We start from the raw sequence: 366,367 nt of genomic DNA, 5'->3' as shown, positions 1-366,367 counted from the left end.
GGAACGCACGGTGCAGGATTTCACCCCTCTGACCTGCGATTTTGCACCTGACTGAAAAGCGGAAGGTCGCCGGTTCGATCCCGGCCCTGGCCACCTTCACTTGTTGGCGAGCCCTGTTCACGGAGAGCGTGAGCCGGGCTCGTTTCGTTATGTGCTCAATTCCTGTTCTACGGGTCTGCGTCGCCCGACTTTCTCGCTTGGTGGTTTCCTTCGTCCGCGCGGGCGGACGGCTGATCGTCGTCCGGTGTGGCGTTGCTCTCTGCTCGCTGACCGCTCGATTAGATCTGGCGAATCGAGCGGTCGCGCATCGGGGTTCGGGACTACGCGGTTGGTTGTAGGGCGCGGGTAGGCTGGCGCGGCCATGTGGATCCTTCTCCTCGCGCTCGCTGGGTTCGCCTTCCTCGACTCGCTCGACCTGCTACTGATCGGCGTCACCGCGGCGGTGGTCTACGACAGCAGATTGAGCCGTCGCTCGCCGCTGGTGAGCGGTTTGAGCTTGCTGGCGGGCGTCTTCGCCGTCACCACCGCCTTCGGCATCTGCACGATCCTGGGGATCGGTTTTCTGACCGATCTGTTCGACTTCGAGATCACGCCGACGGTGCGGTATTGGGGAGAACTCCTCGCGGGGGTGGTGCTGATCGCTCTCGCGTGTATTCGAATGGCCGGTACGGCGACCCCGGAACGGGCGAGCGCGCTACGACGGCAACCGTGGGTGCTCGCCGGCCTCGGCGTGGCGATCGGCATCGCACAGGCGCCGACCGCGGTTCCCTATCTGGCCGGACTCGCGATGATCTCCGCACGGAATCCGCTCCCGACGTTGTGGCCGCTGATCGTGGTCGCGTATTGCGCGTTGGCATTGCTGCCGCCGCTGGTGATACTCGGCCTGGCGATGCGGCGTACGACCGGCGCGCGGCGGATGTATCGGAAAATCGTTCGCATTATCAGCTCGTACGGACCTGCTTCGGTGCGCGTACTCTTCGCGATCTTCGGTGTGGTCGTCCTGTGCCACGCGCTCATCCATTACCGAAGCCTCTGGCCGTGAATTGCCGAGTCCGGGCAACGGATGGCGAACGGAAAAGCGATTGAGCGGTGGTGTTCGGTGGGATGCTGGAGGTATGGCTGAGCGCTGGTATTACTGCTTGAAGCACAATCGGGCCGAGCAAGGGCGGCAGTGCTGGTTCCGCGACCGGATGGGGCCGTACCCGGACAAAGCGACGGCCGAGCGCGCGCTGGAGATCGCGCACGCGCGCAACGAGCGGGAAGATGCCCGGGATCGGGCCTGGCGGGACGGGGAGTGACGCGCCCAGGGTGTTCCCCCGGGCGGTGAAGTTGATCTTGGGCCGCAGGTCGAGGGCTCGGACCGCGTCACACCGGGTGCGGCCGCTCAGGTCGCGATCAGGTGTATCGAGTACGGTTCTCCAGAACTCGACGAATGCTCGGAGGTCCTGGCGTGGGCTGCGAGCGGAAACCAGGATCAGCAGGGAGGGCGACCCTTGAGGGTTACCGTTGTTGTGCCGACCTACAACGAGCGGGAAAATCTGCCGGTTGCGGTGGAGCGGCTGACCGCGCTGCCGGTGCCCGACCTGCACGTACTCGTGGTGGACGACAGCTCGCCGGACGGCACCGGCGAGGTGGCCGACAAGCTCGCCGCCGAACTGCCGAACGTGGTCGGTGTGCTGCACCGTACCGAGAAGGACGGACTCGGCCGGGCATACGTCGCGGGCATCACTCGGGCGCTGGACGAGGGCGCGGACGTCGTGATCCAGATGGACGCCGACCTGTCGCACCCCGCCGAAGTCATCCCGGCCATGCTGGAGAAGCTCTCCGGCACGGACGCCGGCGTCGTGCTGGGTTCGCGTTACGTTCCCGGCGGCTCGACCGCCGCGGAATGGAAGTGGTACCGCAAGGCGCTCTCGGCCTGGGCCAATTTCTACGTGAACCTCATCCTGCGCTTGGGCGTCAAGGACGCCACCGCGGGCTTCAAGGCGTGGAAGGCCGACACCCTGCGCGCCATCGACGTGGCCTCCATCCGCAGCAACGGGTATTCGTTCCAGGTCGAGATGAACTACCGGACCATCAAGAAGGGGATCGCGATCGCCGAGGTCCCCATCCGATTCGAGGAGCGGACGCTCGGCGCGTCCAAGATGAGCCTGAAGGTGCAGCTCGAGTCGGCGCTCATGCCGTGGAAGCTGCTGTTCGGCCGCGCGGTCTGAGTTACGGCCAACCGGTCCGGTTCGTCGGCGGCTCAGGCGGTCAACGGCTGACCGAGCGGCTGTGCATCGCCTCCAGCCCAGTCACGAGCACCGACCGCACGGGCGAGGGGAGACGCACAGACCAGGTCGATGTCCGGCGTGATAGCCGCCGCAGGCTGCGTCGCACCGATCACCCGCGCCGCTCACAGCACGTCGGTCCGCAGCTAGGGACAGCATCGCGGCCGAAGCGGGGCGACAACACGACCGGCGGCCGTCGTGGCGCGACGCCGTGCCGATCAGTGCGGCCAATTCAGTAGCGTGTCTACGAACAGCTGGCGGACCCGGGCCACGTTGTCGTCCAAATCACCCGGCTCCCATGCGCTGACGTCGATGGGGTCGAGTATCGCCACGTCGACTGTTCCCGGCCGGGCGACCATCGCGTTGCGCCAGCAGATCTCGCCCGCGTTCCGGATGACGACCGGGATCACCGGCACGCCCGCCTGCATGGCGATGTGGAATGCGCCCTTCTTGAACGGCCCGACTTCGGGGGTGTAGGAACGGGTGCCTTCCGGAGCCACCGCGACCGACAAGCCACCGCGCAGGGTCTCCACCACCGGCCGCAGCGCCGCCTTGGCCTGAGCGGTATTCGCCCGGTCGATGAACGTCACGCCGACGAAGCGCATGAGCGGCCCGAAGACCGGATTCTTGGTCAGTTCCTTCTTGCCGATCGCGGTCACGCCGCCGCCGAGCACTTCGGGCACGATGATGATGTCGAACTGGCTCTGATGGTTGAACAGGAAGACCGCGGGCCGCGGCGATCTCGCGTGCTCGCGGCCGGTGACCCGCACGCGCACGCCCGCGATGCGCAGCGTGTTGCGCGCCGCGTGCGCCATCAGCGCGTCGGCCATCCGCTGCCGGTCCTGGGTGGGCGCTTTCGACGCGACGCCGAACAGCGCGCCCCCGAGCAGCCCGGCGAATCCCGCGGCGGTGCGTACGTAATCGCTCGCACGCGGCGCGCGGCGCGGCCGGAACGTCAACGTGGCCCAGTGTTGCCGGTCGGCGGCGCCGCTGAGCGCGTCGTCGGCGTTCACCGCCACCGGATGCCCTACCAGCGACAGCGTGGGCAGGTCGGCGATCGAGTCGGCGTAGGCGTAGCTGTGCTCGAGATCCACTCGGTGCGCGGCGGCGAAGGTAGCCACAGCCTCGGCTTTGCCGTTGTGCCACAGCGTCTTCCCATCGGGATAGCCGGTGAGCACACCGCCGCTGGTGGCCATCGGCGTGTACAGCACGTGCTCGATGCCCAATTGTGCCGCCGCCGGCGCCACCTGGAATCGGGTCAGTGAGCTGACCAGCACGATGGTGTGCCCGGCTGCTCGGTGGGTGCGGATCAGTTCCCAAGCTTCGGGATACAGGTACCCGTAGACGGTGCGCTGGAACAGGCGTCTGCCCACCTCGTCCAGCTCCTGTTCGGAGCGTCCGGCCAGCGCCTCGGACAACTCGCGCAGGAACCGGCTGTATTCGCCGTCGGTCATGTGATCGCGGATGCCGCCGAGCAGCACATCGGCGGGCTTGCGGCGCAGCCGGCGGGATTTCGGGGCGTCGATGACCGTACCGCCGAAATCGAAGATCGCGGCGACCGCGCTGCCTTGCGGACCGGAGCGGATGGCGGCGAGCGCGGCGTCGAGGTCGGCGCGCGCGTCGGTCACCGCGCCTCCCGATTGGATGGATCCAGCGTGGCGGCCTGCGCGATGCGGGCGCCGATGGTGCGCAGGCGCTCGGCGAATTCGTTCCTTCGCCCGACCAACTCGGCGCGGCGCTCCTCCGGCTCGTCGTCGGAGACCGTCTCCAGCAGGCCGTAGTTGTCGGCGAGCTTCAGCGCGCTGGTGAACAGCTCGGTCGAGACCGACTCCGGGCTGTGCAACCGCTGCTGCAGCATCATCTGCTTGCCGACCGCCACGCATTCGGTGATGAACTCCTTGCGGTCGATCTCGTCGCCCGCATCCCGGGCGGCCAGCCGTTCGGCCACCACCAACTGCGCGTCGACGAACGAGCGCAGCACGCGGTGGGCCATGGTGAACCCGGAGGCGGTGAGCTTCGCCAGGATGTCCGAGCTGAGGGTGTCGCTGCGGGTATGGCTGTACCAGTCCGGATCGACCAGCAGCATTTCCGCGACCATCTGATCGGCGAACTCGCCGCGATCGGGGAAGAAGAACTCGAACTTCAAGAGGTCGCGCAGCCGGAATGCCTCGTCCCACCCTGTCTTCAGGGCGTCGGCGTCACCGTTGTCGACCCCGGCCAGGATGGACAGCTCGAGGATGGCGCGGTTGACGAACCAGTGCACGGCGCTGTTGCGGTAGAAGGCGGCCTCGAGATGCGCGCCGGGCTCGATCGAGTACACCGGCTCGACCCCGCCGCGATACACCGTGACCACCTTGGCCAGCGAAAGCTGTTCCAGCACGACGGCCAGGCCCTGTGCGTCGCGCAGCGCGTCGAGTTCGCCGCCCGGCAGCTCACGCTTGTCGATATAGCCGAGCACCGGGTTGAGCACCGTGCGCACCTCGCCGAGGGTGAGGGCGCGCCCGTCCACGCCAAGCAGAGCCAGGGTGACCAGCGCGCTGACGGTGATCGGGGTGACCGCGTTGATGCCGACCGCGACTTCGAATGCCAACCGCTGCACGGCCTTTCGTTCCAGTTCGGCGATTTCCGGCGGCTCGCTGTCGACGACCCCGGCTTCCGTGCGCGGCGCCGGAATCGGCTCGGTATGGTGCAGGGGGATGGTCAGCGGCGGCGCGGTGAGCGGGTCGCCATGTGCGGCAAGACGATCGCGGGCCGACAGCGGCTCCCCGAAGCGGACGTACACGTGCCCGGCGGAGTGCTGCTGGCTGCGGATGTAGCGCGCCAGCCAGGTCAGGCCCTCCGGTTTCTTCTTGCCGCCCTCCTGCTCGGTGGCGATGGCGCCGAGCTCGTTGAGCCGCTCGTAGGTGATCGAGACCGGAACCAGCATGACGTCGTCGATGCGGTTGGAACGGACCGCCGCGGCGAGGTAGTTCAGCAAGCCGTAGCGCGGGGGCCGCAGCTTGCCGGTGCGGGTGCGGCCGCCCTCGAAGTACCACTCCAGGTTGAAGCGCTTGGCCAGCAGGTAGGCGAAGTACTCCTCGACGACGGCCTTGTAGACCTCGTCGTCGCCGAAACTGCGCCGGATGAACACCGTTCCGGTGCGCCGGGCGATCGGGCCCATCGGCCAGAAGCTGAGGTTCGCGCCGCCGATCACGTGGTTCGGTGGGAAGTCGTTGCGGGCCAGCACGTCTCCCAGTACGAACGCGTCGACGTACGAGCGGTGCGAAGGCAGGAACACCAGCGGAAAGCGGCGGTTCAGGTCGCGCAAGCCGGTCAGGCCGGACTCGTCGAAGTCCACATTCCAGGTCGAAGCGTGCACCGGGCGCATGGCCTGGGTGAACAGGTCGGAAACCAGCCTGCTCTGGGCGGCGACGAGTTCGTTGAGCGCTTTCTCCGCGCGCCGGTACACCTCGTGCGGGCTCGCCCCGATCTGGTCGGCGATGACTTCCAGCCTGCGCAGGAAGTCGGGTGAGTCGAGGATCTCCTCCGCGACCAGCTTGGGCACCTTGTACCGGTCGCCGATGATGGTGCGCTCGGCGCGTTCCAGCGCCACCACCGCCGCACGCACGATCGCGCGGGCGAACGGTTCGGCGGTGCCCTTGTCGTAGAGCGCCGAAGCCTCCGGATTGTTCACGCGCAACTCGCTGAGCCGGGCCGGCGCGCCGGTCAGCACGACGTGCCGGTCCGGTGACTTGGACACCAGCTTGCGCTGTGCCAGCCGATTGGGCTTGCGCGGGTTGGTCAGCAGGGCGAGATCGCCGAAGGTGACGCGGCGTACGCCGTCACGTTCCTGCGGCAGCCACAACACGCGGATCGGCACCACCAGCGGATCGTCGCGCCTGCCGACCAGCCGTGCGGCGACGGCGCCCGCGTCCAGGTCCAGCTGGGTGACCGGGGCGTCGGTACCGAACTCGGCGCTGATCCCGCCGTCCGCGAGCCACTTGCCGACTAGTTCGCGTTCCACCCCGGAGGCGGCGTCGATCAGGGCCACCACCGATCGCGGTGTGGTCCCGGGCCGGACTGTCGCGGGTGAATCGCCGCGGTGATCGATCATCGATGTTCTTCCCTCCGCAGGTGGCGCTTCCCACTATTCAATCTCGGCGGGTCTGTTCCGCGCAGGCAGTCGGCGCAGCGAGTTCGTGTGCAGGCGCCGACGACGTGAACGGCGCAAGCCCGGACGAAAGACTCGACAGGCGCGAACCATCCAGCTCGAAGCGATTTCTCGGCGGCCGCGTTGTGGCCGCGAGCACACCGGCACGATGAAGAGGTAATGCTAACCTTACCTCTACAAGTTAGGCCAGGGTTACCTTTGGAGGATCGTTGTCGACCACGGAACGCCTGCGGGTTGAGTATGTGACCGATCCGGCGGCAGCGATGTCCCGGCTGGCGGGGGCGGATCGGTTCGGCGAGTACGTGATGTACGAGCGTCCGGGGGAATGGGTGTTCGCCGCCGATCCGCTCGGCAGTGTCGAACTGGATGTGCGAGAGTTGCGCGTCACCTGGCAAGGGGCGGCCACGACCAGCCGGTGGGAAGGCAATCCGGCGGCGGTGATCGATCGCGCGCTCGGCGCGCTGCCCCTCGACGGGCGGAATGCCTACGGCTGGATCGGATTCGAGTTCTGCGCGTGGGCGCTCGACGCCACGGAGCACCTCGACCCGCGCACCGCATTGGCGCACCTGATGGTTCCCCGCATCGAGGTCAGGGTGGGCGAATTCGGCGTCCGGGTATCGGGTGCGACGCCGTCGGAGATCGCGGACATTCACGAGCTGATCGCGCGGTCGCAGAACACCGAACTGCCGCAGGCGCATCCGGCCGACATCCGCATCGACCCCACCGGCTACCGGGACCGGGTGGCCGAGGCGGTCGGCGAGATCCGGGCCGGGCGTTATCAGAAGGTCATCCTGTCCAGGAAAGTCGATCTGCCGTTCGCCGTGGATGTTCCGGCGACCTATCGGCTCGGGCGCGCGCACAACACTCCGGCACGGTCGTTCCTGCTGCGGCTCGGCGGCCTGGAAGCGGCGGGCTTCAGTCCGGAACTGGTCGCGTCGGTGGACGACGATCGGGTGGTGACGACCGAGCCGCTGGCGGGCACCCGCGCGTTCGGCCGCGGCGCCGCGGCCGATCTCGCCGCCAGGGCCGAACTCGTCACCGATCCGAAAGAGATCGTGGAACACGCCATTTCGGTGCAGACCTCGTTCGCGGAGATCACGGCGGTCGCCGATCCCGGCACCCCCGCGGTGTCGGACTTCATGGCCGTGCGTGAGCGTGGCAGCGTGCAGCATCTGGCGTCCACAGTGCGCGGGCGGCTGGCCGCGCACCGGTCCAGCTGGGACGCGCTCGAGGTGCTGTTCCCGTCGGTGACCGCCTCGGGAATCCCCAAGCGGGAGGGCGTCGACTCGGTGTTCCGGCTCGATCACGACCCGCGCGGGCTGTACTCCGGCGCGGTGGTGACCGTTGCGCCGACCGGTGCGCTGGAGGCGACCCTGGTGCTGCGCGCGGTGTACCAGAACGCGGAGGGAGCCTGGTTGCGCGCGGGCGCGGGCATCGTCGGTCAGTCCCGGCCGGACCGTGAGTTCGAGGAGACCTGCGAGAAGCTCGGCAGCATCGCGCCTTACGTCGTCAAGGCGTAAGGCGGTACGGACAGCGCGCCGGTGGGTGCGCTGCCCGTCGATCTAGGACTCGGCGCGCAGCGCCTTCTTGTCGATCTTGCCGACCGCGGTGATCGGCAGTTTGTCGCTGCGGCGCAGCACGTCCGGCAGCTTGTAGGTGGCCAGCCCGCGCGCGGTGAGGAAGGACTTGATCTCGGCCAGCGTGGGCATCTCACCATCCACGACCAAGACGGCGCAGACCTTTTCGCCCAGCACCGCGTCGGGCAGCCCGACGGCGGCGGCATGCCGGACCGCGGGATGGGCGAGCAGATGTTCCTCGAGTTCGTCGCAGGACACGTTCTCGCCGCCGCGATTGATCACGTCCTTGATCCGGCCGGACACCACCAGATGCCCGCTGGGCAGGCGGCGGACCAGATCTCCGCTGCGATAGAAGCCGTCCGGTGTGAACGCGCGTGCGTTGTGCTCGGCCGCTCGGTAGTAGCCGCGGATCGTGTACGGCCCCCTGGTCAGCAACTCGCCCTCCACGCCGGGCGCCACATCGTTGCCGTCGCCGTCCACCACGCGGATCTCGTCGGCGGGTGAGAGCGGACGACCCTGGGTGGTGTGCAGCAGTTCGGCCGGATCGTCCAGCCGGGTGTAGTTGATCAGGCCCTCGGCCATGCCGAACACCTGTTGCAGGGTCGCGCCGAGCGCCGGGGTCACTTCTTTGGCGTTGACCTCGGCCAGTCGTGCGCCCCCCACCTGGAGCAGGCGCAGCGAACTCAGGTCGGCCTCTTCCCATTCGGTGGCCGCGCACCAGAGTTGGGCCAGCGGCGGCACGACGGCGGTCACCGTGACCCGGTGCCGCTCGATCGCGGCGAACGCGCTTTCCGGACTGGGGTCGCCGACGAAGGCGACCGCGCCGCCCACCCCGACGGTGCCGAAGATGCCGGGGCAGGCCAGCGGAAAGTTGTGCGCGGCGGGCAGTGTCGCGAGATAGACGTCCTGCTCGGTCAACGCGCACACCTCGGCGCTCGTGGTGGCGTTGTAGACATAGTCGTCGTGCGTGCGTGCGATGAGCTTCGGCAGGCCGGTGGTTCCGCCGGAGACCAGCATCAGGGCGATATCGCCCGGATCGATCTCGGGCAGTTCGCCGCCGTCGCGCGGTACCGAGGTGAGGTCGGTGAACGGCCCCGGCTCGCCGAGCACCAGGACGTGGCGCAGTGACGGCACCGCGTCCCGCACGGTCGAGGCCAGTTCGCGATAGTCGAAATCGCCTGCCCGGTCGGCGACGATGTAGCCGACCGCGTCGGAAAGCCGCGCCAGATGCTCGATTTCGGCTCGACGATGCGCGGGCAGGCTCAAGACGGGGATGATTCCGGCGCGCAGCAGGCCGAACAACACGGTCATGAACTCGGGCACATTAGGTAGCTGGACGACCACGCGGTCGCCGGGAGCAATGCCGAGCGCGAGCAGCCCGTGGGCCATCCGGTCCGCGGCGGCGTCGATGTCGGCGTAACTGTGCGAGCCCTCCGCATCGAGGAGCGCGGGGCGCTGAGGATACCGGTGTGCGCTCGCGCGCAGCAGATCGCCGAGCGGGCGCCCGGCCCAGAAGCCCGCGGCTCGGTACTGCGCGGCCGCGTCGGCGGGGAAAGGTACGTAGCCGTCGCGATGCGCGGACCCGGTCGGTGTGGAAGTCACGTCTGCCTCACAAATCAAGCAAAGGTTTCCTTGTATAGGTTAGGCAACCCTACTTCACGTGGGTTTGTGCCGTCCCGATCACCGACTCCGGCCGGTGGCGGCACCGTCGCCGTGACGCTTCCGGCGTCGGGTGAATGCGGTCGCCCGGGCGTGTTCGAACCTGCCGCCGGGTGCCGCCGCGCACTAGACTTTCCGGCATGACCAGGTGGGACACCTCGAACATCCCCAGCCAGAGCGGCCGGAAGTTCATCGTGACAGGGGCCAACAGTGGCCTGGGGGCCGAGACGGCGCGCGCGCTGGCCGCGGCGGGCGGCGAGGTGGTGCTCGCCTGCCGGAACGTGGCCAAAGGCGAGCGGGTGGCCGCCGGACTCGGCGACCGGACGCAGGTTCGCGAACTCGATCTGGCTGATCTCGATTCGGTCCGCGCGTTTGCCCAGAGCGTCGACGGGGTCGATGTGCTCATCAACAACGCGGGCGTGATGGCTGTGCCCGAAGGTCGCACCGCCGACGGATTCGAGAAACAGGTCGGCACAAACCATCTCGGTCACTTCGCGCTCACCGGCCTGCTGCTGGACAAGATCTCCGACCGGATCGTCACCGTCTCCAGCGGTGCGCACCAGGTCGGCAAGATCGACTTGGACGATCTCAACTGGGAGCGGCGCAAGTATCAGCGGTGGGCCGCCTACGGGCAGGCCAAGCTGGCCAACCTGATGTTCGCTCGCGAGCTGCAGCGCAGGTTGACGGCGGCGGGCTCCACGAAACTCTCGGTCGCCGCGCATCCCGGCTATGCCTCCACCGAATTGCAGTCGCACACCGAGTCTTTCCTCGACCGGGTGATGTGGGTCGGCAACCGGTTGCTCGCGCAGAGCGCCGCGATGGGCGCGCTGCCGACGCTGTTCGCCGCGACCACCGACGTCCAGCCGGGCGGCTACTACGGACCGACCGGCCTGGGTGGCATGCGCGGGTACCCGGGGCCGTCCGGGTCGTCGAAAGCGTCCAGGGACGAGAAGGTCGCCGCCGACTTGTGGGAGTTGTCCGAGAAACTGACCGGGGTCACCTACGACTTCACGAAATGACCGCAGCTCTTCCCGCGGACGCGGTGTGACCTACGTCTCATAAGCTGTTGTCACACTCCGTCTTTCCGCGTCGTCCTCCTTGTGAACCCACAGGGAACGACAAAGGACGGACATCATGGAACAGCGCTTCGAACTCTTCGCCAACCCGGTCGGCGCCAGCTTCATCAAGCGGCTCACCATGGCCTCCAAGGTGATCGACGATTCCACCCTGGACGCCGCGACCTACGAGTTGGTGAAGATTCGCGCCAGCCAGATCAACGGCTGCGGTTACTGCACCGACATGCACACCAAGGACGCCGCGCACGCGGGCGAAACCTCCGTGCGGCTCAACCTGATCGCCGCCTGGCACGAGGCCACCGTCTTCACCGAGGCCGAGCGCGCCGCGCTGGCGCTGACCGAGGAGGCCACCCGGATCGGCGACGGACGCGTGGTCAGCGACGCGGTGTGGCAGGAGGTGCGCAAGCACTACGACGACGACCAGATCGCCGCCCTCATCGCCGCCATCGCGATGATCAACGCCTGGAACCGGATGAACGTCATCGCCCGCACCCCGGCCGGTGATTACGTGCCCGGGCAGTGGGGATGAGCCGGATCGTCCGGCATCGCCCGCGCCGTTCGGGGCCCCTTGTCACGTGGGGCCGCGAACGGCGCTTGTAGGTCCGCCTCCCCGTCGAAACACACCGTGGCAGATAACACAGTTCACCGATCGGATGTGGGCTGGTACTGTGCCTGACGTGCAGCGCGTGTATTTCTGGTTTAGCAAGCCGGCCCTGGGTGGGCTGGTCTGCGGCAACCGCGTGCGCTGACGAACTTCCACCCTGAGCCGGACGATGGACCGGCTCGACGGGATTCTCATCCGTGGGTCGGCCCCGAGAAAAGGAACCCACGACATGACAACCGCAGCCGACGTCGACGCACGGCATTCGGATCTGGACGATCAACGCACCCTCAACGTGAGCCCGCTGCGCTCGCCCGCGGAGGTGCGTCGGGTGCACCCGATCACCGATGCCCTCGCCGACACCGTCCGTGCGGGACGCAAAGCCACCGTCGACGTGCTGAACAGCGCGGATGATCGCTTGATGGTGATCGTCGGCCCGTGCTCCGTGCACGACCCCGCCGCCGCACTGGATTACGCGCGCCGTCTGGCGGCCAAGGCCGCGGAGCTGGACGATCGACTGCACGTGGTGATGCGGGTCTACTTCGAGAAGCCGCGCACCAGCTTGGGCTGGAAGGGCCTGATCAACGACCCGCACTTGGACGGATCGTTCGACGTGAACACCGGTTTGGGCTTCGGCCGCAAGCTGCTGGTCGACATCACCGCTCTCGGTCTTCCGGTGGCCTGTGAGTTCCTGGACCCGATCACGCCGCAGTACATCGCGGATCTGGTGTCCTACGGCGCGATCGGCGCGCGCACCGCGGCCAGTCAGGTGCACCGCCAGCTCAGCAGCGCGCTGTCGATGCCGGTCGGCATCAAGAACGGCACCGACGGCGACGTCCAGGTGGCGGTGGACGGCGTGCGCGCCGCGGCGGCCAGCCATGTGTTCCCCGGTACCGACCTCGACGGCCGCTCCGCGCTCATCCGCACCACCGGCAATCCGGACTGCCATGTGATCCTGCGCGGCGGCAGCGCCGGGCCGAACTACGACGCGGCTTCGGTCGCCGAGGCGTGCCTGCGGCTGGAGAAGGCGTCGCTACCGCAGCGGATCGTGGTGGACGCCAGCCACGGCAACAGCAACAAGGACCACAACAAGCAGGCCGACGTGGTCACCGACATCGCACGGCGGCTGGCGGCGGGCGAGTCGAGCGTGGTGGGCGTGATGCTGGAGAGCTTCCTGATCGCGGGCCGCCAGGACCTCACTCTCGGCCACGCCGATGAGCTCACCTACGGCCAGTCGATCACCGACGCCTGCTTGGACTGGGAGACCACCGCCGTGCAGCTGGACCGCCTCGCGAACGCGGTGCGGCAGCGCCGCGAGCGCTGACCAGCGCGTTTTCGGCGCGGCTCGTGCCCGAGTGGACGAAGCGCGAGTTTCGTCCGCTCGCGCACGAGCCGGGAAGCCGCCGACGCGCAAGTCAGCTGGGCCGGCCCGAACGCCGGGCCTGCTTCGGCTACGGCACCCCCGGCCCTTGCGTGCTCGGCGTCCGGGCGGAGATGAACTCGGCGGGCCAGTCGTCCGACGGTCCGGGCGGATCGGTGCGCAGCCGGGCGGCGAGCCAGTGATCGCGGCGTCGTCCGCGTTGGATGCTGCCGAGCCTCGACATGCCTTCGTACCGGAACCCGGCGCGCCGGACCACCGCCGCCGAGGCGTAGTTGCCCACGAACGCGCGCCAGGAGATCCGCTCCAGCGCCAGTCCGTCGGCGTGGAACCCGAATTCGCACACCAGCTCGACCGCCTGTGTCATCAGGCCGCGCGACCGTTGCGCCGGAGCGAGCCAGAAACCGATCTCGGCCGCGCTCTCGTCCTGTTCGCCCAAGCCGATCATGCCGACGACCGGTGCGCCCGCACGTGGCCGGATCGCCCAGGTCGGGCTGCGCGCCGCCCACCCTGGAACGACCATCTCCTCGAGGAAGGTCACGGCGCTGTCCCGGACGTACGGCACCGGGATGGTCACCCACTCCGCGATGGCCGGGTCCTGGCAGCACTCGGTGATGGCGTCGACATCGTCCGCCGTCGGAGCCGACAGCCAGATCGTTCCGTTCGACAGCACGCGGTGTTCCATCGCGCCATGCTGTCACGGAAGCGGCCGGTGGATCATCCGGTTTGTCCGGCGCAGGCCGCCGATGCCGGGATGATGCGAATCGGACCGTAGACTTCCCGTCGATGGTTGCCGCGCTGCTTTCCGACCTGTTCGAGTCACATCGAGCGCATCTGCTCTCGGTCGCCTATCGACTGACGGGCAGCGTCGGCGATGCCGAGGACGCGGTGCAGGAGAGCTGGTTGCGCTTGGCGGGCGCGCACCAGTCCGAGATCGATGATCTGCGAGCTTGGCTGACCACCGTGGTGAGCCGGATCTGCCTGGATCGTCTGCGGAGCGCCGCGGCGCGGCGGGAGAGTTATGTGGGCCAGTGGCTGCCGGAACCCGTGGTCACCGCTCGCACACCGTCGAGCGCTCCCGACCCGTTGGAAGCCGTGGTGCGCAAGCAGGAGTGCCGGTTCGCCGCGCTGATCGTGCTGGACACCCTGACGCCGCCGCAGCGGGTGGCCTTCGTGCTGCACGACGGGTTGTCGGTGCCGTTCGACGAGATCGCCGACATCCTCGGCATCTCCGCCGACGCGGCGCGGCAGCTGGCGGTGCGTGCCCGCAAGGCGGTGGCGCAGACGCCGCAACCGGTGCCCGACGCCGAGCACGAGGCCGCCGTGCAGCGTTTCCTCGTCGCGCTGAGCACGGGTGACGTGGCCGCCGTCGCCGCGGCGCTGCATCCGGACGCGATGATGATCGGCGATGCCAACGGCACCACCGCCACCGCGATCAACGTCCTGCACGGCGCGGATCGCATCGCCCGTTTCTATCTGGGCCTGGTGCGCAAGTACGGGCTCGAGGACGCCTCGCAGGTGTACGCGTTCGTCTCGGTGAACGGGCAATTGGGTATCAGCGTCGCGGCGCGTCCGGAGACCGAGGGCAGGGGCGGTTATCCCGCGCGAGTCGTCGGCTTCACGGTTCGGGACGGATTGGTCTGGGGCGCCTACGACGTGGCGAATCCGGCCAAGCTGGGTGGCGTCCGACTGGGTTGAGCCCGGTTGTGCGGTGGACCGCTGGACTAGTCTCCGGATATGCCCTCGCGACATCCGACCGTTGCCCGTCTGCGCCCTTTCGCGTCCACCATCTTCGCCGAGATGACCGAACTCGCCGTTCGGCACGACGCGGTCAACCTGGGCCAGGGGTTCCCGGACACCGACGGGCCCGCGAGCATGCTGGAAGCGGCGCGCCGCGCCATCGCCGACGGACTCAACCAGTACCCGCCGGGACGCGGTATGCCGGTGCTGCGCCGAGCCGTCGCCGACGACCGGGCCCGGCGCTACGGAACCTCCTACGATCCCGATTCGCAAGTGCTGGTGACCGTGGGTGCGACCGAGGCGATCAGCGCGGCGGTGCTCGGCTTGGTCGAGCCGGGCGAGGAGGTGGTGCTGATCGAGCCGTACTACGACTCGTACGCCGCGGCCGTGGCACTGGCCGGCGCCCGACGGCGCACGGCGCGTCTCGTGGCCGACGGAGATCGGTTCGTCCTGGACTTGGACAGTCTGCGCGCGGCCATCACCCCGGCCACCCGGATGCTCATCGTCAACTCGCCCCATAATCCGACCGGCACGGTCCTCGGACGCGCGGACCTGCTCGCCATCGCCGAGATCGCCTGCGAGCATGACATTCTGGTGCTCACCGACGAGGTCTACGAGCACCTGGTCTACGACGGCGCCGAGCACATCAGCCTGGCCACCTTGCCTGGCATGGCCGAGCGGACGGTCGTGGTTTCCAGCGCGGCGAAGACCTTCAGCGTCACCGGGTGGAAGACCGGGTGGGCGTGTGGGCCCGCCGACCTGATCGATGGGGTTCTCGCCGCCAAACAGTTCCTGACCTTCGTGGCGGGCGGGCCGTTCCAACCCGCCGTCGCGCACGCGATCAACCACGAGTTGGAATGGGTCGGCAAGCTGCGGGACTCGTTGTCGGAGAAACGGCTCCGCCTCTCCGCGGCGCTCGCCGATACCGGTCTGCGGGTGTACCCGAGCGCGGGCGGTTACTTCGTCGTCGCCGATATCACGCCGCTCGGCGCCGCCGACGGCCTGACCTTCTGCCGTGAGTTGCCCAAGCGGCTCGGCGTGGCGGCGGTGCCGGTCAGCGCGTTCGCCGACGACACGGCCGCCTGGAGTCATCTGGTGCGGTTCACCTTCTGCAAGCGCGACGAAACGCTCGACGAAGGGGTCCGCCGGTTGCGTCACGGTTGATCCCGAACCATGACGTGAACTGTCATGTTTCGCTGGCAACGTGCACGGCATGGCAACTCAGTACTACACGGCAACCAGTCTCGACGGATATCTCGCCGACACGGAGAACTCGCTCACCTGGCTTTTCGAGGTGGACGGAGCGGACGAGGCGCAGGCGGGCATGGCGGGCTTCCTCGCGCAGGTAGGCGCCATGTGCATGGGTGCGACCACCTACGAATGGGTCGTGGCGAACGAACCACCGGAGAACTGGAGTAAGTACTACGGTGACCTCCCGTGCTGGGTCTTCACCCACCGGGATCTTCCCGCGATACCGGACGCGAATCTGCGGTTCGTCGCAGGGTCGGTCGAGTCGGTGCACCGGGAGATGGCCGCGGCGGCCGGCGCCCGCAATATCTGGATCGTCGGAGGCGGGGACCTGGCCGGGCAATTCGCCGATGCCGGCCTGCTCGACGACGTCATGGTGAGCGTCGCTCCGGTGACGCTGGGCGCGGGGGCCCCGCTGCTGCCGCGGCGCATCCTTTCCAGCCGGATCCGGCTCACCGCGGTGCAGCAGGCCGGTCAGTTCGTGGAACTGCGCTACCGGTTGGCGAATCCGGCCGATCAGCGCTGAGTCGAGGCCGTTCGGCTCAGGCCGGGATGGGGCGGGCGCGGTCGGTGGCGAGCAAGGCGGCGATGGCGCCGAGCATCGTGCCGGTGAGGTATCGCTGGGTGCGCAGCCACAGGGGGCGGGCGGCGAGGAACGTCGCCAGACCGCCCGCCCCGAGGACGATCAAGCCGTTCACGGTGAGCGCCACCGCGATCTGCACCGTGCCAAGGCACAGGCTCTGCAACCACACTTTCCCGTGCTCCGGCGTGACGAACTGCGGGATCAGCGCCATGTACATGATCGCGATCTTCGGATTCAGCAGGTTGGTGACCAGCCCCATCGTGAACAACCGCCGGATGGGGTCCGCGGACAGCGCCGCGGGCGCGAAGACCGAGACGCCGCCCGGTCGCAGCGCCTGCCAGGCCAGCCAACCCAAGTACGCGGCTCCGGCCAGCTTCACCGCCAGGTACAGGCCGGGGACCACCGCGAACACCGCCGTGATCCCCACCGTCGCGGCCGCCAGATACACCCCGAACCCCGCCGCTACCCCCGCCAACGACACCAACCCGGCCCGTCGCCCCTGCGACACCGTCCGCGACACCAGATACATCATGTTCGGCCCCGGCGTGAGCACCATCCCCAACGCCGCCACCGCGACCCCGGCCACCGCCGCCATCTCGATCATGCCCCGATCCTCGCCCGCCCCACCGCTCCTTGTCGCGGTCCACTCGACACCTGCTGGACGTGAGCGAATGAGTCGGCTTACGCCGGTTGCAAATATCCGGCGCTTCCGGGTGATCGTGGTGGCACCGGCTCGAGGCGGGTGTCGGGGCGCAGCACGTCGCCACTGCCATATCGGTGGAAGTACTCCTTGCTCGTGTCCGTGCGGATCGACTGCAGTGGTCTGTCGCCGTCGAAGAAGACGTAGAACACGCGCGCGGGCCCGTCGCTGCCGACGGCGGTCGGGAGGTTCGGCCAACAGTAATCCTGGAGGCCGCTGGCTTGATTCATGCGCTCCCGGGTGATGCCGGCTTTGGCGACCACGACCCGGTCCCAGGTAGCCGACCAGCCCGCCGCCTGCGTCAGATCCGCTACGCTCACCTTCTCGGGCCTGCCGATAGCTTCGGAAACCGCACGGTCGAGAGCGTCTCTCGCGCCCAACGGCTCGTCCGTGGACAACATGTCGAATGACCCGGCGCAGGTGGCGCCGATTCCGTTGTCGTGTCCGCTATGCGATGAAGAACACGCCGTCATGGTCGCGACGACGATCCCAAGAGTTGTCAACGAAACAGCGCGCAAGGCTTTCATCATTTCGCTCCTGGAAGAGGAATATCCGAAGAGTGGGGCGAGACCGTGTCGCCGATCGGAACACGATTACTCCACTCGATCTGCTGCCGGTTGTCGATCACGATCGCCTGCCCGGCATCGATTCGCTGGCGGACCAGGCGTTGCAGTTCCTCGGGCGAAGCGTCGGGATGATCGACCGCGATTTTGCGGCCTTGCTCGTTGTTGTAGAGATCCATGGCCTCACGCGCTGGGGTGTTCGCACCCGTTCCCTCGTGGGCTGTGGCGAACGATGCGGTCCATTCTTCCCCGTACTTCTGGGTCATCAAGGCGTTCCAGTACATGTGCCGATAGGCATCGCCATGATCGTCTGCCCAGGCCGAGGGAATATCGGGGTATGCGGCTTTCGCCGCGTTCTCGGCCTGTGACTTGAGTTCGAAGAACGCGGCGACATCCGCCACGCCGGTGGGTTTCATGAGAAGCGTCGAGACGAGTGCCGCCTCTTCCGGTGTCATGAGTGTCGGCTGGAAGTCGGGGGAGAGCAGGCGGATTTCGGTCAGCAGCAGACCGGAGGGCCACAGACTGGCGCCCGACTTCGACGGTGCGGTCTGGTATTTGTTGAGAATCTTGGCCAGTTCGGGATCTTCTGGCATCGCCGTGGCGCCGCGTTTGACTTCGTCCGACAGCTCTTCCAGCCAGCGTCGCACCTGATCGGCGCCTTCCTTGTCCGCCTGCTGAACAGCTGTGAGCGCAGCCCTGATCTGGGCGGTGAGATACGCCTCGTAACCCTCTTTCTCGACCAGGCCGGAAGGGCCGAATTTCAAGAGGACTTCCCTGTTCGACATCCGGGAGTCGACCCCGCCGTCGTCTCTGACGAACAGATCGAATTCCGACTCTTCCGCCTCGGCCTTCTTTTCGCGGATGACATCGATGTAGTCGACGATCGACGCGATGTGCTTGTAGATTTGCTGTTGGATTCCGACGAGTACTTCTTTTGTGCGGCGGGCGTGCTCACGATCCTGATGTCCCCGGTCGCGCGCCGACTCACCTGACTTTCCTCGATAGTATGTATATGACATGTCTATCGACACTGCGGCTTTGTGGGTATGGTCGTCGAGTTGGGAGGCTTTCTCTTTGAACTTGTCCGCGATCGCGATCGCGGCACGTGGATCCCAGGACAGGACCAAAGGAACAGTGAGCGCGTCGACATAGTTTCCTCCGCTCACTTCTGTCCCGCCTGCTTCAGCCGGGACGCGAATTCGGCGTCCTGCGCGAGGAAGGCCTCGACCGCGGCGTCCGCGCTGTCGGCGAAACCGCGCAACTGACGCGTATGGTAGTCGATCACCTTCTCCAACGCTCCACTCAAAGAGTCGATCGTCGCCGCGATGTCCGAGTTCGGGAGCGTCGGCTCCGCGCGCAACCCTTGCGCCAGGGGTATCAACTGCGCGGTCGCGTCGGCATGGCCACGAACTACACGAGCGAGTTCGCGTGTTTGTTCCGGATCAAGGTCGAAATCGCCCATGACGCCCCCTCTTTCGGTCTGGCCTTCGCAGCCAGGAGCATACCCGCCGACGCTGCGCTGGTGCCGCCGCGACAGCGATCGAAAGAGCCGAAGATGCGGGCCGAGGCGCATGCCCGGCGGCGAGTCGGCGGGACTTGTCCGGCCGGACCGATGACAATGCTGCGCATGGCGGCCACGGTCAGCGGGTTGGGAAATCGGCGGGCGGAGCTGATCGACGGAGTGTCGCCGGGGGCGGCATTCCGGGGGGACATCGAAGGAATGCGGGCGGTCGCGGTACTGGCCGTAGTGCTTTTTCATGCCGGTGTGCCGGGAATCGGTGGGGGATTTGCCGGTGTGGACGTATTTTTCGTGATTTCCGGTTTTCTCATCACGGGAATGCTGTATCGGGAATCGGCGGCCGACGGCACTGTCGGGCTCGTCCGTTTCTATGGCGCGCGAGCGCGCAGGCTGCTGCCCGCCGCAGGGGTCGTGCTGGTCGCCACGGCGATCGGCGCGGCCGTGCTGCTGCCGCCGCTGCAGGGCCGCCGAGCGCTCGGCGACGGGATCGCGAGCGCGCTGTACGCCGGGAACTATCGCTTCGCCCTGCAGGGCACCGACTACCTCGCCGCGGACGCGCCGCCTTCACCGTTTCAGCACTTCTGGTCGCTCGGTGTGGAGGAGCAGTTCTACCTGATCTGGCCCGCGCTGGTGATCACGACGGCTCGGCTCGTGCGACGGCGCCGCGGTGGTTCGGCCACCGCGCTGCCGTACCTGATCGTTCTCGTCGTCGTCGCCGCGCTCTCTTTCGCGGTCGCGCTGACCTGGACGCGCACCATGCCACCGTGGGCGTTTTTCGCGCTGCCCACTCGGGCCTGGGAGTTGGCCGCGGGCGGCATGGTGGCGCTGTCGGCCGCGCTCTGGTCCCGGTTGCCGAAGTCGGTGGCCACCTGCGCGGGGTGGGCGGGAGCCGGTTTGATCGTCGTGGCCTGCGTTCGGCTCGACGAGAAGACCCCGTATCCGGGCATCGCGGCGCTGCTGCCCGTGCTCGGCGCGGTCCTGGTCATCGGGAGCGGCTGTGTCGCACCGCGATTCGGTGTCGGTCGCGTCCTGGCGGTACCCGAGATGCAGGCCGTCGGCAGGCTGTCCTACTCCTGGTATCTCTGGCACTGGCCGGTGCTGGTGCTGGCCCCGCATGCGCTCGGCGGCCCGCTCGGGCTGGTCGGCGCACTCGGCGCGGTCGCCATGGCCGGTGGGCTCGCCGTGCTCACTCAGCGGTTGATCGAGAACCCGGTCCGCTTCGCAGCCCGCCTGCGCGGTTCGGGCCGGCTCAGCCTCGCCTGCGGTGGTGTGAGCACCGTGCTGGCCATCGGTGTGGCGGCCGCGCTACTCGTGCTCGTACCCCCTCCGGTCGGACACGGCACGGCGGCGCGGAGTCTCACACTGACGACACCGGCCGCACCGGCCACTCCCACCGCCGACCCCTACGAAGCCGCGATCGAGCAGCTGACCGCGCAGACCCAAGCGGCGGTCGCCGCCTCGGCGGAGGTCCGCGACGTCCCGTCGAATCTCACGCCGGCACTGTCGAACGCGCGCGGCGACCGAGCGGAGGTGTTCGACAACGGTTGCTTCCGTTCCTGGACTGACGTGGGCCAAGGGGAGTGCGCCTCCGGCGATCCCGCCTCGTCCACCACGGTCGCGTTGGTCGGCGATTCCCACGCGGCGATGTGGCAACCGGCGTTCGAGAACATGTCGGTAGCGCACCATTGGCGGCTGGAGACCATGGCGAAGGTCACCTGCCCGCTGCTCGATCTGCCCATCACCAGCCCCTACCTGGGGCGGACGTATACCGAATGCGAACAGTGGCGCGGGCAGATCATGACCCGGTTGCGGCACGAACGGCCCCGGCTGATCGTGGTCGGCATGTCCCGCCGCTACGGCGGCGACTTCGGCTTCGTGACCTACGACCCGGCGTGGATCGACGGCGTGCGTCGCCTGGTCGCCCAGCTGCGCGAGTCGGGCGCGGCCGTCCTCGTGCTCGGCGGCATCCCCGATCCACACGCCACCGTGCCGGCGTGCGTGGCCGAGCACATCGACGACGCCTCCGCATGCGCCCCCGCCCGAGCGGTGGCGGTCGACGAGGCGGGCATCGCCGCCGAGCGCGCGGCCGCTACGGCGGGCGGCGGCCAGTACGCTGATCTGACCGCGCTGTTCTGCACCACCGCCCGCTGTCCCGTCATCGTCGGGAACACCCTCGTCTACCGTGACGACAATCACCTGACGAGCGGTTACGCCACGACGCTCGCCCCGGTCGTCGGCGCGCTCACCGAACGGGCGCTCGCGCGCGGCTGAGCCGTCCCGGTGCGGTCCGCGGGAAGACATCGCGCTCTTCCGGCGTTGCATCCGGTCGCTGCCGCACCCGCGCCCTGCGGGAAGGGCCGGTAACCTGCGGGTTGTCGGAGGGGTCGGGGAGAATGGCGGGGAATCTAGCTGAGGAGGGACTGTGAACGACGGTCCGCTGATCGTGCAGAGTGACAAAACGCTGCTGCTGGAGGTCGACCACGAGTTGGCCGATGCCGCGCGGCAGGCGATCGCGCCGTTCGCCGAGCTGGAGCGGGCGCCCGAGCACGTGCACACCTATCGGGTGACGCCGCTGGCGCTGTGGAACGCGCGCGCGGCCGGGCACGACGCCGAACAGGTGGTGGACGCGCTGGTCAGCTTCTCCCGGTACGCGGTGCCGCAGCCGTTGCTGGTCGACGTGGTGGACACCATGGCGCGCTACGGCAGGTTGCAGCTGGTGAAGCATCCAGCCCACGGGTTGACGCTGGTCAGCCTGGATCGCGCGGTGCTGGAGGAGGTGCTCAGGCACAAGAAGATCGCGCCCATGCTCGGCGCGCGCATCGATGACGACACGGTGGTGGTGCACCCGTCCGAGCGCGGCCGGATCAAGCAGACGCTGCTGAAGATCGGCTGGCCCGCCGAGGACCTCGCGGGTTACGTCGACGGCGAGGCGCACCCGATCGACCTCGACTACGCGACCGACGGCTGGCATCTGCGCGATTACCAGCAGATGGCCGCCGACTCGTTCTGGGCGGGCGGCTCCGGGGTGGTGGTGCTGCCCTGCGGCGCGGGCAAGACGATGGTCGGCGCTGCCGCGATGGCCAAGGCGAAGGCCACCACGCTGATCCTGGTCACCAACACGGTGGCGGGCAGGCAGTGGCGGCGTGAACTGCTCGCCCGCACCTCGCTCACCGAGGACGAGATCGGCGAGTACTCCGGGGAGCGCAAGGAGATCCGCCCGGTCACCATCGCCACGTACCAGGTGATCACTCGGCGCACCAAGGGCGAGTACAAGCACCTGGAACTGTTCGACAGCCGCGACTGGGGGCTGGTCATCTACGACGAGGTGCACCTGCTGCCCGCGCCGGTCTTCCGGATGACCGCGGATCTCCAGTCCCGCCGCAGGCTCGGCCTGACGGCCACCCTGGTGCGCGAGGACGGCCGCGAGGGCGACGTGTTCTCGCTGATCGGCCCGAAGCGTTACGACGCGCCGTGGAAGGACATCGAGGCCCAGGGCTGGATCGCTCCGGCCGACTGCATCGAGGTCAGGGTCACGCTGACCGACGCCGAGCGGATGGCCTACGCGACCGCCGAGCCGGAGGAGCGCTACAAGCTGTGCTCCACCGCACACACCAAGATCGCCGTGGTCGAGTCGATCCTGGCTCAGCACCAGGATGCGCCGAGCCTGGTCATCGGCGCGTACCTGGACCAACTGGACGAACTCGGGGTCGCGCTCGACGCACCCGTGATCCAGGGGTCGACGAAGACCAAGGAGCGGGAGGAACTCTTCGACGCGTTCCGGCGCGGCGAGATTCCGGTGCTCGTGGTGAGCAAAGTGGCGAACTTCTCCATCGATCTGCCGGAAGCGTCCGTGGCCGTCCAGGTTTCGGGTACCTTCGGCTCGCGACAGGAGGAGGCGCAACGTCTCGGGCGGCTCTTGCGTCCGAAACACGATGGCGGACAGGCGCATTTCTACTCGGTCGTCGCGCGCGACACCCTGGACGCCGAATACGCCGCGCATCGCCAGCGTTTTCTCGCCGAACAGGGGTACGCCTACCGCATCACGGATGCCGACGACTTGCTCGGACCCGCCATCGGATAAGCGGAGGCATCCCCTCCACAAACTGTGCTAGGAATAAGGGCGTGCGACACTTCGAATTCGCGGTGGACCGCAAGCACGCCCACGCGGTGAACGAAGTCTTCGCCGACCTTCGCCGCCTGCGACTGCTGGCGATCGCCGCCACGGTGGTCGCGGCGGCGGGCACGGCGTTGCTGATCTGGCTGGACCATCCGTGGGCGTATCTGCTCGCGGTCGCCTTCGCGCTCGGCACGGTGACGGCGCTGTGGGTGGCCTTGTGGACACCGTGGCATTCCAGCATCGACAAGCTCTACGCGGACGGTGAGCTGGTACCCGCGGTGGTTTCGGAGGCGCGCCCGTCGGGTGTCGTGCTGCTCGCTTTGGTCGATGTGTCCGCGCCGGATACGCGCGATCCGCGCTACGCCTTGGTGACCAGGAAGGTCCGCGACCTGCCCGGTCACCAGGCCAGGGCCGGGGAGCGCGTGCCGTCGGTCGCGGTGCGGACCGACCGCGCGCCGCGCCAGGTGGGTCAGCGCTGGCAGTCGGTGAGCGCCATGCCGATCGCTTGGGGCACGACCGACGACTCGGTCATCGCCCGCGCCCGCGCCGCGATCAGCGAGACCGAGTGGCGGCTGCTCACCGACAATCTCGCGCTCGCGGAGAAGGTGCGGCGCACCACCACGAAACGCCTGCTGCTCGATCCGCACCAGCTACCGGGCGAACTCGGCTCCTGAATCCGGCTGTGTCCGCGGGGTTTATCGGTTGCGCTGTCGCCTAGACTCGAAGGATGGTTCCAGCGTCCAATCTGCTGGCATTCGTCGCCGCCGCGGTCGTCATCATCGTCGTGCCCGGTCCCGGCGTACTCTTCACGGTCGGTCGCGCGCTCACGCTCGGCCGGCGCGCGGCCCTGCTGTCGGTGCTCGGGCACGCCATGGGCGTCTACGCGGCACTGGTCCTGGTCGCGATCGGGCTCGGCGCTTTACTGACCGCGTCGGCGTTGGCGCTCACCGTGGTCAAGTTCGCGGGTGCGCTGTATCTGATGTATCTCGGAATCCAAGCGATCCGTCAGCGTTCGGCGTTGCGCGAGGCGCTGGGCGCCGCGGTCGAACCGGCCCCGAACACGCGGGTGCTGCGGCAGAGCGCCGTCGTCGGGCTCACCAATCCCAAGGCGATCGTCTTCTTCTCCGCGGTGCTGCCGCACTTCGCCGACCCGGCCTCCGGGTCGCTGTCGTGGCAGTTCCTGCTGCTCGGCACGGTCTTCCTGGCCATCGCGCTGGTCTCCGACAGCGCGTGGGCACTGCTGGCCGCCTCGGCGAGGTCCTGGTTCGCCAAGTCGCCGCGCAGGCTGGAGGCGATCGGCGGCGCGGGCGGGGTGATGATCTTCGGTGTCGGCGCGTCGGTGGCGCTGACCGGAAGCGGTGACTGAAGCCGCTACCATCCAGCGAAGTCGGTGCGCCGGTACCGGCGGGAGGCGGGGTGGAAAGGGGTGGTTGTCCGTATGTGGTTGTCCGGCCGGATGTGCGCCGCGGTCGCGTGTGTGTTCGCCGCGGTGTCTCAGGTGCCCGCGCACGCGGAGCCGCCCCCGGACCCACTGGTCGGCGCGCCGGGTCTGGGCGATCCGTACTATCCGCTCGACGGCAACGGTGGCTACGACGTCCAGCACTACGACGTCGGCATCGACTACGACCCGCCCAGCCGGAAACTGGCAGGCACCACCACGATCACCGCGCACGCCACCCAGCCCCTGCGCGTGTTCAACCTCGATTACGCGGGGCCCGATGTGCGCGAGGTGGCGGTGAACGGGCTGCCCGCCGACTTCGACCGCAACGGCGAGCACGAGTTGACCGTCACGCCGACGTTGCCGCTGCTGCCGGGCCTGCCGTTCACCGTCACGGTGGACTACGCGGGCCCCGCGGTGAACGCCGAAGGGGAGGGGTGGACCTTCGCATCCAGCGGCGGCGCGTTCGTCGCCGGTGAGCCGCACTCGGCGACGACTTGGTACCCGCTCAACGACACCCCGCTGGACAAGGCCACGTTCAGCCTGAACGCCACCGTTCCCGCGGAGTGGGAGGTGATCTCCAACGGCGTACGCATCGAGGACGTGGTGCGCGGCGACAAGCGGACGGTCCGCTGGTTCAACGCCAAGCCGGTGGTCGGCTATCTGACCACGGTCGCGATCGACAAGTTCGACTACCTCGAGCAGCGCAGGGCTAACGGCATTCCGCTGATCAGCGCGTTCGCCCCGAATGTGGAGCAGGATCAGCGCGAGCTGGAACAGCGCCTGCCGGAGATCCTCGACTTCGCCGAAAAGATTTACGGCCCTTACCCGTTCGAGGCCGCAGGCGGCATCCACGTGGACGCGGGCATCACGTTCTCGCTGGAGACCCAGACCCGCCCGCTCTACGCGCCGTCGATCGATCTGCAGACTGTCGTGCACGAGATCGCGCACCAGTGGTGGGGCGACTGGGTGTCGATACGCCGGTGGTCGGACATCTGCCTGAACGAATGCTTCGCCAGCTATACCGCCGACTACCTGTGGCCGGAGCGGATGGACGGCAAGAACGTCGACGACCAGTACCGCGAGACCATCCGCAAATACCGCGACAGTGAGAAGTACTGGAACATCCCGTTGGAGGACCCCGGCGTGGGAAAGGAGTTCACCTCCGTCTACTACCGTGGCCCGCTGTTCCTGCACGCGCTGCGCAAGCAGATCGGCGACGAGGTGTTCTTCGCGGCTGTTCGGGACTTCCTCGCCGCGCATGCCTACGGCAATGCCTCGATGCCGGAATTCCGCGCTTTCGTGCAGTCCCGCTCACCCATGGACCTGACCGGGTTCTTCCACGCGTGGCTGAACACCACCGCGCCGCCGCCGGAGGAGTACCTGTTTCCGGGCGTCCTGCGCAGCTGACCCGTCAGTCGTCCCCGGCGCGCTGCCTGGCCTTCTCCAGCCTGCGTTCGGCTCGCTCCACCTGACGGCGCGCCGCGTGCAACTCGTCCTTCGCCGACCGCTCGGCCGACTTGCGGAACTGCCGCTGCTGTTCGGCGTGCTCGAGCTCGTCGCGCAGCGCGGCGACGCGTTCCTCGGCCGAGGACAGTTCTCCGGTCGCTTCTTCGAACGCGGCTCCGGCCGAATCCTCCTCGGCACGGGCGGTTTCGAGCGCGTCCTCGGCCTCCCGCAGTTCTCGGCGTGCGCTGTCGTCGGGCTGCCGCACGGCCGCTCGTCCGGGCCGCGTGGCCCGTTCGGGCACCGCGAGCAGACCCGGTCCACTCGGTCCGAAGCCTTCGTAGCTCGCGGCCGTAGCGAGTGTTCCGGCACGCAGCCGATCGGCTACGTCCCGATCGGCGAGTGCGGCGGTCAAGGTCTGGCCGATCTCCCGGACGACGTTCTCGCCGACCGGATGCCCGTATTCGGCGGCGAGCGCCCCCGCCTTCTTGGCGAGGGCGTTGACCAGTTGCTGGCGCTGCGCGGTCAGTTCGCGCAGCTGTTCGGCCGAGAGTTTTCGCTGCGCGGCGGCCAGCGCGGCGGCCAGCCGCAGCAGGGCGGCCACGTCCTCGGGCGCCGCCCTGGACAGCAGGTTCGCCGCCCACGCGGTCAGGGTGGGTTTACGCAGCTTGCCGATGGCGGCCGCCAGTTGCTTGTCACCCGACTGCTTCGCGGCGGCCGCCCGGTCGGCGCGCGCCGCGACGAAATCCGCGGGCGCCAACCCGTACAGGTCGCGTGCGACGTCCTCGACCGTCATACTGCCCAAGCGTAACGACTCGGTCTCGGGCGACGACACACTCCGCATACCGGACAAGAGTCCAGTTGCATGGAATACGCGAAAGGCGTTGCTAGTGAATTACTCTGCGTTCTTCTTGCTCGGCCGTCTGCTCCCCAGCATCCTCGGTTACGCGCTCATGGGGCTGTACGGCACGCACAGCATCTAGGCCGCCCCCGTGCCAGGTCGCCCGCGGGCTGATGCGGCCGCTCAGGTCGTGCGGGTATCCTCACCGCGTTCACGAGCACGTGAACGTTTCGGTGAGAGAGGTTTTCAGGTGAAGTTTCCAGGAGCGAGGTTGCTGGCACGGATCGTGCTCGCCCTCGTCGCGGTGGCCGCGGTGGTGGTCACGGTGGCCGGCTGTTCGTTGATCGAGGACGCGGGTAAGTCGGACACCGCCAAGGCCAAGGCCGGCGACTGCATCAACGTCATCGAGGGCTCGGCGGTCGACTCCAAGACCGAACCGGTCGACTGCTCGTCGGACAAAGCCGTGTACAAGGTCGCGCAGTCCTACGACAAGAAGACCGACTGCGCCGCCGACTACACCTCCTACGAGGAGACCCTGGCCGGCGGTACCACCGCCTTCCTGTGCCTGGCCCCGAACTTCAAGGAAGGCAGCTGCTACAACGAGAGCAGCACGACCGGATACAAGCACGTCGACTGCGCTGCCTCGGACGCCACCTTCAAGGTGCTGAAGCGGATCGACGGCAAGGCCGACGAATTGCTGTGCGACCAGGACGCCGACGGCTTCCGCCTCATCGAAACGGACCCGAAGGTCACCTTCTGCACCGCCAAGCCCAAGGGCTGATCATTCCAGCAGGGCAACCGACGCGATCCGGTGCAGCGTGAAGTGCCGGACCGCGCCGGTGACCGGGTCCAGCGCGTCCAGCTGCCCGTTGCCCACCTTCAACGGCTCCACCACCCGTTGGGAAGCGACGCCTTGGGCGTCGACGTAGCCGATGTTCACCGACCGTCGCACCCGCGCCGCGAGCTGCAACAGGGCGAGGGTGGCGGCGGTATTGGTCCGCGTGCCGTCCGTGCGTACCGCTTGACCGGACCGGGCACTGGCGGCGCGTTCGCCGGCGCGTAATTCCGTGACGAGCAGTTCGAGTTGTTCGGTGCTGGGCGGTGTCGGCCGATACGGCTGCCGTGCGACGGGCCGCACCGAGATCCGCGCGCCCCGCGGCCGCAGATCGACGATCGCGCCGCTCGAGTCCTCACCCGCGGGCGCGAAACCGGCCGCGCGCAGCTGCTCGAGCAGTTCGCCGAGCGGCGCTTGGGCGATGGCGACGGTCGGGGCGATGGATCGCAGCGCCAGCGCGCTCGCCACCGGCGCGGACAGTACTTGGGCCAGTAGCGCCGGGTCGTCACTGCGGATGAACGACTGGGCCATACCCGCGCGCAACTGGCCGTGACGCCGGGCCACGTCATCGATCAGATAGGTCAGTGCCTGCGGGATCGGCGTCCGGGAATGCGCGGCGAACAGCGCGTGCAGCTCCGCCGCCGTCAGCCCGGCGTCCAGCGCGCGCCGCACCGAGGACTCTCCGATCCGGTATACCGTTGCGGCGCCCGCGGATTCGACGTCGGCGACGAGGGCGACGCGACGCTGGAGATCGGTGGTCAACGGGCCGGGTGCGATCACCGTGAGATCGGCTTGCACCAGCACGTGGTCCACCGGCTCCGGCAGCGCCGCCTCCATCTCCGCCTCGGCGTCGGCCACGCTGGTCGGCGCCGCGTGCAGCAGCGCCCGCGCCGCCGAGCCGAGCGCGCCGCGGCCGATCAACCCGAGCGCCGCCGCCTCGGCCAGCGTCTGTTCGACCACCTCCGGCCGGAAATTCCTGCGCCTGCGCGGCTGCCGCCAGGCCAGTACCCGGCCGATTTCCGTTGGGGCCAGCGCGGTGCCGGACGGATATTCCGCCAGCAGGGCGAGGATCGCGTGCCGGTCGCGCGGCGCGGTCGGGGTGCGCAGTTCCAGCGACAGCGCGGCCAGCGGTTTGTCGTTGGCGTCGCGCATGCCGATCATCCACGGCATCCGATCCAATTCGAGCCAGGTCAGTCCGAGGGCGGCCCAGCGCCGGGCGGGCGGCGCTTCCAGCCAGGCGTCCACCAGTGGCGTCGGCGCCCAGAAGTCGTCGGTCGTCTCGAAGTCCGGTGGCGGGTCCGGCAAACCCTTCTCGATCAATTTCGCGGCCGCCAGCAGCTCGACCAGCAAACCCGCCCTCGGCTCGTCGACACCGACCTGCTTGGCGATGCGGCGCAGCTCGCGCACGCCCAGGCCGCCCGCGCGCAACGCGGGAGCCGGGGCATGGCCGAGCACCTCGAGCACGGCCGCGCAGTGCCGCAGCAGCTCGCCGACCTCGCCCGCCGCGACCGCGTTCACATCGGCGGGCGGGTATTTCGCCGGCTCCGGTCGCGGCGGCGTCAGGGCATGCGGGTGGGTGACCGGTTCCCCTCGCAGCACCTGGCCGACGGTGACCGGGAGTTCGACGGTCTCGTCATCGATCCGGTGCAGCAGCCTGCGCGCCAGCAGCCGCTGGATCGGCCGCTCGGCCGGAGTGCCCGGTGCGGCGTCCTTGGTGCGGCCACGAGGCCCTGTCGCGGCCAACTTGTCCAGCAGGGACCGTTCGGCGGGCGGCAGCTCGGGCAGCGCCGCGACCACCTCGGGTTCGGTGAGCGCGTCGGGGATCTCGGTCGCGGTGCCGATCGGCCACGGCAACGCCTCGGCGGCCGCCGGAATCAGGTGCAGTCCCTGCTCGGCGTCGATCCAGACCAGCGCGCGAGCGGTCAGCCGCTCCAGCGCCTCATCGATCGCGGCGGCCGGCACCCGTTCGCTCAATTGCACATGCAACTCGGCGCGGCGCAGCGTGCCGCCGTCGGTGCGCGTCACCCCGTGCATCGCAAGGGTTTCCACGATGGCGAATTCGAGGGTGTTCAAGTCCTCCGTGGCGCGCAGCACCGACGCGCGCTGTTCGACGCGGGCGGCGAGCACGGCCATGGCGGAGGGCAGCGGGACGGCCAGGTCGGGCCGAAGCTGCAGCAGCGTCACGAGCTGGGCATCACTGCGGGCACCGAGCCATCCGGCAAGGGAGTCGGTCACGGTCATCCGATCCAGCCTACGATGCTGGGCGATCGCCCGCCGACGTCCGGAGCTACGGGCTGCGGCGCATCCTGGTTGAGCGGCCGGGCTAGCATGGGGCCGTGGTGAACAAATCGAAGAAATCCTACGTCGACAACGGCTGGCCGAAGGTCGCCGACGGTGACCCCGCGGTCACCGAGCTCTCTTCGGCCCGATCCGGTGGTCTCTCGCCCTACGGCGAGGACACCGAGTTCCCGGTCCCGGCTGAGCAGTTGCCTTACATGCACCCGAACACGGTGATCAACCGCTGAGCGCGCGACCGGAACGTTCTCGGCTACGGAGAAGGGCCCCGCATCCACGTTGATGCGGGGCCCTTCTTGCGGAAGCCTTCGGGTCAGGAGGGGAGCAGACCCTTGTTCGCCTCGTAGAAGTTCACGATCGCGGGGTCGAGGGTGACTCCGCTGGACTTGGCGGCGTTGAAGAAGTCGAGAGCTTCTTTGGGCACCTGGACGCCCTGGCTCTGCACGACCTCGAGAGCGCGGTCGACGGCCGAGAAGATCTGCTGTGTGTCGGCAGGCGCGGCAGGCGCGGACTGAGCGAGCTGCGGCGCGGGGTTCCAGCGCGGGGTCTCGGCGGTGGCGGGCGCGGAGCGCGGGCTCGGCGCGCTGCTCAGGCCCAGCTTCGAGGAGCAGGAGGGCCAAGCGCCCCAACCCTGCGAGGCGAGCACCTTCTCGGCGACCGCGATCTGCTGTTCACGGCTGGCCTGGTTGGCGCTGGCGGCGTATTCCTGACCGCCGTGGGCGCGCCACGTGCTGGGCGAGAACTGCAGCCCGCCTTGGAAACCGTTGCCGGTGTTGATGCCCCAGTTGCCGCCGGCCTCGCACTGAGCGAGTCGATCCCAGTCGGAGTCGGGTGCCGCGCTGGCGTTGCCTGCGAAGGCCACACCGGCGGTGCCGATGATGGCTCCGGTCACGGCAACCTTGGCTACCGTGCGTCCGGTCGAGCTTGGCTTGCGATGGCGTCCACTCATATCGGGTTCGTCTTCCTCTCGACGCACCTGCGACATCTTCGGTTCTGGTTCGGACTGAGAGGTCGTCCGTTCCGCCCTCGCCCCTACGTTTCCGTCGGGGGATCCGGTACCCGCGGGGCGAGGCTCGGTGCGGCGGGCCGGTGGTCGCCGGGGGTGCCCCGGCTGGATAAGACCGTACGACGAACCGCGGGAAAAATCACTATTTGGTAACCGGCGTGTACCAACGGGTCTCGACGCGATATCGGACCGGGGAGGAGGCTTCATGCAGCTAGAGGCGCCGCGGCCGCACCCGCGGCCGGTCGTCACCGCTTCGTGATCTACTCGTAATGTGATGAGGATCACACACTGGAGTGGGTAACGATCGCATCGGGTAACCGGTTCGGTGTCGGATCGGAGATGATCACTCCGCTTCAGCGCGACCGGCGGCCCGAGCGCAGCGCGAAGACGAGCGCGAGCACGAACCCCAGCGGCGCGAGCATCGCCCCGAAGTAGAGCCACAGCCCCGGCTCGCCGTCGGTCAGCAAGGGGATCGCGAAAATCGCTACGATAGCCAGCAATCCCAGCGCGAACACGGAGAGCGCGAGTTGCAGCAACCAGTCGCCGCGCCGCCGTGGGGCGCCGCCGGGCGGGGTCGGAGCGGAAGGGTTCGTCACGGTTCGACGGTAAAACTGATGTGCTTGCGTTATTCGCACCGGGGTAGACTCGATAGCAATCGCGTCCTGCAATCCTGCTGGGCGCGTTCTTTTCGCACAGGAAAAGGGCCGGTCGCGCGACCGGCCCGGTAGACGGATGTGCTCGGGCCGTAGGGGTCCGAGTTTTCGATGATGAACGGGTGAGCGCAGTGCCGACCGGCAGGGTGAAGTGGTACGACGTCGAAAAGGGCTTCGGCTTCCTTTCCCAGGACGAGGGTGAGGACGTCTACGTGCGCTCGTCCGCGCTGCCCCAGGGCGTCGAGGGCCTCAAGCCCGGCCAGCGCGTCGAATTCGGCATGGCCGCAGGCCGTCGCGGCCCCCAGGCGCTGAGCCTCAAGCTGCTCGAGGCGCCGCCGTCGGTCCGGCAGGGCCAGGAACGCAACGCGCGCAAGGAGCCTGCCGCGCGCAGGCACACGCCGGACGAACTGCACGGCATGGTCGAGGACATGATCACCTTGCTCGAGGCGAAGGTGCAGCCGGACCTGCGTAAGGGCAAGTACCCGGATCGCAAGACGGCGCAGCGCATCTCGGAGGTCGTCCGCGCGGTGGCGCGCGAACTGGACCACTGATTCCGCTCGATCTCGCTTCATCCGGGCGGCCGTCGGGCCGAATTCACTCGAGGTAGGCGTTTGGGGCCGCGGAGGTCAAGGGAAGCCCGGTTGCCGGACTTCTGACGCCGATCGTTCGTGGCCGTCCATCGGTGGATTCATCCGACCCGCAGCGGGTTTCGGGCGAGTCCTGCCCGGCCACCGTGCAGGCGCCGTGCGCTCGGAACGCGCACCGGCGTCTGCGGAGTCGGCGAAAGACGTTGCGTCCGAGACTCGCTACGCCGTGCTGATCGACCAGGTGGCGTGCGGCACGTAGAACTCCCGGCCCGTTTCGTCGCGGGCGAGGATCGGCAGCTGGAACTCCACGCCGATGAGGCGCAGGTCCGGCTCCGGTTTGGAATCGATGGTGAGGGCGAAGGCCCGATCCGGGTAGTCGTTGCGGCTGATCACCTGGTCGACTTTCTCGCCGTTCGGCAAGAGGTAGACCAATTGTGCGAGCCAAGGCGCGTCGGCGACCTTCTTCGGAAGCGACAGCTGCAGTGGGTAACCGGCGGGCACTTCCAGGTCGACGGTGCGGCCACGGTGGCAATCCGGCGTGTCGGGCCCGCAATTCAGCGTCGTGAACACGGTGCCGGGGACATTGTCCTCGGGCAGGATGCTGCAGTCCTGCATGGTCACCGAGCAGTAGCTGAACGGCCGCACGGTGACCGTCTTGCCGTGTGCGTAGGCGGTGAGGGTGACGTCGGGCTTCTCGGCGTCGTGGACCAGCACCGCCAGCACGCCCACGAAGGCGACGGTGAGCACGAGCAGTGCGACCGCGGCCAGCGCGGCGATCGTGCGTGCGTTGAGCTTGCTCACCAGATCGGGTCTCCTTGCCCTCGTCGAAAGCGTTCGGCGTCACCGTCGCGCGGCGCCGGGTCCTCCGCCCGAGGCGCGCTCGCCGGATATCCGTGCGGCCGGGTCGTCGGCACCTCTTGCTCCGCGTGCTGGGGACGGTTGCCGCCGAGGCCGGGCAGTAGCGAGTGGCCTCGGAAGCTGAGGAAAGTCTGCACCAAGCCGAGGACGAGTATCACGGTGACCACCGCGAAGCCCTTCCAGTAGTCGGTCGGCAGCAGCACACCGGCCGCACCGCCGACGACCCAGCTCAGTTGCAGCACGGTCTCCGACCGCCCGAAGCCGGAGGCGATCGACTCCGGCGGCAGGTCGTCCTGGATCGAGGCGTCCAGCGACACCTTGGCCAGCGCGCTCGTCCCCGCCGCCACCAGGGCCGCGGTCGCCGCGCCGAGGAGGTTGTCGGCGAACGTCGCGAACAGCGCCACCAGCGCGCACGCCGCCGTGCAGCCGAGCACGACCAGCGAGGGCTTGCCGAGTTTCAGCCGGGCGCCCGTCGCATTGCCCGCGAAATTGCCGATGGCCGCGGCCGCGCCGACCGCACCGAGCATGAGGGCCTGCTGCGCGGGCCGGTGTTCTGTCGCCTTGGCGACGAACGCGACGTAGAAGGTGAGGAACCCGGTCAGGACACGAATGGCGCTGTTGCCCCAGAGCCCGGTCACCACGGCGCGGCCGAGCGGTTGCCTGCGCTTGCGCGGCGGGATCGACGACTCCGCGCCGGACGAGAGCACCTCGGTGCGCGCGTCGGCGCCGTGATAGCTCAACGTCGCCGGCACCTCGCCCTCGGTCACCTCCACCCAGGAGGGGATGCGCAGACTCAGATACGTCCCCCCGCAAGCGATCAGCGCCGCGAAGACCAGCGCGCCGTTGGAGCCCGCGATCGCCGCGGCCGAACCGGCCAGCGCTCCGGCGCCCATGGTGCCGCCGACCAGCCCGAACACCGTGAGGCGGGAGTTGGTGCGGACCAGATCTATGTCCGGCGGCAGCACCCGGGGCGTGACCGCGCTCTTGAGCACGGAGAACGATTTGCTGCCGATCATCATGCACAGCGCGAGCGGATACAGCGCCCAGGTGTCGAACTGGAAGACCAGCACCACCGCGACCACCGCGCGCACCGCGAACGACGTCGCCAGCGCGAGGCGGCGACCGCGCTGCAGGCGATCGAGCAGCGGTCCGATCAGCGGGGCGATCACCGCGAACGGCGCGATCGTGATCAGCAGGTACAGCGCGACTTTCGTCTTGCTCTCCGCGGTGGCGCTGGCGAAGAACAAGGTGTTGGCCAGTGCCACCGCGATGGCGGCGTCCAGGGCGAAGTTCGCCATGGTGGCGTAGGTGAGCGCCGTGAGGCCGGACTTGTCCGCGCCGTCGGCCTTGGCCGCGCGCTGGAAGGTCGCGATGCCTTTCTCGGTGAGTTCCCTGCCGCGCATGGCGGCCACGCGGGTGACCGTGAGTTTGCGTGGCATCCGCCGCGCGCCGGCGGCATCGGGGCTCTCGGGTTGCCGGCCCTGATCCTGCGCGGCGGTCTCGGGATGGCCGCCTTCGGCGGGGGCCGGTGTTTCGCTGTACCGGGGCGGCTCCGGACGGTGCGGGAAGACGTGCCGAGCCGCGCGGTCGGAGGCCTTCGGCTGCTCGGCGTCGGGCCCGACCGGGAGCGGCTTGGTGGGCGGAGGCTGCGCGGGCCGTGGCGGGTCGCGTCGCGGGCTCGGCGGCGGTCCCGGCTGGTCATGACGCTCGGCGGCGCGTCCGGATCCCGGTCCGAGCGGTGGTAGCGGCCTGCGGCGCCGCGGCCCGTTGGGTGGCGGATATCGGTCGAAACCGGGATGCCGATCGAACGGCGGGACCTCCTCGCCTTCCCGCCGATCACGGTCGGGACCGGAAGGTTCGCGGGGAGTAGTCACGACTCCAATTCTGGCGCACTCTCGGGCTGGGCGTTCACGCGCGCTCCGGGGTGGCGGCGGAAAGCGATCGTCGTCGCGACCCGCGATCGCGCTCAGGCGGGGGCGAAGCGGACCTCGAACATGGTCGGCCAGTTCTTGCCCGTGATCAGGAACCGGTCGGTGCCGGGCAGTTGGGCGATGCCGTTGAGGGCGTCGGCGCCTGCCCGTGCGGTCGCGGGGAGCAGACCGGCGGCGTCGGCGGTCGCCAGCACGGCGCCGGAGTCCGGGTCGATGCGCAGGATCGTGTCGGTGGGCCAGTCGTTGGCGTAGACCGACCCGTCCGCCGCGCATTCGAGCTCGTTGAGGCGTGCGCCGTGGTGACTGTCGAGCTCGACCGAGCCGGTAGGGGCGAAGGTGACCGGATCACGGAAGGTGAGGCGGTCGGTGCCGTCGCTCATCACCAGCCGTCCGTTTCCGGCACACAGACCCCAGCCCTCGCCGTCGTAGCTCACCCGGCCGCGTTCGGCGAGCGTCGCAGGGTCACGGGCGATGGCCACGCCGTCGTGCCAGGTCAGCTGCCAGAGCGTGGCGCCGGCGAGGGTGATGCCCTCGCCGAAGTACGGGGCGGGCAACTCGGTTCTGGCCAACTCCTCCCCGGTCGTGAGCCGGGACGCGCGCACGCCGGACGCGCCGACCAGCCCGGTGCCCTCGTAGAGCACGTCGCCGTCGACCTCCAGGCCTTGGGTGAACGCCTTCGTATCGTGCGGCCGGGTGGCGATCACCTCGATGTTCATGCTGGGTGCCTGGTCCGCTACGCCGCCGCATCCACCCACGATGAGCAGACCGACCAGCACACTGATGGCCAACGCACGCCGATTGCGTTCCATACGGCAAAATGTAGGCCGTGAGCGCAGTTTCTGTTTCGGAGTCCGGCGTGCGGCCGATTCTGGCCGATGCCGTCGATTTGGCCCGCCGTGCGCTCCTGGAGTTGGAACCGTCGGCCGTCGGCGCGCACCTCGGCGTGATCGCCGAGGACGAGAGTGCGGCGACCCACCGATTCGAGGCCACGCTCCCCGGTTACCGCGGGTGGCAGTGGGCGGTCGTGGTGGCCGCCCCGCCCGACGCCGACCACGCGACGGTCAGCGAGTCCGCGTTGCTGCCCGGGCCCGATGCCTTGGTCGCGCCCGAGTTCGTGCCCTGGGAGCAGCGCGTCCGCCCCGGGGATCTCGCGCCAGGGGACCTGCTCGCCCCGCCCGCCGACGACCCGCGCCTGGTGCCGGGCTACGTCGCGACCGGCGATCCAGTGGTGGACGAGGTGGCCTACGAGGTCGGTGTCGGCCGTACCAAGGTGATGAGCAGGGAAGGCCGCGAAGAGGCCGCCGAGCGGTGGTACACCGAACACGGACCGGACTCGGAGATGGCCAAGGCCGCGCCCGCCACCTGCGGGACCTGCGGCTTCTATCTGCCACTCGCCGGGTCGCTGCGCGCCGCGTTCGGTGTCTGCGGCAATGCCATGGGTGCGGACGGGCGCGTTGTCCACGTCGCCTACGGCTGCGGCGCGCACTCGGATACCGAGGTTCCAGCCGGTAACGGGTCGCCGCTGTTCGAGGCGTACGACGACGCGGCCATAGAGGTGATCTCGCTCGAAACCGCCGACTCTCGCGTGGCCCCGCAGGGCGCGGACGAAGCGCCGACAACCGAGGACATCGATCCGCACGGTGCGGCCGCCGAGAATGTCGCGGTGGCCGCCGACCCGGGAGTCGCCGAAGGCGCAGCCGTGGCCGAGGATGCCGCCGTGGCCGCTGCGCCTGCTGAAGACGTCTCGACCGGCGAGGGTGCCGCGGTCGTCGAGAAGGCTGTGGACGTGCGGGCTCCTGCGGTTTCCGGGGAAGCTGCCATCGCGCCGGAGGACCGGTCCGAGACCACCGCCACGACCGGCGATCCCGCGTTCCGCCAGGATGCCGCACTCGGTGAGCGCGCCGCGGTGGTCGAGGAAGCCGCGGCGATCGGGCACGAAGAGGTCGCCGAGAACGCTGCGGTGACCGAGAACCCAGTCGTCGCGCGAGATGCGGTCTTCGCCCAAGACGACGCCGCCGCGATCGCCGCCGGCGGCGAGCATTCCGGCATCGCGGAAGCACTCGCGGCTGTCGAAGGTGACGAGGCGACGGAGGACACCGCCGCCTCGGAGGAAAGCACCACCGTCGAGGGCTCGGGCGCGACCGCCCAGCCCGCGGGCAGCACGGCGGCTACGCACCGCGATGTGGTCGAGTTCGTCGAGGTCAGCGCCGCCGAGGTCGGCGAAATCGACGCCGCCGTCGCGTTCACCGAATCGAGCATCCCGCCCGCCGTGCGTGCGACGCCGAGCGTGGACGATGCCGCCGAAGCACCGACCGGCCACGAGCCCGCCTCTGCCGGGACGGTTGCCGGGACGGTCGCGGATGAGCCGAGCGTGGCGACGGACGACGCAGCCACCGGTCCGGCTCTCGGAACGGACGAAGCGGCGGACGCCGGTGAAAGCGGTTCGGATGTCACGCCGGCCGATACGGAAAACGCCGATGCCGCCACGCGTCCCGCGGTGGCGACCGATCGCGAGGCCGGTGCGGCGGAGTCCGAGTCGGGCACGCCGGGATCACGTGCACCCGGGGTAACGAGCGGTGATGCGTCGCCGGGTTCTGACGATCGATATGCCGTCGACGCGCGCGCGACCGAACCGGACGCTGTCGAGTCGAGCGAAGCAGCCGGATCGAGTGACGCGACGACGGAGGCCGTCGAGTCGACCCCGGTGCAATCCGTCGCAGCCGATCCGGATGTGGCCGAGGCTTCCGACGCCGTGTCGCAGGCGCACGAGCCCGCATCGTCGTCCCAGGCGGACACGCCTGGCGCACCGGAACCCACCACTACGCCGGTCGCCGATGACGCCGACGCGCGATCCGAGTCGGGTATCGCTGACGCTCCGGGTTCCGAGGCACGGCCGGAGTTCTGGTCATCGCCGCGGAACTGAGCGACGCCGCCGACCCGTTCGGCACTTCGGCGCTGCGAGCGGCGGTGCTCGCCGCATGGCGTGATTCGCCGACGCGGTTGCGTGAGGACGCCGCTACCGAGAACGACCTGGTGCGCGCGGGCTATCGGGACCGCTTGCTGACCGAGTTGGCGCAGAATGCCGCCGACGCCGCGCGCAAGGCGGGCGTGGACGGCGCCGTCGTGGTCTGGCTGGACGGTCGTGACCTGCACATCGGGAATACCGGTGCGCCGCTGGACGTCTCCGGTGTGCACGCGCTCACCGCATTGCGCGCGTCGGGGAAGTCCGACGGCGGGACCGTCGGTCGATTCGGTGTCGGTTTCACCGCGGTGCTCGCGGTGAGCGACGACATCGAGTTGCGGTCGGCCTCCGGGTCGCTGTGGTTCTCGCGTGCCGAGACCCGGAACGCTCTGGACCGCAACGAGATCCGTTTACCTGCGGTCGATGCGGGCGAATTCGCCGCACCGGTGCTGCGGTTGGCCTGGCCGACCGAGGCGCGACCGGCGGACGGTCTCGACACCGAGGTGGTGCTGCGGCTGCGCGCGGACGTGGACGCCGACGCACTGCTGGCCGCGATGCGCGCCGAAGCCGTCGATCTGCTGCTGGAACTGCCCGCCCTGCACCGCATCCGGATCGGCACGGACGAATTCGTCAGCAGTGCCGAGGACATGGGCGACGGTATGCACGAGGTCTATGTCGACGGCCCCGGCAGCGAACAGCGCACCTGGTGGCAGTACCGCGCGCCGCGCGCCCGCTGGTTGCTGCCGGTGCGTGACGGCAGGCCGGTGGCCGCCGCCCCCGATGTGCTGCGCGCGCCGACCAGATCGGACGAGGAACTGTCCCTGCCCGCCTTGCTCATCGCCGACATCCCGATGCAGCCGGATCGGCGCAGATTGCTGCCCGGCGCGCGGCTCGGCGAACTGGCCTGCGGCTACGCGGATTTCGCTCGTGCTCTCCCGCCACGCGACCGGCTCGTGCTGGTACCAACGCCCGGGTTCGCTCGCAGCGAGGCCGATGGCCTGCTGCGCGAAGCGCTGCTGCGCGAATTGCAGACGCGTTCTTGGCTGCCGGTAGTCGCCACCCGCCGGCCCGCCTACCCGGAAGGCCTAGGCGATCCCGAGCCCTTGACCGCGGACCACCTCGGGTCGGGCACTCCCGCCTTTCCCGGTGCGGACGACGAACTGCGGGGCCGAGAATCGGGTGCCGTCGCCGACGTCGAAGCGGGGAACATCGCCGTCCCCACCCGCGCGTACGTCTTGGCCGGTCTGACCGCGGAATTGGCCGACCTGCTCGATGAAGTGGTCGGTCCCCTGGTGATCCCGGACCTCTCCGGACGGGCGCACACCGAGGCCATGGGCGCGCTGGACGTGCACCGGCTCGGCTTGGCTCGGCTGGCGGAGTTGTCCGGGGGCTTGGAGCGGCCGCCGAGTTGGTGGCGATCGTTCTACGCGGCGCTCGAACCGTTCGTGGTGGATCCGCTCGCGGCGGAGGAGTTGGGCGCGCTGGCGGTGCCGTTGGCCGACGGCAGACTCGTCACGGGGCCGCGCACCGTGGTGCTGGACGATCAGCTCGAGGTCGCGATCCCGCTGCACTGGGCCAGGCTGGCGCATCCGGAGGCCGCGCATCCCCTGCTGGCTCGGCTCGGCGCGCGGTCGGCCACCGCCGAGGATCTCCTGACCGACCCGGGCTTGCGTGCCGATCTGGAGGACCATCCGGGCGACCCGGACACCGCTGATGCCATCCTGCGTCTAGCCGCGCATGCCGACCGGGAGGCCCTGTCTTCCTGGCTGGGGCTGCTCGAATTGCCCGACACCGAAGGTGACTCGCGGCCCGCCGACGAACTGCTGCTGCCCGGCGCGCCGCTGCGCGAGCTGCTGGTGCCCGATGCGCCGTTCGGCACCGTCGACCCAGAACTGGTCGAACGCTACGGCGCGGACGCGCTGCGCGCCGTCGGCGTCGGCTGGGATTTCGGTGTGATCGTCGAAGCCGATCCGACCGGTCCGGACCACGATCTGGACGACGAGGAGCACTGGTGGTCCACGCTTCCGGACGATCCGCCCGAGCTGGTCGCCGTCCGTGACCTGGACCTGATCGATGACGCCGCCTGGCCGGAAGCGTTGCGGCAGTTGGCCGGGTCGCCGCGCACCCGCCGCCTGCTCACCGACGCCGACGGTTACACCGCGTGGTGGTTGCGCCGATACGCGCGGGTCGACGGCACTCCGCTGGGACTTCTGCGCCATCCCGCCGACACCGACTTCGACGGTCTGTTACCGGCGTTCGCCGTCGCCGGCGTCGACCCGGACGCTTGTCGCGCGGTTCTCGCCGACCCCGCGACGATCACCGACGAGTTGGCCGCCGCTTTGTTGGAGGCGCTCGCCGACACGTCGAGAACTCCCTCGCCGGAGGTCGTCTCCCGCACTCATGCCCGCTTGGCCGCCGCTGTCGCCGCCGGCCTGCTCGACCTCGCCGACCTGCGGCCACCCGATCGCGTGCGCGCGCTCACCGGCGCCGTGGTCGATCCGGAAGACGCGTTCGTCCTCGATCGACCGTGGTTCGGCCTGGCGGTGCCGCCGGATAGATTGGTGGTCGGCGACGCCGGAACGGCCTCGTCTCTGGCCGCTCTGCTCGATCTGCGGCTGGTGTCGGAGGCCGTCACCGGCGAGGTGGTGAGCGTCGGCCGTCGCACGACCTGGGCAGCGGAGCCGCTGGGAGTCGTGCTGCGGCAGCTGTTCGCTTTGCCGCCGCAAGGGGGCGAGCTGGTCGTACACCACGACCTGACGGTGCGGTTGAGCGGCGCGATCGAGGCCACGGTCGCGGTGCCCTGGTGGCAGACCGGCTCGGCCGTGCACGTCCGCGCGCCGCGGCCGGGTGGCTGAGCTCGGCTACTGCGCCGCGTACCCCGTGAGCATCTCGCTCAGCAGATCGAGCTGTCCGCGCACGCTCTCGCTGTCGTTGTCCACCAGCCAGCGCAGCACCACACCGTCGATGACGTTGAGCGTGAACCGGCTCAGTGTCTGCACCGGGACCGACCAGGTGTTGCCGGTCGCGTCGCGCGCGTGCTCCAGGATGTCGGCGACCGTGGAGTCGTTGAAGTTGTACTGCTCGCGCGCGATCGCGAGTTTCGCCGGGGTTTGTTCGCCCTCGCGCAACGCGTAAGTGGTCGTTTCGTAAGTGAGCAGCTGTCGTTCCGGAGTGGCTTCAATGTTCAGCCACATCAGTTCCAGCCCCGCGCGGATCAATTTTTGAAGGGCTTCTTTTCCACTTCCGACGTCCTGCCAAACCGTTTCGTTCGCGTCGACGGAATCGCGCAATTCCATCGACAACGCTTTGACCAGCTCGGTCATCAGCGCGTCCTTGTTTTCGAAACAGTAATGCACCACACCGAGCGAGACGCCGGCCGCCTGAGCGACATCACGCGTGGTCACGCCCGCAACACCCTTTTTCTCGGCAAGGCCGATCGCGGCCTCGATAAGGTGGGCCCGTCGTTCTTCGACGCTCAATCGGGAGGACACCCAAGGGAGTTAAGCGCCCACGGCTCGTGCAGTCAATTCAAGGGTGGAAAAAATCTGGACTGGACGAGTGACCAGTTGTGTGGTTCGCTGCATCGGGACAGAAGGAGACGGGTATGCCGGTGTCACGCCGAACTGTTCTGACTCGGACGGCGATCGGGTCCGCCACGCTCGCGGCCGCGACGGTACCCGGGATGAGCGACGCACTCGGCGTTCCGGCGGCCGCCGCACCGGATTCCGGCGGTTACGAGATCGGTGTCGGACTCTCCGACATCACCGGCCCGGCCGCCGAATGCGGGATGATGGGCTACTCCCAGCTCGAGCAGCAGACCGCGGGCATCCACCTGCGCCCGCGGGCGCGGGCGTTCATCATCGGCGGCGCGGGGCGGCGGATCGTCTTCGTGGTCGCCGAGAACGGAATGATCTTCCAGTCCGTCCACCGCGGCGTGCTGACCGAACTGGCCCGGCGTTTCGGCGACCTGTACACCGAGCAGAACGTCCTGCTCACATCGACCCATTCGCATGCGACCTGCGGCGGCTCCAGCAACGACTACGCCTACAACCTGTCCATCCTCGGTTTCCAGCAGCAGGTGTACGACGCCGAGGTGAACGGGATCGTCGAGGCGATCGCCGCCGCGCACGCCGATCTCGGCCCCGGCTCGCTGTCCCTCGGCCGCGCCGAGCTGCACAACGCGAGTGTGAATCGGTCGCGCGTGGCTTGGGAGCTCAATCCGCCTGCGGACAAACAGCATTTCCCGGATGCCATAGACCCCGCGGTGACCACTCTCGTCTTGCGCAAGGGCGGGCGAACGGCGGGGACCATCACCTGGTTCGCCACGCACAACACGTCCATGACCAACACGAACCGATTGATCAGCTCGGACAACAAGGGCTACGCCGCGTTCTCCGCCGAGCACATCGAGCACGGCGTGCGTTACCTGGACGGCAAGCCCGCGTTCGTCGCTGCCTTCGCGCAGACCAACGCCGGTGACATGTCCCCGAACCTGAACCTGCGCCAAGGCTCCGGTCCCACCGAGGACGAGTTCGAGAACACCCGCATCCTCGGCGAGCGGCAGTACGCGGCGTCGAAAGAAGCGGTGGCCCAGGCCCGGTCGATCTCCGGCCCGGTCGACGGGACGCTCTGCTACATCGACCTGGCGGACATCGCGGTAGACGGCCGTTTCACGCCGGACGGCCTGCCGAGACGCACCGCACCGGCCGCGGCGGGAGTCTCGCTCATCGCGGGAAGCGTCGAGGACGGCCCGGGACTGCCCGGCGGCCCGATCCCGGAGGGCGTGCGCAACCCGTTTATCGAGTCGCTCGGCGATCCGGCCCAGCCCGCGCCGGTTTGGCTGGCGGACGCGCAGGCGCCGAAAGCGATCGCGGTGCCGTTGGGCCTGCTGCCTCCGGTGCCATGGGTGCCGAATGTGGTGCCGATTCAGCTCGTTCGCATCGGCGAGCTCTATTTGGCCGCCGCGGGCGGCGAGTTCACCATCACGTCGGGCCTGCGCATTCGCAAGGCTGTCGCCGCGGCGCTGAGCGTCCCGCTGGAGCAGGTGCTCATGCAGGGATACGCGAACGCCTACCACGAATACGTCACCACGCCAGAGGAATACGACTCCCAGCAGTACGAGGGCGCTTCGACGCTGTTCGGCCGCTACACGCTGTGCGCCTATCAGCAGGAGTTCACCCGTCTGGCTACGGCATTCGCCGCCCGTGGACCGGTGCCGCGCGGCCCGGCCCCGCGCGATGTGTCCCAGCTGCAACCGAACTTCCAGCCGGGCGCGGGTCCGGACGCGGCCGCGCCGGGTCGCGACTTCGGTGACGTGCTCGTGCAACCGCACCCGTCCTACGGTCCCGGAGACCAAGTGCTGGCCGAATTCGTCTCGGCCCACCCGAAACACGACAATCGGCGTAACGGGACGTTCCTGGAAGTGCAGCGCAGGAATGCTTGGGGCGAATGGGTGCGGGTGGCCAACGAGGGCGAGTGGGCGGTGAAATACCACTGGAGCAAGCGCGGGCTCGCCGAGTCGGTGGCCCGGTTCACCTGGGACATCCCTCTCGACGCCGAGCCGGGACGCTATCGCTTCCAGCACTACGCCACCCGTCTGGATCCCGGCGGCGCGCTCTACCCGCTCACCGGCACGACCGACGAATTCGAGCTGGTCCGAAGGTAACCAAGTCGGCTACAAGCCCGTCTGCGCGCCCTTGTCCCCGCGCCGCGCGCCGCGGCGCTGAACCAGATAGATGACCAGTCCGATCAGCCCCACCACCAGGCCCATCAGGCAGACCGGACGTGCCGACGCCCACCGGTCGCCGCCCGCCCACACCACCACGGTGGCGATCAGCCACAGCGCGCTGCCGACCGCGAGCACGGGGCGCGGGTCGGTCAGGCGCGGCGGAAGCTGCGGGACGTTCTGTGTCACGGGTCAAGCCTAATCGGCCCGGCTCGGAGGAGTCCGCCGCCCGCGCGAAGACGAGGTGGCCGCACCATGGCGGGAAGCCGCGACCGGCCGCCCTCGGTCCCGTATCGTTTGCCACTGTGACAACGCCATCGGATGTCAGAGCCCTTGCTGGTGAGCTCTCGCTGGCGGTCGTTCGACTGACGCGACACCTGCGCGGCCGTCGTGCCGACTCGCAGATTTCGCTGACTCAACTCTCCGCGCTCGCCACGCTGGCGCGCGAGGGCGCGATGACCCCGGGGGCACTCGCCGCCAAGGAACGCGTCCAGCCTCCGTCGATGACCCGCGTCATCGCCTCGCTCACCGACCTGGATCTGGTAGAGCGCAATCCGCATCCGACCGATGGCCGTCAGATCATCGTCTCGCTGTCCCCGGCGGGGCGCGCGCTCATCGCCGACGAAGCCAGCGCCCGCGAGGCATGGATGACCGAGCAGCTGTCGACGCTCACCGAGGACCAACTCGTCGTGCTCACCCGTGCCGTGGCGATCATGAAGCAGATCGTCGCGGAATCCGAGTAGCGCCACGGCCGCAACGGAGTTCGTCGCATACGCCGCCGAAGGCTCGGATCAACGCTTGGCCCGGATGATTCCGGCGCCCCACCACAGCAGGCCGCCCGCGATGGCCAGGCACAGGACGAAGGCCGGATAGACCAGAACTCCGTAGTCGTCGGCCCATCGGGGCAGGTGTGTGAGCTGGGTGGCCGCGCCGATCAGCAGCAGCACTCCCAAAGTCACCGCGATCGGCGCGAGTGGCGCGGTGTCCGAGTCGGCCCGGCGGGCGGTTCGGTCGGTCATGGTGGAGCCCTCCGTGCGGTCGGCTCGGCGCCCGCTCGGGACGCTATGGGCACTGGAAATAAATCAGTTACCTTCTAGCTAACCTTCGCACGGAGGTGTGATTTCGTTAACACACTGTGATGCGGATCACAGTGTCGTCGCGAGATGGCGCAGCTCTTCTTCCACGGCGTCGAGCGATGGAAACCCTGGTGGACCTGGTGCTATTGCGCGCCGAACGGCCGATCACTGTCCACGATCTCCCGCCCCAGGGGGAACAGCGAGATCGGTATGAACTTCAGGTTCGCCCAGCCGAACGGAATGCCGATGATCGACAGGAACAGCGGAATGCTGGTGAGCAGATGCCCGAGCGCGAGCCACCACCCCGCGACGATGAACCAGATGATGTTGCCGATCAGCGAGCCCGCGCCCGCGCCGGGCTTCTCCACGGTGGTCCGGCCGAACGGCCACAGCACGTAGGCGGCGATCCGGAACGACGCGATGCCGAAGGGAATCGTGATGATCAGGATGAAGCAGATGATCCCCGCCGCGATGTAGCCGAGCGCCAGCCAGAATCCAGCGAAGACGAGCCACAGGATGTTGAGGATCAGCTGAATCGGCTTCATGAGACCAGCATGCCAGCCCGCGGCCCGCCGCGCGTCGTCAGAAGAACCAACCGAGCATCGCGTCCCGCTCCGCGCGGAAGGCGTCGTCGAAGGTACGCAGCTGCGCGGCGTCTTTCGCCCGCAACCGGTTCGCCGCGGCGAACACGCGCGCGGGATACGCGCCGAGATACATGCTGCCGAGCACGTCGATGCCCAGCTCGATATCGGCCGCGCGATCGGTCGGCTCGCATTCGGCCTCTCCGTTCCGCACGCGCAGTGCGAACGTGCCGCCCGCGTTCCGGAAGGGATCGGTCACCTCTAGCGTCACGTCCAAGTCGCTCGCGTAAGCGCGTGCTGTCAGTGCCGCCGGGACGTCCATCAGTCGCAGCCACAGCCCGTCGTAGCGGGCGGTGGTGCGCACCAGGCGGGGATCGGTCAGCAGATAGGGCAGCGGGTCGTGGTCGGTGAGCACGGCATCCACCCGTCGCACCAGGTCGAGTCCGAGCAAGGCCCGCCACAGGGCCGCGTGTGCCTCGGTCGTGACCGTCCGCATCTCGGCGACTTCCACCGTCCGTGCCCTGCCGTCCGCGTGGTACCGATACAGCGCGTAGCCGTCGGCGTGCAGGAGTCCGAACAGGGTGGTGCCGCCCTCCCGGTAGCGTTGCGGATCATCGAACACGATGTCCCAGGCCGCCGCAGGACGTACCTGCGCGCCGGGCACCAGCCTGCGCCATCGGTCGTAGATCGCCTCCGCCGCCGCGCGCAGCTCGCTCGGCGGGCGCAGCGTCACACCGCCGGGATCGGGTGCCGAGGGGAGGAATTCGGCGAAGCGCCGTTCGATGGCCACCGCGTTCTCCCGTGTCGCGGGACCGTAACCGAATCGGCCGTAGATGCCGCCCTCGCTCGCGGTGAACATGGTCAGAGGCAAGCCGTCGGCCTCGACGCGCCGATGCTGTTCGGTGTACATGGCGCGGAGGATGCCGCGCCGCCGGTGCGTCGGTGCGACGCCGACGCCCGCGATGCCGCACACCCGCACGGTCCGCTCGCCGGGCACGGTCACCGTCATGGTGGTGGACTGCGTGTGCCCGACGACCTCTCCACCCTCGACCGCGACGATCGAGTTCTCCGGTGGGAACAGCAGTGGATTCGGGTCCACCTCGGCCGGGTCGTAGCGGGTGCCGAACGAGGTCTCCACCAGCGTCGTGATCGCGGCCGCGTCGTCCGCGGTGGCCGACCGAATGGTGATTCCCGGCAGGGTCATGCCTCGACCATCCCACGCCCGCGTACCTGCCCGCACCGCATTTTCGCCGTCCGCGACCGCGCGGCGAACACCGATTCGGACCCGGCCGCGGCGGCCCGGCAGGATGGAGCGGTGGCCGAAGTGATCGACATCGATGACCCCGCCGACCCACGGGTCGACGACTTCCGCGATCTCAAGTCGGCCGATCGCAGGCCCGATCTACCCGGGCGCAAAGGGCTGGTGATCGCCGAGGGCGTCGTGGTGGTCCAGCGCATGCTCGATTCGCGTTTCGCGCCGACCGCCCTGCTCGGAGTGGAGCGCAGGCGCGCCGAACTCGCCGACGACCTGGTGACCGTCGACGTGCCGTACTACCGCGCCACGGCCGAGGTGATGGCCGAGGTGGTCGGATTCCACCTCAATCGCGGCGTGCTTGCCGTCGCCCGCCGCCCCACCGATCTCGGCCTGGACGAGGTGACCGAGAAGGCGCGCACGGTCGCGGTGCTCGAAGGCGTCAACGACCACGAGAATCTCGGCGCCATGTTCCGCAACGCCGCCGGGCTCGGCGCCGACGCGATCCTGTTCGGCGACCGCTGCGCCGACCCGCTGTACCGCCGCGCCGTCCGGGTGTCGATGGGACATGTGCTGCGCGTGCCGTTCGCATCCGTGCCGGATTGGCCGGATGGTCTGGATATACTGCGGCGCAAGGGATTCCAGATCATCGCCCTTACGCCCGACCCGGCGGCGGCGAATTTGGCCGCGGCGATGACGGGGGAGCGGGTGGCGTTGTTGCTCGGAGCCGAGGGACCGGGACTGACCGAGGAGGCCATGCGGGCCACCGACGTCCGCGCGCGCATCCCCATGACGCCGGGCACCGATTCACTGAATGTGGCTACCGCGGCCGCGATGGCGTTCTACGAGCGGGTGAGGACGGCGTGACCGGACCGTACCGGCCGTATCCGTCCTACCAGGACCCGACACCGTGGGGCGCGGGCCTCACCGTGGCGTTCCTGGTGGCGCTGCTGTCGGCGGTCGCGGTCTATGCCTTCGGGGCCGCGCTGGCCGAAGTGCATCCGTTACTCGCGGTGGCGGTGAATCTGGTCGCGGCCGGCGGCGCCGCGCCCACCGCATGGCGTTGGCGTTTCGCACCGGTGACACGGTGGGTGATCGGAGGCGGCGCGGCGGGCGTGCTGCTCGGGTGGGTCATATTGCTGCTGGGCGGACTATTCGGTTGACACGGCCGGGGCCGCGGGGCGACGCGGCTAACCGACGGGGTCGTGTCCGCGCAGCCAGCCGAACAGGCCGCGCTTGCGCGAGGTCGTGTGCGCCCCGCCGTCGGCTGAGCCGCGCAGCCCCGAGGTGGGCAGCTTGCCCTTCGGGTGCAGTGCGAACTTGCAGATAGGTATGTCCCCGGGGCCGAGCGCGCCGGATGCGGCGGCCCCGCGGTAGTGGAAACCCAGCCATTCGTTGTTGGCCGCGTCGGCGAAGTCGGGCGGATCGAACGGCAGCGACTGAGGGTCGGGCAGTTCGCCCGCGCGCCAGCGCACCGGATGCTCGCCGGCCCAGTAGGACCGTTCCCATACCAGCGGAAGTCCCTCGTCCTCCAGGATGTACACCCGGGTCGAGCTGAACGACCTGCGGAACTCGCCGCGCTCCCAGTGCGCGAACGCGCCCCAGCCGTGCTCGACGTCGAACGACACCAGGTAGGTGTGCTCCGAGGCCAGCGGACGTACCAGCAACTCCGGGATCTCGGTCGGGTGGATGCGCGCGGCCTGGGCCGAGCACAGCACCGTCACGCCCGGAAAGCAGCCGATGCAGACCTCGTCGATCGCCGGGCCCGCGCAACCAGCCAGCGTGCCTGCCAGGATCGGCTGCACGTCGCGGTCCTGGTGCAGTTGCTTGGCCAGTGCCAGTGCGGCTTGGGGGTCCGGGTTGTGGTTCGCGCGCAGTACCGCCAGGGGGTCCGGTGCGTCGACGTACCAGAGCGACCAAGCCTTGGACAGCATTCCGGCACCTCCCGATAGTCGCACGAATCGAACTCAGCGAACTTCGAGCAACGCACGAAGGCGTAGGCCGCGGCATCGCTGCGGTCACCGTCGGCGCTCGTCGTCGACCACACCGAAATCTACTCGCACCGCACCGGCCTCGGTGCGGCTTCGCACCGCGAACGCCGGTTCGTGACCACTGATTTCGCGCGCTTACGCGTCCCGCGATGGGTACCTGGAACCGCGCTGACGTGACTGATCGGTACGACGAAGACCCGCGGTGGCGGGCGGCGCTCAGTGACCCGAGCTGCGTACCCCGAGCAGTACGTCCTCCCAGGACGGCATCGGGGCCTTGCCGCGCTTGCTGCGCGTCGGCTTCGCCGGAGCCTTGGCCGCGGGCTTCGCGGGCTCTTCGGGCGCGGCGGGCGTCGGCGCGGGGGTGTCCACGGTGGCGGCCGGTGGCGCGGCGGCACCGGCGGTAGGCGTCGCGTTGGCGGCGGCCGCGGGAGGCGCGGGAGGCGTAGCCGCGGCGGGCGCCGTGGCGTTGCCCGGCGGGATCGCGGCGGCGCTGCCACCGGCCGCGACGGCCCGCTGTTCGTAGTACTCGTCCAGCGTCGGCTGGCTCTGTCGGCTCGCGGTGCGCGAGGGCGGTGCGGCCGGGGCGGGACGCGGTTCGGCCACCGGCTCCGGCTGCGGCGGCGCGGGCTCGGGTTCCGGAGGCACGATCGTGGCCAGTCCGCGCAGCGCGCGTCCGAAATCCGGATCGATCAGATCGGAGGCCGGGTCGTCGAGCGGAGAAACCGAACCCCCGTGCGCGTCGGGCTGGTAGCGCCAGTGCGCGGCGATCTCGGATCGTCCGTTCTGCCACTGCAACTGGGCGACCCAGTAACCCTTCTCGTCCTTCCAGGCATCCCATTCGGCGCCCTCGATGTTGTGCCCGCGCGCGGTGAACGCGGCGGTGACCACATCGATGAGGATGTCGACGGCGGGACCGTCGGGACGGACCGGGTGGGCCTTCTGGGCGAGTTCGGCGGCGCGGGCTCGCTCCAACAGCACCGGATAGGCGAATCGCTCGACGCGACTGGCCGGCATTCCGGATTCTTCGGTGACCTGTTCCACTGAGGCCCCTGCTCGAATACGGGCCTGGATATCGCGGGGACGCATAGTTGCTTCCATTTCGATCTCGATCTGGCCGAATCGGGCAAGGTCTCCGCGCGCGGCGGCTCGCAGTTTGTCGTCGGCGGGCAGCCGGAACTTCTGACCGGACTCGGTGTCGATACACACGATGTGCGTGGAGTCGGGCGTCACCCCGATCACTCGAAGTTCACGCACCGTTACCTCCTTATCGCGTCGACTCGCGACACCGCCCACTTTCCGAAACAGTAGTGCACATCTGAGATTCATGGGGCAGGACACGCGGCACGGAAATCTCCTCGGAGACGTCCGTGCCCCGCTAATCTGCTCTGTTCGTTCCGCTATGGCTAATTCTGCGGCGTGTCGATCCCGGGCGTGTTGCGCACTCCGGACCGAAATAGGCGGCGCTCAGCCGAGATTCTGCACGACCCAGTCGATGGCGCGGGTCAGCTGGCTGACGTCGTCCGGATCGATCGCCGGGAACATGCCGATACGCAGCTGGTTGCGGCCCAGCTTGCGGTAGGGCTCGGTGTCCACGATGCCGTTGGCGCGCAGGATCTTCGCGACCGCGGCCGCGTCGACCGAGTCGGCGAAGTCGATGGTGCCGACCACCTGCGAGCGGTGCGCCGGGTCCGTGACGTACGGGGTGGCGTATTCGCTCGACTCCGCCCAGGAGTACAGGCGCGAGGAGGAGTCGAGCGTGCGCTTGACCGCCCAGTCCAGGCCGCCGTTGTTGTTGAGCCACTCGATCTGGTCGGCGAACAGCAGCAGGGTGCCCAAGGCGGGGGTGTTGTAGGTCTGATCCTTGGTGCTGTTGTCGATCGCGATCGGCAGCGACAGGAAATCGGGCGTCCAGCGGCCCGACGCCTTGATCTCCTCGACCCGCGCCAGCGCGGCGGGGCTCATCAGCGCGACCCACAGGCCACCGTCGGAGGCGAAGCACTTCTGCGGTGCGAAGTAGTAGACGTCGGCGTCGGTGATGGTCACCGGGAGGCCGCCCGCGCCGGAGGTGGCGTCGATGGCGATGAGCGCGTGGTCCGAGCCCGCGGGACGGCGCACCGGGATGGAGACGCCGGTGGAGGTCTCGTTGTGCGCCCAGCCGATCAGGTCCGCCGAAGGGTCCGACACCGGCTCCGGCGCGCTGCCCGGCTCCGCCGAGACCACGATCGGGTCACCGATGAACGGGTTGCCCTTGGTGACAGCGGCGAACTTCGAGCTGAACTCACCGTTGGTCAGGTGCAGCGAACGCTCCCGGACCAGGCCGAACGCCGCCGCGTCCCAGAAAGCGGTGGTGCCGCCGTTGCCGAGTACCACCTCGTAGCCGTCCGGCAGGCCGAACAGCTCGCGCAAGCCGGAGCGCACGCGCGCCACCACGTCCTTGACCGGCTTCTGCCGATGCGAGGTTCCGAACACCGAGGCGCCGACGTTCACCAGCGACTGCAGCTGCTCCGGGCGCACCTTGGAGGGGCCGCAGCCGAACCGTCCGTCGGCGGGCTTGAGGTCGTCGGGAATGGTCGGAAACGCAGAGGTCATGGCCAACAGGGTAGTCGGTGGTGTCGCTGTGGCGACGCCCACACTCCGGCTAACGTAAGCGCCCATGAGCATGCCGTCAGCTAACTCGGGGTGGCGCCTGCGCCGGCGGGCGCGGAATCTCCGCCTGCGCGGCGCGACGGTCTCGGACGCGATGCGGCGGGAGTTGTTGATCCGCGGGGAAGCGGGAACCGCGACGATCCTCGGCGTGCGTCCGCGCCGCACCGAACCGGGACACGTGTTCTGGGTCCGCGTGCAGCTGGCCGGCGAGTTCCCCTACGAGAGCCGGGTGCGGCAGCGAGTGCCGGACGCGGACCTGGAATGGATGCGGCCTGGTGACGTGGTGTGCTGCCGGGTGGACCCGCGCGACCGCGATCGCCTGGTCCTGTACGTGCCCGACCTCGAAGAAGCGGGCCGGGCGAGCATCGCGAAGATCCTCGCCGACGGCCGCCGCGCCGACGCCACCGTGCTCGCCGCCGCGCCGGTCGCGGCCGACTACTCCGGTCGTGACGACCCGGTGCTGCGGCTGGACCTCGAACTGCGCGCCTGGGACGAACCCAAGCCGTGGCGGGTACGGCTGGTCCAGCCGGTGCCGCTGCACGCCCTCCGGCTGGTCGACCTGGGCAGGCATCTGGAGGTCGCCTTCTTCGAAGTGGACCGCGGCGACACGGTCGCCGTCGACTGGGTCGCCTCGCTCGAGGAGTAAACCTCTGGCGAATACGGTCGAGCGGCTACAGGTGCACGAAGGTGAAACCCATGGCGCGAATCTTCGGCAGCGCCGCGATCATCCCCGCTCCGGTTCCGGAGCGCGGCCGATGCATATGGGCCAGTGAAATAGCGCCGGGCGCGGCCGCATTCATCGCCGATTGCACTTGGGTGGCCGACGCGGTCGCGCCGAAATCGGCGTTGATACTGAAACCGACCGGGGTTTCGCCCAATTCGTTGACGATGGACACCGCGACGTCGTCGTAATGCGCGGTGCCCGCGCGGAAGAAACGCGGCGGTTTGCCGGTGATCGTGGTGAGCAACTCGTGGTTGGCCCACACTTCGTCGGCCGCCTCCCGCGCCGAAGCGGTTCCCGCGATGCCATAGGCTTCGCGGCCGTTCACCGACAGCGGTTTGTGCGCCACACCATGATTGGCCAGTTCGAAGAGCGGATTCGCCGCCAACTGCGCGGTACGCGCGCGGTTGGCATCGATCCAGCGTTTGTTGAGGAACAACGTCGCCGGAATTCGCTCGCTGATCAGGAAGTTCACCAGCGACTCGTCGATGTCGTTGTTGCCGGTCCCGCCGCAGGCGTCGAAAGTGAGCGCCATCTGTTTGCCCGCGGCGGTGAAAGCACTTGTGATTCCCGCCATCTCGACGCCCCACCGCTTCGGCGAGATCCCGGCGTGCCTGGCGGCGACGGCGACCGGTGTGCCCGCGTCCAGGGACGCGGAGACCGGAGCGGCCCGCATCCCGGTGGTGGCGGCGGGCGCGACCGACGCGCGCGCCTGCGTGAGAGCCGTGTTCTGTGTGGTGCCGCACCCGGTGGCGGCGAATCCTGCGGCCAGAGCGGCGCCGACGCCGAGCATCCGCCGCCTCGATATTCCTTCGTCCAGCATCCCTCTAGTCCTCTAGCTTCCCCTCCCGGATGCTACGCGAGCCGGACGTGACGGCGGGACAACAGCTTCCGCCGTCACGTCCGGCTCGCGGTCGTGACGCTGTGGTCGCGCTACGTGTGCGCGATCGTGGCCCAGCCCGCTACGTCCTCGGGCCTGCGCGGGGAGGGGCCGGTGTAGATGGCCGCCGGGCGGACCAGCTTGCCCAGCTGCTTCTGCTCCAGGATGTGCGCGCACCAGCCAGCGGTGCGGCCGCAGGTGAACATGGCGGGCATCATGTGCGCGGGCACCTCGGCGAAGTCCAGGATCACCGCGGCCCAGAACTCCACGTTGGTCTCGATGGCGCGGTCCGGACGGCGTTCGCGCAGCTCCGCCAGGGCGGCCTGCTCCAGTGCGGCGGCGACTTCGTAGCGCGGCGCGGCCAGGCGCTTCGCGGTGGCGCGCAGCACGCGGGCGCGCGGGTCCTCGGCCCGGTAGACCCGGTGACCGAAGCCCATCAGCTTCTCCTTGCGGTCCAGGATGCCCTTGACCAGCGCACGCGCCTCGCCGGTGCGCTCGACCTCTTCGATCATCGGCAGCACGCGCGCGGGCGCGCCGCCGTGCAGCGGGCCGGACATGGCGCCGATCGCGCCGGACAGCGCCGCCGCGACGTCGGCCCCGGTAGAAGCGATCACCCGGGCGGTGAAGGTGGAGGCGTTCATGCCGTGCTCGGCGGCGGAGACCCAGTAGGCGTCGATGGCCTCGGTGTGGCGCGGGTCCGGGTCACCCTTCCAGCGGGTCATGAAGCGCTCGGTGACGGTGGTGCACTCGTCGATCTTCTTCTGCGGGACCGCGGGCTGGTAGATGCCGCGCGCCGACTGCGCGACGTAGGACAGGGCCATCACCGAGGCGCGGGCCAGGTTCTCGCGAGCGGTCTCGTCGTCGATGTCAAGCAGCGGCTGGTAGCCCCAGATCGGCGCGAGCATGGCCAGCCCGGCCTGCACGTCCACGCGCACGTCACCGGTGTGCACCGGGAGCGGGAACGGCTCGGCGGGCGGTAGACCGCGCCCGAACGATCCGTCGACAAGTAGCGCCCACACGTCACCGAAGGTCACCCGGCTCCCGACCAGGTTCTCGATGTCGACTCCGCGGTAGCGCAGCGCGCCGCCGTCTTTGTCCGGTTCGGCGATGTCGGTGGTGAAAGCCACCACGCCCTCGAGGCCACTGACGAAATCGCTGGGAACGGTGGCCTGCCCACCGGAAACCGCGGGGCTGGTAGTCATGTCGCGACTCTCCTTGCACTTGGGTCGCATGTTCTCGCCGATGGGAAGTTGTCGGATTTGACGAGCACATGCCGATCATCAAAACCTTAGCTCCCCGCTACCGAAGAGTAACGTCTGCCCCATGCGTGACCTGGACAATTCATCGGATCTCGCGGCCATGCGGGTCGACTACGGCGGCCTACCGCACGGCGGCAACGACGACGTCGACTTGGACGAGACCTGGCTCGCAGGCGGCTGGGAGCCGCTGCTGCGACATTGGATCGAACAGGCCACCGCGGTCGGCATCGCCGAACCCAACGCGATGGTGCTGGCCACGGTGTCGCTGGCCGACGGCACGCCGCGGCCGGTCGCGCGGACGGTGCTGTGCAAAGGGCTCTCTCCGGAGGGTGTGATCTTCTACACGAACTACGACTCGGCCAAGGGCGCTCAGTTGACCGCCCTCCCGTATGCCGCGGTCACCTTCGTCTGGCCCGCGCTGGGCAGGCAGGTGCACTTGCGCGGCGCGGTCGAGCGGGTTTCCGCCGAGACGACGGTGGCCTACTGGCGTTCCAGGCCGCGGGACTCGCAGCTGGGCGCATGGGCCTCGCGCCAGTCCCAGCCGATCGGCTCCCGGGCCGAACTGGATCGCACGCTGGCCGAGACGACCGCGCGATTCGCCGATACCGACGAGATCCCGGTGCCGCCGCACTGGGGCGGTTTCCTGGTCCGTCCCGACGAGGTCGAGTTCTGGCAGGGACGGCGCGGCCGGTTGCACAACCGCATCCGGGTGCGGATCCGGGACGCGGGGACCACGGTCGAGCGCTTGCAGCCCTGACGTATTCCCAGCGCCGGCGTGAGAATTCTCGCGTCGATCCGGAGGGGAGGACTGATTACGCTGCGGCGGTGAAACTGCTCGCCGACACCACTCCGCTGCGCAATCCGGACTTCCGACGCCTCTGGAGCTCGGGCATCGTCACCATGATCGGCGCGCAGTTGTCCGTGGTCGCGGTTCCGCAGCAGATCTTCCAGATCACCGGCAGTTCCGGTTACGTCGGCTTGGCCGGTCTGTTCGGCTTGGTGCCACTGATCGTGTTCGGCCTGTGGGGCGGCGCGCTCGCCGACGTGCTGGATCGGCGCAGGCTCCTGCTGATCACCAACTCGGGCACCGGCCTCACCGCCCTGGCCTTCTGGTTGCAAGCGGTGGCAGGGGCGGACAACGTGTGGCTCGTGCTCGGCCTGTTCGCCGTGCAGCAGGCGTTCTTCGCGGTGAACCAGCCCACCCGCAGCGCCACCATCCCCCGCCTGTTGCCGGAAGGCCAACTGGCCGCCGCGAATTCGCTGAACATGACGGTGATGCAATTCGGCGCCATCGCGGGTCCGGTGCTGGCGGGGGTGCTCATTCCCGTCGTCGGGCTCGCCACGCTCTACCTGATCGATGCGGTCGCGCTGCTGGCCACGTTGTGGGCGGTCTGGCGGCTGCCAGAGTTGCCGCCGACCGGAACGGTGCGCCGCGCCGGATTCCGCACCGTGCTGGACGGTTTCGGTTACCTCGCCACGCAACGGGTGCTGCTGGCGTCGTTCGCGGTGGACGTGATCGCCATGGTGTTCGGCATGCCGCGCGCGCTGTTCCCGCAGATCGCGCACGAGACCTTCGGCGACCCGGCGACCGGTGGCGTCGCGCTCGGCCTGCTGTTCGCCTCGATGTCGGCGGGCGCGGTGCTCGGCGGCGTGTTCTCCGGGTGGATTCCGCGCATCCGCAGGCAGGGCTTCGCGGTGCTGGTCTGCATCGCGCTGTGGGGGCTGGCCATGGTCGGCTTCGGCCTCGCCGTCGGGCTTACCGGCCACGGTCTCGGTCTCGGCGCCGGGCTGTGGATTGCGTTGGTGTGCTCGGCCTTCGGCGGCGCGGTGGACATGGTCTCGGCCGCGCTGCGGGTCACGATGCTGCAGACAGTGGCCACCGACGAGCTGCGCGGGCGGCTGCAAGGGGTGTTCACCGTGGTGGTCGCGGGCGGCCCGCGCATCGGTGATGTTGCCCACGGTTTCGCGGCAGCGAGCCTGGGTACCGCTGTAGCCGCGGCGGGCGGCGGTGCGCTCGTGGTGGTGGGTGTACTGATCGCGGCGGTCGCGTTTCCGGCCTTCACGCGTTACCGTGTCGGTCGCGCTCCTGCCGAAATCGCCGTGTGACGTGCAGTGCTAACGCTTGGCGACCGCGTTTCGCGGTAGCCACCGGACCTCACCGCGCCGGGACGTGTTTGTGAGCCGCCGCAGGACTACCCTCCGGTATTGTCCGCGTCGGCCAACGGCTAGCGTTGAGGCAAGCGCATCGTGCGCCACCGCGCCGGTGCCTGTGGTTCTAGCCTGAGAGGGATCCTTCCGTGCCCGCTGAGAACATCATCAACGTCGACGACGACGCCAAGCCGGTCCTTTCCTACCCCGGCGGCGAGTTCCCGATGACGGTCACCAGGGCCGCCGAGGGCAACGACGGGATCGAGCTGGGAAAGCTGCTGGCCAGCACCGGGTATGTGACGTACGACCCGGGCTTCATGAACACCGCCCCGACCAAGTCGGCGATCACCTACATCGACGGTGAGGCGGGCATCCTGCGCTACCGCGGCTACCCGATCGACCAGCTCGCGGCGGCCTCGACCTTCATCGAGGTCAGCTACCTGCTGATCTACGGCGAGCTGCCCACGCAGGCCCAGCTCGAGGACTTCACCGACCGCATCCGCAGGCACACCCTGCTGCACGAGGACCTGAAGCGGTTCTTCGACGGCTTCCCGCGCAACGCGCACCCCATGCCGGTGCTGTCCTCGGCGGTGAACGCCCTGTCGGCCTACTACCAGGACTCGCTGGACCCGCGCGACCCCGAACAGGTCGAGCTGTCCACCATCCGGCTGCTGGCCAAGCTGCCCACCATCGCGGCCTACTCGTACAAGAAGTCGGTCGGCCAGCCCTTCCTCTACCCGGACAACTCGCTGAGCCTGGTGGAGAACTTCCTGCGGATGACCTTCGGCTTCCCGGCCGAGCCCTACGAGGTGGACCCCGAGGTCGCCGCGGCGCTGGACATGCTGCTCATCCTGCACGCCGACCACGAGCAGAACTGCTCCACTTCGACCGTGCGCCTGGTCGGCTCGTCCGACGCCAACCTGTTCACCTCGGTGTCCGGCGGCATCAACGCGCTGTGGGGCCCGCTGCACGGCGGCGCGAACCAGGCCGTGCTGGAGATGCTCGACGGCATCAAGGCCAGCGGCAGCGACGTCAAGGAGTTCATCCGCAAGGTCAAGAACAAGGAAGACGGGGTGAAGCTCATGGGCTTCGGTCACCGCGTCTACCGCAACTACGACCCGCGCGCCTCGATCGCCAAGAAGCACGCCGACGCCATCCTGAGCAAGCTCGGCGGCCACGACGAGCTGTTCGACATCGCCCAGGCCCTGGAAGAGGCCGCGCTCACCGACGACTACTTCATCGAGCGCCGCCTGTACCCGAACGTCGATTTCTACACCGGCGTCATCTACAAGGCGATGGGCTTCCCGACCCGCATGTTCACCGTGCTGTTCGCGATGGGCCGGCTCCCCGGCTGGATCGCGCACTGGCGCGAAATGCACAGCGAGCCGCTGAAGATCGGCCGTCCCCGGCAGATCTACACCGGCTACGGCGCTCGCGATTACCGCGAGATCAACAATCGCTGACGAAATCCATCCACCATCTATCGAAGGGGATAGCCGAATGACCAAACCGGAGATCGAGTTCCAGGCAGGGCCCGCGCCCACCGAGCTGGTGATCAAGGACATCATCGAGGGCGAGGGCAAAGAAGCCGTGCCCGGCGGCACCGTGGAAGTGCACTACGTGGGCGTCGAATTCGAATCCGGCGAAGAGTTCGACTCGTCGTGGAACCGCGGCGAGTCCATCACCTTCCCGCTGCGCGGCCTGATCCAGGGCTGGCAGGACGGCATTCCCGGGATGAAGGTCGGCGGTCGTCGTCAGCTGACCATCCCGCCGGAGCTGGCCTACGGCGGGGCTGGCGGCGGTCACCCCCTGTCCGGCAAGACGCTGGTCTTCGTGATCGACCTGCTGAACGCCAACTAGTCTGGCGGCGCCGCGTGTTCGCGGCCCTCTTATGGCTCGCGTATGGCCCGTCTTCTTAGAAGAAGACGGGCCATCGTCGTATCTACTTCCTGACGATCTCGACCGGGTCGGTCAGGGCCGCTGCCAGCGCTGCTTGCTGGGTGCTGCTGCGTTGCGGCAGCGCGGCCACCGCCTTGTCGGTTTGCGTGCTCAGGTTGCGCACGATGTTCTGTAGCTGGCTCACACCGCCGGTGAGCTGGCCGATGGCGCCGACCAGTTGAGCGCCGCCCTGTTCGGCGAGCTGCGGCAAGCCCTCGGCGAGTTTCGCGCCTTCGGACAGTTGCGCGCTCGCGCTGGTCAGGCGGTCGACGACGGTGCGGAGCAGGGTGCCGAGATCGGTGTCGGGGTCGACCGCGCCGCCGACGAGCGAGCCGAGGCCGGTCAGCTGGGATCCCGCTTGCGCGGACACGCCGCGCAGCGCTTCCAGCTTCCCGATGATGTCGGCGAGTGCCGGGTCGCTCGCGAACGGCAGCGCGCGCAGCAGCGGCAGGATCTGGTCGAGTCCGCCGCTCACCGTGTTCGCCGTTCGTTCCACCTGCGCGATCGTGATTCCGGTCGAGTCGAGGGCCGCGGCGAGCCGGCCCGCTTGCGCGGCGGCGCCGTCGACGTTGGAGTTCAGCAACGCGATGGCCGAAGTGAGTTGCGCCGATCCGGATTTCGCGAACTCCAGGAAGCCGAGCAACTGATCGGCGCCGGAGCTGAACTGGTCGGCTCCCGCGGCGGCCGCCTCGACGCCCGCGTTGAGCAACTGTGCGCTGAACTGCACCTGCGACATCTGCGACCTGGCCTGTGCGACGGCGGTGAGCGCGGCGTCGACGCCTGCCGCGCCGATCCGGTGCGTCACCGCGGTCATCGCGCCGTGCACCAAGTCGGCGTCGGCGTGTTCGTTCGTGTCCACGGTGACCTTGGCCCGCTTCGGTTCGGGCCCGGCCAAAGTGCCCATAGACGCCGTGAGGTCGGCGGGCAGCGTGATCACCGCGGCGTAGTCGTCGGTGTTCGCCTCACCCGGCGCCGCGGCGGTCCATTCGTAGCCGCCCGCGTCCTGCAACGCCTTGACCACGCGCGCCCCTGTCGGCCCGGCATCGGCATTGACCAGCGCGATCCCCGTCGGCCCCCGATCCGTCCCGGTCCATGCGGTGAGCCCGGCGCCGAGCGCTCCAGCTGCGACGAGGGCGACGACGAGAAGGCCCCAGCGGGCGCGTTTTCCGATCACGCCGCAGACCCTAAACGCGAGTTATGGCGCCCCCCTTGGCGTTTCTCTGAGAGTTGTCTAAGTTGCCGACCGCTCTGGTAAGTCCAGGACCAAGCGGATGCCGCCGAGCGTACCCGCGTCGAAATAGGCCCGGCCGCCGTGGAGTTGGGCCTGCTGAGCGACCAGAGCGAGGCCGAGTCCGGACCCACCCTTGCTCGCCTGGCTGCCGCGGAAGAAGCGGTCGAAGACGGCCTCGCGCTCCTGCGGCGGGATGCCGCGCCCGTTGTCATCGATCGAGATCACGATGTGGCCGTCGGGCGCACGGTGCGCCGAGACCAGGGCCTCGGTCGCTCCGCCGTGTTTGACCGAGTTGGCCAGCGCGTTGTCCACCGCCAACCGCAGCCCGGCGGGCAGGCCGCGGGTGACCAGCTCGGCGTCGGAATCGATGCGCACGACCAGGCCGGGGAAGTGCCGCATGGCATCGTGCGCGGCTTGGTCGCACAGGTCGCCGACGTCGGTAGCGACGTGGTCGCGCTCATTGGTCAGGTCGCCGGTGGCCAGCCGCTCCAGCGCCGCGAGCGTGCTCTCCACCCGGCCCTGGCTGCGTTGCAGGTCGCCCAGGATCTCCGACCGCTGCGACTCGTCCAGGTCGAGTGTGCGCAGTACCTCGAGATCGGTGCGCATCGCGGTCAGCGGGGTGCGCAGTTCGTGGGCGGACACGGCGGCGAAGTCGCGGGCGGTCTCCAGTGCGGCGGCGGTCTGCGCCTGCGCCTGGTCCACCCGCTGCAACATGGTGTTCACCGCGTCGGCCAATTGCTCCGCCTCGTGCACGCCCGCACCCTCCACCGGCGCCTGCGGATTGCTCGGATCGGGAAACGCGCTGCGTGCGCCCACTTGCCGAGTGAGCCGGACGATCGGGCGCACCGCAGCGCCCGCGAGCAACCAGCCGAGCCCGGCGGCGGCGGCGATGGCCAGCAGCGCGCCGCCGAGCACCCATCGTTGCTGCTCGGCGGTGGCCTCGGCCGCGTCCGCGGCGGGTATGCCGATTGCGACCACGCGGCCCGCGGGCTGCTTCTCGGTGGTGGTCAGGATCCGGTAGGGGGTGCCGCCCACCGGCACGGTGCGGGAGCCGGTGGGCAACTCGGGTAGTTCCGTGGGCGTGCTCGCGACCACCTCGCCGTTGTCCCGGACGGTCACCGCCATGTTGTTGTTCAAGCCGGTCAGGCTGATGAACCGGACGGCGATCTGCGGCTCGATCAGCACGATTCGCGCCGCGACGTCGAGTTGCTGGTCGGATTGCCGCACGTTGTTGCGCTCGATGGCGCGGATGCTGATCAGGCTGATCAGCGTCACGATGATGATCGCGCCCGCGGCTGCCGCGCCCGCGACGCGGGTGCGCAGCGAAAACGATCGGCGCCGACGGGTTTTCGGCGGTGCGGCGGCGGGCACCGTCATTTCGGCGCTCGCAGCACGAACCCGACGCCGCGGATCGTGTGCAGCAACCGGGGAGTGCCGTCCACCTCGAGCTTGCGGCGCAGATAGCCGACGAAGACGTCCACCACATTGGTGTCGGCGGCGAAGTCGTAGCCCCACACCAGTTCCAGCAGACGTTCCCGGCTCAGCACCACTCCGACGTTCCTGGCCAGCGTCGACAGCAGTTCGAATTCCCGCTTGGTGAGTTCGATCTCGCGGCCGTGCAGCAGCGCGCGGTAGCCGGCGACGTCCACCTCGAGCGGGCCGATGGCGACCGCTCCCGGGGTCGCGGGGGCTGGTACGTCCGACCGCCTGCGCAGCAGCGCCCTGATCCGGACCACCAGTTCCTTCAGCACGAATGGTTTGACCAGGTAGTCGTCGGCGCCGGACTCCAGCCCAGCGATGCGGTCGTCCACCGACGCGCGGGCGCTGAGCACACAGATCGGCACCTCGTTGCCCATCGCGCGCAAGGCGGTCACCACGCCCGCGCCGTCGAGCACCGGCATGTTCATGTCCAGCACGATGGCGTCGGGCGCGTTCTCGTTCACACTGCGCAACGCCTGTGCGCCGTCCCTGGCCACCAGGACTTGGAAGCCGGACAAACGCAGCCCGCGCTCGACCGAGGCGAGCACGTCCTCGTCGTCGTCGACGACGAGAACCGTCGGGTTCGAGGTCGAGGTCACGTCGTCCATTCTGCTCCCCGCCTCCGTGAATCTTCGGTCGTGCGAGTCGGCGCGCGGACTCGCGTTCGGAACCAGGGGATGACCCGCCGGAATACGGAAATGCCCGGCGAGTCACCCATGTTTCCGCGGGATCAGTAGTTGTGGCAGGTCTCCGCCACGACGCGGATGGTGTCGCGCAACTGCGCGGTCCGCGGGTCGTTCTCCGCCTGGCGCGCCGCGTCCGGGTTCTCGTCGATGGCCCGCCGCAATTCGGCCCTGCGCTGCTCGACCGGCTGGTCGAACTTGCGTTGCAACTCGGCCTTCTGGTTCGGGTTCGCGTCGAGCATCGCGGCCAGCTGCGGCGCCTTGTCGTGCAGGGCCGCGTCGACCTGGGCGAACGAGCAGTCCGAGGTCAGCAGGGGCTCGGCGTATTCCATCGGGCCCGCGGCGGCGATAGCGGGGCTCAGTAGCAACGTGACCGTGGCGATTCCACCTGCTGCCGCGGCGGCGACGGCGGGGCGGCCTACGGAACGTTTCATGTCTCTGCCTCCAGATCATCGAGGGGTTTCGGGCGGTCTCGAGGCTATTTCGAACTGCTGGCACCGACATGAACATCCTCTGAGGAAACTCTGAGGACGTTAACGGCGGTGCGGAAACTCAGGACGGCGCAACCGGATCCACGTCCGGCGCCACTACGTCGTCGGTGTTCTCCGTGCTGTGCGCCGGGTCCCGCCATTCGGGACGCGCCGCGCGGATCTGCTGCTCCAGCGCCACCAGCACCGCCGGATCCTCGATGGTGGAAGGCACCTCGAAAGTCTCGCCGGAGGTGATCTGCCGGATGGTCTTGCGCAAGATCTTGCCGGACCTGGTCTTGGGCAGCGCGGTCACGACGATGGCGTCGTGCAGCGTGGCGATCGCGCCGACGTGGGTGCGCACTCGCTCGATCAGTTCGTCGCGCAGCCGGTCGGGATCGATGTCGACGCCGGACTTGAGCACCACGTACGCCAGCGGCCGGTGCCCCTTGAGTTCGTCGGGCAGCCCGATGACGGCGCATTCTGCGACGGCCTCGTGCCCCGCGATGGCCGCCTCGATACTGCCCGCCGAAAGCCGGTGCCCGGCCATGTTGATCACGTCGTCGCTGCGGCCGAGGACGTACAGGTAGCCGTCCTCGTCGAAGTAGCCGGAGTCGCCGGTGAGGTAGTGGCCGGGATACGCGGAGAGATAGGAGCGCTCGTACCGGGCCTCGTCCCGCCAGAGGCCGGTCAGCGTGCCGGGCGGCAGCGGCAGACCGATGACGATGTTGCCTTCGGTGTTCGGCGCCACCGCGTTGCCGGAGGAATCGAGCACGCGTAGTCGATAGCCGGGCACCGGTACCGAGGCCGAGCCCGGTTTGATCGGCAGCTGCTGCAGGCCGAGCGGGTTCGCGCAGACCGGCCAGCCGGTCTCGGTCTGCCACCAGTGATCCACGACGGGGCAGTCCGAGCGGCCCGCGAGCAGGGTTTCGTCGGCCCAGGCGTAGGTGGCCGGGTCTAGGCGTTCGCCCGCGCAGAACAGCGCGCGCAGGGAGGACAGGTCGTGGCGGTGGGCCAGCTCGGCCTCGGGGTCGGCCTTGCGGATGGCGCGTAGCGCGGTCGGGGCGGTGAACAGCACGTCGACCTTGTGCTTGTCCACCACCCGCCAGTACGCGCCCGCGTCCGGGGTGCCGACCGGCTTGCCTTCGTACAGCAGCGTGGTGGCTCCGACCAACAGCGGCGCGTAGACGATGTAGGAGTGCCCGACCACCCAGCCCACGTCGGAGGCGGCCCACATCACCTGGCCCGCGTCGACGTCGTAGATGTTGCGCATCGACCAGGCCAGGGCGACCGCGTGCCCGCCGTTGTCGCGGACCACGCCCTTCGGCTTCCCGGTGGTGCCGGAGGTGTAGAGGATGTAGAGCGGATCGGTCGCGGCGACCGACACCGGGTCGGCCCGCGGCGCGTCGCGGACGGCATCGTCCCAGTCGAGCCACTGCGCGGCCACGGTCTGCGCCGAACTCGGCAGGTACTCGGTGGCGGGCTGCGGCGCGGGAAAGTGGATCGTGTCGAACTGCGGCCGCTGCTTGACGATCACCGTGCGCGGCGCGGTCGTCTCGGCGAGATCCAGCGCGTGCAGCACGATGGGCGGGTATTCGATCTGCTTGCCCGGTTCCAGGCCACCGGACGCTGTGATGATCAACACCGGCTCGGCGTCATCGATGCGCGCGGCCAGCTCCGGGGCCGCGAAGCCGCCGAACACCACCGAGTGCACCGCGCCGATGCGGGCGCAGGCCAGCATCGCGATCACCGCTTCGGGGATCATCGGCAGGTAGATCACCACGCGATCGCCCGCGGCGACGCCCAGCCGCGCCATCGCCCCCGCGAACCGCGACACCTCGTCGAGCAGCTCGGCGTAGGTGTAGACAACGGTGGCGTCGGTCATAGCCGAGTCGTATATCAGTGCGGGCTGGTCGGCGCGGCTCGGCGAGTCGGGGGTGGTGGGGTGGACGTGGCGGTCGAGCGCGTTGAAGGAGGTGTTGAGCCGGGCGCCGGAGAACCACCTGGCTACCGGGCGGGCGCCGCTGTCGACGATCTGCGTCGGCGGCACGTCCCAGTCGATCGCTTCGGCCGCGCCGGCCCAGAACTCGGCTGGATCCACCAAGCTGGTCTGGTAGGCCGGTCGGTACTCGTGCCGCACGTTCAACCCCGTGACTCCCTAGCCTCGCCTCGATGCCCGCCTCGATAGATCTGGTTGATTGTGGCAGACTTCACGCGACGCCCGGGTGGGTGCCGCTACCTTTGGTTTTGCCTGGAACCGGCAGGTCAATGATCGCGACATCACGCCCCGTCACCCAAGAAGTTATTGATCCGTTAGAATCTGATGTCACTTATTTGGGCCGTCGTAGACGCAATTTCTCGGCCAGCCGCAGCTCTCGGCCAGCTCCACCTGTCGAGCCAAGCACGCGATTGTGGAGGTTCGGTTGATGGCGCGTGGTAGAGGCCAGTTTGGAAAGTGAGTGGGAGATGCGTGACGCCGCTAGCTCCGGCAGTAGCCGCTGGGCGCTGGGCAACTGGGACCTGCGCTGGAAGGTGACGGCGGTCCTCGCCGTGCCTCTCGCGGTCGCGGTCGGCCTCGGCGTATCCAGGATCTCGTCGGAGTTCGCGGACTCGAACCGGCTCGCCGACATCTCGGACAACGTCGCCGCCATCCCCTCGGTCACCGCGCTCAGCGCGCAGACCGCCACCACAGCGGGCTCGCAGATGATCTCGCTGGGGTCCAACCAGTCCGTGGTGACCGACCAGAACCTGGCGGACCTGGACAAGGCGATCGCCAACGCCGAGAAGGCGGTCGGCAAACTCGACGGCGTACCGGGCGCGCGCGCGGCCATCGACAGCATGCTCACCCAGGCCAAGGGGGTGCGCGCCCAGGGCAAGTCGGTCTCCACCGGACCGCCGTCGGACACCCTCGCGCTGATCGACCGGGTCCGCAGCGACAGCGTCCGGATCGTCGAGACGACGGTCGGCCAGGTCAGCGACACCGCGGTGGACGCGGCCAAACTGCGGCTGGTCGACTCGCTCAACACCCGTGCAACCCTGGTCAGTGAGCTCGCCGCCTTCCCCGAGGTGCTGCGCGCCCAGCAGTCCGGCGTCCAGAACTTCCTCATCGCCTCCAACACCGAGCGCGCGCTGCTCAACGTGCTCGCGCACCGCTTCGCCGACGGCGACACCTCGATCGCCGACCTGCGCGCGGGCATCGACACCAGGATCGCGCTGCTGACCAGCCCGCAGTCGCAGGCGGGCCAGCTTCCGGTCGGTGACCTGAAGAAGTCGCTGACCGACAGCCTCGCGGTGTACGAGCACGTCGTCGGCAAGGCGACCAAGGACATCGACTCCGCTATGGACTCGCTGGTGACCACCGCCCAGCGGGACGCGTGGACCTATACCGCGGTCGTCATCGCGACCATCCTCGCCGCGCTGCTGCTCGCGGTCTTCGTGGCCCGCTCGATGATCGTCCCGCTGCACCGGCTGCGGTTGGCCGCGCTGCGCGTGGCCGAGAGCGACCTGCCGCACGAGGTCGCCCAGCTCCGCACCGGCGCCTCGCCGGAAGAGGTGCCGCTGGAGCCGATGCCGGTGCGTAGCACCGAGGAGATCGGTCAGCTCGCCCGCGCGGTCGACGACATCCACGGCCAGGCGCTGCGCCTGGCGAGTGACCAGGCGAAGATGCGTTCTCAGGTCAACGACATGTTCGAGACCTTGGCGCGGCGGTCGAAGTCGCTCGTCGACCATCAGCTCACGCTCATCGAGGCGATGGAGTACGACGAGAAGGACCCGCGCCTGCTGGAGAACTTGTTCCGGCTGGACCATCTCGCCGCCCGTATGCGCCGTAACGGTGACAACCTGCTGATTCTCGCGGGCACCAGGCAGCGCCGCGCCAAGTCCGCCCCGGTCGAGATCGCCGACGTGCTCCGCGCCGCGATCTCCGAGGTGGAGGACTACGAGCGCGTGAAGCTCGGCGCCACGCCGCGCGGTTCGCTGAAGGAACCCGCCGCCTCCGACCTCGCGCATCTGTTCGCCGAGCTGCTCGACAACGCGCTGCGCGCCTCGCCGCCGGAGACCGACGTCAAGTTCACGTTCGCGCAGGCGCACGATCAGGGACTGCTCATCGAGGTGGCCGACCGCGGCATCGGTATGCCGCCCGCCGAGATGGCCGATATCAACCGCCGTCTGGAGCAGACCGCCGAGCCGGGGCCGGACACGGCCCGGCACATGGGTCTGTTCGTGGTCGGCAGGCTCGCCGAGCGGCACGGTCTCACCGTGCGGTTGCGGCCGACCTTCGACACCGCGCGCGATCCGGGCGTGACGGTGACCGTGCACGTGCCCGTCGGACTCATCGTCGCGGGCAAACCGAGCGCGGGGCAGCCCGTCACCCCGCAGCCTTCGCCGCAGGCCGCCGCTCCACAGCGTCCGTCGGCGCCGTCGTCCATGCAGATGCGGGCCGTCCAGCGGACTCCTGGGGGCAATGTCATGGTCACCGTCGATCCCGGGGTGAGCGGCCCGATTCCGGCCGTGAGCGCCAAGCCCACCGCTTCGTCCAGCGGACCGATCCCCACGGGACCGGGTGGACTGCCGCAGCGGCAGCCGGGTTCGGCGATGACGTCGTCCGGTATGCGCTCGGAGAACCAGCAGTCGGCTACGAGTCTGCGGCCCACGCCGGGGCAGCCCGCGCCGAGTGGTCCGCAGCGTGGCAAGCTCGCCGCGGCCAGCCTGCCCAAGCGCAACCTCAGCCCCGGCGGTCCGCCGCCGCGCCAGCCCGGTGGGCCCGCCGAGTCGTCCGGTACCGGCCTGCCGTCGCGTGAGCCGAACTCGGGCGAGCTACCGGTGCGTCAGCCGGGCGCCAACGGCGTGCCGCAGCCGAGCACCGGTCTGCCGCAGCGCCAGCCGGGCACCAACGGCGTGCCGCCGCGAGACGCTTCGAAGGGCATGCCGCAGCGGGAATCCGGTTTGGGCGGTCTACCCCAGCGTGAGTCCGCCTCCGGCGGTCTGCCGCAGCGGGAATCGGCCGCGGGTGGTTTGTCGCAGCGCGACTCCGGTTTGGGTGGCTTGTCGCAGCGCGACTCCGGTTTGGGCGGCTTGCCGCAGCGTGAGTCCGCATCTGGCGGCCTGCCGCAGCGTGAGTCGGCGGCGGGTGGTCTGCCGACGCGTGAGCCGGGTGTGACGCGTCTGCCGTCGCGTGAACCGGGCGCCACCGGCCTACCGCAGCGGCAGCCGGGTTCGAACGGTGTGCCGCAGCGTGAGTCGGCGGCGGGAGGTCTGCCGACGCGTGAGCCGGGTGTCACGGGTCTGCCGTCGCGTGAACCGGGCGCCACCGGCCTGCCGTCGCGTGAACCGTCCATCGGCCTGCCGCAGCGTGAGCCAGGTGCTACCGGCCTGCCGTCGCGTGAACCGTCCATCGGCCTGCCGCAGCGTGAGCCAGGTGCTACCGGTCTGCCGCAGCGTGAATCGGGCGCGACGGGTCTGCCGTCGCGTGAGCCGGGCGCTACCGGCCTGCCGCAGCGTGAATCGGGTGCTACCGGCCTGCCATCGCGGCAGCCCACGCCCAGCCTGCCGCAGCGCGATGCGGCGCCCACCGGTCTGCCGCAGCGTGAACCCGGCAACGGTCTGCCGCAGCGGGATGCCGGTGCTCACCGTCTGCCGCAGCGTGAGTCCGCCAACGGCTTGACGCAGCGGGAGCCGGGCTCCGGCGCGCTGCCTGCCGTCGGCAACGGTCTGCCGCAACGAGATGCGACGGCGAGCGGTCTGCCGCAGCGTCCGCCAGCGCCGTCGAGCCTTCCGCAGCGCGAGAGCGGGCTGACCGGTCTGCCGCAGCGGCAGCCGGGCGCTCAGACGCCGCAGCGCCAGCCCGTGCCGCCGGGTATCGCGCTCCCGCAGCGCGATCGCGGTGGCCAGCACGCCGCGAGCCCAGAGCAGCCTGCCGCCTCGCCGGGGCGCGATCCCGGCAAGCACAGCTTCCGGTCCAACCCGGCCAAGACGGCGTCGTTCTTCCAGACCAGGTTGCAGCCCGCGGACGAGTCGGGAGCGTCGATGGGCGGAACGCCGATCTTCGCCGAGATGATGTCGGCGTGGCTGTCGGATCCCAACACGGATAGGTCCCAGGTGGCTGCCTCCTTCGAATCGCCGGGTGACGAGGGTTGGCAAGCGGCTCGCCGGGCCAGCGAGGCGCAGCCGGAGACGAAAACGGCGGCGGGGTTGCCGCAACGCAATCCGGGCGGAAGGCTTGTCCCCGGCGGCGTCAGCGGTTCGGCGGATCGGGCGCCGCGCCGCGACCCAGAAACGATCAGGTCCAGCTTGAGTCGTCACCAGCAGGGCGTCCGGGATGGCCGCGCAATGAGAGCAATGAACCTAACCGGAGATAAAGGAGACCGATGAACCCCGATCTAGGTGGTACGAATCGTCAGCTGGATTGGCTGGTTTCGAACTTTGCCAACGAGGTTCCTGGCGTAGCCCATGCTGTCCTGGTCTCGGCTGACGGCCTACTCATGGCCGCGAGTGCCCAACTGCCCGTCGACCGCGCCGAACAGCTCTCGGCCGTCACGGCCGGTCTGGCCAGCCTGTCAGTCGGCGTCTCGAACCTGTTCGAGGGCGGTACCGTGCTGCAGTCCGTCGTCGAGATGGAGCACGGTTACCTGCTACTCATGGCTGTCGGCGACGGTTCCTATCTCGCTGTGCTGACCAACACTTCGTGTGACATCGGTCAGGTCGGCTACGAGATGGCTCTGTTGGTCGAGCGGGTTGGCCAGACTGTTCAGGCCACACCACGCGTCACGATGGGTTCCTGATGGTGGGATGGACATAGAAGATCACCGCGTGGGAAGCGTCGAGCCCAGCCTCGTACGGCCGTACTCGCTGACCGCAGGCCGCACCAGGCCCGCGGTCGAGTTGGCGTTGGAGGCTCTCGTCGCATCGCATCCGGTCGCCCTGGAGCGGCAGTTCGAACTGACCAACATCGAGACGTCAATCGTGGAGTTGTGCAGAGAATCGCCGTCCGTTGCCGAGGTAGCAGCCCGATTGGGTATCCCTATCGGGGTGGCCCGTGTGCTCGTGGCCGATTTGATCGAGGCCGGGCACGTGCGCGTTTCGGCGACTTTGAAAGACGATTCCAGCGACGATGAGCGTCGCGAGCTGATCGAAAGGGTTCTCAGTGGACTCCGGCGTATTTGATTCGACGGCGCAGGTCGACACTCGTACCAGTAAGCCAACATCGGCGAAGATCGTGGTCGCGGGTGGCTTCGGCGTCGGGAAGACCACGTTGGTCGGTGCTGTCTCGGAGATCGTTCCGCTGCGCACCGAGGCATTGGTGACCAATGCCAGCGCCGGGATCGACAATCTGACCGGCATCCCGATGAAATCGACCACCACCGTGGCGATGGACTTCGGCCGGATCAGTCTCGCCGACGATCTCGTGTTGTACCTGTTCGGCACGCCCGGCCAGTACCGATTCTGGTTCATGTGGGACGACCTGATCCGGGGCGCCATCGGCGCCGTCGTACTGGTCGACACCCGCAGGCTGGAGGACAGCTTCGCGGCCGTCGACTACTTCGAAGCGCGCGGCCTACCGTTCCTGGTGGCGCTCAACGAATTCGACGACGCGCCGCGTTACCCGATCGAGGACATCCGGCAGGCGCTCGCCGTGCCTGCCGATGTGCCGATCATGTCCATCGACGCCCGTCGCCGGGAGCCGGCCAAGCAGGCCCTGGTCGCGCTCACGGAGTACGCGCTGCGCAAGGTGATGCAGGGCTACTGAGTGCTCGCGCGGCTCGCCGGAGCATTGGGTAGGGCCGGATAGGCTCGCCCGGTGCGTACTTCGGCGCGAGAGTTACTCGAGCAACTGCTCGACAAGGACTCGTTCGTCAGCTGGGACCGGCCGCCGGTGACGGTGGCCGTTTCTCCGCGGTACCGCGATGCCTTGCGGAAGGCGGCCGTCGCGGCGGGCACCGACGAATCGGTGCTCACCGGCGAAGGGCTGCTGCGTGGTCGGCGCGTGGCCGTGATCGCCTGCGAGTTCGGATTTCTGGCCGGCTCGATCGGTGTCGCGGCGGCGGAGCGGATCGTCTCGGCGGTCGAGCGCTCCACCGAACTCGGGCTGCCGTTGGTCGCTTCGCCGACCTCCGGCGGGACCAGGATGCAGGAGGGCACCGTCGCCTTCGTGCAGATGGTGAAGATCGCCGGTGCGGTGGCGGCGCACAAGTCGGCGGGGTACCCCTACGTCGTCTACCTTCGCAACCCGACGATGGGCGGCGTTTTCGCGTCGTGGGGTTCGTTGGGGCACATCACTTTCGCCGAACCCGGGGCGCTCATCGGGTTTCTCGGCCCTCGGGTCTATCAGGCCCTGTACGGCAGACCTTTCCCGGAAGGCGTGCAGACCGCGGAGAACCTGTATCGGCGCGGCGTAATCGACGGCGTTTTGACGATTCCGGTCTTCCGCCGTATCGCCCATCGCGCGTTGAGTGTGTTCAGCGGCATCGAATTGCCGGATTCGGCTGCTGGACGGAGTTCCGAGCAGATCGCGGCATCGGAGCCGCACCGGCCGGTATCTGCTCCGCATTCGAACGACGTTGCGACAGAGTCGATTCAGTCCGATGTCGAATGTGATCGCGCCGCGGACGATCGGGTGTGGCGGTCGGTCCTCATCTCCCGCCGCCCGGAGCGTCCCGGCATTCGGGATCTCCTTCGTCATGTGACGCAACGAGTTCCGCTCAGCGGCACCGGTCAGGGCGAGTCCGATCGCACCGCCGTGCTCGCTCTCGGCCGTTTCCGTGGGCAGCCGTGTGTGGTGTTCGGGCACGATCGGCGAGGACAGCAGGGTGAGAACACCATGGGTCCGGCGGCGCTGCGCGAGGCGCGGCGCAGTATGGCGCTTGCTCAGGAGTTGCGGCTGCCTTTGGTTCTGGTCATCGACACCGTAGGCGCGGCGCTGTCGAAGGAGGCCGAGGAACGCGGGCTGGCGCCCGAGATCGCTCGCTGCATAGCCGATCTGGTGACGTTGGATACCCCGACCGTCTCGGTGCTGCTCGGCCAGGGCACCGGCGGCGGCGCGCTGGCGCTGCTGCCCGCCGACCGGGTGCTCGCCGCCACACATGCGTGGCTGGCCCCGCTGCCGCCGGAGGGAGCGAGCGCCATCGTCTTCCGTGACACCGATCATGCTGCGGAATTGGCTGCGGCGCAACGGATCAGCGCCCCTGACCTGCTGGCCGACGGCGTGGTCGACCGGATCGTGCCGGAATTGCCCGACGCGGCGGACGAGCCGGTGGACTTCGCCCGCCGGATGGTCGCCGCGATCGCGCACGAACTGGCGGCCTTGCGCGCCCGTCCGGAATCGGAGTTGCCGACGGCTCGGCAGACGCGGTACCGGCGGCTCGGGTTGCCCGGCTCGACGAGCTGACCGCGGTGAACGCGGAAAGTCCGCGGTCCGCAAGCCCCCGTTCCCAGCAAATTACAAGCCAACACACCCGAGTGCGTGATTGACGGTTCGCCGCCACACTTCTACCGTCGGAATGTGACCTTCAAAAGCGAGACCAGCACCGTTCCCTCGATCGTGCTGAACGACGGGAACGTGATCCCGCAGCTCGGCTTCGGCGTGTTCCAAGTGCCCTCCGAGGACGTCTTCTCGGCCGTCACCACTGCGCTCGAGGTCGGCTATCGCAGTATCGATACGGCCGCGATCTACGGAAACGAAGAGGGCACCGGCCGTGCGATCAGGGAATCCGGCCTGCCCAGGGATGAGATCTACGTCACGACCAAGCTGTGGAATGCCGAGCAGGGCTACGACTCCACGCTGCGCGCGTTCGACGCGAGCCTGCAACGGCTCGGCTTGGACTACCTCGACCTGTACCTCATCCACTGGCCGGTGGCCGAGGCCGACCGCTTCGTGGATACCTTCCGTGCCTTCCAGGCCCTGAAGTCGCATGGCCGGGTGCGGTCGATCGGCGTCTCGAACTTCACGGTCGCGAACATTCAACGGCTCATCGCCGAGACCGGTGAGATCCCGGTGGTGAACCAGGTCGAGCTGCACCCGAGGCTGGCACAACGCGAGCTGCGCGAGTACCACGCGGGCAACGCGATCGCCACCGAGGCGTGGAGCCCGCTCGGGCAGGGCACCTTGCTCGACGAGAGGACCATCTCGGCGGTGGCCGCCGAGGTCGGCCGCACCCCGGCGCAGGTGATCATCCGCTGGCACCTGCAATTGGGCAACATCGTCATTCCCAAGTCGGTCACACCGTCGCGGATCGCCGAGAACTTCGACGTATTCGGTTTCGAGCTGACGCCGGAGCAGATGGACGCGATCAACGGCCTGGATGCCGGTGCGCGCATCGGTCCGGACCCGGACCGGTTCACCTACGGCCTGATCGACTGATCGCGGGAATCGCCGGGGCCGGTCAGCGCAGTCCGAGGTATTCGGTGAGTTCGAGGGCCGCCGCGCGCCCCGCTCGATTGGCCCCGATCGTGCTGGCCGACGGTCCGTACCCGATCAGGTGGATGCGCGGATCGGCGGCCACACGGGTGGCCAGCCGTCCCGACATGGTGATGCCGCCGCCGGGACCGCGCAGCCGCAGCGACGCGAGGTGGTCCAGCGCGCTGCGGAAGCCGGTGGCCCAGAGGATCACATCCGCTCGCTGAAAGGTTCCGTCGGCCCACCGCACCCCGTCGGGCTCGATGCGTTCGAACATCGGCAGGCGGGTGAGCGCGCCGCGGGCCCGCGCCGCCCGTAGCCGGTCATCGAGCGGTAGCCCGGTGACCGAGACCACCGATCCCGGCGGCAGCCCACGCCGCACCCGGTCTTCGACCATTGCTACCGCGGCGCGGCCGGCCGCTTCGGTGAAGGCGTTCTCGCGGAAGCGCGGCGGTGTCCTCGTGACCCAGGTCGTCGTGGTGACACGGGAGATCTCGTCGAGCAGCTGGACCGCCGAGATGCCGCCGCCCACCACCACGACGTGCTCGCCCGCGAACTCCTCGGCAGTGCGGTAGTCGTGGGTGTGCAGCTGGCGTCCGGCGAAGGTCTGCGCCCCGGGGTAGTGCGGAACGAACGGACGCTCCCAGGTGCCGGTGCAGTTGATCAGGCCGCGTACCCGGATCGTGCCCGCCGTATCGGTCTCCGCGTTGAGCACCGCACCCCGCTCGGCGGGGGCGCCTTCCTCGGTCCGGTCGCAGACCACGGTGACCGATACCTGCCGGTGCACGCGCAGGTCGAATCGTTTCTCGTACAGCTCGTAGTAGTGCGGCACGGCGGTCGCGGCGGGCACGGACGACGAACCGGGCGGCAAGGTCTCGGCGAACGACATACCGGGCAGATCGTGCACACGGTTGACCGTGTCCAGGGTGAGGGAGGGCCAGCGGAACTGCCAAGCGCCGCCCGGGCCGGGCGACCGATCGACGAGCAGAAAGTGCCGCTCGGGACGCAGTCCGAGGCGCTGGAGGTGGTATCCGGCCGAGAGCCCCGCCTGACCAGCGCCGATCACCAGGATGTCGAAGTCGGTCGGCACAGCCGGTGATCGTATCGCCCGGCGTGGAACGGGTAGTCCGCTGTGGCAGAGTGAAGAGAACAGACGGACCGTTCAGTCGGGGAGGTCGCATGCTCGGGGTCAGCCGCGATGGTGACGTGGTCACCATCGAACTTCAGCGGGAGGAGCGCCGCAACGCGCTCAATCACGAACTCGTGACACTGCTGCGCGAGGCAGTGCTCGCCGCGGTCGCCGACCAGGCCCGGGCCATCGTGTTGACCGGGCGGGGCCCGGTGTTCAGCGCGGGCGCCGACTTGTCCGGGGTGTATTCGGACGATTTCCTGTCCGGATTGCTGGAAATGTTGCACGCTATCGAATCGGCCCCGGTCCCGGTGATTTCGGCGATCAACGGCGCCGCGATCGGCGCCGGTGTGCAGTTGGCGCTCGCTTCCGACCTGCGGGTGATCGCGCCGGAGGCGTACATCGCGGTCCCCGCGGCGAAACTGGGCATCACCGTCGATCGGTGGACCGTGCGCAGGCTTGCCGCTTTGATCGGCGGCGGTCCGGCGCGGACGGTGTTGCTGGGGGCCGAGCAGATATCGGCCGACGACGCCTACGCGTTCGGGTTCGCCAACCGGATCGGCACCGTGGCCGACGCGCAGGCTTGGGCCAAGCACATCGCGGCGCTGGCCCCGCTGTCCCTGCGGCACATGAAGCTGGTGCTCAATGACGACGGAACGCGCGATCCGGAAACCGCGCAGCAGCGCGCGGCACTGGAGGCCGCGTGGACGAGCGAGGATGCCAAGGAGGGTCGTTTGGCCAGGCAGGAAAAGCGCCCCGCGAAGTTTGTGGGGCGATGATGGACATCAGACGGATCGCGGGCGCCGCGGCAGGCGCGCTCGGCCTCACCTGGGTGGTGCGGGCGGTGTGGGACATCCCATCGGCGATGGGCGCTTCGATCTCGGCGATCCAGCCGTACGCGGTGGGTGCGACCACCTATCGCGATCGACAGTTCCACAACACCGAGCCCAGTAGCCAAGTGGTCGCCGGTTCGGCTCCCTCGCTGCTGGTCTCGGCGCTGACCCAGCGCAACGTGGGCCGGCCGCGGGGCAGCATCCCATTGCGGACGCCGCAGCAACCGGACACGGCGGCCGCTCTCGCCGTCACCTGGTACGGCCACGCCACGACGTTGATCGAGGTCGACGGGTACCGGATCCTCACCGATCCGGTGTGGAGCGAGCGCGTTTCGCCGTCGCCGCTGGTCGGCCCGGCGCGCATGCATCCCGTGCCGCAGCCGCTGGCCGACCTGCCGCCGATCGACGCGGTACTCATCTCCCACGACCACTACGACCACCTGGACAAGGAGACCGTCCGGGAGTTGGTGGCCCGCCAGAGCGCACCGTTTCTGGTGCCGATCGGTATCGGCGCGCACTTGCGACACTGGGGTGTCCCGGAGGATCGCATCGTCGAATTGGACTGGGGCGGTTCGGTGACGCTCGCCGAGCTCGGCCGGGACCGCGACGGCGTGGATCTGGCGATCACCTGCACGGAGGCACGGCATTTCTCCGGGCGCGGACTGCTGCGCAACACGACGTTGTGGGCCTCGTGGTCGATCGCAGGTCCGACCCGGCGGGCCTACTTCGGCGGCGACACCGGCTTCACCAAGGCGTTCGCCGAGGCGGGTGCGGCGCTCGGCCCGTTCGATCTGACGCTGCTGCCGATCGGCGCCTACGACGAGCGCTGGCCGGACGTGCACATGAATCCCGAGGAGGCGGTCCGGGCACACGCCGACCTGTGCGGCGGGAATCCCGGCCACGGATTGCTGGTGCCCATTCACTGGGCCACCTTCAATCTCGCCTTCCACGGCTGGTCCGAGCCGGTCGCGCGCATGGTGGCCGCGGCGCGGGCGGCGGGCACCGACGTCGCGGTGCCGATGCCGGGACAGCGTGTGGACCCGTCGAGCGCCCCACCCGCGGATACGTGGTGGGAGAATATCGGCTGAACGACTCCGGACAATCGGCGACAGGAAGGATCACGGCGATGAGTTTCGCGGATACGGTCAAGGGCCTGGTCGACAAGGGGAAGGACGCGGCGGCCAAGAACGCAGGCAAGATCAATCAAGCGGTCGACAAGGCCGGTGACTTCATCGATCAGAAGACGCACGGCAAGTACTCGGACCAGATCGCCAAGGGCAAAGAGGCCGCCAAGAAGGTGGTTCCGCCGGATCAGTCCGGACCGCACGCCTGAGCCCACGGCGGAGGCCGCACCGCGGCCTCCGCCGCTACACTTCGGATATGGCGGCCCGCCGCGAGTTCGGTGGTATCGAGGTTGACCTGAGCAACCTCGACAAGGTGCTGTACCCGGCCACCGGAACGACCAAAGGCGAAGTGATCGCCTATTATTCGGCGATCGCGCCCGCCATGCTGCCGCACATCGCCGGGCGGGCGGTCACCCGGAAGCGCTGGCCCAACGGGGTGGACGAACCCTCCTTCTTCGAGAAGAATCTCCCGTCGCACGCGCCCTCCTGGATCGAGCGGCGCACCCTGCGCCATTCCGATCGCAAGGTCGTCTATCCGCTGATCGATTCCGAAGCGGGGCTGGCCTGGCTGGCGCAACAGGCCGCGCTGGAAGTCCATGTGCCGCAGTGGCGTTTCGACGACGACAGCATGGGCCCGGCGACCAGGTTGGTGTTCGACCTGGACCCGGGCAAGGGCGTCGGGCTCGCCGAATGCGCCGAGGTGGCGCTCGCGGTGCGCGAGATGGTCGAGGGCATCGGGCTGCACGCGTTCCCGGTGACCAGCGGCAGCAAGGGAATTCACCTGTACGTGCCGTTGGATCGCGCGCTCAGTTCGGGCGGCGCGTCCACGGTGGCGAAACAGGTGGCCACGAATCTGCAACGGCTGCAACCGGACCTGGTCACGGCGACGATGGCGAAGGCGGCGCGCGGCGGCAAGGTCTTCCTGGACTGGAGCCAGAACAACCCGGCCAAGACCACCATCGCGCCCTATTCGATGCGGGGACGGACCGAGCCGAACGTCGCGGCGCCGCGCACGTGGAAGGAGATCGAGAACCGGAAGAAGCTGCGGCACTTGCGGTTCGACGAGGTACTGGCCAGGTACCGGTCCGACGGCGATCTGCTCGCCGAGCTGGATCCGCGGATCGCGCCGGACGCCTCGTCCTCGCCCGACGCGTTGACCAAGTATCGGTCGATGCGCGATCCGGCCCGCACGCCCGAACCGGTACCCGCCGAGTCGCCCGCGCCGGGGACGAACAACCGCTACGTCGTGCAGGAACATCATGCGCGACGCCTGCACTGGGACGTGCGGCTGGAGCGCGACGGGGTCCTGGTGTCCTGGGCGGTGCCGAAAGGGCCGCCGATCTCCACCGACCAGAACCGTCTGGCCGTGCACACCGAGGACCATCCGATGGAGTATCTCGACTTCCACGGCGCCATCCCGAAAGGCGAGTACGGCGCCGGGGAGATGACGATCTGGGACTCCGGCACCTACGAGACCGAGAAGTGGCGCGACGACGAGGTCATCGTGCGATTCCACGGCAAGCGGCTCAACGGCTGGTACGCGCTGATCCAGACCAACGGCAACCAGTGGCTGATGCATCTGATGCGCGCGCGGAACGGCGCCGAACCGCGGGAGGAGCCGGACGAGCCGCCGGGCCGGATCATCCGTCCGTCGAACGGGCCCGCGACGCTTCCGCGCGGTCTGGCGCCGATGCTCGCGACGCACGGCGAGGTCGCCGAGCTCGGCGCCGACGAGTGGTGCTTCGAGACGAAGTGGGACGGCTTCCGGCTGATCGCCGAGATCGACAACGACGCGCTGACTTTGCGCAGCCGGGCGGGGAACGTGGTGACCGATCGCTACCCCGGTATCGCGGCGTTGCGGCGGGAACTGTCCGCACACCAGGTGGTGCTGGACGGCGAGGCCGTCGTCTTCGACGATCACGGCGTCGCGAATCTCGGTCTGCTGCAAGCCGACGCGGCGCGTGCGGTGTTCGTCGCGTTCGACGTGTTGTACCTGGACGGTACGTCGCTGCTGCGCAAACGATATGCCGATCGCCGCAGGGTCTTGGAGGCGCTCGCGGCGAACGCGCCGTCGCTGGTGGTGCCGCCGCGACTGGACGGCTCGGGCGCCGATGCCCTGCGCTACAGCCAGGAGCACGGGCTGGAGGGCGTGGTCGCGAAACGCAAGGACTCGGTGTACCTACCTGGCAAACGCGGGCACGCCTGGGTGAAGCAGCGCAATTGGCGTACCCAGCGGGTGCTGATCGGCGGGTGGCGGCGCAGCGCGGCGCGGGAGTTCAAGTCGCTGCTGATCGGCATTCCCCACGACGGTCTGCTGTACTACGTCGGCCGGGTCGGAACCGGGTTCAGCGAGCCGGACATGCGGGAGCTGGCCGCGCGGCTGCGCAAGCTGGAACGCAAGACCTCGCCGTTCGACAACGAACTCACCGCCGAAGAACGCAAGGAAGCGGTGTGGGTGACGCCGAAACTCGGTGGCACCGTGCGGTTCATGAACTGGACCGAGATGGGTCGTTTGTGGCATCCCGCATGGCTCGGGCCCGCGCCCGGCGCTGGGTAGGGTTGAGGCGCGGTTGTTCCCAGCTCGAAACGAGGAGTGCACGGTGGACTTCAAGAACCTGGCGGGTAAGGCGATGGACCTGGCCCAGAAGAACGCGGACAAGCTGGACGCGGTCATCGACAAGGCGGGCGACCTCGTCGACGAGAAGACGGGCAACAAGTACTCCGGCCAGGTGGACGCCGCCCAGGACGCGGCCAAGAAAGCCCTGCGGGAGCAGTGATCTTCGAACGGGACCCGGCACCGGGGCCGGGTCCCGTTCGCGGCTCAGCCCGCGCCCGTGAGCAGCGGGGTGATGGTCGCGATATCGGTGACGAGCGCGTGGCCCTGGAACTCGAAATCGTCGTAAGCCCGCGCCATGGCTTCCTTGTCCCGGCCGCCGACCGCGTCGCTGATCACCACGGGCACGAATCCGAGATCGGTGGAATGCGTGACCGTGGGCGCGATGCCGATCTCCAGCGCGACGCCCGCGATCGCGTAGGCGCCGATGCGCAGGTCGCGCAGCATCGAGGCCAGCGGAGTGCCTTCGAAGGCCGACATCGACGTCTTGTCGAACACCACCTCGTCGGCGCGCGGCCGCAGTTCGGGCACGAGCTCGAAGGCGGGGGTGTCGCGCTGCAGGATGAAGCGCACCTTGTCCACCGAATCCACCTGCTGCCAGCTCATGGCCATCCGCAGCGCGAAGGTTCCGCTGAGCCGCTCGGGCAGGAAGAAATGGCGTAGGAACACCACCGGGTAGCCGCCGGAACGCGCCGCGTCGACCACCCCCACCACCCGCTCGATGATCTCCGGGCCGTCCGGCAACTGGCTGAGCACACCGACCTGCATGTCGTAGACGATCACGGCCATCCGGTCCGGGGCGCACACATCGGCGAGTCCTTCAGGGATGTCCAGTCCGTTGCCATGCCGCATGCTCGGCTACTCCTCTTCGTTGCGCTCGCGCTGCGGGCGGGGTCGCGCCGGACAGCTATTCGCTTGCGCTGGGGGTGTTTTGGCCAACACTGTAACCAGCCGCACGGACAGCGGCGGCGGTGGGTGTGACCTGCGATAGACCGTTGCCGGGTCGGTCGGCCCGGCAGTACCGTGGAAAGCCTGGAGGTCAGGTGAGCCGCCGCTGACCGCGCCGGGACATCTGCCGCCTCGCCGGAACTGGGGAGGCTCTGATGAAGGACGCCGATGCAGTGCCTGTCATCGCGCAGGCGCGCGACCGATCTGTGCGCACGACGATCCCGCGGGTTCTGCTGGCCGCCTTGCTCGTGCTGGCCGCCTGTCTGGCCGCCGCGCCTGCGGCACACGCCGAGCTACCGCCGCCGGATCGAGACCCGTTCTACGCCGCCCCCGCGGATCTCGCGCGCTACCACGACGGCGCCGTGCTGGATTCCCGGCCGATCGCGTTGTTCGGGTTGCCCCTGCCGATTTCGGCATGGCAGGTGAAATACCGCAGCACCGACTCGAGCGAAGATCCCGTCGCCGACGTGGCGACCGTGCTGGTCCCGATGCTGCCGTGGTTCGGGCCCGGCTCCCGGCCGCTGCTGTCGTACCAGGTGGCCGAGGACAGTCTCGGCACGCGCTGCGCGCCGTCGTTCGCGCTGCGCGGCGGCTGGGATTCCGGCGCGGTGAACACGCTGATCGACACGCCGTTCATGGCGGAGGCGCTACGCCGCGGGTGGGCGGTGGTGGTCAGCGACTACGAGGGGCCGCGGTCCCGCTTCCTGGATGGCGTTAACTCCGGACGCGGCGTGCTGGACGGCATCCGGGCGGCCCGTGATCTCCCGCAAGCCGGGCTCGGGCCCGCGACGCCCATCGGCACTTGGGGCTACTCCGGCGGAGCGTTCGCCACGCTGTGGGCCGCGCAGCTGCAGCCGTGGTACGCGCCGGACGTCCGGTTCGCGGGCATCACTTCCGGCGGGATCCCCGCGGATTGGCCCGCCATAGCCGCCGACGCGGACGGCACCATCCAGACCGGGCTCGCTTTGCTCATCCTGTTCGCGCTCGCCCGCAACGATCCTGCCGGGGGCGTGCTGGACTTGCTCAACGAGCAGGGGCTCGCGGCGCTGGTGGAGAACGGCGCGGCCTGCGGGTCCGATCTGGTGCCGATATACGCGGGTGCGCAGGTCGCCGACTTCGCCGCTGTGCCCGATGTGTTCTCGCACCCGGCATTTCGCGCCGCCACCGAAGTCGAGGAACTCGGCGGCAGCGCGCCGGAGGCGCCGATGTACCTGTACCACAGCCGCACCGACGACGTGATCCCCGTAGCGGGTTTCACCGACTTGGTCGGCCGGTACTGCGCCCTGGGCGCGACCGTCACCTCGGTGCACTCGATGCTGCCCACCCACAACCCGACGGCGATCGGTGAGGCGCCGGGCGCGATGAACTTCCTCGCCGACCGGTTCGCCGGTCTGCCGGCGGCTCCTGGATGCCATGAGCGGTAGGTGGACGACCGCCTCGAAGATCGACCGCGGTACTCCCGGCGATGGAGCCGGATGTGTGATCGCGAGTCGCGGCATCGCGTCCGGGCGGCACCGACTGGTGCGCACAGACGAGAGCGCACCGGATCCCGGCCGATTCGGTGCGCGTCGTGCTCGCTGGCGTCGGTCAGTTCTGCGAACGCCCGGTGGTGTCCATCCACTTGGTGGTGCCGGGCTGGGCGGCCAGCGTGCTGATCAGATCGATGCCCGCGATGATCAAGGCCGGACCGCCGACGACGATCGTGCCGATGATGCCGCCGATGCCCGCACCGGCGACCACGGTGCCGATTCCGATGGGACCGCCGATGAGGCCGGTCAATCCGACGAGCGCGCCGATGACCGTGCCGATGAACCCGCCGACCGCGGTGGCGATGCCGAATTGCGACAGGAAGGCATCCATCGCGCGCTGGTTCTCGAACGGCGACGCGACCGGCGTTGCCGCCGGGTGAGCCTGCACCGCGTCCTTGACGACGGTCAGTTCCAGTACGCGGCCCGCGTCCCGCACGAGGTGGGGCATGGGGTATTCGAGCCCGTCCTGGCGGAAGGCGAGCGGCAGCGTGACCGCGACATTGCCTGCGGTGTCTTTGATGTCCACGGCGTCGCCGCGCACGTCGAACGTGCCTGCGGTGAGTGTCGTGACGATCTTGTCGCCGACCAGCTGGGCTTGGTACCCGATATCCGGGACCGGTGCCGCAGCCGGTTCCGCGTGCGCGATGCCTGCCCCGACCGTGAGTGCGGCGACGAGTGGAGCGGCGGCGGCGGTGACTCTCCGGAGAATCATTCTCGGTATCCAATCTTCATCAGGTTACAAGCATTAGAGAACGCGACACACGCCGAAATTCCTTCCCCCGCCGACGTGTCCATCCGTGATGTGATCCAAAAGACAGTTACTTCCGAGTGATAACTGTACTGTGGCCCTTGGGGTTTGGGACACGATTTCAGAGGGTATTCTTTCGACTTTTGCCACCTGATGAGTTATAGCTATCGGCTATTCATTCGTGCGGGTCCGGGGTGCTCTGATCGCACCGGTCGGTTCCGCGCGGGTGGATGAAGGTGTAATGCGCCGAATCGGGGCATCGATTCCGAGCCTTTCACATCGCGTCGCCGATAGGTGTAAGCCGCAGTACCACAAGGGCTTTCGCTGGTGTCGCACTGGGGCGTGGCAGCACGTCCTGGTCGCGGGGGTGCGACTGCGAACCGGGTGACCCAGCCGGTGGTACTGATCGGTGCTCTGTGCGCCGTATCGGAACCGGCTGCTATGCGTTCGAGACGTATGCGTTGTGCGCGAGGCGCATCCGGGGTTCCCTGCGGGGTCTTTTCGAGAGGTACCAGTCGGTCTGCAAATGGTCAGCGAATTGACCCGCCGGAATTCCACCGACGGCCATCAGGGGCAGCAACCGACCAGGATCCCGTTCGACCCCGCATTTACGCCCACCTTTCACCGCGCTCACAGCACCACGTGCAGCGCGATGGAACCGAGGCAGACGCCGACTACCAGCACGAGCGCGACAGCGTCGCGCAGGCCGGGTGCGCTGGGACGGGCGGTGAGCTGCCCGGTGCCGCCGCGTGCGGTGATCGCCTCACCCAATTCACCGGCGCGGCGGGTGGATACCGCCATGGCGGCGGTGAGGATGTCGATGAGCGGGTTGTCGGCCGCGCGGGCGATCATGCCGTCCTTGGGGCGCAGCCTGCGAGCGGCACGTAGCACCCGGATCTCCTCCATGAGCAGCGGCAGACCGCGGAAGGTGAGCGCGACGACGACAGCCCATTCGTCCACCGGAATCCGGAGCCGGCGCAACGGCGCGCCCAGCTTGGCCAGGGCGGGCGCGATGTCGCCCATCGGCGTGGTCCACGCGATGAGGAACGAGGCCGCCACCAGGATCAGGCCGAAGGCCAGAACCTGGGCATAGCGCAGCACCGCCGTGCCGCCGACCGGCACGTTGATCAGGGCTCCCGCGCCGAGCAGCGCCCAGAACCACCACGGCAGCCGTGGCAGAGTGCCCAGCGGCAGCCGGGCAACCGCGCCCACGAAGACGAGGAACGCCGCCATCACACCGAGCACCGGCCAGGACGGCAGGAACATCAGCAGCAGGCTGATCAGGAACACCCCGATCATCTTGGTGCCCGCCCACAACCGGTGGACCGGACTGTCGACCGGGACCTGACGCAGCAGAACGGTGCTCATGATCGACCTCCGTGCTCGAGCCGCCACGCGGTCTCTCCGGGCGCGCGCACCGGGTTCCGTCCGGAATCGGCTCGCGTGGCGGAGTCACTCGGCACCGGCGCTGTCTGCCGCGCCGATTCCGCGCCCAGAATGCGTCCCGACTGCAATCGCACCGTCCGGTCGCACACCGCCGCCATGTCGGCCACGTCGTGCGAGATGACGATCAGCGTCAAGCCGGAATCCCGTAACCGCGCGAGCAGTTCCACGATGTCGGCCCGGCCCTCCGGGTCGAGACCGGCCAGCGGCTCGTCGAGCACGACCACTTGGGGATGGCTGGCCACGATCGCCGCGAGCACCACTCGCTTGGCCTGGCCGCCGCTGAGTTCCTCGACCGAGCGCGCGGCCAGCGAACGGTCCAGCCCGACCGCGTCCAGCGCGCGGCCGACCGCGCCCGAACCTGTGGCGCGACCGCCCCAGTCCGCGATCTCCGCGCCGACGGTCTGCTTCTGCAGTTGCAGCCGGGAGTGCTGGAACGCCAGCCCGACCCGGCCGATCTGCTTGCCGATCGGCTTTCCGCGCAGCTCGCACCGACCCGAACTCGGTTCGATCAGGCCCGCCATGATCCAGGCCAGGGTCGATTTGCCCGAGCCGTTCCCGCCGACGATCAGCAGGGCCTCGCCCTGGCACACGGACAGGTCGACGCCGTGCAGGGCGGGCGCCTCCCACGGTGTCGCGCGGTTGTAGGTGTGCCGGACGTCGCGCAGTTCGAGGACCGGCGCGCCCATCGGCCTGCGTCGCGTGTCCTGCGCCGGACGCGGCCACGCGGGCAGATGCGCCACGGTGCGTCCCCCGGCCAGGTGCACCACCCGGTCGGCGACCGCGGCGTCGGCCTCGTGGTGGGTCACCAGCACCACGGCCATCGAGTGTCGTTTCGGCAGCGAGGCAAGCAGCTCCACCAGTTCCCGCCGCCCGTCCGGATCGATCATCGAGGTCGCCTCGTCGGCGATCAGCAGCGCGGGCCGCCGGGCCAGCGCGGCGGCGACCGCCAACCGCTGTTGCTGTCCGCCCGAGAGCGTGGCGGTCTCCTTCGCCCCCATTCCGGCGAGCCCGACCTCGCCGAGCAGTGCGTCGACATCCACCGCGGCGGCGAGATCGGCGGGCAATCCCCACACGACGTCATCGGCGACGAGCACGCCCAAGGTCTGGCTCTCCGGCCGCTGCAACACCAGCGCCGTCCCGCCGAGTTTGCCGAGTCCGGCCGACCCGGGCCGCTGCGCCGACCCCGAGGTGGGCGGCAGCCCGGCCAGCAAGCGGGTCAGCGTGGACTTGCCCGAACCGTTGTGTCCGACCACGGCGACGAATTCGCCGACCCGAACGGTCAGATCGATACCGCTCAGCGCATCGCGCGCCGCTCCGGGATAGCGGAAACCCGCGTCGCGCAGCGTGACCGGAAGCGGATCGACGGGCCGGTCGTCTTGCGGCGCGTCGAGCCGGTCCCGGCCGGGCAGCCAGGCCAGCCGGTCCAGCACCGAGCCGAGTACGTACCAGGAGAAGACGCCGGTGGCCACCATGCCGAGCGCGACGCTGCCGCCGACCCACGCCCACCACCAGCGCAGCACCGAGTCGGTCAGGTCCGCGGCGAGCTGCCCGAGCGGGGCAAGCTGCTCTTGGCGCGCCGCGAGATCCTGGAAGCCGCGCGACGCGTTGCGGATGTTGTCGAACAGCAGTTCGCGGGTGGTCGACAGCAGGGCAAGCGATCCGACGGCGAACGCGGCCCAGGCCAGCCCGGCGAGCAAGGAGAGCCCGAACGCGGCGACGACACCGCCGCCACGCCGCTTCACGGCGCCGATGATCCCGCCCACGGTGGCCGAGGCGACCAGCGCCGTCGCGGACGCCATACCCGCGGCGACGAAGGTGACCAGCGTCGCCGCGATCGTCGCGGTGACCAGGGCGCGCAGCCGGAAACGATGCGCGATCAGCCCGATCGGGACCGCGCCGACCAGCTGGAGCGCGGCGGCGAACGGGATGACCGATCCGATGGTCACCAGCCCGACGGCGGCTCCGCCCAGCACGGCGCCGGTGGCCAACTCGATCGGACGCAGCGGGCCGCGCACATCCGATCCGCCCGGACGGGCCAGTTCATTCACAGCACAAGTCTGCCAGCCCGGCGGGCGGCGGCGGGTCGAGGCGAATCCGGGCGGGCCCGCTCGCCGAAGCGCGCTCCGTCACGCGACGGGGGTGAGGGTGTAGGCGCTGGGGTCGAAGCGGCGGGTGCGGCGACGATAGCTCGTCTGCGATCCCGGCCAGTTGTTGGTGATGCGGCCCGCGGAGTTGCGGTACCAGCTCGAGCAGAAGTTCCACGGAGTGCGGGCCAGACGCTGCTGGAGCGCGGTGTTGTAATCCTCTTCCAGGTCGGCGCGGACTTCGGCGCAATGGCCGGGGTGGTCGGCGAGCCATTGCACGGCCTGGCGGATGTAGCGGGCCTGCGATTCGATCATGTAGATGATCGAGCCGACGCCGAGATTGGTGTTCGGCCCGTAGACGAGGAAAAGATTCGGAAAGTCCGGCACCGTCATGCCGTAATACGCGTGCGCGCCGTCGGCCCATGCGTCGGCCAGCCTGCGCCCGCCACGACCCCAGATCTCCATGGGCCAGAGGAACTCCGTGCCCTTGAAGCCGGTGCCGTAGATGATCACGTCGGCTTCGTGCGTCGTCCCGTCGGCGGTGCGTACGCCTTGCGGGGTGATCTCGGTGATGGCGGTGGTCTCCACCCGCACGTTGGGCTGGGTGAGCGCGGGGTAGTAGTCGTTGGAGAACAGCGCGCGCTTGCACCCGATGGGGTAGTCCGGGGTGAGTTTGGCTCGCAGCTGCGGGTCCTCGACCTGTTCGGCCAGGTGCCGGGAGGCGATGCGGGCCACGAACCGGGCGATGGCGGGAACCTCGACCAGCCCGAGCGAGATGAACTCCGCGATCGACCACCACCCGAACCGCTCCACCAGCAGCGCGCCCGGCACCCGCGCGAACAGGTTGTGCTGGACCGGCGAGTAGTCGGTGTCGAACTTCGGGACCACCCAGGCCGGTGTGCGCTGGAACAGTGTCAACCGGTCGACTTCGGGCTGGATCTCCGGGATGTACTGAACGGCGCTCGCCCCGGTGCCGACGCAGGCGACGCGTTTGCCGTGGAGGTCGACCTCGTGGTCCCACTCGGCCGAATGGAACGACGGGCCCGCGAAGGTGTCGATGCCGGGTATGGCGGGCAGGGACGGACGCGACAGCTGGCCCACCGCCGAGATCAGCACGTCGACGATCCAGCTCTTGCCGTCGGTGGTGCGCACGGTCCACCGGCCGGTGGCGTCGTCGAATTCGGCGTCGCTGACGCTGGTGCCGAAGCGGATCGCCGAGAGCACGTCGTGACGTTCGGCGACCGCGCGCAGGTAGGCGTGGATGGCGGTCCGTCCCGAGTACCGCTGCGGCCAGTCCGGCTTGGGTTCGAACGAAAACGAGTACAGCGGTGAGGGGACGTCGCAGGCCGCGCCGGGGTAGGTGTTCTCCCGCCACACCCCGCCGATGTCGGCGGCCCGCTCCAGGATGGTGATGTCGTCGAAGCCGTTGCGGCGTAGCTCGATCGCCATGCCGATGCCGCCGAAGCCCGCGCCGATGATGAGTATCGATGGCCGATTGCGCGCTGTCATGTGAGACTCCTCACTACGACCGTAGATGACTCCACTGTAGGAGCCGCGGTGCCGCCGTATAGAGAATTTCGGCCATAATGTCCGCGTGGAGCGGATACAGGATCCGGATATCCGCGATTGGAACTTTCCGCGCGGCGTGGCCAGCGTGGCGCTGATGGTCGGATACGCGGCCGAACACGGCGTGTCCTCGGCGCGCATGCTGCACGGCACCGCGCTCGGCGAGCAGCAATTGCGCGATCCGGACGTCCAGATCGACGCGCACACCGAACTGACGGTCATCCGCAATCTCGTCCGCGAACTCGCCGACCGGCCCGCGCTGGGTGTGGAGGTCGGTCGCCGCTACCGGATCACCACCTTCGGCATCTTCGGCTTCGCCTGCGTCAGCAGCCCGACACTCGGGGAGGCGATCAGCTTCGCGCTGCGTTATCTGGACCTCAGCTTCACCTTCTGCATCCCGGTGGCCGAGTGGGGCGCCAGCGAGTTCGTCGCGGTGGTGCGCGACGAGGCGGTGCCGACGGACGTGCGGCAGTTCCTCGTCGAACGCGACGTCACCGCGATGCACCAGGTGATGAGCGATCTGCTCGGCACACGCCTGCCGCTGACCAGGGCGGAATTCCGTTTTCCCGATCCCGGCTACGCGGAGCGGATCGCCGAGGTGACTCTCGTGCCGCCGCGTTTCGGCATGCCGCACAACCTGTTCGCGATCGAACCGATGCTGCTGGAACAACCGTTGCCGCAGGCCAACGAGCAGACCTGGGCGATGTGCCTGGCGCAGTGCCGGGAACTGGTGCACCGCCGCAGGGCGCGCACCGGCATCGCGGCCGAGGTGCGCGAACGTCTTGTGCCGCGCGGCGGCGCGGACGGATTCGCCGCTCCGCCCGGCATCGACGCCGTGGCGAACGATCTCAACATGAGCACCCGCACGCTGCGGCGGCACCTGGACGCCGCGGGTACCAGCTATCGCGCGCTGCTGGACGAAGTGCGTCGTGCGCTGGCGGAGGAAATGCTCACCGCCACACCGCTATCGGTGAGCGACGTCGCCATCCGTCTCGGCTACGCCGAAGCGTCGACCTTCATCTTCGCCTTCAAACGCTGGACCGGTAACACCCCGGCGGCCTATCGCCGCGAACGCGCCGTCCGGCGTTAGCCCTCTTCGCCGCGGCCGCTCCTGCTGCCGATGTATGCCAACTCGCGAATCTTGCCGACAGCCTTGGGAAACAACTCCACCTCGGCCGGGTGATTGAGCATCGGATCGAAGTAATCCGTGCGGTACTCGGCGGAGTCGGCGGGACGCAGAGTGAGTTCCGCGACTCGCCAAGTCGGCCCGCCGAGGCGGCCCGCGGTGAGGGTGAAGCTGACCAGATCCTCGTCGAGGTGGGCTTGCATCGCCTCCAGCGACGCGGACGCGGGCTGCACGCTGTCCGGCTCGGCGAAGAACCAGGTGGGCGAGGAGTTGCTGATCCGATAGGGCATCAGGCAGCCGTACCGGGCGCTGGCCCAACCGCGCGCGGGGGTGATCACCAACCGGCCCAGCGGTCCCCGGCCGGTGGTGGCCAGCGCGAAATCCCAAGGCTGCTCGTCGCGATCGAGCACGCGGAACGCCAGACCGAGCACATCGGGCAGGCCGTTCGGCAACCCGATGCCCTTGGACACCCGTGCGATGACCGCGCGATCGCCGCTGCCGAACAGCGGCTCGAATTCGGGCTCCGCGTGCAGACGGCCGGCCAGGTGCAAGCCCGAGGGGTGGAATACCCGCGCGTGCCGGATCCGGGCTCCGGCCGCGAACGCGTTCTTCACCACTGCGGCTGGTAGATCGACCATGGCGGATCCTCCCGGTAGGCGTCGTGTGCCTCCCGATTGCCCCGGCACGTGCCGGGTAAACCGCTGTCAGACCGGTTGCACGCCGATCCGGCCGCCCATCGGAACCGCCCGGAAATGGCTGGTGAGGCGGTGGTCGTCACCGATGACGTGCAGCGCCACCGCCGGGTCAGGCGCGTAGTCCATGACGTGGTCGGGCAGGTCGAGTTCCCACTCGCCGCTGAGCACCGATGCGGTGCTGGGGGCCACCAGCAGCGGGCGTCCCCCGAAGGTGGTCGTCGCGGCGGAGTGCGCGTGCCCGGTGAGTACGCCGACGATCCGGTCGTCACCGGCCACGAGGTCGGCGAACCGTTGCGGATCGGCCAGGGAGATCACGTCGACGATCGGGCTGAACAGGTGCGCGGGCGGGTGGTGCAAGGCGAGCAGGATCGGCTTGCCCGCGGGCGCCGCGTCGAGGACGCCGCCGAGCCAGTCATAGGTCTCGTCCGCGAGCTGTCCGCCCGGCTGCCCCGGAACGCTCGAATCCAGCAGCGCGACGGTGAGATCGCCGATGCGATGCGCGTGGTTGATCGGGGCATCGGAGGCGGGCTCGCCGAGCAGGCTGGTGCGGAAGCCCGCGCGGTCGTCGTGATTGCCCGGGATCGCGTACACCGGGATCTCGCCGTCGAAAGCGGCCTTGGCCTCCGCGAACTGCTCCGGTTTGCCGGAATCGGTGACGTCGCCGGTCACCAGGATGGCGTCCGGCTTGCGGCGCAGCCCCGCGACGAAGTCCATCACCCGCCGCACACGCTGGGCGTTACGGGTGCCGAGATCGAAATGGGTGTCGCTGACCTGAGCAACCAGGATCATCGGCATTCGCTTTCGCTAGGGGTTCGCTGCATTGCGTCAGATTGCGCGCGCGTCGCGTCCGCGGCACCTCATAAGGCTAGTTGACCTGCGCATTACGCGTCGTCATGACGCTCGCCACCGTACGAGCGGTGCTCGTCGCATTGTGTGCTGGATCACATTGCGTTGACTCGTGGGGAGTCAAGTGGCGGGGCGGTCGGACACCGTGTCGGAGAGGGTCCGCAAAGCGCGCAGGAACGCGCTGCGATCCGGCGCGGGCAGCCGCTCGAGCAGTCGGTCCTCCCCGGCCTGGATGTCGCGCTGGGCGCGGTCGCGAAGGGTGCGGCCCGCGTCGGTGAGCGACAGCAGGTTCACCCGGCGGTCCGTGGGGTCCGGTTCGCGTGTGATCAGGCCGCGGCGCTGGAGTTCATCGAGGACGCCGATGATGCGGGTCTTGTCCGCGCCGATCGCCTTGGCCAGCGCCGCCTGGGTGTAGACGGGTTCGGCGTCGAGGCCGAGCAATACGGAGTAGCCCCACATGGACAGTTCGTGCCGCTCCAGGATGGGCAGTTCGAGGGCCATGAGCGCCCGCCCGAGCGGCACGATCATCGCGGCGAGATCGGGGCGGGCGTTGGACATGGATCGACGATACTGCTTGGCAAATTGTAAGCTTGCGCATATGATAAGCTCATGCTTACTGAATCTGCCGAAGGATTGCGCGACCGGCATGCCCGTTCTGTCCGACTGAGCGTGGACGTCGTCGACCGCGTCCGTCCCGATGCGCTGGACGCCGAGACACCCTGCGCGGGTTGGCGTCTTCGTGACCTGCTGGAACACATGATCACGCAGAACCACGGCTTCGCCGCCGCCGCGCGGGGCAGCGAGGATCTCGATGTCTGGACCGTGCGCGCGTCGGCCGATCCGGTCGCCGACTATCGCGCCTCCGCCGACGACGTCCTCGCCGCGTTCGCCGCCGAGGACGTGCTCGAGCGCTCGCTGCTGCTGCCGGAGATCTTGCCCGACCAGGGGATTCCCGCCGTTCGCGTGATCGGCTTCCACCTCGTTGACAGCGTCGTGCACGCCTGGGATGTCGCGCGCTCGATCGGCGAGACCATCACACCCGATCCCGACGTGGCCGAGGCGGCGCTGGCCATCGCCCTCGCCGTCCCCGATGGTCCGGAGCGCTCCGTCCCGGGCGCGGCTTTCGCACCGGCACTGTCCGTTCCGGAACACACTCCGACCCTCGACCGCATCCTTTTGCTCCTCGGCCGTGCGCCGAGCTGGCCGAACTGATCTGCTCGAGGGGCCCGATAGACCGTTTCCACCTGGTGCATCGGCTCTGTGCACACGGGCAGACCGCCTGGGGATGACTGTGGACGAACAGCGAGCCGGTATCTGCCGCCGAGCGAGCGCGACGGAGCGGCGACGGTTTGCGTGCTTCGCGATGGCGCCAGTGGTGAGCAGCGACCTCGAAGGCACTCGCGCTCTGTTTGCCGCTCTATGCGAGCGCGCCCCATAGGCGCTGGCTGGCTGTGGGGCCGATTCCCGTACGGCCCTGGCCGAGATTCGGCGCGGTTATCGTGCCGGGGCACAGTGTCGACGTTCTACGCAGCGGTCGACGCCCAGGCAACGGGCTGTGCGAAGACCGCATCGGGCGGCCCGGCTAGGCGAGAGTCCGCAACAGGTCGGTTGCGCGTTCCAAGGCCGCCGGGTCGGCGGATTCGTGCAGCGGGCCCCAGAAGCCCGCGTCGGGCTCGGCGGCCAAGACCAGTTCCGGCGGGGTGCGCCAGGAAGCGGTGAGGCCGAGACGCCAGGAATGCAGGTAGGTCCGCGAGGGGGCGCCGGAGCGGTCGAACAGGGGATCGCCGACTATCGGATGGCCGGTCCAGGCCAAATGGACGCGAATCTGGTGGCGACGGCCGGTCACCGGGCGCAGCGCGAGAACGGTATGCGCGGGACCCCGCAGCACCGTCGCGAACCGGGTGAGCGAGGGGTAGTTCTTGGCGGGCAGCAAGTCGGCGTCGTCCACGAACCAGCGGCCCGCCTCCTGGCGGATGCTTTCGCGCGGCGCCGCGATCCGCACCCGGTTCTTGCGCCCCACGCTGAGCGGCAGATCGAATACGCCGGTATCGGGCAGGCCGGTGGCCGCGACGACGGCCAGGTACGCCTTGTCCGCGGTCTGCTTGTTGAACTGCCTGGTCAGCTCGCCGTGGGCGGACAGCTCCTTCGCGAAGAGGATCAAGCCGGAGGTCACCTTGTCGATCCGGTGCACCGGATACAGCGTTTCTCCCTCGGCCGCCGCCAGCTCGACGAGATCGGTGTCGTGGCGCTCGCCCATGACGGAGATCCCGGCGGGTTTGTGCAGGGCGAGAATCGCCGCGTCCTCCTCGACGAGACAACGCGCGCGCAGCTGTGACCAGTCCTTGTCCACCGGACGAGCCTAGGGCGGCCGTCGGCGTCGGGCGGAGATCGGGGCTATCCGCCGTTCCTGCCGTTGTGGCGCAGCAGGTGCGGACGCAGGCGATTGAAGCCGCGCACTCGGACGCTGCGCAACTGCTTGATCGCGAATGCCGGGTCGCCGTTCAACTCCGTGGCGGCGTGGTCATCGATCAGGACCGTGCCCGGCCGCGCGACGCCGGTGAGCCGGGAGGCGATGTTCACCACCGAGCCGTACAGATCCCCGAACCGTTGCAATACCGGGCCGTAAGCGAGGGCGACGCGCAACTCCGGCGTGCCCCCGACCATCATGGTGGACTCCTGGATGGCCAGCGCTATGCGCGCGGCTTCGGCGGCGCTTTCCGTGGCGAACATGACTTCGTCGCCCACGTTCTTGATCACCCATCCGCCGTTCTCGGTGATGGCGGCGGTGGTGGTGGACTCGAACGCCTCGAGCAGCATGGACAGCTCGTCGGGATGCAGATGCCTGGTCAGCCTGGTGTAGCCGACCATGTCGGCGAAACCGACGGCCAGTTCGCGCACCGACTCGCCCGCGCTCGTCCCCGGGTCGAGCGACCGCGACAGCGACGCGGCCAGGTGCCGCCGCCAGGCATAGGTGTTCAGCTGCTCCAACGTGGCTATGGCGCCCTCGGTGGCGGTGCGCACCGTCTCTTCGGGGTCGGCGCCGGGATCGGCTCGGGCGATGCGCTCCTCGATCTCCGCGAGCACCAGGTCGACCTGCCACTCCGCCAGGCGCGCCATCCCTTGGCCGAGCGTGCGCGCGGTCGCCGACTGCTGCCGGGTGTCGGCCGAGGACAACACGGTCAGCTGCTCGAAGTTGCGCACCGCCGCGACGTCGGCGTCGGTGTAGTCCACCGCCTCGTCACCGATGCTCGACGGAAAACCGAGCGCCATCCACAATCGACGGGTGAGCGCCGTCGTCGTCCCCGACTGTTCGGCGACCTCGGTGCGGTTGTACCGGCGCGCACCGTCGAGCAGATAGGACTCGACGACCGATTGCACCGACTGGGACCTCTCGCTGGGCACCATGATCGGTACCTTACGGCCCGGATCCGACGAGGCGGCTTCCATTGGGCGAGTTCACATACCTCTCCTACGCCACGTCGATTCCGGTGCCGCGCCGATCACACGCACGCCCCCCGCGATCCAGCCGGTCTGCCGCCGCCGTAACGCGCGGGTTCGGTCCGTCCGGCCGCGTTCGCATCCCGGCGAAGGCCGTCCGCGCAGCGCGTGGCTGCTCACCCGGCAGTGGACGGGGTGCGGCCGCGGAAGGTGCGGCGCAGATCGTCGACCCACTGGGCCGGAATCTCCCACGGGATGAAGTGACCACCGTGGTCGTGGGCGGTGAGGTTGACGTGGTTGTACCAATCGCCGCGGTCGCTGTCGAGGAACGCTTGCACGCGCCGGTCGGTGTCGACGCCCGGCGGGTTCTCGTAGCCGACGAAGGTGATGCCGGTCGGAGCCTCGATGGGCGGCTGCCGGTCGTGCGACGGCGTCCAGGGATAGCGATTGTTGTTGGCATAGGTGCGGATGGACGTGCCGATGGAATTGGTGACCCAGAAGATCATCGCGTGGGTGAGCAGGTCGTCCTTGCCGAAGACCGACTCGATGTCGCCGCCGTTGTCGCTCCAGCTCACCCAGCGCTGCAAGATCCAGGCCAGCAACCCGGCGGGTGAGTCGGACAGCCCGTAGGCGAGAGTGCTCGGTTCGAGCACATGTGCGGTCAGGTGGACGGCGAAACGTCGTTCCAGTTCGAGGATCCGGTCGTGCACGGCGGCGGGCAGGCCCTCCGGGATGGGATTGCCGCCGGTGATGTCCCAGGCGCGGTCGCCGCTGAACAGGGTCAGCTTCTGACCGGAGCCGATATGGATGCCGTACAGCTCGTCGGCGTACTTGTGCCCGAGTTGCCCGGTGACCAGCGCGCCGACGTCGCAGCCCGCCGCGGCGTACTTCGCGTGCCCGAGGGTCTCGGTCATCAGGACGTGCCAGAGGTCGGCGACCTTCCAGAAGTTCATGTCCGGGTTCTTCGGCAGCGGTGCGGAGAATCCGAATCCGGGGAACGACGGGACGATCACATCGAAGGCGTCGGCGGGGTCGCCGCCGAACGCCGCCGGGTCGGCCAGCGGGTCGATCACCTTGGCCCAATGCCAGAAGGTCCATGGCCAACCATGGGTGAGGATCAACGGCGTCGGGTCGGGTCCGACGCCCGGCTTCCGCAGGAAATGCACCGGCACCCCGTCGATCTCGACGAAGTAGTGGTCATAGGCGTTGAGTGCGGCCTCGGCCGCACGCCAGTCGTAATCGGTGCGCCAGTACTCGACCAGCTCCTGCAAATAGTCGCGGGACACGCCGTAGGACCAGTCGTCGTTTTCCGCGTCGACCGGCCAGCGGGTCAGTTCCAATCGCCGCCGCAGGTCGGCGAGCACGTCGTCGGATACATGAATAGGCGTGGGATCCAGCGGGAACGGCCGCGTCTCGGCTCCACGCGAAGAGGGCTCCTGACTCACCGGGCCAGTATGCTCCGTGCGCTCTTCCGCGAGGCTGTGCAGAACATCACGGTGGGATTGACCACCGAGGTAATCGCGGCTCGCGGCAGGCTCCGCTAGCGTCGGGAAGACGGACGGAGATCTGAGCGGAGGGCGCTGTGGTCGGGACCGGGCGGGCCGCGCGGCCCGAGATCACCGAAGGCGTGCTCGAGCACGGCATGCCGTACTTCGCGATCGGTTCCGGTCGGCCGCTGGTCTTTCTCCGGTGGTTCAGTCCCGACCACGCGAATCCCCGCGGTCGGATGCTCGACTCCGAGGTGAGAGTTCTGCGGCCGCTGGCGCGGAGCTTCCGGGTCTACGCGGTGGGCCGCGCGCCCGGCATGGCCCAGGGCATCACGATGGCGGAGATCGCGGCCGAGCACGCCGACGCGCTGCGCGCCGAGTTCGGCGAGCCGGTCGACGTGCTCGGCATCTCCTCGGGCGGGTCGGTGGCGCTGCAACTCACCGCCGACCATCCCGAGGTCGTGCGCCGCCTCGTCGTCGCGTCGTCCGGATGCCGTTTGGATCCGGTCGCCAAGGAAGGCCAGATGCGTTACGCCGAAGCGGTTCTGCACGGGCGCCGCGCGATGCACCACCTGGCGTCGAGCAGCGTCTCCTCGCCCGCCGCCGCTCGTCTCGCGGCGGCCGCCATGTGGTTGCTGGACCCGTTGAGCCGCCCGCGCGACCCTGCCGACACGTACGCCTTTCTCCGCGCGGAGGACGAATTCGACATCACCGAGCGCCTCGGTGAGATCCAGGCCCCGACGCTCGTCATCGGAGGCGAACGAGACGCCGCCTACAGCCTCGCCACTTTCCGCCGCACCGCCGACGGCATCCCCGATTCCCACCTCGCCATCTATCCGGGCGCGGGGCACGTGAGCGCGCTCAGGCGCCCCCGCTTCGCCATCGACGTCGTCAACTTTCTCGACCAGCCCTGACTCGCCACCGCTGTGCGCCTGGATAGTCGTCGGCTGTTCCTCTCGGCTGGGTCGGGTGACGGCCCGCGGGACGCTGAAAGGGTTCGGCGCGTTCACGGTTCGGGGGTAGGAGTCCAGTAGCCGGCACGGTGGTGTACCGCGGCCGTGCGGATCGCCGCGCGGAGACGATCGGTCAACTGGGCGGGAGCGGACAGATCGCCCCAGGTCCAGCGCACGACCACCCAGCCGAGTGCGCGGAGCCGATCCGCGCGGACGTTCTCCGCCGTGACCACCCGAGCGGCGGGCGGCGCGGCTCGGCGGTGCTCGCTTCCGTCGAATTCGCCGATCACACCGAGATCGGGAAACAGGAAATCGACACGGCCGACACAGATCTCGTCATCGGAGAAGACCCGAGCCTGCACTTCGGGAGCCGGAAGACCCGCCCGGTGCAGCAGGATCCGGCTCAGGGACACGCCGACGTTCGCGCTGCGCCCGTCCAGGAAGTCCAGGACGAGAGCGGCACGGCGGCATCCGGGCCTGCGCCGGGCCCGGCGCAGGTGTTCCCGCAGTTCCGCCGTGGTGGTCAAGCCCTGGCGTAGCGCGGAATCCCCGAGAGCGACGGACTGTTCGAATCCTTCCGAGCGCGCGATGTCCAAGACCGTCCGCGCCGGGGTGGTCACCCGTATGTCGTCGACCAAGGTGATCTCGTCGGGCTCCATCCGAGCCGAATGGACTACCACCCGTCGGCTCAGCCGGCCGCCGTTGATCCGGTTCCTGGTCAGATGGACCCGGTCGAGCGGAATGCCCCAGGTCGTCATCCCGTGCAGCACCGCCGCCGAACAGTGGCTCGTGACGGCGGAGTCGGACGTGGACTCCGCAGTGGCCAGCGTCATCAGCAGATGCCTGCCGGTGGCGCCGAGACCGGAGCCCGGCGCGCTCAGATAGTGCCCGGCGCGCAGGCGCTGCCATTTCCCGGTTCTGCACAGCCGGTGCAATGTCTTGTCGGACAGACCGGATGCCAGCGCCTGCTGACGCGAGATCAGTTGCGGTGCTTCCATACCGACGATCGTGATCGACCGGCGATCCGGGAAACCCCCGCGCGGCGGCGCATGTGGACAACGCGCGGGCTGTGGACAACTCCGGGGAGTCAGCCCATCTGGGTCATTCCGGCCGCGACCACCTGGGCTACGTTCAGCACTTCGTCGGCGGTGGGCAGCGGCACGCCGTCGAGCGCGTGCAGCCGGTCGGTGCTGGCGATCGCGAACATCGCCGAGACCCAGGCCGCGGCGCACGCGCGCAGGGTTCCGGGACGGACCGGGCCGGGGGCGCTCGCCTGGAGCACCTTCGCGGTCACCTCCAGCATCTGGTCGCGCAGGCGGCGCAGTTGCCGCCGCACGTCGGGATGGGTGTCGGCCTCCCGCCAAAGGATCACCCGCAGTACCGACGAGTGGTGGTCGCGCAGGTTCAGCGCGGCGTCGAGGTTGACCAGGCTCGCCGCCGGATCTCCCGGCGTAACCACGGTGCCGATGTCGTCGATCGGCCGCGCGGGCACCCGCTCGGACATCAAGGCGGACAGGATCGAATCCTTGGTCGGGAAGTAGTAGAAGACGAGTCCTTTGGGGACGCAGGCCGCGGCGGCGATGGCCGCCGTCGCGGTGGCGTCGTATCCCTGTGCCGCGAAGAGGTCCTCCGCGGCGTCGAGGATCAACTGCCGAGCGTCGCCGTCGGCTTTCGCGCTGCGGCGGCGTCCGGCGCGCCGGGTTCCCGGTCGCTGCATCAGTGATGCGGAGCCATGTCGTGCAGACGCCCCGACACCGTCGGCAGCGCCGCGACCGCGACCACCGCCGTCACCACCCCGACTACCCATGCGGTCCAGGATGCGCTGCGGTACGCGGTGAAGTCCATGGCCCACGGCGAGATGAACAACAGCAGGCCGCACAGGCCCATCGCGTAGTCCGCCGACGCCATGTCGGGGCGGGCCATCTGCGCCAGACCGGTGAGCGCGATGAGCACGCCGAGCACGATCAGCGCCCACATGGCGTTGTTGTTGTGGTCGACCCACAGGGGTGACAGTGCGGCGAAGGCTCCGAGCACGACGGCCAGGAGATCCTGCGCGCGGCTCTCGGTGAACATGTGTACCTCCTCAGGCTGTGCGTATGTCCTGACCTCGGTCTAGTCCTGATTGACCGCCCGATCAACATCGGAACGGACACGGTTGTGCGACGGTTGACCGGCCGCTCCGCGTGACGGTCCTCACAGAGGAATGAACCAAGCAGAGGTTAGGGTGAGCTTCGTCGCACCGCCGGTTCCGCGGAATCGGCGGCCGGATTCCACTGAAGGGATGGCCGCATGACCGCGCCGATCGTGATCGTCGGAGCCGGCCTCGCCGGCCTGCGCACCGCGGAGGAATTGCGCCGCGCGGGCTATGCAGGCGACCTCGTGCTCGTCGGTGACGAGTCGCGGTTGCCCTACGACCGGCCGCCGCTGTCCAAGCAGTTCGTACGCGGCGAAACCGATGACACCACACTGCGTCCGAGCGAGTTCTACGCCGAGAAGCAGATCGATCTGCGCCTGAGCACCGAAGCCGTCGGGGTCGACACCGGTGCGCGCCGCGTTCGCCTCGCCGACGGCGCCACGCTGGACTATGACCAGCTGATCATCGCCACGGGGCTGCGCCCGCGCCGTCTGCCCGGCCTGCCCGAGTTGCGCGGCGTGCACGTGCTGCGCGGCCATTCCGACGCCGTCGCCCTGCGCGCCGATCTGAGCGGCGCGAGCACCGCGCTGGTCGTCGGCGCCGGCTTCATCGGCTGCGAACTCGCCGCGAGTTTCCGGGCGGCGGGAGTGGATGTCGTGCTGGTCGAACCGCAGGCGACGCCGCTGGCCTCGGTGCTCGGCGAAGCGGTGGGCGAACTGGTCGCGCGGATGCATCGCGCGGAAGGGGTGGATCTGCGCTGCGGCATCGGCGTGGACACCCTGTTCGGCGACGAGTCGGGGCGGGTGCGCGGTGCGCGGCTGTCCGACGGTACCGAGATCGCCGCCGACCTCGTCGTGATCGGCGTGGGTTCGCGGCCGGTGACCGAATGGCTGAGCGATTCCGGGATCGCGCTGGCCGAACCGTCGGCCGGTGGCGGCGTGCTCGCCGACGAGGTGGGACGGACCTCCGCCGACGGCGTCTGGGCGGTCGGCGACGTGGCGGCCTGGCTGCACGAGACCGGACTCCGCAAGCGTGTCGAACACTGGACCAACGCCGGTGAACAGGCCAAATTGGTCGCCTGCGCGCTGCTGGGCGCCGAACCGCCCACGGCGGCGCGCGTCCCGTACTTCTGGAGCGACCAGTACGACGTCAAGATCCAGGCCCTCGGCACTCCCGGCGCGACCGACGAGGTGCACATCGCCTCCGACGACGGCCGCAAATTCCTCGCCTACTACGCCCACGGCGGCAACCTCACCGGCGTCGTCGGCGCGGGCATGACGGCCCAGGTGATGAAGGCCCGCGCCAAGATCGCGTCCGGTGCGCCGGTGACCGAGTTGCTCGCACCCAGCTGAGGGCGCGCCCGGCGGGAGCCGCGGAACGGCTACGACATCGAGCAGGTGCGGGTACCGGTCGCCGAATCCTCCGCCACTATGGCCGCCGTGACCCGCGAGCGCGCGCCGGTTGCGGAGCGTGCGCCGGGGCGCGCACGGCGTGTGGGGGTGTCATGGGGCTGTAATACGGTGGTGCGGTGATCGTCGCGCTCATCGACTCGGGTCTGGGGTTGCTGCCCACTGCCGCTTGGTTGCGCAAGTTGCGGCCCGACGTGGATCTGCTGCTGCAGCTGGATCCGGACGGGGCGCCGTGGGGGCCGAAGCCGGAGGACTGGGTGGTCGAGCGGGTGGTGAACGCCGCGCGGACCTCGCTTCGTTCGGGCGCGGAGGTGATCGTGCTGCCGTGCAACACCGCCAGCGTGACGGCGCTGGAGCACGTGCGCGCGGAGGTCGGGCCCGACGTGCCGGTGATCGGCACCGTGCCCGCGATCAAGCCCGCGGCGGCCGTGTGCCGGTCGGTGGCGGTCTGGGCCACCGCGGCGACCACGGCGAGCCGGTACCAGGCCGATCTGATCGCGAAGTTCGGCGGCGACGCCGATGTGGTCGGGGTGGCGTGTCACGGGTTGGCGGACGCGATCGACCGTGGCGACCTGACCGCCGCCCACGAAGCGATCGGCAGCGCGGCGGAGCGGACGCCGCCCGGCGTGGAAGGCGTGGTGCTCGGCTGCACGCACTACCCGCTGGTGACCGACGCGATCGTGGCCGCGTTGCCAAACGGCGTCCGGCTCTTCGACAGCGCGCAAGCCGTTGCCGCGCAGACCATTCGGCGCATCGAGGCGCTGGGCCGCCCCACCACGGGTACCGGGGTGATCCGGGTGCTCAACAGCGGTCGGCCCGGTGCGCTGCCCACCAGCGCGGCCGCCTTCGAGTCCGGCCGCGTACTGGGCGCGCAAGGGTGAACCGCTGCCCGGCGCGGGCGCGTCCGCCACTTCTCGGAACAGGAGCATGGTTCGATGACCGACTCGGTGACCACGGCCGACGTGCGGGCGGCGTTGCGGGAACTGGCGAATCCGGCTGATGCGACGCAGCTACAGCGGTTCTTCAAGACCGGTCCCGGCGAATACGGCGAGGGTGACGTGTTCCTCGGCGTCCGGGTACCGGCGAGCCGCCGGGTCGCCAAGCGCTTCGCGACACTTCCGCTCGACGAGATCGACCGGCTGCTCGACAGCGACGTGCACGAAGACCGGTTCGCCGCGCTGGTGATCTTGAACGCGCGATTCGCCAAGGCGTCCCAGCCGCGCTCCTTCGACGACGCCGCCCGCGCCGCCATGGTGCGGTTGTATCTGGCGGCCGTGCGCCGCGGACGGGTGAACAACTGGGATCTGGTGGACGTGTCTGCGGAGAACATCGTCGGCCCGTGGCTGCTGGACAAACCGCGTGACCTGCTGTTCGAGCTGGCGGCCACCGAGTCGCTGTGGGAGCGGCGGGTGGCGTTGCTGTCCACGTTCGCGTTCATCAAGGCGGGTGATGCCTCGACCACCTTCGCGCTGTGTGAACTGCTGCTCGACGACCGGCGCGACCTGATCCAGAAGGCGCTGGGCTGGATGCTGCGCGAAGTCGGCAAGCGCATCGACCGCGGCCTGCTGACCGGATTCCTCGACCGGCACGCCCCGGCCATGGGACGCACCGCGTTGAGCTACGCGACCGAGCATCTGCCGCCCGGGGCTCGCGCGGAATACCGCGCGCGATAGGCGAAGCAAACGATCGGCGAATTATTTCAGGCGAGCGCGCTCAGAACTGGATCTTCAGGTGGTCGGTCACCGGGTGCGCCTGGCAGCCGAGGATGTAACCGTTCTCGATATCCTCCGGGTCGAGAATTTCGGCGTTGTCCATTTCGACCTTGCCCTCCAGCACCGTGCACGCGCACGAGCCGCACTCGCCTTCCTGGCAGGAGTAGGGCACGTCCAAGCCCTTGGCCAGCATGATATCCACCAGCGTCTGCTTGCGCGGCCACTTCAGTTCGTGCACTTCGCCGTCGAGTTCGACTTCAACGGTCGCCGCGTCGGCCGCCTCCTCGTCGGAGACCTCGACCGGCGCCTGATCGGCGAACGGATCGCCGGCCAGCGAGTTGAACACCTCGGCGTGCGTGCGCGTGCGCGGCACGCCCAGTTGCCCGAGCGCGTCGTGCACCCGGTCCATGAACGGCTTCGGCCCGCACATGTACGCGTCGTAGCCGCGATACGGGGCGACGAGGGTGGCCAGCGCGTCGGCCGTCGGCAGGCCCTGCAGGTATTCCAGCCAGTGGATCACGGTGAGCCGCTGCGGGTGCTTGTCCGCCAGATCGCGCAGCTCACCGGCGAAGATCACGGACTCGTGGTCGCGGTTGGCGTAGACCAGCACGATGCGGCCGTCTCCGCGGGCCAGGGCCGACTTGAGGATGGACATGACCGGCGTGATGCCGCTGCCCGCGCCGAACAGCAGCAGGTCGTCGTCGAGATCCTTCGGGGTGAAGACGCCGGAGGGCGGCAGCACCTCGATCTGGTCGCCCTCTTTCACGTTGTCGCACACCCAGTTCGACCCGTAGCCGCCCTCGGTCCGCTTGACGGTCACCTTCGGACGGTCGTCGGTGTAGGGCGAGCTGGCCAGGGAGTAGCACCGCGCCACCGAGCCGGTCCGGTCGCTGGGGATGCGCAGGGTGAGGAACTGTCCCGGCTGGTAACGGAACTTCTCGGCCAGCTCGTCGGGAACGTCGAAGACCAGCGAGCGGGTGTCGGCCGTCTCGGCGATGACCGCGGACACCCGCAGCACGACCGAGCGCGAGCCGTGGGGAACCTCGACAGTGGTCATGTCGTCCTCTCGAACCTGGCACGGGCAACCCGCGACGCAAAAACTAGAACGTGTTTCAGTTTCATCGTACGTCGGTCGTCGCCTGGCGGACAAGCTGGGCTTCCAGACCGGCGATCAGCACCTCCATGCCGAAGTCGTAGGAATAGCGTCCGCGCAGGTCACCGATGTACCGGGTGGCCCGATCGACAACCGGTGGCAGCGTGACATCGGCAGGCGCCGAGCGGTCGCGCGGGTTCACCCGGCTGCGGCCGAACAGGTAGGTGTGGATGGTGGCGTAGGCGGCGAGGATGTTGCGATCGCCGAACCCCGCGTCGTCGAGGATGTCCATGATCGCGGCGATCAGGTCCAGCTGTTTGCCCAGCATCTGCTCGATCAGGATGTCGCCGAGGCCGGGATGCTTGCGCAGCTTCTCGTCGATCTGGTCGACGAGATCGCGCAGCCGATGCTGCCACGTGCCGGATTCGGCCGGTGGCGTGCGCACTCCGGTGAGGGCCGCGCTGGCGACCAGATCCAGCAGCTCGCGCTTGTCGGCGACGTAGTAGTAGGGCGCCATCGGGGAGACGCCGAGTTCGCGGGAGAGTCGCCGCATCGACAGTTTCTCCACGCCGTCCTCGCGTACCACCCGCAGCGCGGCCTCGACGATCTCGGACTCCGACAGCGTGCTGCCGCCCCCGTTCGTCTGCATTCGTCCGACTCCCATGCCACCTCTACCACTGCGGGCGTGCTGCCCGTCACATTCTGTTCAGCTGCTTGCCACCCGCAGTCTAGAGCGCCGGGCATCGGTCCCGTCGCCGCCTGTTCCACTCGGCTCGCGGCGGAATCGGCTCCTCGCTCGGCGCGCGCGGCGGCCGAGGACCTCCCGGATCGCCGGATAAGTGAAACCTGTTGTTTTGTCAGTTTATGACGTTATTGTGTGAGCACGGACTGCACCGGGCAGTTCGCACACGGATCGTCCTCGCGGAGGTAGCCATGCCGGAATACGGGTCCACCGGACACGCAGACACCGACAACACCGGACGGATGGAGGCCGCCGCCGCGCGGTCGGCCGAAGAAGCGCCGCTGGTCGAGGAGAGCCTCATCGAAGAGGTGTCCATCGACGGCATGTGCGGCGTCTACTGACGGGCGGTCGATGACGATGCTCGATCTCGATACCCGCTGGCAGCTGCATCCGCGAGTGGCGCTGCGTCCGGAGCCGTTCGGCGCGCTGCTCTACCACTTCGGCACGCGCAAGCTCTCTTTCCTGAAGAATCCGCGGATCGTCGAGATCGTCCGGTCGCTGCCGGAGCACACGTCGGCGCGCACCGCCCTGCGCGCGGCGGGCGTGCCGGAGAAGAACGCCGCGGCTTACGTCAAAGCGCTGACACAGCTGGCCGAATCCGACATGATCATCGGTGCGCCGGCCGGCGCACCGACGGCGCCCTCCGTCGCGAGCGCGGCCACGGCGCCGCCGTCGACGGCGGGGGTGGTCCCGCCGTCGGACGCGGCGGTTCGCCTGGTGGACCGCTTCGAGTCCGGTCTCGCCGCGCCGATCTGTCTGACCTGGGAACTCACCTACGCCTGCAACCTGTCCTGCGTGCACTGCCTGTCGTCTTCGGGGCGCAGGGATCCGCGCGAGCTGAGCACCGAGCAGTGCAAGGCGCTGATCGACGAGTTCGAACGTATGCAGGTGTTCTACGTGAACATCGGCGGTGGCGAGCCCACCGTGCGCCCGGACTTCTGGGAACTGGTCGACTACGCGATCGCACACCATGTGGGCGTGAAGTTCTCCACCAACGGAGTGCGGATCACGCCCGAGGTCGCGGCCCGGCTGGCCGCCAGTGACTACGTCGACGTGCAGGTGTCGCTGGACGGCGCCGACGCCGAGGTCAACGACGCCGTGCGCGGGCCTGGCTCCTACGCCATGGCCATTCGCGCGCTGGAGAATCTCGCCGCGGCGGGTTTCCGGGACGCGAAGCTGTCGGTGGTGGCGACCAGGCACAACATCGCACAGCTCGACGAGTTCCGCGCCATCGCCGAAAAGTACGGCGCCACCTTGCGTTTGACCAGGTTGCGGCCGTCGGGCCGGGGTGCGGACGTGTGGGACGACTTGCATCCCACGCCCGATCAGCAGCGCGTCCTCTACGACTGGCTGCTGCGCAACGGGGAGGGCGTGCTCACCGGCGACTCGTTCTTCCACCTGTCGGCGTTCGGCGCGGCGCTGCCGGGGCTGAACATGTGCGGTGCGGGACGGGTGGTCTGTCTGGTCGACCCGGTGGGTGACGTCTATGCCTGCCCGTTCGCCATTCACGATCGGTTCCACGCCGGAAACGTCGTGGCCGACGGCGGTTTCGAGGCGGTATGGCGATCCTCGGAACTGTTCGGGGAGCTGCGCGAGCCCAGTGGCGGCGGCGCGTGCGCGTCGTGCAGCCATTACGACGCCTGCCGCGGCGGCTGCATGGCGGCGAAGTTCTTCACCGGGCTGCCGGCCGACGGGCCTGATCCGGAGTGCGTCCAGGGGTACGGCGAAGCGGCGCTGGCCGACACGGCGCGGATGATCCCGCGTTCGTCGGTCGACCATTCCCGCCGGGTCGCCCCGCGCGCGGGCGGGCGCAAGGGCGGACCGGTTCCGCTGACGCTGAGCGCGACGCGCCCGGCCGGATTCACGCCGGAACGCCGCCCGGCGCGGGCCTGCGACGAGAGCCCGCTGGCATGAAGCCATGAAGTTTGCCAAAAGTATGCTGAGAGCACGGGTGTGGCTATCGTCCGGTCGTCGACCGGGCGATAGCCGCTCCGTTGCCGGATGCTGGGAAACGGGTGCGAGCGAACACTCGGCATCGGGTACGGCGCGCGGCCGTTCCGGTGGCGGGCCGGTTTCGCCCGGAAATCTGCCGTTTTTTCCGGACTGTTGATGTCTACCCGCGAAACTCCGCCTAGCATGCCAGGAATGCGCCATGATCGCCTGCCCGATGGATTCGGGGTGCGGATCGATCCCCGGGTACGCGCATACTCCGGCGGGCGGGTTCTGATCGGCGGTTCGCCGGCCAGGTTGCTGCGACTTGCCCCGGAGGCCGCCGAGATGATCGGCGACGGGTACCTCGAGGTGACCGGCCCGAAGTCCGCCGTCGTTGCCAGACGGCTGCTCGACTCCGGAGTGGCCAACCCCCGCCCCCGGCTGCTGCCTTCGCCGGACGACGTCACCGTCATCGTGCCGCTGCACAACAACGCCGAGGGACTGGCGCGGCTGCTCGCGGCGTTGCGCGGGCACAACGTCATCGTGGTCGACGACGGGTCCGACCAGCCGGTGCGGATACCGCGCAACCGTGGCACCAGGTGCCGGGTGACCGTGCTGCGGCACGACCGCAAGCAGGGACCCGCGGCCGCGCGCAACGCCGGCTTGCGGGCGGCGACAACCGACTTCGTCGCATTCCTGGATTCCGACGTGGTGCCGCGCAGCGGGTGGCTGGAAGTGATGCTCGGCCATTTCAGCGACCCCGGGGTGGCGCTGGTCGCCCCCCGGATCGTCGCGCTGGACCCGGAGTCCAACGCGCTGGCGCGCTACGAGCACACCCGCTCCTCGCTCGACCTGGGCAGGCGCGAGGCTGCGGTGCACTCGCGCGGGCTGGTGTCCTACGTGCCGAGCGCGGCGCTGCTGGCGCGGCGCAGGGCGCTGCTGGAACAAGGCGGCTTCGACGAGTCGATGCACGTCGCCGAGGACGTCGACCTGTGCTGGCGGCTGGAGCGGGCGGGCTGGCGGCTGCGCTACGAGCCCGCGGCCCACGTGGCGCACGACCACCGGGTGTGCTTCCGCGCGTGGTTCGGCCGAAAGCTGTTCTACGGCACCGGCGCGGCGCCGCTGGGCGAGCGGCACGCGGGAACGGTGTCACCGCTGTCGGTGCCGTCCTGGACGCTGCTGGCCGCGTTCCTGTTCGCGACGCTCACCAAGTGGGGACTGTTCGGCGGCATCGTCACACTGATCACCGCGCTGGCCCGGTTGCGCCGCGTCTTCGCCGGGCTGGACAACTCCACCCGGATCGCCGCGATCTATCTGGCGCGCGGCTTCTTCGCCGGACTATGGCGTCTGGCCTCGGCGATGTGCAGGCATTACTGGCCGATCACGGTGCTGGCGATGTTCTTCTCCCGTCGGGTGCGGCGCATCGCGATCACCATGGCCGTCGCGGACGGATTGGCCGACTGGTTCACCCACCGCGACTCCGGCGGCCTCGATCCCGTCCGCTACACGGTCTACAAGCGCCTCGACGACATCGCCTACGGCACCGGCCTGTGGCTCGGCGCGTTCCGCGCGCGCAGCGTGGAAGCGCTGAAACCCACCACACCATCCCGTTGATCGACCCGAATCACCCGCGATGACCTGGATCTTGCCCGCACCCTCGCCGCGCCGCCGTCCGGCGACGCGGACCGCGCCGAGATACTGAACGGGAGTCCGAATGGCCGACACGCTCATCGTCGGGGGCGGTACCGCCGGGTGCGTCCTGGCGGAGCGGTTGAGCGCCGATCCGGCGCACACGGTGCGGCTGCTCGAAGCCGGTCGGATGTGGAGCAGTCGCGAGGCGATGCCCGCCGAATTGCTGGACGCCGCGTCGCTGCCGATCGGTCCGGAGGCCCCGTGGCTGTGGCGTTACGAGGTGGTCCTCGCCGACGACCCGCCGGTGCCGGCAACCATCGTGCGCGGCAAGGTGATCGGCGGCTCGGGGGCGGTCAACGGCGGATACTTCGTCCGTGCCACGGTGGCGGATTTCGACGCATGGAGCCGGGTGCTCGGCGACTCGGACAGCTGGTCGTTCGATTCCGTGCTTCCGCTCTACTGCCGGATCGAGCGTGACCTCGACTTCGGCGAACAGCCCTGGCACGGCGACCGCGGCCCGATTCCCGTGGTGCGCAGCTCGGATCCCTCGCCGGTCAGCGCGGCGTTCACGGAGGCCTGCCTCGCGTCCGGGTTCGCCGAGGTGCCCGATCTCAATGCCCCCGGCAGCGGGGCGGGGGTGGGCGCGGTGCCGTGCAATTGCGACCGAGGCAGGCGCATCGGCCCGTCGATCGGCTATCTGCTGCCCGCGCTGGCCCGCCCGAACCTGACCGTCGCCGGGGAAACGTCGGTCACGCGAATCCGCTTCGACGGAACCCGTGCGGTCGGCGTGGAGTACGTACGCGATGGCGAGAGCGGCATCGCGTGGGCCGACCGGATCGTGCTCTGCGCGGGCGCGATCGAGTCGGCCACGCTGCTGTTGCGCTCCGGCGTCGGCGACCCGGAACGGCTGCGCCCCCTCGGCATCCCGGTCGTGCACGCCGCCCCGGTGGGCTCCTGGCTCAGCGACCATCCGGAAGTGGGCATCTCCTATCTGCTGCACCTGGCCGAACCGCCGAGCGTCCCGCTGGAGACGGTGCTCGAGGTGGACGATGTCGAAATCCGGCCGTACGCCGTGTCGTTCACACCCGGGGTGCGCAGGCTCGGCGTCACACTGATGCGGCCGCGATCCTCCGGCGTGCTCCGCTTGCGGTCGGCCGACCCCGGCGCCGCGCCGCTGATCGACTACCGCTACCTGACCGCCGACCAGGATCGCGCCCGATTACGCGATGCGGTGGCGACCGCGGGCGGGCTGCTGCGACGAATGAACGCGCGGCCGGTCGATCCGATTCCGCGGCCCGCGGATCTCGATGCCTGGTTACGCGCGAATCTCGCCACTTCGCAACATTTGTCCGGAACCTGTCGAATGGGCCGGGAAAACGATGCGGCTGCCGTGGTGGACGAGCGCTGCCGGGTGCGCGGAGTTACCGGGTTGTCCGTGGTGGATCTCTCCGTGGTGCCGGTGCCGCTCGGTCGTGGACCGCAGGCCACGACCATGGTGATCGCGGAAAAGGCGGCCGCACACCTGTGTTCGTGAAGTGAAAGACGGTTCGGTCACAATTTGCCGGGATGCGCACCGGGTGTGACCTGGCGGACAAAGCCGAACATCGGTCGTTCCCGCCCTGAGTGCGCCGGTACAGTTTGGGGCGGAAAGAAAGGCAAATGGTCAGCAACATCGCAGGTGGGCGACCCCCACGGCCGGGCGTGGAGCCGGGCGCCCAACTCGGTGCGCTCGAAGTCTACGCCGCGCGGGCGCACGGATATCTCGGCGCGGGTGGCGATCAACTTGCCCGCCTCGCCGGTCTGCTGCGTCCCGCCGTGCTGGAGTCCTGGCTGCGCAGCTTGCGCGGCGGGGTCGATCCGATGGACGCGGTCGACGGCCGCGGTCTGCGCGGCGCCGATCTGCAGCGCTATCTCCAGGCACATCCGATTGCCGCGCTGATGCCGCTGATCGACAAATTGCTCGTACAGGACACGGCCAGAACAGGTTTGATCGTCGTGGTGGCCGATCAGTTCGGCCGGGTGCTCTCGGTGCACGGTGGTGACGAACAGGTCGCGGCCGCCGCGGAGATCGGCCTGCGCGCCGGTGACGACCTGAGCGAGCGCCGCATCGGGACGAACGCGGTCGGCCTGGTGGTGCGTACCGGGCGCGCCGCGTGGATCCACGGCCCGGAGCACTTCCTGCACCGGATGCACCAGATCACCGGAGCCGCCGCCCCGGTGCACGATCCGGACGGCAGGCTGGTGGGAGTGCTGATGATCGCGGGCGGCGTCCGGGTGGCCAAGCCGGAGATTCTCGCCCTGATCAAAGCCACCGCCACGGCCGCGGAGATGGACCTGCTGCTCACCGCGATACGGTCCGGCGAGCGTCGGAACGACGGTCGCGGCAGGCGTGACCCGGCGCAGCCGCACCCGGCGGGCAGGCTCGCGCTCGACGTGCTCGGCCTCGGTCAGCCGCAACTGAGCGTCGCGGATGATCGAGTGCCCCTGTCGCAGCGGCATGCCGAGATCCTGCTGCTGCTGGCCGAACATCCGGAGGGACTCGGCGCCGATCATCTCGCGCTGTTGCTCGATGACACCGATCTGGACAACGGCACCATCCGCGCGGCCGTGTCCCGCTTGCGTTCGGTGGTCGGTCCGACCGTGTTCGGTTCGCGGCCTTACCGTTTGCGCGTTCCGGTCGCAACCGATGTGGAGGCTTTGCGCGCGGCGCTCGACTCCGGTGATGTCGATTCCGCATTACGGCTCTATGCCGGGCCGGTGCTGCCGCGTTCGACCGCGCCGGGCATCATCGATATTCGCGACGAACTGCGGGTTCGATTGCGCACAGCGGTGCTGGCTTCGGGCGACCCGGCGGTGCTGCGCCGGTGGACCGCGTGTCCGGAGGGGCGCGACGACGCCGCGGCGTGGGCGGCCTACCGGGCCACGGTCGATCGTGACTCGCCGCTGTACGCGCAGATCGAGGCCAAGATCCGGGTACTGGATCGCCGCCTCGGCGCCGATGCAACGCGAATGCAACGTTTCGGCTCATAGTCTGCACAGCCATCGGCGTCGCCGCGGTCGAATGTGATCGCGCATTACGCTTTGCCCTGGACTTCCGGCCCTGGTAGCCGCGTTGGACAAGCGTCCAGAAGTTTTTAGTGCAAATTGTTCCCTTTTATTAACGAAGCGCCTAATGTTCGCAATGCACGGATCACGACCGTGTGACGTAGCTGACATAGCCGTGGCGCCCGCTCCACGGCGATGACGTTGGAGGATTGGCGGCTTTCCGCGCGAGCGTGCCCGAGCACCGCTCGCGCTCTCATCGAATCGCACGTGGTGGTCGACGCCATGCGCCCGGGCTGGGCAGCCGGGTGCAGCGGCTTGTTCGTGCTGCTCGAAAGCGTTCGGACAGCCGTTGTTCCGCCGAGTAGGAGGCTCTGGTGCACGATACGGAGTTGGGTGGGGCCAGCGCGTTGCCGCCGCGTTCCGTCGAGCCGGAGTCGTCCCGGATCGCACCCGAACCGTTCGCTCTGGCGCCCGCGCAGCTCGGCGTCTGGTACGCGCAGCTGCTCGACCCGGACGCGCCGATCAACGTCGCGCAGTACGTGGACGTGCACGGCGAGTTGGATGCCGTTCTGCTGCAAGAGGTCTCGGTGGAGGCGGCGCGCGAGTACGAGTCGGTGCTGGTGCGGCTGGGGGAATCCGGCGGCGTCCCGCACCAGTACGTCGACTTCGGCCTCTCGGTCGACATTCCGCTGATCGACCTGCGCGACCAGACCGACCCGGTGGCCGCGGCGCACGCCTGGATGCGCGCGGACGCGAGCGCGCCGGTCGACCTGCGCACCGACCGGCTGTTCGCGGGCGCCCTATTGCGCGTCGCCGAGCGGCGGTACTTCTGGTACCTGCGGGCTCATCACATCGTGCTGGACGGCTACGGCGCGCTCACCAACACCATGCGGGTGGCCGAGCGGTACACCGCGCGGATGCTCGGCACCGAACCCGAGGCCGTGCGGCCGGGGACGCTCGCCTCGTTGACGCAGGCCGAACTCGCCTACCGGAGCAGCCCCCGGTTCGAGTCCGATCGCGCGCACTGGGCCGGGCGGGTGGCCGGGCTGGACGGCGCGACCAGCCTCGCCGGTCGCTCCGCACCCCGTGGCGCGACCAACCTGATCGCCGGGCGAGCGCTCACGCCGGAACTCGTCGAACGGATGAACGCGCTTGCCGCGAGCCAGGATTCGACGCTCGCCGTGGTGCTGCTCGCGGCGTTCGCCGCCTACCTGGCACGACTGACCGACCGGGACGAGGCGGTGCTGAGCCTGCCGGTGACCGCGCGCACCACCGCGGCGCTGCGGCGCTCGGCCGGCATGCTGTCGAACATCGTGCCGCTGCGGTTGCCGGTCGACGGCAGCTGGGGCGCGTTGCTGCGCGCCACCCGCGTCGAGGTCGCGGGGGCGCTGCGCCACCAGCGCTACCGTCACGAGGACATCCAGCGCGACACCGAGCGCGCCGCCGGTCCGGCGCGCCGCGGGCTGTTCGGTCCGCTGGCCAACATCATGCTGTTCCGCAGCGATCTCACCCTCGGCGCCACCGTGGGGCGGTACCACGTGTTGTCCACCGGTCCGGTCGAGGACCTGAGTCTCAACGTCTACTACGGCGACCGGGACCGGGTGCACGTCGACTTCGAGGCCAATCCGCACCTGTACACCGCCGACGACGTCGCCAGGCAGCACGCCCGGTTCCTCCGCTATCTGGAGCGCCTGGTCGCCACCGAGCCGGACACCGCGCTCGCCGTCGTGGACGTCGCGACCGAGCTGGAACTCGAGGTCAGCACCCGGATCTGGAACGAGACGGGTTTCGACGTGGAAGCGCAGCTGCCGGGTCGCTCCGCGGCCTTCGCTCCCGTGGCGACGCTGGTGTCGATGTTCGAGGCGCAGGCGGCCCGCACGCCGAGCGAGGTGGCGCTGCGGGCCGCCGGTGCGCCGGACCTGACCTACCGGGACCTCGCCGCGCGCGCCAATCGGCTCGCCCGCACGCTGATCGCGCTCGGCGTCGGGCCCGAAACGCTGGTGGCGCTGCGCCTGCCGCGCTCGCCGGAGCTGGTCGTCGCGATGTACGCGGTGCTCGCCGCGGGCGGCGCCTATCTGCCGCTGGATCCGGATCACCCGCCCGAGCGCACCGCGCACATCCTGGCCACGGCCCGTCCGGCCTGCGTGCTGATCGTCGGGGACGAGCGGCCGCCGGAGCTGTCCGGTCTGCCGGTGGTGCGGGTGGACCGAGCCGACGAGACGGTCGGGGCGGGGCCGATCTGGGACCGGGAACGAGTCGCGGCCTTGCGACCGGAGCATCCGGCGTATGTGATCTTCACCTCCGGATCGACCGGTCTGCCCAAGGGCGTCGCCATCACCCACCGCGCGATCGTCAACCGGTTGGTGTGGATGCAGCAGACCTACCGACTATCGGCGCAAGACGTTGTGCTGCAGAAGACTCCGGCCACGTTCGACGTGTCGGTGTGGGAATTCTTCTGGCCGCTGCAGATCGGCGCGACGCTGGTGCTCGCCCAGCCGGACGGGCACCGCGATCCCGCTTATCTGCGTCGGGTCATCGACGAATACGGAGTCACCACAGCACATTTCGTGCCTTCGATGCTCGCGGCGTTCCTCACCGATCAGCATGTCGCGTTCCGCACGCCGCTGCGCACGGTGTTCGCCTCCGGGGAGGCGCTGCCCGCCGCGCTCGCCCAGCGGCTGCGCGCCATGACCGGCGTTCGCCTGCACAATCTGTATGGTCCGACGGAAGCAGCGGTCGACGTCACCTTTCACGAAGTCGCCGACACCGATACCCTCTCGGTGCCGATCGGCGCGCCGGTGTTCAACACCAGGCTTCATGTTCTCGACTCGCGGCTTCGGCCGGTGCCGGTCGGGGCGCCGGGTGAGCTGTATCTGTCGGGGGTACAGCTCGCCCGGGGCTATGTGGCTCGACCGGAACTGACCGCGGCGCGGTTCGTAGCCGATCCGTTCGGCGGGCCCGCACAGGCGGGGAACCGGATGTATCGCACCGGTGACCTGGTGCGATGGACCACGCACGGCGAGCTGGAGTATCTCGGCCGTACGGACTTCCAGGTGAAGCTGCGCGGTCTGCGCATCGAACTCGGCGAGATCGAGGCCGTGCTCGCCGGGGTGGACGAGGTGGCCCGCGCGGTGGTCGTGGTGCGCGACGACGCGGGGATCGGCGAGCAGTTGGTGGCCTACGTCGTGGCGGCGGTTCCCGGCGCGGTGCGTCCGGAGCGGCTGCGCGCCGTGGCGGCCGAGGCGCTGCCCGGGTACATGGTGCCCGCCGCCTACGTGGTGCTCGACACATTGCCGGTGAACGCGTCCGGAAAGTTGGATCGCGCCGCTCTACCTGCCCCGAGCAGAACTTCGACGGGCTACACCGCGCCCGCCACCCCTGTGGAACTGGCGGTCGCGCGGGTGTTCGCCGAAGTGCTCGGTAACGAGCTGGTCGGTCGCGACGACGACTTCTTCGCACTCGGCGGAAACAGTTTGGTGGCCACGCAGGTCGCCGCGCGGCTGTCCGCCGACCTGAACTGCCCGCTCGGAGTCCGCGACGTGTTCGCCGCCTGCACGGTGGCCGAACTCGCCGGGCTCGTCGAGCGGGCCGGTGGATCCGGCGGCGCGTCCTTGGTCGCGCAGCTGCGGGCACGGCCACGGCCGCCGCTGGTTCCGCTCTCTCCGGCGCAGCAGCGCATCTGGTTTCTCAACCGGTTCGAGCGCGCCGGCGCGAGCTACAACATGCCCTTCGTGGTGCGGCTGCGCGGGGCGGTGGACGTCACCGCGCTGCGGCAGGCGCTCGATGACCTGGTTCTCCGGCACGAAGTGCTGCGCACGATCTTCCCCGCGCTCCTGCCCGCCGACGGCGCGGGGCTCGCGGCACGGCAGGTCGTGTTGTCGGTGGCGCCGATCGCCGCCGCGCCGGAGGCGATCGGCGCCGCCGACCTCGACGAGCGGCTGAGCGCGTTCGCCGCCCGCGGCTTCGATCTGGAACGTGAGATCCCGATCCGGGCGCGGATCTTCGCGGTGGACGACGGCAGTCACGCCCTCGCGCTGGTCCTGCACCACGTCGCCGCCGACGGGCTGTCGCTGCGCGTGCTGGCCCGCGACGTGATGACCGCGTACGGGGCGCGCCGCGGCGGCAGCGCGCCCGCATGGGCCCCGCTGCCGATTCAGTACGCCGACTACAGCCTCTGGCAGCACGAGTTGCTGGGCTCCTCGGACGATTCGTTCGCGGCCGATCGGCTGTCGTTCTGGACCGACGCGCTGGCGGGCGCGCCCGACCAGCTCGACCTGCCCGCCGACCGGCCCCGCCCTGCGGTCGCCTCCGGCCGTGGCGCGGTGTTCGGTTTCGAATTCCCCGGCGAACTGGTCGCCCGGATGAACGAATTCGCCCGCGCGCACGGCGTTTCGACCTTCATGCTGACGCACGCCGCACTGGCCGCGCTGCTGGCGCGGCTGTCCGGCGCCGACGACATCGTGATCGGCACCCCGGTCGGAGGTCGGGGCGACCGCGCGCTCGACGACCTGATCGGCATGTTCGTCAACACCCTGGCACTGCGCACCCGGTTGGACGCCGCCGAGCCCTTCACCGCCTTGCTGGCGCGGGTCCGCGAGGACGACCTCGCCGCCTTCGGCCATGCCGAACTGCCGTTCGAGCGGGTGGTCGCGGCGCTGGATCCGCCGCGCTCGCAGGCGCGCCACCCGTTGTTCCAAGTGCTGCTCGCCTTCGACAACGCCGAGGCAATCGCTTTCGAACTGCCCGAACTGTCGGTCGCCACCAGTATCCTGGACACCGGAGTGACCAAGCTGGATCTCCAGCTCACGGTCACCGAGAACGCCGCCGGTGCCGGACTCGGGGAAGGTTCGGCACCGGCGGGGGTTCCCGCGGAATTCACCTACGCCACCGATCTCTTCGACGAAGCCACCATCGCGGGTTACGCGGGCAGGCTGATCGGCTTCTTGTGGGCGATCACCGCCGATCCCGCGATCGCGGTGCGCGACCTGCCTCTCCTGGACCGCGACGAGCAAGCGCGCGCACTCGCGGCGGGGCAGGCCGTCGCGGGCGCACAGGACCCGGCGGAGACGTTGCTCACCGCCTTCGAGGCACAGGCGCGGCGCACCCCCGACGCGGTCGCGGTGCTCGACGCCGAGCGGCGGCTGACCTACGCGGAGTTCGCGGGTGCGGTCAACCGGCTGGCGCGTCGGCTGATCGCCGCGGGGGTGGGGCCCGAGCGGTTGGTCGTGCTCGGCATGCCGCGTTCGGTCGATCTCGTGGTGGCCGCGTACGCGGTGCTGACCGCGGGCAGTGGGTACGTGCCGGTGGATCCGGACCAGCCGGCGGCCCGGATCGCGCAGGTGATCGCCGCGGCCCGCCCGGTGTGCGTCTTGACCCGATCCCGGGAGGAGGCGGGGGAATTCGCCGACCGATGCGCGCTCGCGGAGCTACCCGCGACACGGGTGCTCACGGCCGACGCCCCTGAGGTCGCCGAATACTCCGCCGCGCCGGTCGGCGACGCGCATCGTCTCGCCCCCTTGCGCGCTTCCGGTACCGCGTACGTCATCTTCACCTCCGGTTCGACCGGCCGTCCCAAAGGCGTGGCGGTGCACCATGACGCGGCGGTCAATCAGGTCAGGTGGATCGCGGACGAATACCGGATCGACGCGAACGACGTCGTGCTGTTCAAGACCCCCGCCACCTTCGACGTGTCGGTGTGGGAGCTGTTCGCGCCGCTCACCCGGGGCGCGCGGATCGTGGTCGCCGACCACGACGGGCACCGCGATCCCCGGTATCTCGCCGCGACCATCGCCGCGCACCGGGTGACGATGACCTCCTTCGTTCCGTCCATGCTCACGGTGTTCGCCGACGCCGGCGCGCCGGGTGCGATCGCGTCCCTGCGCACCGTGCTGGTCGCGGGGGAGGCGATGACCGGTGAGGCCGCCGCCGCGTTCGCCGCGGTGAGTCCCGCGCGGCTGCACAACCTGTACGGGCCCACCGAATTCACCGTGCACGCCACGTACGCCCCGGTCGACCCGGCCGCGAGCGGTCCGGCGGCGATCGGGCGTCCGGTGCCGGGCAGCCGTGCCATGGTCCTGGACGAACGGTTGCGACCGGTTCCGGACGCCGTGGTCGGCGAGTTGTACTTGTCCGGCGTGCAACTGGCGCGCGGCTACCTCGGCCGGGCCGACCTGACCGCGGAGCGTTTCGTCGCCGACCCGTACGGGCCTGCGGGCAGCCGGATGTACCGGACCGGGGATCTGGTGCGCCGCCGCCGCGACGGCGCGCTGGAGTACCTGGGCCGCGGCGACTTCCAGGTGAAGCTGCGTGGGCAGCGGATCGAGCTCGGCGAGATCGAGGCCGCCTTGCTCGCCATGGACGACGTGCGGGCGGCGGCGGTGCGGATCGTCGCGCAGCCCTCCGGCGAGACGCTGGCCGCCTACGTGGTCGGCGCGATCGCCCCCGATCGGCTCGCCGCGGAGCTGGAGCAGCGGCTGCGCCCGGTGCTGCCCTCGTACATGGTGCCCACCGCGTACGTCCCGCTGACCGCGATGCCGCTGACTCCGTCGGGCAAGCTGGACCGCAAGGCGCTGCCCGACCCGGTGCCGGTCACGAAGACTTTCCGCGCGCCCTGCACGCCGGTGGAGCGGACCGTCGCCGACGTGTTCGGGCAGGTGCTGGGGATTGATCCGGTCGGCTCGGAGGACGATTTCTTCGCGCTGGGCGGGAATTCGCTGGTCGCGACGCAGATCGCGGCCCGCCTGGCGGACGCGCTGGACATCGAGGTGCCGGTGCGGGCGCTGTTCGAGTTCCCGACCGTGTCGGCGCTGGCCGCGCACCTGTCCGGCGGCCGGGCGCGTAGACGGGCGCCGCTGGTCGCCGGGGCGCGCCCCACACTGATCCCGCTGTCCTACGCGCAGCAGCGCATGTGGTTCCTGAACCAGTTCGACGCGGCCTCGGTGGCGGACAATCTGGTCGCCGCCATCCGGTTGCGCGGCGCGCTCGATCAGACGGCGCTGGCGGACTCGGTGGTCGACGTGCTCGCCAGGCACGAGTCGCTGCGCACGGTCTACCCGGCGGCGGAGGGTATTCCGTATCAACTGGTGCTCCCGGTCGAGGAGGCGCGGGTCGAGCTGGTCGCGGAATCGGTCGACGAGCGGCGGCTGACGGAACGGATTCGCGAACTGGTGGCCACGCCCTTCTGGGTCGATCGCGAGCCGCCGGTGCGCCTCGCCCTGCTGCGCCTCGGCGCGGAGCAGCACGTGCTCGTCGTCGCTTTGCATCACATCAGCGCCGATGGTTGGTCGCTGGCACCGCTCACCCGTGATCTCATGCGCGCCTACGAGGCTCGCCGTGCGGGCGGCGCACCCGACTGGACGCCACTGGCCGTCCACTACGCCGACTACGCGTTGTGGCAGCGGGAGGTCCTCGGCTCCGAGGACGACCCGGACGCGATGCTGGCCGAGCAGATCCGGTTCTGGCGGGGCGAATTGGCCGGTCTGCCGGACGTGACGACGCTGCCCGCCGATAGGCCGCGCCCGGCCGTCGCGTCGGGTCGCGGCGCGCGCCACGTCTTCACCATCGATGCCGCTACGCGGCGCCGGTTGCGCGAGATCGCGGACAGCGCGAACGCCTCGCTGTTCATGGTGCTGCACGCGGCGTTCGCCACGCTGCTGGCCGGATTGACCGGGCAGCAGGACATCGTGGTCGGCACCCCGGTGGCCGGTCGCGGGGAGCGTGCGCTCGATGAGCTCGTCGGCATGTTCGTCAACACCGTCGTGCTGCGCGCCGACGTGCGGGCCGAGTTGGCGTTCACCGGCCTGGTCGCGGCGGTGCGCGAGCGCGACCTGGCCGCCTTCGCCCACGCCGACGCGCCGTTCGAGCGTTTGGTCGAAGTGCTCGCGCCGGAGCGGTCGGCGGCCAGGCATCCGCTGTTCCAGGTGATGCTGGACTTGCAGAACACCGCCCGCACCGAACTCGAGTTGCCCGGCCTGACCGTTTCCGGGCTCGATATCGACACGGCGACGGCGAAATTCGATCTGCACCTGTCGGTGACGGAGGCGGCGGACGGTTCCGGCCTCGCCGCGATCTTCGAATACGCGACCGATCTGTTCGATTCGGATACCGTCGCGTCGTTCGCCCTGCGTTTGCGCCGGGTGCTCGACGCGGTGGCCGCCGACCCGAGGGTGCCCGTCGGCGCGATCGACCTGCTCAGCCCAGGGGAACGTGCCCGCATCCTGGGCACCTGGAATGCCACCGGGCACCCGGTGGATCCGGCCGCGACGCTCGTGTCGCTGTTCGAGGCGCAGGCGGCGCGGACACCCGAGGCGCTCGCGGTGACCTTCGACGGTGCATCGCTCACCTACGCCGAGTTCGCGAGCCGGGTGCACCGGCTGGCCAGGCTGCTGGTGTCCGTCGGCGTGCGGCCGGAGCAGCCGGTGGCGGTGGGCATGCGGCGGTCGGTCGATCTCGTGGTGGCCCTGTACGCGGTGCTCGCGGCCGGGGGAGTCTACGTTCCGATCGATCCGGAGCATCCGGCCGGGCGGATCGCCGACATGCTGCGAACGGTGCGGCCGGTGTGCGTGCTGAGCCGCTCCGCGGACGGGCTCGACCTGTCCGGCCGGGCCGCCGGGATGTGGGCGGTGCTGGACGTCGACCTGTTCGATACCGGGGACTATTCCGGCGAACCGCTGACCGACGAGGATCGTCTCGGGACGCTCGCGCCGTCGAATGCGGCGTATGTGATCTTCACGTCCGGTTCGACGGGTCGTCCGAAGGGTGTGGCGGTTTCGCATGCCGCGATCGTCAACCGCCTGGTGTGGATGCAGACCGCGTACCAGTTGACCTCGGCTGATGTGGTGTTGCAGAAGACGCCTGCGACGTTCGATGTGTCGGTGTGGGAGTTCTTCTGGCCGTTGCAGATCGGCGCGCGTCTGGTGGTGGCGAAGCCGGACGGGCATCGCGACCCGGCCTATCTCGCCGAGATCATCAGCGCCGAGAAGGTGACGGTCACGCATTTCGTGCCGTCGATGCTGGCGGTGTTCGTGGCTGATGCGGCTGCCGCGCAGTGTGATTCGCTGCGCCTGGTGTTCGCTTCGGGTGAGGCGTTGCCGCCCAAGCCTGCGCATCGGTTGCGTGAGTTGACCGGCGCGTCCCTGCACAACTTGTACGGCCCGACGGAGGCGGCGGTCGACGTCACTTTCCACGAGGTCGTGGATGCCGATATCGAGTCGGTGCCGATTGGTGCGCCGGTGTTCAACACGCAGGTGTTCGTGTTGGATGCGCGGTTGCGTCCGGTGCCGGTGGGTGTCGCGGGTGAGCTTTATCTGGCGGGCGTTCAGCTCGCGCGGGGTTATGTCGCGCGTCCGGATCTGACCAGTGATCGGTTTGTCGCCAACCCGTATGGGGAGCCGGGTGCGCGGATGTATCGCACGGGTGACTTGGTGGCGTGGACCGAACACGGTGAACTCGAATACTTGGGCCGTACGGACTTCCAGGTGAAGTTGCGTGGTCTGCGTATCGAGCTGGGTGAGATCGAGTCGGCGCTAACGGGTCTGGAGGAAGTCGCTCAGGCGGTCGTGGTCCTGCGCGACGACACCGAGACCGGCGAGCGGCTCGTCGCCTACCTGGTCTCCGCGTCCGGCGCGGACCTCGACCCCGGTGCGCTCGAAGCGACGCTCACCCGGCGTCTCCCGGCGTATATGATCCCGTCGGCATACGTCGTGCTGCCCGAATTCCCGGTCAACGCCTCCGGCAAGCTGGACCGCCGAGCGCTACCGGCGCCCGCGATCGAGCCCGTGCGGTTCCGCGCGCCCGCGACGCCCGTGCAGAAACTCGTCGCCGCGGCGTTCGGCGAGCTGCTCGGCGTCGACCGGGTGGGCCTGGACGACGATTTCTTCGCCCTCGGCGGCAACTCGCTCACCGCCGCCAGGGTCGCGGCCCGGCTCGGCGCCGCGCTCGACACCCGGATTCCGGTGCGGGCGCTGTTCGACGCACCGACGGTCGCCGCGTTGGCGGCTCGCGCCGAAACGCATCGGGGCGACGGCGGTCGCGTCCCGCTGCGCCCCCGCCCGCGGCCGGAGCGCGTCCCGCTGTCCGCGGCCCAGCAGCGCGTCTGGTTCGTCAACCGCTTCCACGCCGACGAGCAGGCCGGGCCCGCCGTCGCGATCGACAACATCCCGGTCGCGCTGCGCCTCGCCGGTGAGCTCGACGTCGCGGCGATGACCACGGCGTTGGCCGACGTGGCGGCCCGGCACGAGATCCTGCGGACCGTCTACCCCGACGGCTCGGACGGGCCGGAACAACTGGTCCTGCCGCAGTCCGCGCCCGACCTCCCGGTCACGCGTGTGGCCGAAACCGCACTGGTGGAACAGCTTCGGGAGCTGGCGGCAGCGCCTTTCGATCTGACCACGGAAACACCGCTGCGGGCAGCGCTGTTCGCGATCGACGGTGCGCCACAAGCGGAATACGCGCTCGCCCTGGTGCTGCACCACATCGCCGCGGACGGTTTCTCGCTCGGTCCGCTGGCCGAGGATCTGATGACCGCCTACTCGGCCCGCCGGGCCGGGGCAGCGCCCGCGTGGGATCCGCTGCCGGTGCAGTACGCCGACTACACGCTCTGGCAGGCCGATCTCGCCGACGCCGAGCGGCAACTCGACTACTGGCGCGGCTCCCTGGACGGCCTGCCGGAGCAACTCGAACTGCCCACCGACCGTCCCCGTCCGGCGATCTCCTCCCATCGCGGTGCGACGCACCGCTTGCGGATCGATTCCGACCTGCACAGCGAGCTGGGCGAGCTGGCGCGCAAACGCGAGACCACGCTGTTCAGCACGGTGCACGCGGCCTTGGCGGTACTGCTGGCCCGGCTGTCGGGCGGCGCGGACATCGCGATCGGCACCCCGGTCGCCGGACGCGGTGACGCGGCGCTGGACCGGCTCGTCGGCATGTTCGTGAACACGCTGGTGCTGCGCACCGCCGTCGACTCCAGAGCCAGGTTCGAGACCGTGCTGGACGCGGTGCGCGACCAGGACCTCGACGCGCTCTCGCACGCCGACGCGCCGTTCGAGCGGCTCGTCGAGATGCTCGCTCCGACCCGCGCGCGCAACCGTCATCCGCTCTTCCAGGTGGCGCTGACCTTCCAGAACTTCGCCTTGCCCGAGCTCGAGCTGCCCGATCTACGGGTGCGCGCGCAGGAGTTCGACGCGCCGGTGGCCGAGTTCGACCTCCAGTTCACCGTGCTCGAATCGAACGACCCGGACGGGCGCGCCGACGGCATGCGGGTCGAAATCCGCTATGCCACCGATCTTTTCGACGCGCCGTCGGTCGCCGTTCTCGGCAGGCGGTTCACCCAGGTGCTCGCCGCCATCGCCGCCGATCCCACGGTGGTCGTGGGCGACATCCAGTTGCTCAGCGCCGAGGAGCAGCATCGCGCTTTGTACGAGTGGCCGGTCGGCGGCCCCGACGTCGCGGACGCCACCGGCAGTGTGGCCGAGCGTTTCGCGCGGGCCGCCGCGCTGGACCCGGCCGCCGTCGCGGTGCGCGACGGGGCACGGTCGCTGGCATATGCCGAACTCGACGACTGGTCCAACCGGCTGGCGCGGCGGCTGATCGCCGCGGGCGTCGGGCCGGAAACACTGGTGGCCGTCGCGCTGCCCCGCTCGGCGGAACTGGTGGTCGCCCTGCTCGCGGTGCTCAAAGCGGGCGGCGGATACCTGCCGATCGATCCGGCCTACCCGGACGACCGGATCGAATACGTCCTGGACGATGCCCGGCCGATCTGCGCGATCGCGGGGGCCGCCACCGAGTTGCCGCGCGGCTGGTTCGGCGGACCGGTGATCGACGTCGCCGCACCGAACCTCGTCGAGTTCGGCGGCGAGCCGGTCACCGATGTGGATCGGCGCGCCCCGCTGCGCTCCGGTCACGTTGCCTACGTCATCTACACCTCCGGTTCCACCGGCAGGCCCAAAGGCGTCGTGGTGCCGCATCGCAACGTGCTGCGGCTGCTGGACAACACGCGGCGGCGCTTCGGCTTCGGCTCGGCGGACGTGTGGACCCTGTTCCACTCCTACGCCTTCGACTTCTCGGTCTGGGAAATGTGGGGACCGCTGCTGTCCGGCGCGACGGTGGTGGTGGTCGACTACTACACCTCGCGCTCGCCGCGGCAGTTCCGTGAGCTGCTGATCGCCGAGCGGGTCACCGTGCTCAACCAGACCCCGTCGGCGTTCTATCAGCTCGTCGCCGCCGATCTGGCCGAGCCGGAACCCGCCGCGTTCGCGTTGCGGGTCGTCGTCTTCGGCGGCGAGGCGCTGGAGCCGCAGCGCCTCGGTGGTTGGTTCGCCCGCTACCCGGACGCGCCGCGCCTGGTGAACATGTACGGCATCACCGAGACCACGGTGCACGTGTCCTATCGGGAGATCGACGGGCACACCGGCTCGACCGGCGTGATCGGCGCGGGGTTGCCCGGACTGACCGTCCGCCTGCTCGACGACCGGTTGCGGCCGGTCCCGGTCGGCGTGCCCGGCGAGATCTACGTCTCCGGCGGCCAATTGGCGCGCGGCTACTTGCACCGTCCCGCCCTGACCGCGGGCCGCTTCGTCGCGGACCCGTACGCGGGCGACGGAGCGCTCACCTACCGCTCCGGCGATCTGGCCCGCTGGACCGCCGACGGCGAGCTGGAGTATCTCGGGCGCGCGGACCAGCAGGTGAACCTGCGCGGCTTCCGCGTCGAGCTCGGTGAGATCGAGGTCGCGCTGCTCGAGGCGTCCGAAGCGGTCCGGGAAGTGGCCGTGGTGGTGCGCACCGATCTGGTGGACGAACCGCGCATCGTCGCGTACGCGGTCGTCGCGGACGACTCGGTCGACACCGCCGCGCTGCGGCAAGCCCTGGTGTATCGCCTGCCCGAGCACATGGTGCCCGCTGCGATCGTCCCGCTGCCGCGCATCCCGTTGACGGTCAACGGCAAGCTGGACCGCGCCGCGCTGCCCGCGCCACGGTTCGAATCGACCACCTACCGGGCGCCGTCCACGCCGAGCGAACGGGTCGTGGCGGAGGTGTTCGCCGAAGTGCTGGGCGCGGAGCGCGCCGTCGGCGCCGACGACGATTTCTTCGCGCTCGGCGGCAGCTCCCTGTTGGCCGCGAAAGCGGTCAGCAGGATCGGCGCGGCGCTGGGCCGGACGGTCGGTGTGCGCGCGCTGTTCGAAGCTCCCAGGGTCGCGGACCTCGCGGCGGCGGCGAGCGCGGTGGCCATGGGAGGCGCCCTGCCCGCGCTGGTGGCGGCGCCGCGCCCGGAGCGGGTCCCGCTCTCGCCCGCGCAGCAGCGCATGTGGTTCCTCAATCGGTTCGACCGGTCCTCCACCGCCTACAACATCCCGGTGGCCCTGCGGCTGTCCGGTCGGCTGGACGTGCCCGCGTTGCGCGCCGCGCTCGGTGACGTGGTCGCCCGGCACGAGGCGCTGCGCACTCGCTATCCGGAGATCGACGGCGAACCGGTGCAACTCGTCGAACCCGCCACCGTTCCGGCGCTGCGGCCGATCGATGTCCCGGAAGACGAACTACCGCAGCGGGTCAGGGAACTGGCGGAGACGACCTTCGACGTCACCGCCGAGATTCCGGTGCGGATGCGATTGTTCCGCGTGGTCGGCACGGGCGCGCGGCCGGAGTTCGTGCTCGCCGCGGTGCTGCACCACATCGCCGCCGACGGCTCGTCCATCGCGCCGTTCGTGCGGGACCTGATGGTCGCCTACACCGCGCGCCGTGGTGGCGCCGCGCCGGACTGGACACCGCTGACCGTGCAGTACGCCGATTACGCACTGTGGCAACGCGATTTGCTCGGCGCCGAGGACGACGCCGAATCGGTGGCGGCCCGCGAGATCTGTTTCTGGACCCGGACACTCGCCGGACTGCCGGATCAGCTGGCGCTGCCGACCGACCGCCCCCGCCCCGCGAGGCAGACCCTGCGCGGGGACAAGGTTCCGCTCACGATCGGCGCGCGGCTGCACGCGGATCTGGCCGCCCTCGGCCGACGGCATGGCGCGACGCTGTTCATGGTGGTGCACACCGCGTTCGCCGTGCTGCTCGCGCGGTGGTCGGGCGCAGGAGACATCGCGATCGGCACGCCGGTGGCCGGACGCGGCGCCGCCGAACTGGACGACGTCATCGGGATGTTCGTCAACACTCTCGTCCTGCGCGTCGGTGTCGACGGCGGCGAATCGTTCGCCGGACTGCTGGCCCGGGCGCGGGCCGCCGACTTGGCGGCGCTGGAACACGCGACCGTGCCGTTCGAACGTCTGGTGGAAGTGCTCAACCCGGTGCGCTCCACCGCACGCCACCCGCTGTTCCAGGTCGGCTACTCGTTCCAGAACCATGAGCGCGGACAGCTGCGGCTGCCCGAACTCGAGATTCGCGAACTCGAGTTCGACAACGGCGTAGCGCAATTCGACCTGCACCTGTTCGCGGTGGACGCCTACGACGCCGAGGGCGCGCCCGACGGCATCGAGCTGTCCCTCGGCTACGCCACCGATCTGTTCGAGCGCGCGACCGCGTTCCGGTTCGCCGCCCAACTGCGCCGGGTGCTGGAAACGATCGCGGCGCGGCCGGATCTGCCGGTGGGTGACATCGAGCTGCTCGGGACCGACCGATCGCAGGTGCTCGCAGAATGGAACCGGACCCGGCGGCCGGTCCCGCGGGCCACGCTGGCGGATCTGATCGACGCGCAGACCGCGCGCAGCCCAGGCGCGGTCGCGCTGGTGGACGCGGCGACCGGCGAAGAGCTGCGCTACGCCGAGTTCGACGGGCGGGTGAACCGGTTGGCGCGCAGGCTCATCGCGTCCGGTGTCGGACCGGAGTCGACGGTCGTGCTGGCGATGCGCCGCTCGCTCGAACTGGTCGTCGCGATGTACGCCGTGGTGCGGGCGGGCGGCGCGTATGTGCCCATCGATCCGGACCATCCGGCCGAGCGGATCGCCCACATCGTGGCCACCGCGGCGCCGGCTGTGGTCCTGACCACCTCGCGCGACGGGTTCCCGTTCGAAACCGACTGCGCTGTCATGGAAATCGATCGGCTCGACGTCGCCGGGCCGGCCGCGACGCCGATCACCGACGCGGATCGGATTGGTCCGCTGCGTCCCGAGCATCCGGCGTACGTCGTCTTCACCTCCGGCTCCACGGGCGTGCCCAAAGGCGTGACGGTTCCGCACGCCGCGATCGTCAATCAACTCGTCTGGCTGGCGGACAGATACGGCCTCGGCGCGAACGATCGAGTGCTGCTGAAGACGCCCGCGACCTTCGATCTGTCGGTGTGGGAGTTCTGGTCCGCGCTGGTCACCGGCGGGTCGCTGATCGTCACCGCGCCCGGCGCCGAACGTGACCCGGACCTGCTGCGCGCGCTGCTGCGCCGCCACGGCGTCACCGTGCTGCACGCGGTGCCCGCCCTGATCGGCATGCTGCTGGCGGCCGAGCCGGGTGGCGCGCTGCCGGAAACGCTGCGCCACGTGCTGGCCATCGGCGAGGCGCTGCCGTCGGCCACGGCCGTGGACTTCCTGTGCCGCCATAGCGGCACGACCGCGCTGGACAACCTCTACGGCCCCACGGAGGCGGCGGTGTCGATCACCGCGTTCGCGCTCGACACTCAGCCGGAGCACACCGTCCCGATCGGGTCGCCCGCCTGGAACAGCCGGGTCTACGTCTTGGACGGGCGGTTGCGGCCCGCGCCGATCGGAGTGCCCGGCGAGCTGTACCTCGCGGGAGCGCAGCTGGCGCGCGGCTATCAGCGCCGTCCGGCGCTGACCGCCGACCGCTTCGTGGCCGATCCGTTCGCGGTGGAACTCGGTGCGGCGGCCGGCGAGCGGATGTACCGCACCGGCGACATCGTGCGCTGGCGTCCCGACGGCACCCTGGAATACCTCGAGCGCGCCGACTTCCAGGTGCAGATCGGCGGCTTCCGCATCGAGCTCGGCGAGGTGGAGGCCGCGCTGCTGCGGCAACCCGGGGTGGCCGCGGCCGTCGTGGTGGCGAAGGCCGACGACCGCGCGGGAACACGGCTCATCGCGTATGCCGCAGTGCCGGAGGCGGATCCGGTCGGGTACGCCGACCTGGCCGTGTCGCTGCGCGCCGTTGTGGCCGCGCGACTGCCCGGATACATGACGCCTGCCGCCGTCGTCGTGCTGGCGGCGCTGCCGCTCACGGCCAACGGCAAGATCGATCGTTCGGCGCTGCCCGAGCCGCCGTTCGCCGAGGCGGCCTTCCGCGCGCCGTCCGGTGCGTTGGAGCGCCTGGTCGCGGACGCGTTCGCAGAGGTCGTCGGCGTGGACGCGGTGAGCGTCGACGACGACTTCTTCGCCAGGGGCGGCAACTCCCTGATGGCCACCCGGCTCGCGGCCCGGCTCGGCGCGGCACTCGGCGGCCATGTCGCGGTGGCCGCGGTGTTCGAAGCCCCGACGCCCGCCGCACTCGCAGAACGCATCGCGGCCACCGAGCGCGGCGTGGCCCGGCCCGCTTTGGTCCGTCGCGCCGATGCCGGGCCGGTGCCGCTCGCGCCCGCGCAGCAGCGCATCTGGGTGCTCGACCGGCTCGCACCGGACTCGTCGGCCTATCACATTCCCACGGCGCTGCGGCTGCGCGGCCGGCTGGATGTGGCGGCGCTGGCGGCGGCGCTCGGCGATGTGCTCGACCGGCACGAGACGCTGCGCACCAGGTACCCGGACACCGAGGACGGACCGGTCCAGGAGGTGGTGCGCGCGTCGCCGGTCGATCTGACACCGATTCCGGTGGGCCGAGCGGAAATGGACAGGCGGATCGCGGAATTCGTAGCCCCCGCCTTCGATCTCGCTTCCGCGCCGCCGGTGCGCGCCGCCCTGTTCACCCCCGCCGCCGACGAACACGTCTTGGTGGTCGTGCTGCACCACATCGGTGCGGATGGATACTCGATCGCGCCGTTGACCGCCGATCTGGTGCGCGCCTACCTGGCCAGATCCACCGGACACGCGCCGGACTCGGCCCCGCCCGCGATCCGTTACCGCGACTACAGCGCCTGGCAGCACGAGCTGCTCGGCGACGGCGCGGACCCCGACAGCCTGCTGGCGCGCCAACTCGCCTTCTGGCGCACCGAATTGACCGGTGCGCCGGAACTGCTCGCCCTACCCACCGATCGACCGCGACCGGCCAGGCGAAGCATGCAGGGGGCAAGCGTTACCCGGGAGATCGACGCCGAGCGCACCGTACGCCTGGAGCGACTGGCCCGCGAACACGGCGGCACACTGTTCACCCTGGTGCACAGCGCGCTCGCGGTGCTGCTGGCGAAACTGTCCGGCGCGGCGGACGTCACGGTCGGCGTGCCGGTCGCCGGACGCGGTGTCCGCGAGCTGGATGAGCTGGTCGGCATGTTCGTCAACACCGTGGCGTTGCGCACCGAGGTCGATCCCCGTGCGAGTTTCGGCGAGCTGCTGCGCCAGGTCACCCGGCGGGATCTGGCGGCGTTCTCGCACGCCGACGTCCCGTTCGATCAGGTGGTCGAGGCGCTGGGCGTCACCCGTTCCGGCTCGTACGCACCGCTGTGCCAAGTACTGCTCACCTTCCAGAACCTGCCGCGGGCGGAGGTGGAACTGCCCGGCCTCGCGGTCGAGGCGATCGACCTGACGTCGGCGGAGGCGAAGTTCGACCTCCAGGTGACCGTGCTGGAGCAGTTCGCCGCCGACGGTGCGCGCGCCGGTATGGAGCTGCGCGTCGGCTACGCGACCGACCTGTTCGACGAACCGACGGCGCACGCGTTCGGTGACCGCTTGCTGCGGGTGCTGGAGGCGGTGGCCGCGGATCCGGCGGTAGCCCTTCGCGCGATCGACATCCGTTCCGCGGCCGAACGGCTGCCCCGGCCCACCGCGTCGGTGGCGGACCTGCCCGCGCTGATCGCCCGGGCGGCACGGGCCGTCCCCGCCGCCACCGCGTTCGAGCACGGCGATCGGCTGGTCTCCTTCGGCGAGCTCGACGCGAAGCTCGCGTCCGTCGCGAAGGCGATGGGCCCGGCGGCCAAACCCGAAGCCCTGATCCATGTCTCGCTCGCCGGGTTGGTTCCCGGCCTGCTCGCCGCACTCGGCGGCAGCGGTCTGGCGGCCTTGCTGCGGACCCTGCCCGCCACCGCCGAGGCGCTGCTCGCCGACTCGGCGGCGGCCCTCGATTCGGAAGGAAACCGCTGATGACCCACGCAGACGCCGTGCGCCGCGGCTACGGCATCGACGACCTGCCCGGTCTCATCGCGACTGTTGCCGGGCTGGACCCGCAGCGCGTGGCGTTGCGGCACGAAGAGCTCACCGTCACCTACGCGGCGCTGGCCGACGAACTCGCGGCCCTGTCCGAAGCCATGGGCGCGGGGGTGGGCGCGGAGGCGCTGGTTCCGGTGGTGGTCTCCGGTCGACTGCCCGCGCTGCTGGAATCAGGTGACGGCGCGCTCGGCGCGGTGCTGGACGCACTGCTCGACGACGCGCTCGCGGCCGCGCCGGATCTTCCGGCGACCACCACCGCGCCGGTCGAGACATTGGTGAGCCTGTTCGAGGAGCAGGTGCGGCGGACTCCGGACGCGATCGCCGTCGAATACGCGGGAATCACCCTCACCTACGCCGAATTCGACGGCCGGGTCAACGCGCTGGCCCACCACCTGGTCGAACTCGGCGTGCGGCGGGACTCGCTGGTGGGCTTGGCCGTGCGGCGCTCGATCGACCTGCTGGTCGGCATGTACGCGATCCTGCGGGCGGGCGGCGCGTACCTGCCGATCGACCCGGACCATCCGGCCGACCGCATCGGCTACGTGCTCGCGGTCGCCGAGCCGGTGCTCGTGCTGACCACCACGCGCGACGAGCCCGACTTCGGCGGTGCGGTCGCGACGCTGCGGATCGACGAATTCGCCGGCTCGCCCACGCCGGAAGCGCCCGCGGTCGCCCGGTCGGCCGACGACCTCGCCTACGTGATCTTCACGTCCGGCTCGACCGGCAGGCCGAAGGGCGTCGCCGTGTCGCACCGCGCGATCGTGGCGAATCTGCGGTGGCGGCAACGGTTGTACCGGCTGCGCGCCGACGACGTGGTGTTGCAGAAGACGCCGTTCACCTTCGACGTGTCGGTGTGGGAGTTCTTCTGGCCGTTGCAGGTCGGCGCCCGGCTGGTCGTCGCGGAGCCGGACGGTCATCGGGATCCGGCGTACTTGGCGCGTGTGATCGCCGAACGCGGAGTCACGGTGGCGCATTTCGTGCCGTCCATGCTCGCGGTCTTCGTCGCCGAGTCGGTCGCGGTGGACTCGCTGCGGCTGGTCTTCGCCTCGGGTGAGGCGCTTGCGGCCGCCACCGCCGCGGCCTTCCGCGACGTCTGCGGGGCGACGCTGCACAACCTGTACGGGCCCACCGAGGCGGCGGTCGACGTGACCGCGCACGAGGTGACCGGCGCGGACGTGGCGGGCGTGCCGATCGGCGTCGCCGCCGACGACACCGAGTTGCTGGTGCTCGACGACAGCCTGCGTCCGGTGGCGCGCGGCGTCGTCGGCGAGCTGTACCTGGCAGGCGTGCAATTGGCCCGCGGTTATGTCGCCCGGCCAGGGCTGACCGCCGAGCGATTCGTGGCGAACCCCGAGGGACCGGCCGGGGAGCGGATGTACCGCACCGGCGACCTGGTGCGCTGGGCGCCCGGGGTGGAGGGCGGGCCGGAGGAGCTGGAGTATCTGGGCCGCACGGACTTCCAGGTGAAGTTGCGGGGCCTGCGGATCGAACTCGGCGAAGTCGAGGCGGCGCTGCTGCGCCACCCGCGCGTCACCCAGGCCGCGGTGGTGCTGCACCGGCACACGAGCGGCGATCAACTGGTCGGCTACGTGGTCGGCGACGCTGTCGAGACCGCCGAGGTACTGGACTCCGTCCGCCGCGAGCTGCCCGAGTACATGGTGCCGACGCTGCTCGTCGCGCTGGCGGCGATGCCGTTGAACGCCAACGGCAAGCTGGACCGCAGAGCGCTTCCTGAGCCGAAATTCGATTCCGGGACAACGGCTTATCGGGCGCCGGAGACCGAGGCGGAGACGGCGGTCGCCGCGATTTTCGCCGAACTGCTGGACGTGCCGCGCGTGGGCGCGGACGACGACTTCTTCGCGCTGGGCGGCAATTCGCTGCTCGCCACCCGAGCCATCGCCCGGATCGGCGCGGCCATCGGCGCGACCGTGGACGTGCGCGATTTCTTCGATCGTCCCACCGTGGCCGCGGTGGTCGCGTCGGCGCATCCGGCCGCGGCGCGTCCGCCGCTGGTGGCCGGTCCGCGCCCGGAGCATGTTCCGCTCTCGCCCGCGCAGCGGCGCATGTGGTTCCTCAACCGGTTCGGCGCCGACGCCGATCAGGCCCGCGAGCTGGGCGCCGCCGCCGTGGACAACATCCCGGTGGCGCTGCGCCTGCGCGGCCCGCTGGACGTCGCCGCGCTGTCGGCGGCGATCACCGATCTGGTGGCCAGGCACGAAGTGCTGCGCACCGTGTATCCGCAGACCGCCGACGGGCCTGCGCAATCGGTGCGACGCGTACACGCGGTGTTCGACCTGACGCCCGCCGAAGTGCCGCGGGAGCGGTTGGCCGCGGCGATCCGCCGGGCGGCGAGCCAGGGCTTCGACGTGGCGGAGGAGATCCCGGTGCGGGTGCGCCTGCTGCGCTGCGAACCCGAGGACCACACGCTCGTGCTCGTCGTCCACCACATCGCGGCCGACGGCGTCTCGCTCGTGCCCCTGATGCGTGACCTGGCCACGGCCTATGCCGCGCGGCGCGACGGCCGCGGGCCGGAGTGGGCTCCGCTGGCCGTGCAGTACGCGGACTACGCGCTGTGGCAGCAACGGGTCCTCGGTGCGGATACCGACGCGGATTCCGTGGCGGCGCGCCAGCTCGCCTTCTGGCGCGCCGAATTGGCCGAGCTGCCCGCGCAATTGGATCTGCCCGCCGATCGGCCGCGTCCGGCCGCGCCCTCGTACCAGGGCGCCACCTACGAGTTCGCCGTCGACGCCGCGCTGCGCTCCGCCGTCGAGGCGATCGCCGCGCGCGTTCGCGCGACGCCGTTCATGGTGCTGCACGCGGCGCTGGCCGCCCTGCTGGCCCGGTTGTCCGGCACCGCGGACATCGCTATCGGCACACCGGTCGCGGGCCGGGGCGAGGCCGTACTCGACGACCTGGTCGGCATGTTCGTCAACACCCTCGTGCTGCGCACCGAAGTGGACGCCGCGCGCGGTTTCGCCGACTTGGTGGCGCACGCCGCCGACCGCGACCTGCGCGCCTTCGCGCACGCCGACATCCCGTTCGAGCAGTTGGTGGAGGCGCTGAACCCGCCGCGTTCGGCCGCCAGGCATCCGCTGTTCCAGGTCGCGCTGTTCATGCAGAACGTCGGGCCGATCGCGCTGACCATGCCCGGTCTCGACACCGAGCAGGTCGACTTCGACTCCGGTTTCGCGAAGTTCGACCTCCAGCTCACGGTGTCCGAAGCCGCCGACAGCTACCGCGCCGAATTCACCTACGCCACCGACCTGTTCGACGCCGCGACGGTGCGGAAGTTCGCCGCGAAGTTCGTCCGGCTGTTGCGTGCGGCGGTGGACGACCCGGACGCACCGGTCAGGGATCTCCCGCTGCTCGACGCGGGCGAGCTGGACTATGTCACCGCGAGCTGGAACGCCAGCGGGCACCGAGTGCCCGATCGGTTCCTGCACGAGGGTTTCGACGCGCAGGTGCGCCGTACCCCGGATGCCGTCGCGGTGGTCACCGACGGCGAGCGGCTGACCTACGCCGAGCTGTCCGACCGCGCCGATCGGCTGGCGAGGATGCTGATCGGGCTCGGCGTCGGTCCGGAAGCGCTGGTCGTGCTGGCCCTGCCGCGCTCGGTGGAACTGGTCGTCGCCATGTACGCGGTGGCGCGGGCGGGCGGCGCGTACGTCCCGGTGGACCCAGGACATCCCGCCGAACGCATCGGCCACATCCTCGACACCGCGCGTCCGCATGCCATCCTGACCACGAGCGATAGCGGTTTCGACGCGGCCGCGCAGGTTTCCGTTCCGGTGTATCGCCTGGATGAACTCGATCTCTCCGCCTATCCCTCCGGCAAGATCGGCGACCGCGAACGCCACGGCGCGCTGCACCCGCAGCATCCCGCATACGTGATCTTCACTTCCGGGTCCACCGGAAAGCCGAAGGGCGTGGCGGTCAGTCATCAGGCCATCGCCAACCAGCTGGCCTGGATGCACGCGGAGTACCGTCCGCGCACCGGCGATGTCTACTTGCAGAAGACCGCGAGCACCTTCGACGTCTCGCTGTGGGGCTACTTCCTACCGCTACGAGCGGGCGCGACCGTGCTGCTGGCCGCACCGGACGGACATCGCGATCCGCGCTATCTCGCCGAGACCGTCGCACGCCACGGCGTCACGCTCACCGACTTCGTGCCATCGATGCTCGCGGTGTTCGCCGCGCACGCCGCGCCGGGCGAACTCGACTCGCTGCGCGACGTGTTCGTCATCGGCGAGGCGCTGCCGCCGGAGACCGTCGCCGCCTTCCGGCAGGTGTGCGACGCGGGCCTGCACAACCTCTACGGCCCCACCGAGGCGGCGGTGTCCATCACCAACCGCGAGGTCACCGAGGTGAACTCGCCGCAAGTGCCGATCGGCGAGCCGGAGTGGAACTCGCAGGTCTACGTGTTGGACGGACGGATGCGGCCCGCGCCGATCGGCGTGCGGGGCGAGCTGTACCTGGCGGGAGCGCAGCTGGCGCGCGGCTACCACGGCCGCGTCGACCTCACCGCCGATCGTTTCGTCGCCAATCCCTTCGGTGCGCCGGGCGCCCGCATGTACCGCACCGGCGACCTGGTGCGCTGGAGCCGCGACGGCGAGCTGATCTATCTGGGCCGCAGCGACTTCCAGGTGAAGTTCCGCGGCCGGCGCGTCGAACTCGCCGAAATCGAGACAGCGCTGCTGGCGGCGGCCGGGGTCGGCCAGGCCGCGGCGCGGCTGGTCACCGGACCGGCGGGGGAGTTCCTGGCGGGCTACGTGATCGCAGCGCCCGGCGCGACGCTCGATCTCGACGCGGTGAAATCGTCTGTCGCTCAGCGTCTTCCCAGCTACCTGGTGCCGACCGCAGTGGTCGAGCTGAACGAATTCCCCCGCAACACCAGCGGCAAGCTCGATCGCGCCGCCCTGCCGATCCCGGTGCTCGCAGCCGAGCGCTTCCGTCCGCCGGTGAGCGCCGCGCAACGTCTGGTCGCCGCGGTGGTCGCGGAGGTGCTGCGGGTCGAGCGGGCCGGGCTGGACGACGATTTCTTCGCTCTCGGCGGCAGCTCGCTGGACGCCACCCAGGTCAGCGCCCGCGCGGGTGAGGCGATGGGAGTACGCGTTCCGGTGCGCGCGCTGTTCGACGCGCCCACGGTGGAGGGCTTCGCCGCCGCCGTCGAGCGGCTCGGCGCCCCAGGGGCGCCGCGACTCCCGCTGGTCCGCCGTCCACGGCCCGAGCGGGTGCCGCTCTCGCCCGCGCAGCAGCGCCTGTGGTTCCTCAACCGCGTCGAGAGCCAGGACGGCGCCGACAGCGTCTACAACCTGCCGATCGTGCTGCGGCTGACCGGCCGCCTCGACGTGACGGCGCTGGAGCGCGCCGTACTCGACGTGCTCGCCCGGCACGAGACGCTGCGCACCACCTTCCCCGAAACCGACGACGGCCCCTGCCAATCCGTTCGCGACGCCACCGACATCGGCCTGAGCCTGCATCCGGTGCCGATCGACCGCTCCGCACTGGAGGATGCCGTGGCAGGCATCGTCGGCGCCGGGTTCGACGTGACCGCCGAGTTGCCGTGCCGGGTCGCGCTGCTCGCGGTGGAGCGGGTCGACGAGGCGCGCGGCGTCACCGGCGACGAATACGTGCTGGTGTTCGTCGTGCACCACATCGCCGCCGACGCCTTGTCGATGGTCCCGCTGGTCACCGACCTGGTCGGGGCCTACCTCGCGCGCCTGACCGGGCGGCGGCCGGACTGGGAGCCGCTGGCGGTGCAGTACGCCGACTACAGCCTCTGGCATCGGGACCTGCTCGGCGCCGAGGACGTCCCCGGTGATCTCGCCTACCAGCAGCTGCGCTTCTGGCGCGACGTGCTGACCGGCGCGCCGGCGCAACTGCCCCTCCCGGTCGATCATCCACGGCCCGCGATCCCCTCGCACGAGGGAGCGGGCGTCGATTTCGTGATCGAGCCCGAGGTCGTCGCTGGCTTGCGCGCGCTGGCCCGGCGCGGCGGCGCGACGTTGTTCATGACGCTGCACGCGGCCTTCGCCGCCACCCTGGCCCGCTTGAGCGGCAGCGCCGACATCGTGATCGGCTCGCCCGTCGGCGGACGCGGGGAGCGGGCGCTGGACGCACTCGTCGGCATGTTCGTCAACACCCTGGCGTTGCGCACCCGAGTAGCCGCCGACGCCTCGTTCGCCGCGCTGCTGAGCGAGGTGCGCGAGGCCGATCTGGCCGCGTTCGCCAACGCCGACCTGCCATTCGAGCGCCTGGTGGACGTCATGGCGGTGGATCGCTCCGCGGGCGCGCATCCGCTGTTCCAGGTGATGTTCAGCTTCGAGACCGCGACGCCCGCATTCGGCGGGAAAGCCATGGAGGTGCCGTGGCTGTCGGTGCACCCGGTCGAGATCCCCGACAACGGAGCGAAATTCGACCTGCACTTGGTGGTGGCGGAGCGCGCGGATTCGGTGGGACTGTCGGGCGCCCTGCGCTACGCGACCGATTTGTTCGACGCCGCGACCGTCGAGTCGTTCGCCGACCGCTTCCAGCGGATGCTCGCCGCCGTCGCGGTCGACGCCGGTGCGCGAATCGGTGACGTCGAACTGCTTTCGGACGCCGAACGCACACGGGTGTTGCGGGTGTGGAATGCCACCGACCGCCCGTTCCCCGAATCCGACACGCTCGCCTCCCTGTTCGCCGCGCAAGTCGAACGCACACCGGACGCGCCCGCGGTCACCTTCGAGGAGACGACGCGGGCCTACCCGTCGCCGGACCACAGCTCCTCAGCGGCTGGCTCTGCGGCGCCGGCCCACCCGTCACCCGACCACCATCCCTCAACGAGTCGCTCCGCGACGCTGGCCCACCCGTCACCCGACCAGGACCTCTCAGCGGGTGGCTCCGCTGTCCTGCCTCAGCTATTGCCCGGCCACGACTCCTCGGCGGGTAGCTCTGCGGCCCTGGCCCACCCGTCACCCGGCCACCCCTCGGCGGGTAGCTCCGCGACGCTGGCCCACCCGTCACCCGACCACCACCCCCCAACGAGTCGCTCCGCGACGCTTACTTATTCGGAATTCGCCGGGCGGGTCAACCGGCTGGCGCGGTGGCTCGTAGCACAGGGTGTCGGCCCGGAAACGCTGGTTGCGCTCGGTATGCGCCGATCCCTCGACCTGGTGGTGGGCATGTACGCGGTCACCGTCGCGGGCGGCGGATTCGTGCCACTCGATCCCGACCACCCCGCCGAACGCACCGCCCACATCCTGGCCACCGCCGCGCCGGTGTGCGTACTGACCGCAGGCGCGGACCTGAGCTGCGGCGTGCCCGAGACGCGGATCGACCGGCTGGACCTGTCCGGTTACCCGGACACCCCGCTCACCGACGCCGACCGGCGCGCTCCGCTGCGCCCGGCGAACACCGCCTACGTGCTGTTCACCTCGGGCTCCACGGGCAAGCCGAAGGGTGTCGCGATGAGCCACCGCGGCATCGTGAACCGGTTGTGCTGGATGCAATCCGCGTACGCCGCGCTCGGGCCGGGCGATGTGCTGTTGCAGAAGACGCCCGCCACCTTCGACGTCTCGGTGCCGGAGTTCTTCTGGCCGTTGCAGGTCGGCGCGCGCATGGTGCTGGCGCGGCCGGACGGGCATCGCGACCCGGCGTATCTGGCCCGCCTCATCCGCGCCGAGGGCGTCACCGCGGCGCACTTCGTGCCGTCCATGCTGGCCGTCTTCGTCGCGGGCGAGTTCGACGTGCCGTCGCTGCGTGAGGTGTTCTGCTCCGGCGAGGCGCTACCCGTCGGCGTGGCCCAGCGGATGCGCGAACTCACCGGCGCGCGGGTGCACAACGGCTACGGCCCCACGGAGGCCGCGGTGGAGGTGACCTTTCACGAGGTGCGCGACACCGATTTCGAGACCGTGCCGATGGGCGAACCGATCTGGAACACCAGAACGTATGTGCTCGACGCGCGACTGCGCCCGGTGCCTGCGGGTGTGCCGGGGGAGTTGTATCTCGCGGGCGTGCAACTGGCGCGCGGCTATCTGGACCGCCCCGGCCGCACCGGCGACCGGTTCGTCGCCGACCCGTTCGGCCCGCCCGGTGAACGGATGTACCGCACCGGCGACTCGGTGCGGTGGAACGCTTCGGGAGAGCTGGAGTTCCTCGGCCGCACGGACTTCCAGGTCAAGATCCGCGGCTTGCGCGTCGAACTCGGCGAGATCGAGTCGGTGCTGCTCGCGACGCCCGCCGTGACCCAGGCCGCCGTGCTGGTCCGGGACGATCGCGGCGTGGGCGAGCGCCTGGTCGCCTTCTTGGTGACGGACGGACCGGTCGAGATCGCGGCGGTGCGTGACGCGGTGGCCCAACGGCTTCCGGGCTACATGGTGCCGCAGGCGTTCGTGGTGCTGGACCGGTTCCCGGTGAACGCGTCCGGGAAGCTGGACCGATCGGCCCTGCCCGCGCCCGTGATCGCCGGCGTGGTGTTCGAGGCGCCGAGCGGTGCGGCGGAAGAACTCGTCGCCGAGACATTCTCGGCTCTGCTCGGGGTGAACGAGGTCGGCGCCGAGGACGATTTCTTCGCCCTGGGCGGCAATTCGCTCAGCGCCACCCAGCTCGCCGCGCGGCTTGGCAAAGCCACCGGCGGGGAAGTGGCGGTGCGCACGATCTTCGACGCGCCCACGGTGCGGGAGCTGGCGCGGCGGATCACCGTCGACGCTCCGGCCGAGATCGGGCCCGTCGCGCTGCCGCCGCTCACGCCGCAGGAGCGCGGCCGGTCGATCCCGCTGTCGATCGCCCAGCAGCGCATGTGGTTCCTGAACCGGTTCGACACCACCAGCGGCGCGTACAACATCCCGTTCGCGCTGCGCCTCACCGGAGCGCTGAACGTGCCCGCCCTCGAGGCGGCGATCGCCGACGTGATCGCCCGGCACGAAACCTTGCGCACGATCTATCCCGAGCAGGACGGCGGTGCGACGCAGCTGGTGCTGCCCGCGGGGACGAAGCTGGTCGAGCTGGTCGCACGGCCGGTTCCCGCGCCGCAGGTGCCCGAACTCGCCGCCGCCGCCGCGCGAGCCGGGTTCGACGTGACCGCCGAGGTCCCGCTGCGCGTGCGCCTGCTGCGCGTGGAGGACGACGCCGCGGCAGGCAGCCACCAGGTGCACGTCCTGCTGTTCGTCGTGCACCACATCGCCGCGGACGGTTGGTCGTTCGCGCCGCTCACCCGGGATTTGGCCAACGCTTACGTCGCGCGGTGCGCGGACACGGCTCCCGCGCCGGGAGCGTTGCCGGTGCAGTACGCCGACTTCGCGATCTGGCAGCGCACCGCGCTGGGTTCCGCCGACGACCCGGCCTCGGTGCTGGCACGCCAGCTGTCTTACTGGACCGACCGGCTGGCCGGGCTGCCGGAGGTGCTGACACTCCCGTCCGACCGGCCCCGCCGCGCGGTCGCCACCAACCGGGGCGGCGCGCTGACCGGACGGCTGGACGCCGCCCTGCACGAGCGGATCCAGGAACTGGCCGCCGCGCACCGGGCGACCCCGTTCATGGTGCTGCACACCGCGCTGGCCGTGCTGTTGAGCCGTTACGGCGCGGGCCAGGACGTCGTGATCGGCGCGCCGGTCGCCGGGCGCGGCGAGGAAGCGCTGGACGAGCTGGTCGGCATGTTCGTCAACACGCTGGTGCTGCGCACCGAGGTTCGCCCGGACGCGACTCTGGCCGAGTTGCTGGCGTCCGTGCGCGCGGCCGACCTGGCCGCCTTCGATCACGCCGCGGTGCCGTTCGAGCAGTTGGTCGAGGTGGTGAACCCGGTTCGCTCACAGGCGCACGCTCCGCTGTACCAGGTCGCGCTGACCTTGCAGAACCAGACCGCGCCGGAGTTCCGGCTGCACCGGCTGGCCATCGCGGCGCTGGAGATCGGCGCGGCGCCGATCCAGCTCGACCTGGACTGGACGCTGACCGACCGCTACACCGCCGACGGCGCGCCCGACGGCATCGACGTGCACCTGCACTACGCGCTGGACCTGTTCGACGAACCGACCGCCGCCGGGTTCCTCGCCGCCTTCGACCGCGTGCTGCGCGCCATGGTGCGCGACGCCCGCACCAGGGTCGGCGCGGTCGAGCTGATGTCGGTGGCCGAACGCGGCCTGCTGCTGTCGGATCGCAACGCCACCGCGCACCCGTTGCCCGCCGAGACGCTGGACGACCTGCTCACCGCCCGTGTCGCGGCCACGCCCGACCGTGTCGGCGTGCGTTATGAGAACGAAGCTGTGACCTACGCGGAGTTCGCCTCTCGCGTGAACCGTCTGGCCCGCAAGCTGATCCGGACAGGTGTGGGCCCGGAGGACATCGTCGGCCTGGCCGCGGCGCGCTCGATCGACATGCTCGTGGCGATGTACGCGATCGTGCGCGCGGGCGCGGCGTATCTGCCGATCGATCCGGCGCACCCGGCCGAACGCCTGGCGCAGGTCGTCGCGAGCGCGGAGCCCCGGTTGGTGCTGACCGCCGGTGACGTGACGCTGCGCCCGCTCGACGGCGTCCCCGTGCTCGAGCTCGACGCTCTCGACCTCGATGACTTCGCCGACGGACCGGTGGCCGACGCCGAGCGGATCACCGCGCTGCGCCAGGACAACACGGCCTACGTGCTGTTCACCTCCGGCTCCACGGGGCGGCCGAAGGGCGTCGCGGTGACCCACCGCGCGATCATGAACCAGCTGCGCTGGCTGGAATTCCGCTACCAGGTCACGGCGTCCGACCGCATCCTGCAACGGGCCCCGCTGACCTTCGACGTGTCGGTGTGGGAATGCTTCCTGCCGATCGCCGTCGGCGCGCCGCTGGTGATCGCCCGGCCCGGCGGCCACCTGGACTTGGCCTACTTCGCGGATCTGCTGCGCGAACACCGGATCACCATCGCGGAGTACGTGCCCTCGGTGCTGGCCGCGCTGATCGGCGAGGGCATGGGCGACGCGCTGCGGTCGTTCCGGCATCTGCACTGCGGAGGCGAGGCGCTCACCCCGGACCTGCTCGCCGCGCTGCGCGGCAGCTTCGACGGCGCGGTGCACAACGCCTACGGCCCGACCGAGGCGGCGATTTCGGCGATCTACCACGAATTCACCGACAGCGACGCCGAATCCGGGCGGGACGTCGCCATCGGCCGTCCGTGCTGGAACACCAGGGCCTATGTGCTGGACGGCCGGTTGCACCCGGTGCCGATCGGCGTCACGGGCGAGCTGTATCTCGCGGGCGACCAGCTGGCGCGCGGCTATCACGCCCACCCCGGACTGACCGCCGAGCGGTTCGTCGCCGATCCGTTCGGCGTGCCCGGCCGCATGATGTACCGGACCGGCGACCTGGTGCGCTGGAACCGCGACGGCGATCTGGTGTATCTGGGCCGCAACGATTTGCAGGTCAAGCTGCGCGGCCAGCGGATCGAGCTGGGCGAGATCGAGGCCGTCCTCGCCGCCGCGACCGGCGTGACCAACGCGGCGGTGCTCGTGGCTCGCGACAACGCGGGACAGGAATGCCTGGTCGGTTACGTCACCGGAGCCGACCCGACGCCCGATGCGGTGCTCGACGACGCGCGGGCACAACTGCCCGCGTACATGGTGCCCGCCCACATCGTCGTGCTCGACCAGATGCCACTGACCACTGTCGGCAAGCTCGATCGGTCGGCGCTGCCCGTTGTCGAGCTCACCGGCGCCACGGAAGACTTCCGCGCACCGCGGGAGGGGACCGAGGCGGTGCTCGCCACCCTGGTCGCCGACCTGACCGGCGCGGAGCGGATCGGCGCGGACGACGACTTCTTCGCCCGCGGCGGCAACTCGCTGCTGGCCATGCGGCTGGTCGCCCGGGTCAACGCGGCCTTCGGGTGCGCGCTGACGGTGCGGGAGGTGTTCGAAGCGCCGACCGTGGCCGGACTCGCGCTGCGAGTGGCGGGATCGGAACGGCCGGACGTCACCCGGCCCGCGCTCGTTCCCCGCGAACGGCCGGAGCGGATCCCGTTGTCCCTGGCACAGACCCGCATGTGGCTGCTGCACCGACTCGATCCGGATTCGGCGGTCTATCACATCCCGATCACCATCCGGCTCACCGGCGCGTTGGACCTCGCGGCATTGCGCGCGGCCGTGCGCGACGTGATCGATCGGCACGAATCGCTGCGCACCGTCTTCCCCGCCGACGCGGACGGCCCCGCCCAAGTCGTCCGCACCGGCGCGGATGTGCCCGAACTGCCACTGCATCCGATCGAGGTGACCGAGCCGAACCTGCGGGACGCGGTGCTCGCGTCGATCGGCGATAGCTTCGACCTGCGCAGTCGTATCCCGGTGCGGGCGAGCCTGTTCCGCGTCGCACCCGAAGAACATGTGCTGGCCGTGGTGGTCCATCACATCGCCGCCGACGGCGTCTCCACCGCGCCGCTGGCCCGCGACCTCATGACGGCCTATACCGCGCGCGTCGCGGGGGAGCGGCCGTCGTGGCCGCCGCTGCCCGTGCAGTACGCGGACTTCACCCTCTGGCAGCGCGAGGCCCTCGGCTCCGCGGATGATCCGGACTCGCCGCTGTCGAACCAGATCGCCTACTGGCGCTCGGAACTCGACGGACTCGCCCCGGTGCTGGAACTGCCCGCCGACCGTCCTCGCCCGGCGGTGGCCTCGGGGCGCGGCGCCACCGTCGAGTTCGCGATTCCCGCCGACCTCACCGGCTCGATCGCGGAACTCGCCCGGCGGCACGGCGTCTCGATGTTCATGGTGTTGCACGCCGCCTACGCCGCGCTGCTCGCCCGGCTGGCCGGAGTCGGCGACGTCGCCATCGGCACCCCCGTCGCGGGACGGGGCGAACAAGCGCTGGACGACTTGGTCGGCATGTTCGTCAACACCCTCGTACTGCGCACGCCGATCACGCCGGACGCGTCGTTCGCCGCCTTTCTCGGCGGCGTCCGGGAGATCGACGTGCGGGCCTTCGCCCACGCCGACCTGCCGTTCGAGCGCTTGGTCGAGGAGCTGAACCCGATTCGCTCGCAGTCTCATTCGCCGCTGGTGCAGACACTGCTCACCTTCGAACAGCACGACGACACCGTGCTGCGCCTGCCCGGCCTGACGGTGACGGCCTATCCGCTGGACAACCGCGTCGCGCAGTTCGACCTGGCGGTGGAACTGACCGAACACCGCGCCGCGACCGGTTACGCGCTGCGCGGCGTGCTGCGGTATGCCACCGACCTGTTCGACCAAGCCACCGTCGAGACGTTCGGGGCGCGCTTCACGCGCGTGCTGCGGGCCGCGGTGGCCGACTCCTCGGTGCGGGTCGGCGACCTCGAAATCCTGGACGACGCGGAACGGGCACTGGTGCTCGACCGCTGGAACGACACCGCCGTCCCCGTCGACCCGGCCGCCACGCTGATCTCGTTGTTCGAGACGCAGGTCGCGAGGACCCCGGACGCGCCTGCGGTCACGGTCGATGGGCGCACCCTGTCCTACGCCGAGTTCGCCGCGCGGGCGCGGCGGCTGGCGCGCTGGCTGGTCGGTCAGGGCGTCGGCCCGGACGCGCCGGTCGCGCTCGGCATGCGACGGTCGCTGGATCTGGTGGTCGGCATCTACGCGGTCACCCTCGCGGGCGGCGCGTACGTCCCCCTCGACCCCGACCATCCGGCCGAGCGGCTGGAGTACGTGCTGTCGACCGCCCGGCCGGTGTGCGTGCTCACCTCGGGCCTCGACCTGGACGCGGGCGCGGCGCGGCAGGTCCGCGTCGACCGGCTCGACCTGACGCGATACTCCGCCGATCCGCTCACCGCCGGAGACCGGCTCGGTGCGCCCGCCCCTGGCCACACCGCGTATGTGATCTTCACCTCAGGATCGACCGGTCGCCCGAAGGGCGTGGCCGTCACCCACGCGGCGATCGTGAATCGCCTCACCTGGATGCAGTCGGCCTATCCGCTGGTCGCGGACGATGTGGTGCTGCAGAAGACCCCCGCCACCTTCGACGTCTCGGTCTGGGAATTTTTCTGGCCCTTGGCTTTCGGCGCTCGCTTGGTGGTCGCACGTCCAGATGGGCATCGCGACCCCGGCTATCTGGCCCGCCTGATCGTCGAGCAACGCGTCACGACGGTGCACTTCGTACCCGCCATGCTGGCGGTTTTCCTGGCGGATCCGCGCACAGAAAAGTGCATTACGCTGCGCAACGTCTTCGCATCGGGCGAGGCATTGCCCGCGGTTGCCGCGCAGCGGGCGCGAGAGGTGATCGGAGCGCGGGTGCACAACCTGTACGGCCCTACCGAGGCCGCCGTCGACGTCACCCATCACGAGGTGACCGATCAGGACCTGGTGTCCGTGCCGATCGGCAGACCGGTGGCCAACACCCGCCTGCTGGTGCTGGACGCCCGGATGCGGCCGGTCCCGGTCGGCGTTCCGGGGGAGCTGTACCTCGCCGGTGCACAGCTGGCCCAGGGTTACGTGGCGCGCCCGGAGTTGACCGCCGACCGGTTCGTGGCCAACCCGTACGGACCCGCCGGGGCGCGGATGTACCGCACCGGCGACCTCGTCTCCTGGACCGGCAAGGGTGAGCTGGAGTATCTCGGTCGCACGGACTTCCAGGTGAAGCTGCGCGGTCTGCGCATCGAGCCGGGCGAGATCGAGTCGGCGCTGTCGGCGCTGGACGCGGTCGCCCAAGCCGTGGTGCTGGTCCGTTCGGACGAGCGGTTGGGCGATCAGCTGGTCGCCTACCTGGTTGCCTCGGGCCGCCACCCGATCGATATCGAGGACGTGCGGGCCGCACTGAGCGCCGAACTGCCCGCGTATATGGTGCCCACCTCGTTCGTCCTGCTCGAGCGGTTCCCGGTCAACGCCTCCGGCAAGCTGGACCGCGCCGCGCTGCCCGCGCCGCAGTTCGCGACCGTGGGGTACCGGGCTCCGGCCACTCGGACCGAGGCGACCGTCGCGGGTATCGTCGCGGCTCTGCTCGGCGTCGAGCGCGTGGGGGCGGACGACGATTTCTTCGCCCTCGGCGGAAACTCGCTGCTCGCGACCCAGGTCGCCGCCCGGCTGGGCGCCGAACTGGACGCCGAGATCCCGGTGCGCCTGCTGTTCGAGGCGCCGACCGTGACCGCGCTGGCCGCGCGGGCCGAACGGCTCGCGGGGACGGGCGCCAAACCGGCGCTCGCGCCCCGGCCGCGCCCGGAGCGCATCCCGCTCTCGCCCGCGCAGCAGCGGATGTGGTTCCTCAACCGCTTCGATCCCGCCGAAACCGTGCACAACATCGCGGTGGTGGTCCGCCTCACCGGCTACCTGGACCCGGACACCCTCGCCGCCGCCGTCGGTGACGTGGTCGGCAGGCACGAAACGCTGCGCACCGTGTACCCCGACCACGAGGGCGTCGGGTACCAGCGCATCCTCGACGCCGATCAGGTACCCGTCATCCGAATGCTGGAAGCGACGGGCGCGCTGCGGGAGTTCGTCGCCGCCCCGTTCGACCTGACCGCCGAAGTGCCGCTGCGCGTCGGCCTGGTGACCCGGTCCGATCGCGACCACCTGCTGGCGCTGGTGGTGCACCACATCGCGGCCGACGGCTTCTCGATGGGCCCGCTGGCCCGCGATCTCGCCGCCGCCTACGCGGCTCGCGCGACGCGAACCGCCCCGGTCTGGACCGAACTCGATTTGCAATACGCCGACTACGCGCTTTGGCAGCGCGAGGTGCTCGGCGCCGAGGACGACCCGGACTCGGTGGCCGCACGCCAGCTCGCGTACTGGCGCGAGACGCTGCGGGCTCTGCCCGCCCAGCTCGACCTGCCCGCCGACCGGCCGCGCCCCGCCGTCGCCTCGCACATGGCGGCGAGCACGACCGTCGCTCTCCCGCAGGAGCTCGGCGCGGGCATCGCCGAGGTGGCCGCGCGCTACGAGGCCACACCGTTCATGGTCGTGCACGCCGCGCTGGCCACCCTGCTGGCCAGGCTGTCCGGCACGGAGGACATCGCGATCGGCGCGCCCGTCGCGGGCCGCGGTGACGCGGCGCTGGACGAGCTGGTCGGCATGTTCGTCAATACCCTGGTGCTGCGCGCGCAGGTCCCCGGCTCGGACACCTTCGCCGCCGTGCTGCGTCGGGTGCGCGAGCGCGACCTGGACGCCTTCGCCCATGCCGACGTACCGTTCGAGCGCCTGGTCGAGCTGCTCGACCCGCCGCGTTCGCAGGCCAGGCACCCGCTGTTCCAGATCGCGCTGTTCTTCCAGAACCTCGGGCCGGTCACCCTGGACATGGCAGGCGTCGCCGTGGCGGAGCACGACTTCGATTACGAGACAACGCCGTTCGACCTCCAGCTCACCGTCACGGGTGACGCGCTGCGCTTCACCTACGCCACCGACCTGTTCGACGCCGACACCGTGGCGACGTTCGGCTTGCGCTTCACCCGTCTGCTCGCCGCGGTGACCGCCGACCCGGAACAGGTGGTCGGCGACATCGATCTGTTCGGCGCGGGCGAACTGCGCCGCGTGGTCACCGAGTGGAACGACTCCACGCACACCGCCCTGGCCGACGAACTGCTGCTCGACGAATTCGAGGCGCAGGCCGCCGCGACGCCCGACGACCCCGCGCTGGTGTTCGTGCCCGACAGCGCGATGCCTCCCGTCACCGTGACCTACGGCGAGCTGGACCGGCGCGCCAACCGGCTGGCCCGCCACCTGATCGCGGCGGGCGTCGGCCCGGAAGCGCTGGTGGCGCTGGCGATCCGGCGCTCACCGGAGCTGGTGGTCGCGATGTACGCGGTGCTCAAGGCGGGCGGGGCGTATGTGCCGATCGACCCGGACCACCCCGCGCGGCGCATCGCCCACATCCTCGACACCGCCGCGCCCGTGGCCGTGCTCACCACGGCGGCCGACCGGATCGACCTCGGCGATTCCGTCGCCACCGTCCTGGTCGACGCCGTCGCGCTGGACGGTTACGCCGACGACCCGATCGCGGCCGACGAACGTCGCGCGCCGATCCACCCGGGCAGCCCGGCGTACGTGATCTTCACCAGCGGCTCCACCGGGAAACCCAAGGGCGTCAGCGTGTCGCACGCCGCGATCGTCAACCAGATGACTTGGATGCAGTCGCGGTACGGTCTCACCGCCGAGGACGTCTACCTGCAGAAGACGGCGACCACGTTCGACGTGTCGCTGTGGGGCTACTTCCTGCCGCTGCGGGTCGGCGCCACCCTCGTGCTGGCGGCTGCGGACGGCCATCGCGACCCGGCCTATCTCACCGGCGTGATCGCCGAAAGGCAAGTCACCGTCACCGATTTCGTGCCGTCGATGCTGACCGTCTTCGCCGGGCACGTCGCCGCCGCTGGGCGCGGCGCCGCACTCGCGTCGCTGCACACGGTGTTCGTGATCGGCGAGGCGCTGCCCGCCGAGACCGTGCGGGCATTCGGCGCGGTGAGCGCCGCACGGGTGCACAACCTGTACGGCCCCACCGAAGCGGCGGTGAGCATCACCCACCGCGACGTGACGGGCGAGAGCGACCGCACCGCGCTGCCGATCGGCAATCCGGAATGGAACAGCCGCGTCTACGTGCTGGATTCGCGGCTGCGCCCGACGCTGCCCGGCGTCGCGGGCGAACTGTATCTCGCGGGCGTCCAGCTCGCGCGCGGCTATCACGGCAGGCCGGATCTCACCGCGGACCGGTTCGTGGCCGATCCGTTCGGCGCGCCGGGGCTGCGGATGTACCGCACCGGCGACCTGGTGCGCTGGGAGACCCGAGGGAACACCGCCGAATTGGTGTACCTGGGCCGCACCGACTTCCAGGTGAAGTTCCGCGGCCAGCGCGTCGAGCTCGGCGAGATCGAGGCCGCGCTCGCGGCCGCCCCCGGGGTGGCGCAGGCGGCGGCCCGGGTGGTCACCACCGTCACCGGCGACGATCACCTGGTCGGTTACGTCACCACCGAGCCGGGCACGGTGCCTGCGGATGCCGAGGTGCTGCGCGCCGCCGCGCGCACGCTGCCGTCGTACATGCTCCCCTCGGCTCTGGTCACGCTCGACGCCTTCCCGCTCAACGCCTCCGGCAAACTGGACCGGAAAGCGTTGCCGGATCCGGTTTTCGACCGCGCCGCCTATCTCGCCCCCGTCACCCTGGCCGAGCGCGTAGTGGTCGAGGCCTTCGAAACGGTGCTGGGCGATGGGCCGATCGGCGTCGACGACCACTTCTTCGCCCTCGGCGGCAACTCGCTCAGCGCCACGCGGGTCGCGGCCCGGCTGGCCGACCGGCTCGGTCGCCGCGTCCCGGTGCGGCTGCTGTTCGAAGCGCCGACGGTAGGCGCGCTGGCCGCGCTGCTCACCGCGGAGGCCGCCGCGACCGAACAGGTGGTGCCCTTGGTCGCCGGACCGCGACCGGAACGGATTCCGCTCGCGCCGGTCCAGCGTGGCATGTGGTTCCTCAGCCGGCTCGATCCGGCGTCCGCCGCGCACAACATCCCGGTCGCGCTGCGCATAGAGGGAGAGCTGAACACCGACGCCATGATCGCCGCGTTCGCCGACGTCGTGGCCAGGCACGAGACCTTGCGCACGGTGTATCCGGCCGACGCGACCGGCGCGGGTCATCAGGTGATCCTGCCCGCGGACGGCGCTTCGGTGCGCTTGACGGTCGAAGCGCTGGACGGTCGCGCCGCCGACGACCGGATCGCCGAGTTCCTCGACGCCGGTTTCGACGTCACCGCCGCCGTTCCGGTGCGCGCGGCGCTGCTGCGGGAGCACGCCACCAGCCACGTGCTGGTCGCGGTGGTGCACCACATCGCGGCCGACGGTTATTCGATGGGCCCGTTGCTGCGCGATCTGCTGACGGCCTATCTCTCCCGCGTCCTCGGCGCCGAACCGGTCTGGCCCGCGCTCGCCGCCCAGTACGCCGACTATGCCCTGTGGCAGGACGCCCAGCTGGAAAACACTGCCGCGCAACAGCTCTCATATTGGGCCGAGACGCTGCGCGATCTGCCGGGCGAGCTGGAGCTGCCCGCCGACCGTTCGCGTCTCGCCGTCGCGAGCAAGCGCGGCGCCAGCGTGCGGGCCAGGATCGGCGACGGGATCGCGGCGCGGGTCCGCGAACTGGCGCTGCGCCACGACGCGACGCCGTTCATGGTGGTGCACGCTGCTCTCGCCGTCCTGCTGTCCCGGTTGTCGGGCTCCGGCGACGTCCCGATCGGCACCCCGGTGGCCGGACGCGGCGCGGCGGCCCTGGACGACCTGGTCGGCATGTTCGTCAACACCGTGGTGCTGCGCGCCGAAGTGCACGCCGACGAGTCCTTCACCGACCTGCTCGCCCGGATCAGGGCCGTCGATCTCACGGCGTTCGAGCACGCGAGCGTGCCGTTCGATCGGGTGGTCGACGAACTCGGCGTCGAGCGTTCCCAGGATCGGCATCCGCTGTTCACCGTGGCGCTGAGCTACCCGAACACCGCCGCCGACGCCTTCACCGTGCCCGGTCTCGAACTCACCGCCGTCGCATTCGACGAACAGGTGGCGCGTTTCGACCTGCAATTCACCGTCGCCGCCGAGCCCGACGCCGACGGCCACCTCGCGGTCGAACTGGACTACGCCACAGACCTCTTCGACGCCGCCACCGCGCGCGCTCTGCTGCGCCGCTTCGGCAGGCTGCTCGGCACGCTCATCTCGCGACCGGACGCGCCGATCGCCGCCGCCGATCTACTCGCCCCCGCCGAACGCGCCGACCTGCTCGGCCGCCGGGGCGACGCGCCGGTGCCGCCGCGCACGCTGGCCGAACTGATGGCCGCCGCCGTCGCGTTCGACCCCGGCGCGGTCGCCCTGGTCGGCGGCGAACGGCAGCTGACCTACCGGATGCTGGACGAGCAGTCGTCGCGGCTGGCGCGCATGCTCATCGGCCACGGTCTCGGCGCGGAGGACGTGGTGGCCGTCGCGGCGCCGCGCTCGATCACCTCCGTGCTCGCGGTGTGGGCGGTGGCCAAGACCGGCGCCGCGTTCGTTCCGGTCGACCCGACCTATCCGGCCGAGCGGATCGCGCACATGCTGACCGATTCCGGTGCGGCGCTGGGCCTGACGATCGCCACCTGCCGCGCGGCGCTGCCCGGTGCCGTCGACTGGCTGGTGCTGGACGCCCCGTCCACGGCCGCGCGGACGCGCCGCAACAGCACGGCGCCGATCGACCCCGCCGAACTCGTCCGTCCCGTGCGGTGCGCGAACCCGGCCTGGATGATCTACACCTCCGGCTCGACCGGGACGCCCAAGGGCGTGGTCGCCACGCACGGTGGCCTCGCCGGAGTGGCCCTCGCCCAGCGGGACCGGTACCTGGTCACCGCGGACGCGCGCGTGCTGCACGTGGCCTCGCCCAGCTTCGACGCGTCCATGCTGGAACTGCTGCTGGCTCTGTCCGCGGGCGCGGCGTTGGTGATCGCGCCCCCTGGCGTCTACGGCGGCGCGGAACTCACCGCGCTCATCCGTGACCGGCGGGTGACGCACGCGTTCCTCACCCCGGCCGTCCTGCCCACGCTCGACCCGGCCGAGCTGGACTGCTTACGGCAACTCACCGTCGGCGGCGAGTCCTACGGCCCGGACACGGTGCGCCGCTGGGCCCCCGGCCGGTCGTTCCACAACACCTACGGCCCGACCGAGACCACCGTCATCGCGACGATCAGCGCCGCGCTGCGGCCCGGCGACCCGCTCGACCTGGGCACGCCGATCCACGGCATGTCAGCGGTGGTGCTGGACGGCAGGCTGCGGCCCGTGCCGGTCGGCGTCACCGGCGAGCTGTACCTGCGCGGTCCAGGCCTGGCCCGGGGATACCATGCGCGACCAGGGCTTTCGGCCGCACGGTTCGTCGCCGACCCTTACGGTCCCGCGGGCGGACGGCTGTACCGGACCGGTGATCTGGTGCGCTGGACCGGATCCGGCGCACTGCGCTATGTCGGGCGTTCCGACCACCAGGTGAAGGTGCGCGGCCTGCGCATCGAACTCGGTGAGATCGACGCCGTGCTCGCGGCGCACGAGACGGTGCGCACGGCCGTCACCGTCGGCCACACCGATGCCTCGGGTGCGGTATCGCTGGTCGCCTACGTGGTCGCGGCCGCGGGTCACACGATCGACGCCGCCGACCTGCTGGCTCATGCCGCGCGCTCGCTCGCCGCGTACATGGTGCCGAGCCGCGTGCTGTCGCTCGACGAGCTGCCCCTGACCCCGGTCGGCAAGCTGGACCGTAGAGCATTGCCGCAGCCCGAGTTTCGCGCTGCTCCGTTCCGTGCGCCGCGTACCGAGACCGAGCGTGCGGTGGCGCACACGGTCGCGGAGGTGCTCGGACTCGACGGCGGCGTGGGCCTGGACGACGATTTCTTCGCCCGAGGCGGCAATTCGCTGACCGCGACCCAGCTGGCCGCGCGGCTCGGTGACCGGCTCTCCGTCGGCGTCGGCGTCCGCGCGGTGTTCGAGCACTCGACCGTCGCCGCGCTGGCCCGCGCGCTGGACGACGCCTCAGGTGGGTCCGCGCGTCCCGCGCTCACCCGGCGCGCGGTGACCGGTCCCGTGCCGCTCTCGCTCGCGCAGCAGCGCATGTGGTTCCTCAACCGCCTCGATCGGCAGTCCACCGCCTACAACATCCCGCTGGCGGTGCGCCTGACCGGCGAGCTGGACGTGGCGGCGTTGAACGCCGCGATCGGGGACGTGGTGGCTCGCCACGACGTGCTGCGCACCGTCTACCCGCTGCACGCGTCCGGACCGGTGCAGGTCGTATTGCCCGTCGCGGACACCACCCCGGTGCTCGCGCCCATCGCCGTCCCGGCCGACGACCTGGCCGCGGCGGTGGCCGATTTCGTCGGCGGCGGCTTCGACGTCGCCGAGACCGTCCCGGTCCGCGCCCGGTTGTTCGCGCCGGTCGACGGCGACGCGGCGGGGACCGAACACGTGCTCGTGGTGGTGGTGCACCACATCGCCGCGGACGGCTCGTCGCTGGCGCCGCTGGCGCGCGACGTCATGTCCGCCTACGCGGCACGCAAAGGCGGCGTCGCACCGGACCGGCCGCCGCTTCCCGTGCAGTACACCGATTTCAGCGTGTGGCAGCGTGAACTGCTCGGCGCGGAGGACGATCCCGCCTCGCTGCTGGCGCGGCAGATCCGATTCTGGACCGAGACGCTGGCCGAGCTGCCCGCGCAGCTGAGCCTGCCCACCGATCGCCCGCGTCCCGCGGTCGTCTCCACGCGCGGCAGGCACGTCGATTTCGCGATCACCCCGGATGTGCACACGCGGCTGGCCGATCTCGGCCGGTCCTGCGGCGCCACGCTGTTCATGGTGTTGCACACGGCGTTCACGGTGCTGCTCGCCCGCCTGTCGGGCACCTCGGACATCGCGGTCGGCACCCCGGTGGCCGGGCGCGGCGCCGCCGAACTCGACGACGTCGTCGGCATGTTCGTCAACACGCTGGTGCTGCGCGCCAGGGTGGACGCGGGCGAGGGCTTCACCGACCTGCTCGCGCGCGTGCGCGCCGCCGACGTCGCGGCCTTCGCGCACGCCGACGTGCCGTTCGAGCGTCTGGTCGAGGTGCTCAACCCGGAGCGCTCCACCGCTCGTCACCCGCTGTTCCAGGTCGGCTTCTCCTTCCACAACCAGGCGGAGGCCGATTTCTCGCTGGACGGATTGACCGTCACCGCCGCCGATTTCGAATCCGAAGTCGCCCAGTTCGACCTGCATTTGATCGTCACCGATCGCTACGGCTCCGACGGAACCCCGGCTGGCATGGCGGCTTCGATCACCTACGCCACCGCCCTGTTCGACGAGTCGACGGTGGCCGGTTTCGCCACTCGCCTGCAACGGCTGCTGGGCGCGGTGTGCGCGGACCCGCGACTGCCGGTCGGGGATCTCGCGCTGCTGGACCCGGCGGAGACCGAGCGCGTGCTGGTCACCTGGAACCAGTCCGGGCGCGCCCGCACGCCTGCCACGCTGGCCGCCGCGTTCGAGGCGAGGGTGGCCAGGACGCCGCAGGCCATCGCGATCGTCGACGACGCCACGACGGTCACGTACCAGGAGTTCGGCGCGCGGGTCAATCGCCTGGCCCGGGTGCTCATCGCGCGCGGCATCGGCCCGGAAAAGCTGGTGGCGCTGGCTATTCCGCGCAGCGTCGACCTGCTCGTCGCGATGTACGCGGTGGTGACGGCCGGTGGCGCCTACGTGCCGCTCGACCCGGCGCATCCGCTGGAACGCACCGCGAGCGTATTGGCCGCCGCAGCGCCGCGGCTGGTGCTCACTTCGGCGCGGGAGCCGATGCTGCCCGCGACGGCGTCGGAACACAGTGTGGTGCTGGATATCTCGACCGTCGCCGACACGGTGGCCGACGGTCCGGTGCGCGACGACGAACGGATCGCCGCGCTGTCGCCAACGAACACCGCGTATGTCATCTTCACCTCCGGTTCCACCGGCGCGCCGAAGGGCGTGGCGATGCCGCACGCCGCCGTCGCGCACCAGCTGGATTGGATGCAGTCGGAATACGCGCTCGGCCAAGACGACGCGGCGCTGGTGCTGACCTCGGCCGCGTTCGACCTGTCGGTGTGGGAGTACTGGTGGGCGCCGCGGGCCGGGGCGCGGCTCGTGCTCGCACCTCGGGGCGCGCAGCGCGATCCGTCGGGGCTGCTCGACCTGGTGCGCCGTGCCTCGGTGACGACGCTGACGCTGGTGCCGTCGCTGCTGGCGATGCTGGCCGAAGCGTCCGGCGAGCGCCGCCTGCCGCGTTCGCTGCGCCGACTGCTGGTCATCGGCGAGGCGTTGCCCGCCGCGACGGTGCGGCGGGTCCAGGCGCTCACCGCGGCCAGGATCGACAACCTTTACGGACCCACCGAAGCCGCGGTGTCGGTGACCCGCTTCCGCACCGCCGCGGGCGACCGGCAAGCGCTGGTGCCCATCGGCACACCCGAATCCGGCAACCGGGTCTACGTGCTCGACGACCGTCTGCACCCGGTGCCCGCCGGGGTGACCGGCGAGCTGTATCTCGGTGGCGCGCAATTGGCCCGCGGCTATCACGGCAGCGCCGAGCTCACCGCGGAGCGGTTCGTGGCCGACCCGTTCGGACCCGCGGGCACTCGCCTGTACCGCACCGGCGACATGGTGCGCTGGTCCGCGGGGGGCCACCTCGAGTACGTCGAGCGGCGCGACTTCCAGGTGAAGATCCGCGGCTACCGCATCGAACTCGCCGAGATCGAGCATGCCCTGCGCTCGCGGCCCGAGATCGGCGAGGCGATCGTCGTCGCCTACGACACCGACGGCGCGAACGCCGTGCTGGCGGGCTATTTCACCGCCGCAGAGCGGCTCGACCCGGCCGCGTTGCGCGCCGCGCTGGCCGAGATCCTGCCGAGCTACATGGTGCCCGCCGTGCTGCGGCAGTTGGCGACGTTGCCGCTCACCGCGAACGGCAAGGTCGACCGCTCCGCCTTGCCCCGACCCGAGACACAGGCCCGGGAATTCCGCGCCCCCGGCACGGACTTGGAGCATGCCGTGTGCGCGGATTTCGCCGAGATACTCGCCGTCGAGCGGGTCGGCCTGGACGACAATTTCTTCGAGCGCGGCGGCAGCTCGCTGCTGGCCACCCGCCTGGCCGTCCGGCTGAGTGCCGCGCTCGGCGAACAGATTCCCGTGTTGTGGCTGTTCGCCGCGCCGACACCGGCCCGCCTGATCGCCCAGCTGGAGCAGCACCGGTCCGGTCGCGGCCGGGTGGACGCGACCGCCGCGTTCGACGTCGTGCTTCCGCTGCGCACCGGCGGCGCGCGGGAGCCGCTGTTCTGCCTCCACCCGGCCGGCGGCGTCGCGTGGTCGTTCGCGGGCCTCGCGGCGCACTTGGACCCGGAGCGCGACGTGTACGGCATCCAGTCGCCGGTGCTCAACTCGGAGGCCATGCCGGAGTCCATCGACGACTGGGCGAGCCGCTACGTGCGCGAGATCCGCGCCGTGCAGCCCGAGGGCCCGTATCACCTGCTCGGCTGGTCGCTCGGCGGCGTACTCGCGCACGCGGTCGCGGTGCGGCTCCAGGAGCAGGGCCAGCGGGTCGCGGTACTGGCCATGATGGACAGCTCGCTGCGGGTCGCCGCGCACGCGGCCATCGCGCTGCCGGTCGCCGATCTGCTCGGCGGGTTGCTCGGCGAAGCGGCCGACGACGAGGACGCCGAACTCGACCCGCCTCGGCTCGCGCGCCTGCTCGCGGACCTGCCCGAGCCGTTCGCCTCGTTCGGCGCCGACCGCCTCGACCGTGTGCTCGGCGCGGGCGCCGGGTCACTGGAGTTGATCCGGCGCTACCGCCCCCGCCCCTACAAGGGCAACCTCGTGTACTTCACCGCCGCGCTGGACGATCCGACCGGTGCCGCGGGCGCCGCGAGCTGGGCGGACGCCGTGGACGGCACCGTGCACAACCACGCGGTGCACGCCTCGCACTGGCGGATGACCTCCGAATCCGCGCTGGCACGGATCGGCCACGTCCTCACCGCGGCGCTGGCCGACACCGACCGCCCTTAGACCCCCCCAACCTGATCTGACCAGGAAGAAGGAAATCCGAAATGACCAACCCGTTCGACGACGACAACGCCAAGTTCTACGTCCTGATCAACCAGGAGGGCGAACACTCCCTATGGCCGGTCTTCGCCGCCGTTCCCGGCGGCTGGTCCATCGCCTACGGCGCCGCCAACCGCAAGTCCTGCCTGGAGTACGTCGAGACGCACTGGGTGGACATGCGTCCCAAGTCGCTCATCGAAGCCATGTCCACCGAGGCGAACTGACCACCTGAATACGCGGGGCGCGCCGGTCCACATCCCCCTGCCGACCGGTGCGCCCCGCCTCGTCTCCAGGCTCAGACCTCGGCGTGCGCCGCGTCGATCACCGCGTGCGCGTGCTGCCGCCATTCCGCGACGGCTCTGGTGCGCAGGCCGCCGAGCGCCGAGTCGAACTGTTTCGCGCGCTTGGTGACCGTGAGCCCCACGTAGGTGTGCGCGTTCGTGATGGCGCTGGTCGCCACCGCGCAGGCCTCCTCGACCTCGCCCGAGGCCAGCAGCGCCGTGGCGTGCTCGAAGCGGACCAAGGCGGGCTCCATGGTCTCCGACGGGTCGTACAACGCCATCGCGCGGGCGGCCGCCACGGCGGTCTCCTCGGCGCGGCCGAGCCGGGAATATCCGATCGCCTGATAAAAAGCGAGTTTCTCCGGGCGGAAAGAAAAAATACCGACCGAAAGGTCTTCGGACCCGACGTCTTCCAAAGCCGATGCCGATCGTGCGATACACCGCGCGAATTCATCGGCGTGCCCGAGACTGGCGTGCGCACGCGCCGCCATTCCCCACAACCATGCGGCGGCCGGGCCGTAAGACGGATTTTCTTGCAAGCGGCCGTCGAGTAACTGCAAAACTTCCTTCGGTTTATCGCTATACGTCGGCAAATACGCGAGCCCGGCCAGGGCGATGTCCTCCGAATAACGGTCGCCGATGTCCTGCGCGGCGTGGATCGCGGTGGCATACCACATGCGCGCCTGACCGAAATGCCCTTCGTTGAAGAGGATCTCGCCCACCACGTTCGCCAGCCGTCCGGCCGTGCGCACCAATCGGACCTGCTGATGGGTGGGCTGCCGTTCGCCGAGACAGCCACGTACCAGCCGGAATTGCTCGAGCCCCGTCTGCAACAGCTCGTGGGGCGGAACCTGCACCACCCGCGTGCCCAGGACCTCGGCCGACTGCTCCAGGAACGCCAGTCGCCGTTCGCTGATCGACCCCGCGTCGAGGGTTGCCAGCATCCGCTCCGGTTCGCTCGCCACCAGGTCCGCCGCCTGGCCTGCCATGCCCGCGCCGATGCAGGCCAGCAGTTCTCGCCTTCTCACGTCGTCTTCCTCGACTTCCTTGTCGAGCCCGATTTCCCTACCGAGCTTGGTGTGCCTTTCGGGCGCCGAATCGGCGCGTTCGTAGTCGGGGGCCGGCTCCTGGCGCGTGGTGATCGCGCGCTCGAATCGTTCGGCGACGACGGAATCGACGCCCGACAAGACCCTGTCCAGGAGACGCTGGCTAGCGGCGTGCATCCGGGTTGTCCGGCCGTTCTCCCACAGGACCACGGTGCGCGGTGTGACGCCCACCAGACGCGCGAATTCGTAACGGCTTCGCTTCATCGCCGTGCGAAGCGCATGTACAGCTTCGCCCGTCCAGTCGACCTCCACCATAGGTCTCTCTTCCTCGCTCCAGGCCGCTACAAACGGAAAGTACTCGCAATTACCGCATTCGGGTCTGTTATCTACCGAATCGCAACGCGCACTGTTGAATCGCACCCGGCATCGGGGGTCCGCCCAAACCCTGTCGAGGGCGCCCGTTGTCCGGAACCCGGCGCACGGTCCCGACACGGCCCGATCCATCCGTGTCGAGCGCGGCTCCGGCGGCGCCTTCTCGGTGCCGGGTGCACTGCGCTTATGGAGGTGAACGATGGACGTGTTGCACTCGGATGTCCGAGAGCTGTGGTTGATTCAGAGCCGCGACTGCTCGCAGGAACCGCTCGGCCTGACCTATGACCGCGCGCGGTTCCTGTGCGCCGTCCACGCCGGGCACGGCGCGCACTGCAGGCAATACCTAACCGCGTCGGCGTTCTGTTCCCGGCAGGCCGCCGACCAGTGAGCGGCCGTGAATCCGCTGCTGAGCATGCTCGGCGCGTGCACCTTGCTGGTGGCCGCGATCGTCGGCGTCGGCTCCTGCCTGCCGCACGGCGGCGCGGAGGACGCGCACCGACCGCCCGATGAGCCGTTCACCGTCGAGCAGGCGCACCGCGTGATGCAGGGCCACCGCCCCTGCCGCGCCGACGCCTGCCCCCGCAAACAAGCGGCCTTCCGCACCTTGGTCGCATCCGGCCGCGTCGTCCCCGACAGCAGGGCCGACGGATACTCGCGCTGACCGACTGTCAGCGCACCGAACTCGTTGCCGGCAGCGCGATCCGCCCGCCAACGACGTTCATCCCCTGCACGGGACTACGGCGAGGGAGCCCCGGCAGCGCCGAAGTCCTCGTACCCCGTACGACGGGGTACGAGGACTTCCCGGTGCCCGCGGAACCGAGTCGATGTCGGAGGGGTACATCGACCTGAGCGAGTGGCATACGGCCGCGGCGAACCCGAGTGACCCTCGGTGAGGTGCCACTCCCGGTGTCAGTCGATTTCTGGCGGCCGTCCCCATCGCTGCTCGTACTGTTGCGGCGACATGAATTCCAAGCCCGTCGTAGTATCCGCGTGGTGGCTCCGTGCCGCGTGGCAATCGCCATCACACCCAGGGTCGCAGCAGTTGTCACCGGAGCCCGCAGGGAACTCGACATCTCCCATGGAATCAACGATATCCGCAAGGGACGCTAATCGGCGGGAGTGCGACCCACCGCAGCCTCGCCGGGGGATCGAGCACGGCGTGAGTAGGCTTCCGGCACGTGAGGTTCGGTCCGATAGCGGTCACTGCGTTGGCCGTGGTGGTGATCGCTGCGTGTTCGGCCGACAGGGGCCCGATCTCGGCGAGGGAGGAGAACGCGATGCTGTTGCCCGACGGCGATTCCCTGTTCATCAGAACGTATTTCGCCGACGACGCCGCCTGGTCCGAAACTTTGGATGCCGCGCTGCAGCCGTGGGACCTCGGTGACGGGATACTCGCCTATGCGGATATCACGCCGGTCGATGACCGTCGCTTCGAAGGTCTGACGGTGGAGAAGTTGGAAGAAATCGCTCCAGCGCCACCGCCCTACTACCTCTTCCTGGCGGACAAGCGAACGATGACCGATCCCGAACGCCCGATACTCGTCGTGGATACGAGCCGGGGCAACACGGACGTCGTCGGTTTCCAGACCTTCCGCGTGGTGCCCACCGAAATGCCTGCCGTGGAGAACAACCTGTCGCTGTCGAACATGGACTTCGAGGACTTCTCCGAAAACGTCGACGCCGACGGGGTGTTTCGCGGCTTCTGATGCGGGCCGTTATGTGCCACTCGCGGGGCCGGTCGATATCTGGTGGCCGTCCCCATCGCTGCTCGTATTGCCGCGGCGTCATGAATACCCAGCCCGCCACGACAGCCAGGGCGCATGAGTCATGACCGGGTGAAGTCGCGGTCGCGTCGGCCGCCGCCTGAGCACCCCGCCGTGGGGCGCTCAGCCGACAGCCGCGGCGGTCAGTTTCCGGTCGACCTGGCGGCGTCCGACAGTTCCTCGAATTCCTTGTCCGTCAGCTCGATTCGCGCGGCGGCGATGTTCTCCTCGACGTGCGCGACGCTGGAGGTGCCCGGGATCGGCAGCATGACGGGGGAGCGGCGCAGCAGCCAGGCCAGGGCGAGTTGGGCGGGGGTCGCGCCGTGCTCGGCGGAGATGGCCGCCAGCGGACCGCCGGGGGCGGCGAGTTCTCCTGTGGCGATGGGGAACCATGGGATGAAGCCGATGTTCTCCTGCTCGGCGTAGTTCAGCACGTCCTCGTCGGCGCGGTTGGCGAGGTTGTACAGGTTCTGCACCGAGACGATGGTGGCGAGTTCGCGCACCTGGCGCAGCTGTTCGACGGTCACCTGCGAGAGGCCGATGTGCCGGATCTTGCCCTCCTGCTGGAGTGCGACCAGCTCGCCGATCTGGTCGGCCAGCGGCACCTGCGAGTCGATGCGATGCAGCTGGTACAGATCGATCCGGTCGACGCCGAGATGGCGCAGGCTCAGTTCCGCTTGCTGGCGCAGGTATTCGGGCCGCGCGACCGGGCGCCACTCGTTCGGACCCTGCCGCGTGAGACCGGCCTTGGTGGCGATGACCAGGCCCTCCGGATACGGGTGCAGGGCCTTGCGGATCAGTTTCTCGCTGACGAACGGACCGTAGGAGTCGGCGGTATCGATGAAGTTCACGCCGAGCTCCACCGCCCGGCGCAGCACCCGTACCGCCTCGTCCGGGTCCTTGGGGTCACCCCAGACGCCGGGGCCGGTCAACTGCATCGCGCCGTATCCCAGCCGATGCACCGGAAGATCGCCGCCGATGGCAAAGGTTCCGGATGCCGCGGCGGGTTGCGCGTCGAGATCTGTGCTCATGAGAATCTTCTTTCCGAAGTCGGAGACTGCGCCGATGCCCTGCGAATGTCGCGCCGGGACCGGACGCGGGCCTTTCTACCGCAACAGCATTGCCCCGAGGCCGATTCCGCCCCGGCGTTCGCCGGTGGCGTAAACCGGCCGTGCCCTCGAACTGGCCCAGGACCCGCGCCCGATGTCCGGCCTATCGGCAACGCCCACGTAGTCGGCACGGATCCCACCGTACTCGGACTCGGGAATCGAGCACCCCGAGCGACCAGCCCCCGAACGAAAGCTTCCGCCCCGATTCCGCCGGTACAGTGCGCGCCGACTCTCGCGCTCGGCCGACTCGGCGATACTCGTGCCATCGAGTGGCACCTCGCCGCGGTGGCCACCCACGATTCGCCGCGGCCGTGTGCCCACTCGCGAACGAAGGCGTCGAGCCGGTTCGCCGGTCGGTCGGCCGCCGTTACCGGACCGACGGTGCGCTGTCGCCCACGACCGTGGGCCATCCCGCGCTACGGCGTCAGGTGGCCGAAGAGGATCGCCTGCATCAGGCGCACCACGCGCCGGGGGGAGCAGGCCGGGTCGGTGGAGCCGAAGCGTTCGCCCAGGTCGACGACCAGGGCGAAGGCGGCGTGCACGAGCAGCCGCGCTTCGGCGGCGGACAACTCGGGCCGCACGCCGCCCAGCAGTTTGGCCCATTCCTCGACGTTGAGTCGCTGGATGTTGCGCAGCACCGTGCGCTCCTCCGGCGGCACGTTGCTGATTTCGGCGTAGTAGACGAAGGTCAGCTCCCGCTCGGCGAACGAGCCGGCCACATACAACTCGATCAGGGTGTCGAGCGCTTGCTGGGGCGTCTCGGCCGCGGAGACGGCGGGCCCGATGGCGGCCGACACCCGGTCCGCGGCCCGGCGGAACGCCGCCGTGAGGATGTCGCCCTTGCCGCGGTAGAACCGGTACACCGCCGAGGATGCGGGCAGTCCGGCGGCGTTGGCGATGTCCTCCACGCTGACGTTCGGGTACCCGCGCTGATGGAACAGCTCCACCGCGCGCGTCAGCAGCAATTCGTGTTTGAAGGTGAGCGGGATCTCGGTCGCGGTGAAGTTCTCGGCCTCGGCGCTGCCGGGCGGCGGCAGCTCGCACGCGGCGAGTGCGTGGCAGGCCGCGGTGAGCCGCGCGGTGAGCGTCCGCACCGGGATCGACACATGGTGATCACCGATGCTGCTGAGCACGCTCAGTTCCGCCGCGGCCAGCACGGCGCGATCGGCCTTCGACAGCGCGGGCCTGGTCTCGGCGAGCAGTGCGGTGAGCGTCGCGTTCACGCCCGCGAGCTGATCGGCCAGCGTGTCCGCGTCGTCTTCCTCCAGGTAGCGCCGCTGCCAGCGCAACAGCGCCGCGCTGCGCCGGTTGACGATGGCGGCCTCGATCAAGGCGTCGAGCACCCGCGCGAGCCGCTGCTCGGCGGACAGGTCCGTGGCTTCGGGCAGCCGGACCGCTTCGGCGCTGACCGCGCCCAACCGCAACACTTCCTCGCGGAACAGCGCGTATTTGCTCGGATAGTGGCGATACAGCGCCGCGGAGCTGATGTCGAGCCGAGAGGCGATGTCGTCCATGCTGACGCCGTGGTAGCCGAGCGCCCCGAACGCCTCGGCCGACGCCGCCGCGATCTGGGCGCGGCGGTCACGTGGTCGGCGCCGGATCACGCGTGCCGGTGTCCCGTCGGCCGCCTTGTCCGCGGCATGGCGGTCCTGGGCACCCATGCCGCGATGGTAGCCCAACACAACGTTCGGTACAGCGACGCTACCCGCTCCCGGGAAGAAATGAATGGTAGATCACAAAAATCTGGTGATCCGCCTTCAATCTCCCACAATGCGCCGATCGAAGCGAGAATCTCTGCTAACTTACCTGACTATCGCGCGGGCCGTCCGAAGAGCACCAGCTGCATCAGCAAGCGCACCCGGTCCTGGGCGGCCAGCGGTTCGTTGCCGAAGGCGCGGCCCAGGTCGACGACCACCGCGAAAGCCGCGTGGACGAGGATGCGCGCCTCCGCCGGAGCGAGCTCCGGACGCACCTCGCGCAGCAGCCGGGCCCACTCCTCGACGCTGAGTCGCTGGATATTGCGTAGCACCGTGCGGTCCTCGGTGGGGACATGCTGGAACTCGGTGTAGTACACGAAGGTGAGGGCGCGTTCGGCGAACGATCCGGCGACGTATTGCGTGATCAACGCGGTGAGCGCGTCCTCGGAATCACCGGCCGCCGCCACGGCCGGGCCGACCGCGCCGGAAACCCGTTCGGCGGCACGGCGGAACGCGGCGGCCAGGATGTCGCTCTTGCCGCGGTAGAAGCGATACACCGCCGAGGCCGCCGAAAGCCCTGCGGCGGTGGCGATGTCCTCCACGCTGACGTTGGGGTAGCCGCGTTCGTGGAACAGCTCGACCGCTTTGCGCAGCAGCAGTTCGTGTTTGAACGAATCCGGGATCTCCACCACCGCGACCGGCTCGACCGCGCGCGTCGCGGGCAGCTTCGCGTGGGCGACCGACCAGCACGCCGAATGCAGCAGGCGGGCAAGGGGTTTCGCCGGGAGAGCGGCGTGATGGTCGGCGATGCTGGTGATCGTGCTGAGCAAGGCGGCGCGCAGCACGCGCACGTCCTCCTCGATGAGTTCCGGGCGCAGCGCGGCCAGCTGGCTGCCCAGCGCGCCGAGTACCGTGGCCTGCTGGTCGTTGAGCGTGGTCTGGTCGTCGGGCTCGAGGTATCTGACTTCCCAGCGCACCAGCGTGACGGTGGGGCGGTTATCGATGGTGACCGCGATGAGCGCGTCGAGCACGTGCCGCAGCCGCTGTTCGGCGGGCCAGTCGGCCGCCTCCTCGGGCAGCTCGACCGATTCGGTCATCGCCTGGCCGACGCGCAGCAGTTCTTCCCGGAACAGCGCGTATTTGCTCGGGTAGTGGCGGTACAGCGCCGCGGAGCTGATGCCGAGCCCGGAGGCGATGTCGTCCATGCTGACGCCGTGGTAGCCGAGCGCGCCGAACGCGGCGGCCGACGCGGCGGCGATCTGGGCACGGCGGTTCTTCGGTCTGCGCCGGATCTCGCGAGGTGCCGAGTCGCCGCTGCTCGCCTTCCGCGCCGTACGGCGATTGTCGACACTCATGACGAACATCGTAACGACCTGGCCGTATGGCCGGGCTGGCCGTGCCACGGGATACGGCTCCCGGGGATGAGCGGCCCCCGGGAGCTGTACCTGTTCTCCGGTGCGCGCCGGCATGCGACGAGGCGGGATGTGCGCGCCGGTGCGTCCGGAAGTCGACAGCCGGACTCGGCCGAAGCGCGGGGCACGATGCGAGCCGTGCCGGGACTAGCTGTCGAACAGAGACAAACTTACACGAATATAAATCCAGTACAAGTGCTGATCGAACACAGAATCATTGTTCACATACTGGTTGACCGCCGGTCGACCACCACCCGCGCCCGGCCGCGCGGCACCGTGGTGATGTTGCGGATCTTGCCGCGCTCGGGCGCGCTGCCCGCCGGGAGCGAAAGCGTGTCGCGGACGAGGATTTCGCGCAGCACCGTGGTGCCCTCGAGCAGTGAGAACCCCGCGCCGATGCATCGCCGCACACCGCCGCCGAACGGCAGCCAGGTGTTCGGCGCCACTTCGCCGTCGAGGAAGCGGGCCGGGCGGAACACGGCGACGTCGGGGTAGGCCTCGGTACGGCGGTGTGCGAGGACGATCGACGTGGCGACCACGGTGCCCGCGGGCAGCCGCTGTCCGCCGATCGTCATGTCCCTGGTCAGTTTTCGATTGGTGCCGGAGATGACGGTGTGCAACCGCATGGCCTCCTTGAGCACCGCGTCCAGGTATCGGTCGTCGCCGGTGCGCGCGGCCTCCGAGGCCTGCCGCTGGATCTCGGGGTCGGCGGCGAGTTCGTAGAGTGCCCAGGACAGCGCCGAGGCGGTGGTCTCGTGCCCGGCCAGCAGTAGCGTGATGAGCTGGTCGCGCAGTTCGGCATCGGTGAGCGGCGCGTCGCCGTCGCCCGCGCCGACCTCGAGCAGGCGTGACAGCACGTCGGTGCGCCCGGCCAGATCGGTCGCCCGCCGCCGCTCGGCGATCTCCGCGTAGAGCAAGGCGTCCACCGCGGCCAGGTTCTCGGCGAAGCTCTTCCATGGGCCGACCCGCCGCAATCGGTCGTTCTTCAAACCCAGGAAGACCAGCGGATTCAGGTGGACGATCCGATTCAGGCGCGGGTTCAGCTCGGCCCTGGTCCGCTCGTCGGTGACGCCGAAGACCACCCGCGTGATCACCTCGAGGGTGAGCGCGTTCATACGGTCCAGCATGCGCACGGTGGATCCGGGCGCCCAACCGCCGATCTCCGCGGCCGCGATCTCGGAGATCAGCGCTCGGTAGCCGCGCAGCGCGGCGCCGTTGAACGCGGGCATGAGCAGCCTGCGCGCCCGCGCGTGCTCGGCCTCGTCGGTCAGCAGCAGCGAGTGCGGGCCCATGATCGCACCGAGGATCTGGTTGCCCTCGCCCGCGTGCAGGTCGTGCGGATCGCCCGCGAAGATCTCCTTGATGTGCTCGGGGCGGGAGTACACCACGACGCGGTCGGCGAACGGCGGGATCCGGAGGGTGAAGACGTCACCGTAGCGGCGCGCCATCGCGGTGAGGAACCGGGCCCGGTCCCGCTGGAACAACGCGCTCTGCACGAGCGGCGGCAGCGCGGGCCCAGGCGGAAAACCCGCGGGCTCCGTGCGTTCTCGGACGTCCTGTGCGGCCACGATGCCACCTCCACGCGCATGTCGAACCGGCTGTCGCCTCCACGCTAGGAGAAACCCGGACGCCGGTCCATGCCCGATGCCCGCCGCTCGCGTACCCCGGCTCACCATCCAATACTCCGTTTGTCCGAAACCGCTTGTACCGGTACGTCTTTCTGGTAAGGAGTTCGTCATGGCGTTGGCTTTGCGCCCGGTGGACCCCATCCCGGTGCTCGGCGCCGTGGTCGCCGCGGTACGGCGGATCACGGCGCGCTATCGGCTCACCCCGCAGGAGAAGCGCAACCTGGAAGCCGCCCGCGGCGCGCGGGCGGCGGTCTTCACCGCGTCCATCGGCGGGCGCGGCTACCACCGATAAAATCTTGCGCCGCAGCCGAACTCGCGACGCACAGCACACAGCCGCGCCCGTTCTGGATCGCGGCGCCCGATTCGCGCGCTCCCGGCACTGCGTCCGGCAACTGATCGGGATCGGCCGCAGCCGAAGTCGGGAGCGCCCTCAGCCGCGCCCGCCGGGCCGGATCGTGCCGTACCAGTCGAGCAGCTCCGGGTTGTCCACGGCGCTGCGTTCGACGACGCGGGTCGGGTCGGGGGAGGTGGAATAGTCTCTTGATCGGAACCTCGGGCTTCTCGCCGGTGCGGGATGTCGGGTCGTGGCCGCCTCCGACGGTGGATATCCGGTATTGCTGTGAAGGTTTATCCGGGCATATCCTTATATATATGAAGACGATGATCGATCTGAACGACGAAGCCCTGGCCCTGGCTGCCAAGGAGCTGGGAACCACCACCAAGAAAGACACGGTGAACGCGGCGCTGGAATTCGTTGCCGAACGGCGACGCCGGATCGAACAGGTCTTGACCGACCCGTACGGGTTCGGGGTCGGCCCCGATATCGGTGAGGCCGAGATCATGCGCGAGGCTCGCCGTTGAGCGAGGCCACTCCGCTTCGACTGCATCTCGTCGACACCTCCGCGAGCGCCAGACTCGGGCACGAGCCGGTGCGCGCGGTGATCGCCGGGCTGATCGCCGATCGTGCGGCCGCGACATGCGTCACGGTGGATCTGGAAGCCGGTTACTCCGGGCGAAACCTCGCCGACGTGCAGAACATCGCACAGCGCCGTCGCGCTCTATACGTCAACCTGCCGATCAATGAGTCGATCGCCGATCGTGCGCGAGAAGTCCAGCAATTGATGGCACGCAAAGGTCACCACCGAGCGGCGGGGATAGTGGACCTGCTCACCGCGGCCGTCGCCGAGTTCCACGGGGCAGTACTGGTCCACTACGACGCGGATTTCGAACATATCGCCGCGGTGACGAGGCAGCCCCAAGTCTGGGTCGCGCCGCAGGGCAGCCTCAACTGAGTCAATCGCGTCACGCGTGAAACACACTGCATCGCAGCGAGGCCAGCGGCGGCCTCAGCCCTGCCCGCCGGGCCGGATCGTGCCGTACCAGTCGAGCAGGTCCGGGTTGTCCACGGCGCTGCGTTCGACGACGCGGGTCGGGTCGGCGCCCTGGAACAGCTTCTTGATCGGTACCTCGAGCTTCTTCCCGGTGCGGGTGTGCGGGATGCCGGGGGCCAGGATGATCTCGTCGGGCACGTGGCGGGGGGATACCTCGGTGCGGATGGTGCTGTTGACGCGCGCTTTCAGCTCGTCGGTGAGTTCCGCGCCGGGCGCGAGGGTCACGAACAGCGGCATCCAGTATCCGCCGTCGGGCTGCTCGGCGCCGATCACCAGCGCTTCGGCGATCTCCGGGAGCCGTTCGACGGATTGGTAGATGTCGGCGCTGCCCATCCGGATGCCGTGCCGGTTGAGCGTGGAGTCCGACCGCCCGTGCACGACCACGCTGTGGTGGTCGGTGATGGTGATCCAGTCGCCGTGCCGCCACACGCCGGGGAACATGTCGAAATACGCGTCGTGATAACGCTTCCCGTCCTCGTCGCGCCAGAAGGAGACCGGCATGGACGGCATCGGCGCGGTGATGACGAGCTCGCCGACTTCGCCGCGCACCGGCTGCCCCGCCGGGTCGTAGGCGTCCAGCGCGACGCCGAGGAAGGGCGCCGACAGCTCACCCGGCCACACGGGCACGGTGCGCGCGCCCCCGATGAACGCGGACACCACGTCGGTGCCGCCGCTGATCGAGGACACCTGGACGTGCTCGCCGACGTTCTCGCCCAGCCACAGCGCCGAGGAGGTGGGCAGCGAGGAGCCGGTGATGCCGACGGTGCGCAGGGCCGACAGGTCGTGCTCGGTGCGCGGCACCGAGCCAGCTTTGATGCAGGCCAGCACATAGCCGGGGCTGGCGCCGAGCACGGTGGCGCCGACCTCGGCGGCGATCCGCCACAGCGCGTCGGGGGTCGGCGCGGTAGGGCTGCCGTCGTAGGTGACGATGGTCGCCCCGGCCAGCAGGCCCGCGATCTGGAAGTTCCACATCATCCAGCTCGGGCTGGTGTACCAGAAGAAGGTGTCCTCGGGTCCGATGTCGGATTGCAGGGCAACGGCTTTGAGGTGTTCGAGCAGCACGCCGCCGTGGCCGTGCACGATGCCCTTGGGCAGGCCGGTGGTGCCGGAGGAGAACACGATCCACAGCGGATGGTCGAAATCCACCGACTCCGTGGTGATCACCGGAGGCAGCCCGTCGGTGGTGGTCACCGCCTCGTCCCACGAGGTCGCGTCCGGCACGTCCAGCCCGAGCCGGGAGACCGCGATCGTGCCCTTCAGCGAGTCCAGGCCGGCACGCAACGCGGCGATGTCGTCGCGCTTGTCGTGCGCCTTGCCGCCGAAGCGGTAGCCGTCGGCGGTGACCAGGACGGTCGGCTCCAGTTGCCCGAGACGGTCCAGCGCGGCTTTCGGCGAGTAGTCCTGTCCGCAGGCGCTCCAGATCGCGCCGATGCTCGCGGTGGCCAGGAACGCGATCACCGCTTCCGGGATGTTCGGCAGATACCCGGCCACCCGGTCGCCGGGCCGCACACCCAGCGACCGCAGCGTCTGTGCGAAAGCGGCGGTGTGGTCGATCAGTTCGGCCCAGGACACCTCGCGGATCGGAGCGTCCTCACTGACCGCCTTGATCGCGGGCCGGTCGGTGCGCAGCTGCCGGATCACCTGGTCCACATAGTTCAACCGGGTGCCGGGGAACCACTGCGCGCCCGGCATCTCCGCGCTCGCCAACACTTCGCCCGCGATGTCACCGAGTTCGAAGTAGTCCCACAGCGCGTGCCAGAATCCGGCGAGATCGTCGACCGACCACTGCCACAGCGCGTGATAGTCGGTCGCGTGCACACCGGTGCGTTCCGCGACGAATCGGGCGAAGTCGGTGATCCTCGCCTCGGCGATGTCTTCTTCGGTCGGCACCCATTGTGGTTGCATCGCGGTCCTCTCGACTGGGGAAACTCTGCGTTCAGGCGCGGTCGGCGCGCCGCACGATCTGCTCGGCGTGCCGGAACACGGGGCCATCGACCATCCTGCCCTCGAAGGCGAAGACACCGCGGTGGTTCGGCGCTTCCGCCAGCACTCGGCGGGCCCAGGTGAGCTCTGCTTCCGAGGGCGCATAGGCGGCGCGCAGCACCGGCACCTGGCTCGGGTGGATCGCCACCTTGGCGTCGAAACCCACCGAGACCGCGTCCTCGGTCTCGGCCCGCAGCCCGTCCAGATCGCCAATGTCCAGGTACACCGAGTCGAGCGCGAACTTGCCGTACGCCTTGGCGGCCAGCAGCGCGGTGGAGCGGACGTGGCGGGCCACGTCGCGATAGCCGCCGCCGGCATGCCTGCTCGCCGTGCCGCCGAGCCCGGCGACCAGATCCTCCGCCCCCCACATGACGCCGATCGCGTTGCGCGCCGTCATCGCCGCGCCGACGGTGAGCGCGCCGAGCGGCGACTCGATCAGCGCGATCACCGCGTAGTCCGCCAGCGCGGTGACCTGTTCGGCGGACTCGCATTTCGGCAGCATGAGCCTGCGGTAGGCGGCGTCGGCGAGTGCCGCCAGATCGAGCGCGTGGTCCTCGGTACCCGCCGCGTTGACGCGCACCACCGTGGTCGCCGGATCGAGCGGTGTATCCAGCAGCGCCTTGCGCGCCGCCGCTTTGTCGTGCGCGGCGACGCCGTCCTCGAGGTCGACAATCACGACGTCGGCCGCAGCCGCCGCCTTCGCGAAGCGCTCGGGACGATCGGCCGGGCAGAACAACCAGGCCGGACCTGCCATCTGCCAATTCATGCGGCATCGCCTCCGGCATGAGCGCGACCCTGCCGACTCCGGGCCGAACCGCTCATGCTGTGTCGGATGTGGATACCCACGGAGCCCGGTGTAGTGCCGCTGTGCTGCCTCAGGGCCGGGCCGCTCATGCTGGGTCGGTTGTGGGCATCCGCATCGCTGTTCGTGGTGACCTTGGGTTGTCTCACCCGGACCGGACGCCTCATGCCACGCCCTCCGGAGCCTTGCGCACCAGCGTCTTGCGCACCGCCGTGGCCACGACCTCGCCGTGCTGATTGCGCGCCGTGTGCGCGAAGGTCACGATGCCCTCGCCCGGACGGCTCTTCGATTCGCGCTTGTCGGTGACCACGGTTTCGGCGTACATGGTGTCGCCGTGGAACAGCGGCTTGGGGAAAGCGACCTCCGAGAAGCCGAGATTGGCCACGATGGTGCCCTGGGTCAGCTGCGCCACCGACAGTCCGATCAACGTGGACAGGGTGAACATCGAGTTCACCAACCGCTGATTGAACGGAGGCAATCGATCGCTGAACGCCGCGTCCAGGTGCAGCGCCTGGGTGTTCATGGTGAGCGTGGTGAACAGGACGTTGTCCGCCTCGGTGATGGTGCGGCCGGGGCGGTGCTCGTAGACCACCTCGGTGTCGAACTCCTCGAACCACAGGCCGCGCTGCACGACCGTCCGCCGGGTCACAGGCCCAGCTCCCGTCCGATCAGCATCAGCTGCACCTCCGTCGTCCCCTCGCCGATTTCCAGGATCTTGCTGTCGCGATAGTGCCGGGCGACGGCGTATTCGTTCATGAATCCGTAGCCGCCGAAGATCTGCGTCGCGTCGCGAGCGTTGTCCATGGCGGCCTCGCTGGCCACCAGCTTGGCGATGGACGCCTGCTTCTTGAACGGCTTGCCTGCCAGCATCAGCGCCGCCGCGTCGTAGTAGGCCGTGCGCGCGGCGTGCGCCCGCGTCTCCATCCTGGCGATCTTGAACGCGATGGCCTGATTGCGCCCGATCGCCTGGCCGAACGCCTCGCGCTCCTTGGCGTAGCGCACGCTCTCGTCCACACAGCCCTGCGCGGCGCCGACCGCGAGCGCGGCGATGGCGATGCGGCCCTCGTCGAGGATGCGCAGGAAGTTCGCGTAACCGCGCCCGCGCTCGCCGAGCAGATTCTCCTCGGGGACGCGGACGTCGGTGAAGCTGAGCGGATGGGTGTCGGAGGCGTTCCAGCCGACCTTGTTGTACGCGGGCTCGGCGACGAAACCGGGTGTGTCGGTCGGCACCAGGATCGTCGAGATCTCCTTCTTGCCGCCGGTGTTCCCGGTCACCGCGGTCACCGTGACGAGCTTGGTGATGTCGGTGCCGGAATTGGTGATGAACTGCTTGCTGCCGTTGATGATCCATTCGCCGCCGTCGATGACCGCGGTGGTCCTGGTGCCGCCCGCGTCGCTGCCCGCGCCCGGTTCGGTGAGCCCGAACGCGGCGAGGTTGCGGCCGCTGGTCAGCCGCGGCAGCCATTCCTGCTTCTGCTTGTCGTTGCCGAAGCGGTAGATCGGCATCGCGCCGAGCGAGACGCCCGCCTCCAGCGTGATCGCCACGCTCTGGTCGACCTTGCCCAGTTCCTCGAGCGCCAGGCACAGCGCGAAGTAGTCGCCGCCCATGCCGCCGTACTCCTCCGGGAACGGCAGGCCGAACAGGCCCATCTCGGCCATCCCCGCGACCACTTCGTACGGGAAGGTGTGGTTCGCGTCGTGCTCGGCCGCCACCGGAGCGACCACCGACCGCGCGAAGTCGCGCACGGTCAGCGCGAGATCGCGGTACTCCTCCGGCAGCGTGCCGGTGGACAGGAAGTCGGTCATGCGGGGATTCCTTCTCGTTCGGTGGGATTCGTTGCCGCCTGCGCGACGACGCGCGCCAGCACTTGGTCCAGGCGCACCTGCGCGCCGGGTTCGACCAGTAGTTCGACGGTTCCGGCGACCGGCGCGGTGAGCGAGTGCTCCATCTTCATCGCCTCCACGATGACCACCGGATCGCCCGCCGCGACGGCGATGCCGGAGGCGACCGGCACCGCGATCACCGAGCCGGGCATGGGGGAGCGGATCTCGGCGTCGCCCACGTGCTCGTCGCCGCCGCGCACGTTGACCTCGGCCACTTCGCGCAGCACCGCGATGCCGGACGGTCCGGCCACCCACAACAAGCCGTCCTGCTCGGCGACCCGGTAGGTGCGGCGCAGGCCGTCCAGGGTGAGGGCGAGTTCGCCCGCGCATCGATCGCCGGAGGCGGTGAATACCGCCGTCAGCGCGCGGCTTTCGCCCTCGTCGACCCGCACCGTGCCGTCGTCCGGCGTGCCGGACAGGTAGACGTGCTCGACCCGCTCGCCGCCCGCGAGCCGGATCGGCGTCGGCGCGTCGGCCCCGATCCGCCAGCCGGAGGGCACCTCCCAGGGGTCGCGCGGCGCGGCGGGCCAGCGGCGCACCCAGTGCCAGGCCGCCGCGGCGACGAACTCGTCGTCGCCCACGGCGGCGGGCCGGAAGTCGGCGACCCGCCGGTCCAGCAGGGCGGTGTCCAGCCGTCCTTCGGCCACGTCCGGGTCGGCGAGCAGGAAGCGCAGGAATTCGATATTGCTGGTCACGCCGAGCAGCACGGTGTCGGCCAGCGCGCGATCCAGTTTCGCGAGCGCGGCGGCGCGATCACCGGCGTGCGCGATGACCTTCGACAGCATCGGGTCGTAATCGCTGCCGACGCGCGTGCCGATCCGCAGGCCCGAGTCGACCCGGACGCCGGGACCTTCCGGCTCGTCGAGGTCGAGCACCGTGCCGCCGGTGGGCAGGAACCCGCGCCCCGGATCCTCGGCGTACACCCTGGCCTCGATCGCGTGCCCGACCATGCGGATGTCGTCCTGCGCCACCGCAAGCTTCTGCCCGGCCGCCACCCGGACCTGGCATTCCACCAAGTCGACGCCGGTGACCAGCTCGGTGACCGGATGCTCTACCTGCAGGCGGGTGTTCATCTCCATGAAGAAGAACTCGTCCGGCTGGTCGGCGGAGACGATGAACTCCACGGTGCCCGCGCCCACGTAGTCCACGCTGCGCGCGGTGTTGCAGGCCGCCGCGCCGATCCTGGCCCTGGTGGCCGCGTCCAGCAGCGGCGAGGGAGCCTCCTCGATCACCTTCTGGTGGCGGCGCTGCAAGCTGCATTCGCGCTCGCCCAGATGCAGCACGTTCCCGAACTGGTCGGCGAGAATCTGCACCTCGATGTGCCGCGGCCGGGTGACGAACCGTTCCAGGAACAGCGTGTCGTCGCCGAACGCGGCGGCGGCCTCGCGCCGGGCGCTGCGCAGCGCCTCCGGCAGGCGGGCCGGATCGTCCACCCGGCGCATGCCCTTGCCTCCACCGCCCGCGGACGGCTTGACCAGCACCGGATAGCCGACTTCGGCGGCCGCGGCGATCAGCTCGTCATCGGTCAGGCCCGGGGTGGCGATGCCGGGCACCACGGGGACGCCGAACGCGGCCACGGTGTTCTTCGCGGTGATCTTGTCGCCCATCACCTCGATGGCGCGGGCCGGCGGTCCGAGGAAGACGATGTCCGCCTCCGCCAGCGCGGCGGCGAAAGCGGCGTTCTCCGAGAGGAACCCGTAGCCGGGGTGGACCGCTTGCGCGCCGGTGCGCACGGCGGCGGCCACCACCCGGTCGATGGCGAGGTAGCTCTCCCGGGCGGGGGCCGGGCCGAGACGCACCGCCGTGTCGGCTTCGTGGACGTGGCGGGCGTCGGCGTCGGCGTCGCTGTAGACGGCCACCGAGCGAATCCCCAAGCCGCGCAGAGTGCGGATCACCCGCACCGCGATCTCGCCGCGGTTGGCGACGAGCACGGTGTCGAATCCGACGGGAACGGATCTGTTCAGCATCGTCATCACATCCGGAAAACGCCGTAGGAGACGGGTTCGAGCGGGGCCTGCGCGCACACCGACAGCGCGAGCCCGAGCACGGTTCTGGTGTCGGCGGGATCGATCACGCCGTCGTCCCACAACCTGGCCGTCGAGTAATAGGGGTTGCCCTGGCTCTCGTACTGGTCCCGGATCGGGGCCTTGAACGCCTCCTCGTCCGCGGCCGACCAGGGCTGCCCGCTGCTGTCGAGCTGGTCGCCGCGCACCGTCGCCAGCACCGACGCCGCCTGCTCGCCACCCATCACCGAGATCCGGGCGTTCGGCCACATCCACAGGAACCGCGGCGAATACGCGCGCCCGCACATCGAGTAGTTGCCCGCGCCGTAGGAGCCGCCGATGACGACGGTGAGCTTCGGCACGCGGGCGCAGGCCACCGCGGTGACCATCTTCGCGCCGTGCTTGGCGATGCCGCCTGCCTCGTAGTCGCGGCCGACCATGAAGCCGGTGATGTTCTGCAGGAACAGCAGCGGGATACTGCGCTTGTCGCACAGCTCGATGAAATGCGCGCCCTTCATGGCGGATTCGCTGAACAGCACGCCGTTGTTGGCGACGATGCCCACCGGATGTCCGTGGATGTGCGCGAACCCGGTGACCAAGGTCTTGCCGTATTCGGCCTTGAACTCGTGGAACCCGCTCTCGCCCTCGACGGTCCCGTCGACCAGGCGATGGATCACCTCGCGCACGTCGTAGGGAGTGCGCAGGTCGGTCGGCACCACGTCGTAGAGCTCGGATTCCGGCGCGGCGGGCGCGATGACGGGCCGCACCTCCCACGGGACCGGCGTGCGCGGGCCGAGCGTGGCCACGATGCGGCGCACGATGCGCAGCGCGTCCTGATCGTCCTCGGCCAGGTGGTCGGTGACGCCGGAGGTGCGCGAGTGCAGCTCGCCGCCGCCGAGTTCCTCGGCCGTGACCACCTCACCGGTCGCGGCCTTCACCAGCGGCGGGCCGCCGAGGAAGATTGTGCCCTGGTTGCGCACGATCACGGCCTCGTCGCTCATCGCGGGCACGTAGGCGCCGCCCGCGGTGCAGGAGCCGAGCACCGCGGCGATCTGCGGAATCCCTTTGGCGCTCATGGTCGCCTGGTTGTAGAAGATGCGCCCGAAGTGCTCCCGGTCGGGGAACACCTCGTCCTGGTGCGGCAGGTACGCGCCACCGGAGTCGACCAGGTAGACGCACGGCAGCTGGTTCTGCAACGCGATCTCCTGCGCGCGCAGATGCTTCTTCACCGTCATGGGGTAGTAGGTGCCGCCCTTGACCGTCGCGTCGTTGGCCACGATCACGCATTCCCGGCCGGACACCCGGCCGATCCCGGTGATGATCCCGGCGCCGGGGGAGTCGTCGCCGTACATTCCGGTCGCGGCCAGCGGGGACAGCTCGAGGAATGGGCTCCCCGGGTCCAGCAGCTGGTCCACGCGCTGCCTGGGCAGCAGTTTGCCCCGCGCGACGTGGCGATCGCGTGCCTTCTGGGGCCCGCCCAGCGCCGCGGCGGCCAGCCGGGCGCGCAGATCGTCGACCAACGCCGCGTGCGCGGCGCGGTTCCCGACGACCTCTTCGATAACGGTCATCACGTAGTCCTGTCGTCCAGTTAGTCGACGATAACTGAAATTCAGGTTAGTCTTGATTAACCGAGTTGTCCAGATCGGCCGAAAGGACCGCGTGTGACCAGTGCCGAATCCGTCGCGCCGACGCGTCGTGAGCAATTGAAGGCGCAACGCAGGATGCAACTGCTGGAAGCGGGAGCGCGGTTGATCGCCGATCGCGGCTTCCTCGGCATGCGCCTGGACGACCTGGGCGCCGCCGTCGGCATCAGCGGCCCCGCGGTCTACCGGCACTTCCCGAACAAGGAAGCGCTGCTGATCGAGTTGCTGGTCGGGGTGAGTCAGCGCCTGCTCGACGGCGGCAAGAAGGTGGTCGCGGGCACGAACTCCCCTGAGGAGGCACTCGCCGGGCTGGTCGATCACCATCTGGACTTCGCGCTCGGCGAGCCGGAGCTCATTCGCATCCAGGACCGCGACCTGGACAACGTGCCCGCTGCGGCCCGCCGCGAGATCCGCCGCACCCAGCGCCAGTACGTGGAGATCTGGGTGAGCGTGTTGCGCGAGCTGCATCCCGAACTACCCGAGGAGGCGGCGCGGGTGCAGGCCCACGCCGCCTTCGGCCTGATCAACTCCACCCCGCACAGTGCGAGCGAGGCGACCGCGGCACGCGCCCGGCCGGTGCTGCGCGGAATGGCGCTGACCGCGCTCGGGTGAGCGCGCCCTCATCGCGCGCTCCACCCGCCATCCATCGTGTAGGCCGCGCCGGTGACCATGCCCGCCTCCGGCGACACCAGCCAGGCCACCAGCGACGCGACCTCCTCCGGCTCGACGAGCCGTTTGATCGCGCTCTCGGTGAGCAGGATCTTCTCCACCACCTCCTGCTCGGGCACGCCGTGCGCCTTGGCCTGATCCGCGATCTGCTTGTCCACCAGCGGCGTCCGCACATAGCCTGGGTTCACGCAATTGCTGGTGACGCCGTGCGGGCCGCCCTCCAGCGCGGTGACCTTGGACAGCCCCTCCAGGCCGTGCTTGGCCGTCACGTACGCGACCTTGTATTCGGAGGCGCGCAGGCCGTGGACCGAGGAGATGTTGACGATCCGTCCCCAGCCCTGCCGGTACATGTGCGGCAGCGCCGCGCGCACCAGCAGGAACGGGGCCTCGACCATCAACGTGAGCAGGTCGCGGAAGCGCTGCGGCGCGAAGTCCCGGATCGGGCTGACGTGCTGCACCCCGGCGTTGTTGATCAGGATGTCGACGTCGAGTTCCAGCTCCTCCAGCGCCGCGACGTCGAGCAGGTCCACCGCCCACGACTTGCCGCCCAGCTCCCTGGCCACGGTCTTCGCGCCGACGTCGTCGACGTCGGCCACCGTGACCGTGGCCCCCCGCGCCGCGAGCGCGCGGGCGCACGCAGCGCCGATGCCGCTCGCGCCGCCGGTGACCAGGGCGCTGCGCCCCGCCAGATCGCTCATCGCACGGTCACTTCGGTGCGCGCGCCGAGGGTCTCGGCATCGGCGTGATCGATGCTCTCCAAGGTCAGTCCCTTCGTCTCTCGTGCGACGAGCACGGCGATCGCGCTCACCGCCGCCGCGCCCGCCAGGTACCAGGCGATCGGCACCGCGGAGTGGTAGGTGTTCAGCAGCCGGACGGCGATGATCGGCGCCAGCGAACCGGCCACGATCGAGGTCACCTGGTAGCCGAGGGACACACCGGAATAGCGCATCCGGGTGGGGAACATCTCGGCCATGATCGCGGGCTGCCCGGCGTACATGAAGGCGTGGAAGATCAAGCCGATGACGATGGCGGACATGATGACCACGTTGTGGCCGCTGTCCATCATCGGGAAGGCGAAGAAGCCCCAGGTGCCCGCGGTGAGCGCGCCGATCAGGTAGACCGGCCGCCTGCCGATGCGGTCGGACAGGTTGCCCACCAGCGGGATCGCCACGAAGTGGACCGCGTGCGCGGCCAGCAGCCACCACAGGATCACTTGGGTGTCGGCGTGCACCTGCGTCTTCAGATAGGTGATGGTGAACGTGACCACCAGGTAGTACATGACGTTCTCGCCGAAACGCAGCCCCATCGCGGTGAACACGCCGCGCGGGTAGCGGCGCAGCACCTCCACCACGCTCAGCGAGGTCGCCTTGATCTGCTCGGCTTCCCGCTGCGCCGCGACGAAAATGGGCGCGTCGGTGATCTTGGTGCGGATGTAGTAGCCGATCAGCACCACGACCGCCGACAACCAGAACGCGACCCGCCAGCCCCAGCCGAGGAACGCCTCGTCCGACAGCGTGGAGGTGAGCACCAGCAGCACCACCGTCGCCAGCAGGTTGCCCGCGGGTACGCCTGCCTGTGGCCAGCTCGCCCAGAATCCGCGGCTGCGGCTCGGGCTGTGCTCGGCGACCAGCAGCACCGCGCCGCCCCACTCTCCGCCGACCGCGAAGCCCTGGATGAAGCGCAGGGCCACCAGCAGCGCGGGCGCCCAGTAGCCGATCTGCCCGAAGGTCGGCAGGCAGCCCATCAGGAACGTCGCGCTGCCCACCAGCACCAGGCTGAACTGCAGCAGCTTCTTGCGGCCGTACTTGTCGCCGAAGTGCCCGAACACCACGCCGCCCAGCGGCCGCGCCGCGAAACCGACCGCGTAGGTGATGAACGCGGCGAGGATGGCGTCCAGGTCGCTGGTGCCCTTGGCGAAGAACACCTTGCTGAACACCAGCGTGGCGGCGGTGCCGTACAGGAAGAACTCGTACCACTCCACCACCGTGCCCGCCATCGACGCGGCCACCACGCGGCGCAGGCCGCTGGTCGTGCCGCCCGAATCCGCCGCTACGGCGTTGTGCTCCCTCATCGCACTTCTCCTTCGTGCCCGGGGCCACACTTCGTTCCCGATGTGACGGCCCCCACAATGCTTTGGCTGCACCGAGTATTGGTGCAGAGGAATTACGCCGCAATGACCATTTGTGCAGTGCGTCTCTGCAAAGATGCAGATATGCGCCCGGCCACTCCTGGTCGTCCCAGCGCGGACGACCTCCTCGTCCTCCTGGCCGTCGGGCGCTCCGGCCGATTCGTGACGGCGGCCGACGAACTCGGCATCAACCACACCACCATCTCCCGGCGCATCGCCGCGCTGGAGCACACCCTCGGCGGCCGGGTGCTCACCCGGGTGACCGGTGGCTGGGAGCTGACCGATCTCGGCAGGGAAGCCCTGGCCGCGGCCGAGGCGGTGGAGTCGGCGGTGAAGTCGCTGGCCGCGGACGCCGACGGCAACCGGGTGCTGGAGGGGGTGGTCCGGCTCTCGGCGACCGACGGCTTCAGCGCTTACATCGCCGCGCCCGCGGCGGCGGAGGTGCAGCGGCGGCACCCCAAGATCTCGGTGGAAATCGTGGCGATCACCCGGCGCGCCTCGCAACAGCGTTCGGGGCTGGATCTCGAGATCGTGGTGGGCGAGCCGCAAGTGCACCGCGCCACCGCCACGCATCTGGCCGACTACTGTCTCGGCCTCTACGGTTCCCGCGAATACCTGTACGAGAACGGCGCACCCGCGACGATCGACGACCTGTCCCGGTATCCGCTGGTCTACTTCATCGATTCCATGCTGCAAGTCGACGATCTCGACTTGGCCTCCAGCTTCGTACCCGCGATGCGCGAATCGGTCACGTCCACCAATGTTTTCGTGCACGTCGAGGCCACGCGCGCCTCCGCGGGCCTGGGCCTGCTGCCGTGCTTCATGGCCGATCGCCACGCGGACCTCGTTCGCGTGCTGGCCGATTCGGTGACCGTCACCCTCGGCTACTGGCTCGTCGCGCGCACCGAAACCCTTCGCCGCCCGGAAGTGGCCGCCGTCGTCGCCGCGATCCGCGCCGTGGTCGTCGATCAGCGCGACATCCTCCTCGGTCGTCGGCACTGACGGTCGACTCCGGCCCCGGGGGCGATGCGACTCGTCTTCGTCTCCTGGCGGCATCCTCGGCCTCACTCCTGCCCGTGCGGCTTCGGTGGCTCAGCGGGGCGAGGTGTCCGGCCTGGCGGCACTGTGATCCAAATTACTGGTTTCCGACCATCTGGACAGCGCACAGCTATCTCAAAGAAAACTCACAGCAATCGCTGAACAGATGTTTTCCAGCTGTCGCCGCCAGCGACGCCGGTGAGGTGAACAGGCCAGCGTACAACGTGGTCAGATACGCGGGCATTTCTCATTTCGGGGAAGAATTGCCAGTGTTGGGAAGGTGCATACTCAGCAGTATGAGGCATAGATCACGGGCTACGTGAACGCACAATCATTCTCCTGACCAGATGTTTCTCCGCCGCGCTGCCGGGCGTTGGCGGAGTCGTAACTCTGTCTTCGTCTCCGGCGCCTTATTTGAGTTCAGTGAGCCGACTTCAAACGGAGGAATCTGTGCTACCACACGTGACCGTGATCCACCGCGTACGTGGTGTCGATGTTCCGTATACCGAGCGTATCGATCACGTTCGCAATCTTGTCACCTATGTTTGCGCGAGCGGCTTGCCCGACGGCATACCCGAGCAGGCGGCGGCGGTCACGGTTCTCGACGGCGCGACTCCGGTGCACGGTGCCGTGCGCGATCTCGCGGCACGGTTCGGCACGCCGGAACGCATTGTCGCACTGCACGAGTTCGACCTACTCCCGGCGGCGGAACTGCGCGCGGAATTCGGCATCCCCGGTGACCGGGCGGAATACGTCACCCGGTTCCGCGACAAGCTGACGATGGCCCAGGCGGTCGCCGCGCGGAACGTCTCCGTTCCCGCATTCCGCGCCGCACCCGACCTGTCCTCGGTCGCCGAATTCGCCGCGGAGTCCGGTTTCCCGATCATCGTCAAGCCCAGATTCGGCGCCGGCAGCCGCGATGTGGTCAAGCTGAATTCGGAAGCGGATCTCGCCGCATTGCCGGACCTCGCGTCCGAACCATTTCTGGTCCAAGAATTCTGCCCGGACGAAGTCGGCGCCATCGACGGCGTGTGGACGGGTTCCCAACTCGGGCCGTGGCGCGCTTCGAAATATCTCGGAACATGCCTCGATTTCGCCAACGAAGCGGAAAGCCTGGGCTATATCGAGGTCGACGATCCCGCATTGACCGGTACATTGACCGAGTTCGCCGAATCGGTTCTTTCCGCACTCAGCCCTGGTGTCCCGACCGTATTCCATCTGGAATTCTTCGTCGGCGGAGACGGCGATTCTCCCCGCGTCCAGTTTCTGGAGGTCGCGGCGCGCGCGTGCGGCGGGCAAACCACCCACATGTGGCGCGAGGTGCACCGGTACGACCTGCTCGGCGCGGCGGTCGACATCCAGCTCGGCCGGACGCCCGCCACGGCGCCGCTCACCGACGGCGAGGTGGTCGCCGAACTGCTCATCCACCCGCCGGTGACGCCGCCGTGCCGGGTGGTGGACGTGCACTGGGCGGTCCCGGAGGCCTACGCCCCGTACCACTGCTCGATTCCGCAGGTGGGGTCGGTGATCACCGAAACGTTCGGCTATGCCGATATCGGTGCGGCATTCCGCATCCGCGGAAAGTCGACCGCGGAAGTACTGGAATCGGTGCGGCGCACCGTAGCCGGGTTCCGAATGATGTGCACGGCGCTCGATTCACCTGTCGCGGTGGCGGTCGCCTGATCTGCTCGGACTTCTCTCGTGTCTCGGCTCTCCGTAGCTCTGCCGCCGCCGGGTCCGCAGCGCATGCTGACCCTGATCACCGCGGCGTCCGCTGTCTCCAGCGGAATCTATTTGTCCACCGTGGTCCTGTATTTCACCAGGATCGTGCGCATTTCGCCGATACGCGTCGGTGTGGGGCTCAGCATCGCCGGCGCCGCCTGCGTTGTCGGCGGAGTACTCGTCGGCAAACTCTCGGATCGGCATGATCCGCTGCTGGTATTGCGTCGCAGTCTGATCGTCGCCGCTCTCGCCACGCTCGGATTTCTCGCGGTCGACGGATTCGCGATGTATTTGCTCGTCGTTCCCGCGGCGGCCGCGGGGCAGGCCTGCGTGCAATTGCTGACCACGGCGATCATCACCAAGATCGGCACCGACCGGGCCAACGAGTTCCGGGCGTACACGCGGTCGGTGCTCAACGTCGGCATCGCCGTCGGCATCGGGATGTCCGCGCTGGCGGTGCAATTCGACTCCGCCCTGCTCTACCGCGCGGCGATCGTCGTCGGAGCGATATTTCTCGCCCTGGCGGCGCTGCTGGTCGGCCGACTGCCCGCGCTGCGACCCGTCGATGCCGAGTCGCCCGGCGGCCGCAGCCGGTGGGCGGCATTACGCGACCGGCCGTATCTGGCATTGACGGCGCTCGACGGTGTGCTGTCGCTGCAGTACCGCGTCCAGTCGGTCGCCATTCCCTTGTGGATCATCGGCGCGACCACGGCGCCGCGCTGGTCGATCGCCACGCTCGACATGCTCAACATCGCCATCGTCGTGTTGTTCCAGGTCCGCGCCAGCAGGCGCGTCCTCGACGTCCCAGCGGCGGGCGCGGCGCTGCGGCGCTGCGGCTGGGCGTTCCTGATCGCCTGCGTCCTGTTCGCGTCCGCGCGCGGCCACGGGGGATGGATCGCGGTGCTCATCCTGGTCGCGGGCGGCGCGATCCTGAGCGTGGGGGAGCTGTGGCAGACGGCGGGCGGCTTCGAAGCGTCGAACCTGCTCGCCCCGCCGCAGGAAATCGGCGCGTACCTGGGTGTTTTCAGCATCGGCTTACGAATGGCCGACACCGTCGGCCCGGCGCTGCTCGCTTGGTTGTGCGTCGATGTCGGCGTCGTCGGCTGGTACATCACGGGATTCGTCCTGCTGGCCGCCGGGCTGCTGTCCCCCCTCGTCGTCGCTTGGGCCGAATCGACCCGCGACAGGTACGCGCTCGCTCCGGCGTCGTGAAGCCGGACGCGAAACCCCGGTACTGGCATTGGAAGGAACCATCCCGATGGAAGCGACGATCGACATCCGGATCACCGAGGCGGATCTGGCCGAAGCACTGCGCACGGATGTCATGACCGGACTGTCCGGACCGCGGAAATGGCTGCCGCCCAAGTGGTTCTACGACGCCCGTGGCAGCAAGCTGTTCGAGGCGATCACCGACCTGCCCGAGTACTATCCGACCCGCACCGAGCGCGCGCTGCTGCACGCTTGCGCTCAGGAGATCGCGGTCGGGGCCTCCGACGCGACGGAGCTGATCGAACTCGGTTCGGGATCCTCTGAGAAGACCGGTCTGCTGCTGCGTTCGTTCAGTGCACACGGCTCGTTGCGCTCGTATGTGCCCTTGGACGTCTCCGAGTCCGCTCTGCGGGACGCGGTCGGGTGGATCAACGCGGAGTTCCCCCGGATCGAGGTCCACGGCCTGGTCAGTGATTTCACCAACGGGCTCGACTGGCTGCCACGCCGTGGGCGGAGAATCGTCGCGCTGCTCGGCGGCACGCTGGGCAACCTCGTCCCGGCGGAGCGGGCCGAGTTCTTCGGGCGCCTGCACAACGTGCTCGAGCCGGGGGAACAGTTGCTGCTGGGCGTGGGCCTGGTGACCGATCCGGCCGTCATGGTGCCCGCCTACGACGACGCCGCGGGCGTGACCGCCGAGTTCAACCGGAACATCCTGCACGTGCTGAACAACCGGCTCGGCGCGAACTTCGACCCCTCGCGGTTCGCGCACGTCGCCGTGTGGGATCCCGGCAACCGGTGGATCGAGATGCGGTTGGAGGCCACCGCCGACATGACGGTGACCGTCGCGGACCTAGATCTGATGCTCGAGTTCGCCGCCGGTGAGCAGATGCGCACCGAGATCTCGGCGAAGTTCCGGCTGGCGGACTTCCACGCCGAGCTGGCCGCTGCCGGGCTCCCGGCGCAGCGATCCTGGACCGATCCCGCCGAGCGCTTCGCCGTGGTGCTCGCGGGCAGATGAGCGACGTCATCACGGCGGGCGGGGCGACGTTCGCCGAACGTCCCCGGCTGCGGTCCGGCACGGGCCGGTGGATCATGGCCGCCGCCGTGCTCGGCTCGGCGCTGGTCTCCCTCGACACCACCGTGGTCAATCTCGTCGTGCCGCGGATCGGGGCGGACCTCGACGCCGACATGGTGGATCTCCAATGGGTGGTGAGCGGCTACACCCTCGCCTTGGCGTCGCTGATCCTGGTGGGCGGGGCGTTGGGTGACAGGTACGGCCGTCGCGCGGTATTCGTCTGGGGCAGTGTGGTCTTCGCGCTGTCCTCGGCGTGGTGCGGAGTCGCGCCGGACGTCGCGACGCTGGTGGCGGCGCGGGTGGTGCAGGGGGTCGCGGGTGCGCTGATCACGCCCGGCAGTCTCGCGCTGATCGCGGCGTCGCTGGATCCGCGTGATCAAGGCGCGGCGATCGGCATGTGGTCCGGTCTCGGGGGCGTGGCGGGTGCGGTGGGGCCGATCGTCGGCGGCTGGCTGGTGGAACTGGCCGGATGGCGCTCGGTGTTCCTGATCAATGTCCCGTTGGCCGTGGCCGTGGCCGTGGCCGTCGTGTCGATGCGTCGCGTCCCGGAGTCCCGAGATCCGTACGCGCCGCCACGGCCGGATCTGCTCGGTACGGCGGTGATTGTCACCGGCCTGGTGGTGCTGACCTACGGCTTCATCGCGGGGAAGGTGGGGATCCAGGCCGTTGGTGCGGTGTTGGTGGCCGTCTTCGTGATCGTGCAGACCCGCGTTCGCAACCCGCTGGTGCCGCCCGCGCTGTTCCGATCGCGGCAATTCACCGCGGTCAATCTGGTGACGTTGCCGGTGTACGCCGCTCTGGGATGTGTGCTGTTCCTGCTGCTGCTCCAGTTGCAGATCGTCGCCGGGTATTCGCCTCTCGTCGCCGGAACCGCGATGATCCCGATCACCGCGATCATGCTGCTGTCGTCGGGCTGGATCGGGCGGTGGACGCAGCGGCACGGCGCGCGCCTGCCGATGACCATCGGGCTCCTGTTGTCCGCCGCCGGATCGATGTCGCTGGCCGGGATCGGCGCGGACGGTTCGTATGCCACCGCGGTGCTGCCCGGTGTCCTCCTGCTCGGCGCGGGCATGGCGATGTTCGTGGCTCCGTTGACCGAATCCGTGTTCGCGTCGGTGCCGACCGAGGAGGCGGGCATCGCCTCCGGGGTCAACAACGCGATCGCCCGCATCGCCCAGTTACTCGCCATCGCCGCGATCCCCGGCCTGGTCGGCATCTCCCGTACGCCGCTCACCGATGGCGTCGCGTTCGGCGCGGGCTACCGCGCGGCCATGTGGATCTGCTCGGCCCTGTTCGCCTCGGGCGCCACACTCGCCGCGACCCTCATGCCTCGACCGGCAAGGGCCACGGTGGCCGCCCCACCTGCGGCGCGATGGCCGAGCGACATGCTTCCCTTTTCGGCGGACGCGGTGGACATCGGCGAGTCGCGGACGACCCCGTCGCGAGGTCGTCGGCTGGGCCGCGGCCGGGGTCCGCGTCGGCAACCGGGCGGCGGCCCGTCGGGCCACGACGTTCGCCGCCCGCGACCTACCCACTCGACCGCGCGGCCGGAAAACCGCTCCGGTCGACGTATGCGGAACGAGTGAGTGCGGGTCGGCCGCTTACGCCGTGCGTGCGGGTCGGCACGCGTTCGCGCCACTCGGACGGTGCAGCGCAGCCGGAACGGAAGTCCGTTCAAATAGCAAGCGGGGGTGACACCGCGACGGGCTGGTCAGGTGGTTCGTAGGTCCGCCATGCCTCGGCCAATCGGCGTGCGGCTTCGCGCAGGTCGTGGGGTTCGGCGACGAAACTGATCCGTATGCGGTCGATGCTGCCGCCGGAGGCATCCAGCCCGGCGCCGGGCAAGATCGCGACCCCGTGTCGCAGTGCGCGCTGAGCGAAGGAGGCGCCATCCCCATGGGGCAGTCGGATCCACAGCGTCTGGCCACCGGACACCGTGGGGATGTCCCATTTCGGCAGACGCGCGGCCAGTTCGGCCACCAGCAGGTCGTGACCTTCTCTGCGCTGCTGCGAGATTCGTTCCCGCAATCGGTCGAGATCGCGGAGCAGCCAGGTGGCGGCTAACTGTGCTGGGATGTTGCCGCCGAGATCGTGCACCGCGCGCAGCCGAGACAACCGGGCGATCACCGGGACCGGTGCCCGCACCCAACCGACACGCAACCCGCCCCAGACGACCTTGCTGAGCGAACCGATGGATATCACCGATTCGTCATAGTGGGCCAACGGCGGTGGTGGCGGATCGGTGCCAGGGAATCCGAGATCGGCCAGCACCTCGTCATCGACCAAAGGCACCGCGGCCCTTCTCGCCGACTCGACCAGGGCCCGCCGTCCCGACGCGGGAAGCACCGTCCCTGTGGGGTTGTGGCATGTCGCAACGACATACGCGAGCGCCGCCGAGGTTACCGTGCCCAAGCCGACCGGGCCTGTCCGCAGTACCGTCGCGGCCTCGCGAAACGCCTCGAGCGCGCCCGGGTACGTCGGCGCCTCGACCAGGACGTGGTCACCGGGCCGGAGCAGTGCGCGGGCGAGTAGCGACAGCGCGTGTTGTCCGCCGCCGGTGACGAGAATCTGCTCCGGATCGGTCGGCACGCCACGCGCTCGATATCGGTCGGCAATCGCCCTGCGCAACAGCGGATGTCCGGTTGGGTGGTACCCGATGTCGCCCTCGACCGCGGCGAGCTCGGGCGCGATGCGCCGATATGCCTGGGCCAACTCGGGCGGCGGTTTCCCCGGAGCGGCACAAGCGAGCGCGATGACATCGGCGCTCGGCTCGAGCAGTTGCAAAAAGGCCGGGGAATGGGTGGTCTCGCGAGCCGGGACCGTCTCGGGTCCCGCGACCCGGGTGCCACTGCCCTGTCGGCGCACCACGCGACCATCCGCGCCGAGCAGATCGTATGCCGCTACCACCGTACTGCGCCCGACCGCGAGAGCCTTCGCCAGTTTGCGCTCGGGCGGCAGCCGCATGCCCGACCGCAGCTCACCGTCATCGATCAACGCCCGCAGTCGCCGCGCCAGCAGGACATAGAGCGGACCTCGGTCGGTCGACCAGCGACCGAGCCGATCAGCAAGTTCCATTGGCTCCATATGCAAACCAATTCTGCCTGATTGGCTCTAGGGTCCCGACCTCGCCACGGCGACGATGAACCCATGAGCAAGATCTCCATTACCGATGTCGTCGACGACCTGAGCGGTCCTTGGCAGCCGCGCGACCTGGCCACCGCCAACGACGCCGTGGTGCGCATCGCTCGCCTGCACGGCGCATTCCCCTGGCATCACCACGACGAAGACGAGCTGTTCCTCTGCTGGAACGGCACCTTCCGCATCGAAATGCAGGACCATGCGGCGGTAACACTTGGTCCCGGCGAGATCTTCGTGGTTCCTCGCGGAGTCGAACACCGACCGGTGGCCGAGGAACCAGCTCACGCGATCATGATCGAACGGCCGGAAACCAAGCAATACGGCAATTAGCCGAGGACGCACGCGACAGCGGTAGAAGCTGCGACGCGCTGAGTGAACTGTCAGTGCGGCTCCCTATGCCGCGGCAGCCTGGTCAGCTCCTCGTGGTACCGGGGCGGCGTAGTAGGCGCGACAGGAATGAGTCAGGGAAGTAGCCACAGTCGTTCACAAGGCAGCCGATCATATTCAATGCTTTGATCGCCGACTTCGAATGCCGATACTTCCGGACAGTGACTCTCGGGCCACTTTCGCAACAGGTTTCGGACTGCTGTTCGACAAGCTACGTAGTCGAATACGCCGGCAGGTCCGGTAAACCTGATGTGAACGTCGGGTTCGCGGGGAAGCGGGGATTCCGCTGAAGAGGTGTACACCTGTCGTCACGCAGCTTCCGGTAGCCTACTCCGCATCCGGACCGCTGGTCTTCTCGCAGGGTAGGAGTGCGTTGACAACCCTGGCGGAACGATCATGGTCGGGCTGCTGGCCGGTGATGAGCCCGAGGTAGGTATAGGACTCCATGACGCGGACCAGTACGTACGGCAGATCTTCGGAAGGAATCGACGACTGCAGGCGACCGGCGGCGGTCTCCTCGCGGACGATCTCGGCGATCAGCTCGATCAGTCGAGCCTCGAAACCGGACGCCTTGGTTGTCAGCAGGCGCAGGGCCAGTTCGCCCTCGCGATCGATGAAGCGCTGCATGCCCGGATTCGTGTTGACGGCGCGCATGGCCTCGTTCATGACGGCTGCGGCGGGGGACTGACCGGGCGCGGCGGGAGGTCCGGAGTGGCAGTGGGTCTTCCGCGAGCGGGTGAGGGTCGGTTCGATCAGTGACCAGAGGATCTCGGTGAGCAATTGGTCGCGGGAGCCGACCCAGCGATACAGGGTGGCGCGGTCAACGGCGAGCTCCTTGGCCAGCGCTTGCATGTCCACACGGTCGCCGGCGAGGAAGGTTTTGCGGGCTTCGCGGAAGGCGTCGAGAGCGGTCGGACGCGACGTCGCGGTGCCGTCGAGATGGCGCCGCAACGGTGTGTCGGCGGAGCGGGGGTCCTGCCTTGGCATCCTGCGCACCTCCCTGCGGTTGTCTCGGAATGCATGCCGACTGGCACAGTATGCTACATTTCGGAGAAACATTGCAAGAAAGCTACGGATTATTATTCTGGTGCAACACTGAACTATCCGCCACTTCGGCCTCCTGACCCGAACCCGGTGTCATGAGCCGTCTTTGAGCACAATCGTGCAGGTTTGAAGGGACAACCGCCGATCTGACGCATTTGGTCTCGGCGGCTACGCTGCGCAGTTACATGTCTTGTCGAGCCAGGTCACGCCGTGCGGGCGAGTGTGTCGAAGCGGTGGCGGAGGTGTTCGGCGTCCTCGCCCTGGGTGCGGGTCGCGGCGGCGCGGACGGGGCGTAGTTCGGCCAGGAGGCGTGGGGAGTTGACGGGGCCTTCGAGGAGGGTGAGGGCGGTGTGTGCTTCGGTGATGGCGGAGGTGGTGTCGCCGAGGCCCGCGAGGGCTGCGGCGTAGTAGGCGCGGTACGAGGCTTCGTCGCGGGGGAAACAGCTCTCATGGCCGACGCTCTCGCGGTACAGCTGCACCGCCCGGCTGTGGTGTCCGAGCATGCCGAGTCCTCGCGCCTCGTGGGCGCGCAGTTCGGCCTCGGTGACGTGCTCCAGCCATGCCGGGTCGTCCGGGCTGTCGAGCCCGCGATCGGCTTCGCGCCAGACTCGCACCATCGCGCGGCTGAACTCCTGCTCGTCGCCGACGGCCGCGTAGGCCGCTGCCTCCTCGGCGGCCTTCAGTGCGTTCATACGAGCCGACGGGATGCCTCTGACGAGTTCTGTCGAACGTCGTGCGAGGCGCACGGGCTCGGCGAATGAAGCGGGCGAGGACGCGGCGAGATTCGCGAGATCGCCGAGGGCGGCGGCCAATAAGGCATTGTCACCGCACTGTTCGGCGAGCAAGACCGATTCCGTGAGGTGCCGCCGGGCCGTGCCGGGGCGATTACTGTCGCGAGCCAACCATGCAACGGTATTCGACAGCCATCCCGTCGCACTGACCAATTCGGCACCTATGCGGTGGCCGTAGGACCTCGAGTCCAGTAGCCGCCGTACGGAGGCGTATTGCCCTGCCGCGTAGTGGAATATCGCGCCGCCACCGCGATGATGGTCGTGCTCCCAGAGTCGTTCGGTGAGCATGCGGATATACGTGATATGCCCGGTGCCGACCCGAATCGGTTCCGCGTTCCTGCTCGGCGGTATGGAGACACCCGCCACCGCCGTCATTGTCGCTGCCAGGCCGAATTGTCTGCGGTCCACGTCATCGACTCCTTCGCAGGCCCCGTTGTCGATGGTCCCCGTATCGGGGGTAGCGAGCAAGAGGGGCAGCAACGCGGTGCGCGGCACGCCCAGCGCGTCGGCGGCGCGGACCAGTTCGCGAATGTCGAAGATGGTTCCTACTTCTCCGCGCTCGACTCGTCCAGCGTGGGTGCGGTCCCAGTGCAGCAGTGCTCCGAAATCGGCTTGGGACAGGCCCATTTCTTTGCGGACGAGGGCGAGGGCCTGACCGGGCCGTCCTTCGGCGAGCAATTTGCGGAATCGCGGCGACTCCCATACGCCGTCGATCTCTTTGTCCGTCACCTTCGATCCCCCTGACTCGAAATTCGATGTCCTGAGCGGACTTTAAGCACGGTCGGGCAGGCGAGGAGGGGCAACCGCAGATATCGCGCACTTGGTCTCGTGCGCTTGACAGCGTGGCGGTGTCCCTTTCGTTCTTCGAGGCTCGAGGTGCGCGCGCCGCCGGGGTGATGCCGTGCGGGGCACGGCACTCCGGACGCGGTGAGCCGCGAGCGGTGGCGAAAGCCCCCGGCGGCGGGCGCTCCCATCGAACGAGAGGTGATCATGAAGCCGAAAGTGGTCGGGTACCTGCGCCGCGACATCTCCGGCCAGCGCACGCGCAGGCACGAAATGGAAATCCGGGCGCTGGCGAAGGCGTCGGGCTTCGACCTGGCACGAACGCTGGTCGCGGGCCCGACCGCACCCGCTTCGCTCGCTGCGCTGCTCACCGTGGTCGGCCGCGTCGGTGCGTTCGCGGTGATCACTCCCGCGCTCGACCATGTGGAATTCCGCGCGGACGAGATCATGGCGGTGTGCGCGCTGATCACTCTCGAATCGCGGCACGCCCCGCCGCGTGGTTTCGCTCGGCGTCCGCCCTCCGCGCCGCACCGTGGCTTCCCGGGCCGCGCGTAGTCGATCGAAAGCACTTCCGCTCTCGCTTCGTCGCGCGGTCGCTGATACCCGAATCTCACGGCCCGCGCGGGCGCGAGCCCTCGCCGCGAGAAACAGACCGTTCGGTAGTAGGTTGCCCTTCATGGGCCGCTGCCGGGCGGTTCGTGGCAGGTGAAGGTGAGGGTTCATGGCCGAGTGCACGCCGACTCTGGTCGCGATCTATGACGTCGGTTTTTCGCCGGAACGCCGAGTAGCCGAATTCAGGTTGGTTCCTGGCGGTGGCGTGACGCTCACGGTGACCGATCGTGACGGATGCCCGATCGCCGAAAGGTTGTACGAGCGCGGTGTCAAGGTTTTCGACCCGCCCGGGCGAATAACGCCGGACGAAGGTCCGTCCTTCCTGCGTGCGCTGCTCGACGCGCCGGAGATGAGCTATTACCGCGTCGTCGATGAAACCCCGGTCGAGCCGAAGCGGCCCGGCGTCCACACGCCTTGGTCCGCGCTGCTCGCGCCGGGTTCGGATGGCGCGGCCCCGCCGCCCTCTCGGTGAGAGACGCTGTCACCCCTCTACTTCGCAACATCACCCGGCGCTTGACCAGAACTCTCGATCTGGGCACCCAGAGCGCGGCGGGCACCTACCGGCGCACCAGCCGCACGCTGGACCTCGGCGCTCGCGAGTTCCGGGACGTCGACGAGCGGTCCTCGCACCTGGTGCAAGAGGCGCGCACCCAGCTGCGGCCGCATCCGGCGCAGGTGGCTCGGCAGCGAACGTGGGACTACCAGCCGAGCGCGACCGAATCGGCGATGAGCGCGCGTCGGCTGACCACCGACGTCGGGTTCGACGGTGACATGCGGGACAAAGCGCTGAGAAGCTCCACGACAGTGCAGAAGATGCTTTCCGACGACGGTGAACTCAACGTCTACAAACCGATCCACGGTGAGCAATACGACGCGGGATTGCCCTTCGTGCACGCTCCCGGCGCGCTGACGAGCCGGGAGATCGCGGCATATCGCGTCGATGAACTACTGGGCTTCGGTCGGGTGCCTCCGACGGCTCGGACGGACGGTGTGATCGGACCCGACGGCAGAGCGTCCGGCCCCGGCATGATCCAGCAGTTCGTCAAGTCCGAGCCTGCCAAGCCGGTGGGCGAATATCCGAAAGCGCAGCAACAGCAGGTCGCGGTGCTCGACTACATCATCGGCGCCATGGACCGGCATCCCGGCAACTACCGCACCGTGGAACGTAACGGGCAGCTGGAAGTGGTCGCTATCGACCACGGTCGATCGTTTCCCCTGTCGACCCAACCGCTGGAGATCAATATCGATTCCGATTTCGTCATGGCGCAGAAGGGTAAGCGCCTCGAAGGAGACGTGCTCCGCGCGGTCGAGGGCGTGGATATGGACCGATTTCGAGCGGCGCTCGGAGACGCCGGTCTGCACGAGAATGCCGTCAACGGTGCGGTGACCCGGCTGGAGAAGATACGCGAGCTGGGCATGATCCCGGCCGACGCCAGGGTCTTGCCACCCTGATCCGCTGGATCATCCGGCCTGTGGGTGCGGGCGCCGTTCGATCGTGTTCCGCGCCCGTGCCCACACTTCCTCCGCTTCGAATTCCGCGGCCTGCCAGGAGTCGGTGGCCAGACCGACTCGGCCGCGCCACTTCCGCATGATGTCGGCGTGCACCGGCCAGCGCACGAACCGCCGCATGTCCTGCTCGGTTTCCCACACCGAGATCGAGCCGCCGCGCGACTCCGACGGCCGGGCCCACAACCACAGGCCGACCGCGCCGTGCATCACCGGCCAGTTCCGGCCCAGCCGCATTCCCGTCTTGTAGATCGCCTGGACGTCCTCTTCGGAGGCGGCCAGAAAGTCGGTCACGCTGACGAACACCGGGCCCCGGCTGTCGTGCAGCGGCCCGGCCTGCCAGGGCATCAGCACGGTTCCGTCGGAAAACGGCTGTTCGTCCGTGCCGCTGTGCCGGTCGCCGGAACGGTTCTCGCTAGAGTTAGTAAGCATAAGTAGATGATATGCACACGCTTATTGAATTGCCAACCCTTACCTCCTGGTCTTCGCGGCCGGCGGTAATCGAACCCGCACCGTCCCGCGCCTACCACCGGCAGTGCTCCGGTTTGTCTATCGATCGACTGGATCCGAGTGGTCGCACAGCGGGCGTCTTGCTGTAGTCGGTCAGAGTCGGCACTATTGCTTCCGTATGCCCCTGACTCCTGATATCGCCCTCGACAGCCTCGACGGTCTATCCGTTGGCGACGCATTGGGCGCCCAGTTCTTCGTGCCCGACCGCTCCCTATCCGACCTTCTCGCCGGGCGCCCGCCGACGGCCCCGTGGCAATGGACCGACGACACCGAGATGGCCTGCTCGGTCTATTCGGAAATCCGCAACCGCAGCTACATAGACCGCGATGCGCTCGCGGCCGTATTCGCCGACCGCTGCGAGCCCTATCGCGGCTACGGTGGCGGCACAGTCGTCGTGCTGCACCAGATACGTGACGGACGCCCCTGGGCCGAGGCCGCAGGCTCATCGTTCGACGGTCGTGGTTCGTGGGGAAACGGAGCCGCGATGCGGGTCGCCCCACTTGGGGCGTACTTCGCCGGGAACCCGGACCGGGCCGCAGCGCAGGCCGCGTTGTCCGCCGAAGTCACCCATCGGCATCCCGAAGCGATCATCGGCGCCATGGCGATCGCCGTCGCGGCGAGCCATGCCGCGGCCACTCGCGAAACTGGCTGTACACCAATGGAGTTGCTATCCGCCGTCGAGCCATACCTGGTCGACGGACTGACCGCGACAGGTGTCCGCCGAGCTCGAAAACTATTGGGCAAGACGGTAGCCGAAGCGGCTTACGAACTCGGCAACGGCGCCCAGGTCAGCGCTCAGGACACGGTGCCGTTCACCTTGTGGGCGGCAGCAACCTATCTCGCCGACTATCCGGCCGCCATCACCGCATGTGTCGAGGCTGGTGGAGATGTGGACACCACAGCAGCGATCGTCGGTGGCATCGTGGCAGCCCACACGGGAATAGGGAATCGAGATCATGTCCGCGGAATACCACAACAGTGGCTGCTCGCGCGTGAGCCTCTTCCTCTGTGGGCGACAAGATAGCCCAGTCCGCGGGCTGAGCACTAATGTCATTCGCCCGCAGGTGCACGCCGCTTGTCCTCGGTCAGCTCAGCCAGTATCCCGAGTCCGCAGCTGCCCTCAGCGCGCCGATATCTACCGGCAAGGCGAGGCGTAGGTCGTAGGTGGGCCATGTCAGCGTCAGCTTGTCATCCCATCGTTCTCGTGGCCACCAGTATTCGAGAGTCCACATGTACTCCCATGGCTCGCTGGTTTGCGGCTCGCCACCTCGCGTTGGAAGTCGACCGGAACTGAGCTGAATCTCACCGTGACCTGACTCGACCGAGATGAACTCGCGCTCATGCCCTTTCGTAGGCTGGATCGTGGCGAACAGGGACTTGGAGTCCTGATACTCAGGCCTTTCGCCGTCAGGCGCTAGGCGTATACGCAAGAGACAGCCGACGGGATAAACCTCGGCTGGCCATAGCGCCCAAGAGACCCTTGCAGTTCGGCCTGCCGTCAGCCGGCCCACCAGTACCGGAATCGCCGTGTTCGTCATCGCGGGTAGCTTACAATAAACGGATTGGCCGAATTGTCCTGAACTCCATGTGAAGTCAAGAACTTGACGTGCACGCCCACGCTCACCTGCTCGCCCGTGGTGTAGGGATATATGACAGTTTTCGAGGCCCTGCTACCGCCGAAGGACGATGTCGTCGACTTGGAGTTCAATCCGACTGGAGTCAGCGTGACCTCCATTCCTGTGGCCCCCTGCGTATTGACGAGGTCATACGTCAGGGCGATGCGCCCTTGGTCGAACGGTCGCAGCGTGATGTTGACCGAGCCTGCCGGCCCCTGCTGGTAGTACTCCGGAGCGGCCGATGCGGCCGGAGCAACAAAAAGTGATCCCAGCATTGCGAGAGCTGTTGCTATGGCGAGAAAGAATATCCGAACACTTCTTGGGCTGGAAGCCCCGCCTACAGCGGGCCTCGATATGGCCGCCTCGCTTACCGCCTGAGACGCCGGTCGGTGAAAACCCGCCTCGCGCAACGCCGCCGAACCTTGAACAGTGAACATCATGACGACCCTCCGTCAGCATGATGGGGATCGTTGACCGCACCGTCTCGGCTCCCCCACAAACTTGGTTGTACGGGTTTAGACGCCGACCATCGCGTATTGGTTCCATCGAATGTTCGATGAATATTTCTGTGTCTCTTGGGTGGGTGCGCCGAGAGACCACTGCGTTCTGTTGTCGACCCGGGCGGTCCGTCGGCTGTCGACCTATGGCGTCACTGGGGCCGCGGCCGCTGCGGTCTCCGGAGTGAGGCGTCCGTCGACCATGCGGTAGACGGCGTTCATGCGGTGTAGGTGGGTGCGGTCGTGGGTGACCAGGAGGGTGGCGGCCTCGTGTTCGTGGGCGACGGACAGGATCAGGTCGATCACCGCGGCGCCGCGTTCGGTGTCCAGTGCGCTGGTGGGTTCGTCGATCACCAGGAGGGACGGTGCGTTCATCAGGGCGCGGGCGATATTCACTCGTTGCCGTTGACCGCCGGACAGTTGCGCGGGGCGCTTGTCTCGCTGGTCGGCGAGCCCGACCGAGTCCAGTAGTGCCAGTGCGCGGTCGCGGGTCGTTCGGCGGTGTCGGCGTGACGTGATGATCCGCTGCCCGAGATGCGCCATCGCCTCGAGTTGCTCGACGGCGGTGAGTGCCGGGATCAGGTTCGGTTGTTGGAAGACGATGCCGATCGACGAGCGACGCAGTGCGGCGGCTTCGCGACGGGTCACGTCAGCGAGATCGATTGTGTCCCGGAGTGTTACGAGACGGACGCGCCCGGATTCCGGGCGGATCAGAGTGGCTGTCACGGCCAGCAGGCTGGACTTGCCGGAGCCGGACGGGCCGGTGATGGCGGCGATCTCGCCGCCGCGGACCCGCAGGTTCACTCGGTCCAGGGCGGTGAGCCGGCCGGTGCCGTCGGGGTAGGTGAGCGTCACGTCCGCGAGGGTGAGCGTGGTGGTGGGTGTCATCGGAACTCCGTGCTGAGGGCGGTCGGGCGGTTCGGGTGCGCTGATGAGGCGATCCGGGTGCGGCGGTTGGCGATCGTGCCGTGCGCAGGCCTGCGGTTCAGCGGCCCGCGCCGAGCGCGGTGAGCGGGTCGGCGGTGAACAGGAAGCGCAGGGCGAACGCCGCGCCGAGCAAGCCGAGCAGGATCAGCGCGAGCGAGGGAAGCAGCGTGGTGGCCGGGCTCAGCACGAACGGCACCGCGTCGCCGAGCAAAGCCGCCGCGGCGACGGTGGTCCCGAGGCCGGTCGCGATACCGGCCGTGAGCACGGTGGCGGCTTGGACGAGTGCGTCGCGGACGAGCGACCCCGAAGTCGCCCCCAGCGCTTTCAGCGTGGCGATGTCGGGCATTCGCTGAATCGTCCACACGGTGAAGAACGCGCCGATCACCAGCGCGGAGATGGCGAACAGCAGGGCGGTCATCAGGGTGAGCGAGCCGTTTTCGGCCTGGTAGGAGCCGATCGCTGAGCGCGCTCCCGACAAGTCGGTGGTCCGGGTGTGCGCGGTGGCGTTCACCGCTTCCGGATCGGTCGCCCCCGACACCGCGAGCACGGTGGCCGCGCCGGAACGAGGGTTGAGCGCCTGCCAGTCGGCGAGCGTCATCCAGACCACGGGCGTATGGCTGTACCAGTCGTCGCCACGCACGGCGGACACGACGAACGCGCGTCCGCCGATCACCACGGAACCGCCGGGCGCGGCACCGAGATCGGCGGCCGCGCCGGTACTGAGCAGCACCGTGCCCGCATCGGTCGCCGGGCGGTTGCCGAATGCCGTGTCCGTGCCGAACAGGGCGACCTGCGCGGGGGCAGAGCCGTCACCGTTCGCTTTGCCGCGGGCGATGCCCACCGGTGTCACGCCGCGGGCGGCGGCGCGCCAAGTCGCGATCTGCTCTCCGGTCAGCATGGACCCGTCGAACGAGGGAGCGCCGCCGGTGTCGGCGAAGACGACGGTATCGCCGGGCAACGACTCGACGGCCGAGACGTTCTGGTGCGCGAGCCCGGCCGTGAGCCCGCTGAGGAAGCTCACCAGCACCGCCACCAGCGTGACGACGAGTGTGATCAGTGCGAACCGGCCGCGGGCGGCGCGGAGGTCTCGGAGTGCGACGAACATGTCTCCACCCTCACGCCGCGCCGGGCCGTTTCCATCGCGCCGGGGGAGGAAGCGCGGATGAGCGAAAGTCGGCGGCGGTTTTCCACCTTTCGATGGATGCCCCGGCGATAGCCGTACATAAGCTGACACCGTGCACTCGTCCCCGTTGACCCCGGTTTTCACCACCTTGCGGCTCGGCCTGCACGTGCTGATGACCGGTTTGGCGGTAGTGGTCGCCGTGCGCGCGGCGCTGCCCGGCGCGGCACATCCGGCCGCGACCGTCGGTCTCGCCGCGGCCTTCCTCGTGACCTATTTCGCGGGTGCGGGGTTCGCGGGGAAACGGCGCGCGATTCCGGTGTGGCTCGGTGCGCTGACGGCCCTGTGGCTCGGGCTGGCCGTACTCGCGCCGGACGCGGGTTATCTCGCGTTCGGCCTGTTCTTCCTGTACCTGCACCTGCTGCCGCGCCCATGGAATCTCTGCGCCGTGGCCGCCGCGACCGCCGTGGCGGTAGTCGGCTTCGGCCTGCATCGGGGCTGGTCGGTGGCCGGTGTGGTCGGCCCGGTCATCGGAGCCGCCGTCGCGGTCGGGATCGGGCTCGGTTATCAGGCGTTGTTCCGCGAGGCCGCGGAACGACAGCGACTGATCGACGAATTGCTCAGCACGAGAGCGATACTGGCCGAACGGGAACGCACGGCGGGCAAGCTCGCCGAGCGGGAGCGGCTGGCCGCCGAGATCCACGACACGGTCGCGCAGGGGCTGAGTTCCATTCAACTGCTGCTGCACGCGGCCGAGCGGGAAGCGCCGGATCACCCCGCGCTGCAACGGATCCGGCTGGCCAGGGAGGCGGCCGCGGAAAACCTCGCCGAGACAAGGCGACTCATCGCCGAACTGGCTCCCGCCGCGCTGGAGGGACAGTCACTGGCCGAGGCGCTGGAGCGGATCACTCAGCGCGCCGCCGCGCCCGGGTTGAATACCAGGTTCGTTGTGGAGGGTCCGCCGGAGCGACTGCCCATGCCGATCGAGGCCGCGCTGGTCCGGATCGCGCAAGGCGCGGTCTCGAACGTGATCCGGCACGCCGGTGCGGGCCGGATGCGCGTGACGCTCACGTATGCGGACGACGCGATTCATCTCGACGTGGTCGACGACGGTGTCGGCATCGCTCCCGAAGTACTCGAGCGCAGCCCGTCGGGATCGTTCGGGCTGGCCGCCATGCGATCGCGGGTACACGAGCAGGGCGGAGTCATGGCGGTCGAGTCCGAGCCGGGGCACACGGCAGTCACCGTGTCCTTTCCGCTCGACACTGTCTCGGGTTGCGCCGAACTCGAAGCGGGCGAACACGGCGCGGTGCCGCTCGCCATGGCACATCGGCCGCGCACGGAACCGGCCCGGACGGAATCAACTGCCTCGGACCCGGTCGGGCCGGTGTCCGGCAGTCAAGGCGGGCCCGAGACCGGTCCACCCGGCCAGGGCGGAACGGACACCCGAGGCGCGGACTCGCGCGACCTCGGCGCGGAGGGTTCCGAGTGATCCGCCTGCTGCTCGCCGATGACCACGCGATCGTCCGCGCCGGATTGCGCGCGCTGCTGGACGTCGCCGACGACATCACCGTCGTCGGCGAGGCGGCCACCGCGGAGGCCGCCGTCGCGTTCTGCGCGACCACGCCGGTCGACCTCGTGCTGATGGACCTGAGTTTCGGGTCCGGCCGGTCGGGAGTCGAGGCGACCGCGCGGCTGCGTGAGTTGCCGAGCCCGCCGAACGTCCTCGTGGTCACCAACTACGACACCGACGCCGACATCCTCGGCGCGGTCGAGGCCGGCGCGTGCGGCTACATCCTCAAGGACACACCGCCCGGCGAATTGCTCTCCGCGGTGCGGTCGGCCGCGGCGGGCGACAGCGTGCTCTCGCCCGCGGTCGCGTCCAAGTTGATGACCAGGGTGCGCCGCGCCGACACCACGCTGAGCAGGCGCGAGATCGAGGTATTGCGGCTGGTGTCCGACGGCCGGTCCAACCGCGAGATCGCCAAACAGTTGTTCCTCAGCGAGACCACCGTCAAGTCCCACTTGGTGCATATCTACGGAAAACTCGGCGTGCGCTCGCGAACCTCCGCGGTGGCGCGGGCCCGCGAGCGCGGAATGCTGTGACGCGGACGCGCGCAGGAACGGCCGTTCTTCACTGGAGCCGAAGCTCCGCTCTTCACCGGAGCCGAAGCTCCGCCGATCGACTACTGTGACCGACATCGGATTTTCTATCTTCGGGGGTTTCACATGCTGATCTGGGGCTGGCAGAAGCGTATCCACACGCTCGCCATGATCACCTTGATCTGCGGCCGCTGCGGCAATCCCGCCGCGCACGCGCTGCGCAAGCTCGTCACGAAGTTCACGCTCTTCTTCATTCCGCTCTTCCCGCTCAGCACCAAGCATCACCTGGAGTGCACGTGGTGCGGCGCATCGTCACCGGTCGCCGGACCGCAGGTGCCCGACCTCCTCGCCCGCGCGAACGCCGAGAGCATGGGCCCCGCCCAGTACCAGCAGCCCGCCGCGGGCGGCCCCAACGCCCAGTGGCCCCAGCAGCCCGCTCCCAACTCCAACTGGCAGCGCTGACGAAAGTCCACCGGAGACAGCCAGTGGGTCGGCAGTCCGGCACGGTGCGCGCTGATCGCCTTCCACCGCGGTCGATACCGACGCAACGAGTGAATCGCGCGACCGAACTCAGCCGAACGGAGCCGATCGAACCAACCGAGCCGAGCTGTCGGGAGTCACCACCTAGGGTGAGCGGATGGCCTCTCTTTCCGATCCCGAAGTGCGCGAGTTTCTGACCCATGGCACCCGCACCGGCAAGGTGGCGTTCGTGACGGCTGACGGCAGGCCGATGGTGACGCCGGTGTGGTTCATCGTCGACGGCGACGAACTGGTGTTCAACACCGGCAAGTCCACCGCGAAGGGCAAGGCGTTCGCCCGGGACGGCCGCGTCTCGGTGTGCGTCGACCTGGAGGAACCGCCCTACGCGTCGGTCCAGTTGCGGGGCACGGTGACGCTCTCGGAAGACCCGGACGAACTGCTGCGCACCGCCACCGAGATCGGCGGCCGTTACATGGGCGCCGACCGTGCCGAGGAATTCGGCAAGCGCAACGGCGTCCCCGGCGAACTCGTCGTCCGCCTTCGCCCCGAGAAGGTGATCGCCCACTTCGACGCCACCGCCTGAGCGGGGGTCAATACACTCGCGCGCATGACCGTGCACTTCATCGGGGCCGGGCCGGGCGCGGCCGATTTGTTGACGGTGCGCGCGGTCGAGTTGCTCCGCGCGTCGCCGGTGTGCCTGTACGCGGGGACCTATCTGGATCCCGGCGTGCTGGCGTACTGCGCGCCCGACGCCGAGCTGGTCGATACCCAGCGCTTGGACCTCGACCAGATCACCGAGCGTCTGGTGCGCGCGGACCGGGCCGGACAGGACGTGGCCCGCCTGTGCTCGGGCGACCCGTCGCTGTATTCGGCGCTGACCGAGCAGACCCGCAGGTTGGACGCGCACGGGGTGCCGTGGGATGTCACACCGGGCGTGCCCGCCTATGCCGCCGCGGCGGCGGTGCTCGGTGCGGAGTTGACCGTGCCGGAGCTGGTCCAGTCGGTCGTGCTGACCCGGGCGCAGGCCCGCTCCACCGCGATGCCCGAGTCCGAAGCGCTGGCGAATTTCGCCGCCACCGGCGCGACCCTCGCGCTGCACCTGGCCGTCACTCGCACCCGCGCGACGGCCGCCGAACTGGCCGCCGAGTACGGCCCGGACTGCCCGGTCGCTGTCGTCTACCGCGCCAGCCAGCCCGAGCAATTGATCCTGCGTGGGACCCTGGCCGACATCGCCGACCAGGTCGAGGCCGCCGGACTGCGGCAGGCCGCGGTGATCCTGGTTGGCCGCGCGCTCACGCCGGCGGTGTCGTGCGCGGAATCCCACCTCTATGACCCGGCGCGGGTGCGCGGGTCGTGACGGCGGGTGCCATAGGCGGCCGCCTCCCGCGGCGCGAAAGCGCCGGTTTGGGGCGGGGGTGACGCATGTGAGAACCGCAACATCCCCCTGGCAAACCTCTTACGACCTACCTACCTGCTTTGATGTGCAGTGGCTATGACGATTGGTTGGTCGGCTGCCGGGGGCGACGGTAGATTGATCCGGTGATTCGCAAAGAAGGTCCCGGCGGAGCCGGTCGGTGGGTGCTGGGCACGGGCGAGCCCATGTAACGAGCCCGGCCGGTTGGACAGATAGTTCAATTGAACATTTTTGCCTGATTTGATGTGAGAACTGAACCTGGAGACGCAGGCGCCACGCTCGGATAGGTGGAGCGCCCTCTCCGGGTGTGGTCGGGGAGCGCTTGCGTGGTGTTCCGGAAGCGAGGTTACGGTTGGACCGGCTGGATTTCGGCGGAAACGGCGAAACTGGTGGCGAACGGGCACACGCTGCGTCTGGGGTAGCACCCGACCTGTCGGGTGCGTTCCCGTTGTCTCCCGCTCAGCTGGGCATCTGGTACGCGCAGCACGTCGACCCGCAGGTGCCGGTCACGATCGCGCAGTACGTCGACCTGCACGGTGAGCTGGATGTCGATGTGCTCGAGCGGGCCAGCATCGACGCGTCGCACGAGTTGGGTTCCGGGTTCCTGCGGATCGTCGAGCGCGATGGCGAGCCGCTGCAGTTCGTCGACCACTCGATCGCCGATTACGACAAGGTCGTGTACGTCGATCTGCGCGGCGAGGCCGATCCGGCCGCCGCCGCGATGGCGTGGATGCGCGCGGAGTACAGCCGTCCGTTCGACCTGCTGAACGACCGGTTGATCAAGGTCGCGGCGCTGCAGCTGGCCGACGATCATTGGTACTGGTATTCCCGCTCGCATCACGTCGCGCTCGATGGCTTCGGCGCGATGACCTATGTGAATCGCATCGCTGAGCTCTACACCGCCTATGTCGACGGGGTCGAACCGGCTGTTTCCAAGGCGACCGACCTGCACACGCTGTATGAGCAGGAGATCGCCTATCGGGAGAGTTCCCGCTTCGCCTCCGACAAGGAGTATTGGGCGCAGCGGGTGGCGGGGCTGGAGGAAGGCACCAGCCTGACCGGCCGTTCCGCGCCGCCCGCCGCGATCAACGGCATCGCCAGCGCCGCGCTGTCGGACGAGCAGAATACCCTGCTGGACGCGGCGGTCGCGCGGCACGATTCCTCGCCCGCCGGTCTGCTGCTGGCCGGTTTCGCCGCGTATCTGGCGCAGTGGAACGGCGTCGAGGACGTCATTCTCAGCCTGCCGGTGACCGCGCGCACCACCGCGGCGATGCGCCGCTCGGGCGGCGTGTCGTCGAACATCGTGCCGCTGCGGCTGCACGTGGGCCACGACACGACGGTGTCGGGGCTGCTCAAGCAGGTGGCGGTCGAGGTGTCCGGCGCGTTGCGGCACCAGCGGTACCGGCACGAGGACATCCGCCGCGACGCGGCCGGTGACGGTGTGGTGACCACGGAGTTCTTCGGGCCGTGGGTCAACATCATGCTGTTCGGTGACGAGATCGCGCTCGGCCCGATGGTCGGGCAGCTCAGCGTGCTGTCGACCGGCAGCATCGAGGATCTCGGCGTCAACTTCTACCAGTCGGTCGCGGGCACGCGATCGCACATCGACTTCGAGACCAACCCCAACCTCTACACCGAGGACGAGGCGCGCCGCCACCACGGCCGGTTCCTGGAGTTCTTCGATCGCTTCCTCGCCGCCGAGGCGGACGCCGGCGTGTGGGGGCTTCCGGTCGCCACCGCCGAGGAGCGTGAGCGGACGCTGCTGGAGTGGAACGACTCCGAGCAGGACGTTCCGGCCACCACGCTCGCGGCGCTGCTGGACGCGCAGATGTCGCGGACCCCGGACAACATCGCCCTCGACTTCGAGGGCGCGACGCTGGCCCACCCGTCGCCCGACCACCACCCCTCATCGAGTCGCTCCGCGACGCTGACGTATCGGGAGTTCGACGCGCGGGTCAACCGGCTGGCTCGTTTCCTGATCGCCGACGGCGTGGGCCCGGAGTCGCTGGTCGCGCTGGGCATGCGCCGCTCGCTGGAGCTGGTGATCGGCATGCACGCGGTGCTGAAGGCCGGTGGCGCGTACGTGCCGATCGATCCGGATCATCCGGCCGAGCGCACCGCCTACATCCTCGACAGCGCCGCGCCGGTGTGCGTGCTGACGCACTCGGCCGACGAGCTGGAGCTGCCGCAGGCGGTGCGGCGGGTGGAGATCGACACCCTGGATACCTCGGCGTACTCCGCCGACCCGGTGACCGACGCCGACCGCCTGGCCCCGCTGCGTCCGGACAACACCGCCTACGTCATCTACACCTCGGGTTCGACCGGCCGCCCCAAGGGCGTCGCGGTCACCCACCACGCGATCGTCAATCAGCAGCTGTGGATGCTCGACGAGTACCGGCTGACCGCGCAAGACGTGTACCTGCAGAAGACGGCGACCACGTTCGACGTGTCGCTGTGGGGTTACTTCCTGCCGCTGATGGTGGGCGCGAAGCTGGTCATCGCGTCGCCGGACGGGCACCGCGACCCGCTGTACGTGGCGGAGATGATCGCCCGGCACGGGGTCACCGTGACCGACTTCGTCCCGTCCATGCTGACAGTCTTCGTCGCGCACGCTACGCAGGCCCAATGCGCGACGCTGCGGGCGGTTTTCGTGATCGGCGAGGCGTTGCCGCCGGAGACCGCGGCCGGCTTCCGCGCCATCACCGACGCGGGGCTGCACAACCTGTACGGCCCGACCGAGGCCGCGGTCTCGGTGACCTACTGGGAGGCGACGGCCGCCGACACGGTGACCGTGCCGATCGGTATCCCGGAGTGGAACGTCCAGGTCTACGTGCTGGATTCGCGGTTGCGCCCGGCCGCGATCGGCGCGCCCGGTGAGCTGTACCTGGGCGGGCGTCAGCTCGCCCGCGGCTACCGCGGCCGTCCCGACTTGACCTCGGATCGCTTCGTCGCGAACCCGCTGTCGAGCACGGGCGAGCGGATGTACCGCACCGGCGACCTGGTGCGCTGGAACGAAGCGGGCACGCTGGAATACATCGGCCGCACCGACTTCCAGGTGAAGTTCCGCGGCCAGCGCATCGAGCTGGGGGAGATCGAGACCGATCTGCTCGCCCACCCCGCGGTCAGCCAGGCCGTCGTGCTGGTGGTGGACACCGCGACCGGTCAGCAGCTGGTGGCCTACGTCGTGCCCGCTCCCGGTCACAGCGTGGAACCGGTGGAGCTGACCAGGTTCGCCGCCGAGCAGCTGCCCAGCTACATGGTGCCCGCGTCGATCATGGTGCTGGACGCCTTCCCGCTCAACACCAGCGGCAAGCTGGACCGCAAGGCGCTGCCGGAGCCGGTGTTCAGCGCCGACGCCGGCGACTTCCGCGCGCCGCGCACCCAGGCCGAGCAGATCGTGGCGGGCATCTTCGCCGACGTGCTCAGCCAGGACCGCGTCGGCATCGACGACAACTTCTTCGACCTGGGCGGCAACTCGCTGGTCGCCACCCAGGTGGTGGCGCGCATCGGCGCCGCGTTCGGCACCCAGATCGGGGTGCGCGCGCTGTTCGAGACCCCGACCGTCGCCGGTATCGCCGCGCGCGCGGAAAACGCCGCGCCCGTGGGCGAATCGCGCCCGCCGCTGGTGGCCCAGCAGCTGCCGGAGCGGGTGCCGCTGTCGCTGGCACAGCAGCGTATGTGGTTCATCAACCAGTTCGACCCGACCGTGCCGACCTACAACCTGCCGTTCGTGGTGCGGTTGCGCGGCCAGGTGGACCTGGAAGCGTTGCAGTCGGCGCTGCTGGACGTGGTCGAGCGGCAGCAGTCGCTGCGCACGATCTTCCCCGAGTCCGGCGACGGCGGCTACCAGCAGGTGCTCCCGGTCGACCAGGTCGACCTCGGCATCGAGGTGCAGCCGATCGACGAGGCCGAACTGCACGGCGCGCTGGCCGAATTCGCCGCGCGCGGCTTCGACGTCTCGACCGAGCTGCCGATCCGGGTGCGGGTCTTCGCGGTCACCGGCGGGCGTGGCAACGGCGCGGCGGACTACGCGCTGGCGTTCGTCGTGCACCACATCGCGGCCGACGGCTTCTCCTTCGGCCCGCTGGCGCGCGACGTGGCCGCCGCCTACCTGTCCCGCAGCGCGGGCGAGGCGCCGAGCTGGGCGCCGCTGCCGGTGCAGTACCAGGACTTCAGCGTGTGGCAGCGCGAGCTGCTCGGCGCGGAATCCGATCCCGCGTCCATGGCGGCGCGCGAGATCGCCTATTGGCGCAGGGCATTGGCGGGCCTGCCGGATCAGCTCGACCTGCCCGCGGACCGCCCGCGCCCGCCGGTGCAGAGCTTCCACGGCAGCCGGGTGAGTTTCGACATCGACGCCGAGTTGCACCGGCGGCTGGTCGCGCTGGCCCGCGCGCAGGGCGTCAGCCTTTTCATGGTCATGCACGCCTCGCTGGCCGTGCTGCTGGCCCGGTTGTCCGGCACCAGCGACATCGCGATCGGCACCCCGGTGGCCGGGCGCGGCGAGCAAGCGCTCGACGACCTGATCGGCATGTTCGTCAACACCCTCGTGCTGCGTTCGGAAGTGGACGGCAGCGAGTCGTTCGCCGAATTCCTCGGCCGCACCAGGGAAACCGATCTCGCCGCGTTCGCGTTCGCGGACGTGCCGTTCGAGCGGCTGGTCGAGGTGCTCAACCCGACCCGCTCGCAGGCGCGGCATCCGCTGTTCCAGGTGATGCTGTCGTTCCAGGAGATGTCGCACGCGACCCTGGAACTGCCCGGGCTCTCGGTCACCGCCGACGAGCTCGAGGTCGACATCGCCAAGTTCGACCTGCAATGGACGGTCACCGAGGAACGCGGCGCGAACGGTGAGCCCGCAGGCATGGGCGCGGTCATCTCCTTCGCCACCGACCTGTTCGACGCGCCCACCGTCGCCGAGTTCGGCCGCCGCTACCTGCGCGTGCTGGAAGCCGCCGTCGCCGCGCCGGGAACCACGGTGCGCGACATCGAGATCCTCGACGAGGCCGAGCGCGCCCGGGTGCTGACCGAGTGGAACCACACCGGGCACGACGTGCCCGCCGCCACCGTGCTCGAGCTGTTCGAAGAGCAGGTGCGGGGCAGGCCGGACGACCCGGCCGTCCTGTTCGACGGCGGCACGCGCGGCGCGGAGGAGTTCGGCGCGCCGATCGAGCTGACCTACGCCGAGTTCGCCGCGCGGGTGAACCGCTTGGCGCGCAAGCTGATCGACGCGGGCGTCGGCCCGGAGACGTTGGTCGCGGTCGGCATCCGCCGCTCGGTGGACATGCTGGTGGCGATCTACGCCACGCTGACCGCCGGTGGCGGCTACGTGCCGATCGACCCCGACCACCCGGCCGAGCGCACCGAATACGTACTCGACAGCTCGTCTCCGGTGTGCGTGCTCACCACCACCGGCGACAACGTCACCGCCGCCGACATCCCGGTGCTGACGCTGGACACCCTGGACCTGAGCGGATTCGGCGACGAGCCCGTCACCGACGCCGAGCGCCGCGCCCCGCTGCGCGCCGCGAACACCGCATACGTGCTCTACACCTCCGGCTCCACCGGCCGCCCCAAGGGCGTCGCGGTCAGCCACGCGTCGGTGGTCAACCAGATCGCCTGGATCACCGCCGAATACCGGATCGGCCCGGCCGACGTGATCCTGCAGAAGACGCCGGTCACCTTCGACGTGTCGGTGTGGGAGCTGTTCGGCACGCTGGCCGTCGGCGCCCGCATGCTGATCGCCGCGCCGGACGGCCACCGCGATCCGATCTACTTGTCGGAGATCATCGGACGGCACCGGGTCACCATGACCTCGTTCGTGCCGTCCATGCTGTCGGTGTTCGCCGGGTCCGCCGACACCGCCGAATGCGCCTCGCTGCGCGCGGTTCTGGTCGCCGGTGAGGCGCTGCCGCCCGCGACCGTCACCGCGTTCCGGCAGTTCTCCACCGCCGCGGTGCACAACCTTTACGGCCCGACCGAGTTCACCGTGCACGCCACCGCCTGGCAGCTCAACGAGGTCGCGCCCACGTCGGTGCCGATCGGCCGCCCGGTGTGGAACGCGCAGACCTACGTGCTGGACGAGGGCCTCGCCCCGGTTCCGGTCGGCGTGCCCGGCGAGCTGTACCTGGGCGGCGTGCAGACCGCCCGCGGCTACCACGGCCGTCCCGACCTGTCCGCCGAGCGCTTCGTCGCCGACCCGTTCGGCCCGCCCGGCTCCCGCCTGTACCGCACCGGCGACCTGGTGCGCTGGGTGCGTCCGCGCGATCCGGAGGTGGGCAGCGCCGGCCTGCTGGAGTACATCGGCCGCACCGACTTCCAGGTGAAGTTCCGCGGTCAGCGCATCGAGCTCGGCGAGATCGAGACCGCCCTGCTCGACCATCCGGCCGTCACCCAGGCCGTGGTGCTGGTCATGGACACCGTCGCGGGCGACCAGCTGGTCGCCTACGTGGTCACCGGCGGCGGTCCCGTCGACCTGGACAGCATCAAGAACGCGCTGCACCGCACGCTGCCCGCGTACATGGTGCCCTCGGCGATCGTGGTGCTCGAGGCGTTCCCGCTGAACGCCTCCGGCAAGCTGGACCGCAAGGCGCTGCCTGCGCCGGTGTTCGAGGTGCGCGAATTCCGCGCCCCGACCACGCCGATCGAGGAGATCGTCGCGCAGATCTTCGGTGAGGTACTCGGTATCTCCCGCGTCGGCGTGGACGACGACTTCTTCGAGCTGGGCGGCAACTCGCTGATCGCCACCCAGGTGGCCTCCCGCCTCGGCATCGCGCTGGACACCAGGGTGCCGGTGCGCATGCTGTTCGAGGCGTCCACGGTCGCGGCGCTGGCCGCGCGGGTGGAGTCGCACGCCGGGGACGGCGCGCGCAAGGCGCTGGTGGCCCGGCACCGTCCGGAGCAGGTGCCGTTGTCGCTGGCGCAGCAGCGCATGTGGTTCCTCAACCGTTTCGACACCTCCTCGGCGGTCAACAACATCCCGGTCGCGATCCGGTTGTCCGGCGATCTGGACATCGCCGCGTTGCAGGTCGCGGTCATCGACGTGATCGATCGGCACGAGTCGCTGCGGACGGTGTTCCCGGAGACCAAAACCGGCCCCGTGCAGGTGGTGCTGGACGCGGCGCAGATCGTGCCGGACCTGACCCCGGTGCGGGTGACCGAGCACAACCTGATCGATCACCTGGTCGAGCTGGCGTCGATGGCGTTCGACGTGACCAGCGAAGTGCCGCTGCACGCCCGGCTGTTCGAGATCAGCGAGACCGAGTACGTGCTGGGCATGGTGGTGCACCACATCTCGGCCGACGGCTGGTCGATGGGCCCGCTGGCCCGTGACGTGATGGTGGCCTACGCCGCCCGCACGTCGTGGGAGGCGCCCGCGTGGTCGGCGCTGCCGGTGCAGTACGCCGACTACGCGCTGTGGCAGCGCGAGGTGCTCGGCTCCGAGGACGACCCGAGTTCGCTGATCGCCAACCAGATCCGGTACTGGACGCGCGAACTGGCCGATCTGCCCGACGAATTGACGCTGCCGTCGGACCGGCCGCGCCCGGCCGTCGCCTCCTACCGCGGCGGCACCTATCCGTTCGTGATCTCCGGCGAGACCCAGCGCGCCCTGATCGAGCTGGGCCGCAGGCACAACGCATCGCTGTTCATGGTGCTGCACAGCGCGCTGGCGGTCCTGCTCGCCCGCGCCAGCGGCACCAGCGACATCGCCATCGGCACCCCGGTCGCCGGTCGCGGTGAAGCCGCGCTGGACGACCTGATCGGCATGTTCGTCAACACCCTGGTGCTGCGCACCGAGGTGGACGGCGCAATGAGCTTCGCCGACCTGCTCGCCCGCTCCCGCGAGACCGACCTGCACGCCTTCGCGCACGCGGACGTACCGTTCGAGCGCCTGGTCGAGGTGCTCAACCCGGCGCGTTCGCAGGCGCGGCATCCGCTGTTCCAGGTGATGCTGACCTTCCAGAACACCCGGCAGGCCAGCTTGGAACTGCCCGGTCTCTCGGTCAACGGCATCGACTACGACGCCCGGCTGGCCAAGTTCGACCTGCAGCTGACCCTGTCGGAGACGCAGGACGACCACGGCGATTCGGCGGGCATGTCGGCCGAATTCTCCTACGCCCTGGATCTTTTCGACGAGCCGACGGTCGCGGCGTTCGCCCGGCGCCTGGACCGCATCCTCGCGGCCGTGACCGCCGACCCGGACGTCCCGATCGGCGACATCGACCTGCTCGCGTCCGAGGAACGCGCGCGGGTGCTGATCGACTGGAACGACACCGGGCACCCGGTGGACCAGGTCGCGACGCTGGTCTCGCTGTTCGACGCGCAGGCGGCGGCGACGCCGGACGCGATCGCGCTGGACTTCGAAGGCGAGCGGCTGACCTACCGCCAGTTCCAGGAGCGGGCCAACCGCATCGCCCGCCAGCTCATCGGCGCGGGCGTGGGCCCGGAATCGCTGGTGGCGCTGGCGCTGCGGCGTTCCACCGAACTGGTCGTCGCGATGTACGCGGTGGTGCAGACCGGCGCGGCTTACGTGCCGCTGGACCCGGATCAGCCCGCCGACCGGATCAACTACATCATCGAGACCGCCCGCCCGCGGATGATCCTGTACCGCTCGGCGGACGGATTCGGCCTGGACCCGCAGCCCGCGGTGACCGCGCTGTCGGTGGAAGGCATCGAGGGCGTGCCCGGTTTCGCCGAGACCAGCGGCGCGCCGATCACGGATGCCGAGCGCACGCGCCCGCTGCGGCCGGAGAACACCGCGTACGTCATCTTCACGTCCGGTTCGACCGGACGCCCGAAGGGTGTTGCGGTCAGCCACGAAGCGATCGTGAACCGGTTGCTGTGGATGCAGCACGAGTACCCGATCGGTCGCGATGACGCGGTGTTGCAGAAGACGCCCGCCACGTTCGACGTGTCGGTGTGGGAGTTCTTCTGGCCGTTGCAGACCGGGGCCAGGCTGGTCGTGGCGCGCCCGGAGGGGCACCGCGACCCGGTGTACCTGTCCCAGATCATCGCCGAGAAGCAGATCACCACGGCGCATTTCGTGCCGTCGATGCTCTCGGTCTTCGTCTCCACGCTCGGCAACGAGAACGGCGACGGACTGCCCGCGCCGCGGCTGCGGCAGGTCTTCGCCTCCGGTGAGGCGCTGCCCGCGCAGACGGCGCAGCGTCTGCGCGAGCTGACCGGCGCGCGGCTGCACAACTTGTACGGCCCGACCGAGGCCGCCGTCGACGTGACCTACCACGAGGCGACCGAGGCCGATACGGTGTCGGTGCCGATCGGACGCCCGGTGTGGAACACCCGCGTCTTCGTGTTGGACAGCCGCCTGCACCCGGTCGCGCCGGGTGTCGCGGGTGAGCTGTATCTCGCGGGCGATCAGCTGGCGCTCGGCTACCTGGGCCGCTCGGACCTGACCGCCGACCGGTTCGTGGCCAACCCGTACGGCGCGCCGGGGGAGCGGATGTACCGCACCGGTGACTTGGTGGCCTGGACTCCGGACGGCGAGCTGGAGTACCTGGGCCGCACCGACTTCCAGGTGAAGCTGCGCGGTCTGCGTATCGAGCTGGGCGAGATCGAGGCCGCACTGCTGGCGCAGCCGGGTATCGCGCAATCGGTGGTCGTGCTGCGCTCCGACGCGCACGCGGGCGATCAGCTGGTGGGCTACCTGGTCTGCGAACCGTATGTGGCTGTGGACATCGACGAGGTGAAGTCCGCGCTGGCCGCGGCGCTGCCGGGCTACATGGTCCCGGCCGCGCTGGTCGTGCTGGACGCCTTCCCGGTGAACGCCTCCGGCAAGCTGGACCGCAGGGCGCTGCCTGCTCCGGTGTTCGAGGCCAGGGTGTTCCGCGCGCCCTCGACTCCGATCGAGGAGATCGTCGCGGAGATCTTCGCCGACCTGCTCGGCGTGCCGCGCGTCGGCGTGGACGACGACTTCTTCGAGCTCGGCGGCAACTCGCTGGTCGCCACCCAGGTGACCGCCCGCGTCAGCGCCGCGCTGAACACCGAGGTCGGCGTGCGCGTGCTGTTCGAGGCCCCGACCGTGGGCGCGCTCGCCGCGCGGATCGAGTCACACGCGGGAAGCGGTGCGCGCCAGGCGCTCACGGCACAGGTGCGTCCCGAGCACCCGCCGCTGTCGCTGGCGCAGCAGCGCATGTGGTTCCTCAACCGCTTCGACATCGGGAGCGCAGCGACCACATCAGGCGCGGCCTCCGCCACCTACAACATCCCGGCCGCGGTGCGGCTGGAAGGCGCGCTGGATCTGGACGCGCTGCGCGGCGCGGTCGCCGACGTGGTCGGGCGCCACGAATCGCTGCGCACCATCTACCCGTCGCGCGACGGCGTGGCCTACCAGCGGGTGTTGAACGCCACCAGGGCGATTCCCGAGCTGGACGTGGTCGAGGTGGCCGAGGGGCAATTGCTCGGCGTCCTCTACGAGTTCGTCGAGCGCGGCTTCGACGTGACCACCCAGCCGCCGGTGCGCCTGCGCGCCTACCGGCTCGCCCCGGACGACTACGTGCTGGTCGTGGTGGTGCACCACATCGCCGCGGATGGCTTCTCCATGCGTCCGCTGGTGCGCGACCTGATGACCGCTTACGTGGCGCGCACCTCGGCGGCTGAGCCGGGCTGGCCGCCGCTGGCGGTGCAGTACGTGGACTTCGCGCTGTGGCAGCGCGACACGCTCGGCTCCGAGGACGACCCGACCTCGCTGATCTCCGAGCAGCTCGACTACTGGCGCGAGACGCTGGCCGGGCTGCCCGATGAACTGCGCCTGGCCGGTCGTCCGCGGCCCGCGGTCGCCTCCTACGGCGCGGGCACCTATCGGTTCCGGGTGCCGGGCGAGCTGATCGAAGACCTGAACCGGGTCGCGCAGACGCACGGCAGCACGCTGTTCATGGTGGTGCACGGCGCCTTCGCCGCGCTGCTGGCGCGGTTGAGCGGCTCCGAGGACATCGCCATCGGCATCCCGGTCGCCGGTCGTGGCGAGCAGGCGCTCGACGATCTGGTCGGCATGTTCGTCAACACCTTGGTGTTGCGCGCCGAGGTGGACACCGCCGAGCCGTTCGCCGATCTGCTCGCCCGGGTCCGCGAACGCGACCTGCAGGCGTTCGCGCACGCGGACGTGCCGTTCGAGCGGCTGGTCGAGGTGCTCAACCCGGCGCGTTCGCAGGCGCGGCATCCGCTGTTCCAGGTGATGCTGTCGTTCCAGAACCTCGGCCGCACCGCGCTGGAACTGCCCGGTCTCACCGTCTCCGAGCTGGGCATCGACCAGCCGACGGCGAAGTTCGACCTGCAGCTCACACTCAGCGAGGTCCCCGGGGCCGAGACGGCGATGGACGCCGAACTCGTCTATGCCACCGACCTGTTCGACGGCGTTTTCGCCGGGACGTTCGCCGAGCGGTTCGTGCGCGTGCTGCACGGCATCGCCGCCGATCCGTCGGTCACCGTCGGCGACATCGACCTGCTCGACGACGCCGAGCGGGCCTTGGTGATCGAGCGCTGGAACGCCACCGAATTCCCGGTCGACGCCGCGCTCACCTCGCCGGTCGGCGACGCCGCCGCGACCCTGGTCTCGCTGTTCGAGGCGCAGGTCGCGCGCACTCCGGACAGTCCCGCGGTGACGTTCGAGGGGACGAGTCTGTCCTACGCCGAGTTCGCCCGCCGGGTGCACCAACTGGCGCGCTGGCTCAAGGTCAACGGCGTCGGCCCGGAATCGTATGTGGCACTGGGCATGCGCCGCTCGATCGACCTGGTGGTCGGCATGTACGCGGTGAACGCCGCGGGCGGCGCGTACGTGCCGCTGGATCCGGACCATCCGGCCGAGCGCATCGACTACATCCTGGAGACCGCGCGCCCGGTGTGCGTGCTGACCTCCGGTTCGGACCTGGAGACCACGGTTTCCCGGCAGGTACGCATCGATCAGCTCGACCTGTCGGAGTTCTCCGACGGGCCGCTGACCGACGCCGACCGGCACAAGCCGCTGCGTCCGGCCAACACCGCGTACGTGATCTTCACGTCCGGTTCGACCGGCCGCCCGAAGGGTGTGGCGGTCTCGCACGCCGCGATCGTCAACCGTCTGGTGTGGATGCACGCCGAATACGGCTTGGCGGCCTACGACGTGGTGTTGCAGAAGACGCCCGCGACGTTCGACGTGTCGGTGTGGGAGTTCTTCTGGCCGTTGCAGGTCGGCGCGCGCCTGGTGGTGGCGAAGCCGGACGGTCATCGCGATCCCGCGTACCTGGCGCGGTTGATCGTCGACGAGCAGGTCACCACGGTGCACTTCGTGCCGTCGATGCTGTCGGTGTTCGTCGCCGAGGAGCGCGCGGCCGAATGCACGAGCCTGCGCAACGTTTTCGCGTCCGGTGAGGCGCTGCCCGCGGTGACCGCGCAGAAGTTGCGCGAGCTGACCGGCGCGCGGCTGCACAACCTGTACGGCCCGACCGAGGCCGCGGTCGACGTCACCTTCCACGAGGTGACCGAGGCCGACACGGTGTCGGTGCCGATCGGCGCTCCGGTGTTCAACACGCAGGTGTACGTGCTGGATTCGCGGCTGCGGCCGGTTCCGGTCGGCGTGCCCGGCGAGCTGTACCTCGCGGGCGCGCAGCTGGCGCACGGCTATGTGGGCCGCCCCGATCTGACCACCGAGCGCTTCGTGGCCAACCCGTTCGGCACTGCCGAGCGGATGTACCGCACCGGCGACCTGGTGGCCTGGACCGACAAGGGCGAGCTGGAGTACTTGGGCCGCACCGACTTCCAGGTGAAGGTGCGCGGTCTGCGCATCGAGCTGGGCGAGATCGAGTCGGCGCTGACGGCGCTGGAGTCGGTGGCGCAGGCGGTGGTCGTGGTGCGCACCGACGAGCGGACCGGTGACCAGCTGGTCGCGTACCTGGTGACGGACCCGGACCGGGTGGTGGACGTCGAGTCGGTCAAGGCCGAACTCGGCGCGCGGCTGCCGGGGTACATGGTGCCCGCGGCCTATGTGGTGCTGGACGAGTTCCCGCTCAACGCCTCCGGCAAGCTCGATCGCAGGGCGCTGCCGGAGCCGGTGTTCGAGGCCAAGGTGTTCCGTGCGCCCGCCACGCCGGTGCAGGAGATCGTGGCCGCGACCTTCGCCGAGGTGCTCGGCGTGGAGCGGGTCGGCCTGGACGACGACTTCTTCGAGCTGGGCGGTAACTCGCTGGTCGCCACGCAGGTGGCGGCGCGGCTGGGTGAGGCGCTGAACACGCAGGTGCCGGTGCGCACGCTGTTCGAGGCGTCGACCGTGGTCGCGCTGGCGGCGAAGGTGGAATCGGCCGCGGGCGAGGGTGGCCGGACGCCGCTGGTGGCGCGGGAGCGTCCCGAGCTGGTGCCGCTGTCGTTGGCTCAGCAGCGGATGTGGTTCCTCAACCGGTTCGACAACCGCACCGCGGTGAACAACATTCCGGTGGCGCTGCGGCTGAGCGGTGCGCTGGACGTCGACGCGCTGGGTGCGGCCATCGGCGACGTGCTCGCGCGCCACGAGGCGCTGCGCACGATCTACCCCGAGGTGGAGGGCACCGGCTACCAGCGCGTGCTGCCGGTCGGTGAGGTCGCCTTCGAACTGGTCGCCGAGCCCGTCGCCGCGGACGCGCTGCCCGCGCGGATCGTCGAGCTGGCGAGCGTCGGCTTCGACGTGACCGCCGAGATCCCGTTCCGGGCGAGCCTGTTGTCGCTGTCGGCGACCGAGCACGTCGCGGTGCTGGTGCTGCATCACATCAGCGCGGACGGTTTCTCGCTGCGGCCGTTGCTGCGCGATGTCGTGCTCGCCTACACCGAGCGCGCTCGCGGCGAGGTGCCGTCCTGGGCTCCGCTCGAGGTGCAGTACGCCGACTACGCGCTGTGGCAGCGTGAGGTGCTCGGCGCCGAGGACGACGCGGACTCCGTCGCGGCCCGGCAGATCGCCTACTGGACCGAGCAGTTGCGTGACCTGCCCGATCAGATCGAGCTGCCCGCCGACCGGCCGCGGCCGGAGAGCGCCTCCAATGCCGGTGGCACGCATGATTTCTCGGTCGACGCGCAGGTGCACGAGGCGCTGTCGGAGCTGGCGCGCGCCCGCGGCGTGACGCTGTTCATGGTGGTGCACGCCGTGCTGGCGGTGTGGGCGGGCCGGTTGTCGGGCAGCACCGACGTCGCGATCGGCACGCCGATCGCGGGCCGTGGTGAACGCGCGCTCGACGACGTGGTCGGCATGTTCGTCAACACGCTCGTGCTGCGCAGCGAGGTCGAGCCGGGCGCAGGCTTCGACGAGCTGCTCGAGCAGGTGCGCCGCACGGATCTGGCCGCCTTCGCCAACGCCGACGTGCCGTTCGAGCGGCTGGTGGACGTGCTCAGCCCGGCGCGATCGCAGGCGCATCACCCGCTGTTCCAGGTCGCGCTGACCTTCGAGGCGGCCTCGGCGGCCGCTCTCGGTGCGGTCGCGCTGCCCGGTGGCGTCGAGGTCGCCGCGGTCGAGTTCGATCCGGGCACCGCGAAATTCGACGTGCAGCTCACCGTGGGCGAGGCCGCCGACGGCGGGTTGACGCTGTCGTGGAACTACGCCACCGAGCTGTTCGATCCCGAGACGGTGGCCGCGTTCGCGGATCGTTTCGTGCGCATCCTGCGCGGGGTCGCCGAGGATCCTCGGGCGGCGATCGGCGATATCGATCTGCTCGGCGAGGGCGAGCGGCTGGACGTCTCGCAGCGCTGGGTGTCGTCGGGTTCCGAAAGCGTCGCAGGGCTTTTCGCCGATCCGAACATCACCTTGGTGGGGCTGTTCGACGCGGCTGTGGCCGCGCATCCGCACCGTGTCGCGGCCCGCTTCGGCGTGGAGACGCTGACCTACGCGGAGCTGGACCGGCGCGCGAATGTGCTGGCGCGCAGGCTGATCAGCGATGGCGCGGGGCCGGAGACGCTGGTCGCGGTGATCCTGCCGCGGTCGCTGGATTTGGTGGTGGCGCTGCTGGCGGTGGTGAAGACCGGCGCGGGTTACGTGCCGGTGGACCCGACCTATCCGGCCGAGCGCATCGCCTACGTGCTCGCCGATTCGCGGCCGACCAGCGTGGTGCTCGACTCCACGGTGCAGGTCGAGGTGCCCGCCGGGCTGCCGTCGGTCGTGCTCGACGGGTTCGCGGTGGAGACCGGCAACGTCGAGGACGCCGACGACGCCCCGATCACCAACGCCGACCGCAACGCCGCGCTCACGCCGGACAACGTGGCGTACGTGATCTACACCTCCGGCTCGACCGGCCGCCCGAAGGGCGTCGCGGTGGCGCACCGCAACGTGGTGCGGCTGTTCGCGAATACCGACCGCGACTTCGGTTTCGGACCCGGCGACGTGTGGACGCTGTTCCACAGCTACGCCTTCGACTTCTCGGTGTGGGAGCTGTGGGGTCCGCTGCTGTTCGGCGGCACCCTCGTGGTGGTCGACTACTACACCTCGCGCTCGCCGGAGCAGTTCCTGGAACTGCTGCGCGCCGAGCGGGTCACGGTGCTCAACCAGACCCCGTCGGCGTTCTACCAGCTGGCCGAGGCCGACCGGAACGCCGCGCCCGACGCCGCCGCTCTGGCGCTGCGGTATGTGGTGTTCGGCGGTGAGGCGCTGGAACTGCGCAGGCTGTCGGATTGGGTGGCGCGCCACGGCGACGGCACCGGCGCGACGGCTGGCACCGCGCCGCTGCTGGTCAACATGTACGGCATCACCGAGACCACGGTGCACGTGTCCTATCGCGCGCTGGACGCCGCGACCGTCGCCGCCGCCTCCGGCAGCGTGGTCGGCCGCGCCATCGCCGGTCTGCGGGTGTACGTTCTCGACAGCAGGCTGCGCCCGGTGCCGGTCGGCGTCGCGGGCGAGATGTACGTGGCGGGCCCGCAATTGGCGCGCGGCTACCTCGGACGCCCGGATCTGTCGGCGACCCGTTTCGTCGCCGACCCGATGGGCGGCACGCCGGGTGGGCGGCTGTATCGCTCCGGCGACCTCGCCCGCTGGAACCGCTTCGGTGAACTCGAGTACCTGGGCCGCGCCGACGACCAGGTGAAGGTGCGCGGCTTCCGCATCGAACTCGGCGAGATCGAGTCCGCGATCCTCGCCCAGCCCGGTATCGCGCAGGCCGCGGTCATCGTGCGTGAGGACCAGCCCGGCGATCAGCGGATCGTCGCCTACGTGGTGTCCGAGCCGGATGCCGAGCCCGTGCTGGACGCGGTGCGCGACGGCGCGGCCGCGCAACTGCCCGCCTACATGGTGCCCTCGGCCGTGGTGCGGCTGGAATGGATCCCGCTGACCGTCAACGGGAAGCTGGACCGTCGCGCGCTGCCCGCCCCGACGGCGACCTCGCGCGCGTTCCGCGCGCCGGTCACGCCGGTGCAGGAGACCGTGGCGGCGGTGTTCGCCGACGTGCTCGGCCTGGAGCGGGTCGGCGTGGACGACGACTTCTTCGACCTCGGCGGCAACTCGCTGATCGCGACCAGGGTGGTCGCCCGCATCGGCGCGGCGCTGGGGACGACGGTCGCGGTGCGCACCCTGTTCGAGGCCTCGACGGTGGAAGCGCTCGCCGCTCGGGTGGAATCGCACGCCGACGGCGCGGCCCGCGCCCGGCTCGTCGCCCGCGAGCGCGCGGCGGGCGAACTGGTGCCGCTGTCGTTCGCGCAGCAGCGCATGTGGTTCCTGAACAAGTACGACACCTCCTCGGCGGCCTATAACCTGCCGATCGCCATCAGGCTCACCGGCGCGCTGGACGTCGAAGCGCTGCGGCTGGCGGTGGCCGATGTGGTGCGCAGGCACGAATCGCTGCGTACCCGTTACCCCGAGCACGGCGGCACCCCGGTCCAGGTGATCGTGCCCGCCGAGGACATCGCCCTGGATCTGCGTCCCGTGGCGGTGGACCCGGCGCGGTTGATCGAGACGGTGACCGAGTTCGTCACCACCGGATTCGACGTGGCCGAACAGGTTCCGCTGCGCACCCGGCTGTACGCGGCCGGGCCGGACGAGCATGTGCTCGTCGTGGTGGTGCACCACATCGCGGCCGACGGTTTCTCGATGGGACCGTTGACCCGCGACGTGATGGCCGCCTACACCGCGCGCAGCACCGGCAGCGCACCCGGCTGGGCGCCGCTGGCGGTGCAGTACGCCGACTTCGCGGTGTGGCAACGCGAGATCCTCGGGTCCGAGGACGATTCCGACTCCCTGCTGGCGAAGCAGGTCGCCTACTGGCGGCACGCGCTCGACGACATCCCCGACGAACTGGCCCTGCCCACCGACCGCCCGCGTCCGGCCGTCGCCTCGCACCGCGGCGCGACGTTGCACCGCGAGCTGTCCGGTGAATTGATCGCCGCGCTCGAGGAGATCGCGCGGCAACGCGGCGCGTCGCTGTTCATGGTGATGCACGGCGCGCTGGCGGTGCTGCTGGCGCGCCTGTCCGGCAGCGACGACGTCGCGGTCGGCACCCCGATCGCGGGCCGCGGCGAGGCCGCGCTCGACGACCTGGTCGGCATGTTCGTCAACACCCTGGTGCTGCGGACCGGTATCGAGCCCGGCGAGTCGTTCGCCGACCTGCTCGGCCGCGTGCGCCGCACCGACCTGGACGCCTACGGCAACGCCGACGTGCCGTTCGAGCGGCTGGTGGAACTGCTCGCGCCGGAGCGCTCGCAGGCCCGCAACCCGCTGTTCCAGGTGATGCTGGCGTTCCAGAACCTGGAGCGCACCACCCTGGAACTGCCGGGGCTTTCGGTATCCGCGCTGGACCTGGAAGAGAACGTCGCGCGCTTCGACCTGCAGTTCACCCTCGCCGAGCGCGGCGAAACCGGTTCCGGCGCCATGGCTTTGGCGCTCACCTACGCCACCGAGCTGTTCGACGAGTCGACCGCCGCGGCCATCGTGGATCGCTGGGAGCGTGTGCTCGCCGCGGTGGCGGCCGATCCGTCGGTCGCCGTCGGCGCGATCGACGTGCTCGACGCCGCCGAGCGCGCCGACCTGGTCGCGCGCACCGGCGCGCCCGCCACGCCCGCGCGGACGCTGCCGGACCTGATCGCCGAGGCCGCCGCCATCGATCCCGAGGCGCCCGCCGTGGTGTTCCAGGGGAGAAGTGTCTCTTATGGCGAGCTGGACGCGCGATCGAACCGCCTGGCCCGCTTGCTGATCGAACGCGGCATCGGCACCGAGGATCTGGTGGCCGTCGCCGTGCCGCGCTCGGACGAGTCGTACTTCGCCGAGTGGGCGGTGTCGAAGTCCGGTGGCGCGTTCGTGCCGATCGACCCGACCTATCCGGCCGACCGCATCGCGCACATGGTCACCGACTCCGGTTCCCCGATCGGCCTGACCGTGGCGTCGGTGCGCGCCGAACTGCCGGAATCGGTCGAGTGGCTGGTACTCGACGAGCTGGAGCTCGACGGGTTCGACAGCGCCCCGGTGACCGACGCCGACCGGGTGCGCCCGGTGCGGCCGGAGCACCCGGCCTACGTCATCTACACCTCCGGTTCCACCGGCGTGCCCAAGGGCGTCGTGGTCACCCACGCCGGTCTCGCGAACTTCCGCGACGAGCAGAACGCCCGCTACGACGTCGACTCCGACACGCGCGCACTGCATTTCGCCTCGCCCAGCTTCGACGCCTCGATCCTGGAGTTCCTGCTCGCGATCGGCCGCGGCGGCGCCCTGGTGGTCTGCCCGCCCGGCGTGTACGGCGGCGAGGAACTGTCCGAGCTGATCCGCGCCGAGCGGGTCACGCACGCCTTCATCACCCCGTCGGTGCTCGCGTCGCTGGATTCGGCCGCGCTGGCAGGCATGCGGGTGATCGTGGCGGGCGGCGAGGCCGTGCCGGCCGATCTGGTCACCAAGTGGGGTGGCGCGCCGGACGGTTCGGGCCGCCGCTTCCACAACGGTTACGGCCCGACCGAGACCACGATCATGACCAACATCAGCGACGCGCTCGCGCCCGGCGACCGGGTCACCATCGGTGGCCCGACCCGCGGCATGCAGTCGCTGATCCTGGACGCCCAGCTGCGGCCCGTTCCGGTGGGTGTCGCGGGTGAGCTGTATCTGTCGGGCGTCCAGCTGGCGCGTGGCTACCACGCCCGCCCCGGCCTGTCGGCGGAACGGTTCGTCGCCAACCCGTACGTGCCCGGCGCGCGGATGTACCGCACCGGCGACGTGGTGCGCTGGATCCGGATCGGGCACTCCGCGGGCTCCGCGCCCGCTGGAGGAGTCGAATCGCTTGTTGTCGAATACGTAGGCCGCTCCGACTTCCAGGTGAAGGTGCGCGGTTTCCGCATCGAACTCGGCGAGATCGACGCCGCGCTCGCCTCGCACGAGACCGTCGACTTCGCCGTCACCGTGGGCCACAAGAGCGCCGCGGGCGCCGTGTCGCTGGTGTCGTACGTCGTTGCCGCGCAAGGTCATTCGATCGACGTCGCGGCGCTGACCGCGCACGTCGAGGAGCGCCTGCCCGCCTACATGGTGCCCTCGTCGATCATGGTGATCGACCATGTGCCGCTCACCCCGGTGGGCAAGCTGGACCGTAAGGCGCTGCCGGAGCCCGTGTTCGCGACCGAGGTCGTGTTCCGTGCGGCGCGCACGCCGGTCGAGCAGACCATCGCGGAAGTGTTCGCCGAGGTGCTCGGCGTGGAGCGGGTCGGCGTGGACGACTCCTTCTTCGCGCTCGGCGGCGACAGCATCGTCTCCATCCAGTTGGTGTCGCGGGCCAAGGCGCGCGGCGTGGTGTTCACGCCGCGGCACGTGTTCGAGCAGCGCACCGTGGCCGGGCTGGCCTCGGTCGCGGAGACCACCGAGGCGGCCGAGGCGTCGGCGACGACGCTGGCTGAGCCGCCCGGCGGCGGCATCGGCGCTATGCCGTTGACGCCGGTGGTGCGGTTCATGGCCGAGCGGCGCGGCTCGTTCGGCCGGTTCAACCAGACGCTGGCGCTGGAACTGCCGATCGGCATCGACCGGGCGGGCATCGCCGCGACGGTCGGCGCGGTCATCGATCGCCACGACATGCTGCGCGCGAGCCTGCGCCGCGACGGCGACGACTGGGTGGTCGAGACCGCCGCGCCGGGCACGGTCGCGGTGGACGCGCTGATCGATCGCACCGAGTTCGACGCGAACGTCACCGACGCCGACCTGGTCGAGATCGCCGCGGCGGCACTGGACGAGTCGCTGGACCGGCTCGATCCGGCCGCGGGCGTGGTCATCCGGTTCGTCTGGCTCGAGCCGGATTCCGCCGAGCGCGCCGGACGCCTGATCGTCGTCGCCCACCACTTGGTGGTGGACGGCGTCTCCTGGCGCATCCTGGTGCCCGACTTCGTCGCCGCGTGGGGGCAGCGCACCGCCGGGCAGACGCCCGAGCTGGTCGCCCCGGCCACGTCGATGCGCGCGTGGGCGCACGCGCTGGAACGCGAAGCGGTCAGCCCGGAGCGGGTGGCCGAACTGGACTACTGGCGTTCGGTGGTCGGTACGGCCGATCCGCTGCTGACCGAGCGTGCGATGGATCCGGCTCTCGACACCTCGGGCGTCATCGAGAAGCATCAGGTCGAGGTGTCCGCCGAGGTCACCAAGGCCCTGCTCACCACGGTTCCGGCGCTGTTCCACGGCGGTGTGAACGACGGCCTGCTGACCGCGCTGGCGCTGGCCACCGCCAAGTGGCGGGCGCGGCGGGTGGCCGCTCGCGGCGAGGATTCGCTGCTGATCCGCTTGGAGGGTCACGGCCGCGAGGAAGACGTGGTGCCGGGTGCGGATCTGTCGCGCACCGTCGGCTGGTTCACCGCGATCTACCCGGTCGCCTTCGACCTGTCCGGCATCGACGTCGATGCCGCGTTCACCGGCGGTCCCGCGCTGGGCGCGGCCGTGAAGGCGGTCAAGGAGCAGTTGCTGTCGGTGCCCGACAAGGGCATCGGCTACGGCCTGCTGCGGTACCTGAACACCGAGACCGCGGCCGAGTTGCCGCGTGAGCTGCCCGGCCAGGTGAGTTTCAACTACCTCGGCCGCGTCTCCGAGGGTGACGTGCCGGAGTCGCTGCGCGGCTTCGGCTGGATCCCCGCGCCGGAACTCGGCGCGCTGGGCGGGGCCTACGACGCGGACATGCCCGCGATGGCGCCGCTGGACGTGAACGCGATCGTGGTCGGCGACAAGCTGACCGCCAACATCGGCTACCCGTCGACCCTGCTGTCGGCCGCCGAGGTGCGCGAGTTCGGCGAATTGTGGACCGCGGCGCTGGAAGCTGTCGCGCGGCACGCCAATTCGGCGGGCGCGGGCGGGCATACACCGTCGGACTTCGCGCTGGTGCGCAGCACGCAACGCGATATCGACGTCTGGGAGCGGCGCTTCCCGGCGCTGGCCGACGTGTGGCCGCTGTCGGCGTTGCAGGCCGGTCTGTTGTTCCACGCCCGCCTCGCGGCGACCTCGGTGGACGTGTACACCGCCCAGGCGGTGCTGACGCTCACCGGCCGGGTGGACGCCGCCCGGTTGCGCTCGGCCGCACAGGCTCTGGTGGACCGCTACGAGAACCTGCGCACCGCGTTCGTCAGCGACCACGACGGCAACCCGGTGCAGATCGTGCTGGACAGCGTCCGGGTGGCGTGGGCCGAGCACGACCGGATCGAATCCGGTGCGGCCGACGACCTGATCGAGGCCGATCGCATGAGCCGGTTCGACCTGGCCGCGCCGCCGCTGATCCGGTTCACGCTGATCCAGGTGGCGGCCGACCGCTGGCAGTTCGTGGTGTCCAACCACCACATCCTGCTCGACGGCTGGTCCATGCCGCTGCTCATGCGGGATCTGCTGGTGCTCTACGCCGCGCACGCGGACGTCTCCGCGCTGCCCGCGGTGCGGTCCTACCGGCACTTCCTGGACTGGACCCGGCGGCAGGATCAGGCGGCGTCGCTGGCCGCGTGGGCGCACGCGCTGCGCGGCGTCGGCGAGCCGACGCTGCTGGCGCGGCCGGACGCCGGTCGCGAGATCACTTCGCTGTCCGGCGAGTACTTCTTCGACCTTGACGAGGCGACCACCGCGCGGCTGACCGCGCTGGCCGGCTCGCTGGGCGTCACCCCGAACACCGTGTTGCAGACGGCGTGGGGCATTCTCGTCGGCCGCATGACCAGCCGCGACGACGTGCTGTTCGGCACCACCGTCTCCGGTCGTCCCGCGCAGCTGTCCGGCGTGGAGGCGATGGTCGGCCTGTTCATCAACACCGTGCCGGTGCGGGTGCGTTTCGATCCGTCGGAGTCCGTGCGCGACCTGCTGGTCCGCACTCAGGGCGAGCAGGCCGATCTGCTCGACCACCACTACGTTGGCCTGGCCGACATCCAGGCCGTCGCGGGCGTCGGCGGGCTGTTCGACACCCTGGTGGTGTTCGAGTCCTACCCGGTCGACGCCGCGGGCTTGCAAGCGCAGGCGGCGAACATCGACGGCATGGCCGTGGTCGGCCTGGACGCGGCCGACGCCACGCACTACCCGCTGACCCTGATCGCGCAGCTGGATTCGCGGCTGCGGGTGCGCGCGGGCTACCTGCGCGACCTGTTCGACGAGCAGACGGTGCGCCGCATCGCCGACCGCTTGGTCCGGGTGCTCACCGCGATCACCGCCGAACCCGATGCGGTGGTCGGCGACATCGAGTTGCTGGATGCCGCCGAGCGCGAGCTCGTGGTGTCCGGGTGGAACGACACCGCGCATCCGGTGGACACCGGCGCGACGTTGGTGTCGATGTTCTACGACCAGGTCGAACGCACTCCGGACGCGACGGCGGTCACGTTCGAGGGGACAAGTCTGTCCTACGCCGAGTTCTCTTGGCGGGTGAACCAGCTGGCGCGCTGGCTGATCGCGCGCGGTGTGGGCGCGGAATCGTTTGTGGCGCTGGGTATGCGGCGCTCGATCGATTTGGTGGTCGGCATGTACGCCGTCGCCGTGGCCGGTGGTTCCTACGTGCCGCTGGACCCGGATCACCCGGCCGAGCGCACCGAATACATCCTCGGCACCGCCGACCCGGTGTGCGTGCTGACCTCCGGCAGCGATCTGGACATCGACACCGCGCAGGTGCGCATCGACCTGCTCGACCTGAAGGGCCTGTCGGAGGCTCCGGTCACCGACGCGGATCGTCGTGCGCCGCTGCGTCCTTCGAATACCGCGTATGTGATCTTCACGTCGGGTTCGACGGGTCGCCCGAAGGGTGTCGCTGTCTCGCATGCGGCGATCGTCAACCGGCTGGTCTGGATGCAGACCGCTTACCAGCTGACCGGCGCTGATGTGGTGTTGCAGAAGACGCCTGCGACGTTCGATGTGTCGGTGTGGGAGTTCTTCTGGCCGTTGCAGGTCGGTGCGCGCCTGGTGGTGGCGAAGCCGGATGGGCATCGTGACCCGGCCTATCTGGCGGAGGTCATCAGCGCTGAGCGGGTGACGGTTACTCACTTCGTGCCGTCGATGCTGGCGGTGTTCGTGGCGGATGCCGCTGCCGCGCGGTGCGATTCGCTGCGGCTGGTGTTCGCTTCGGGTGAGGCGTTGCCGCCCAAGCCCGCGCATCGGTTGCGGGAGTTGACCGGCGCGTCCCTGCACAACCTGTACGGCCCCACCGAAGCGGCGGTCGACGTCACTTTCCACGAGGTCGTCGATGCTGACATCGAGTCGGTGCCGATCGGTGCTCCGGTGTTCAACACGCAGGTGTTCGTGCTGGATGCGCGCCTGCGGCCGGTTCCCGTCGGTGTCGCGGGTGAGTTGTATCTCGCGGGCGCCCAGCTCGCGCGTGGCTACGTCGCGCGCCCGGATCTGACCAGCGACCGGTTCGTCGCCAACCCCTACGGGGAGCCCGGCGCGCGGATGTACCGCACCGGTGACTTGGTGGCGTGGACCGAGCACGGTGAGCTCGAGTACCTGGGCCGCACCGACTTCCAGGTGAAGTTGCGTGGTCTGCGTATCGAACTCGGTGAGATCGAGCAGGCGCTGACCGGCCTCGAGGAAGTCGCACAGGCGGTCGTCGTGGTGCGCTCCGACGCGCACGCGGGCGATCAGCTCGTCGCGTACGTCATCCCCGCGCCGGATGCCGCGCTGGACACCGACCTCGTCCGCGAGGACCTGGGACGGCAGTTGCCCGCGTACATGGTGCCGTCGGTCGTGATCGTGCTGGAGGAGTTCCCGCTCAACGCCTCCGGCAAGCTGGACCGCAAGGCGTTGCCCGCGCCGGTGTTCGAGGCCGCGGTGTTCCGCGCCCCCACCACGCCGGTCGAGGAAATCGTCGCCGCGACCTTCGCCGACGTGCTCGGCTTGGAGCGGGTCGGCCTGGACGACGACTTCTTCGCCCTCGGCGGCAACTCGCTGTCGGCCACCCAGGTCGCCGCGAGGCTGTCGGCCGCGCTGGACACCGACCTCGGTGTGCGTGAGCTGTTCGAGGCGTCCACCGTGGTCGCTTTGGCGGCGCGCGCGGAGACCAAGGCGGGTGTGGGCGGTCGTGCGCCGCTGGCGCCGCAGCAGCGGCCGGAGCTGGTGCCGCTGTCGCTGGCCCAGCAGCGTATGTGGTTCCTCAACCGCTTCGATCCCGACTCGGCGGTGGACAACATCCCGGCCGCGGTGCGGCTGTCGGGCCTGCTGGACCGGCAGGCGTTGCAGATCGCCGTCGCCGACGTGCTGGCCCGCCACGAGTCGCTGCGCACCTTCTACCCCGAGGTGGACGGCGCCGCGCGGCAGCAGATCGTGGCCACGGCCAAGGTCATCCCGGACCTGACGCCGGTCGACGTCACCGAAGCCGAACTGCCCGAGCGGCTTTCGCAGCTGATCGGCACGGCCTTCGACGTCACCGCCGAGGTGCCCTTCCGCGCCAGGCTGTTCGAGATCAGCCCCACCGAGCACGTGCTCGCCCTGGTGGTGCACCACATCTCGGCCGACGGTTTCTCCATGGGCCCGCTGACCCGCGACGTGATGACCGCCTACGGCGCCCGCGTCGACGGCGGCGAGCCCGCCTGGCGTCCGCTGGAGGTCCAGTACGCCGACTTCGCGCTGTGGCAGCGTCAGGTGCTCGGCGCCGAGGACGATCCGGCTTCGGTGATCGCCGAGCAGATCTCGTTCTGGTCGGACTCGCTGCGCGGGCTGCCCGAGCAGCTGGATCTGCCGTCGGATCGGCCGCGTCCCGCGGTCGCCTCCGGTCGCGGCGCCACGCACGTCTTCGAGATCGACGCGCAGACCCACGCTCAGCTGACCGAACTGGCCCGCACCAGGGGCGCGACGCTGTTCATGGTCGCGCACACCGCGCTGGCCGTGCTGCTGTCGCGGCTGTCCGGCGAGGACGACATCGCGATCGGCACTCCGGTCGCCGGACGTGGCGAGCGCGCGCTCGATGACCTGATCGGCATGTTCGTCAACACTCTCGTGTTGCGGACCCCGGTCCAGTCCGGTGCGACGTTCACCGAGTTGCTGCGTGCGGTGCGCGCCACCGACATCGCCGCGTTCGGGCACGCGGACCTGCCGTTCGAGCGGCTGGTGGAGATCCTGAACCCGGCGCGCTCGCAGGCGCGGCACCCGTTGTTCCAGGTGATGCTGTCGTTCCAGAACACCGGCCAGAACAGCCTGGAGCTGCCCGGTCTGACGGTGAGCGGTGTCGAATTGCCGATCGACGTCGCCAAGTTCGACCTGCAACTGGTGCTGTCCGAACGCGACGCCGAGAATTCCGCGGGCGCGAACCCCGCGGGCATCGCGGCCGAGCTGATCTACGCCACCGACCTGTTCGACCCGGCCACCATGGCCGAGTTCGGGCGGCGCTTCGGCCGGTTGCTGAAGGCCGTCGCCGCCGAGCCGGACCGCCCCATCGGCGATCTCACACTGCTGGACGAGCCGGAGACCGAACAGGCGCTGCGCGGCTGGAACGACACCGCCCGCGACCTCGGCCCGGCGAGCACGCTGGTCGAGGAGTTCGCCGCGCAGGCCGCGGCGACGCCGGACGCGGTCGCGGTGATCGATCCGGCCACCGGGACGCAGCTCACTTACGCCGAATTCGCCGCGCGCGTGCGGCGATTGGCGCGTCGACTCATCGAAGCCGCTGTGGGTCCTGAGACGCTGGTCGCCCTGGGCCTGCGCCGCTCGGTGGACCTGGTCGTGGCCGCTTACGCGGTGCAGGCGGCGGGTGGCGGCTACGTGCCGCTGGATCTCGACCAGCCCGCCGACCGCGTGCACTACGTGCTCGACTCGGCCGACCCGGTCTGCGTGCTGACCACCGCGCGCGACGCGTTCGACGGCGCGGGCCGCGCGACGCTGCGCATCGACGAGCTGGAGTTGTCCGGTTACGCGGACGACCCGGTCACCGACGCCGAGCGCATCGCGCCGCTGCGCCCGCAGCACCCGGCGTACGTGATCTTCACCTCCGGCTCCACCGGCCGCCCCAAGGGCGTCGCCGTGCCGCACGCCGCGGTCGTCAACCAGATCCGCTGGATCACCGGCGAATACGGCATCGACGCCGACGACGTGGTGCTGTTCAAGACCCCCGCCACCTTCGACGTGTCGGTGTGGGAGCTGTTCGGCCCGCTGAGCACCGGCGGCCGGATCGTGGTGGCGAGCCCGGACGGGCACCGCGACCCGCAGTACCTGGCCGAGGTGATCGCGGCCGAGCGGGTCACGATGACCTCGTTCGTGCCGTCGATGCTGAGCGTCTTCGCGGCCTGGATCGACCCGGCCGACGCCGACGCGCTCGCCTCGCTGCGCACGCTGTTCGTCGCCGGTGAGGCGTTCACAGCCGACGCGGTGGTGGCGATCCGCCGCGTCAGCGACGCCGCGCTGTACAACCTGTACGGACCTACCGAGTTCACCGTGCACGCCACGCACGCACCTGTAGCCGAGCAGGTGGACGGGGCGGTGCCGATCGGCCTGCCGGTGTGGAACGCGCAGGCGTACGTGCTGGATTCGCGTCTGCACCCGGTGCCTTCGAACGTCGCGGGTGAGCTGTACCTCGCGGGCGATCAGTTGGCGCGCGGCTACTTCGGTCGCACGGACCTGACCGCCGATCGCTTCGTGGCCAACCCGTACGGGGCGCCCGGTGCTCGGATGTACCGCACCGGCGACTTGGTGCGCCGGGACGACACCGGCGCCATCGAGTACCTGGGCCGCACCGACTTCCAGGTGAAGCTGCGTGGTCTGCGCATCGAGCTCGGCGAGATCGAGACCGCGTTGACGGCGCATGAGTCGGTCGCGCAGTCGGTCGCGCTGGTGCGCTCCGACGCGCGCACCGGCGACCAGCTGGTGGGTTATGTGGTGCCGGCGAACGGCGCGACGGTGGACGTCGAGGCGCTGCGCGCGCATCTGGCCGCGCAGCTGCCGTCCTACATGGTGCCCGCCGCGATCGTGGTGCTCGACGCCATGCCGTTGAACCCGAACGGCAAGCTGGATCGCCGCGCGCTGCCCGAGCCGGTCTTCGAGGCGCGGCAGTTCCGCGCGCCGTCGACGCCGGTGGAGGAGATCGTCGCCGATGTCTTCGCCGAGGTGCTCGGCTTGGCACAGGCGGAACGCGCGGTCGGCTTGGACGACGACTTCTTCGACCTGGGCGGCAACTCGCTGATCGCCACCCAGGTGGTGGCCCGGCTCGGCGCCGCGCTGGACACCAGGATCCCGGTCCGCACGCTGTTCGAGGCGCCGACCGTGGCGGCGCTGGCCGTGCGGGTGGAGGCGCACCAGGGCACCGGCCGCCGCCGGGAGCTCGCCGCGGGCCCGCGCCCGTCGAAGATCCCGCTGTCGCTGGCCCAGCAGCGCATGTGGTTCCTGAACCGGTTCGACAACCAGACCGCGGTGAACAACATCCCGCTCGCGGTCCGGCTCACCGGAACCCTGGACACCGAGGCGCTGCGCCAGGCCGTGGCCGACGTGGTCGACCGGCACGAGGTGTTGCGCACCGTCTACCCGGAGACCGCCGACGGCCAGGGCGTGCAGGTCGTGCTGCCCGCCGGGCACAGCGCGGTCGACCTCACCCCGATCGAGGTGTCCGAGGCCGAGATCTCCGAGCGGATCAGCGAACTGGTGCTGACCGGCTTCGACGTCACCGCCGAGGTGCCGGTGCGCGCCGCGCTGTTCCGCATCGCGGGCTCGATGGACGGCTCGCAGCCCGACACCCACGTGCTGGTGTTCGTGGTGCACCACATCTCCGGCGACGGCTGGTCGGTGCGCCCGCTGGCACGCGACGTGATGGTGGCCTACTCGGCGCGTTCGCGCGGCGAGGCGCCCGCGTGGGCGCCGCTGCCGGTGCAGTACGCCGATTACGCGCTGTGGCAGCGCGAGACGCTGGGCTCCGAGGGCGATCCCGCCTCGCTGATCGCCCAGCAGGTCGCGTTCTGGTCCGACTCCCTGGCCGGGCTGCCGGATCAGCTGGATCTGCCGTCGGACCGCTCGCGTCCGGCGGTGGCGTCCAACCGCGGCGGCGTGTACGAGTTCGCGCTCGACGCGCAGCTGCTGCGCGAGCTGAACGCGCTGGCCCGCGCGAACGGCGCCAGCCTGTTCATGGTGGTGCACGCGGCGTTCGCCGCCTTGCTGGCCCGGTTGTCCGGCAGCGACGACATCGCCATCGGCACCGCGGTCGCGGGCCGTGGTGAGGCGGTGCTCGACGACGCCATCGGCATGTTCGTCAACACGCTGGTGCTGCGCAGCGCGGTCGATCCCGCGATCGCGTTCACCGAATTGCTTGCGCGCACCAAGGACACCGACCTCGCGGCGTTCGCGCACGCGGACCTGCCGTTCGAGCGTCTGGTGGAGATCCTGAACCCGGCGCGTTCGCAGGCGCGGCATCCGCTGTTCCAGGTGATGCTGTCGTTCCAGAACACCGGTGAGGCCACCTTCGAGCTGCCCGGCCTGGAAGTGGCCGGGGTGCCGCTGGACGTGGTGACCGCCAAGTTCGACCTGCACCTCAACCTCGCCGACCGGTTCGACGCCTCGGGCTCGGCCGACGGCATGACCGCCGAATTCGCCTACGCCACCGACATGTTCGACCCCGACACCATCGCGGGCGTCGCGTCGCGGCTGGTGCGGATGCTGACGGCGATAGCCGCCGATCCGTCCGTGGCCGTCGGCGATGTCGAGTTGCTCGACAGCGTCGAGCGCACCGAGGTGCTCGAGCGGTGGAACGACACCGCGCACCCGGTCGACCCGGACGCCACCCTGGTGTCGATGTTCGCCGCGCAGCTGGCGCGGACCCCGGACGCGACCGCCGTGACGTTCGAGGGGACGAGTCTTTCCTACGCCGAGTTCGCCGCAAGGGTGAACCGCCTGGCCCGGCACCTCATCTCGCTGGGCGTCGGCCCGGACTCGATGGTCGCGCTGGGCATGCGCCGCTCGATCGACCTGGTGGTCGGCATGTACGCGGTGAGCGTCGCCGGTGGCGCGTACGTGCCGCTGGATCCGGACCATCCGGCCGACCGCACCCGCTACGTGCTCGACACCGCGCAGCCGGTGTGCGTGCTCACCACTTCGCGCGACGAGTTCGACGCGGGCGCTACCCCGGCGATCGAGATCGATGTTGTCTCGCTGGCCGGGTACTCCGACGAGCCGGTCACCGATGCGGATCGCCGTGCGCCGCTGCGCTCGTCGAACACCGCGTACGTGATCTTCACCTCCGGTTCGACCGGCCGCCCGAAGGGTGTGGCGGTCTCGCACGCGGCGATCGTCAACCGTCTGGTGTGGATGCAGGACGAGTACGGCCTCGACGACACCGACGTGGTGTTGCAGAAGACCCCGGCCACGTTCGACGTGTCGGTGTGGGAGTTCTTCTGGCCGTTGCAGGTCGGCGCGCGCCTGGTCGTCGCGAAGCCCGACGGCCACCGCGACCCGGCCTACCTCGTGCAGGTCATCACCGGCGAGCAGGTCACCACGGCGCACTTCGTGCCGTCGATGCTGTCGGTGTTCGTGGCCGAGGAACGCGCCGACGAATGCACCAGTCTGCGCAACGTCTTCGCCTCCGGTGAGGCGCTGCCCGCCGCCACCGCGCAGCGGATGCAGGAACTCACCGGCGCGCTGCTGCACAACCTGTACGGCCCGACGGAGGCCGCGGTCGACGTCACCTATCACGAGGTGACCGAGGCCGACACGGTGTCGGTGCCGATCGGCGCTCCCGTGTTCAACACCCAGGTGTACGTGCTGGATTCGCGCCTGCACCCGGTGCCGGTGGGTGTCGCGGGTGAGCTGTATCTCGCGGGCGTGCAATTGGCCCGCGGCTACGTCGCGCGTCCCGATCTGACCGCTGACCGGTTCGTGGCCAACCCGTACGGCGCGCCGGGCGAGCGGATGTACCGCACCGGCGACCTCGTCTCCTGGACCGACAAGGGCGAACTGGAGTACCTGGGCCGCACCGACTTCCAGGTGAAGCTGCGCGGTCTGCGCATCGAGCTGGGCGAGATCGAGTCGGCGCTCACCGCGCTGGACTCGATCGCCCAGGCCGTGGTCGTGGTGCGCTCGGACGAGCGGCTCGGCGACCAGTTGGTGGCGTACGTCATCGCGACCGCGGGCCGCTCGGTGGACATCGAGGGCGTGCGCTCCGAGCTCGGCGGCGAGCTGCCCGCCTACATGGTGCCGTCGGCGTTCGTCGTGCTGGAGGCGTTCCCGCTGAACGCCTCCGGCAAGCTGGACCGTAAGGCGCTGCCCGCGCCGGTGTTCGAGGCCAAGGTGTTCCGCGCGCCGTCCACCCCGATCGAGGAGATCGTGGCGGGCACCTTCGGCGACGTGCTCGGTGTCGCGCGGGTCGGCCTGGACGACGACTTCTTCGAACTCGGCGGCAACTCGCTGCTGGCCACCCAGGTGACCGCGCGGCTGGGCGCCGCGCTGGACACCAGGCTCGCGGTGCGCGACCTGTTCGAGGCCTCCACCGTGGTGGCGTTGGCCGCCAGGGTGGAGCGCAACGCCGGGTCCGGCCGGAACCGGCCACGCCTGGAGGCGGGGGAGCGCCCGGCGCGCATCCCGCTCTCGCCCGCGCAGCAGCGGTACTGGTTCCTCAACCAGTTCGACACGGCCACTTCGGCGGTGGACAACATCCCGCTGGCCGTCCGGCTGTCCGGCACGCTGGAGGTGGCCGCCCTGGAGCAGGCCATCGGCGACGTGTTCGCCCGCCACGAGGTGCTGCGCACCACCTACCCGCGCTCGGCGGAGGGCCCGCACCAGGTGATCCGCCCGGCCGACCGGTCCGCTGCGGCGCTCACCCCGATCGACGTGGCCGAGGACGACCTGCTCGGCGCCGTCATCGGGTTCGCGCTGACCACCTTCGACGTCACCGTGGAGGTGCCGTTGGCGGTGGCGCTGTTCCGCATCGCGGACAACGACCATGTGCTGGCGTTCACCGTCCATCACGTCGCGGCCGACGGCTCCTCGATGGGCCCGCTGGCGCGTGACGTGATGGCCGCCTACGTGGCCCGGGTCCAGGGCGAGGCGCCGCAGTGGCAGCCGCTGCCGGTGCAGTACGCCGACTACGCGCTGTGGCAGCGCGCGGTGCTCGGATCCGAGGACGATCCGGAATCGCTGGCCGCGCAGCAGGTGGCGTACTGGCGCCAGGCGCTGGCCGACCTGCCCGATCAGCTGGAACTGCCCGCCGACCGGCCGCGCCCGCCCGCGCAGTCGTTCCAGGGCAAGGCGATCCGCTTCGAGATCGACCCGCAGCGGCACGCCCGCCTGCACGAACTGGCGCGCGCGCACAACGCGTCGCTGTTCATGGTGGTGCACGCGGCGCTGGCGGTGCTGCTGTCGCGGTTGTCGGGCACCGACGACATCGCGGTCGGCACCCCGATCGCCGGTCGCGGCGAACGCGAACTCGACGACCTGATCGGCATGTTCGTCAACACCCTGGTGTTCCGCACCCGGGTGGCGTCCGGCGAGCGCTTCGCCGACCTGCTCGGCGACGTCAAGGAACGCGACCTGGAGGCGTTCGCCAACGCCGACGTGCCGTTCGAGCGCCTGGTCGAGGTGCTCAACCCGGTGCGCTCGACCGCGCGCAACCCGCTGTTCCAGGTGGGCCTGTCGTTCCAGAACCTGGCCGAGACCACCTTCGAGCTGCCCGGCCTGACGGTGAGCGCGGTCAACTTCGACTCGCAGCTGGCCAAGACCGACCTGCACGTCACGCTGTACGACCGGTACGCAGACGACGGCACGCCCGCCGAGATCATCACCGAATTCGGTTACGCCACCGACCTGTTCGACGAGGACACGGTGCAGGGCTTCGCCGACCGGTTCCTGCGGGTGCTCGACGCGGTGGCGGCCGACGCCACGGTGCGGGTGGGCGAGATCGACCTGCTCGCGGCCGAGGAGAGCGAGCGCATCCTCACCGCGTGGAACGCCACCGAGCACGAGGTCGACACGACCGCGACGCTGGTGTCCTTGCTGGATGCCACGGTGGCCGCGACCCCGGCGGCCGTGGCGCTGGTCGCCGACGAGCCGACCGGCCGTCGCGAGCTGACCTACGCCGGGCTGGACGCGCGGGTCAACCGACTGGCCCGGTACCTGATCGGCCGCGGCGTCGGCCCGGAGGACCGGGTCGCGCTGGCGATCCGCCGCAGCAGCGACCTCGTGATCGCCATGTACGCGGTCGCGAAGGCCGGTGCGGCGTACGTGCCGATCGATCCGGACCAGCCCGCCGAGCGGACCGACTACATCCTTGGCACCGCCGCGCCGGTGTGCGTGCTGACCACCGGCCGCGACGGGTTCCACACCGCGGCGGCCGATGTCGTGCAGATCGACGGGCTCGACCTCGCCGAGTACCCGACGGCTCCGGTGACCGCGGCCGAGCGCACGGGTGCGCTGACCCCGGCGAATACCGCGTACGTGATCTTCACGTCCGGTTCCACCGGTCAGCCGAAGGGCGTCGCGGTCCCGCACGCGGCGATCGCCAACCAGTTGCAGTGGGAGACATCTGTCTTCGAGCTGGGCGCGGACGACGCGGTGCTGCTGAAGACGGCGGCGACGTTCGACCTCTCGGTGTGGGAGTTCTGGTCGGCCGCGGTTTCCGGCGGCCGCCTGGTGATCTCGTCCGCCGACGGGCATCGCGACCCGGCGTACCTGAACGAGCTGATGCGCGCCACCGGCGTCACCACGCTGCACGTGGTGCCGTCCATGCTGGACGCGCTGCTCACCGAATCCGGTGGCCGCCTGTCGGACTCGCTGCGGCGGGTGCTGGCCATCGGTGAGGCGCTGCCCGCCGCGACCGCCCAGCGGTTGCGCCGCAACAACGCCGCCGAACTGCACAACCTCTACGGTCCGACCGAGGCGGCGGTGTCGATCACCAGCCACCTGGTCACCGATGCCGACGAGGCGTCGGTGTCGATCGGCGCGCCGGAGTGGAACAGCCGGGTCTATGTGCTCGACTCGCGACTGCGGCCGGTTCCGGTCGGCGTCTCCGGTGAGCTCTACCTGGCCGGTGCGCAGTTGGCGCGCGGGTACTTCGGTCGTGCGGACCTGACCGCGGACCGGTTCGTCGCCGACCCGTTCGGCGCGGCGGGCGACCGGATGTACCGCACCGGCGACCTGGTGGCCTGGAGCGCCACCGGCGAGCTGGACTACCGCGGCCGCACCGACTTCCAGGTGAAGATCCGCGGCTTCCGCATCGAGCTCGGCGAGATCGAGGCCGCGTTGCTGCGGCAGGACGCGGTGAGCGCCGCGGCCGTCGTCGCGCACACCGATCCGAGCATCGGCGATCGGCTGGTCGCCTACGTGGTGACCCGCACGGGCGCGCTGGACAAGCGGGCTCTGCAGTCCGCGCTGTCGGCCGAGCTGCCGTCGTACATGGTGCCGTCGATGCTGATCGGGCTGGAGGCGTTGCCGCTCAACGCCAACGGCAAGCTGGACCGCAAGGCGCTGCCGGAGCCCACCTTCGAGAAGGCGGTGTTCCGCGCGCCGGTCACGCCGATCGAGCAGATCGTGGCGAACACCTTCGCCGAGGTGCTGCGGCTGTCCGATCGCGAAGGCGGTGAGGCCAAGCGCCTCGGCCTGGACGACGACTTCTTCGCCTGGGGCGGTAACTCGCTGCTGGCCACGCAGGTCGCCGCCCGCCTGGGTGAGGCGCTCAACACGCGGGTGCCGGTGCGTCTGCTGTTCGAGGCGTCCACCGTCGCCGCGCTGGCGGTGCGGGTGGAGCAGCACGCCGACATGGGTGGCCGCCGTGCTCTGACGGCGGGCCCGCGGCCGGAGCACATCCCGCTGTCGCTGGCGCAGCAGCGCATGTGGTTCCTCAACCGGTTCGACACCCAGTCGGCGGCCTACAACGTGCCGATCGCGGTGCGGTTGTCCGGCGCGTTGGACGTGGCCGCGCTGCGTGCCGCGATCGCGGACCTGGTGAGCCGCCACGAGATCCTGCGGACGGTGTACCCGCAGACCGAGGCGGGCCCGGTGCAGGTCATCCTGCCGCCCGCCCAAGCCGTGCCGCGGTTGGAGGTGCGGGTGGTCGCGCCGTCGCAGATCGAGTCCGCCGTGGTGGCGCTGACCTCGACGATCTTCGATGTCACGACCGAGGTGCCGGTGAAGGTCGCGCTGTTCCAGATCGCCGGGGAGGGCGCGCAGACTCCGGCGGACGGGTCGGTGGACTACGTGCTGGCCATGGTCGTGCACCACATCTCCGGTGACGGCTCCTCGGTCGGCCCGCTGACCAGGGACCTGATGATCGCCTACGCCGCGCGGTCGGCGGGCGAGGCGCCGAACTGGGCGCCGCTTCAGGTCCAGTACGCGGACTACAGCATCTGGCAGCGCGAACTGCTCGGCGACGAGGAGGATTCGGAATCGCTGGCCGCCAAGCAGGTCGCCTACTGGCGCCAGGCGCTGGCCGAGCTGCCCGATCAGCTGGACCTGCCCTCGGACCGGCCGCGCCCCGCGGTGCAGTCCTTCGCGGGCGGCAAGGTCGAGCTGCGGGTGGACGCGCAAACCCATCAGGCGCTGATCGAGCTGGCGCGTGCGGAGGGCGCGACGCTGTTCATGGTCGTGCACACCGCGCTGGCGGTGCTGCTGGCCCGGTTGTCGGGCACCGACGACATCGCGATCGGCACGCCGATGGCGGGCCGTGGCGAAGCCGTTCTGGACGATCTGATCGGCATGTTCGTCAACACCCTGGTGTTCCGCACCCGGGTCGAGGCGGGCGAGGCGTTCACCGAGCTGCTGGCCCGCCAGCGCGAGACCGACATCCAGGCGTTCGCCAACGCCGACGTGCCGTTCGAGCGCCTGGTGGAGGTGCTCAACCCGGTGCGTTCGACCGCGCGGCACCCGCTGTTCCAGGTGGGTCTGTCGTTCCAGAACCTGGCGCAGTCCGCGCTGGAGTTGCCCGGCCTGAGCGTGTCCGGCCTGGACATCGACACCGAGCTGTCCCAGTTCGACCTGCACTTGATCGCGACCGACCGCTACGACGACGCCGGCGCGCCCGAGGGCATCACCGGCTTCTTCACCTACGCGACCGACATGTTCGACCGCGCGACGGTGCAGGGCTTCGTGGACCGGTTCGCGCGCCTGCTCGGCGAGATCATCGCCGCGCCGCGCACCCCGGTCGGCGACCTCGAACTGCTCGACGCCGCCGAACGGACCCAGCTGCTCACCGCGCGCAACGCGACCGACCAGCCGGTGGACACCTCCGCCACGCTGGTGTCGCTGCTGGACGCCACGGTGGCGGCCGGGCCGAAGGAAGTCGCGCTCGTCACCGAGGACGGCGAGTCGATCACCTATGGCGCACTCGATGTTCGGGTGAATCGTCTTGCGCGGCATCTGATTTCGTTGGGTGTCGGTCCGGAGTCGCGAGTGGCGCTGGCGTTGCGTCGGTCGGTCGATCTGATCGTGGCGATGTACGCGGTGGCGAAGTCCGGTGGCGCGTACGTGCCGGTGGATCCGGATCAGGCTGCCGAGCGCACGAGCTACATCCTCGAGACGGCGGCACCGGTGTGTGTGTTGAGCAACGCCGAGGCGGAGTTCAGTACCGATGTCGCGCCGGTGGTGCGCATTGATGAGCTCGACTTGTCGGGTGTGGATGCCACGCCGGTCACGGATGCGGATCGGGTCGCACCCCTGCGTCCGGAGAACACGGCCTACGTCATCTTCACGTCTGGTTCGACGGGTCGCCCGAAGGGTGTCGCGGTTCCGCACGGCGCTATCGCGAACCAGTTGCAGTGGAAGAACGTCGAATTCGGTTTGGACGCGGCGGATGCGATTCTGCTGAAGACGGCGGCGACGTTCGACTTGTCGGTGTGGGAGTTCTGGTCGGCCGCTGTCTGCGGTGGCCGTTTGGTGATCGCCTCCCCGGACGGCCACCGAGACCCGTCCTACCTCAACGAGTTGATGGCCCGCGAGTGGGTCACCACGCTGCACGTCGTCCCGTCGATGCTGGACGCGCTGCTGACCGCCGGTATGCCGAACTCGCTGTGGCGGGTGCTGGCCATCGGTGAAGCGTTGCCGGGTTCGGTCGCGCAGCGGTTCCTGCGGGAACACCCGCGCACCGAGCTGTTCAACCTCTACGGTCCGACCGAGGCGGCGGTGTCCATCACCAGCCACCGGGTCACTCTCGCCGACGAGACCTCCGTGTCGATCGGTGCGCCGGAATGGAACAGCCGGGTCTACGTCCTCGACTCCCGGCTGCGGCCGGTGCCCGACGGCGTCTCCGGCGAGCTGTACCTCGCCGGTGCGCAGTTGGCGCGTGGCTATTTCGGTCGTGCGGATCTGACCGCGGATCGGTTCGTGGCGAACCCGTTCGAGCCGGGCGCGCGGATGTATCGCACCGGCGACTTGGTCGCGTGGAACAGCACCGGCGAACTGGAATACCGGGGTCGTACGGACTTCCAGGTGAAGATCCGTGGCTTCCGTATCGAGCTCGGTGAGATCGAAGCCGCCCTGCTCGCGCTGCCGCAGATCGCGCAGACGGCGGTGATCGCGAAGTCGGATCCGAAGACCGGTGACCGTTTGGTGGCCTACCTGGTGCCTGCCGATGCCGAGGCCGGTGTGGATGTGGGGCAGGTGAAATCCGAACTCACTGCTGGGTTGCCGTCGTACATGGTGCCCGCGGCGTTCGTGGTCCTGGATGCGTTGCCGTTGAACGTCAACGGCAAGCTCGACCGTAAGGCGTTGCCGGAGCCGGAGTTCGAGATTCAAGCCTTCCGTGCACCGTCGACTCCGATCGAGGAGATCGTGGCGTCGGTGTTCGCCGAGGTGCTCGGGGTGGAGCGTGTCGGCGCGGATGACGATTTCTTCGCTTTGGGTGGTAATTCGCTGTTGGCGACGCAGGTCGCGGCGCGGATCGGCGCGGCACTGGATGCCCGTGTCCCGGTGCGTGTGTTGTTCGAAGCCTCCACCGTGGCCGGATTGGCCGCGAAGGTCGAGCAGCACGCGGGGGCCGGTGGCCGCCGCGAGCTGGTGGCCGGTCCGCGTCCGGAGCACATCCCGTTGTCGCTGGCGCAGCAGCGCATGTGGTTCCTCAACCAGTTCGACACCGCCTCGGCGGTGAACAACATCCCGGTGGCCGTGCGGCTCACCGGCGAGCTGGATGTCGAAGCGCTGCAAGCGGCGGTCGGGGACGTCATCGCCAGGCACGAGACCCTGCGCACCGTCTACCCCGAACAGGACGGCGCGGCGCACCAGGTCATCGTGCCCGTCGAGCGGGCACTGCCGGACCTGCGGCCGGAAGCGGTCGCGCCCGAGGACATCCGGCACCGGATCATCGAGGTGATCTCCGCCGGGTTCGACGTGACCACCGAGGTTCCGTTGCGGGCCAAGCTGTTCCGCGTCACGGATGCGAGCGGCGGGGCGGGAGCCGGCACAGCGTACGTGCTCGTGTTCGTCGCGCATCACATCAGCGCCGACGGCTGGTCGATGGGCCCGCTGACCCGCGACGTGATGCTGGCCTACGCGGCCCGTTCGGCCGGTGTGGAACCGGGTTGGGCGCCGCTGCCGGTGCAGTACGCCGACTTCAGCCTCTGGCAGCGTGACGTGCTCGGCTCCGAGGACGACGCGCAGAGCCTGATCTCCCTGCAGGCCGAATACTGGCGTGCCGCGCTGGCCGGGCTGCCCGACGAGCTGAACCTGCCCGCCGACCGGCCGCGTCCGACGACGCAGTCGTTCGCCGGTGGGCGCGTGGTGTTCCCGATTTCCGGCGAGTTGCACGGCAGGCTCACCGAGATCGCCAGGCAGCAGAACGCGACGCTGTTCATGGTGGTGCACGCCGCGCTGGCGCTGTTCCTGGCGCGTATGTCCGGCACCGACGACATCGCCGTCGGCACGCCCATCGCGGGCCGCGGCGAGGCCGAACTCGACGACGTGATCGGCATGTTCGTCAATACCCTGGTGCTGCGTTCGCACGTGGACGGCGACCTCACCTTCGACCAGTTCCTGGCCCGCACCAAGGACGCCGATCTGCAGGCGTTCGCGCACGCGGACCTGCCGTTCGAGCGGCTGGTGGAACTGCTCAACCCCGAGCGCTCCACCGCGCGGCACCCGCTGTTCCAGGTGGCGCTGTCGTTCGAGAACCTGCCCGAGAGCAGCTTCGAGCTGCCCGGACTGCACGTGGGCGCGGTCGATTTCGACGTCGACACCGCCAAGTTCGACCTGTCGCTGACCATCCGCGAGGCAGGGGAGAACCCCGACGACGCGGGCATGTACGCGGAGTTCTCCTTCGCGCGCGACCTGTTCGACGACGAGACGGTGCGGGTGTTCGCCGAGCGGTTCACCAGGCTGCTCACCGCGATCGCCACCGACCGGGAAACCCCGATCGGCGACCTGCCGCTGCTGGACGTGGCCGAGTACCACCTGCTCACGCACGTGGCGGGCGAGGACGTCATGGCCACCGGCCTGCTGCCGGACCTGCTGCAGCACGGCGCGCGGCTGGATCCGGACCAGATCGCGGTGCGCTACCAGGGCCGCTCGATCACCTACCGCGAACTGGACGAGTACTCCTCGCGCCTGGCGCGGGTGCTCATCGCGCGCGGTGTGGGACCGGAGCGCATCGTGGCGCTGTCGTTCCCGCGCTCCTACGAGATGGTCGCGGCGTTCTGGGCGGTGGCGAAGGCGGGCGGCGCGCACGTGCCGGTCGACCCGACCTACCCCGAAGATCGCATGCGGCACATGGTCAACGACTCCGGCGCGGTCATCGGCATCACCGCGAGCGAGTACGTCGACCGGCTGCCGCGCGACGTGGAGTGGCTGCGGATCGACGACCCGGCGCTGGGCGAGCTGATCGAGAGCCAGTCCGCCGAGCAGGTGACCGACACCGATCGGAACGCCGTGCTGGCGATGCGTCATCCGGCGTACGTCATCTACACCTCCGGCTCGACCGGTATGCCCAAGGGCGTCACCGTGACCCATGCGGGCATGGGCGGCCTGGTCGGCGTCGCGGCGGATCTCTACCAGCTGGAATCGCACCATCGGTTCCTGCACATCTGCTCGCCGAGCTTCGACCCGTCGGTGCTGGAGTGGCTGTGCGCCGCCTACACCGGCGCGACGCTGGTGGTCGTGCCATCGACCATCATCGGCGGCCCGGACCTGGCGGAGCTGCTGCGCACCGAGCGGGTGAGCCACACGATCATCACCCCCGCGGTGCTGGGCACAGTCGATCCGGAAGGCATGGAGGCGCTCGAGGTGGCCTCCGTCGGCGGTGACGTCACCACGCCGGAGCTGCTGGCCAAGTGGTGGCCGGGCCGCAAGTACTTCAACGCCTACGGCCCGACCGAGACGACGATCATCTCGTCCTACGCCCAGCTCACCCCGGGCAGGCACATCACCATCGGCCGCCCGGTGCGCGGCATGTCCGCGCTGGTGCTGGACAACCGCCTCAACCCGGTGCCGCCGGGCGTCGCGGGCGAGCTGTACCTGGCCGGTGGCGCGCTGGCGCGCGGCTACCACAACCGCCCCGACCTCACCGCGGAACGGTTCGTCGCCAACCCGTGGAGCGACGAGGGCGCGCGGATGTACCGCACCGGTGACGTGGTGCGCTGGTTCGCCGAACCCGGCGAGCGGGCCGGCAACGCCGCGCTGGCGTCGGTGCCGTGGCACCTCGATTACGTGGGCCGCTCGGACTTCCAGGTGAAGATCCGCGGCTTCCGCATCGAACTGGGCGAGATCGACACCGTGCTGGCGAGCCACGAGGACGTCGAGTACGCGATCACCATCGGCCGCAAGACCGAGGCGGGCGCGACGATCCTGGTGTCCTACGTGCTGGCCGCGCCGGGCCGGGAGATCGACACCGCACGGCTGACCGAGTACGCCTCGCGCACGCTGCCGCCGCATATGGTGCCGACGGCGATCGTGGTGATCGACGAGATCCCGCTGACGCCGGTCGGCAAGCTGGACCGCAAGGCGCTGCCCGAGCCCGAGCTGGCGCCGCGCGAGTTCCGCGCGCCTGCCAGCGAGGTCGAGGCCGTCATCGCCGAGGTGTTCGCCGAGGTGCTCGGCGTCGACCAGATCGGTTTGGACGACTCGTTCTTCGCGCTCGGCGGCGACTCCATCCTGTCGATCCAGCTGGTCTCGCGGGCCAAGGCGCGTGGCGTGCTGTTCACTCCGCGTGACGTGTTCGAGCGGCGCAGCGTGGCCTCGCTGGCCGAGATCGCCGCGCTGGGCGCGGGCACGGAGCAGGTGCGGCTGGAGGAACTGCCCGGCGGCGGTGTCGGCGAGATCCCGCTGACCCCGATCATGCGACAGATTCTCGCGAGCGGCTCGTCGTATCAGCGGTTCTCGCAGACCATGGCGCTGCGGCTGCCCGAAGGCATCGACCGGGAGACACTGGTCGCCACCATCGCCGCGGTCTTCGACCACCACGACGTGCTGCGGTCGCGGCTGCGCCGCACGGGCGGGGACTGGACGTTCGAGGCCCTGCCGCACGGCGCGGTGGACGTCGACGCGCTGGTGCGCCGCGTGGACCTGGCCGCCGACGCCGACGAGGCGGAGCTGGCGCGCGTGGCCACCGAAGCGCTCGACGGTGCGTTGGGCAGGTTGGATCCGGCCGAGGCCGCCATGGCGCAGTTCGTCTGGTTCGCCTTCTCGGCGGGAGCGACGGGCCCGGAGGAGGCAGCGCGCGTAACCACGGAGGGACCCGCGGACGCCGCGATCGGGCACCGCGAGCGGCGGGACGTGCTGTTGATCGTCGCGCACCACTTCGTGGTCGACGGCGTGTCCTGGCGGATCCTGATCCCGGATCTGGCGGTGGCCTGGTCGCAGCTGGTCGCCGGTCAGCCGGTGGCGCTGCCTGCCAACGGCACCTCCATGCGGCGCTGGGCGCACAGCCTGGTCCAGGCGGCGAGCGCGCCGGATCGGGTCGCGGAACTGCCGTTCTGGCAGCAGGTTTCGGCCACACCGGATCCGTTGCTCGGCGAGCGGGCGTTCGATCCGGCGGTGGACACGTTTGCCACCGTCGAGCGGGTGGAGGTCACCGTGCCCGCCGAGGTCACCGACGCGGTGCTCACCGCGATCCCGGGCCTGTACCGGGGCGGCGTGAACGACGGTCTGCTCTCGGCACTGGCCATGACGGTCGCCCGTTGGCGCGGCGACGGTTCGGACGCGGCGCTGGTGAAGCTGGAAGGCCACGGTCGTGAAGAGGACGTCGTGCCGGGCGCGGATCTGTCGCGCACGGTCGGCTGGTTCACTTCGGCCTACCCCGTCCGGCTGGACCTGGCCGGTGCGGATCTCACCGACGCGTTCGCCGGTGGCGCCGCGCTCGGCGAGATCGTGAAGTCGATCAAGGAGCAGCTGCTCGCGGTGCCCGACAAGGGCCTCGGCTACGGCCTGCTGCGGCAGCTGAATCCGGAGACCGCGCCCACCCTGGGTTCGTCCGGGCAGATCAGCTTCAACTACCTGGGCCGGATGTCGGCCGGGGAGATCCCCGAGCAGCTCGCCGAGATCGGCTGGGTGCCGGTGGCCGACCTGGGTCAGCTGGATGTCGACATGGACCTCGACATGCCCGCCAACGCGACGATCGACATCAACGCCATCGTCACCGACTCCGACGAAGGGCCGCGCCTGGGTGCGTCGTTCGCCTTCCCGACCGGTCTGCTGAGCAGGGAGCGGGTCCAGGAGTTCGCCGACCTGTGGGTCGAGGCGCTCACCGCGCTGGCGACCCACGCGCGGCGGCCGGACGCGGGCGGCTTCACGCCGTCGGACATGCCGCTGGTGCGGGTGCGGCAGCCCGACCTCGAGCAGTGGGAGCGCAGCTACCCGGCGCTGGCCGAGGTGTGGCCGCTGTCGCCGCTGCAGTCGGGTCTGCTGTTCCACGCGATGATGACCCAGTCCACCGTGGACGTCTACACCATGCAGGCCGTGGTGGACCTGGGCGGCACGCTGGACGTGGCGCGGCTGCGTGCGGCGGCTCAGGGCATCGTCGACCGGTACCCGAACCTGCGCACCGCGTTCGTCACCGACGCCGACGGCCAGGCCGTGCAGGTGGTGTTGGATCGGGTCGAGGCGCCGTGGCGCGAGGTGGATCTCACCGGGCTGCCCGCCGACGAGCGGACCGCGGAACTGCGCAGGCAGGTCGCGGCCGATCAGGCGACGCACTTCGACATGGCCACGCCGCCGCTGATGCGGTTCACGCTGTTCCGCAGCGACGCCGCGCAATGGCACCTGGCCATCACCACCCACCACATCCTGCTGGACGGTTGGTCGATGCCGCTGCTCATGCGGGATCTGCTGGTGCTGTACGCGGTGCGCGGCGACCAGACCGCCTTGCCGCGGGTGGCCTCCTACCGCAACTTCCTCGGCTGGCTGGCCGGGCGCGACCGGGACGCCTCGCTGCGCGCTTGGGCGACGGCGCTGGAAGGGGTCAACGAACCCACCCAGCTCGCGCCGCAGCCGCGCGGCGCCGAGAACTACGAGATCGGCAAGGTCGTCACCGAACTCGACGCCGACCGCACCCGCCGGATCACCAAGCACGCCGCCGAACTCGGCGTCACGGTGAACACGCTGGTGCAGGCCGCGTGGGGCATCCTGCTCGGACGCCTGACCGGCCGCGGCGACGTGGTGTTCGGCGCGACGGTGTCCGGCCGTCCGGCCGAGCTGCCCGGTGTCGAGTCGATGGTGGGTCTGTTCATCAACACGCTGCCGGTGCGGCTGCGCATCGATGACCGCCAGAGCATCGGCGAGCTGCTCGGGCGCTTGCAGGGCGACCAGGCGGGTCTGCTCGAGCACCACTATGTGGGGCTTACCGACATCCAGCGGGTGGCGGGCACCGGAGCGCTGTTCGACACGCTGCTGGTGTTCGAGTCGTATCCGATGGACAAGGAAGCGATCTCGGCCGCCAGCTCGATCGACGGCATGTCGGTGACCGGTGTCGGCGTCAACGACGCCACGCACTACCCGATGACCCTGCTGGTGATGTCGGAGGCCACGATCGAGCTGACCCTGAAGTACCTGGGCAGCCGGTTCACCGCCGAAGAGGTCGAGACACTCGCCGAACGGCTGGTGCGGGTGCTCGACGCGCTGCTGGGCGATCCGGACGCGCTGGTCGGGGACATCGACATCCTCGACGAGGGCGAACGGGCCCGGCTGCTGGTCGAATCCGGCGTCACGGCCGCGGCTTCCACGCCGGAGCCGGTGGGCCGGGTCGGCGCTCGCACGGTGTCCAAGGTGCTCGCCGAGGTCGTCGAAGAGGACCCGGACGCGCCCGCGCTGCTGGCAGGCGAGGACGAGGTCGCCTTCCACACGCTGGATCGGCGTTCCTCGCAGCTGGCCCGGGTGCTCATCGACCGCGGCGCCGGACCCGGCGACGTGGTCGCGGTGACGCTGCCGCGTTCGGTGGACGCGGTGGTCGCGGCCTGGGCGGTGCAGAAGGCCGGTGCGGCATGCCTGTTCGCGGGCGATCTCACCGCCGAGGAACTGACCGCTGCGGGCGCCGGGTTCGGCATCGGCTCGGAGTCGGTGGCCGACAGCGACATTCGCTGGCTGGCACTCGACGACGCCCAGGTGCGCGACGACATCGCCGCGGCGGCCGCGCATCCGGTGTCCTACGCCGACCGGGTCCGCCCGCTCGGCGAGGAACACCCGGCGTTCGTCGTCACCACGGCGAACGGAGTCGTCGCGATCACCCAGTCCGAGGCACTGGACGAGGCCGAACGCGTGCGTGATGAGCACGAGATCGACTACGAGTCGACCACGTACACCACCGCACTGTCCGGCCGCCCCGCGCTGCTGGAGTTCCTGACCTCCGCCACCGCGGGAGCCCTGTCCGTCGTCCCGACCGGCGACCTGGAAACCGACCTCACCGAGGGCGAGGTCACCCACTGGTTCGCGGGTCCGGGCGAATCGACCGACGCCGCGGGCGAGGAGATCACGATCGTGATCGCGGAGTAGGAGAACGGCAGTACTTGCTGGTGTAGGGCACGGTCGACCTGTGCCCTGCACCAGTGGCGTTGCTCCGCTCGATCGACTCGAATCAATTCGATCCACGCGATTACACTCGAGTCGATCGGCGGCGGCGATCGTCACCGTCCTACGAGGTTGGAGGTTGGTTTCATGGCGATGCCAGTTCCTCATGGCGACGGCTGGACGGCTGCCGACCTCGATCACATGCCCGAAGACGGATTGCGTTACGAGGTGTTGAATGGTCAGCTCGTCGTGAATGCCGCACCCAAGCCGCGCCATCAATTGCTGATCAGGTGGCTGGGACGTGCCCTCGACGCTGTGTTGCCTCCTGGCCGCTTGGTGCTCGAAGGCGTCGGCGTGCTGATCGGCGACGACGAGCCGATTCCCGATCTCATGGTGGTGGCCGACTCGATCGATGTCGACGCAAGAGGGGTTCCTGCTCACCAGGTGGAACTGGTGGTAGAAGTGGTGTCCAAATCCACCACCATGCAGGACCGCCTGGTCAAGCCCGTTGTCTATGCCGAAGCCGGGATCACGAACTACTGGCGCTTCGAGCCCAACGCCTTCAAGGGCCAATTACCGGGCGAGTCGCTCCCCGTTCTGTTCGCACACGAACTCGGTGCCGACGGTACCTACCAGCTGACCCACCGGGTGTCCGCCGGCGACACCGTCACCTTGCGCAGCCCCTTCGAATTCACGATCGACCCCGCCACCCTCCTGCCCTGACCTCGCCGTAGCGGAATCTTCCGCCGTGGTGATGGTTCCTCTCGCCGCCGGAGGTGATCGTCAGCCGAGTCCGTGGTCCGGTTCGGTTCGAACTGCAATGATCTCGCTATGAGCGCTCCCGACGAGCAACAGGTACTCCGTGTCACGGCCGAGCAGTTCGCCGAAGGGGTGACTGCCGGGCTCGGTGACATCGAGATCGTCGACGGGCGCGTAGTGCGACTGATGGCACAGAGCCCCGTGCACAGCCGTGTGGTCCGGCGGCTGGCCCGATTGGTCCGGCCGCCGCTACCTGGCCCACACAGTCCACCGACGCGTACTGCTGCTGGACGACCCGGTCGAGGCAACTATTCCCTTCGACGTACTGGAACAGCCCTAGCCCGCAACAGCCGCGAGTGGCACATGGCTGCGGCAAAGCGCGAGAGACCTCTCCACCATGTGCCACTCGTCGCTGCGCGAGATTGTTTGTCTTGATACGTCATTTACGGGGGTTGTGGGCGTAGATAGTGTCGGTGGCGCGGCTTCGGTCGCGCGTTTCCCGTCCTTTCGGTCCGTAATGGACTCGCCCGCACGCGATTCGCGGACGGTGCGCGAACTTCATAAGGAAGACATGTCCACGATCGCAACCTCGTCCGGCAGCAAGCCGGACGACTCTTCCGCAAGTCCGCTACGCGCCGGGCTGGTGCTGGTCATGGTCAGCGGGGCCATCTTCATGATGATGCTCGACCTGACCGTGGTCTCCGCCGCGCTCGCCGATATCCGCGCCGACTTCGACACGTCCATCGACGGACTGCAGTGGGTCATCGACGCTTACGCCATCCCGATGGCGGGGTTGCTGCTGACCTTCGCCACGCTCGGCGACCGGTTCGGCCGGAAGCGCCTTTTCATCGCGGGCATGGTGGTGTTCACCGCGTCATCGCTGGCATTGGCGCTGGCCGGCAGCATCTTGCAGTTGAACGTCCTGCGCGCGGTCCAGAGCGTCGGCTCGGCGATGATCTTCGCGACGGCGTTGCCTCTGCTCGCGGTGGCCTACCCCGACGCGGGCAAGCGCGCGAAGGCCATCGGCGTCTACGGCGCCGTCATGGCGAGCGCGACCGTCGCGGGTCCGGTACTCGGCGGCGCGCTGGTCACCCAGTTCGGCTGGCGGTCGATCTTCATCATCAACGTCCCGATCGGCATCTTCATCGGGGTGCTCGCCGTGCTGCGGATGCCGGAGTCGGCGCGCATGGAAGGGCGCAAGGCCGACTGGCCGGGTTCGCTGATGCTCACCGGTGGCCTGGTGACGGGTGTGTTCGCGCTGACCCGCGGCAACTCGCTCGGCTGGACCTCGGCCACGGTGCTCGGGCTCGCCGCCGCCGCCACGGTGCTCCTGGCCGGGTTCGCGGCATGGCAGTTCAAGGCCGAGCACCCCCTGCTCGACGTGTCCATGATTCGCAAGCGCGGATTCACCGGCACGGCCGTCGTCTCGATCGGACACATGGCGACGCTGATGGCCGCGAGCAACTACCTGGCGGTGTTCCTGATCAACACACTCGGGTACACGCCGTTGCAGATGGGCCTGCGCTTGCTGCCCGTGAGCGTGGCCGCGCTGATCAGCGCGCCGCTGGCGATGGTCTTCGCTAAGCGGGTCCCGTTCGCGGTCTCGCTGCCGGTCACGATGGGCATGGTCGCGTTGGGCACATGGCTGATGGGCGACTTCGGTTCCGACGACTCTTGGACGCATTTCCTGCCCGGAATGGTGATCGGCGGCCTCGGGCTCGGCGCGATCACGGCCGTCAACCAGGCGGCCTCACTCACCTTCGCCTCCGACGAGAACGCGGGCATGGCCAGCGCGACGTTCGGCACCCTTCGGCAGGTCGGCCTCGCGGTGGGCGTGGCCGGGCTCGGCGCCATGTTCAATCACTCCGCGCGCGGTTCCGCTGCCGACGGGCTCGACGCGCTGCCCGGAGCCGTCCCGCCGGTGTTGCGTGAGCAGTTCCTGGAAGCGGCGGGCTCCGGCGCCGGCCGCTCGGTGGCCGACGAGCTGCCCACGCGGTTCCAGCCGATCGCGTCGGACCTGTCGCACATCGCGGCCTCCGCGTCGATCGATGGACTCAACTCCATGATCGCCCTGGCCGCGGTGATCGGATGCGTCGCGGTACTCACCTCCATGCTCGCTTTCGGCGTGAACCACCTGCGCAGCAGACGCACCTGTTCGGACTAGCCGGAAACACCACCGCGAGTGGCACATGGTGCGGCGAATCGCGAGAAGACCTCGCCACCATGTGCCACTCGTGGTCATGATTTCGCGGGGAGGAGAGTCGTAGAGGCGATGAGGAGGAAGGCCAGGACGGCGCAGGCGGTGCGGGCGACGTGGAAGGTTTCCCAGCGGGTGAGGATTTCGGCGTAGTCGGCGGGTGGGCCGCTGATCGCCCATATCTTGATCTTCTGGTTGATCGGGACGTTGCCCAGGCGGGTGATCACGAACGCGGCGACGGCGAGCAGGCTCGCGCTCCCGGCGAGCAGGCGTGACCGCCCGGTGGAGCGGGCGGTCAGCACCAATGCGCTCAGAATGGTCAGACCCATCAGTGTTTGCATGACCACGCCGTTCACGCTCATCAGCGCGGTGTGGAAGGTGAAGCGCACATCCAAAGGGACTCTGCGGAACGCGTAGAGGACATTCACCGCGCCGTAACCGAACGCTCCGGCGAGCAGCCCGGCGGGAACCAGCGCGAACACACGTGCCACCAGGGGACTTTCGGCAATTCTCATGCGCGCCGCTCCGCTGGGACGAGCGCGAGGAGTTCGTCGACCGACCACTGGTCGTAGACGTGCGCGCCGTGCTTCGCGGCGAGCACCCGTCCGTCGGGTGCGATCAGGAAATCGGCGGGCAGTCCGAGACTGCCGCCCTCGGGCTTGCCGGGTGGGGCGGACTGCCTTCGGCGCAAGGTCGCGTAAGCGTCGTGGGCGACACCGCGCAGGATGGCGGGCCAGCCGCGCGGGTCGAGCAGCGCGCGAGGCGAGGTCTCGACGCCGAATTCGCGGTAGAGCTTCCGGTCCGGATCGGCGATGACGTCCAGCGGCAGTTCCGCGGTGTACTTGCGCAATTCCGCCGCGCTGGAATGGAAGACGATCACTTCCCGGACGCCTGCGGCGGCGATCTCCGCGTGGCGCGCGACGATCGAACGCAGGTGCAGGTTGCACACCGGGCATCCGGCGAAGCGCCGGAATTGCAGGTGGATCAGGCGATCCGGGTCCGGCACCAAGACCTGCGCACCGGAGACGGTGACCAGCTTTCGGTCCGGGACAGCGGTCGGCAGCGACATCAGGGGCTCCTCTCGTAGGTGTACTTTGTACGCCTACGACAAGTATGCGCGTAGCTTGTACGCTGTCAATCCGTGCCCCGCCCCCGCTCGCTGACCACCGCCGATCTCGCCACGGCGGCCCTCGCCGTGCTCGACCGCGAGGGTTCGTCGGCGCTGACCATGCGTGCGGTGGCCAAGGAACTGGGCATGGCCACCATGGCCCTGTACCGCTACGTGCGCGACCGCGACGAACTCGAGGTGCTGGTGGCCGACCAGGTCTTCGCCGCGATCGACACGTCGCTCCCTGCCGGAACCGACTGGCGGGAGCGCGTGACGATACTGCTCGAGAACATCCGTGACGGGTTCTCGGCCCATCCGGCCGCCGTGCCGATCGTGCTGCGGCGCAGGCAGTCGGCGGTCGAGTCGTTGCGCGTGATGGAGACACTGCTCGCCGTGCTCACCGAGGGTGGGTTCACCGGGCGCGCCCGCGTCATCGCCCAGCGCACCCTGATCGCCTTCCTGATCGGCTACCTCCAGAACAAGCACTATGCGCCGCTGCGGGGGCACGGGACGATCGTGCTGGCCGAACTGCCCCCGGAGAAATACCCGCACCTGGCGCAGACTGCGGGCCAGGCCAAGGGCATGTCGGCCGACGACGAATTCCGCGGTGGCATCGAGATCGTGCTGCGTGGTCTCGAGCCGTGACCTAGCCGAAAAGAACTGTGACGTCGACACTTTCCGCCATGGCGCGAGCGCCGGCGTCATTGAGGTGCATGCCGTCGCCGCTGTCGAATTCGGGCCGGATGAAGTCGGGCCGCTCCGGGTCCTCGACCGCTCGCGCCACATCGAACACCGAATCGAAAACATCGGTGCCGCGCAGCCATTCGTTCATGCGTCGACGGATCGGCAATGTCTCGACGACCGTCGGGCCCTCGTAGACGCAGCCTCCGTACGGCCCGATGGTCGCGGCGTGGATCGTGAGCCCCGCCGCGTGCGCGCGCCGCGCGAGCGTGGTGAAGCCCGTGATCAGTTCCTCGGCGGTCGCGGGCGGCTGCCCCGCCATCCCGCCCAGGATGAGGTCGTTGATGCCGAAGTTGATCAGCACGCTCGTCACGCCCGGCACGGCAAGCACGTCGCGGTCGAAACGAGCCAGGCCCGGCTCGCCGATTTCGTCGGTGAGCAGCCGATTTCCCGAGATGCCCTGGTTGACCACCCAGCCCCGCTCCAGTCGCGCGTTGAGGAAGTCCACCGACCTGCGGTTGGCGCCGATCGTGGTGCCGAAGCCTTCGAACCACGAATCGCCGAACGCGACGGCCACCGGCGTCGCCACGGGCGCGAGAACGTCGACACCGGCGACGAAGAACCGCGCGGGCACCTCGTCGACGGTGGTGAGCGCGGCTTCGTCGGCGACATTTCCGTCCGCTATGTAAGCGATTTCGCCGGGCAGGTGGGAGAAGGTGGCCAGCCCGGTCGGGCCGGGCAGATAGAGACTCAATGCCAGATCCGCGCCCGCTGAGACGGCCAGATCGACGGGGTCGCTGAGCACTTCGCCGCCTACCGGGACGACCACCTGTTCGGCGCCGTCGAACCGCAACGCGGCATCGGTCTCGGCGACGATCTCGCTGCCGGTCTTGCGCAGGGCGACCCGGGCGGCGCCGATCGCCAGCGGTGTTTTCCCATAGCGATTGGTCAGCCCGACCCGCACCCGCGCGCCGCCGCCCGCGAGATGCAGCACTTGGCGGACGGTCTGGTCGGTGAACGCGCGCGACTCCGCGAGCTTGATCTGTTCGTCCGGGCGGATCACTGCGGAGCGGAATCCGGCGATCCAGGCGGTCGGCGACATGGGAACCTCCATTAGTTGACGCGGGGAATATTGCGTATGCATATTTCTACAACGACCTATTCCTCGTGTCAACTATCCGCGCGGGGAAACATTCCGGTAGGTTGCCCGTATGGACGTGACGGAGCTGTTCGACGATCCGCGCCTGACCACGATGGGCCTGCTGTTCGAGGCCTACGGCGGTGTGGTCGCCAAGCTGGAGCAGGTCTGGAATGCGCACGGTCTGTCCGGACTGGATCTGAACGCCCTGATGCGGCTGAGCCGTTCGCCGGGGCGGCGGCTGCGGATGACGGAGCTCGCCGTGCAGACCGCGCTGTCCACCAGCGGCGTCACCCGGCTCGTCGATCGGCTGGCGCGCGCCGGGCTGGTGGAACGCGAGCTGGACCCGGGGGATCGGCGCAGCGCGTACGCGGTGCTCACCGAGGCGGGCGCGGCGCGGCTCGCGCAGGTGCTGCCGGACTATCTCGCCGCCGTCGACCGCTGGTTCGTCGGTTTGCTGACCCCCGAACAGCTCGCGGCGTTGTCCGAGGCGTTGCGGATCGTGCGGGACACCGCGAACCCGGAGGCCACGTTCCGCATGGACTGAGCGTCAGGCGCTCGCGGCGAGCAACCGTTCCAGGCCGTCCAGGATCAAGTAGAGGCCGAAATCGAAATCGGCGATGCCCGAATGCTTCCCGTCGATCACCAACTGGGCGAGTGCGTTCATGTGCGGATACTCCTCGGCTGGGATGCGCGGCAGGAACTGTTGTGCCGCAGCGACGTATGCGGCCGGTTCCGTGGAAAATTCAACTCCTGCAATGTGAAACCGTAGCGGTGGCCGTCCAGCGCGTTCCAGGCGCGATCGGCTTGCGGCAGGGAGAAACCCGCCGCGCGCAGGCAGCCCACGGTGGCGTCGATGTACCGCAGCATGGCGGGGCCGACGTTGATCCGGGTGCCGGTCAGACCGGTGGCCCACGGATGGCGCAACAAGACTTCGTGGGCGGACGCCGACCGGGCACGCAGCGCGGCCTTCCAATCGCCGCCGATGGCCGGTAGCGCCATCTCGGCCACCACCAGATCGGCGATGCCCGGCGGTGGCCGAGGCGTGGTCGCCACCGCCACCCGAGCCGGGTCGGCGGCCGTGACGGGTCATCCGGCCAGGACCGCGCCCCGGTGTTCCGCCAGGTAATCCGCCCAGGTCAGCTCGCCGACGTCGGCGCCGTCGGTCACCAGATTTCCGCCCGCGCGATAGACCCGGCCCGCCTTGCCCGGCACCCGCACGGTCAGCAACGCCCGCCGCTTGCCCAGCAGCGCCAAGTAGTCGCGGATCAGCTCGCGCATGCCGATCACCTCGGGCCCGACCAGATCCGGGACCCGTCCGGCGGGCGCGCCGAGCGTCAGCTCCGCCAGCCGGGCCGCCACCTCGCGCACGTGCACCGGCTGGAGGCGCACCCCACCGAGCACCGGGAGCACCGGCGATTTCAGCATCGTGTCCACCAGCTTCGGCACGAAATCGTGGAATTGCGCGGCACGCAGCGTGGTCCACGGGATACCCGACTCCGCGATGGCCTGCTCGGCGGCGAACTTCGCGCGGAAGTACGTCATCGGGAGCAGTTCGGCGGCGGTGACCGAGATGTAGACGATGTGCCCTGCGCCCGCGGCGGTGGCGGCCCGCAACAGATTCGCGGTGGCCACGTCGTCGCCCTTCGCGTCGCCCGCCAGATGCAAGATGGTGCCGACACCCGCCACCGCGGCATCGATGCCGGTGCCGCGCAGCAGGTCTCCCGCGACGAACTCGACTCCGCCGGCCGACGGACGTTCGGTGCGGCTCAACACGCGCACGTCGGCCCCGGTCGCGCGCAGCAGCGGGAGCACTTCGCGGCCGAGGGTGCCCGTGCCACCGGTGACCAGGATCTTCGCGGTCATGACTGTCTCCGATCTCGTCGGTGCCGATGGGACGTTCCCATCGCTTCACCGAGACGACGACGTGCGGGCGCGGACTGTGACACCTGTGCCGCGTCACTCCTGGCCGCGATACCGGCGGATCCCGCTGAGGTCGCCGCAGAGTTCCATCGAGCACCAGTGGCGGCCGGGATGCGGGGCGTCGACGAACAGCAGGCCACAGTGTGCACGATCTCGCACACCGCGAGTTCGCCTCGCCTCCGGTGTGTGTGCACGAGGTCGAGGGCGGCGCGCCGGTGCGGAAGCGGCGGCGCAGATCGGGCGGCAAGCTGGAGCCGAATCCGCCCCCGGGCACGGTCGCGCAGGCGGCGGGCTTCGCCGTGCCGGGCGCCGTGTGCGAGATCGAGGCCGTTGCGGCCGTGCGCGCCTGTGCCGTGCTTGCCAGTGGCGTGCTCGCCTGTGTCGGTCCAGTCGGCGCTGTGCCTGCCTGCGCCGGGCAAGTCGGCGCCGGGCCCGCCTGCACTGTGCCCGCCTGCGCTGTGGCCTGCCTGCGCCGTGCCAGTCGACACTGTGCCCACGTGCACTGTGCCCGCCTGCACTGTGCCTGGCTGTGCCGTACCTGCCTGTGCTGTGCCTGCCCGCGCCGTGCCAGTCGGCACTGTTCCGCCTGTGCCGTGCCAGTCGGCGCTGTGCCTGCCTGCCTGCCTGTGCTGTGCTGTGCTGTGCTGTGCCTGCCTGTGCTGTGCGCGCCTGTGCTGTCCCTGCCTGCGCCGGGCAATTCGGCACCGTGCCCGCCTGCGCCGGGTCAGTCGGCCGCCGCGCCGAGGCGCGCGGCGAGTTCGCGTAAGTGCGTGACGAGTTCCGGCGGTTCGTGCACCCGGAAGGGAAAGCCGAAGCCGGCGACGTAGATCGCCAATTCGTCCAGCGAATCGGAACCCGTTCGCAGCACACAATTTTCCGCGTCCACCGCCTCGATCACGCCGACGGTCGGGGCGATCCGCTCGGCGGCCACTTCGGCGGCGACGCGCAGGGTGATGCGGGCCGCGTAGCGGTAGGGCGCGGTCGACACGCCGCGGGAGAGATACCCGGGCAGGTCCGCATCGGGCGCTTCGCGCGGGGTGAAGCGGGGGCCGGTCGGGATGCGCGGCCGCAGGCGGTCGACGCGGTAGGTGCGCCAGTCCGCGCGGTCGACGTCCCAGCCGATCAGGTACCACCGCCTGCCCGTGTGGGCGAGGCGATGCGGTTCGGTGACGCGCAGCGAGGTGGCGCCGTCGTGGGCGCGATAGTCGAAGCGCAGGCGGTGGTGGTCGCGGATGGCCGCCGCGACAGCGGTCAGCACGTCCGGGTCGACGGTCGGGCCGCCCGCGGGCACTGCGACGGTGGCCTCATGGAGCATGCCGACACGATGGCGCAGCCGTGCGGGCAGCACCTGCTCGAGCTTGGCCAGCGCGCGTAGCGAACTGTCCTCGATGCCCGCGATGGTGCCGCCCGCCGCGGTGCGCAGGCCGAGGGCCACCGCCACCGCCTCGTCATCGTCCAGGAGCAGTGGCGGCAGCTTCGCTCCCGCGCCGAGCCGGTAACCCGCCACGCCCGGTGTCGCGTCCACCGGGTAGCCCAGCGCGCGCAGCTTGTCGATGTCCCGGCGGACGGTGCGCACGTCGACACCGAGTCGTTCAGCGAGTGCGGCGCCGGTCCAATCGCGCGGGGTCTGCAACAGCGACAGCAGACGAAGCAGGCGCGCCGAGGTTTCCAACATGGGAAAAGTCTGCCCGAAAGCTAGGGCGGAAGCTGTCCTAGGCAGGCCATACCGTCGATGACATGACCGACGAAATCACTCCGTTCCGCATCGAAATCCCGCAGCGGCAACTCGACGACCTGCGTACCCGTCTGGACGCGACCCGCTGGCCTGCCCCCCTGCCCGGGGACGACTGGGACACCGGTGTGCCGACCGCGTGGCTGCGCGAGCTGGTCGACCACTGGCGTACCGGATACGACTGGCGCGCGGCCGAAGCGCAACTCAACTCCTATCCGCAGTACACGACGGAGATCGACGGGCAGACCATCCACTTCCTGCACGTGCGCTCGCCCGAGTCCGGCGCGCTGCCGCTGCTGCTGACCCACGGATGGCCCGGCTCGGTGGCCGAATTCCTCGACGTCATCGGGCCTTTGAGCGATCCGAGGTCGCACGGCGGCGACCCGGCCGACGCGTTCCACCTCGTCATCCCGTCGCTGCCGGGATTCGGGTTCTCCGGCCCGGTCGCCGAGACGGGCTGGAGCGTCACGCGGATCGCCGCGGCGTGGGCCGAGCTCATGGGCAGGCTGGGGTATGAGCGATACGGCGTGCAAGGCGGCGACATAGGAGCGGCGGTGAGCCCGGAGGTGGGTCGAACGGTGCCCGATCGGGTCGTTGGCGTGCACGTCAACGGCGCGCCGGGTCTTCCGCCGCTGCCGCGCGCGGAGGCGGAGCTGGCGAGCCTGACCGAACTGGAGCGCGATCGCGTCCGGCGGATGCAGGCGTTCATGCGGGAGGAGTACGGCTACGTCGCCATCCAGTCCACCCGCCCGCAGGCCTTGGCCTACGGACTGACCGATTCTCCGGTGGGGCAACTGGCCTGGATCATCGACAAGTTCCGGGAGTGGACCCATCCACGGGCCGTCGAGCCGGACAAGATCCTCGACCGGGATCGGCTGCTGACCAACGTGATGATCTACTGGCTCACCGGCACCGCGGGCTCCTCGGCCTATGTCGGCTACGCCCAGGACGCCCCGTGGGGCGAGCCGAAGCGCAACTCCGGCGTGCCGACGGCCGTGCTGGTCTTCGCCCACGACGTCGGCATTCGTCGCTACGCCGAGGAAGCCAACACCATCACGCGCTGGAACGACGTCGATCGCGGCGGCCACTTCGCCGCCATGGAGGAACCCGCGCTGCTCACCGCCGACATCCGCGAGTTCTTCCGCGACCTGCGCTGACGAGTCAACCGGTGAGCTCCTGCGCAGATAGCACACAGTTCGCGACCCCTGCGCTCATAACTCAACCCGTGAGCTCCTGCGCAGATAGCACACATAGTTCGCGACCCTGCGCTCATAACTCAACCCGTGAGCTCACCAGCCGAGCGCCAGGAATTGCGTTCCGCGGTGAACGCTTCTGCCTGCTTCGCGCGGAAAGCATCGATGGATCGGGCGTTCTCGGCGAGGAACGCCCGATACTCCGCCAGGCGGAATTCGCCGTCCTCGGCTCGCACCCGCACGTCGCCCGCGGCGAAGTCGGCGCGCAGGTCGAGCAGTTCCTCCGCTTCGACGGGATACCAGCGGATCCGATCGAAATACCGCAGTAGCCAGGGTGTTTCGACCCCCGATGCGGCCCGGTCGGCGCCGGGAGGAACCGGGCCCGCACCGGCTCGGTGATTCCACACCTGCGTGGTGCGTCCGACGAACTGATATCCGCCCGGCCCTTCCATGCCGTAGATGCACAGATAGGCGCCGCCGATGCCGACCGCGTTCTCCGGCGTCCAGGTGCGGGCGGGGTTGTACTTGGTGGTGACCAGCCGGTGCCGGGGATCGGTGGGTGTGGCGACCGGCGCGCCGAGGTAGACGTCGCCGAGGCCGAGAACCAGGTACTCGGCTCCGAACACGGTGTCGTAGACGTCCGCGACGGAAGCCAAGCCGTTCATGCGGCGGATGAACTCGATGTTCCACGGGCACCACGGCGCATCGGCGCGCACACCGTGCATGTAGCGGGTGATCGCCTCGCGCGTGGACGGATCGTCCCAGGACAGCGGCAGATGAACGACCCGGCTGGGCACCACCAGCTGAGCGGAGGCGGGCAACTGCGCCTCCGTCTCGGCGAGCAGGTCGAGCAGCGCGGTCACGGACAGCACGTGCGGGTCGACCCGGATCTGCAACGAACGGATGCCGGGGGTCAGCTCGGTCACGCCGCGTACTCCGGCGGCGAGCAGGTGCTGGTGCAGCGCGTGCACGCGGGCGCGCAGGCCCAGATCCAAGGTCATGGCGCCGTATTCGACGAGTACGCCGTCGTCGCCCGCGCGACGGTAGGTCACCGCGGTCTCGTCGTCGGCTTCGCAACGGCGCAACACGCCGTCGTCGCCGTCGCCGCCCGACGAGAGCACCGTCGGCCACCCGGCCCGGCGCGCGAGCCCGAGTTCCCGGATCGAGGCCGCCCGGTCACCGCGGACCGGCACGAATCGCACGCGGTCGCCCGGCGAGAGCTGCCCGAGCTTCCAGCGGTCGGCCGCCACGACGGTGACCGGGCAGACGAAACCGCCGAGGCTGGGTCCGTCCGGACCGAGCAGAATGGGCGTGTCACCGGTGAAGTCCAGCGCGCCGACGGAATACGGGGTGTCGTGGATATTGGACGGGTGTAGTCCCGCCTCGCCGCCGTCGGTGCGGGCCCATTCCGGTTTCGGCCCGATCAACCGGACGCCGGTGCGGTCGGAGTTGAAGTGCACCTCGTAGTCGGTGCCGACGACGGTCTCGAAGTCGGCGCGGGTGAAGAACTCGGGCGCACCGTGCGGGCCCTCGGTGACCGCGAGTTCCCAGCGCCGGGTCAGCACGGGTTGCTCGTCCATCGGCACGGCCGCCGTGACGCGGCCGTGGTGGGTGCCGAGCGCGAGCGACTCTCCGGCGCGCAACGCGGCGCCGGTGCCGCCGCCGAAGCGGCCGAGCGTGAAGGTGGCTGCGCTGCCGAGGTATTCGGGCACGTCGATACCGCCGGCGATCAGCACGTAACAGCGCATCCCCGGTCCGCGCACCGCGCCCACGTCCAGCACACCGCCCGCGGGCACCCGCACCGTCCGCCACTGCGGCGCGGCGACGCCGTCCACGGTCACCTCCGCCGGAGCGCCGGTGACGCAGACCCAGCCCGGTGCGGTGAACCGCAGCGCGGGGCCGCCGAGGGTGCATTCCAGTCCGGCGGCGCCCTCGGCATTGCCGAGCGCGCGATTACCCAGACGGAAGGACAGATCGTCCATCGGCCCCGACGGCGGGACGCCGATGTGCCAATACCCGACCCGGCCCGGCCAGTCCTGCACGGTGGTGAGCATGCCGGGGCGAACGACCTCGATCCGGCCGGGTCGCGCGGACTCGTCCTGCGCGACCCGGGCCACCGGTAGCTCGGCGACGGTCATCGCGACACCACCATGCGCACCGGGGTCGGGTCGAAGCCGTTGCAGGGGTTGTTGATCTGCGGGCAGTTCGACACCAGCACCAGCGTGTCGATCTCGGCGCGCAACGTGACCCGTTTGCCCGGCGCGGACAATCCGTCCACGATGCCCAGCGTGCCGTCCGCCTCGACCGGAACGTTCATGAACCAGTTGATATTCGACACCAGGTCGCGTTTGCCCAGGCCCCAGCGCAAGGCCTCGGTGAGGAAGTTCTCCACGCAGGCGTGCTGGTGGCGGGTGTGGTGGCCGTAGCGCAGAGTGTTGGATTCCTGCGAGCACGCGCCCGCGATGGTGTCGTGGTTGCCGACCTCGTCGGCTACCACCGTCATCAGTGCCGTGCCCGTGTCGGTGCGCAGCACGCTGCCGGTGGTGAGGAAGATGTTGCGCTGGGCGGTGATCGTGGCCTGCGCGCTGTAGCGTTCGGTGTGATCGGCCGCCGAGTACAGCAGGCAGTCCACCGCCTGGTTGCCGTGCAGATCGATGATCTCCAGGTCTTCGCCCGCCCGGACCACCGCCGACCAGGGCGAGCGGGCGGGGACGGTCTCGTCGAGCACGATGGCGCGTGCCGTGGTCATGCGGTTGCCTCCAAGGTCAGCGCGGCGGTCCAGGCTTGTTCGGTGTTCTCCAGGGCCCGTCGGTATTCCGGGTCCTCGTTGCCGGGTGCGGCGAGGTCTTCCGGTGCGGCCCACGCGACGACGTCGAGGTCCGTCGCGGGCCGGTCGTCCAGCGGGTGTGCGGAATTGGCGACCAGCACGGTGACCGGCAGGTGCACGAGCAGATCGACGGAGGAGCCGGGGGCGGCGCTGCCGGTCGAGACCAGCGCGCCGTCCTGCCGCACGCGCACGCCACGGAAGAACGAGACCGTCGGGCCGATGTCGCGGGGCTCGAGGCCGTGTTTCGCGCCCGCGAGCCGCAGCGAGTGCCGGGCCTGGTCGGTGGGTCCGCAGAGCGTGTCGTGGTGGCCGGAGGTGTCGGCGAGCACGGTCGCCAGCACGCGACCCTGGTCCGACAGCAGCGGGTGACCGCTGCCCAGGTACGCCTGCCACGGCACCTTGACCGTGTCGGCGACGTTCAGGCGCTCCCACGGCGCTTCGGCGCGCACCAGCAGCAGGTGCGCGCAGGCCGCGCCGTCAGGGTCGGACAGGCGGACGCGGGTGCCGCGTCCGAGCGCGATGTTCGCGTAACCGCCCGCCGGAATCCGCTGTGCGAAGGTGATCTTCGAGGCGGGGATGTCGGCGGGGAGCGCGGGATTCGCGATCGTCGCCGCCGCGGCCTGCGCCCGTGCGTGCGCTCGCGCGCCGGAGGTGTCCGCAGTGCTTGTCACGATGATTCCTTTCGGATGCCGAATTGGGGGAATGCGGCGGTGCCTGGCAGCGCACCGCCGCATCGAAGGCGCTCAGGCCGGTTGCGGTGCGGGCTCGCCCGCGGTGACGCCGCGCGACCAGCCGACCACGAAGCGATGCACCACGACGCCGACGGCGAGCACCAGCAGCACGAAAAGCGGTGCGGCCCAGAGCATCCACCAGCCACCGCCGGCCGGGGTGTATACCTCGGCGCGCGGCCAGGCCAGGTTCACCACCATCGCGATGCCCCAGGCCACGGCGAGCGCGTTGACCGGAATGCCGAACCGGCCCAGGCCGAACAGCCGCGCGTCGGTGCCCGCGTCCGGCAGGCCGGTGAACCGGCGGATCAGCAGCGGCACCGTCACCAGCAGGTAGGCCAGGTACAGCGTGACGATGCAGACGCTGGCCAGCGTCGCGAAGATGGCGGCGTTGCCGAGATTCAGCACCAGCAGGCCGATGCCGAGCGCGCCGATCACGATCGCGGGCAGCACCGGCGTGCCGTAACGCGGGTGCACCGCGGCGAGCCTGCGGGCGAACGGCAGCTTCCCGTCCCGCGCCATGGAGAACATCAGCCGCGAGCCCGCGGTCTGGATAGCCAAGGTGCACACGGTGATCGCGACCGCCACGCACCCCAGCAGCACCTTGCCCGCCGGGCTGTCCAGCTTCGCGGTGAGCACGTAGGCCAGGCCGTCGGAGGCCAGCGCGCCGTCGGACAGGCTCGGCGCGGCCATCAGCGCGCCAAGCAGCATCAGCCCGCCGCCCAGCGCCGAGACCGACAGCGCGGTGAGAATGGTGCGCGGCGCGACCCGGCGCGGGTTCTTGGTCTCCTCGGAAAGCTCACCCGCGGAGTCGAATCCGACCATGACGTAAGCCGCCATCAATCCCGACACCAGGAACGCGGCCCAGTAGGGACCCGGCGCGGCTTGGTCGGTCTCCAGTACCACGCCGGGCCCGCGCTCGGTGTGGGTGAAGAACAGCGCGATGATCGCCAGCACGCCGACGATCTCGACTGTGACGCCGATCGAGTTGATCCGCGCCATCAGGTCGATGCCGATCACGTTGATCAGCGTGGTGACCACCAGCAGGATGCTGCCCAGCAGCACGGCGTTGGTCGCGCCGGACGGCGAGGTGAGCGCGGTGTCGGTGCCGACGAGCTGGAATCCGGTCCAGATCGATGGCAGCACCACCTGCAGGGCGATCGCCGCCGCGGCGGCGGTGACGATCTGCGCGATGATCATCATCCAGCCCGCGAACCAGCCGACGAGTTCGCCGCCGAGTCGCCGGGACCACTGGTAGATGCAGCCCGAGATCGGGTAGCGCGCGGCCAGTTCGGCGAAGTTGAGCGCGACGAGGAACTGTCCGGCGAACACGATCGGCCAGGTCCAGAAGAAGGCGGCTCCGCCGAACGAATAGCCGAAGCCGAAGAACTGGAAGATCGTGGTCAGGATGGAGACGAACGAGAAGCCTGCCGCGAAGGAGGCGTAGCGGCCGAGCTTGCGGTGCAGGACGGGCTGATAGCCGAACCGGGCGAGGTCGGCGCTGTCGCCGGTGAGATCGGGTGGCGGGGTCGGGGCGAGCGTGGTGGCCATGGGGTGGTCCTTCGGCGTGGCGGCCAATAACTATCAGACGACAGTTTTGCCGCCGCGATCGCGCTTTCGGTGACCTGCGTGTATCGCTTTCGAGACCTTCGGTAACTTCTGTGTTGCGGGGATTTCTATCAAATGACAGAAAACGCACCGCCCGCCGTCGGCGAGCTGTGCGCACGACCACCGCTGCGGAGCTTCCCCGCGCCGACCTGCCAGAATGAACCCGTGGCAAACCTCGGGCCCGGACGGCCGCGTCTCGAACAGCGACGCAGGCGCGGATCGACGCCGCGCGCCGAGATCCTCGACGCCGCAGGCGAACTGTTCACCACCAACGGGTACGCCAACACCTCCACCCGCGCTATCGCCGACGCCGTCGGCATCCGGCAGGCCTCGCTCTACCACCACTTCGCCGCCAAGGACGACATCCTCGACGCGCTGCTCGCCGAAACCGTCGCAGCCCCGATCGAACTGGCCGAGCGCCTGCGCGCGGCGTCCGAACCGGTACCGGTCCGGCTGTACGCGCTGGCCCTGTTCGACGTGCGGCAACTGTGCGCGTCGCGCTGGAATCTCGGTGCGCTGTACCTGCTTCCGGAACTGCGCACCGAGCGCTTCGCCGCATTCCGCCTGCGCCGCGACGAATTGCGCGGACATTACGAGACTTTGGCCGCCCAGGTGCTCGCCGAGGTAGGCGCGGTGAGCGTGCCGGGTACGCAGTTGCTGCCGTTCCGGTTGGTGGAGACGGTGATCAGCATCCGCTCCGACGAAGGAGCCGCGCCCAGGTACGCCGAGCGCACGATCCCCGGGGCGGTACTGCGCACGCTCGGCTGGCCCGGAGATCTCGACCCGATCCGGGCCGAGGCGATCGTGCTGCTGGACCGCCTGGCGATGCCCAACCCATGACACGGTACGGCTACCGATTGCGCTCGATCCCCCGGCTCCGATCCTGGCTGTGCAAATAACCCCGCACGACCGACGGAGCATGACCCGGCGACTCCCGCACCGCCGCCGACGGCGGTTCCGCTTGACCGAGCCCCAGAATCTTCACCACCTCCGGTGGTATTCCGCGCGCTTGCAGCCGCGCCAGGTGTTCCGCGCGTTCCTTCTCCGCTGCCGCGCGTTCCTTCTCGGCCGTCGCGCGTTGCTTGTCGGCTGCCGCACGTGCCTCGGCCGCCTCCCGGGCCGCCCGTTCTCCGGTGTCGGCGGTTGGTCGTTCCCGGTACTGCTCGGGTGCCGGGAATTCCCGCGCGACCCGCTCGGCTGCCGCACGTGCAACCCGTGCACTCTCGGTTTCCGGCGCTTGGGGTGCTTGCCTGGCTCGTTCGGCTTGCTCCTGGACCTGTCTGGCGTGTTGGGCTCGCCGCGGGGCTTCCGCCCGGCCACGCTCGGCGGCCTTGCGGAACTGCTGCACCTTCCGAAATCCCTCGGCTCGCTCTCGCGCCCGAATGATTTCACGTATCTTCGGTAGCCGTTGGCGGGCGCGGTTGGCACGGTTCAGCTCGTATCTTGTCTTCAATTCGAGCTGGCGAGCGTCCTTTTCGCGGCCCAACCCCTTGGCGAATGCCGCACGGGCCTGTTCCCGCGTCAACTCTTGGTGAATCACCCTGTTGCCGAATTCCTGCTTCAGCGCGATCAGCAACTTCTCGTATTTCGGCGACATCTGCTCACCCGCGACGGTCCGAATCAGGAGCGATTCGATCTCGCGTTTCGCGAGTAGCTCGCGATCCTTTTGCAGCTCCCGGAGGTCGTTTTTGCTACCGGTCCGACCCGATTTGTCTTCGATGGCGTGAACCCGGCCTTGCTCGTCGGCCTTGGCTTTGTCGTAATGTCGTGGACCCAGCGATGTGGTGTACCGGTCCGGTTGCTGCACATAACCGTTTTGACGGTCATGGAAGAGGTGCTCCAGGCCGTTCTCGAAAATCCGCCCGCGAGCCGGGTTATCGAAATGTTCTCGGATCCTGTCGTACTCATCAGGCATGACAGCACCCACCCCCGAATTCTTGAATTGGTCAGATAAGAGGTTTACGGCTACCTGTCGTTACGTGACGACGAGTATTCTTCGGCGAATTCGCGCAGCATCTCCGCCATACCGGAGAACATTCCTTCATCCGCCTGGTCGTAGTCCTCGATCATGAGTTTCATCAATCCGTATGCGGTGTCACCGTCGGTATCGAACCCGTATTCGAGCAGTGGATTGATGTGGTCGTAGAATGAATTTTCGCGCCCGAACCACTTATAAGACTCCCAGTGTGCGCCTGCGAACCTGATGAAAAGTTCGCCCAGGAAACATATGAAGGCGTCAGCCATGTCAGCGTTCTCGGGGGCCATCGCGGTAGCCAAGTCCGGGAAGAGCTCGGCAACGATCGAATCGAGCCGCTCAACCTCCGCTGAGTCTTCCGGCCACGGCTCCGAAGGAATCTCGCGTATGCCCGCATAGTCCATGAACTTCTGGACCTGCGCCGCGCGGCGGTCCGGGTCGACCCATTTACCCCATTCGGTCTGCTCGACGGGTACGCCGAGATCCATGGTCAACTGCTCGTCATTCCCCACGCCCAGCTCCTTCTCGTCATGGCCCGAACAGGTCAGTGTCGCGCGTACACCGGTCACGGGACAAGAACCTCATCGCTCCAAGTACAACTTCTCGTTCGGTAACCTAGGCCAGCCCTCGGCACTATCAGGGAGTATGTGCGCCGCGTCGACGTAGTGGCGTTTCCGGTGGTCTTCGATGAACGTCAACGCGGCAGTAAGGCAGGCCGTGAAGTCGAGCCGGACGCCGTGCAGGAACACGGACAGATGCACATCAGGATCGTTCGGCAGCGGAGAAGTCATCGCGTCTCGCTTCCGGTCATCGCCTACCCGGACCGACACACGCCCGAATGGACTCGACCACAACCATTCCGGACGGACGGTACCTGTCCCGGGGTGTCTCTATCCAATGCCTGACAGCGCCGGACTCAGCTGTGGGTGACGGCAGTGCCACAGTGCCGCCCTCCCGGACAATCGACACGTCGAGCCGGAACATCTCCGCGAAAAGCTTGGTGTCGTCTGGAAAATCGGGCCGTACAATGTAGGTCCACCTGTTCGAGCGAGGATGCGCCACAATCGGCCCCATGGCATCCCGGCGGCGCTGCATGACTTGCCTGACGGCTCGCCCTAACGGAGCGGGCATGGTCAACGCTCCAACGTACGACACGCGCATGATGATGCGCCCCAGCTCGGGTGGGTCGATTACAGCGGGCAAATCACACATGCGCCGGTAAAAGTGGCAGCGAGACCGGGGTGTGTCCCCGAAAGGTATGGTTTCCATCCGTTTCAGATCTCTTGGACAGGCTGGGCGGTGTGGATCTGCTCGGATTGCCACTCGTGTAGGGCGCTCAGAAACCGCTCGAGAACATCGGCAGGGACATCGACCAACGGCGTGGCAGGCCGACCGAGGAACGGGTTTCGATGTGGGAGCGCATTATTCGCCATGCGAACAGGATGTTGTGAAGGGTCGACGTTCGGTACGCGACTTGTTCGGTTCGCGAAACCCGCGCGAAAGCGCACCAAGTCTTCCGCTGATCGAGTTACCCTCCTTCCGTTGCGAAATGAAGCTGCATCGCAGAGCGGAAGGGGGTCGCAAGGGGTGAACGAAGAAGACGACGGGCCAGAGGACGCCGAAACCAGTCTGCCGCGTCGACAGTTGGGCCGTTTGCTTCGAGAGGCGCGGACGGCGGCGGGTCTGAGTCTGGAAGTGGCAGCGCGGACACTCGGCTGGGGTAACGCAACCATCAGCAGACTGGAGAACGGCCGCAACAAGAAGGTCAGGGCGACGGACCTCGACGCTCTGGGTGCGCTGTACGGGGTCGACGAGGAAGACCTTGTGGAGTGGAAGGAACTCGCGGGACAAGCCCCGGTCCGCTCCTGGCTGCGAACGTACAGTGATGTACTGGAGCCGAAGTTCAACACTTACGTCGTGCTGGAGTCTGCCGCAAGTGAATTGGCCATATTTCAGCCGCTCATCATCCCCGGACTGCTCCAGACTCGCGCCTACGCTGAGGCCATGAACCGCGCCAGGCAGCCTCGAGTTTCGGAGGCGGACTTGGAACGGTTGGCAGCAGTTCGGGCTCGGCGTCAGCATCTACTCACTCGGCCACGGAACCCGTGCAGACTCACAGCCGTAATACACGAGAACGCACTGCGGACGATCGTCGGCAACCGGCAGGTGATGGCTGATCAGTGCCGACACGCGGCGGACATGAGCACGCTCGACAACATCGAGGTCCGCATACTCAGGCAAGAAGTCGGCTTGCCAACTGGCAGGCTCGTCACCCCCTTCATTGTGATGACCTTTCCGAAGGACTCACAGGGCAAACCAGTTGAACCGTCTGTCATCTACGCGGAGAGCTACACGGGGGATGCGTATCTCGAGAAGCGTGAGGACGTCCAGCGCTGTAGGCACACGTTCCTTACGCTGGCCGAAGCGACTATGGATGCCCGCTCGAGCCGCACCCTGTTGAGAGAGATAGCAAGGAGTTACGACAGTGAACGTTGAACTCGACCTAGCGGGAGCGAAGTGGTTCAAGTCACGCCACAGTTCGGGGGGCAGCGGCGAATGTGTCGAGGTCGCACACCTCAGCGGAGGCATGGTTGGCGTTCGTGACTCCAAAAATCCGACCGGCCCGGCGCTGGTCTTCACCCCAGCAGAGTGGGACGCGTTCACCGCCGGGGTTGTCGATGGCGAGTTCCAGCGCCCATAGACGAAACGAAAAGCCCGCCTTTTGCTGCGACGCAGCCCGGCGAATGGCGAACTGCGGAACTAATGCGACTCGGTGAATCCCGGTCCAATCGATGGCCCGGCGAACCGGCAGGGCTCAGCCGGTCCCTGCGCTCCGGGTGCGGGGACGGCTGAGCTAGCGTCGGTGAAGCCGGTAGGCAACGAATTCCACCTGGGCGGTGGGGCGTGGAACGAGGCGGAGCGCCGGGATCTCGGATATCGACAGGCCGCCAACATCAGTGCGTCGGCGGCGCGATCTGCCAATGCTCCTGCAACGCCCCCGCGATCTGCGGCAACACGGTCACCGGAATCCGCTTGCGCCGCAGTATCGCCCGTATCTCCGTGACCTGGTCGCGTTTGCGCAGGTCGTACGCTCCCGCGACCGGGCGGACCACCGGGGGAATGGACAACAGCACCAGTTCGCCGTGGGGTTCGTCGCCGCCGATGAGGTCCAGCGCCAGCGACCATCGGGCGCGCTCGTCCAGGGTGAAGCGCCCGGCCACCACGCGGTCCCACGAGATGCGGGAGATCGTCCACGGCTTGCGCCGGTAGATGGCGTGATCGGTGAGCACGACGGCGTCCCGGGTGAACAGGGCGACCAGCACCGCGATACCGACGACGGCTCCGGCCAGCAGGCCGGTGAACACCCGATTCACCCCGAACGCGGCGACGAACGAACCGCAGATCGTGACGGTGGCAAGGATGCCGAGCACGCTGTAGAACACGGCGCGCTGCGTCGGAACGACACCCGCCCGCACCGTTGTCATCTCACCTACCTGTTCATGGCGCATATCCGGCCACCGTACCGTCTCGCGCTCCGGCCGCGCACCTGGCCGTTCCCAGATGTGACCGGCGCTCAGAGGGTCAGCGGGACCGCGGCCTCGGCCGTGAACACCAGGAACGTCAGGCTCTGCTGGAAGTACAGCTGCACCGACGTGCTGTCGTGCGTCAGGTAGCCGATGGACAGGTCCTGGCCGATGCGCAGATCGAAGTCGCCGCCGCGCGTGGTGAGCACGATCGCGCCGTCGATGGCGGGCGCCCAGATGATCTCCCCTTCCGGGATGAGGCGCTCGATATGCGTGCGGATCATGTGGCCGTGGTCGGAGGTCTCGCTGACCGCGGTGTACAGATCGGCGCTGAGCAGCACCGAGTACGGTCCGTCGACACCGGCAAGCCGCAGCGCGGTCAACGCCTGCGCGATCGACTCGGGGACCAGACGGGTGTCGCTGGGCAGCGTGATCGGATCGTTGGACGAGCTGGCGCGGATGCCGGTGATGTGCGCGGCCGGATAGCCCTCGAAGATCGCCCGGTCCTCGGCGAACGCCATCTTCTTCGCGGCGTCCTTCACCGGGTCCAGGTCGGCGTCCTGCGCGCCGCGCTCCACGTTGTCGAGTTCCTCGCGGGAGAGCGTGAACGGCACCCGCAGTTCGACCAGCGGCGCGACCACCCGCTGACGGGCGAACACCCCGGAGTCCGGCGAATCGATCGCCGTGGTGTGCCCGGTGCCCACCGCCGAGTAGTCGACGCCGTGCGGGCCGGACAGGTCGACGACGCGCCGGCCCGCGATGTGCCGCTTGAACGTGCGCGTCGCCTCCTCCTCGATGGCCGCCCACGCCTCGGAGGTGATCGGCGCTAGTTCGCGATGGAGGTTGTTCATGACCGGATGCTCCTTTTCAACGAGCCGATACCGAGGGCGCCGTCGCCCGCGGGCGCGGCGATGCCGGGCGGATCTGCGGGACCAGAGCCGTCGGTGTCCACGGACACCGCGGATTCCGCCGCCTCCCACGGCGCAGGCGGCAGATCGTCGAGGAAATCGACGGTGGGTGCGAAGAACGAGGTGCCGGTGTGGGCGACGGAGAAATCCAGGATGCGGTCGTAAGCGGCCTCGTCGGTGCCGAGGAACATCCGGGTGAGCATGCGTTCGGTGACGCTCGGCGTGGCCGCGTAGGCGATGTAGTAGGTGCCGAACACGCCCTCGCGCACGCTGCCGAAGGGCATGTTGCCGCGCAGGATCTGGCGTTCGGTGCCGTCCGGATCGATCAGCGTGTTGACCTCGACGTGCGAGTCGGCCGGCTTGATCTCGTCGGGGAGTTCGAAGTCGTCCAGTTTGGTGCGGCCGATGACGCGCTCTTGCTCTTCCACCGACAGCGCGCGCCAGTCCGCCAGCGGGTGCGTGTACTTCTGCACGATCACGTAGCTGCCGCCGGTGAAGTCCGGGTCCTCCTCGCCCACCAGCGCCGCCGCGTAGGCCGCGCGACCCTCCGGATTCTCCGTGCCGTCCACGAAACCGAGCAGATCGCGCTGCTCGAAGTAACGGAAGCCGACCGTCTCGTCCACGATCGTTCCCGCACCGGCCAGCCGATCGCCGATCGCCATGGCCAGCTCGAAACAGGCGTCCTGCACCTCGGACTTGATGTGGAACAGCAGGTCGCCCGGCGTCGCGGGCGCGGTGTGGCGTGCGCCGACGTAACCGGGGAACGGATGCAGCTCAGCCGGTTTCGGGCCGGCGAACAGGCGGTCCCATGCGTCGGAGCCGATCGAGGTGACGCAGGTGAGGTTCGCGCCCGGCAGGCGGAAGCCCACCGAGCGGCGCAGGCCGGTGATATCGGCGAGCAGGTCGCGGACCGTCGCTTCGCCACCCTCGTCGATCGTGGCGACCAAGAAGATCGCGGACGGTGTGAGCGGTTCGAGGATCGGCTGCGGCTCACCCATGATCGACACCCTAATGCCCGACCGGTCCGGCAGGGCTACGGACCCGCATCGTGGTGGCTACATCGCCACCGTCAGCAGGAACGCGACGTCGTCGATCGCCTTGACGCTGTGGCGCGCCTTGGGTATCACGATCAGGTCGCCCTCGGAGCCTTTCCATTCGTTGGCGCCGCTGAGCAGCACCAGGGTGCCGCTGAGCACCTGCAACGTGGCTTCGCCGGTGTTGTCGTGTTCGGCCAGGCTGTGCCCGGCCGTCAGGCCGACCACCGTTTGCCGCAGCGTATGCGTGTGGCCGCCATAGATTGTCTGTGAACTGCGCCCGCTCGTGGCGAGGGCGGCCAGCTTCAGTTGCTGGCGCGCTACCGCAGTCAGCGATTTCTTTTCCATGGACCGCCTTTCGCAGAGCACCACAGCCGGTGCCGGGCTGGTGGCAACGGCTCGAGGCGGGCGACCGGACGCGGGTCCGGCCGCCCGCATATCGAGGAGTATGCCCGAGTCCGTCGCGGCGCGGGCCGGGTTCGACCGTCCCCGCCCGTGGGGGCGGCGTTCGCGGAGCCTCTTGGCGTGGCGCGCTAGGCGGGCCGCCGGGTGTAGTGCCGGATGCGGTAGCGCAGGCCGGTGGCCGAGGTGCGCCACGGCTCCGGGTCGTCGGGCCGCCACTGCGGTCCGATCGACGGCGCGAAGGCGTCGCCCTCGACCGCGGTATCGATCTCGGTGACGCGCAGGTCGGTCGCGAACTCGAGTGCGGCGCGGTAGATCTCGCCGCCACCGGCCACCCAGACCGCGTCCGGGGCGCACTTGGCCAGCGCCTCCGGCACCGATGACGCCCGCTCGGCGCCTTCGGCCGACCAGTCCGGCTGTCTGGTCACCACGATATTGCGCCGCCCGGCCAGCGGCCGGAACCGCGGCGGCAGCGAATCCCAGGTCCGTCGGCCCATCACCACGGGATGCCCCCAGGTGACGTCCTTGAAGTGCGCCATGTCCTCCGGCAGCCGCCAGGGGATGGTGTTGCCGGACCCGATCACCCCGTCCAGGGTCTGCGCCCAGATCAGCCCGACCGTCCGCTCGCTCACACCGCCACCGGGGCCTTGATGGCCGGATGGTGCCGGTAGTCGATCACCTCGACGTCCTCGTAGCGGTAGTCGAACAGCGTCGGCGCGGGATGCAGCCGCAGCGTGGGGAACGGATAGGGGTCGCGGGCGAGTTGCTCGGCGACCTGGTCCAGGTGGTTGTCGTAGATGTGGCAGTCCCCGCCGGTCCAGATGAAGTCACCGGGCGTCAGCTCGGTCTGCTGGGCGACCATGTGGGTGAGCAGGGCGTAGCTGGCGATGTTGAACGGCACGCCGAGGAACAGGTCGGCGCTGCGCTGGTAGAGCTGGCAGGACAGCTTCCCGTCGGCCACGTGGAACTGGAAGAACGCGTGGCAGGGCGCCAGCGCCATCTTGTCCAGGTCGGCGACGTTCCACGCCGAGACGATGATGCGCCGGGAGTCGGGGTTGGTGCGCAGCGTGTGCAGCACCTGGGAGATCTGGTCGATGTGCGTTCCGTCCGGCGCGGGCCACGATCGCCATTGCACGCCGTAGACCGGGCCGAGTTCGCCGTGGGCGTCGGCCCATTCGTCCCAGATGGAGACGCCGTGCTCGCGCAGCCAGCCGATGTTGGAGTCGCCGCGCAGGAACCACAGCAACTCGTAGACGATCGACTTGAGGTGGACCTTCTTCGTGGTGATCAGCGGGAAGCCCGCCGCGAGGTCGTAGCGCAACTGGTGGCCGAAGACGCTGCGCGTTCCGGTGCCGGTGCGATCGGCTTTCTTCGTGCCGGACGTCAGCACCAGTCGCAACAGGTCCTCGTACTGGGTGTCGGGAGCCGATGCCGGATCGAGCGCGTCATGAGCCACGTCTGGCAACTCTAGTCTTCGTGCTCGCACACTCGGCGAGCCGATCGGGCGCGTCCCGGGCCACGCCTGACGACGGTGGCCCGCCGCGGCCCTGGCAAGCTCGAGCCCATGCGCAAGCTCTACGTGATCGGCATCGGTGCAGGCGACCCCGACCAGGTCACCGTGCAGGCGGTCAAGGCGATGCGACAGGTCGAGACGTTCTTCGTCATCGGCAAGGGGGAGGCCAAGCGGGAACTGGTCGACGTGCGGACGGCGATCCTGGCCGAACACATGGATCGGCCGTACCGGATCGTGCCGATCGCCGACCCGCCGCGGGACCGCACGCCCACCGACTACGTGGACGTGGTCGACGACTGGCACGATCGCCGCTCGGCACTGCTGGAATCGGCGTTCGCCGCGGCCGACGGCGTCGGCGGCATCCTGGTCTGGGGTGATCCCGCGCTCTACGACAGCACGCTGCGGATGATCGAGCGGGTGCTCGCCCGCGGCGTGGTGCGTTTCGACTGCGAGGTGATTCCCGGCATCACCAGCGCGCAGGCCCTGGCCGCCCGGCATCGGATCGTGCTGCACGGCATCGGTGAGCCGGTACGCATCACCACCGGCCGTCGCCTGCGCGACGAGGGACTCGGCGCGGAGAACGCCCTGGTGATGCTGGACGGCGACTGCTCGTTCACCACGATTTCGGACCCGGACGTGCACATCTGGTGGGGCGCCTACCTCGGCATGCCGGACGAGACGTTGATCGAGGGGCCGCTGTCGGAGGTGAGCGAGGAGATCGTGCGCCGCCGCGCCGAGCTGCGCGACCGGAAGGGCTGGATCATGGACATCTATCTGCTGCGCCGCGGGGAGTGAGCCGCCCGCTGCCGTGTGCGAACCGGCAGGTTGTCGGTAGGGCTGGGTAGTCTGAACCCCGTGCCTGAGCTACCGGAAGTGGAGGCGTTGGCTCAGTTCCTCCGGGAGCATGCGGTCGGCGCCGTGGTCGGCCGCGTCGACGTGGCCGCGTTGAGCGCCGTCAAGACGTTCGAGCCCCCGGTTACCGCACTGTCCGGTCGAGACGTCACCGGCGCGGGGCGCTGGGGCAAATTCCTCGGCATGGAATGCGACGGGCTGTGGCTGGTCACGCACCTGTCGCGGGGTGGATGGCTGCGCTGGATCGATGAGCCGAGCCCGACGCCGCCCAAGCCGGGCGGCAAGAGCCCGCTGGCGCTGCGGGTGCACTTCTTCACGCCCGAAGGGGCGACACCCGCGTTCGACCTCACCGAGGCCGGCACGAAGAAGCGGCTCGCGGTGTACGTGGTGGCGGACCCGAAGGCGGTGCCCGGTATCGCGCGCCTGGGCCCCGACGCGCTGGAGGTGACCGAGGCGCAGTTCGCCGAGATCCTGCACGGCACGTCCCAGCGGATCAAGACCGCGCTCGTGGACCAGGCGCTGCTGGCGGGCGTCGGCAACGCCTACTCCGACGAGATCCTGCATACGGCGCGGATCTCGCCGTTCGCGAACACCAAGACCCTCCCGGCGGACAAGATGGCCGAGCTGTACACCGCCATGCGCACGGTGCTCACCGACGCGGTGCGGCGCTCGGTGGGGCAGGACGCCGCCCGTCTCAAAGGCGAGAAGCGCTCCGGTATGCGGGTGCACGCGCGGACCGGGCAACCCTGCCCGGTCTGCGGCGACACGGTCCGCGAGGTCTCCTACGCCGAACGGTCCTTCCAGTACTGCCCCACCTGTCAGACCGGCGGCAAGGTCCTCGCGGACCGGCGGATGTCGCGCTTGCTGAAGTAGCGGCCCGGCTCAGGTCAGCGTCGGGACCCGCACGCCCTGCCAGGCGAGTCGTTTCTCCCGGTCCGGGTCGTGTTCCACGCGCGTGGGGTAGTCGATGATCAGGGTGGACCTGCGGGCCTCTGTGTAAGCGGGCCAGGACGGCAGCGGAGTTCCGGTGCGCGCGAAAGCAAGCCAGTTGTCCTGGAACTGCTCGGTGACCGCCCGCAGTCCGCGCCTGCCGCCCGCGGCGGTGAAGGCCCGGCCGATCGGAGTATCCGTCACGCCGAAGACCGGAATGAGATCGGTCGCGTGCGTGGCGCCGATCCCGGCGAGTTGCAGGGCGCGCGGGGCGAAGTCGTAGCGGTAGGCGTAGGTGGGCGCGTGCCTGCTGTGACCTTCCATGACCGTTACCGAAGGACGCCAGAAGGTGTAGTCGCCACCCGCCCGCACCGCGGCCTTCGGCTGGGGATATCCGGGATACGCCGCGGCGATCCTGGACTCGGCCTCGGTGGAGTGGCCGAGCGCCGAGCGCAGCCGGTCCGGGGTGGTGGGCAGTTCGTCGGCGAACCTGGCGAACAGCGTGCCCTCGTCGCGGTTGGTGCCGATGATCAGCGGCACCCGGTGCGCGGAGCCGTCGGTGATCGCGTCGACCGGGGAAACCGGCAGGAACTCGCCGTCCACCACCGGGCACACCGGAAACGCGCCGGGCTGTTCCCGCACCACCTGGCCGATGGTGCGGTCGACCGCGCGGCGGATGTCGTTGGCGCCTGCCGTGCGCAGGGCGGTGTGCGCGGTGTCCGGCGTCGCGCCAAGCGCGGCGACGCAGCGGCGCGCGAAGCCGCGGGCTTCCTCGGCCGTCACTGCCCAGTCCGCGGGTGGACTCTGGGAAATGGCCTGATGGAAAAGCCCTTTGGCTTTCGGTGTGGCCAGGAGACCGAGTACGGCGTGCGCCCCGGCCGACTCGCCGAAGATCGTCACGTTGCCCGGATCGCCGCCGAAGGCCGCGATATTGGTGCGCACCCACTCCAACGCGGCGAGCTGGTCACGCAAGCCGAGGTTGGAGTCGAACGGTTCCTGCGCGGTGCCGAATTCGCTGAAGTCGACATAGCCGAACGCGCCCAGCCGGTAGTTCAGCGAGACCACCACCACGTCTCCACGCAGCGCCAGTCGCGCGCCGGAGTACAGCCCGAGCGCGGAGGTTCCGATGAGATAGCCGCCGCCGTGGATGAACACCAGCACCGGGCGCGGGCTCGCTGCCGGTGTCGCGGGCACGGTGACATTGAGTGTCAACGCGTCCTCGCTGGTCGGCTGATAGGCGCGCGGCCCGATCCGTGCCCCGGAGCGATGCTGCATCGCCGCGGAGGTGAAGTCCGTCGCCGCCCGAACGCCGGACCAGGGTTCGACCGGCTGCGGAGCGCGAAACCGCAGGTCTCCAATGGGAGGAGCCGCGTAGGGAATGGACCGCCAGCGCAGGACGCGGCGGCCCCTGCGACCGCGGACGACTCCGTCGGCGGTCGCTATATCCATTGTTGCCACCATTTTCAAATGGTAGCTACGCGCGCCGCGCCTCCAACAGGCGCAGCCAGAACTCGCTGACCGCCGGGAAAGCTGGCACGGCGTGCCAGAGGGTGGACAGCGGCACCCCGCCGACCACGGCGATCGTCGCCGCGTGCAATTGCTCGCCCACGTCGGGGCCCACGAAGGTGGCGCCGAGCAGCGTGTCGGTGGCGCGGTCGATCACCAGTTTCGCGTGGCCCGCGTAGTCGTCCCGGGACAACGCCGACCCGGCCACCTCGATGTCGAGTTCGACGGTCTCCACCGAGTGCCCCGCGTCCCTGGCCGCCGCCTCGGTCAGGCCGACCGCCGCGACCTCTGGCGCGGTGAACACCACTTGCGGCACCTTGCCGTGATCGGAACTCGCCACGAACCGCGGATCCTCCAGCGGCTTGCCCTCGGCCCGCGCGGCGATCACGTCGCCGCACACCCGGCCCTGGTACTTGCCCATGTGGGTGAGCGCGGCGCGGTGGTTGAGGTCGCCGACCACGTACAGCCACTCGCCCTCGACATCGCGCGCGGTGAGGTGGTCGTCGACCGCGATGTAACCGTCGGACAGCCCGACCGCGTCCAAGCCCAGCCCTTTCGTGGCCGGTGCGCGCCCGGCCGCCACCACGATCTCGTCCACCTCCAGCGCCGACTCGCCTTCGGGACCGCGCAACCGGACCGTGACGGAACCGCCGTGGATCCGGCCTTCACCGGTGTCCTTCGCGACCGGGCGCTCGACGGAGGTGGGCTCGGTGCGGAAACGCACTCGCACGCCCGCGTCGGTCAGCGCCGCCGCCACCCGTTCGCCCGCGAACGGCTCGTTGGCGGCCAGCAGCGCCGAGCCGCGCACCAGCAGGGTGACCTCGGCCCCGAGCGCGGCCAGCCAGGTCGCCGCCTCACTGGCCACCACGCCGCCGCCGACCACGGCGACCCGGCGCGGGACCTCGTGCAGATTGGTGGCGTCGCGGGAGGTCCACGGCAGCGCGGCGCGCAGGCCGGGCACATCGGGCACGTTCGCGGTGGTGCCGGTGGCGAGCACCACGGCATGCCGGGCGCGCAACTGCCGCCCGTCGACCTCGACCGAGCGCGTGCCGGTCAGGCGGCCGGTGCCGCGAACGACGTCGATGTGGTTGCCGCGCGCCCAGTCGACCTGGGCGGAATCGTCATGGTCGTGCACGAAGGCGTCGCGCCGCCGCAGCACCGCCTCGACGTCGAGGCCGGTGGCCGAAACGCCCGGCATCGCCCGCGCGGCCGCCAGGACGTGGCCCGGTCGCAACAGCGCTTTGCTCGGGACGCAGGCCCAATAGGAACATTCGCCACCGATGAGTTCACGCTCCACGATGGCGGCCGTGCGGTCGCTGCCCGCGACGGCGTAGGCGGCGGCGTTCTCGCCCGCCGGTCCGCCGCCGATCACGATGACGTCGTAGTCGGTCGGTGTGCTCGACATCGCCCGCGCCTACTGCAGGTAGCCCTCGACCTGCGAGACCGTATTGGCTTGGACCGCGTCCGGGGATTGGCCCTGATCGATCCGCGCCCGGCGGTGACGGAGCAGGTCCCAGGCCTGATCCAGCATCACTTCCAGTTCGGCCAGGCGCTGGCGTTCGGTCCTCGGGTCCAATTCGCCGCGAGTCGCCTGCGAGCGCAGCTGGTGCTCCTGGTCGACCAGTTCCTTGATCCGCGCCAAGATGTCCTGTTCGCTCATGGTCCGTCCTTTCCGGCAGGTGCGGGGCTCCGCGTGATTACGCTGCGCTGCCGCCTCCGGGCCTGTTCGCTGACCCCGACCATGCTACGGCCGGGCGAGGCACGCGGCGGCCTTCGGGACGGCCGCGGCGAGTTCCGGCCAGGACAGCGCCGTGTAGCCGAGCGCGACGCCGAAGTGGTCCCGGCGCGATCCGAGGTGATGTCTGGCCAACCCGTCCAGCGCGACACCGTGCGCCAGGCCTTCCGCGACCACGCGCAGCTCGTCCTCGGCCGACTCCACCGGCACGACGACGTGCGAACCCGCGTCGTCGCCGAGCACGCCGAGTCCGCGGCGGCGCAGTTCGGTCACCACCAGCGCCCGGCGCGGCGGCAGCATGCGGCGCAGCCTGCGCAGGTGCCTGGCCAGATCACCGTGTGCGGCGAAAGCGGCGAGCACGCGCTGGCCCGCCGTGCTCGGGCCGGTGCCGGTGCGCTCGCGGTGGGCGAGCACCGCCCCGGCTATCTCCGGAGCGGCGAGCAACCAGCCGACACCGAGACTGGGGGACAGGATCTTGCTAGTCGTGCCCAGGTGGACGACGACGTCCGGAGCCATGGTGGCCAGCAGCGGCAGCGGCGCGGTGTCGTAGCGCAATTCGCCGTCGTAGTCGTCCTCGATGACCAAGGTCCCGGAGCGGCGCGCATGCTCCACCAGCTCGACCCGTCGCGCGGCGGGCATCCGCGCGCCGAGTGGGAATTGATGCGCCGGAGTGCAGTACACCGCTTTGATCCGGGACGGCAGCGCGTCGACGCGCAGTCCGTGCGCGTCGACGGGAACCGGGACGACCTCGAGACCGGCCGCCGCGAATGCCCCTGCGGCGCGCTGATAGCCGGGATCCTCCATGGCGACGGCATCGCCCGGCCGCAGCAGCGCCACGGCCAATTCGCCTACGGCGGAACTGGTTCCCGCCGTCGCGAGCAGCACGGTGTCGCTGCCCGCGCCGATCCCGCGGTGGCGCAGCAGATGCTCGGTGACCGCCGTGCGGAACTCCGGTTCGCCCGCGCGGTCCTTACGCACGAGCGGGGAGTGATCCGCCGCGGCGCGCCAGGCGCGGCGCCATGCGGCCGGATCGATGGCGTCGACGCACGGCGCACCGGGGGCGAGGTCGAACAGCTGCGGCGCGGCGTCGGTGTCGTCCACGGGGTCGGTGCGCGCGGGCGCGGCGGCCGGTGCGGTCGTCAGGTAGGTTCCGGAGCCGCGTCTGCCGTCGAGCCAGCCCTCCGCGTGCAATTGGTCGTAGGCGGCGGCGACCACGGTGCGGCTCACGCCGAGCCGCCCGGCCAGCGCGCGAGTGGACGGCAACCGGTCGCCGCCGCGCAGCGGCCCGCTGGTCGCCGCGCGGCGCAGTTGGTCGGCGATCTGCACCGACAGCGGTCGCGCCAGGTCGCGATCGAGGTCGAGGGGAAGGTCGTCCAGCACGGCTCCTCCTCGAAGTGGACTGCTGAGAATCATTTGAATTGGCACTTTGATAATGCCATTAGCGGATCGATGCTGGGTGCATGACCGAAACAGTCAGCCCACGGGCTCCCCTCTCGCCGACGCCGCGCAGCACGCCGACCCGGCTGACCGACCGTGCCCGCACCGATCGCGCCGACTTGGACGCGGTGCTCGACGCCGGGCTGATCTGCCACTTCGGCGTGCTGCTCGGCGGCACGCCGGTCGTGTTGCCGACCGCCTACGGCCGCGACGGCGACACGCTCTACCTGCACGGCTCCACCGGCGCGGGAAATCTGCGCGCGGCGCTCGCCGCCGACATCTCGGTGGCGGTGACCTTGGTCGACGGCGTGGTCTACGCGCGTTCGGCCATGCATTTCTCGATGAACTACCGCTCCGCGGTCGTGCTCGGCCGGGCGCGGGAGGTGACCGAGCACGACGAACGCCTGCACGGGCTGCGCGTGATCGTCGAGCACGCCGCGCCGGGCGCGTGGTCGCGCGTGCGGCCCCCGAGCAAGAAGGAACTCGCCGCCACGAAGGTGCTCGCTCTCGACCTCACCGAGGCATCGGTGAAGGTCCGTGCGGGCGGCCCGAAGGACGACCCGTCGGACATCGACAACGGCGGCGTGTGGGCCGGTGTCCTCCCGCTGCGCCAGATGTGGGGCGCCCCGATCGACTCCACGGACCTGGACCCCGGCGTCCCGGTCCCCGCGGACGTCCTGGAGCGCTCGGCCTCCGTCCGCTGACCACTTGTGGGGTGTGGACGACGAGCACGAGTCCGGAGGTGGCGGCGAGATCGACCGCTGAGCGTGAACGGCACGGCCGCTCGCGTTTTCGTGCGCGTCACAGCGGGTGCGGCGCGTCGATCGGCTGCGCGGGCGTGGACTCGTGGCGGGCCGCCGAGGCGGCTGGGCGGCAGGCGAGCAGCGCCGCGAAGGCCAGCAGCCAGATGCTCCACAGCACATAGCCCACGAAGTTGGTCTGCGCCATGAGCGGGATGTCCAGCGGGACGAGTACTCCGCTGAGCACCAGGACGGCGCAGACGCAACCGAGCACGCTCCACGCCGCGGGCATTCTGTGCCGCAACGCGATGGCGACCAGGGCCGTCCACGCGGCGGTGAGGGTGTATCCGGCCGTCTCGCCGAGGCCGGTGCCGAGCACCGCGCCCAGCACCTCGAAAGTGCGCACGGCCGAGGAGTCGGGGCCTTCCTCGGCGGCCCGCGCCGCCAGCGCCGGAACCGCGACGGGCCAGCGCAGCAAGCCGATCGCCTGCACGGCGGCGGCCGCGACGCCCGCCGCGACGGCGGCGCGCATGGCCGGTGCGCGGTCCAGCCTGCCGATCAGCACCGCCAGCGGCGCCAGTGCGGCGGCTGCGACGGCCAGCACGACGAACCAGGCGACGACGGCGGTTTGGTTGTGCCGGAACAGGGCGAGCACTTCGGCCGCGGGTTCGCGTAACACGTGCGGATAGTCGAAGGCCGAGCCGAGTCCGGCGAAGGCGACGTTCAGGGTGATCGGCGCGGCCACCAGCAGGGCGATGGCGGGCCAGGGGCGTGCGGGCATGGCGTCTCAATTCTGGCTGTACGGGGTACAGATAGCTGTACGGGGTACAGTCAACCGCGTGGCAACGGCGAAGTCAACACCAGGAGAACGCAGGACCAGACCCGAGCGGCGGGCGTTCAGCGACACGCAGATCGTCGATGCCGCCGTGGAACTCATGGACGAGGGCGGTGTCGCCGCGGTGTCGATCCGATCGGTCGCGACTCGGCTGGGCGTGAATCCGAACGCGGTCTACACCTACGTCGCGAGCCGGGCCGACCTGGAGCGCGCGGTGGTCGAACGGGTGCTCGGAGCGGTGCCGGTCGCCGTGCTCGCCGACCCGGGCGTCGAACCCCGCGCGGCCGTCCTGGAATTCGCGCGTGGACTACGAACCGAGGTGCTGAGACATCCCGCGGTGGCGGGGTTGATGATGAGCGCGCCCATGGACGGCGATGCCGCACGAGACGTCGGGGAGGCGTTGCTGAACTGTCTGGCCAGAACGGGCCTCTCCGAGGAAGATTGCGCCCGCGCGGCCTACGCCGTGATGGTGCAGGTCATCGGCTCGCTCGCCATGGAAGTCGCGGAAACCGACGGAAGACCACCGCTGGCGCCGGAATCCGAGCGGATCGCCGGGCGCGCGGCCGCGTTCGACACCGTCGACGGTGATCGTTGGCCGCGCACCCGGTCGAGTGCCGCCGTGCTGGCGCAGTGGATCTCGGATGCGCAGTTCGACTGGGGACTGCGCGCGCTGCTGGACGGATTGGTGCGGCGCGACGGTCAGAACCAGAACGGGGCACCATAGCCGGTCGTTTGCGCGGTTGCCCTTTTCGAATCGGCCCGTACGGTGACAAAAGGCATGGCCGAGGCCGGTGAAAGGCAACCGCTGATATTCAACGGGGTATTGGTGTGCGCGAAAGTGTAAGGGAATTCGGATTCCCCGTCGATTTCCGCCGCGCCGACCACCGCCGCCGTGACCGAACCGGGGGCCAGATTCACCGCGAGTTCGCCGGCGACGCCCGCCTCGACGCCGATGCTGGGCTGGATGGCAACGGCGGCGCCGACGCTGACGCTCGGCGGCGCCATCAATTGCAGGGAGGGCATCATCATGTGCTGATCGGGCATGTTCATCTGCAGGGAGGGTGCCTCGAAGGTGAGGGACCCCTCCAGGCCGAAGGAGGGCGCGATCCCGGCGTTGATTCCGACGCTGGGTGAGATACCGATCGAGATGCCGTTGGAGATGTCGACCGCGCAGCCGACCAGATATCCGACGGCGATCTCTCCGCCGCGCAGCGCCGTGGGGCCGTCGAGAGACACCGAGAAGTCTCCGGACACCCGCACCGAGTGCACGAACGGAATTCCCGGCGCGATGTCACCGGCGGCCGCGAAGTTGTTGGCGTTCGCCGACGCGATCAGATGCAGTCCACCGGCGTTGATCTCTCCTGGCGCGGCGCCCGCTGCGGAATCGGAAACAGCGAAAGCGCCGGTAGCGGTCACAACCACCGCGATGATCGCGGCGAGAGTACGCGAATGCCTTCGGTTCATCATGCTCCAGTCGAGTATCGATGGAATCGGAACTTCTTGCGCGAAACGGACTTGCACGGCAAATGGGTCGTCGCGGCCCTCGCTCGGCATACGCCGCAGACTTTATCGGGCAGTACCGCCGACGGCGGTGATCCTGCCGACACGGCGAGTCGGCCGACCCGACCGATCGCGGTCGTCGGCATTCGCGCGATTCGCCGTGACCGGCGAGCGAAACTATCGGATTTCATACCAGGTCGACAAAACTCACCGCTGTTCGCCGAAATTTTGCGCGTGTCGGGTGACCTCGCCGCGCGAAAATCCGTGAGTCGGCTGCGCGCCCGTGGATATGCCCGCCGCTCGGCGGGCGCACCCGTGGCTCGGCGCGTCAGTCCGCGGGATTCACCACGCGGAGGCGTGCAAGCCCGCGGAATTCACCGCGCGCACCGCCAGTTCGCGCAGCACACCGGCGGACTCGATCCGCTCCGGGTCGAGGGAGACCAAGCTCAGCACGTAATCGTCGCCGATACGGCAGAGGTAGCCCGAGAGTCGGGTGCGGGGCAGCCGAGAGCTGGTGAGGCCGGGATGGATGGCGCGAGCGGCGACGCCGATGCAGCGGTGTGGGCCGAGTTCGAGCAACGAGGCCGGGAGCGTGCCGATATTGGAGCACAGAACGTCCCGTTCGCCCGCACCTTTGGACAGTGCGTAGGCCCAGCGGTCCGGAATCACCTGGAGGAGTTCTTCGGGCATGCCGCCCGGTGCGGACATGCGGTGCTCGTAGGCGGAACGAGCCAGTGCGCGGATCGTCGCCGGGGTGTCGGCGCGGGTGATCGCGATGCGCGTCATGGCGAGGTCGTTGTCGACGCGGGGTTCGTCGCGTGTGTCGACGGGCAGACTGGTCTCGATCGTGTCGCCGGGAAAACCGCTGTCCCGGAGCACGGTCGCGACGAGGTGGATGAACAGGCTGTTGGCCGTGCCGCCGTCGCGCGCGGCCACGCGATCCCACTCCGCAGCCGGGCATTGCAGGATCGCGCTGTGCGTCGCGTTGTCGGCTCTGCGCGTCCGCTCGTCCCGGCTCGGCGCGGCGGGTTGCCGCGGAACTCCGTGCCGTAGCGCCGCCGCGGTACCGCGCAGGACGATCGACCACTGGCGGCGGGCGTCGGCCCAGTCCGATTCCCGTGCGGAGAGATCCGCCGGACGTACCCGAGCGCCGCCCAGTGCGTCGTCCACCGCGAGCACCAGCGCGCGCCCGTCGGCCAGCACGTGCGAGCACGTGAGGGAGACGACCGAACCGCCGTCATCCAGCGCCGCGGTCGAAAGCCGCCACCCAGGGCCGTATTCCGGATCGAGCCCGGCGCCCTGCGCGTCGGCCCAGCCGAGCAGGTCCGCGACCGGGAGGACGCCCTCGGCGCGGCGTATCGGATACGCCCGGACATTCGGCCGCCAGGCCCGGCGAGCTCCCGGCACGCGCGGGCGAACCACTCTGCGTCCCAACGGGCCCGACCGCAACGCCTTGTGCACCCGCACCAGCAGCGCGGGGTCCACCCGGTCGGCTGTCCGCCACAGCCCCTGCAAGGCGATCGGCGTGCCGAGCCCTCGGTGGCCGCGCAGGAAGATCTCGTCGACGACGCTCAGTCGGCCCATGAGGCTCAGGCGCGAGCGCCGTGCCGGCCCGCGCCGGCCGCGAAGCGCTGCGCGCCGTCCAGCGCGCCGTCGGCCAGCGCCGTCAGCCCGTGGCGGAATTCGTTGCGCAGCGCGGACTCCTCGGTCATCCCCTCCTGCTCCAGCATCGACATCCGGTCCGAGCGCAGGCAGGTCTGCGGCAGCGCAGCCAGTTCGGCGGCAAGCGCCTCCGCCGCGCGGCGGGCTTCGCCGGTGGGCACCACGCGATTCACCAGCCCGATTCGCAGCGCCTCCTCGGCGGCGACCGCGCGGCCGGTGAGCACCAGGTCCATGGCGCGGCCCGCGCCGATGATCTGCGGCAGCCGGACGGTGCCGCCGTCGATCAGCGGGACGCCCCAGCGGCGGCAGAAGACGCCGAACGTGCTGTCCTGTTCGGCGACCCGCAGATCGCACCACAACGCGAGCTCGAGCCCGCCCGCCACCGCGTAGCCGGAGACCGCGGCGATCACCGGCTTGGACAGCCGCATCCTGGTCGGTCCCATCGGGCCGTCACCGTCCTCGGCGGCCCGGTTGGAGCGCTCGGTACCGAGTGCCTTCAGGTCGGCTCCCGCGCAGAAGGTGCCGCCGTCGCCCCATAGCACCGCGACCGCCGCATCGGGGTCGGCGTCGAACTCACGGAAGGCGTCGGCCAGCGCCGCGGCGGTCGGCCCGTCCACGGCGTTGCGTGCTTCGGGCCGGTGCAGGATCACGGTCGTCACGGGGCCGTTGCGTTCGATGAGTACCGTCACGCGCTCGACCATACGCCGTAAAAGCACCCTTGTGTGAAGAAATGAATTCATGCTTCACTTCTTGGGTGGCCTACCGCAGAACTCCCGCTGTGCAGGCCCGCCTGGACGCTCAGGCGGGGCTGATCGTGCAGGCCGCGACGAAGGTGCTTTCGCGCGGCGGCTACGCCGCGCTGTCCATGGCGGCGGTCGCGACCGAGGCGGGCTTGGCCACCGGCACCGTCTACAAGAACTTCGACGGCAAGTCCGCGTTGGTGCGGGCGGTGTTCCGGAAGGTGGTCGCCCGCGAGGTCGCCGCCGTGGCCGCGGCGGGCGCGCTCGGAACGGCCGTCGAGCGGGTCACCGCGGCCGTGGAGACCTTCGCGGGCCGCGCGCTGAAGAACCCGAACCTGGCCAACGTGCTGCTCGCCGAGCCGGTCGACGCGGCCGTGGACAGTGAACGCCTGCACTTCCGGCGGGCGTTCGCCGAGACCTTCGAATCGGCGGTGGCCGAGGGCATCGCGCGGGGCGAGATCCCGCCGCAGGACCCGAGGATCAGCGCGGCCGCGTTGGTCGGCGCGATCGGCGAGGTGCTGGTCGGGCCGCTCGCCGACGCGCCGCACGGCGAATCCGTCGTCCCCGAACTCACCGCTTTCGCGATGCGCGCACTCGGCGTGCGCGACGACCCGGGCGCGGGTGGCGCCCGGCTGGAAACAGGAGTGTCAGATGCAGACGCATGAAGTCTTCAACCAGGTGCCCGACATCGTGCCGTTCGACGTGTCGCGAAATCCGGCGCTGCTCGAGGGCCTGCACCGGGAAGGGGCGGGCTGGGCGGAAGCCGAAGTGCGAGAACTGGGCGCGCTCGCAGGCGGCGCGCAGGCGCAGGAGTGGGGCAGGCTGGCCAACGAATACCCGCCGGTGCTGCGCACGCACGACCGTTACGGGCACCGCATCGACGAGGTCGAGTTCCATCCGCACTGGCACGACCTGATGCGCGTGGCCGTCGAGCACGGCCTGCACGGCGCCCCGTGGCTGGACGACCGGCCGGGCGCGCACGTGGCGCGTGCGGCGAAGTTCTACACCTGGGGCACCGCCGACGCGGGCCACATGTGCCCGATCTCGATGACCTACGCGGTGGTCCCCGCGTTGCGGCACAACCGGGAACTGGCGGCGAAATACGAGCCGCTGCTCGGCTCCCGCGTCTACGAATTCGGGTTGCGCGAGCCGTCCACCAAGGCCGGGCTGATCGCGGGCATGTCGATGACCGAGAAGCAGGGCGGCTCGGACGTGCGCGCCAACACGACCACTGCGACGCCGCAGCCGGACGGCTCCTACCGGATCGTCGGCCACAAGTGGTTCACCTCCGCGCCGATGTCGGACATGTTCCTCACCCTGGCGCAGGCGCCCGGCGGCCTGTCCTGTTTCCTGCTGCCCCGGGTATTGCCGGACGGCACCCGCAACCCGATCCGCATCCAGCGACTGAAGGACAAGCTGGGCAACAAGTCCAATGCCTCTTCGGAGATCGAGTACGAGAACGCCTCGGGCTGGCTGGTCGGCGCGGAGGGCGCGGGCGTCAAGACCATCATCGAGATGGTGAACATGACCAGGCTGGACTGCGTGATCGGCTCCGCGACCGGCATGCGGGCGGGCGCGGTGTACGCGGTGCACCACGCGCGGCACCGGAAAGTGTTCGGCGCCGAGCTGATCGACCAGCCCGCCATGCGCAACGTGCTGGCCGACCTGGTGATCGAGTCCGACGCCGCGACCACCGTCATGATGCGGCTGGCCGGGGCCACCGACCGGGCGGGCGGCGGTCCGGCCGAGGCGGCACTGCGGCGCATCGCGCTCGCGGTCACCAAGTACTGGGTGTGCAAGCGGGCGCCCGCGCATGCGGCCGAGGCGCTGGAATGCTTCGGCGGCAACGGATATGCCGAGGAATCCGGTATGCCACGGCTGTACCGGGAGGCGCCGCTGATGTCGATCTGGGAGGGGTCGGGCAATGTCGCGGCGCTGGACGCGCTGCGTGCCATGGGGCGTCAGCCTGAGACGGTCGAGGCGTACTTCAACGAAGTGTCGCTCGCCAAGGGCGAGAATCCGCGCCTGGACGACGCGATCGCCCGGGTCGGCAAGGAGTTGTCGGATCTCAACGACATCGAGTACCGCGCGAGGCGCGTCGTCGAACTCATGGCGCTGGTGCTGCAAGGCGCGCAGCTGGTCCGGCACGGTCATCCCGCCGTCGCCGACGCGTTCTGCGCGACCCGGCTCGGCGACGACTGGGGCATCGCGTTCGGCACACTGCCCACCGGCGTCGACACCGGCGCGATCATCGAACGGGCATTCGTCTGAGCTTGCCGAGCAACCGGGGACCGGTTCGGGTGAAGCGGTCCCCGGAGGCGAGGTGTCCGAATCGGCCCAGGAGTCCCCGCGCCGCAGATCTCAGAGGGCGTCGAGCCAGGTGAACATGTGGTGGAGCAGGGTGGAACGGGCGCCGTAGGCGCAGTGCTCCCCGGCGCCATCGACACTGTGCAGCGGAACCAACGTTGTGGGGCAGGTCAATTCGCGGTGTAGGCGCTCGGGCTGGCCTGCGAAGAAGTGGTCGTTGTCCGGGGCGAAGATGAGGGTGGGCGCCGTGATGCGATCGGCGAGGCCGTCGAGGGTGTATTCCCTTGTGCGGCGCAGATATTCGGAAATGGTGGCGGTGCCGAAGGACCACGGGCCGTTGCGCAGCGCCCACCGTGTGCCGGTGTGGTTGGCCATCATCAGATGTGCGACCGGATCCGCGACGTCATCGCGGCCTGCCATGACCCACTCGGCGGCGACGGCCGGGATGCTCGCGAAGTTCACGTCGTAGTAGCTGTAGATGCCGCCGTCGAGAATCAGCCCGGCGACGCGGTGTTCGAAGGCGGCGGCCCGCGGGGTCAGGAAGCCGCCGAGGCTGTAGCCGTAGAGGTAGACGTGCTCGGCGTCCACTTCTGCCCGCGTCAACGCGTAGTCCACGACCGGGGTGAGGACCGCTTCCCAGTCGGGGCGGAAGAACAATCGCTGATGCCGCAACGCGGCACCCTGGCCGGGGCCGTCGTAGGCGAGGACGTTGTAGCCGCGCGGCAGTGCCGCGGCCGCGAGGGCGAAGTACGCCTCCTCGGCCGGGGAATCGAAGCCGCTGGTGAGAATGATGGTCGGCCGGGGTGCGCCGGAGTCGTCGGCCAGGAACAGCAGGCCGGGCAGATGGGTGTCCTGGTAAGGGATCTCGACTGCCTCAACGGGCGTGTCCATGAGTTGGGCGGCTTCGGCGAAGGTGTCCTGGGCCCGTGCGAACAGGTCCTTCGCGACGGGATCGTCGAACGGATCGTCGCGGCGGAAGAACTCGGCGGTGCGGTAGTAGTTCGAGGCGCGCAGCAGCGCCTGTCTACCTCCGAGCGCGCGCGCCCGGTCTCCCGCGACGGTCCACTGTGTGCACCATGCCTCCTCGTCACCGTCGGGAACGGCGCGTGCGACAGCCAGCACCTCGCCGAGATCGGCGCCGCCGAACTCGGCGAAGCAGGCGGTCCGCAGCGCCTCGAAGGCAAAGGACTCGTCATCGAACAGGAACTTCACCGGAATCTCCTACGTCTATCCGACTACGTCAACACGATGGCGTATCGACGTTGAAACCGTAGATTACAACTACGTGTAAACGCAACCGTATCGTCGTGGCATGATGGGGGCATGACAGCCGAACGACGCCGTCCTGCCGGGGCCGCCGTAATGCAACCGCAGGTGACGGAGGCCATCACCGAAGCGGTGCTCGCCGAATTGGCGGAGGTCGGCTACGGCCGGCTCTCGATGGAGGCGGTGGCGCGGCGGGCCGGCGTCAGCAAGCCGACGGTCTACCGGCGTTGGCGATCGAAGGAGGAGATGGTGGCCGCTCTCGCCTCGACTCTGGCGGTCGCGGCCGCCGAGACTCCGGACACCGGCACCCTGCGCGGTGATGTCCGGGCCTATCTGGAGTCGGCGGCGGGCATGCTGTCACATCCGTTGGCGGCCAGGGTCATTCCCGATCTGTTGGCGGAGGCGTCGCGCAATCCGACACTGGCGCAGTCGCTTCTGGTCGGTGCGCGGGACACGCGGCGCGAGCGGGCCGCCGACATGCTGCGGCGGGCTATCGCCCGCGGCGAGCTGCCCGTGGATCTGAACATCGATCTGGCGCTCGACGTGCTCGCCGGACCGCTTTATTGGCGGCTGATGATCGTGGGGATCCCGATCGAGCCGGATTATCTGGGCCGCCTCACCGACTTGCTCATCGCGGGTTGGCGAGGCTGAGTCCTGCCTCTCAGGCGGGGCGGGTCAGCACGCGTTCGACCAACGCGGTGTCGCAGTACTCGACCACCTCGCGCAGTTTTCCTTCGGCGACCCGGAAGATGAAGCAGTAGGTCTGGTTGTAGGTCTCTCCGCGCGTGGTCACAGCCTCGGCGCGGGCCTGCACGACGACGCGGTCGTCCTCTGCGACGATCGTCTCTGCCGCGGAGCGGTATTCGGCGAACTGAGCCATCAGCGGACGCAGGAGTCCTTCCAGCACAGCTGATTTCGGCTGCCACGTACCGCTCCAGGACCAGTCGCCGGGGAAGACCCAGCGGAAGTCGTCGGCCATGGCGTCGCTGAGTGCGCGGGTATTGCCGAGGGACATCTGCTCGAAGATCTCGGTGAGCAGCCTCTTGTTGTCGATCGCGGTCATGCCCACGACGCTAGGGGCGTCCGAGATATGCGACAAGCGACTGTCTCGCATATGTGGTATGAGCATTGCACATGGATGAGTTCACCGTCTCCGGTCTCCGCGTGGTGCGGGAAGCCGCCGCCTGCGGGTCCTTCTCGACGGCCGCGGAGAACCTCGGTTACACCCAGTCCGCGGTGTCCAGGCAGATCGCGCTCATGGAGCGGGCGGCGGGCCGCGCGCTGTTCGAGCGACACGCCCGCGGCGTGCAGCCCACCGAGGCGGGGCGGATCGTGCTGCGGCACGCGGACGTGATCCTCGGCGAACTGGAGCAGGCCCGGCACGACATCCGTCATCTCACGGCGCGCCCGGCGGGCCGCCTGCGCGTCGGTGCGTTCTCCACCGCGATGGCCGCCTTGGTGCCCGGGGCGATCTCCGCGACCCGTGACCGGCAGGTGCGGATCTCGCTGCGCGAGGGGCTCAGTCCCAGACTGCTCACCGCCGTCTCGCGCGGACGCCTCGACCTCGCCGTGGTGACCGCGCCGGACCCCTTGCCCTCCGGCGTGGAGATCGAACCCCTGGTGGACGATCCGTTGCTGGTCGCGGTCCCGCCCACGCATCCGCTCGCGGGCGCCACCAGCGCGACCCCCGAGGTATTGCGCGATGAGCGATGGATCGCGGGCAGCCAGGAGCCGTCCGCCACCCTCCTCGGTGCTTGGCGCGACCCGGACTGGGAGCCGGACATCGCGTTCGTCGCGCGTGATTGGTTCGCCAAACTCGGTCTCGTCGCGGCCGGACTCGGTATCACGGTGGTCCCCGGCATCGCCGTCCCCGTGCTGCCGCCGACCGTCGCGCTGCTGCGCATCGACCATCCCGCCGCGGTTCGGCGCACGGTCATCGCGCATCGCGGCGACCGCGGAGCCGCCGATTCACGCGGTGCGTTCGCCGAAGCGCTGCGCGACCGAGCGGCCGACTTGTCCGCCCAGGTACGCCAGCGCCTTCGCTGATCGCCGCATTGTTCTCGTGGACCGGACCACGGGGGGCAGCGCACCAACGGACACGGCGACGAGCCCGCGCCGCATACGCGTCCGCTCCCGCCCTCTTGGAGCGTGATCCGCCCCTTGCCCAGCTGGAGCCGGGCAAGCGCGCGCGGCATCACTCTGTGGACGAGTGTGGATACCTTTGCGAGGCGCGAGCGCCGGTCAGCGGAAATGGCGATCCGAAGCGGTGGACCGCCGGTAGGGTGGCGGCGGTGGCAGGGCAGTTCGTCGACAGACCGTTGAGCTGGTTGGTCCGGCGGGTGCTGGATCGGGCCGGGCGGGGAAGGTATCTGGTCGGCATCACGGGGCCGCCCGGCGCGGGCAAATCCGCCTTGTCGATCGCGTTGCGCGACGCGATCAATACCGAGGCGGGCGGAGCGGTCGCCGAAATCGCGCCCATGGACGGGTTCCACCTGTCCAACGACGTCCTGCGGGCGGCAGGAAGCTCTGCGCGCAAGGGTGAGCCGGACACTTTCGATGTCGACGGTTACGTTTCGGAGCTGCGCCGCCTGCGCACCACGCCGGTAGGCGAGCCGGTGCCGTGGCCCACATTCGACCGGTCCATTGATGCCCCGGTTCCCGGTGGCGTGGTGTTCGACCGGCAGTCCATCGTCCTCACCGAGGGCAACTACCTACTGCTCGATGACTTCGGGACGCGGCGGTGGTCCGCGGTTCGCCCATTGCTGGACGAGTGCTGGTACCTGGACGCCGCGCGCGACGTGATCGAGAATCGCCTGCTGGACCGGCACATTCGCGGTGGCCGCACCCCCGCGGCGGCACACGACAAAGTGCACCACAGCGACTTGCGCAACGCTGACCTGGTCGCGACCACCCGCGAGCGCGCCGACCTCTTGCTGCGCTGGCATGCGGGAGGCTATGCGGTGGCCGGTCCGCCCCGGGCGGCAGCAGTCGATCCGAGCGTCTCGTAGTCGACGCGTTTCTGGGATCGCCACGCGCATCGTCCGGCGCGTGTGGCGTCTCTTGCGCTCCACCTGGGCCGATGATGGAGGAATGACGGAGAATCGCGCAGTCGGCAGGTTGTCGCGTGCCTTGCACAACCTGCTGGCCGTGGTGTGCGCTCTGCTGTTCTACTACTTCCTGCCGCTGAAGGCTTTGCATCTGGGCCGGTTGTCCGGCGTGTCGGCGCTGCTCGCGTTCGTCGTCGGCGTCGCGGGCTTGATCTGGCTGGCCCGGTGGCGCATCCGGCGGTACATCATGGATCCGCGCGCGACCGTCGGGCGCATCAACGACGTGCTGCTCGTGGTCTGCGTCGTAGTCACGTTCTTCGCCCTGTACTACTACGTGCTGGAATCGCGCGCACCCGGCCAGTTCGAGGGCCTGCACACGCGGACCGACGCGCTCTACTACACGATGGTCACGCTGGGCACGATCGGCTACGGCGACGTGCACGCGGTCGGGACCGCCGCCAAGGTGGCCACCATGGTGCAGGTCGCCTTCGATCTGGGCGTCATCGGCATCCTGATCGCGATATCGACCTCACACATCATCCAGCAGTTGAACGAGGCGCAGCGCAACCGTCCGACGGGCGGCGGCGACTAGCGCCGAGCGTCGCACGCGATCAGCGATTGGCGCGGTACCAGCGAATGAGCGAATCGGTCGACGAGTCGTCCTGCGGTTCGGGGTCTTCCGCCGACGTGAGCAGCGGCGCCAAGGCGAGCGCCTGCTGTTTGCCGAGTTCGACACCCCACTGGTCGAAACTGTCGATGCCCCAGATCGTGCCCTCCACGAACACCTGATGCTCGTAGAGCGCGATCAGCTGACCGACGACGGACGGGGTGAGGCGCGGCGCGAGGATGGTGGTGGAGGGACGGTTGCCCGGCATCACCTTGTGCGGCACGATCGCCGGATCGGTGCCCTCGGCGGCGATCTCCTCCGCGGTCTTCCCGAAGGCGAGCACTTTGGTCTGCGCGAACAGATTGCTCATCAGGATGTCGTGCATGCTGCCGGTGCCGTCGCTGGTCGCCAGATCGTCGGTGGGCTGGGCGAATCCGATGAAATCCGCCGGAATGAGGCGGGTGCCCTGGTGCAGCAATTGGTAGAAGGCGTGCTGGCCGTTGGTGCCCGGCTCGCCCCAGAAGATCTCGCCGGTGGAGGTGGAGACCGGGGTGCCGTCGGCGCGGACCGACTTCCCGTTCGACTCCATGGTCAACTGCTGGAGGTAGGCGGGGAAGCGGGCCAGATCGTTCGAGTACGGCAGCACCGCATGCGATTCCGCCCCGAAGAAGTTCGAGTACCAGACACCGAGCAGGCCGAGCAGCACCGGAGCGTTCGCCTCCAGCGGCGCCTCGGCGAAGTGCCGATCCACCGCGTGCATACCGGCGAGGAACTCCGCGAAGCGCTCCTTGCCGACGGTCGCCATCACCGACAGGCCGATCGCGGAGTCCACCGAGTAGCGGCCGCCGACCCAGTCCCAGAAACCGAACATGTTCGCGGTGTCGATCCCGAACCTCGCGACCCGCTCGGCATTGGTGGACACCGCGACGAAGTGCTTGGCCACGGCGTCCTCACCGAGCGCGGCGACCAGCCAGCGCCGGGCCGCGGTCGCGTTGGTGAGCGTCTCCAGGGTGGAGAAGGTCTTGGACGCGACGATGAACAGGGTGGTGGCCGGGTCGAGCCCGGCCAGCTTCGCGACCAGGTCGGCGGGATCGACGTTGGAGACGAACCTGGCGCCGATGCCCGCGTCCTCGTAGTGCCGCAGCGCCTGGTGCACCATGACCGGACCCAGATCCGATCCGCCGATGCCGATGTTGACCACCGTCGTGATGCGCTCGCCGGTCGCTCCCCGCCACGCGCCGGAGCGCAGCGCGTCGGTGAACTCGCCCATCCGCCGCAGCACCTCGTGCACCTCGGCGCCCGCGTCGACGCCGTCGATGACCATGGTCTCGCCTTCGGGCAACCGCAGCGCGACGTGGCCGACCGCGCGGTCCTCGGAGGTGTTGATGTGCTCGCCACGGAACATCGCGTCGCGACGATCGGGCACGCCCGCCTCGCGCGCCAATTCCACCAGCAGATGCAGGGTTTCGCGGTTCACGCGGTGCTTGCTGTAGTCGATGCGCAGGTCCGCCACCTGGACGGTCAGCTCGCTGCCCCGGGCCGGGTCGTCGGCGAAGAACTCCCTCAGGTGTCGTCCCGCGACGGTGCCGTGGTGATCGTGCAGTTTCCGCCATGCCGCCGTCGCGGTGATGTCGCTGCTCACGTTCGCCGAGACTACAAGCAGGCACCGCCGCGCGCACGGCTGCGGGCGCGGAGAGTCGGTCGAATCGGCGTCGAAGGTGGACACCCGTTGCCACACCGGACTTACCCCGACCGTGCACACGAGGGCGCAACGCGCGAGCCCATGCGGTGGACGTGGGTCCGATCCGGGGTCCGCGTCCGTTCCAGGATGAGGTCTCGCGGCATAGGCTGGCCGCATGGTGTCCGAACGTGAACTTCTCGAATCCGTGCCGACGCAGTTGTGGATCGGAGGGCGGGCCGTCGACGCCACCGGTGCGGGTACCTTCCCGGTGCACAATCCGGCGACCGGGGAGGTGCTGGCGAACGTCGCGGACGCGACGCCGGAGGACGCGCTGCGCGCACTCGACGCGGCCGTCGCGGTGCAGGACGAGTGGGCGGCCACGCCCGCCAGGGAGCGCGGGGAGGTCCTGCGCGCGGTGTTCGAGCGGATCACCGCCAGCGCGGAGGAGTTCGCCCTGCTGATGACCCTGGAAATGGGCAAGGCGCTGCCGGAGAGCCGCAACGAGGTGCGCTACGGCGCCGAATTCTTCCGCTGGTTCAGCGAGGAGGCCGCCCGCGTGCACGGGCGCTATCTGCACGCGCCTTCGGGCACCGGCCGGATCATGGTGCACAAGCAGCCGGTCGGCCCATGTCTGGCGATCACGCCCTGGAATTTCCCGCTCGCGATGGGGACGCGCAAGATCGGCCCCGCGCTGGCGGCGGGCTGCACGATGATCGTCAAGCCCGCCTCGGCGACGCCGCTGACCATGCTGCTGCTCGGCAAGCTGTGCGGCGAGGCGGGACTGCCCGACGGCGTACTTTCGGTGCTCACCTCCAGCCACTCCGGCGCGGTGACCCAACCGTTGATCGACGACGCCCGGCTGCGCAAACTCACCTTCACCGGCTCCACCGAGGTGGGCAAGAAGCTGGTGGAGAAATCCGCGAACCGGTTGCTGCGCACCTCGATGGAACTCGGCGGGAACGCGCCGTTCGTGGTGTTCGCCGACGCCGACGTCGATGCCGCGGTGCAGGGCGCGATGTTGGCGAAACTGCGCAACGGCGGCGAGGCGTGCACCGCCGCCAATCGCTTCCACGTGCACAACAGCGTGCTCGAGGAGTTCACCACCAAGCTGGTCGAGGCGATATCCAGCAGTGTGCGGCTCGGGCCGGGCGCCGACCCGGACACGACGCTGGGCCCGCTGATCAACGAGGAGCAACTGCGCACGGTCGGCGAATTGGTCGACGACGCCGTCGCGAAGGGCGCACAGGTGCTGATCGGCGGCAAGGCGCCCGACGGCCCCGGCTGGTACTATCCGGCCACCGTGCTGCGCGACGTCCCGCCACAAGCCAGGATCCTGCGCGAGGAGGTCTTCGGCCCGGTCGCGCCGATCGTCGGCTTCGGCACCGAGGAAGAGGGGCTCGCCGCCGCCAACGACACCGAATTCGGGCTGGTCAGCTACGTCTACACCCGCGACCTCGATCGCGCGCTGCGGATCGCCGAGGGTTTGGAATCCGGCATGGTGGGCGTCAACCGCGGCGTCATCTCCGACCCCGCCGCCCCCTTCGGCGGCGTCAAGGAGTCCGGCTTCGGCCGGGAGGGCGGCACCGAGGGCATCGAGGAATACCTCTCCACCAAATACATCGCGCTCACGTGAGAGCGTGCCGCGGATTCCGCGCCACTGAAGGCGATCGATCGCGCACCTGAGGGTCGAATCCGGCCTGTCGGCGCCGACCCGCGCAGCCCCCCTGCTTTCCGGGGGACGACTTCGTCGATCATCGACACTAGCCTCTACCTGAGGTCCGAGGAGGCGGCGAAGGGGCTGATTGTGAGAAGGTGCGGGTGCCGGTGACGCCTGATTGAGCAACGGCATCGTCAGAGCCTTCTTGCGGGCCGTGGACGATCTGAAACGGCTGACCAAGAGGGAAGCCGAGGGCCTCGCGGACATGAAAAAAGGCGCGGCCCGCGCTTCCCGGGAAGTCATCGATGTGCACACGCACGGTGACGCCGACGGTGCGCTCGCGATCCGACGCGCGGCAGGGGGCGATGCCGGTCCCTTGCCGGATCTGTGCCCCCCGCCGCCGGACCGAGCGTCGCTGAGCCGGGCCGGACAGAGACTCGAAGCCGAACTGAATCGACGTTTCGGCGAGAACGGACCGACCGACGAGGACCTGTATGACTTCATAGCCAACCGTCGGCTGTCCCGGCTGGAGCAATACGCCATCATCGACCGGAGAATCGAGGAAACAGCGGCTTCTCTCGGCCGGGACAGCGCCGACCTACGCGAGCAGATGCGGCGTGAACTGAAGGACGCGCTCGACGGGAAACCGCTCGCCATCCGCGTCCGCGACGACAAACTCGTGGCACTCCTCGAGGAAGGGCGAATCAGGGGCAGCCGCAACCCCGTGGGCGTTCGCGCTCATGCCGAAGAAGAGTGGTTCGGCCCGCACGTCCACGACAACCCGCCCGTCTACGGCTACGTTGCCGTGGACGGAGTGCGTCCTTCCCAAGACGGCATGATCGATGGGTTGTCGGAGCTGAACTACGGCGACAATCAGATCTACCTGAAGCCGGAGGTCCGGTCACGAACGACCATCACGTTCGGTGACTCGCTGGTGGAAAGGGAACGGGCGATACCCTCCCCCCTGGACAACCCGTCGGAATATTCCTATGGCGTCGGAGTGCGCGATCTCGCTCCTATCGGCCGCGACTATCTCGGAGCAGATTTTCGCGCCAGCCATTTCATCGAAGCCCAGATGTTCGATCTCACAACCGCGGACATAGATTTCATCGGGTTGCACCAGTCACCCAGTCCGGCGTTGCGACAGGCGCTGGACCAATCCGGAGTGGATTGGCGTGTCCTGACCAATCGCACGATCGCGGCGGAGGGCAGCCCCGCAGAACGAGCGGCCGCGATCGAACGGACGAGTCAAGACCTCGAGCATCTTCGCCATGTGCATCCCGTTATGCGCTCGCATGCCGAACCGCTCGAAGCAGAGCTGAGGGCCGACCTGCGGGCGCTGAACGATTCCACCTCAGGTGATGGACCGGCCGCCGAACCCGGATAGCGTCGGTGGACGCCTTCCACCAAGCCGACGGTCTGAAAACCTTCCGCGCTCCTCTGGGGGCGGACATGAAGTGACCGCCCCGGATGGCATAGCCCGGGGCGGTCTATTCGAAAGCGACGGTCTCGCGAGCGCCGCGTGGGGGTCAGATCAGTGGCCGAGACGACCGCGGCCGAGGCGAAGCAGCAGCATGGCGAGGGTGTGGCCCTCTTGGCCGAGCTCGCTGAAGCGCTCCAGCACCTTCATCTCGCGACTGTGCACGAGGCGCGGCCCGCCTGACGCCATGCGCGTCCGGCCGATGATCCGGGAGATCTCCGTCCGGCGCTTGATCGCGGCCAGGATCTCCGCGTCGAGACGGTCGATCTCCTTGCGGAGCTTGTCGATCTCGGCCTCGGTCTGCGGCAGCGCGGATTCGGACCCGGTCGTCGTGGCAGGGGTGCTCATCATTCATCTCCTCGTGTCAGAACATGGATCGGCGGGTGCCGAAGGCTCGTTACCGATCAGTTCTTTCACCGTGAAACAGACCTGGTGGGGCCTTGTATTGTCCCCCCAGAAGGCGTGCTCAGGTACAGGCTCCGCGATCCCGGCGTTCGGCTGGCAGCCGAATCGGATGTCTTGCGAAAGCGCTGAGCATGTCGCCAGTGTGCCACGGGTAGGGGGGTATGCAAAACGTATACGTTTGGCAATGTCGCGAGAAACGCAGGTCGTTTCGCCCGCCCTTCCCACCAGGGGGAGTTCACCCGCCGTTCAGTCGACCGGCGCCGAACCGATACCGATGTCACCCGGGGCTTCATCTCTGTCGGTGCCCGCCGGTAGCGTGGATGGACGATGGACATCACGGTGGCTCCCAAGACACAGGGCGGTCGGGTCGTGCACCCGGATCCGACATCGAAACCGCAGCTCGCCGGCGGTAACGTGGCGGAGGGGCGGCAGCCTGCCTCCGTTCCCGAGGCGCCGCCAACGGACGCCGAGCGCGAACGGCAGCGCGTCGAGCGGGAACAGCGGCGCGCCGAGGAGGCCGAGCGCCTGCTCGACAGCCTCAATCCACAGCAGCGCGCGGCGGTGGTGCACACCGGATCCCCGCTGCTCATCGTGGCGGGCGCGGGCTCGGGCAAGACGGCCGTGCTCACCCGCCGCATCGCCTACCTGCTGGCCGCCCGCGGTGTCACGCCAGGCCAGGTGCTGGCCATCACATTCACCAACAAAGCCGCCGCGGAGATGCGGGAGCGGGTGACCGGGCTGGTCGGCCCGCGGGCGAACGCCATGTGGGTGTCGACGTTCCACTCCAGTTGCGTCCGCATCCTGCGGACCCAGGCGGCGCTGCTGCCCGGCCTGAACTCGAACTTCTCGATCTACGACGCGGACGATTCGCGGCGCCTGCTCACCATGATCAGTCGCGACCTGGACATCGACGCCAAGAAGTACTCGGCGCGCCTGCTCGCGACGGCGATCTCGAACCTCAAGAACGAACTCATCGACCCCGCCCGCGCCATCGCCGACGCGGAATCGGACGACACGGAGCTGCCCGGCCTGGTGGCCAAGGTCTACACCGAATATCAGCGCAGGCTGCGCTCGGCGAACGCGCTGGACTTCGACGACCTGATCGGCGAGACCGTGGCGCTGCTGCAGCACCACCCGCAGGTCGCCGAGTACTACCGCCGCCGGTTCCGGCACGTGCTGGTGGACGAGTACCAGGACACCAACCACGCGCAGTACGTCTTGGTCCGCGAGCTGGTCGGCCACCACGTGGAAGGCGGCGACGAGGACCGGGTGCCGCCGAGCGAACTGTGTGTGGTGGGTGACGCCGATCAGTCCATCTACGCCTTCCGCGGCGCGACGATCCGCAATATCGAGGAGTTCGAGCGCGACTTCCCCGACGCCGAAACCATTCTGCTGGAGCAGAACTACCGCTCCACCCAGCACATCCTCTCCGCCGCCAACGCGGTGATCTCGCGCAACGAGAACCGGCGCGAGAAGAAGCTGTGGACCGATTCCGGCGAAGGCGACCTGATCACCGGTTACGTCGCCGACAACGAGCACGACGAGGCGTCCTTCGTCGCCCGCGAGATCGACCGGCTGGTCGATCAGGGCGAGGCCAACTACGGCGACGTCGCGGTGTTCTACCGCACCAACAACAACTCTCGCGCGCTGGAAGAGATCTTCATCCGGATGGGCCTGCCCTACAAGGTGGTCGGCGGCGTCCGCTTCTACGAGCGCAAAGAGGTGCGTGACGTGGTCGCCTACCTGCGCGTGCTGGAGAACCCGGAGGACGCGGTGAGCATGCGCCGCATCCTCAATACGCCCCGCCGCGGCATCGGTGACCGAGCCGAAGCCTGCGTGGCTGTCCATGCCGAACAACGGGGGATCGGTTTCGCCGCCGCCCTGCGCGACGCCGCCGAAGGCAAAGTGGCGCTGCTGAACACGCGCGCTCAGCGCGCCATCGCCGGCTTCCTGGAATTGCTCGACGACATCAGGGCCGCGGGCGAACAAGCGGAGTCCGACTTCCCCGACCTGGGCAACGTCGTCGACGCGGTGCTCGAGCGCACCGGTTATCGCGCCGAGCTGGAGGCGTCCGACGACCCGCAGGACGGCGCCCGGCTGGACAACCTCAACGAGTTGGTCAGCGTCGCGCGCGAGTTCAGCTCCGAGGCGCACAACAACGCGGAGGCCGCCCGGCAGGAGGGGCTGTTGCCCGAGGTGGGCGAGGGCGAGCCGGATCCCGGTTCGCTCGCCGCGTTCCTCGAGCGGGTCTCGCTGGTGGCCGATACCGACCAGATTCCGGACGAGGGCTCCGGGGTGGTCACGATGATGACGCTGCACACCGCCAAGGGGCTGGAATTCCCGGTGGTGTTCGTGACGGGTTGGGAAGACGGGCAGTTCCCGCACATGCGCGCACTCGGTGATCCGACCGAGCTGGCCGAGGAACGCCGCCTCGCCTACGTCGGCATCACCAGGGCCCGGCGGCGGCTGTATCTGACGCGGGCGGTGGTGCGTTCCGGCTGGGGCCAGCCGGTGTCGAACCCGGAATCGCGTTTTCTGCAGGAAATTCCGGGTCATCTCATCGATTGGCGTCGGCTCGAGCCCGCCGGTTCACCCGCGACGAGGGGTCTTCGGCGGCGTGGCGGGGACGACGACGGGCTGGAGCGGGACTGGACCCGCGGCGACGGCTGGGCGGAGCCGCGTCCAGGCTTGCGTGATCGCGGTCCGCGCAGGCCCGCTCCCGGCGGCGCGACCCGCAACAACACGAATTTGGTCCTGGCCGTGGGCGATCGGGTCAGCGACGACAAGTACGGTCTCGGCCGCGTGATCGCGGCGGAGGGCTTCGGCCCACTGGCCACGGTGACCATCGACTTCGGCACCGCGGGCAAGATCCGGTTGATCCCGCAGTACAGCCGGACGTTGGTCAAGCTATGAGCCGCGTGGGCCTTTCGACCCTGCCCTTGCCGGTGTCGCGCCGGTAGCGTCCGCGACGTGGATACGATCGCACAGCATCTCCTGTGGTTCCTGCCCATGCTCTGGCTCGGCATGGTGCTGGCCATCTCGTTCCTGGAGGCGCCGCTGAAATTTCGCGCCCCGGGGGTCACACTGGCGCTGGGGCTCGGCATCGGCCGCCTCGTGTTCCGCGCGCTGAACACCGTGGAGGCCGTGCTCGCGGTGCTTCTGGTGCTCGCCGCAGTGATCGTCGGCCCCGGCGCGGCGACGTGGGCGTGGCTGGGCGTCGCCGCGGCAGTGCTGGGCGTTCAAATCGTGGTGGTGCGCCCGCCGCTCTCACGCCGCTCCGATCGCGTGCTGGCGGGCGAGGAACTGCCGCGCTCCCACGCGCACTATTGGTACATCGGCCTGGAGGTCGTCAAGGTCGTCGCGTTGGTCGCCCTCGCGATCACGGCGGCGCCATAGGCAACGCCGATCATCGACGGAGCAGGTGCGTCGATTTCCGCCGCCGTAGCTCAGCCAGGGACTTCGCTTGTCGTCGCCGTGGTCCGGGCATTCCGTCCATACCGCGCTCCTCGTGGGATGAGCGGAGCGCGCACCAGTCAGCCGAAATTCGCCAGCCCGACAGCTCGGCACGACCCGCCTCGAGATCGTGTCAGCGCGGCTCTCGCGAGGTGTCCGGCTTCATCCGCCCGGCCTCGATGAGCGTCTGCCGGGCCGCCGCCTTACGCGGGCATTGATCGGCTCGGCATGCCCTGTGCCGTTGCATGGTCTGATCCGCTTCCGGAACGCTCAACGGCGTTTCGGGAGCTTCGTGCGGCCAACCGGCAGGCCACAGCCCGGGCTCGGGCCGCTCGGCGCTGATCCGTTCGCGTTCGCGTGCGGCGCGCCACTCGGCGGCTACGCGATCGATGATCGCTTGCGCCGACATGTCGTCTTGCTCGCCGTCTCGCCACCAGTCGAACCCCATCGCGTTCACCCCTGCTGTTCTCGTTCGTCATGTGGACGCACGCCACCCGGCGAGGTGGTGGTCACCGCGAGCCGCTCACGGCAGGCGGTGCGTTCGTTCCTGGCGGAACGGACGCGCCCGCCGGGTGGGTGCGGCTGCAAGCGTCGCGCGTAGAACTTCGCTCTGGACTGGGAAAACGGCTACAGCGCGTCTACTGATCCGCCTACGATTCACGCATGGGGACGGACGGGGGGTTTCCTCCTGATATCGGGGAACGTCTGCGGGCCGCCAGGCAGGCGGCGGGCCTATCGCTGGCCGAATTGGCAGCGCGCATACCGTTCTCGCGCAGTTACCTGGGCCATGTGGAGACGGGAACGCGCGCCGCCTCGGCCGACGTGGTCGCTGCGTATACGCGCGCATGCGGCGAAATGACGTGCGACCCTGTCACACTGGTCAGTATGTTGGGTCGAGCGGACGTCGACCGGCGCTCGTTCCTGCGTGCGTCCGTCTACAGCGCCGCGCTCTCCGCGACAGCGCTGGTGTCGCAGTCCGATATGGCCCGGTTGGTCCGGGTCGATGAATCAGCACACGTCGGTATGCCGGAAGTCCGTGCCGTCCAGGGAATCACGGATGCCTTCCTGCGCATGGACGAAGTCAAGGGCGGCGGCATCGGCCGAACCGCCGTCGCCGAGTTCCTGAGTACCGACGTCGCGTCCCTGCTGCGGTCGCGGTTCGCCGATTCGACGGTCCGTTCCGCCGCCTTCAGCGCCGCCGCCGAATTGGCATACTTGGCCGGTTTCAAAGCGCATGACGCCGGGGCGGACGGTATCGCGCAGCGGTATTTCCTGTCGGCGTTGCGGCTGGCGGAGGAAAGCCAGATGCCCGGCCAAGACGCATGGGTGCTGCGCATCCTCGCCATGCAAGGAACCGATATCGGCCAGCCTCACTTCAGTCCCGCCCTCGCCGAAGCGGCCGTAACTCGGGACGGCGGCCGACTCGGACCGGATGCGACGGCGTTGCTCACTATGGCTGTCGCCCGCTGTCACGCCGAAACTGGCGACCACGGCGGAGCACTGGCTGCCCTGCGGACCGCTGAACCACACATAACTCCTGACCTGACCAGCGAACAACCCCGCTGGGTGTCGATGTGGTGCCCGAACAAGGGCACGGTCGTGGACCAGGCCGCGAAGACGTTCCTTGCTCTGGGCGACCTCGCCAATGCCGAACGTTATTACGAGCTCGCCACCGACATCTGGGATCGCGAGACGCACGCCCGCGTGTGGGCGCTCAGCGCTGCCGAAACCGGGCTGCTGCACTGGAAACGCAGCAAGCATACCGATGCCGTCGACATGTGGCGCTCCGCCTTACCCGCGTTGCACGCCGTCAATTCCGCGCGTACCACCACTGCTTTGTGCAAGATTCGCCGCACGGCCCCCGAACTATTCGAGGACACAGCCCCCACCGGCACTCCCGCACTGTGAGCCCGGTGCCGCCGTGCCGATTGCAAAGGGTATCTGAAAGGTCGCTACGGAATTGCTCGCCAGCACGGCACCGTGACAGCGCACAGTACGTTGCTGGCGGTCGGTTGCCCCGTTGCTCAACGCTCTCCAGCCCAGACCAGTGGTCGTGACCTCCGCCCGGATGGGTTCGGCGCACGTCGGAATGCCGGACTGGGTGCGGCACCCAGAACTGCCGTGCCAGTAAATCGGGTGACGGCTTGCTCGTATGGTCGTAGCCTTCGCGACGTAGCCCGCTTTGTACCGTCGAGGACGCCTGATGATCAGCGAAACGATTCCCATGTGGACCTCCCAGCGCACAATGGTCCCCCTGCGCGATTTGCTCGAGTTGTTCCCGCCGAACAACTGGCGGTGGGTGGTCGAGGAGTTCGACGGGACGTTCGGTCGAATGTCCACCGGAATCACTCGTCCCGCCTGGGCACAGTTCCAGGAGATGGTGTCCGCCGGTGCAGTGGCATTCGATTGGGATGGAATCCAACAGTTCGCGCACGGTGTTGATCAAATGATCGATGGCCGGATTGTCGCGACCGATGAGAACCACACCACTGTCGTTCAGTTGGACGCGTTCGACAGCACCGAATACGAAATCATCATCGATCCAGGCTGGGTCGGAGCGGCTGCGTTCGTTTCCGCTGTCCGGTCCAAACTGGGCTCCCCGTGACGCATCGTAGGCGGGCAGTCCGGGGGCTCCGACGCTGCGTAGACGTGAGCGATACGGTCCGTACTTCCCTGGCGTGGACCATCCTGCCGGAGAGGCCGCATGACCGGTCCGTTTCGCGGTGTCAATGCGGCAGCAGGTCTGCCAACGCCTTGTCGAGGGTGGGGTAGCGGAAGGTGAAACCTGCCTTCTTCAGTACCTCCGACGTGGCGTGACGGCCGGTCAGACCGAGGGCCGGATCGGAGCGCAGGAGGAGCGCGCCTAGCTTCAGCACGAATTCCGGGGTCGGCGGCGCGGGCGGCCGGTGCAGGCGCTTGCGGAGGACGCGCATCAGCTCGCGGTTGCGAACCGGTGTATCGGTGGCGGCTACCAGGATTCCGTTCGGCAGTTCTAGCGCCGGATCGAGGCCGAGTGCGGCGCGAACGATCGCGAGCCAGTCCTCGATGTGGATCCAGCTGAACCATTGTTGGCCGGGCCCGACTCGACCGCCGAGCCCGGCTCTGGTGAGTTGAGTGAGACGTTTCAGGGCGGGCGCTTGTGGGTCGAGCACGATCGAGGTGCGCAGAATCGTCCAGTGCGCCGCGCGGGCGGAGTCGAAGGCGCGCTCCCACGGTTCGGCGACGCCGGTCATCTGCGGCAGCCCGATCGGCAGGGGAGTGCTTTCGGTGCAATGGGTTTCGCCCGCATCGGACCAGATCGCGGTAGTGCTCGCCTGCACCCAGTAGTCGATCGGCGCGTCCAGCGTCGCGGCGGCGGCAACCAGAGCGCGGGTGGAATCCACTCGGCTGGCCCGTAATTCGGCGATGTTCTCCGGCGTCGGTCGGCAGTCGACCAGCTTCCCGGCGAGGTTGACGATCGCGGTCCGTCCTGGATTACGGAGTGCCGCAACCCATTCGCCGACCGACTTGCCGTCCCACTCCGCTTGATCGAACGGCAGCTGGGGATCGCGACGGCGGGTGAGTATGACGGCGCGATGCCCACGACAGGTGAGGTCGGCGGCGACATGCCTGCCCAGCCCGCCGGTGCCGCCCGGGATGACCACCGTGAGCGCGTCGGCGGCGGGCTCGAGTTCGGCTGAGCGGGCCAAGCGGGCGAAACACACCCGCACATCGGTTTCCAGGAAGGCGGCGTCGAGCAGCCGGGCCATACCGGCCGACGCGCCGAGGAAGGTCAACCGCTGGGTGATTTCGGTGCCGCCGTCGCGCGGCGTCAGCGTCCAGGTCAGCCGCATCCGCCCGAGCGGTTCGGGTTGCTCGATCCGCAGCTCCCGTTCCGGCCGGACAGCGGCGACGATGAACGGCAGCACGGCGCGCCCGTGCAAAGCGCGGTGCGCCTGCCCCTGCGGCACATAGCTTCCCGTACTGCCTACTGCGATCGGACTGTAGAGCCGCACCGACGCGATCCCCGGGTTCCATTCCGGCCATCGCGGCGGATCGGCGAGTACCTCCCAGATCCGTTCAGCAGGCAACGCGATGAATTGTGTGTACGTCGTTGTACGTCGTGCCATGGGCTCGACGCTAACCCGATGTCTGCCACGGGGGAATCGTGTGCATCGTCATGTACCGCGACACACCTCGACTCAACGAGAATGCGCTGGCCAGGCTGCGCGGGCGAAGTCTCGCGCTAGAGGGGGTCGCGCCGGGCCGTTACGGATTCGCGACTTGCAATTACCGAGCGGATGAGGCGACCGCGCACGGGGCGAAGTTTCGCACCCGAAGCCGGGCCGCACGCCCGCGTTCATGGTGAGCAGCCCGCTGCGATGGGCGAGCACGGGCTGGCCGGAAGCTATGTGCTGTAACCGGTTTCGCACACCCGCATTCATCGTGCGCGAACACAGCGGAGGAGCGTACATCCATCTCTGGCTTGTGCGATCCATGGTCCGCCGGGTTGCGGCCAGCCGACTGGGAAGGCGCGTCAGGCACGCCTCGAGGCGTCGCTCAGTCGCGCTGCGGGCCGAGGCTGATGCCACGGGTGGCCAGCCAGGGCAGCGGGTCGACCTTGTCGGTGCCGTTCAACCAGACCTCGAAGTGGCAGTGCGGGCCGGTGGAGAACCCGCGGTTGCCGATCGTGGCGATCTGGTCACCGGCGAGCACACGCTGGCCCGCCGACACCGTGGCGGTGTCGATGTGGCCGTAGATGGTGACGGTGCCGTCGTCGTGCAGCAGGCGGACCCACATGCCGAAGCCCGACGCGGGACCGGCCTCGATCACGGTGGCGTCGGCGACGGCGTAGATCGGGGTGCCGATCGGGCCCGCGATGTCGATGCCGAGGTGTTGCACGCCCCAGCGGGCGCCGAAGCCGGAGGTGAAAGTGCCCGCGGCGAACCTGGTGAACAGCGGCCGAAGCTTCGAGGCCTCCTGGGCGGCGAGGTCCTCGGCGTACTTCTGGCCCTTTTGCAGGATGTCGTTGAACTGATCGAGGTTGGCCGGCGCGGAGACGCTCAGCACCTGCGGTGAGTCCGGCGCCGCCGTCGGGTCGGCAACGTTCATCGACTGCGCGGCGATCTCGTGGATCTGTCCGGCGGCTTCGTAGTCGACCGCCTGCGAGGGCTGGTCGGGCGAGGCGAACGCGGCCTGTCCGGCCGCTACGACAGCGCCAGCGGCGACGGCCGCCACCGCGGCGCGTCCCTTGAGCGCGGCGGGCGGCGCGGCCACCCGGTGCGCGCCACCGCGCTTGTTCGTGGCACGGCGCCCCGGGATGACGGTCGGAAGAGCACGTGCGCCCGGCTCCTCGTCGGACTCGGGTTCGGGCTCGGCGGTCTCGGTCGCCCAGGACTCCTCGGGAGCCCAGCAGCCGGTGTCGGACACCCAGGCTCGCTCGTCGGGCGCCCAGGTCTCCTCTTCGGCCCACGCCTCGCCGGAGTTCCACGCCTGGCCGGAGTTCCACGCCTGGCCGGAGTTCCACGCCTCGCCGGAGTTCCATGCCGCACCATCGGACCAGGCCTCTTGCTGGGCCCAATCTTGTTGCGGCCAGGCGTTGTTCGTGGCCCAGGAGTTGTCGGAGGCCGCGTTCGCGTGGACCGGCTGGTCGTAGCCCCCGTCGTGGACGGGCGACTCGGTCTCGAAGCCGTATCCGGCGCCGGCGGCCTGCAAGTCGTACTCGCCCTGCGGAGCCTCGTACCCGGCGTAGTGCGGGTCGAACGATGGCTCGGCGTAGCTCGCCGGGGCGAAGGACTCGTCGTCGGGGCGGTAACGATGTCCCGTCCGCGAGCGATCAGTGGGAGCGAAGGTGGAACTGTGGTTCATCGGCGGTGCCACATCGTGAAGCTGGTGGAACTCGAAAGCCGCTTGACCAGCGGCGTCGATCGGTCGAATGCGGAGCGGCTCTCCGTCTGCGGAGCGCTGTGCTGCGTCAAAGCTTGCCGTCCTCCTAGTCGTGACCGTGTTGTGACATCGACCGCATTGACGGTAACGAAACGATTGAGCCGCGACAAGCGGTGCGCCGCTTCCGTAACAAACATGTGAGATTCATCACGCTCAGCCCGCGGAATATCTCACTGCGGTATGGGCACCCCTGAGAGGTCGTTCAACGACAAGTTGTAGTAGATTCCGGCGCGCTCCCGGGTTCCGTCCTCTACCTGGCGCGGTGTCAGCAACCTACTCGCCAGTAGTGTTGGCCAGCGGTTTTGCCGCTCCGAACGACGCCGGGTGACCTGCGCCACTTAGGATGAACGTGGCCGATTGGCCCTCCATGTGACTGGTTAGAGTCCGACCCGACCCGCTTCCGACGTCGGGCCGCCAACAAAGACGTTGTCATCACAACGCAGACGAGACGGTGAGTACATGGATCTCTTCGAATATCAGGCGAAGGAGCTCTTCGTTAAGCACGGAGTGCCTTCGTCCGAGGGCCGCGTCACGGACACGGCCGAGGACGCCCGCGCCATCGCGGAGGAAATCGGCAAGCCGGTGATGATCAAGGCCCAGGTGAAGGCCGGTGGCCGTGGCAAGGCCGGTGGCGTCAAGTACGCCGCGACCCCGGACGACGCGCTCACGCACGCGCAGAACATCATCGGCCTGGACATCAAGGGCCACATCACCAAGAAGATCCTGGTGGCCGAGGCCAAGGACATCGCGGAGGAGTACTACATCTCCTTCCTGCTGGACCGGGCCAACCGGACCTACCTGGCCATGTGCTCGGTCGAGGGCGGCATGGAGATCGAAGAGGTCGCCGCGACCAAGCCGGAGCGGCTGGCGAAGGTTCCGGTCGACGCGGTCAAGGGCGTCGACCTGGCGTTCGCGCGCTCGATCGCCGAGCAGGGCCACCTGCCCGCCGACGTGCTGGACGCCGCGGCCGTGACCATCCAGAAGCTGTGGGAGGTGTTCGTCGCGGAGGACGCCACCCTGGTCGAGGTCAACCCGCTGGTGCGCACCCCGCAGGACGAGATCCTCGCGCTGGACGGCAAGGTCACCCTCGACGAGAACGCCGGATTCCGCCACCCGGAGCACGAGGCGTTCGCGGACAAGGACGCGACCGACCCGCTCGAGCTCAAGGCCAAGGAGAACGACCTCAACTACGTCAAGCTCGACGGCGAGGTCGGCATCATCGGCAACGGCGCAGGCCTGGTCATGTCCACCCTGGACGTCGTCGCCTACGCGGGCGAGGGCCACGGCGGCGTGAAGCCGGCCAACTTCCTGGACATCGGCGGCGGCGCCTCGGCCGAGGTGATGGCAGCGGGTCTGGACGTCATCCTGAACGACAGCCAGGTCAAGAGCGTGTTCGTCAACGTGTTCGGCGGCATCACCGCGTGTGACGCGGTCGCCAACGGCATCGTGAAGGCGCTGGAGATCCTGGGCGACGAGGCCAACAAGCCGCTGGTTGTCCGCCTGGACGGCAACCGCGTCGAAGAGGGCCGCAAGATTTTGGCCGACGCCGACCACCCGCTGGTGACGCTGGCGCAGACAATGGACGAAGGCGCCGACAAGGCCGCCGAACTGGCAGCCGCCCGATAACGACGGCCGAGTAAGGACGAAAAGAAATGTCTATCTTCCTGAACAAGGACTCCAAGGTCATCGTCCAGGGCATCACCGGCGGCGAGGGCACCAAGCACACCGCGCTGATGCTGAAGGCGGGCACCCAGATCGTCGGCGGTGTGAACGCGCGCAAGGCGGGCACCACCGTCGCGCACACCGACAAGGACGGCAACGCGGTCGAGCTGCCGGTGTTCGGCACCGTCGCCGAGGCCATCAAGGAGACCGGCGCCGACGTGTCCATCGCGTTCGTGCCGCCGAAGTTCGCCAAGGACGCCATCATCGAGGCCATCGACGCGGAGATCCCGCTGCTGGTGGTCATCACCGAGGGCATCCCGGTGCAGGACACCGCCTACGCGTGGGCCTACAACGTGGAGAAGGGCGGCAAGACCCGGATCATCGGCCCGAACTGCCCCGGCATCATCACCCCCGGCGAGTCGCTGGTCGGCATCACCCCGGCCAACATCACCGGCAAGGGCCCGATCGGCCTGGTGTCCAAGTCGGGCACGCTGACCTACCAGATGATGTACGAGCTGCGCGACTTCGGCTTCTCGACCTCCATCGGCATCGGCGGCGACCCGGTCATCGGCACCACCCACATCGACGCCATCGAGGCGTTCGAGAAGGACCCGGAGACCAAGCTGATCGTGATGATCGGCGAGATCGGCGGCGACGCCGAGGAGCGGGCCGCGGCCTACATCAAGGCCAACGTCACCAAGCCGGTCGTCGGCTACGTGGCAGGCTTCACCGCCCCCGAGGGCAAGACGATGGGCCACGCGGGCGCCATCGTGTCCGGCTCGTCGGGCACCGCCCAGGCGAAGAAGGACGCGCTGGAGGCCGCGGGCGTGAAGGTCGGCAAGACGCCGTCCGAGACCGCCGCGCTGGCTCGCGAGATCCTGGAGAAGGCCAGCATCAGCGCCTGATCTCCGCGCCGTGCACGAAGGCCCGCCTCCGAATTCGGGGGGCGGCCTTCGTCATGTGTGGCGGGGGCTCAGGCTTGGGCAGAAGCCGAGCGTCCGGTCCAGCCACTCGCGGTTCTCCTCGCTATCCATCACGAGGCAGCCGGGCGGATGGTTCATCTCGTTGTCACCGGGAATTCCCCGCTATTGAGAATCCGTGTGGTGTGAAAAGCGCCATCGCGGGCAACAGTTTCAAGGAGCGGTAGGTGGTCTCGCTAGGAGCTTCGCGCCGGACACCGCCGCGACCTGCCGTGATGCGGGCGAATCCGCTCGCCGCGGCCGTCGCGGCGGGATGACCTCGGCGAGGGAGTGCAGTAGCGTCAGAAGTAATCCAGCCGTGAAGACCATGTACGACTCGATTTAGGAGACGACGACATGTCCTACCCGACCGGGGGCTCTGGGTACAACACACCCTCGCCCTCAGCGCCATCCAGCCAGAGTTCGGCCGCGGGTGGTGCCACTTCAGGTTCGAGCGCTACCGGTTCCGATGCCAAAGGTCTGCCGTTCTTCCTGGTGGTCGGCGTAGCGGCGCTCGGCGTGATCAACTTCCTGCTCGGCTTCCTGCCGTTCCTGGGCAGGAAACCCATCGATATCGGCGGCCGCACGGTCAGCACGACGGAGACGGCCAACCTCTTCGAGGTCGCGTCCGGCTCGCCGCTGCTCGGCCTGCTGCTGCTCGGCGGTCTGCTCGCCGGACTGTCGCTGCTGCCCAAGCAGAACTGGACCGGTGCGGCCGCGGCGGCTTCGACCGCCGGCTTCGTCGCGTTGCTGTTCCAGTCGTTCAACTTCGGTTCGGGCAGCGAGCTGAAGGTCGGTGCGTTCGTCCTGCTCGTGCTGTCCTTCGTGCAGGCAGCGGTGGCGATCGCCGCGACGCTGTTCGAGGTGGGCATCCTCAAGGCGCCCGCGCCGCGCCCCGCTGCCGCGCCGAGCGGGTTCGGTCAGGGCGGCTACGGCCAGCAGCCGTCGTACGGACCGGGTCAGCAGTCCTACGGGCAGCCGGGTCAGCAGCCCGGCTACGGCGCGAGCCCCTACGGGCAAGCCGGGTACGGCGCGCAGTCCGCGCCGCCGCAGTTCCCGTCCCAGCAGGGGCAGCCGTCGCCTTACGGGCAGAGCCAGCCGAGCTACGGACAGAGCCAGCAGGGCCAGGCGTACGGACAGCCGCAGTCGCCTTACGGGCAGAGCCAGCCCACCACGGCCTACGGCGCGCCCCAGCAGCCGGGTTCGCCGTACGGCGCGCAGCCGCGCCCCGACGAGAGCGTGACTCAGCACTTCGGCGGCCAGCAGCAGTCCGGTCAGCAGTCGCCCTACGGTTCCCCGAGCTACGGCCAGCAGCAGGCTCAGACCAGCCAGCCGAGCCAGCCGAGCCAGCAGAGCGGTCCGTTCGGCGGCGAGCAGAGCGGCGACCCATCCTCGGACGCCACCCAGGCATTCCGTCCTTCGGACGACAAGAACAAGTAGAGAACTCAGCGGCGTCCTCCCCGGTGCGGCGATCGCGTGCCTGCGGCGCGCCTGACCCGTTCGCGCCGGGGAGGATGCCACGCTGAAATGCCATGAGCTCCTCCAGAAACTCCTCGGCCCGCCGGATCGGCGGGCCGCGCTCGTCGCAGCCGCACCCCGACGCGGACGAAGCCGGGTTTCTGTCCCTCACCCCTGAGCGGTCCAGGGTGCTCATCGCCGTAGCGGGCCGCCCGTCCGCCTTCGGGCTGACCACCCTCGTCGTCCTCGTGCTCGCCACGCTCCTGGCGGCGGGCAGCGATCTGGACGGCGCCTCCGGCGCGATCGCCGCCTCCTGGTTGGGCGTGCACCAGGTTCCGCTGGTGATCGGCAAGACCTCGCTCGGCTTGCTTCCGCTGTTGCCCACCGCCCTGCTGGTCTGGCTGGCCGCGCGGGAATGCGCGCGCGCCGTGGAGCCGCAATGCACTCGAGCGGATCTCGGGTGGATCGTCGGCGCCGCGGTGGGTGGTCCGCTGCTGGTCACCATCGTCTGCCTCGCGGTCACCGAAGACGCTTCCGGTGTCATCGCGCTGCAACCGCCGAACACCCTCGCCGCCTTCGTGTGGGTCGCCGCGTTGTATCTGTTCGCCGCCGCCATCGGCATCGCCGTCCGTCTCCGGCGCGAGCTGTTCGTGCTGCTGCGGCTGCCCGATTGGGCGGTCTCCGGCCTCTACGGCGCGGGCCGGTCCGTCCTGCGCCTGCTGGGTTGCGCGAGCGCTGTGGTGGTGGTTTCGTTCCTCGCCCACATTTCGCGGTTCGGTGACATGTATCAGTCGGCGGGCAATGTCGGCGGCGTCCTCGGCCTGACGCTGCTCTCGCTGGCGTATCTGCCGAACCTGGTGATCCACACCGTCGGTGTGCTGGTCGGTTCCAGCGCGCAGATCGGCGTCGCCTCGTTCGGGGTGTTCTCCGTCGTCGGCGGACCGATACCGGCGTTTCCGTTGCTCGCGGCGGTGCCGACCGGTCCGGCGGCGGGTTGGTGGCCGGTGGTGCTGCTGATCCCCGCGGCGGTCGGCGTGCTCGGCGGGCTGGACATCGCGCGCACTTCCACCGACCGGATCAGCGCGCCGTGGGCCACGCTCGTCTCCGCCGCGCTCGCCGCGCTCGCGCTGACCGTGGCGGGCGCGGTCGCGGGCGGCGAACTCGGCGAGGTGGGCCGGGTCGGCCTGCACCTGCCGATCTTCGCCTCGGTCATGTTCGCCTGGCTGGCGATCCCCGGCTACGCGGGCCTGGTGTTCGCCCGCTGGTTCCTCGTGCCGGTCGGCGTCCCACCGGCGGACTACACCGATCCGTACGACGATTACCCCGACGACGACTACGACGACTACTACGAGACCGACGACGACTACTACGAGGACGACGACTACTACGACGACTACGACCGGCCCGAGCTGGAGGCCCCGCTGGACGCCGAACTCGTCGACGAGCCGCCCGCGATCGAGACCGTCGGTCGGTCTCACGACCACGCCGCGGGCGACATCGTCGACGCCGAAGTGGTCGAGGCGGACCTGCCGGATAGTGACCGGGTGGACGGTCGTTAGGCTCTAACCCGGCGGTGCCGCATCCGTCCGCTATCCGATCGATCAGGGAGTAGAGCGCTGACGTCCCCGTATGCCTCGTGGAAGCCCGTGACGACGCCGGCCACCGTCGTCGTCCTGGCGTCGGGCACCGGTTCGCTGCTGCATGCCCTGCTGGACGCCGCGGCCGCGCCCGGCTATCCGGCGAAGGTCGTCGCGGTCGGCGTCGACCGGCTGTGCGCGGCCACCACCCATGCGGACGCCGCGGGCGTACCGCATTTCCGGGTGGCGCTGAAGGACTTTCCGGACCGCGCCGCGTGGGATGCCGAGCTCACCGAGGCGGTCGCCGAGCACCAGCCGGATCTGGTGGTGTCGGCGGGCTTCATGAAGTTGCTCGGTCCCACTTTCCTGGACCGGTTCGGCGGACGGATCATCAACACCCACCCCGCCCTGCTGCCCGCGTTCCCCGGCGCGCACGGCGTGCGGGACGCGCTCGCCTACGGTGCGCGGGTCACCGGCTGCACCGTGCACCTGGTCGACGAGGGCGTGGACACCGGGCCGATCCTCGCGCAGGAGGCGGTGCCGGTGCTGCCGGGTGACGACGAGGCCACCCTGCACGAGCGCATCAAGATCGTCGAGCGACGGTTGCTGGCGGAGGTCGTCGCCGCCGTCGCGACGCGAGGCATTGTCTCCGATGGACGAAAGGCAGTTATCCCAGATGAGCGAGTTCTCCGGTGAGTGAACGCAAGCCGATCAGCAGGGCGCTGGTGAGCGTCTACGACAAGACGGGTCTCGTGGAGCTCGCGACCGGTCTGCACGCGGCGGGCATCGAGCTGGTCTCGACCGGGTCCACCGCGGGCAGGATCGCGGACGCGGGCATCCCGGTGACCAAGGTCGAGGACCTGACCGGGTTCCCGGAGACCCTCGACGGCCGGGTCAAAACCCTGCACCCGCGGGTGCACGCGGGCATCCTGGCGGACTCGCGCAAGCAGGAGCACGTCGATCAGCTGGTCGAGCTCGGTGTCGAGGCGTTCCAGCTGGTGGTGGTGAACCTCTACCCGTTCACGCAGACCGTGGCCAGTGGTGCGACGCCGGACGAGTGCGTGGAGCAGATCGATATCGGTGGCCCGTCCATGGTGCGCGCCGCGGCGAAGAACCACCCGTCGGTGGCGGTGGTCGTGGACAGCGGCGACTACGACGACGTGCTGGCCGCGGTGAAGTCCGGCGGCTTCACCTTGGCCGAACGCACAGCTCTGGCGGCCAAGGCTTTCCAGCACACCGCGAGTTATGACGTGGCGGTCGCGAGCTGGATGACCAACGTGCTGAGCGCGGGCGACACGGCCGAGGACACGGCGGTCCGGTTCCCCGAGTGGCTCGGCGGCACCTGGGAGCGGTCGGCAGTGCTGCGTTACGGCGAGAACCCGCATCAGTCCGCGGCCCTGTACACCAACGGCGACGGCAGCCCTGGGCTGGCGCAGGCGCGGCAGTTGCACGGCAAGGAGATGTCGTACAACAACTACGTCGACGCCGACGCGGCCTGGCGCGCCGCCTACGACCACGAGGCTCCGGCCGTGGCGATCATCAAGCACGCCAACCCGTGCGGCATCGCGCTCGGCGCCGACATCGCGGAGGCGCACCGCAAGGCGCACGCCTGCGATCCGGTGAGCGCGTACGGCGGGGTGATCGCGGCGAACCGCGAGGTCACCGTGGAACTGGCCGAGCAGGTCGCCGAGATCTTCACCGAGGTGATCGTCGCGCCGTCCTACGCCGACGGCGCGGTGGAGGTGTTGCAGCGCAAGAAGAACGTGCGCATCCTCGTGGCCGAGCCGCCGACGCGCGCGGGCGCCGAACTGCGTCCGATCAGCGGCGGCGCCCTGCTGCAACAGCGTGACGTGCTGGACGCGCCGGGCGACGACCCGGCTCATTGGACCTTGGCCGCTGGCGAGGCCGCCGACGCGGAAACGCTCGCCGATCTGGCGTTCGCCTGGCGCGCTTGCCGGGCCGTGAAGTCCAACGCCATTCTGCTCGCGCACGACGGCGCTTCGGTCGGTGTCGGCATGGGCCAGGTCAACCGCGTGGACGCGGTGGGTCTCGCGGTCCAGCGGGCCGGGGACCGGGCCAAGGGGTCGGTGGCGGCCTCCGACGCCTACTTCCCGTTCCCGGACGGTCCGCAGACCTTGATCGCGGCCGGTGTCCGCGCCATCGTGCAGCCCGGCGGTTCGGTGCGCGACCGGGAGACCATCGACGTCGCCCGCGAGGCGGGCGTCACCCTCTATCTCACCGGGGCCCGCCACTTCGCCCACTGAGTTCGATGGTTCCGCGACGCCGCGTCGGATCGAGGATCCGGCGCGGCGTTCTTCGTTCGATTCCCGCCCGTATCGCGCGGTCGGGCAAGGGTTTCGGTGGTCCCCTCCGAGAACTGTGCTCGGGCGCATCAGGAGTCGTGCGAGGCGGCCCGTCGCAAGCCGGCAGCTATTCGGTTACGAGTGAACAGTGCGGGACCAGCCTGTCGTGCGCACCGAGCGCTAGACCGCGCTGAGCACCGTGCGGTTTCCGAGTGGCTCTTTCAGCGGTACCTCCAGGGTGCCGAAGATCGCGATCATCGCGCACATCCGGCCCACCGCCTCGGCGCGGCTGCCGGAGCGCAGTTCGACCGTGACCGTCGACGCGGTCTCGGTGACCGTGGCGTCCACGCCGTAGCACTCCGGCGAACCGGTTTCGAAGTTCACGGCTAACTTGTTGTCTCCCAATCGTGTCCACGATTGGAATGGGATCGGATGCGCGCCGACGATGGACGGGTCGGCGGTGAATTCGTTGCCCTGGTTCCCGCGCGGGTCCTCGGTGGGCGTGCGCGCCGCCGCGCTCGAAGAGGCGCTCGTGCTCGGCGTTTTCCCTTCGTCGTCCGAGCCGCCGCAGCCCGCGGCGGCAAGACAGGCGAGCACTACGGCGACAGCTGTGGCGGCGCGTCCGGCCTGGATCCGATCCATACCGACACCCTAGTCCCGGCGTCGGTTCACCTACCGCACAGCGGGTGCGTCGTGCACTGGGACGAACCCCACAGTGAACGTTCCGCGAACCCTGCGCGTAATAGCTCCCAAAGTCGTTCGGGGGCAGTAAGTTCTGCGGGGATGCGCGCCGGAGCCGTTGCGGCGCTCATCATGTCGGATGCTCTACCAGCTTTTTCCGGAAAGGAAGTATCGTGGTCGACACGCTGCGCGTAGGCGAAGAACTCGGGCGAGGGCAGTCCCTCCAGGGCGGGGCTTACACCCTCACCCTCCAGGACGACGGCAATCTAGTGCTGTCCGAGCCGGGCGGGAATGTCGTGTGGGCCACCCAGACGCACGACCAAGGCGTGGAGCGGGCCGTGCTGCAGCACGACGGCAACTTCGTCCTCTACAAGAGCGACGGCGCGGTCTGGGCGACGGAGACCAACGACCAGGCCGCCGATCGGCTGGTCGTGCAAGCGGATCGCAATGTCGTGCTGTACGGCACCGACGGCAGCGCGCTGTGGGCTTCCGGCACCGACACCGACACTCCGCTGCCCGCCCCGGAGCCGGAAGCGGAACCGGTGCAAGAGCAGGTCGCGACTCCCGCCGCCGAGGAGGTGCCGCCTCCGCCGCCCGCGCCGGAGCCGCGCACCTACACCGTCGAGCCGGGCGACACCCTGTGGGCCATCGCCGAGCGTTTCTACGGCGACGGCAACCGCTACCAGGAGATCGCGGACGCCAGTGGCATCCCGAACCCGGACGCGATCAACCCCGGCCAGGTCCTGACCATCCCGTGACCCGGCCGGTTCGGTAGCGACGACGACAAAGACCCCCGGTGCTCGCGCATCGGGGGTCTTTCCGGTTCGCTCGTGTCGCGGAGTGCGCCTAGCGGCTGGTGAACGGCAGCAGCGCCATCTCACGGGCGTTCTTCACCGCGACGGCGACCTGGCGCTGCTGCTGCGGGGTGAGCCCGGTGACCCGGCGGCTGCGGATCTTGCCGCGATCGGAGATGAACGTACGCAGCAGGTTCACGTCTTTGTAGTCGACCGTCTCGATGCCGGCGGCGATGAGCGGGTTCTTCTTCGGACGGCGGGCCTGCTCTGCGCGAACCTTCTTCGACGGTGCTCGCTTGACTGCCATATGACGAGTTCCTTCTCACGAGATCAGTGGTTGTCTACCAGCTCGATTTGTGCACACCGGGCAACTCGCCCCGGTGGGCCATCTCGCGCACACGCACACGGGAGAGTCCGAACTTCCGGAGGTGACCGCGCGGTCGTCCGTCGGCGGCGTCCCGATTGCGCAATCGTACCGGACTGGCGTCGCGCGGCTGCCGCCGCAGTTCGGCCTGGGCAGCCGTGCGTTCGGCCTCCGGTGTACCCGGCTTCCGGATGAGCTCCTTGAGTTCGGCGCGGCGGCCCGCGTATCGCGCCACGATCGTCCTGCGCTGCTGATCGCGCGCGATCTTCGACTTCTTGGCCATCTCAGCGCTCCTCACGGAAGTCGACGTGCCTGCGCACCACCGGATCGTATTTGCGCAGCACGAGGCGGTCGGGGTCGTTGCGGCGATTCTTGCGGGTCACGTAGGTGTACCCGGTGCCTGCCGTGGACTTCAGCTTGACGATCGGGCGGATGTCGGTCGATTTCGACGCCATGGGTCGCTCCTCAGATCTTGTCGCCACGGGCCCGGAGCCGCGCCACCACGGCCTCGATCCCGTCCCGATCGATGGTCTTGATGCCCTTGGCGGAGACGGTCAGCGTGATGCGCCGGTCTTCGCTGGGCAGGTAGTAGGTCTTGCGCTGGATGTTCGGGTTCCAGCGGCGGCCGGTCCGCTTGTGCGAGTGCGACACGGACTTGCCGAATCCGGGCTTGCGCCCGGTGACCTGGCAGTGGGCCGACATCCGGACTCCCTCCAGTAGATGATAATCATTTTCGACAACGACTGCTCGACAATGTACCGTTGCCGTACAGCAAATGAAAATCGTTACTGAAAGGGGTTCCCGGTGGCTGCGGATTCCACCCTGGTCCCACCCGGCCGCGACCGCAGAACGCCCGTGCTGGTGCTCGCCGGTTTCGCCGGACTCGCCGCGGCGGGCGTGGATCGCGCGGCCGCGGTGCTGGGTGCGGCCGCGGGCACCGTCGTGGTCCGCCACGATCTGACCCAGCTGCGGGAGGGCGTCGTGCGTCGCACGGTGCGCACCGCGACGCAGGAGACCTCGGCCGTGCTCGAGCTCGCGCACGGCTGTGTCTCCTGCACCCTGCGGATGGATCTGCTTCCGCTGCTGTGCACCCTTTACCAGCGGCAGTCGGTGGATCGCATCGTGCTCGCGCTCGACCCCGCGTTCGAGGCCGAGGCGGTGTGCCGAGCCATCGAGCACGTAGTGGTCACCGGCGTGCACGGTCGCATCGACGGCCCGGCCGGGCGCGACGTCCGGGTGGACGCGGTCCTGACCTGCCTGGACGCCGGGGTCTGGCTCGCCGACGCGACCGGCGACGAGACGCTCGCCGAACGCGGTCTCGCGGCGGCCGAGGACGACCGGACGGTGGCGCAGGTCGCGGTCGGGCAGGTGGATTTCGCCGATGCCGTCCTCGTCCTCGGCGCCGCCGCGGACGGAGCGCTGCTCGTCGACGCGGCGGTCGAGCGAGGCAAGCTCGCCGCGGTCCTGGCCAGGCTGGTTCCCGGCGCGCCGATCGCCTGGGTGGACGAGCCGGGTTCCGTCCCGCCCGCGCTGGTCGAAACGCTGCTCGCGCGCGTCCCCGCCGATTCGCGCCGTGGGCGGGTCTTCGACGCGCACGCACCGCTTCTGCGTGGCCGACCGCCCTTGACCAGTGACTACGGCGTCGAACTCGTGGAGTTCGCCGCGGCGCGGCCGTTCCATCCCGCCCGCCTGCACGAGGCGCTCGACGTATTGTTCGACGGCGTCGTGACCGCGCGCGGCCGCCTGTGGCTGGCCACCCAGCCCGACGAGGTGGTGTGGCTCGAATCCGCTGGCGGTGGCCTGCGGGTGGGCGGTGCGGGGCGCTGGCTGGCCGCGATGCCGGAAGCGGAACGGGCCGAGGCGGACCCGGAGCGTCTCGCCATGGCCGCCCTGCGCTGGGACGAGCGATTCGGCGACCGGGACGTCTCGCTGTCGATCCTGGTCCACGACGCCGATCCGGCACAGATCCGGGAGGCGCTGCACTGGGCGCTGGTGGACGACGACGAACTGCGCCTGGTCGAGCGCGCGCCGGAGCGGGTCGCCCGGTGGGAGGACCCGTTCGGCGAGTGGCACGCCGATCCGTGCGCGAGTGACGGGGAGGCGCAGCAGCCCGTGCGGGACCTGAAAACCCCTAAAGGAGAGGCGAAATGAAGAAGGGTATCCATCCGGACTACCACCCGGTGGTCTTCGAGGACGTGAGCACCGGCAAGCGGTTTCTCACCCGGTCCACGGCAACCGGTACGCGCACCGTGGAGTGGGCCGACGGCAACACCTATCCGTTGCTGACGGTGGACGTCACCGCCGATTCGCACCCGTTCTGGACCGGTGCGCACCGCGTGCTGGACGCCCAGGGGCGGGTGGAGAAGTTCGAACGCAAATACGGCAAGCGCGCGCGGAAGGAGGCCTGAGATGGCCGTGCCGAAGCGGAAGATGTCGCGGTCGAACACCCGTAGCCGCCGGTCGAACTGGAAGGCCGCACCGGTGGATCTGGTGGCGGTAACCGTCGGAGGCGTCGTGCGTCGGGTGCCGCGCAGGTTGGTCGCGGCCGTGCGGCGCGGCTTGATCGACGTCGAGAAACTCTGAGCGGTAGGCCCGCACGGAGATCGTAGGAGCTTCCCCGCCCGAGGCCGCGAGCGACGGCCGATTGCTCGACCGATGCCGACTTCGCCTCGAACGGGCCGGATGCTGGTCTACTGTCCGGAAACGGGCACGTCGGTGCCCTTCGGAAAAAAATTTCCGGTCGGTTATCGTCAGTGTAGCTATCTTCTAGCTATCAATGTGGCCCGCATCACGTCGCACTATTGCGCCGGAAGTGATTGCGGCTGGATAGCCATACGTGGAATCCCGGACTATCGGTCGGTTTTCGGCCGAGGAAAAGTTCGCCGAAAATGATGCGCGCGCAGCCCGATACCGGTACCCTCGTCGTCGAGGGCGGGTTCTCTCGGTTTCCGAGAGAACCCGCTCATCGCCAATTTCGGGGCCGTTCAGCCGGTTTCGCTCGCCCCGTCACTCCCGCTCACCGAGCCGCGCGCGTTCGTCGATCGCGCCGGTATGGGTTCGGTCTTTCGAGGTCAACGCCGTAGGCCCGGCGTCGCCGCCCGGTGCGCGCCGCTCGCCGTCGTGTCCGGGCAGGCCGGGAAAGTCCGGCAGCAGAGCCTCGAGGCGGGCCAGCTGTTCACCGACAAGCGCCGCGGGACCCTCGATCAGCGACAGCGGCCACGGCCAGTGTCGTCCGTTCCAGCGCTCCACCTGCTCGGTCAGCTCGGCCGTCGTCGCCTCCAGTTCGCTGATCTCGGTGCGCAATTCGCCTACTTGCGTTCGCAACTCGACGGATTCGCGCTCCAGCGCGGCTATTCGGGTCAGCGCCGCGGCCAGTCCGTCCACCAGCGTCCGATTCCGGCCGTCCGCGTCGGCGCCCAGCTGCGGCCAGCCGGACAAGTCGGGTCCGCGCAGCTGAATCTGGATGTCGCGCAGCACTGCCTCTTGTTCCGGCGTCACGTCCGGCTCCTCCTGTTCCACGAAATCCCACTGGCCGAAATCGATCGTCTCGGCCTCGTTCACGTCACAGCGCACGCCGCCGACCGTCACCTGGCGGCGCGTCTGATGAATGGCACGCCTGGTCTCCACGTTCGTGCCGGACCAGGCGTCGGTCTGCCACGCCCAGGTCGCGTACCCGGCGTCCAGTGCGCGGCTGACCACCCAATACCCGCCGTAGATACCGACGTTCGCGCGGCCGAGCACGGTCGCGGCACCGTCCAGATAGGCGTTGACGCGCAACTGGTCCTGTTGCGTCGCGTCGAAATCCGCGGAGAAATAGATCGGCCGGTCCACCCGGCCGCCGCAGCGCAGCACCTGGGCGAGGGCCGCACGCGCGTCGACGATGCCCGCGCCGTAGCCGTCCAGCATCCGCGCGGCCGTGGTCTCCCAGTTCGAGACGAGCGAGATACCATGCGCCCGCAGATCGTTCGCTTCGGACGGAGTGAGCAGCTTGCCGGGCAGACTCGGGCCGCCGTCGGACAGATACCGCACCACGAAGTCGTACCCTGCCGCCCGAATCGCCGCGCCCCCTGGACGACCCGCGGCGTAATCGAGACCGAAACGCATGGCTTCCACTGTAAGTGGGCCGGGCGGGTGAATCCGTGGCATCGCCGAATCCAGCCCGCCCACGGGGATCGGTCAGCGGAAAACGGTCGATCCGCCCCGAATCGCGCCGCGAAACCGGATCAGCGGGCTGGCTCCAGCTTCGGCCTGCGCGGCTTCGGTGGTGCGGCCAACTCGCGGCGATCCGGTGCGATCAGCACCGCGGAGATCGGCACGGTCAGCGCGAGCAAGCCGATGACGAACATCGGGAACACGAAGTCGAACAGCTCCACGCCGTCGGGCACCTTCGCCGACCGATTGACGTCGAAATGCAACGCGGCCACCGCCGTGTAGTAGGTGGCGGCCACGCCGACGCCGAACAACAGCACCGTCGCGGCGCGGGCCATCGGGAAGCGCAAGGTCTGGAACAGCCACAACGTCGCCGTCGCGGTGATCACCCCGATCACGGCGGAGACGACGGCCAGCCAGGTCGTCACGCCCACCGAACCCTGGATCTCCAGTGAGCCGATGCCGAGGTAGTGCGTGACGCCGATGCCGAGGCCAAGTACCAAGCCGCCGGGCAGCAGCAGCGCGAGCCGGGGCGTGCGCCCGATGATCAGCAGTGCCGCGAAGACGGCCACGATGGACACCACGAGCGCCGCGACCAGCCTGCCCGGGTCGTAACGCATCGCGCTGCCGGGCACTTTCAGGCCCAGCATGGCCACCGAGGTGGCCAGCCACGCACCGACGCCGCCCAGCGATATCGCCGCCGAAACCAGCCACACCAGCCGGAACTGGACCGAGCGCGCGCCGTGCACGATGCAGGCGAGGCCGACCACCGCTCCGAGGACGGAAATGCCCACCGACAGCCCGACCAGCCAATAGCCGAGCGCGAACTGGTCGACGGACGTGGTGGCGGCACTACCCGCGGCCAGCACCGCGACCTCACGCATGGCGGGCCGTTCCTTCCAGTTCGCTGGCCTTCAGCTGGGCGATCGCGTACTCGGTGACCGCGGCGAGCGCCTGGCGCACCTCGATCGCGTTGCGCGCGTCGATGTCCACGATCGGGACGCCCTCGCGCACCGAGAGCGCCTCGCGCAGTTCCGCGATGGGGAAACGCGGTGCGTCGGGGAAGCGGTTGACCGCGATCAGGAACGGCAGCTTGCGCGCCTCGAAGAAGTCGACCGCGGCGAAGCTGTCCTCCAGCCGCCTGGTGTCGATCAGCACCACGGCGCCGATCGCGCCGCGGATCAGGTCGTCCCACATGAACCAGAACCGCCGCTGGCCCGGCGTGCCGAACAGGTAGAGCACCAGGTTGCCGGGCAGGATGATCCGGCCGAAGTCCATGGCTACCGTGGTGGTCTCCTTCTCCGGCGTCTCGGCGAGATCATCGATGCCGTCGGAGTAGCGGGTCACCATCGCCTCGGTGCGCAGCGGAACGATTTCCGAGACCGCGCCGACGAACGTGGTCTTACCCGCGCCGAAGCCACCCGCGACGACGATCTTCGTCGAGGCGACCCGGTTCTCGAAGCCATCCGGGCCGGGGGCGTTGCCCGATCCGAGATTTCCACTTGGCCCGGGGTGTCCACTGGGCCCCGGATTCCTATAGGGCGCGGAGTCCACGCAATGTCCTTTCCATCAGGGAACGGCGCTCGTCATAGCTCGCCTCTTCGGTCAGGGTCGAATGCACGCGCATGGTGCCGTCGACGACCAGGTCGCCGATCACCACACGGACCATGCCGAGCGGCCGGTCCAGATGTGCCGCGATCTCCGCGACCGACAACCGATGCGTGCCGAGTCGCAGTATCTCGGTACGGATGTCGCCGGTCGGCCAGTCGAGATGTGCAGTGTACGACAAGGTTTCGATGACCGCCTCCAACGGCAGGTCGATCGCGGGTTCGGTGCGCCCCGAGGTCAGGGCGTAAGGCCGGACGCGCGTGGTGGGTCGTGGTCCGGGACCGTATGGGTTGGACATCTCACGCTCAGACAGCGGTGCGCGCGGTGGCCGTGACCACCGAGCCCACCCGATCGACCAGCAGTGCCATCTCGTAGCCGATCCGGCCGATGTCGTGCGTCTTGTTCGCCAGCACGGCCAGATGCGAGCCGTTTCCGACGCTCATCACCAGCAGGTAGCCGCGCTGCATCTCCACGATGGACTGCATCACCTTGCCGCCGTCGAACAGCGACGCCGCGCCCATGGAAAGGCTGGCGAGTCCGGCGGTGACGGCGGAGAGCTGTTCGGCACGGTCGCTGGGCAGGTGCGGACTGGTGGCCTGCAACAAGCCGTCCGCCGATACGAGCACCGCATGGGACACGCCGGGCACATCGCGGGTGAAGCGGGCGACCAGCCAGTTCAGATTCTCGTCCGTGGTGCTGTTTTTCGCGTTGGTCATGCAAGCCCTCCGTCGTTGTACTGCGCATTGGCCCGCCCGCTGCGGACCCCACTGAGATGCCTGGTCAAATTGTTGCGGATTTCTTCCGGATCGCGCGGGCCCGCGTCGTCCGCGGGCGCCAGGCCGCCGGGCACCAACTGGGCGCCCGGCCTGCGAATCGGCAGCCCGCCGACAGTGCGCGCGGTGGTGGTCGGATGGCTGGCATCCTCGGCGGCCAGCCAGCCCGCGTCACCAGGCGAGGACCACGAGCTTTCCGGCGATTGCGAGGTCGAGGGCTCGACCAGCCATTCCGAGACCATGCGTTGATAGATAGGGGTCGGGGAGGCGCCTGCGACCGGCTGCAACCGGGAGGAAGTCACCGTCGCGGGTTCCGGCGCCGCCTCCTGCGGTGGCTCGACGGGCGCGGCCGGCTTCCGGATGGGCAGACCGGAGCGGGCGGTGGTCTGCGGCGCGGGCGGCTGGCTCGGCACGGTGGGTGTGGGACCGGTCGTCGGCTCGTCGTCCTTGACCTCGGTCCACAGATCGGTGCGGGTGGGGTGCTGCTCGACGGCGTGCTCTCCCGCGGTGGGCGTCACCGCGGCGAACGGACCGGTGGGTGTGCGGTCGTCCGCGCGCGGCGTGAGCACCGGCCACGGCTGGGTGGCGGGCTGATCCGCCGGGTTGACCGCTCGCCCGACCGGCGTGGAGACCGTGGGCTGGTCGGGAGTGTCGGCGACGCGGATGGCCGGACGGCGCTGCGGCAGGCCGGAACTCGTCACGCCGAAACGCGCGGTGTCGCGCTGGGGCAGGCTCGGCACCGGAACCAGGTTGCGCGGCTGCGCGCCGGTGGGCGGCGTGACCAGGGAGGGCAGCTGGTGCTCGGCGGTGATATCGAGCGGCTTGCCCGCCGGATCGGTGACGTCCATCGGCGGCGCGACCAGCGCGCCGGGTAGGTGCACGCTTGCGGTGATGCCCGGCTGCTGCGCCATCGTGGACGTGCGGCGCAGGCTGACCGTGATGGTGTGCCGCTTGGCCAGGCGGCCCACGACGAACAGGCCCATGCGGCGCGCTGTCTCGACGGTGACCTCACCACCGGAGGCGAGCCGGTCGTTGGTCGTCTGCAGGTCTTCCAGGGACATACCGAGTCCGCGGTCGGTGATCTCGATCAGGTAGCCGCCGTCCACCGCGCGCGAAACCATCACGGTGACCGGCGTGGTCGGCGGCGAGTACCGCAGCGCGTTGTCGATCAACTCGGCGAGCAGGTGCTCGATGTCGACGGCCGGCTCGCCCGCGACGATGCCGTCGGGCACCGCGCCGATCTCGACGCGCTGGTAGTCCTCCACCTGGGAAACCGCGCTCCACAGCATGTCCGACAGCGGCACCGGGTGCAGCTGGCCGCGGCGCAAGGCGGTACCGGCGAGCACCAGCAGGTTGTCGCCGTTACGGCGCATGCGGGTGGCCAGGTGGTCGAGGCGGAACAGGCTCTGCAACCGGTCGGTGTCGTCCTCGTCGTGCTCGAGGTCCTCGATCAGCGCCAGCTGCTGCTCGACCAGCGATTGGCTGCGGCGCGAGAGGGTCTCGAACATGTTCCCGATCTGCAGGCGCAGACGGGCCTGGTCGGCGGCGAGGTTGAGCGCCTGCTCGTGGATCTCGTCCACGGCGCGGGCCAGCTGGCCGATCTCGTCGGTGGAGTGCACCGCGACCGGGGTGATCTCGGGCGTGGTGCCGCCCGCGCGCACCACGGCGAGTTCGTCGGGCAGCTTGATGTGCGCGACCTCGAGCGCGTCCCGCCGCAGGCGGCGGACCGGGACGACCAGGGTACGAGCGACCGAGAGCGCCAGGGCGAGACCCGCGAGCAGCATGCCGATGACGATCGTCGTCTCGCGCAGCGCACCGGCTTGCGCTTCGGTGGTGCGCGCGGCCAAGGCGCTGTCGATGGTGTCGATCAGCTGCGCGGTGGTCTTCTCATAGGTGTCCGAGCTGATCAGCAGCGAATCGACGACGGCGGGATTGGTCGCCGGATCGGCGGCGTTCTGGCTGAAGGTGCCGAGACGCGTCTGCACCGCGTCCAGCAGCGGGCGCATGTTGCCCGCGTAGTCCGGCAGGATCTGCGCGTACTGGTAGATCATCGTGATCTCGGCGCCCGCGGCGACCAGCACGCGGGGCCGCACGCTCGGGTTGCGGCCCGCGTCCGGCGAGCCGATCAGCATGCGCTGCTGGGTGAGCACGCGCCGCGCGGTCTGCACCGAAGCCAGCTGCAGGAAGTACCGCTGGATGACCAGGTCGTCCACCGACGGCGAGAGCGCGAGCGCGTTGCCGATGCGGACCATGATCTCGTCGGACTGCTCGCCGACCATGGCGGGCGAGCCGTTGCGCAGGCTGTTGCGCATCGTGGTGCCGGTGGCGATGGCCGAGGCGAGTTCGGAGGTGACCCGGCCGCTGACCTTGGTGGTCTGCAAGGCGGCTTCCAGTTCGGCCAGTGCCTGGTCGAACTTCGTCAGCGCGGCGTCGGTCTGCGGGTCTGCGGCGTTGCCCCAGGTGGCGGTCGCGGTGACGCCGAGTTGCTCGGTGGCCGAACCGAACTTGACGATCGGCCGGATGATGATGGCTTGTTCGGTCGCCGCGTCCAACTGCGACATGGTGCGCAGTTCGTTGTTGATTCGGAGCACGGCGAAGACCGTCGCCAGCAGCACCGGAAGCACCAGCACCACGCCAACCTTGCGGGTGACCGACCAGTTCGACAGGCTGAATTGCCAGGACCGCGGTGCAGCTTCCATCCGCTTCCGTCGCCTCCGCTTCACCAGTGACCTCGGGCGCGCGTGGCTGTTCGGTATTGATTCAACCCGCAAAGAACCAACTAGAGGTCTTCTTTTTACCGCACGGAACATACCGTGCAGAGTGGTCATCGGCAATCCGGGGGAGCCGCTGCGCAAATTACCGAATATGGCTATAGAGAACGAGTTTCGCGGTGGAATGCGTAAGGGACGCGTCAACTTCTCCGCGGGGCCGTGGAAGACCCTGGTCACCCCCGGTTGACGGGGGCGACGCGCCGTGGCGTGTCGTGGCTGCTCACCACGGCGTGTCGGGAGCGCCCTCTCAGTTACCTCTCAGTCGGTGCGGTCAAACTGGTGGCATGCGCATTCTGGTGGTCGATGACGATCGGGCGGTCCGGGAATCGCTGCGCCGGTCGCTCACCTTCAACGGCTACTCCGTCGATCTCGCGGTGGACGGTGTGGACGCGCTGGAGAAGGCAACTGTCCAGCGACCCGACGCGCTCGTCCTGGACGTGATGATGCCCCGGCTGGACGGGCTCGAGGTCTGCCGCCGTCTCCGGAGCACGGGCGATGATTTGCCGATACTGGTTCTCACCGCGCGGGATTCGGTATCGGAGCGGGTCGCCGGGCTCGATGCCGGGGCGGACGACTATTTGCCGAAGCCGTTCGCGCTGGAGGAACTGCTGGCCAGGTTGCGCGCGCTGTTGCGGCGCACGGCCGCGGGCCCGGGGGACGCGTCGGAGGCGATGAAGTTCGCCGACCTGTCGCTGGATCCGGTGACCCGCGAGGTGTCCCGCGGCGCCAGGCAGATCAGTCTCACTCGTACCGAGTTCTCACTGCTGGAAATGCTGATGGCGAACCCGCGCCGCGTGCTCACCCGTAGCCGCATTCTCGAGGAAGTCTGGGGCTACGATTTCCCGACCTCGGGAAACGCGCTCGAGGTCTACATCGGTTATCTGCGCCGCAAAACCGAGGCCGAGGGCGAGCCGCGGCTGATCCACACGGTGCGCGGCGTCGGCTATGTGCTGCGTGAAACGCCGCCGTAGGTCCTCGGTCATGGCACGAACACCTCCCAAGCGTCCCGCCGTCGCCGCACTCGGCCAGCGTCCGTCCGAGTCCGTGGACATGCGGCCGCCCATGCCGTTGACGCGGTCGGTCTCCCTGCGGTGGCGGGTGACGCTGCTGGCCGCCTCCGTGGTGGCGATCGCGGTGGCGGTCACCTCGATCGCGGCGTACGCGCTGGTGGCGCGCGCGTTGTACGCCGACGTGGACGCCCAGTTGCGCAGCCGGTCCACGGCGGTGATCGCCAGCAACCCGTACGGGTTCAACAACCTGAATCTGATGGTCGCCGCCGCCTTCTACGACGACACCGGCATCGCGCTGATCTATCCCGATCTACGGCGCTGGCTGCCGCCGCAGTCCACCGATCCGCCGGTGGGGCCGCAGGAGGTGGCCGTGGCCCGCGGGGAACGCAGTTCGTCGCTGCGCACCGACGGCGATCAGCGCGTGCTCGCGGTCTATACCAACTCCGGTGCGACGCTGGTCATCTCCCAGCGCCTGGACCGCACGAGGGAGGTGCTCGACCGGCTCGCCTGGCTGTTGTTCGTGGTCGGCGGCTGCGGCGTCATACTGGCCGCCGCGGCGGGCACGGCGGTCGGCCGCACGGGCCTGCGGCCCATCGCGCGGCTGACGGCGGCCACCGAGCGCATCGCCCGGACCGACGACCTGACCCCGATCCCGGTGACCGGTGACGACGAACTGGCAAGGCTCACAGAGAGTTTCAACACGATGCTGCGCGCGCTCACAGAGTCGCGCGACCGGCAGCGCAGGCTCGTCGCCGACGCCGGGCACGAGCTGCGCACGCCGCTGACGTCCCTGCGGACCAACATGGAACTGCTCATCGCGTCGAGCCGTCCCGGTGCTCCGCGTATCCCGGACGAGGACATGGCCGGACTGCGCGCCGACGTGATGGCGCAGATCGAGGAGTTGTCCACGCTCGTGGGCGACCTGGTCGATCTCGCGCGGGAGGACGCGCCGGAGACCGTCTACGAGCGCGTGGATCTGGGCGAGGTCGTGGAACGCGCGCTCGAGCGCGCCCGCCGTCGCCGCACCGGCATCGAGTTCATCGCCGACCTACGGCCGTGGTTCGTCTACGGGCACGAGGCGGGCTTGGAGCGTGCGGTGCTGAACGTGCTCGACAACGCGGCCAAGTGGAGCCCGGCGGGCGCGCAGGTGCGCATTCTGATGCGGGAGAGCGGCCCGGGGTTGCTGGAGCTGTCCATCGACGACGCCGGTCCCGGTATTCCGGCGGGGGAACGCGAGCTGGTGTTCGAGCGTTTCTATCGGGTCATGTCGTCGCGATCGATGCCGGGCTCGGGCCTCGGCCTGGCGATCGTCAAACAGGTGGTGACGAAACACGGCGGTACGATCGCCATTGATACCTCGCAACGCGGCGGCGCCGTCGTTCGCATCGTGTTGCCCGGCGAGCCGGGCGCGCCGGTATCCGATTGACGCAATAGCGAGCGGCGGAACTCCATTTCCGACACAATCTCGAGTTCTGTGCGGAATATTCGTCGTCGGTGAGGTATTTCGGACAATGCTCCGATTGGTTTGCGGCAGGATTTGAGACATCAAGTTGCTGGTGATTCTATTTAGCACCGGCTCCTTGGCAGCTCTCGGAAAACTGAAAGCGCGGTCTCAGTCCGCTCTCAGTCCCCGCGGCCAACCTGGACGAGACGTGAGCAGAAACGAGGAGTCCATGACCGAGGATTCGAAGGACCGCCGGGAGCCGGGAGCGCCGGACGCGAGCGCGTTCGGGCCGGGGGAGGCGCACGCCCCCGGTTACGGCCCGCAGACAGCGCAGCATCCCACCGCGCAGTTCCCTCCGCAGCACCATCCGGCCGCGCCGTTCCCCGGGTATCCGGCGTCCTTCGGTCCACCGGCCGACGCCACGCAACCGCACGGCCCCTACGGCGCGCCGCCCGCACCGGCCCGGCGTCCGTTCCGCGCGGGCCTCGCCGCGGGCGCGGTCGCGCTCGCGCTGGTCAGCGGCGGTATCGGTGGTGCGGTCGGTGCGCTGGTCACGCACGGCGACGACGGTCGGGCACCGGTGACCAACGCGCTGGACGCTCCGAAGCCGAACGTGAGCAACGCCGTGAACGCTCCGGCCGGTTCCACCCAGGCGGTCGCGCAGAAGGTGCTGCCCAGCGTCGTGATGATCAAGGTGGCCAGCAGTAAGGCCGAAGGGGAGGGTTCCGGGGTGATCCTGTCCTCCGACGGCCTGATCCTGACCAACAACCACGTCGCCGCGGGCGGCGGGCCCAGCGCCAAGATGGAGGTCGTGTTCTCCGACGGCAGCAGCGCGCCCGCCACGCTGGTCGGCGCCGATCCGGTTTCCGACCTGGCCGTCATCAAGGTATCCGGGAAGACCGGCCTCACTCCCATCGAGCTGGGTGGCTCGGCGAATCTGCAAGTCGGCCAGCCGGTCGTCGCGATCGGGTCGCCGCTCGGCCTTGCGGGCACGGTCACCACGGGCATCGTGTCGGCGCTGAACCGGCCCGTCATGACCACCGGCGACGGAAGCGAGGCGGGCGCCGCGGTCAGCCCGGTGATCGACGCCATCCAGACCGATGCCGCGATCAACCCGGGCAACTCGGGTGGCGCGCTGGTGGACGGCAGCGGCAAGCTGATCGGCATCAACACCGCCATCGCGACGCTCGGGCCCGCCGAGACAGCGGGCGGCCAGACCGGATCGATCGGACTCGGGTTCGCGATCCCCGTCGATCAGGCGCGCCGGGTGGCCGACGAACTGATCAAGACCGGCAAGGCCACCTACGCGCAGATCGGGATCACGGTGTCGCGGCAGCAGGACCCGGCACAGCAGGTTTCCGGCGCGAAGGTTCGCGACGTCACGGCGGACGGCCCCGCCGCGCGCGCGAGCATCCCGCCGGGGGCGGTCGTGACGAAGGTCGACGACCGCCCGATCGATTCCGGGAACGCGCTCGTCGCCGCGGTGCGCTCGCATCAACCGGGAGACAAGGTGAAAGTCACCTACACCGATGATCAAGGCAACAATGCCAAGACCGTCGAGGTGACCCTCTCCGGCGCGCCCGCGGACGGCGGCCGGTGATGCGCGCGGTGCCCGGCGGGCCTGGGCCGATGATCGATGTGGACGCCGACGTTCTCGGTGCGGCCGCCGAGTTGCTGGACGCAGGCGCTACGGTGAGCACCATGGAAATCGATGCTCCTGTGGCGGGGCGTGCTCTGGTGGTGGTCGTGGACGATCGGACGGCGCATGGAGGTGTTGACTCGCTCGGCCCGCTGGTCACCGAGCTGCTCACCGAAGCGGGTTTCCTCGTGGACGCGTCGGTGTCGGTGCAGGCCGACGAGGTCGAGATCCGCAACGCGCTCAACACGGCGGTGATCGGCGGCGTCGATCTGGTGATCTCCGTCGGCGGTACGGGCATGTCCCCGCGCGACGTGACGCCGGAGGCCACCTCGCAGGTGCTCGACCGCGAGTTGCCGGGGATCAGCGAAGCCCTTCGTTCCTCCGGCCGGGTGGCGGGCTCGCTGGACGCGGGCCTCTCCCGCGGTGTGGCCGGGGTGTCCGGAAGCACCTTGGTGGTCAACCTGCCCGGCACCCGTTCCGCCGTTCGCGACGGCATGGCGACGCTCGGCCCGCTCGCCAGCCGGGTGATCGGTGAACTCTCCGGATTGGTCGAGTAATCACCGCCCCCACGCCTTCTGAACACCCTCGCCCGGCGGCTCGCCGGGCGAGGGATGCCGCGCGCTTGGCGAAGGTCTTCGGCGACGCGCTGCCCGACACCACCGCCGACGAGCGCGACGAACGCGACGACGTCCGGTCCGCTGACGACTGGCTGCGCGCCCAGGTCCCCCCACATCACGGCTGAGTCCGTTATCTACGTAGTAGCTACGTAGTCCTTGTCCCGGCTTCGAAACACGCCAGTGATCATTTCTGACCGGAAGTAATCCGGACGAGATCCTTGCGGTCGTGTCCCGTATCCGTACGCTGGCCCTTCTGTGCCGCCATCTCGGTTTTCTCACCTGAACCTGCTGTAGCGAACCGGTATTTATGCACGTCAAGCCATATTCGGATGTGCGCAAGTGTGATGCGGGTCACCTTGAACTTTACGAAACTTTTCGTTGCGGCGGTCGTTACGAACCGTTTAATCTCCCATCGAGCCATTCACAATGGGACCCGCAGTCGTGGGTGCCGGCACGCGTGAAAGCCCACTCGGCGGAACCCGGCTCGGTTCCGTTGCCTCCCTGCCCGTTGCGCCGAAATAACAACCGGTTACACATCGGCAACAAAGGGGCGACACACTGAGCTGGGCCTGAGAGGACCACTGTCCAGCCTCGATGGTCGAGGTTGACTGTTTGAACCTGATGAGGGGAAGTATGAGCGAGAACCGCACCAAAGGTCTGCGCCGCGGTGCCCGCGTCGCGGGCGTAGGCGCTGCCGCGGCTGTTGCCATGGGCCTGCTTTCGACCGGTGCCGCCAATGCCGATACCTTCGTGCCGTTGCCGGACGGCCAGAAGGTAGGGCCCGGCGTGACGATCACCCGGAACGGAGAGCGGGCCCTGATTTCGCCGTCGCTGGCCGCCAACGGCGCAGGCCGGGTGGTCTGGGTGTCGGGCAATGCCGTCGCCGATGTCGCCGAGACGCCGGAAGGCACCGTCGGCCCCAACAACGGTCCGACGGGCAACCCCGGCACCAACAACTCCTCGACGCATGGTTCGTCGCAGTTGAGCACCGGTTACATCGTCGGCTGCCAGGTCAGCATCGCCGACGACGCGATCTCCGCCGGTGTGTCGGGCAGCGTGAACCTCAGCGGCGCGAGCGCCGGTGGTTCGATCGGCGTCAACCTCGGTCCCGGCGAAGTCAAGTTCGTTCAGATCGACTACAAGGACATCCTCAAGGCCGGTGTCTACTCCGTCGAATACCAGGATGCCGAGATCCAGATTCAGGGCTGCGCGGGTTACGCGCAGGCGCGTTCGTACACGGTCGTCGAGATCATCGGCGATCACTACTCGAAGACCACCCTCTACGGGATGCCGTTCAGCATCGGCTGACGTCTGTCGAATCCAACGAACCATCTTCCCGCTGAAGCGGACTCAACCCTCGAGGGATATCAAACCATGATCAACCGTAAGAACCTGGCGCGGATGGCCGGCCTCGGCGCCGCTGCCACCATCGCCATGGGCCTGTTCTCCACCGGTGCGGCGAATGCCGACACCTTCGTTCCGCTGCCGGGCGGGGAGCTGACCAAGACGCTGTCCGATGGCACCGTTGTGACCATCCGTCTGGTCGGCGAATCGGCCAACATCAGCCCGTCCATGGGCGCGACGCCGTTGCACCGCAACGCATGGGTCTCGGGCAGCGCGCAGGTCGAGCTCTCCGGCACGGCCGGGGGCAAGATCTTCCCGGGTTACACCGTGGGCTGCCAGGTGAATATCGCTGGTGGCGGTGCCACCGGTGGTGTGGATGGCAATCTGGACTGGAGCGACGGCCAGAATGTCACCGGTGGCGTGGGTGCCAACTCCGGTGGCAACTTGTCGTTGGGTCCGGGTCAGGCGAAGTCGTTCTATGTGCTCGATTTGGAGCAGGCCGACGATTTCGGTAACGAGACGCACAAGACCCGTAATGCTTTCAAGGGCACGAGTGGTTCGGTGACGTGGGCTGATGAGACCATCGGCTTGAACGGCTGCGGGGGCTACGCCCAGGCGCGGGCCTTTGTCAGCGTCGAGGTCGAGACCGACAATGTCATCACGTGGGTGACGTTGTGGGGTCAGCCCTTCAGCCTCGGCTGAGTGAACAGCGGGTGAAAAACCCATAGCGACAGATGAAATGGACCCCTCGCAGCGCGGCGGGTCCATTTCGTCATGAATTCAACTGTGCCGCAAGGGCTGCGCGATCCTAGTCGGATCCGTTACTTCGCGAGACGAATTGCCTGAATTTCCGGAAAAGTCTGGTTGATACCGAATAGCATTGTTTCGTCCGAGATCGCTCGATGACGCGATGGGCCGGCGGAACGTCTGGTGGACAACACATTCCACTGCGTGCCGTCGGCTTTGGAGGGACACGTCCCGCCTCGACACCCTGGGGCGGGCGGATGCAACCTGATGAGGAAAAACATGAGCAAGTACCGCATCAACGGTCTGTCTCGAGGCGTCCGCGTCGCGGGCGCCGCCGCCGTGGCGGCCGTAGCTACCGGTCTGTTGTCGACCGGCGCTGCCAATGCCGATACCTTCGTGCCGTTGCCGGACGGTCACAAGGCAGGACCTGGCGTGAACATCGCTCGCACCGGTGAGCGCGCCCTGATCTCCCCATCCCTTGCCGCGAACGGTGCCGGCCGTGTCGTGTGGGTTTCGGGGAACGCCATCGCCGATGTAGCCGTCACCCCCGAAGGAACGATCGGGCCGAACAACGGTCCGACCGGGAATCCGGGAACGAATAATTCGTCCACTCACGGTGCCTCGCAGTTGAGCACCGGTTACGTCGTCGGCTGCCAGGTCAGCATCGCCGACGACGCGATCTCCGCCGGTGTGTCGGGCAGCGTGAATCTCAGCGGCGCGAGCGCCGGTGGTTCGATCGGCGTCAACCTCGGTCCCGGCGAAGTGAAGTTCGTTCAGATCGATTACAAGGACATCCTGAAGCCGGGTGTGTACTCGGTGGAGTATCAGGATGCCGAGATCCAGATCCAGGGCTGCGCGGGTTACGCGCAGGCGCGTTCGTACACGGTCGTCGAGATCATCGGCGATCACTACTCGAAGACCACCCTCTACGGGATGCCGTTCAGCATCGGCTGACGCGGGTCGGATCCATCAATCTCTTTTCGCTGAAGCGAACTCGAATCTTTAGGGGAATCACCGTCATGTTCGATCGTAAAATGTCGGCACGCGCGGCCGGGCTGTGCGCGTCCGCGGCCATCGCGGTAGGCCTGCTCTCCACGGGTGCGGCGAATGCCGACACCTTCGTTCCGCTGCCGGGCGGGGAGCTGACCAAGACGCTGTCCGATGGCACCGTTGTGACCATCCGTCTGGTCGGCGAATCGGCCAACATCAGCCCGTCCATGGGCGCGACGCCGTTGCACCGCAACGCATGGGTGTCCGGTAGCGCGCAAGTGGACCTGTCCGGTGCGGCCGGGGGCAAGATCTTCCCGGGTTACACCGTGGGCTGCCAGGTGAATATCGCCGGTGGCGGTGCGACCGGTGGTGTGGACGGCAATGTCGATTGGAGCGACGGCCAGAACGTCACCGGTGGCGTCGGTGCCAACTCCGGCGGCAACCTCTCGCTCGGCCCCGGCCAGGCGAAGTCGTTCTACGTCTTGGACCTGGAGCAGGCCGACGATTTCGGTAACGAGACGCACAAGACCCGTAATGCCTTCAAGGGCACGAGTGGTTCGGTGACGTGGGCTGATGAGACCATCGGCTTGAACGGCTGCGGGGGCTACGCCCAGGCGCGGGCCTTTGTCAGCGTCGAGGTCGAGACCGACAATGTCATTACGTGGGTGACGTTGTGGGGTCAGCCCTTCAGCCTCGGCTGAGCGCGGGATACTCACGCGAACGGGCCCGTCGCCGACGGGCCCGTTTCGCATGCGGCACAGTCGAACTCAGAATTCGTGCCGCCCGCCCGAGCTGGTCTGGCCCTCGGCGAGCAGGTCGCGGATCTGGATCAGCACCTCCGAATCGGTGAGTGTGGTGTCGTCGGGCCGGAAGCGCTTCTTCAATCGCGCGGCGGGCAGCACCAGCACGAAGAACAGCACCGCGGCGATGATCAGGAAATTGATCACGGCCGTGATGATGGGACCGACCTGGACAAAGGTCGCCGGCTTGTCGGCCACCAACCGGAAACCCAGGCCGATATCGCCGGGCCCGCCGATGACGGCGAGCAGTGGATTGATGATTCCGTTGCTGATCGCGGTGATGATCGCGACGAACGCCGTACCGATGACCACGGCGACCGCCAGGTCGATCACATTCCCGCGGAACAGAAAATCTCTGAACTCTTTGAGCATGGCCGGTGTCTCCTCTTTTCCGTGGAGCTGGGCAGTCCTGCTCGGCGGTACCCGCGCGCCGGTAGGCCCGATGCTAATGAGCCATCGGCGAATATTCGGCGAAGCATGATCGGCGGGTCAGTGAAAGACGACGGTGAGTGCGGTGCGCAGGGACGCGCCCGCGACGGCGGTGGCGTGCTCGGCGTCCATCGCGACCAAGACCACGCGTTCGGCGGCTCCCCTCCCCGCGCCTGCGCCTGAGACGAGCACTACGGCGGCATCGGTGGCGAGCGTGCGGGCGGGACGGGCGCCGGGCCCACCCGCGTCTTCGGCGCCGATCACGTCGACGCGATCGCCCGCGCGCAAGATGTCGGCGACCGCCGTATCCGCGAGGCGGACGGGCACGATCCGCGCCTCGCGGGAACCGGCCGCCGCCGCGGCCAAGCGCGGGCCGACGACGCGCAGGTCGGTGAATACCTCGCCTCGGCGCATGGCGCCGGTCAGCGTCGCGCCGACGAGCGCGCCGGGATCGGTGACCGCGCCCGCCGGTAGCGTGCCCGCCTCGCGCGGGACGGCGCGCAGGTCATCTGCCTCGAGAAGTCGTCCTGGCGCGAGGTCTCGGCCCGCGACGAGCACCGTGGTGCGTTCGGCGCCGGGATCACCACGAAGGAAGAGGAACGCCGCGAGCGCGGCGAGAACGGCGGCCAGCGATCGTCGGGCGAGGACGGCGTCGGCCCAGGGCGGGCGCTGCCACCCGGAGACATTCCAGCCGCGGCCGAGATCGGCGAGTGCGCGAGTCATGGCCGGATCCTATGGCCGGACATGCGCTCGCCCGGCCAGGATCAAGGTGGGCTGTGGATAGGTGACCGGCTGTGGAAAACCGTCGAATCAGCTGGCTACGGCCGTGCTGGTGGACGCGGTCGACCCGCTCGACGAGCCGGAGTCGGAAGAAGTGGAAGACGAACTCGAGCTGCTGTCGGACTTGGCGGGCTCGCTGGCGGTGGAGGAGCCACCGCGGCTGTCGGTGCGGTAGAAGCCGCTGCCCTTGAAGACGATGCCGACCGAGTTGAACAGCTTGCGCAGCTTCCCGGAGCACTCCGAGCACACGGTCAGCGCTTCGTCCGTGAACGACTGAACGATGTCGAAGCGGTTGTCACACTGGGTGCACGCATACGAGTAAGTAGGCACAGGATCCTCCGCGGTGTTCGTCGATCTGGCACTCTACAGCCGACAGTGCCAACACCGCCAATCGGTGTTTCATTCCCCAGGGTAATCGTCGCCCAGCCGGCGCAGGCCACCGCGCGGCGTGAGCGCCCAGCCCATGCGCAGGTCGTGCGGTTCCTCCGGCAATCGGTCGACCAGTTCGTCGTCCCGGACCACCGCGACCAGGCGCGCGTCCGGCCGTGCGGCGGGCAGCGTGCGGTCGTAGTAACCGGCGCCGCGGCCGAGCCGCACGCCGCGCAGGTCCACGGCGAGAGCGGGGACGAGGATCAGTTCGGCGCGGGTGACGGTCTCCGGCGGCAGCACGGCGCCGGTGGGTTCCAGCAATCCGTAGCGGGCCCGGCGCATGGCGCTCGTTCCGGTGTATTCGGCCCAGCTCAGCGGTCCCGGCGGCCCGGTGACCGGCAGCAGTACCCGCGCACCACCGGCCAGCAGCGCGTCCAGCATCGCGGTCGATCCCGGTTCGCCCGCCACCGGTACATACGCGCAGACCCACCCGCGAGCGCTGACCGCTTCGACCGCTGCGGCCAGGGCGAACGCTTCCTTTTCGCGTTCCGTGGCAGGTATCACAGCTCGGCGGGCGAGGAGTTCGGTGCGCCATGCATGTTTGTCGCGCTCGCCGGGCATCTTCACAGTGATCACCATAGGCTCACCCCGGGACCGGTCGGCGCGACGCCGATCCGGCGGCGTGATGGATGGATAGGGTATGCGTATGACAGCAAAGGCCGGACAGCCCGGTGACGCCGCAGTGGTGTCGTGCTTCCGCACGGCCGTGGTGCCCGCTGCCGGGCTCGGAACGCGGTTCCTGCCCGCGACCAAGACGGTGCCCAAGGAACTTCTTCCTGTGGTGGACACACCCGGCATCGAGTTGGTCGCCGCCGAGGCGGCCGGTTCCGGCGCGGAGCGGCTGGTGATCGTCACGTCTCCAGGCAAGGACGGCGTCGTCGCGCACTTCGTCGAGGACCTGGTGTTGGAGAGCACGCTGGAGGAGCGCGGCAAGTTCAAGCTGCTGGAGAAGGTGCGCAAAGCGCCGGGACTGCTCGATGTCACCTCGGTGGTGCAGGAGGAGCCGCTCGGGCTCGGGCACGCCGTGGCCCAGGCCGAGCGGGCCCTCGACGCCGACGAGGACGTCATCGCCGTCCTGCTGCCCGACGACCTCGTGCTGCCTCGCGGCGTGCTGGATGTGATGTGCCGGGTGCGCCGCAAGCGCGGTGGAACGGTGCTGTGCGCCATCGACGTCCCCAAGGACGAGGTCAGCGCCTACGGTGTCTTCGATGTCGCGCCCGTGCCCGACGCGGTGAACCCGAATGTGCTGCGCGTCAAGGGCATGGTGGAGAAGCCCGCGCTCGCCGACGCGCCGTCGACGTTCGCCGCCGCGGGCCGATACCTGCTCGATCGCGCGATCTTCGACGCGCTGCGCCGCATCGAGCCCGGCGCTGGCGGCGAACTGCAACTCACCGACGCCATCGCACTGTTGATCGCCGAGGGGCATCCGGTTCATGTGGTGGTGCACCGTGGGTCGCGCCACGATTTGGGCAACCCGGGCGGTTATCTTCGTGCTGCGGTCGATTTCGCACTGGAACGAGAGGAATACGGCCCCGCTCTGCGGGAGTGGCTGCAGCACCGCCTCGGTCCGGACTGGGATCCGCAGCTGACGACCGACGACTGACGGACCCGGCCGGGGGTTTCGCCGAGAGTGGACCGTCGGGTACGAATGATGGTCACCGCGGTGCGCGCGAATGCGCTTGCGCCGCGGCGGGATCGCGCGTGCGGGCGAGATCGGATGGAGTGCGGAGAGGATCAGGAAGGGCTGGATGCGCTCGGTTGAGGATCAGCAGATCAAGGTGACCGCCGCGGCGGTCGCGCCCCGGCCGGTCCGGGTCGCGATCTCCGAGGCCCAGGGCCTGCTGTGTGCCGAGGACGTCGTCACCGAACGGCCGTTGCCGGGCTTCGACCAGGCGGCCATCGACGGTTATGCCGTGCGCAGTGTGGACGTGGCCTCCGCGGGGGCCGACATTCGGGACGAACAAGGCGAACTCGTCGACCTGACCCTTCCGGTGGTCGGCGAGGTGGTCGCCGGTTCACGTCAGCCGATCCGCTTGCAGCCTCGCCAGACCGTCCGGGTGGACACCGGCGCGCCGATGCCGACGCTCGCCGATGCCGTGCTCCCGCTGGATTTCACCGATGGCGGGCGGGCCAGGATCAAGGTGTACGAGCCGGTGCGCTCCGGCGACTACGTGCGGCGGATCGGTGACGACGTCCAGCCGGGCGATGTGGCGGTGCGTGCGGGAACCATCATCGGTGCCGCGCAGGTCGGGCTGCTCGCCGCGGTCGGTCAAGACAAAGTGCTGGTGCACCCGCGTCCGCGACTATCGGTGCTCTCCGTGGGCGGCGAGCTGATCGATATCGACCGCACCCCGGGCCCCGGCCAGGTCTACGACGTGAACTCCTACGCGCTGGCGGCGGCCGCGCGGGATGCGGGCGCGGACGTCAACCGTGTGGGCATCGTGAGTTCCGATCCGCGCAGGCTGCGCGACGTGGTCGAGGGGCAGCTGGTGCGCTCCGAGGTGGTCGTCATCGCGGGCGCGGTCGGCGGCTGGGCTTCCGAACAGGTCCGAGAGGCGCTGGAGGGCCTCGGCGAGCTCGAAATCACCCGCGTGGCCATGCATCCCGGCTCGGTGCAGGGCTTCGGGCGGCTCGGCCGCGACGAGGTGCCGACGTTCCTGCTGCCCTCCAACCCGGTGGGTGCGCTGGTGGTGTTCGAGGTGATGGTGCGGCCTTTGATCCGAATCGCGTTGGGGCGCAGGCATCCCATGCGCCGGATCATCAGCGCGCGAACCATCACGCCGATCAGTTCCATGGAGGGGCGCAAGGGGTACCTGCGCGCGCAGCTCATGCGGGACGAAGCCACCGGCGAATACCTCGTGCAGCCGCTCGGCAACGGGAACTCGTCCTCGCACCTGCTCGCCACGCTCGCCGAAGCGAACAGCCTGATCGTGATAGACCCGGACGACACCGACATCCGCACCGGTGACGAAGTCCAGGTCGCCTTTCTCGCACAGCGCGGCTGAGACGTGGAAGCTATGAACGTTTTCCGGGCCACGCAGCATCCGGGTTGGCCCGCACGACTCGGCCCGGTTCGGGTGGCGGCGGGGCAGGTGACCTTGCGTCCGGTGCGGCTGCGCGACGCGGCGGCCTGGAGCCGGATCCGGTTGCGGGACAGAGCGCATCTCGAGCCGTGGGAGCCCACCGGCCGCGGGGCGTGGGAGGCGCGCAACCACGCCTCCAACTGGCCGTCGCTGTGGTCGAGCCTGAAGGCGGAGGCCAGGCGCGGCGCGATGATCCCGTTGGTGATCGAAGTCGACGGCGCGTTCGGCGGGCAGCTGACCGTTGGCAATATCGTGCGCGGCGCACTGCGCTCGGCCTGGATCGGCTATTGGGTGGCCAAGGATCTCAGTGGGCAAGGCGTCGCGACGGCGGCGCTGGCGCTCGGTCTCGACCACTGCTTCGGGCCGGTCGGCCTGCATCGGGTGGAGGCGACCGTTCGACCCGAGAATCTGGCCAGCCAGGCGGTGTTGCGCAATGTCGGTTTCCGGGAAGAGGGGCTGCTGCGGCGCTACCTCGACGTGGACGGCGCCTGGCGGGATCACCTGCTGGTCGGCATGACCGTCGAGGAACTCGCCGGAACGGTCCTGGACCGGCTGGTGCGAGAGGGGCGCGTCACCCTGCTGTAGAACCGGCCACCGGATCGCGGTGACATTGGTGGGAATGTGACAGGTGTGGCGGATGTGCACGGCGCGCCTGCCGGAACTTGGTGCTACCCGGAATTAGCCTACGGACGTCGATGGTGCGTCTTGTGCCATCGGCAGTGAGCCTGCGAGGGGATCGGCGTCCGCGCCGTCGCGTCGGACGGGGGCCGGCCGAGCGCGGGGCGTGTGACGCGCCGCTGGCGGGCCGAGCCGGAGGAAATCCAGGCGGGACGGAGGTGTTGACGCGATGCCGAATTCGATCCTGTGGATCGGTCTGGTCGTGCTCTGGGTCTTCGTCCTGTTCCCGATCCTCGCCGACCGTCACCCCAGAATCCGCCGGACCACCGACGCCGCGCTGGCAACCAGGGTCCTGCACCGCGGCGGCGGCAAACGACGTCTGAAGAAAGGCCCGGCCGCCGGGCACGAAACCGATCCGAACTGGCGGCACCGTGGGCGACACGATGGACGCCGCGTACCGAGAGAGTATCCCCACAGCGATGATGCGGAGGACCGGATGACGACACCGGCCGACGAGCCCGTCACCGAGACCGACGAGGAGAACACACCCGCGGCCGACGACGCCGTGGCATCCGACATCGCTGCCGCCGAAACGGACGACATCGAGATCGACGACTTCGCCTCCGCCACACCGGAGGAGGACGAAGCGGAGGATTGCGAGACGCGTTACGACGAGCCGGACGACGACGAAGCCGCCGAAGTCGCTGCGAAGATCGACGCGGGGACCGATGATGACCGCGTGGGCGCACACCACCCCGAGCCGGTCGCGGCCAGAATCCCGCCTGCGCGCTCCACCGCGCCCGCCATCGTGGACTACGACGAGTACGACGACTACGACGACGCGGGCCCGGACGAGCCGGATTTCGTCCCCAGCCGCCGTGGTCGTGGCGGCTACGATCCCGAGGCCGACGCCATCGCCCGCGCGGCCCGCTACACCTTCCGGCAGCGCGCCGTGCTCGGCCTGCTGCTCACCGCCATCCTCTTCGGCGCCCTCGCGTTCGTGTTCACCCCCATGCTGTGGTGGGGTTGCGGACTCGCCCTCACGGTGTTGGCGACCTATCTGGCCTACCTTCGCAAGCAGGTGCGGATGGAGGAGGAGATCCGCCGTAACCGGGCGGCCCGCCTCAACCGCGGCCACCAAGACGAAGCCGATCCACGCGCGCGCCGGGGCCGCGCCGGGCGCGGCACCATGGACCGCGACACCGCCCGCGCGATCCGTCGCCGCTCCACCCTGATCGAGCCCGACGACGAAGACCCCATGTTCGCCCACCTCGACCCCTTCGACCCGGCCACCGCCCGCGCCCTGCGCACCCGCACCAGCGGCGACATCCGCCGCGCGGCGGGCGCGTAGTGCATCGCATTTCCGCAGGTCAGGATACCGATTCGGAGTCTAGGGGGCTGGCCTGATACAGTGTCACAGCGCGGTTCCCCGGAACCGCACGGGGCTATAGCGCAGTTGGTAGCGCGTCTCGTTCGCATCGAGAAGGTCAGGGGTTCGATTCCCCTTAGCTCCACTGAATGGCGAAGCCGCAGGTCATTGGCCTGTGGCTTCGCTGTTTTTCGGCATTGTGCGAACGCCCTGCGGCGGTTCAGTCATCGGCCGTCCTCCACACGGATCAGTGGTGGATCACCGCACCGAGCCGCGGCAGGACGAGTCGTTTCCAACTGCGCTCCACGGAATTCAGGTCGCTGGCCTGGCGGCGGGTATCACTGCGGGCCATCGAGACGGTCGCTCAGTCGCTTCCGACGCGCGTGGGAGATTGCGAGATTCTCAGTACTCGTTCAACGGAGCAGAGGGGGGAAAGGTGACCGGTAGAGCCGCCAAGGACCGGTGGAAGGGGCCAGGCCGCCAGGTCGGTGCGTCGGCCGGTATGGCCAGCTGGATCTCGGGCAGCGCATCGAGAAGCTGATCGATGGCGTTTTGAGCGAGCAGGTAGGCCACCGACTGCGCGGGGCAGGCATGTGGGCCGATGCCCCACGCCAGATGCGAGCGATTGCCTGTGTGAGTCTCGGTCCGGATCTTGGGGTCGTTGTTGCAGCCGGCCATGCTGATGAGGATCGGCTGGTGCGCGGGCAGCCAGACGTCGTCGATGAGGATCGGCTGACGGGGGTAGGTGGTGAGGAGGTTCGCCAGCGGCGGGTTCTTGAACAAGACTTCGTCCAAGGCGTCTCGGGTGGACAGGTTCCCGCCGACGACACTTCCGCCGAAGCGTTCGTCGGTAAGGATCAGCAGCAGGGTGTTGCCGATCAGGTTCTGTTGCAGTTCGATCCCGGCGCCGTAGACGCTGTTCAGTTGGTGGATCATCTCCAGTTCATCGAGTTCGGCCGGATGCCGCAGTAGTAGCGAGGTGATGTCGTTGCCAGGATGGGTCCGTTTGAGGGCCAGCAGTTCCAGCAGCGCCTCGATGATCATCTTGTTGCCGTCCTCGGCATCGATCCCCTCGAACATCGCGGCCATGCCTGCGGCGACCCGCTGTCCGATTTCCGGCGGGCAGCCCAGCAGAGCATCGGTGACCGCGAATGCGAGCGGCAACGCGTACTGACTGATCAGATCGGCTGTACCGGCCTGGCAAAAGGTGTTGATCAGCGGGATGGCGATCTTCTCCACCGTGGCATCGAGAGCGTACAGATCCACCGCGTTGATACTCGTGGTGATTGCCTGCCGGTAGCGCTGCAGGGCCGCTCCGTCGCTTCGACTGCCGGTGGGGCGCCACTCCATAAGCGGCAGGACGGGGCAGTCGGCCGGGATGTTCTGCTGCCAGGTGCGCGGATCGACAGGGAAGTGCTCGGGATCGTTGAGGATCCGCAGCGCGGTGTCATACCCGACCACCAACGTGGCCGGCACGCCCGGCGCCAGCTCAACCGGAGCCAAAGAGCCGTATTGTGCTCGCATTTCGTCGTAAACACGGTGCGGATCCGCGGCGAATTCCGACGAGTACAGCGACACCCTCGGACCTTCGGTAGCCATCGGCGAGCCGTGGACGACTGGACAGGCTGGGGTTTCCAGTCGGGACCGTGGCGTACTCAAGAATGGTGCTCCAGATGTTCGTGTGTGCTGTTTTGGGGACGCGGTCTTCGGCGCATCCCTGTTTTCGGTCGCCGAACCATTGCTGCAACTTCGAGAAGCGTACTTTCCAAGGGGATTTCGTGCCACTCGTTCCGCGCCGCATCGGCAGCAGCCGATGCGAGGTATCGTGCGTCGAATGCGGTTGGTGAAGGTCTGATGGGTCGATGGCGTGCTTTCTTGCCGCCTACGACCTGGCCCGCGGCGCGCCCTGGCACACGACCGCTCACATTCGCCGAGTACCTCCCGGTGTGATTCGAATAGCCGGCCCTGCGACCGTCAGCAGGTTCGGGTTGTGCAGCATTAGGCCCACCAAAGGCGAGTGCTCGGGTAGAGCACTCGCCTTTTTGTTTCTGTGTGGCGTCTGGCCGGGCTCGTGTCCACCACCGAGCGGCAGCGGTGTTGTGTCGATCCCGGCGATGCTGTGTGAACCCGCAGGACCTACGCGGCGATGGTGGTGACGCGGAGGTGCGCCTCGATATCGGTGGGGGAGCCGGTGTAGTGGAGGGTGCGTAGGCCGAGGCTTGCGGCGGCTTGGCAGTTGTCGGCGCGGTCGTCGACGAACAGGACGCGACTGGGGTCGTGAACTCCGGTCGCGGCGAGGGCGTTTCGGTAGGTGTCGGGGTGGGGTTTGTTCATGCCGAGGCGGGCCGAGTAGAGGGCGTCGGTCATCAGGGTGCGCCAGTCGGAGGCGTCGAGGGCATCGCCGACCGGGTGGGGTGCGTTGGAGAGCAGCACCATCGGGAGATCTGCCCGGTGGGCATGGTGGAGGAGGGCTACGACGCGGTCGTCGGTCCGGGTCCACAGCGCGGTGTCGACGGCGCGCAACTGGGTGAGCAATTCCGGGTCCGGGCGATGGCCGAGCACGGTCGTCCAGAAGTCCGCGTCGTCGAAGTCGCCGGAGTCGTAGGGTTCGCGGGCGCTCCAGAAGACATTTTGGAAGAGCTCGAGCTGGTCTGCGTGCCATCCGGCGAGTTCGGCGAGCTCGCTCCACATGGGAACAGTGGGCTGCAGGCCGATGACGCCGTTGTAGTCGAAGATGACCGCGTCGAGTTCCACGGACTGGTGCGGTAGTGCAGTAATCACCGGTGCTCCAAGGCTTGATGGGACGGACGGCCACGCCTGCGAGGACAGGGTGGCAGGCATGAGGGGATGCCGTGGGTATGACGATTCCCGCCTCCTTCCATGACGGAAGAGGCGTGCGAACTGTGGATCGAAGGAAGGTTCCGCGAGTCAAAGGCTGGAGGTGGTGCGCGACGCTGCGCGAACAAGCCGAAACCTACCAAGGGGTACGTCGGGGTACCACTCGAGACGGGCCTTGGTGATCCGCTCCACAAAGTGCCGTCCACAGGTCTCACCGGCGTCGGAATCGAGATCACTCACCGAGGTCGGCCGACAGTCTGCGCACGAATAACGTTCGGCGCTTGTCGTTCTCGGAGATGCGCAGTGCGTCGGGAGCCGCCGTCGGGCCCATGGGCGGCAGGTCGAAACGCGATCGAACCGGGGCGGCTCGCTGACCGTCGGTCGAACGATGGATACCGGAACAACGTTGTGAGCTGCGACGATTCGTGCCGGAGTCGCCCCGGAGCGGGTGCCGTGTCGATTCGGGATGGAGGTGCTCGGGATGGCCGACGGGCAGGGGGCTGGGGACCTGGTTCCGGCAGGGCGGCGGGCGGCGGCTTGGGGGGTGGATTTCGGTCTCGTGCTGGGGTTGGCGGTGTTGTTGGGGACGGTGACGCACTATCGGATCGCCGATTACCTTTCGGGCTGGGCGGATCTCGCTGGGACCGGTGTGTGGGATGTGATTCAGTCGAATGGGAACTGGGGTGGGGCGGGCAAGACGTTCGGTATGGACGTCGTGCATACGGTGCTCGTCTTCATCATCGAAGCATTCGGCGCGTTGATCGCGGCGACGTTCGCCTATCAGTTCGCTGGATTGGCTTGGCAAGGACGCACTTTGGGCAAAGTCCTGCTCGATCTCCGAGTGGGGTCGGTGCGCGGCGGCGAGGACGGACTGGGGCGAGGGCAGGCGGCGCGGCGCGCTTTCGTGGGCACGATGACCGACGTCGGGCTGTACTCGTGCGCGTGCATCGCGCTATTGGCGGGCCAGTTCCTTCTGTCCTTCGTGCTGTGGCTGATCGCGATCGTCGTCTTGGTGATCAACGCGGTGTGCGTCTTCGGTTCGAGCCGCCGCTCCCTGGTCGATCGGGTCGCGGGAACTGTCGTCGTGCAGGCCGGAGTGTTGCGGAAGTCGTTGGAAACGGCCAGGGACCACGTGGTTGTGCAGCGCGGAATTCAGGGCGCGCAGGATGGGATCGAGCACATCCAAACGGCGACACGGCAGATAGCGCAGCGTGCCACCCCCGAGCAGATGCGGCAGCTGCGCGATTCCGAACGGGCCGCGCAACTGCGCGAACTCGGGCAAGACGTCGGTCGTCGGACCGTGGAGTCGGCTCGGCGGGCGATCGCATCGGAACGCGGTCAGCAGGCGCAGCGTGTGGCCAAGCGGGCTGGTGCGGGGCTGCGGGGAGCATACGAGCGGCGTCGTGGCACTGGGAACCGTGAGGGATGACTATGGACCACTTGTCCGAGGACGCGGCTGGGAATTCACGGCCTGGAACGAAGGCATGCTGACCTCGTGCGCCAGAGTCGAGCCGTCGAGCACGTGGTGGCGATGGAACGGGGCGATCGCGGATACGACCCGGTAGCACCCGGTACCTTCTGCGACTCGATCGGCGCCGACTTGGACCAGTTGGTGACCCGCCGCCCGCACCGCGAACCACCTTCCGCCGCGACTCGGCCGAGGGAAGCGCCCAAGAAGGCGCGCTCATGGTCGAGGTGGTTCTGATACCGGGCAGCCCGCTCGCGTAGGCGAAGGCGCCGAGGAATCCCGCGCCTGCCTGCCCTCTCAGGCGGTGGCGGTTCGCAGTGCGAACCATCCCGTGCCAGGGTCGGCGTAACCGTGGTACATCAGGCGCACTCGCTGATCGACTTCGAAGAGGCGATAGACCGCGAGCATGGCGCGGGCGGTCGCTTCCTGCTGGAAGTCGTCGATGCGGCGGTACCCGATCGGGTGCTCGGGCAGCAGCTCCAGGCGGGTGAGTTCGGTGGGATCGGTGACTTCCAGGCCCATCGGTGCGGCGTCGGTGATGTGGTGGTCGTGCAGGATGTCGTGGATCCGGTGCGGGTCGGGGCGGCCGGAGCGGAATCGGTGGACTTCGGCGCGCAGCGCTGGACCGGCGGGCTCGCTCTCGACCACGTCGATCAGCTCGGGATCGACGCTCGGTGTTCCGGTGTCCTCGGCGATCGGGGTTTGTTCGAGCAGGTGCAGCATGTTGCCGCCGGGAATCAGTGGCTCCGGGGCGAGGAACAGGGTGACCGTCGGGCAGACGCAGCCCTGGCCGAGCAGACAGACACGCATGTGGAACGAATCGGGCATGCGGCCCTCCTCCATCGGGACGGGCCGTGAGTAGACGGCCCTTTGCTGGATCGGGACTTCGTGGTGTGCCGATCGCGGAATCGCCCTGGCGCTTCTACGGTCGACCGTGCCGCAGTTCCCCAGTCTAGGAGCCGGGCACCGCCCGCGCATCGGCATCTTCCGCCTCGGTTCACGGAACATGGAGGCAGGAAAAGCAGGCGCAGGGTGATGATCAGCCGGGCAGACGGCAGAGTCCGAGGGTCTTGCTGCGCAGGGCTCCGAGGCTGATCTTGTCGCGATATCGGACGCGGCGGTGAAGCGGGGGCGTGGCGGGCGCAACCGCCGCTCAGCTGATCCGTATCTCGACCGGCGGAGCCGCTACATGCGGATAGTCGGTGGTCACGTCGACCCGCACTCGACCCGGGCCGGTGGGCAGGGCGGCGAAGACGGTCGCGGCCGGCTGGTTCCGAGCGGTCTTGTCGCTGACGGGCACGGCCACCGTGCCTGCCGCGCCGGTGTCGAGGTTGCGCCAATTGGCGAACGCCGTGAAGGTGCACGGCATGCCCATCGGCGTGTCGCTGACGAAGCTGATGCCGAAACGGGCCGCCCCGGGCATTCCGGCGGGCGAGGAGACGCCCGCTCGGCCTTCGCCGTAGCAGGTGTCGCCGAAAGTGCGGATGACTCCGATGTTCACGAATGCGGGTTCGTCCGCGGTCGCGGGACCCGCCGACGCCGCGAACCCGCCGACGCACAGCGCCGCGATCAGGGCGCTTCGTCCGACCAACTGCCTGTTTCGCACTGCCGATCACGCTCCTTCTTCGTCGAATCGAGCACTCTCGGACGGTCATTGTGCCCCGTTAGTCGGCGTTCGCGGTTCGATCGCGCGCCACGTCGTCGCGTGTCGACCCGGCACGCGAGCCGCGCACGCACGCATAGCATCGGAGTGTGGAGCGAGGATCGTTGCTGAAGGCTCGGGCCGGCGGGAAACTGCACGGCGGCAATCACGGGATCGCGCCGGAAGAGGTGGTGGCCGCGCAGCGGGCCCGCATGCTGGTGGCGATGATCGAAGCGGCTGCGGACAAGGGCTACGCGGCGGCGACGGTGGCGGACGTGCTGAAGCGGGCCGAGGTGTCCAGGATGACCTTCTACCAGCACTTCGCGAACAAGGAGGCGTGCTTCCTCGCCGCCTACGACATGGCCGTGGAGATCGTGATGACCAGGATCACGGGCGCGCTCACCGCTGACGGCACGCCGCTCGAGCGGATCGATCGGGCACTCGACGCCTACTTCTCCACCCTCGCGCAAGAACCACAGGTGGCGAAGGTCTTCCTGGTGGAGGTGTACGCGGCGGGAAGGCCGGTGCTGGAGCGGCGGTTGGCGACCCAGGCGGCTTTGGTGGACGGTTTCGCCGAGGCGCTCGGCGCGACGCGCCCGCATCAGCAGCTGGCGGGCGAGGCGGTGATCGGCGCGGTCGTCTCGCTGGCGACCAACCGCGTCGTCGCAGGGGACTTCACCGCGCTGGCCGGGTTGCGCGAGCCGCTGATGTCGTCGCTGATCAGGAATCTGGTGTGAGGCCGGACAGTCGTCCGGCGACCGCGGGCAGCCGATCCAGCATCGCCACGGTGAAATCGGCCAGCAGCGTGATCAGCCCGTCGCGGTCGACGTCGAGCCCCCCGTCCAGCCAGACGAGAACCAGTTCCGCCGCGCCGCCGGTGATCAGCTGGGAAGTCGCGGCGATCGCGGTGTCCTGCCCTTCGGGCAGCTCGAGCACCAGGCGGGTCTGCTCGATGATGACGTCGGCGACCTGGCGCATGCCCGCGAACCGGCTGCGCATGAGTGCCTCGTCGCCGTAGGTCTGGGCGAACGCCACTTTCGCGCGTCGCGGATCGTCGGTGAGTTCGACGATGAGGGCCGCCACTCCGGCGCGGATCCGGTCGGCGGGCGTGCCCGTGGTCTCGGCGACGGCGGCCTTCGCCCGGTCCAGCGCCGCCTGCTGGATCTCCACCAGCACCCCGGAGGCCAGCGCGTCGCGGTCGGGGAACGCCTCGTAGAAGAAGCGCGGGCCGACCTTGGCCTGTTCGCACACCCCGCGCACGGTCAACGCCGACAGTCCCTGTGTGCCGATGATGTCGAGGGCGGCGTCGAGCAACCGCCTGCGCCGGTCCTCGCGGCGCTCGGCCGTGGAGGCTCCGCGGTAGGTGCCGCTGACGGTACGGGTCACCCCGCCAGCTTGGCACAGCCAAAATTGGGAAACAACCGTTTACGGAAACGATGGTTTCCTCTATCGTCGGACTATCGCAGTGTCGCGAAGGGAAGACGGTCATGAGTCTGCTTGTGCCCCAGTCGTTCGATGAGATCTCCGGCACGATCCGCCAGGCGCGGACCACCTGGGCGTGGCACGCGCAGCGCGCGGCCGCGCGCGCGGTCGCGCATTACCCGGCGCAGGTGCGGCCGCTGGCCGATCCGCCGCCGGGCAGCGGACTGAAACCGGTGCTCGGTGACTTCGGGCTCCCCGGCATCGGATACACCTTGCACGCGTTGGCCGACCCGATCCAATTCGCGCGGAAGCGTTTCGACCGCTTCGGCCCGGTGCAGTGGTTCGGCATGCTCGGTCGGCGCATGGTCACCTTCGGCAGTCCGGAGGGCTACGAGGCGGTGATGCTGGACCGCGACAAGGTGTTGTCGGCGCAGCGCGGCTGGGAGTGGCTGATCGGCCCGTTCTTCCGCGGAGGTCTGCTACTGCGCGATTTCGACGACCACCTCTTCCATCGGCGCGTGATGCAGCAGGCCTTCACGCGGCCGCGGTTGATCGGGTACCTCGACCTGACCACGCCTCGGATCACCCGCGGCATCGCGCAGTGGGAGCCCGCCGACGATTTCCCGGTCTACCGGTCGATCAAGAAACTGCTGCTCCAGCAGGCCACCGAAGTCTTCGCGGGCGCCGAATCCGGCGCGGGCTCGGCACGATTGGAGCGCGCCTTCGAGGACGCGGTGCGCGGCGGGGCCGCCTTGATCCGGGCGAACGTGCCGGGCGGTGTGTGGGCCCGCGGCGTGCGCGGCCGCCGGGTGCTCGAGGAGCACTTCCGCCGCGAGTTGCCCGCGAAGCGCGCGGGCGGCGGCAGCGATCTGTTCAGCGTGCTGTGCCGGGCCCGCACCGCCGACGGCGAGACCTTCACCGACGCCGAGGTGATCGAGCACATGATCTTCGTGATGATGGCGGCCCACGACACCAGCACCATCGCCGCGTCCATGCTGGTCTACGAACTCGGCAGGCACCCCGAATGGCAGGAGCGGCTGCGCGCCGAATCCGTCGCGCTGGGCAAGCCGGCGCTGGACTACGACGATCTCGACCGCCTGCCCTCGCTCGATCTCGCGTTCAAGGAAGCGCTGCGGGTCTACTCGCCGGTGGCCCAGCAGGTCCGCGAAACCATCGCCGACGCCGACATCCTCGGCTACTACCTGCCGAAGGGGACGTTCATCCTCTGTGGCACGTACGGGCTGATGCGCAACGAGGAGTACTGGCACGATCCCGATACCTTCGACCCGGAACGTTTCGCCGAGCACCGTCGTGAGGACAGATCGCACCGCTTCGCCTGGGCGCCTTTCGGTGGCGGGGCGCACAAGTGCATAGGCCTCTACTTCGGCGGCATGACCGTGAAAGCCGTAGTGCATCAAATGCTGTTGCGGTATCGCTGGAGCGTGCCGGACGGCTACCAGCTGCCCCTGGTCGCCGGAACCGGACCGGTGCCCGCCGATGGTTTGCCCATCCGGCTGGAGCGGATCGTCCGATGAGGATCATCGCCGACCGAATCGTCTGCGCGGGGCACGGCATGTGCGAAGCGCTGGCGCCGGATCTGTTCCGGGTCGGCGCGGACGGGATCGTCGTGCCGCCCGACACCGTCACGAGCGATCGGGAGCTGCTCGAGCTCGTCGTCGACAGCTGCCCGGTCGCGGCGCTGCGGCTGAGCTGAGGTCTCCCGGCTCGTTTCGCGTCCTCGGCGCTGGGTACCGCGAACTGCGATATTCGAGCCCATCGACGCGAGAGGACCGCATCTCATGGCCACCTGCGATACGTGCGGAAACGAGTACGACAAGACGTTCACCATCACCCGCGACGGCCAGTCCGCCACCTTCGACAGCTTCGAATGCGCGATCACCGCCATGGCCCCGACCTGCACGCACTGTTCCTGCCGGATCGTCGGGCACGGTGTGGAGGCGCGTGGAGACTACTTCTGCTGCGCGCATTGCGCCCACGAAGCGGGTCATCCGGCCCTGGTCGATCACGTCTGAACCCGCTGCCGAGCGGCGATGCGCGACCGATCACCCGCGCGGCGCGTGGCTTCGCCGCACCTCGAGCCCCGCGACCCGCGCCGCTTCGGCCAGCACCGCTTCGAGCATCGCCGGAGTGAGTCGTCCGGTGAAGGTGTTCTGCTGGCTGACGTGGTAGCAGCCGAACAAGTGCAGCGGACCGCGGCCCGCCTCGGCGGCGCCCAGTTCGACGTGCGTGCCGTGGCCGAATCTCGGTCGCGGGCGCGGCACGGCCCAGCCCGCTTCGGCCAGCACCGGAAGCAGTGCCTGCCAGCCGAACGCGCCGAGCACAACGACCGAGCGGACGGTGGGCGTCAGCAGTCGCAGTTCGGTCGCCAGCCAGTGTCCGCAGCGATCTCGCTCCTCCGGCGTCGGCTTGTTGTCCGGCGGTGCGCAGTGCACGGGAGCGGTGACCCGCACGCCGTGCAGCCGCAGGCCGTCGTCGACGCTGACCGCGGTCGGCTGGTTGGCCAGACCGACCGCGTGCAGCGCCGCGAAGAGCACGTCGCCGCTGCGGTCGCCGGTGAACATGCGGCCGGTCCGGTTGCCGCCGTGCGCCGCGGGCGCGAGTCCGACGAGCAGCATCCGCGCGTCCGCCGGACCGAAGCCGGGCACGGGACGGCCCCAATACGTCTGGTCGCGGAAGGCGGCGCGTTTCTGTCGCGCGACGAGCTCGCGCCAGGCGACCAGACGCGGGCAGGCGAAGCAGTCGGCGACCGCCGCGTCGAGTTCGGCGATGGTCCGGCACACGTCAGCACCGGCCGTACGAGGCGGTGGCGTAGACCGCCCATACCGTGCGGCGCCCGAGGGCGTGGCAGCGTCGGTCGGAGATCGGTGTCTCGTGCATCAGAACTCCCTTCGGTGGTCCCAGGGGAGGGACGAACCGGGCGATCGTGCCCACGGTGCGCCGACGCGACCGGCCGGTGCCGTCGATCGTTGATCGGCCCCGTCCGGACGGTACCGCTTCGGACATCTGTCCAGTTCAGCGGGGTGATCGAGCGGCCGCCGGGCGCGATATGTGATCGGTACCACCCGGTCGGGGTTGGTAGCATGGCGGTTCCGACCGACCGGATGCGGTGGTTCACCTCCGGCTTCTTTCGAAAGAGTCTTTCCATGCAGTTTGAGATCGTCGAGCGGGACGAGACGTGGGTTGCCGGGCTGCCGGTACGCAGCCCCAAACGTGCGCTCGGGGAACTGCGTGACCGGGATCTGGAGGCCGCCTGGGCGGCGGTGTTGCACCAGGAACTCGGCGGCCCGTTGGCCAGCGCCTACACCGACTACACCGGTGAGCTGGGCACGTACAACACCCAGATCGTCGGCTATCAGTGCGCGTCCTTCGCCGACGTCACCCGCGGTCACCTGGTCGCCCGGCTGCCGCGCGGCGCCTACGCACGGTTCTCCTCGGTCGGTAACTTCCCGCAGGTGATGACCGACCTGTGGACGCAGATCGCCTACGCCGAGGAACACAACCAGATCAAGCGGACCTACACCGGCGATTTCGAGTGCTACCCGCACGCCTACAAGATCGATCTGTACCTGGCGGTCGACGCGCGATGAGTTATGCGATCGTGGTGCGTGCCGAGGCGGTCTACGGCGGGCTGGTCGTCCCGCGCGTGCGCCCGAGCTTCAAGGTCAGCAACAGCGACCTCATCGAGTTCCTCAAGGACCGCCTGCGGGACCGGGGGGACGGCGTTGACCGTCCGATGTACACGGTGTACGTGCCGGATCCGGCCGGGAACTACAACGCTGTGGTCTGTTTCGAGTACCCCGCGCCGGACGCGGTGCCGGTGGGTGACGTCTTGGTGCGTGTCCCGAAAGGCGTCTATGCCCGGTTCGCGCCGAACGGCGACTATCACGATCCGGTAGAGGACGTCTGGGCGCAGGTCGACGACGCGACGGCGTCCGCCGAGATCACCCGGGCCTACCGTGAAGAGATCGAGATCTGGCACGCCCCGGAATCGGTCGAGTTGTTCATTTCTATCCTCGTTTAAATTGCTAATCGGTAACTGACCTCGGACCGACTGGTCTCCATGTTATTTCCGATTTCGAATACGCCGGTTCTGACCTGCGAAAATATGGCGTGTACCACAGAGTTTTCGGAAGATTAACCGGACGGCTGGTCAATTCCTGTCCGATGACGGATACTGCCCTGGGCAACTTCGTCTCGGCTCGGGGCCGCGGAGGGCTGCATCGGGCTGGACTATCGCGCATGGCAGCGCGGCGATGGAGTAGGAACAACATGACTGTGGATCTGATTGCAGTCGTGCCGAGGAACTCCCGTGGGCGGGGAGTGCGACGGTATTACGACGCGCAATCCGAGTGTGCGTTCTTTGTCTCCGAACCGGGCGTGCAGCCGGAACTCTGGGACCGGTATCTGCACGGGGCGTGTGCCGTTTACCGGCATTTCGGAGTCGAACACGCGCTCGAATACGAAACGGTCGCCGACGGTGCGTCATCGGCGCTGTTCTTCGCCGCGCTCGACGCCGACGGCGACATGGTCGCCGGGGTGCGGATGCAAGGTCCGTACACCGACGCGCGGCAGGCGCACGCGCTGGTCGAATGGGCCGGTCAGCCGGGCGCGGACGACTTGCGGCAGATGATCGCCGACCGGATACCGCAGGGCGTGATCGAGGCCAAAGGCGCGTGGGTCGCTCGCGATGCCGCCAACCGGGGCGAACTCAGCGCGGCGATCTCGCGCACCGTGCTGCACGGCGCGCGCCTGCTCGGCGCCCGCTACGGCTTCGCGACGGTGGCCTCCTTCACCGTGGCCCGCCACGAGGCGTGCGGTGCGGTTGCGGCCGAGCGCATTCCCGCGGTGCCGTATCCGGACGAGCGCTACCGAACGGTTCCGCTGTGGTGGGATACCCGGAGCTATGCCGCCTCAGCCGAGGAAGCGCAGCGATCCCTGACCCAGCGCGAACAGGACGCGCTCGGCCTGTCGACCGCGCGTACGCCCGATGTGCGATGCGGGATCGGGCGGCCGACGGAGGGCCGGCGCGGACATGGGCGATGACCGGAGCCGAGCGGCGGACCACCGGCCGCTGATCATCGACCCCGCCGATCCGGAGGACGCGCGGATACTCGCCGCGCTGCGCGCCGACCCGCGCATCGAAATCCTCGATCTGCGTGCGTCGTTGCGCGCCGAATACAGCAGAATGGTTGCCGCGCCCGATATTCCGGAGGGGCCCGAAGCGGATCGCTGGATCTATTATCCGTGGCGCGCCGCGGTGGTCGGATTGCCGGGGCCGCGTACTTTCCGGATGATCCGGCTGGATCGTAATCGGAACAAACTGACCAGAGCCGAACAGGACCTTCTGGCCGAACGCACGATCGGGATCGTGGGACAAAGCGCCGGGCACGCGATCGCGCATCTGCTCGCCATGGAGGGCGTTTGCGGCGGATTGCGCTTGGCGGACCTGGACGATATCGAGTTGTCGAATCTCAACCGGGTGGCCGGGACGCTGTTCGACATCGGCGTCAACAAAGCGGTGGTAACCGCACGCCGTATCGCCGAGTTGGACCCTTATCTCCCGGTGCAGATCTTCGCGGCCGGGGTCGACGAGAATTCGGTGGACGAATTCCTGGACGGACTCGCGATCGTGGTCGAGGAATGCGATTCGCTCGATATGAAACTCGTGATTCGCGAGGCGGCGGCCCGGCATCGCACTCCCGTACTGATGGAAACCAGTGACCGTGGTTTGCTGGACGTCGAGCGTTTCGATCTCGAAGCCCGTCGTCCCGCGTTCCACGGATTACTCGGCGAGGTCAGCGCCCGGGATTTGCGGGGACTGACCTCGCGGGAGAAGGCGCCGTACGTGGTGAAGCTGCTCGGCGCCTCCGGGCTGTCGCCGCGGCTGGGCGCGAGCCTGGTCGAAGTCGGCGAGACGGTGAACAGCTGGCCGCAGCTGGCCGGTGACGTCGGCCTCGGCGCCGCGAGCGTGGCCGCCGCCGTGCGGCGCATCGGACTGGGGCTGAAGCTGGATTCCGGTCGCGTCCGGATCGATGTGGAACGGCATCTCGACGAGCTGGCCGACCCGCCGCCGAACGACGAGCCGGTGTGGGCCGATGCGCCGCCCGAGCCCGTCACCGGGCCCATCGCAAGCGTCCTCGCCTGCGCGCAACGGGCTCCATCCGGGGGAAACATGCAGCCTTGGTCGTTGCGGGCCGGCGCGGAGCACATCGCCATCGAGCTGGCGCCCGAGTGCAGCACGGCGATGGACATCGGCTATCGCGGCAGCGCCGTCGCACTCGGCGCGGCCGTCTACAACGCGCGGGTCGCCGCGGCCGCGCACGGAATCCTCGGCCCGCACGAGTTCGTCGAAGGAGCGCCGGGGTCCGGTCGTCTCGTCGCCAGCTTGCGGCTGGGGAACGATCGCAGTGCCGAGCTGGCGGCCGACTATCCCGCCGTTCTGCGACGCGAGACCAACCGCAGGGTCGGCACCGGGGCCCCGCTGGCAGACGGCGTACTCGACGCGCTCACGGCGGCCGCCGAATCGGCCGGTGCGCATGTGCGCGCCGTCGTGGAACGGGAGGACATTGAGGAAGCTGCGAGGTTGCTGGGGGATTCCGATCGGGTCCGCTATCTCACGCCCCGCTTATACGAGGAAATGCTCGCCGAAGTCCGTTGGGCGGACGACACGCCGGAGACCGGAATCGATGCGCGCAGCCTGGAACTGACCGACGACGAATGGGCGGCATTCCAGATCACCACCCGCGCCGACGTCATGGCGCAGTTGCGGTCCTGGTCGGGTGGAGCGGCGCTGGGGAAATACACCGGTGACCGGGTGCGGTCCAGCTCCGCCATTCTGGCCGTGACATTCGACGCGGCCGACCCTCGATTGACCGACTACGCGGCGGCGGGCGCGGCGGTCGCGCGGGTTTGGGTGCGGGCCGAGCGCCTCGGATTGTGCGTGCAGCCGATTTCCCCGGTATACCTCTACGCCCGACGCCATGCGGAACTTGCAGCGATTTCCCCCGACTTCACGGATACACTAACGTCACTTCAGGGCCGTTTCCTGGACCTGCTGGAAGTGCCCGAGCATGAGACCATGGCGTTGGTGCTTCGCCTGAGCTACGCCTCCGCCGCCACCGTACGCAGCAGGCGGCGTCCGGTGCTCGGTGTGGACACCAGTAGTTAGCGCGATCGGAGACAATGTGCCACGGCGGACACTCGACTCGTTGGTGACCCAGGTCGCCTCTGAGCTCATGGGTGTGGACGCCACGACCATGGTCGCCGCCACCGAACGCGTGCTCGCGCAACTGGTCGAGTACTTCGACGTGGATTTCAGCTACGTGCGGCACACCGACCGCGAACGCCGGGCAACCGTGCTCATCGCCGAGTGGCCGCACCGGCAGAACATTCCGGATCCCGATCCGCTCGGCGTGATCTACTTCGACGGCGCCGACCCGGTGTTCCGCGCCCTGGAGAACGCGACCGAGCCGATGGTCGCGCGCCCGACGCCGGAATTCGCCGACTACCAGGAGACCGTGCGCCGTGGTTCCGGCATCGTCGGGGTGACCTCGGCGGCGGTACCGCTGATGTCGCGTGGCGAGCCGACCGGTGTGCTCGGGTTCGTCAAGTCGGGCGATCGGGAGTGGAGCAATCGCGAACTCAACGTGCTCAAAGCCATCGCGGCGCTGTTCGCGCAACTGCAAGCGCGGGTGGTCGCGGAGGAACGCCTCCGATACATCGCGCTGCACGACGACTTGACCGGCCTGGCCAACCGGCGCGCGCTGCTCGAGCACATGGAGGAGCGATTACGCGCGGGAAGCCCCGGCCCGGTGGCCGCTTTCTTCCTCGACCTGGACCGCTTGAAAGCACTCAACGATTTCCTCGGTCACACCGCAGGGGACAACTTCATCCGCACCTTGTCGACGCGCCTGCGGGAGAACCTGGACCCGAACGACATGATCGCCCGACTGGGCGGCGACGAATTCGTCATCGTTCCCGCCAAGCCGATGGACGCGGTGGCCGCCGAGTACGAGGCGAACCGCATCCAGCAGTTGATCGCGCGGCGCGTCACCGTCGGCGGCGAGTCGGTCAGCCGGGGCGCCAGCGTCGGCGTCGCGCTCGGCTTCCCCGGTGAGACGACGGTCGCCGACGTGCTGCGCCGCGCCGATCACGCGTTGTTGTCGGCGAAATCGGGCGGCGGCAACGGCGTCGCGGTGTTCACCGACACCATGCGCGCGCAATTCGAACTCCAAGACGACGTGGAGCTCAACCTGCGCGGCGCGGTGTCGGACGGCTCGCTGCTGCTGCACTACCAACCCGAGGTGGATCTGCGCACGGGCCGCATCGTCGCGTTGGAGGCGCTGGTTCGCTGGCTGCACCCGACCAGGGGATTGCTGCCGCCCGCCGCGTTCGTCACCGTCGCCGAGGCCACCAACCTGGCCGGCGAACTCGGCCGCTGGGTGATCCGGTCGGCGTGCGCGCAATTCGCCGAATGGCGCAGGCGCGGTCTGGCGGGCAACGTCGTGATGCGGATCAACGTGTCGCCGGTGCAGTTGGTCAGCCTCGATTTCGTCGAGCGCATCGAGGACATCCTGCGCCTGTTCGGCATCGACGGCAGCTCGGTGTGCCTGGAGATCACCGAGCACGTCGTGGTCCAGGACCTGGCCCGGACCCAGGTCACGCTGCGCGGACTCAAGCGGATGGGCGTGCAGATCGCCATCGACGATTTCGGCACCGGCTACAGCTCGCTGTCGCATCTGAAGGCGCTGCCGGTGGACGCGGTGAAGATCGATCGGGGTTTCGTGCAGCGCCTCGGCGCCAGCACCGACGATCTGGCCATCGTGAAATCCATCATCGGCCTGGCCGGCTCGTTCGGGCTGGGCGTCGTCGGGGAAGGCGTCGAGACGGCGGTCGCCGCGCGCACCTTGGTCGGCCTCGGCTGCTACCGCGCGCAAGGCTTTCTGATCGCGAAGCCGATGCCCGCCGAGCAGGTCGAGACGCACCTCACCGCGGGCCGGATCCCGCTTGATCTCGATCTTCCGCGGGCCGGGCGCGGGCTGCCCGCGCACTGAGATCACCGCGACAGCCGCCGGTTATCCGGTTCTTTCACGGCCGTTCACGCACCGTTGGGCGCGGGTAACCCGATCCGCTGCACGATCGGCCACGTGCGCATAGTTCAGCTTGCGAACTTCTACGGCCCGCGGTCGGGTGGGCTGCGCACGGCGCTGCACCATCTGGGCGAGGGTTACGTCGCCGCGGGACACGACGTGGTACTGATCGTGCCGGGCCCGCGCCGGTCCGAGGAGATCCTGCCCACCGGCGTCGTACGGATCACACTGCCCGCGTTGGCCATTCCGTGGACCGGGGGTTACCGTGCCGCGGATCCACGCCGGGTGGCCGACGTCCTGGACGGATTGCGGCCCGACGTGCTCGAGGTCTCCGACCGGCTGACGCTGCGCGGATTCGGCCGCTGGGCGCGGCGGCGCGACGTGGCAGGCGTGATGATCTCGCACGAGCGGCTCGACCGGCTGCTGGGGCAGGTGCTGCCCGGCCCGGTGGCGCGGCGCTGCGCCGATGTGGCCAACCGGCACACCGCCACCGACTACGACATCGTCGTGTGCACCACCAGCTTCGCTCGCGAGGAGTTCCTGCGCATCGACGCGCGGAACGTGGAGCTGGTCCCGCTCGGCGTCGATCTCGATCTGTTCAACCCGCACCGGCGCGATCGCAGGCTGCGCGCCGATCTGGGGGTGCCGGGTCATCCGCTGCTGGTGCACTGCGGCCGGTTGTCGGTCGAGAAGCGGGTGGATCGCAGCATCGAGGCGGTCGGCGCGTTGCGGGCGGCGGGTATCGAGGCGCGCTTGGTCGTCGCCGGGGACGGCCCGCGCCGCGACGCGTTGCAGCGGCGGGCCCGCACGCTGGCCCCGCTGCCCGGTGGGGTGCCCGCCGTGCACTTCACCGGCTTCATCGCCGAGCGCGCGATGGTCGCCAAACTGCTCGCCACGGCGGATGTCTCGCTGGCGCCCGGTCCGCACGAGACTTTCGGCCTCGCGGCGCTGGAAGCGCTCGCGGCGGGCACGCCCGTGGTGGCGAGCCGATCCTCCGCGCTGGCCGACATCGTGACCGCCGACTGCGGCGCGGTGGCCGCCGACCATCCGTCCGCGTTCGCGCGGGCGGTCAGCGACGTGCTGGCCATGCCGCAGGCCCGCAGGCGCAGCGCCGCGCGCAGCCGGGCCGAGCAATTCACCTGGCCGCGAGCCGTCGCGGGCATGCTCGCGGTTCTGGGTCGTTAGCGGCGTCCCGGTCGGCGGCCGCCGACTGGACTACCCTGCGGGGAACCGATTCGGCGATTCGAGATGGGATGCGCAGTGCTGGGTAGAGGTCGCGGGCGAGCGGGTCGAACGACGGTGCGCGATGCGAAGGTTCTGGTCACGGGCGCGGCGAGCGGCATCGGCCGGTCCACCGCGCTGGCCGCCGCCGCGGACGGCGCCGAACTGGTGCTCACCGATGTCAATGCCGAGGGCCTGGACGCCACGGTGACGGACATCCGAGCCGCGGGCGGACGTGTGGCTCTGGCGCAAGCGCTGGACATCACCGACTACGACGCGGTGCGCGCCTTCGCCGACCGGGCGCACGCCGAACTCGGCAGCCTGGACGTCGTCATGAACATCGCGGGCACGTCGGTCTGGGGGACCGTGGAGAACCTGGAGCACCAGCACTGGCGGCGCATGGTGGAGGTCAACCTGATGGGGCCGATCCACGTCATCGAGACCTTCGTGCCGCCCATGGTGCGCGCGGGCAAGGGCGGTGCGCTGGTGAACGTGTCGTCGGCGGCGGGCCTGCTCGCGCTGCCCTGGCACGCGGCTTACAGCGCGGGCAAATTCGGCATCCGCGGCGTATCCGAGGTGTTGCGGGTGGATCTGGCGCAACACGGCATCACGGTGCATCTGGTGGCGCCCGGCGCGGTGAACACGCCGCTGGTGCGCAGCGTCGAGCTGGTCGGAGTGAACAAAGAGGACCCGAAGATCAAGCGGCTCACCGCCGCGTTCACCGAGCACGCGGTGCCGCCGGAGCGGGCGGCGACGGCGATCCTGCGCGGGATCGAACGCAACCGGTTCCTGATCTACAGCTCGTTCGACATCCGCTTCGGTTACTGGTGGAAGCGCAAGTTCGCCTTTCCCTACGAGTTCGCGATGCGGCGCACCAGCGCCCGGTTCAGCAGGCTGCTGGCTTCGACGGGCAATTGAGCTGCACGTCGAGCACGCGCGCGCCGGGACCTTCGGCGCCGAGCCGGTCGTGCTCGTTGACCAAGCGGCAGGTGCCGAGGGACAGGCAGCCGCAGCCGATGCAGCCGGTGAGGCTGTCGCGCAATCGGATCAGCTGGGTGATCCGGTCGTCCAGGTCGGCGCGCCACGTGGTGGACAAGGTCTCCCAATCGCGCCGGGTGGGCGTGCGGCCTTCCGGTAGTTGATCGAGGGCCGCCCTGATCTCGCTCAGCGGTATGCCGACGCGCTGGGAGATGCGGATGAACGCGACGCGGCGCAAGGTCTCGCGGGCATATCTGCGCTGATTCCCGCTGGTGCGTCTGCTCGTGATGAGCCCTTCGCGTTCGTAGAAGTGCAACGCGGAGACCGCGACTCCACTACGCTCGGAGAGCTGCCCGGGGGTCAGCTCCTTCGCCCGCCAATCGGCTGCTGTCGACATGCACGCTCCTCCCAATCACCTCAACAATACTTGAGGTTAGGGTGTGCTGGGACCGGATTCGGCGATCGCGCACCGATCCGCAGGCCGAAGCCGGGATTTCCGTGCTCTTCCGGCCGCGGCGCACTACGGTTCGATCATGGGAGCAGATGCTGTGTCCGCGCGGGAGGGTGCGCGTTTGGCCGTGACGTCCGAAGTCGGCACGCTGCGTACGGTGCTGCTGCACCGGCCGGGCAACGAGCTGCGCAGGCTGACCCCGCGCAATAACGATCAGCTGTTGTTCGACGGCATCCCGTGGGTGGAGCGCGCGCAGCAGGAGCACGACGCGTTCGCCGAAGTCCTGCGTGGCCGCGGCACCGAGGTGCTGCTGCTGTCGGACCTGCTCGCCGAGACCATCCAGGTCAGCGGCGCCGCCCGGATCCAGGGCATCTCGGCCGCCGTCGACGCGCGCAGGCTCGGACACACGCTGGCCGACGAACTGGCCGCCTTCCTGCGCGGCGTGCCCGCAGGGGAACTGGCCGACATCCTCATGGCGGGGATGACCTTCGACGAGTTGCCGTTCGGGCCCGACGCCACCTCGCTGGTGCGCCGCATGCACCACGGCGGCGACTTCGTCATCGATCCGCTGCCCAATCTGCTGTTCACCAGGGATTCCTCGTTCTGGGTCGGTCCGCGCGTGGCGATCACCTCCCTCGCGCTGCCCGCCCGCAGCCGGGAGACCTCGCTGACCGATCTCATCTACGCGTTCCATCCGCGTTTCCTCGGGGTGCGCCGGGCGTACGAATCGCACACCGCGCCGATCGAAGGGGGCGACGTGCTGCTGCTTTCGGAGGGCGTGGTCGCGGTGGGCGTCGGCGAGCGCACCTCGCCCGCCGGCGCGGAAGCCTTGGCGCGCAGCCTGTTCGACGATGACCTCGCGCACACCGTGCTCGTCGTGCCGATCGCGCAAACCCGCGCGACGATGCACCTGGACACGGTGTGCACCATGGTCGACGCGGACGCCGTCGTGATGTATCCGGCGGTGCGCGAATCGCTGTGCGCCTTCACCATCCGCAAGGCCGACGACTACGGCGGACGGCTCGGCAGCGGCCGGGTCGGCATCAGCGGTCCCGACCCGTTCCTGCCCGCGGCCGCCGAGGCGATGGGCATCGGCAAGCTGCGGGTGATCGACACGGGACTGGACGGCGTCACCGCCGAACGGGAACAGTGGGACGACGGCAACAACACCCTCGCGCTCGCGCCCGGCGTGGTGGTCGCCTACGAGCGCAACGAGATGACCAACGCCAGGCTGGAGGACGAAGGCATCGAGGTGCTGCGCATCCCCGGCTCCGAACTCGGCTCCGGCCGGGGCGGCCCGCGTTGCCTGTCCTGCCCGCTGTCCCGCGACGAGTTGTGAGCGCGGGCATGTTCACCATCACCGTCTCGCACGACTCGACTGTGCCGCCCTACGAGCAGCTACGCCTCGGCATCATCGCCCAGGTGCGTTCCGGCGAACTGACCGCCGGAACCAAGATCCCGACCGTCCGCGCCCTTGCGGCTCAACTCGGCCTCGCCCCCAACACGGTGGCACGCGCCTACCGCGAGCTGGAGGCGGACGGCGTGGTCGAAACCCGGGGCAGGCAGGGCTCGTTCATCGCCTCCTCGGGTGACCCGACCCGCGACGTGGCAGGCCGCGCGGCCACCGCCTACGTCGCGACGGTGCGCAGATTGGGCTTGGACGACGCCACCGCCCTGCGCTATGTGCAGGCGGCACTCGAGGCCTGACCTCTTATCTCCAGCTGGGGAGCCAGAGGTGGTCGTGCCAGTTGCCCGGGGTGATCGGTAGCGCGGTGAGAATCGGCCACAGCCAGATGAAGTTGGCGATCACCAGGCCCAGGTAGAGGCAGATCGCGAGTAGTCCGAGGCTGCGCCGTTCGTTCGGCGGGGTGGGCTGGTAGATCCCGGCGGGGCTGCGCGGGATGGTGCTGGGGTGCGCGGGGCCCAGCACGTCGCCGAGCACCAGCGCCACGCCCATCACCAGGAACGGAGCCATCGGGACGGCGTAGAAGTAGTACATCTGCCGGTCGAGGGTGGCGAACCAGGGCAGCAGCGCGGCGCCGTAGCCGACCAGCACCGCGCCGTGGCGCCAGTCGCGACGGACCACCGCGCGCCACAGCATCCAGGCCAGCACCGGGAAAGCCACCCACCAAATGGCGGGCGTGCCGATCAGCATCACGGCCTTCACGCACTGGGTCTGCCCGCAACCGGTGACACCGCTGTCTGCGTAGTAGTACAGCATCGGGCGCAGGCCCATGGGCCAGGTCCACGGCTTGGATTCCCAAGGGTGATGGTTGCCCGCCGAATTGGTCAGTTCGGTGTGGAATTCCAGCGACCTGGCGTTGAAGTACCAGAGCGAACGCAGCGCGCCCGGCACCACATGCGACCAGAATCCTCCGGTGCCGATCGGGTCCGTCGGCGCGGACGGATTGCCGGGCATGTACCGGTACACGCCGGTCTCGCTCGCGAACCAGGCCCAGTAGCTGGCCAGATAGATGCCGAGCGGCACGAGCACCAGCGCGTACAGCGCGGGCCCGATGTCCCGCAGCGCGACCCCGAGCCACGGACGGCGTACCCCGTAGAGCCGCCGCGCCGAGAGGTCGAAGTAGACGCTCATCAAGCCGAAGGCGGCGATGAAATAGATTCCGGACCATTTGGTTCCGCAGGCCAGCCCGAGCAGCAGGCCCGCGCCGAAGCGCCACCAGCGCACCCCGAGGCGCGGTCCCCAGTCGGTCACGCCGATCCGGCCCTCCGCGTCGGCGCGCGCGCACCGAGCACGCACCTCGTCGCGGTCGACGATCAGGCAGCCGAAGGCGGCGGTGACGAACAACGCCATGAAGATGTCGAGCATGCCGATGCGCGAGGAGACGAAGGTCAGCCCGTCGGCGATCAGCAGGATGCCCGCGATCGCGCCGATCAGGGTGGAGCGTGTCATCCGTCGGGTGATCCGGATCACCAGCAGCACCAGCACCGTTCCGGCGAGCGCGGCGGTGAAACGCCAGCCCCAGCCGTTGTAGCCGAACATCGCCTCGCCGATCGCGATGAACTGCTTGCCGACCGGGGGATGCACCACCAGCCCGTAGCCGGGGTTGTCCTCCACCCAGCCGCCGGTGAGCATCTGCCAAGCCTGCGGAGCGTAGTGCTTCTCGTCGAACACGGGGGTGCCCGCGTCGGTCGGGTAGTTGAGCATGGTGAAGCGCGTCACCGCCGCGATCGCGGTGAGGAACGCGGTCACCAGCCAGCCGCGCGCGCGGTCGGTCGGCCCGAAGTCGCGTGGCGGCCGCAGCGGCCCCGGGCTCGACCAGGATGGCACGGTTCCGAACCGTGCGGTCGCGCGCTGGTCGGTCACCTGGGTCACGCCCCGATCGTATGCTCCTCCGCCTCTCCGGGTCTTCAGGCCGTACTAGTTGGGTGGTTCGGGATTCGCGTTCAGGTCCCGCGTGAGTGCCGCTGTAGTTTTGGGCGTACCCGGTGAGTTACCCATGTGCTCACGAGATCGGCTGTACGTGTCGAGAACGAGCCCGGCGGATTCGCGGTCGGCTGCCGGCGTGAGTGAGATTCGTCTCGAAGGCATGCGGGATTGCTTCCGCCGGTGCGGCCGAACCTCGTTGCCGCCGGTATCTGCTGGGGCCGGTGGCGTCGGTGGATAGGCTGCGGGTTGGCGGTTGTCGCCGGATACGTGATGCGGACAGGAGTGCGGTGGCTTACGAGACGGCGGGCGGGCTGGTGCTCGCGGCGACGCCGATGGGTGATGTCGGCGATGCCTCGCAGCGCCTGCGCGAAGCGCTGGCGACGGCCGATGTCGTCGCCGCCGAAGACACCCGCCGCACCAGGGCGCTGGCCAAGGCGCTCGGCGTCGAGATCTCCGGCCGGGTGGTCAGTTTCTACGATCACGTCGAGACCGCCCGGATTCCGATGCTGCTCGACGAGATCGCCGACGGCCGTACGGTGCTGCTGGTGACCGACGCGGGCATGCCGTCGGTGAGCGATCCCGGCTACCGCATGGTGGCGGCGTGCGTCGAGCGGGATCTGCCGGTGACCTGCCTGCCCGGACCCTCGGCGGTGACCACGGCGCTGGCACTGTCGGCCCTGCCGGTGGAGCGGTTCTGCTTCGACGGATTCCCGCCGCGCAAATCCGGCCAGCGCCGGGAATGGTTGCGTACCTTGGTTACCGAACCACGCGCCTGCGTCTTCTTCGAGGCCCCGCATCGGCTCGCCGACTGCCTGGCCGACGCGGTCGAGATCCTCGGCCCGGACCGCCGCGCCGCCGTCTGCCGGGAGCTGACCAAGACCTACGAGGAAGTGCTCCGGGGGACCCTGGCCGAACTGGCCGAGTGGGCCGTCGATGGCGCACGCGGCGAGATCACCGTGGTGCTCGCGGGCGCCCAGCCCGCCACCGCCGATCCAGCGGACCTGGTGGACGCCGTGGAATCCCGAACCGCGGCGGGCCTGCGCCTCAAAGACGCCTGCGCCGAGGTCGCCGCCGCCCACGCCGTGTCGCGTCGCGAGCTCTACGACGCGGTTCTCGCCGCGCGCCGCACTTCCTAGCCGACCGCGACTTCGGCTGTGCGGTTCGTTCCGCGCGGGTGGTCGACCCGAAGCTGGGTGGCGGGCATGATCATCGGTATGACTTCTCTGGAGAGCAAGGCCACGACGTTTCTCGGGTTGCACGTGCCGGGTGATCCGGGCGTCTTCCCGACGGTGTGGGATGCCTGGTCCGCGAAAGTCGCCGTGGCGGCGGGCTTTCCGGCCTTGACGGTGGGCAGTCATCCGCTGGCCGATTCGATCGGCCGCTCGGACGGGGAAGGGATGACGTTCGACGAGTCGCTGACCCGGGTACGGCAGATCACGGCGGCGGTGGACGTCCCGGTGTCGGTCGACATCGAGTCCGGCTACGGACAGGAGCCCGCGCGGCTGGTCGAGGGCCTGCTCGAGGCAGGGGCGATCGGACTGAACATCGAGGACACCGTGCACAGCGAGGGCAAGCGCCTGCGCACGGGCCAGGAACACGCCGACCTCGTGCACGGACTGCGCAAGGCCGCCGACGCGACGGGTGTGCACCTGGTGATCAACGCGCGCACCGACCTGCTCCTGCGCCAGGACGGAGACGAGGCCGACCGGGTGGACCGCGCCATCGAGCGGCTGCGGCTGGCCGCCGAGGCGGGTGCGGACGTGCTGTTCCCGGTGGGCCGCCACGCCGACGCCGACATGCGCCGCCTGACCGGCGAGCTGCCGCTGCCGATCAGCGCGACCGTCCTCCCGGATCAGGCCGACAAGGCCGCCCTCGCCGACCAGGGCGTCGCGCGGATCACCTTCGGTCCGTTCCTGCAGGCCGCGCTGACCAAGGAGATCAATACCCTGCTCGACCCCTGGAAGTGACATCGCGGAACAGCTGTGTGAGCGGTATCCGGTCGCCGCGACGACGGCGCCCGAGCCCCACCGGGTGACCGGTGGGGCGGCGGTGCGTCGGGTAGCGCGAAGACGCCATCCCGGTGACGGTCGCCGTGCCTTCAGGAGGGAACGGGAAGCCCCAGCGCGCTCATGACGAACTGGACGAACAGCGGCGCCAGATCCGGCACGCGCGCGGGTCCGTCCGAGACGATGACCCGCCGCGTGCGCTCGCCGATCGCGTCCGGGATCAGGGCGATCAGCCCGTCGGACAGTTCGGGGAGCGTCGGGTCCGCCGCCCGCGCCTGGTCGTAGAACACCCGGTACAGCTGGGCGAACCGGTCGACGGCCAAGTCGCGGTAGCCGACGGCCTCCTGGTTCACCTTGAACGACTCCACGAGCACCAATCGGGCGAAATCGGGCTCGGTGGCGACGGTCTGGCAGAAGGTGACCACGATGGACTCGATCTTCGCGTAGGCGTCGGCGTCCGGCGGCAGCTGGGCGAGTTCGTCCACGATCCGGGTCGCCATGATGTCGACGCCGGTGTGCACCGCCTCGGCGAAGCACTCCTCTTTGTTCGCGAAGTGGTCGTAGAAGGTCGTCCGCGAAACCCTCGCCCTGGCAACGATGTCGGTGAGGGTGGTGGCCGGGTATCCCTTGTTGTCGACGGACTCCACCATCGCCTCGACCAGCCTGCCGCGCTGCGACGTGAGCACGGCTTCGCGTGCCGCCCGATGCCGCTCGGCGAAACCGGACCGGTGAACGGATGCCGTCGCGTGCTGCTGGCCCATGTGTGCCCTCTCTGTGCCGGAACCGATTCCGAACGGAACGTCGTCGTACCGATCGCACACGGTCCGGGGCGTCGCCAGGCCGCGAACCGGTGTTTCATTATCCGACAACACATTCCACGGCGGGAAGGCAGGTGGATCCACTCGTGGGCATGTCGCCGTGGAACACCGCTAAAGTGTTGTGCGCCTTACCGTTACGGCAGGCCGGAGGCGGTCAGTCCTTCGGTTCGACGTACTTCGGGAACACCGGTTCCGGCGCGGGCAACGCCAACCCGGGCTCGATCGGCGTCGCGATGTCCGCGAACGTCCGGCTCCGCTGCCCCAGCTGGTCGAGGATGCGGCCCGCCGACCCCGGCAGCACCGGCTGCACCAGGATCGCGACGATGCGCAGCACCTCCAGCGTCACGTACAGCACGGTGGCCTCGCGAGCGAGATCCTCCGGGGTGCCCGACTTCGCCAGCGCCCACGGCGCCTGCGCGGAGAAGTACCGGTTCGTCTCGCCCAGGGTCAGCCAGATCGCCTCCAGCGCCAAATGCATCTGCTGGGCGTCGAATTCGGCCCGGCAGCGCTCCAGCAGACCGCCCGCCAGATCCAGCAGGGCGCGGTCGTCGTCGGTGAACTCGCCGGGTGTCGGCACCACGCCGCCGCAGTCGCGCGCGACCAGCTTGGTGCTGCGCTGCACCAGGTTGCCGAACTCGTTGGCCAGGTCGCTGTTGATCCGGCTCACGATGGCCTCGTGGCTGTAGCTGCCGTCTTGGCCGTAGGAGATCTCACGCAGCAGGAAGAACCGCACCGCGTCCAAGCCGTAGTCGTCGACCAGCTCCAGCGGGTCGACCACGTTGCCGACCGACTTGGACATCTTCTCGCCCTTGTTGTACAGGAATCCGTGCACGAATACGCGTTTCGGCAGCTCCACTCCGGCCGAGAGCAGGAACGCGGGCCAGTACACCGTGTGGAAGCGTGTGATGTCCTTGCCGATGATGTGCACGTCGGCGGGCCAATACTTGCCGAAGGCGGCGGAGGAGGTGTCCGGGAAGCCGACGCCGGTGAGGTAGTTGGTGAGCGCGTCCACCCACACGTACATGACGTGGTCGGGATGGTCGGGCACCGGCACGCCCCAGTCGAAGGTGGTGCGCGAGATGGACAGGTCCTTCAGACCCGCCTTGACGTAGCTGACGATCTCGTTGCGCCGGGTCGCCGGCGCGATGAATTCCGGATGCTCGTCGTAGAGCGCCAGCAACTTGTCCTGGTAGGCCGACAGCCGGAAGAAGTAGTTCGACTCCTCGGTCCAGGTGACCGGCGTCTTGGAGTCGGTGGAGATGCGGGTGCCGTCCTCCAGCACCGTGGTCTCCTCGTCGGTGTAGAACGCCTCGTCCCGCACCGAGTACCAACCGGAGTAGTTGCCGAGGTAGATGTCGCCGTTGGCCAGCATCCGCTCCCAGATGGCGACGCTGGCGGCCTGGTGGTCGGCGTCGGTGGTGCGGATGAACCGGTCGAAGGAGATGTCGAGCGTCTTGTCCAGCGCCTCGAACACGTCGGAGTTGCGGGCCGCGAGCTCTTCCACCGGGATGCCCTCGGCGGCCGCGGCCTGCTGCATCTTCTGGCCGTGCTCGTCGGTGCCGGTCATGAAGAAGACGTCGTAGCCGTCGAGGCGCTTGAAGCGGGCGATGGCGTCGGCCGAGATGTACTCGTACGCATGCCCGATATGCGGCGCACCGTTCGGATAGGCGATGGCCGTGGTGATGTAGAAGGCGGGGCGGTCGACTTCGCTCATGGTGTGTCTACTGTAATGCGCGTGCATTCTTCCGCTCGCGTGAATATGCCCCTCGTCGATTCGCGGGTCCCCGCGTCCGCGCCGCGGGCTGGCCGCCGATGAGCGCGAAGCGTTCCGCGCCGGAGCTGCCCGAGCCGCTGTCGCCGATCGTGGACGCGCACACCCACCTGGACGCCTGCGGCGCGACCGACGCGGCGTCGACCGTCGCGATCGTCGACCGGGCCGCCTCGGTCGGGGTCGGCCGGGTGGTCACCGTCGCCGACGATCTGGAAGCCGCGCGGTGGGCGGTGCGGGCCGCGCACTGGGACGATCGGGTGTTCGCCGCCGTCGCGCTGCATCCGACCAGGGCGAACGCGCTCGATGACGAGGCGAAGGCCGAGCTCGAGCGCTTGGCCGACGACCCGAGGGTGGTCGCTGTCGGCGAGACCGGCCTGGACTACTACTGGCCGGGCAAGCTGGACGGCTGCGCCGACATCGAGACCCAGATCGAGGGCTTCCGCTGGCACATCGACCTGGCCAAGCGGGTGCGCAAGCCGCTGATGATCCACAACCGCGAGGCCGACCACGACCTGCTGACCGTGCTGCTGGACGAGAGTCCGCCGGAGCGGGTGATCTTCCACTGCTTCTCCTCGGACACGAACATGGCCCTGTCGTGCGTGGCCGAGGGCTACATCCTGAGCTTCTCCGGGACGGTGAGCTTCAAGAACGCGCACGAACTGCGCGAGGCGGCCAAGGTGGTGCCGGACGACCAGATTTTGGTCGAGACGGACGCGCCGTATCTGACCCCGCATCCGTTCCGCGGAGCGCCGAACGAGCCGTATTGCCTGCCGTACACCGTGCGGGCACTGGCCGAGGTGCGCGAGCAGGATCCGCTGGAACTGGCCGAGATCACCACCGCCAACGCGCGTCGCGTCTACCGGATCTGAGCGGGGGCGCCCGCCAAGGGGCGCGTACTCGAGGGCGTCACGGATGCCCGGAATGCATCGCTGTATGCGAAATGTGTCCTATGTCACTTTCGGCGTTCCGTTTTGTGATTTACCTGCGGGGTCGATATTCGATCGTGATATTGAAAAGGCCCTGTTCCGGAGCTTGCTGTTGTCGGCGCCCTGCCCCCTCGTTATCGTGCTGTGACCATGTCCCCCTTCATGCGGATCAACCAGTCGCGTTCGCCGCTGCTGTACATCGCGGTCGGCGCACTGCTGCTGACGCTGATCGTCGGCGCCGGTCTCGCGATCGTGAATCGCAAGACGGTGACCGTCGTCGTGGACGGCGAGAAGCTCTTCCAGACCACGATGTCGCGTGACGTGCGCGGCGTGTTGAAGGCCGCGGGCTTCGCGGTGACCGACCGGGACAAGGTGGCGCCCGCACTGGCCGCGCACATCGCCGACGGCGCGACCATCACGCTCAACCGCGCGAAAGAGGTCGACCTGTCGGTCGACGGTATGACGCAGAAGGTCTGGACCACCGGGGTGACCGCGGGGGAGGCGCTGGAACAGCTGAAGATCCCGAAAGAGGTGTACGTCTCGCCCGCCCGCGACGAGCGGCTCCCCCTGCAGGGCGGGACGCTGACCATCGCGACTCCGCGCGTGGTCTCGCTGGTCGACGGCATCGGCAATCCGGTGGACGTGCGCGCCGCCGCGCCCACCGTCGGCAAATTCCTCGAGGTCACCGGCATCCCGCTGCTCGAGCAGGACTCCGTCGAACCGGCCGCGGCCACGCCCCTGACGAACGGCTTGCACGTCACCGTGACGCGCAAGCGGGTCGAACAGCAGACCGAGACGATGCCGCTGGACCCGCCGGAGAACGTCATCGAAGACCCGGAGATGAACATGAGCCGCACGGTGGTGGAGTCGCCCGGCGCTCCCGGCGTGCAGAACGTCACCTTCGCGGTCACCATGGTCAACGGCCAGGAAGTGGACCGTAAACCGGTCGCTTCGACCGTCACCGTGGCGGCGAAGCCGAAGACCGTCCGCAAGGGCGCCAAGCCTGGCACCGAGGTGCCCCCGGTGCGCGACGGCGCGATCTGGGACGCGCTGGCCCGCTGTGAGTCGACCGGCAACTGGTCGATCAACACCGGCAACGGCTACTTCGGCGGTGTGCAGTTCGACCAAGGCACTTGGGAGCGGCAGGGCGGGCTGCGGTACGCCCCCCGCGCGGACCTGGCCACCAGGGAAGAACAGATCGCCATCGCGGAGATCACCCGGCAGCGGCAGGGTTGGGGCGCCTGGCCCGCTTGCACCGGTCGCCTCGGCATCAGCTGACGCGGGGGAGACGTCGCGGCAGGCCGGGTATGCCGGTTGATAGATTCTCGAGGTGTCCGAACCTGATATTTCCGCCCGCGGGAGTGCGGCGCTGCTCGGGCCCGCCGAAGTGCGGGTGCTCGCCGAGCGGTTCGGGGTCCGGCCGACCAAGCAGCTCGGGCAGAACTTCGTGCACGACGCGAACACGGTGCGGCGGATCGTCGCGGCCGCCGGGGTGGGGCGCGGGGACGTGGTGCTCGAGGTAGGGCCCGGTCTCGGTTCGCTGACCCTTGCGCTGCTGGACGTGGTGGACTCGGTGGTCGCCGTCGAAATCGATCCCGTGCTGGCGCGCCATCTTCCGGTGACCGTCGCGGACCGGGCTCCGGAACTCGCGGAGCGACTGTCGGTGGTGGAGGCGGACGCGCTGCGCGTCACCGCGGCGGACCTGCCCGCCGCGCCGACCGCGCTGGTAGCCAATCTCCCGTACAACGTGGCCGTCCCGGTGCTGTTGCATCTGCTCGCCGAACTGCCCGGCATCGTGGTCGCTCTGGTGATGGTGCAGGCCGAGGTGGCCGATCGCTTGGCCGCCGAGCCCGGCGGCCGCATCTATGGCGTGCCCAGCGTGAAAGCGGGCTTCTTCGGGACCGTCCGGCGTGCGGGGGCGGTGGGCACGCAAGTGTTCTGGCCGGTGCCGCGGGTCGAGTCGGGCCTGGTCCGGATCGACCGCTTCGCCGAGCCGCCGTGGCCGGTGGACGACGAGCACCGCCGCCGCGTCTTCGAAGTCGTCGACGCCGCATTCGCGCAGCGGCGCAAAACGCTGCGCGCCGCCCTCGCCGCCTGGGCCGGTTCGCCTGCCGAAGCCGAGCGCCGTCTGCTCGCCGCGGGCATCGCTCCCACCGCTCGCGGCGAAACCCTCGACACCGCCGCCTTCGTCCGGCTGGCGGCCCAGGCGTAGCGCGTCGCACAGAACAGTGGCTCCGCTACCGGCGTCGGCCGGTGCGCGGAACCACTGGTGGCGACCGGTCAGACGGCGACTTCGTAGCCTGCTTCGTCCACGGCGGCGACAATGTCGGCGTCGGCGATCTGCGCGGTGCTGTCGACGCGGACGGCGCCGCTGGCGAGATCCACATCGACGCCGGTCACGCCGTCGATCTTGCCGATCTCGGTCTTGACGGAGCTGACGCAGTGCCCGCAAGTCATCCCGGTGACGGTGTAAGTGGTGGTGGTGGGCATGTCCGACTCCTTCGCATCCATATCATTCATACGGGCGGGGGGTACCCCGACATCAGAAAGATACCCCCTCTGGGTATATGTCCGCAAGAGGCGGCCGGGCCTCACACGCCTTCGGCCAGTTCCATCCAGCGCTCTTCGGCCGTTTCCTTCTCCGCGAGCACCTGCTTGAGCTCCGCGCCCAGGTTGACCAGCTTGTCCGGGTCGGTGGCGGCGTCGGCCAGCGCGACGTGCAAGCGCTGCTCGCGCTCGGACAGCTTGTCGATGGCGCGTTCCAACCGGGTCAGCTCCTTGCGGGCCGCGCGGTAGGCCGCGGAATCGGTGGCCGGGGCGTCGGCGGGCTTGGCATCGGGTGCGGCGGTGCGGGTCTGGTTCGCCGCGAGGGCCGCGCGCTTGGTCAGGTACTCCTCGATGCCGCCCGGAAGGTTGGTGAGCTTTCCGTCGCCGAACAACGCCCAGGTCGAGTCGCAGATCCGTTCGATGAGGTACCGGTCGTGGCTGATCACGACCAGCGTGCCGGCCCAGTTGTCGAGCAGGTCCTCCAGCTGTTGCAGGGTGTCGATGTCCAGGTCGTTGGTCGGCTCGTCGAGCAGCAGCACGTTCGGTTCGGACATGAGGATGCGGGTCAGCTGCAGGCGTCGCCGCTCGCCGCCGGACAGGTCGCCGACCGGCGTGCGCTGGCGGGCGGGGGTGAAACCGAGTCGCTCGGCCAGCTGTCCCGCCGAGATCTCCTTGTCGCCCAGCATGATTCGCTGCGCCACCTGCTGCACCGCCTCCAGCACGCGTAGGTCGGTGGGCAGGTCGTCGAGTTCCTGGCGCAGCCAGCCGATCTGGACGGTCTGGCCTTGGATGCGCTTGCCCGCGGCCAAGGTCGCGTCGGTGTCGCCCGCAAGGGCGCGCAGCAGCGTCGTCTTGCCCGAGCCGTTGACGCCGACCAGGCCGACGCGCTCGCCCGGCGCCAGCCGCCAGGTCAGGTCGCGCACCAATTCCCGGTCGTCCGGCGTGGTGAGCGTGACGTCCTCCAGCTCGACGACCACGCGGCCGAGGCGTTTGCGCGCGAAGGCGGCCAGCGAGACGTTGTCGCGCGGCGGCGGCACGTCGGCGATCAGGGCTTCGGCGGCCTCGACCCGGTAGCGCGGCTTGGACGTGCGCGCCTGCGGGCCGCGCCGCAGCCACGCCAGTTCCTTGCGGGCCAGATTGCGCCGCCGGGCCTCGGAGGCATCGGCCTGGCGGGCGCGCTCGGCGCGGGCGAAGATCCAGTCGCCGTAACCGCCCTCGTAGCTTTCGACCTTGCCGCCGACCACTTCCCAGGTGTTGGTGGCGACGGTGTCGAGGAACCAGCGATCGTGGGTCACCACGACCAGCGCGCTGCGGCGGCCGAGCAGGTGCGCGGCCAGCCACTGCACACCCTCGACATCCAGGTGGTTGGTCGGCTCGTCGAGCACGAGCAGGTCGAGTTCGCGCACCAGCGCTGCGGCGAGCGCGACCCGGCGGCGCTCGCCGCCGGAGAGGTTGTCCACCGGGGTGTCCATGCCGAGGCCGGCGATGCCGATGCCGTCCATCACCGAGCGGATGCGCGGGTCGGCGGCCCATTCGTGTTCGGCGACCTCGTCGGTCATGGCGTCGTCGGCCAGCCCGGCCAGCACCACCGATCCGACCGTCGCGCCCGCGGGCAGCACACCGCGCTGCGTCACCACAGCCATGCGCAGGCCGCCGAGTCTGCTGACCCGGCCGCTGTCGGGTTCCTCGATGCCGGTGAGCACCTCGAGCAGGGTGGTCTTGCCGCCGCCGTTGAGGCCGACGACTCCGATCCGTTCGCCCGCGTGCACGCCGAGCGAGACGTTGTCCAGCAGCGGCTTGATCCCGAAGCTCTTGTGGACCTGTTCGAGATTGATCAGGTTGGACATGGATCCTTCCGTGTCTTGCGGGGGCGGTCCGATGAGACCTACCTGTCGCGGCCCTGGGGCCCCGG

General features: G+C 69.3%; 270 protein-coding genes, 1 tRNA gene and 4 pseudogenes. 146 read left to right on the top strand and 129 right to left on the bottom strand.

Going from position 1 to position 366,367, the window contains the following annotated elements; translation table 11 throughout:
- The first annotated feature begins 361 nt into the window (after window positions 1–361).
- The 3 genes from ABZW96_RS15560 to ABZW96_RS15550 all read left to right on the top strand — a co-directional run bounded on the left by ABZW96_RS15560 (window position 362) and on the right by ABZW96_RS15550 (window position 2,213).
- Window positions 362–1,042, top strand: coding sequence for a GAP family protein (locus ABZW96_RS15560; protein WP_355075018.1), 681 nt, complete (start codon window positions 362–364; stop codon window positions 1,040–1,042).
- A 73-nt stretch (window positions 1,043–1,115) separates the two neighbouring features.
- Window positions 1,116–1,298, top strand: coding sequence for a hypothetical protein (locus tag ABZW96_RS15555; protein WP_355075016.1), 183 nt, complete (start codon window positions 1,116–1,118; stop codon window positions 1,296–1,298).
- A gap of 195 nt (window positions 1,299–1,493) precedes the next feature.
- Window positions 1,494–2,213 carry a polyprenol monophosphomannose synthase gene (locus tag ABZW96_RS15550; protein ID WP_228827674.1) on the top strand — a complete coding sequence of 240 codons (720 nt, stop codon included), beginning with the start codon at window positions 1,494–1,496 and terminating at the stop codon, window positions 2,211–2,213.
- 275 nt (window positions 2,214–2,488) lie between these two features.
- Here ABZW96_RS15550 and ABZW96_RS15545 read toward each other — a convergent pair whose 3' ends face one another.
- Window positions 2,489–3,898, bottom strand: a complete 1,410-nt coding sequence (locus ABZW96_RS15545; protein WP_355075014.1) for an HAD-IB family hydrolase — start codon at window positions 3,896–3,898, stop codon at window positions 2,489–2,491.
- Entirely contained in the window at window positions 3,895–6,363 is a 2,469-nt protein-coding gene (locus ABZW96_RS15540) for a glycerol-3-phosphate 1-O-acyltransferase (RefSeq protein ID WP_355075012.1), read from the bottom strand. Before ABZW96_RS15540 ends, ABZW96_RS15545 begins: the two co-directional genes overlap by 4 nt.
- Window positions 6,364–6,629: 266 nt before the next feature.
- Here ABZW96_RS15540 and nbtS point away from each other — a divergent pair, with 266 nt between their 5' ends.
- A complete protein-coding gene (gene nbtS, locus ABZW96_RS15535) occupies window positions 6,630–7,940 on the top strand; it encodes a nocobactin biosynthesis salicylate synthase NbtS (RefSeq protein WP_355075010.1) in 1,311 nt (436 codons plus the stop codon).
- A 42-nt stretch (window positions 7,941–7,982) separates the two neighbouring features.
- Here nbtS and ABZW96_RS15530 read toward each other — a convergent pair whose 3' ends face one another.
- A complete protein-coding gene (locus ABZW96_RS15530; protein WP_355075008.1) occupies window positions 7,983–9,599 on the bottom strand; it encodes an AMP-binding protein in 1,617 nt (538 codons plus the stop codon).
- A gap of 197 nt (window positions 9,600–9,796) precedes the next feature.
- Between ABZW96_RS15530 and ABZW96_RS15525 the strand changes: the two genes are divergently transcribed.
- From ABZW96_RS15525 to ABZW96_RS15515, 3 genes are all read left to right on the top strand, one after another.
- A complete protein-coding gene (locus tag ABZW96_RS15525; protein ID WP_355075006.1) occupies window positions 9,797–10,675 on the top strand; it encodes an oxidoreductase in 879 nt (292 codons plus the stop codon).
- A 115-nt stretch (window positions 10,676–10,790) separates the two neighbouring features.
- Entirely contained in the window at window positions 10,791–11,261 is a 471-nt protein-coding gene (locus ABZW96_RS15520) for a carboxymuconolactone decarboxylase family protein (RefSeq protein WP_355075004.1), read from the top strand.
- A gap of 304 nt (window positions 11,262–11,565) precedes the next feature.
- A complete protein-coding gene (locus ABZW96_RS15515) occupies window positions 11,566–12,657 on the top strand; it encodes a 3-deoxy-7-phosphoheptulonate synthase (protein ID WP_355075002.1) in 1,092 nt (363 codons plus the stop codon).
- A gap of 127 nt (window positions 12,658–12,784) precedes the next feature.
- On the opposite strand, the gene ABZW96_RS15510 is transcribed toward ABZW96_RS15515, so the two are convergent.
- Complete coding sequence (locus ABZW96_RS15510) at window positions 12,785–13,396, bottom strand: GNAT family N-acetyltransferase (RefSeq protein WP_355075000.1); 612 nt, start codon at window positions 13,394–13,396, stop codon at window positions 12,785–12,787.
- Between the two features lie 101 nt (window positions 13,397–13,497).
- Between ABZW96_RS15510 and ABZW96_RS15505 the strand changes: the two genes are divergently transcribed.
- From ABZW96_RS15505 to ABZW96_RS15495, 3 genes are read left to right on the top strand one after another with little or no spacing between them, the layout of a single operon-like run.
- Window positions 13,498–14,409 carry a sigma-70 family RNA polymerase sigma factor gene (locus ABZW96_RS15505; RefSeq protein ID WP_355074998.1) on the top strand — a complete coding sequence of 304 codons (912 nt, stop codon included), beginning with the start codon at window positions 13,498–13,500 and terminating at the stop codon, window positions 14,407–14,409.
- Window positions 14,410–14,448: 39 nt separating this feature from the next.
- Window positions 14,449–15,615, top strand: a complete 1,167-nt coding sequence (locus tag ABZW96_RS15500) for a pyridoxal phosphate-dependent aminotransferase (protein WP_355074996.1) — start codon at window positions 14,449–14,451, stop codon at window positions 15,613–15,615.
- A 49-nt stretch (window positions 15,616–15,664) separates the two neighbouring features.
- On the top strand, window positions 15,665–16,225 hold the full coding sequence (locus ABZW96_RS15495) for a dihydrofolate reductase family protein (protein WP_355074994.1): 561 nt from the start codon (window positions 15,665–15,667) through the stop codon (window positions 16,223–16,225).
- Window positions 16,226–16,241: 16 nt separating this feature from the next.
- Here the strand turns inward: ABZW96_RS15495 and ABZW96_RS15490 are convergent, their stop codons facing one another.
- The 4 genes from ABZW96_RS15490 to ABZW96_RS15475 all read right to left on the bottom strand — a co-directional run bounded on the left by ABZW96_RS15490 (window position 16,242) and on the right by ABZW96_RS15475 (window position 19,007).
- Entirely contained in the window at window positions 16,242–16,886 is a 645-nt protein-coding gene (locus ABZW96_RS15490; RefSeq protein ID WP_355074993.1) for a LysE family translocator, read from the bottom strand.
- 77 nt (window positions 16,887–16,963) lie between these two features.
- Window positions 16,964–17,302, bottom strand: a complete 339-nt coding sequence (locus tag ABZW96_RS15485) for a hypothetical protein (protein ID WP_355074991.1) — start codon at window positions 17,300–17,302, stop codon at window positions 16,964–16,966.
- Window positions 17,303–17,508: 206 nt separating this feature from the next.
- Window positions 17,509–18,711: a hypothetical protein gene (locus ABZW96_RS15480; RefSeq protein ID WP_355074989.1), complete on the bottom strand. Its 1,203-nt coding sequence runs from the start codon at window positions 18,709–18,711 to the stop codon at window positions 17,509–17,511.
- Window positions 18,708–19,007: a hypothetical protein gene (locus ABZW96_RS15475; RefSeq protein WP_355074987.1), complete on the bottom strand. Its 300-nt coding sequence runs from the start codon at window positions 19,005–19,007 to the stop codon at window positions 18,708–18,710. Before ABZW96_RS15475 ends, ABZW96_RS15480 begins: the two co-directional genes overlap by 4 nt.
- 258 nt (window positions 19,008–19,265) lie before the next feature.
- On the opposite strand from ABZW96_RS15475, the gene ABZW96_RS15470 reads away from it, so the two are divergent.
- From ABZW96_RS15470 to ABZW96_RS15450, 5 genes are all read left to right on the top strand, one after another.
- Complete coding sequence (locus ABZW96_RS15470) at window positions 19,266–21,335, top strand: acyltransferase family protein (protein WP_355075042.1); 2,070 nt, start codon at window positions 19,266–19,268, stop codon at window positions 21,333–21,335.
- A 151-nt stretch (window positions 21,336–21,486) separates the two neighbouring features.
- On the top strand, window positions 21,487–23,145 hold the full coding sequence (locus ABZW96_RS15465) for a DNA repair helicase XPB (protein ID WP_355074985.1): 1,659 nt from the start codon (window positions 21,487–21,489) through the stop codon (window positions 23,143–23,145).
- Window positions 23,146–23,186: 41 nt separating this feature from the next.
- Window positions 23,187–23,855 carry a DUF3239 domain-containing protein gene (locus ABZW96_RS15460; protein ID WP_355074983.1) on the top strand — a complete coding sequence of 223 codons (669 nt, stop codon included), beginning with the start codon at window positions 23,187–23,189 and terminating at the stop codon, window positions 23,853–23,855.
- 53 nt (window positions 23,856–23,908) lie between these two features.
- Window positions 23,909–24,547 (top strand): LysE family translocator, encoded by a 639-nt coding sequence (locus ABZW96_RS15455; RefSeq protein WP_355074981.1) that lies wholly within the window; start codon window positions 23,909–23,911, stop codon window positions 24,545–24,547.
- A gap of 60 nt (window positions 24,548–24,607) precedes the next feature.
- Window positions 24,608–26,029 carry a M1 family metallopeptidase gene (locus ABZW96_RS15450; RefSeq protein ID WP_355074979.1) on the top strand — a complete coding sequence of 474 codons (1,422 nt, stop codon included), beginning with the start codon at window positions 24,608–24,610 and terminating at the stop codon, window positions 26,027–26,029.
- A 4-nt stretch (window positions 26,030–26,033) separates the two neighbouring features.
- On the opposite strand, the gene ABZW96_RS15445 is transcribed toward ABZW96_RS15450, so the two are convergent.
- Window positions 26,034–26,861, bottom strand: a complete 828-nt coding sequence (locus tag ABZW96_RS15445; RefSeq protein ID WP_355074977.1) for a hypothetical protein — start codon at window positions 26,859–26,861, stop codon at window positions 26,034–26,036.
- Between the two features lie 295 nt (window positions 26,862–27,156).
- Here ABZW96_RS15445 and ABZW96_RS15440 point away from each other — a divergent pair, with 295 nt between their 5' ends.
- Window positions 27,157–27,687, top strand: a complete 531-nt coding sequence (locus ABZW96_RS15440; RefSeq protein ID WP_355074975.1) for a hypothetical protein — start codon at window positions 27,157–27,159, stop codon at window positions 27,685–27,687.
- Here the strand turns inward: ABZW96_RS15440 and ABZW96_RS15435 are convergent, their stop codons facing one another.
- Window positions 27,688–29,982, bottom strand: a complete 2,295-nt coding sequence (locus ABZW96_RS15435; RefSeq protein WP_355074973.1) for a helicase-associated domain-containing protein — start codon at window positions 29,980–29,982, stop codon at window positions 27,688–27,690.
- 95 nt (window positions 29,983–30,077) lie between these two features.
- On the opposite strand from ABZW96_RS15435, the gene ABZW96_RS15430 reads away from it, so the two are divergent.
- Window positions 30,078–30,266, top strand: a complete 189-nt coding sequence (locus ABZW96_RS15430) for a hypothetical protein (protein WP_040864798.1) — start codon at window positions 30,078–30,080, stop codon at window positions 30,264–30,266.
- Between the two features lie 83 nt (window positions 30,267–30,349).
- Here the strand turns inward: ABZW96_RS15430 and ABZW96_RS15425 are convergent, their stop codons facing one another.
- Window positions 30,350–30,985 (bottom strand): resuscitation-promoting factor Rpf1 domain-containing protein, encoded by a 636-nt coding sequence (locus ABZW96_RS15425; RefSeq protein ID WP_355074971.1) that lies wholly within the window; start codon window positions 30,983–30,985, stop codon window positions 30,350–30,352.
- A gap of 410 nt (window positions 30,986–31,395) precedes the next feature.
- Window positions 31,396–31,638, bottom strand: coding sequence for a hypothetical protein (locus ABZW96_RS15420; RefSeq protein WP_355074969.1), 243 nt, complete (start codon window positions 31,636–31,638; stop codon window positions 31,396–31,398).
- Window positions 31,639–31,826: 188 nt separating this feature from the next.
- On the opposite strand from ABZW96_RS15420, the gene ABZW96_RS15415 reads away from it, so the two are divergent.
- On the top strand, window positions 31,827–32,246 hold the full coding sequence (locus tag ABZW96_RS15415; RefSeq protein ID WP_039795090.1) for a cold-shock protein: 420 nt from the start codon (window positions 31,827–31,829) through the stop codon (window positions 32,244–32,246).
- Between the two features lie 255 nt (window positions 32,247–32,501).
- Here ABZW96_RS15415 and ABZW96_RS15410 read toward each other — a convergent pair whose 3' ends face one another.
- From ABZW96_RS15410 to ABZW96_RS15400, 3 genes are all read right to left on the bottom strand, one after another.
- On the bottom strand, window positions 32,502–33,083 hold the full coding sequence (locus ABZW96_RS15410; RefSeq protein ID WP_355074967.1) for a DUF2771 domain-containing protein: 582 nt from the start codon (window positions 33,081–33,083) through the stop codon (window positions 32,502–32,504).
- Window positions 33,080–35,014, bottom strand: a complete 1,935-nt coding sequence (locus tag ABZW96_RS15405; RefSeq protein ID WP_355074965.1) for an MFS transporter — start codon at window positions 35,012–35,014, stop codon at window positions 33,080–33,082. Before ABZW96_RS15405 ends, ABZW96_RS15410 begins: the two co-directional genes overlap by 4 nt.
- A 92-nt stretch (window positions 35,015–35,106) precedes the next feature.
- Window positions 35,107–35,880 carry a glutaminyl-peptide cyclotransferase gene (locus tag ABZW96_RS15400; protein WP_355074963.1) on the bottom strand — a complete coding sequence of 258 codons (774 nt, stop codon included), beginning with the start codon at window positions 35,878–35,880 and terminating at the stop codon, window positions 35,107–35,109.
- Window positions 35,881–35,927: 47 nt separating this feature from the next.
- Between ABZW96_RS15400 and ABZW96_RS15395 the strand changes: the two are divergent.
- Both ABZW96_RS15395 and ABZW96_RS15390 read left to right on the top strand, forming a co-directional pair.
- Window positions 35,928–36,632, top strand: a pseudogene (locus ABZW96_RS15395) (DUF3027 domain-containing protein); the annotation flags it as partial.
- A gap of 1,406 nt (window positions 36,633–38,038) precedes the next feature.
- Window positions 38,039–40,888 carry an ATP-binding protein gene (locus tag ABZW96_RS15390; RefSeq protein ID WP_355074961.1) on the top strand — a complete coding sequence of 950 codons (2,850 nt, stop codon included), beginning with the start codon at window positions 38,039–38,041 and terminating at the stop codon, window positions 40,886–40,888.
- Between the two features lie 6 nt (window positions 40,889–40,894).
- Here ABZW96_RS15390 and ABZW96_RS15385 read toward each other — a convergent pair whose 3' ends face one another.
- On the bottom strand, window positions 40,895–41,512 hold the full coding sequence (locus ABZW96_RS15385) for a TetR/AcrR family transcriptional regulator (RefSeq protein WP_228829715.1): 618 nt from the start codon (window positions 41,510–41,512) through the stop codon (window positions 40,895–40,897).
- Window positions 41,513–41,715: 203 nt separating this feature from the next.
- On the opposite strand from ABZW96_RS15385, the gene ABZW96_RS15380 reads away from it, so the two are divergent.
- Complete coding sequence (locus tag ABZW96_RS15380; RefSeq protein WP_355074959.1) at window positions 41,716–43,698, top strand: neutral/alkaline ceramidase; 1,983 nt, start codon at window positions 41,716–41,718, stop codon at window positions 43,696–43,698.
- Between the two features lie 9 nt (window positions 43,699–43,707).
- Here ABZW96_RS15380 and ABZW96_RS15375 read toward each other — a convergent pair whose 3' ends face one another.
- On the bottom strand, window positions 43,708–43,947 hold the full coding sequence (locus ABZW96_RS15375; RefSeq protein ID WP_355074957.1) for a DUF2530 domain-containing protein: 240 nt from the start codon (window positions 43,945–43,947) through the stop codon (window positions 43,708–43,710).
- A 116-nt stretch (window positions 43,948–44,063) separates the two neighbouring features.
- Here ABZW96_RS15375 and ABZW96_RS15370 point away from each other — a divergent pair, with 116 nt between their 5' ends.
- Window positions 44,064–44,501: a MarR family transcriptional regulator gene (locus ABZW96_RS15370; RefSeq protein WP_355074955.1), complete on the top strand. Its 438-nt coding sequence runs from the start codon at window positions 44,064–44,066 to the stop codon at window positions 44,499–44,501.
- Between the two features lie 48 nt (window positions 44,502–44,549).
- Here the strand turns inward: ABZW96_RS15370 and ABZW96_RS15365 are convergent, their stop codons facing one another.
- The 3 genes from ABZW96_RS15365 to ABZW96_RS15355 form a co-directional block, all read right to left on the bottom strand.
- Window positions 44,550–44,777 (bottom strand): hypothetical protein, encoded by a 228-nt coding sequence (locus tag ABZW96_RS15365; protein WP_355074953.1) that lies wholly within the window; start codon window positions 44,775–44,777, stop codon window positions 44,550–44,552.
- A gap of 200 nt (window positions 44,778–44,977) precedes the next feature.
- Complete coding sequence (locus ABZW96_RS15360) at window positions 44,978–45,379, bottom strand: YccF domain-containing protein (RefSeq protein WP_355074951.1); 402 nt, start codon at window positions 45,377–45,379, stop codon at window positions 44,978–44,980.
- 37 nt (window positions 45,380–45,416) lie between these two features.
- Window positions 45,417–46,619 (bottom strand): GNAT family N-acetyltransferase, encoded by a 1,203-nt coding sequence (locus tag ABZW96_RS15355; RefSeq protein WP_355074949.1) that lies wholly within the window; start codon window positions 46,617–46,619, stop codon window positions 45,417–45,419.
- A 111-nt stretch (window positions 46,620–46,730) separates the two neighbouring features.
- Between ABZW96_RS15355 and ABZW96_RS15350 the strand changes: the two genes are divergently transcribed.
- Window positions 46,731–47,534: an RNA methyltransferase gene (locus tag ABZW96_RS15350; protein ID WP_355074947.1), complete on the top strand. Its 804-nt coding sequence runs from the start codon at window positions 46,731–46,733 to the stop codon at window positions 47,532–47,534.
- A complete protein-coding gene (locus ABZW96_RS15345) occupies window positions 47,531–47,830 on the top strand; it encodes a DUF2537 domain-containing protein (protein ID WP_355074945.1) in 300 nt (99 codons plus the stop codon). Before ABZW96_RS15350 ends, ABZW96_RS15345 begins: the two co-directional genes overlap by 4 nt.
- Before the next feature lie 27 nt (window positions 47,831–47,857).
- On the opposite strand, the gene ABZW96_RS15340 is transcribed toward ABZW96_RS15345, so the two are convergent.
- The 3 genes from ABZW96_RS15340 to serC all read right to left on the bottom strand — a co-directional run bounded on the left by ABZW96_RS15340 (window position 47,858) and on the right by serC (window position 51,247).
- The gene (locus ABZW96_RS15340; RefSeq protein WP_355074943.1) at window positions 47,858–48,601 is read right to left on the bottom strand and encodes a hypothetical protein; all 744 of its coding nucleotides are present in this window, start codon (window positions 48,599–48,601) and stop codon (window positions 47,858–47,860) included.
- 273 nt (window positions 48,602–48,874) lie between these two features.
- Window positions 48,875–49,912 carry a septation protein SepH gene (gene sepH / locus ABZW96_RS15335; RefSeq protein WP_355074941.1) on the bottom strand — a complete coding sequence of 346 codons (1,038 nt, stop codon included), beginning with the start codon at window positions 49,910–49,912 and terminating at the stop codon, window positions 48,875–48,877.
- A 210-nt stretch (window positions 49,913–50,122) separates the two neighbouring features.
- A complete protein-coding gene (gene serC / locus ABZW96_RS15330) occupies window positions 50,123–51,247 on the bottom strand; it encodes a phosphoserine transaminase (RefSeq protein WP_355074939.1) in 1,125 nt (374 codons plus the stop codon).
- Window positions 51,248–51,311: 64 nt separating this feature from the next.
- On the opposite strand from serC, the gene ABZW96_RS15325 reads away from it, so the two are divergent.
- On the top strand, window positions 51,312–51,950 hold the full coding sequence (locus ABZW96_RS15325; RefSeq protein WP_355074937.1) for a hypothetical protein: 639 nt from the start codon (window positions 51,312–51,314) through the stop codon (window positions 51,948–51,950).
- 25 nt (window positions 51,951–51,975) lie between these two features.
- Here ABZW96_RS15325 and ABZW96_RS15320 read toward each other — a convergent pair whose 3' ends face one another.
- Together ABZW96_RS15320 and ABZW96_RS15315 are read right to left on the bottom strand one after the other, a co-directional pair.
- Complete coding sequence (locus ABZW96_RS15320; protein ID WP_355074936.1) at window positions 51,976–52,848, bottom strand: polysaccharide deacetylase family protein; 873 nt, start codon at window positions 52,846–52,848, stop codon at window positions 51,976–51,978.
- A gap of 110 nt (window positions 52,849–52,958) precedes the next feature.
- Entirely contained in the window at window positions 52,959–54,107 is a 1,149-nt protein-coding gene (locus tag ABZW96_RS15315; protein ID WP_355074934.1) for a citrate synthase 2, read from the bottom strand.
- A 121-nt stretch (window positions 54,108–54,228) separates the two neighbouring features.
- On the opposite strand from ABZW96_RS15315, the gene pdxH reads away from it, so the two are divergent.
- The 4 genes from pdxH (at window position 54,229) to ABZW96_RS15295 (ending at window position 58,172) form a co-directional block, all read left to right on the top strand.
- Entirely contained in the window at window positions 54,229–54,921 is a 693-nt protein-coding gene (pdxH, locus tag ABZW96_RS15310) for a pyridoxamine 5'-phosphate oxidase (RefSeq protein ID WP_355074932.1), read from the top strand.
- 68 nt (window positions 54,922–54,989) lie between these two features.
- Complete coding sequence (locus tag ABZW96_RS15305) at window positions 54,990–56,270, top strand: MFS transporter (protein ID WP_355074930.1); 1,281 nt, start codon at window positions 54,990–54,992, stop codon at window positions 56,268–56,270.
- A 191-nt stretch (window positions 56,271–56,461) separates the two neighbouring features.
- Complete coding sequence (locus ABZW96_RS15300; RefSeq protein ID WP_083880375.1) at window positions 56,462–57,775, top strand: citrate synthase; 1,314 nt, start codon at window positions 56,462–56,464, stop codon at window positions 57,773–57,775.
- Window positions 57,776–57,812: 37 nt separating this feature from the next.
- Entirely contained in the window at window positions 57,813–58,172 is a 360-nt protein-coding gene (locus tag ABZW96_RS15295; RefSeq protein WP_355074928.1) for an FKBP-type peptidyl-prolyl cis-trans isomerase, read from the top strand.
- Between the two features lie 82 nt (window positions 58,173–58,254).
- On the opposite strand, the gene ABZW96_RS15290 is transcribed toward ABZW96_RS15295, so the two are convergent.
- The 5 genes from ABZW96_RS15290 to ABZW96_RS15270 all read right to left on the bottom strand — a co-directional run bounded on the left by ABZW96_RS15290 (window position 58,255) and on the right by ABZW96_RS15270 (window position 64,256).
- Window positions 58,255–59,424, bottom strand: coding sequence for a hypothetical protein (locus tag ABZW96_RS15290; protein WP_355074926.1), 1,170 nt, complete (start codon window positions 59,422–59,424; stop codon window positions 58,255–58,257).
- 57 nt (window positions 59,425–59,481) lie between these two features.
- Window positions 59,482–60,858 (bottom strand): HAMP domain-containing sensor histidine kinase, encoded by a 1,377-nt coding sequence (locus tag ABZW96_RS15285; RefSeq protein ID WP_355074924.1) that lies wholly within the window; start codon window positions 60,856–60,858, stop codon window positions 59,482–59,484.
- A complete protein-coding gene (locus ABZW96_RS15280; protein WP_355074922.1) occupies window positions 60,855–61,568 on the bottom strand; it encodes a response regulator transcription factor in 714 nt (237 codons plus the stop codon). Before ABZW96_RS15280 ends, ABZW96_RS15285 begins: the two co-directional genes overlap by 4 nt.
- Window positions 61,569–61,690: 122 nt before the next feature.
- Window positions 61,691–62,077 (bottom strand): hemophore-related protein, encoded by a 387-nt coding sequence (locus ABZW96_RS15275; RefSeq protein WP_355074921.1) that lies wholly within the window; start codon window positions 62,075–62,077, stop codon window positions 61,691–61,693.
- Window positions 62,078–62,195: 118 nt separating this feature from the next.
- Window positions 62,196–64,256 carry an AMP-binding protein gene (locus ABZW96_RS15270; RefSeq protein ID WP_355074919.1) on the bottom strand — a complete coding sequence of 687 codons (2,061 nt, stop codon included), beginning with the start codon at window positions 64,254–64,256 and terminating at the stop codon, window positions 62,196–62,198.
- A 320-nt stretch (window positions 64,257–64,576) separates the two neighbouring features.
- On the opposite strand from ABZW96_RS15270, the gene ABZW96_RS15265 reads away from it, so the two are divergent.
- The 6 genes from ABZW96_RS15265 (at window position 64,577) to ABZW96_RS15240 (ending at window position 72,464) form a co-directional block, all read left to right on the top strand.
- The gene (locus ABZW96_RS15265; RefSeq protein WP_355074917.1) at window positions 64,577–68,479 is read left to right on the top strand and encodes an ATP-binding protein; all 3,903 of its coding nucleotides are present in this window, start codon (window positions 64,577–64,579) and stop codon (window positions 68,477–68,479) included.
- Window positions 68,476–68,889, top strand: a complete 414-nt coding sequence (locus ABZW96_RS15260) for a roadblock/LC7 domain-containing protein (protein WP_011207200.1) — start codon at window positions 68,476–68,478, stop codon at window positions 68,887–68,889. The genes ABZW96_RS15265 and ABZW96_RS15260 overlap by 4 nt, the downstream gene beginning before the upstream one ends.
- Before the next feature lie 7 nt (window positions 68,890–68,896).
- Window positions 68,897–69,271 (top strand): DUF742 domain-containing protein, encoded by a 375-nt coding sequence (locus ABZW96_RS15255; RefSeq protein ID WP_039795171.1) that lies wholly within the window; start codon window positions 68,897–68,899, stop codon window positions 69,269–69,271.
- Entirely contained in the window at window positions 69,252–69,854 is a 603-nt protein-coding gene (locus tag ABZW96_RS15250) for an ATP/GTP-binding protein (RefSeq protein WP_355074914.1), read from the top strand. The genes ABZW96_RS15255 and ABZW96_RS15250 overlap by 20 nt, the downstream gene beginning before the upstream one ends.
- A 51-nt stretch (window positions 69,855–69,905) precedes the next feature.
- Entirely contained in the window at window positions 69,906–71,492 is a 1,587-nt protein-coding gene (locus ABZW96_RS15245; protein ID WP_355074912.1) for a carboxyl transferase domain-containing protein, read from the top strand.
- Between the two features lie 114 nt (window positions 71,493–71,606).
- Window positions 71,607–72,464 carry an aldo/keto reductase gene (locus tag ABZW96_RS15240; protein ID WP_355074910.1) on the top strand — a complete coding sequence of 286 codons (858 nt, stop codon included), beginning with the start codon at window positions 71,607–71,609 and terminating at the stop codon, window positions 72,462–72,464.
- A gap of 22 nt (window positions 72,465–72,486) precedes the next feature.
- Here ABZW96_RS15240 and ABZW96_RS15235 read toward each other — a convergent pair whose 3' ends face one another.
- Complete coding sequence (locus ABZW96_RS15235) at window positions 72,487–73,590, bottom strand: NAD(P)-binding domain-containing protein (protein ID WP_355074908.1); 1,104 nt, start codon at window positions 73,588–73,590, stop codon at window positions 72,487–72,489.
- 89 nt (window positions 73,591–73,679) lie between these two features.
- Between ABZW96_RS15235 and ABZW96_RS15230 the strand changes: the two genes are divergently transcribed.
- The 5 genes from ABZW96_RS15230 to ABZW96_RS15210 are packed head-to-tail and all read left to right on the top strand — an operon-like array spanning window position 73,680 to window position 78,363.
- On the top strand, window positions 73,680–74,408 hold the full coding sequence (locus tag ABZW96_RS15230; protein WP_355074906.1) for an enoyl-CoA hydratase: 729 nt from the start codon (window positions 73,680–73,682) through the stop codon (window positions 74,406–74,408).
- Window positions 74,405–75,550 (top strand): MBL fold metallo-hydrolase, encoded by a 1,146-nt coding sequence (locus tag ABZW96_RS15225; protein ID WP_355074904.1) that lies wholly within the window; start codon window positions 74,405–74,407, stop codon window positions 75,548–75,550. Before ABZW96_RS15230 ends, ABZW96_RS15225 begins: the two co-directional genes overlap by 4 nt.
- A gap of 38 nt (window positions 75,551–75,588) precedes the next feature.
- Window positions 75,589–75,795, top strand: a complete 207-nt coding sequence (locus tag ABZW96_RS15220) for an antitoxin (RefSeq protein WP_355074902.1) — start codon at window positions 75,589–75,591, stop codon at window positions 75,793–75,795.
- A gap of 47 nt (window positions 75,796–75,842) precedes the next feature.
- Entirely contained in the window at window positions 75,843–78,143 is a 2,301-nt protein-coding gene (locus tag ABZW96_RS15215; protein ID WP_355074900.1) for an ATP-dependent DNA ligase, read from the top strand.
- Between the two features lie 43 nt (window positions 78,144–78,186).
- Entirely contained in the window at window positions 78,187–78,363 is a 177-nt protein-coding gene (locus tag ABZW96_RS15210) for an antitoxin (protein WP_355074898.1), read from the top strand.
- Window positions 78,364–78,407: 44 nt separating this feature from the next.
- On the opposite strand, the gene ABZW96_RS15205 is transcribed toward ABZW96_RS15210, so the two are convergent.
- Window positions 78,408–79,052: an isochorismatase family cysteine hydrolase gene (locus tag ABZW96_RS15205; protein ID WP_355074896.1), complete on the bottom strand. Its 645-nt coding sequence runs from the start codon at window positions 79,050–79,052 to the stop codon at window positions 78,408–78,410.
- Between the two features lie 251 nt (window positions 79,053–79,303).
- Here ABZW96_RS15205 and ABZW96_RS15200 point away from each other — a divergent pair, with 251 nt between their 5' ends.
- Window positions 79,304–80,572, top strand: a complete 1,269-nt coding sequence (locus ABZW96_RS15200; RefSeq protein ID WP_355074894.1) for a lipase family protein — start codon at window positions 79,304–79,306, stop codon at window positions 80,570–80,572.
- Between the two features lie 163 nt (window positions 80,573–80,735).
- Here ABZW96_RS15200 and ABZW96_RS15195 read toward each other — a convergent pair whose 3' ends face one another.
- From ABZW96_RS15195 to ABZW96_RS15180, 4 genes are all read right to left on the bottom strand, one after another.
- On the bottom strand, window positions 80,736–81,389 hold the full coding sequence (locus ABZW96_RS15195; RefSeq protein WP_355074892.1) for an ammonium transporter: 654 nt from the start codon (window positions 81,387–81,389) through the stop codon (window positions 80,736–80,738).
- A 666-nt stretch (window positions 81,390–82,055) separates the two neighbouring features.
- Window positions 82,056–82,793, bottom strand: a complete 738-nt coding sequence (locus ABZW96_RS15190; RefSeq protein ID WP_355074890.1) for an energy-coupling factor transporter transmembrane protein EcfT — start codon at window positions 82,791–82,793, stop codon at window positions 82,056–82,058.
- On the bottom strand, window positions 82,790–84,919 hold the full coding sequence (locus ABZW96_RS15185; RefSeq protein ID WP_355074888.1) for an ATP-binding cassette domain-containing protein: 2,130 nt from the start codon (window positions 84,917–84,919) through the stop codon (window positions 82,790–82,792). Before ABZW96_RS15185 ends, ABZW96_RS15190 begins: the two co-directional genes overlap by 4 nt.
- Window positions 84,920–84,997: 78 nt before the next feature.
- Entirely contained in the window at window positions 84,998–86,464 is a 1,467-nt protein-coding gene (locus ABZW96_RS15180; RefSeq protein WP_355074886.1) for an NAD(P)/FAD-dependent oxidoreductase, read from the bottom strand.
- An 85-nt stretch (window positions 86,465–86,549) separates the two neighbouring features.
- Between ABZW96_RS15180 and ABZW96_RS15175 the strand changes: the two genes are divergently transcribed.
- Window positions 86,550–87,611, top strand: a complete 1,062-nt coding sequence (locus tag ABZW96_RS15175) for an AraC family transcriptional regulator (protein ID WP_355074884.1) — start codon at window positions 86,550–86,552, stop codon at window positions 87,609–87,611.
- On the opposite strand, the gene ABZW96_RS15170 is transcribed toward ABZW96_RS15175, so the two are convergent.
- From ABZW96_RS15170 to ABZW96_RS15160, 3 genes are all read right to left on the bottom strand, one after another.
- Window positions 87,608–88,285 (bottom strand): phosphodiesterase, encoded by a 678-nt coding sequence (locus ABZW96_RS15170; RefSeq protein ID WP_355074882.1) that lies wholly within the window; start codon window positions 88,283–88,285, stop codon window positions 87,608–87,610. The genes ABZW96_RS15175 and ABZW96_RS15170 overlap by 4 nt on opposite strands.
- Window positions 88,286–88,351: 66 nt before the next feature.
- Window positions 88,352–89,137, bottom strand: coding sequence for a metallophosphoesterase (locus ABZW96_RS15165; RefSeq protein ID WP_355074880.1), 786 nt, complete (start codon window positions 89,135–89,137; stop codon window positions 88,352–88,354).
- 171 nt (window positions 89,138–89,308) lie between these two features.
- Window positions 89,309–89,746 (bottom strand): MarR family transcriptional regulator, encoded by a 438-nt coding sequence (locus ABZW96_RS15160; protein ID WP_355074878.1) that lies wholly within the window; start codon window positions 89,744–89,746, stop codon window positions 89,309–89,311.
- A 51-nt stretch (window positions 89,747–89,797) separates the two neighbouring features.
- Here ABZW96_RS15160 and ABZW96_RS15155 point away from each other — a divergent pair, with 51 nt between their 5' ends.
- Window positions 89,798–90,400 (top strand): TIGR03086 family metal-binding protein, encoded by a 603-nt coding sequence (locus tag ABZW96_RS15155; protein WP_355074876.1) that lies wholly within the window; start codon window positions 89,798–89,800, stop codon window positions 90,398–90,400.
- A gap of 370 nt (window positions 90,401–90,770) precedes the next feature.
- Here ABZW96_RS15155 and ABZW96_RS15150 read toward each other — a convergent pair whose 3' ends face one another.
- The 3 genes from ABZW96_RS15150 to ABZW96_RS15140 form a co-directional block, all read right to left on the bottom strand.
- Window positions 90,771–91,538, bottom strand: coding sequence for an RNA pseudouridine synthase (locus tag ABZW96_RS15150; protein ID WP_355074874.1), 768 nt, complete (start codon window positions 91,536–91,538; stop codon window positions 90,771–90,773).
- A 44-nt stretch (window positions 91,539–91,582) separates the two neighbouring features.
- The gene (locus ABZW96_RS15145; protein WP_355074872.1) at window positions 91,583–92,593 is read right to left on the bottom strand and encodes an adenylate/guanylate cyclase domain-containing protein; all 1,011 of its coding nucleotides are present in this window, start codon (window positions 92,591–92,593) and stop codon (window positions 91,583–91,585) included.
- A 209-nt stretch (window positions 92,594–92,802) separates the two neighbouring features.
- Window positions 92,803–94,071, bottom strand: a complete 1,269-nt coding sequence (locus ABZW96_RS15140) for an epoxide hydrolase family protein (RefSeq protein WP_355074870.1) — start codon at window positions 94,069–94,071, stop codon at window positions 92,803–92,805.
- 137 nt (window positions 94,072–94,208) lie between these two features.
- Between ABZW96_RS15140 and ABZW96_RS15135 the strand changes: the two genes are divergently transcribed.
- Window positions 94,209–95,027 carry an alpha/beta hydrolase gene (locus tag ABZW96_RS15135; protein ID WP_355074868.1) on the top strand — a complete coding sequence of 273 codons (819 nt, stop codon included), beginning with the start codon at window positions 94,209–94,211 and terminating at the stop codon, window positions 95,025–95,027.
- Window positions 95,028–95,119: 92 nt separating this feature from the next.
- Here ABZW96_RS15135 and ABZW96_RS15130 read toward each other — a convergent pair whose 3' ends face one another.
- From ABZW96_RS15130 to ABZW96_RS15120, 3 genes are all read right to left on the bottom strand, one after another.
- On the bottom strand, window positions 95,120–96,064 hold the full coding sequence (locus ABZW96_RS15130; protein ID WP_355074866.1) for a type IV toxin-antitoxin system AbiEi family antitoxin domain-containing protein: 945 nt from the start codon (window positions 96,062–96,064) through the stop codon (window positions 95,120–95,122).
- 89 nt (window positions 96,065–96,153) lie between these two features.
- Window positions 96,154–96,783: a TetR/AcrR family transcriptional regulator gene (locus ABZW96_RS15125; RefSeq protein WP_355074864.1), complete on the bottom strand. Its 630-nt coding sequence runs from the start codon at window positions 96,781–96,783 to the stop codon at window positions 96,154–96,156.
- Window positions 96,783–97,139, bottom strand: coding sequence for an SPW repeat protein (locus ABZW96_RS15120; protein ID WP_355074862.1), 357 nt, complete (start codon window positions 97,137–97,139; stop codon window positions 96,783–96,785). The genes ABZW96_RS15125 and ABZW96_RS15120 overlap by 1 nt, the downstream gene beginning before the upstream one ends.
- Before the next feature lie 216 nt (window positions 97,140–97,355).
- On the opposite strand from ABZW96_RS15120, the gene ABZW96_RS15115 reads away from it, so the two are divergent.
- From ABZW96_RS15115 to ABZW96_RS15105, 3 genes are all read left to right on the top strand, one after another.
- Complete coding sequence (locus ABZW96_RS15115) at window positions 97,356–98,552, top strand: FAD/NAD(P)-binding oxidoreductase (RefSeq protein ID WP_355074860.1); 1,197 nt, start codon at window positions 97,356–97,358, stop codon at window positions 98,550–98,552.
- A gap of 176 nt (window positions 98,553–98,728) precedes the next feature.
- Entirely contained in the window at window positions 98,729–99,490 is a 762-nt protein-coding gene (locus ABZW96_RS15110) for an aspartate/glutamate racemase family protein (protein WP_355074858.1), read from the top strand.
- Between the two features lie 54 nt (window positions 99,491–99,544).
- Window positions 99,545–100,282, top strand: coding sequence for a DNA alkylation repair protein (locus tag ABZW96_RS15105; RefSeq protein ID WP_355074856.1), 738 nt, complete (start codon window positions 99,545–99,547; stop codon window positions 100,280–100,282).
- Window positions 100,283–100,322: 40 nt separating this feature from the next.
- Here ABZW96_RS15105 and ABZW96_RS15100 read toward each other — a convergent pair whose 3' ends face one another.
- On the bottom strand, window positions 100,323–101,378 hold the full coding sequence (locus ABZW96_RS15100) for a ferredoxin--NADP reductase (RefSeq protein ID WP_355074854.1): 1,056 nt from the start codon (window positions 101,376–101,378) through the stop codon (window positions 100,323–100,325).
- 61 nt (window positions 101,379–101,439) lie between these two features.
- Window positions 101,440–102,063, bottom strand: coding sequence for a mycofactocin system transcriptional regulator MftR2 (gene mftR2, locus ABZW96_RS15095; RefSeq protein ID WP_355074852.1), 624 nt, complete (start codon window positions 102,061–102,063; stop codon window positions 101,440–101,442).
- A 335-nt stretch (window positions 102,064–102,398) separates the two neighbouring features.
- Here mftR2 and mftA point away from each other — a divergent pair, with 335 nt between their 5' ends.
- The 9 genes and pseudogenes from mftA (at window position 102,399) to ABZW96_RS15050 (ending at window position 152,688) form a co-directional block, all read left to right on the top strand.
- The gene (gene mftA, locus ABZW96_RS15090; protein ID WP_157170973.1) at window positions 102,399–102,497 is read left to right on the top strand and encodes a mycofactocin precursor MftA; all 99 of its coding nucleotides are present in this window, start codon (window positions 102,399–102,401) and stop codon (window positions 102,495–102,497) included.
- Window positions 102,498–102,507: 10 nt separating this feature from the next.
- Window positions 102,508–102,756 (top strand): annotated as a pseudogene (mftB, locus tag ABZW96_RS15085) (mycofactocin biosynthesis chaperone MftB); the annotation flags it as partial.
- A gap of 3 nt (window positions 102,757–102,759) precedes the next feature.
- Complete coding sequence (mftC, locus tag ABZW96_RS15080; RefSeq protein WP_355075040.1) at window positions 102,760–104,070, top strand: mycofactocin radical SAM maturase; 1,311 nt, start codon at window positions 102,760–102,762, stop codon at window positions 104,068–104,070.
- A 231-nt stretch (window positions 104,071–104,301) separates the two neighbouring features.
- The gene (gene mftF / locus ABZW96_RS15075) at window positions 104,302–105,702 is read left to right on the top strand and encodes a mycofactocin biosynthesis glycosyltransferase MftF (RefSeq protein ID WP_355074850.1); all 1,401 of its coding nucleotides are present in this window, start codon (window positions 104,302–104,304) and stop codon (window positions 105,700–105,702) included.
- 100 nt (window positions 105,703–105,802) lie between these two features.
- Window positions 105,803–107,254 carry a mycofactocin system GMC family oxidoreductase MftG gene (mftG, locus tag ABZW96_RS15070; protein ID WP_355074848.1) on the top strand — a complete coding sequence of 484 codons (1,452 nt, stop codon included), beginning with the start codon at window positions 105,803–105,805 and terminating at the stop codon, window positions 107,252–107,254.
- A 125-nt stretch (window positions 107,255–107,379) separates the two neighbouring features.
- The gene (locus ABZW96_RS15065; RefSeq protein WP_355074846.1) at window positions 107,380–108,750 is read left to right on the top strand and encodes a GAF domain-containing protein; all 1,371 of its coding nucleotides are present in this window, start codon (window positions 107,380–107,382) and stop codon (window positions 108,748–108,750) included.
- 389 nt (window positions 108,751–109,139) lie between these two features.
- Window positions 109,140–126,929: a non-ribosomal peptide synthase/polyketide synthase gene (locus ABZW96_RS15060; protein WP_355074844.1), complete on the top strand. Its 17,790-nt coding sequence runs from the start codon at window positions 109,140–109,142 to the stop codon at window positions 126,927–126,929.
- Window positions 126,929–152,428 (top strand): non-ribosomal peptide synthase/polyketide synthase, encoded by a 25,500-nt coding sequence (locus ABZW96_RS15055; RefSeq protein WP_355074842.1) that lies wholly within the window; start codon window positions 126,929–126,931, stop codon window positions 152,426–152,428. The genes ABZW96_RS15060 and ABZW96_RS15055 overlap by 1 nt, the downstream gene beginning before the upstream one ends.
- A 41-nt stretch (window positions 152,429–152,469) precedes the next feature.
- Window positions 152,470–152,688 carry an MbtH family protein gene (locus ABZW96_RS15050; protein WP_355074840.1) on the top strand — a complete coding sequence of 73 codons (219 nt, stop codon included), beginning with the start codon at window positions 152,470–152,472 and terminating at the stop codon, window positions 152,686–152,688.
- Between the two features lie 71 nt (window positions 152,689–152,759).
- Here the strand turns inward: ABZW96_RS15050 and ABZW96_RS15045 are convergent, their stop codons facing one another.
- The gene (locus tag ABZW96_RS15045; protein WP_355074838.1) at window positions 152,760–154,283 is read right to left on the bottom strand and encodes a hypothetical protein; all 1,524 of its coding nucleotides are present in this window, start codon (window positions 154,281–154,283) and stop codon (window positions 152,760–152,762) included.
- 79 nt (window positions 154,284–154,362) lie between these two features.
- Between ABZW96_RS15045 and ABZW96_RS15040 the strand changes: the two genes are divergently transcribed.
- From ABZW96_RS15040 to ABZW96_RS15030, 3 genes are all read left to right on the top strand, one after another.
- Window positions 154,363–154,551, top strand: a complete 189-nt coding sequence (locus tag ABZW96_RS15040) for a hypothetical protein (protein WP_355074836.1) — start codon at window positions 154,363–154,365, stop codon at window positions 154,549–154,551.
- Between the two features lie 6 nt (window positions 154,552–154,557).
- Window positions 154,558–154,824 carry a hypothetical protein gene (locus ABZW96_RS15035; protein ID WP_355074834.1) on the top strand — a complete coding sequence of 89 codons (267 nt, stop codon included), beginning with the start codon at window positions 154,558–154,560 and terminating at the stop codon, window positions 154,822–154,824.
- Window positions 154,825–155,440: 616 nt separating this feature from the next.
- Window positions 155,441–155,869, top strand: coding sequence for a hypothetical protein (locus tag ABZW96_RS15030; protein ID WP_355074832.1), 429 nt, complete (start codon window positions 155,441–155,443; stop codon window positions 155,867–155,869).
- A gap of 200 nt (window positions 155,870–156,069) precedes the next feature.
- Here ABZW96_RS15030 and ABZW96_RS15025 read toward each other — a convergent pair whose 3' ends face one another.
- From ABZW96_RS15025 to ABZW96_RS15010, 4 genes are all read right to left on the bottom strand, one after another.
- A complete protein-coding gene (locus tag ABZW96_RS15025; RefSeq protein ID WP_355074830.1) occupies window positions 156,070–156,957 on the bottom strand; it encodes an aldo/keto reductase in 888 nt (295 codons plus the stop codon).
- Window positions 156,958–157,451: 494 nt separating this feature from the next.
- Entirely contained in the window at window positions 157,452–158,696 is a 1,245-nt protein-coding gene (locus tag ABZW96_RS15020) for a helix-turn-helix domain-containing protein (RefSeq protein ID WP_355074828.1), read from the bottom strand.
- A 149-nt stretch (window positions 158,697–158,845) separates the two neighbouring features.
- Window positions 158,846–160,087 (bottom strand): TetR family transcriptional regulator, encoded by a 1,242-nt coding sequence (locus ABZW96_RS15015; protein WP_355074826.1) that lies wholly within the window; start codon window positions 160,085–160,087, stop codon window positions 158,846–158,848.
- Window positions 160,088–160,365: 278 nt separating this feature from the next.
- Window positions 160,366–161,712, bottom strand: coding sequence for a cytochrome P450 (locus tag ABZW96_RS15010; RefSeq protein ID WP_355074824.1), 1,347 nt, complete (start codon window positions 161,710–161,712; stop codon window positions 160,366–160,368).
- A gap of 169 nt (window positions 161,713–161,881) precedes the next feature.
- On the opposite strand from ABZW96_RS15010, the gene ABZW96_RS15005 reads away from it, so the two are divergent.
- From ABZW96_RS15005 to ABZW96_RS14995, 3 genes are all read left to right on the top strand, one after another.
- Window positions 161,882–162,064, top strand: a complete 183-nt coding sequence (locus ABZW96_RS15005; protein ID WP_355074823.1) for a hypothetical protein — start codon at window positions 161,882–161,884, stop codon at window positions 162,062–162,064.
- Between the two features lie 359 nt (window positions 162,065–162,423).
- Entirely contained in the window at window positions 162,424–162,633 is a 210-nt protein-coding gene (locus ABZW96_RS15000; protein ID WP_355074821.1) for a type II toxin-antitoxin system VapB family antitoxin, read from the top strand.
- Window positions 162,630–163,064 (top strand): PIN domain nuclease, encoded by a 435-nt coding sequence (locus ABZW96_RS14995; protein WP_355074819.1) that lies wholly within the window; start codon window positions 162,630–162,632, stop codon window positions 163,062–163,064. Before ABZW96_RS15000 ends, ABZW96_RS14995 begins: the two co-directional genes overlap by 4 nt.
- 54 nt (window positions 163,065–163,118) lie before the next feature.
- Here the strand turns inward: ABZW96_RS14995 and ABZW96_RS14990 are convergent, their stop codons facing one another.
- From ABZW96_RS14990 to ABZW96_RS14965, 6 genes are all read right to left on the bottom strand, one after another.
- Window positions 163,119–165,068 carry an acetoacetate--CoA ligase gene (locus tag ABZW96_RS14990; protein WP_355074817.1) on the bottom strand — a complete coding sequence of 650 codons (1,950 nt, stop codon included), beginning with the start codon at window positions 165,066–165,068 and terminating at the stop codon, window positions 163,119–163,121.
- A gap of 31 nt (window positions 165,069–165,099) precedes the next feature.
- Window positions 165,100–165,912 carry a CoA ester lyase gene (locus ABZW96_RS14985; RefSeq protein WP_355074815.1) on the bottom strand — a complete coding sequence of 271 codons (813 nt, stop codon included), beginning with the start codon at window positions 165,910–165,912 and terminating at the stop codon, window positions 165,100–165,102.
- Window positions 165,913–166,111: 199 nt separating this feature from the next.
- Window positions 166,112–166,597, bottom strand: a complete 486-nt coding sequence (locus tag ABZW96_RS14980) for a MaoC family dehydratase (protein WP_355074813.1) — start codon at window positions 166,595–166,597, stop codon at window positions 166,112–166,114.
- Window positions 166,594–167,754, bottom strand: a complete 1,161-nt coding sequence (locus ABZW96_RS14975) for an acyl-CoA dehydrogenase family protein (protein ID WP_355074811.1) — start codon at window positions 167,752–167,754, stop codon at window positions 166,594–166,596. Before ABZW96_RS14975 ends, ABZW96_RS14980 begins: the two co-directional genes overlap by 4 nt.
- Window positions 167,751–169,799 carry a biotin carboxylase N-terminal domain-containing protein gene (locus tag ABZW96_RS14970; protein ID WP_355074809.1) on the bottom strand — a complete coding sequence of 683 codons (2,049 nt, stop codon included), beginning with the start codon at window positions 169,797–169,799 and terminating at the stop codon, window positions 167,751–167,753. Before ABZW96_RS14970 ends, ABZW96_RS14975 begins: the two co-directional genes overlap by 4 nt.
- A 5-nt stretch (window positions 169,800–169,804) precedes the next feature.
- Entirely contained in the window at window positions 169,805–171,403 is a 1,599-nt protein-coding gene (locus ABZW96_RS14965) for a carboxyl transferase domain-containing protein (RefSeq protein WP_355074807.1), read from the bottom strand.
- Between the two features lie 153 nt (window positions 171,404–171,556).
- Here ABZW96_RS14965 and ABZW96_RS14960 point away from each other — a divergent pair, with 153 nt between their 5' ends.
- Window positions 171,557–172,090: a TetR/AcrR family transcriptional regulator gene (locus ABZW96_RS14960; protein WP_355075038.1), complete on the top strand. Its 534-nt coding sequence runs from the start codon at window positions 171,557–171,559 to the stop codon at window positions 172,088–172,090.
- Window positions 172,091–172,098: 8 nt separating this feature from the next.
- Here ABZW96_RS14960 and ABZW96_RS14955 read toward each other — a convergent pair whose 3' ends face one another.
- Window positions 172,099–172,845: a 3-hydroxybutyrate dehydrogenase gene (locus ABZW96_RS14955; RefSeq protein ID WP_355074805.1), complete on the bottom strand. Its 747-nt coding sequence runs from the start codon at window positions 172,843–172,845 to the stop codon at window positions 172,099–172,101.
- The gene (locus tag ABZW96_RS14950; protein ID WP_355074803.1) at window positions 172,842–174,218 is read right to left on the bottom strand and encodes an MFS transporter; all 1,377 of its coding nucleotides are present in this window, start codon (window positions 174,216–174,218) and stop codon (window positions 172,842–172,844) included. Before ABZW96_RS14950 ends, ABZW96_RS14955 begins: the two co-directional genes overlap by 4 nt.
- 141 nt (window positions 174,219–174,359) lie before the next feature.
- On the opposite strand from ABZW96_RS14950, the gene ABZW96_RS14945 reads away from it, so the two are divergent.
- From ABZW96_RS14945 to ABZW96_RS14925, 5 genes are all read left to right on the top strand, one after another.
- Window positions 174,360–175,277 (top strand): LysR family transcriptional regulator, encoded by a 918-nt coding sequence (locus ABZW96_RS14945; RefSeq protein WP_355074801.1) that lies wholly within the window; start codon window positions 174,360–174,362, stop codon window positions 175,275–175,277.
- A gap of 498 nt (window positions 175,278–175,775) precedes the next feature.
- On the top strand, window positions 175,776–176,996 hold the full coding sequence (locus ABZW96_RS14940; protein WP_355074799.1) for a hypothetical protein: 1,221 nt from the start codon (window positions 175,776–175,778) through the stop codon (window positions 176,994–176,996).
- 18 nt (window positions 176,997–177,014) lie between these two features.
- A complete protein-coding gene (locus ABZW96_RS14935; protein ID WP_355074797.1) occupies window positions 177,015–178,247 on the top strand; it encodes an MFS transporter in 1,233 nt (410 codons plus the stop codon).
- Window positions 178,248–178,293: 46 nt separating this feature from the next.
- Window positions 178,294–179,262: an L-histidine N(alpha)-methyltransferase gene (gene egtD, locus ABZW96_RS14930; RefSeq protein ID WP_355074795.1), complete on the top strand. Its 969-nt coding sequence runs from the start codon at window positions 178,294–178,296 to the stop codon at window positions 179,260–179,262.
- Window positions 179,259–180,905, top strand: a complete 1,647-nt coding sequence (locus ABZW96_RS14925; RefSeq protein ID WP_355074793.1) for an MFS transporter — start codon at window positions 179,259–179,261, stop codon at window positions 180,903–180,905. The genes egtD and ABZW96_RS14925 overlap by 4 nt, the downstream gene beginning before the upstream one ends.
- Before the next feature lie 88 nt (window positions 180,906–180,993).
- Here the strand turns inward: ABZW96_RS14925 and ABZW96_RS14920 are convergent, their stop codons facing one another.
- Window positions 180,994–182,394, bottom strand: coding sequence for a PLP-dependent aminotransferase family protein (locus ABZW96_RS14920; protein WP_355074791.1), 1,401 nt, complete (start codon window positions 182,392–182,394; stop codon window positions 180,994–180,996).
- A 72-nt stretch (window positions 182,395–182,466) separates the two neighbouring features.
- Here ABZW96_RS14920 and ABZW96_RS14915 point away from each other — a divergent pair, with 72 nt between their 5' ends.
- Complete coding sequence (locus ABZW96_RS14915) at window positions 182,467–182,787, top strand: cupin domain-containing protein (RefSeq protein WP_355074789.1); 321 nt, start codon at window positions 182,467–182,469, stop codon at window positions 182,785–182,787.
- Window positions 182,788–183,171: 384 nt separating this feature from the next.
- Here ABZW96_RS14915 and ABZW96_RS14910 read toward each other — a convergent pair whose 3' ends face one another.
- On the bottom strand, window positions 183,172–183,831 hold the full coding sequence (locus tag ABZW96_RS14910; RefSeq protein ID WP_355074787.1) for a QsdR family transcriptional regulator: 660 nt from the start codon (window positions 183,829–183,831) through the stop codon (window positions 183,172–183,174).
- A gap of 260 nt (window positions 183,832–184,091) precedes the next feature.
- Entirely contained in the window at window positions 184,092–185,408 is a 1,317-nt protein-coding gene (locus ABZW96_RS14905) for a helix-turn-helix transcriptional regulator (RefSeq protein ID WP_355074785.1), read from the bottom strand.
- Between the two features lie 261 nt (window positions 185,409–185,669).
- On the opposite strand from ABZW96_RS14905, the gene ABZW96_RS14900 reads away from it, so the two are divergent.
- From ABZW96_RS14900 to ABZW96_RS14890, 3 genes are all read left to right on the top strand, one after another.
- On the top strand, window positions 185,670–186,017 hold the full coding sequence (locus ABZW96_RS14900) for a hypothetical protein (RefSeq protein WP_355074783.1): 348 nt from the start codon (window positions 185,670–185,672) through the stop codon (window positions 186,015–186,017).
- 166 nt (window positions 186,018–186,183) lie between these two features.
- Window positions 186,184–186,546, top strand: coding sequence for a hypothetical protein (locus ABZW96_RS14895; RefSeq protein WP_355074781.1), 363 nt, complete (start codon window positions 186,184–186,186; stop codon window positions 186,544–186,546).
- Between the two features lie 41 nt (window positions 186,547–186,587).
- Window positions 186,588–187,526 carry a hypothetical protein gene (locus ABZW96_RS14890; protein ID WP_355074779.1) on the top strand — a complete coding sequence of 313 codons (939 nt, stop codon included), beginning with the start codon at window positions 186,588–186,590 and terminating at the stop codon, window positions 187,524–187,526.
- A gap of 9 nt (window positions 187,527–187,535) precedes the next feature.
- On the opposite strand, the gene ABZW96_RS14885 is transcribed toward ABZW96_RS14890, so the two are convergent.
- The gene (locus ABZW96_RS14885; protein ID WP_355074777.1) at window positions 187,536–188,012 is read right to left on the bottom strand and encodes a hypothetical protein; all 477 of its coding nucleotides are present in this window, start codon (window positions 188,010–188,012) and stop codon (window positions 187,536–187,538) included.
- A gap of 103 nt (window positions 188,013–188,115) precedes the next feature.
- Here ABZW96_RS14885 and ABZW96_RS14880 point away from each other — a divergent pair, with 103 nt between their 5' ends.
- Window positions 188,116–189,114 (top strand): ADP-ribosylglycohydrolase family protein, encoded by a 999-nt coding sequence (locus ABZW96_RS14880; protein ID WP_355074775.1) that lies wholly within the window; start codon window positions 188,116–188,118, stop codon window positions 189,112–189,114.
- 510 nt (window positions 189,115–189,624) lie between these two features.
- Here ABZW96_RS14880 and ABZW96_RS14875 read toward each other — a convergent pair.
- The 3 genes from ABZW96_RS14875 to ABZW96_RS14865 all read right to left on the bottom strand — a co-directional run bounded on the left by ABZW96_RS14875 (window position 189,625) and on the right by ABZW96_RS14865 (window position 192,235).
- Window positions 189,625–190,146, bottom strand: coding sequence for a hypothetical protein (locus tag ABZW96_RS14875; protein ID WP_355074774.1), 522 nt, complete (start codon window positions 190,144–190,146; stop codon window positions 189,625–189,627).
- Window positions 190,147–190,347: 201 nt separating this feature from the next.
- Window positions 190,348–191,091, bottom strand: a complete 744-nt coding sequence (locus ABZW96_RS14870; protein WP_355074772.1) for an ATP-binding cassette domain-containing protein — start codon at window positions 191,089–191,091, stop codon at window positions 190,348–190,350.
- Between the two features lie 97 nt (window positions 191,092–191,188).
- On the bottom strand, window positions 191,189–192,235 hold the full coding sequence (locus ABZW96_RS14865; protein WP_355074770.1) for an ABC transporter permease: 1,047 nt from the start codon (window positions 192,233–192,235) through the stop codon (window positions 191,189–191,191).
- Between the two features lie 130 nt (window positions 192,236–192,365).
- Here ABZW96_RS14865 and ABZW96_RS14860 point away from each other — a divergent pair.
- From ABZW96_RS14860 to ABZW96_RS14825, 8 genes and pseudogenes are all read left to right on the top strand, one after another.
- Window positions 192,366–193,514 (top strand): annotated as a pseudogene (locus tag ABZW96_RS14860) (sensor histidine kinase); the annotation flags it as partial.
- A 224-nt stretch (window positions 193,515–193,738) separates the two neighbouring features.
- On the top strand, window positions 193,739–194,356 hold the full coding sequence (locus tag ABZW96_RS14855; RefSeq protein WP_355074768.1) for a response regulator transcription factor: 618 nt from the start codon (window positions 193,739–193,741) through the stop codon (window positions 194,354–194,356).
- Between the two features lie 123 nt (window positions 194,357–194,479).
- Window positions 194,480–194,815, top strand: a complete 336-nt coding sequence (locus ABZW96_RS14850) for a hypothetical protein (protein WP_355074766.1) — start codon at window positions 194,480–194,482, stop codon at window positions 194,813–194,815.
- 175 nt (window positions 194,816–194,990) lie between these two features.
- The gene (locus ABZW96_RS14845; protein WP_355074764.1) at window positions 194,991–195,416 is read left to right on the top strand and encodes a PPOX class F420-dependent oxidoreductase; all 426 of its coding nucleotides are present in this window, start codon (window positions 194,991–194,993) and stop codon (window positions 195,414–195,416) included.
- Between the two features lie 24 nt (window positions 195,417–195,440).
- Entirely contained in the window at window positions 195,441–196,190 is a 750-nt protein-coding gene (gene cobM / locus ABZW96_RS14840) for a precorrin-4 C(11)-methyltransferase (RefSeq protein ID WP_355074762.1), read from the top strand.
- 505 nt (window positions 196,191–196,695) lie between these two features.
- Window positions 196,696–240,438 (top strand): non-ribosomal peptide synthase/polyketide synthase, encoded by a 43,743-nt coding sequence (locus ABZW96_RS14835; protein ID WP_355074760.1) that lies wholly within the window; start codon window positions 196,696–196,698, stop codon window positions 240,436–240,438.
- Between the two features lie 162 nt (window positions 240,439–240,600).
- On the top strand, window positions 240,601–241,176 hold the full coding sequence (locus ABZW96_RS14830; RefSeq protein WP_355074758.1) for a Uma2 family endonuclease: 576 nt from the start codon (window positions 240,601–240,603) through the stop codon (window positions 241,174–241,176).
- A gap of 607 nt (window positions 241,177–241,783) precedes the next feature.
- Window positions 241,784–243,376: an MFS transporter gene (locus tag ABZW96_RS14825; protein ID WP_355074757.1), complete on the top strand. Its 1,593-nt coding sequence runs from the start codon at window positions 241,784–241,786 to the stop codon at window positions 243,374–243,376.
- Between the two features lie 74 nt (window positions 243,377–243,450).
- Here the strand turns inward: ABZW96_RS14825 and ABZW96_RS14820 are convergent, their stop codons facing one another.
- Together ABZW96_RS14820 and ABZW96_RS14815 are read right to left on the bottom strand one after the other, a co-directional pair.
- Window positions 243,451–243,900 carry a DUF1772 domain-containing protein gene (locus tag ABZW96_RS14820; protein ID WP_355074755.1) on the bottom strand — a complete coding sequence of 150 codons (450 nt, stop codon included), beginning with the start codon at window positions 243,898–243,900 and terminating at the stop codon, window positions 243,451–243,453.
- Window positions 243,901–243,920: 20 nt separating this feature from the next.
- Complete coding sequence (locus ABZW96_RS14815; RefSeq protein WP_355074753.1) at window positions 243,921–244,478, bottom strand: peroxiredoxin-like family protein; 558 nt, start codon at window positions 244,476–244,478, stop codon at window positions 243,921–243,923.
- 72 nt (window positions 244,479–244,550) lie between these two features.
- On the opposite strand from ABZW96_RS14815, the gene ABZW96_RS14810 reads away from it, so the two are divergent.
- Window positions 244,551–245,162, top strand: a complete 612-nt coding sequence (locus ABZW96_RS14810; RefSeq protein ID WP_355074752.1) for a TetR/AcrR family transcriptional regulator C-terminal domain-containing protein — start codon at window positions 244,551–244,553, stop codon at window positions 245,160–245,162.
- A gap of 1 nt (window position 245,163) precedes the next feature.
- Here the strand turns inward: ABZW96_RS14810 and ABZW96_RS14805 are convergent, their stop codons facing one another.
- Complete coding sequence (locus tag ABZW96_RS14805) at window positions 245,164–246,372, bottom strand: GDSL-type esterase/lipase family protein (protein ID WP_355074750.1); 1,209 nt, start codon at window positions 246,370–246,372, stop codon at window positions 245,164–245,166.
- A 37-nt stretch (window positions 246,373–246,409) separates the two neighbouring features.
- On the opposite strand from ABZW96_RS14805, the gene ABZW96_RS14800 reads away from it, so the two are divergent.
- Window positions 246,410–246,883, top strand: coding sequence for a MarR family transcriptional regulator (locus ABZW96_RS14800; protein ID WP_355074748.1), 474 nt, complete (start codon window positions 246,410–246,412; stop codon window positions 246,881–246,883).
- A gap of 116 nt (window positions 246,884–246,999) precedes the next feature.
- Here the strand turns inward: ABZW96_RS14800 and ABZW96_RS14795 are convergent, their stop codons facing one another.
- From ABZW96_RS14795 to ABZW96_RS14780, 4 genes are all read right to left on the bottom strand, one after another.
- Window positions 247,000–247,398, bottom strand: coding sequence for a TetR/AcrR family transcriptional regulator C-terminal domain-containing protein (locus tag ABZW96_RS14795; protein ID WP_355074746.1), 399 nt, complete (start codon window positions 247,396–247,398; stop codon window positions 247,000–247,002).
- 27 nt (window positions 247,399–247,425) lie between these two features.
- The gene (locus ABZW96_RS14790) at window positions 247,426–248,202 is read right to left on the bottom strand and encodes an NAD(P)H-binding protein (RefSeq protein WP_355074744.1); all 777 of its coding nucleotides are present in this window, start codon (window positions 248,200–248,202) and stop codon (window positions 247,426–247,428) included.
- Between the two features lie 93 nt (window positions 248,203–248,295).
- Entirely contained in the window at window positions 248,296–248,418 is a 123-nt protein-coding gene (locus ABZW96_RS14785) for a CGNR zinc finger domain-containing protein (protein ID WP_355074742.1), read from the bottom strand.
- A 565-nt stretch (window positions 248,419–248,983) separates the two neighbouring features.
- Complete coding sequence (locus ABZW96_RS14780; protein WP_355074740.1) at window positions 248,984–249,934, bottom strand: YafY family protein; 951 nt, start codon at window positions 249,932–249,934, stop codon at window positions 248,984–248,986.
- 62 nt (window positions 249,935–249,996) lie between these two features.
- Between ABZW96_RS14780 and ABZW96_RS14775 the strand changes: the two genes are divergently transcribed.
- Complete coding sequence (locus ABZW96_RS14775) at window positions 249,997–251,148, top strand: epoxide hydrolase family protein (protein ID WP_355074738.1); 1,152 nt, start codon at window positions 249,997–249,999, stop codon at window positions 251,146–251,148.
- 119 nt (window positions 251,149–251,267) lie between these two features.
- Here ABZW96_RS14775 and ABZW96_RS14770 read toward each other — a convergent pair whose 3' ends face one another.
- The 4 genes from ABZW96_RS14770 to ABZW96_RS14755 form a co-directional block, all read right to left on the bottom strand.
- The gene (locus ABZW96_RS14770; RefSeq protein ID WP_355074736.1) at window positions 251,268–253,322 is read right to left on the bottom strand and encodes a 5-oxoprolinase/urea amidolyase family protein; all 2,055 of its coding nucleotides are present in this window, start codon (window positions 253,320–253,322) and stop codon (window positions 251,268–251,270) included.
- The gene (locus ABZW96_RS14765) at window positions 253,319–253,933 is read right to left on the bottom strand and encodes an urea amidolyase associated protein UAAP2 (RefSeq protein WP_355074734.1); all 615 of its coding nucleotides are present in this window, start codon (window positions 253,931–253,933) and stop codon (window positions 253,319–253,321) included. Before ABZW96_RS14765 ends, ABZW96_RS14770 begins: the two co-directional genes overlap by 4 nt.
- On the bottom strand, window positions 253,930–254,682 hold the full coding sequence (locus tag ABZW96_RS14760; RefSeq protein ID WP_355074732.1) for a DUF1989 domain-containing protein: 753 nt from the start codon (window positions 254,680–254,682) through the stop codon (window positions 253,930–253,932). Before ABZW96_RS14760 ends, ABZW96_RS14765 begins: the two co-directional genes overlap by 4 nt.
- A gap of 72 nt (window positions 254,683–254,754) precedes the next feature.
- Window positions 254,755–256,290 carry an amino acid permease gene (locus tag ABZW96_RS14755; RefSeq protein WP_355074731.1) on the bottom strand — a complete coding sequence of 512 codons (1,536 nt, stop codon included), beginning with the start codon at window positions 256,288–256,290 and terminating at the stop codon, window positions 254,755–254,757.
- Window positions 256,291–256,512: 222 nt separating this feature from the next.
- On the opposite strand from ABZW96_RS14755, the gene ABZW96_RS14750 reads away from it, so the two are divergent.
- A complete protein-coding gene (locus tag ABZW96_RS14750) occupies window positions 256,513–257,187 on the top strand; it encodes a TetR/AcrR family transcriptional regulator (protein ID WP_355074729.1) in 675 nt (224 codons plus the stop codon).
- Between the two features lie 10 nt (window positions 257,188–257,197).
- On the opposite strand, the gene ABZW96_RS14745 is transcribed toward ABZW96_RS14750, so the two are convergent.
- From ABZW96_RS14745 to ABZW96_RS14735, 3 genes are read right to left on the bottom strand one after another with little or no spacing between them, the layout of a single operon-like run.
- Window positions 257,198–258,262: a hypothetical protein gene (locus ABZW96_RS14745; protein ID WP_355074727.1), complete on the bottom strand. Its 1,065-nt coding sequence runs from the start codon at window positions 258,260–258,262 to the stop codon at window positions 257,198–257,200.
- Between the two features lie 50 nt (window positions 258,263–258,312).
- The gene (locus ABZW96_RS14740) at window positions 258,313–258,891 is read right to left on the bottom strand and encodes a hypothetical protein (protein ID WP_355074725.1); all 579 of its coding nucleotides are present in this window, start codon (window positions 258,889–258,891) and stop codon (window positions 258,313–258,315) included.
- Window positions 258,892–258,903: 12 nt separating this feature from the next.
- Complete coding sequence (locus ABZW96_RS14735) at window positions 258,904–259,113, bottom strand: hypothetical protein (RefSeq protein WP_355074723.1); 210 nt, start codon at window positions 259,111–259,113, stop codon at window positions 258,904–258,906.
- A 796-nt stretch (window positions 259,114–259,909) separates the two neighbouring features.
- On the opposite strand from ABZW96_RS14735, the gene ABZW96_RS14730 reads away from it, so the two are divergent.
- Both ABZW96_RS14730 and ABZW96_RS14725 read left to right on the top strand, forming a co-directional pair.
- Window positions 259,910–260,818, top strand: a complete 909-nt coding sequence (locus tag ABZW96_RS14730) for a helix-turn-helix transcriptional regulator (RefSeq protein WP_355074721.1) — start codon at window positions 259,910–259,912, stop codon at window positions 260,816–260,818.
- Window positions 260,808–261,023, top strand: a complete 216-nt coding sequence (locus tag ABZW96_RS14725) for a DUF397 domain-containing protein (protein ID WP_355074719.1) — start codon at window positions 260,808–260,810, stop codon at window positions 261,021–261,023. The genes ABZW96_RS14730 and ABZW96_RS14725 overlap by 11 nt, the downstream gene beginning before the upstream one ends.
- Before the next feature lie 253 nt (window positions 261,024–261,276).
- Here the strand turns inward: ABZW96_RS14725 and ABZW96_RS14720 are convergent, their stop codons facing one another.
- The 6 genes from ABZW96_RS14720 to ABZW96_RS14695 form a co-directional block, all read right to left on the bottom strand.
- Window positions 261,277–261,807, bottom strand: a complete 531-nt coding sequence (locus tag ABZW96_RS14720) for a hypothetical protein (RefSeq protein ID WP_355074717.1) — start codon at window positions 261,805–261,807, stop codon at window positions 261,277–261,279.
- Between the two features lie 89 nt (window positions 261,808–261,896).
- A complete protein-coding gene (locus tag ABZW96_RS14715; RefSeq protein WP_355074715.1) occupies window positions 261,897–262,697 on the bottom strand; it encodes a family 1 encapsulin nanocompartment shell protein in 801 nt (266 codons plus the stop codon).
- A complete protein-coding gene (locus tag ABZW96_RS14710; protein WP_355074714.1) occupies window positions 262,694–263,752 on the bottom strand; it encodes a Dyp-type peroxidase in 1,059 nt (352 codons plus the stop codon). The genes ABZW96_RS14715 and ABZW96_RS14710 overlap by 4 nt, the downstream gene beginning before the upstream one ends.
- Before the next feature lie 57 nt (window positions 263,753–263,809).
- The gene (locus ABZW96_RS14705; protein ID WP_355074712.1) at window positions 263,810–264,136 is read right to left on the bottom strand and encodes a cupin domain-containing protein; all 327 of its coding nucleotides are present in this window, start codon (window positions 264,134–264,136) and stop codon (window positions 263,810–263,812) included.
- A 185-nt stretch (window positions 264,137–264,321) separates the two neighbouring features.
- A complete protein-coding gene (locus tag ABZW96_RS14700) occupies window positions 264,322–264,822 on the bottom strand; it encodes a dihydrofolate reductase (RefSeq protein WP_355074710.1) in 501 nt (166 codons plus the stop codon).
- Window positions 264,819–265,646 carry a thymidylate synthase gene (locus ABZW96_RS14695; RefSeq protein ID WP_355074709.1) on the bottom strand — a complete coding sequence of 276 codons (828 nt, stop codon included), beginning with the start codon at window positions 265,644–265,646 and terminating at the stop codon, window positions 264,819–264,821. Before ABZW96_RS14695 ends, ABZW96_RS14700 begins: the two co-directional genes overlap by 4 nt.
- Before the next feature lie 108 nt (window positions 265,647–265,754).
- Here ABZW96_RS14695 and cobF point away from each other — a divergent pair, with 108 nt between their 5' ends.
- Together cobF and ABZW96_RS14685 are read left to right on the top strand one after the other, a co-directional pair.
- Window positions 265,755–266,498, top strand: a complete 744-nt coding sequence (cobF, locus tag ABZW96_RS14690; protein ID WP_355074707.1) for a precorrin-6A synthase (deacetylating) — start codon at window positions 265,755–265,757, stop codon at window positions 266,496–266,498.
- A 60-nt stretch (window positions 266,499–266,558) separates the two neighbouring features.
- The gene (locus ABZW96_RS14685; RefSeq protein WP_355074705.1) at window positions 266,559–267,428 is read left to right on the top strand and encodes a DNA-formamidopyrimidine glycosylase family protein; all 870 of its coding nucleotides are present in this window, start codon (window positions 266,559–266,561) and stop codon (window positions 267,426–267,428) included.
- Window positions 267,429–267,437: 9 nt separating this feature from the next.
- On the opposite strand, the gene ABZW96_RS14680 is transcribed toward ABZW96_RS14685, so the two are convergent.
- The 4 genes from ABZW96_RS14680 to ABZW96_RS14665 form a co-directional block, all read right to left on the bottom strand.
- Window positions 267,438–268,946: a carboxylesterase/lipase family protein gene (locus ABZW96_RS14680; RefSeq protein WP_355074702.1), complete on the bottom strand. Its 1,509-nt coding sequence runs from the start codon at window positions 268,944–268,946 to the stop codon at window positions 267,438–267,440.
- A 13-nt stretch (window positions 268,947–268,959) separates the two neighbouring features.
- Window positions 268,960–270,396 carry an NAD(P)/FAD-dependent oxidoreductase gene (locus ABZW96_RS14675; RefSeq protein WP_355074699.1) on the bottom strand — a complete coding sequence of 479 codons (1,437 nt, stop codon included), beginning with the start codon at window positions 270,394–270,396 and terminating at the stop codon, window positions 268,960–268,962.
- Between the two features lie 9 nt (window positions 270,397–270,405).
- Window positions 270,406–270,651, bottom strand: coding sequence for a DUF2630 family protein (locus ABZW96_RS14670; RefSeq protein ID WP_355074698.1), 246 nt, complete (start codon window positions 270,649–270,651; stop codon window positions 270,406–270,408).
- Window positions 270,652–270,735: 84 nt separating this feature from the next.
- Window positions 270,736–272,106 (bottom strand): PLP-dependent aminotransferase family protein, encoded by a 1,371-nt coding sequence (locus ABZW96_RS14665; protein ID WP_355074696.1) that lies wholly within the window; start codon window positions 272,104–272,106, stop codon window positions 270,736–270,738.
- Window positions 272,107–272,186: 80 nt separating this feature from the next.
- On the opposite strand from ABZW96_RS14665, the gene ABZW96_RS14660 reads away from it, so the two are divergent.
- The gene (locus ABZW96_RS14660; RefSeq protein WP_355074694.1) at window positions 272,187–272,867 is read left to right on the top strand and encodes a pyridoxamine 5'-phosphate oxidase family protein; all 681 of its coding nucleotides are present in this window, start codon (window positions 272,187–272,189) and stop codon (window positions 272,865–272,867) included.
- A 97-nt stretch (window positions 272,868–272,964) separates the two neighbouring features.
- On the opposite strand, the gene ABZW96_RS14655 is transcribed toward ABZW96_RS14660, so the two are convergent.
- Window positions 272,965–273,684: a DUF4386 family protein gene (locus ABZW96_RS14655; protein WP_355074692.1), complete on the bottom strand. Its 720-nt coding sequence runs from the start codon at window positions 273,682–273,684 to the stop codon at window positions 272,965–272,967.
- Window positions 273,685–273,742: 58 nt separating this feature from the next.
- On the opposite strand from ABZW96_RS14655, the gene ABZW96_RS14650 reads away from it, so the two are divergent.
- Window positions 273,743–274,462 carry a TetR/AcrR family transcriptional regulator gene (locus ABZW96_RS14650; RefSeq protein WP_355074690.1) on the top strand — a complete coding sequence of 240 codons (720 nt, stop codon included), beginning with the start codon at window positions 273,743–273,745 and terminating at the stop codon, window positions 274,460–274,462.
- On the opposite strand, the gene ABZW96_RS14645 is transcribed toward ABZW96_RS14650, so the two are convergent.
- The 3 genes from ABZW96_RS14645 to ABZW96_RS14635 form a co-directional block, all read right to left on the bottom strand.
- Complete coding sequence (locus tag ABZW96_RS14645) at window positions 274,438–274,974, bottom strand: MspA family porin (RefSeq protein ID WP_355074688.1); 537 nt, start codon at window positions 274,972–274,974, stop codon at window positions 274,438–274,440. The genes ABZW96_RS14650 and ABZW96_RS14645 overlap by 25 nt on opposite strands.
- Window positions 274,975–275,580: 606 nt before the next feature.
- Window positions 275,581–276,822, bottom strand: a complete 1,242-nt coding sequence (locus tag ABZW96_RS14640) for a hypothetical protein (RefSeq protein ID WP_355074686.1) — start codon at window positions 276,820–276,822, stop codon at window positions 275,581–275,583.
- Window positions 276,823–276,827: 5 nt separating this feature from the next.
- Window positions 276,828–277,589: a crotonase/enoyl-CoA hydratase family protein gene (locus ABZW96_RS14635; protein ID WP_355074685.1), complete on the bottom strand. Its 762-nt coding sequence runs from the start codon at window positions 277,587–277,589 to the stop codon at window positions 276,828–276,830.
- 65 nt (window positions 277,590–277,654) lie between these two features.
- On the opposite strand from ABZW96_RS14635, the gene ABZW96_RS14630 reads away from it, so the two are divergent.
- Window positions 277,655–278,305: a TetR/AcrR family transcriptional regulator gene (locus ABZW96_RS14630; protein WP_355074683.1), complete on the top strand. Its 651-nt coding sequence runs from the start codon at window positions 277,655–277,657 to the stop codon at window positions 278,303–278,305.
- Entirely contained in the window at window positions 278,292–279,911 is a 1,620-nt protein-coding gene (locus ABZW96_RS14625) for an acyl-CoA dehydrogenase family protein (RefSeq protein WP_355074681.1), read from the top strand. Before ABZW96_RS14630 ends, ABZW96_RS14625 begins: the two co-directional genes overlap by 14 nt.
- Window positions 279,912–280,001: 90 nt before the next feature.
- On the opposite strand, the gene ABZW96_RS14620 is transcribed toward ABZW96_RS14625, so the two are convergent.
- Window positions 280,002–281,159, bottom strand: coding sequence for an alpha/beta fold hydrolase (locus tag ABZW96_RS14620; protein WP_355074679.1), 1,158 nt, complete (start codon window positions 281,157–281,159; stop codon window positions 280,002–280,004).
- A 111-nt stretch (window positions 281,160–281,270) separates the two neighbouring features.
- Between ABZW96_RS14620 and ABZW96_RS14615 the strand changes: the two genes are divergently transcribed.
- Window positions 281,271–281,864, top strand: coding sequence for a TetR/AcrR family transcriptional regulator (locus tag ABZW96_RS14615; protein ID WP_355074677.1), 594 nt, complete (start codon window positions 281,271–281,273; stop codon window positions 281,862–281,864).
- Window positions 281,865–281,874: 10 nt separating this feature from the next.
- Here the strand turns inward: ABZW96_RS14615 and ABZW96_RS14610 are convergent, their stop codons facing one another.
- Window positions 281,875–282,276 (bottom strand): nuclear transport factor 2 family protein, encoded by a 402-nt coding sequence (locus ABZW96_RS14610; protein ID WP_355074675.1) that lies wholly within the window; start codon window positions 282,274–282,276, stop codon window positions 281,875–281,877.
- Window positions 282,277–282,347: 71 nt separating this feature from the next.
- Here ABZW96_RS14610 and ABZW96_RS14605 point away from each other — a divergent pair, with 71 nt between their 5' ends.
- From ABZW96_RS14605 to ABZW96_RS14595, 3 genes are all read left to right on the top strand, one after another.
- Entirely contained in the window at window positions 282,348–283,259 is a 912-nt protein-coding gene (locus ABZW96_RS14605) for a LysR family transcriptional regulator (RefSeq protein WP_355074673.1), read from the top strand.
- Between the two features lie 245 nt (window positions 283,260–283,504).
- Entirely contained in the window at window positions 283,505–284,221 is a 717-nt protein-coding gene (locus tag ABZW96_RS14600; RefSeq protein WP_355074671.1) for a nucleoside/nucleotide kinase family protein, read from the top strand.
- 82 nt (window positions 284,222–284,303) lie between these two features.
- Entirely contained in the window at window positions 284,304–284,852 is a 549-nt protein-coding gene (locus ABZW96_RS14595) for a potassium channel family protein (protein ID WP_355074669.1), read from the top strand.
- Window positions 284,853–284,871: 19 nt separating this feature from the next.
- On the opposite strand, the gene pgi is transcribed toward ABZW96_RS14595, so the two are convergent.
- Window positions 284,872–286,509 (bottom strand): glucose-6-phosphate isomerase, encoded by a 1,638-nt coding sequence (pgi, locus tag ABZW96_RS14590; protein ID WP_355074667.1) that lies wholly within the window; start codon window positions 286,507–286,509, stop codon window positions 284,872–284,874.
- A 214-nt stretch (window positions 286,510–286,723) separates the two neighbouring features.
- Here pgi and ABZW96_RS14585 point away from each other — a divergent pair, with 214 nt between their 5' ends.
- Together ABZW96_RS14585 and ABZW96_RS14580 are read left to right on the top strand one after the other, a co-directional pair.
- Entirely contained in the window at window positions 286,724–288,181 is a 1,458-nt protein-coding gene (locus tag ABZW96_RS14585) for an NAD-dependent succinate-semialdehyde dehydrogenase (protein ID WP_355074666.1), read from the top strand.
- Window positions 288,182–288,383: 202 nt separating this feature from the next.
- The gene (locus tag ABZW96_RS14580; RefSeq protein WP_355074664.1) at window positions 288,384–289,592 is read left to right on the top strand and encodes a hypothetical protein; all 1,209 of its coding nucleotides are present in this window, start codon (window positions 288,384–288,386) and stop codon (window positions 289,590–289,592) included.
- Window positions 289,593–289,739: 147 nt separating this feature from the next.
- Here ABZW96_RS14580 and ABZW96_RS14575 read toward each other — a convergent pair whose 3' ends face one another.
- Window positions 289,740–290,033 carry a chorismate mutase gene (locus tag ABZW96_RS14575; protein ID WP_062977356.1) on the bottom strand — a complete coding sequence of 98 codons (294 nt, stop codon included), beginning with the start codon at window positions 290,031–290,033 and terminating at the stop codon, window positions 289,740–289,742.
- A 384-nt stretch (window positions 290,034–290,417) separates the two neighbouring features.
- Between ABZW96_RS14575 and pcrA the strand changes: the two genes are divergently transcribed.
- Window positions 290,418–293,003, top strand: a complete 2,586-nt coding sequence (gene pcrA, locus ABZW96_RS14570; RefSeq protein ID WP_355074662.1) for a DNA helicase PcrA — start codon at window positions 290,418–290,420, stop codon at window positions 293,001–293,003.
- Window positions 293,004–293,060: 57 nt separating this feature from the next.
- Complete coding sequence (locus tag ABZW96_RS14565) at window positions 293,061–293,486, top strand: hypothetical protein (protein ID WP_355074660.1); 426 nt, start codon at window positions 293,061–293,063, stop codon at window positions 293,484–293,486.
- Window positions 293,487–293,676: 190 nt separating this feature from the next.
- Here the strand turns inward: ABZW96_RS14565 and ABZW96_RS14560 are convergent, their stop codons facing one another.
- Window positions 293,677–293,991 carry a hypothetical protein gene (locus tag ABZW96_RS14560; RefSeq protein ID WP_355074659.1) on the bottom strand — a complete coding sequence of 105 codons (315 nt, stop codon included), beginning with the start codon at window positions 293,989–293,991 and terminating at the stop codon, window positions 293,677–293,679.
- A 215-nt stretch (window positions 293,992–294,206) separates the two neighbouring features.
- Between ABZW96_RS14560 and ABZW96_RS14555 the strand changes: the two are divergent.
- The 3 genes and pseudogenes from ABZW96_RS14555 to ABZW96_RS14545 form a co-directional block, all read left to right on the top strand.
- Window positions 294,207–294,383 (top strand): annotated as a pseudogene (locus ABZW96_RS14555) (helix-turn-helix transcriptional regulator); the annotation flags it as partial.
- Window positions 294,384–294,428: 45 nt separating this feature from the next.
- The gene (locus tag ABZW96_RS14550) at window positions 294,429–295,451 is read left to right on the top strand and encodes a hypothetical protein (RefSeq protein WP_355075044.1); all 1,023 of its coding nucleotides are present in this window, start codon (window positions 294,429–294,431) and stop codon (window positions 295,449–295,451) included.
- A 295-nt stretch (window positions 295,452–295,746) separates the two neighbouring features.
- A complete protein-coding gene (locus tag ABZW96_RS14545) occupies window positions 295,747–296,148 on the top strand; it encodes a hypothetical protein (protein ID WP_355074658.1) in 402 nt (133 codons plus the stop codon).
- Window positions 296,149–296,269: 121 nt separating this feature from the next.
- Here the strand turns inward: ABZW96_RS14545 and ABZW96_RS14540 are convergent, their stop codons facing one another.
- Together ABZW96_RS14540 and ABZW96_RS14535 are read right to left on the bottom strand one after the other, a co-directional pair.
- Window positions 296,270–297,652, bottom strand: a complete 1,383-nt coding sequence (locus tag ABZW96_RS14540) for a DUF1731 domain-containing protein (RefSeq protein WP_355074656.1) — start codon at window positions 297,650–297,652, stop codon at window positions 296,270–296,272.
- 430 nt (window positions 297,653–298,082) lie between these two features.
- The gene (locus ABZW96_RS14535) at window positions 298,083–299,390 is read right to left on the bottom strand and encodes a M23 family metallopeptidase (RefSeq protein WP_355074654.1); all 1,308 of its coding nucleotides are present in this window, start codon (window positions 299,388–299,390) and stop codon (window positions 298,083–298,085) included.
- 537 nt (window positions 299,391–299,927) lie between these two features.
- Between ABZW96_RS14535 and sucC the strand changes: the two genes are divergently transcribed.
- From sucC to purH, 6 genes are all read left to right on the top strand, one after another.
- Entirely contained in the window at window positions 299,928–301,094 is a 1,167-nt protein-coding gene (gene sucC, locus ABZW96_RS14530; protein ID WP_355074652.1) for an ADP-forming succinate--CoA ligase subunit beta, read from the top strand.
- Window positions 301,095–301,120: 26 nt separating this feature from the next.
- Window positions 301,121–302,035: a succinate--CoA ligase subunit alpha gene (gene sucD, locus ABZW96_RS14525; protein ID WP_355074650.1), complete on the top strand. Its 915-nt coding sequence runs from the start codon at window positions 301,121–301,123 to the stop codon at window positions 302,033–302,035.
- A gap of 411 nt (window positions 302,036–302,446) precedes the next feature.
- Window positions 302,447–303,529: a DUF5336 domain-containing protein gene (locus ABZW96_RS14520; RefSeq protein ID WP_355074648.1), complete on the top strand. Its 1,083-nt coding sequence runs from the start codon at window positions 302,447–302,449 to the stop codon at window positions 303,527–303,529.
- 92 nt (window positions 303,530–303,621) lie between these two features.
- Window positions 303,622–305,106 carry a DUF6350 family protein gene (locus ABZW96_RS14515; protein ID WP_355074646.1) on the top strand — a complete coding sequence of 495 codons (1,485 nt, stop codon included), beginning with the start codon at window positions 303,622–303,624 and terminating at the stop codon, window positions 305,104–305,106.
- Between the two features lie 87 nt (window positions 305,107–305,193).
- Complete coding sequence (gene purN, locus ABZW96_RS14510; RefSeq protein WP_355074644.1) at window positions 305,194–305,820, top strand: phosphoribosylglycinamide formyltransferase; 627 nt, start codon at window positions 305,194–305,196, stop codon at window positions 305,818–305,820.
- Complete coding sequence (gene purH / locus ABZW96_RS14505; protein ID WP_355074642.1) at window positions 305,817–307,388, top strand: bifunctional phosphoribosylaminoimidazolecarboxamide formyltransferase/IMP cyclohydrolase; 1,572 nt, start codon at window positions 305,817–305,819, stop codon at window positions 307,386–307,388. Before purN ends, purH begins: the two co-directional genes overlap by 4 nt.
- A 219-nt stretch (window positions 307,389–307,607) precedes the next feature.
- On the opposite strand, the gene ABZW96_RS14500 is transcribed toward purH, so the two are convergent.
- On the bottom strand, window positions 307,608–308,069 hold the full coding sequence (locus ABZW96_RS14500; RefSeq protein WP_355074640.1) for a hypothetical protein: 462 nt from the start codon (window positions 308,067–308,069) through the stop codon (window positions 307,608–307,610).
- A 212-nt stretch (window positions 308,070–308,281) separates the two neighbouring features.
- Here ABZW96_RS14500 and ABZW96_RS14495 point away from each other — a divergent pair, with 212 nt between their 5' ends.
- Window positions 308,282–308,866, top strand: a complete 585-nt coding sequence (locus ABZW96_RS14495) for a LysM peptidoglycan-binding domain-containing protein (protein WP_355074638.1) — start codon at window positions 308,282–308,284, stop codon at window positions 308,864–308,866.
- 88 nt (window positions 308,867–308,954) lie between these two features.
- On the opposite strand, the gene rpsR is transcribed toward ABZW96_RS14495, so the two are convergent.
- Genes rpsR through rpmB form a run of 4 tightly spaced genes read right to left on the bottom strand, consistent with a single transcriptional unit; the run spans window position 308,955 to window position 309,968 of the window.
- Window positions 308,955–309,209: a 30S ribosomal protein S18 gene (gene rpsR, locus ABZW96_RS14490; RefSeq protein ID WP_011211513.1), complete on the bottom strand. Its 255-nt coding sequence runs from the start codon at window positions 309,207–309,209 to the stop codon at window positions 308,955–308,957.
- 34 nt (window positions 309,210–309,243) lie between these two features.
- A complete protein-coding gene (gene rpsN, locus ABZW96_RS14485; protein WP_355074636.1) occupies window positions 309,244–309,549 on the bottom strand; it encodes a 30S ribosomal protein S14 in 306 nt (101 codons plus the stop codon).
- Window position 309,550: 1 nt separating this feature from the next.
- Window positions 309,551–309,721, bottom strand: coding sequence for a 50S ribosomal protein L33 (rpmG, locus tag ABZW96_RS14480; RefSeq protein WP_327110225.1), 171 nt, complete (start codon window positions 309,719–309,721; stop codon window positions 309,551–309,553).
- A 10-nt stretch (window positions 309,722–309,731) separates the two neighbouring features.
- Complete coding sequence (gene rpmB, locus ABZW96_RS14475) at window positions 309,732–309,968, bottom strand: 50S ribosomal protein L28 (protein WP_355074634.1); 237 nt, start codon at window positions 309,966–309,968, stop codon at window positions 309,732–309,734.
- A 102-nt stretch (window positions 309,969–310,070) separates the two neighbouring features.
- Between rpmB and ABZW96_RS14470 the strand changes: the two genes are divergently transcribed.
- From ABZW96_RS14470 to rpmF, 3 genes are read left to right on the top strand one after another with little or no spacing between them, the layout of a single operon-like run.
- The gene (locus tag ABZW96_RS14470) at window positions 310,071–311,417 is read left to right on the top strand and encodes a GTP-binding protein (RefSeq protein WP_355074632.1); all 1,347 of its coding nucleotides are present in this window, start codon (window positions 310,071–310,073) and stop codon (window positions 311,415–311,417) included.
- Window positions 311,414–311,674 (top strand): type B 50S ribosomal protein L31, encoded by a 261-nt coding sequence (locus ABZW96_RS14465; RefSeq protein WP_355074630.1) that lies wholly within the window; start codon window positions 311,414–311,416, stop codon window positions 311,672–311,674. Before ABZW96_RS14470 ends, ABZW96_RS14465 begins: the two co-directional genes overlap by 4 nt.
- 1 nt (window position 311,675) lies before the next feature.
- Window positions 311,676–311,849 (top strand): 50S ribosomal protein L32, encoded by a 174-nt coding sequence (rpmF, locus tag ABZW96_RS14460; RefSeq protein WP_355074628.1) that lies wholly within the window; start codon window positions 311,676–311,678, stop codon window positions 311,847–311,849.
- 423 nt (window positions 311,850–312,272) lie between these two features.
- Here the strand turns inward: rpmF and ABZW96_RS14455 are convergent, their stop codons facing one another.
- The 6 genes from ABZW96_RS14455 to ABZW96_RS14430 all read right to left on the bottom strand — a co-directional run bounded on the left by ABZW96_RS14455 (window position 312,273) and on the right by ABZW96_RS14430 (window position 318,495).
- A complete protein-coding gene (locus ABZW96_RS14455; RefSeq protein WP_355074626.1) occupies window positions 312,273–313,370 on the bottom strand; it encodes a glycoside hydrolase domain-containing protein in 1,098 nt (365 codons plus the stop codon).
- Window positions 313,371–313,489: 119 nt separating this feature from the next.
- The gene (locus ABZW96_RS14450) at window positions 313,490–314,299 is read right to left on the bottom strand and encodes an MHYT domain-containing protein (protein ID WP_355074624.1); all 810 of its coding nucleotides are present in this window, start codon (window positions 314,297–314,299) and stop codon (window positions 313,490–313,492) included.
- Entirely contained in the window at window positions 314,292–314,849 is a 558-nt protein-coding gene (locus ABZW96_RS14445; protein ID WP_039801302.1) for an ATP/GTP-binding protein, read from the bottom strand. Before ABZW96_RS14445 ends, ABZW96_RS14450 begins: the two co-directional genes overlap by 8 nt.
- A gap of 100 nt (window positions 314,850–314,949) precedes the next feature.
- On the bottom strand, window positions 314,950–315,321 hold the full coding sequence (locus tag ABZW96_RS14440) for a DUF742 domain-containing protein (RefSeq protein WP_040782732.1): 372 nt from the start codon (window positions 315,319–315,321) through the stop codon (window positions 314,950–314,952).
- 7 nt (window positions 315,322–315,328) lie between these two features.
- Complete coding sequence (locus tag ABZW96_RS14435) at window positions 315,329–315,739, bottom strand: roadblock/LC7 domain-containing protein (RefSeq protein WP_355074622.1); 411 nt, start codon at window positions 315,737–315,739, stop codon at window positions 315,329–315,331.
- Window positions 315,736–318,495, bottom strand: a complete 2,760-nt coding sequence (locus ABZW96_RS14430; RefSeq protein WP_355074620.1) for an ATP-binding protein — start codon at window positions 318,493–318,495, stop codon at window positions 315,736–315,738. Before ABZW96_RS14430 ends, ABZW96_RS14435 begins: the two co-directional genes overlap by 4 nt.
- 356 nt (window positions 318,496–318,851) lie before the next feature.
- Here ABZW96_RS14430 and ABZW96_RS14425 point away from each other — a divergent pair, with 356 nt between their 5' ends.
- From ABZW96_RS14425 to ABZW96_RS14390, 8 genes are all read left to right on the top strand, one after another.
- Window positions 318,852–319,538, top strand: a complete 687-nt coding sequence (locus ABZW96_RS14425) for a response regulator transcription factor (RefSeq protein ID WP_355074618.1) — start codon at window positions 318,852–318,854, stop codon at window positions 319,536–319,538.
- Window positions 319,539–319,617: 79 nt separating this feature from the next.
- The gene (locus ABZW96_RS14420; protein WP_355075036.1) at window positions 319,618–321,003 is read left to right on the top strand and encodes a HAMP domain-containing sensor histidine kinase; all 1,386 of its coding nucleotides are present in this window, start codon (window positions 319,618–319,620) and stop codon (window positions 321,001–321,003) included.
- A 247-nt stretch (window positions 321,004–321,250) separates the two neighbouring features.
- On the top strand, window positions 321,251–322,621 hold the full coding sequence (locus tag ABZW96_RS14415; RefSeq protein ID WP_355074616.1) for a trypsin-like peptidase domain-containing protein: 1,371 nt from the start codon (window positions 321,251–321,253) through the stop codon (window positions 322,619–322,621).
- A gap of 29 nt (window positions 322,622–322,650) precedes the next feature.
- Window positions 322,651–323,217, top strand: coding sequence for a MogA/MoaB family molybdenum cofactor biosynthesis protein (locus ABZW96_RS14410; RefSeq protein WP_355074614.1), 567 nt, complete (start codon window positions 322,651–322,653; stop codon window positions 323,215–323,217).
- A gap of 693 nt (window positions 323,218–323,910) precedes the next feature.
- Entirely contained in the window at window positions 323,911–324,585 is a 675-nt protein-coding gene (locus ABZW96_RS14405) for an MspA family porin (RefSeq protein ID WP_355074612.1), read from the top strand.
- 66 nt (window positions 324,586–324,651) lie between these two features.
- The gene (locus tag ABZW96_RS14400; RefSeq protein ID WP_355074610.1) at window positions 324,652–325,323 is read left to right on the top strand and encodes an MspA family porin; all 672 of its coding nucleotides are present in this window, start codon (window positions 324,652–324,654) and stop codon (window positions 325,321–325,323) included.
- Between the two features lie 324 nt (window positions 325,324–325,647).
- Window positions 325,648–326,322: an MspA family porin gene (locus ABZW96_RS14395; protein WP_355074608.1), complete on the top strand. Its 675-nt coding sequence runs from the start codon at window positions 325,648–325,650 to the stop codon at window positions 326,320–326,322.
- Window positions 326,323–326,387: 65 nt separating this feature from the next.
- Window positions 326,388–327,059, top strand: coding sequence for an MspA family porin (locus ABZW96_RS14390; protein ID WP_355074606.1), 672 nt, complete (start codon window positions 326,388–326,390; stop codon window positions 327,057–327,059).
- Between the two features lie 66 nt (window positions 327,060–327,125).
- On the opposite strand, the gene mscL is transcribed toward ABZW96_RS14390, so the two are convergent.
- From mscL to ABZW96_RS14370, 4 genes are all read right to left on the bottom strand, one after another.
- Window positions 327,126–327,530 carry a large conductance mechanosensitive channel protein MscL gene (mscL, locus tag ABZW96_RS14385; protein WP_355074604.1) on the bottom strand — a complete coding sequence of 135 codons (405 nt, stop codon included), beginning with the start codon at window positions 327,528–327,530 and terminating at the stop codon, window positions 327,126–327,128.
- A 117-nt stretch (window positions 327,531–327,647) separates the two neighbouring features.
- Window positions 327,648–328,310, bottom strand: coding sequence for an SAF domain-containing protein (locus tag ABZW96_RS14380; protein WP_355074602.1), 663 nt, complete (start codon window positions 328,308–328,310; stop codon window positions 327,648–327,650).
- Window positions 328,311–328,397: 87 nt separating this feature from the next.
- Window positions 328,398–328,697, bottom strand: coding sequence for an FmdB family zinc ribbon protein (locus tag ABZW96_RS14375; protein ID WP_355074600.1), 300 nt, complete (start codon window positions 328,695–328,697; stop codon window positions 328,398–328,400).
- 69 nt (window positions 328,698–328,766) lie between these two features.
- Window positions 328,767–329,375: a 5-formyltetrahydrofolate cyclo-ligase gene (locus tag ABZW96_RS14370; protein WP_355074599.1), complete on the bottom strand. Its 609-nt coding sequence runs from the start codon at window positions 329,373–329,375 to the stop codon at window positions 328,767–328,769.
- Between the two features lie 67 nt (window positions 329,376–329,442).
- On the opposite strand from ABZW96_RS14370, the gene ABZW96_RS14365 reads away from it, so the two are divergent.
- From ABZW96_RS14365 to ABZW96_RS14345, 5 genes are all read left to right on the top strand, one after another.
- The gene (locus tag ABZW96_RS14365; protein ID WP_355074597.1) at window positions 329,443–330,399 is read left to right on the top strand and encodes a UTP--glucose-1-phosphate uridylyltransferase; all 957 of its coding nucleotides are present in this window, start codon (window positions 329,443–329,445) and stop codon (window positions 330,397–330,399) included.
- A gap of 145 nt (window positions 330,400–330,544) precedes the next feature.
- Window positions 330,545–331,801, top strand: coding sequence for a gephyrin-like molybdotransferase Glp (gene glp, locus ABZW96_RS14360; protein WP_355074595.1), 1,257 nt, complete (start codon window positions 330,545–330,547; stop codon window positions 331,799–331,801).
- A 12-nt stretch (window positions 331,802–331,813) separates the two neighbouring features.
- Complete coding sequence (locus ABZW96_RS14355) at window positions 331,814–332,464, top strand: GNAT family protein (protein WP_355074593.1); 651 nt, start codon at window positions 331,814–331,816, stop codon at window positions 332,462–332,464.
- A 262-nt stretch (window positions 332,465–332,726) separates the two neighbouring features.
- Window positions 332,727–333,848: a gephyrin-like molybdotransferase receptor GlpR gene (gene glpR, locus ABZW96_RS14350; protein ID WP_355074591.1), complete on the top strand. Its 1,122-nt coding sequence runs from the start codon at window positions 332,727–332,729 to the stop codon at window positions 333,846–333,848.
- A gap of 90 nt (window positions 333,849–333,938) precedes the next feature.
- Window positions 333,939–334,011, top strand: a tRNA-Ala gene (locus tag ABZW96_RS14345).
- A 257-nt stretch (window positions 334,012–334,268) separates the two neighbouring features.
- Here the strand turns inward: ABZW96_RS14345 and ABZW96_RS14340 are convergent.
- Together ABZW96_RS14340 and ABZW96_RS14335 are read right to left on the bottom strand one after the other, a co-directional pair.
- The gene (locus tag ABZW96_RS14340) at window positions 334,269–335,465 is read right to left on the bottom strand and encodes a cytochrome P450 (protein WP_355075035.1); all 1,197 of its coding nucleotides are present in this window, start codon (window positions 335,463–335,465) and stop codon (window positions 334,269–334,271) included.
- 537 nt (window positions 335,466–336,002) lie between these two features.
- A complete protein-coding gene (locus ABZW96_RS14335; RefSeq protein WP_355074589.1) occupies window positions 336,003–336,647 on the bottom strand; it encodes an HAD family phosphatase in 645 nt (214 codons plus the stop codon).
- Between the two features lie 538 nt (window positions 336,648–337,185).
- On the opposite strand from ABZW96_RS14335, the gene ABZW96_RS14330 reads away from it, so the two are divergent.
- Window positions 337,186–338,133, top strand: coding sequence for an RDD family protein (locus ABZW96_RS14330; protein ID WP_355074587.1), 948 nt, complete (start codon window positions 337,186–337,188; stop codon window positions 338,131–338,133).
- 336 nt (window positions 338,134–338,469) lie between these two features.
- Here ABZW96_RS14330 and ABZW96_RS14325 read toward each other — a convergent pair whose 3' ends face one another.
- Together ABZW96_RS14325 and ABZW96_RS14320 are read right to left on the bottom strand one after the other, a co-directional pair.
- On the bottom strand, window positions 338,470–339,000 hold the full coding sequence (locus tag ABZW96_RS14325) for a hypothetical protein (protein ID WP_355074585.1): 531 nt from the start codon (window positions 338,998–339,000) through the stop codon (window positions 338,470–338,472).
- A gap of 325 nt (window positions 339,001–339,325) precedes the next feature.
- Window positions 339,326–339,778, bottom strand: a complete 453-nt coding sequence (locus ABZW96_RS14320) for a hypothetical protein (RefSeq protein WP_355074583.1) — start codon at window positions 339,776–339,778, stop codon at window positions 339,326–339,328.
- Window positions 339,779–339,924: 146 nt separating this feature from the next.
- Between ABZW96_RS14320 and ABZW96_RS14315 the strand changes: the two genes are divergently transcribed.
- Window positions 339,925–340,551: a TetR/AcrR family transcriptional regulator gene (locus ABZW96_RS14315; protein WP_355074581.1), complete on the top strand. Its 627-nt coding sequence runs from the start codon at window positions 339,925–339,927 to the stop codon at window positions 340,549–340,551.
- Here the strand turns inward: ABZW96_RS14315 and ABZW96_RS14310 are convergent.
- Window positions 340,535–341,200, bottom strand: coding sequence for a TetR/AcrR family transcriptional regulator (locus ABZW96_RS14310; RefSeq protein ID WP_355074579.1), 666 nt, complete (start codon window positions 341,198–341,200; stop codon window positions 340,535–340,537). The two genes, ABZW96_RS14315 and ABZW96_RS14310, sit on opposite strands and share 17 nt — an antisense overlap.
- A 101-nt stretch (window positions 341,201–341,301) precedes the next feature.
- Between ABZW96_RS14310 and ABZW96_RS14305 the strand changes: the two genes are divergently transcribed.
- The 3 genes from ABZW96_RS14305 to ABZW96_RS14295 all read left to right on the top strand — a co-directional run bounded on the left by ABZW96_RS14305 (window position 341,302) and on the right by ABZW96_RS14295 (window position 343,269).
- Window positions 341,302–342,771: a cytochrome P450 gene (locus tag ABZW96_RS14305; RefSeq protein ID WP_355074577.1), complete on the top strand. Its 1,470-nt coding sequence runs from the start codon at window positions 341,302–341,304 to the stop codon at window positions 342,769–342,771.
- Window positions 342,768–342,950: a ferredoxin gene (locus ABZW96_RS14300; protein ID WP_355074575.1), complete on the top strand. Its 183-nt coding sequence runs from the start codon at window positions 342,768–342,770 to the stop codon at window positions 342,948–342,950. Before ABZW96_RS14305 ends, ABZW96_RS14300 begins: the two co-directional genes overlap by 4 nt.
- 85 nt (window positions 342,951–343,035) lie before the next feature.
- Window positions 343,036–343,269 (top strand): hypothetical protein, encoded by a 234-nt coding sequence (locus ABZW96_RS14295; RefSeq protein WP_039801014.1) that lies wholly within the window; start codon window positions 343,036–343,038, stop codon window positions 343,267–343,269.
- A gap of 30 nt (window positions 343,270–343,299) precedes the next feature.
- On the opposite strand, the gene ABZW96_RS14290 is transcribed toward ABZW96_RS14295, so the two are convergent.
- On the bottom strand, window positions 343,300–344,037 hold the full coding sequence (locus ABZW96_RS14290) for a uracil-DNA glycosylase (protein ID WP_355074573.1): 738 nt from the start codon (window positions 344,035–344,037) through the stop codon (window positions 343,300–343,302).
- Window positions 344,038–344,400: 363 nt separating this feature from the next.
- Here ABZW96_RS14290 and ABZW96_RS14285 point away from each other — a divergent pair, with 363 nt between their 5' ends.
- The 7 genes from ABZW96_RS14285 to ABZW96_RS14255 all read left to right on the top strand — a co-directional run bounded on the left by ABZW96_RS14285 (window position 344,401) and on the right by ABZW96_RS14255 (window position 352,485).
- Window positions 344,401–344,844 carry a GyrI-like domain-containing protein gene (locus ABZW96_RS14285; protein WP_355074571.1) on the top strand — a complete coding sequence of 148 codons (444 nt, stop codon included), beginning with the start codon at window positions 344,401–344,403 and terminating at the stop codon, window positions 344,842–344,844.
- On the top strand, window positions 344,841–345,278 hold the full coding sequence (locus ABZW96_RS14280; RefSeq protein ID WP_355074570.1) for an effector binding domain-containing protein: 438 nt from the start codon (window positions 344,841–344,843) through the stop codon (window positions 345,276–345,278). Before ABZW96_RS14285 ends, ABZW96_RS14280 begins: the two co-directional genes overlap by 4 nt.
- Window positions 345,279–345,526: 248 nt before the next feature.
- Complete coding sequence (locus tag ABZW96_RS14275) at window positions 345,527–346,300, top strand: hypothetical protein (RefSeq protein WP_355074568.1); 774 nt, start codon at window positions 345,527–345,529, stop codon at window positions 346,298–346,300.
- Window positions 346,290–348,425, top strand: a complete 2,136-nt coding sequence (locus ABZW96_RS14270) for an Rv1355c family protein (RefSeq protein WP_355074567.1) — start codon at window positions 346,290–346,292, stop codon at window positions 348,423–348,425. The genes ABZW96_RS14275 and ABZW96_RS14270 overlap by 11 nt, the downstream gene beginning before the upstream one ends.
- Before the next feature lie 67 nt (window positions 348,426–348,492).
- Window positions 348,493–350,310: an EAL domain-containing protein gene (locus ABZW96_RS14265; protein WP_355075033.1), complete on the top strand. Its 1,818-nt coding sequence runs from the start codon at window positions 348,493–348,495 to the stop codon at window positions 350,308–350,310.
- A gap of 93 nt (window positions 350,311–350,403) precedes the next feature.
- Window positions 350,404–351,531 (top strand): glycosyltransferase, encoded by a 1,128-nt coding sequence (locus tag ABZW96_RS14260; protein ID WP_355074565.1) that lies wholly within the window; start codon window positions 350,404–350,406, stop codon window positions 351,529–351,531.
- 63 nt (window positions 351,532–351,594) lie between these two features.
- Entirely contained in the window at window positions 351,595–352,485 is an 891-nt protein-coding gene (locus tag ABZW96_RS14255; protein WP_355074563.1) for an SDR family oxidoreductase, read from the top strand.
- Here the strand turns inward: ABZW96_RS14255 and soxR are convergent.
- Complete coding sequence (gene soxR, locus ABZW96_RS14250; protein WP_067795363.1) at window positions 352,454–352,942, bottom strand: redox-sensitive transcriptional activator SoxR; 489 nt, start codon at window positions 352,940–352,942, stop codon at window positions 352,454–352,456. The genes ABZW96_RS14255 and soxR overlap by 32 nt on opposite strands.
- A 136-nt stretch (window positions 352,943–353,078) precedes the next feature.
- Between soxR and arcA the strand changes: the two genes are divergently transcribed.
- Window positions 353,079–354,335: an arginine deiminase gene (gene arcA / locus ABZW96_RS14245; protein ID WP_355074561.1), complete on the top strand. Its 1,257-nt coding sequence runs from the start codon at window positions 353,079–353,081 to the stop codon at window positions 354,333–354,335.
- Window positions 354,336–354,343: 8 nt separating this feature from the next.
- Entirely contained in the window at window positions 354,344–354,703 is a 360-nt protein-coding gene (locus ABZW96_RS14240; protein WP_355074559.1) for a GntR family transcriptional regulator, read from the top strand.
- Window positions 354,704–354,707: 4 nt separating this feature from the next.
- On the opposite strand, the gene ABZW96_RS14235 is transcribed toward ABZW96_RS14240, so the two are convergent.
- Window positions 354,708–356,324, bottom strand: coding sequence for a phospholipid carrier-dependent glycosyltransferase (locus tag ABZW96_RS14235; RefSeq protein ID WP_355075031.1), 1,617 nt, complete (start codon window positions 356,322–356,324; stop codon window positions 354,708–354,710).
- Window positions 356,325–356,674: 350 nt separating this feature from the next.
- On the opposite strand from ABZW96_RS14235, the gene rsmI reads away from it, so the two are divergent.
- Together rsmI and ABZW96_RS14225 are read left to right on the top strand one after the other, a co-directional pair.
- Window positions 356,675–357,523 carry a 16S rRNA (cytidine(1402)-2'-O)-methyltransferase gene (gene rsmI / locus ABZW96_RS14230; RefSeq protein WP_355074557.1) on the top strand — a complete coding sequence of 283 codons (849 nt, stop codon included), beginning with the start codon at window positions 356,675–356,677 and terminating at the stop codon, window positions 357,521–357,523.
- Between the two features lie 78 nt (window positions 357,524–357,601).
- On the top strand, window positions 357,602–358,354 hold the full coding sequence (locus tag ABZW96_RS14225) for an isocitrate lyase/phosphoenolpyruvate mutase family protein (RefSeq protein WP_355074555.1): 753 nt from the start codon (window positions 357,602–357,604) through the stop codon (window positions 358,352–358,354).
- A 131-nt stretch (window positions 358,355–358,485) separates the two neighbouring features.
- On the opposite strand, the gene ABZW96_RS14220 is transcribed toward ABZW96_RS14225, so the two are convergent.
- Window positions 358,486–359,154, bottom strand: coding sequence for a TetR/AcrR family transcriptional regulator (locus ABZW96_RS14220; protein WP_355074553.1), 669 nt, complete (start codon window positions 359,152–359,154; stop codon window positions 358,486–358,488).
- 211 nt (window positions 359,155–359,365) lie between these two features.
- A complete protein-coding gene (gene metG, locus ABZW96_RS14215) occupies window positions 359,366–360,952 on the bottom strand; it encodes a methionine--tRNA ligase (RefSeq protein ID WP_355074551.1) in 1,587 nt (528 codons plus the stop codon).
- Window positions 360,953–361,023: 71 nt separating this feature from the next.
- Between metG and ABZW96_RS14210 the strand changes: the two genes are divergently transcribed.
- From ABZW96_RS14210 to rsmA, 3 genes are all read left to right on the top strand, one after another.
- Window positions 361,024–361,851 (top strand): TatD family hydrolase, encoded by an 828-nt coding sequence (locus ABZW96_RS14210; RefSeq protein ID WP_355074549.1) that lies wholly within the window; start codon window positions 361,024–361,026, stop codon window positions 361,849–361,851.
- A gap of 207 nt (window positions 361,852–362,058) precedes the next feature.
- Window positions 362,059–363,186, top strand: coding sequence for a transglycosylase family protein (locus ABZW96_RS14205; RefSeq protein WP_355074547.1), 1,128 nt, complete (start codon window positions 362,059–362,061; stop codon window positions 363,184–363,186).
- A gap of 52 nt (window positions 363,187–363,238) precedes the next feature.
- Window positions 363,239–364,120 carry a 16S rRNA (adenine(1518)-N(6)/adenine(1519)-N(6))-dimethyltransferase RsmA gene (gene rsmA, locus ABZW96_RS14200; RefSeq protein WP_355074545.1) on the top strand — a complete coding sequence of 294 codons (882 nt, stop codon included), beginning with the start codon at window positions 363,239–363,241 and terminating at the stop codon, window positions 364,118–364,120.
- Window positions 364,121–364,188: 68 nt separating this feature from the next.
- Here the strand turns inward: rsmA and ABZW96_RS14195 are convergent, their stop codons facing one another.
- Window positions 364,189–364,398 (bottom strand): cation transporter, encoded by a 210-nt coding sequence (locus ABZW96_RS14195; RefSeq protein WP_355074544.1) that lies wholly within the window; start codon window positions 364,396–364,398, stop codon window positions 364,189–364,191.
- Window positions 364,399–364,499: 101 nt separating this feature from the next.
- A complete protein-coding gene (locus ABZW96_RS14190; protein ID WP_355074542.1) occupies window positions 364,500–366,302 on the bottom strand; it encodes an ABC-F family ATP-binding cassette domain-containing protein in 1,803 nt (600 codons plus the stop codon).
- Between the last annotated feature and the right edge of the window lie 65 nt (window positions 366,303–366,367).

The organism is Nocardia sp. NPDC004168 (assembly GCF_040610355.1).
Taxonomy (GTDB): domain Bacteria; phylum Actinomycetota; class Actinomycetes; order Mycobacteriales; family Mycobacteriaceae; genus Nocardia; species Nocardia sichangensis.
Note: the sequence above shows the minus strand (reverse complement) of the source record. Positions and strands in the feature narration are given on the sequence as shown.

Bases quoted from the DNA above. Each gene is read 5' to 3' on its own strand.
- egtD (WP_355074795.1), top strand. From the start codon at position 178,294: ATGGAAGCGACGATCGACATCCGGATCACCGAGGCGGATCTGGCCGAA.
- ABZW96_RS15380 (WP_355074959.1), top strand. From the start codon at position 41,716: ATGAGCGACGCACTCGGCGTTCCGGCGGCCGCCGCACCGGATTCCGGC.
- ABZW96_RS14325 (WP_355074585.1), bottom strand. From the start codon at position 339,000: ATGCCCGATTCGTTCCACATGCGTGTCTGTCTGCTCGGCCAGGGCTGC.
- ABZW96_RS15145 (WP_355074872.1), bottom strand. From the start codon at position 92,593: ATGGTGCCCAGCGAGAGGTCCCAGTCGGTGCAATCGGTCGTCGAGTCC.
- ABZW96_RS14920 (WP_355074791.1), bottom strand. From the start codon at position 182,394: ATGGAACTTGCTGATCGGCTCGGTCGCTGGTCGACCGACCGAGGTCCG.
- ABZW96_RS14455 (WP_355074626.1), bottom strand. From the start codon at position 313,370: ATGCGTTTCGGTCTCGATTACGCCGCGGGTCGTCCAGGGGGCGCGGCG.
- ABZW96_RS14595 (WP_355074669.1), top strand. From the start codon at position 284,304: ATGACGGAGAATCGCGCAGTCGGCAGGTTGTCGCGTGCCTTGCACAAC.
- ABZW96_RS15055 (WP_355074842.1), top strand. From the start codon at position 126,929: ATGACCCACGCAGACGCCGTGCGCCGCGGCTACGGCATCGACGACCTG.
- mftG (WP_355074848.1), top strand. From the start codon at position 105,803: ATGGCCGACACGCTCATCGTCGGGGGCGGTACCGCCGGGTGCGTCCTG.
- ABZW96_RS14435 (WP_355074622.1), bottom strand. From the start codon at position 315,739: ATGACCAACGCGAAAAACAGCACCACGGACGAGAATCTGAACTGGCTG.
- ABZW96_RS14465 (WP_355074630.1), top strand. From the start codon at position 311,414: ATGAAGAAGGGTATCCATCCGGACTACCACCCGGTGGTCTTCGAGGAC.
- ABZW96_RS15000 (WP_355074821.1), top strand. From the start codon at position 162,424: ATGAAGACGATGATCGATCTGAACGACGAAGCCCTGGCCCTGGCTGCC.
- ABZW96_RS14400 (WP_355074610.1), top strand. From the start codon at position 324,652: ATGATCAACCGTAAGAACCTGGCGCGGATGGCCGGCCTCGGCGCCGCT.
- rpmG (WP_327110225.1), bottom strand. From the start codon at position 309,721: ATGGCGTCGAAATCGACCGACATCCGCCCGATCGTCAAGCTGAAGTCC.
- ABZW96_RS15220 (WP_355074902.1), top strand. From the start codon at position 75,589: ATGAGTTTCGCGGATACGGTCAAGGGCCTGGTCGACAAGGGGAAGGAC.
- ABZW96_RS15255 (WP_039795171.1), top strand. From the start codon at position 68,897: ATGGACATAGAAGATCACCGCGTGGGAAGCGTCGAGCCCAGCCTCGTA.
- ABZW96_RS14425 (WP_355074618.1), top strand. From the start codon at position 318,852: ATGCGCATTCTGGTGGTCGATGACGATCGGGCGGTCCGGGAATCGCTG.
- ABZW96_RS14655 (WP_355074692.1), bottom strand. From the start codon at position 273,684: ATGCCCGCACGCCCCTGGCCCGCCATCGCCCTGCTGGTGGCCGCGCCG.
- ABZW96_RS15425 (WP_355074971.1), bottom strand. From the start codon at position 30,985: ATGAGTGGACGCCATCGCAAGCCAAGCTCGACCGGACGCACGGTAGCC.
- ABZW96_RS15500 (WP_355074996.1), top strand. From the start codon at position 14,449: ATGCCCTCGCGACATCCGACCGTTGCCCGTCTGCGCCCTTTCGCGTCC.
- ABZW96_RS15200 (WP_355074894.1), top strand. From the start codon at position 79,304: ATGAAGGACGCCGATGCAGTGCCTGTCATCGCGCAGGCGCGCGACCGA.
- ABZW96_RS14720 (WP_355074717.1), bottom strand. From the start codon at position 261,807: ATGACAACGGTGCGGGCGGGTGTCGTTCCGACGCAGCGCGCCGTGTTC.
- ABZW96_RS15325 (WP_355074937.1), top strand. From the start codon at position 51,312: ATGAGCATGCCGTCAGCTAACTCGGGGTGGCGCCTGCGCCGGCGGGCG.
- ABZW96_RS15445 (WP_355074977.1), bottom strand. From the start codon at position 26,861: ATGACGGTCGAGGACGTCGCACGCGACCTGTACGGGTTGGCGCCCGCG.
- mftF (WP_355074850.1), top strand. From the start codon at position 104,302: ATGCGCCATGATCGCCTGCCCGATGGATTCGGGGTGCGGATCGATCCC.
- ABZW96_RS14945 (WP_355074801.1), top strand. From the start codon at position 174,360: ATGCGCCCGGCCACTCCTGGTCGTCCCAGCGCGGACGACCTCCTCGTC.
- ABZW96_RS14410 (WP_355074614.1), top strand. From the start codon at position 322,651: ATGATCGATGTGGACGCCGACGTTCTCGGTGCGGCCGCCGAGTTGCTG.
- metG (WP_355074551.1), bottom strand. From the start codon at position 360,952: ATGCACGCGCATTACAGTAGACACACCATGAGCGAAGTCGACCGCCCC.
- ABZW96_RS14735 (WP_355074723.1), bottom strand. From the start codon at position 259,113: ATGACTTCTCCGCTGCCGAACGATCCTGATGTGCATCTGTCCGTGTTC.
- ABZW96_RS14615 (WP_355074677.1), top strand. From the start codon at position 281,271: ATGACAGCCGAACGACGCCGTCCTGCCGGGGCCGCCGTAATGCAACCG.
- ABZW96_RS14240 (WP_355074559.1), top strand. From the start codon at position 354,344: ATGTTCACCATCACCGTCTCGCACGACTCGACTGTGCCGCCCTACGAG.
- ABZW96_RS14450 (WP_355074624.1), bottom strand. From the start codon at position 314,299: ATGCGTGAGGTCGCGGTGCTGGCCGCGGGTAGTGCCGCCACCACGTCC.
- ABZW96_RS15515 (WP_355075002.1), top strand. From the start codon at position 11,566: ATGACAACCGCAGCCGACGTCGACGCACGGCATTCGGATCTGGACGAT.
- ABZW96_RS14275 (WP_355074568.1), top strand. From the start codon at position 345,527: ATGACTGTGGATCTGATTGCAGTCGTGCCGAGGAACTCCCGTGGGCGG.
- ABZW96_RS15025 (WP_355074830.1), bottom strand. From the start codon at position 156,957: ATGAGCACAGATCTCGACGCGCAACCCGCCGCGGCATCCGGAACCTTT.
- ABZW96_RS14775 (WP_355074738.1), top strand. From the start codon at position 249,997: ATGACCGACGAAATCACTCCGTTCCGCATCGAAATCCCGCAGCGGCAA.
- ABZW96_RS14285 (WP_355074571.1), top strand. From the start codon at position 344,401: ATGCAGTTTGAGATCGTCGAGCGGGACGAGACGTGGGTTGCCGGGCTG.
- ABZW96_RS15130 (WP_355074866.1), bottom strand. From the start codon at position 96,064: ATGGAAGCACCGCAACTGATCTCGCGTCAGCAGGCGCTGGCATCCGGT.
- ABZW96_RS15320 (WP_355074936.1), bottom strand. From the start codon at position 52,848: ATGCTGGACGAAGGAATATCGAGGCGGCGGATGCTCGGCGTCGGCGCC.
- ABZW96_RS14800 (WP_355074748.1), top strand. From the start codon at position 246,410: ATGGACGTGACGGAGCTGTTCGACGATCCGCGCCTGACCACGATGGGC.
- ABZW96_RS14330 (WP_355074587.1), top strand. From the start codon at position 337,186: ATGGCCGACGGGCAGGGGGCTGGGGACCTGGTTCCGGCAGGGCGGCGG.
- ABZW96_RS15315 (WP_355074934.1), bottom strand. From the start codon at position 54,107: ATGACTACCAGCCCCGCGGTTTCCGGTGGGCAGGCCACCGTTCCCAGC.
- ABZW96_RS15100 (WP_355074854.1), bottom strand. From the start codon at position 101,378: ATGACCACTGTCGAGGTTCCCCACGGCTCGCGCTCGGTCGTGCTGCGG.
- ABZW96_RS14985 (WP_355074815.1), bottom strand. From the start codon at position 165,912: ATGAATTGGCAGATGGCAGGTCCGGCCTGGTTGTTCTGCCCGGCCGAT.
- ABZW96_RS15040 (WP_355074836.1), top strand. From the start codon at position 154,363: ATGGACGTGTTGCACTCGGATGTCCGAGAGCTGTGGTTGATTCAGAGC.
- ABZW96_RS15260 (WP_011207200.1), top strand. From the start codon at position 68,476: ATGAACCCCGATCTAGGTGGTACGAATCGTCAGCTGGATTGGCTGGTT.
- ABZW96_RS14365 (WP_355074597.1), top strand. From the start codon at position 329,443: ATGACAGCAAAGGCCGGACAGCCCGGTGACGCCGCAGTGGTGTCGTGC.
- ABZW96_RS14845 (WP_355074764.1), top strand. From the start codon at position 194,991: ATGGCCTCTCTTTCCGATCCCGAAGTGCGCGAGTTTCTGACCCATGGC.
- ABZW96_RS14560 (WP_355074659.1), bottom strand. From the start codon at position 293,991: ATGGGGTTCGACTGGTGGCGAGACGGCGAGCAAGACGACATGTCGGCG.
- ABZW96_RS14605 (WP_355074673.1), top strand. From the start codon at position 282,348: ATGGATGAGTTCACCGTCTCCGGTCTCCGCGTGGTGCGGGAAGCCGCC.
- ABZW96_RS14990 (WP_355074817.1), bottom strand. From the start codon at position 165,068: ATGCAACCACAATGGGTGCCGACCGAAGAAGACATCGCCGAGGCGAGG.
- rpmB (WP_355074634.1), bottom strand. From the start codon at position 309,968: ATGTCGGCCCACTGCCAGGTCACCGGGCGCAAGCCCGGATTCGGCAAG.
- ABZW96_RS15360 (WP_355074951.1), bottom strand. From the start codon at position 45,379: ATGAAGCCGATTCAGCTGATCCTCAACATCCTGTGGCTCGTCTTCGCT.
- cobM (WP_355074762.1), top strand. From the start codon at position 195,441: ATGACCGTGCACTTCATCGGGGCCGGGCCGGGCGCGGCCGATTTGTTG.
- ABZW96_RS14205 (WP_355074547.1), top strand. From the start codon at position 362,059: ATGTCCCCCTTCATGCGGATCAACCAGTCGCGTTCGCCGCTGCTGTAC.
- ABZW96_RS15435 (WP_355074973.1), bottom strand. From the start codon at position 29,982: ATGACCGTGACCGACTCCCTTGCCGGATGGCTCGGTGCCCGCAGTGAT.
- ABZW96_RS14765 (WP_355074734.1), bottom strand. From the start codon at position 253,933: ATGACCACGGCACGCGCCATCGTGCTCGACGAGACCGTCCCCGCCCGC.
- pcrA (WP_355074662.1), top strand. From the start codon at position 290,418: ATGGACATCACGGTGGCTCCCAAGACACAGGGCGGTCGGGTCGTGCAC.
- ABZW96_RS14225 (WP_355074555.1), top strand. From the start codon at position 357,602: ATGACTTCTCTGGAGAGCAAGGCCACGACGTTTCTCGGGTTGCACGTG.
- ABZW96_RS14715 (WP_355074715.1), bottom strand. From the start codon at position 262,697: ATGAACAACCTCCATCGCGAACTAGCGCCGATCACCTCCGAGGCGTGG.
- ABZW96_RS14610 (WP_355074675.1), bottom strand. From the start codon at position 282,276: ATGACCGCGATCGACAACAAGAGGCTGCTCACCGAGATCTTCGAGCAG.
- ABZW96_RS14380 (WP_355074602.1), bottom strand. From the start codon at position 328,310: ATGACTCGCGCACTCGCCGATCTCGGCCGCGGCTGGAATGTCTCCGGG.
- ABZW96_RS15105 (WP_355074856.1), top strand. From the start codon at position 99,545: ATGACCGACTCGGTGACCACGGCCGACGTGCGGGCGGCGTTGCGGGAA.
- serC (WP_355074939.1), bottom strand. From the start codon at position 51,247: ATGACCTCTGCGTTTCCGACCATTCCCGACGACCTCAAGCCCGCCGAC.
- ABZW96_RS14950 (WP_355074803.1), bottom strand. From the start codon at position 174,218: ATGAGGGAGCACAACGCCGTAGCGGCGGATTCGGGCGGCACGACCAGC.
- ABZW96_RS14975 (WP_355074811.1), bottom strand. From the start codon at position 167,754: ATGACCGACTTCCTGTCCACCGGCACGCTGCCGGAGGAGTACCGCGAT.
- ABZW96_RS15525 (WP_355075006.1), top strand. From the start codon at position 9,797: ATGACCAGGTGGGACACCTCGAACATCCCCAGCCAGAGCGGCCGGAAG.
- ABZW96_RS14415 (WP_355074616.1), top strand. From the start codon at position 321,251: ATGACCGAGGATTCGAAGGACCGCCGGGAGCCGGGAGCGCCGGACGCG.
- ABZW96_RS14355 (WP_355074593.1), top strand. From the start codon at position 331,814: ATGAACGTTTTCCGGGCCACGCAGCATCCGGGTTGGCCCGCACGACTC.
- ABZW96_RS14300 (WP_355074575.1), top strand. From the start codon at position 342,768: ATGAGGATCATCGCCGACCGAATCGTCTGCGCGGGGCACGGCATGTGC.
- ABZW96_RS14430 (WP_355074620.1), bottom strand. From the start codon at position 318,495: ATGGAAGCTGCACCGCGGTCCTGGCAATTCAGCCTGTCGAACTGGTCG.
- ABZW96_RS15355 (WP_355074949.1), bottom strand. From the start codon at position 46,619: ATGACCCTGCCGGGAATCACCATTCGGTCGGCCACCGCGGACGACGCG.
- ABZW96_RS15560 (WP_355075018.1), top strand. From the start codon at position 362: ATGTGGATCCTTCTCCTCGCGCTCGCTGGGTTCGCCTTCCTCGACTCG.
- ABZW96_RS15155 (WP_355074876.1), top strand. From the start codon at position 89,798: ATGCTTACTGAATCTGCCGAAGGATTGCGCGACCGGCATGCCCGTTCT.
- ABZW96_RS14745 (WP_355074727.1), bottom strand. From the start codon at position 258,262: ATGCCTGATGAGTACGACAGGATCCGAGAACATTTCGATAACCCGGCT.
- ABZW96_RS14550 (WP_355075044.1), top strand. From the start codon at position 294,429: ATGTTGGGTCGAGCGGACGTCGACCGGCGCTCGTTCCTGCGTGCGTCC.
- ABZW96_RS15160 (WP_355074878.1), bottom strand. From the start codon at position 89,746: ATGTCCAACGCCCGCCCCGATCTCGCCGCGATGATCGTGCCGCTCGGG.
- ABZW96_RS14830 (WP_355074758.1), top strand. From the start codon at position 240,601: ATGGCGATGCCAGTTCCTCATGGCGACGGCTGGACGGCTGCCGACCTC.
- ABZW96_RS14755 (WP_355074731.1), bottom strand. From the start codon at position 256,290: ATGGCCACCACGCTCGCCCCGACCCCGCCACCCGATCTCACCGGCGAC.
- ABZW96_RS14680 (WP_355074702.1), bottom strand. From the start codon at position 268,946: ATGGTGGCAACAATGGATATAGCGACCGCCGACGGAGTCGTCCGCGGT.
- mftC (WP_355075040.1), top strand. From the start codon at position 102,760: ATGATCATCGGTGCGCCGGCCGGCGCACCGACGGCGCCCTCCGTCGCG.
- ABZW96_RS14420 (WP_355075036.1), top strand. From the start codon at position 319,618: ATGCGGCCGCCCATGCCGTTGACGCGGTCGGTCTCCCTGCGGTGGCGG.
- ABZW96_RS15365 (WP_355074953.1), bottom strand. From the start codon at position 44,777: ATGACCGACCGAACCGCCCGCCGGGCCGACTCGGACACCGCGCCACTC.
- ABZW96_RS14390 (WP_355074606.1), top strand. From the start codon at position 326,388: ATGTTCGATCGTAAAATGTCGGCACGCGCGGCCGGGCTGTGCGCGTCC.
- ABZW96_RS14885 (WP_355074777.1), bottom strand. From the start codon at position 188,012: ATGCTTACTAACTCTAGCGAGAACCGTTCCGGCGACCGGCACAGCGGC.
- ABZW96_RS14925 (WP_355074793.1), top strand. From the start codon at position 179,259: ATGAGCGACGTCATCACGGCGGGCGGGGCGACGTTCGCCGAACGTCCC.
- ABZW96_RS14955 (WP_355074805.1), bottom strand. From the start codon at position 172,845: ATGAGCGATCTGGCGGGGCGCAGCGCCCTGGTCACCGGCGGCGCGAGC.
- ABZW96_RS15050 (WP_355074840.1), top strand. From the start codon at position 152,470: ATGACCAACCCGTTCGACGACGACAACGCCAAGTTCTACGTCCTGATC.
- ABZW96_RS14515 (WP_355074646.1), top strand. From the start codon at position 303,622: ATGAGCTCCTCCAGAAACTCCTCGGCCCGCCGGATCGGCGGGCCGCGC.
- ABZW96_RS15540 (WP_355075012.1), bottom strand. From the start codon at position 6,363: ATGATCGATCACCGCGGCGATTCACCCGCGACAGTCCGGCCCGGGACC.
- soxR (WP_067795363.1), bottom strand. From the start codon at position 352,942: ATGTCGACAGCAGCCGATTGGCGGGCGAAGGAGCTGACCCCCGGGCAG.
- sucC (WP_355074652.1), top strand. From the start codon at position 299,928: ATGGATCTCTTCGAATATCAGGCGAAGGAGCTCTTCGTTAAGCACGGA.
- ABZW96_RS15400 (WP_355074963.1), bottom strand. From the start codon at position 35,880: ATGGAACGCAATCGGCGTGCGTTGGCCATCAGTGTGCTGGTCGGTCTG.
- rpsR (WP_011211513.1), bottom strand. From the start codon at position 309,209: ATGGCAGTCAAGCGAGCACCGTCGAAGAAGGTTCGCGCAGAGCAGGCC.
- ABZW96_RS15030 (WP_355074832.1), top strand. From the start codon at position 155,441: ATGCTGTTGCCCGACGGCGATTCCCTGTTCATCAGAACGTATTTCGCC.
- ABZW96_RS14780 (WP_355074740.1), bottom strand. From the start codon at position 249,934: ATGTTGGAAACCTCGGCGCGCCTGCTTCGTCTGCTGTCGCTGTTGCAG.
- ABZW96_RS15495 (WP_355074994.1), top strand. From the start codon at position 15,665: ATGGCAACTCAGTACTACACGGCAACCAGTCTCGACGGATATCTCGCC.
- ABZW96_RS15490 (WP_355074993.1), bottom strand. From the start codon at position 16,886: ATGATCGAGATGGCGGCGGTGGCCGGGGTCGCGGTGGCGGCGTTGGGG.
- ABZW96_RS15190 (WP_355074890.1), bottom strand. From the start codon at position 82,793: ATGAGCACCGTTCTGCTGCGTCAGGTCCCGGTCGACAGTCCGGTCCAC.
- ABZW96_RS15215 (WP_355074900.1), top strand. From the start codon at position 75,843: ATGGCGGCCCGCCGCGAGTTCGGTGGTATCGAGGTTGACCTGAGCAAC.
- glpR (WP_355074591.1), top strand. From the start codon at position 332,727: ATGCCGAATTCGATCCTGTGGATCGGTCTGGTCGTGCTCTGGGTCTTC.
- mscL (WP_355074604.1), bottom strand. From the start codon at position 327,530: ATGCTCAAAGAGTTCAGAGATTTTCTGTTCCGCGGGAATGTGATCGAC.
- ABZW96_RS14255 (WP_355074563.1), top strand. From the start codon at position 351,595: ATGGGATGCGCAGTGCTGGGTAGAGGTCGCGGGCGAGCGGGTCGAACG.
- ABZW96_RS14965 (WP_355074807.1), bottom strand. From the start codon at position 171,403: ATGACCGTTATCGAAGAGGTCGTCGGGAACCGCGCCGCGCACGCGGCG.
- rpmF (WP_355074628.1), top strand. From the start codon at position 311,676: ATGGCCGTGCCGAAGCGGAAGATGTCGCGGTCGAACACCCGTAGCCGC.
- ABZW96_RS14710 (WP_355074714.1), bottom strand. From the start codon at position 263,752: ATGGGTGAGCCGCAGCCGATCCTCGAACCGCTCACACCGTCCGCGATC.
- ABZW96_RS15020 (WP_355074828.1), bottom strand. From the start codon at position 158,696: ATGGGTGCCCAGGACCGCCATGCCGCGGACAAGGCGGCCGACGGGACA.
- ABZW96_RS14440 (WP_040782732.1), bottom strand. From the start codon at position 315,321: ATGTCCAACCCATACGGTCCCGGACCACGACCCACCACGCGCGTCCGG.
- ABZW96_RS15505 (WP_355074998.1), top strand. From the start codon at position 13,498: ATGGTTGCCGCGCTGCTTTCCGACCTGTTCGAGTCACATCGAGCGCAT.
- ABZW96_RS14705 (WP_355074712.1), bottom strand. From the start codon at position 264,136: ATGGAAAAGAAATCGCTGACTGCGGTAGCGCGCCAGCAACTGAAGCTG.
- ABZW96_RS14500 (WP_355074640.1), bottom strand. From the start codon at position 308,069: ATGGATCGGATCCAGGCCGGACGCGCCGCCACAGCTGTCGCCGTAGTG.
- ABZW96_RS14195 (WP_355074544.1), bottom strand. From the start codon at position 364,398: ATGCCCACCACCACCACTTACACCGTCACCGGGATGACTTGCGGGCAC.
- ABZW96_RS14405 (WP_355074612.1), top strand. From the start codon at position 323,911: ATGAGCGAGAACCGCACCAAAGGTCTGCGCCGCGGTGCCCGCGTCGCG.
- ABZW96_RS15125 (WP_355074864.1), bottom strand. From the start codon at position 96,783: ATGCAGCGACCGGGAACCCGGCGCGCCGGACGCCGCCGCAGCGCGAAA.
- ABZW96_RS15295 (WP_355074928.1), top strand. From the start codon at position 57,813: ATGACCAAACCGGAGATCGAGTTCCAGGCAGGGCCCGCGCCCACCGAG.
- ABZW96_RS15280 (WP_355074922.1), bottom strand. From the start codon at position 61,568: ATGGACGACGTGACCTCGACCTCGAACCCGACGGTTCTCGTCGTCGAC.
- ABZW96_RS14900 (WP_355074783.1), top strand. From the start codon at position 185,670: ATGAAGCCGAAAGTGGTCGGGTACCTGCGCCGCGACATCTCCGGCCAG.
- ABZW96_RS14190 (WP_355074542.1), bottom strand. From the start codon at position 366,302: ATGTCCAACCTGATCAATCTCGAACAGGTCCACAAGAGCTTCGGGATC.
- ABZW96_RS14370 (WP_355074599.1), bottom strand. From the start codon at position 329,375: ATGGTGATCACTGTGAAGATGCCCGGCGAGCGCGACAAACATGCATGG.
- ABZW96_RS14640 (WP_355074686.1), bottom strand. From the start codon at position 276,822: ATGGGCCGACTGAGCGTCGTCGACGAGATCTTCCTGCGCGGCCACCGA.
- ABZW96_RS15015 (WP_355074826.1), bottom strand. From the start codon at position 160,087: ATGAGTGTCGACAATCGCCGTACGGCGCGGAAGGCGAGCAGCGGCGAC.
- glp (WP_355074595.1), top strand. From the start codon at position 330,545: ATGCGCTCGGTTGAGGATCAGCAGATCAAGGTGACCGCCGCGGCGGTC.
- ABZW96_RS14670 (WP_355074698.1), bottom strand. From the start codon at position 270,651: ATGAGCGAACAGGACATCTTGGCGCGGATCAAGGAACTGGTCGACCAG.
- ABZW96_RS15285 (WP_355074924.1), bottom strand. From the start codon at position 60,858: ATGACGGTGCCCGCCGCCGCACCGCCGAAAACCCGTCGGCGCCGATCG.
- ABZW96_RS14280 (WP_355074570.1), top strand. From the start codon at position 344,841: ATGAGTTATGCGATCGTGGTGCGTGCCGAGGCGGTCTACGGCGGGCTG.
- ABZW96_RS14295 (WP_039801014.1), top strand. From the start codon at position 343,036: ATGGCCACCTGCGATACGTGCGGAAACGAGTACGACAAGACGTTCACC.
- ABZW96_RS14790 (WP_355074744.1), bottom strand. From the start codon at position 248,202: ATGACCGCGAAGATCCTGGTCACCGGTGGCACGGGCACCCTCGGCCGC.
- ABZW96_RS14305 (WP_355074577.1), top strand. From the start codon at position 341,302: ATGAGTCTGCTTGTGCCCCAGTCGTTCGATGAGATCTCCGGCACGATC.
- ABZW96_RS15510 (WP_355075000.1), bottom strand. From the start codon at position 13,396: ATGGAACACCGCGTGCTGTCGAACGGAACGATCTGGCTGTCGGCTCCG.
- ABZW96_RS14960 (WP_355075038.1), top strand. From the start codon at position 171,557: ATGCAACTGCTGGAAGCGGGAGCGCGGTTGATCGCCGATCGCGGCTTC.
- ABZW96_RS15120 (WP_355074862.1), bottom strand. From the start codon at position 97,139: ATGTTCACCGAGAGCCGCGCGCAGGATCTCCTGGCCGTCGTGCTCGGA.
- ABZW96_RS14815 (WP_355074753.1), bottom strand. From the start codon at position 244,478: ATGTCGCTGCCGACCGCTGTCCCGGACCGAAAGCTGGTCACCGTCTCC.
- ABZW96_RS15340 (WP_355074943.1), bottom strand. From the start codon at position 48,601: ATGCTGTCCAAGGCTTGGTCGCTCTGGTACGTCGACGCACCGGACCCC.
- ABZW96_RS14675 (WP_355074699.1), bottom strand. From the start codon at position 270,396: ATGTCGAGCACACCGACCGACTACGACGTCATCGTGATCGGCGGCGGA.
- ABZW96_RS15180 (WP_355074886.1), bottom strand. From the start codon at position 86,464: ATGACAGCGCGCAATCGGCCATCGATACTCATCATCGGCGCGGGCTTC.
- ABZW96_RS14575 (WP_062977356.1), bottom strand. From the start codon at position 290,033: ATGAGCACCCCTGCCACGACGACCGGGTCCGAATCCGCGCTGCCGCAG.
- ABZW96_RS14520 (WP_355074648.1), top strand. From the start codon at position 302,447: ATGTCCTACCCGACCGGGGGCTCTGGGTACAACACACCCTCGCCCTCA.
- ABZW96_RS15170 (WP_355074882.1), bottom strand. From the start codon at position 88,285: ATGGTCGATCTACCAGCCGCAGTGGTGAAGAACGCGTTCGCGGCCGGA.
- arcA (WP_355074561.1), top strand. From the start codon at position 353,079: ATGGGAGCAGATGCTGTGTCCGCGCGGGAGGGTGCGCGTTTGGCCGTG.
- ABZW96_RS15475 (WP_355074987.1), bottom strand. From the start codon at position 19,007: ATGGGCGATTTCGACCTTGATCCGGAACAAACACGCGAACTCGCTCGT.
- ABZW96_RS14395 (WP_355074608.1), top strand. From the start codon at position 325,648: ATGAGCAAGTACCGCATCAACGGTCTGTCTCGAGGCGTCCGCGTCGCG.
- sucD (WP_355074650.1), top strand. From the start codon at position 301,121: ATGTCTATCTTCCTGAACAAGGACTCCAAGGTCATCGTCCAGGGCATC.
- ABZW96_RS15115 (WP_355074860.1), top strand. From the start codon at position 97,356: ATGACCGCGCCGATCGTGATCGTCGGAGCCGGCCTCGCCGGCCTGCGC.
- ABZW96_RS14540 (WP_355074656.1), bottom strand. From the start codon at position 297,652: ATGGCACGACGTACAACGACGTACACACAATTCATCGCGTTGCCTGCT.
- ABZW96_RS14875 (WP_355074774.1), bottom strand. From the start codon at position 190,146: ATGATGTTCACTGTTCAAGGTTCGGCGGCGTTGCGCGAGGCGGGTTTT.
- ABZW96_RS14770 (WP_355074736.1), bottom strand. From the start codon at position 253,322: ATGACCGTCGCCGAGCTACCGGTGGCCCGGGTCGCGCAGGACGAGTCC.
- ABZW96_RS14265 (WP_355075033.1), top strand. From the start codon at position 348,493: ATGGGTGTGGACGCCACGACCATGGTCGCCGCCACCGAACGCGTGCTC.
- ABZW96_RS15275 (WP_355074921.1), bottom strand. From the start codon at position 62,077: ATGAAACGTTCCGTAGGCCGCCCCGCCGTCGCCGCCGCGGCAGCAGGT.
- rpsN (WP_355074636.1), bottom strand. From the start codon at position 309,549: ATGGCCAAGAAGTCGAAGATCGCGCGCGATCAGCAGCGCAGGACGATC.
- mftA (WP_157170973.1), top strand. From the start codon at position 102,399: ATGGAGGCCGCCGCCGCGCGGTCGGCCGAAGAAGCGCCGCTGGTCGAG.
- ABZW96_RS14915 (WP_355074789.1), top strand. From the start codon at position 182,467: ATGAGCAAGATCTCCATTACCGATGTCGTCGACGACCTGAGCGGTCCT.
- ABZW96_RS14340 (WP_355075035.1), bottom strand. From the start codon at position 335,465: ATGGCTACCGAAGGTCCGAGGGTGTCGCTGTACTCGTCGGAATTCGCC.
- ABZW96_RS15165 (WP_355074880.1), bottom strand. From the start codon at position 89,137: ATGCCGATGATCCTGGTTGCTCAGGTCAGCGACACCCATTTCGATCTC.
- ABZW96_RS14865 (WP_355074770.1), bottom strand. From the start codon at position 192,235: ATGTTCGTCGCACTCCGAGACCTCCGCGCCGCCCGCGGCCGGTTCGCA.
- ABZW96_RS15205 (WP_355074896.1), bottom strand. From the start codon at position 79,052: ATGCGGCATGGCAACGGACTGGACATCCCTGAAGGACTCGCCGATGTG.
- ABZW96_RS14660 (WP_355074694.1), top strand. From the start codon at position 272,187: ATGACCGAAACAGTCAGCCCACGGGCTCCCCTCTCGCCGACGCCGCGC.
- ABZW96_RS15005 (WP_355074823.1), top strand. From the start codon at position 161,882: ATGGCGTTGGCTTTGCGCCCGGTGGACCCCATCCCGGTGCTCGGCGCC.
- ABZW96_RS14535 (WP_355074654.1), bottom strand. From the start codon at position 299,390: ATGAACCACAGTTCCACCTTCGCTCCCACTGATCGCTCGCGGACGGGA.
- pdxH (WP_355074932.1), top strand. From the start codon at position 54,229: ATGCGTGACCTGGACAATTCATCGGATCTCGCGGCCATGCGGGTCGAC.
- ABZW96_RS15065 (WP_355074846.1), top strand. From the start codon at position 107,380: ATGGTCAGCAACATCGCAGGTGGGCGACCCCCACGGCCGGGCGTGGAG.
- mftR2 (WP_355074852.1), bottom strand. From the start codon at position 102,063: ATGCAGACGAACGGGGGCGGCAGCACGCTGTCGGAGTCCGAGATCGTC.
- ABZW96_RS14270 (WP_355074567.1), top strand. From the start codon at position 346,290: ATGGGCGATGACCGGAGCCGAGCGGCGGACCACCGGCCGCTGATCATC.
- ABZW96_RS14970 (WP_355074809.1), bottom strand. From the start codon at position 169,799: ATGCTGAACAGATCCGTTCCCGTCGGATTCGACACCGTGCTCGTCGCC.
- ABZW96_RS15230 (WP_355074906.1), top strand. From the start codon at position 73,680: ATGCTCGGGGTCAGCCGCGATGGTGACGTGGTCACCATCGAACTTCAG.
- ABZW96_RS14910 (WP_355074787.1), bottom strand. From the start codon at position 183,831: ATGCCAAGGCAGGACCCCCGCTCCGCCGACACACCGTTGCGGCGCCAT.
- ABZW96_RS14585 (WP_355074666.1), top strand. From the start codon at position 286,724: ATGGTGTCCGAACGTGAACTTCTCGAATCCGTGCCGACGCAGTTGTGG.
- ABZW96_RS14220 (WP_355074553.1), bottom strand. From the start codon at position 359,154: ATGGGCCAGCAGCACGCGACGGCATCCGTTCACCGGTCCGGTTTCGCC.
- ABZW96_RS15455 (WP_355074981.1), top strand. From the start codon at position 23,909: ATGGTTCCAGCGTCCAATCTGCTGGCATTCGTCGCCGCCGCGGTCGTC.
- ABZW96_RS15520 (WP_355075004.1), top strand. From the start codon at position 10,791: ATGGAACAGCGCTTCGAACTCTTCGCCAACCCGGTCGGCGCCAGCTTC.
- ABZW96_RS14850 (WP_355074766.1), top strand. From the start codon at position 194,480: ATGCTGATCTGGGGCTGGCAGAAGCGTATCCACACGCTCGCCATGATC.
- ABZW96_RS15195 (WP_355074892.1), bottom strand. From the start codon at position 81,389: ATGATTCTCCGGAGAGTCACCGCCGCCGCCGCTCCACTCGTCGCCGCA.
- ABZW96_RS14825 (WP_355074757.1), top strand. From the start codon at position 241,784: ATGTCCACGATCGCAACCTCGTCCGGCAGCAAGCCGGACGACTCTTCC.
- ABZW96_RS15225 (WP_355074904.1), top strand. From the start codon at position 74,405: ATGATGGACATCAGACGGATCGCGGGCGCCGCGGCAGGCGCGCTCGGC.
- ABZW96_RS14895 (WP_355074781.1), top strand. From the start codon at position 186,184: ATGGCCGAGTGCACGCCGACTCTGGTCGCGATCTATGACGTCGGTTTT.
- ABZW96_RS15470 (WP_355075042.1), top strand. From the start codon at position 19,266: ATGCGGGCGGTCGCGGTACTGGCCGTAGTGCTTTTTCATGCCGGTGTG.
- ABZW96_RS15265 (WP_355074917.1), top strand. From the start codon at position 64,577: ATGCGTGACGCCGCTAGCTCCGGCAGTAGCCGCTGGGCGCTGGGCAAC.
- ABZW96_RS14545 (WP_355074658.1), top strand. From the start codon at position 295,747: ATGATCAGCGAAACGATTCCCATGTGGACCTCCCAGCGCACAATGGTC.
- ABZW96_RS14625 (WP_355074681.1), top strand. From the start codon at position 278,292: ATGCAGACGCATGAAGTCTTCAACCAGGTGCCCGACATCGTGCCGTTC.
- ABZW96_RS14870 (WP_355074772.1), bottom strand. From the start codon at position 191,091: ATGACACCCACCACCACGCTCACCCTCGCGGACGTGACGCTCACCTAC.
- ABZW96_RS15555 (WP_355075016.1), top strand. From the start codon at position 1,116: ATGGCTGAGCGCTGGTATTACTGCTTGAAGCACAATCGGGCCGAGCAA.
- ABZW96_RS14210 (WP_355074549.1), top strand. From the start codon at position 361,024: ATGAGCGCGAAGCGTTCCGCGCCGGAGCTGCCCGAGCCGCTGTCGCCG.
- cobF (WP_355074707.1), top strand. From the start codon at position 265,755: ATGCGCAAGCTCTACGTGATCGGCATCGGTGCAGGCGACCCCGACCAG.